The 461373-nt window shown below is 32.1% G+C and carries 466 protein-coding genes, 3 tRNA genes, 1 other RNA gene, 5 pseudogenes and 2 riboswitches (1 of these 477 cut by a window edge); of the genes and pseudogenes, 344 read left to right on the top strand and 131 right to left on the bottom strand.

What is annotated here, in order from left to right:
* The 8 genes from KA926_RS02450 to KA926_RS02415 all read left to right on the top strand — a co-directional run.
* Window positions 1-96: the final stretch of a FecCD family ABC transporter permease gene (locus KA926_RS02450; protein ID WP_107384951.1), read on the top strand. Its footprint begins 906 nt before the window's first position; 96 of the gene's 1002 nt are visible here — the last part of the coding sequence; its start codon lies beyond the left edge, outside the window; the stop codon is at window positions 94-96.
* Complete coding sequence (locus tag KA926_RS02445) at window positions 93-1109, top strand: FecCD family ABC transporter permease (protein WP_107384952.1); 1017 nt, start codon at window positions 93-95, stop codon at window positions 1107-1109. Before KA926_RS02450 ends, KA926_RS02445 begins: the two co-directional genes overlap by 4 nt.
* 245 nt (window positions 1110-1354) lie before the next feature.
* Window positions 1355-2323, top strand: a complete 969-nt coding sequence (gene dhaK / locus KA926_RS02440; protein WP_192959405.1) for a dihydroxyacetone kinase subunit DhaK — start codon at window positions 1355-1357, stop codon at window positions 2321-2323.
* Window positions 2324-2356: 33 nt separating this feature from the next.
* Window positions 2357-2932 carry a dihydroxyacetone kinase subunit DhaL gene (gene dhaL / locus KA926_RS02435; RefSeq protein WP_192959406.1) on the top strand — a complete coding sequence of 192 codons (576 nt, stop codon included), beginning with the start codon at window positions 2357-2359 and terminating at the stop codon, window positions 2930-2932.
* A gap of 1 nt (window position 2933) precedes the next feature.
* Window positions 2934-3299, top strand: a complete 366-nt coding sequence (gene dhaM, locus KA926_RS02430) for a dihydroxyacetone kinase phosphoryl donor subunit DhaM (RefSeq protein ID WP_019468162.1) — start codon at window positions 2934-2936, stop codon at window positions 3297-3299.
* 185 nt (window positions 3300-3484) lie between these two features.
* Window positions 3485-3985 (top strand): hypothetical protein, encoded by a 501-nt coding sequence (locus tag KA926_RS02425; protein ID WP_019468163.1) that lies wholly within the window; start codon window positions 3485-3487, stop codon window positions 3983-3985.
* A gap of 592 nt (window positions 3986-4577) precedes the next feature.
* Complete coding sequence (locus tag KA926_RS02420; protein WP_192959407.1) at window positions 4578-5645, top strand: YkvI family membrane protein; 1068 nt, start codon at window positions 4578-4580, stop codon at window positions 5643-5645.
* A 144-nt stretch (window positions 5646-5789) separates the two neighbouring features.
* Window positions 5790-6821: an alpha/beta hydrolase gene (locus KA926_RS02415; RefSeq protein WP_107385968.1), complete on the top strand. Its 1032-nt coding sequence runs from the start codon at window positions 5790-5792 to the stop codon at window positions 6819-6821.
* Between the two features lie 361 nt (window positions 6822-7182).
* Here KA926_RS02415 and KA926_RS02410 read toward each other — a convergent pair whose 3' ends face one another.
* Window positions 7183-7689 (bottom strand): GNAT family N-acetyltransferase, encoded by a 507-nt coding sequence (locus tag KA926_RS02410; RefSeq protein WP_107385315.1) that lies wholly within the window; start codon window positions 7687-7689, stop codon window positions 7183-7185.
* 121 nt (window positions 7690-7810) lie between these two features.
* Here KA926_RS02410 and KA926_RS02405 point away from each other — a divergent pair, with 121 nt between their 5' ends.
* From KA926_RS02405 to KA926_RS02385, 5 genes are all read left to right on the top strand, one after another.
* Window positions 7811-8728 (top strand): NAD-dependent epimerase/dehydratase family protein, encoded by a 918-nt coding sequence (locus KA926_RS02405; protein ID WP_107385316.1) that lies wholly within the window; start codon window positions 7811-7813, stop codon window positions 8726-8728.
* Window positions 8729-8741: 13 nt separating this feature from the next.
* Entirely contained in the window at window positions 8742-9416 is a 675-nt protein-coding gene (locus KA926_RS02400) for a response regulator transcription factor (protein WP_192959408.1), read from the top strand.
* Window positions 9409-10434, top strand: a complete 1026-nt coding sequence (locus tag KA926_RS02395) for a sensor histidine kinase (protein WP_107385318.1) — start codon at window positions 9409-9411, stop codon at window positions 10432-10434. Before KA926_RS02400 ends, KA926_RS02395 begins: the two co-directional genes overlap by 8 nt.
* A gap of 735 nt (window positions 10435-11169) precedes the next feature.
* Window positions 11170-11787, top strand: a complete 618-nt coding sequence (locus tag KA926_RS02390; protein WP_210143561.1) for a DUF47 domain-containing protein — start codon at window positions 11170-11172, stop codon at window positions 11785-11787.
* A gap of 13 nt (window positions 11788-11800) precedes the next feature.
* Entirely contained in the window at window positions 11801-12808 is a 1008-nt protein-coding gene (locus KA926_RS02385; RefSeq protein ID WP_107385966.1) for an inorganic phosphate transporter, read from the top strand.
* Window positions 12809-13404: 596 nt separating this feature from the next.
* Here the strand turns inward: KA926_RS02385 and KA926_RS02380 are convergent.
* The gene (locus KA926_RS02380; RefSeq protein WP_107385293.1) at window positions 13405-14214 is read right to left on the bottom strand and encodes a LysM peptidoglycan-binding domain-containing protein; all 810 of its coding nucleotides are present in this window, start codon (window positions 14212-14214) and stop codon (window positions 13405-13407) included.
* 452 nt (window positions 14215-14666) lie between these two features.
* On the opposite strand from KA926_RS02380, the gene KA926_RS02375 reads away from it, so the two are divergent.
* The 5 genes from KA926_RS02375 to KA926_RS02355 all read left to right on the top strand — a co-directional run bounded on the left by KA926_RS02375 (window position 14667) and on the right by KA926_RS02355 (window position 20089).
* A complete protein-coding gene (locus KA926_RS02375; protein WP_192959409.1) occupies window positions 14667-15329 on the top strand; it encodes a Bax inhibitor-1/YccA family protein in 663 nt (220 codons plus the stop codon).
* Between the two features lie 460 nt (window positions 15330-15789).
* Window positions 15790-17940, top strand: a complete 2151-nt coding sequence (locus tag KA926_RS02370; RefSeq protein WP_192959410.1) for a helix-turn-helix transcriptional regulator — start codon at window positions 15790-15792, stop codon at window positions 17938-17940.
* Window positions 17941-18106: 166 nt separating this feature from the next.
* Window positions 18107-18463 (top strand): transcriptional regulator, SarA/Rot family, encoded by a 357-nt coding sequence (locus tag KA926_RS02365; RefSeq protein WP_107386436.1) that lies wholly within the window; start codon window positions 18107-18109, stop codon window positions 18461-18463.
* A 404-nt stretch (window positions 18464-18867) separates the two neighbouring features.
* On the top strand, window positions 18868-19584 hold the full coding sequence (locus KA926_RS02360) for a YebC/PmpR family DNA-binding transcriptional regulator (RefSeq protein WP_107384426.1): 717 nt from the start codon (window positions 18868-18870) through the stop codon (window positions 19582-19584).
* Window position 19585: 1 nt separating this feature from the next.
* Complete coding sequence (locus KA926_RS02355; RefSeq protein ID WP_181187683.1) at window positions 19586-20089, top strand: cupin domain-containing protein; 504 nt, start codon at window positions 19586-19588, stop codon at window positions 20087-20089.
* 71 nt (window positions 20090-20160) lie between these two features.
* Here KA926_RS02355 and KA926_RS02350 read toward each other — a convergent pair whose 3' ends face one another.
* On the bottom strand, window positions 20161-21273 hold the full coding sequence (locus KA926_RS02350; RefSeq protein WP_192959411.1) for a 5-methyltetrahydropteroyltriglutamate--homocysteine S-methyltransferase: 1113 nt from the start codon (window positions 21271-21273) through the stop codon (window positions 20161-20163).
* A 211-nt stretch (window positions 21274-21484) separates the two neighbouring features.
* Here KA926_RS02350 and KA926_RS02345 point away from each other — a divergent pair, with 211 nt between their 5' ends.
* The 5 genes from KA926_RS02345 to KA926_RS02325 all read left to right on the top strand — a co-directional run bounded on the left by KA926_RS02345 (window position 21485) and on the right by KA926_RS02325 (window position 26347).
* Window positions 21485-22213: a ribonuclease FAU-1 family protein gene (locus KA926_RS02345; protein WP_107384429.1), complete on the top strand. Its 729-nt coding sequence runs from the start codon at window positions 21485-21487 to the stop codon at window positions 22211-22213.
* Between the two features lie 166 nt (window positions 22214-22379).
* Window positions 22380-23234 carry a LysR family transcriptional regulator gene (locus tag KA926_RS02340; RefSeq protein ID WP_107505174.1) on the top strand — a complete coding sequence of 285 codons (855 nt, stop codon included), beginning with the start codon at window positions 22380-22382 and terminating at the stop codon, window positions 23232-23234.
* Window positions 23235-23323: 89 nt separating this feature from the next.
* On the top strand, window positions 23324-24532 hold the full coding sequence (locus KA926_RS02335) for a sugar efflux transporter (protein ID WP_107384431.1): 1209 nt from the start codon (window positions 23324-23326) through the stop codon (window positions 24530-24532).
* Between the two features lie 6 nt (window positions 24533-24538).
* Entirely contained in the window at window positions 24539-25027 is a 489-nt protein-coding gene (locus tag KA926_RS02330; protein WP_192959412.1) for a DUF456 domain-containing protein, read from the top strand.
* 159 nt (window positions 25028-25186) lie between these two features.
* Window positions 25187-26347 (top strand): MFS transporter, encoded by a 1161-nt coding sequence (locus KA926_RS02325; protein ID WP_107384433.1) that lies wholly within the window; start codon window positions 25187-25189, stop codon window positions 26345-26347.
* 76 nt (window positions 26348-26423) lie between these two features.
* On the opposite strand, the gene KA926_RS02320 is transcribed toward KA926_RS02325, so the two are convergent.
* Window positions 26424-27107: a DUF1129 family protein gene (locus KA926_RS02320; RefSeq protein WP_107386439.1), complete on the bottom strand. Its 684-nt coding sequence runs from the start codon at window positions 27105-27107 to the stop codon at window positions 26424-26426.
* Window positions 27108-27205: 98 nt separating this feature from the next.
* On the opposite strand from KA926_RS02320, the gene KA926_RS02315 reads away from it, so the two are divergent.
* From KA926_RS02315 to KA926_RS02300, 4 genes are all read left to right on the top strand, one after another.
* Window positions 27206-27667, top strand: coding sequence for a GNAT family N-acetyltransferase (locus KA926_RS02315; protein ID WP_192959413.1), 462 nt, complete (start codon window positions 27206-27208; stop codon window positions 27665-27667).
* Between the two features lie 53 nt (window positions 27668-27720).
* Window positions 27721-27933, top strand: coding sequence for an SA0632 family lipoprotein (locus KA926_RS02310; protein WP_107505178.1), 213 nt, complete (start codon window positions 27721-27723; stop codon window positions 27931-27933).
* A 251-nt stretch (window positions 27934-28184) separates the two neighbouring features.
* Window positions 28185-28481 carry a hypothetical protein gene (locus KA926_RS02305; protein ID WP_046207354.1) on the top strand — a complete coding sequence of 99 codons (297 nt, stop codon included), beginning with the start codon at window positions 28185-28187 and terminating at the stop codon, window positions 28479-28481.
* Window positions 28482-28575: 94 nt separating this feature from the next.
* Complete coding sequence (locus KA926_RS02300; RefSeq protein ID WP_192959414.1) at window positions 28576-29130, top strand: GNAT family N-acetyltransferase; 555 nt, start codon at window positions 28576-28578, stop codon at window positions 29128-29130.
* Window positions 29131-29885: 755 nt separating this feature from the next.
* Here KA926_RS02300 and KA926_RS02295 read toward each other — a convergent pair.
* Window positions 29886-31313: an aminotransferase-like domain-containing protein gene (locus KA926_RS02295; protein WP_107386408.1), complete on the bottom strand. Its 1428-nt coding sequence runs from the start codon at window positions 31311-31313 to the stop codon at window positions 29886-29888.
* 312 nt (window positions 31314-31625) lie between these two features.
* Here KA926_RS02295 and KA926_RS02290 point away from each other — a divergent pair, with 312 nt between their 5' ends.
* The gene (locus KA926_RS02290) at window positions 31626-32243 is read left to right on the top strand and encodes a LysE/ArgO family amino acid transporter (protein WP_192959365.1); all 618 of its coding nucleotides are present in this window, start codon (window positions 31626-31628) and stop codon (window positions 32241-32243) included.
* Between the two features lie 57 nt (window positions 32244-32300).
* On the opposite strand, the gene KA926_RS02285 is transcribed toward KA926_RS02290, so the two are convergent.
* The 4 genes from KA926_RS02285 to KA926_RS02270 all read right to left on the bottom strand — a co-directional run bounded on the left by KA926_RS02285 (window position 32301) and on the right by KA926_RS02270 (window position 35077).
* Window positions 32301-32867: an LOG family protein gene (locus KA926_RS02285; RefSeq protein WP_107384438.1), complete on the bottom strand. Its 567-nt coding sequence runs from the start codon at window positions 32865-32867 to the stop codon at window positions 32301-32303.
* Window positions 32868-32870: 3 nt separating this feature from the next.
* Entirely contained in the window at window positions 32871-33335 is a 465-nt protein-coding gene (locus KA926_RS02280; RefSeq protein WP_107384439.1) for a YaiI/YqxD family protein, read from the bottom strand.
* 5 nt (window positions 33336-33340) lie between these two features.
* Window positions 33341-34042, bottom strand: coding sequence for a hypothetical protein (locus KA926_RS02275; protein ID WP_107386406.1), 702 nt, complete (start codon window positions 34040-34042; stop codon window positions 33341-33343).
* A 159-nt stretch (window positions 34043-34201) separates the two neighbouring features.
* Entirely contained in the window at window positions 34202-35077 is an 876-nt protein-coding gene (locus tag KA926_RS02270; RefSeq protein WP_107360223.1) for an undecaprenyl-diphosphate phosphatase, read from the bottom strand.
* 387 nt (window positions 35078-35464) lie between these two features.
* On the opposite strand from KA926_RS02270, the gene KA926_RS02265 reads away from it, so the two are divergent.
* Window positions 35465-37090, top strand: a complete 1626-nt coding sequence (locus tag KA926_RS02265; protein WP_107384441.1) for an ABC transporter ATP-binding protein/permease — start codon at window positions 35465-35467, stop codon at window positions 37088-37090.
* Complete coding sequence (gene cydC, locus KA926_RS02260; protein WP_107384442.1) at window positions 37087-38763, top strand: thiol reductant ABC exporter subunit CydC; 1677 nt, start codon at window positions 37087-37089, stop codon at window positions 38761-38763. The genes KA926_RS02265 and cydC overlap by 4 nt, the downstream gene beginning before the upstream one ends.
* 411 nt (window positions 38764-39174) lie before the next feature.
* On the opposite strand, the gene mgrA is transcribed toward cydC, so the two are convergent.
* Complete coding sequence (mgrA, locus tag KA926_RS02255; RefSeq protein ID WP_046207364.1) at window positions 39175-39618, bottom strand: global transcriptional regulator MgrA; 444 nt, start codon at window positions 39616-39618, stop codon at window positions 39175-39177.
* A gap of 225 nt (window positions 39619-39843) precedes the next feature.
* On the opposite strand from mgrA, the gene KA926_RS02250 reads away from it, so the two are divergent.
* From KA926_RS02250 to mdh, 5 genes are all read left to right on the top strand, one after another.
* Entirely contained in the window at window positions 39844-40770 is a 927-nt protein-coding gene (locus KA926_RS02250) for a CobW family GTP-binding protein (protein ID WP_192959366.1), read from the top strand.
* A gap of 38 nt (window positions 40771-40808) precedes the next feature.
* The gene (locus KA926_RS02245) at window positions 40809-41717 is read left to right on the top strand and encodes an aldo/keto reductase (protein ID WP_107384444.1); all 909 of its coding nucleotides are present in this window, start codon (window positions 40809-40811) and stop codon (window positions 41715-41717) included.
* A 26-nt stretch (window positions 41718-41743) separates the two neighbouring features.
* Window positions 41744-42043, top strand: a complete 300-nt coding sequence (locus KA926_RS02240) for a hypothetical protein (RefSeq protein ID WP_107384445.1) — start codon at window positions 41744-41746, stop codon at window positions 42041-42043.
* 40 nt (window positions 42044-42083) lie between these two features.
* Window positions 42084-42695, top strand: coding sequence for a DedA family protein (locus KA926_RS02235; RefSeq protein ID WP_210143560.1), 612 nt, complete (start codon window positions 42084-42086; stop codon window positions 42693-42695).
* A gap of 291 nt (window positions 42696-42986) precedes the next feature.
* Window positions 42987-43925, top strand: coding sequence for a malate dehydrogenase (mdh, locus tag KA926_RS02230; RefSeq protein ID WP_107384447.1), 939 nt, complete (start codon window positions 42987-42989; stop codon window positions 43923-43925).
* A gap of 623 nt (window positions 43926-44548) precedes the next feature.
* On the opposite strand, the gene KA926_RS13865 is transcribed toward mdh, so the two are convergent.
* The 3 genes from KA926_RS13865 to KA926_RS02220 all read right to left on the bottom strand — a co-directional run bounded on the left by KA926_RS13865 (window position 44549) and on the right by KA926_RS02220 (window position 46633).
* Window positions 44549-44824: a hypothetical protein gene (locus KA926_RS13865; RefSeq protein ID WP_107385382.1), complete on the bottom strand. Its 276-nt coding sequence runs from the start codon at window positions 44822-44824 to the stop codon at window positions 44549-44551.
* Window positions 44821-45396 carry a DUF1361 domain-containing protein gene (locus tag KA926_RS02225; RefSeq protein WP_192959368.1) on the bottom strand — a complete coding sequence of 192 codons (576 nt, stop codon included), beginning with the start codon at window positions 45394-45396 and terminating at the stop codon, window positions 44821-44823. The genes KA926_RS13865 and KA926_RS02225 overlap by 4 nt, the downstream gene beginning before the upstream one ends.
* An 817-nt stretch (window positions 45397-46213) precedes the next feature.
* Window positions 46214-46633 carry a PPC domain-containing DNA-binding protein gene (locus KA926_RS02220; RefSeq protein ID WP_107384470.1) on the bottom strand — a complete coding sequence of 140 codons (420 nt, stop codon included), beginning with the start codon at window positions 46631-46633 and terminating at the stop codon, window positions 46214-46216.
* 207 nt (window positions 46634-46840) lie between these two features.
* On the opposite strand from KA926_RS02220, the gene norA reads away from it, so the two are divergent.
* The 11 genes from norA (at window position 46841) to KA926_RS02165 (ending at window position 60901) form a co-directional block, all read left to right on the top strand.
* Window positions 46841-48001 carry a multidrug efflux MFS transporter NorA gene (gene norA, locus KA926_RS02215; RefSeq protein WP_107384469.1) on the top strand — a complete coding sequence of 387 codons (1161 nt, stop codon included), beginning with the start codon at window positions 46841-46843 and terminating at the stop codon, window positions 47999-48001.
* Window positions 48002-48455: 454 nt separating this feature from the next.
* Complete coding sequence (locus tag KA926_RS02210; protein ID WP_107386259.1) at window positions 48456-49202, top strand: hypothetical protein; 747 nt, start codon at window positions 48456-48458, stop codon at window positions 49200-49202.
* Between the two features lie 163 nt (window positions 49203-49365).
* Window positions 49366-50235: a UTP--glucose-1-phosphate uridylyltransferase GalU gene (gene galU / locus KA926_RS02205; RefSeq protein ID WP_107384467.1), complete on the top strand. Its 870-nt coding sequence runs from the start codon at window positions 49366-49368 to the stop codon at window positions 50233-50235.
* Between the two features lie 61 nt (window positions 50236-50296).
* Window positions 50297-50776, top strand: coding sequence for a Cys-tRNA(Pro) deacylase (gene ybaK / locus KA926_RS02200; protein ID WP_119517605.1), 480 nt, complete (start codon window positions 50297-50299; stop codon window positions 50774-50776).
* Window positions 50777-51577: 801 nt separating this feature from the next.
* Complete coding sequence (locus tag KA926_RS02195) at window positions 51578-52336, top strand: DeoR/GlpR family DNA-binding transcription regulator (protein WP_107384464.1); 759 nt, start codon at window positions 51578-51580, stop codon at window positions 52334-52336.
* Window positions 52333-53256, top strand: a complete 924-nt coding sequence (gene pfkB, locus KA926_RS02190) for a 1-phosphofructokinase (RefSeq protein ID WP_192959369.1) — start codon at window positions 52333-52335, stop codon at window positions 53254-53256. Before KA926_RS02195 ends, pfkB begins: the two co-directional genes overlap by 4 nt.
* A gap of 1 nt (window position 53257) precedes the next feature.
* On the top strand, window positions 53258-55195 hold the full coding sequence (locus KA926_RS02185; protein WP_107384462.1) for a PTS fructose transporter subunit IIABC: 1938 nt from the start codon (window positions 53258-53260) through the stop codon (window positions 55193-55195).
* Between the two features lie 168 nt (window positions 55196-55363).
* The gene (nagA, locus tag KA926_RS02180) at window positions 55364-56524 is read left to right on the top strand and encodes an N-acetylglucosamine-6-phosphate deacetylase (RefSeq protein ID WP_192959370.1); all 1161 of its coding nucleotides are present in this window, start codon (window positions 55364-55366) and stop codon (window positions 56522-56524) included.
* Window positions 56525-56818: 294 nt separating this feature from the next.
* Window positions 56819-58171, top strand: coding sequence for a hemolysin family protein (locus KA926_RS02175; RefSeq protein ID WP_119517609.1), 1353 nt, complete (start codon window positions 56819-56821; stop codon window positions 58169-58171).
* A 257-nt stretch (window positions 58172-58428) separates the two neighbouring features.
* Window positions 58429-59268 carry an aldo/keto reductase gene (locus KA926_RS02170; protein WP_107505433.1) on the top strand — a complete coding sequence of 280 codons (840 nt, stop codon included), beginning with the start codon at window positions 58429-58431 and terminating at the stop codon, window positions 59266-59268.
* Window positions 59269-59800: 532 nt separating this feature from the next.
* The gene (locus tag KA926_RS02165; RefSeq protein WP_192959371.1) at window positions 59801-60901 is read left to right on the top strand and encodes a glycosyltransferase family 2 protein; all 1101 of its coding nucleotides are present in this window, start codon (window positions 59801-59803) and stop codon (window positions 60899-60901) included.
* Between the two features lie 553 nt (window positions 60902-61454).
* Here the strand turns inward: KA926_RS02165 and KA926_RS02160 are convergent.
* The 5 genes from KA926_RS02160 to queC form a co-directional block, all read right to left on the bottom strand.
* The gene (locus tag KA926_RS02160) at window positions 61455-61709 is read right to left on the bottom strand and encodes a GlsB/YeaQ/YmgE family stress response membrane protein (protein ID WP_107384458.1); all 255 of its coding nucleotides are present in this window, start codon (window positions 61707-61709) and stop codon (window positions 61455-61457) included.
* Between the two features lie 63 nt (window positions 61710-61772).
* Entirely contained in the window at window positions 61773-62366 is a 594-nt protein-coding gene (locus tag KA926_RS02155) for a hypothetical protein (RefSeq protein WP_107384457.1), read from the bottom strand.
* A 242-nt stretch (window positions 62367-62608) separates the two neighbouring features.
* Window positions 62609-63325, bottom strand: coding sequence for a 7-carboxy-7-deazaguanine synthase QueE (gene queE, locus KA926_RS02150; protein WP_107386256.1), 717 nt, complete (start codon window positions 63323-63325; stop codon window positions 62609-62611).
* Window positions 63318-63743 (bottom strand): 6-carboxytetrahydropterin synthase QueD, encoded by a 426-nt coding sequence (gene queD, locus KA926_RS02145; RefSeq protein WP_107384455.1) that lies wholly within the window; start codon window positions 63741-63743, stop codon window positions 63318-63320. Before queD ends, queE begins: the two co-directional genes overlap by 8 nt.
* Window position 63744: 1 nt before the next feature.
* Entirely contained in the window at window positions 63745-64410 is a 666-nt protein-coding gene (gene queC / locus KA926_RS02140; RefSeq protein WP_192959372.1) for a 7-cyano-7-deazaguanine synthase QueC, read from the bottom strand.
* A gap of 250 nt (window positions 64411-64660) precedes the next feature.
* Here queC and KA926_RS02135 point away from each other — a divergent pair, with 250 nt between their 5' ends.
* From KA926_RS02135 to ltaS, 7 genes are all read left to right on the top strand, one after another.
* Window positions 64661-65254: an anthranilate synthase component II gene (locus KA926_RS02135; RefSeq protein ID WP_192959373.1), complete on the top strand. Its 594-nt coding sequence runs from the start codon at window positions 64661-64663 to the stop codon at window positions 65252-65254.
* A complete protein-coding gene (locus KA926_RS02130; RefSeq protein ID WP_192959374.1) occupies window positions 65238-66377 on the top strand; it encodes a chorismate-binding protein in 1140 nt (379 codons plus the stop codon). Before KA926_RS02135 ends, KA926_RS02130 begins: the two co-directional genes overlap by 17 nt.
* On the top strand, window positions 66377-66985 hold the full coding sequence (locus KA926_RS02125) for an aminotransferase class IV (RefSeq protein ID WP_183077179.1): 609 nt from the start codon (window positions 66377-66379) through the stop codon (window positions 66983-66985). The genes KA926_RS02130 and KA926_RS02125 overlap by 1 nt, the downstream gene beginning before the upstream one ends.
* A 198-nt stretch (window positions 66986-67183) precedes the next feature.
* Entirely contained in the window at window positions 67184-67387 is a 204-nt protein-coding gene (locus KA926_RS02120) for a hypothetical protein (protein WP_213014055.1), read from the top strand.
* Window positions 67388-67419: 32 nt separating this feature from the next.
* On the top strand, window positions 67420-68127 hold the full coding sequence (locus KA926_RS02115) for a 5-oxoprolinase subunit B family protein (RefSeq protein WP_107504980.1): 708 nt from the start codon (window positions 67420-67422) through the stop codon (window positions 68125-68127).
* Window positions 68115-69119, top strand: coding sequence for a 5-oxoprolinase subunit C family protein (locus tag KA926_RS02110; RefSeq protein ID WP_107384448.1), 1005 nt, complete (start codon window positions 68115-68117; stop codon window positions 69117-69119). The genes KA926_RS02115 and KA926_RS02110 overlap by 13 nt, the downstream gene beginning before the upstream one ends.
* A 974-nt stretch (window positions 69120-70093) precedes the next feature.
* A complete protein-coding gene (gene ltaS / locus KA926_RS02105; RefSeq protein WP_210143559.1) occupies window positions 70094-72034 on the top strand; it encodes a polyglycerol-phosphate lipoteichoic acid synthase LtaS in 1941 nt (646 codons plus the stop codon).
* A gap of 527 nt (window positions 72035-72561) precedes the next feature.
* On the opposite strand, the gene KA926_RS02095 is transcribed toward ltaS, so the two are convergent.
* On the bottom strand, window positions 72562-73380 hold the full coding sequence (locus KA926_RS02095; RefSeq protein WP_107384929.1) for a ZIP family metal transporter: 819 nt from the start codon (window positions 73378-73380) through the stop codon (window positions 72562-72564).
* A 112-nt stretch (window positions 73381-73492) separates the two neighbouring features.
* On the opposite strand from KA926_RS02095, the gene KA926_RS02090 reads away from it, so the two are divergent.
* From KA926_RS02090 to KA926_RS02065, 6 genes are all read left to right on the top strand, one after another.
* On the top strand, window positions 73493-75373 hold the full coding sequence (locus KA926_RS02090; protein ID WP_210143558.1) for an ABC-F family ATP-binding cassette domain-containing protein: 1881 nt from the start codon (window positions 73493-73495) through the stop codon (window positions 75371-75373).
* 13 nt (window positions 75374-75386) lie between these two features.
* Window positions 75387-77165 carry a DNA helicase RecQ gene (gene recQ, locus KA926_RS02085; protein WP_210143557.1) on the top strand — a complete coding sequence of 593 codons (1779 nt, stop codon included), beginning with the start codon at window positions 75387-75389 and terminating at the stop codon, window positions 77163-77165.
* 288 nt (window positions 77166-77453) lie between these two features.
* A complete protein-coding gene (locus KA926_RS02080) occupies window positions 77454-78416 on the top strand; it encodes an ABC transporter ATP-binding protein (RefSeq protein ID WP_210143556.1) in 963 nt (320 codons plus the stop codon).
* Complete coding sequence (locus KA926_RS02075) at window positions 78413-79927, top strand: ABC transporter permease/substrate-binding protein (RefSeq protein ID WP_210143555.1); 1515 nt, start codon at window positions 78413-78415, stop codon at window positions 79925-79927. The genes KA926_RS02080 and KA926_RS02075 overlap by 4 nt, the downstream gene beginning before the upstream one ends.
* A 189-nt stretch (window positions 79928-80116) precedes the next feature.
* A complete protein-coding gene (gene hisC / locus KA926_RS02070; protein ID WP_210143554.1) occupies window positions 80117-81172 on the top strand; it encodes a histidinol-phosphate transaminase in 1056 nt (351 codons plus the stop codon).
* Window positions 81173-81402: 230 nt separating this feature from the next.
* Complete coding sequence (locus KA926_RS02065; RefSeq protein ID WP_210143553.1) at window positions 81403-81951, top strand: 5' nucleotidase, NT5C type; 549 nt, start codon at window positions 81403-81405, stop codon at window positions 81949-81951.
* Window positions 81952-82158: 207 nt separating this feature from the next.
* Here KA926_RS02065 and KA926_RS02060 read toward each other — a convergent pair whose 3' ends face one another.
* The 5 genes from KA926_RS02060 to KA926_RS02040 form a co-directional block, all read right to left on the bottom strand.
* Window positions 82159-83100 (bottom strand): diacylglycerol/lipid kinase family protein, encoded by a 942-nt coding sequence (locus KA926_RS02060; protein ID WP_210143552.1) that lies wholly within the window; start codon window positions 83098-83100, stop codon window positions 82159-82161.
* 217 nt (window positions 83101-83317) lie between these two features.
* On the bottom strand, window positions 83318-84826 hold the full coding sequence (locus KA926_RS02055) for a peptide MFS transporter (protein WP_210143551.1): 1509 nt from the start codon (window positions 84824-84826) through the stop codon (window positions 83318-83320).
* Between the two features lie 261 nt (window positions 84827-85087).
* Window positions 85088-86602: a peptide MFS transporter gene (locus KA926_RS02050; RefSeq protein ID WP_210143550.1), complete on the bottom strand. Its 1515-nt coding sequence runs from the start codon at window positions 86600-86602 to the stop codon at window positions 85088-85090.
* 179 nt (window positions 86603-86781) lie between these two features.
* Window positions 86782-87282 carry a preQ(1) synthase gene (gene queF, locus KA926_RS02045; RefSeq protein ID WP_019469521.1) on the bottom strand — a complete coding sequence of 167 codons (501 nt, stop codon included), beginning with the start codon at window positions 87280-87282 and terminating at the stop codon, window positions 86782-86784.
* Window positions 87283-87295: 13 nt separating this feature from the next.
* A complete protein-coding gene (locus KA926_RS02040; protein ID WP_107385217.1) occupies window positions 87296-88183 on the bottom strand; it encodes a DMT family transporter in 888 nt (295 codons plus the stop codon).
* 711 nt (window positions 88184-88894) lie between these two features.
* On the opposite strand from KA926_RS02040, the gene nrdI reads away from it, so the two are divergent.
* From nrdI to KA926_RS02000, 8 genes are all read left to right on the top strand, one after another.
* Window positions 88895-89293, top strand: coding sequence for a class Ib ribonucleoside-diphosphate reductase assembly flavoprotein NrdI (gene nrdI, locus KA926_RS02035; protein ID WP_107385216.1), 399 nt, complete (start codon window positions 88895-88897; stop codon window positions 89291-89293).
* Window positions 89256-91361 (top strand): class 1b ribonucleoside-diphosphate reductase subunit alpha, encoded by a 2106-nt coding sequence (gene nrdE, locus KA926_RS02030; protein WP_210143549.1) that lies wholly within the window; start codon window positions 89256-89258, stop codon window positions 91359-91361. Before nrdI ends, nrdE begins: the two co-directional genes overlap by 38 nt.
* 233 nt (window positions 91362-91594) lie before the next feature.
* Window positions 91595-92563 (top strand): class 1b ribonucleoside-diphosphate reductase subunit beta, encoded by a 969-nt coding sequence (gene nrdF, locus KA926_RS02025; protein ID WP_019469517.1) that lies wholly within the window; start codon window positions 91595-91597, stop codon window positions 92561-92563.
* Between the two features lie 458 nt (window positions 92564-93021).
* Entirely contained in the window at window positions 93022-93990 is a 969-nt protein-coding gene (locus KA926_RS02020; protein WP_210143548.1) for an ABC transporter permease, read from the top strand.
* Complete coding sequence (locus KA926_RS02015) at window positions 93980-94939, top strand: iron chelate uptake ABC transporter family permease subunit (protein ID WP_019469515.1); 960 nt, start codon at window positions 93980-93982, stop codon at window positions 94937-94939. Before KA926_RS02020 ends, KA926_RS02015 begins: the two co-directional genes overlap by 11 nt.
* Window positions 94936-95736: an iron ABC transporter ATP-binding protein gene (locus KA926_RS02010; protein WP_040030228.1), complete on the top strand. Its 801-nt coding sequence runs from the start codon at window positions 94936-94938 to the stop codon at window positions 95734-95736. Before KA926_RS02015 ends, KA926_RS02010 begins: the two co-directional genes overlap by 4 nt.
* A 106-nt stretch (window positions 95737-95842) precedes the next feature.
* Window positions 95843-96892 (top strand): ferrated catecholamine ABC transporter substrate-binding lipoprotein SstD, encoded by a 1050-nt coding sequence (locus KA926_RS02005; protein ID WP_210143547.1) that lies wholly within the window; start codon window positions 95843-95845, stop codon window positions 96890-96892.
* Window positions 96893-97141: 249 nt separating this feature from the next.
* Window positions 97142-97468, top strand: a complete 327-nt coding sequence (locus KA926_RS02000) for a PH domain-containing protein (protein ID WP_019469512.1) — start codon at window positions 97142-97144, stop codon at window positions 97466-97468.
* Between the two features lie 137 nt (window positions 97469-97605).
* On the opposite strand, the gene KA926_RS01995 is transcribed toward KA926_RS02000, so the two are convergent.
* From KA926_RS01995 to KA926_RS01985, 3 genes are all read right to left on the bottom strand, one after another.
* Window positions 97606-97920 (bottom strand): CHY zinc finger protein, encoded by a 315-nt coding sequence (locus KA926_RS01995; RefSeq protein WP_210143546.1) that lies wholly within the window; start codon window positions 97918-97920, stop codon window positions 97606-97608.
* Window positions 97921-97932: 12 nt separating this feature from the next.
* A complete protein-coding gene (murB, locus tag KA926_RS01990) occupies window positions 97933-98856 on the bottom strand; it encodes a UDP-N-acetylmuramate dehydrogenase (RefSeq protein ID WP_107385209.1) in 924 nt (307 codons plus the stop codon).
* 124 nt (window positions 98857-98980) lie between these two features.
* Window positions 98981-99523 carry a GrpB family protein gene (locus tag KA926_RS01985; protein WP_210143545.1) on the bottom strand — a complete coding sequence of 181 codons (543 nt, stop codon included), beginning with the start codon at window positions 99521-99523 and terminating at the stop codon, window positions 98981-98983.
* A gap of 127 nt (window positions 99524-99650) precedes the next feature.
* Between KA926_RS01985 and KA926_RS01980 the strand changes: the two genes are divergently transcribed.
* The 3 genes from KA926_RS01980 to KA926_RS01970 all read left to right on the top strand — a co-directional run bounded on the left by KA926_RS01980 (window position 99651) and on the right by KA926_RS01970 (window position 102558).
* A complete protein-coding gene (locus KA926_RS01980) occupies window positions 99651-100538 on the top strand; it encodes an EMYY motif lipoprotein (RefSeq protein ID WP_210143544.1) in 888 nt (295 codons plus the stop codon).
* A 153-nt stretch (window positions 100539-100691) separates the two neighbouring features.
* Entirely contained in the window at window positions 100692-101012 is a 321-nt protein-coding gene (ytxJ, locus tag KA926_RS01975) for a bacillithiol system redox-active protein YtxJ (protein ID WP_019469507.1), read from the top strand.
* A 421-nt stretch (window positions 101013-101433) separates the two neighbouring features.
* A complete protein-coding gene (locus tag KA926_RS01970) occupies window positions 101434-102558 on the top strand; it encodes a glycerate kinase (protein WP_210143543.1) in 1125 nt (374 codons plus the stop codon).
* Between the two features lie 386 nt (window positions 102559-102944).
* On the opposite strand, the gene pepT is transcribed toward KA926_RS01970, so the two are convergent.
* The 3 genes from pepT to KA926_RS01955 are packed head-to-tail and all read right to left on the bottom strand — an operon-like array spanning window position 102945 to window position 105471.
* Window positions 102945-104183, bottom strand: coding sequence for a peptidase T (pepT, locus tag KA926_RS01965; RefSeq protein WP_210143542.1), 1239 nt, complete (start codon window positions 104181-104183; stop codon window positions 102945-102947).
* An 11-nt stretch (window positions 104184-104194) separates the two neighbouring features.
* On the bottom strand, window positions 104195-104695 hold the full coding sequence (locus tag KA926_RS01960) for a threonine/serine exporter family protein (protein ID WP_245335815.1): 501 nt from the start codon (window positions 104693-104695) through the stop codon (window positions 104195-104197).
* 14 nt (window positions 104696-104709) lie between these two features.
* Window positions 104710-105471, bottom strand: a complete 762-nt coding sequence (locus KA926_RS01955) for a threonine/serine exporter family protein (RefSeq protein ID WP_019469503.1) — start codon at window positions 105469-105471, stop codon at window positions 104710-104712.
* 785 nt (window positions 105472-106256) lie between these two features.
* Between KA926_RS01955 and KA926_RS13860 the strand changes: the two are divergent.
* Window positions 106257-106512, top strand: a pseudogene (locus KA926_RS13860) (hypothetical protein); the annotation flags it as partial.
* On the opposite strand, the gene gdpS reads toward KA926_RS13860, so the two are convergent.
* A complete protein-coding gene (gdpS, locus tag KA926_RS01950; protein ID WP_210143541.1) occupies window positions 106479-107549 on the bottom strand; it encodes a GGDEF domain-containing protein GdpS in 1071 nt (356 codons plus the stop codon). The pseudogene KA926_RS13860 and the gene gdpS overlap by 34 nt on opposite strands.
* Window positions 107550-107955: 406 nt before the next feature.
* On the opposite strand from gdpS, the gene KA926_RS01945 reads away from it, so the two are divergent.
* Window positions 107956-109014 carry a glycosyltransferase family 4 protein gene (locus tag KA926_RS01945; protein WP_019469500.1) on the top strand — a complete coding sequence of 353 codons (1059 nt, stop codon included), beginning with the start codon at window positions 107956-107958 and terminating at the stop codon, window positions 109012-109014.
* 226 nt (window positions 109015-109240) lie between these two features.
* Here the strand turns inward: KA926_RS01945 and KA926_RS01940 are convergent, their stop codons facing one another.
* Window positions 109241-109882 (bottom strand): YigZ family protein, encoded by a 642-nt coding sequence (locus KA926_RS01940; RefSeq protein WP_210143540.1) that lies wholly within the window; start codon window positions 109880-109882, stop codon window positions 109241-109243.
* A 138-nt stretch (window positions 109883-110020) separates the two neighbouring features.
* Here KA926_RS01940 and fakB1 point away from each other — a divergent pair, with 138 nt between their 5' ends.
* From fakB1 to KA926_RS01840, 20 genes are all read left to right on the top strand, one after another.
* Window positions 110021-110884 (top strand): fatty acid kinase binding subunit FakB1, encoded by an 864-nt coding sequence (gene fakB1 / locus KA926_RS01935; protein ID WP_210143539.1) that lies wholly within the window; start codon window positions 110021-110023, stop codon window positions 110882-110884.
* 256 nt (window positions 110885-111140) lie between these two features.
* A complete protein-coding gene (locus tag KA926_RS01930; RefSeq protein WP_210143538.1) occupies window positions 111141-112409 on the top strand; it encodes a DEAD/DEAH box helicase family protein in 1269 nt (422 codons plus the stop codon).
* 110 nt (window positions 112410-112519) lie between these two features.
* Window positions 112520-113080: a ComF family protein gene (locus tag KA926_RS01925; RefSeq protein ID WP_245335814.1), complete on the top strand. Its 561-nt coding sequence runs from the start codon at window positions 112520-112522 to the stop codon at window positions 113078-113080.
* Between the two features lie 66 nt (window positions 113081-113146).
* The gene (hpf, locus tag KA926_RS01920; RefSeq protein WP_210143537.1) at window positions 113147-113713 is read left to right on the top strand and encodes a ribosome hibernation-promoting factor, HPF/YfiA family; all 567 of its coding nucleotides are present in this window, start codon (window positions 113147-113149) and stop codon (window positions 113711-113713) included.
* A 292-nt stretch (window positions 113714-114005) separates the two neighbouring features.
* Complete coding sequence (secA, locus tag KA926_RS01915) at window positions 114006-116537, top strand: preprotein translocase subunit SecA (RefSeq protein WP_210143536.1); 2532 nt, start codon at window positions 114006-114008, stop codon at window positions 116535-116537.
* Window positions 116538-116771: 234 nt separating this feature from the next.
* A protein-coding gene (gene prfB / locus KA926_RS01910; protein ID WP_210143535.1) for a peptide chain release factor 2 occupies window positions 116772-117897 on the top strand; the annotation gives its coding sequence in 2 pieces (ribosomal slippage) (window positions 116772-116843 and window positions 116845-117897; 1125 coding nt in all).
* A gap of 409 nt (window positions 117898-118306) precedes the next feature.
* Window positions 118307-119287, top strand: coding sequence for a CHAP domain-containing protein (locus KA926_RS01905; protein WP_210143534.1), 981 nt, complete (start codon window positions 118307-118309; stop codon window positions 119285-119287).
* Between the two features lie 357 nt (window positions 119288-119644).
* A complete protein-coding gene (locus tag KA926_RS01900; protein WP_019469491.1) occupies window positions 119645-120286 on the top strand; it encodes a YfbR-like 5'-deoxynucleotidase in 642 nt (213 codons plus the stop codon).
* Between the two features lie 5 nt (window positions 120287-120291).
* A complete protein-coding gene (locus KA926_RS01895) occupies window positions 120292-120522 on the top strand; it encodes a CsbA family protein (protein ID WP_019469490.1) in 231 nt (76 codons plus the stop codon).
* Window positions 120523-120829: 307 nt separating this feature from the next.
* Entirely contained in the window at window positions 120830-122815 is a 1986-nt protein-coding gene (gene uvrB / locus KA926_RS01890) for an excinuclease ABC subunit UvrB (RefSeq protein ID WP_181187461.1), read from the top strand.
* Between the two features lie 5 nt (window positions 122816-122820).
* Window positions 122821-125658, top strand: a complete 2838-nt coding sequence (uvrA, locus tag KA926_RS01885; protein ID WP_210143533.1) for an excinuclease ABC subunit UvrA — start codon at window positions 122821-122823, stop codon at window positions 125656-125658.
* Window positions 125659-125999: 341 nt separating this feature from the next.
* Window positions 126000-126938 carry an HPr(Ser) kinase/phosphatase gene (hprK, locus tag KA926_RS01880; RefSeq protein WP_107383675.1) on the top strand — a complete coding sequence of 313 codons (939 nt, stop codon included), beginning with the start codon at window positions 126000-126002 and terminating at the stop codon, window positions 126936-126938.
* On the top strand, window positions 126935-127771 hold the full coding sequence (gene lgt, locus KA926_RS01875) for a prolipoprotein diacylglyceryl transferase (protein ID WP_210143532.1): 837 nt from the start codon (window positions 126935-126937) through the stop codon (window positions 127769-127771). Before hprK ends, lgt begins: the two co-directional genes overlap by 4 nt.
* A 9-nt stretch (window positions 127772-127780) precedes the next feature.
* Complete coding sequence (locus tag KA926_RS01870) at window positions 127781-128260, top strand: acyltransferase (protein WP_210143531.1); 480 nt, start codon at window positions 127781-127783, stop codon at window positions 128258-128260.
* A 19-nt stretch (window positions 128261-128279) separates the two neighbouring features.
* On the top strand, window positions 128280-129728 hold the full coding sequence (locus tag KA926_RS01865) for a tetratricopeptide repeat protein (RefSeq protein WP_210143530.1): 1449 nt from the start codon (window positions 128280-128282) through the stop codon (window positions 129726-129728).
* 74 nt (window positions 129729-129802) lie between these two features.
* Window positions 129803-130747: a thioredoxin-disulfide reductase gene (gene trxB / locus KA926_RS01860; protein ID WP_210143529.1), complete on the top strand. Its 945-nt coding sequence runs from the start codon at window positions 129803-129805 to the stop codon at window positions 130745-130747.
* Between the two features lie 496 nt (window positions 130748-131243).
* Complete coding sequence (gene rapZ, locus KA926_RS01855) at window positions 131244-132170, top strand: RNase adapter RapZ (RefSeq protein WP_107383680.1); 927 nt, start codon at window positions 131244-131246, stop codon at window positions 132168-132170.
* Window positions 132157-133143, top strand: a complete 987-nt coding sequence (locus KA926_RS01850) for a gluconeogenesis factor YvcK family protein (RefSeq protein WP_210143528.1) — start codon at window positions 132157-132159, stop codon at window positions 133141-133143. The genes rapZ and KA926_RS01850 overlap by 14 nt, the downstream gene beginning before the upstream one ends.
* Before the next feature lie 52 nt (window positions 133144-133195).
* Window positions 133196-134140: a DNA-binding protein WhiA gene (whiA, locus tag KA926_RS01845; RefSeq protein ID WP_107383682.1), complete on the top strand. Its 945-nt coding sequence runs from the start codon at window positions 133196-133198 to the stop codon at window positions 134138-134140.
* 341 nt (window positions 134141-134481) lie between these two features.
* Entirely contained in the window at window positions 134482-135327 is an 846-nt protein-coding gene (locus KA926_RS01840; protein ID WP_107383683.1) for a YitT family protein, read from the top strand.
* A gap of 391 nt (window positions 135328-135718) precedes the next feature.
* On the opposite strand, the gene KA926_RS14090 is transcribed toward KA926_RS01840, so the two are convergent.
* Both KA926_RS14090 and KA926_RS01830 read right to left on the bottom strand, forming a co-directional pair.
* Window positions 135719-136768, bottom strand: a complete 1050-nt coding sequence (locus KA926_RS14090; RefSeq protein ID WP_210143527.1) for a tyrosine-type recombinase/integrase — start codon at window positions 136766-136768, stop codon at window positions 135719-135721.
* Entirely contained in the window at window positions 136769-137647 is an 879-nt protein-coding gene (locus tag KA926_RS01830) for a helix-turn-helix domain-containing protein (protein WP_210143526.1), read from the bottom strand.
* 161 nt (window positions 137648-137808) lie between these two features.
* On the opposite strand from KA926_RS01830, the gene KA926_RS01825 reads away from it, so the two are divergent.
* The 23 genes from KA926_RS01825 to KA926_RS01715 all read left to right on the top strand — a co-directional run bounded on the left by KA926_RS01825 (window position 137809) and on the right by KA926_RS01715 (window position 153032).
* Window positions 137809-138024 carry a helix-turn-helix transcriptional regulator gene (locus tag KA926_RS01825; RefSeq protein ID WP_064263798.1) on the top strand — a complete coding sequence of 72 codons (216 nt, stop codon included), beginning with the start codon at window positions 137809-137811 and terminating at the stop codon, window positions 138022-138024.
* 12 nt (window positions 138025-138036) lie between these two features.
* Window positions 138037-138660, top strand: a complete 624-nt coding sequence (locus tag KA926_RS01820) for a BRO-N domain-containing protein (protein ID WP_210143525.1) — start codon at window positions 138037-138039, stop codon at window positions 138658-138660.
* Window positions 138661-138673: 13 nt separating this feature from the next.
* A complete protein-coding gene (locus KA926_RS01815) occupies window positions 138674-138937 on the top strand; it encodes a DUF771 domain-containing protein (protein WP_245335813.1) in 264 nt (87 codons plus the stop codon).
* Window positions 138938-138948: 11 nt separating this feature from the next.
* A complete protein-coding gene (locus KA926_RS01810) occupies window positions 138949-139095 on the top strand; it encodes a hypothetical protein (protein ID WP_154409531.1) in 147 nt (48 codons plus the stop codon).
* Window positions 139092-139451, top strand: coding sequence for a pathogenicity island protein (locus tag KA926_RS01805; RefSeq protein ID WP_210122671.1), 360 nt, complete (start codon window positions 139092-139094; stop codon window positions 139449-139451). Before KA926_RS01810 ends, KA926_RS01805 begins: the two co-directional genes overlap by 4 nt.
* A 1-nt stretch (window position 139452) precedes the next feature.
* Window positions 139453-139884 carry a hypothetical protein gene (locus tag KA926_RS01800; protein ID WP_210143524.1) on the top strand — a complete coding sequence of 144 codons (432 nt, stop codon included), beginning with the start codon at window positions 139453-139455 and terminating at the stop codon, window positions 139882-139884.
* A 12-nt stretch (window positions 139885-139896) separates the two neighbouring features.
* Entirely contained in the window at window positions 139897-140202 is a 306-nt protein-coding gene (gene tscT, locus KA926_RS01795) for a type II toxin-antitoxin system toxin TscT (RefSeq protein WP_210122670.1), read from the top strand.
* Between the two features lie 80 nt (window positions 140203-140282).
* On the top strand, window positions 140283-141179 hold the full coding sequence (locus tag KA926_RS01790; RefSeq protein ID WP_210143523.1) for a primase alpha helix C-terminal domain-containing protein: 897 nt from the start codon (window positions 140283-140285) through the stop codon (window positions 141177-141179).
* 13 nt (window positions 141180-141192) lie between these two features.
* Window positions 141193-142677, top strand: coding sequence for a virulence-associated E family protein (locus tag KA926_RS01785; protein WP_431011159.1), 1485 nt, complete (start codon window positions 141193-141195; stop codon window positions 142675-142677).
* A gap of 305 nt (window positions 142678-142982) precedes the next feature.
* The gene (locus tag KA926_RS01780) at window positions 142983-143324 is read left to right on the top strand and encodes a pathogenicity island protein (RefSeq protein WP_210122668.1); all 342 of its coding nucleotides are present in this window, start codon (window positions 142983-142985) and stop codon (window positions 143322-143324) included.
* Between the two features lie 312 nt (window positions 143325-143636).
* Window positions 143637-144275, top strand: coding sequence for an HAD family hydrolase (locus tag KA926_RS01775; RefSeq protein WP_210143522.1), 639 nt, complete (start codon window positions 143637-143639; stop codon window positions 144273-144275).
* A gap of 12 nt (window positions 144276-144287) precedes the next feature.
* Window positions 144288-144743 carry a hypothetical protein gene (locus tag KA926_RS01770; RefSeq protein WP_210143521.1) on the top strand — a complete coding sequence of 152 codons (456 nt, stop codon included), beginning with the start codon at window positions 144288-144290 and terminating at the stop codon, window positions 144741-144743.
* Window positions 144744-146160: 1417 nt separating this feature from the next.
* Window positions 146161-146520, top strand: a complete 360-nt coding sequence (locus tag KA926_RS01765) for a pathogenicity island protein (RefSeq protein ID WP_438873451.1) — start codon at window positions 146161-146163, stop codon at window positions 146518-146520.
* Between the two features lie 35 nt (window positions 146521-146555).
* A complete protein-coding gene (locus KA926_RS01760) occupies window positions 146556-147065 on the top strand; it encodes a phage terminase small subunit P27 family (protein ID WP_210143520.1) in 510 nt (169 codons plus the stop codon).
* Window positions 147066-147091: 26 nt separating this feature from the next.
* Window positions 147092-147628, top strand: coding sequence for a pathogenicity island protein (locus tag KA926_RS01755; RefSeq protein ID WP_192959301.1), 537 nt, complete (start codon window positions 147092-147094; stop codon window positions 147626-147628).
* A complete protein-coding gene (locus tag KA926_RS01750) occupies window positions 147625-147939 on the top strand; it encodes a hypothetical protein (RefSeq protein WP_192959302.1) in 315 nt (104 codons plus the stop codon). The genes KA926_RS01755 and KA926_RS01750 overlap by 4 nt, the downstream gene beginning before the upstream one ends.
* Window positions 147936-148271: a sigma-70 family RNA polymerase sigma factor gene (locus KA926_RS01745; RefSeq protein ID WP_192959303.1), complete on the top strand. Its 336-nt coding sequence runs from the start codon at window positions 147936-147938 to the stop codon at window positions 148269-148271. The genes KA926_RS01750 and KA926_RS01745 overlap by 4 nt, the downstream gene beginning before the upstream one ends.
* A 151-nt stretch (window positions 148272-148422) precedes the next feature.
* A complete protein-coding gene (locus KA926_RS01740; RefSeq protein WP_226956021.1) occupies window positions 148423-149013 on the top strand; it encodes a hypothetical protein in 591 nt (196 codons plus the stop codon).
* The gene (locus KA926_RS01735; RefSeq protein WP_192959304.1) at window positions 149010-149453 is read left to right on the top strand and encodes a hypothetical protein; all 444 of its coding nucleotides are present in this window, start codon (window positions 149010-149012) and stop codon (window positions 149451-149453) included. Before KA926_RS01740 ends, KA926_RS01735 begins: the two co-directional genes overlap by 4 nt.
* Entirely contained in the window at window positions 149453-149875 is a 423-nt protein-coding gene (locus tag KA926_RS01730) for a protein-export chaperone SecB (protein ID WP_103301906.1), read from the top strand. The genes KA926_RS01735 and KA926_RS01730 overlap by 1 nt, the downstream gene beginning before the upstream one ends.
* A 155-nt stretch (window positions 149876-150030) precedes the next feature.
* Entirely contained in the window at window positions 150031-150606 is a 576-nt protein-coding gene (locus KA926_RS01725) for an ArsR/SmtB family transcription factor (protein ID WP_192959305.1), read from the top strand.
* Window positions 150606-151841, top strand: coding sequence for an MFS transporter (locus KA926_RS01720; RefSeq protein WP_210143519.1), 1236 nt, complete (start codon window positions 150606-150608; stop codon window positions 151839-151841). The genes KA926_RS01725 and KA926_RS01720 overlap by 1 nt, the downstream gene beginning before the upstream one ends.
* Window positions 151842-152273: 432 nt before the next feature.
* Window positions 152274-153032: a hypothetical protein gene (locus KA926_RS01715; protein ID WP_073343096.1), complete on the top strand. Its 759-nt coding sequence runs from the start codon at window positions 152274-152276 to the stop codon at window positions 153030-153032.
* A gap of 168 nt (window positions 153033-153200) precedes the next feature.
* On the opposite strand, the gene KA926_RS01710 is transcribed toward KA926_RS01715, so the two are convergent.
* A tRNA-Arg gene (locus tag KA926_RS01710) sits at window positions 153201-153272 on the bottom strand.
* A gap of 150 nt (window positions 153273-153422) precedes the next feature.
* Here KA926_RS01710 and clpP point away from each other — a divergent pair.
* Complete coding sequence (clpP, locus tag KA926_RS01705; RefSeq protein ID WP_210143518.1) at window positions 153423-154007, top strand: ATP-dependent Clp endopeptidase proteolytic subunit ClpP; 585 nt, start codon at window positions 153423-153425, stop codon at window positions 154005-154007.
* 142 nt (window positions 154008-154149) lie between these two features.
* Here the strand turns inward: clpP and KA926_RS01700 are convergent, their stop codons facing one another.
* The 3 genes from KA926_RS01700 to KA926_RS01690 form a co-directional block, all read right to left on the bottom strand.
* On the bottom strand, window positions 154150-154338 hold the full coding sequence (locus KA926_RS01700; RefSeq protein WP_210143517.1) for a hypothetical protein: 189 nt from the start codon (window positions 154336-154338) through the stop codon (window positions 154150-154152).
* Window positions 154339-154355: 17 nt separating this feature from the next.
* Window positions 154356-155252, bottom strand: coding sequence for a TIGR01777 family oxidoreductase (locus KA926_RS01695; RefSeq protein WP_210143516.1), 897 nt, complete (start codon window positions 155250-155252; stop codon window positions 154356-154358).
* A gap of 365 nt (window positions 155253-155617) precedes the next feature.
* Complete coding sequence (locus KA926_RS01690) at window positions 155618-155806, bottom strand: hypothetical protein (protein WP_107386154.1); 189 nt, start codon at window positions 155804-155806, stop codon at window positions 155618-155620.
* Between the two features lie 282 nt (window positions 155807-156088).
* On the opposite strand from KA926_RS01690, the gene KA926_RS01685 reads away from it, so the two are divergent.
* Window positions 156089-156736 carry a DUF4887 domain-containing protein gene (locus tag KA926_RS01685; protein WP_210143515.1) on the top strand — a complete coding sequence of 216 codons (648 nt, stop codon included), beginning with the start codon at window positions 156089-156091 and terminating at the stop codon, window positions 156734-156736.
* 146 nt (window positions 156737-156882) lie between these two features.
* Here the strand turns inward: KA926_RS01685 and KA926_RS01680 are convergent, their stop codons facing one another.
* Window positions 156883-157110 (bottom strand): hypothetical protein, encoded by a 228-nt coding sequence (locus KA926_RS01680; protein ID WP_210143514.1) that lies wholly within the window; start codon window positions 157108-157110, stop codon window positions 156883-156885.
* 352 nt (window positions 157111-157462) lie between these two features.
* Here KA926_RS01680 and KA926_RS01675 point away from each other — a divergent pair, with 352 nt between their 5' ends.
* From KA926_RS01675 to KA926_RS01615, 13 genes are all read left to right on the top strand, one after another.
* On the top strand, window positions 157463-158491 hold the full coding sequence (locus tag KA926_RS01675; protein WP_210143513.1) for a sugar-binding transcriptional regulator: 1029 nt from the start codon (window positions 157463-157465) through the stop codon (window positions 158489-158491).
* A gap of 39 nt (window positions 158492-158530) precedes the next feature.
* Window positions 158531-159538 (top strand): type I glyceraldehyde-3-phosphate dehydrogenase, encoded by a 1008-nt coding sequence (gap, locus tag KA926_RS01670; protein WP_019469448.1) that lies wholly within the window; start codon window positions 158531-158533, stop codon window positions 159536-159538.
* A 129-nt stretch (window positions 159539-159667) separates the two neighbouring features.
* On the top strand, window positions 159668-160858 hold the full coding sequence (locus KA926_RS01665) for a phosphoglycerate kinase (RefSeq protein ID WP_210143512.1): 1191 nt from the start codon (window positions 159668-159670) through the stop codon (window positions 160856-160858).
* A gap of 64 nt (window positions 160859-160922) precedes the next feature.
* Window positions 160923-161684: a triose-phosphate isomerase gene (gene tpiA, locus KA926_RS01660; RefSeq protein ID WP_210143511.1), complete on the top strand. Its 762-nt coding sequence runs from the start codon at window positions 160923-160925 to the stop codon at window positions 161682-161684.
* A gap of 1 nt (window position 161685) precedes the next feature.
* On the top strand, window positions 161686-163203 hold the full coding sequence (gpmI, locus tag KA926_RS01655) for a 2,3-bisphosphoglycerate-independent phosphoglycerate mutase (protein WP_210143510.1): 1518 nt from the start codon (window positions 161686-161688) through the stop codon (window positions 163201-163203).
* A 192-nt stretch (window positions 163204-163395) separates the two neighbouring features.
* Window positions 163396-164700: a surface-displayed alpha-enolase gene (eno, locus tag KA926_RS01650; RefSeq protein ID WP_019469444.1), complete on the top strand. Its 1305-nt coding sequence runs from the start codon at window positions 163396-163398 to the stop codon at window positions 164698-164700.
* A 219-nt stretch (window positions 164701-164919) separates the two neighbouring features.
* Window positions 164920-165381 (top strand): hypothetical protein, encoded by a 462-nt coding sequence (locus KA926_RS01645; protein WP_210143509.1) that lies wholly within the window; start codon window positions 164920-164922, stop codon window positions 165379-165381.
* 68 nt (window positions 165382-165449) lie between these two features.
* On the top strand, window positions 165450-165683 hold the full coding sequence (gene secG, locus KA926_RS01640; protein ID WP_019469442.1) for a preprotein translocase subunit SecG: 234 nt from the start codon (window positions 165450-165452) through the stop codon (window positions 165681-165683).
* Between the two features lie 140 nt (window positions 165684-165823).
* Complete coding sequence (locus KA926_RS01635; protein WP_210143508.1) at window positions 165824-166564, top strand: alpha/beta hydrolase; 741 nt, start codon at window positions 165824-165826, stop codon at window positions 166562-166564.
* A gap of 35 nt (window positions 166565-166599) precedes the next feature.
* Window positions 166600-168972, top strand: coding sequence for a ribonuclease R (gene rnr, locus KA926_RS01630; RefSeq protein WP_210143507.1), 2373 nt, complete (start codon window positions 166600-166602; stop codon window positions 168970-168972).
* Between the two features lie 22 nt (window positions 168973-168994).
* Window positions 168995-169459 carry an SsrA-binding protein SmpB gene (gene smpB / locus KA926_RS01625; protein WP_154409369.1) on the top strand — a complete coding sequence of 155 codons (465 nt, stop codon included), beginning with the start codon at window positions 168995-168997 and terminating at the stop codon, window positions 169457-169459.
* Window positions 169460-169558: 99 nt separating this feature from the next.
* Window positions 169559-169918: a transfer-messenger RNA gene (gene ssrA / locus KA926_RS01620) on the top strand.
* Between the two features lie 489 nt (window positions 169919-170407).
* Window positions 170408-170701 carry an antibiotic biosynthesis monooxygenase family protein gene (locus KA926_RS01615; protein ID WP_210143506.1) on the top strand — a complete coding sequence of 98 codons (294 nt, stop codon included), beginning with the start codon at window positions 170408-170410 and terminating at the stop codon, window positions 170699-170701.
* Window positions 170702-171378: 677 nt separating this feature from the next.
* Here the strand turns inward: KA926_RS01615 and KA926_RS01610 are convergent.
* Window positions 171379-171963 (bottom strand): hypothetical protein, encoded by a 585-nt coding sequence (locus KA926_RS01610; protein ID WP_210143505.1) that lies wholly within the window; start codon window positions 171961-171963, stop codon window positions 171379-171381.
* Window positions 171964-172435: 472 nt separating this feature from the next.
* Here KA926_RS01610 and KA926_RS01605 point away from each other — a divergent pair, with 472 nt between their 5' ends.
* The 3 genes from KA926_RS01605 to KA926_RS01595 all read left to right on the top strand — a co-directional run bounded on the left by KA926_RS01605 (window position 172436) and on the right by KA926_RS01595 (window position 174396).
* The gene (locus tag KA926_RS01605) at window positions 172436-172645 is read left to right on the top strand and encodes a hypothetical protein (RefSeq protein WP_210143504.1); all 210 of its coding nucleotides are present in this window, start codon (window positions 172436-172438) and stop codon (window positions 172643-172645) included.
* Between the two features lie 297 nt (window positions 172646-172942).
* Window positions 172943-173611 (top strand): SGNH/GDSL hydrolase family protein, encoded by a 669-nt coding sequence (locus tag KA926_RS01600; protein ID WP_348634171.1) that lies wholly within the window; start codon window positions 172943-172945, stop codon window positions 173609-173611.
* A gap of 401 nt (window positions 173612-174012) precedes the next feature.
* Window positions 174013-174396: a YxeA family protein gene (locus KA926_RS01595; protein ID WP_210143502.1), complete on the top strand. Its 384-nt coding sequence runs from the start codon at window positions 174013-174015 to the stop codon at window positions 174394-174396.
* A 391-nt stretch (window positions 174397-174787) separates the two neighbouring features.
* On the opposite strand, the gene qac is transcribed toward KA926_RS01595, so the two are convergent.
* The gene (gene qac, locus KA926_RS01590; protein WP_210143501.1) at window positions 174788-175111 is read right to left on the bottom strand and encodes a QacCGHJ group quaternary ammonium compound efflux SMR transporter; all 324 of its coding nucleotides are present in this window, start codon (window positions 175109-175111) and stop codon (window positions 174788-174790) included.
* Between the two features lie 216 nt (window positions 175112-175327).
* Between qac and isaB the strand changes: the two genes are divergently transcribed.
* The 4 genes from isaB to KA926_RS01570 all read left to right on the top strand — a co-directional run bounded on the left by isaB (window position 175328) and on the right by KA926_RS01570 (window position 180023).
* Complete coding sequence (isaB, locus tag KA926_RS01585; RefSeq protein ID WP_210143500.1) at window positions 175328-175807, top strand: immunodominant staphylococcal antigen IsaB family protein; 480 nt, start codon at window positions 175328-175330, stop codon at window positions 175805-175807.
* 957 nt (window positions 175808-176764) lie between these two features.
* Complete coding sequence (locus KA926_RS01580; protein WP_107386583.1) at window positions 176765-177136, top strand: VOC family protein; 372 nt, start codon at window positions 176765-176767, stop codon at window positions 177134-177136.
* 181 nt (window positions 177137-177317) lie between these two features.
* Window positions 177318-179384 (top strand): heavy metal translocating P-type ATPase, encoded by a 2067-nt coding sequence (locus KA926_RS01575; protein WP_210143499.1) that lies wholly within the window; start codon window positions 177318-177320, stop codon window positions 179382-179384.
* A 156-nt stretch (window positions 179385-179540) separates the two neighbouring features.
* Entirely contained in the window at window positions 179541-180023 is a 483-nt protein-coding gene (locus KA926_RS01570; protein ID WP_210143498.1) for a GNAT family N-acetyltransferase, read from the top strand.
* A gap of 341 nt (window positions 180024-180364) precedes the next feature.
* Here KA926_RS01570 and KA926_RS01565 read toward each other — a convergent pair whose 3' ends face one another.
* The 3 genes from KA926_RS01565 to KA926_RS01555 all read right to left on the bottom strand — a co-directional run bounded on the left by KA926_RS01565 (window position 180365) and on the right by KA926_RS01555 (window position 182713).
* Window positions 180365-181795, bottom strand: coding sequence for a YfcC family protein (locus KA926_RS01565; protein ID WP_210143497.1), 1431 nt, complete (start codon window positions 181793-181795; stop codon window positions 180365-180367).
* 286 nt (window positions 181796-182081) lie between these two features.
* Entirely contained in the window at window positions 182082-182243 is a 162-nt protein-coding gene (locus KA926_RS01560; protein WP_171027039.1) for a hypothetical protein, read from the bottom strand.
* A gap of 197 nt (window positions 182244-182440) precedes the next feature.
* Window positions 182441-182713, bottom strand: a complete 273-nt coding sequence (locus KA926_RS01555) for a hypothetical protein (protein ID WP_210143496.1) — start codon at window positions 182711-182713, stop codon at window positions 182441-182443.
* A 182-nt stretch (window positions 182714-182895) separates the two neighbouring features.
* On the opposite strand from KA926_RS01555, the gene KA926_RS01550 reads away from it, so the two are divergent.
* Both KA926_RS01550 and KA926_RS01545 read left to right on the top strand, forming a co-directional pair.
* Window positions 182896-183711 carry an alpha/beta hydrolase gene (locus tag KA926_RS01550; protein WP_210143495.1) on the top strand — a complete coding sequence of 272 codons (816 nt, stop codon included), beginning with the start codon at window positions 182896-182898 and terminating at the stop codon, window positions 183709-183711.
* Window positions 183712-183839: 128 nt separating this feature from the next.
* Window positions 183840-184022, top strand: coding sequence for a hypothetical protein (locus tag KA926_RS01545; RefSeq protein WP_019467906.1), 183 nt, complete (start codon window positions 183840-183842; stop codon window positions 184020-184022).
* Window positions 184023-184168: 146 nt separating this feature from the next.
* Here KA926_RS01545 and KA926_RS01540 read toward each other — a convergent pair whose 3' ends face one another.
* On the bottom strand, window positions 184169-184369 hold the full coding sequence (locus tag KA926_RS01540) for a helix-turn-helix domain-containing protein (RefSeq protein ID WP_210143494.1): 201 nt from the start codon (window positions 184367-184369) through the stop codon (window positions 184169-184171).
* 231 nt (window positions 184370-184600) lie between these two features.
* On the opposite strand from KA926_RS01540, the gene KA926_RS01535 reads away from it, so the two are divergent.
* Entirely contained in the window at window positions 184601-184987 is a 387-nt protein-coding gene (locus KA926_RS01535) for a VOC family protein (protein ID WP_210143493.1), read from the top strand.
* 366 nt (window positions 184988-185353) lie between these two features.
* Here KA926_RS01535 and vraX read toward each other — a convergent pair whose 3' ends face one another.
* Window positions 185354-185518 carry a C1q-binding complement inhibitor VraX gene (vraX, locus tag KA926_RS01530; RefSeq protein ID WP_210143492.1) on the bottom strand — a complete coding sequence of 55 codons (165 nt, stop codon included), beginning with the start codon at window positions 185516-185518 and terminating at the stop codon, window positions 185354-185356.
* A gap of 420 nt (window positions 185519-185938) precedes the next feature.
* Here vraX and KA926_RS01525 point away from each other — a divergent pair, with 420 nt between their 5' ends.
* The gene (locus KA926_RS01525) at window positions 185939-186169 is read left to right on the top strand and encodes a hypothetical protein (protein WP_026034740.1); all 231 of its coding nucleotides are present in this window, start codon (window positions 185939-185941) and stop codon (window positions 186167-186169) included.
* A 90-nt stretch (window positions 186170-186259) separates the two neighbouring features.
* Here KA926_RS01525 and KA926_RS01520 read toward each other — a convergent pair whose 3' ends face one another.
* The 5 genes from KA926_RS01520 to tsaT all read right to left on the bottom strand — a co-directional run bounded on the left by KA926_RS01520 (window position 186260) and on the right by tsaT (window position 188996).
* The gene (locus KA926_RS01520; protein WP_019467911.1) at window positions 186260-186448 is read right to left on the bottom strand and encodes a hypothetical protein; all 189 of its coding nucleotides are present in this window, start codon (window positions 186446-186448) and stop codon (window positions 186260-186262) included.
* Window positions 186449-186673: 225 nt separating this feature from the next.
* Complete coding sequence (locus KA926_RS01515; RefSeq protein ID WP_245335811.1) at window positions 186674-187573, bottom strand: arsenic resistance protein; 900 nt, start codon at window positions 187571-187573, stop codon at window positions 186674-186676.
* A gap of 148 nt (window positions 187574-187721) precedes the next feature.
* Window positions 187722-187856, bottom strand: a complete 135-nt coding sequence (locus KA926_RS14040) for a hypothetical protein (protein ID WP_258230502.1) — start codon at window positions 187854-187856, stop codon at window positions 187722-187724.
* Between the two features lie 126 nt (window positions 187857-187982).
* A complete protein-coding gene (locus KA926_RS01510) occupies window positions 187983-188231 on the bottom strand; it encodes a hypothetical protein (RefSeq protein ID WP_210143491.1) in 249 nt (82 codons plus the stop codon).
* 582 nt (window positions 188232-188813) lie between these two features.
* Window positions 188814-188996, bottom strand: coding sequence for a type II toxin-antitoxin system toxin TsaT (gene tsaT, locus KA926_RS01505; protein ID WP_210143490.1), 183 nt, complete (start codon window positions 188994-188996; stop codon window positions 188814-188816).
* A gap of 227 nt (window positions 188997-189223) precedes the next feature.
* On the opposite strand from tsaT, the gene KA926_RS01500 reads away from it, so the two are divergent.
* The 4 genes and pseudogenes from KA926_RS01500 (at window position 189224) to KA926_RS01485 (ending at window position 191328) form a co-directional block, all read left to right on the top strand.
* A complete protein-coding gene (locus KA926_RS01500) occupies window positions 189224-189712 on the top strand; it encodes a hypothetical protein (RefSeq protein ID WP_210143489.1) in 489 nt (162 codons plus the stop codon).
* A 95-nt stretch (window positions 189713-189807) separates the two neighbouring features.
* A complete protein-coding gene (locus tag KA926_RS01495; RefSeq protein WP_019467917.1) occupies window positions 189808-190014 on the top strand; it encodes a TM2 domain-containing protein in 207 nt (68 codons plus the stop codon).
* A gap of 485 nt (window positions 190015-190499) precedes the next feature.
* Window positions 190500-190862: pseudogene (locus KA926_RS01490) on the top strand (transposase); the annotation flags it as partial.
* A 250-nt stretch (window positions 190863-191112) separates the two neighbouring features.
* Window positions 191113-191328 (top strand): sterile alpha motif-like domain-containing protein, encoded by a 216-nt coding sequence (locus tag KA926_RS01485; RefSeq protein ID WP_107384306.1) that lies wholly within the window; start codon window positions 191113-191115, stop codon window positions 191326-191328.
* A gap of 9 nt (window positions 191329-191337) precedes the next feature.
* Here KA926_RS01485 and KA926_RS01480 read toward each other — a convergent pair whose 3' ends face one another.
* The 5 genes from KA926_RS01480 to KA926_RS01460 form a co-directional block, all read right to left on the bottom strand.
* On the bottom strand, window positions 191338-191574 hold the full coding sequence (locus tag KA926_RS01480) for a hypothetical protein (protein WP_210143488.1): 237 nt from the start codon (window positions 191572-191574) through the stop codon (window positions 191338-191340).
* Window positions 191575-191885: 311 nt separating this feature from the next.
* Window positions 191886-193181 carry a CitMHS family transporter gene (locus KA926_RS01475; RefSeq protein WP_210143487.1) on the bottom strand — a complete coding sequence of 432 codons (1296 nt, stop codon included), beginning with the start codon at window positions 193179-193181 and terminating at the stop codon, window positions 191886-191888.
* Between the two features lie 177 nt (window positions 193182-193358).
* A complete protein-coding gene (locus KA926_RS01470; protein ID WP_210143486.1) occupies window positions 193359-193625 on the bottom strand; it encodes a hypothetical protein in 267 nt (88 codons plus the stop codon).
* 203 nt (window positions 193626-193828) lie between these two features.
* Complete coding sequence (locus KA926_RS01465) at window positions 193829-194365, bottom strand: GNAT family N-acetyltransferase (protein ID WP_107386610.1); 537 nt, start codon at window positions 194363-194365, stop codon at window positions 193829-193831.
* A gap of 487 nt (window positions 194366-194852) precedes the next feature.
* Window positions 194853-195278: an organic hydroperoxide resistance protein gene (locus KA926_RS01460; RefSeq protein WP_040030180.1), complete on the bottom strand. Its 426-nt coding sequence runs from the start codon at window positions 195276-195278 to the stop codon at window positions 194853-194855.
* A 176-nt stretch (window positions 195279-195454) separates the two neighbouring features.
* On the opposite strand from KA926_RS01460, the gene aroD reads away from it, so the two are divergent.
* Both aroD and KA926_RS01450 read left to right on the top strand, forming a co-directional pair.
* Complete coding sequence (aroD, locus tag KA926_RS01455) at window positions 195455-196174, top strand: type I 3-dehydroquinate dehydratase (protein ID WP_210143485.1); 720 nt, start codon at window positions 195455-195457, stop codon at window positions 196172-196174.
* A 65-nt stretch (window positions 196175-196239) separates the two neighbouring features.
* A complete protein-coding gene (locus KA926_RS01450; protein WP_107384300.1) occupies window positions 196240-196785 on the top strand; it encodes a nitroreductase family protein in 546 nt (181 codons plus the stop codon).
* Here the strand turns inward: KA926_RS01450 and KA926_RS13840 are convergent.
* Both KA926_RS13840 and KA926_RS01440 read right to left on the bottom strand, forming a co-directional pair.
* A pseudogene (locus KA926_RS13840) lies at window positions 196782-197207 on the bottom strand (transposase); the annotation flags it as partial. The gene KA926_RS01450 and the pseudogene KA926_RS13840 overlap by 4 nt on opposite strands.
* 347 nt (window positions 197208-197554) lie before the next feature.
* Complete coding sequence (locus KA926_RS01440; protein WP_210143484.1) at window positions 197555-197875, bottom strand: thioredoxin family protein; 321 nt, start codon at window positions 197873-197875, stop codon at window positions 197555-197557.
* A 142-nt stretch (window positions 197876-198017) separates the two neighbouring features.
* Between KA926_RS01440 and KA926_RS01435 the strand changes: the two genes are divergently transcribed.
* From KA926_RS01435 to KA926_RS01405, 7 genes are all read left to right on the top strand, one after another.
* Window positions 198018-198371, top strand: coding sequence for an arsenate reductase family protein (locus KA926_RS01435; protein WP_107384298.1), 354 nt, complete (start codon window positions 198018-198020; stop codon window positions 198369-198371).
* A 179-nt stretch (window positions 198372-198550) separates the two neighbouring features.
* Entirely contained in the window at window positions 198551-198931 is a 381-nt protein-coding gene (gene gcvH / locus KA926_RS01430; RefSeq protein ID WP_019469771.1) for a glycine cleavage system protein GcvH, read from the top strand.
* 264 nt (window positions 198932-199195) lie between these two features.
* Window positions 199196-199588 carry a toprim domain-containing protein gene (locus KA926_RS01425; protein ID WP_019469770.1) on the top strand — a complete coding sequence of 131 codons (393 nt, stop codon included), beginning with the start codon at window positions 199196-199198 and terminating at the stop codon, window positions 199586-199588.
* Window positions 199585-199884 (top strand): thioredoxin family protein, encoded by a 300-nt coding sequence (locus tag KA926_RS01420; RefSeq protein WP_154409356.1) that lies wholly within the window; start codon window positions 199585-199587, stop codon window positions 199882-199884. The genes KA926_RS01425 and KA926_RS01420 overlap by 4 nt, the downstream gene beginning before the upstream one ends.
* A gap of 53 nt (window positions 199885-199937) precedes the next feature.
* Window positions 199938-200043, top strand: a riboswitch (SAM riboswitch).
* Between the two features lie 81 nt (window positions 200044-200124).
* Window positions 200125-201150, top strand: coding sequence for a methionine ABC transporter ATP-binding protein (locus KA926_RS01415; protein WP_107384296.1), 1026 nt, complete (start codon window positions 200125-200127; stop codon window positions 201148-201150).
* Window positions 201143-201838, top strand: coding sequence for a methionine ABC transporter permease (locus KA926_RS01410; RefSeq protein WP_107384295.1), 696 nt, complete (start codon window positions 201143-201145; stop codon window positions 201836-201838). Before KA926_RS01415 ends, KA926_RS01410 begins: the two co-directional genes overlap by 8 nt.
* A gap of 18 nt (window positions 201839-201856) precedes the next feature.
* Window positions 201857-202672: a MetQ/NlpA family ABC transporter substrate-binding protein gene (locus tag KA926_RS01405; protein ID WP_210143483.1), complete on the top strand. Its 816-nt coding sequence runs from the start codon at window positions 201857-201859 to the stop codon at window positions 202670-202672.
* 734 nt (window positions 202673-203406) lie between these two features.
* Here KA926_RS01405 and popT read toward each other — a convergent pair.
* Complete coding sequence (gene popT, locus KA926_RS01400) at window positions 203407-204258, bottom strand: polyprenyl-phosphate transporter PopT (protein WP_210143482.1); 852 nt, start codon at window positions 204256-204258, stop codon at window positions 203407-203409.
* Window positions 204259-204624: 366 nt separating this feature from the next.
* Here popT and sufC point away from each other — a divergent pair, with 366 nt between their 5' ends.
* The 12 genes from sufC (at window position 204625) to KA926_RS01340 (ending at window position 217351) form a co-directional block, all read left to right on the top strand.
* The gene (gene sufC, locus KA926_RS01395; RefSeq protein WP_046207499.1) at window positions 204625-205386 is read left to right on the top strand and encodes a Fe-S cluster assembly ATPase SufC; all 762 of its coding nucleotides are present in this window, start codon (window positions 204625-204627) and stop codon (window positions 205384-205386) included.
* A gap of 100 nt (window positions 205387-205486) precedes the next feature.
* Entirely contained in the window at window positions 205487-206794 is a 1308-nt protein-coding gene (sufD, locus tag KA926_RS01390; protein ID WP_210143481.1) for a Fe-S cluster assembly protein SufD, read from the top strand.
* A gap of 178 nt (window positions 206795-206972) precedes the next feature.
* A complete protein-coding gene (locus KA926_RS01385) occupies window positions 206973-208211 on the top strand; it encodes a cysteine desulfurase (protein ID WP_154409402.1) in 1239 nt (412 codons plus the stop codon).
* Window positions 208201-208650 carry a Fe-S cluster assembly sulfur transfer protein SufU gene (gene sufU / locus KA926_RS01380; protein ID WP_107384290.1) on the top strand — a complete coding sequence of 150 codons (450 nt, stop codon included), beginning with the start codon at window positions 208201-208203 and terminating at the stop codon, window positions 208648-208650. Before KA926_RS01385 ends, sufU begins: the two co-directional genes overlap by 11 nt.
* Before the next feature lie 138 nt (window positions 208651-208788).
* Window positions 208789-210186 carry a Fe-S cluster assembly protein SufB gene (gene sufB, locus KA926_RS01375; RefSeq protein WP_019469760.1) on the top strand — a complete coding sequence of 466 codons (1398 nt, stop codon included), beginning with the start codon at window positions 208789-208791 and terminating at the stop codon, window positions 210184-210186.
* 241 nt (window positions 210187-210427) lie between these two features.
* The gene (locus KA926_RS01370; RefSeq protein WP_107386418.1) at window positions 210428-211447 is read left to right on the top strand and encodes a hemolysin family protein; all 1020 of its coding nucleotides are present in this window, start codon (window positions 210428-210430) and stop codon (window positions 211445-211447) included.
* 53 nt (window positions 211448-211500) lie between these two features.
* Complete coding sequence (locus tag KA926_RS01365) at window positions 211501-212568, top strand: NAD(P)H-dependent flavin oxidoreductase (protein WP_210143480.1); 1068 nt, start codon at window positions 211501-211503, stop codon at window positions 212566-212568.
* A 188-nt stretch (window positions 212569-212756) separates the two neighbouring features.
* Entirely contained in the window at window positions 212757-213605 is an 849-nt protein-coding gene (locus tag KA926_RS01360; RefSeq protein WP_210143479.1) for a DUF72 domain-containing protein, read from the top strand.
* A gap of 12 nt (window positions 213606-213617) precedes the next feature.
* Window positions 213618-214442: a sulfite exporter TauE/SafE family protein gene (locus KA926_RS01355; RefSeq protein ID WP_210143478.1), complete on the top strand. Its 825-nt coding sequence runs from the start codon at window positions 213618-213620 to the stop codon at window positions 214440-214442.
* A 20-nt stretch (window positions 214443-214462) separates the two neighbouring features.
* Window positions 214463-215782: a bifunctional metallophosphatase/5'-nucleotidase gene (locus tag KA926_RS01350; protein ID WP_210143477.1), complete on the top strand. Its 1320-nt coding sequence runs from the start codon at window positions 214463-214465 to the stop codon at window positions 215780-215782.
* A gap of 81 nt (window positions 215783-215863) precedes the next feature.
* Window positions 215864-216793, top strand: coding sequence for a lipoyl synthase (gene lipA / locus KA926_RS01345; RefSeq protein WP_107384284.1), 930 nt, complete (start codon window positions 215864-215866; stop codon window positions 216791-216793).
* Between the two features lie 171 nt (window positions 216794-216964).
* A complete protein-coding gene (locus KA926_RS01340; RefSeq protein ID WP_107384283.1) occupies window positions 216965-217351 on the top strand; it encodes a YutD family protein in 387 nt (128 codons plus the stop codon).
* A gap of 277 nt (window positions 217352-217628) precedes the next feature.
* Here KA926_RS01340 and KA926_RS01335 read toward each other — a convergent pair whose 3' ends face one another.
* Window positions 217629-217895 carry a DUF3055 domain-containing protein gene (locus tag KA926_RS01335; RefSeq protein ID WP_107384282.1) on the bottom strand — a complete coding sequence of 89 codons (267 nt, stop codon included), beginning with the start codon at window positions 217893-217895 and terminating at the stop codon, window positions 217629-217631.
* A gap of 144 nt (window positions 217896-218039) precedes the next feature.
* Between KA926_RS01335 and KA926_RS01330 the strand changes: the two genes are divergently transcribed.
* The 8 genes from KA926_RS01330 (at window position 218040) to dltD (ending at window position 224907) form a co-directional block, all read left to right on the top strand.
* Complete coding sequence (locus KA926_RS01330) at window positions 218040-218474, top strand: DUF86 domain-containing protein (RefSeq protein WP_210143476.1); 435 nt, start codon at window positions 218040-218042, stop codon at window positions 218472-218474.
* Between the two features lie 6 nt (window positions 218475-218480).
* Window positions 218481-219260, top strand: a complete 780-nt coding sequence (locus KA926_RS01325; protein ID WP_210143611.1) for a TIGR01457 family HAD-type hydrolase — start codon at window positions 218481-218483, stop codon at window positions 219258-219260.
* A gap of 10 nt (window positions 219261-219270) precedes the next feature.
* The gene (locus tag KA926_RS01320) at window positions 219271-220230 is read left to right on the top strand and encodes a 2-hydroxyacid dehydrogenase (RefSeq protein ID WP_210143475.1); all 960 of its coding nucleotides are present in this window, start codon (window positions 219271-219273) and stop codon (window positions 220228-220230) included.
* A gap of 445 nt (window positions 220231-220675) precedes the next feature.
* Window positions 220676-220822: a teichoic acid D-Ala incorporation-associated protein DltX gene (locus KA926_RS01315; RefSeq protein WP_019469681.1), complete on the top strand. Its 147-nt coding sequence runs from the start codon at window positions 220676-220678 to the stop codon at window positions 220820-220822.
* A 14-nt stretch (window positions 220823-220836) separates the two neighbouring features.
* Window positions 220837-222300: a D-alanine--poly(phosphoribitol) ligase subunit DltA gene (dltA, locus tag KA926_RS01310; protein ID WP_210143474.1), complete on the top strand. Its 1464-nt coding sequence runs from the start codon at window positions 220837-220839 to the stop codon at window positions 222298-222300.
* On the top strand, window positions 222297-223511 hold the full coding sequence (gene dltB / locus KA926_RS01305; RefSeq protein WP_210140162.1) for a D-alanyl-lipoteichoic acid biosynthesis protein DltB: 1215 nt from the start codon (window positions 222297-222299) through the stop codon (window positions 223509-223511). The genes dltA and dltB overlap by 4 nt, the downstream gene beginning before the upstream one ends.
* A 17-nt stretch (window positions 223512-223528) precedes the next feature.
* Complete coding sequence (gene dltC, locus KA926_RS01300) at window positions 223529-223765, top strand: D-alanine--poly(phosphoribitol) ligase subunit 2 (RefSeq protein ID WP_210143473.1); 237 nt, start codon at window positions 223529-223531, stop codon at window positions 223763-223765.
* Window positions 223762-224907, top strand: coding sequence for a D-alanyl-lipoteichoic acid biosynthesis protein DltD (dltD, locus tag KA926_RS01295; RefSeq protein WP_210143472.1), 1146 nt, complete (start codon window positions 223762-223764; stop codon window positions 224905-224907). The genes dltC and dltD overlap by 4 nt, the downstream gene beginning before the upstream one ends.
* A gap of 364 nt (window positions 224908-225271) precedes the next feature.
* On the opposite strand, the gene KA926_RS01290 is transcribed toward dltD, so the two are convergent.
* Window positions 225272-225514, bottom strand: a complete 243-nt coding sequence (locus KA926_RS01290) for a NifU family protein (RefSeq protein WP_019469675.1) — start codon at window positions 225512-225514, stop codon at window positions 225272-225274.
* A 106-nt stretch (window positions 225515-225620) separates the two neighbouring features.
* Between KA926_RS01290 and KA926_RS01285 the strand changes: the two genes are divergently transcribed.
* Window positions 225621-225932, top strand: a complete 312-nt coding sequence (locus tag KA926_RS01285) for a YuzD family protein (protein ID WP_107384598.1) — start codon at window positions 225621-225623, stop codon at window positions 225930-225932.
* A gap of 91 nt (window positions 225933-226023) precedes the next feature.
* Here KA926_RS01285 and KA926_RS01280 read toward each other — a convergent pair whose 3' ends face one another.
* Window positions 226024-227088 carry an NAD(P)/FAD-dependent oxidoreductase gene (locus KA926_RS01280; RefSeq protein WP_107384599.1) on the bottom strand — a complete coding sequence of 355 codons (1065 nt, stop codon included), beginning with the start codon at window positions 227086-227088 and terminating at the stop codon, window positions 226024-226026.
* Between the two features lie 439 nt (window positions 227089-227527).
* On the opposite strand from KA926_RS01280, the gene KA926_RS01275 reads away from it, so the two are divergent.
* The 6 genes from KA926_RS01275 (at window position 227528) to KA926_RS01250 (ending at window position 233203) form a co-directional block, all read left to right on the top strand.
* Window positions 227528-227764, top strand: a complete 237-nt coding sequence (locus KA926_RS01275; protein ID WP_210143471.1) for a YuzB family protein — start codon at window positions 227528-227530, stop codon at window positions 227762-227764.
* A 13-nt stretch (window positions 227765-227777) separates the two neighbouring features.
* A complete protein-coding gene (locus KA926_RS01270; RefSeq protein ID WP_210143470.1) occupies window positions 227778-228137 on the top strand; it encodes a HesB/IscA family protein in 360 nt (119 codons plus the stop codon).
* 236 nt (window positions 228138-228373) lie between these two features.
* Complete coding sequence (locus tag KA926_RS01265; protein ID WP_210143469.1) at window positions 228374-229582, top strand: NAD(P)/FAD-dependent oxidoreductase; 1209 nt, start codon at window positions 228374-228376, stop codon at window positions 229580-229582.
* Window positions 229583-229765: 183 nt separating this feature from the next.
* Window positions 229766-231241 carry a M17 family metallopeptidase gene (locus KA926_RS01260; RefSeq protein ID WP_210143468.1) on the top strand — a complete coding sequence of 492 codons (1476 nt, stop codon included), beginning with the start codon at window positions 229766-229768 and terminating at the stop codon, window positions 231239-231241.
* Window positions 231242-231475: 234 nt separating this feature from the next.
* Window positions 231476-232792 (top strand): Na+/H+ antiporter family protein, encoded by a 1317-nt coding sequence (locus tag KA926_RS01255; RefSeq protein ID WP_210143467.1) that lies wholly within the window; start codon window positions 231476-231478, stop codon window positions 232790-232792.
* A 30-nt stretch (window positions 232793-232822) separates the two neighbouring features.
* Window positions 232823-233203, top strand: a complete 381-nt coding sequence (locus tag KA926_RS01250) for a PaaI family thioesterase (RefSeq protein WP_210143466.1) — start codon at window positions 232823-232825, stop codon at window positions 233201-233203.
* Window positions 233204-233394: 191 nt separating this feature from the next.
* On the opposite strand, the gene KA926_RS01245 is transcribed toward KA926_RS01250, so the two are convergent.
* From KA926_RS01245 to kapB, 9 genes are all read right to left on the bottom strand, one after another.
* Window positions 233395-233541, bottom strand: a complete 147-nt coding sequence (locus KA926_RS01245; protein WP_210143465.1) for a hypothetical protein — start codon at window positions 233539-233541, stop codon at window positions 233395-233397.
* 233 nt (window positions 233542-233774) lie between these two features.
* A complete protein-coding gene (locus tag KA926_RS01240) occupies window positions 233775-234131 on the bottom strand; it encodes a Na+/H+ antiporter subunit G1 (protein ID WP_210143464.1) in 357 nt (118 codons plus the stop codon).
* The gene (locus KA926_RS01235) at window positions 234109-234402 is read right to left on the bottom strand and encodes a Na(+)/H(+) antiporter subunit F1 (RefSeq protein ID WP_046208018.1); all 294 of its coding nucleotides are present in this window, start codon (window positions 234400-234402) and stop codon (window positions 234109-234111) included. The genes KA926_RS01240 and KA926_RS01235 overlap by 23 nt, the downstream gene beginning before the upstream one ends.
* Complete coding sequence (locus KA926_RS01230) at window positions 234402-234881, bottom strand: Na+/H+ antiporter subunit E (protein WP_107384606.1); 480 nt, start codon at window positions 234879-234881, stop codon at window positions 234402-234404. Before KA926_RS01230 ends, KA926_RS01235 begins: the two co-directional genes overlap by 1 nt.
* Window position 234882: 1 nt before the next feature.
* On the bottom strand, window positions 234883-236379 hold the full coding sequence (locus KA926_RS01225) for a Na+/H+ antiporter subunit D (RefSeq protein WP_210143463.1): 1497 nt from the start codon (window positions 236377-236379) through the stop codon (window positions 234883-234885).
* Window positions 236366-236713 carry a Na+/H+ antiporter Mnh1 subunit C gene (gene mnhC1 / locus KA926_RS01220; RefSeq protein WP_040030166.1) on the bottom strand — a complete coding sequence of 116 codons (348 nt, stop codon included), beginning with the start codon at window positions 236711-236713 and terminating at the stop codon, window positions 236366-236368. Before mnhC1 ends, KA926_RS01225 begins: the two co-directional genes overlap by 14 nt.
* A complete protein-coding gene (locus KA926_RS01215; protein ID WP_210143462.1) occupies window positions 236713-237141 on the bottom strand; it encodes a Na(+)/H(+) antiporter subunit B in 429 nt (142 codons plus the stop codon). The genes mnhC1 and KA926_RS01215 overlap by 1 nt, the downstream gene beginning before the upstream one ends.
* Complete coding sequence (locus KA926_RS01210; protein WP_210143461.1) at window positions 237122-239539, bottom strand: Na+/H+ antiporter subunit A; 2418 nt, start codon at window positions 239537-239539, stop codon at window positions 237122-237124. Before KA926_RS01210 ends, KA926_RS01215 begins: the two co-directional genes overlap by 20 nt.
* Window positions 239540-239667: 128 nt before the next feature.
* Window positions 239668-240048: a sporulation phosphorelay system protein KapB gene (gene kapB / locus KA926_RS01205; protein ID WP_210143460.1), complete on the bottom strand. Its 381-nt coding sequence runs from the start codon at window positions 240046-240048 to the stop codon at window positions 239668-239670.
* Window positions 240049-240115: 67 nt separating this feature from the next.
* Here kapB and KA926_RS01200 point away from each other — a divergent pair, with 67 nt between their 5' ends.
* The 5 genes from KA926_RS01200 to KA926_RS01180 all read left to right on the top strand — a co-directional run bounded on the left by KA926_RS01200 (window position 240116) and on the right by KA926_RS01180 (window position 245895).
* Window positions 240116-240712 carry a peptidylprolyl isomerase gene (locus KA926_RS01200; protein ID WP_210143459.1) on the top strand — a complete coding sequence of 199 codons (597 nt, stop codon included), beginning with the start codon at window positions 240116-240118 and terminating at the stop codon, window positions 240710-240712.
* A 354-nt stretch (window positions 240713-241066) separates the two neighbouring features.
* A complete protein-coding gene (ygs, locus tag KA926_RS01195; RefSeq protein WP_046208025.1) occupies window positions 241067-241468 on the top strand; it encodes a S1 domain-containing post-transcriptional regulator Ygs in 402 nt (133 codons plus the stop codon).
* A 187-nt stretch (window positions 241469-241655) separates the two neighbouring features.
* Window positions 241656-242789 carry an NADH-dependent flavin oxidoreductase gene (locus tag KA926_RS01190; protein ID WP_210143458.1) on the top strand — a complete coding sequence of 378 codons (1134 nt, stop codon included), beginning with the start codon at window positions 241656-241658 and terminating at the stop codon, window positions 242787-242789.
* A 563-nt stretch (window positions 242790-243352) separates the two neighbouring features.
* Window positions 243353-244543 (top strand): ornithine--oxo-acid transaminase, encoded by a 1191-nt coding sequence (locus KA926_RS01185; RefSeq protein WP_210143457.1) that lies wholly within the window; start codon window positions 243353-243355, stop codon window positions 244541-244543.
* A gap of 107 nt (window positions 244544-244650) precedes the next feature.
* Window positions 244651-245895 (top strand): Glu/Leu/Phe/Val family dehydrogenase, encoded by a 1245-nt coding sequence (locus KA926_RS01180; protein WP_107384486.1) that lies wholly within the window; start codon window positions 244651-244653, stop codon window positions 245893-245895.
* Window positions 245896-245961: 66 nt separating this feature from the next.
* Here KA926_RS01180 and KA926_RS01175 read toward each other — a convergent pair whose 3' ends face one another.
* The 6 genes from KA926_RS01175 to KA926_RS01150 all read right to left on the bottom strand — a co-directional run bounded on the left by KA926_RS01175 (window position 245962) and on the right by KA926_RS01150 (window position 252245).
* Window positions 245962-246945 (bottom strand): glycerophosphodiester phosphodiesterase, encoded by a 984-nt coding sequence (locus KA926_RS01175; protein WP_192946888.1) that lies wholly within the window; start codon window positions 246943-246945, stop codon window positions 245962-245964.
* A 263-nt stretch (window positions 246946-247208) separates the two neighbouring features.
* Window positions 247209-247625, bottom strand: a complete 417-nt coding sequence (gene arsC, locus KA926_RS01170) for an arsenate reductase (thioredoxin) (RefSeq protein ID WP_210143456.1) — start codon at window positions 247623-247625, stop codon at window positions 247209-247211.
* Between the two features lie 17 nt (window positions 247626-247642).
* Window positions 247643-248932, bottom strand: coding sequence for an arsenite efflux transporter membrane subunit ArsB (gene arsB, locus KA926_RS01165; RefSeq protein ID WP_192946886.1), 1290 nt, complete (start codon window positions 248930-248932; stop codon window positions 247643-247645).
* A gap of 2 nt (window positions 248933-248934) precedes the next feature.
* The gene (locus KA926_RS01160; RefSeq protein ID WP_210143455.1) at window positions 248935-249249 is read right to left on the bottom strand and encodes an ArsR/SmtB family transcription factor; all 315 of its coding nucleotides are present in this window, start codon (window positions 249247-249249) and stop codon (window positions 248935-248937) included.
* 424 nt (window positions 249250-249673) lie between these two features.
* Window positions 249674-251050, bottom strand: a complete 1377-nt coding sequence (gene argH / locus KA926_RS01155) for an argininosuccinate lyase (RefSeq protein WP_210143454.1) — start codon at window positions 251048-251050, stop codon at window positions 249674-249676.
* Window positions 251043-252245, bottom strand: a complete 1203-nt coding sequence (locus KA926_RS01150) for an argininosuccinate synthase (RefSeq protein WP_107384479.1) — start codon at window positions 252243-252245, stop codon at window positions 251043-251045. The genes argH and KA926_RS01150 overlap by 8 nt, the downstream gene beginning before the upstream one ends.
* Window positions 252246-252599: 354 nt before the next feature.
* On the opposite strand from KA926_RS01150, the gene KA926_RS01145 reads away from it, so the two are divergent.
* From KA926_RS01145 to KA926_RS01105, 9 genes are all read left to right on the top strand, one after another.
* A complete protein-coding gene (locus tag KA926_RS01145) occupies window positions 252600-253931 on the top strand; it encodes a glucose-6-phosphate isomerase (RefSeq protein ID WP_192946883.1) in 1332 nt (443 codons plus the stop codon).
* 236 nt (window positions 253932-254167) lie between these two features.
* Complete coding sequence (locus KA926_RS01140) at window positions 254168-254743, top strand: TVP38/TMEM64 family protein (protein ID WP_103211269.1); 576 nt, start codon at window positions 254168-254170, stop codon at window positions 254741-254743.
* A gap of 4 nt (window positions 254744-254747) precedes the next feature.
* Window positions 254748-255266, top strand: a complete 519-nt coding sequence (gene lepB, locus KA926_RS01135) for a signal peptidase I (RefSeq protein ID WP_210143453.1) — start codon at window positions 254748-254750, stop codon at window positions 255264-255266.
* A gap of 18 nt (window positions 255267-255284) precedes the next feature.
* Window positions 255285-255857: a signal peptidase I gene (gene lepB / locus KA926_RS01130; RefSeq protein WP_107384475.1), complete on the top strand. Its 573-nt coding sequence runs from the start codon at window positions 255285-255287 to the stop codon at window positions 255855-255857.
* 230 nt (window positions 255858-256087) lie between these two features.
* The gene (addB, locus tag KA926_RS01125; RefSeq protein ID WP_192946880.1) at window positions 256088-259552 is read left to right on the top strand and encodes a helicase-exonuclease AddAB subunit AddB; all 3465 of its coding nucleotides are present in this window, start codon (window positions 256088-256090) and stop codon (window positions 259550-259552) included.
* Window positions 259549-263220: a helicase-exonuclease AddAB subunit AddA gene (gene addA, locus KA926_RS01120; protein WP_192946879.1), complete on the top strand. Its 3672-nt coding sequence runs from the start codon at window positions 259549-259551 to the stop codon at window positions 263218-263220. The genes addB and addA overlap by 4 nt, the downstream gene beginning before the upstream one ends.
* A gap of 25 nt (window positions 263221-263245) precedes the next feature.
* Window positions 263246-264385 (top strand): DUF418 domain-containing protein, encoded by a 1140-nt coding sequence (locus tag KA926_RS01115; RefSeq protein WP_192946878.1) that lies wholly within the window; start codon window positions 263246-263248, stop codon window positions 264383-264385.
* Between the two features lie 120 nt (window positions 264386-264505).
* Complete coding sequence (locus KA926_RS01110; RefSeq protein ID WP_192946877.1) at window positions 264506-265411, top strand: fumarylacetoacetate hydrolase family protein; 906 nt, start codon at window positions 264506-264508, stop codon at window positions 265409-265411.
* A 228-nt stretch (window positions 265412-265639) separates the two neighbouring features.
* Window positions 265640-266029 (top strand): YisL family protein, encoded by a 390-nt coding sequence (locus KA926_RS01105; protein ID WP_019469044.1) that lies wholly within the window; start codon window positions 265640-265642, stop codon window positions 266027-266029.
* A 278-nt stretch (window positions 266030-266307) separates the two neighbouring features.
* Here KA926_RS01105 and KA926_RS01100 read toward each other — a convergent pair whose 3' ends face one another.
* On the bottom strand, window positions 266308-267630 hold the full coding sequence (locus KA926_RS01100; protein ID WP_210143452.1) for a CoA-disulfide reductase: 1323 nt from the start codon (window positions 267628-267630) through the stop codon (window positions 266308-266310).
* 28 nt (window positions 267631-267658) lie between these two features.
* Window positions 267659-268501, bottom strand: a complete 843-nt coding sequence (locus KA926_RS01095) for a Cof-type HAD-IIB family hydrolase (protein ID WP_210143451.1) — start codon at window positions 268499-268501, stop codon at window positions 267659-267661.
* 113 nt (window positions 268502-268614) lie between these two features.
* Between KA926_RS01095 and KA926_RS01090 the strand changes: the two genes are divergently transcribed.
* Entirely contained in the window at window positions 268615-268923 is a 309-nt protein-coding gene (locus KA926_RS01090; RefSeq protein ID WP_019469047.1) for a metal-sulfur cluster assembly factor, read from the top strand.
* A gap of 230 nt (window positions 268924-269153) precedes the next feature.
* Window positions 269154-270977 (top strand): acyltransferase family protein, encoded by a 1824-nt coding sequence (locus KA926_RS01085; protein ID WP_192946875.1) that lies wholly within the window; start codon window positions 269154-269156, stop codon window positions 270975-270977.
* 275 nt (window positions 270978-271252) lie between these two features.
* Here KA926_RS01085 and KA926_RS01080 read toward each other — a convergent pair whose 3' ends face one another.
* Window positions 271253-271672: a nuclear transport factor 2 family protein gene (locus KA926_RS01080; RefSeq protein ID WP_107504545.1), complete on the bottom strand. Its 420-nt coding sequence runs from the start codon at window positions 271670-271672 to the stop codon at window positions 271253-271255.
* A 307-nt stretch (window positions 271673-271979) separates the two neighbouring features.
* Between KA926_RS01080 and clpB the strand changes: the two genes are divergently transcribed.
* Window positions 271980-274589, top strand: coding sequence for an ATP-dependent chaperone ClpB (gene clpB, locus KA926_RS01075; RefSeq protein ID WP_192946874.1), 2610 nt, complete (start codon window positions 271980-271982; stop codon window positions 274587-274589).
* Between the two features lie 277 nt (window positions 274590-274866).
* On the opposite strand, the gene KA926_RS01070 is transcribed toward clpB, so the two are convergent.
* Window positions 274867-275061 (bottom strand): YjzD family protein, encoded by a 195-nt coding sequence (locus KA926_RS01070; RefSeq protein ID WP_046208047.1) that lies wholly within the window; start codon window positions 275059-275061, stop codon window positions 274867-274869.
* A 229-nt stretch (window positions 275062-275290) separates the two neighbouring features.
* Here KA926_RS01070 and KA926_RS01065 point away from each other — a divergent pair, with 229 nt between their 5' ends.
* From KA926_RS01065 to KA926_RS01055, 4 genes are all read left to right on the top strand, one after another.
* Entirely contained in the window at window positions 275291-276232 is a 942-nt protein-coding gene (locus KA926_RS01065; RefSeq protein WP_210143450.1) for a beta-ketoacyl-ACP synthase III, read from the top strand.
* Between the two features lie 11 nt (window positions 276233-276243).
* The gene (gene fabF, locus KA926_RS01060) at window positions 276244-277488 is read left to right on the top strand and encodes a beta-ketoacyl-ACP synthase II (RefSeq protein WP_192946872.1); all 1245 of its coding nucleotides are present in this window, start codon (window positions 276244-276246) and stop codon (window positions 277486-277488) included.
* 241 nt (window positions 277489-277729) lie between these two features.
* Window positions 277730-278152, top strand: coding sequence for an MFS transporter (locus tag KA926_RS13835; protein ID WP_245335810.1), 423 nt, complete (start codon window positions 277730-277732; stop codon window positions 278150-278152).
* On the top strand, window positions 278068-278979 hold the full coding sequence (locus KA926_RS01055; RefSeq protein ID WP_348634169.1) for an MFS transporter: 912 nt from the start codon (window positions 278068-278070) through the stop codon (window positions 278977-278979). Before KA926_RS13835 ends, KA926_RS01055 begins: the two co-directional genes overlap by 85 nt.
* A gap of 36 nt (window positions 278980-279015) precedes the next feature.
* Here the strand turns inward: KA926_RS01055 and KA926_RS01050 are convergent, their stop codons facing one another.
* The gene (locus KA926_RS01050) at window positions 279016-279390 is read right to left on the bottom strand and encodes a DUF3899 domain-containing protein (RefSeq protein WP_192946870.1); all 375 of its coding nucleotides are present in this window, start codon (window positions 279388-279390) and stop codon (window positions 279016-279018) included.
* Between the two features lie 244 nt (window positions 279391-279634).
* Between KA926_RS01050 and opp3b the strand changes: the two genes are divergently transcribed.
* The 5 genes from opp3b to KA926_RS01025 are packed head-to-tail and all read left to right on the top strand — an operon-like array spanning window position 279635 to window position 285330.
* Window positions 279635-280561: an oligopeptide ABC transporter permease gene (opp3b, locus tag KA926_RS01045; protein ID WP_192946869.1), complete on the top strand. Its 927-nt coding sequence runs from the start codon at window positions 279635-279637 to the stop codon at window positions 280559-280561.
* Window positions 280561-281628, top strand: a complete 1068-nt coding sequence (opp3C, locus tag KA926_RS01040; protein ID WP_192946868.1) for an oligopeptide ABC transporter permease — start codon at window positions 280561-280563, stop codon at window positions 281626-281628. The genes opp3b and opp3C overlap by 1 nt, the downstream gene beginning before the upstream one ends.
* A gap of 18 nt (window positions 281629-281646) precedes the next feature.
* Window positions 281647-282732 carry an ABC transporter ATP-binding protein gene (locus KA926_RS01035; protein WP_192946867.1) on the top strand — a complete coding sequence of 362 codons (1086 nt, stop codon included), beginning with the start codon at window positions 281647-281649 and terminating at the stop codon, window positions 282730-282732.
* Window positions 282722-283663, top strand: a complete 942-nt coding sequence (locus tag KA926_RS01030) for an ABC transporter ATP-binding protein (RefSeq protein ID WP_192946898.1) — start codon at window positions 282722-282724, stop codon at window positions 283661-283663. The genes KA926_RS01035 and KA926_RS01030 overlap by 11 nt, the downstream gene beginning before the upstream one ends.
* A 17-nt stretch (window positions 283664-283680) precedes the next feature.
* Complete coding sequence (locus KA926_RS01025; protein WP_210143449.1) at window positions 283681-285330, top strand: peptide ABC transporter substrate-binding protein; 1650 nt, start codon at window positions 283681-283683, stop codon at window positions 285328-285330.
* 397 nt (window positions 285331-285727) lie between these two features.
* Here KA926_RS01025 and trpS read toward each other — a convergent pair whose 3' ends face one another.
* Window positions 285728-286717 (bottom strand): tryptophan--tRNA ligase, encoded by a 990-nt coding sequence (gene trpS, locus KA926_RS01020; RefSeq protein WP_192946865.1) that lies wholly within the window; start codon window positions 286715-286717, stop codon window positions 285728-285730.
* Between the two features lie 303 nt (window positions 286718-287020).
* Between trpS and spxA the strand changes: the two genes are divergently transcribed.
* The 4 genes from spxA to pepF all read left to right on the top strand — a co-directional run bounded on the left by spxA (window position 287021) and on the right by pepF (window position 291491).
* Window positions 287021-287416, top strand: a complete 396-nt coding sequence (gene spxA / locus KA926_RS01015) for a transcriptional regulator SpxA (protein WP_040030144.1) — start codon at window positions 287021-287023, stop codon at window positions 287414-287416.
* 312 nt (window positions 287417-287728) lie between these two features.
* Window positions 287729-288445, top strand: a complete 717-nt coding sequence (mecA, locus tag KA926_RS01010; protein WP_192946864.1) for an adaptor protein MecA — start codon at window positions 287729-287731, stop codon at window positions 288443-288445.
* A 181-nt stretch (window positions 288446-288626) separates the two neighbouring features.
* Window positions 288627-289628: a competence protein CoiA gene (locus tag KA926_RS01005; protein WP_192946863.1), complete on the top strand. Its 1002-nt coding sequence runs from the start codon at window positions 288627-288629 to the stop codon at window positions 289626-289628.
* Window positions 289629-289682: 54 nt separating this feature from the next.
* Entirely contained in the window at window positions 289683-291491 is a 1809-nt protein-coding gene (gene pepF, locus KA926_RS01000; protein WP_210143448.1) for an oligoendopeptidase F, read from the top strand.
* Window positions 291492-292554: 1063 nt separating this feature from the next.
* Here pepF and yjbH read toward each other — a convergent pair.
* The 3 genes from yjbH to KA926_RS00985 form a co-directional block, all read right to left on the bottom strand.
* Window positions 292555-293343 carry a protease adaptor protein YjbH gene (yjbH, locus tag KA926_RS00995; protein ID WP_210143447.1) on the bottom strand — a complete coding sequence of 263 codons (789 nt, stop codon included), beginning with the start codon at window positions 293341-293343 and terminating at the stop codon, window positions 292555-292557.
* Between the two features lie 16 nt (window positions 293344-293359).
* A complete protein-coding gene (locus KA926_RS00990; RefSeq protein WP_107384678.1) occupies window positions 293360-293731 on the bottom strand; it encodes a truncated hemoglobin YjbI in 372 nt (123 codons plus the stop codon).
* 87 nt (window positions 293732-293818) lie between these two features.
* Window positions 293819-294403, bottom strand: coding sequence for a CYTH domain-containing protein (locus tag KA926_RS00985; protein WP_192946861.1), 585 nt, complete (start codon window positions 294401-294403; stop codon window positions 293819-293821).
* 189 nt (window positions 294404-294592) lie between these two features.
* On the opposite strand from KA926_RS00985, the gene KA926_RS00980 reads away from it, so the two are divergent.
* From KA926_RS00980 to fabI, 7 genes are all read left to right on the top strand, one after another.
* Window positions 294593-294940: a UPF0738 family protein gene (locus KA926_RS00980; RefSeq protein ID WP_107384680.1), complete on the top strand. Its 348-nt coding sequence runs from the start codon at window positions 294593-294595 to the stop codon at window positions 294938-294940.
* A gap of 16 nt (window positions 294941-294956) precedes the next feature.
* On the top strand, window positions 294957-295592 hold the full coding sequence (gene yjbM, locus KA926_RS00975; RefSeq protein WP_192946860.1) for a GTP diphosphokinase: 636 nt from the start codon (window positions 294957-294959) through the stop codon (window positions 295590-295592).
* 11 nt (window positions 295593-295603) lie between these two features.
* Window positions 295604-296413 carry an NAD kinase gene (locus KA926_RS00970; RefSeq protein WP_192946859.1) on the top strand — a complete coding sequence of 270 codons (810 nt, stop codon included), beginning with the start codon at window positions 295604-295606 and terminating at the stop codon, window positions 296411-296413.
* Entirely contained in the window at window positions 296413-297267 is an 855-nt protein-coding gene (locus KA926_RS00965) for an RluA family pseudouridine synthase (protein WP_192946858.1), read from the top strand. The genes KA926_RS00970 and KA926_RS00965 overlap by 1 nt, the downstream gene beginning before the upstream one ends.
* An 83-nt stretch (window positions 297268-297350) precedes the next feature.
* Window positions 297351-298679: a magnesium transporter gene (gene mgtE, locus KA926_RS00960; RefSeq protein ID WP_394859557.1), complete on the top strand. Its 1329-nt coding sequence runs from the start codon at window positions 297351-297353 to the stop codon at window positions 298677-298679.
* An 8-nt stretch (window positions 298680-298687) separates the two neighbouring features.
* Window positions 298688-300526, top strand: coding sequence for a monovalent cation:proton antiporter family protein (locus KA926_RS00955; RefSeq protein WP_107384685.1), 1839 nt, complete (start codon window positions 298688-298690; stop codon window positions 300524-300526).
* Window positions 300527-300828: 302 nt separating this feature from the next.
* A complete protein-coding gene (gene fabI / locus KA926_RS00950; protein ID WP_192946857.1) occupies window positions 300829-301599 on the top strand; it encodes an enoyl-ACP reductase FabI in 771 nt (256 codons plus the stop codon).
* A 96-nt stretch (window positions 301600-301695) separates the two neighbouring features.
* Here the strand turns inward: fabI and cozEa are convergent, their stop codons facing one another.
* A complete protein-coding gene (cozEa, locus tag KA926_RS00945; RefSeq protein WP_192946856.1) occupies window positions 301696-302781 on the bottom strand; it encodes a lipoteichoic acid biosynthesis protein CozEa in 1086 nt (361 codons plus the stop codon).
* A 338-nt stretch (window positions 302782-303119) separates the two neighbouring features.
* Here cozEa and KA926_RS00940 point away from each other — a divergent pair, with 338 nt between their 5' ends.
* The 3 genes from KA926_RS00940 (at window position 303120) to KA926_RS00930 (ending at window position 306131) form a co-directional block, all read left to right on the top strand.
* Entirely contained in the window at window positions 303120-304691 is a 1572-nt protein-coding gene (locus KA926_RS00940) for an alanine/glycine:cation symporter family protein (protein ID WP_192946855.1), read from the top strand.
* A gap of 98 nt (window positions 304692-304789) precedes the next feature.
* Window positions 304790-305536, top strand: coding sequence for an esterase family protein (locus tag KA926_RS00935; protein WP_107504550.1), 747 nt, complete (start codon window positions 304790-304792; stop codon window positions 305534-305536).
* Between the two features lie 85 nt (window positions 305537-305621).
* Window positions 305622-306131 (top strand): YjcG family protein, encoded by a 510-nt coding sequence (locus KA926_RS00930; RefSeq protein WP_019469079.1) that lies wholly within the window; start codon window positions 305622-305624, stop codon window positions 306129-306131.
* 128 nt (window positions 306132-306259) lie between these two features.
* On the opposite strand, the gene ltaA is transcribed toward KA926_RS00930, so the two are convergent.
* Together ltaA and KA926_RS00920 are read right to left on the bottom strand one after the other, a co-directional pair.
* Window positions 306260-307462, bottom strand: a complete 1203-nt coding sequence (ltaA, locus tag KA926_RS00925) for a lipoteichoic acid biosynthesis MFS flippase LtaA (RefSeq protein WP_192946854.1) — start codon at window positions 307460-307462, stop codon at window positions 306260-306262.
* Window positions 307440-308615 carry a diglucosyl diacylglycerol synthase gene (locus KA926_RS00920; RefSeq protein ID WP_019469081.1) on the bottom strand — a complete coding sequence of 392 codons (1176 nt, stop codon included), beginning with the start codon at window positions 308613-308615 and terminating at the stop codon, window positions 307440-307442. Before KA926_RS00920 ends, ltaA begins: the two co-directional genes overlap by 23 nt.
* A 430-nt stretch (window positions 308616-309045) precedes the next feature.
* Here KA926_RS00920 and KA926_RS00915 point away from each other — a divergent pair, with 430 nt between their 5' ends.
* The 7 genes from KA926_RS00915 (at window position 309046) to KA926_RS00885 (ending at window position 318497) form a co-directional block, all read left to right on the top strand.
* Window positions 309046-310530, top strand: a complete 1485-nt coding sequence (locus KA926_RS00915; RefSeq protein ID WP_192946897.1) for a UDP-N-acetylmuramoyl-L-alanyl-D-glutamate--L-lysine ligase — start codon at window positions 309046-309048, stop codon at window positions 310528-310530.
* Window positions 310520-310759 carry a YueH family protein gene (locus KA926_RS00910; RefSeq protein WP_192946853.1) on the top strand — a complete coding sequence of 80 codons (240 nt, stop codon included), beginning with the start codon at window positions 310520-310522 and terminating at the stop codon, window positions 310757-310759. Before KA926_RS00915 ends, KA926_RS00910 begins: the two co-directional genes overlap by 11 nt.
* Window positions 310760-310771: 12 nt before the next feature.
* Window positions 310772-312334: a peptide chain release factor 3 gene (locus tag KA926_RS00905; protein ID WP_210143446.1), complete on the top strand. Its 1563-nt coding sequence runs from the start codon at window positions 310772-310774 to the stop codon at window positions 312332-312334.
* Window positions 312335-312697: 363 nt separating this feature from the next.
* Window positions 312698-313495, top strand: a complete 798-nt coding sequence (locus KA926_RS00900) for a TerC family protein (protein ID WP_107384871.1) — start codon at window positions 312698-312700, stop codon at window positions 313493-313495.
* Between the two features lie 189 nt (window positions 313496-313684).
* Complete coding sequence (locus KA926_RS00895; RefSeq protein ID WP_192946851.1) at window positions 313685-315427, top strand: S1C family serine protease; 1743 nt, start codon at window positions 313685-313687, stop codon at window positions 315425-315427.
* Between the two features lie 18 nt (window positions 315428-315445).
* Window positions 315446-316804, top strand: coding sequence for a TrkH family potassium uptake protein (locus KA926_RS00890; RefSeq protein ID WP_192946850.1), 1359 nt, complete (start codon window positions 315446-315448; stop codon window positions 316802-316804).
* A 184-nt stretch (window positions 316805-316988) separates the two neighbouring features.
* Window positions 316989-318497 carry a bifunctional metallophosphatase/5'-nucleotidase gene (locus KA926_RS00885; protein ID WP_210143445.1) on the top strand — a complete coding sequence of 503 codons (1509 nt, stop codon included), beginning with the start codon at window positions 316989-316991 and terminating at the stop codon, window positions 318495-318497.
* A 209-nt stretch (window positions 318498-318706) separates the two neighbouring features.
* Here KA926_RS00885 and KA926_RS00880 read toward each other — a convergent pair whose 3' ends face one another.
* Window positions 318707-319309, bottom strand: a complete 603-nt coding sequence (locus KA926_RS00880) for a CPBP family glutamic-type intramembrane protease (RefSeq protein ID WP_107384867.1) — start codon at window positions 319307-319309, stop codon at window positions 318707-318709.
* A 5-nt stretch (window positions 319310-319314) separates the two neighbouring features.
* Window positions 319315-319500 (bottom strand): YkvS family protein, encoded by a 186-nt coding sequence (locus KA926_RS00875; RefSeq protein ID WP_002508073.1) that lies wholly within the window; start codon window positions 319498-319500, stop codon window positions 319315-319317.
* 197 nt (window positions 319501-319697) lie between these two features.
* Between KA926_RS00875 and lplA the strand changes: the two genes are divergently transcribed.
* Window positions 319698-320687, top strand: coding sequence for a lipoate--protein ligase (gene lplA / locus KA926_RS00870; RefSeq protein WP_192946848.1), 990 nt, complete (start codon window positions 319698-319700; stop codon window positions 320685-320687).
* 78 nt (window positions 320688-320765) lie between these two features.
* Here the strand turns inward: lplA and KA926_RS00865 are convergent, their stop codons facing one another.
* Window positions 320766-320984, bottom strand: coding sequence for an IDEAL domain-containing protein (locus KA926_RS00865; protein ID WP_192946847.1), 219 nt, complete (start codon window positions 320982-320984; stop codon window positions 320766-320768).
* A 251-nt stretch (window positions 320985-321235) separates the two neighbouring features.
* Here KA926_RS00865 and KA926_RS00860 point away from each other — a divergent pair, with 251 nt between their 5' ends.
* From KA926_RS00860 to KA926_RS00850, 3 genes are all read left to right on the top strand, one after another.
* Window positions 321236-321799, top strand: a complete 564-nt coding sequence (locus KA926_RS00860; protein WP_107384866.1) for a competence protein ComK — start codon at window positions 321236-321238, stop codon at window positions 321797-321799.
* 153 nt (window positions 321800-321952) lie between these two features.
* Window positions 321953-322027, top strand: a tRNA-Asn gene (locus tag KA926_RS00855).
* Window positions 322028-322029: 2 nt separating this feature from the next.
* Window positions 322030-322118 (top strand) — tRNA-Ser (locus KA926_RS00850).
* 52 nt (window positions 322119-322170) lie between these two features.
* Here the strand turns inward: KA926_RS00850 and KA926_RS00845 are convergent.
* From KA926_RS00845 to KA926_RS00825, 5 genes are all read right to left on the bottom strand, one after another.
* Window positions 322171-323220 (bottom strand): tyrosine-type recombinase/integrase, encoded by a 1050-nt coding sequence (locus tag KA926_RS00845; protein ID WP_210143444.1) that lies wholly within the window; start codon window positions 323218-323220, stop codon window positions 322171-322173.
* Window positions 323221-323285: 65 nt separating this feature from the next.
* Entirely contained in the window at window positions 323286-323873 is a 588-nt protein-coding gene (locus KA926_RS00840) for a hypothetical protein (RefSeq protein WP_210143307.1), read from the bottom strand.
* A 128-nt stretch (window positions 323874-324001) separates the two neighbouring features.
* The gene (locus tag KA926_RS00835; RefSeq protein WP_210129025.1) at window positions 324002-324493 is read right to left on the bottom strand and encodes a PH domain-containing protein; all 492 of its coding nucleotides are present in this window, start codon (window positions 324491-324493) and stop codon (window positions 324002-324004) included.
* 15 nt (window positions 324494-324508) lie between these two features.
* Complete coding sequence (locus KA926_RS00830) at window positions 324509-324973, bottom strand: ImmA/IrrE family metallo-endopeptidase (RefSeq protein ID WP_210143443.1); 465 nt, start codon at window positions 324971-324973, stop codon at window positions 324509-324511.
* 11 nt (window positions 324974-324984) lie between these two features.
* Window positions 324985-325320: a helix-turn-helix domain-containing protein gene (locus tag KA926_RS00825; protein ID WP_210129026.1), complete on the bottom strand. Its 336-nt coding sequence runs from the start codon at window positions 325318-325320 to the stop codon at window positions 324985-324987.
* Window positions 325321-325483: 163 nt separating this feature from the next.
* On the opposite strand from KA926_RS00825, the gene KA926_RS00820 reads away from it, so the two are divergent.
* The 57 genes from KA926_RS00820 (at window position 325484) to KA926_RS00545 (ending at window position 363790) form a co-directional block, all read left to right on the top strand.
* Window positions 325484-325714, top strand: coding sequence for a helix-turn-helix domain-containing protein (locus KA926_RS00820; protein WP_210143442.1), 231 nt, complete (start codon window positions 325484-325486; stop codon window positions 325712-325714).
* A 27-nt stretch (window positions 325715-325741) separates the two neighbouring features.
* On the top strand, window positions 325742-325951 hold the full coding sequence (locus tag KA926_RS00815) for a hypothetical protein (protein WP_210129028.1): 210 nt from the start codon (window positions 325742-325744) through the stop codon (window positions 325949-325951).
* A gap of 12 nt (window positions 325952-325963) precedes the next feature.
* On the top strand, window positions 325964-326128 hold the full coding sequence (locus KA926_RS00810; protein WP_210129029.1) for a hypothetical protein: 165 nt from the start codon (window positions 325964-325966) through the stop codon (window positions 326126-326128).
* A 123-nt stretch (window positions 326129-326251) separates the two neighbouring features.
* Window positions 326252-326863 (top strand): MBL fold metallo-hydrolase, encoded by a 612-nt coding sequence (locus KA926_RS00805; protein WP_210143441.1) that lies wholly within the window; start codon window positions 326252-326254, stop codon window positions 326861-326863.
* 165 nt (window positions 326864-327028) lie between these two features.
* Window positions 327029-327799, top strand: coding sequence for a DUF1351 domain-containing protein (locus KA926_RS00800; protein WP_210133342.1), 771 nt, complete (start codon window positions 327029-327031; stop codon window positions 327797-327799).
* Window positions 327800-327819: 20 nt separating this feature from the next.
* Window positions 327820-328443: a hypothetical protein gene (locus tag KA926_RS00795; RefSeq protein WP_245335808.1), complete on the top strand. Its 624-nt coding sequence runs from the start codon at window positions 327820-327822 to the stop codon at window positions 328441-328443.
* Between the two features lie 78 nt (window positions 328444-328521).
* Window positions 328522-329355 (top strand): hypothetical protein, encoded by an 834-nt coding sequence (locus KA926_RS00790; protein ID WP_210143440.1) that lies wholly within the window; start codon window positions 328522-328524, stop codon window positions 329353-329355.
* A gap of 122 nt (window positions 329356-329477) precedes the next feature.
* Window positions 329478-330149, top strand: coding sequence for a GIY-YIG nuclease family protein (locus KA926_RS00785; protein WP_210143439.1), 672 nt, complete (start codon window positions 329478-329480; stop codon window positions 330147-330149).
* A gap of 57 nt (window positions 330150-330206) precedes the next feature.
* Window positions 330207-331115: a hypothetical protein gene (locus KA926_RS00780; protein ID WP_210143438.1), complete on the top strand. Its 909-nt coding sequence runs from the start codon at window positions 330207-330209 to the stop codon at window positions 331113-331115.
* Window positions 331116-331142: 27 nt separating this feature from the next.
* Window positions 331143-332960: a DUF5906 domain-containing protein gene (locus KA926_RS00775; RefSeq protein ID WP_210143437.1), complete on the top strand. Its 1818-nt coding sequence runs from the start codon at window positions 331143-331145 to the stop codon at window positions 332958-332960.
* A gap of 3 nt (window positions 332961-332963) precedes the next feature.
* Complete coding sequence (locus tag KA926_RS00770) at window positions 332964-333149, top strand: hypothetical protein (protein WP_210143436.1); 186 nt, start codon at window positions 332964-332966, stop codon at window positions 333147-333149.
* A gap of 5 nt (window positions 333150-333154) precedes the next feature.
* Window positions 333155-333433 (top strand): helix-turn-helix domain-containing protein, encoded by a 279-nt coding sequence (locus KA926_RS00765; RefSeq protein ID WP_210143289.1) that lies wholly within the window; start codon window positions 333155-333157, stop codon window positions 333431-333433.
* A gap of 395 nt (window positions 333434-333828) precedes the next feature.
* A complete protein-coding gene (locus tag KA926_RS00760) occupies window positions 333829-334017 on the top strand; it encodes a hypothetical protein (protein ID WP_210143287.1) in 189 nt (62 codons plus the stop codon).
* A gap of 1 nt (window position 334018) precedes the next feature.
* Window positions 334019-334372 carry an SA1788 family PVL leukocidin-associated protein gene (locus KA926_RS00755; protein WP_210143435.1) on the top strand — a complete coding sequence of 118 codons (354 nt, stop codon included), beginning with the start codon at window positions 334019-334021 and terminating at the stop codon, window positions 334370-334372.
* Window positions 334373-334939 carry a DUF3310 domain-containing protein gene (locus KA926_RS00750; RefSeq protein WP_210143434.1) on the top strand — a complete coding sequence of 189 codons (567 nt, stop codon included), beginning with the start codon at window positions 334373-334375 and terminating at the stop codon, window positions 334937-334939.
* On the top strand, window positions 334940-335245 hold the full coding sequence (locus tag KA926_RS00745) for a DUF1140 family protein (RefSeq protein WP_210143433.1): 306 nt from the start codon (window positions 334940-334942) through the stop codon (window positions 335243-335245).
* Window positions 335242-335442, top strand: a complete 201-nt coding sequence (locus KA926_RS00740; protein WP_210143432.1) for a hypothetical protein — start codon at window positions 335242-335244, stop codon at window positions 335440-335442. The genes KA926_RS00745 and KA926_RS00740 overlap by 4 nt, the downstream gene beginning before the upstream one ends.
* The gene (locus tag KA926_RS00735) at window positions 335436-335807 is read left to right on the top strand and encodes a hypothetical protein (protein WP_210143431.1); all 372 of its coding nucleotides are present in this window, start codon (window positions 335436-335438) and stop codon (window positions 335805-335807) included. Before KA926_RS00740 ends, KA926_RS00735 begins: the two co-directional genes overlap by 7 nt.
* Window positions 335808-336185 carry a YopX family protein gene (locus KA926_RS00730; RefSeq protein ID WP_210139497.1) on the top strand — a complete coding sequence of 126 codons (378 nt, stop codon included), beginning with the start codon at window positions 335808-335810 and terminating at the stop codon, window positions 336183-336185. It begins immediately after the preceding gene.
* Between the two features lie 6 nt (window positions 336186-336191).
* Complete coding sequence (locus KA926_RS00725; protein ID WP_348634168.1) at window positions 336192-336380, top strand: Lar family restriction alleviation protein; 189 nt, start codon at window positions 336192-336194, stop codon at window positions 336378-336380.
* Window positions 336381-336382: 2 nt separating this feature from the next.
* Window positions 336383-336658 carry a hypothetical protein gene (locus KA926_RS00720; RefSeq protein WP_210139495.1) on the top strand — a complete coding sequence of 92 codons (276 nt, stop codon included), beginning with the start codon at window positions 336383-336385 and terminating at the stop codon, window positions 336656-336658.
* A 1-nt stretch (window position 336659) separates the two neighbouring features.
* Window positions 336660-336998 carry a hypothetical protein gene (locus KA926_RS00715; RefSeq protein ID WP_210143430.1) on the top strand — a complete coding sequence of 113 codons (339 nt, stop codon included), beginning with the start codon at window positions 336660-336662 and terminating at the stop codon, window positions 336996-336998.
* Complete coding sequence (locus KA926_RS00710) at window positions 336952-337473, top strand: dUTP diphosphatase (protein WP_210143429.1); 522 nt, start codon at window positions 336952-336954, stop codon at window positions 337471-337473. Before KA926_RS00715 ends, KA926_RS00710 begins: the two co-directional genes overlap by 47 nt.
* 36 nt (window positions 337474-337509) lie before the next feature.
* Window positions 337510-337701 carry a DUF1381 domain-containing protein gene (locus tag KA926_RS00705; protein WP_210143428.1) on the top strand — a complete coding sequence of 64 codons (192 nt, stop codon included), beginning with the start codon at window positions 337510-337512 and terminating at the stop codon, window positions 337699-337701.
* On the top strand, window positions 337698-337826 hold the full coding sequence (gene rinB / locus KA926_RS00700; RefSeq protein WP_210133361.1) for a transcriptional activator RinB: 129 nt from the start codon (window positions 337698-337700) through the stop codon (window positions 337824-337826). Before KA926_RS00705 ends, rinB begins: the two co-directional genes overlap by 4 nt.
* A complete protein-coding gene (locus KA926_RS00695) occupies window positions 337823-338032 on the top strand; it encodes a hypothetical protein (protein ID WP_210133363.1) in 210 nt (69 codons plus the stop codon). The genes rinB and KA926_RS00695 overlap by 4 nt, the downstream gene beginning before the upstream one ends.
* A gap of 10 nt (window positions 338033-338042) precedes the next feature.
* Window positions 338043-338411, top strand: coding sequence for a hypothetical protein (locus KA926_RS00690; RefSeq protein ID WP_210143427.1), 369 nt, complete (start codon window positions 338043-338045; stop codon window positions 338409-338411).
* A 14-nt stretch (window positions 338412-338425) separates the two neighbouring features.
* Window positions 338426-338839, top strand: a complete 414-nt coding sequence (locus KA926_RS00685) for a hypothetical protein (protein ID WP_210139481.1) — start codon at window positions 338426-338428, stop codon at window positions 338837-338839.
* A 654-nt stretch (window positions 338840-339493) separates the two neighbouring features.
* Complete coding sequence (locus KA926_RS00680; protein WP_210143426.1) at window positions 339494-339844, top strand: HNH endonuclease; 351 nt, start codon at window positions 339494-339496, stop codon at window positions 339842-339844.
* Window positions 339845-339996: 152 nt separating this feature from the next.
* Window positions 339997-340908, top strand: a complete 912-nt coding sequence (locus KA926_RS00675; protein ID WP_210143425.1) for an HNH endonuclease — start codon at window positions 339997-339999, stop codon at window positions 340906-340908.
* A 5-nt stretch (window positions 340909-340913) separates the two neighbouring features.
* A complete protein-coding gene (locus KA926_RS00670) occupies window positions 340914-341378 on the top strand; it encodes a phage terminase small subunit P27 family (RefSeq protein ID WP_210143424.1) in 465 nt (154 codons plus the stop codon).
* Window positions 341368-343059, top strand: coding sequence for a terminase large subunit (locus tag KA926_RS00665; RefSeq protein ID WP_210143423.1), 1692 nt, complete (start codon window positions 341368-341370; stop codon window positions 343057-343059). The genes KA926_RS00670 and KA926_RS00665 overlap by 11 nt, the downstream gene beginning before the upstream one ends.
* An 11-nt stretch (window positions 343060-343070) precedes the next feature.
* Complete coding sequence (locus KA926_RS00660; RefSeq protein WP_019469716.1) at window positions 343071-343265, top strand: hypothetical protein; 195 nt, start codon at window positions 343071-343073, stop codon at window positions 343263-343265.
* A gap of 2 nt (window positions 343266-343267) precedes the next feature.
* Entirely contained in the window at window positions 343268-344503 is a 1236-nt protein-coding gene (locus tag KA926_RS00655) for a phage portal protein (protein WP_204190645.1), read from the top strand.
* On the top strand, window positions 344490-345047 hold the full coding sequence (locus KA926_RS00650; protein ID WP_019469714.1) for an HK97 family phage prohead protease: 558 nt from the start codon (window positions 344490-344492) through the stop codon (window positions 345045-345047). The genes KA926_RS00655 and KA926_RS00650 overlap by 14 nt, the downstream gene beginning before the upstream one ends.
* Window positions 345048-345088: 41 nt before the next feature.
* Window positions 345089-346450 (top strand): phage major capsid protein, encoded by a 1362-nt coding sequence (locus KA926_RS00645; RefSeq protein ID WP_210143422.1) that lies wholly within the window; start codon window positions 345089-345091, stop codon window positions 346448-346450.
* 18 nt (window positions 346451-346468) lie between these two features.
* Window positions 346469-346807, top strand: coding sequence for a head-tail connector protein (locus tag KA926_RS00640; protein ID WP_210143421.1), 339 nt, complete (start codon window positions 346469-346471; stop codon window positions 346805-346807).
* Entirely contained in the window at window positions 346797-347126 is a 330-nt protein-coding gene (locus KA926_RS00635) for a hypothetical protein (protein WP_210123974.1), read from the top strand. The genes KA926_RS00640 and KA926_RS00635 overlap by 11 nt, the downstream gene beginning before the upstream one ends.
* Window positions 347123-347527, top strand: coding sequence for an HK97-gp10 family putative phage morphogenesis protein (locus KA926_RS00630; protein WP_107520618.1), 405 nt, complete (start codon window positions 347123-347125; stop codon window positions 347525-347527). The genes KA926_RS00635 and KA926_RS00630 overlap by 4 nt, the downstream gene beginning before the upstream one ends.
* Window positions 347528-347531: 4 nt before the next feature.
* A complete protein-coding gene (locus KA926_RS00625; RefSeq protein WP_069794759.1) occupies window positions 347532-347936 on the top strand; it encodes a hypothetical protein in 405 nt (134 codons plus the stop codon).
* A gap of 12 nt (window positions 347937-347948) precedes the next feature.
* A complete protein-coding gene (locus KA926_RS00620) occupies window positions 347949-348572 on the top strand; it encodes a major tail protein (RefSeq protein WP_210143420.1) in 624 nt (207 codons plus the stop codon).
* 18 nt (window positions 348573-348590) lie between these two features.
* Complete coding sequence (locus KA926_RS00615) at window positions 348591-348776, top strand: hypothetical protein (protein WP_210143419.1); 186 nt, start codon at window positions 348591-348593, stop codon at window positions 348774-348776.
* Window positions 348777-348837: 61 nt separating this feature from the next.
* Window positions 348838-349110, top strand: coding sequence for a hypothetical protein (locus tag KA926_RS00610; protein WP_210143418.1), 273 nt, complete (start codon window positions 348838-348840; stop codon window positions 349108-349110).
* Window positions 349111-349215: 105 nt separating this feature from the next.
* Window positions 349216-349578 carry a phage tail assembly chaperone G gene (gene gpG, locus KA926_RS00605; RefSeq protein WP_210143417.1) on the top strand — a complete coding sequence of 121 codons (363 nt, stop codon included), beginning with the start codon at window positions 349216-349218 and terminating at the stop codon, window positions 349576-349578.
* A 32-nt stretch (window positions 349579-349610) separates the two neighbouring features.
* Window positions 349611-349763: a phage tail assembly chaperone GT gene (gene gpGT / locus KA926_RS14145; protein WP_186297058.1), complete on the top strand. Its 153-nt coding sequence runs from the start codon at window positions 349611-349613 to the stop codon at window positions 349761-349763.
* A gap of 28 nt (window positions 349764-349791) precedes the next feature.
* On the top strand, window positions 349792-354387 hold the full coding sequence (locus tag KA926_RS00600; protein WP_210143416.1) for a peptidoglycan DD-metalloendopeptidase family protein: 4596 nt from the start codon (window positions 349792-349794) through the stop codon (window positions 354385-354387).
* The gene (locus KA926_RS00595; RefSeq protein WP_210143415.1) at window positions 354388-355215 is read left to right on the top strand and encodes a phage tail domain-containing protein; all 828 of its coding nucleotides are present in this window, start codon (window positions 354388-354390) and stop codon (window positions 355213-355215) included.
* A gap of 9 nt (window positions 355216-355224) precedes the next feature.
* A complete protein-coding gene (locus KA926_RS00590; protein WP_210143414.1) occupies window positions 355225-356784 on the top strand; it encodes a prophage endopeptidase tail family protein in 1560 nt (519 codons plus the stop codon).
* Complete coding sequence (locus KA926_RS00585; protein ID WP_210139114.1) at window positions 356777-356995, top strand: hypothetical protein; 219 nt, start codon at window positions 356777-356779, stop codon at window positions 356993-356995. Before KA926_RS00590 ends, KA926_RS00585 begins: the two co-directional genes overlap by 8 nt.
* A gap of 1 nt (window position 356996) precedes the next feature.
* Window positions 356997-358952, top strand: a complete 1956-nt coding sequence (locus tag KA926_RS00580) for a right-handed parallel beta-helix repeat-containing protein (protein ID WP_210143413.1) — start codon at window positions 356997-356999, stop codon at window positions 358950-358952.
* 2 nt (window positions 358953-358954) lie between these two features.
* Window positions 358955-360379 (top strand): BppU family phage baseplate upper protein, encoded by a 1425-nt coding sequence (locus KA926_RS00575; protein ID WP_210143412.1) that lies wholly within the window; start codon window positions 358955-358957, stop codon window positions 360377-360379.
* 4 nt (window positions 360380-360383) lie between these two features.
* Window positions 360384-360740: a hypothetical protein gene (locus tag KA926_RS00570; protein WP_210143411.1), complete on the top strand. Its 357-nt coding sequence runs from the start codon at window positions 360384-360386 to the stop codon at window positions 360738-360740.
* Window positions 360740-360913 (top strand): XkdX family protein, encoded by a 174-nt coding sequence (locus KA926_RS00565; protein ID WP_210139118.1) that lies wholly within the window; start codon window positions 360740-360742, stop codon window positions 360911-360913. Before KA926_RS00570 ends, KA926_RS00565 begins: the two co-directional genes overlap by 1 nt.
* Before the next feature lie 38 nt (window positions 360914-360951).
* Window positions 360952-361374, top strand: a complete 423-nt coding sequence (locus KA926_RS00560) for a hypothetical protein (protein ID WP_210143410.1) — start codon at window positions 360952-360954, stop codon at window positions 361372-361374.
* Window positions 361361-361759: a hypothetical protein gene (locus tag KA926_RS00555; protein ID WP_210143409.1), complete on the top strand. Its 399-nt coding sequence runs from the start codon at window positions 361361-361363 to the stop codon at window positions 361757-361759. The genes KA926_RS00560 and KA926_RS00555 overlap by 14 nt, the downstream gene beginning before the upstream one ends.
* 104 nt (window positions 361760-361863) lie before the next feature.
* Window positions 361864-362358, top strand: a complete 495-nt coding sequence (locus tag KA926_RS00550; protein ID WP_210143408.1) for a phage holin — start codon at window positions 361864-361866, stop codon at window positions 362356-362358.
* Window positions 362336-363790, top strand: coding sequence for an SH3 domain-containing protein (locus tag KA926_RS00545; protein WP_210143407.1), 1455 nt, complete (start codon window positions 362336-362338; stop codon window positions 363788-363790). The genes KA926_RS00550 and KA926_RS00545 overlap by 23 nt, the downstream gene beginning before the upstream one ends.
* 1454 nt (window positions 363791-365244) lie before the next feature.
* Here the strand turns inward: KA926_RS00545 and KA926_RS00540 are convergent.
* Window positions 365245-365586 (bottom strand): magnetosome magnetite crystal formation protein family, encoded by a 342-nt coding sequence (locus tag KA926_RS00540; RefSeq protein ID WP_192946846.1) that lies wholly within the window; start codon window positions 365584-365586, stop codon window positions 365245-365247.
* Between the two features lie 96 nt (window positions 365587-365682).
* Here KA926_RS00540 and KA926_RS14140 point away from each other — a divergent pair.
* A pseudogene (locus KA926_RS14140) lies at window positions 365683-365870 on the top strand (nucleoside triphosphate pyrophosphohydrolase family protein); the annotation flags it as partial.
* Between the two features lie 281 nt (window positions 365871-366151).
* Here KA926_RS14140 and KA926_RS14135 read toward each other — a convergent pair.
* On the bottom strand, window positions 366152-366241 hold the full coding sequence (locus KA926_RS14135) for an SAR1012 family small protein (protein ID WP_019469096.1): 90 nt from the start codon (window positions 366239-366241) through the stop codon (window positions 366152-366154).
* Between the two features lie 109 nt (window positions 366242-366350).
* The gene (locus KA926_RS00535) at window positions 366351-366563 is read right to left on the bottom strand and encodes a TM2 domain-containing protein (RefSeq protein ID WP_192946845.1); all 213 of its coding nucleotides are present in this window, start codon (window positions 366561-366563) and stop codon (window positions 366351-366353) included.
* 176 nt (window positions 366564-366739) lie between these two features.
* Between KA926_RS00535 and KA926_RS00530 the strand changes: the two genes are divergently transcribed.
* Window positions 366740-367291, top strand: a complete 552-nt coding sequence (locus KA926_RS00530) for a GNAT family N-acetyltransferase (protein WP_192946844.1) — start codon at window positions 366740-366742, stop codon at window positions 367289-367291.
* Window positions 367292-367380: 89 nt separating this feature from the next.
* Here the strand turns inward: KA926_RS00530 and KA926_RS00525 are convergent, their stop codons facing one another.
* On the bottom strand, window positions 367381-368319 hold the full coding sequence (locus tag KA926_RS00525) for a 1,4-dihydroxy-2-naphthoate polyprenyltransferase (RefSeq protein ID WP_192946843.1): 939 nt from the start codon (window positions 368317-368319) through the stop codon (window positions 367381-367383).
* Between the two features lie 190 nt (window positions 368320-368509).
* On the opposite strand from KA926_RS00525, the gene KA926_RS00520 reads away from it, so the two are divergent.
* The 5 genes from KA926_RS00520 to KA926_RS00500 all read left to right on the top strand — a co-directional run bounded on the left by KA926_RS00520 (window position 368510) and on the right by KA926_RS00500 (window position 373903).
* On the top strand, window positions 368510-369862 hold the full coding sequence (locus KA926_RS00520) for an isochorismate synthase (protein WP_192946842.1): 1353 nt from the start codon (window positions 368510-368512) through the stop codon (window positions 369860-369862).
* A complete protein-coding gene (gene menD / locus KA926_RS00515) occupies window positions 369855-371537 on the top strand; it encodes a 2-succinyl-5-enolpyruvyl-6-hydroxy-3-cyclohexene-1-carboxylic-acid synthase (protein WP_192946841.1) in 1683 nt (560 codons plus the stop codon). The genes KA926_RS00520 and menD overlap by 8 nt, the downstream gene beginning before the upstream one ends.
* Entirely contained in the window at window positions 371524-372333 is an 810-nt protein-coding gene (menH, locus tag KA926_RS00510; protein ID WP_192946840.1) for a 2-succinyl-6-hydroxy-2,4-cyclohexadiene-1-carboxylate synthase, read from the top strand. The genes menD and menH overlap by 14 nt, the downstream gene beginning before the upstream one ends.
* The gene (gene menB, locus KA926_RS00505) at window positions 372326-373144 is read left to right on the top strand and encodes a 1,4-dihydroxy-2-naphthoyl-CoA synthase (protein WP_107384696.1); all 819 of its coding nucleotides are present in this window, start codon (window positions 372326-372328) and stop codon (window positions 373142-373144) included. Before menH ends, menB begins: the two co-directional genes overlap by 8 nt.
* Before the next feature lie 441 nt (window positions 373145-373585).
* Window positions 373586-373903, top strand: coding sequence for a MarR family winged helix-turn-helix transcriptional regulator (locus KA926_RS00500; RefSeq protein ID WP_319016533.1), 318 nt, complete (start codon window positions 373586-373588; stop codon window positions 373901-373903).
* A 514-nt stretch (window positions 373904-374417) separates the two neighbouring features.
* Here the strand turns inward: KA926_RS00500 and KA926_RS00495 are convergent.
* A complete protein-coding gene (locus tag KA926_RS00495) occupies window positions 374418-375578 on the bottom strand; it encodes an aminotransferase class I/II-fold pyridoxal phosphate-dependent enzyme (protein ID WP_192946839.1) in 1161 nt (386 codons plus the stop codon).
* 120 nt (window positions 375579-375698) lie between these two features.
* Window positions 375699-376703: an acyltransferase family protein gene (locus tag KA926_RS00490; RefSeq protein WP_107384693.1), complete on the bottom strand. Its 1005-nt coding sequence runs from the start codon at window positions 376701-376703 to the stop codon at window positions 375699-375701.
* 204 nt (window positions 376704-376907) lie between these two features.
* On the opposite strand from KA926_RS00490, the gene KA926_RS00485 reads away from it, so the two are divergent.
* On the top strand, window positions 376908-377330 hold the full coding sequence (locus KA926_RS00485) for a MarR family transcriptional regulator (protein ID WP_107384692.1): 423 nt from the start codon (window positions 376908-376910) through the stop codon (window positions 377328-377330).
* 429 nt (window positions 377331-377759) lie between these two features.
* Here the strand turns inward: KA926_RS00485 and KA926_RS00480 are convergent, their stop codons facing one another.
* The 4 genes from KA926_RS00480 to KA926_RS00465 all read right to left on the bottom strand — a co-directional run bounded on the left by KA926_RS00480 (window position 377760) and on the right by KA926_RS00465 (window position 384747).
* Window positions 377760-382217: a GW dipeptide domain-containing protein gene (locus KA926_RS00480; protein ID WP_210143406.1), complete on the bottom strand. Its 4458-nt coding sequence runs from the start codon at window positions 382215-382217 to the stop codon at window positions 377760-377762.
* A 235-nt stretch (window positions 382218-382452) separates the two neighbouring features.
* Complete coding sequence (locus tag KA926_RS00475) at window positions 382453-382875, bottom strand: GNAT family N-acetyltransferase (RefSeq protein WP_107505321.1); 423 nt, start codon at window positions 382873-382875, stop codon at window positions 382453-382455.
* A 77-nt stretch (window positions 382876-382952) separates the two neighbouring features.
* Window positions 382953-383423: a DUF2538 family protein gene (locus KA926_RS00470; protein WP_019468155.1), complete on the bottom strand. Its 471-nt coding sequence runs from the start codon at window positions 383421-383423 to the stop codon at window positions 382953-382955.
* A 22-nt stretch (window positions 383424-383445) separates the two neighbouring features.
* A complete protein-coding gene (locus tag KA926_RS00465) occupies window positions 383446-384747 on the bottom strand; it encodes an LCP family protein (protein ID WP_192946837.1) in 1302 nt (433 codons plus the stop codon).
* Between the two features lie 463 nt (window positions 384748-385210).
* Here KA926_RS00465 and KA926_RS00460 point away from each other — a divergent pair, with 463 nt between their 5' ends.
* Both KA926_RS00460 and KA926_RS00455 read left to right on the top strand, forming a co-directional pair.
* Complete coding sequence (locus KA926_RS00460; RefSeq protein ID WP_192946836.1) at window positions 385211-386869, top strand: phospho-sugar mutase; 1659 nt, start codon at window positions 385211-385213, stop codon at window positions 386867-386869.
* 18 nt (window positions 386870-386887) lie between these two features.
* On the top strand, window positions 386888-388066 hold the full coding sequence (locus KA926_RS00455; RefSeq protein ID WP_192946835.1) for a serine hydrolase domain-containing protein: 1179 nt from the start codon (window positions 386888-386890) through the stop codon (window positions 388064-388066).
* A 611-nt stretch (window positions 388067-388677) separates the two neighbouring features.
* Here the strand turns inward: KA926_RS00455 and rihC are convergent.
* The 7 genes and pseudogenes from rihC to folD all read right to left on the bottom strand — a co-directional run bounded on the left by rihC (window position 388678) and on the right by folD (window position 395709).
* A pseudogene (gene rihC, locus KA926_RS00450) lies at window positions 388678-389586 on the bottom strand (ribonucleoside hydrolase RihC).
* Window positions 389587-389750: 164 nt separating this feature from the next.
* Complete coding sequence (gene qoxD, locus KA926_RS00445) at window positions 389751-390041, bottom strand: cytochrome aa3 quinol oxidase subunit IV (RefSeq protein WP_107385237.1); 291 nt, start codon at window positions 390039-390041, stop codon at window positions 389751-389753.
* Window positions 390038-390643 (bottom strand): cytochrome aa3 quinol oxidase subunit III, encoded by a 606-nt coding sequence (qoxC, locus tag KA926_RS00440; protein ID WP_107385238.1) that lies wholly within the window; start codon window positions 390641-390643, stop codon window positions 390038-390040. The genes qoxD and qoxC overlap by 4 nt, the downstream gene beginning before the upstream one ends.
* Complete coding sequence (gene qoxB / locus KA926_RS00435; RefSeq protein WP_019468148.1) at window positions 390633-392621, bottom strand: cytochrome aa3 quinol oxidase subunit I; 1989 nt, start codon at window positions 392619-392621, stop codon at window positions 390633-390635. The genes qoxC and qoxB overlap by 11 nt, the downstream gene beginning before the upstream one ends.
* A complete protein-coding gene (gene qoxA, locus KA926_RS00430; protein ID WP_192946833.1) occupies window positions 392621-393742 on the bottom strand; it encodes a cytochrome aa3 quinol oxidase subunit II in 1122 nt (373 codons plus the stop codon). The genes qoxB and qoxA overlap by 1 nt, the downstream gene beginning before the upstream one ends.
* 261 nt (window positions 393743-394003) lie before the next feature.
* A complete protein-coding gene (locus tag KA926_RS00425) occupies window positions 394004-394321 on the bottom strand; it encodes an immunoglobulin-like domain-containing protein (protein WP_107385241.1) in 318 nt (105 codons plus the stop codon).
* A gap of 530 nt (window positions 394322-394851) precedes the next feature.
* Entirely contained in the window at window positions 394852-395709 is an 858-nt protein-coding gene (folD, locus tag KA926_RS00420; RefSeq protein ID WP_192946832.1) for a bifunctional methylenetetrahydrofolate dehydrogenase/methenyltetrahydrofolate cyclohydrolase FolD, read from the bottom strand.
* Window positions 395710-395913: 204 nt separating this feature from the next.
* Between folD and purE the strand changes: the two genes are divergently transcribed.
* Genes purE through purD form a run of 11 tightly spaced genes read left to right on the top strand, consistent with a single transcriptional unit; the run spans window position 395914 to window position 407149 of the window.
* Entirely contained in the window at window positions 395914-396396 is a 483-nt protein-coding gene (gene purE, locus KA926_RS00415; RefSeq protein WP_210143405.1) for a 5-(carboxyamino)imidazole ribonucleotide mutase, read from the top strand.
* Entirely contained in the window at window positions 396383-397516 is a 1134-nt protein-coding gene (gene purK, locus KA926_RS00410; protein ID WP_210143404.1) for a 5-(carboxyamino)imidazole ribonucleotide synthase, read from the top strand. The genes purE and purK overlap by 14 nt, the downstream gene beginning before the upstream one ends.
* Entirely contained in the window at window positions 397516-398217 is a 702-nt protein-coding gene (purC, locus tag KA926_RS00405; protein WP_192946829.1) for a phosphoribosylaminoimidazolesuccinocarboxamide synthase, read from the top strand. The genes purK and purC overlap by 1 nt, the downstream gene beginning before the upstream one ends.
* Before the next feature lies 1 nt (window position 398218).
* The gene (gene purS, locus KA926_RS00400) at window positions 398219-398479 is read left to right on the top strand and encodes a phosphoribosylformylglycinamidine synthase subunit PurS (RefSeq protein WP_192946828.1); all 261 of its coding nucleotides are present in this window, start codon (window positions 398219-398221) and stop codon (window positions 398477-398479) included.
* Entirely contained in the window at window positions 398479-399150 is a 672-nt protein-coding gene (gene purQ / locus KA926_RS00395) for a phosphoribosylformylglycinamidine synthase I (protein ID WP_192946827.1), read from the top strand. The genes purS and purQ overlap by 1 nt, the downstream gene beginning before the upstream one ends.
* Window positions 399143-401332 (top strand): phosphoribosylformylglycinamidine synthase subunit PurL, encoded by a 2190-nt coding sequence (purL, locus tag KA926_RS00390; RefSeq protein ID WP_192946826.1) that lies wholly within the window; start codon window positions 399143-399145, stop codon window positions 401330-401332. Before purQ ends, purL begins: the two co-directional genes overlap by 8 nt.
* On the top strand, window positions 401311-402798 hold the full coding sequence (purF, locus tag KA926_RS00385) for an amidophosphoribosyltransferase (protein WP_183076775.1): 1488 nt from the start codon (window positions 401311-401313) through the stop codon (window positions 402796-402798). The genes purL and purF overlap by 22 nt, the downstream gene beginning before the upstream one ends.
* Window positions 402791-403819 carry a phosphoribosylformylglycinamidine cyclo-ligase gene (gene purM, locus KA926_RS00380; RefSeq protein ID WP_210143403.1) on the top strand — a complete coding sequence of 343 codons (1029 nt, stop codon included), beginning with the start codon at window positions 402791-402793 and terminating at the stop codon, window positions 403817-403819. Before purF ends, purM begins: the two co-directional genes overlap by 8 nt.
* 2 nt (window positions 403820-403821) lie before the next feature.
* Window positions 403822-404388, top strand: a complete 567-nt coding sequence (gene purN / locus KA926_RS00375) for a phosphoribosylglycinamide formyltransferase (RefSeq protein WP_019468136.1) — start codon at window positions 403822-403824, stop codon at window positions 404386-404388.
* Between the two features lie 15 nt (window positions 404389-404403).
* On the top strand, window positions 404404-405882 hold the full coding sequence (gene purH, locus KA926_RS00370) for a bifunctional phosphoribosylaminoimidazolecarboxamide formyltransferase/IMP cyclohydrolase (RefSeq protein ID WP_192946824.1): 1479 nt from the start codon (window positions 404404-404406) through the stop codon (window positions 405880-405882).
* A gap of 22 nt (window positions 405883-405904) precedes the next feature.
* Window positions 405905-407149, top strand: a complete 1245-nt coding sequence (gene purD, locus KA926_RS00365; protein WP_210143402.1) for a phosphoribosylamine--glycine ligase — start codon at window positions 405905-405907, stop codon at window positions 407147-407149.
* A 208-nt stretch (window positions 407150-407357) separates the two neighbouring features.
* Here purD and KA926_RS00360 read toward each other — a convergent pair whose 3' ends face one another.
* The 4 genes from KA926_RS00360 to graF form a co-directional block, all read right to left on the bottom strand.
* The gene (locus tag KA926_RS00360) at window positions 407358-408164 is read right to left on the bottom strand and encodes an energy-coupling factor transporter transmembrane component T family protein (protein WP_192946822.1); all 807 of its coding nucleotides are present in this window, start codon (window positions 408162-408164) and stop codon (window positions 407358-407360) included.
* Window positions 408157-409578: an ABC transporter ATP-binding protein gene (locus KA926_RS00355; RefSeq protein ID WP_210143401.1), complete on the bottom strand. Its 1422-nt coding sequence runs from the start codon at window positions 409576-409578 to the stop codon at window positions 408157-408159. Before KA926_RS00355 ends, KA926_RS00360 begins: the two co-directional genes overlap by 8 nt.
* A gap of 12 nt (window positions 409579-409590) precedes the next feature.
* Window positions 409591-410166 (bottom strand): ECF transporter S component, encoded by a 576-nt coding sequence (locus tag KA926_RS00350; protein ID WP_019468131.1) that lies wholly within the window; start codon window positions 410164-410166, stop codon window positions 409591-409593.
* A gap of 74 nt (window positions 410167-410240) precedes the next feature.
* A riboswitch (TPP riboswitch) is annotated at window positions 410241-410342 on the bottom strand.
* Between the two features lie 495 nt (window positions 410343-410837).
* The gene (gene graF, locus KA926_RS00345) at window positions 410838-410972 is read right to left on the bottom strand and encodes a glycopeptide resistance-associated protein GraF (protein WP_019467642.1); all 135 of its coding nucleotides are present in this window, start codon (window positions 410970-410972) and stop codon (window positions 410838-410840) included.
* Between the two features lie 239 nt (window positions 410973-411211).
* On the opposite strand from graF, the gene auxA reads away from it, so the two are divergent.
* The 5 genes from auxA to ptsP all read left to right on the top strand — a co-directional run bounded on the left by auxA (window position 411212) and on the right by ptsP (window position 416656).
* Window positions 411212-412513 carry a lipoteichoic acid stability factor AuxA gene (auxA, locus tag KA926_RS00340; protein ID WP_192946820.1) on the top strand — a complete coding sequence of 434 codons (1302 nt, stop codon included), beginning with the start codon at window positions 411212-411214 and terminating at the stop codon, window positions 412511-412513.
* A 223-nt stretch (window positions 412514-412736) separates the two neighbouring features.
* Window positions 412737-413906 carry a class I SAM-dependent rRNA methyltransferase gene (locus KA926_RS00335; protein ID WP_192946819.1) on the top strand — a complete coding sequence of 390 codons (1170 nt, stop codon included), beginning with the start codon at window positions 412737-412739 and terminating at the stop codon, window positions 413904-413906.
* A 58-nt stretch (window positions 413907-413964) separates the two neighbouring features.
* Complete coding sequence (locus tag KA926_RS00330; protein ID WP_107505182.1) at window positions 413965-414510, top strand: DUF697 domain-containing protein; 546 nt, start codon at window positions 413965-413967, stop codon at window positions 414508-414510.
* A 162-nt stretch (window positions 414511-414672) separates the two neighbouring features.
* Window positions 414673-414939 (top strand): phosphocarrier protein HPr, encoded by a 267-nt coding sequence (locus tag KA926_RS00325; RefSeq protein ID WP_019467646.1) that lies wholly within the window; start codon window positions 414673-414675, stop codon window positions 414937-414939.
* A 1-nt stretch (window position 414940) separates the two neighbouring features.
* On the top strand, window positions 414941-416656 hold the full coding sequence (gene ptsP, locus KA926_RS00320; protein ID WP_210143400.1) for a phosphoenolpyruvate--protein phosphotransferase: 1716 nt from the start codon (window positions 414941-414943) through the stop codon (window positions 416654-416656).
* 647 nt (window positions 416657-417303) lie between these two features.
* Here ptsP and KA926_RS00315 read toward each other — a convergent pair.
* On the bottom strand, window positions 417304-417543 hold the full coding sequence (locus tag KA926_RS00315; RefSeq protein ID WP_107384420.1) for a glutaredoxin family protein: 240 nt from the start codon (window positions 417541-417543) through the stop codon (window positions 417304-417306).
* Between the two features lie 200 nt (window positions 417544-417743).
* Between KA926_RS00315 and KA926_RS00310 the strand changes: the two genes are divergently transcribed.
* The 3 genes from KA926_RS00310 (at window position 417744) to KA926_RS00300 (ending at window position 420861) form a co-directional block, all read left to right on the top strand.
* Complete coding sequence (locus KA926_RS00310) at window positions 417744-419096, top strand: cytochrome ubiquinol oxidase subunit I (protein WP_019467856.1); 1353 nt, start codon at window positions 417744-417746, stop codon at window positions 419094-419096.
* On the top strand, window positions 419096-420112 hold the full coding sequence (locus KA926_RS00305; protein ID WP_107384425.1) for a cytochrome d ubiquinol oxidase subunit II: 1017 nt from the start codon (window positions 419096-419098) through the stop codon (window positions 420110-420112). Before KA926_RS00310 ends, KA926_RS00305 begins: the two co-directional genes overlap by 1 nt.
* Before the next feature lie 89 nt (window positions 420113-420201).
* A complete protein-coding gene (locus KA926_RS00300; RefSeq protein ID WP_019467854.1) occupies window positions 420202-420861 on the top strand; it encodes a potassium channel family protein in 660 nt (219 codons plus the stop codon).
* 261 nt (window positions 420862-421122) lie between these two features.
* Here the strand turns inward: KA926_RS00300 and rnjA are convergent, their stop codons facing one another.
* Both rnjA and KA926_RS00290 read right to left on the bottom strand, forming a co-directional pair.
* Window positions 421123-422988 carry a ribonuclease J1 gene (rnjA, locus tag KA926_RS00295; RefSeq protein ID WP_210143399.1) on the bottom strand — a complete coding sequence of 622 codons (1866 nt, stop codon included), beginning with the start codon at window positions 422986-422988 and terminating at the stop codon, window positions 421123-421125.
* A complete protein-coding gene (locus KA926_RS00290) occupies window positions 422988-423203 on the bottom strand; it encodes a DNA-dependent RNA polymerase subunit epsilon (protein ID WP_019467852.1) in 216 nt (71 codons plus the stop codon). The genes rnjA and KA926_RS00290 overlap by 1 nt, the downstream gene beginning before the upstream one ends.
* A gap of 483 nt (window positions 423204-423686) precedes the next feature.
* On the opposite strand from KA926_RS00290, the gene KA926_RS00285 reads away from it, so the two are divergent.
* Entirely contained in the window at window positions 423687-423959 is a 273-nt protein-coding gene (locus KA926_RS00285) for a hypothetical protein (RefSeq protein ID WP_107505180.1), read from the top strand.
* A gap of 53 nt (window positions 423960-424012) precedes the next feature.
* Here KA926_RS00285 and def read toward each other — a convergent pair whose 3' ends face one another.
* Window positions 424013-424564, bottom strand: a complete 552-nt coding sequence (gene def, locus KA926_RS00280) for a peptide deformylase (protein WP_107384417.1) — start codon at window positions 424562-424564, stop codon at window positions 424013-424015.
* Between the two features lie 122 nt (window positions 424565-424686).
* Between def and KA926_RS00275 the strand changes: the two genes are divergently transcribed.
* The 12 genes from KA926_RS00275 to auxB all read left to right on the top strand — a co-directional run bounded on the left by KA926_RS00275 (window position 424687) and on the right by auxB (window position 436799).
* Complete coding sequence (locus KA926_RS00275; protein ID WP_192946815.1) at window positions 424687-425313, top strand: YkyA family protein; 627 nt, start codon at window positions 424687-424689, stop codon at window positions 425311-425313.
* Window positions 425314-425577: 264 nt separating this feature from the next.
* Entirely contained in the window at window positions 425578-426690 is a 1113-nt protein-coding gene (pdhA, locus tag KA926_RS00270; RefSeq protein WP_192946814.1) for a pyruvate dehydrogenase (acetyl-transferring) E1 component subunit alpha, read from the top strand.
* A gap of 3 nt (window positions 426691-426693) precedes the next feature.
* Window positions 426694-427671 carry an alpha-ketoacid dehydrogenase subunit beta gene (locus tag KA926_RS00265; protein ID WP_107384415.1) on the top strand — a complete coding sequence of 326 codons (978 nt, stop codon included), beginning with the start codon at window positions 426694-426696 and terminating at the stop codon, window positions 427669-427671.
* Between the two features lie 145 nt (window positions 427672-427816).
* Window positions 427817-429118: a dihydrolipoamide acetyltransferase family protein gene (locus KA926_RS00260; RefSeq protein WP_210143398.1), complete on the top strand. Its 1302-nt coding sequence runs from the start codon at window positions 427817-427819 to the stop codon at window positions 429116-429118.
* 3 nt (window positions 429119-429121) lie between these two features.
* The gene (gene lpdA / locus KA926_RS00255) at window positions 429122-430528 is read left to right on the top strand and encodes a dihydrolipoyl dehydrogenase (protein WP_019467845.1); all 1407 of its coding nucleotides are present in this window, start codon (window positions 429122-429124) and stop codon (window positions 430526-430528) included.
* Window positions 430529-430768: 240 nt separating this feature from the next.
* On the top strand, window positions 430769-431047 hold the full coding sequence (locus KA926_RS00250; RefSeq protein WP_192946811.1) for a UPF0223 family protein: 279 nt from the start codon (window positions 430769-430771) through the stop codon (window positions 431045-431047).
* Between the two features lie 166 nt (window positions 431048-431213).
* Window positions 431214-431753 (top strand): helix-turn-helix domain-containing protein, encoded by a 540-nt coding sequence (locus tag KA926_RS00245; protein ID WP_192946810.1) that lies wholly within the window; start codon window positions 431214-431216, stop codon window positions 431751-431753.
* A gap of 11 nt (window positions 431754-431764) precedes the next feature.
* Window positions 431765-432859 carry an ABC transporter ATP-binding protein gene (locus KA926_RS00240; protein ID WP_192946809.1) on the top strand — a complete coding sequence of 365 codons (1095 nt, stop codon included), beginning with the start codon at window positions 431765-431767 and terminating at the stop codon, window positions 432857-432859.
* The gene (locus tag KA926_RS00235; protein WP_192946808.1) at window positions 432852-433655 is read left to right on the top strand and encodes an ABC transporter permease; all 804 of its coding nucleotides are present in this window, start codon (window positions 432852-432854) and stop codon (window positions 433653-433655) included. The genes KA926_RS00240 and KA926_RS00235 overlap by 8 nt, the downstream gene beginning before the upstream one ends.
* A gap of 5 nt (window positions 433656-433660) precedes the next feature.
* A complete protein-coding gene (locus KA926_RS00230) occupies window positions 433661-434470 on the top strand; it encodes an ABC transporter permease (protein ID WP_192946807.1) in 810 nt (269 codons plus the stop codon).
* Complete coding sequence (locus KA926_RS00225) at window positions 434470-435543, top strand: ABC transporter substrate-binding protein (RefSeq protein WP_192946806.1); 1074 nt, start codon at window positions 434470-434472, stop codon at window positions 435541-435543. Before KA926_RS00230 ends, KA926_RS00225 begins: the two co-directional genes overlap by 1 nt.
* 74 nt (window positions 435544-435617) lie before the next feature.
* Window positions 435618-436799 (top strand): lipoteichoic acid stability factor AuxB, encoded by a 1182-nt coding sequence (auxB, locus tag KA926_RS00220; RefSeq protein ID WP_192946805.1) that lies wholly within the window; start codon window positions 435618-435620, stop codon window positions 436797-436799.
* A 480-nt stretch (window positions 436800-437279) separates the two neighbouring features.
* Here the strand turns inward: auxB and KA926_RS00215 are convergent, their stop codons facing one another.
* Window positions 437280-438605, bottom strand: coding sequence for an Nramp family divalent metal transporter (locus KA926_RS00215; protein WP_107521390.1), 1326 nt, complete (start codon window positions 438603-438605; stop codon window positions 437280-437282).
* A gap of 237 nt (window positions 438606-438842) precedes the next feature.
* Between KA926_RS00215 and KA926_RS00210 the strand changes: the two genes are divergently transcribed.
* The gene (locus KA926_RS00210; protein WP_192946804.1) at window positions 438843-439355 is read left to right on the top strand and encodes a DUF4064 domain-containing protein; all 513 of its coding nucleotides are present in this window, start codon (window positions 438843-438845) and stop codon (window positions 439353-439355) included.
* A gap of 803 nt (window positions 439356-440158) precedes the next feature.
* On the opposite strand, the gene KA926_RS00205 is transcribed toward KA926_RS00210, so the two are convergent.
* Window positions 440159-440770 (bottom strand): YktB family protein, encoded by a 612-nt coding sequence (locus KA926_RS00205; protein WP_192946803.1) that lies wholly within the window; start codon window positions 440768-440770, stop codon window positions 440159-440161.
* A gap of 245 nt (window positions 440771-441015) precedes the next feature.
* On the opposite strand from KA926_RS00205, the gene KA926_RS00200 reads away from it, so the two are divergent.
* A complete protein-coding gene (locus tag KA926_RS00200; RefSeq protein WP_192946802.1) occupies window positions 441016-441831 on the top strand; it encodes an inositol monophosphatase family protein in 816 nt (271 codons plus the stop codon).
* Window positions 441832-442027: 196 nt separating this feature from the next.
* Here the strand turns inward: KA926_RS00200 and KA926_RS00195 are convergent, their stop codons facing one another.
* The gene (locus KA926_RS00195) at window positions 442028-442219 is read right to left on the bottom strand and encodes a DUF5325 family protein (RefSeq protein WP_019469262.1); all 192 of its coding nucleotides are present in this window, start codon (window positions 442217-442219) and stop codon (window positions 442028-442030) included.
* Window positions 442220-442319: 100 nt separating this feature from the next.
* Here KA926_RS00195 and typA point away from each other — a divergent pair, with 100 nt between their 5' ends.
* Window positions 442320-444167 (top strand): translational GTPase TypA, encoded by a 1848-nt coding sequence (typA, locus tag KA926_RS00190; protein WP_107385291.1) that lies wholly within the window; start codon window positions 442320-442322, stop codon window positions 444165-444167.
* 616 nt (window positions 444168-444783) lie between these two features.
* Here the strand turns inward: typA and KA926_RS00185 are convergent.
* Together KA926_RS00185 and KA926_RS00180 are read right to left on the bottom strand one after the other, a co-directional pair.
* Window positions 444784-444957, bottom strand: coding sequence for a DUF2197 domain-containing protein (locus KA926_RS00185; protein ID WP_107384369.1), 174 nt, complete (start codon window positions 444955-444957; stop codon window positions 444784-444786).
* A complete protein-coding gene (locus KA926_RS00180) occupies window positions 444958-445440 on the bottom strand; it encodes a hypothetical protein (RefSeq protein WP_107384370.1) in 483 nt (160 codons plus the stop codon).
* 344 nt (window positions 445441-445784) lie between these two features.
* Here KA926_RS00180 and KA926_RS00175 point away from each other — a divergent pair, with 344 nt between their 5' ends.
* The 3 genes from KA926_RS00175 to KA926_RS00165 all read left to right on the top strand — a co-directional run bounded on the left by KA926_RS00175 (window position 445785) and on the right by KA926_RS00165 (window position 451477).
* On the top strand, window positions 445785-446060 hold the full coding sequence (locus KA926_RS00175; RefSeq protein WP_019469266.1) for an Fpa/YlaN family protein: 276 nt from the start codon (window positions 445785-445787) through the stop codon (window positions 446058-446060).
* 358 nt (window positions 446061-446418) lie between these two features.
* The gene (gene ftsW / locus KA926_RS00170) at window positions 446419-447654 is read left to right on the top strand and encodes a cell division peptidoglycan polymerase FtsW (protein ID WP_192946801.1); all 1236 of its coding nucleotides are present in this window, start codon (window positions 446419-446421) and stop codon (window positions 447652-447654) included.
* Between the two features lie 367 nt (window positions 447655-448021).
* On the top strand, window positions 448022-451477 hold the full coding sequence (locus KA926_RS00165; protein WP_210143397.1) for a pyruvate carboxylase: 3456 nt from the start codon (window positions 448022-448024) through the stop codon (window positions 451475-451477).
* Window positions 451478-451539: 62 nt separating this feature from the next.
* Here KA926_RS00165 and KA926_RS00160 read toward each other — a convergent pair whose 3' ends face one another.
* Window positions 451540-452448, bottom strand: coding sequence for a COX15/CtaA family protein (locus KA926_RS00160; protein ID WP_192946799.1), 909 nt, complete (start codon window positions 452446-452448; stop codon window positions 451540-451542).
* Between the two features lie 279 nt (window positions 452449-452727).
* Here KA926_RS00160 and cyoE point away from each other — a divergent pair, with 279 nt between their 5' ends.
* Together cyoE and KA926_RS00150 are read left to right on the top strand one after the other, a co-directional pair.
* Window positions 452728-453639, top strand: a complete 912-nt coding sequence (gene cyoE, locus KA926_RS00155; RefSeq protein ID WP_107505424.1) for a heme o synthase — start codon at window positions 452728-452730, stop codon at window positions 453637-453639.
* Window positions 453640-453663: 24 nt separating this feature from the next.
* Window positions 453664-454140: a DUF420 domain-containing protein gene (locus tag KA926_RS00150; protein ID WP_107384374.1), complete on the top strand. Its 477-nt coding sequence runs from the start codon at window positions 453664-453666 to the stop codon at window positions 454138-454140.
* Window positions 454141-454342: 202 nt separating this feature from the next.
* On the opposite strand, the gene KA926_RS00145 is transcribed toward KA926_RS00150, so the two are convergent.
* The gene (locus tag KA926_RS00145; protein ID WP_210143396.1) at window positions 454343-456598 is read right to left on the bottom strand and encodes an ATP-binding cassette domain-containing protein; all 2256 of its coding nucleotides are present in this window, start codon (window positions 456596-456598) and stop codon (window positions 454343-454345) included.
* Window positions 456599-456778: 180 nt separating this feature from the next.
* On the opposite strand from KA926_RS00145, the gene KA926_RS00140 reads away from it, so the two are divergent.
* Window positions 456779-457828 (top strand): CAP-associated domain-containing protein, encoded by a 1050-nt coding sequence (locus tag KA926_RS00140; protein WP_192946797.1) that lies wholly within the window; start codon window positions 456779-456781, stop codon window positions 457826-457828.
* A gap of 11 nt (window positions 457829-457839) precedes the next feature.
* Window positions 457840-458274: a YlbF/YmcA family competence regulator gene (locus tag KA926_RS00135; RefSeq protein WP_192946796.1), complete on the top strand. Its 435-nt coding sequence runs from the start codon at window positions 457840-457842 to the stop codon at window positions 458272-458274.
* Between the two features lie 69 nt (window positions 458275-458343).
* On the opposite strand, the gene KA926_RS00130 is transcribed toward KA926_RS00135, so the two are convergent.
* Window positions 458344-459270, bottom strand: coding sequence for a glycerophosphodiester phosphodiesterase family protein (locus KA926_RS00130; protein WP_192946795.1), 927 nt, complete (start codon window positions 459268-459270; stop codon window positions 458344-458346).
* Window positions 459271-459401: 131 nt separating this feature from the next.
* Here KA926_RS00130 and KA926_RS00125 point away from each other — a divergent pair, with 131 nt between their 5' ends.
* A complete protein-coding gene (locus KA926_RS00125) occupies window positions 459402-459653 on the top strand; it encodes a YlbG family protein (protein ID WP_210143395.1) in 252 nt (83 codons plus the stop codon).
* A 94-nt stretch (window positions 459654-459747) separates the two neighbouring features.
* Here the strand turns inward: KA926_RS00125 and KA926_RS00120 are convergent, their stop codons facing one another.
* Window positions 459748-460137: a DUF7147 family protein gene (locus KA926_RS00120; RefSeq protein WP_192946794.1), complete on the bottom strand. Its 390-nt coding sequence runs from the start codon at window positions 460135-460137 to the stop codon at window positions 459748-459750.
* Between the two features lie 65 nt (window positions 460138-460202).
* Here KA926_RS00120 and rsmD point away from each other — a divergent pair, with 65 nt between their 5' ends.
* Together rsmD and coaD are read left to right on the top strand one after the other, a co-directional pair.
* Window positions 460203-460745, top strand: coding sequence for a 16S rRNA (guanine(966)-N(2))-methyltransferase RsmD (gene rsmD / locus KA926_RS00115; RefSeq protein WP_107384381.1), 543 nt, complete (start codon window positions 460203-460205; stop codon window positions 460743-460745).
* 1 nt (window position 460746) lies between these two features.
* Window positions 460747-461232 (top strand): pantetheine-phosphate adenylyltransferase, encoded by a 486-nt coding sequence (coaD, locus tag KA926_RS00110; protein ID WP_019469279.1) that lies wholly within the window; start codon window positions 460747-460749, stop codon window positions 461230-461232.
* Window positions 461233-461373 lie beyond the last annotated feature (141 nt).

Below are 461373 nucleotides of genomic sequence, written 5' to 3'. Positions count from 1 at the left end.
CGCATGTTAGGTGAAGCTCCAGTAGGTGCAATTATTTCATTTATTGGCGTACCTTACTTCTTGTATTTGGTTAAACGAGGAGGACGCTTTTCATGATAGACCCAAAATTAAGATATAAACAGTTCATTACCATGATTATTCTTATAATATTGATAATATTCGCATGTGCTTGGAGCATGACTTCAGGTGAATATAAGATGTCGATAGGTACTTTTTTTAAAACACTTATAGGTCAAGGTGAATATACTGATACACTGATACTTATGGAATTTCGATTTCCAAGGATGGTTATAACTATTTTAGCCGGAGCTGCATTAGCGATGAGTGGGGCTATTATACAAAGTGTGACTAAAAACCCATTAGCTGAACCTGGCATTTTAGGTATAAATGCGGGAAGTGGGTTTGCCATTGCATTATTTATAGTAGTCGGCCAAGTTAATGCGGATAATTTTGTGTATGTATTACCATTTATAAGTATGATTGGTGGTATACTAACTGCGCTAATTATTTTTTCGTTTAGTTATAATAAAGGTGAAGGTATCACTCCAGCAAGTATGGTGTTAGTAGGTGTAGGTATGGCTACAGCTTTAAGTGGTGGTTCGCTAACACTAATGTCAACATTTGACGAAGATCAATCAGAGTTTATTGCTTCATGGCTTGCAGGTAACATTTGGGGTGATGAATGGGCGTTTGTAATTGCCTTTCTACCTTGGGTCATTGTACTTATACCATTTTTATTGTTAAAAGCGAATGTATTAAATTTATTAAATACACATCAACATATTGCTCAAGGTGTTGGGGTGAAAATTGGTAGAGAACGCATTGTATTATTATTAATAGCAGTAATTCTGTCATCGGCTGCAGTATCTGTTGCGGGAGCTATTGGATTTATAGGATTGTTAGGTCCACATATTGCTAAATCAATTGTTGGCCCGAGACATCAACTATTTTTACCAATTTCTATATTAATAGGTGCATTTTTACTTGTATTAGCAGACACAGTCGGACAAGTGATATTACAACCTTCTGGCATGCCAGCTGGAATTGTTGTATCTATTATTGGTGCGCCTTACTTCTTATATTTAATGTATAAAACAAAATCAGTTTAAGTGCATCAATAAGGTTATCAAATTTTTGTACGTGTTAAATAAGTATGAAAAGAGATGAGCATATCGTTAAAGATGGTTGCAAGTAAAGAATAAATTTCATATATGAGCGGGTTTTAAAATCAATTTTGAAAATGATTGATTGTAGACCCGCTTTTTTTATAAAGAAAAAACCTTTGAGTTGTTAGCGTTTACATTTATGTGTAGGGTATACTATAAGTGAATAGTGAAAATAGGAGGTCCTCATTATGAAAAAGCTCATTAAAGATAAAACACAATTTTTACCAGATATGTTAGATGGTCTTTCGATTTCAAATAAAAATGTCGAAGTAATTGCTGACACAGTAGTAGTGCGTAAACAGAAAAAAGAAAAAGGCGTAGCAATTGTTTCTGGCGGTGGGAGTGGTCATGAACCTGCACATGCAGGGTATGTAGCACAAGGCATGCTAGATGCTGCAGTATGTGGTGAGGTATTTACATCTCCAACACCTGATAAAATTTTAAGTGCAATTAAAGCCGTGGACAACGGAGAAGGTGTACTGCTTGTTGTAAAAAACTATGCAGGTGATGTTATGAATTTCGAAATGGCTCAAGAAATGGCGGAAATGGAAGATATTCAAGTAGAGACAGTAGTGGTCAAGGATGATGTTGCTGTTAGTGATGAAGCGCAACGTAGAGGTGTCGCTGGTACAGTGTTTGTGCATAAAATAGCTGGATATTTAGCTGAAAAGGGAACATCTCTGTCACTAATTAAAGAAAAATTAAATGAATTATTACCAACTATCAAATCAATAGGTATGGCTTTAACACCACCGTTAGTTCCGACGACAGGACAGTATGGTTTCGATATAGATGATGAATCAATGGAAATCGGTATTGGTATACATGGCGAAAAGGGTCTAGCACGTAAAAAAGTTGAAAGTGTAGATATAGTTGTAGAACGATTGATCGCCGAATTATTGAAAGAGGTAGAAGGTGAACAACTTATCGTGATGATAAACGGTATGGGAGCTACACCTTTATCTGAACTAAATATTGCAACAAAATACGTGGCACAACAATTAGAAGATAAACAAAAAGATGTGAAATTATGGTTTGTTGGAGACTATATGACTTCATTAGACATGGAAGGTTTATCAATAACCTTTTTACCATTTACAGAAACAGTTTATGAGGCATTGACTGCACCGACAAGTAGTCCATATTTTAATGCGTAAATAACGAATATATAAGACAGGAAGTGAAGAAGAATGAATGTGTCAGAGTTAAAAGAAAAATTGCTTGATTTAGTTGATGTCTTTGAAGAAAAAGAATCATTATTAACAGAATTAGATAGAGCAATTGGTGACGGTGATCATGGCGTGAATATGTTAAGAGGATTTAAAGCCTTACCCGAAAAGCTAGATGATAGCTCTATGTCTGCATTATTAAAATCTACTGGTATGACATTAATGTCGAATATTGGTGGTGCTTCTGGTCCACTTTATGGATTTAGTTTTGTGAAAATGTCTCAAGTTGTAGGCGATGAAATTGACAAAGAAAATTTAAAAACAATGCTTAATACATTTTCCGAGGCAGTTGCACAACGTGGTAAAGTTGAACTAAATGAAAAAACAATGTATGACGTTATTGAACGCACCAATGAAGCGATTAATAACGGAGAAACTTTATCATTTGAAGATTTACAATCATTTGCAGAATCCACTAAGGATATAGTAGCTACTAAAGGTAGAGCTGCCTATTTTAAAGAAGCTTCAAAAGGACATGTTGACCCGGGAGCACAGAGTAGTGTATATATTTTAAACGCATTGATAGGAGCTGATTAGTATGACGCAAATTATCATTGTAAGCCATAGTAAAGAGATCGCTGACGGGACTAAAGCGCTGGTAAGTCAAATGGTAGGAGAGGATATCACAATCACAGCACAAGGTGGTGTGAACGGTAAAATCGGAACATCATATGACGATATTCAAGAAATGGTGAATCAAATAGATGATGACACATTATGTTTTTATGACATTGGTTCTGCTGAAATGAATTTAGATTTAGCGATTGAGATGTATGATGGCAAGCATCGTGTAGAAAAAATAGATGCACCGATTGTTGAAGGTACTTTTACTGCAGCTGTAAATATTTCTGTAGGAAATACCGTAGACGAAGTGATAAATGAACTAAATACGAAATTTGGCTAAATGAAAAAATATGGAGTAATGACGCTATTCAAGAAGTTATAATTATATATATGAGTAGCGTATGTAATTATAACTTTTTCAAGTAACTTGACAAAAATATTCTTTTTTATATGAATATATAATTAAGATATGGTAAAATGAGACTTAACTATTAAAGAAATCTGGATATCTAGGAGGACATTGCAATGAAAGAATTGATACAAAAGCATGTCTTAAACGGCGAATTTGAATCAGTATACCGTCTTATGTCCCAGACAGATTTTATGGAATTTGAAGAAGCTTATATCTCAAGCGCTCATGAAGTGGAAAGTATCATGTTTTATACATGTATTTTAGATATGATGAAAACTGAAGAAACTGCAGAAATGCATGACTTAGCTTTTCTACTACTCGTTTATCCATTAAGTGAACTACAAGGTGCTTTAGATTCTGCGTATTATCATGCAGATTCATCCATAAAACTTACTGACGGCAAAGAAGTAAAAAGCTTATTACAGATGTTGTTATTACATGCAGTTCCCGAACCAGTCATTTCTGATAAAAAAGCATTAGAGATTTCTCGCCAAATACTTAAACTAGATCCAACGAATAGCGTTGCGCGTAACGTACTTAAAGAAACAGCGAAACGTTTGGATAATGTTGTCGTTGATTTCAATGAACTAAATCGTTTTAAAAATGCACATTAACTTGAGTGATAATTAAATTTTAGTATAGTGTTTAATTCTGATGTAAAAACAAATGTATATGAAAATGACTTTTGAGGCTGAGACAAATGGATTGTCTCAGCCTTTTATGCATGAGCAAAAGGTCAAGTGAAACTAAGCGTTATTTTCTTAAAACATTGGGATGGCTCGTTAGGGTGGTACCATGAAAGTATTTTAAATCAATGAGATTTCTGTTCCACTCATTTTTATTTTGTTATTATCATATGAGTGAAAATAACACTGTAATTTACTTTTTATATTTATTAATTACAGTAAGAGATGAAGAAATGAAAATTTTTTCAAAAAAATTTTCATTTTATTTTTAGAATTATCATAAAACTAGAAAATGTATAAAGTTGCAAAATCTTATTATGAATTGTTCATTTTTATAGTGTATCTAGGAATGGATGATTTATTTTTAAAAGATAAAATGAATGATTAAAAAGAAATATATTGTTTGACTATTATGTTTAATTTTAATGAATTGTGCAAATCTTAATTTTCTCATGTTGCAAATTACAGTCAGTACGTTATAATTACAAAATGTGTTAACTATGAGGAGGTTATTTATCACATGGGGTTGAATAAAGAAGCTATAAAAATTGGTTTCGCTTATGTCGGTATCGTCGTAGGTGCTGGCTTTTCAACAGGACAGGAAGTTATGCAATTCTTCTCACCATATGGCTTATGGTCATATATTGGTGTTTTACTTTCTGGGCTAATTTTAGGATTTATTGGAAGACAAGTTGCAAAAATTGGGACTGCGTTTGACGCACAAAACCATGAATCAACTTTAGACTATTTATTTGGAAATGCATTCAGTAAAATTGTAGACTACTTACTTATCTTTTTCCTATTTGGTATTTCAGTTACTATGATTGCTGGAGCAGGATCAACATTTCAAGAAAGCTTCGGTGTACCGACGTGGTTAGGTGCATTGATAATGGTAATCGCAATATATATCACACTATTGATGGACTTTAATAAAATTGTACGTGCTTTAGGTATTGTTACGCCATTCTTAATTATATTAGTAGTTATTATTGCTGCGTACTATCTTTTCAATGGTAGTATTTCATTTGGAAAAATTAACGAAACTGTACCACATGACAGCTTATGGCTAGGTATACTTAAAGGTATTAACTACGGTGGTCTTGCATTTGCTGTAGGATTCAGTACTATTGTCGCTATAGGTGGCGATGCTTCAAGACGTCGCGTTTCAGGCGCTGGTGCGCTATTTGGAGGTATTATTTATACCATATTATTAGCGTTAATTAACTTTGCATTACAGTCTGAATTCCCAAAAATCAAAGATGCAGATATTCCGATGTTAACGTTAGCAAATGCAATTAATCCTTGGATAGCACTTGTGCTATCGGTAATTATGTTAGCAGTAATGTATAATACAATTTTAGGTTTAATGTATTCATTTGCAGCGAGATTTACAGAACCATACAGTAAAAAATATCATATCTTTATCATAGTTATGGTAATTGTGGCTTATGGTTTAAGCTTTGTAGGTTTCGCAGGATTAATTAACTACTTATATCCAATAATGGGATATGTTGGTTTAATTGTTGTTATTGGAGTACTTATTAAGTATTACAGTAGAAAACGACAAAACAAGAAATTTATTGCTTAATCTTTAAAAGTGAAAACATAATTTATATATGATATAGCTCAGCTTGCCAACTTATGCAAGCTGAGTTTTCTAATTCATTATCCCTGTAATACTATTGTGAACTTATTTATTATGGTACAATGCTTCCGAAAGGAAAGGTAATCTATGAAGAAAAAACATAAATGGACCCTTATCACAGCTTTTATCATTGTCACTGTTGTAGTAGTTATGGCAGTACTTTTAAAACTACAGTATGATAGACAAAACACGGGTAAAGTACACGAAAAAGTTCAAATTAATAATAAAAATGTGAATGCTTTTACAAATATCACTTATGGTAAAGGATTGCCAAATAGTCGACTTGATATATTAACTCCGAATGAATTAGATCAAGATAATAAACTTCCAGTAATTTTTTGGATGCATGGTGGAGGATTTATTGCAGGAGATAAACAATATAAAAACCCATTATTATCTAAGATTGCTGAACAGGGTTATATTGTGGTAAATATTAATTATGCACTTGCACCAGATTTTAAATATCCTATGCAATTACAACAGATTGATCAAGCGGTGAGTTTTATTAAGAGAAATAAACATGAATTGCCTATTGATTTCAATCAAGTTATCTTTGGTGGAGATTCCGCAGGTGCACAATTATCAAGTCAATTCACAGCGATACAAACGAATGAATCTTTAAGAGAAGACATGAACTTTAAGCAACAATTCGAACCAGATCAACTTAAAGCGGCCATCTTTTTTGGTGGATTTTATGACATGAAAACAGTTAAAGCAACAGAATTCCCAAGAATTCAACTCTTTATGGAAAGCTATACTGGGAAGCGAGATTGGGAACAACAATTTAAGTATATAAGTGAGATGTCTACTATCAATCAAGTTACAGAGGATTATCCTCCAACATTTTTGTCAGTGGGTGATGCTGACCCATTTTATAGTCAGAATATTGAATTCTATAAAAAATTAAAGTCAACAGACGTACCAGTTGATACATTATTTTATGACGGTTCACATAAATTGAGACATCAGTATCAATTTCATATGGAATTACCAGAATCGCAGCAAAATATGAAAGACGTCTTAAGGTTTTTAAGTAGAAATACTACTTCCTCAGGTGTTGAAACGGAATATCAATCTGAAGATGCAAATCCAAATGGTGTTGAATTAAACCCGTACTAGCTTATCAATGGCTAAACATGTTTGAATCAAATAACCTCAACTTTATAAAGATTTTGAAATAAAAAACACTTTCGTTGAATGCAAATGAGATGTATTCATACGGAAGTGTTTTTATTAATATTGAATAGATTCATATTTATTTGTTAGTTTGTTTTAACTATACGTTTGAGAATGAAATAGAAGTATTGGGAGTGACAATCAAAAGATGTTGCGCGCTAAGTTTGTCTTGGTATCATATATAATTCTATAATGATTTTATTGCTAAAATTTTCAAACAGAATGTGTTGTTATTTGGATAATTATCAAAAAACGATTAAACTGCAATTAAGGAAATGTTTACTAATTTATTACATTTAATCTATTAAATTAGTAATTTAGCCATGATATATTTATTATAATATCGATGATCAATAAACAATTTATCTTTAAGTTCACCTTCGACTTGATAGTTTGCACTTTTAAATAAATCAACAGCGGTCGTATTTTCGGGAACGACTTCAACTTCAATACGGTGAATGTCATGGTTTAAACACCATGCTTCTATGGAATTAATTAATGATTGTCCTAATCCTTTTTCGCGATAATGCCTTATAACTCCCATAGAAAAATGTGCTTCATGCCGTGTACGTTCGAAATTTTCGGTAGTGACAATTGCAAATCCTACAAGTTCACCGTTGTTTTCTGCAATATAAATTGCATTAGAAGGAGAAGTTATATAATGTTCTAAGGTTGCGATAGCATCCGTATTAGAGGGCGCGTACTCGCCAGGATTGTATATCAAATAATCAGATTCATCATAGATTGTACTTAATAGTTTTATAAAAGGTTCTATATCGTTGATACCAATTTCTCGAATTTGATGAACCATATATGTCCACTCCTCATTTCCAATTTTTAAAACTCAGTTATAGTATAACTTAACATCATTAACATGAATTTACTAGGGAATAATTAAAATAAGAAAAATATATGATAAAGGGTGTCGTATAATGAAACCGAATATATTGCTTGCGGGCGTCACAGGATATATAGGAAAGAATCTAATTGAATCCATTAAAGATGAAGGGGTCTTATACACATTGTCTAAGTATCCTAAAGAAAAAGAATATAAAGAAATTATTTGGCTTGAAAAGGACATTTATAATTATAATGATGTTTTAACTGCTATGGAAGGTATAGACATTGCAATATATTATTTAGACCCAACCAAACATTCTGCTAAATTAACGCATGCAACTGCTAGGGATATCAATTTGATAGCCGCAGATAATTTTGGTAGAGCTACAGCAAAACAAGGTGTGAGTAAGATTATATATATTAGCGGTAGTCGTTTCGATGTTGAAACGAAAAGACGTTTATCGGCATATGGCACTGAAGTAGAAGAGACGACAGCACAAGTGGCACGCCCACACGTAGCAGTTGAGTTACAAACATCGAAATACGATGATGTAAGAAGTGCGCTAAGTATACAATTACCGATGAATTGGACATTAAATCAAATGGTAACATATTATTTTAAATGGTTAGATGAAACGAAAGGAACATTATTACATACAGCAGAACAAGGAGATAATTTTATCGTTTATATGAAAAATAAACGTAATCCTATACTAGTACTACGTAAGGTGAAGACTGAAAAAGATATCATAACGTTGTATCTTGTAAGTGGTAGTATTGTAAAACCTAATTTAAAAAAGCAGGGGAAATTAGAGTTTCGCAAATTAAAAGGTAGTCAACAAGTCATCGTACACCTGTTTGATTATATCCCGAAATTAACTTGGCCCGTATATTATTTATTACAATCACCTTTCCAAGATTTAATGATGAGAGGATTTGAAATTGATTGCCGCATTAAGCATTACCAAGGTCGAATTAATTCTGGAGAAAATATAAAATATACAAAATAGTTGAGGTGAGTTTATGGAAATTTTAGTAGTGGAAGATGATATGACTTTATTTAAAGAACTTAGTGAAGAGCTGGAACAGTGGGATTTTAATGTTAATGGTATCGATGATTTTAATCTTGTAATAGAAAAGTTTCAAGAGGTGGATCCAGCAATTGTCATTATGGATGTTAAACTACCAAAATACGATGGATTTTACTGGACGAGAAAGATTCGAGAAATATCAAATACACCAATTTTATTTTTATCCTCAAGAGATAACCCAATGGATCAGGTAATGAGCATGGAATTAGGCGCAGACGACTATGTTCAAAAACCATTTAATACGAATATTTTAATTGCTAAGCTACAAGCGATATATAGACGCGTTTATCAATTTAGTATAGATGAGAAAAGGGTCATAACTTGGCAAGAAGCGACACTCGATCTTACAAAAGATAGTATTAATAGAGATGATCAAGTCATATACTTATCTAAAACAGAAATGATTATTTTAGAGATGTTAGTAAAAAAACAGGATACAATTGTAACCAGAGACACATTGATAACTGCACTTTGGGACGATGAGGCGTTTGTCAGTGATAATACCTTAACTGTAAATGTGAATCGTTTAAGGAAGAAACTTGCAGATATAAATATGAAAGATGCAATTGAAACTAAAATCGGTAAGGGTTACATGGCTCATGGATAGTATTAAATGGGTTTGGTTATTTCTCCGTTCACGGAAAAATTGGATATTTTGGTTACTCATTTTACAATTCATCTTTTTAGGTATTGCTTTTTTAGATTATGATTTAAATGTAAACAGTGTTTTATATATTATTATTTTAAATATAGGATTAAGTTGTATTTTTTTATTATTTACATACTTAAAAGAAGTTAAGTTTTATAAACACTTAGATGATAATATAGAACCCGAAGCGTTAAAGCATAAATCACTGGCAGATACGCCATTTCAACAAGAGATGTTAGAGTATTTATATGATCAAATTACGACACAAAAAAAATTAGTGACTGAACAAAAACAACAAATTAAATCTACTGAAGCTGCGTTAACAGATTTCGTGCATGATATTAAGACACCAGTCACTGCATTGAAATTATTGATTGAAAAAGAAAATGATGATAATAGAAGACGTGCACTACTATTTGAATGGACACGTATCAACGATATGTTAGATAAACATTTGTTTTTGACTCGATTAGAGTCACAAAATAAAGATATGTATTATGAATACGTGTATTTAAAACGCTTAGTCATAGATGAAATACAGATTACTAGATATATTAGCCAAGCGAAAGGCATTGGTTTTGATCTTGAATTTGACGACGATTATAAAGTATATACAGATACTAAATGGTGTCGAATGATGATAAGACAAATTCTTTCTAATGCAATTAAATATAGTGAAAATAGCACAATTTATATAAGTGGAAGGCTGATTGAAAACCATGTGACGTTGGAAATTAAGGATGAAGGTAGGGGAATAAGTAAAAAAGACTTACCAAGAATTTTTGATAAAGGTTTCACCTCAACGAAAAATCGTAATGAAACGACGTCTTCTGGTATAGGGCTATATCTGGTGAAAAATGTAAAAGAAAAATTAGCTATAACTGTTCATATCAATTCTGAAATCAATAAAGGAACGAAAGTACAATTTGTTTTTCCAAACCAAAACGAAATTGTTGAAAGGTTATCTGATTATTAAATCTGTTCATATGCAATATATGAAAATGCGATGACAAATAAGATGTCTAAATATTGTATTTATCGACTATGGCGAATCAAAATTTACACAAAGTGTAAAAATGCGGAGCTTGAGACATGAATTACGTGGTTAGCGCCAAAGTGGCAATCCCTAATTTTGCTAAAGGGATTGCCATTTTTGTTATTACTCATATTTAGTGTAATTAAAATAAAAAATATATTCGCGTTTGACGTTATTGCGTATTAAGTAAAACTTTGACCAAAATATTTGTTTTCATAAATTTAAAGATAAGCACTACCTTGAAATGATTTTGTGTATGTTAATTTTGAGAAATATAGAAAAATAATTGTTGATTATAAATTGTAATTATGCAATTATTGCTATTGTGCGTTTTGATGTATGAATTTATAAATTTCTAAATCATTTTTGAAAAAATATAAATACGACAGAACGATATACACACAATTATTAATTTAACGAAAATGTAATGTTAAGAATTTGTAAATTTAATTGTAGGATTGTTAAATTTGTGCTATTTTCAAATAAGGACAAATCAACATTTGTGAGATTTTTTAAACCTAGTAAGCAAATACTCATTTACATAATATTAATAAAACAAAAAAGTAATGGGTGTATTGTAAATCTTGCCAATTTTAATTTGTCTAGAAAAGAATGTAATTTTTTAAATTTATTGAAGGTGATTGTATTGGTCACTGTAAATGGAGGATTTTTTGAATGTTTAACAAGAAAAAAGATAAGTTCATGGTGAAACTTGAAGAAATGATTTTCAACTTAGACCGTGCAGCAATTGAATTTGGTAAAATGGATTTTAATACACACTTAGACCTTAAAGCATATTCAGATAATATTAAAACATACGAATCACATGGTGATGAGCTTATGCATCAAGTGATTTCGGATTTGAACCAAACATTCATTACACCTATTGAACGTGAGGACATCCTCTCTTTATGTAACGCTATTGATGATGTTTTAGATGCAATTGAAGAAACATCAGCAATGTTTGAAATGTACTCTATAGAATATACAGATGAATATATGGCTGAATTTGTTGATAATATCCAAAAAGCTATTGCTGAAATGAAATTAGCAGTAGGCTTACTTGTCGATAAAAAATTATCTCACATGCGCATTCATTCTATTAATATTAAAGAATTTGAAACTAACTGTGATGGTATATTACGTCAGTCAATTAAACATATTTTTAACAGTGAAACAGATCCTATCACACTTATTAAAATCAAAGAGATTTATGAAAGTCTAGAAGAAATTGCCGATAAATGTCAAGCTGTAGCGAATAACTTTGAAACAATAATAATGAAAAATAGCTAAGGAGTCCTAACTTATGGAATATATTTTGATTATCACAGTAGCTATCGTTATTTTTTCTTTGATATTTGACTTTATCAATGGTTTCCATGATACAGCCAATGCCGTCGCTACTGCTGTTTCAACACGTGCATTAACTCCTAGAACTGCGATTATTTTGGCGTCAGTTATGAACTTTATTGGTGCATTAACATTTACTGGAGTTGCAAGTACGATAACAAAAGATATTGTAGATCCATTTAAATTAGAAAATGGTCTAGTTGTGGTTTTAGCTGCTATTTTGGCAGCAATTATTTGGAATTTAGTAACTTGGTTTTTTGGAATACCTAGTTCATCTTCACATGCATTAATTGGCTCAATCGCTGGTGCAGCAATTGCTTCACAAGGTACATTTGCTGTATTACACTATCAAGGCTTTACAAAAATAATAATTGTATTACTTTTATCACCAGTTATTGCGTTTTGTGTTGGTTTTATTATGTATTCAATTGTTAAAGTAGTTTTCAAAAATGCAAATCTTACGAAAGCAAATCGTAATTTTAGATTTTTCCAAATTTTCACTGCTTCATTACAATCATTTTCACATGGTACAAATGATGCACAAAAATCAATGGGTATTATTACTTTAGCGCTTATAGTTGCGAATATCCAAACAGGTACAAGCACCGAGCCTCAACTATGGGTTAAGGTTGCCTGTGCTACTGCGATGGGGTTAGGTACAGCTGTTGGTGGTTGGAAAATCATCAAAACAGTTGGTGGAAACATAATGAAAATACGTCCAGCTAATGGTGCAGCAGCTGATTTATCTTCTGCTTTAACTATTTTTGTTGCGTCATCATTGCATTTTCCACTTTCAACGACGCATGTCGTGTCTTCATCTATATTAGGTGTAGGTTCTTCTAACCGTATTAAAGGTGTGAAATGGAATACTGCACAACGTATGATTATTACTTGGGTAATCACATTACCTATTTCTGCGTTATTAGCCGCTTTAATATATTTTGTAATCAATCTTGTTTTATAAGTATTAACAATGGTTAATAATAAATAACTAAATAAATTTAAGAATGAGTTTAAGACCTACATCTTATTCTTAAGATAAAGGGCTAATCTAAATACAATAGGGTTGATCCTTTCAGTCTGCCGACAAAGTCTCTGATTTTGTCGGCAGTTTTTTTGTGCGTGCTTTTCCTTGGGTATTGTCTTACAGCAGTATTCAGCATGTGCACTTCCACAGAAGTCGACTCAAATCACTGGCGAAATTATAATATAAAATAAGCAGTGGTGTTATTTGTTATGTTGAATCAATCAATTGATAAAGGCGATTAATGAAATAATTAAACAAAGGGGTAGAGGAGAGAAAAGGAAAGAAGATAAAAATATGTATCAATTTAAATGAAATAGTAGTACAGATTTAACTCATAAATATATTGATCTAATATGATCACAATTTAGATGAAGGCAGTGAATACTTATCTAATCAAAAAAATGAGTCAAGAGATGAAAATTGAGAAAAAGAAAACGTCAATTTCTATATGTTTTCCATAGAAATTGACGTAATATTTGTTTGATAAAGAGGTTTAAGTCCTTCCTCTTTTTTAATCATTCATTTTGGTTATCTTAATGAATATAATTATAGCTAGAAGCAGTAGATGCTGGAATTGTACGATAATCTACTGTACCTGGAGGTGTATTATAATTCATTTCTGATATTAAAATACTGCCATCAGGATTTACTTGCTCAACATATGCAACGTGACCAATTGGACCTTCATAATTTTGCATGATAGAACCAGCAGTTGGCGTGTTGTTTACTGTATAGCCATCTGCTGCAGCATTGTTAGCCCAGTGATCAGCGTTCCACCAATATGTACTAATTGGTTGTCCAGTTTCTGCTCTACGATTAAATACATGCCATGTACATTGACCCCAATCATATAAATTAGCGTCACTAGCAGAAGTATTACCTGTAGAAGGTGTTTGTGTAGCAGTGTTACCAGAACCACCTGAACCGCCAACACTTGATCCATTTGGAATCGTAAGTGATTGACCTGGATGGATTAAATAACCATTTAGATTATTTTCTGACATTAGTGCATCTACTGAAACACCATAATTGTTAGCAATGATGTTTAATGATTCACCAGATTTAACTGTATGTGAAGAACCACCTGATGTTTGTGAAGAAGTGTTTGAACTTGAGCTTTGACCACTTCCACCAACTTCGATAACTTGTCCCGGAAATACCATATTGTTATCGAGGTTATTGTTTTGTTTAATCTCATCTACTGAAACACCATATTGTTCTGAGATTGTCCATAGTGACTCACCTGATTGTACTGTATGTTGTGTTGATGCTTCAGCTTCATGGTTAGCAATAAACGCTGCTGCACCTGAAGCAGCAGTTACTGCAAATGCGAACTTTTTCAAAAGAACTCCTCCTCACACCTATATAAATAACTCATTTCAAATTATATATATCTGTATTGATTTTCTTTAATTGAATTCATGTTACATACTAACAAAAAATAGGCGACTTGTGTTTAATGTTATAGAGATGTAACATTATTAACATTTTAGTGCGTTGCTATGTAAACATAATAAATACTTTTGTTATGGACTTTAAACGGGGTTTGAGTTTTAGAATTCATTTTAAAATTTATTACTTTGTAACATTTGAAAATGTGTAAATTTCAATTAACTTAAATATCTTTTTAGAATTGATAATAAAATGTTTGATTTAACTTGGAATAGTGAAAATGAAAGTAATACATTTAATCAAAAACAAAACTATAACGACGTTTAAGCACCTTGATTATACAAATCAGCAAATAAATTTCAATTAATGTGTAAAACGTTATAACATCTAAGGAGTGAATTGGTTGGCTGAATCAACACAACAAATTAATCAAAAGCAATCTAAATCTAAAAAGGACAAATCCAAATCCCATGCGTATGGTAAAGTGTGGTTATTCTTTGTTTATTATTGGATTATTTTTGGTATTGGCTGTTATTTTGGACAGTTTTTACCTATGGAATGGAGAAAGCCACTATCTATCGTCTTACTCGTATTAGTATTATTTACAGTTTTAACTAATCGTGCACGTAAGTATGGATTGGTTATTTCACATATATATGCCATAGTTGTCGGATTATTGTCCTATGCTACATTTACAGCTTATTTGCAAAATTTAGGGACAGAAGTGTTTTATAAAAATGTGCTATTAGCAATAGGTGCTTTTATCGCATTTGGTATAATTGGCTATTTCATTGTCGATAACGCTGCAGGTATGGGTAAATACTTATTTGTTACGTTAGTCGCACTGATTGTTGCTGGAATCATCGGTATGTTTGTGCATAATCCAATATTCCATACAATCATTACAGTAGTAGGTTTATTGTTATTCTTATTATATACTTTATATGATTTTAATCGTATGAAACGTGGTCAGTTTTCTCCACGAGAAATGGGATTCAATTTATTCATCAATTTATTACACATTATCAAATATGTATTAAGACTAGCGAACAAATTTAAAAAGTAATATATAAGATAAAAATTTACAAACCGAAAGTTATAAATTCTAATAAAAGAAAACCGTAACTGAATTTCTATAAAATTCAGTTACGGTTTTTTTAGTTTATTGCCTTTATCTTAACTTTTATTATCATTATTACTTCAGCAAGACCATTGAATAATATTCAGTTTAGATAAGATCGTCGTGTCACGAGAGGTTTAATTTATGATCATATAATAATGTGATATAACAACTTATTTTATCATTAATAAAATATAAAAAGTTTAGAATTAAGGACGATGAATGAAAAATTATGTTGACAAATTAAATTATTATATTCAAAATTATGTAATGATAAAACATGTACTTTGAAACTAAAAAAGTGAATGTTCTATTTTCAAAAGATGAAAATATTAAAGAAATATTCATTTTTATAAAAATGATTTTATGTGTATGGTGTGTAACTGAATATGAGAGAGGTTGGAATATGGAAGTACAGTGCTTAAATATTATTTCTAAAAAATTTTATCCTACTAAACGTGTAACAGATGGCCTACTACTATTACTGCCAATAAAGGGAGTATTAGAGATTCAACAATTTACCGCTAATGTAAAAATTGATACAGAAGTATTAATCGTAAACCATACAGAAATCTTTAGCATTAAACGAAATGAAACAACCATTTTATTATATATTGCGAGTGATTGGTTTTTAGAACGAGGTTATTCATTTTTTGATTATCAATATAACTCCAAGTTGATTCAATCTACAGCACAATTAACAAAATCTTTAATAGAGTTAACGAAACACTACTTAAACCATACATTAAGTTGTGATATTTATGAAAATTACATGGTCAAAATTGTTGAAATTATTGCTAATGAAGCTAAAGTAGATTCGAACTATTTACCCCAGCAAACAGACAACTCATATTTTGGTATTACTGGAGAAATACTAGATTATGTGAGTCGTAATTTGAAACAACCATTAACGTTAAAATCAATTGCCAATCATATTTTTATTTCACAATCAAATATATCTAGTCAATTTTATAGTAAGTTGGATATGAATTTTAAAACTTATGTGGATACATTAAAATTGGCAACATCTATGAAAGAGTTATTGAATGGTCAATATACCATTGGAGAAATATCTGACTTATATGGTTTTAGTAGCGCAGCACTTTACAGTAAAAAATTCAAACAATATTACGGTTATACACCCAATCAATATCGTAAGCTTACGAAATACAATAAAAATTTATATTATCCTTATGAAACACTGGATGACACATTTAAAGATCAAGTAAAATCTCAACTTACTACAAAATTAGCAAATAGTGATGTGCAAAACAATGAAATTACTATTTGCTCTGATTATTTTTCGGATAATCGCAATTCGTCTATAATCATTCAAATTTATACAATAACAGAGTTATACCAATTGTATACTGATCCTAAAATGAGTTATTTGATTGAAAATGACAATCAGGTTTATATTTATTGCAATATAAACGTAAAAGTTTTTCAAAAATACATTTCTGAACAACAAACATATAAAGCGATTGACTTTATCATAAAAAACAATGCACATTTGGTGCTTCAAGTTTATGAAAGTCAAGACATTGAAATATATTTAAATCAGATTTGTAGACCTTATGCGACTTATTTACAAACTAGCACAAACTTCAATCAGGATTTGCTTAATAAGATAACTTATTGTTTTGACTTGAGTACAATGACGATAAAAGAAATTTATCGTAATATTATCAAAATCAGACAGTTTAGAGAAAATGTGAAATTTGGTATTGATATTACCCAATTATTTAATGAACCTGATACTTTTAAAATGTTGGAAGTACAGTTAAAGAGAATTGGTTTTGATTACTATTGTGTAGATAATCAAAAGCTTTCAACACCAAATTTAAATGATACTCATGAAATGTTGTTGACGAAAGAAATCTTTAAATTTAATTATATAAGAAAAATAATGTCAGAAATGTGTTTAGAGGAAAGGCATTATTTTTTATTAAATGTAAGAAATAATTTTTTAGTGCATGATGAGTCAATGAATATTATTGAAAGTCCACCATTGTTAGTCGGTGTTTTTAAAAGAATATTAAAACATTTTTCAGGTATCGGTGTAGATCTGATACAGCAAATGAATGGCAATGAATCTTTATACTTATATGATAAAAGTGGTTTCCGCACATTGGTCGGAAGTATGTTTCATCGTTTGATAGAAAAAACGCGCTATAAAGTATATGAACATGATTTTTATACTATTATTGACCAAGTAGATAAAATTAGCGTTTATATAAGCGATTGGCAAATTATGGAAAATGAAGTATCGAATCGTCATGCGACAAAAATGTCAGTTAATATAAATTTTAAAGATTTAAAGTTAAGAAAAAAGCATTTAATTTTTAAAGAGACTTATAACAATGTGCATGGAAATATCAATTGTGTAATACCAGGCAATTTACGTGAGAAATACCAGTGGTCTGATTTATTTATAGAAAAAATAGAAGCGTATAATAAGCCGCTAATTAATGTATTTGAACATCCATTTAATGACAAATCTTTAAGTGTAGCTATCGATTATAACACTGTACACATTATTGATATTTATAAATAAGCATTTGAGCCCGAAATATATAATCAAATTAACATGTTTTACAAAATTTAATTTACTGGTGTTCGTAATAATGACAAAGCTATAAAAATAAATGATAAAGACAGAGTTACTTTTTTTAGAGATAATGAAATTGTATTGCTTACTAGCGTTTGGAGGTGTAGCAACAATGACTGATGAAAAGAAGGCGCAGTTATTAAAAATTTATAAAAAATATAATAGAGTAATGTCATATATAGAAAATAAATATAAATTAACAATGAATGATATTGCTATTTTGGAAATAATACAACAAAATTGTAGACAGCAAAACATGCTGATGCAACCATTTTTAAAAATTGCGACGACTGAACTCGATTTGAGCCGGACAAAAGTGTTAGCATCAATTCGACGATTAATTAACCAAGATCGTGTAAGCAAATTACGTTCAACAAAAGATGAGAGAAAAGTGTTTTTATCGATGACGGAAGAGAATAATACGAAGTATCAAACTTTGTTAGATGAAATCGAAGCACAGGTAGACTAAAATATTTAAAAAGCATAATTACATAAAGATAACGCTTATTCAGTTACAAATATTAAAGATTATAACGGTATTGCGTGAACGAATATGAGATATTAATCTCATACTCGATATAAAGGACTTATCCAAATTTTGTGGATTAGTCCTTTTTACAATTAAAATGATATAATTTTGATCGCGCTTATTTGTCCGGTTATAGTTTGAGGTTGTAATTCATCGACGTTAAGTTTACATTGGCGCAAGCACATTTCAAACTCGCTTTAAATAAATGACAAAATAGTTAAGCTTACTTGAGAGAATCAATAAAAATATAAGCAAAGTAGCATGTTAATCTATGTGATATAATGAAAATATTGTATAATATGATGTATTGATTTACGCATTTAATTAGAAAGTGAGATGAAATTATGGGACGTAAGTGGAATAATATTAAAGAGAAAAAGGCCCAAAAAGATAAGAATACGAGTAGAATTTATGCTAAATTTGGTAAAGAAATCTATGTAGCAGCTAAATCTGGGGAACCCGATCCAGTTTCAAACCAAGCTTTAAGATTAACATTAGAAAGAGCAAAAACATACTCTGTGCCTAACCACATTATAGATAGAGCTATTGAAAAAGCTAAAGGTGGCGGCGAAGAAAATTACGATGAGTTGCGATATGAAGGGTTCGGTCCGAATGGCTCAATGATAATTGTAGACGCGCTTACTGATAATGTTAATAGAACTGCATCTGATGTTCGTGCTGCATTTGGTAAAAATGGTGGCAATATGGGTGTTTCTGGTTCTGTTGCTTATATGTTTGAACATACTGCCGTATTTGGTGTTGAAGATAAGTCAGCGGATGATGTCTTAGAAAGTTTAATGGAACAAGAGATAGATGTTAGAGATGTCATTGACGAAGATGGTTTAACCATTGTATATGCTGAGCCTGATCAATTTGCGCAAGTACAAGATGCATTACGTGCATCAGGTGTTGAAACATTTAAAGTAGCGGAGTTTGAAATGTTACCACAGTCAGATATTGAATTATCAGCAGAAGATCAAGAAACATTCGAACAATTAATTGATGCATTAGAAGATTTAGAAGATGTACAAAATGTATTCCATAATGTGGATTTGAAATAACATGGATAAAAATCAAGAAGTACAAAAATGGATTGAACAATTACAATTACATCCGCATCCAGAAGGTGGGTATTATAAAGAGACTATAAAAGCGATACCTGATAACTCAAATCAAAGGTCGGCCTATTCGAGTATATATTTTCTTTTAACGCATGATAATATATCACATTTTCATCGAATAGATGCCGATGAAATCTGGTATTACCATTCAGGAGATTCCTTAACTGTTCACATGATACACCCAGACGGCAACTATCAAAAAGTAACAGTAGGTCCTCATATCGAAAATGGTGATGTATTGCAACATGTAGTACCAAAAGGTACGATTTTTGCATCGTCTATTGAAGATTGTGCTGGCTATGCACTTGTGGGTTGCATGTGCCATCCAGCATTTGAATTTAAACATTTTGAGTTATTGAGTAAAGAATGGTTAAACGAAACTTACCCTGAGTTAAAACAAATTAACGATCGTTATGCTTTATCATCATTGGACATTAATAGTTAAATATAAAAGCAAACTCGTGTTACTTTCTCATTAAAACAGTTGTGAAAGTAACACGAGTTTTTTAATTAATATTATTTTGAAGTACCAAAAACTTCGTTAGCGATTTCAACAATATAAGCTAACTTTTTCCATTGTTCTTCTTCTGTCAATTTATTGCCTTCTTCTGTAGAAGCAAAACCACATTGCGGACTTAGACAAATTTGTTCTAAATCTATATAATTTTGTGCTTCTTTTACACGTTTTAAAATAGTATCTTTATCTTCTAATTCACCGTTTTTTGAAGTGAATAATCCCAATACTGCAAATGAACAGTCTTTTGGGAAAAATCTTAAGGGTTCGAAATCACCTGAACGTTTATCGTCATATTCTAAGAAGAAACCATCTAATTGTTCTTTGAATAGATACGGTGCGATTGGTTCGTAACCACCAGAAATGGCCCAAGTAGATTGGTAATTTCCGCGACAAATATGTGTTGTGATTAATAAATCTTTTGGTAAATCACTGATTGCTTCATTAATCACTTTATAAGCAAGTTGACGCGCAACTTCTTTTTCTGATTCACTTCTATCACGCCCACGTGTGTTTTGTGTTCCAGAAGTCAAGTTTGCCCAATACACATCATCTAGTTGAATATAACGTGCACCAAGCTCATAGAATTTAAGTAAACTATCATGATAAGCCTTTGCTACATCATGTGCAAAATCATTGATGTCAGGATATATCTCTTCGTTTAAAATGTTAGGATGGAATAATTGATTAGGACTTGGAATAGAAACTTTTGCTGTTGCACGACCGTTCACCTTATCATATAAAAATTTAAAGTGTTCAAAATGGGGATGATTTGGATTGAATGCAACTTTATCAACCACTTTGACGTTGTGATTTCTAGTTTCCACACCTTCAAATGTTAAACCTCGCTCAGATGTGTAACCTTCAACACCATCCAAGTTTTCTAAGAAATCAAAATGCCACCAACTTCTGCGGAATTCACCATCAGTAATACTATGTAAACCAATTTCTAGTTGTTTATCTATGATGCGTTCAATTTCTTCATCTTCTATATTTTTTAAAGTTTGTGCATCTATTTCATTGTTTTGATAATCTTTACGTGCATCTTTTAAGCGTTTTGGACGTAGTAAACTCCCTACGTGATCCGCTCTAAATGGTCTTTGTGTCGTTGACATATGGCTATCTCCCTTTTTTAAAGAATTTTCTGAAAAATATATTAAAAATTTAACAAAATTCTCAACAATTGTCAATTTCGCTTTTGCGCTATGAAATATAGTACAATAAAAATAATTATCTACTCGCTATTAACTAAAAAGTTAAATGTAACAAACATAAGATGACATGTAAGGTTCAGTTTTATATAATAATGACAAGGAGTTGGTGGCAGTGAAAGTAAAATATATTGATAAACGTCACTGGCGTCGCATCATTGACAGAGAGTATACGGAAGTCAAAGTGAATAATAACAAATTTAAAGGTATTATTGGGTTAGTAACGATGAAAAAAGTACGTGAACCACTAGAAGTATCGGTGGTAGGACAAAATATTGTTGTTGCTGATGATAATTATCAGTGGTTACAAATATTACCTGAAAAAAAGCGTTATAGTATCACAGTGATGTTAGACGACAAGGGCAATCCGTTAGAATATTACTTTGACATAAATATAAAAAATGTTACGCAAAAAGGAAATGCGCGTACGATTGATTTATGCTTGGACGTATTAGCATTACCTAGTGGAGCATACGAGCTTGTAGATGAAGACGACTTGTTACGCGCTTTAAATCAAGGACAAATAACGAAGAAACAATATCACGAAGCATACATTATCGCACATCAGTTAATGATTAAAATTGATACAGATTTTACAACGATGCAAGACAAAATTATGTATTGTTTTCATAAAATAAAACAAAAAGCGAATTCTCAAAAGCAATCTTCTTTTAATAAACAAAAATTTAAAGGAAAAAAGCATAAAGACAAAGACTCTGTATACAATGAGACTAAACATAAGCCGATAAAAAAATACAATAAGCATCATAATCATTCTAATCAAAACAAAAATAAATCACATCATAGTAAGATTAAAGATTCAAATGCATCTCAAAAATCTTAAAATTGTGGTAAACAAAATTCCCTATATTAGTCATGCATTAACCATGTTATAGTTAAAACTGCGAGAATTGAAGATTACTGAATATAAGTAATTAACGCAAAGTAGATAAAAGTAAGGCCACCATAAATAAAGATATTTAAGTATTTGTAAAAATAGGGGGATAATTATGAAGATTGACGATTATCGCTTGTTAACTACATTAGATGAGACAAAAACGCTCAGGAAAGCAGCAGAAATTTTATATATCTCTCAACCAGCAGTAACTCAACGATTAAAAGCGATAGAAAATGCATTTGGTGTCGATATATTCATACGTACAAAAAAGCAATTAATAACTACGACTGAGGGTATGATGATTATTGAACACGCGCGCGATATGTTAAATAGAGAGCGTCTATTTTTAGATAAGATGCAAGCACATATCGGCGAAGTAAATGGTACCATTTCCATCGGTTGTTCGTCTTTAATAGGTCAAACGTTGTTGCCAGTTGTATTAAATTTATATACACGACAATTTCCAAATGTAGAAATTCAAGTTCAAGTAGGATCAAGTGAACAAATTAAAGCTAATCATAGAGATTATCATGTGATGATTATTCGTGGTAATAAAATGATGAATTTAAGCAACACACATTTATTTAATGACGAACATTATTTTATCCATCCAAAAAATCGTAATGATGAAGTAGAAAAGATGCCGTTTATCGAATTTCAGGCTGATCCTATATATATTAATCAAATTAAAGAATGGTATGGTAGTCAAATCGGTCAAGATTATCACGCGATGATTACGGTTGATCAAGTGGCGACATGTAAAGAAATGTTATTAAATGGTGTTGGCGTGACCATATTGCCAGAAATAATGATGAAACACCTAGATAAGGAACAATTTGCGTTTCAACGCGTAGATATAGAAGATAAACCGCTGATTCGTTCTACTTATTTAAGCTATGATCCAAGCATGTTACAGTTGCCACAAGTTGATTCATTTATTAATTTAATAATGGAATACGTGGAATAATAATTATTCACAATTGAATATTTTGATTCAGTTATAAAAGTAACTTTGCGAAGAGTTATATTGAATTTAATAGGAATAGAGGACGCTAAATGTTTAGTGAATTGTTACATATAAAAAATTATAAATTATTTGTTGTTAATATGATGATGTTAGGTATGGGAATTGCGATCACTGTACCGTATTTGGTATTATTTGCCACAAATGATTTAGGTATGACTTCTACCCAATATGGGTTGTTATTAGCATTAGCTGCTATTAGCCAATTTACTATGAATACAATTGTAGCGCGTTTTTCTGATACACATAGTATCAATAGAAAAACGATTATTATTACTGCACTTTTTATGGGCGCAGTCAGTTTTTCAATTTATTTTTATGTTCATGAGATATGGGTTTTTATAGTAATGTATGCCATTTTTCAAGGTTGTTTTGCCCCGGCTATGCCTCAAATGTATGCGTCAGCGAGAGAATCGATCAATACTTCTACATCAAAGGATAGAGCGAAATTCGCTAACGCTGTATTACGTTCGATGTTTTCATTTGGTTTCTTGTTCGGTCCACTTATAGGTGCGTTGTTACTTAGTTTTAAAGGATATGCAGGTTTATTTGGCGGAACGATAACAATCATATTATTCACACTTTTATTACAAGTTTTTTTCTTTAAAGATATTCAAACAAAGCGTCCGGTAGCAGATAGTACACATGTCGAAGCGGCTGCACCTAATATGCTGCGAGATAAAGTTTTATTTGTACCATTTATGGCTTTTATTTTATTACATATAGGACAATGGATGTATACGTTGAATATGCCATTGTATGTGACGAACTTTTTAAATGAGCCAGAAAGTCGAGTGGGCGTGCTAGCTAGTATTTGTGCAGGACTAGAAGTACCATTTATGGTCATATTAGGTATTTTGTCGGCCAAGTTGACTACACGTACGTTACTGATACTTGGAGGTTTGTTTGGAGGATTATTCTATTTTAGTATTGGCGTATTTAACAGTCTTATCATGATGATTGTAGGCCAAGTTTTTCTAGCAATCTTCCTAGCGATTCTACTTGGATTAGGTATAAGTTATTTCCAAGATATTTTACCTGATTTTCCTGGTTATGCATCTACATTATTTGCTAATGCGATGGTGATAGGACAATTATGTGGTAATCTGCTCGGTGGTATAATGAGTCACTGGGTAGGCTTAGGTAACGTGTTCTTTGTTTCAGCAGGATCAATATTTTTAGGTATGATTTTAATATATTTTACGAAAGAACAAAAATTTACAGAAGAAAGTATGGAGTAGATTGTAATGACATTGATTTTATGGTTATTTATTATAGCAGCATTTGCTTTAGCGTTTATCGGTTTAATTAAACCAATTATACCATCAGTACTTATATTGTGGATTGGTTTCTTAATTTATCAATTCGGCTTTGATAATCATCATTTGTCTTGGATATTTTATGTATCGATGGCATTGTTCACAATATTTATTATTATTGCAGATTTCATTATGAATAAATATTTTGTCAGTAAATTCGGTGGATCAAAATTAAGCGAGTATGCAGCATTGATTGGTGTTATTGTTGGTTGTTTTGTCTTTCCACCATTTGGAATAATCATTATCCCATTTATAGCGGTGCTAGTAGTTGAATTTATACAGGAGCCACACTTTTCTAAAGCTTTAAAGGCAAGTTTTGGTTCAGTTGTAGCATTTTTAGCAAGTTCTATCGCTCAAGCGATAATAATGATTATTATGGTTATTTGGTTTTTCATTGATGCATTATTAATCAATTAATTTACGTAATGAAAGATGTTACAAGAGGCATACAATCTTGGCGAGCGTTACTATAGCATAAATGAATTGGAATATAAGCAATCTTCTTGTTTTCGTTATGACTACTTTAGTATAATCACTCACATGTGTTAAAAAACGGGAATAGGAAGGGAGTCTTAAATGAAATATCCAATTGCTATATGGATGCTCGCAATCGGTGCGTTTGCAATCGGAATGACAGAGTTTGTAATTATGGGTTTATTGCCCAACATCGCTAGAGATTTTGATGTTAGTGTGAGTCAAGCTGGTCAACTGATTACAGGTTACGCCTTAGGTGTTGCGATCGGTGGTCCTATCATTGTAATGTTGACAATTAAATGGAATAGAAAATATTTATTGTTGGCATTAATGGCGATATTTATTATAGGAAACTTTGCAGCATCATTTAGTCCAAATTATGGATTCATGATGACGAGTCGAATTATTACTTCATTAGCGCACGGTTCATTTTTTGGTATAGGTTCAATATTAGCAGCAAGTATGGTTAAACCAGAAAAGCGTGCTAGTGCAATGGCATTAATGTTTATGGGGTTAAGCATGAGTAATATATTAGGCGTGCCATTTGGAACGTTAATTGGCCAAAGCTTTGGTTGGCCAATGACATTTATTATTATATCAATCATCGGAGCATTAGCATTAATAGGTATTATTATATTTGTACCAATGAAAAAAGAAACAGTTAAATCATCTGTATTAAATGAACTAAAAATTTTAAAAGAAAAACGTTTATGGTTAACATTAGCTGTTACATTATTTGGGTTTAGCAGTGTGTTTGCTTACTTTACTTATATATCAACAGTACTTATTGATGTGTCACATGTACAAGAAAATTTAATTTCATATTTATTAATTATATTTGGTATTGGTGTCACATTAGGTAATGTTGTAGGCGGAAAACTTGCAGATTGGAATTTAAATAAAGCATTAAAAATGATATTTAGTGCATTTATTTTATATTTCATCTTATTATATTTTGTGCAAATGAATGGACTCTTAATGGTAGCAGGTATTTTCTTTTTCGGTCTGATCGGATTCAGTATGAGTCCATCACTACAATATAAAAGTACATTAATTTCACAAGATGCACCAACACTTGCGAGTACACTTAACCAATCAGCATTTAATTTAGGAAATGCTTTAGGTGCGTTTATCGGAGGTGTCGTGGTAACAAATCTACCAGTTGCATCCTTAAGTTTAATTGCGCCAATATTAACATTAATTGGCCTTATATTCTTATTTATCAATATTGCAGTAGAAAAGAAAGAAAGTATAACAACATAAGTGAAACATAAACTAAAAACACGTCAGCCACTTCTTAAATTTTAGAAGTATGTGCTAACGTGTTTTTAAATTATCTTTATAAAGAAGCATTTGTATTTTTATTAGTAAAGTGATGATCAATATATAATGCTGTTGGAATGAAGATAAAAGAAATAATAATAAAAGTCCAGTTGCTAATTAATATATATGGTCCTACAGTTAAAAATGTCTGTGGAATGAAAAAAACATAAAATATTCCACATACGGATAAAAGTAAAACGAGATATGTTAAAAGCCAGGATAAATGTGATGTACTAAAACAGCGTATTTGTACTGTTTTAAATAACATCCAAATAAAGAAAAAAATGATAGCAATACCTACGATTAATGTGAGCGGAAAAGTATATAGATATAGTCGTTTTGCACCAATAAAAAATCCTGCAAATCCTTTGAGAAAACAAAAAATACCCACAAACAGCAAAATATGACGCATAATATACTTGAAAATATTTCTTATTGTTTCATTTGGTAAACGTCTAAGTTCTCTTTTTGCATGAGCTTTTGGATCATGATCAAAGAATTCCATTGCTAATGCACCATCTTTTTCTGCTTCCAACAACTGATTTAAAACACGATTTAACATTTTTTCAGAATCATGCGGATTAACACTCAAATCTGCTCTAACGTAAGTCATATAATTTTCGAAAGTATCTCGATCTGTATTATTTAAACGTAATGCTTTTACATTGTTTTCACGCATTAATTTATCGGTAGATTTCATCGGCATTTGGCATTCCTTCTTACATATAAAATATATTGATAATGCTAATTATGACTAATATAGTATTATAAATCAATAACACTTTCAAAGGAGTAATAATGGAATATTTAAAACAAACGCAACAACAGTATTTAAATGAAATTGCAGAAATTCATGAACAACAACTTAATGAACAATATGAGCAATATCAAAACACTACTATCTCTGTTGCATTGCGCAAAGAAATGATTGAAAATGGATTAATGGCGAACACAGATGTTGTGATTATCGAAATACAACAACAACAAATGATTGCTTTTATCTGGGCAAGATATTTAAAACAATACCAAAAAGTCATTATTGAAATGATGTATGTTTCAGAAGATTATCGAAATCAAGGTAATGCGAAAGTATTAAAAAAAGAAGTGGAAATATGGGCGCATGCCAAAGGTGCTTTAGAAATCGAAAGCACAGTAGTCAACCACAATAACGCAATGAAAGATTTGAATTTTAAACTTGGATATCATATAAGTACAGTAACTATGAATAAAAGATTAATAATAAATAATGAAGATATTTAAAAATAATGATAAAATTATATTATTATTATGAAATTAACAAAAGGAGTTCTTACATGAAAAAATGTTTAGCACTCATACTTGCGTCCACTGTGTTACTTACAGCCTGTGGAAAAAATGATGAAAAAGCAACGTTAGAGAAAGATATTGATAAATTAGAAAAGCAAAATAAAGATTTGAAAAAACAAAAAGAAGATTTAGAAAAACAAAAAGATAAACTCCAAGATAAGTCAAAAAATTTAGAAAAAGATGTTAACGCTGAAACTTAGGCTTCTAAATTTATTTCTTTACAAAATGATTTTATGCAATATTTCCCAGGAAATTATTGTACTATCGTTTTACAAATTGTTATAATGGGTATCATTAACGTAATGAACATAAAAAGTTTCAAAAAATAGATTTGAAATTATAAGTCAGTTGTCTAGCAATACTTTTATATCAAGCGTGACTTTATAATGAATCATTTATTATACACAGTTTTTAAATAATCATTTTTCATTAGGAGAAAGAGGGAATAACGATGCATGAAAAAGATTTTGTATTACTAGAAGGGCGTTCAATTACGCTTCCAGAGTTAGGTAGAGAAATTGAAAGTATAACTGGTAGAGAAATCAAAGATTCAACGGGTGAAATTAAACGTGTTATTGCACATTTACCAAACTTTGAATCCGATACTGATACATTTGTAGCTACTTACAAATTAAATCATAAAAATGATTTTATAGATGCAACATTTACCGCACCAAAAAGTGAACGTGGTCGATTAAAAGAAGTGGCTGTAAATGTTGAATTGATTAGTTATATTTCAAGAGCATAAGCAAAGCTTAATCCATGTGATAGCGCGGTATGAGAATAATCATAACGCGTTATTTTCTATAGAAATTTAATTTCCAGTTTAGAGGTGTAACAGTATGACAGTTTATATAGAAACTGAGCGTTTAAGGTTACGGGACTGGCAAGCAGAAGATTTACTTCCATTTCAACAGATGAATGCGAATCATCAAGTCCGTAGATATTTCCCGAGTTTACTAAGCTATCGACGTTCAGAACATGATATGAAAAAGATGAATGACATTATTATAAATCATGGTATAGGACTTTTTGCTGTTGAATTAAAAGAAACAAATGGATGGCTTGGTTTTATTGGATTGAACTATGTACCTAAAGACAGCAAATATACGTTTGATGAGCTACCATTCTATGAAATTGGCTGGCGTTTAATCCCTGAAGTATGGGGGAATGGTTTCGCAACTGAAGGTGCAGAAGCGGTACTCCAATATGCAAAACAGCATGGTATTAATGATGTATATGCATTTACTTCAGAAAATAATGCACCTTCACGTAAGGTTATGGAAAAAATAGGTATGGAATTATATGATTTCTTTGAATATCCAGAATTAAGCAAATACCATCCGCTTAAAAGACATGTTAGGTATTATAAAGATCTGACAAAACAAGTAAAATAAAATATTAAATAATGTAGTGAGACATAAATCTCATTCTTATAAAAAAGACTAATCCATATGAAAATGGATTAGTCTTTTGTTTATTACGATTTTGACCGTGCATGCTTGCCTGGGATATGATTCGAGCCAGTAGTCTCTCATTCATATCATTTCCCTAGGCGTCCGCACGGTACAAAATGATGTGTTGATACGATTTAGTATAAAAGAAAAGTACTTAGCATAAGCTTATTAATATTAATAAATAAGCTAAATAGGGTAATTAACTTATAGATTTTATAACATAATTCTATTGATATAACTAATGGAAAATCTTATTTTTAAATTTATTAAGTGATATAACTCGATTAGTCTTTTGTTAATTACGATTTTGACCGTGCATGCTTGCCTGGGGATATGATTCGAGCCAGTAGTCTCTCACTCATATCATTCCCTTAGGCGTCCGCACGGTACAAAATGATGTGTTGATACGATTTAGTATAAAAGAAAAGTACTTAGCATAAGCTTATTAATACTAATAAATAAGCTAAATAGGGTAATTAACTTATAGATTTTATAACATAATTCTATTGATGTAACTAATGGAAAATCCTATTTTTAAATTTATTAAGTGATATAACTCGATTAGTCTTTTGTTTATTACGATTTTGACCGTGCATGCTTGCCTGGGGATATGATTCGAGCCAGTAGTCTCTCACTCATATCATTTCCCTAGGCGTCCGCACGGTACAAAATCACAATGAATAACCATGTTTTAATTATATTTTCTTTTGTGTTTGATTTTTAATGAGGTGACTCAATTTTTGTAATGCAACATCAATATCTTCAATATTTATATAAGAATATGAAAACCTTATGTGATATTGAGCGTTTTTATCATAAATTTCACCGGGGTGAATTAAAATTTGATTTTGAATCGCTAAATCGAATAGTGTCTTCATGTTTACTGGCACATTCAATTTGAACCAAATATAATAAGAACCTTTAGGTATAGACCACGTACCTAATTCTTGAAAATGTTGATTTAAGGATTTTATAAATTTATTTCGTCTCTCTAAAAGCGCTTGTTTTAAATATTTTAAATGTTGTTCATGGTATATGGGATTATTTAACCACTCAGTTGCGATAAATTGTGATAGTGAACTGGCACCATAATCATTTTGCATTTTTAAATCAGCTAAATGCATAACAACGGAAGGTTTACCTATAATCCATCCTACTCTTAAACCGGGGCTCACTGTTTTGGATAAACTACTCATATATAAAATATTATCGTTCTCTTCCAATGATTTTAAAGGTCGAGGGCGAAGACCTTCGAACCACAAGTCGCCGTATACATCATCTTCAACAATAGGGATACCTGCTTGTTGGCATTGTTGAATTAATTTATATTTTTCTGCTTGGGTATATGAATGTTGTGTGGGGTTATGTAAAGTCGGTATACAATAAAAGATACTATTTTTATATAACGTTTTTGCATTAAAAATAGTATTTATTTGTTGTTTTATTTTAGAAATCGGTAAAAAGTTAAGGTCTGCTCGAATATTATGCCATGTATGTACAGAATTTATATATGAAGGTGTTTCTATAATAATCTTTGAATTTGGTATGAGTAAACCGTCAGCGATTAGTTTTAATCCCTGCAATGCACCTGAAGTGATACAAATGTTTTCTTCATTACACGTAATCCCCAATTTTTTAACATGATTTACAATCGCTTTTCTTAAATTCAAATTACCTAAAGGGTGTTCATAATTGGTTTTTAGAGCAGTTGTCGTTTGTTTTGAAAATATATCTCGAAATTGCTTGTTTGGGATTAAATGTGGACTAAGTTCACCAGTACTTAACCGTATTATGTGCGCATCGAATTCTAATTCGTTAATTCGTTGTATAAAGTATTGGTTATTCTTTGAAGCGCTATTTTTAATATAGTCATGCCAATTCATATTATGGTTGATATATGTATTCCAATTGCTTTTTGAAACGTATAACCCTTTACGTGCTTTGCTTTCTAATACTCCATAACTTTGTAGTATTTCTAAAGACTGAATAATAGTTGAACGATTGACACGATATTGAGTAGCCAAATTCCTCTGAGAAGGTAATTTCATACCTGCTTCTAAATCACCAGTTTTAATCTTTGAAAGTATATCATCAATAATTTCTTTGTATTTTGGCGTGAACATGTTAAATCTCCTTTAAATGATTGGTTGGCTTTTTTAATTTATAACTGGTTGGTAAAAATCAATTGAATATATTGTATCATGATTATATACAGAATCACGCTCCGTATTTATATTTGAATATTTAATGCGTATTATTTTGTAGAAGATTAATTCATTCAGTCGAAAACATCAGTATAATGTGTGAATTAAAGCGAAATGATGGTTAGTAGTAATTGATTGTGAATGGCTATATATACCTGCTATTTTAGTTCGAGAGAAGGGTAAACTGGTATGGTTTAATGATGATTTTGTTATTCAGAAAGAGGAGATAATATGTTTCAACCAATGATTCATGGTTTGTTTTTAGCTTTAGGTTTAATTTTACCTTTAGGTGCACAAAATGTATTTGTATTTAATCAAGGAGCAAACCAAAAACAATTCATTAAGACAATTCCAGTGATCATAGCAGCAGGGCTATGCGATACATTATTAATTGTATTAGCTGTATTAGGTGTGTCAGTTATATTACTGTCACTACCAATATTACAAATTGTAATTTATTGTATTGGTTTTATTTTTCTTATTTATATGGCTTGGTCATTATGGAAAGAGAAACCTCAAGCGCTTGATCGTTATCAATCAATGTCTGCGCGAAAGCAAATTGGTTTTGCTTTGTCTGTTTCATTACTGAACCCTCATGCAATTATGGATACCATTGGTGTTATAGGTACGAACGCAGCAATATATGAAGGTACAGATAAAATGTTTTTTACCATAACTACAATCATTGTTTCTTGGTTTTGGTTTATATTTTTGGCTATTGCTGGCAAAGTCGTAGGTAATATTGATAAAACTGGAAAATATATCTTAATATTAAATAAATTTTCAGCAATGATTATTGTGATAGTTGCATGTATCATATTAAAACAATTATTAGTAATACTATTTTAAACATAAGAAAAGCAGAGATAATTGCATCGTAATGCATACATATCTCTGCTTTTAAAGTTAATCGTAACTTCTAACACCTAAAGGCTTATAGTTATGAATCGTTTCGAACAGCTCTTCAGGATTGTTACATAGTGGTGCAAGTGATTGATATTTTTTATCGATAAATCCCTCATGAATCATATGATCAATCAATGTTTGTAAAGGCTCGAAAAAACTGTTGATATTATAGATAGCGATTGGCTTTTCATGAATACCAATTTGTGACCAACTATACATTTCAAAAAATTCTTCTAAAGAGCCAGCGCCTCCTGGGGCCATGACAAATGCATCTGCTAATTCTGCCATTTTGTTTTTTCTTTCATGCATAGAATCAACTAATATGAGTTCACTTAGTCTAGTACTAGTAATTTCTCGTTCGTTTAACATATTGGGCATAACACCAATGGCACTACCGCCATGATCTAATACACCATCTTGAATTGCTCCCATAATACCAACAGAACCAGCACCAAATACCAGTTCATAATTATGTTTAGCCATATAAGTGCCTAACTGATAAGCTTCTTTCATGTAGGATGCGTCTTTACCTTTACTTGCACCACAATAAACAGCAATTTTTTTCATACTCTATTCCTCCGTAAATAATGACAAATCATTAATTATAGACAAAAAATTTTGTTCAAATATCGCAATGTCATCTGCTGTAAAAGCAGAAGGACCTTTAGTACGCCCGCCACTTTTTCGGAATTGTGCACTAGCATGTCGTTGTTCTAACAAGGTGTTGATATTATTTTGATTGAACACAAACCCTTTATGGTGCATAACAACTTTAGCTTTATTTAATAATAAACTCGCAAGTCCATAATCTTGTGTTATTACAATATCTTCTGATTGAGTGATTTTAACTATTTTATAATCGACTGCATCTGGGCCGTCATCAACATAAATGATATTGACGTGATCAGGTTGTACTTTTGAAGAAAAATGACTAAAGCTTCGAACGACGGTAACAAAGATGCTTGTCCCTTTCGTCAATTCAACAACAGAATTGGTAACAGGACAAGCATCTCCATCAATGATAACTTGAGTCATAATAATTATTTACCTTTTTCTTCATTGTTTTGTTTAACAATGCTTTTAGCAACATAATTTTTGTACTTTTTGAATTCCGCTAAACGATCTTTTTTATTTTTATCGCGAGCTTTGTCTTCTTCTTTATGACGTTTATCAATATTTTTTTGTAATTTCTTATTGAATTTATTTATTTCTTTGCGATTTTCTTTTTCAAGTTTTTCGCCTTTTTGTTCTGTTTCTTTGTCTAGTTTTCCTGGAGTCATGCCAACTTTTTCCATGTGTTTGTTAGATTTTTTCATAGATTGAATACGTTGTTTTTCATTTTCTTGACGTTTCTTATCTTCTTCATTGTGGCGTTTGTCTATATTTTTCTGTAATTTCTTATTCATTTTCTCTGCTTCTTTACGATTTTCTTTTTCAAGTTTTTCGCCTTTTTTCTCAATATAAGCAGGATCGTGCTCTTTAGCAATACGTTTTAGTTCGCGTTTTTGATCTATATTATGTTTTTTATCAATAACATAATCTTTTGCGTTTGAAGATTTATCTACTACTGTATCTTTAATTTGAACAGATTTGTTTGCTACGGTTTTTGAAGCTTTAGCAGTTGCATCACTGGCTTTTTTAACATCTGGATGATCTTTAATACGTTTACGTTCAACGATTAACGGTACTAAAAACACAGGCGCTACTGTGATGATTGTTTTAATTAATTGCTTTTTGTCCATACTCGTTGCCTCCAATAATTTTATACTATCTACTTATTACCCCATAATACATCATAATAAACGGTAAATACACGTTCTTTCATGGATTTATTGCTGTAATTTTAGAAATGAAATTTAAGAAGAGGCTGGACAAATTATTTGTCTCAGCCTCTAACCATTTTACTGTCCACTGATTCCCTGGCCTATACCAAAGCCGAAGTAAAGGATTGCGATTATAATAACTAACACAATTCTATAAATGGCAAATGGAATCAATTTTATTTTACTAATTAAGAATAAGAATGTTTTAATGGCAATTAAACCAACGATAAATGCTGTGATAAACCCTAGGAAGTAAAAACCAATGTGGTTTAAATGAATATATTCAAAGTTTTTTACTAGTGATAAACCACTTGCTGCTAACATCACAGGAACTGCCATAATAAATGTGAAATCAGAAGCAGATTTATGGTTCATTTTCATAAGTACACCTGTTGAAATTGTAGAACCAGATCTACTGAAACCAGGCCACATAGCGATAGCTTGAGATAAACCAATTACAAAAGCTTGGAAATAATTAATTTGATCTACTGTTTGTGGATTCGTAACTTTTTTACTGTATATATCTGCAATAATCATATATATTGCCCCGATAAATAATCCAATCATGACTGTTGGGACACTAAATAAATATTTTTCAATAACATCGTCAAACATTAAACCAAGGATACCGGCTGGAATCATACCCACAATGATGTGGAGTAAGTTTAAGCGTTTTGGTTTTTGACCGATACCATCGATGGGCTCGGATCTATATTTACCTATATGTAACATTTCAAAATAACGTTCACGGAATACCCAGGCTCCTGCGAACACAGAACCGAGCTGAATCACAATTTTAAAGGTGAATGCAGATTCAGAGCCTAAAAATTGAGTTGATTTTAACCACATATCATCTACAAGAATCATATGACCAGTAGAAGATACAGGTGCAAACTCAGTTAATCCTTCGACAATTCCTAGAATGATTCCTTTTATCAATTCAAGCAATATCATAATTAACCTACTTTCATAATATGGATTATAGTTTATTCATTTTCATTTTATAATAATAGCACATTAAAATTATAAAGTGCCATAGATAAATAAGATTTTGGACTAAAGACTGAGGAAAAAGGTACTTACTTCAGTTAATGGAGGCGAAAAGTACATCATTATAAATTTCCATTAGAACGGCAAAATATTTTTTGGGAAACTTTATTTATAATTTAATAAGTTTATAATGATGAAAAGTTTACTGTTTATGTTTAAAATTTAATAATTCAATCGTTTAATTATAATTATGGCAAAAATATGAATTAAGTAAATAAAAATGTATTAATTTTTGAGCCAATTCATTTCATTTTAATACAATCCATATATAATATGAACCAGGTGATATTTGTGAAAAGATTAACAAGTTTAGCGATGAAGTATAAAATTTATCCAATATTAATGTTTGTAATCAGTACAGTATTAGCGATTACTGTAGTCATTCAGAACGTTGCTATAGCAGAAATTTTAAATGCAATGTTACGCAATACACATCAAGATTTGTTAATTTTACTACTAGTGACATTAATTATTTTATTAGCAAGAGCGACATTTAATACAATAAATCAAATGATAGGTAATCGTATGTCTGCTCGCGTTAAATATGACTTACGACGTCAATTGATTTTGAATAAATCGTCAGAACCCATTGGTGTTCAAATAAATACACTAACTGAAAATATAGATGGCATAGTACCATTTTTTAATAGTTACTTTCCTCAGGTTTTTAAGTCAATGATGATACCGCTATTTATCATAATTGCAATGTGCTTCATACATTTGAACACTGCTTTAATTATGATTGTAACTGCACCATTTATACCAATGTTTTATATCATTTTTGGGTTGAAAACACGTGATGAGTCAAAAGATAAAATGACCTATTTAAATCAATTTAGTCAGCAGTTTTTAAACAAAATAAAAGGGCTGATTACGCTCAAATTATTTAATAAAACTGAGGCTACAGAACAGTCTTTATATGAAGAAAGTACAACATTTCGAAATTTAACGATGCGTATTTTAAGAAGCGCCTTTTTATCGGGATTGATGTTGGAGTTTATCAGTATGCTAGGTATTGGCCTTGTTGCTTTAGAAGCGGGTCTAGGATTGATATTGTTTGATAGTATAGATTTTAAAACGGCAGCTATAGCAATCATATTAGCCCCTGAATTTTATAATGCTATTAAAGATTTAGGTCAATCTTTTCATACTGGAAAGCAAAGTGAAGGATCAAGTGATGTTGTCTTCGATTTATTAGATCGACAAGAGCGATATGTAAAATCACAAGTGCAAACGAATAGTTATCAAAAGCCATTAATACAACTTGAGCATGTGTATTATAAATATGACGACACACAACATCATGCTTTGGAAGATATCAATCTTAGTATTTATGATGGAGAACATATTGCATTAATTGGAAAAAGTGGGGCTGGAAAGTCTACTTTAGCCCAAGTTATAGCACAACATTTTAAACCGCAATATGGCTCTGTGATCTATAAACAACAATTAAAAATTGGTTTTTTAAGTCAGCATCCATATATTTTTAACGCATCTATTAGAGATAATATGACCATGTTCCAAAAAATTGATGAAGATAAAATTTTAGAAGCGCTTGACGATGTTAACTTAAAACAGGTTGTCAATGCGTTAGAAAACGGTATTGATACTTGGATTGGTGAAGGTGGAGAGATGCTCTCTGGAGGACAGATGCGAAGAATTGAACTGTCACGTTTGTTATTATTACAACCTGATGTATTGATATTTGATGAACCTGCAACGGGATTGGATGTACAAACAGAACATGTCATTCAATCTGTGATAAACAAAAAGTTTAAAAATACGACTATCATCACTATCGCACATAGAGAAAATACCATAAAAAATGCAGATAGACGTATAAAGATTAATGAGGGTTCTGTTGAGTCTATAAAAGTAATCAAGCAAAATGCGTATAAAGGTGGTGACTTGTGTTGAGACCACATATTCAATTTAAGTTAGATAAAGATTTAATTTTATCTATCATTGTAGGTATATTAGGCAGTTTAACTGCATTAAGCATGTTTTTCTTAAGTGGTTATATGGTAACGCAAAGTGCTTTAGGTGCACCATTATTTGCTTTAATGGTTTTAATTGTTTCTGTTAAAATGTTTGGATTTATACGTGCTGTTGCAAGATATATCGAACGATTATTATCTCACAAAGCAACATTTACTATGTTGAGAAATGTGAGGGTGCAATTTTTCAAAAATATTATACCTGTCGTACCAGACGTGTATAGAAAATTTAAATCCAGTGATTTACTTGGCCGTATGGTTGGTAGTGTGGAAGCACTACAAAATATTTATTTAAGAGTTTATTATCCACCAGTAGTCATTGGCTTAACGGCGTTGATTGCAATGGTTGTGACTTTTTATTTCTCATTTGTTCATGCAATTATCATCTTTATTAGTATGTTGATAACATTGGTTTTAATTCCTTGGTTAAGCGCGAAAAAGGCACAATTATTAAAAAGGGATGTTAATCGTATACAAGATCAATTTTTAAATCAATTTTACGATTATAAAGAAGGGTATCAAGAACTTGCACGATTTGACCAAACAGAATATTATCAGCATCAGGTTTTAGAACAATTGAATGCGTATGAACAAGCACAAGCAAAAGAACAACGCTTTTTATCGTTGTATGAATATAGCTTAAATCTGGTTTCAATGATTGCTTTATTTGCAACTTTATATTTGGGTGTCACACAAGTGCAAAATCAACAGCTAGATGTTGTTTACTTAACAAGTATTGTTTTGATGATGTTAACATTATTTGAACAAGCAATTCCTATGAGTAATGTGGCTTATTATAAAGCGGATACGGATGAAGCTTTAAACAATATCAATGAAGTTATTGCACACCCAATTCAACAAGGCAATCAACCACTATCATTGGATAATGCTGTACATCAACCATTAGTAGAAGTTCAAAATGTTGATTTTAAATATTGGAATCAATCGAATTACACTTTAAAAAAAGTACAGCTGAGTGTGCAAGAAGGTGAACATGTTGCAATTATTGGTCCTTCTGGTTCAGGTAAGAGTACCTTATTACAATTAATGTTAGGTCTCTATCAAAGTGAAGATGGTATGGTTTTAATAAATAATCAAGATATTACAAGTATTTTAGATTTAGATAAATACAGTTCGATTAATGCTCTATTACAGTCACAACAATTATTTGATGGTACAGTACGTGATAATTTATTCACTGATCAAGAAGATGCAGTAATCGAAGATGTTTTTGATACACTAGGTTTATCACACATTGATTTAGATAGACACATCACACTTTCAGGTAATACACTATCTGGTGGTGAAATTCAAAGAATTGGTATTGCTAGATTATTATTAAAAGAGGCTCCGATTTGGGTGCTTGATGAACCTACTACAGCGCTAGATATTTATCATACAAATCTTGTGATGGATGAAATTCACAAACAATCTCAAACATTAATCGTTGCAACACATGATTTACGATTACTACCCAAATTTGATAAAATCATGGTTATGGTTGACGGGGAAATCATAGAATATGGAGATTACCAATCGTTACTATCAAACAAAGGCTATTTATATCAAATGGTCATGTTAAATCAAGCGTGACTTTTTAATAAAAAGTAGCAAATAAGTACTTGATTTGTAAGTGGAAAATGTTAAAAATTTAATATGAATCTCTTACAAATGAACGAATCACTGAAGTATTTGTGCAGAAATGTATAATTACTTCAGTGATTTATTAATAGTATTTAAAAAAGGGGCGGGATAGAAATCTAATTTTATTAAAAGATTCCTCCTTCCACCCTCGTAAGAATGACTAGCATTGAAAAAAGTATAAAATGATTACCTGAGCAGTCGCTCATGCATAAGCCCCACTAACCCAACAAGTTGGGAAGTGGGGCTTTACAATAAGAAAGAGTCTAGGACAATTCAATGCTGTCCCAGACTCTAGCTTTAAATTAATATATTTAATTAATCAATTTCATATAGTTTTACTTTAACATTAGAAATTTAGCATTATTTTGCTTTTTCTTCAGTAAAGGCATTAATTACTTTTGAAAGTAATCGATTTAGTTCTTTGTTTTCTTCTGCGCTAAGTGAAGATGCAACTGCCACATCTTGGCATGCTGTATCCAATTCAGGTCGAATTGCTTCACTTTTATCTGTTAAGTGGATAAACACTTCACGTTGATCTACTTCAGAACGTTCACGTTTAATTAAATCAACTTGCTCCATTCTTTTTAGTAATGGAGATACAGTACCTGTATCAAGTGCTAATTCAGTTACGACTTTTTTCACGTTAACAGGTGAATCAGCCCATAAGATTGTTAAAACTAAAAACTGTGGATATGTTAATTTGTATTTTTTAAAGACATTGTTAGAGTAGTAGCGATTTACTTGTCTTTGAGCATTATACAAACTGAAACATAATTGATCCTTTAAATTAAGTGGTTCAGACATAAAGTTCTCCTCCAGACATTCTATCCGTTTTGTTCTTTCTGTTTCGGATTTGAATCCGTCTATTGTTGTGTTACACTTCCTCAAGCATACTTTCACACTGTGCCATGCTAAAATAAAGTATGTATAAAGTTTAGAAGAAAGTCAACATTTTATCAAGTGAAAGGTTAATTATAAGAATAATTAAGGTTTTACGCAAACATTTTTATTTATGAAATGAGTGAGTATATGAAAAATATTAACAATCAGAAAACCAAAATTACGATTATTACAGGATTTCTAGGAAGTGGTAAAACAACTTTCCTCAGTAAATATATAAAATATTTACAAAAAAGCAATGAAAATCCGGGCGTAATCGTAAATGAATACGGTAATTTAGATATAGATAGCTATGCTATTAGCAATGATATTGAGGTTGTGTCAATATTAAATGGTTGCGTATGTTGTGATATGCAACTAGATTTAATAAAACAATTAAAACATTTTCTAAGCAAAAGTGCAATGCGCCATATAATAATTGAGGCGACAGGTTTAGCACATCCAATTGAAATTATTGCGGCATGTCAGGATCCTGAAATCATTGAACAAGTCGACCAACCTACAGTTATAGGATTGGTGGATGGGCCTCGCTTCTTAAATCGTTTTCAATATACCAACCATACAATTCAATTGATGGAAGAACAATTATCTGTGTGTCATGACATAGTGATGAACAAAACGGACCTCATTGATAATCATGCACATGATATTGATGAAGCAATTCACAAAATTAATCCAACAGCATCTAAATATTTTACTACATATGCAGATATGGATATGAATCAAATTAGTTCGGTTGCAAATGGAAATCAAATGAAAATAAATTCCCATGTACATCATCATGGTATAAATCGTATACATTATCATTTTTCTGGACCGATTAATAGACAATTATTTTATCAATTTATTTTACGGTTACCAGATAATGTTCTAAGATTAAAGGGATATGTGAAATTTAAAGATGTACCCGAAGATATTTATGAATTTCAATATGCTTTTGGGTTGCCAGATTATCAAACGATTGATAAAGAAGTGTCCTTGACGATAGTTATTATTGGTGAGCAATTAGATGTAAATAAACTACGAAATCAATTAGATATGCTACAATTTACCTAATTTAAATTAATGTAATGAAGAAGGGGGTTTGATTCACTATGGAAAGAGTGAAGATTAACCAACATGTATCCTTTTCAAATGTAATACAAGGATTTTGGAGAGCAAAAGATTGGAATTGGACACCACAACAGTTAAATCGCTATATTAATGAACTAGTTGAACGTGGTATTACTACGATGGATCACGCAGATATATACGGTGATTATAGTTGTGAAGGAATTTTTGGAGAAGCGCTTAAATTATCACCTAATCTACGTGAACATCTTGAAATTGTTTCTAAATGTGGCATCGTATTGCCATCAGACCATTTAGCGGCAGCAGATGGACATCGATACGATCATAGTAAAAAACATATCACAGAAACTGTGGAACGTTCTCTCAAACAATTACAAGTAGAACAACTAGATTCATTACTGATTCATAGGCCATCACCATTGATGGATCCACATGAAATCACAGAAGCTGTTAAATCTTTAGTTAAAGAAGGAAAAATCAAATCGTTTGGAGTATCAAATTTCAACAAATCGCAGTATGATTTATTAAGTAAATGTTTAGTTTGTGATAAATTACATATTACTTTAAATCAATTAGAAGTTTCTCCTTATACGTTAGATGCAATTGAAGATGGAACCATTAACTATATGTACAAAGATGATGTTAAAATAATGTCATGGAGTCCATTGGCTGGAGGAAAACTGTTTGATCTTGAAGATGAAAAAACAGCAAGAATTACTGCGATTATATCTCCATTGGCACAAAAGTATAATGTTACGACAACTGCAATTATTATGTCTTGGTTAAAGAAACATCCAGCTTCAATCATGCCAGTGTTAGGCACGCAAAAGATTAATCGTATTGATGAAGCATTACAAGGTATGGCAATAACGTTAACTGACCAAGAGTGGTTTGATATTTATACAGCTTCCTTAGGTCATGATATTCCTTAGATTTTAATTTAGAAGGAGCGTAGAACATGAGTAATCAAAGTGAACAACACCTTAGAAATCAGTTTAGATTTCAACGCAATTTTATTAATTTTCCTTTTTTGGGTTTTGCAATAGTAATTGCTTTATTAAACATAATATATCCTGATATTAATTTAATGATGACATTATTTGGCCTGTTCTTTTTTTACAATGGTGCGATATTGTTTGTTGCGTTTATTAAACATTATAAACGCGTTATGGTATTAGCAATCATCTTAACCTTATTATCATTAGCACTATTTGGAATGACGATGTATTTATATGCTAAATCAAATAATTTACTATAATGTTCAATATTATTTGATTTAAATAATTAGGAGGGCATACATGGAGCAATGGATCACTCACTTTATGGAACAATATGGTTATTGGGGAATTGCTTTTCTAATATTTTTCGAGAATATCTTTCCACCTATACCATCTGAAATCATCTTAACCTTTGGTGGTTTTATGACTACACACTCTAACATGAATTTTATTGGTGTAACACTAACATCAACTGTGGGATCTGTTGTTGGAGCGATTGTCCTTTATGGCATTGGTGCTTGGATAGGAGAGCGAAATTTATATAAAGTTGTAGATCGTTATGGAAAAATCATACGAGTAAAAAGAAGTGATTTAGATAAAACACTGCAATGGTTTGAACAATACGGTTATTGGACGATATTTTTCTGTCGATTTGTACCGCTTTTAAGAAGTTTAATTTCAATTCCAGCCGGTTTAACACGTATGAACATGCCTTTGTTTTTATTATTTACAACAATTGGTACATTGATTTGGAATATCGTTTTAATTTATTTAGGACAAACAGTTGGTAGCAATTGGCATGTTATCGTGCACTATATGGATATTTACTCTAAAATTATTTATATCGTACTTATTATTCTAGCTGTTTTTATTATTTGGAAGTGGTTGAAACGCCAACGAAAACATAAGTGAAAGTGATGATAGTTAAACGAACTAACTCAATAAATTGAGAAGTGATTTAAGGATTACCTGAGCTAGCGCTCATGCATAAGTCCCACTAACTCAATAAATTGAGAAGTGGTTTAGGGATTACCTGAGCTAGCGCTCATGCATAAGTCCCACTAACTCAATAAATTGAGAAGTGATTTAAGGATTACCTGAGCTAGCGCTCATGCATAAGTCCCACTAACTCAATAAATTGAGAAGTGGGACTAAAAAATACTGAGACAATTCATTTGTCTAGCATTATAAGGGGCTGACATTATGACAAAACAAAAGATTTCTATTATAGGTGCTGGTAATACAGGATCTACCTTAGCTTTTATTATCGCTAAACATGAATTAGCGGATGTTGTATTGATTGATCAACCTAAAAATGAAGGACAGGTTAAAGGTAAAGCACTGGATATATTACAAAGTAGTCCAATTTATGGATTCGATGTAAATGTTTCAGGATCAGTAGATTATTCTGATACAAAAAATTCAGATATTGTTGTAATTACTGCAGGGGTACCACGTAAGCCTGGAATGAGCAGAGACGATTTGGTTAAAATAAATGAACAAGTAATGGAAGAAGTTACAAAAGAAATTGTTAAATACTCCCCAGAATGTAAAATAGTAGTGCTTACCAATCCAGTTGATGCAATGACTTATACAGTCTTGAAAGCATCAGGTTTTTCTAAAAAACGTGTTATTGGACAGTCAGGTATATTAGATACTGCAAGATATCAAACATTTATAGCAGAAGCTTTAGGTATCTCTATTAAAGATGTTAAAGGGTTAGTTCTAGGTGGTCATGGAGATACGATGCTTCCATTAGTAAATGCTACAAATGTTAATGGTGTTCCATTGACTAAATTATTAGATGAAACTACTATTAGCCAAATTATTGAACGCACTCGAAAGGGTGGTGCTGAAATAGTGGAATTACTAGGTACAGGTTCTGCTTATTATGCGCCAGCTTCGGCGGTATATAGTATGTTGGAAGCAATTTTGAAAGATCAACAACGTTTATTACCTGCCATCGCATATTTAGAAGATGAATACGGTTTTTCTGATATTTGCTTAGGTGTGCCTACAATATTAGGCGGAAATGGTATAGAACGCATTTTAGAGCTTACACTTTCGGATGAAGAATTAAAGCAATTACAAATTTCAGCAAATGCTGTTCAACAAGTGAAACAATCACTTAAAAATAAATAATTTAATATTTTAAAAAATAAAACCCACAGTAGTGTACTGTGGGTTCAGAACGTAGACAAATCCTTTGTATTAATTTGCGAAGGGTTTGTCTATTTTCTATTTATATAGTTTTTTCAAAATAGTAGTGGTCTTTCAAACCATTACTGGCCCTTTTACTAACCATATTGTTGTTTTTAAAAGATCCATGGCAACACAAATTAGCATGGTATCCATAGAAAATTTGTCATGTCGTCTATATCTCGTTCATCGCATACATGCTGTTCTTTTATATCGCCAAATCTTCTCTTAATTGTTTGACTTCGCAAATTATATTGTTTCTTTACAATATCAACAATGCTTTTCAATTTGGGAGTGAAAAGTATCTTTTTTCACAACTTCTTTGATTGTTTGTTTTATTGATTTGAGACAAAATAGTTTTTGAATAAGTAATATTTTTAGTGTGATATTGGCAGTTATTTGGGGCGACTCCTGCGGGAAGCGCACTAGCCGAAGACTACAGGCTAAGGCAGTGCCCGCGGAAAGCGTGCACAAAAAAACTGCCAACAAAGTCGGAGACTTTGTCGACAGTCTGAACCCACAGTAGTGTGTACTGTGGGTTTTTTATTATTTATTTTAGTTTGTGATTACATTCTGAAAATACAGATATATACCGCAACGTATTCAAAAAAAGTTAAAATATACATATATTTTAATCTTATCTTTGTTTTAATAGAAACATGCCAATTAGGATATTTTCGTTCATAATAAAATAATTGTAAATAAAATAAACCGATACCTAGTGGTAAACACATAAGCAAGATGCTTTTTGTGTATGAAAATCCTACGTCATGAAGTAAATGTCCAATAATTAATTGAAATACGATGAGTACAATAAGTAAAATTAAGATATTAAAAGTCATTTTGTACGTTGTACTCCTTTCGCAAATGTATAAATTAAAATTTGAAGTAATACCAATAATATGACAAATAGGAAAGCATCAAAATCTAAATGATTGATAACTTCTCTATAAATTCGAAGTGGTTCATTGATAATATAAACAGAATGCAAACGTAAGAACCGTCCAATATAAATACCTAAGCCATTTAAAGACATCATAATGAGTATAATGGTTCTATTTAACCAACGGTGAGTTGTAAAGTTTTCCATTTCTACAAACATCAAAATTAATAAATATAAAGCTAATAAGACGCCAGCAACTAAAAATGTAAAATACACCCATTCAACGATGATTAAACCTTGATAAAAATTAAAAGTAAATTGATTTAAATGTATTAAATCCGTAACCATATATAGCGTATTGGGCACCATGCATAAAAATATAAGCACAAAAACGATAAATAATGGCCATTCATATTTATATTTCGGTTTAAATAAATTTAATAGTAAGCATAATTCGAATGGAACATATGCTAGAAAGAGATTAAGCGTCATAAATTGATAAAATTGATTAAAGAAAATTGATATGATCATTAAAATTAAAAATATTGTTCTAGCAATGTAACGAGGGGCGATACTTACACCTACTTTCTTTTTGGATTTATATTTGTGTTAAGCACACAAGCTCATATAATTATTTTTATAGAGTATAACTATAGCTGAAGTTTAAAAAACAACTTTACCTGAAATGGAATTTTTATATAATCTTGTCTATGAAGTATTAGATATTGTTTTGTACATGATAATAAGAATTAATTTTAAACAACAAATAAAAATCCCCTTAAAAAGCTTATTGCCAAGGGAACATAAACGTAAAATTACGAACGTGATTTTTTATAATACAATTTATAGACAGAAATTTCAATTATAAACACTAGTCAAAATGAATGAAAACGTTTTATAGACAAAAACAAGTTAAACATAAATATTTATTTTCAAATAAGGGATAATCCATAAAATTTGGATTATCGTGTAAGACTTTTGCCAGTTGTCAATTAGTATAGTTCGATTCAATAGTTATTTACATAATCAATCCTTGAGCATCAACACGTTTCAAAATTGTAAAAAAGATACATGTTAATACAAAAAACAAATGGAGCATGGTAGTCGGCGATATTACAAAAATTTCATAAACGTATAAAAACGTTAATTTCTATATAATTTCAATAGAAATTAACGTTTATCCTTTAGGCAGAGATATTAATATACATGATGGTTGATTAGTATAGATTACTTTTTTTAATCCTTACTTATAAAAAATCATATTTAAATTGATATATTTTTATAAGTTAAATACAGTTAAAGTATTATTCGAATAATGTTAAAACCTTGTTGGGTGGGCGCCAATGAATTACAAATCTAATAGATTTAGGCCAATATCGGCATTGTGTTTACGATTTATATCTAAGTTTGTCATTGTAATGACGATTTCTGCAGTAGCTGAAACAACGGCTTTTGTTAAATGACCACTTAATGTTTCATATTGATTAGTACCAAAAGTTGCATGTAAATGTGCAAATGGCTTTTCATCAATATGAGAAATATTACCTAAAAGGCTAATTAATTCTAAAGGTTCTTTAATTTCTTTTTTTTCATAGGTTTTAGTATCTAAATTATAGAAATTTAATTCTACGTCATCACAAGCGCCGATACCACTGACTGTTCCAAATTTACCATTTTGCTCACGAGCAAGATCCGTTACAGCTTCAACAATGTCTTCACCTTGTTCTAAAACTAATACGATTGTATTGCCATCTACTTGATATACCATTTGAAAACCTCCATTCAAATTAATGCATTTAATATCATTATACAATTAATTATTTATGAGATGTATAATAGTGTTTGAAAATGTAAGTTTTTCTATTGTTTTTCTGTAGGAAAATGTTATAGAATGTTCTAATATTGTGCATTCCTCTAAATTAAAGATACAAAACAAGATGATGAAAAAAGTGTATAAAAGAATGGAGTGAGAAACGTGAATAAACAATTTTATATTTTATATTTTAATATCTTTTTAGTCTTTTTAGGTATAGGTCTAGTTGTACCAGTACTACCAGTATATTTAAAAGATTTAGGTTTAAAAGGTAGTGATTTAGGAATTCTTGTTGCGGTCTTTGCACTCGCACAAATGATTATTTCACCATTTGGTGGTACGCTTGCAGATAAATTAGGTAAAAAATTAATTATTTGTATTGGACTTGCACTTTTTGCAATTTCAGAATTCTTGTTTGCCGCAAGTCACACGTTTTCTCTACTAATCATTTCTAGAATATTAGGTGGTTTTAGTGCTGGAATGGTCATGCCTGGTGTTACTGGGATGATTGCGGATATTTCTATAGGAAAAGATAAAGCAAAGAATTTTGGTTATATGTCGGCGATCATTAATTCAGGCTTTATTTTAGGACCTGGTTTAGGAGGTTTGCTGGCGGAAGTATCGCATAGATTGCCGTTCTATGTGGCTGGTACAAGTGGTGTCGTGGCACTTATATTATCTATTACATTAATTAAAAATCCGAAAAATGAAACGCAAGATGGTTTTACACAATATCAACCTGAATTATTGGCTAAAATAAATTGGAAAGTGTTCCTCACTCCAGTCATTTTAACGCTAGTGCTTGCATTTGGTTTGTCTGCGTTCGAAACATTATTCCCTTTATATACAGCCGATAAAGCACATTATTCACCTATAGATATCTCCTTTGCAATTACCGGTGGCGGTATTTTTGGTGCGATATTCCAAGTGTTTTTCTTTGATAAGTTTATGAAATACTTTGAAGAGCTTACTTTTATTACGTATGCATTACTTTATTCAGCGATTATTTTACTTGCATTGACGTTTATGCATAGTTACTGGTCAATTATGATTATTAGTTTTATAGTATTTATTGGTTTTGATATGATTCGTCCAGCAATTACCAATTATTTTTCTAATATAGCTGGAAATCGTCAAGGATTTGCTGGTGGGTTAAATTCGACTTTTACCAGCATGGGGAATTTCATAGGCCCATTAGTAGCGGGTACATTATACGATATTAATTTTGAATTTCCACTGTATATGGCGATATTAGTGATGTTTATTGGTATGATCGTAATATTTTTTGAAAAAACAATTAGAAATCGTCTAAAAAAATCATAAATTTAATAAAAGACGCAGCCATTTTGCTATGGTTATTACTAAATGTTTATGAATGGCATGTAAAAATGAAAATGAATAATTATTTTATAAAAGACAAATTAGCTAATGTTATAGGAGTAAGAGATGAAATTAGAACTACCATTTTAATTTCGTCTCTTACTTTTTTATTAAGCAAATTAAACATGGCAATTTTTAAACATACGTTCATTAGCAAGATTGCTAAATATGTATGAAGTAACAGGATGTAATGGTTAATGAATTAAGTGATATAAGAATTGTCAGAATTTGTACATTAGAATTTCAAATATGACACGAATGTTAAATAAAGTTGCACACATAATATTCATGTTACAGAAATTACAATTGTTTTAAATTGTGGTCTATATAAGTTTTTTGTTAAATATTTGTGATAATATGTTGTTATTATTAAAGAGAGATGATTAAGGGGATAAAGTTGAAGAATTTACTATTATCAATATTGGCTTTCCTATTAACATGTTGTTTCATATTTTTATTAGTGTTAGTTACGAACCAACAAGTGCTTGCAAAAGTACATGAAACAATATCGAGTTATTCCGATACAAATAATGTTGCCCAATCCAAAGCAGGGGAAGAAAAAGCAGATTTTGATTCAAATGTGCCGGATGACACAAGACATGACGTGCCAAAAGAAAAGCCATATAATGCAAAAAACCACGAACCTATAGCAAAATTAGCAACACATGATTTGAATGATAAAGAGGCTGGCGAAATCAATTTGCCTCAATTTTCAGAAGCGCTAAATAAAGCGCAAAAAATGGTTGATAGTGATAACCATTCTGAAAATGAATATAATGACTATGGTATTGATAGTACATGTGAGGGGACATATTACTATATTTTCACTTTCAAGAATAAGCAACATCCCGAAACATATTATAGAGTAACTGTAGATCAAAATAATAAAGCAAGGATATTTGATGATGCTTATAAAGTGCAAAATCACCAAGACCAAGACAAACCGAGAATATCACCACATGAGTCAGAAGTAATAGCTCAAAAATATGCAAAAGATGCACTAGGAAACAATGCAACCTTGAAGCAAGTACATGCTTCAAAGCAAGGTATGTTTTATACATTTTATGATGCGACCGCTAAAAAAGAATATAAAGTTATTGTGAATAAACTGGGTGATGTCATACGTCAACCTGCACTAAAATAGGAAAATGAAAACATTCAACTTTTAGATTCTATTGAAGTTGGATGTTTTTTATTGTCATAAAAAGTATAAAGTTAAATGTATCGATGTTATTATTATATTAAGTTTAAACTGATTTATACTTTGATGAATATTTAATTAATAAAAATTGAAAAGGATGAATGTTTTGAAAAAAATAAAAAAAGCAATTATACCTGCAGCAGGATTAGGTACAAGATTTCTTCCGGCAACAAAAGCTATGCCAAAAGAAATGTTGCCGATTTTAGATAAGCCAACGATTCAATACATTGTAGAGGAAGCAGCTCGTGCTGGTATTGAGGATATTATTATTGTAACTGGTAAACACAAGCGAGCAATTGAAGATCATTTTGATAATCAAAAAGAATTAGAAATGATTTTAGAAGAAAAAGGAAAAACGGATCTATTAGAAAAAGTGAATTATTCTACAGAACTTGCTAATATTTTTTATGTAAGACAAAAAGAACAAAAAGGGTTAGGACATGCGATTTATTCAGCACGTCAATTTATTGGCAATGAACCTTTTGCGGTACTATTGGGTGATGATATTGTGGAGTCAACACAACCAGCCATTAAACAATTGATAGATACATATGAAGAAACTGGTAAATCTGTAATCGGTGTCCAAGAAGTGAATGAAAATGATACACATCGTTACGGCATCATTGATCCGTTAGGTAAAAGTGGGCGTCAATATGAAGTGAATCAATTTGTGGAAAAACCGAAACAAGGAACGGCACCTTCAAATTTAGCGATTATGGGGCGTTATGTGTTAACACCTGATATCTTTGAATATTTAGCAAACCAAGGTAAAGGCGCCGGTGGAGAGATTCAACTGACAGATGCTATTGAAAGAATGAATAAAGAAAGTCAAGTCTATGCCTACGACTTTGAAGGTGAGCGTTATGATGTCGGTGAAAAATTAGGTTTTGTAAAAACTACAATAGAATTCGCTTTAAAAGATCAAGAAATGAATGAAGCATTAACGAAATTCATTAAACAACTCAAGCTAGATTGATGATTTGGGATAAAATTATTTTGATATGCATAAAACATTTTTAATCATATGAGGTATCGAAATGAAACAAAAGAAAACAAATGCTATGCGCATGTTAGATCGTCAAAAGATAAAATACAATGTCAATACGTATGAAATCTCGGATGAACATATGGACGGCACTGAAGTAGCACACAAAGTTGGCATAGAAGATAAATACGTATATAAAACACTTGTTTTGGAAAATAGTCATCACCAACATTTTGTGTTTATCATTCCAGTAAGTGAAACTTTAGATATGAAGGCGGCAGCTAACGCCGTAAATGAAAAGAAATTACAATTAATGCCTTTAGATGAACTTAAAAACGTAACAGGTTATATTAGGGGCGGTTGTTCACCGATTGGAATGAAAAAACAATTTCAAACTATTGTCGATCAGCAAGCAACTTGTATAAATTCTCTTTATATTAGTGGCGGAGAACGTGGGGTACAGATTGAAATGACAGTTGATGATTTGATTAAAATAACTAATGCAAAAGTGTTGAACGTCACTCATCAATAACAATATAATAAGATAATTAAAATCACGAAGTGGTCATGATACCATTTCGTGATTATTTAATGGGCAGTAAGCAAACATATACCTTTTATAATATTATAAAATCACGAGCGTTAATGATTTGAAACTTTATTCGAATTTTGCGCTCTTTTTTTTATGCGTTTTTTAAATTGATGTTCTACGATCGTTAAAAACATAACGCTCAATGTAAAAAATGTGAGAACCATAGTTAAAACAAGCATAGAATCTATTGGAGATATAAGTAAAATTAACAACACGATAAAGTTACTAATATAAGCATATGTATAGAGTAAAATCATGGTTATTCGTATATATTTGTTCGTCGTTTGACTAAGAAATTGTAACAGGTTAAACCCCATTTGAAAAAACAACAGAATATACATAATCAACGTTTGAAAAAATACAAAGTCAGTTTTGAATTTTTCGCTTATATATATGTTGAGTATCATTAAAATAGCAAAGATCATTGCGATACTGATTCTGATTCTTTTTTCCCATTTTACTATAGATGATGGTTGCATAACTTCAAGACACACTCCTTGTAAGAAATAAGTGTAATAAAAAAAGGTTGTATAATACATAATTATTGTAACGTAATGAGATGTATTATCAAAATGTTCAAATGTGGTTATTAATACATAAATAAAAATCATAAATAATTGAGAAAAAGGAGGAATAACAAATTTTATTGGCTTAATATGATTGTTTTTGATTGTTTTTGATAAAAAATGATTGAAATAAGAAAGCGTAACCATTATAATGAAAATGAAATGAGGTGGAGGGATGATTACTGAAAAACGGCAGGAACTCATATTGACTGAATTGTCAAAAAAAGATTTTTTGACGTTACAGGAATTGATAGATCGAACAGGATGTAGTGCATCTACAATTCGCCGAGATTTATCCAAATTACAAAAAGTTGGGAAATTGAAAAGAGTGCATGGCGGCGCAATGTTAAACGACTCATCTATCTTAGAACCTAATTTAGCAGATAAACGCGGTACAAATTTAAAAGAAAAGCAAGAAATCGCACGGTTAGCAGCGCTGGAAATAGAAGATAATGAATGTGTTTTTATAGATGCTGGCTCGACTACACTTGAGATGATCCCTTACATCAGTGCACAAAATATTGTTGTTGTAACGAGTGGTTTGACGCATGTCGAAGAGCTAATTAAACAGGGTATTCGAACATTTATTTTAGGTGGAGAAATCAAATCGACAACATATGCGACAGTAGGTGCTAGCGCGCTTGAAACGTTGAAAAGCTATCGTTTTGATAAGGTATTCCTTGGTATGAATGGTATAGACATAAAATATGGTTTAACTACACCTGATGAGCAAGAAGCGATTATTAAAAAATACGCTATACATTTAGGCACAAACGCTTATATTTTAGCTGATCATGATAAATACGACAAGGTATATTTTGCACATGTGCCTGTAGAAACACAAGTTAGCATTGTTACTTCTAAAAAAGTAAAAGAGAGTGACATATTTAAGAAATATACTGAACATTATACATTTATTGGAGGTACACGATGATTTATACGGTAACTTTTAATCCCTCTATTGATTACATCATGTTTGCTGATGATTTTGAATTAAATGGATTAAACAGAGCGACAGAAACTTATAAATTTGCTGGAGGTAAGGGGATTAATGTTTCAAGAGTGTTGCAAACATTGAACGTACCTTCAACAGCCTTAGGATTTGCGGGTGGATTTCCGGGTCAATTTATAGATGACACTTTAAAAAAAGCAGGTATTCAAACTAATTTTATAGAGATAGATGAAGATACACGGATTAATGTAAAACTGAAAACTGGTGATGAAACAGAAATAAATGCACCAGGTCCAAATATTTCTCAAACACAATTTGAAAATCTACTCAGACAACTTAAACAAACTTCAAAAAAAGATATAGTAGTCGTGGCAGGAAGTATACCGAAAAGCGTCCCTAAAGATGCGTATGAGCAAATTGCAAAAATCATAAACCAAACAGGAGCTCGATTAGTCGTAGATGCTGAAAAAGATTTAGTGGAATCCGTATTAAAATACAATCCACTATTTATTAAACCGAACAAACATGAATTAGAAGTTATGTTTGATACAGCAATCAATTCGGATGAAGATGTTATCCATTACGCACAAGAAATTATGAAACAAGGAGCATCATCTGTGATTGTGTCACTTGGTGGCGAGGGTGCAGTTTATGTTGATCATAAACATAGTTTGAAGGCGTCAGTACCTCTTGGTCAAGTTGTCAATACAGTTGGTTCAGGTGATAGCACTGTTGCAGGCATGATAGCTGGACTTGAAACAGGTTTGACGATTGAAAACGCGTTTAAACAAGCAGTTTCTGCGGGAACAGCAACTGCTTTTAACGATGATTTAGCTTCATACAAAGCAATTGAAGATATTAAAGAACAAGTGACAATTACGACTCTAAAGGGGAGTGAATGAGATGAGAATTACAGAGTTATTAACTCAAGAGACAATAGCTATGGATCTTTCATCAACTGATAAGAATGGTGTCATAGACGAATTAGTGAATCAACTGGATAAAGCAAAGAAATTAAACGATGTATCAGTTTTTAAAGAAGCTATTTATAACCGTGAAGCGCAAAGTACGACTGGTATTGGAGAAGGTATTGCGATACCACATGCTAAAGTAGCAGCGGTAGATACGCCTGCTATCGCTTTTGGTAAATCTAAAGCGGGCGTAGATTATCAAAGTTTAGATATGCAACCGGCACATTTGTTCTTTATGATTGCGGCTCCAGAAGGTGGCGCACAAACACATTTAGATGCATTAGCAAAACTATCAGGTATTTTAATGGATGATAAAGTACGAGAAGATTTACTAAATGCAACGTCTCCTCAATCTGTGTTACAAATCATTGATAAAGCTGATGATGAAGCTACAGAAGAAGTAGAAGAAGATACTGAAAGCTCTGTTGCACCAGCTGACACAAATGAACCCTATATATTAGCAGTTACAGCTTGTCCAACGGGTATAGCACATACTTATATGGCTCGAGATGCTTTGAAAAAACAAGCTGAAAAAATGGGCGTTAAAATAAAAGTAGAAACAAATGGATCTGGCGGTATAAAAAATCATCTCACGAATGAAGATATCGAACGTGCTACTGGTGTTATTGTAGCGGCAGATGTACATGTTGAAACAGCGCGTTTTAATGGCAAGAATGTTGTTGAAGTACCGGTAGCTGATGGTATTAAACGCCCAGAAGAATTAATTAATATTGCTCAAGATACTTCACGTAAACCGTTTGTAGCGAGTGCTGATTCAAGTAAAGTACAATCAGAAAGTAATGAAAAACAAGGTGTGGGCAAGACAATTTATAAACATTTGATGAACGGTGTTTCTAATATGCTACCACTTGTTATAGCTGGTGGTATTTTAATGGCTATCGTGTTCTTATTTGGTGCAAACTCGTTTGATCCAAAAAGTTCAGATTACAACGCATTCGCAGAACAATTATGGAATATAGGTAACAAGAGTGCCTTTATGTTAATTATTCCTATACTTGCTGGTTATATAGCACGTAGTATAGCGGATAAACCAGGTTTCGCAGCTGGTTTAGTTGGTGGTTTGTTAGCTAGTACAGGTGATTCAGGCTTTATCGGCGGCATACTTGCAGGTTTCTTAGCAGGTTATTTAACATTAGGCATCAAGAAATTAACAAATGGTATGCCACAATCTCTAGAAGGTTTAAAACCAACTTTAATTTTCCCAGTATTCTCTGTATCTATAACAGGTTTACTGATGATTTATGTTTTAAATCCTCCAGCATCTTGGTTAAATAATTTATTGCTGAATGGATTACAAAGTTTATCAGGTACTAACATTATGCTATTGGGTCTTGTTATTGGTGCGATGATGGCTATTGATATGGGAGGTCCATTTAATAAAGCAGCTTATGTATTCGCTGTAGCTGCATTGACAGAAGGTAATGCAGCACCAATTACAGCAGCGATGATTGGCGGTATGGTGCCACCGATTGCTATTGCAACAGCAATGTTACTGTTCCGTAAAAAATTCACTAAAGAACAAAAAGGTTCTATTGTTCCAAACTATGTGATGGGGCTATCCTTTATTACTGAAGGAGCAATTCCATTTGCCGCAGCTGACCCTATTCGTGTAATCCCGTCTATGATGGTGGGTTCAGGTGTAGCAGGTGCAATTGCATTAGGTTTAGGATCATCCATTCAAGCACCACATGGTGGTATTATTGTTATATTAGGAACAGACTTTAGTCACGTATTGCAATCATTGATAGCAATCATTATTGGAGCTATCATAGCAGCAGTTATTTATGGTATGTTAAAACCAAAATTAACTAAAGAAGAGATACAAAATTCAGAAGCGATGAATGATTAAAATTACAGAGATTCATAAAGAAAAGCCAGAAGAAACTCATGATTGAGTGAAACTTCTGGTTTTTTTTATTTGCTTTTGAATATAATATAAGCGTTGAATTTGGTAAAATAAATTACAAGTGATGCAAGAAAATTTTAACCTAAAATAATTGAAAAGAAGGTAATATAAATGGTTGAATATGTAATTGAAAATGGACGAATATATACTGAAACTGAAACCATTGATTGCGGTTATATCATCATTAAATCTGGTAAAATTGCTGGTTTAGGTGTAGGAAAGTATGAAGGTGATTTACAAACGATAGATGCACAAGGGCATCATATTCTACCTGGTTTTATTGATATTCATATGCATGGTGGTTACGGGGAAGATGCAATGGATGCATCGATGACGGGCTTAAAACATTTGTCAGCGTCATTGTTATCTGAAGGTACAACGAGTTATTTAGCAACTACAATGACACAATCAGATGAGAATATTACAAATGCGCTCAAAAATATAGCTGCATATCAAACACAACAAGATACGTTAAATACAGCTGAAATTGTGGGTATCCATTTAGAAGGTCCGTTTATTTCTGAACATAAAGTAGGCGCGCAAAATCCTGGTTATGTCCAACGGCCTTCAGTGGAAAAATTAAAATACTTCCAAAATATAGCGAACAATCACATCAAAGTTATCACATTTGCACCTGAAGTCGATGGCGCTAAAGAAACATTGGCAGCTTTTAAAGATCAAATTATATTTTCAATTGGACATACAGTTGCGACATTTGATGAGAGCAATGAAGCGGTGGAAAACGGCGCCAAACACGTAACGCATTTATATAATGCTGGTACACCTTTTGAACATAGAGAACCAGGACTATTCGGTGCGGCATGGGTTAATGATAAATTGAACACTGAAGTTATTGTCGATGGGATTCACTCACATCCTGCTGCTGTAAATATCGCATATAAACAAAAAGGAAATGAACATTTCTATTTAATTACAGATGCTATGCGAGCAAAAGGCATGCCAGATGGAGAATATGATTTAGGTGGCCAAAATGTCATCGTAAAAGACTCAGAAGCACGTTTAGTTTCAGGAGCATTAGCAGGAAGTATTTTAAAAATGAATACTGGTTTGCATAATCTTCTTAAATTTACAGGTGATTCATTGGATAATCTATGGCGTGTCACTAGTTTGAATCAGGCAATTGCTTTAAACATTGACGATAAAAAAGGTAGCTTGAAAGCGGGTAAAGATGCAGATATTGTCATCGTGAACGATGATATTGAAGTTCAAACAACTATCAAAAATGGTGAAATACATCAATTTCTTAAGTAATCATTATTTTAGAATAAATATTATTTAGGACAAATGATGTAAAATTTAGAAAGTTGACGCGAAGGTAATTTTGCGTTTAAATGGTACATTAGGTGAATATAAATTTTAATATGTATAAATTACTTTCGAAACAACTATTATGATAAAATAAAAGAAATGCGTATTTTTAGGGAGGTGTTACAATGGGAAGGATTTAGCATATAATACAAACTTTAACAATTATATAATATTTTATAAGCAGTCACCTATTGTGACACAAAATTTGGAGGTGAATCCCTAGAAATAGGGAACTAATTGGAAACAGTGACCATAATAAATTTAGTAATATTCTTTTTTTTAATAGCATTAACTACAGTCTTCGTAGGATCAGAATTCGCATTAGTTAAAGTGCGTACTACTAGGATTGAACAACTTGCAACAGAAGGCAACGGTAGTGCACGTGTTGTTAAAAAGATGATTAAAAACTTAGACTATTACTTATCAGCATGTCAATTGGGTATTACCGTGACATCTTTAGGATTAGGTTGGTTAGGTGAACCAACATTTAACAAGTTGCTACACCCATTATTTGAATTAATCCATTTACCTGAAGCACTAACGACAACTTTTTCATTTATAGTAGCGTTTATCATTGTGACATATTTGCATGTTGTCTTGGGTGAATTAGCACCGAAAACGCTTGCTATCCAATATACCGAAAAATTGGCACTATTTTATGCTAGACCGCTATATTATTTCGGATTTATAATGAAGCCATTAATTTGGTTAATGAATGGTTCAGCAAGAATGATTATTCGTATGTTTGGTGTGGATCCTGATGCAAATAATGATGCTATGTCAGAAGAAGAAATAAAAATTATAATAAATAATAGTTATAATGGCGGAGAAATCAATCAAACAGAATTAGCATATATGCAAAATATCTTTTCTTTTGATGAAAGACATGCTAAGGATATCATGGTACCGCGTACACAAATGGTTACACTAAATGAGCCATTTAATGTAGATGAATTATTAGAAACAATTAAAGAACATCAATTCACGCGTTATCCAATTACAGAAGATGGCGATAAAGACCATGTAAAAGGGTTTATTAACGTAAAAGAATTTTTAACAGAGTATGCTTCTGGTAAACCGATGAAAGCAAGTAACTATATCCACGATTTGCCAATGATTTCCGAAACTACTAGAATCAGTGATGCGCTTATCAGAATGCAGCGCGAACATGTTCACATTAGTTTAATTATTGATGAATATGGTGGTACTGCAGGTATTTTAACCATGGAAGATATATTAGAAGAAATTGTCGGTGAAATTCGTGATGAGTTTGACGATGATGAAGTCAATGATGTTCTCAGACTAAGTGATAATAAATACCAAATTAACGGTAGAGTGTTATTAGATGATCTAAACGATCAATTTGGTATTGAATTTGAGGATTCTGAAGATATAGATACAATTGGTGGTTGGTTACAAGCACATAATACCAACTTACAACCAAATGATTATGTAGATACACAATATGATCGTTGGGTAATATCGGAAGTGGATAATCATCAAATTATCAATGTTATCTTAGAGTTTGAATATCATGAAACACGTCCAACTCGAGAAGAAGATGAAGACGAAGAAAATAGTGATAATTAAGCTGCGAATGATGATAATTCAGTGATGTTTGAGTTTTTAACATAGCAATTATCATTTGCTAGCAAAATATCAACATATATTTTGCACCATACGCATACAACTTGTATTATAAAAATGAGTAAGTATTGCAAAAACTGGGACATCAATCAATGTCCCAGTTTTTTTATAATCATCTTAATAGCAAATTATGTGAATAGGGTTTTTTTATTTAAAGGATGAAAATATATATTTATACTAATAAAGAGGAGGATAAATTTATGATAGAAGATACATATTATTTAAATAATGGTTATCCTATGCCGAAAATCGGTTTGGGTGTTTACAAAATCACTGATGAGGAAATGGAAAAAGCGATATCTAGCGCTTTAGATATCGGTTACCGTGCTTTTGATACAGCTTACTTTTATAAAAATGAAATTGCATTAGGCAACGCTTTGAAAAAATCCGATGTACCTCGTTCTGAATTGTTTATTACTTCAAAGATATGGAATGATTATCAAGGATATAATAAAACAATTGAATTTTTCACAAAATCTATAGAGAATTTAGGCACTGATTATTTAGATTTATTTTTAATACATTGGCCATGTGAAGAAGATGGACTTTTTATTGAAACATATAGAGCGATGGAAAAATTATACAAAGAAGGTCGAATACGCGCAATTGGTGTATGTAACTTTAAGCAACATCATTTAGAAAAATTGATGGCTGAGACAGAAATTACGCCTGCAGTAAATCAGGTGGAGGTACATCCTTATTTCAATCAGCATGAATTACAAGATTTTTGTGATAAGCATGATATCGCCGTGACAGCTTGGATGCCGCTCATGCGAAACCAAGGTTTACTTGAACATCCTATCATTGTTGATATTGCTGAACGTTATAGTAAAACACCTGCGCAAATCGTGTTGCGTTGGCATTTAGCACATAACCGTTTGATTATACCTAAATCTAAAACGCCAAAACGTATTAAAGAAAATTATGAAATTTTTGATTTTAATTTAGAATTAACAGACATTGCTGAAATCGATAATCTAAATCGAGATGCACGTCAAGGTAAAGATCCTGATCAAGTGCGTATAGGTGATTTGAAATAATTTATTTAAAGTAGCAAGTTTAAATCGTTTTATCAGCATGTGTTGCTGAATAATAATTACAAAATTAATAAGTGGCAATTATAATCAATGGTCTATTTTCTGTAACATATTCCTAAAAGGTTGTAAGCCGATTATTTTATATCGTGTAAGATAGAGAATCGTTTTAATGACACTTAATTCTCTATCTTATTTTTTTAATTTTACTAATATTAGGTTTTGTTTCCATTTCTGACAAATAGTTGATAAACTAGATGGACAAAGTTACAACTTTTTACAAAAAAGATATAGAGCAATATTTATGTATATATATAATCTGTTTTATTAGAAAAATTTGAAAATTGTATTTTAGATTTTCTTTATTATACAAATCATTGATGTTCTCTGTTTTAGCAATTTTTTTAAAAGCGTGTAAGTTTTATAATTAAATATTAAGGAAATATAAAAATTATGTAAATCTAAATGAAAAGAATGGCGAAATAACTGTAAATATTGGTAAAGTGAAATTGAAGTAATTGAAATGAAGGTGTTTATTATGCAGATAAGAGTTATAGTGCCATGTTATAACGAAGGTGAAGTAATATTAAAAACATACCATAGGTTAACTGAAATACTAGAAAAAGATAGTCTTAACCGTCACTATAACTATGATTTACTATTTGTAGATGATGGTAGCCATGATAAAACGATTAATTATATTCAAGAAATGGCAGCTCATGATGAACATGTGAAATATATTTCGTTCAGTAGGAATTTCGGTAAAGAATCAGCGATGATAGCCGGTTTCCAACACAGTTTGGAATGTGATGCTGTTGTGATGATTGATGCTGATTTACAGCACCCGCCAGAGCTTATACCACAGATGATTGATAGTTATTTGGATGGCTATGATCAAGTCGTCGCAAAACGTGATAGAACAGGTGAAAAACGTTCGAGAAAATTTTTAACTAAATGTTATTATAAAATGATTAATCACTTTGTTGAGGATATTAAATTAGAAGATGGCGTTGGAGATTTTAGGTTGCTTAGTCAACGCGCACTACACTCACTAACATCGTTAAATGAATATAATCGTTTTTCAAAAGGATTGTATGAATGGATAGGTTATAATACTAAGGTTTTCACTTATGAAAACGTTGAAAGAGAAGAAGGTACATCTAAATGGTCATTTGGTAAATTATTAAACTATGGAATAGATGGCTTGATTTCATTTAATAATAAGCCGTTACGGGCTATGATTTATTTAGGACTTATCGTATTTTTTGTGAGTCTACTTTATATTGTATTTAGTTTTGGTAATATTATGATTAATGGTGTGAAAACACCAGGGTACTTTTCAACAATTGCAGCTATTTTATTACTTGGAGGTATCCAACTTATTTCAATAGGTATTGTAGGCGAATATATCGGTAGGATATATTATGAAGTAAAACAGCGCCCAAAATATATTGTTCAAGTATCTAATTTGAAACCAATACACAAAACAACAGGACTGGGCTCTGAAATAGAAATGTCTGAATATCCAGAAGAAACAGAAGAAAATAATGAAAACAGAATAAATAGAGAAGAGCATTTTTATGTACCGTCACATAAGGTGGAAACTGAAAAAAATAAGACGCTCGTTAAACACAGGTAATTCTAGCTCTCAGTCTATGCTAAAAGCGTAGGTTGAGGGCTTTGTGTATAAACAGAATGATTATCACGATTTTGACCTTACATGCTTGGAGATATGATTTGAGGCTGTAGTCTTTCACGCATATCAATCTCAAGCATTAGCACATTACAAAATTGTATAAGAACCAAATTAGTTAAATACTCTTAAAAGCAAAAATAAAAATGTTATAGTCAAAGAAATTTTGATACAGAAGTAATGTTTAGTTTTATAAAGGTTGTTTTAGATTTTAGGTTATTGTTGAGCCCGTACACACAAAGTTAAAATAACAACTAAAGGTTATACGAATGACATTTTACGAAAGATAAAAGATAGATTATAAACCCTCAAGATAATAACACTTTAAAAAACAAAAAACGCCAATTTCTATAGTATGTTAATAGAAATTGACGCTTATTTTTGTTTTAGATTTTAGTATTCCTGAGTGCTTTCACTATATAGTCATCTTCTGTCGATATAGAAACTATGACATTAAGTTTCAGGAATTTCTTTTAAAACTAAAAATTTAACAAACCAATTATTTTTTACGTAATTTACCCAAAATAAATGATAAAAGGGCAACAAGAATAATTGTTCCAAGTAGTGCAGGGAAGATAGCGATACCGCCTAAGTGCCAACCCCAATCACCTAATATCCATGAACCTAGTGCAGAACCTACGATACCAGCAATAATATTACCTAAAATACCTCCTGGGATATCTTTACCGACGATACCACCAGCAATCCAGCCAATCAAACCGCCGACAATTAACATAATAATAAATCCAAACATAAGTATACCTCCTTTTTAAATATCATCATCAATTACTACATACCACAAAATATAATTTGCTAATCATTTTTTTGAAAAAAATATATTCTGCCATAATAAAAAAAGTAAGAATAATAAATGTACAATAATAAAGGCATACCAATAAGGTGTTAATAAAGGCATGATTGTAAAAGATAATACAATAATAATTTGCCCAATTACTACTGGTTTTCGAATACGATTCAAGATTTTAATTTGTTCTTTTTCATGTGTTTGGAATGTACTATAGAACAATAAAGTTGCACCTATGAGAAAAATAGCTGGAGCTAAATACGGAATGGACATATAGTAAGAATCTTTACTTGTATCGAATGAAAGGATTAAAGACGTACTCATGATAATCGTTAAAATAAAACCAATAAATTTTTGATCAGTTATCACATATGTTTTTGTTTTTTTATTGAGATACAATTGCAATAATGTCCAAATAATCAATTGGGTGCAAGTGTAGAATGTTATGTAATCGTATTTACCAACAAAGACTAAATTGATGATACTGTTAATAGTTATTGATAAAAGTATAGAGCTAAACTTAAGTTGTTTGAAATTCTGACGATATAAATCAATACCGAGTATGATTACTACCGTAGCTATATTTATGATTATATTTATTAGCATGTTGCTCTCCTAACCTAGATACTTCACTGCAACATTATATCAATTAAGTTAGATTTAATCATTTAATAACAGTTGATGTTTTAAAAAATTATAAGTCATTATCCGACATATTGTAAAAATGTTATTATTTTTAATAATTATATTTACAGTGACAATCATTGCTATATTTAATGTACAAAAGAAAAACCGGTTTATTGTATAGACAAAGAGCATTATACAACGAACCGGTTGATTTACTCAATTTAAACACCTTTTTTATTACTCCAAAGTAAAGTGTGTAATTGAGGTAATACATATACATTATTCATGTCACTACTATCCATAACACGATTAACAAGGGCTTCATATAGTGAAAGTAACTTTTCTGTATGAGATTCGACATATTCTCCATCTAGATATGGATTCCCAACTTGTAAATAAAATGGCACATTAGGATATCTATGATGAATCATTTTTGCGAATTCAAAGTCATCGTCATCAAAAATAACTACTTTGAGATTGAGTGTTTCTGGCTTACATTTAGCAATGACATCATCTAAAATAGGTAAATTTGGTTTCATCATTGAACTAGGTGGTTTTGGACTAATTGTTAAATCATCAATTTGTGTCATCCATGGCTGGAATTTGCTTCCTTGGGTTTCTAAAGCGCTTTGTATACCTTTTTCTTCGAATAAATCGACTAAGGCTTGAATACCTTTTATTAAAGCTGGATTACCTCCTGAAATTGTTACGTGGTTAAATGATTCACCTGCAATGTCATATAATTTCTCATAAATCTCTGTTGCATCCATCATGCGTATTTCTTCTTTAGCACTGCCATCCCATGTAAAACTGGAGTCACACCAACTACAACGGTAATCACATCCGGCTGTACGTACAAACATGGTTTTACGACCGATTACACGGCCTTCACCTTGTATCGTTGGACCAAAAATTTCAAGCACAGGTATTTTACTCATCATTTAGCTCCTTTGGTCGATATATGACATAACTTGTTGGCGTTTCTCTAACATAAACTTGTAAGCATTGTGGTTTGTTTGGTCTTTGATCTAATGAGGATTGGACCATCTCATATATCGTTTGTGCAACAATTTCAGTCGATGGACTTTTACCTTCAAATTGAGGTAACTCATTCAATAATTGGTGGTCGAATTGTCCGTGAACGAGTTGCTTCAATTCACTAAAATTCACTAAAAATCCATTATGGTCTACGGTATCTCCACCGATTGTTAAGTTGACAAAATAAGTATGTCCATGCGTACGCATGCATTTTCCAGCGTCTTCACTTGGGATATAATGCGCAGCTGAAAAATTAAAATCCTTATTAAGTTCAAATTGGTAATTGTGGTTCACACTCGGATAATTTTGTTGGAACATATTAATTCGCTCCTTTTTCTTTTAAATAAGCATTAAGACTACGTGCGCGTAATTTACAGGCAGGGCATTCGCCGCAACCTTCACCAATAATACCGTTATAACAAGTTAACGTTCGATTTCTAACATAGTCTAATACACCGAGCTCATCACTCAATGCCCATGTTTGTTTCTTATCAAGCCACATTAACGGTGTATGAATAACGAAATCTTTATCCATAGAGAGCGAAAGTGTAACGTTCATTGACTTTATAAAGTTATCCCGACAATCAGGGTAACCAGAAAAGTCTGTTTCACATACGCCTGTGATAATATGTTTTGTATTTGTTTGATAAGCTAGGGCGCCAGCAAATGATAAGAACAACAAGTTACGTGCAGGTACAAAAGTGTTTGGCATGCCGTCTTCATCTATATCGATGTCATGTTGTGTGAGTGCATTAGGAGTGAGTTGAGATAATAGTGACATATCAAGTACATGGTGTTCGACTGCTTGCTCCTTGGCGATTTGTTTTGCAACTTGAATTTCTGTATCGTGCCTTTGTCCATATTCAAAAGTTACTAAGACTACTTCATCAAAATGTTTTTTTGCCCAAAATAAACAGGTTGTACTGTCTTGGCCCCCGCTAAAAACGACGATGGCTTTATTATTGTTTAATGGCTGTTGTGTCATTATAGTTTACACTCCTTAAAATATCGTGCTAGCTTTGCCATATAAAACTTATGACGCCATAAAAAAACGCCTATCTCTATAAAAAGATAGACGTCGTTCAAGTGTCTAGTTTTTTATAGAGGGTGTCAGCTAGAAACCTCTGTTATATTTATACCGTGACTAGAATAATACATTTAAGCTGTAAAATCAAGTTGAGATTTGGGATAATGACTATATTAGAACAATATATAATTATAATTGAGGTGATTCAATGCTACTTGTAATCGATAATAAAGACTCATTTACCTATAATATCGTGGACTATCTCAAACAATGTTATTCAGAGGCAATCATAGTGATTGATGTGGACGAAATTAATATAGAAAAGCTGATCAATATGAAACCGTCAGCAATTGTAATATCGCCAGGACCGGGAACGCCGTCAGATTATCCGATTTTAAATGAAGTCATAACACAATTTATGAACCATGTACCGATTTTGGGTGTATGTTTAGGATTTCAACAAATTATTACTTATTTTGGTGGGCACATCGTAAAGAACTATAAGCCTGTCCATGGCCATACAACTTTAATTACGCATACAGGCAAAGGTATTTTTAAAAATTTACCAAAATCATTTAATGTAATGCGTTATCATTCATTAATGGCTGATATACATACATTTCCTGGAGAGCTAACCGTGACAGCAACCAATGATAAAGGGATTATTATGGCTTGTGAACATCGAGCATTTGCTGTTTATGGTGTCCAATACCATCCCGAATCATTTTTGAGTGAATACGGTATCGACCAAATTAAATTATTTATTGAAAGTGTGGAGGCACATCATGCAAGTAAAATTTAATTATCAATATTACATAAATGAAACACAAACCGAAACTTATCAATACCTATTTAAACAATGTATATGTAAAAAAATAGCATATCAAAAGCAGGACATTGGAGCAGTCATTCAATTTGCTGAATTACATCAAGGCAAAGGGGAGTATGTAGCTTTATATTTACCATATGAAGCGGCAAGTTTTTTTAACGATCAGTTAGCAACAGTAACTCCCGATGGGGTATTCGTTTATGCTGCTGCATATGTATTTGAAGCAGTACACGATGGCATAAATGAACAAAATGTTACATATCAACGTAAATATAACTTTGAATTTCAATATGAACATGCGCAAATGATTGAACATATAAAACAAGTACAAAAAGCGATTGTTGAAGGCAATACATATCAAGTTAATTATACAACGAGATTGAGTGATGATATACAAGGTCCGATTTCTGAACTTTACCATGTACTACAGGGTGGGAATCATGGCCATTATTCAGCACTGATTGATACAGAAGAAGTTCAAATTGCATCATTATCACCAGAGTTATTTTTTCAATATGGGCCCTTTAAAAATCAATCAAATATTGTATTAAGCAAACCCATGAAAGGGACAATAGCTAGGGGAGAAACAGAATTAGAAGATAAGGAACATTTTGAAAAATTAAGAAACTCTACCAAGGATAGAGCGGAAAATGTAATGATTGTTGATTTGTTGCGTAATGATATAAGTAGAGTAGCCAATACTGGAACAGTTAAAGTATATAAACCGTTTCATATTGAAAGATATCAAACAGTTTATCAAATGACATCCATGGTAACTGGACAATTACCAAATCATATGCGTTTATTGCGTGTTCTAGAAGCCATTTTCCCCTGTGGTTCAATTACCGGTGCACCGAAACTGAATACAATGAAATATATTAAACAATTAGAGCAAACACCAAGAAATGGTTATTGTGGAACTATAGGCTTATTGCTACCTGATGGGAAATCTATTTTCAATGTACCTATTCGAACAATTCAATATATTAATGGGAAAGCTGTTTACGGCGTTGGAGCAGGTATTACCATTGATTCTAATCCAGAATCTGAAGTGCAAGAATTTATAGATAAGACAAAAATATTGGAGAGATTATAATGCAGTTATTTGAAACATTACGATTAGATTCTGGCAATTTTTCAAGGCTGACATATCATTATGACAGAATAAAACATTCGGCAAATCAATTCCAAATGACTTTCGAAGATGAGCAATGGAACAAAACGATTTCGGAAATTAAAGGCTTATATTTTACAGGAACTTATAGAGTGAAAATTATATTACATCCTAATGGTGTTTTTAAATATGAAGTTGCTGAATTACCTCAAAAAGATAGCTTTACGGCAAAAATTGTACCATTAACCACAATTCAAGATAAACGAGTACTTACGAATAAAACAACAAATAGGGATCATTTAGCGCATAATCATGAAACTGATCTCATCTTACTCTATGACAAATCAGGAAAAATATTAGAATTTGATATTGGAAATATTATGATCAAAGAAGGAAACTATTATTATACACCAGTATATAATGAAGACTTTTTAAAAGGATGTAAGAGACAAGAGTTAATAGAAGAAGGTAAATTAATTGAAAAAGATTATAGTTTGACAGATTTTAAGCACAAGTTAAGGCAAAATCAAATTCAAGTTTTTCTGATAAATAGTTTGAGAGAGGTTGCCGATGTTGCAATAAATCTATAGAATATAGAAAGTATAAGAAAAATATTAATTTTAATTCTAATAATTGTGATAAAACGTTGTTGCGAGTGTGTTTGATATCAATAGTTGGAAATATCAAATATGCCACACATAGATATGGTTTAACTGTATGAGGTGAATTAAGATAAACAAAGTTATACGAGTCTTAAAAAATCTAATGTCAGCAAGCGAGGCAAAATAATGATATTGATTTGGATCTTATTAATTATTACGCTAATCGGCCTTACAAAATGGTATGTAACCTATTTAATGAATCAACATAAATATTCTGCTACTAAGTTAATCATCACTATTTCATGTGCTATTCAGTTGATATTTATCTATGGTTTAGTTAAAGAATTAATACGCTACTTAACACAAATATTAAATGTATTTTATCGATAGTCACAAATAGACACAATAGATGAGGTGAATTTATGAAGATATACAGTCAAGGTGACCAAGCAATTGTGGTTTCTATAGAAAAAGAAGTCTCCAAAGATTTAACTGACGATCTACTCGCGTTAAAAACATATCTTGTTAACAAAAATTATCCTTTTATTACAGAAATTGTGCCAACAGAGTCAGATATGATGATTTGTTATGACGCTAGAGATATGATTAAACATCACAACATAAAATCACCATTTTTATATATGAAAGCATTGTTGCAATCTGTGCAATTAGAAATAAAACATGTAGAAGAGACGTCTGAACCGATTCAAATACCTGTAGTATATGGTGGTGAATTTGGTCCAGATTTAACGTCTTTGCTAAAATATTATAAAATGGATTTCGACAAATTTGTAAAATTACATACAAATTCGAACTTTTTCGTATCAATGATGGGCTATTCTCCAGGATTTCCATATTTAACAGGGATGGATAAGCGTTTATTTGTAAATCACACAGGTGGTAAAAAAGCATTTATTCCTGCGGGATCAGTAATCATTGAAGGTAAGAAAACAGGTATTACTACGATTGATACTTATGGCGATTGGCTAGTGATAGGTTATACGCCAGTTGAATTATTTAATCCACATCAAACAGATTTTACGACTTTAAAATTAGGTGATAATGTGCAATTTCAAGCTATGACAGCAGAAGCATTGGATTTAGGAGGATTTAAACCATGTCAATCATAATAGAAAATGAAGGATTGTTCTCAAGTTTTCAAGATTTTGGTCGTATCGGTTTTGAACACAATGGTGTAATCCCAAGTGGTGCTTTAGATCCATTATCACATGAAATTGCTAATCGGCTAGTAGCCAACGATAAACATGAAGCAACATTAGAAATGACCAATAGAATGGCCAGTATTCGTTTTACTGAACCAACTTTAATCGCATTAAGTGGCGGCAGTTTTAAAGCTAAAACCTCTAATTTAAAAGTCTTACCTAATAAACTTTATTTAATGGAAAAAGGTGATGTACTTGAGTTTACAGAGACTTCACGGACCTCAAGAGTTTACTTAGCTGTTGGTGGAGGGTTCGAGTTAGACGAATGGCTGGGTTCTACTTCTACTGATTTTATGTCTAAACTAGGTGGTTTTCATGGTCGCAAACTAGAAATAGGCGATGAAATCAATATGAAACGTGATTATACAGAACGTCACCATAAACTTTTTGAGAATCTTGAACATACACATCAAACAGATTGGGGTATAGATGGCTATGCACTTTCTTTTAATTATATGTCAGATGTATTTCATGTCATTAAAAACAAAGGAACAGAAGATTTTAATCAAGATGCTTTAAATCGTTTTACTTATGGGGAGTATAAAGTGACAAGTAAAGCGAATAGGGTGGGCATGTATGTTGAAGGTCAACCTGTCAAAGCATTTTATGAAGATATGCCTGCACATCAATCTGTACAAATAGGAACGATTCAAGTTAAGAGGGATGGTACGCCTATTATATTGTTAAATGATCATTACACATTAGGAAGTTATCCGCAAATAGGGACAATCGCCAGTTATCACTTAACGAAGTTAGGCCAAAAACATCCTGGTACTAAGTTGAAGTTTCAATTCATAGATGTTGAAACTGCAGAAAAGAATTTAATAAAATATACCAATTGGTTGAATCAACTGTTTCATGGTATTGAGTATAGAATGCAATTAGAAATGTTAAAATAGTATATACAATCAAAAAATGAAACGTATTAGTGTATAGCAATACGTTTCGAAAGTATTTATTTAAAATTAAAAATCTTTAGCCATAAAATAATTATTATATCAATATGTCTTTTGGTTAATGAATTTTAGAATGTATCCAAACCTTAGGTGATAAATTACCTGAGGTTTTTTACATTAGATGATTTTCTCGATATGCATAAATCTTAGACAAATGTTTGACTAAAATATAGTTCTGAAATTTTATTTGTGATTCATATTCAGTGATTATTCGATAAACATTCAGATATAGTGATTAATTCTTAAATATTTGAGCTCATTTATCTAGTATAATAAACGGTAATCGTGTTGAATATGATAAGATTAAGTAATTACATAAGTCATTCAGTATAAATTAACCATTATCTAAATAGGTCCAAGGCCTGATTAATTTATTAAATAGAGCAAGTATAATTATAAAGGAAATTTAAATTTTAATCTTCTTTTAATCATGTATTCACAATAGGTTAATGATACCTTCATAAAACGGTTAAATCAGCGTTTTTAATTAAAAAAAGTGTGTTTTTACTTGATATTAGACAAGAATTGCTTTATATTTATTAATTGAACTATAATCGTTTTATTACAAGGATGTTACAGAGTGAATGTAGTGTAAAAACGATGTAAAACATAATAAAACGCATTAACATAATTTACATTATAACAAATATAATTTTTCAAAAAGAATCAATAAATTTCATTAAAAATAAAAATTGCTACTTTATAGAAATAAATTAGTGACAAAAGACAAAAAGATGTGTTTTAGAAGAAAGATACAGGATGTCACCCTATTTTTCTTACTTAAATTTTAACTTTCGCAAATAACGATAAAGACATTGTTAGATAATCTAAGTTACGCATTAACAATGATTACAAAGCATTTTAATTGGGCTAGGTATTAGCACCAACTTTTATTAATTTATATCGGGGGAACAGACATGAGTCTACACAAAAAGAAACTAACTCTTTTTGCGTTTTTTATTTTAACTGTATTAACAGTTACTGCTAAAACGTATTTTTCATACTATGTTGACTTTTCTTTAGGTGTTAAAGGGTTAGTTCAAAATTTAATCTTATTAATGAATCCATATAGTTTAATTGCATTAGTATTGAGTATTTTCTTATTCTTCAAAGGTAAGAAAGCATTTTGGTTTATCTTTATAGGCGGTTTTATTTTAACCTTCTTATTATACGCAAATGTTGTATATTTCAGATTCTTCTCAGACTTCTTGACTTTTAGTACGTTAAATCAAGTAGGTAATGTTGAATCAATGGGTGGTGCTGTATCAGCTTCATTTAAATGGTATGACTTTGTTTACTTTATCGATACAATCATTTATTTATTTGTATTAATATTTAGACAAAAATGGTTAGACAAGCGTGTGTTTAGCAAAAAATTTGTTCCAGTGATTATGGCAGCATCTGTTGCATTATTTTTCTTAAACCTAGCTTTTGCTGAATCTGATCGCCCGGAATTATTAACACGTACATTTGACCATAAATATTTAGTTAAATACTTAGGTCCATATAACTTCACAGTTTATGATGGTGTAAAAACGATACAAAATAATCAACAAAAAGCATTAGCAAATGAAGATGATTTAACTAAAGTCTTAAATTATACGAAACAAAAGCAAACACAACCGAATCCAGAATACTTTGGAGCGGCTAAGAAAAAAAATGTGATTAAAATCCACTTAGAAAGTTTCCAAACTTTCTTGATCAACAAAAAAGTAAATGGCGAGGAAGTTACACCATTCTTAAATAAACTTTCTTCTGGTAATGAAGATTTCAGATATTATCCAAACTTCTTCCACCAGACTGGACAAGGTAAAACTTCAGACTCAGAGTTTACAATGGATAACAGTTTATACGGTTTACCACAAGGTTCGGCATTCTCGCTTAAAGGTGATAATACATTCCAATCATTACCAGCGATTTTGCATCAACAACAAGGTTACACATCTAGCGTGATGCACGGTGATTATAAAACCTTCTGGAACCGTGATCAAGTTTATAAACACTTTGGCGTAGATAAATTCTATGATGCAACGTACTATGATATGTCAGAGGAAAATCAAGAGAATTTAGGTCTGAAAGATAAAGAATTCTTTGATGAATCAGCAGATTATTTGGCGAAAGAAAAAGAACCTTTCTATAATCACTTAATAACGCTAACAAACCATTATCCGTTTACATTATCTCCTGAAGATGCATCAATTGATAAACCAAATACTGGTGATTCAACAGTTGATGGTTATGTTCAGACAGCGAGATATTTAGACGAATCGTTAGAACAGTTTGTAAGTGAATTGAAGAAAAAAGGTATCTATGATGATTCCGTTATTATGATTTATGGTGACCATTATGGTATTTCTGAAAACCATAACAAAGCGATGGAAAAATTATTAGGTGAAGACATTACACCAGCTAAGTTTACAGATTTAAACCGAACAGGTTTCTGGTTGAAAATCCCTGGTAAAGAAGGTACTGTTGATAAAACTTATGCTGGACAAGCAGATGTAATGCCAACATTACTACATTTAATGGGTATTGATACTAAGAATTATCTCATGATGGGTACAGACTTATTATCAAAAGATCATAATGATACTGTGCCGTTTAGAAATGGTGACTTTGTAACGAAAGATTACAAATATGTAAATGGCAGAATATATGATAATAAAAATAATGAGCCAGTAACAGAAAAACCTAATGATTTTGATAAACGTAAACAACAAGCTGAAAAAGACTTGCAAATGAGTGATGATGTCCTAAATGGTGACTTAATGAGATTTTATGATAATCCTGACTTTGATAAAGTGAAACCATCAGACTATAAATATGAAACAGGTCCACAAGGACAAGAGAAAAAATAATAACTACTTTAGCCCTAACCCATTATTTAAAATGGATTAGGGCTTTTTATATATGTAAGCGTATTGAATAGTGTTTATGATGTGCATGATATTGTATTAAATTATTTTATATGTGTGAACTTTAAGATGGGGAGGATAGCGGATTAGTAAATATCAAGAGCAAACATGCACGTTGAAAAAGTAAAAAAGAGAATGCTAAAAAGGATTAGAACATAAATCCTCATTCTCAAAATTAGATTGTCTGAGACATATAGTTTTTGGACAAATGGGAAGTATTTTGACGAGATGTTTGAGGGAATAAGACAAAGTGAAGGCTACTGGCTGAAGCTGTCCCCTATGATAGCGAACCAACAATATGAAGTATTGAATAAAAAGAAACACTCAGATGAATTGAATTAAATCATCTGAGTGCTATTTTTCTGGGATTTATGTACCAAACTCTTTGTTTTGAGGTTGAGATGATTGTCCCAGACTCATCATTTTTTATTTGAAGAATGGATCCAAGTTATTTCTTTTTCTTTTACCTTTTATCCAAGTGCAACGTCTAAAATCATCATAATAGTAAAACCTAGCATTAAACTTAATGTTGCTAAATCAGTGTTATTACTAGCTTGAGAATCTGGTATAAGCTCTTCTACAACTACAAATATCATTGCTCCAGCAGCAAAAGCGAGTGCATAAGGCAACATAGGCGTAATGAAAAGCACTGCAGCAGCGCCTATTGTAGCAAAAATGGGCTCAACAATTGCAGATGCTTGTCCATAGTTAAATGCTTTCCATCGTGATGCACCAGCAGCTCTGATAGGCATTGAAAGTGCAGCACCTTCGGGGATGTTTTGAATCCCGATACCAATTGCTAAACCGAGTGCACCTAAAAAAGTTGCTTGGCCATTACCAGCTACTACGCCACCAAATGCTACACCAATAGAAAGACCTTCTGGTATGTTATGCAATGTAATAGCTAATACAAGTAATGTATTTTTATTGAGTTTTTTCGTTCCTACACCTTCTTGGTATTGGTTAGAGTCTTGGGTGTTTGGGTGAATGTGTGGAATAATTAAATCTAACGCGCGTATAAAAAAACCGCCCAATAAAAAACCTATTGCTGCTGGTAACCATGCAAAAGATGATCCAGAACCGTAATCGATTGATGGTTGTAATAGAGACCAGAAACTTGCAGCAATCATAATGCCTGCAGCAAATCCTTGCATTGAATTCAGTATTTTATCATTTACTCTTTTAAATATAAAGACTGCTGCAGCACCTAATGCAGTCAATAACCATGTGATGATACCTGCGATTAGTGCTTGGATAAAAGGAGGTAAGTCTTGGAAAAAATCTGACATAAGCTACGCTCCCTTGTATCATTTGAGTTCAAAAAGGTGTATAATATATAGAACTGAAATTAAGTTTAACAGAATTAATTATAATTTTCGATATTAAAAAGGATGTTGGACGATGGAAGCCTACAAAATTGAACATTTACATAAATCTTACGCTGATAAAATCATTTTCGATGATTTACATCTGTCTATTTCTGAAGGAGAAAAAATAGGTCTTGTAGGTATTAATGGTACAGGCAAAAGTACTTTGTTAAAAGTAATTGCTGGTTTGGATGAAGACTTCGAGGCAGAGGTCTCACATCCCAATGCATATCGCATACGTTATTCCGCTCAAAAACAAGAGTTTGAAGGAGATTTAACTGTTTTTGAAGCGGTATTAACGTCAGAGACAAAGACACTTCAGGTGATTCGCTCATATGAAGCTGCTGTAACAAAATATAGTGAGACGCAGAATGAGACAGATTTTCAACAAATGATGCAAGCACAAGAAGCAATGGATACATATCAAGCTTGGGATTATAGTGCTGAAATTAAGACTATTTTATCAAAGCTAGGCATCAATGATACGACTAAAAAAGTGAGAGAACTTTCAGGTGGGCAACAAAAACGTGTTGGTCTTGCTAAAACACTTATAGAGCAACCAGATTTATTACTTCTGGATGAACCTACGAACCATCTAGATTTTGAGTCAATCAACTGGTTAATTAATTATGTTAAACAGTATCCGCATACAGTGCTGTTTGTAACACATGATCGTTACTTTTTAAATGAAGTATCATCTCGCATTATTGAATTAGATCGTGGTAAATTAACTACTTATCCAGGTAATTATGAAGATTACATCGCACAACGTGCTGAAAATGAAGTTGTTGAGCAAAAACAACAAGCGAAACAGCGCGCACTATATAAACAAGAATTAGCTTGGATGCGTGCGGGAGTAAAAGCGCGTTCTACAAAGCAACAAGCGCGAAAAAATAGATTTAAAGATTTAGAACACGATGTGAAAAATCAACAACAACAAGATAAAGCATCTTTAAATCTTGCGTATTCACGTTTAGGTAAACAAGTTTTTGAACTTGATAACGTGTCAAAACGTATCGGCGATAAAATATTGTTTGAACATGTCACTGAAATTATTCAAAATGGACAACAAATTGGTATCGTCGGACCAAATGGTGCTGGTAAAACAACATTGTTGAATATTTTGAATGGTGATGACCAAGCGTTCGAAGGGGAATTGAAAGTTGGTCAAACTGTTAAAGTTGCTTATTTCAGACAGACTGAAGCACGTTTAGACCGGGACATCAGAATGATTGATTATTTGCGTGAAGAAAGTGAAGTAGCGAAAGAAAAAGATGGAACTGCTGTGTCAGTTACGCAATTATTAGAACGCTTTTTATTCCCAAGTGCAACACATGGTAAAAAAGTTTACAAATTATCAGGTGGAGAACAAAAAAGATTGTACTTATTAAAATTATTAGTGCATCAACCTAATGTTTTATTATTAGATGAACCGACAAATGATTTAGATACAGAAACGTTAACTATTTTAGAAGATTATATCGATACGTTTGGCGGCACAGTTATCACGGTGAGTCATGATCGCTACTTTTTAAATAAAGTTGCTCAAGAATTTTGGTATATTCATGATGGAAAAATAGAACGTATCATAGGAAATTTTGATGACTATGAAGCATATAAAAAAGAGATAGATAAATTACAAACGCAAGAAAAACAACAAGCTAAAGTGAAACCAACGTATGAAAAGAAAAAGAAAAAAGGTTTATCGTATAAAGAAAAACAAGAATATGAAACAATTATTGCGCGTATTGAAACAACCGAGCACAGATTAGAAGAAATCGAGCAAGAAATGGTTGAAGCAAGTTCTGATTATGCTAAGGTAAAAGAATTAAATGAAGAACAACAAAATCTTAATATGTTGTATGAAGAAGATATAACAAGATGGAGCGAACTTGAAGAATTAAAAGAACAATGAGGGATTATATAACATGGAAGCAACATTATCACATTATTTTGGCTATGACACATTCCGTCCAGGTCAAAAAGAAATAATAACTAAAGTAATGGATCACCGTAATGTGCTTGGCGTTTTACCAACTGGTGGGGGAAAATCAATTTGTTACCAAGTGCCAGGATTAATGTTGGGTGGTACGACAATCGTAATCAGCCCATTAATCTCACTTATGAAAGATCAAGTTGATCAATTAAAGGCCATGGGGATTCGCGCAGCATATTTAAATAGTAGTTTGACTCAAAAGCAACAAAAAGAGATTCAAGCACAACTAAAAAGTGGAGAAATCCAATTTTTATATGTTGCACCGGAACGTTTTGATAATGCTAATTTTATGCGCTTATTACAGCAGTTAGATATACACTTAGTTGCCTTTGATGAAGCCCATTGTATTTCAAAATGGGGACATGATTTTAGACCAAGTTATCAGGAAGTCATCCATAAGGTTTTTGCCTTGCCACAAGATTTTTCAATTGTAGCATTAACAGCAACGGCAACAATTGAAGTACAAAAAGATATTATGGATCGCTTAAATATCGACAAGTATGACGAAATTAAAACAAGTACGAAACGACGTAATTTAATATTTCAAGTTAATCCAACGTACCAACGTCAAAAGTTCGTATTAGAATATGTTAAAGATCATCAAAAAGAAGCAGGCATTATTTATTGCTCGACACGTAAACAAGTAGAAGAACTACATGAAGCACTTGAAAATAATAAAATTAGTAGCACAATATACCACGCTGGTTTATCCAATAAAGAGCGTGAAGCAGCACAAAATGATTTTGTATATGATCGCGTGCGTGTCGTTGTAGCAACGAACGCATTTGGTATGGGTATTGATAAATCAAATGTGCGATTTGTGATTCACTATAATATGCCTGGTGATTTAGAGTCTTATTATCAAGAAGCGGGACGTGCTGGTCGTGATGGATTGAAGAGTGATTGTATTCTTTTATTCAGCGATAGAGACATCGGGTTACACCAATATTTCATTTCATCTTCAAAAGCAGACGATGATTACAAAGAAAAAATGGGTGAAAAATTGAATAAAATGTTGCTATATACGAAGACTAAAAAGTGTCTAGAAGCAACACTTGTACATTATTTTGAACCTAATGAAAAACTAGAAGAATGTGAACAATGTAGTAATTGTGTTAGAGAAAATAAAACATATGACATGACGAACGAAGCGAAGATGATAGTGAGTTGTATTGCACGTATGAAACAGCAAGAAAGTTATAGTGTCATTATTCAAGTTTTAAGGGGCGAAGACTCTGATTATATTCGTTATTGTGATTATAATCAATTGACAACGCATGGTATTATGAAAAACTATACGACTTCTGAACTCAGTCATCTTATTGATGAATTGCGATTTAAAGGATTTTTGAATGAACACGATGAAATATTAACCTGTGATGTTTCTGTAAAGGAACTGCTTAATAACCAAATTTCGATATATACAACACCATTTAAACGCAAATCGAAAGAAAAGGTTAATATCAACACTGTAGAAGGTGTGGACCGTGCTTTATTCGATGAATTAGTTGCTGTACGTAAACAATTAAGTGAAAAATTAACTATTCCACCAGTAAGCATTTTCTCAGATTTCACTTTGGAAGAATTTGCAAAGAGAAAACCAGAATCAAAACAAGATATGATATTAATTGATGGTGTTGGAAGTTATAAATTAAAACACTACTGTCCAATATTTTTAGAAACAATACAATCTTATAAAGCTCAAATTTAGTTGAGCAAATAATTGTTTTTAGAATATATAATCCCATATACTTAATTTTAACGGTATTGGTATTTTACATTGAAATGATTGCAAAAAAATACGAAGTTAATTTGACAACGATTAATATACTATACAGGCACAAATGTAATAGTAATATTGATGAGTTTGAATTAACTTCGTATTTGTTTTATTTAACTGTGATTAAAAAGGTTAAATTGTTAGTAAATCGGTTATGTGTTAACTATGTGAATTTTTTTAAGTGATAGTAAAGTCAATGAGAAGAGTGAGGGTGACAAATTGATAGAATTTAAAAATGTTATGAAACGTTATGGGGATAAGAAAGCTGTAGATGATCTTAGCTTTAATATAAAAGAAGGTGAATTTTTTGTTTTAATCGGACCTTCAGGTTGTGGTAAAACAACGACATTAAAAATGATTAATCGTTTAATTTCATTAACAGAGGGATTTATTTATTTTAAAGGGAAACCAATTAGTGACTATCCAGTATATGAAATGCGCTGGGATATTGGTTATGTTTTACAACAAATTGCATTATTTCCGCATTTAACGATAAAAGAGAATATTGCACAAGTGCCACAAATGAAAAAATGGAAAGAAGCAGATATTGATAAACGTATAGATGAGTTATTAAATATGGTTGGCTTAGAGCCAGAACTATTTAAAGATAGAAAACCAGATGAATTATCAGGTGGACAACAACAACGTGTTGGTGTGGTACGTGCATTAGCTGCAGATCCACCAGTTATTCTGATGGACGAACCTTTCAGTGCATTAGATCCAATTAGCAGAGAAAAGCTGCAGGATGATTTAATAGCGTTACAGCAAAAAATAAAAAAAACAATCGTTTTTGTAACACATGATATACAAGAAGCGATGAAGCTAGCTGATAGAATTTGTCTATTAAACAAAGGACATGTAGAGCAAATAGATACACCTGACAATATGGTTAATCATCCTGAAAGTGATTTTGTAAGACAATTTGTTGGGGATAAATCACTGAAAATAGAAAAAGACATAAAACTATCAGAACTAATTGGTGAATTAACGATTAATGAACAGGAAGCTACCAAAGGTTATCCTATTGTTAATAGTAATGCGTCTATTAAAAGCATTTATAGTGATTTAGCTAACCACGATGCAATCATTATTAATGATGATTCGACTGCTACACAGCATGTGCTTAAACGCGAAGATATGTTTAAATATCTATCGGAGCATACAGGGGGTAGTCAAAGATGAATGAATTAATAAATACACTTTCAGATCGGAAAGGACAATTGTTAACTAACATATTTGAACATATCCAAATATCGTTTATTGCATTGCTCATTGCTGCAGTAATTGGGGTACCGCTGGGCATTTTACTCACGAAAACACGCAAGGTTTCTGAGATTGTGATGAATATCGCTGCCGTGTTACAGACAATACCATCATTAGCTTTGCTTGGTTTGATGATACCGTTGTTTGGTATTGGTAAGGTACCGGCAGTGATCGCATTAGTAGTTTATGCATTGTTGCCGATATTAAGAAATACATACACAGGTATCAATGAGGTAGATAGCTCGTTAATTGAAGCAGCTAAAGGTATCGGTATGAAGCCAGGTCGAAGATTAACAAAAGTGGAATTGCCAATAGCCATGCCAGTAATTATGGCAGGTATTAGAACAGCGATGGTATTGATTATAGGTACTGCTACATTAGCAGCTTTAATTGGTGCAGGTGGTCTTGGTGATTTGATTCTTTTAGGTATAGATCGAAATGACACATCATTGATTATTATTGGTGCGATTCCTGCAGCTTTATTAGCAATTCTATTTGATTTAGTTTTACGTTATATGCAAAAACTATCCTATAAAAAATTGCTTATTTCCCTTGGTGCAATTATTATAATACTGTTATTAGTGATTATTGGACCAATGTTTGCTCAAAAAGGAGATAAAATTACATTAGCAGGTAAACTTGGTTCAGAACCTTCTGTAATTACCAATATGTATAAAATTTTAATTGAAGAAGAAACAGATGATACAGTAGAAGTGAAAGATGGCATGGGGAAAACTTCATTCCTATTTAATGCCTTGAAATCTGACGATATAGATGGCTACCTTGAGTTTACAGGTACTGTACTTGGAGAGTTAACAAAAGAAGATTTGAAGTCTAAACAAGAAAATAAAGTATATCAACAAGCAAAATCAAGTTTAGAAGATAAATACGATATGACTATGTTAAAACCAATGCAATATAATAATACTTATTCATTGGCGGTGAAAAAAGATTTTGCGAAAAAGCATAATCTTAAAACGATAGGTGACTTAAACAAAGTGAGCGATCAAATTAAACCAGGTTTCACATTAGAGTTTAATGATCGTGAGGATGGTTATCCAGCTGTTAAAAAAGCATATGATTTAGATTTCGGTGACGTGAAGACGATGGAGCCGAAATTAAGATATCAAGCAGTTGAAAGCGGAGATATTAATTTAATCGACGCATATTCAACAGATGCTGAATTAAAACAATATGATATGGTTGTATTAGAAGATGATAAAAAAGTATTCCCTCCATATCAAGGCGCTCCTATGTTTAAAACATCGTATTTAAAAGATCATCCTGAAATTAAAGCACCGCTTAATAAATTAGCAGGTAAGATTTCTGATGAAGATATGCAAGAAATGAATTATGAAGTTACAGTAAAAAAAGAAGATCCATATGAGGTAGCTAAAAACTATCTAGAGAAACATCATTTAATTGATTAATTCATAAGACAATACGAGTTTAACAATGCATTTTACTACGGACAAAAATGCATTAAGTTGAACTCGTATTTATATTTGATTAAATTCTAGCTTTTAAAATTAAGTTACATTGATTTTCAATGGAAATAAGGTATATAATGGTTACTAAGTTTTGAAATTTCTGTAAATTTAAGGAGGCCCGAATCAACAATGAAAAAACAAATCGAACAATTATCAGCATATCAACCAGGTTTATCACCAAGAGCATTAAAAGAACAATACGGGATTGAGGATGAGCTTTATAAATTAGCTTCTAATGAAAATTTATATGGACCATCACCTAAAGTGAAAGACGCAATCAAACATCATTTAGACGAATTGCAATTTTATCCTGAAACGGGTTCTCCGTTAATTAAAGAAGCGATAAGTGAACATTTGAATGTTGACCCAGCACGTATTTTATTTGGTGCAGGATTAGATGAAGTGATATTAATGATTTCACGTGCTGTTTTAACCCAAGGAGATAAAATTGTTACAAGTGAAATGACTTTTGGTCAGTATTATCATAATGCCATAGTTGAAGCGGCAGATGTTGTACAAGTCCCACTAAAAGATGGTGGATTTGATTTAGAAGGCATACTTTCTGAAGTTGATGACTACACTAAACTTGTATGGTTGTGTAACCCTAATAATCCTACCGGCACATACTTTACACATGAAGAGTTGCAACGATTCTTATCACGTGTGCCTCAAGATATACCCGTAATTATAGATGAAGCTTATGTTGAATTCGCGACAGCTGAAGACTTTCCGAATTCATTAGCTTTACAAGAACAATTTCCAAATGCTTTCTTACTGAGAACATTTTCTAAAGCATATGGATTAGCCGGCATGCGTATTGGATATGTGATTGCTGCTCAAGAAGCGATTGAAAAATGGAATATTATACGACCACCATTTAATGTAGGTCGATTATCAGAACACGCTGCACTTGCTGCGTTAGAAGATCAAGATTATTTAGATTCTATTCGTGAAAAAAATGCACAAGAAAGAGCAAAATTCTTTGATTCAGTCAGTAGTCATAAATTAAATCCAAGCCAAACGAACTTTATTTTTGTGAATACGTCGCGACCTCACGAATTATATGAAGCATTGTTAAAACAAGGGTGCATTACAAGAGAATTTCCGAATGGTGTCAGAATTACGATTGGTTTCCCTGAGCAAAATGATAAAATGATCGAAGTATTAAATAACTTTGATTTATAAAAAGTAGTATTTATAACGTTCAATAAATTAAAATGTATAAAGCTTAAACTATATAATGAAAATAATTAATTTATATAGTATATTATGATATGCTCATATACAATTTTGGTTTCATTGAACGTTTTTTGCTATACTAATAGTGATAAACAAGATCATGTGCTAAGATGACCAATGTAATAATGCGTTATCAATGTTAATGAACGAGAACTTAAAAGGGAGTAGAGTACGAGATGACTAGAAAATCAATTGCTATTGATATGGATGAAGTACTTGCTGATACAGTAGGTGCATTGATTGAAGATGTGAATAAACGTACAGATTTAGGAATAACATATGATATGTTAGATGGTAAAAAATTACGTCATGCTATGCCTGAACATGATGGGTTATTGCATGAAATTTTACGCGAACCAGGTTTTTTCAAAAAATTAAAAGTGATGGCACATTCACAAGAAGTTGTGAAAAAACTAACTGAGTATTATGATGTCTATATTGCTACTGCTGCAATGGACGTTCCTACATCATTTCATGATAAATATGCATGGTTAAGAGAGTATTTTCCGTTTTTAAATCCACAGCATTTTGTTTTTTGTGGTCGTAAAGATATCGTAAACGCGGACTATCTCATAGATGACAACCCTCGTCAGTTAGCTATATTTACTGGTAAACCAATTATGTATACAGCATCACATAATGTTAACGATGATCGTTTTACACGCGTGAATGATTGGTATGATGTTGAAAAATATTTCTTAGGTGATCGTGATTACGATATATAATACAAATGACATGAATATGTTTTCGGTGTTTAAATATGAAATTTAATGATGTTTTACTTAAAATATGTGGACATCTGAATATGTCATGAGTGAAAGATTATGGGATATATAATTCAAGTAAGTAAACACGTTCTAACACTATATCAAAAGGACTAATCCATATGTACGTGGATTAGTCCTTTTTATTAATCATTATATATAGTGTATTTATTCATATTCAGTATCAGGTGTGTTTTCAGGTAACGTTAAAATTTGAATTGCTTTTGGTATAACTTCGATATGGATGGGTGTTTTTAATGCAATTTCGCCATCGATATCTACTTTCATTTCAGGTTTAGTCTCTATTTTGATATCTTTGGCTAATAAATGCTGAATACCGTTTGTCATGTGGTTCCAGTTCATACTATCTCTTTGTTTAAATATATCACTCAGTACACTTGAACTGTGTTCTTTGAAGATAAATAAATTCAGATAACCATCACTTGGTGAAAGGTCTGTTAAAGGTATACGACTGCCTCCTATAAATGACCCATTAGCAACAACAAGCATGGCAGTATTACCATCAATGACTTTACCATCAACGGTTAATTGATAATCAAAGTGCTCCGGATTAAGCAAAGTTTTAACGGTAGACCCTACGTAGCTCAATTTCCCGAAAATGTCTTTATTGCCATTTTGAACATTTTCTGCATTTTGAACAATAAGACCCAATCCAGCAAAGTTTAGTGCATACTGATCATTGATTTTCATCACATCATAACCTTGTAACTCTGATTGAATAAGTTGTTGACTGGCTATTTTATGACGTGGACTTAGGTTTAATGTTTTAACGAAATCATTAAACGTACCACCTGGAATAATACCAATAGGGATATTCAATTCATGTTGCATCATACCATTGATTAATTCGTTGACAGTACCATCTCCACCGAGGAGAAAAATGATATCTACATCGTCACTGTAACTTTGATCTTTAATCTTCTGGCAAAATCTTATGATATCACCTTCATCTTCACTTAGTTGGATTGACAGATGTTTGCAAAACGTAGTTAAAGAAGCTGCTACATCTCCCAGTCCTCGATATATATCTTTAATACCACTATATTCATGATAAAATAAGACACCGTGTTTGAATTTAGTATTTTCCAATTTTTTTCACCATATTCTTTTAAATTTTGTTGCTTATTCACTTTACCCATATTTCTATAGTTATAAATATATTTTGGCAGGCGAAAAATCTATTTCATTTCAAATGATTTCTTCATACTATTATACAAGGATAATTAGGGGGGATGTTTACCTGAGCTTTAGCGCATGGAAAAAGCCCACTAACTCAATAAATTGAGAAGAGGACCTTTTGCATGCGCTATTTAATGCCACGCATACCTTTGATGATTTTTGGTACAAATGCTAAAACAATTAAACTAACTACAATTGCAATAGCACCTAAAAATAGGAAGTAATTTTTGTATCCAAGAGGTTCGATTAGTTTCACTAATGTACCATTTATAGCCTGCGCACAGGCATTAGTTAACAGCCATAAACTCATCATTTGTGTATTGAAAGCTTTTGGAGCAAGTTTAACTGCTGCACTGTTACCTGTAGGTGATAAACAAAGTTCGCCGATTACACAAATGATATAAGATAAAATAATCCAGTTGACACTAATATCGGTACCACCAGCTGAATGACCGATAGAACCAATCATTATGTAAGAAGCACCTGCTAATATTGCGCCTAGAACAAATTTTGTGGCTATACTTGGTTGGCGTCGAGCCATTTTTGCCCAAATCAATGAAACCACTGGTGCTAGTAATACAATAAATAATGGATTGATTGACTGGAAGAGCGTAGGACCGAAATCTGCTTTCCATCCAAATAGATTTAATTTCATATCACTGCTTTCAAACGCAAAGAGGTTAAGTACGTTGGCACCCTGTTCTTGAATAGACCAGAATATTACACCGAGTATAAATAGTGGTATAAATGCTATTACTCTTGAGCGTTCATCGTCTGTGATTTCTTTACTTCGAATCATAATTGTGAAATATATGATAGGTAATGCCACACCTAGTATGAGTACCGTTGTACTAACTAAGTTAAATGATAATGTACCTGTTAAGCCGGTAATTACTAATACCGCTGCAATGATTATGATGATTGCAGCAAATAAAATGCCATATTTCTTTTTCTCGCTTTTATTTAATGGGTTGGTTGGTTTTGAACCAATTTGCCCTAAATTTTTTTTATTAAAAAATATATACCACACGAGTCCAAGTGCCATACCAATCGCAGCGATTAAGAAACCACCGTGGAAGTTACCTGTATGTACAAAGCGATCTAAAATAATTGGTGAAATTAATCCACCTAAGTTAACAGACATATAGAATATAACAAAACCAGCATCTATACGTGTATCTCTATCAGGGTATAATCTACCGACAATATTTGAAATGCTTGGCTTCATTAAACCAGAACCTACAATAATAAAGAACATAGAAATAAATAGTCCTATAATATCTAAAGGTAAACTTAAGAAGATATGTCCAATAATGATTAACACGCCACCGTAAAATGTTGCTGCGCGCGTCCCTGTAATTCTATCGGAAATCCATCCACCCAGTACAGAAGTCATGTATATTAGTGCACCGTATACTGCCATAATAGACTGTGCAGTACCTTTATCCATGCCGAGTCCGCCATCTTTAATAGCGAAATACATGTAGAAAATCAGCAGGGCACGCATACCGTAGTAGCTGAACCTCTCCCAAAATTCAACAAAGAATAATACGCCTAGCCCCTTAGGATGTCCAAAAAATCCTTTTTGTGGAATAGATTGAACCGCTTGTTCATGGGCTTTATCTTGATTTTGCATAAAAACATTCCCCGTCCTTTCATACTCCCTATAAGAATGTATAAAAATGATTTTACGCTTAATTAAATTAAATTTCAATAATATTCTCAAAACAACAATATTCAAAATATTCTGATTTATTACCACTGTATATAAACATAAATTTTTATTTAGTTATATTTAAATTGTCGACAGTGTATTTTTACAAAAAAATAAACAATATAGAAATCTTTGAAATTAGATTTCTATATTGCTTATTAAAAAATATTATCGTTTAATTGCTTAATATATACCTTTCATTGCACGTTTTACTTTTGGTGAAATAATCAATAATATAACTCCGATAACAACTGCAACTAATCCTGAATACATAAAGTAATCACTTTGATCCATTTTTGTGTATACAACAACAAGTTGAGCGTTAAGTCCCTGTGCTGTTGCGTTACTTAACATCCACAAGCTCATCATACGCGCCGTGAATGTGACTGGTGCTAGTTTTGTAGTAGTTGATAAACCGACTGGAGAAATACAAAGTTCACCGATAGTAATTAATAAGAAACTGAGTACAAGCCATAATGGGTTTATTAAGTCATTGCCTGTAGCCAATGGAATAATCATGACTAGATAGGAGAACCCAGCGATAATAGCACCATAAGCAAATTTATGCACCGTAGGCGGATTCTTTTTACCTAATTTAACCCATAACGTTGCAAAGACTGGCGCTAAGAGAATGATAAACAATGGATTTAAAGATTGTGCCCATGAGGCAGGAATTGAAAAATCAATTAACCCATTCGTTAATACAGACATTTCGAGTTGTGTCTTTTTATCTGCAAATGTTGCGAGAATCGTTGACCCTTGTTCTTGTATCATCCAAAAAGCAACAGATGTAATATACAAGGGTATGTAACTATATACACGTGAACGTTCATCTTTCGTAACGTCTTTATGTAAAATCATATTAATAAACAAGTAGATTGGTAATACGATACCTAAAATGGTAATTAAAAAGCTGAAGTTTTCTAAGCTTAAGGCATTATTTAAATGTAGAATTAATAAATATGCTAAAAATAATACAATAATACCTGAACTGAATAACACGAACTTTTTAATTTCTGGTTTAGTTAAAGGATTCGGCACGTTACGACCAGCCAAACCTAAATTCACCTTACGTTTTAGTGCATATACTATTAAACCACAGAACATGCCGATAGCAGCTACTAAGAAACCTGCATGGAAACTTACTCTAGTTTGTAAATAACCTGTAAGTAATGGTGCAAATAAACTACCGAAATTAATACCCATATAGAATAAAGTAAATGCAGCGTCTCGTCTTACATCATTACGATCATACAGTTCGCCAACAGTTGATGAAATATTTGGTTTTAATAGACCAGTACCTGCAATGATGACTGCGAGCGCAACCATTACTAATGTTAAATTATTAGGTAAGGACAATAAAATATGCCCAATCATGATCAGGAATCCACCGTAGAAGACAGCGCTTTGTGTCCCGGTTATCCGATCTGCAATCCATGCCCCAATAACACCTGACATATAAATTAAAGTTCCGTAAATTGCGACAATTTGCATTGCCACGGCTTGGCTTAAACCAAAACCACCCTCAGCCACACTATAATAAAGATAATATATTAGTATCGCTTTCATACCATAATAACTGAATCTCTCCCAAAATTCAGTGAAAAACAGTGTTCCTAGTCCTTTTGGATGTCCGAAGAACCCCTTTCTCGGAGTACTTTTCATGATTTCCTCGTGCGTGTAACTTATCTGTTTCATAATTTCCCTCCCCTAAATGGTTGGATTTATTTTATAATGTTTTCACATAAATAACAAGTGTATATATCAATAGTACAAAATTATATAAGTAAGCGTTTTAATATCTAAGTGAAATAAATAAAAAAATAATCCACACGAATTATTTTTAGTTCGTGTGGATTATTCATAGTAGGAATGAATTAACGATTATCTATTTTTTCTGGATAGAGGTCATGATTCATTAAACGATGTTCTGCCATTTTTTCATATTTACTGTCAGGGCGACCATAATTTGTATAAGGGTCTATAGATATACCACCACGAGGTGTGAATTTGCCCCAAACTTCTATATAATGTGGATCCATTAAGTCGATGAGATCATTCATAATAATATTCATACAATCCTCATGAAAGTCACCATGATTTCTAAAGCTAAATAAATATAGTTTTAATGATTTAGATTCGACCATTTTAATATTTGGGATATAAGAAATATAAATTGTAGCAAAATCAGGTTGACCTGTAATAGGGCATAAAGATGTGAACTCAGGGCAATTAAATTTAACAAAATAATCACGGCCTGGGTGTTTATTATCAAATGATTCTAATACATCTGGTCGGTAATCAAAATCATATTTATTGTTTTGATTTCCTAGTAAAGTAATGTCATTTAAATCTTCTTGTTTACGTCCTTCAGACATTGTAATTGCTCCTTTAATATTTGGATTTTTGTTCTTTTTTCTGAATTGTTAGCGGTTGGCGTCTGGCTTTTTCAAACATATAGTAACTTGCACCAATGATAATGATGTAACCTAGAATGGCATAGAAATCTGGTGATTCGCCAAATAAAATAAAACCAAATAACGCAGTGAAAATAATAGATGCGTACGTAAATATTGAAATATCTTTTGCTGGTGCAAAACTATATGCTAAAGTAATACCTATTTGACCTGCAGCTGCAGCTAAGCCAGCACCGATTAAATAAACAACTTGCATGACAGACATTGGTTCGAATGTAAAAATCGTAAATGGAATGAGAACTATTATAGAAAAGAAAGAAAAATAAAAAACAATCGTATAAGGTGCTTCTCTACTACTTAATGCTCTAACACAAGTGTAGGCACTTGCTGCGAAAATACCTGATAACAATCCACCAATCGCTGGTATCATTGATGAGGAAAACTCAGGTTTTACAACGAACAGCATACCAAAAATGGCTACAATCATAGCAAAAACTTGGTAGTTGCGTACTTTTTCATTTAGGAAAATTAAACTAAGTAGTATCGTCCAAAATGGATTTAATTTCATTAATGTGTCTGCATCACTGAGTATCATATGATCGATGGCATATATATTTAATAATACGCCAATCAAGCCAAGCGCAGAACGAGATATTAATAAAGGCTGACTACTTAATTTACCAAAAAGTGGTTGCTTATATTTAAATATAAAATACAAAGGTATAAACATCGCCACTAGGTTTCTTGCCAATGATTTTTGAAAGACAGGAAGATCTCCAGCTAATCTAAAAAAAACAGACATAAAGCTAAAGCCAACTGCAGAAATTAGAATAGCAATAATACCTTTTATTTTTGGATTCACATACATCGCCTCAATTTTAAAATTTTAACGTATCTATATTAGCATAGTTAATTAGAAAATGTATATATGCTTGAAATTAAAGTAGAAATATATTAAGATGATATACGAACAAACGTTCTGTTCAAGAGCATATAATTGAGAAAACTTAAAAGTAATTTAGCATAGTAATTAGTTCAAAAATATAATAGATGAAGCGCAATATATATGAAGGTAGATGAAGTAATGCAGGTATATCAAGGCTTAAGAATAAATTAAAAAAAGCAAGCATTGAGACTCTAAAAAAGACAAAAATATTTTTTAAATTTTTAAAATTGATTTTAAAGTTGAATTGGTGCCATTTTCATACTGTTTTCATCGTTTTGTCATAAATTAAAGACTTTTAATAAGGCGATGAGTTATGTATAATGAAACACATAATATAGTATTTCTGGCCAGGACAAAACACAATATATTGTGTTTTGATACGTGGTCAATTTATTTATAATAAATCAAATTTTAAGTAAAATCACACAATTTTAGGCTTTAAATAATGACAAATAAGGCATTAATACTTAAATGTTGAGTTTTTACATATCTACTTATAGATTTACAAGTTACTATATATAGTGGTTACTTCAATCATTTAAAACACATTCAAATAATAACACCTCGAAAGCCTTACATTTTTTGATTTTCCAACTTACGTATATCTATTAGAAAGAAGGTGATCCAATGAAAGTGGTATATTTTTCGTTTTCCGGCAATGTGCGCAGATTTATAAAAAAAACCGAACTGACAAATGTTATGGAAATCACGCAAAATAATTGTTCAGAGAGAATAGAGGAGCCATTCGTTTTGGTCACTGGAACAATAGGATTTGGTGAGGTACCCCAACCAGTTCAAGCGTTTTTAGATGTGAATGATGATTTGTTAAAAGCTGTTGCAGCGAGCGGAAATCGTAACTGGGGACAAAATTTCGCAAAAGCTGGACGATCAATTTCGGAACGATATCAAGTTCCACTATTATTGAAGTTTGAAGTACAGGGCACTGCAGACGATATAAATGAATTTAAAGATAAGGTGGGAAATTTCAATGAAGATTATGGACGAGAAGAAATACAATCATATTGAATTAAATAATGAGGTTACAAAACGAAAAGATAATGGTTTCTTTAATTTGGAAAAGGACCAAGAAGCGCTAGCAGTTTATTTAGAAGAGATTCAAGATAAGACAATCTATTTTGATACTGAAATTGAACGTTTACGCTATCTTGTAGATAACGATTTTTATTTTGATGTTTTTGAAAAATATTCAGAAGCGGATTTACAAGAAATTACAGATTATGCTAAAAGTATAGACTTTCGTTTTGCCAGTTATATGTCAGCTAGTAAATTCTTTAAAGATTATGCGCTAAAGACAAATGATAAAACACAATTCTTAGAAGATTATAAGCAACATGTTGTGATTGTTGCACTTTATTTAGCAAATGGTCATAAACCGACAGCTAGACAACTTATTTCAGCTATGATTGAACAACGTTACCAACCAGCAACGCCAACATTTTTAAATGCAGGACGTGCACGTCGTGGTGAGCTCGTGTCATGTTTCTTATTAGAAGTAGACGACAGTTTAAATTCAATCAATTTTATAGATTCTACTGCAAAACAGTTAAGTAAAATTGGTGGCGGTGTTGCTATTAACCTATCTAAATTGCGTGCAAGAGGAGAAGCGATTAAAGGCATTAAAGGTGTAGCAAAAGGCGTATTACCTGTTGCTAAGTCTCTTGAAGGTGGCTTTAGCTATGCAGACCAATTAGGACAACGTCCTGGTGCTGGTGCGGTGTACTTAAATATTTTCCACTATGATGTAGAAGAATTTTTAGATACAAAGAAAGTTAACGCAGATGAAGATTTACGTTTATCTACCATTTCTACTGGATTAATTGTACCTTCAAAATTCTTTGAATTGGCGAAAGAGGGTAAAGACTTTTATATGTTTGCACCGCATACAGTTTATAATGAATATGGTGTAACGTTAGATGATATTAATTTAGATGAATACTATGAAAGTTTAGTAGCCAATCCAAATGTTGATAAAAAGAAAAAAGACGCTCGTGAAATGTTAAATATGATTGCTCAAACACAACTACAATCTGGTTATCCTTATCTAATGTTTAAAGATAATGCGAATAAAGTACATCCTAACTCTAATATTGGTCAAATTAAAATGAGTAACTTATGTACAGAAATCTTCCAATTACAAGAAACGTCTATTATTAATGACTACGGTACAGAAGACGAAATCAAGCGCGATATATCTTGTAACTTAGGGTCTTTAAATATTGTTAATGTTATGGAATCAGGAAAATTCAAAGATTCAGTGCATACAGGTATGGATGCATTGACAGTGGTTAGTGATGAAGCAAATATTCAAAATGCCCCAGGTGTTAGAAAAGCTAATAGTGAGTTACATTCAGTTGGATTAGGCGTTATGAATTTACATGGTTATCTTGCTAAAAATAAAATTGGCTATGAATCTGAAGAAGCAAAAGATTTTGCTAACATATTCTTCATGATGATGAACTACTATTCAATTGAAAGATCCATGGAAATTGCAAAAGATAGACAAGAAACATTTAAAGACTTTGATAAGTCAGATTATGCCAATGGTAAATATTTTGAGTTTTACACTTCGCAAACATTTGCATCAAAATATGAAAAAGTACGTAAATTATTTGAAGGCTTAGAAATTCCTACACCTGAAGATTGGAAAGCATTGCAAAAAGAAGTTGAAACTCACGGTTTATTCCATGCATATCGTTTAGCAATCGCACCAACACAAAGTATCTCTTATGTACAAAATGCGACAAGTTCAGTTATGCCGATAGTTGATCAAATTGAACGTCGTACTTACGGTAATGCAGAAACATTTTACCCAATGCCTTTCTTATCACCTGAAACAATGTGGTACTATAAATCTGCATTTAATACTGATCAAATGAAATTAATTGATTTAATAGCTACGATCCAAACACATGTGGACCAAGGTATTTCTACAATTCTTTATGTAAATTCAGAGATATCAACACGTGAATTATCTAGATTATATGTTTATGCACATCATAAAGGATTGAAATCTTTATATTACACTAGAAATAAATTATTAAGTGTTGAAGAATGTACAAGCTGTGCAATATAAAACGAAACTTTTTAATTAAAAAAAGATATATGAATCTTGAAATAACGCATATGTTTTAAATGCAAAAAGGTGAGGCATTAAGTGAATGTCATTTAAATCAAAGTGTATCGACATTATAGAAATATAGTCACTTATGCAAGGGATAGAAAATCTAAAAATATATTTAGATTTCTGTCCCACTTTCTGTGTTTTATAAATTAAACAAATATTTACTAGATAGGGGAATTATCTAAATGAAAGCAGTCAATTGGAATACTCAAGAAGATATGACAAATATGTTTTGGCGACAAAATATTTCGCAAATGTGGGTAGAAACTGAATTTAAAGTTTCAAAAGATATTGCAAGTTGGAAAACATTATCTGATGAAGAAAAAAATGCATTTAAAAAGGCATTGGCAGGTTTAACTGGTTTGGATACACACCAAGCAGATGATGGTATGCCATTAATTATGTTACATACTACAGATTTACGTAAAAAAGCGGTATATTCCTTTATGGCGATGATGGAACAAATTCATGCTAAAAGTTATTCTCACATCTTTACAACACTATTACCATCTAGCGAAACAAACTATTTATTAGATAAATGGGTCTTAGAAGAACCACATTTGAAATTCAAATCGGATAAAATTGTAAATAATTATCATAAATTATGGGGTAAAGAAGCATCTATTTATGATCAATATATTGCACGTGTATCAAGTGTTTTTCTAGAAACATTTTTATTCTATTCTGGTTTCTATTATCCTTTATATTTAGCTGGACAAGGTAAAATGACGACTTCAGGAGAAATTATTCGTAAAATTTTATTAGATGAATCCATTCATGGTGTATTTACTGGTATGGACGCACAAAGTTTACGCAATGAATTGTCTGAAAGTGAAAAACAGCAAGCAGACCAAGAAATGTATAAATTATTAGATGAACTATATAAAAACGAAGTTTCTTATACACAATCTTTATATGATGATATCGGTTTAACTGAAGATGTGCTTAACTATGTAAGATATAATGGTAACAAAGCGCTATCAAACCTTGGATTTGATCCGTACTTTGAAGAAAGAGAATTTAATCCAATCATCGAAAATGCATTAGACACATCTACAAAAAACCATGATTTCTTCTCTGTTAAAGGCGATGGTTATACTTTAGCGCTAAATGTTGAAGCATTACAAGATGAAGATTTTATTTTTGAAGACTAAATTACAACTGTTTAACTATCATAATGTAAAAGTTATTGATAGCAAATGTATGAAATATAATTAAATTTTAAGCACCAACAAACGTCAATTTCTATTGGAATTATATAGAGATTGACGTTTTTTATTTATTAATATTTTGTTCGTTGCACTAATATTTTACACATTTTGTGCCAATACAATTAATTCAAGCACGTGTTTAACTTTATTTAGTATTTGAATTAGTTAGCCAACTGAAACGTCAAAAATTTTTATAAATATGTAAATTCAAAAGAATACATTTAACTAAAAGGTTTTGTTTTTATTTTGAAAATTTTGACATAAATAGAGAATTGTTTTGATAATCTCTGTTATAGCTATTGAATTTACATGCAAAGATGATAAAATTTAACTTATAGGTATTGATAATGATTATCACATTCAAGAAAACATGACGTTTATGAAAGGATTAATTACTCACTATGAAATTTTTACTCAATGGTGTTGTCTTAGCTATTATTTTATTCTTTTTAACTATCCTTTCTTTATTTATAGGCGTTAGTAAAGTATCAATTACTGATATTTTTCATTTAACGCAAGAACAATTAAATATCATCGTGTCTAGTAGGATACCCAGAACAATAAGTATATTAATATCTGGAAGTACTTTAGCACTTTCTGGACTTATTATGCAGCAGATGATGCAAAATAAATTTGTGAGCCCAACGACAGCAGGGACTATGGAATGGGCAAAGTTAGGAATTTTGATATCAATGATATTTTTTCCGCAAGAAAACATTATTATTAAATTAATATTTGCGGTGATATTAAGTATTGGTGGCACATTTTTATTTGTTAAATTAGTTCAATACATACGATTCACTGATGTTATTTTTATTCCGCTTTTAGGTATTATGCTTGGTGGTATTGTGTCTAGCTTAGCAACTTTTCTTGCTCTAAGAACCAATACTGTACAAAGTGTAGGCAACTGGCTCAATGGAAACTTTGCCATCATTACGAGCGGTAGATATGAAATATTATACTTAAGCATTCCTTTATTGATACTTACATATATATTTGCCAATCATTTCACGATTGCAGGGATGGGGAAAGATTTTAGTAATAACTTAGGCGTCAACTATGAAAAAATAATAAATATTGGTTTATTTATAACTGCAACTATAACAGCACTTGTAGTTGTTACAGTAGGAACACTGCCATTTTTAGGTCTAATTGTTCCGAATATTGTGTCAATATTCAGAGGTGACCACTTAAAGCAAGCATTACCTCACACAGCAATGTTAGGGGCGGTATTTGTTATGTTTTCTGACATAATTGGTAGGATTATTGTCTATCCATATGAAATAAATATTGGTTTAACAATTGGTGTCTTTGGCACGATTATTTTCTTGATCTTATTGATGAAAGGAAGACACAATTATGCAAATTAGTGCTAAATCAAAGTTAATGATATTAATTGCTGTCACTTTAAGTGCCGCTTTAATATATCTTTTCATCGGTATTGATTTTGAAATTTTTAGATACCAGTTTATTAGTCGTTTTCGAAAGCTTGTGCTCATGATATTGGTAGGTGGAGCAATTGCAGCTTCAGTAGTTATCTTTCAAGCAATTACAACGAATCGTTTATTGACTCCATCAATTATGGGACTCGATGCTGTATATATGTTTGTGAAAGTATTGCTAGTATTTGTGTTTGGCGTACAGTCTGCATTTGTAACTAATATATATTTAAGTTTTGCTACTTCGCTGTTGGTTATGATTGTATTTTCATTATTATTATTTCAAGGTATCTTTAGAATTGGCGATGTGTCGATATATTTAATTTTACTCATAGGTGTTATACTAGGTACTTTCTTTAGAAGTATAACTGGATTTTTAGAACTGATTATTAATCCTGAAGATTTTTTAGCAGTTCAGAGTTCAATGTTTGCCAATTTCGATGCTTCCAATAGTAAATTGGTAATGTTGTGCGGCGTTATATTAATTATTTTAATCATTATAACAGTGATTGCGATTCCATATTTAGATGTGCTTTTATTAGGAAAAGACCAAGCAATTAATTTAGGTTTGTCCTATAAAATGATTACAAGATTATTGCTCATACTTGTTGCAATATTAGTATCTGTCTCTACTTCATTGGTAGGTCCGATTACATTTTTAGGATTGTTAACAGTTAATCTAGCGCATGAATTGATGAAAACCTATGAACATAAATATATATTACCGGCAACAATCTGTTTAAGTTGGTTGAGTTTATTTATTGCACAAGGTGTAGTAGAAAATTTATTTGAAGCGACGACGCAAGTAAGTATCATTATTGACTTAGTAGGTGGAACGTACTTTATCTATCTATTAATTAAAAGGAGACATGCGAATTGATACGTGTTCAAGGATTAAATAAAACCATTCAAGATAAAACGATTTTAAATGACATTAATGTAGATATAAGTAAAGGGCGTTTAACTTCAATGATAGGACCAAATGGTGCAGGTAAGAGTACTTTACTTTCAGCTATTACACGACTGATCGATTTTGATAAAGGGACTATTGAGATTGAAGGGAAAGCTATTTCTGAATTTAAGAGTAATGAATTGTCTAAAAAATTATCAATTTTGAAACAGGCTAATCATACTGAGTTAAATATTACTGTTGAGCAACTCGTAAATTTTGGAAGATTCCCGTATTCAAAAGGCCGTTTAAATGAAGCAGATCGGGCGCAAGTTGAGTATGCACTTGAGTTATTGAATCTTAAAGAAATAAGACATCGTTACCTAAAAACATTATCAGGTGGCCAACGACAACGTGCATATGTAGCTATGACGATAGCGCAGGACACAGAGTATATTTTGCTGGATGAGCCATTAAATAATTTAGATATGAAACATTCAGTTCAAATCATGAAAACGTTACGTCAACTCGCAAAATCACTCAATAAAACAATTGTTGTTGTGATTCATGATATTAATTTTGCTTCGTGTTATTCGGATGACATTATTGCATTGAAAGATGGAGAAATGGTCAAAGCCAGTACTAAAGATGAAGTTATACAAGAAAACACGCTCAAAACATTGTATGATATGGACGTTAAAATTGAAGAAATTCGCGGACAACGCATTTGTGTATATTTTGATGAAGAAACAGCAGATTATGAATTATCTATTTTACAATCCGTTTAAAATGGAATGATTTTTATTGAAGGGAGTGATGTAGCTGCAACGTTGCTCATTTTAAACGGCATATTGAAATGGTGATTAACTTTAGTATTCCAGGAGGATTAAACATATGAAGAAATTTGCTTTGTTTATGGTAATAGGTTTAATGTTTTTATTAGTAGCATGTAATAATGGTGGCTCAGACGATAAAAAGTCATCGGATACAAAATCAGATAGCAATGAATCAAATAAAACAGTTAAGATAGAAAATGATTATAAAGCTAATGGAGAAAAACGTGATGGAAGTGATGCTAAATCTGTAAAAGAAACAGTTGAGGTTCCAGTAAATCCTAAAAACGCAGTTGTGTTTGATTATGGTGCATTAGATACATTAAAAGAATTAGGACTTGAAGATAAAGTTAAAGCAGTTCCTAAAGGTGAAGATGCTAAATCATTACCAGATTTTTTAAGTGAATTTAAAAATGATAAGTATTTAAATACTGGTAGTTTAAAAGAAGTTAATTTTGATAAGGTTGCAGAAGCAAAACCAGAAGTGATATTCATATCTGGACGTACAGCAAACCAAAAAAACCTAGATGAATTTAAAAAAGCTGCACCAGATGCTAAAGTAGTTTACATAGGTGTAGATAATAAAGATGAAGTTAAGTCGCTTAAAGCAAATGCTGAAAAAATAGGTAAAATTTATCAAAAAGAAGACAAAGTTAAGTCGCTTAATAAAAAATTAGAAGATAAAATAGCAAGCATGAAAGAAAAAACAAAAGATTTAAAAGACCAAAAAGCATTATATTTGTTAGTAAATGAAGGTGAATTATCAACATTTGGTCCTGGAGAACGTTTCGGTTCTATGATTTTTAATACAATGGGCTTTACACCAGCAGATAAAGAAATTAAAGAAAGTAATCATGGCCAAAATGTTACAAATGAATATGTTGCAGAAAAAAATCCTAGCATTATTTTTGCGATGGACCGAGGTCAAGCTGTAGCTGGTAAATCTACTGCTAAAAAAGCATTGAGTAATGATGTCATCAAAGATGTTGATGCCATTAAAAATGATAAAGTATATGAATTAGATCCAAAACTTTGGTACTTCTCAAGTGGTTCGACAACAACTGCGATTAAACAAATTGAAGAAGTCGAAAAAGCAATAGATAAAGAATAATAATAGACATGAGTGGGGATTGTCTTAATAACGCATACTCAAAGCAGTGAAAATCACTTTAATCGTGAATTCACTGCTTTATTGATATGGTTGATTCGTCCTGCTTAAACGGTGATATAAAATCTAACTAGGCTAATCTCAATTGTTTTTTGGTTGGCTCAATACTAGAATGGAATTGAGCACTTAAGTAATAAATTGATTTAAAAACTTGTATAATGAATAAAAATAGTAAAAGAAGGTGACATAAAAATGATTTTAGATAATGTAAACCCAAATGATTTATTTCCAACAGAAAAGAAAGGTCCTAGTGTACTAGGTACGATAGAGTATTCTGTACAAGGTTCTACAGAATTTGAAGGTGCATTTATTGCTACAAATGAACGTATTATTTTAAATGTAGATATGAATGGAGAATTCTATTATAGAAGTATTGGTTATGATGAAGTAGAGAAAATTACATACGAAGACGGTCGCATTCATTTCACGTTTAATATTGGGCCTATGCCGATGAAAAATATACAAAAAGGTGATGCAGAAGCGTTTGTACAATTTGTAAAGGACAAAATAAACGCATGATAAGAAGATAGTGTTTGAATCAACTTGTGTATGTCATGTTTATGTTTATTTTTACAATGGTTTAAATAGATAAAAGAGCGACGTAGAAACTTGATTAGAAAATAAAGTTCTGCGTCGCTCTTTTTGTTTAGCATTAATTATATAGAAAAGTAAGTGCTGTAATGATATTTACAACGATTATTAAAATGTGCATCACAGTTTGGACACGCTTCAATCAGCATATATTCATTGATTGTCATTTCGTGTCTGCATACACCACATAATATAGCTTTTGTATTAAACTCATCAGCATCCCATCTTTGTATTGAATGAGAGGTGTCCTCATTATGACATTTATAACATGGATAGTATCTATTACAGCATTTGAATTTAATTGCTATTACATCTAATGGTGTATGGTAGTGTGTACAACGTGTTTCATTATCTACAGTTGCACCGTATACTTTCGGCATCTTATAACACTCCTAACGTTCAATAGGATGTTCACCAATTATTCTAACTTCTGGATGAAGTTCAACATCAAATTTTGCTTTAACCGTTTTTTGCACGTGATGGATTAAATCTTCGTAGTCAGTTGCAGTACCTTTATCAACGTTTACCATAAAACCTGCATGTTTCTTAGATACTTCTACGCCACCTATACGATAGCCTTGTAGGTTTGAATCTTGTATTAATTTACCAGCAAAATGTCCTGGTGGTCTTTGGAAGACGCTACCACAAGATGGGTATTCTAAAGGTTGTTTCGTTTCTCTTCTATCAGTCAAATCATCCATTTTCTCTTGGATATCTTGTAAATTGCCAGGCGCTAATGTAAATGCAGCTTCTAATACAACTAAGTGTTCTTTTTGGACGATACTATTACGATAATCTAACTCCAGTTCTTTGTTTGTCAGTGTGATTAGATCTCCCTTTTCATTAACACATAGCGCATAATCAATACAATCTTTGACTTCACCACCATAAGCACCTGCATTCATAAATACAGCGCCACCAATTGAACCTGGGATACCACAGGCAAATTCTAATCCAGTAAGCGCATTATCACGTGCAGTACGTGACACATCAATAATTGCAGCACCGCTTCCTGAGATGATCGCATCATCAGAAACATCAATATAATTTAACTGAAGTAGACTGATAACGATTCCTCTGATGCCACCTTCACGGATGATGATGTTTGAACCATTACCTAAATATGTGACGGGTATATCATTTGTGTAGGCAAAATGAACGATAGCTTGGACATGCTCATTTTGGGTTGGAGATAAATAATAATCAGCTTGACCTCCCGTCTCAGTGTATGTATAGCGCTTTAACGGTTCGTCAACTTTTATAATATCTTTTGGAACTATTGCTTCTAATTCTTTTAAGATGTCATCTTTATGCAATTATAGAACATCCTTTCCTGTTGAATTCATTTATATATTATACCAATGATTTAAAATGTTTGCTAAATAGTATATCGTTTTATTGAAAACGATTAAGTTAAATTATTATTTTAGTGATTACAGATTAGTTGTGTGTGTTCGATAAATCTTTATTGATTTTTCGGAGTAGTTGTTTGAAAAGTAATTGTTTTTGATTTTCATATTCACGAATTAGTACTGCGTCTGTTGCTAAATTATACTTTTGCTTTCCAAAGTTGGTTGCTGAAGATGAATTTATTGTTAAGTAATGATTTGTCTTCAGATAATCATTATAAAGTTGTGAATCTATTTGAACAATATGTAATCGAGCAATTTGTCTTAAATCAATGAGATTATTAAATTGAGCCATTACTACTTTTTTGTGATATGGATGGTGAAGTCTATAAAACCCTTCATAATTTAATCTTTTTTCATCTAAAGCAGTTATATCATGTAAATCATTGACGCCAACTAAAACATCTAAAATAGGTTCAGTAGGGTAGTTGAAGTGACTTGTACCCCCGATATGATGTGTTGTTTTTACAGGTGTATCTAAGAGTGTCAATAATTTATGACGTAGCATCTGATATTGTTTAATAAAAGTTTGTTGTATATCTTCATTGATAAAAGGTTGAACATCCGAATGCATTGAATTAAATCACTCCTTTAAATGATCAAAATAAATTGTTAAACTGTAAATTCTGGAATAATATATCATATATTATTTTCAAGTTAAATAAGTTTCTGTATAATACGTAATGATAAGGAGTGCAGAAATGAAAAAATTAATGTGCTTTTTTTTATTAGTTTGTTTTGCTGTAGTACTAGTCGCTTGCGGACATGAAGGTGCCAACGAATTTAAAGATTTCGATAGCACATTAACTGACGTAAAGCAAAAAGAAAAGGAATTTAATAAAGTTATGGATTCTATTGATTTAGAAAACATTAATGATTTAAGTAAAACAGATATGACTGATAAAAACAAAAAAGAATTCAATCAATTGCAAAATAACTTGAATAGCAAGTTAACACCTAAACTTGAAGCATATGAGAAATCTACCAAACATCTGCCAGCAAATTCTGAGGAAACCAAGGAATTAAAATCAAAATATTTAGCATCTGTCAAAAAGAAAAAAGCTGCCATCGATGAAGTTAAAACATTTGTTGATTTATACAACCAAGCAGTTAAAGCGAATGAAGATATTTTAGATTACACAAAACTTTTTGAAAAGAATAGATCAGAAGTAGAAGAAAACATGAAAAAAGCTAATAATGCTGGTGAAAGTGTTAAAGGCTTTAAAGAGAAATTGGAACAAAATAACAAAGATTTAAAAAATACAGCGGAAAAAGAATCCAATTCTACAAATGCTAAATCAGAGAAACAAATTATTGAGACTCAAATTATGCCATTAATTAAAAAACAAATTAAAGACTTGAACAAGGCAGAAATAACAGATGGCTATGTGAATGATGCGCGTAAAAACACGATTGAGATGTACTATAGCTTACAAAATTATTACGAAACAAGAGAAGAAACAATTGAAATTGGTGAAGCAATCGCTAAAATAGACATCAATAAATTACCTAAGGAAAGTGAAGATTTAAAACATTATGATAAGGATTTTAATAAACGCTATGCCGAATTAAAAGAAAAATATCAATAATAAATTAATCGGTTAAGTTATGAGATTTGTAATAAACTGTTAACAATAAAAAGGGAATTGTGTATAATTGGAAACAATGATATGTGAATATCATTGGAATTTCACACTTTTAGAGACAATGTGGTGTGTTAAATATTTTTAGAGGTGAATAGAATGGCTATAAAGCTGAGTTCGATTGACCAGTTTGAGCAAGTTTTAGAAGAAAATAAATATGTATTTGTGCTGAAGCATAGTGAAACATGTCCAATTTCAGCAAATGCTATTGATCAATTCAACAAATTTTTATATGAAAGAGATATGGATGGTTATTATTTAATCGTACAACAAGAGAGAGCTTTATCAGATTATATAGAAGAAAAAACAAATGTTAAACATGAATCGCCACAAGCATTTTATTTTGTGAAGGGACAAGCGATTTGGAATGCAAGTCACGATCATATTAATGTAAAATCTTTGGCAGGCGCTGAAGAATAAAAAATAAATATTTAATAAAGAAACGCTTGTTAAGCTTTAAGTTATATTAAAAGGTTTAACAAGCGTTTCTTATAATGTGAAAAAATGTGTTTTGACATGTATAATATAAAGTTGAATTAGTAATGCATCTATGTGCATAGATGTATATTATTTATGTAACTATTGTATTTATCATCAATACGATGTTTGAACGTGATTACCAACCTTAAGTGTGATGATATTTTTACCAGCGGTTTAGTAGCATATGATTTGTGCTAATTTTAACACAAAGTGAAATGATACTTAGTTTGATTTCTGCACAGTTGAATTAAATATATCAATTAATCACAGCTATTTAAAATTTATAAGGTGTGGAAATCACGTTAACTTAAAAATAAAGCTATGAAAATTACAATGTAATATTAATATTAGAGGTGACAAAATGAAAGTATTAGTAGCAATGGATGAATTTAATGGTATTATATCTAGCTATCAAGCCAATCGGTATGTAGAAGAAGCGGTTGCTAGTCAAATAGAGAAGGCTGATATTGTTCAAGTACCGTTGTTTAATGGTCGGCATGAACTGATGGATTCTGTCTTTTTATGGCAGTCAGGTACCAAATACAGAGTGGTTGCACATGATGCAGATATGAATGAAGTAGAAGCTGTTTATGGTATTACTGATAATGGTATGACAATTATTGAAGGTAATCTATTTTTAAAAGGTCAACGTCCAATTATAGAAAGAACAAGTTATGGTTTAGGTGAAATTATACTTGATGCAATAGAAAATGGTGCTGAACATTTAATTATTTCGCTAGGTGCTATTGGTAGTTTTGATGGTGGTGCTGGCATGCTTCAAGCACTCGGTGCTAAATTTTATGATGACGAGGCTCAAGAAATCGATGTTACACAAGGCAGTCGTGTTTTAAAATACATTCGTCGTATAGATGTATCTCAAGTTGATCCTAAGTTGAAAGATATTAGAATCCAACTTATGTCAGATTTTGATAGTAAATTATATGGTAAAAATAGTGAAATCATGCAAACATATGAAACGCATCAAATTTCGCATCAAGAAGCAAGTGAGATAGATAATTTAATATGGTATTTAAGTGAGATGTTTAAAGCTGAATTGAAAATCGCACTAGGGCCTATTCAAAGAGGCGGCGCTGGTGGGGGTATTGCTGCAATGTTAAATGGTTTATATAGTGCTGAGATTATGACGAGTCATGAACTGGTAGACCAAATTACGCATTTAGAGTCATTAATTCAACAAGCAGATTTAATAATTTTTGGTGAAGGTGTGAACGAACAAGATCAAATTTTAGAAACGACTACCGTTCGCTTAGCCGAGCTAGCTACAAAATATGACAAACCGTCAATTGCAATTTGCGCAACAGATGATAAGTTTGATTTGTTTGAATCGATGGGCGTAACAGCAATGTTTAATACATTTATAGAAATGCCTCAATCTTTTACAGATTTTAAAATGGGAATTCAAATTAGACATTATACAGTTCAAGCGATTAAGCTATTAAAAACACAGTTTGATGTTAATAAATAAAATATAAATGCAAAACCGTCAATTTCTATTGTAATTATATAGAAATTGACGGTTTTTTAAATTCTACAAAAATCAGCAGTTGTTCGAAGTTACAATCATAAGACATAAATTTTATAAAATTATTTTTAATACACATATGTATGATAAGAAACAATATTACCATAATGTTGAGACCTAGCGGTATCGTCTGATTAACAAATACAAGTTTGAGGTTGATACGAAATATGTGTTGGACTAGCATGCATCATCAAAATTGTAAGGTATAAAAATAAAAAAGGGAGTGGGACAGAAATCTAATTTTTTGAAAAGATTTCGTTGTCCTACTCCGACAAGGATGAAAAGCATTAAAAAGTATAAAATGAGCGCTATATCCGAGTCATTTCTATTTAATCATTCTTTTGATAAGTTTGTACGACTTCTTGGGCAATACCTACTATGACATCTACAGCTTTTTCCATGACATCGATAGAAGCATATTCGAAAGGTCCATGGAAGTTATCACAGCCTGTAAAAATGTTAGGTGTTGGTAATCCCATAAATGATAGTTGTGAACCATCTGTGCCACCACGTATCGGTTCAGTATTAGCTGGAATATCTAACTTGTCAAAGACACGTTTTGGAATGTCTATAACATGTGGTTTTGGCTTAATTTTTTCTCCCATATTGTAATATTGATCGTTTATTTCAACTTCAATCGGCTCATCTTCAAAATGACTATTGATATCATTTTTAATTTCTACTAAACGTTTTTTACGTAAATCAAATTCATGCTTATCATGATCACGAATAATATAGTAAAGTTTCGCTTGCTCAACATCACCATCAAATTTCATTAAGTGATAAAAGCCTTCATAACCCTCTGTACGTTCAGGCACTTCATTTTGAGGTAAAAGAGCGTTGAATTGTTGACCTAATAGCACAGCATTAACCATCGCATCTTTAGCAGAGCCTGGATGAACATTAACACCGTGACAAGTTACAATCGCTTCTGCAGCATTAAAACTTTCATATTGTAATTCACCAAATTGGCTGCCATCCATTGTATATGCAAAGTCAGCATTAAAACGTTCAACGTCAAATGCATGTGGGCCTTTACCAATTTCTTCATCAGGTGTAAAAGCTACTCTGATGCGACCGTGTTTGATTTCTGGATGCGATGTTAAATATTTTAAAGCTTCCATAATTTCAACGACACCAGCTTTATCATCTGCACCTAATAATGATGTGCCATCTGTAATCATTAAAGTATGTCCCTCTACTTGTTTCATAGCAGGAAAGACATCTTGACTTAAAACTCGATTTGTATCGCCGAGCTGAATTGGTTTCCCATCATAATGCTCAATAATTTGTGGATTGACATTTGTAGCATTAAAATCGGGTGAAGTATCAACATGTGCAAGAAAACCAACAGTTGGAATAGCTTTGTTAACATTACTTTCTAATGTTGCAAACAAGTATCCATTTTCATCAACATCCGTTTCTAGTCCTAAATCTGTTAATTCATCATTCAATAAATTCAATAAATCCCACTGTTTATTAGTGGAAGGTGTTGAATTTGAATGTGGATCAGATTGTGTATCAATTTTGACATATCTTGTAAGTCGCTCAATAATATCATTTTTCATAAAAACACCCCTTATGCTCTGTTATTCATATTATATGATTTCTTATATATTTTACCATTCATTTTGCCAATGTGTTGTTTTATGCGTGTATAAAGATAATAAATAATCTCTGCACATAAAATACCAAAGGCAATTGCACCTGAAATAAGTGTTACTTCGAGAAATGTATTGACGGCATGTGTATATTGGTTGCTTACTAAATAGCGTGTTGCCTCATAGGCAAGTCCACCAGGAACGAGTGGAATGATGCCAGGCACAATAAAGATGATGACTGGTCTTTTATAACGTCTACTCATGGTATGACTCATAATTGCCAATATAAAACTTCCTAGGAACGAAGCCATTACCTTTCCTAGTTCTAGATCAAGTGTCACTTTATATATAATCCATCCCATAGCACCAACGAAACCGCAAGCTAAAAGGAGACGTCGAGGTGCATTAAAAATAACAGAAAATAGCATTGTCGCTAAATAACTAATAATAAATTGTAAAACATAGTAGCCAATGACCATTTGAGCACTCCTTTTTAAAATATTAATAAAACGATTGCGACACCAGCACCTATAGCAAATGATGTTAAGGCCGCTTCGACTCCACGAGACATGCCAGCGATGAGTTCGCCTGCCATGAGGTCTCGGATAGCATTGGTAATTAAAATACCAGGGACTAGTGGCATGACGCCTGCAATGGTAATAATATCTTGGTTTGCTGCCATGCCTAATTTTGAAAATGTAGCTGCTATTGTAATAACAACCGCAGCGCTAATAAATTCCGAAAAGAATTTGATTTGTATATAACGTTGAACAAAATCAAAAGTTAAAAATGCACCAGCTCCTGCAAGAATTGCAAAAAAGAAGTCATTCATAACACCGCCAAACATAAATAAGAAAAAACCACATGCAATGGCAGCAGCAAAAAATTTAGTGATAGATGAAAACTGTAATGATGCATGGTGTAAATGAATAAGTTCAGATTTTGCTTCATCTATACTTAATTGATTATTAGAAATCTTTCTAGATAAACTATTGGTTAATGCAATTTTTTCTAGATCAGTCGTCCGCTCACGTATACGGATAAGTCTTGTGTTTGTTCGATTATTGAGTGAAAAAATAATCGCTGTAGATGTAACAAAACTATATGTATCATCTAAGCCGAAACTTGCTGAAATTCTATTCATCGTATCTTCAACACGATAAGTTTCAGCACCGCTTTCAAGCAATATTCTGCCTGCAATGAGCACAACGTCAATCACTTTATCTTCATCAATGATAGTAATCGAATCAGACATAGCTGGGCACCTCCTAAATTTTTCATAAATCAATTGAAAGTTTACCGTGTACTATGGTAACTTTCAATCATATTTATTTCAGTATAGATTGTTTTTATAATTACCTCCTATATTGTAACAAACTTAAATTTGTAAATGATATGTTTTATTTTAAAAATATTGAAGGAATGCTTACGCATTGTTAAATATTACGATTATTTTTATGTTTACAATAATGTTTTTAGAGTTTTACTTTCAAAAGAACTATGCGATGAAATACACTAATGTAGATGTTTAAATAGCCGCTTTCATAATATAAATTAAAAAAGCTTGAGATATAAATAACCATTCTCAAATCAAAATGGATTAATCCACTTTATATGGATTGGTCCTCTTTATATTTAAAATATTACGATTTTGATCGTGCATGCTTGCCTGGGGTATGTTCGAGCCTGTAGTCTCTCACTCATACTATTCCCCCGGGCGTCAGCACGATGCAAAATCTCTATACGTGACGTGTTTTAATACAATAGAAAAAAGCTTCGTATTATTTAACTTATACAACGAATAGAAAGTCATATTTTTAATTAACCAAAAGATATAAATTAATATGAATACATATGATGGATGAGTCCATTTTATATATATAAAACATACGATTTTGACCGTGCATGTTTGCCTGGGGTATGGCTCGAGCCTGTAGTCTCTCGCTCATATCATTTCTCCTGGCGTCAGCACGTTACAAAATCGATACAATATATATTAATATTCAAAAAACAAGGCACTTTCATATAATTTAATAAACGTTCACTCGAATATCAGTTCGAGTAATAAATAAACTTAAACAAGAACTTGGTTTTGTATTAATGGCATTGAATATAAGAAAGATGGTAGCTCAACGAGCTAAAAAATTCCATAAAACTAAAGAAAACGTCAATTTCTATATCTTCTCAATAGAAATTGACGCTTATTTTTTAGTCAGAGATATTTATGTCCCAGACTCTTGAAAATGGCTTCATTTTATTTAGTTATAATTTAACAATAGGGTTAAACATGACTTGATTACGTCCTTCATTTTTAGCCATATGCAACATATCATCTGCGACTTTAAAGACGGTACGTTGAGATTTATAATCATCTTTAGTTAAGTATCCAACACCAATAGAAACTGATAATTTAATAGTTTCTTTATTTGGTAAATGGAAAGTAGATTGTTCCACGCCTTTTCGGATACTTTCACTTAATTTAACGCATTGATCTAATGTATAGTCATATAATACTACAGAAAACTCTTCGCCACCGTTACGGTAAATACTAAATTGTTCTGGGACGTAGTTTTTCAGTAATTGTGCGATTTGTCGTAATACAGCATCACCTGAATCATGTGAATACATATCATTAACATCTTTAAACCCATCAATATCGATGAGTAGTAAACCTAAACTTTCATCATTTTCTTCTGCAATACGTGTTGTTTCATTCAAATGTCTATCGAATTCTTTAACATTGCCTAAACCCGTCAAATAATCAAATCTATCTTCATTCTCATAGCGGTTTACTAAAGAGAAGAAATGCCAAATATCTACGAATGTAATCGAAGAAGTGATTGTTAAAATGAACGATAACGGTATCATATATAACACTTCTTTAAATTCATAATATGGACTGATAAATGACAAGAGGACAAAAATGACTAGCGTAATTAAGTTGAGTATTTGTAATGAGATGATGTCATTTTGTTTTAAAAATGGTCCTATTGCTCCGACAATGATGGCTATTACAATTAAAATCATTGCAGTTATAATCGTATAATCGCCAATTAATACATTAACTAAAGACACGATAAACGCTGCTAAAACTGTATAAACCATATTTGTATATCTACCTAAAAATAAAATTGGCACAAAAGATAAATAGAGTACATATTCATTAAAGATAGGGACAGGCTTTACAGATAATAATAATGCTACAATGGTCATTAAAACCGTGACGTATTCTTTTGAAAACACCATATTTTTATTTTCAGAGTACTGTAATCGGTGGAATAAATAAATTCCTGCGACAGTAACCGCAATATTGTAAATAATCGCTTCAAACATTTTTCTTACGCTCCTTTAAATACACACTTAGTCATTGTAAGTGAAAAGTTACATTTTGTCATCATTGATATTTAGAAATTAATAACATTTGTTTAAAATTCATGTTAGAATACTTATTTGAGTGATTGTAAAATAAATAAATTGTTTATTCTATAAAAAAGAAAGTGAATTTCTGCGTTGAATCTTACTAATGAGTACATTACTATTTGTATTACTAAAAGTACATCGTGTATTATAGACTTAATTGAATCGTTTATAGAATGACTCGAAATATATAAATTTAATTATGTTTTAAAAACATACATGTGTATATCCATTCCAAATATGATTTCATATTTGGAATATTTATAGAGATTTTAAATTCAAATTCAAAATTATAAAGACTTAAAATAATGAAGGTGAACTGATGTATACGTTATTATTAATCATTTTTTCAATGATTGTCAGTTTAATACTTACTCCCATTGTCATAAAGGTTTCTCATAAATTGGGTGTAGTCGATCAACCTAATTTTAGGAAAGTACATAAAAAACCTACTTCTGTCTTAGGTGGTACCGTGATACTACTTTCCTTTTTATTAGGGATTTGGTTAGGACATCCAATTGAAACAGAGGTGAAGCCACTCGTCATTGGGGCAGTATTAATCTACTTAGTAGGATTGATAGATGATATCTATGATTTAACGCCAATCGTAAAATTATTAGGCCAGGTGGTTGCAGCACTGGTTGTCGTTTATTATGGTGTAACCATTGATTTCATCTCTTTACCTATTGGACCAACAATACATTTTGGTATATTAGGTATCCCTATTACAGTGATTTGGATTGTTGCGATTACCAATGCAATCAACTTAATTGATGGTTTGGATGGTTTGGCCTCTGGTGTAGCAACAATCGCATTGATGACTATTGGCTTTATCGCAATATTACAAGCAAATATATTTATAATTATGATCTGTAGTGTGCTTATCGGTGCGTTATTAGGTTTCTTATGTTTTAATTTTCATCCTGCTAAAATATTTTTAGGGGATAGCGGCGCATTACTTGTTGGCTTTATTGTTGGTTTTCTTTCACTCTTAGGTTTTAAAAATATTACATTTGTGTCTTTATTCTTTCCGATTGTTATTTTAGCAGTACCGTTTATAGACACTTTATTTGCTATGATACGACGTGTGAAAAAGGGCCAACGTATTATGCAAGCGGATAAGTCACATCTACATCATAAATTACTAGAGTTAGGTTATTCACATCGTCAAACAGTTATTCTGATATATTCAATCGCATTGTTATTTAGTCTTTCAAGTATTATTTTATATTTATCGCAACCATGGGGCGTACTCATGATGCTTGTACTCATACTCATTACAATTGAACTCATTGTTGAATTTACAGGATTAATAGATGACGATTATAGACCACTCTTAAAATTAATTGAAAATAAAGAACGACATAAAAAAGATGAATAGTTAGACTACTAATTAGAACCTGAGATATGAATATCTCAGGTTCTAATTTTGTTTTATGAACAGCGATAAATTAAAGCAACGACTGATATACTTACTTTTTTAAATTTCACTTTAATTACAAATATCAATGAATATCAGTAAGGTTTTTTCATTCTTTTAACTTTGTAGCAGTATAGATATTATTTATGATGGATGGTGCATATAAATAACTTGAAATAGCTATACTTCAGGTTGTTGGTATGTCAAATGGTAACTTAATGATATCTTGCTCAACTAAATCATAGTTACCAGAAGTAATTTTATTTAGAAAAGCAATAAAATCATCATATTCCGCTTCTACCACATCTATTTGATAACTCACTTTGTCTGTGTAGTTTGTGTTTCTTAAGAAGAAAGATGTTTGCGCTAATTCATATTCAAATTTACCAGTAAGATCATAATCAATAGTGATTGTAGTTGGTATTGCTGAGCGTAAAGCAACACGACCCACTTCATAAATGACATCTCTCACGGCGCCACTGTAAGCTCTTATTAAACCGCCGCCACCCAATTTTATACCACCGAAATAGCGCGTAACTACGACACAAACATTGTGAACTTCTAGTTTTTTTAATATGTCTAACATTGGTACACCTGCAGTTCCACTTGGTTCTCCATCATCATTTGCTTTTTGAATATTCATTTGCGCTCCAACCGTATATGCTGAACAATTATGTGTTGCTTCTCGATGTTCTGATTTTACCAAGTTTATAAAGTCTTTAGCTTCTGTTTCAGAGTCAACAGGTTTGATATGGGCAATAAAGCGTGATTTGCTAATTACATTTTCTACCATATGTTCTTGCTTTATTGTTATGATTGATTCATCCATATTTAAACACTCCAGTCATAGTTTCAATCAATACATATTATTATACACGGTTCTGAATTCAAGTTTAATGTAAAAATAAATTTTCTTTTAATATAAAATAATGTATCATAGGTGTGAGTATAATTGAGGAGGATTATGATGAAAATTGCTGTATTAACAGATTCAACGAGTTATCTATCTCAAACATTAATTGATAAATATAATATAAATATTGCGCCACTAAGTGTAACTTTTGATAACGGTGAAAATTTTGTAGAAAACGCATCTATTTCATCAGATGAATTTTACGAAAGAATGAAAACATCTAAAACAATTCCTACGACAAGCCAACCGGCAATTGGTGAATTTATAACAAAATACGAGCAATTACGCGATGAAGGATATACAGATGTCATAGGCGTTTTCCTTTCTTCAGGTATCAGTGGTACTTATCAAACAGCTACACAAGCGGGAGAAATGGTTGAAGGGATTAATGTGCATACATTTGATTCAAAAATTTCAGCGATGGCAATGGGGATTTACGTATTACATGCAATTGAATTAATTGAACAAAACGATGAACCTCAGGCAATTATTAAAGAACTTGAAGCAATGCGAGAAGTCACAGGTGCGAGATTGATGGTAGACGATTTGAAAAACTTGCAAAAAAGTGGTCGTATTACTGGTGCTCAAGCGTGGGTTGGTACGATGTTGAAAATGAAACCAGTCTTAAAATTCGAAAATGGTTTAATTTTACCTGATGAAAAAATACGTACTAAAAAACGTGCACTTAAAGAAATTATCAATAAAGTGATTGAAATCGTTAAAGATTATGAAGAGGTTACTTTATTAGTGATAGGTGGAGATGTTCGAGAAGATGCAGACTGGATGTACAATGAATTACAAAACAACTATCCACAATATAAATTATATCGTTCTTATTTAGGTCCTGTAGTCGCAGCTCATTTAGGCTCAGGGGGTATGGGATTAGGTTTCACAGGTAGATCCGTACGTACAGACTAAATGACAGATTTGAAAATACTTTTATCATGTGTTAAGTAAAGTAGCGTTTTGCGAGAGATACTTGTTATAAATATAACTGTTCATTCAGTCATTAATACCAACAATAAGATGACAAATGAGTTGTTTAGCGTTTAAATTTCTGTACGATAAATCAATGAATCAATTATTTTATAGCGGGTCTTGAAATTAAAGTAAAGTTTAATTTTTGACTCGCTTTTTAGTTTGGAGGAAATAAACGATTAAATACTATGGAAGAATGATTAATGATAAGTCCTTATTAACTGATGAACGTATAAGTCAAACGACGAAAGGTGTTATATTAGATAATGGCTATTGGACGTGTTCGCAATGTCATTCACACCGACCAACGCATTTTTATAAATACCAATCTATGGTATTAAATAAGCCAATCGTCTACTGTAGAAATTGTATCAATATGGGGAGAATGGATAATATTACCGAAGTTTATATCATAGAAAGTCACAATGTAGTGACGCCTTGCCATTATCAATTACCATTCAAATTATCAGAGCAACAGCAATTTGCATCCGACAAAATTGTATCAGCGATTGCAAGCTTCCATTCTCTGTTACTTCATGCTGTCACAGGTGCAGGTAAGACTGAGATGATATTTGAAGGAATTAAATATGCGAGGAACCAAGGTTATAATGTCGCAATCGTATCTCCACGGGTTGATGTCGTTTTAGAAGTGAGCATGAGGATTAAAGCAGCATTCCGCGAAGAAGAAATAGATGTATTACATCAATCATCACAGCAACAGTTTAATGGTCATTTTATTATTGCCACAGTTCATCAACTTTATCGTTTCAAACAACATTTTGATGTAATTATTGTAGATGAAGTAGATGCCTTTCCATTACCCACAGAACCAACGTTGATAAAAGCATTACAGCGTGCCTCGAAATTAAAACACTGTCATATATTAATGACTGCTACACCCACAAAATCATTAATTAGACAAATCAGCAATTTAGAAATCATTCAATTACCCGCGCGCTTTCATAGACATCCTTTACCAGTGCCTCAATTTAAATTTCTGAGAATTAATCCCAATAAAAAGCAATATCAATTATTACGATTTTTACAACATCAAGTCAGTCAACAACGATATACACTCGTCTTTTTTAACGACATTATTTTAATGAAACAATTGTATCAATTATATAAAGATGCGTTACCATCTTTAATATATGTTTACAGTAATGATGTGTTTCGATTTGATAAAGTAAAGCGTTTGAGAGATGGCGAACACGCCATTGTTTTCACCACTACTATACTAGAAAGAGGCTTTACTATGGCAAAACTCGATGTTGTGATCATAAATAGCCACCAGTTTGAGACGAGCGCCATCATTCAAATATCAGGAAGAGTTGGAAGAAAAGCAGAAGCACCAACAGGAAGCGTATTTTGTATGCATGAAGGCATCACACTGTCTATGCTTCAAGCTCAATATCAGATAAAGAAAATGAATAAACTTGCAAAAAAAAGAGGGTGGATAGACTGACAGCGATATGTTTATATTGTCACACTTATTATTCAGAACCGTTAAATGCATTTACCTTTTATAAAAAAGCTTCAAAATTGTGCCATATTTGTAATCATCAATGGGATATAATGAAATTAAATGCGACGAATCGCTGCCCAACATGTATGAAGTTACTTAATGAAACAGAAAAATTATGCTCAGATTGTACTGAATTATCTTCGAAATTTAAATTAATGAATAAATTATATTGTTTTTACCGATACGACGGTATTGTAAAAGAAATGCTTCAACAATATAAATTTAAAAGAGATGTTGCAATAGCAGAAATAATAGCAGAAAAAGTTAAATTGCCTCATTGCAAATATGATTATGTTATCCCTATACCGTCTCCTCTATATAGAGATAGGGAAAGAACGTTTAATCCTATACAATTAGTATTAGACTTAAAAAAGGTTGAATATCATTGTTTGCTTGCTACACACTCATGTGTGAAACAATCAGAATTAAGTAAACAAAAACGCATGCAACGACCGAATCCTTTTGAAATAACACGATATGTAGATTTAAAAGAAAAAAATATTTTATTGATAGATGACATATATACTACAGGCTTAACGGTTCATAATGCAGGACAGTTGTTATTTGATAGAAAAATCAGAAAATTCGATGTGTTTACGTTTGCACGGTAAGCTATTCGTGGTATTATAGATATAAGCACTATTACCAATATAGAGGTTTTAAAGGAGTCGATTACTATGATCAGATTTGAAATTCACGGAGAGAACCTCACTATTACTGATGCGATTCGCAACTATATTGAGGAGAAAATTGGTAAATTAGAACGTTACTTTAACAATGTGCCAAATGCAACTGCACACGTTAAAGTTAAAACGTACCAAAACTCAGCAACTAAAATAGAAGTAACTATTCCATTGAAAAATGTTACGCTTAGAGCGGAAGAACGTCATGATGATTTATACGCTGGTATTGATTTAATTAATAGCAAATTAGAAAGACAAGTTAGAAAATATAAAACGCGTGTAAATCGTAAAAATAGAAAGAATGACGAACCAGAAGCATTCGCATCATTACCTGAAGAACAAGAGGCAGAAAATCTTCAAAATGATGACAATGATAGTGAAATTGAGATTATTCGTTCAAAAAATTTCAGTTTAAAACCTATGGATTCTGAAGAAGCAGTATTGCAAATGGATTTATTGGGCCATGATTTCTTCATTTTTACAGATCGTGAAACAGATGGTACAAGTATTGTCTATAAAAGGAAAGATGGCAAATATGGACTAATTGAAACAACTGAATAATTCAATTGCATTAGTATCATATTTATAAAAGTAGTAGCGTCCATGATTGAGTGAAATCATGGACGCTCATTTTTTGCTATGTTATTATGTAATAATTTGAAAGTGAACATGTATGTTGTGTATATTTTTATTGAGACAGTATTTCAATATGTATTCCAAAACATGTAAGAAAAATATAGTGTAGGTAGTATGATAAACGTAATAAGTGTAAATTTAAGCTTATAAATGATATTATAAATTGTTGTAAACAAAGAGTTATAATGAGAGTTATAAAGCTAAAGGAGCGAACAGAATGGGTTTTTTATCAAAAATTGCAGATGGCAATAAAAGAGAAATAAAACGCCTTGGTAAATTAGCCGACAAAGTCCTCGCATTAGAAGAGGATATGTCGATATTAACTGATGAAGAAATTAAAGAAAAAACGAAAAATTTTCAAGCGCAAGTTCAAGAAGAAGAAGATATTAAAAAGCAAAATAAAATTTTAGACGATATTTTACCAGAAGCATTTGCTTTAGTTAGAGAAGGATCAAAACGTGTGTTTAACATGATTCCTTATAAAGTACAAGTTATGGGTGGTATAGCGATTCACGGCGGCGATATTTCTGAAATGAGAACCGGTGAAGGTAAAACATTAACGGCGACAATGCCAGTTTATTTAAATGCTTTATCAGGACGCGGTGTACATGTTATTACAGTCAATGAATATTTATCTAGCATACAGAGTGAAGAAATGGCTGAATTATATGAATTTCTTGGATTAAGTGTTGGTTTGAACTTAAATAGTAAAACGACTGCAGAGAAAAGAGAAGCTTACGCAAGTGATATCACTTATAGTACCAACAACGAATTAGGATTTGATTACTTACGTGATAACATGGTGAATTATGCGGAAGAACGCGTGATGCGATCACTTAATTTTGCGATTATTGATGAGGTAGACTCAATTTTAATTGATGAAGCACGTACGCCATTGATTATTTCAGGTGAAGCAGAGAAATCCACTTCACTTTATACTCAAGCAAATGTTTTTGCTAAAATGCTTAAAAGCGAAGATGATTATAATTATGACGAAAAAACAAAAGCAGTCCAATTAACTGAGCAGGGTATTGATAAAGCAGAACGTATGTTTAAAATTGATAACCTTTACGATGTGAAAAATGTTGATATTATCAGTCATATCAATACTGCGTTACGTGCACATGTTACTCTACAAAGAGATGTAGATTATATGGTGAATAACGGTGAAGTATTGATTGTTGACCAATTTACAGGGCGTACAATGCCTGGACGTCGTTTTTCAGAAGGATTACACCAAGCAATTGAAGCTAAAGAAGGTGTGAAAATTCAAAACGAATCAAAAACGATGGCTTCAATTACATTCCAAAACTATTTTAGAATGTATAATAAATTATCCGGTATGACAGGTACTGCAAAAACAGAAGAAGAAGAGTTTAGAAATATTTACAATATGACAGTTACGCAAATTCCTACCAACAGACCGGTACAACGTATTGATAAACCTGATTTAATTTATATCAGTCAAAAAGGTAAATTTGATGCAGTTGTAGAAGATGTCATTCAAAAGCATAAACAAGGCCAACCAGTCTTGTTAGGGACTGTTGCTGTTGAAACAAGTGAATATATTTCTAATTTATTGAAAAAACATGGTGTACGTCATGATGTTTTAAATGCGAAAAATCACGAACGTGAGGCGGACATTATCGCAAGTGCTGGCCAACGTGGTGCAGTGACAATTGCTACTAACATGGCAGGTCGTGGTACGGACATCAAATTAGGCGATGGTGTTGAAGAAATTGGAGGCTTAGCAGTAATTGGTACAGAACGTCATGAATCACGTCGTATAGATGATCAATTACGTGGTCGTTCAGGTCGTCAAGGAGATAAAGGTGATAGCCGTTTCTATTTATCGCTACAAGATGAGTTAATGGTGCGCTTTGGTTCAGAACGTTTACAAAATATGATGAATCGATTGGGCATGGATGATTCAACGCCAATCGAATCTAAAATGGTTTCACGTGCTGTGGAATCAGCTCAAAAACGTGTTGAAGGCAATAACTTTGACGCTCGTAAACGTGTCCTTGAGTATGACGATGTACTGCGTAAGCAACGTGAAATTATCTATAGTGAACGTAATTATATTATTGACAGCGACGAAAGTGGCGAATTAATCAATGCAATGCTACGCTCTACGTTAGAAAGAAGTATTCATTATTATGTAAATGAAGAAGATGACGAACCTGACTATGAGCCATTCATCAATTATGTGGAAGATGTTTTCTTGAATGAAGGCGAATTAAAAGTAGAAGATATTAATGGAAAAGATAATGACGATATATTTGAAGTTGTATGGTCAAAAATAGAAATAGCTTTAAAAGATCAAAAAGAGAAAATAGGTACTCAGTTTGATGAATTTGAGCGTATGATTTTACTCCGTTCCATTGACACGCATTGGACAGACCATATTGATACTATGGATCAACTACGTCAGGGTATTCATCTACGTTCATATGGTCAACAAAATCCATTACGTGACTATCAAAATGAAGGTCACCAATTATTTGATACTATGATGCAAAACATTGAAGAAGATGTGAGTAAATATATTCTCAAATCAGTAATTTCAGTAGAAGATGATGTAGAACGTGATAAAACAACTGATTTTGGTAAAGCTGAGCATGTATCAGCAGAAGATGGAAAGGAAAAAGCGAAAGCAGAGCCTTATGTCAAAGATGAGCATATAGGCAGAAATGACCCATGTCCTTGTGGCAGCGGTAAGAAATATAAAAACTGTCATGGCGCTTAAACTTATCTAAAATGATAAGCGTGTGAGACAGGATTTATTATTTTTAGTATATCAAGCATCTTTTGCAGTTAAATTGTGGCGTTTAACTGTGAAAGATGTTTTTTTTAATAATTTAAGGATAGAGGCTAGTGCTTAAGTTGAAATTGGCAGTTTATATTTTGTATCATATGTATGATAGTGTAGTAATTGATATATCAAATATATTTCATTCGTAAAAATTAGGAGAGATGCACAATGGAATTATCTGAAATTAAGCGTAATTTAGATGCTTATAAAGAAAAGTTAGAACAACTTAGGGGGTCTCTTTGACTTAGAAGAAAAAGAGACGAATATACAAGAATACGAAGAAATGATGACAGATCCTTCATTTTGGGATGATCAAGATAAAGCTCAAGAAATTATAGATAAGAACAATGCTTTAAAATCGGTTGTTAATGCCTACAGAGATCTAGAAGCAAACATTGAAGATATGGAAACAACACGAGAATTATTGTTAGAAGAAGACGATACATCGATGAAAGATGAATTAGAAGCAAGTGTGCTTCATTTTCAAAACGAGCTAAACCAATTTGAGTTACAATTATTGTTAGATGGACCTTATGACGCGAATGATGCAATTATTGAATTGCACCCTGGTGCAGGTGGTACAGAATCTCAAGATTGGACAAATATGCTGTTGAGAATGTATCAACGTTACTGTGAACAAAAAGGATTTAAAGTTGAAATCGCAGACTATTTGCCTGGGGATGAAGCGGGCGTTAAAAGCGTGACAATGATTGTGAAAGGTCATAATGCATATGGTTATTTAAAAGCTGAGAAAGGTGTACATCGACTTGTACGTATTTCACCATTTGATTCATCTGGTCGTCGACATACATCTTTTGCTTCTTGTGATGTCATACCACAGTTTAATAACACTGAAATAGAAGTGGAGATAAATTCTGATGATATTACCGTTGATACATTTAGAGCTTCAGGTGCAGGTGGTCAACATATCAATAAAACAGAATCAGCTATTAGAATTACCCACCATCCAACAGGTATTGTGGTAAATAACCAAAATGAACGTTCACAAATCAAAAACAGAGAAGCTGCAATGAAAACTTTGAAGTCTAAACTCTATCAATTAAAAATAGAAGAACAAGAACAAGAAATGGCAGAAATCCGCGGTGAACAAAAAGAAATTGGATGGGGAAGCCAAATAAGATCTTATGTATTCCATCCATATGCGATGGTTAAAGATCACAGAACAAACGAAGAGACAGGTAAGGTAGATGCAGTTATGGATGGTGATTTAGGACCATTTATTGAAGCGTATCTACGTAATCAAATGAATCTAAATCATTCAACAAAAGATTAATACTTAAATAGATGTTAATATTATACTAACTTTATGAGTGAGCTGGGAACCAATTGATAACTAATTGTTTTCTAGCTCACTCATATTTTTATAGGGTAATATAGTAAGTAGGACGAGCTATTCACTTCAAACGATTGCTTAAATTTTATTAGTAATTTTTAATAAATAGTTTCTTATATGTAAAATGCAAATTGAAATATTACAGTTGCATTTAACCGATGTGCTACTATGATTAAAATTATTGTGATAAAGGTAAGAAAGGCTTGATTAAAGGGCAATGAGGCGTTCAGTTAATAATTATCTTTTGCATTACAAAATGATAACAATGCTAAAAGTATTAAGCGGATATGCTATATTATGATTGATTAAATATCGAATAAATTTAGACAGCAAAGGATTGAAACACATAATGAAGAAAGGCTTAACTTTTTCTCTAACTTCTGCAGCACTGTTTTTTGGCGTGAATGGTCTAGCATCAGCTAATCAAGTACATACAGTGAAAGAAGATACTGATTTATCAAATATAGCGCAAGCATTCGCAACAACGACTAATACAATACAATCATTAAATCATATAGAGCTTGTACAGTCGGTTAAATCTGGACAAACGCTAGTACTTCCTGACGAAGATATTGTGGAAGTGAAAGAAGGCGATACACTACAAGGTATTGCGAATAAACATCAAATAAGTTTAAATGAACTTTATCAATTGAATCCGTATATTACAGAGACAATTCATCCTGGGCAGCTCATTGCTGTTTCTGAAAAAGGTTCATCACATTTAAATAACCAATTTCAAAGCACATACGCACAAAGTAATTCTGAAAGTTACACACAAAATGACTTAGAAAATAATTCGAATAGTGATCAATTCACAATAGGAGTAACAACTGAAAACAATCATACGTTCACAAAATTAGCTAACCATTCTTTACCAGTAAAGCAGCAATCTTGGTCAAATGATAGTATTGATGAACGCGATACTACATCAAACGTTAACAGTATTCATAACAATGGTTATCAACCGAAATACTACACAGCTCAAGAGCAGAAACACTACGCATCCGGTGGGCAGAATTATTATGATTGGGGTCAGTGCACATACTACGCTTTTGATAGACGTCAACAATTAGGTAAATCTGTAGGAACGCTTTGGGGCAATGCGAATAACTGGGCTTCAGCTGCACGTCAAAATGGTTATGTGGTTAATGCTACACCTGAAGTAGGCGCTATCTTACAAAGTAATGCTGGAAATTATGGTCATGTAGGCATTGTAGAACGTCAAAATAGTGACGGATCCATTTTGGTTTCGGAAATGAACTGGCAAGGTGTTGGACAAAAATCTTATAGAACCATTCATAATTCGGGACAATATAACTATATTCATTAAAAAGATAAAAACGTATACTTAGCAATTTCACTAGTAATTGTACAAATATATTTAAACTAATAGCCCGAGACATAAATAATGTCTCGGGCTTATTATCATAATGGGCATTGATGTTGGCATTATATGTCAGAGGTGTCATTTTTTACATTCAGTACTTTTTCAATAAAATTTGTTATGGACGTATCATTTTTTGAAATGATGTAAAATGAATAAAACTTGAAAGACAAATAAATAGGTTATATTTTTAAAATAGAACGATTTGATGATATTTAACGGCATTAAAAAGACATTTTACATGTGGAATGATATTATAAAATCAAGTATAATCATTCATTAAATAAATGAGGAGGCGCTATCATGGGAGTACATCAATATTTTAAACGTTTATCAGATTTAGAAAAATTAATACGATTGCCTGGGAAATTTAAATATTTTGAGCATAATGTTGCTGCACATTCCTTTAAAGTGACTAAAATTGCTCAATATTTAGGTACAGTAGAAGAATATCACGGCAATAAAGTAGATTGGAAAAGCTTATACGAAAAAGCCTTAAACCATGATTTCGCCGAAATTTTTACAGGAGATATTAAAACGCCAGTCAAATATGCGAGTGGAGAATTAAAAAAATTATTCTCACAAGTAGAAGAAGAAATGGTAGATCATTTTATAAATGAAGAAATACCAGAACAATATCAATCCATATATCGAGAACGACTGCAAGAAGGAAAAGATGATTCACTAGAAGGTCAAATTTTATCTGTTGCTGATAAAATTGATTTGTTATATGAAACATTTGGTGAAATTCAAAAACGTAATCCTGAGCCACTATTTTTTGAAATATATGAAATGTCATTAGAAACAATTATGCAATTTGACCATTTGAATTCAGTGCAAGATTTTATAGAAAATATTATTCCTGAAATGCTTACAGAGAGATTTATACCAAAATCGGAATTACGAGAAACAACGATGTCTATTTTAAATAATAGGAACGGGTGACATGAATGATCTGGTATATACTAGCATCTTTTTTTCCCTGCATACTTGTCGTATTGTTTAGCGTACTGACAAGAAGTAAATGGGTAGGTACTATTTTAACTTTGATTTTAATAGGAACTTCAATTGAAAAAGGTTTTTTTCATGATGAATGGATTATTTTTATAGATGTTGCTTCATTATTAGCAGGTTACTTAATTATCGATCAATTAGAACTCCATAAAAAAGAAGATGATTAGCTAATAAGTGTTAAGCAACTTAATTGATACAACATGACAAAGAGTATATAATTATTTAACTTCATTTTATCAGAATAAAAATTTATTAACGCAAACAAACATGGTCATGTACTGTGTTTGTTTTTATTTAATGAAACACTAATTTACGAACAAATGTTTGTATTGAAGGTTATAAATCTGTTAAAATATAAACTGTTAATAACATACGTATGTAAAATATAGTTATATCAACTAAAATAAGTCGCGTGTTAAATGAGATATTTAAATTACGTTCGAACAGATAGAAATATAATAGGAGGCATGTGTCATTATGGAACACTACCCATTTAAATTACAATCGGATTTTGATCCTAAAGGGGACCAACCAGAAGCGATTCGACAAATTGTAGATGGTGTGAATGCAGGGAAGAGACATCAGACATTACTAGGAGCTACGGGTACTGGGAAGACATTTACAATGAGTAATGTGATTCAACAAGTTGGTAAGCCAACTTTAATTATCGCCCATAATAAAACGTTAGCGGGTCAATTATATAGTGAATTTAAAGAATTCTTTCCTGAGAATAGAGTCGAGTACTTCGTCAGTTACTACGATTATTATCAACCAGAGGCCTATGTACCATCAACTGACACATTTATTGAAAAAGATGCATCAATTAATGACGAAATTGACCAATTACGTCACTCTGCGACAAGCGCATTATTTGAACGAGATGACGTCATTATCATTGCTAGTGTGAGCTGTATCTATGGTTTAGGTAATCCAGAAGAATATCGTGACTTAGTTGTCAGTGTCCGCGTAGGTATGGAAATGGACAGAAGCGAGTTACTTAAAAAATTGGTAGATGTGCAATACACAAGAAATGATATTGATTTTAGACGTGGTACATTTCGTGTTAGAGGTGATGTTGTAGAAATCTTCCCAGCTTCTCGTGAAGAAATGTGCATTCGTGTTGAATTTTTCGGGGATGAAATTGATAGAATACGTGAAGTTAATTATTTAACTGGAGAAGTGTTGAGAGAACGCGATCACTTTGCAATTTTCCCAGCTTCCCACTTCGTTACCCGAGAAGAAAAAATGAAATCTGCCATCCAACGTATTGAAAATGAACTTGAAGAACGTTTGTCAGAGTTGCGTTCCGAGAATAAATTGCTTGAAGCTCAACGCCTAGAACAAAGAACAAATTATGATTTGGAAATGATGAGAGAGATGGGATTTTGTTCAGGTATCGAAAACTATTCTGTACATTTGACACTAAGACCTATGGGTTCTACACCTTATACATTGCTCGATTATTTTGGAGATGATTGGCTTGTGATGATTGATGAGTCACATGTGACATTACCACAAGTCAGAGGTATGTATAACGGTGACCGTGCGCGTAAACAAGTACTTGTTGATCATGGTTTTAGGTTACCAAGTGCTTTAGACAATAGACCGTTAAAATTTGAAGAATTTGAAGAAAAAACGAAACAACTTGTATATGTATCTGCAACACCAGGACCTTATGAATTAGAACATACAGATGAAATGGTGGAACAAATTATTCGCCCAACAGGATTATTAGATCCTAAGATAGAAGTTAGACCGACAGAAAATCAAATTGATGACTTGCTTAGTGAAATACAAGAACGTATTAATCGAAATGAACGTGTATTAGTAACAACATTGACTAAAAAGATGAGCGAAGACTTGACCACGTATTTGAAAGAAGCAGGCATTAATGTGAATTATTTACATTCAGAAATTAAAACTTTAGAACGTATTGAAATTATTCGAGATTTACGTGTGGGTACCTATGATGTGATTGTGGGTATTAACTTGTTAAGAGAGGGTATTGATATACCAGAAGTATCTCTTGTTGTCATATTAGATGCAGATAAAGAAGGCTTCTTACGCTCGCAAAGATCACTTGTCCAAACAGTAGGTCGTGCAGCGCGTAATAGTGGCGGTGAAGTTATTATGTATGGAGATAAAATTACAGATTCAATGCGTTATGCACTAGATGAAACAGAGCGTCGTAGATCGATTCAACAAGCATATAATGAAAAATATAATATTACGCCTACCACAATTAATAAAAAAATTCACGATGTTATCAGTGCTACTGTTGAAACAGATGAAACAAACGAAGCGCAACGTACGGAAGTACCTAAAAAAATGACGAAAAAAGAGCGTGAAAAAACCATTAGTAATATAGAAAAAGAAATGAAACAAGCAGCTAAGGATTTAGACTTTGAAAAAGCAACTGAACTCAGAGATATGTTGTTTGAATTAAAAGCAGAAGGGTGACGAAAATGAAGCAACCATCCATTGTAGTTAAAGGGGCACGTGCCCACAATTTAAAAGATGTTGATATTGAAATACCTAAAAATGAACTTATAGTAATGACGGGGTTATCTGGCTCTGGCAAATCTTCATTAGCTTTTGATACGATTTATGCAGAAGGGCAACGTAGATATGTAGAATCATTAAGTGCTTATGCAAGACAGTTTTTAGGACAAATGGATAAGCCAGATGTTGATACTATTGAAGGTTTGTCTCCTGCGATTTCAATAGACCAAAAAACAACAAGTAAAAATCCAAGATCTACGGTTGCCACTGTTACTGAAATATATGATTATATTCGTCTATTATATGCACGTATTGGAAAGCCATATTGTCCAAATCATGGTATAGAAATTGAATCTCAAACTGTACAACAAATGGTCGATCAGGTTTTACAACTTGAAGAGCGCAGTAAGATTCAATTACTGGCACCTGTAGTAAGTCATAGAAAAGGTGCGCATGAAAAGTTAATTGATGACATTAGTAAAAAAGGATACGTACGTGTGCGTGTTGATGGCGAAATTACGGATGTAAATGAAGTGCCAAATTTAGATAAAAATAAAAACCATACGATAGAAGTTGTTGTAGACCGACTTGTAATCAAAGAAGGTATTGAAACACGTCTAGCTGATTCTATAGAAACAGCATTACAACTTGCAGAAGGTAATATAATCATAGATATCATTGATGGCGATGAACTAAAATTTTCCGAAAATCATGCTTGCCCTATATGTGGATTTTCAATCGGAGAATTAGAACCACGCATGTTTAGCTTTAACAGCCCATTTGGAGCATGTCCAACTTGTGATGGTTTAGGACAAAAACTGATGGTAGATTTAGATTTAGTTGTTCCTGATAAGGAGAAATCATTGAATGAAGGTGCAATTGTTGCTTGGGAATCTTCAAGTTCAGACTTTTATCCAACATTATTAAATCGTGTCTGTGAAGTATATAAAATAAATATGGATAAACCATTCAAAAAATTAACAGAACGCCAAAAAGATATTATTCTTTATGGTTCCAAAGATAAAGAAATTGAATTTACATTCAAACAGCGCAACGGTCAAACAAGAAAACGTACGATGGCGTTTGAAGGTGTTATAAATAATATCAATAGACGTTATCATGATTCACCATCAGAACTCGTAAGAGAAATGATGAGTAAATACATGACAGAACTTACTTGTGAAACATGCCATGGCAAACGTTTAAGTCGCGAAGCTTTGTCTGTGTATGTGGACGGGAAAAATATCGGTGAAGTGGTAGAACACTCTATTAAAGATGCACTGTATAACTATGAACATATCACATTATCAGAGCAAGATAGAAAAATTGCTAATCAAATTTTAAAAGAGATTAATTCTAGATTAGAATTTTTATATAATGTAGGATTAGAGTATTTAACACTCAATCGTGCTTCTGGTTCATTGTCAGGTGGTGAGGCGCAACGTATACGTTTAGCAACTCAGATTGGTTCAAGACTATCTGGTGTGTTATATGTTTTAGATGAGCCTTCTATAGGATTACATCAGCGTGATAATGATCGGCTAATTAGCACTTTAAAAGAAATGCGAGATCTAGGTAACACTTTAATCGTTGTTGAACATGACGATGATACGATGCGTGCTGCAGATTATTTAGTAGATGTAGGACCAGGTGCTGGAGACCACGGCGGTGAAATTGTTGCGAGTGGTACGCCAAAACAAGTTATGGCAAATACAAAATCTTTAACTGGTCAATATTTGAGTGGTAAGAAGAAAATTCAGGTGCCAGAATCACGTCGTGAAGTTACGGATAGAAAAATTAGTGTCAAAGGCGCACGCAGTAATAATTTGAAAGATGTTAATGTAGACTTTCCGCTTTCAACGATGAATGTTGTTACGGGTGTGTCTGGTTCCGGTAAGAGTACATTGGTCAATGAAGTACTTTATAAATCATTAGCTAAAGAGATAAATAAATCTAAAGTTAAACCAGGTGATTATGATGAAATTAATGGTATAGATCAACTTGATCGTATTATCGATATTGATCAATCGCCAATTGGTAGAACACCGCGTTCTAATCCAGCAACGTATACAGGTGTTTTTGATAACATACGAGATATCTTTGCTCAAACAAACGAAGCAAAAGTCAGAGGTTATTCTAAAGGTCGCTTTAGTTTTAATGTTAAAGGTGGTCGCTGTGAAGCATGTAAAGGTGACGGTATCATTAAAATAGAAATGCACTTTTTACCGGATGTCTATGTACCTTGTGAAGTTTGTGGCGGTTCAAGATACAACCGTGAAACACTAGAAGTAACATACAAAGGTAAAAACATTGCGGACGTCTTGGCTATGACTGCCGAAGAAGCAACAAACTTTTTTGAAAATGTCCCTAAAATACATCGGAAATTGAAAACTTTAGTAGATGTTGGTTTAGGCTATGTTACTTTAGGACAACCGGCTACGACATTATCTGGTGGTGAAGCACAACGTGTTAAACTTGCTTCAGAATTGCATAAACGCTCTACTGGTCGTTCAATATATATATTAGATGAGCCAACAACTGGTTTACATGTTGATGATATTAGCCGATTATTAAAAGTGTTAAATAAATTGGTTGATAACGGTGACACAGTTGTCATCATTGAACACAATTTAGACGTTATTAAAATGGCTGATTATATTATTGATTTAGGTCCAGAAGGCGGTGACGGTGGTGGTACTATCGTTGCGACAGGTACACCAGAGGATATTGCAAAAGTGAAAGGAAGCTACACTGGACAATATTTAAAACCAGTATTAGAAAGAGATACAGTTCAAGCATAATAGTTTATTAATCAATCTCTGTAAAAATATATAAAATAATAGCTACTCCATACAAGAAGACATTTTCATGTGTCTGGAATGTATGGAGTAGTTTTTTCGATATCTAACATTTTATTCCATTCAAGGTTAGCCAACCTTGCTGGATTGTAACGACGTAATCATTTAAAATAAATGAGATTACTGAACCATTTTTAGTAATTTTATTCAAAAATAATATAGGGTATGATAAAAACGATAGGATTTATTTTAGACTTCTGTACTTTTTTATATAGATTATCAGTCCTTTTTGATATGATAATGACATATGAAATTTCAGGAGAAATATTAATAGAGGTGAACCTATGTTAACAACAAAGAGTTTAATTGAACGCTTTAACCTTGAGCTTATAGCTGGGGAGTCAGGCTTAAATAAACAAATAAAAAATACTGATATATCAAGACCGGGATTAGAAATGGCTGGATATTTTTCACACTATGCCTCTGACCGCATTCAATTGTTAGGAACAACAGAATTATCATTTTATAATCTACTACCGGATGAAGAACGCAAAGGACGCATGAAAAAATTATGTCGACCAGAAACACCAGCAATTATTGTGACAAGAGATTTAGAGCCACCAGAAGAGCTTGTAGCATCGGCGAAAGAATTTGATACACCACTTATCACGTCAACAATTGCAACAACACAATTAATGAGTCGTTTAACGACTTTCTTAGAACATGAACTTGCACGAACAACTTCGTTGCATGGTGTACTAGTAGATGTGTATGGTGTTGGTGTACTTATAACAGGAGACTCAGGTATCGGTAAGAGTGAAACAGCACTTGAACTAATTAAACGTGGTCACAGACTTGTCGCGGATGACAATGTAGAGATTAGAGAAATTAGTAAAGATGAACTGATTGGTAGACCGCCTAAATTAATAGAACATTTATTAGAAATTAGAGGTTTAGGTATTATAAATGTAATGACACTCTTTGGTGCAGGTTCCATTTTGACCGAAAAGCGTTTACGTTTAAATATTCATTTAGAAAATTGGCATAAAGATAAATTGTATGATCGCGTTGGTTTGAATGAAGAAACATTGCGCATTTTAGACACTGAGATTACTAAAAAGACCATACCAGTTAGACCAGGTCGTAACGTAGCAGTTATCATTGAAGTTGCAGCGATGAACTATAGACTTAATATTATGGGGATTAACACTGCAGAAGAATTCAATGATCGCTTAAATGCTGAAATTATGCGTAATGGTAGCAACAATAAGGAGAATAAATGATGATATTGAATTACATTGATCCAATTGCATTTGAGCTTGGTCCAATATCTGTTCATTGGTATGGCGTTATCATCGCCGTGGGTATACTATTAGGTTATTTTATTGCTCAGGAAAGTGTTAAACGCATAGGTTTTGATAAAGATATATTGATTGATATCATCTTTTGGAGTGCAATTTTTGGTTTTATCGTAGCTAGAATTTATTTTGTTATTTTCCAGTGGCCTTATTATGCACAACATCCAATAGAAATACCTATGATTTGGTATGGAGGAATTGCAATCCATGGTGGTCTGATTGGCGGTTTTATCACAGGTATCATTGTATGTAGACAAAAAAATATCAATCCATTTCAAATTGGTGATGTGATTGCACCGAGTTTGATTTTAGGACAAGGTATTGGCAGATGGGGGAACTTTATGAATCATGAAGCCCATGGTGGTCCTGTGACTAAATCATTTTTAGAAAATATGCATATTCCGGACTTTATTATTAACAATATGTATATTGATGGTCAATACTATCACCCAACGTTTTTATACGAATCTATATGGGATATTCTAGGATTTGTAATATTAATTTCATTGAGAAAACACTTACGTATAGGTGATACTTTTGCACTATATCTTATCTGGTATTCTATCGGTAGATTCTTTGTAGAAGGTTTACGTACAGATAGTTTGATGCTCACGAGTGATATACGTGTTGCGCAACTTATGTCTGTCGTACTTATTGTTGCAGGCATTGTCCTTATGATAATTAGAAGAGTGAGATATAATGCACCAAGATATAAAGATGTTGGCCCTTTAACATGGTCAAAGCAAAAGGTGAAGTGATAGAATATAATGCGTGACTTAAAAAAGCTAAAAGTTAATGGTAAAAATCCATTATGGCATATGTATCGCTACATAAGCCGTGTCAAAATGTTTAAACAAACAGTGATTATAGAAGTTTGTCGCTACTTACCTAATGTGAAATTAAAACATTGGATGTATCGTAATGTATTAAATATGAATATAGGTGCACATACTGCGTTTGCTTTTAAAGTTGTACCTGATTTACTGCATCCTGAGTATATAACGGTTGGTAAAAACTGTATCATAGGTTATAACACAACTATTTTAACGCATGAGTTTTTAGTAGATGAATTTCGAACAGGGCATGTATTTATTGGAAATCATACGTTAATCGGAGCTAATGTAACAATTTTGCCTGGTGTAAAAATAGGAGATTATGTGAAGGTTGGCGCAGGTACTGTTGTATCTAGAGACATCCCGAATCACACGTTAGCATATGGAAATCCAATGCAACTGAAAAATGACTAAATACAGGAGGTGAACATGGATGGCGCAAAACAGCAATAAAATTATTTCAATGAAACTTGATAGTCCTTTTTATACAAAATTAGCTGATCAAAAATATCAACAGCAAGATTATAAAAAGGCAGCAGAATACTATGAAAAAGTGCTTGAAATGTCACCCCAAGAAATTGATGTTTTTGAAATTAAAGTAAAATTATCAGAATGTCTCGCACATCTTGGTTATAACAATAGAGCAGAACATATTTTTTATGAAATGATTGCTAAACAAGAATCGGTAGTGGATAGTTACTATCAACTCAGCCAATTAAATATTACGCTCAATGAAGCAAATAAAGCTTTTTTATTCGGCATGAATTATGTCATTTTAGCAGATGATGACGACTACCAAGAAGAATTAGAAGAAATGTTTGAGGTTACTTATAACTCTGAAGAAAAGATTGAGGTTGAATGCCAATTATTTGCGGTTCAACTCATTTTTCAATATTTATTTTCACAAGGCAGACTGCCCGAAGCAAGAAACTTTGTTTTAAATCAAAATGAAGCGATTCAAGATCATCGAGTAGTTAGAAATTTATTAGCCATGTGTTATCTATACCTCAATGAATATGATACTGCTAAAGATATGTTTGAACGCTTGCTTAATGAGGACAATACTGATGTACATGCACTTTGTCATTACACTTTATTGTTATATAACACCAATGAAAAAGAAAAGTATCAACGTTATTTAAATATTTTAAGTAAAGTTGTACCTATGAATGATGATGAATCCTTCAAGTTAGGTATCGTACTTTGTTATTTAAAGCGATATGAAGCTTCTCAAAAATTGCTGCAACCACTTTATAGAAAAGGGAAATTTCTCTCTATACAAATGTATAATGCTTTGAGCCAGAACAATTATCATCTCAATCATCTCGAAGACAGCAAATATTTTTGGTCTAAGTTACAAGAAATATCAAAGGTTGATGTAGGTTATGCGCCTTGGGTAATTGAGCAAAGTAAGGCGTATTTCAACCAACAAGTATTGCCACTATTATTGAGTGAGGATAGTCATCGTAGGTTATACGGGATTTTCTTATTAAATCAATTAAAAGGTCGTGAAGTCTTACTGACACAAGACATATGGGCTGTTTTAGAAGATATGAATGATTATGAAAAATTATATTTAACTTATCTCATTCAAGGTTTACAGTTAAATAAGTTAGATTTTATTCATAGAGGCATGTTAATGTTGTATAATATTGAATACTTGAAAAATAACTCAGAGTTATTTATTGTATGGATTGATAAAGCAGAGGCGATTATAGCAGAACAAGCAGATTTAACTAATGTAGATGATTATGTTGCTGCTTTTGTTTATATGTATTATCGGAGTATGGACACTAAGATTACCAAACAACAAGTATTAGAATGGTTTGATATAACGGCTTATCGTTTAAATAAAACAATAGACTATTTGGTAAGCATATAATTTTATGAAATGCAAGAAATCATATATAATGCGTATAATGCGTATAATGAATTAATAAACAGGAGGCAATTTAAATGGCTGAACAAGTGGATTTTGATGTTGCGATTGTAGGTGCAGGGCCAGCTGGTATGACTGCTGCTGTGTATGCATCACGTGCAAACTTAAGTACTGTAATGATTGAACGTGGTATGCCAGGTGGACAAATGGCAAATACAGAAGAGGTTGAAAACTTCCCAGGTTTTGAAATGATTACTGGGCCAGATTTATCAACTAAAATGTTTGAACATGCTAAAAAATTTGGCGCAAAATATCAATATGGTGATATCAAATCAATTGAAGACAAAGGTCAATATAAAGTCATAAATCTTGGTAACAGTGAGATTACTGCGCGAGCTGTAATTATATCTACTGGTGCTGAATATAAAAAAATTGGTGTGCCCGGTGAACAAGAATTAGGTGGCCGCGGTGTGAGTTATTGTGCAGTATGTGATGGTGCATTCTTCAAAAACAAAAAATTATTTGTTATCGGTGGTGGAGATTCTGCAGTTGAAGAAGGTACATTCCTTACAAAATTCGCTGACAGTGTAACAATCGTTCATCGTAGAGATGAACTACGTGCACAAAAAATCTTACAAGATCGTGCATTTAAAAATGATAAAATCGACTTTATTTGGAGTCATACACTTAAAACAATCAACGAAAAAGACGGTAAAGTTGGTTCAGTTACTTTAGAATCAACAAAAGATGGCGCTGAACAAACTTTCGATGCTGACGGTGTTTTCGTATACATTGGTATGAAACCATTAACAGCACCATTTGAAAATCTAGGCATTACAAATGAAGTAGGCTATATTGTCACTAATGAAGATATGAGTACGAAAATCCCAGGTGTTTATGCTGCTGGTGACGTACGTGCAAAAGGCCTACGCCAAATCGTAACTGCAACAGGTGACGGCAGTATCGCAGCACAAAGTGCAATTGCTTATATTGAAGAATTAAAAGATGTTATAGAAGCATAAGATTAAAATATATTATTTATAGAGTTTATTTGAATAATAACAAGATCCAGACAGGCTAGAATGTATCAACCTCACATTAATCATGTAGGTTTAGCATTCTAGCTTTTTTACATAATTGTACTTTAAGTGTAAGTATGCAATGTAAGTCAATGAAACGCTTGTGTAAGGTATAAACCTAATATATATGTGTATTTCAAGAGCTATATAATAAATAAATCGCACAGACACTAACCTATTATAAATTATGCTAATTGAAAAAATGAAAAGACTCAATTACATTTGTGGACGCAAATTTATTTCATTTAAGTGAGTCTACGATAGTACTTAGGGTCAATTAAGTGATAAAACTACTACCAAAGTCGTTTTTCATGTAAAATATAATGTGATAGCATAGTGGTCATAAACTGACTAAGTTAAAATGATTGCTTGTATTGATAAAAAAATTCCAGAACAATAAATGGAATGTCTAAAAATAATCTTTGGATGGTGTAAAGTAATGCAACGAGAAGAAAAAGAAGTGACTAAAAGTGAATTATTAGTTGTGACGGGTTTGTCTGGCGCTGGTAAGTCGGTTGTAATACAAAGTTTAGAAGATATTGGTTATTTTTGTGTAGATAATTTACCTCCAATATTGTTGCCGAAATTTGTAGAATTAATGGGTCAAGGAAATCCTTCGTTGCAAAAGGTAGCCATTGCTATTGATTTAAGAGGAAAAGAACTTTTCAAATCATTGATTAAAGAAATCGATCAAATCAAAAGTAACTCAGATATTATCGTTGATATGATGTTCTTAGAAGCATCCAACGAAAAGTTAATCTCGCGTTATAAAGAGACGCGACGTGCACATCCATTAAATGAACAAGGACAACGCTCGTTAATTGAAGCGATTGAAGAAGAACGCAGTTTACTCGCTGAGATTCAAAGTTTAGCAAACTACACGATTGATACATCATTTATGAAACCCAAAGAGCTTCGTAAGCGAATCGGAGATTACTTTAATCAAAGTAATTATCAAACATTCAATATTAATGTAACCAGTTTTGGTTTTAAACACGGGATTCAGATGGATGCGGATTTAGTGTTTGATGTAAGATTTTTACCGAACCCGCATTATGTGGATGAACTAAGACCCCTAACTGGAGAAGATGAAGCAGTATATAATTACGTTATGAAATGGAAAACAACAAATATTTTTTATGAGAAATTGATGGATTTATTAAAATTTATGATTCCAGGATATAAAAAAGAAGGTAAATCACAACTTGTGATTGCTATTGGTTGTACCGGAGGCCAACATCGTTCTGTAGCTCTAGCTAAACGCATTGGTGCAGAGCTCAACGAAAATTTTGACTATAATGTATATGTGCATCATAGAGATGCGCAAATTGAAAGTGGCGTGAAGCAAAAAAATGAAAAGAATTAAACTTGTACTTATTGGTGGTGGTACAGGTTTATCTGTTTTAGCACGTGGTTTAAAAGACTTTCCAATAGATATTACGACCATTGTCACAGTTGCTGATGATGGTGGTAGTACGGGGAAAATCAGAAATGAAATGGATATTCCTGCACCTGGTGACATACGAAATGTAATTTCAGCACTCAGCGATTCAGAATCAACAATTGAAAGATTGTTTCAATATCGTTTTAAAGAAAATCAAGTTGAAGGCCATTCTTTAGGCAACTTGTTAATAGCTGCATTAACGAATATGAATGATGACTTTGGACATGCGGTAAAAGAATTAAGTAAAATTTTAAATATAAGAGGTCGAGTGATACCATCTACAAATTCCAGTGTACGCTTAAATGCAGTGATGGAAGACGGTGAAATTGTTTATGGAGAATCAAAAATTCCTAAAAAAAATAAAAAGATAGAACGTGTATTTTTAGAACCAGAAAATGTAGAACCCATGGAAGAAGCTGTTGAAGCGATAGAAGATGCTGACTTAATCGTTTTAGGACCAGGTTCGCTATATACAAGTGTAATTTCTAATCTATGCGTTAAAGGTATTGCGGATTCATTATTAAAATGCAATGCACCAAAGTTATATGTATCAAATGTTATGACACAACCTGGTGAGACTAATCATTACACTGCCTTAGATCATGTTGATGCAATACATAATCATATGGGACGTCATTGTATAAACTATGCTATATGTAGTACTCAGACGTTTAACGCTGATGTTTTACGTCGTTATAAAGAAGATGGCGCAGATCCAGTTAAATGCAACATGAAAGATATGGAAGCAGAAAAGATAAAAGTTTTTACACACGAAAATCTGGTAGAAGTCTCACAAGAAAATTATGTTAGACATAATACAGAGGTCTTGTCTAAAATGATTTACGAGATTGCTATGAGAGAAACAGAAACAATTGAATTTAACCGAGATAAATAAAATTATAAAACAAACTAAGTATTAAACATAGATAAGAAGGGACTGAAGAAGTATGAGCTTTGCATCAGAAATGAAAAATGAACTTACTAGAATAGAAGTAGATGAAACAAATGCAAAAGCAGAGCTCAGTGCACTCATACGAATGAATGGTGCACTCAGTCTTTCCAACCAACAATTTGTGATAAATGTTCAAACTGAAAATGCTACGACAGCAAGACGTATATATTCCTTGATAAAAAAAGTATTTAATGTTGAAGTAGAGCTACTTGTAAGAAAAAAAATGAAATTAAAAAAGAACAATATTTATATTTGTAGAATTAAAGCGCGTGCTAAAGAAATTTTAGATGAATTAGGTATTTTGAAAAATGGTGTTTTTACGCATGAAATAGATGAAACGATGATTCATGAAGATGAAATGAAAAGAAGTTATTTACGTGGTGCTTTTCTAGCAGGTGGATCAGTGAATAATCCTGAAACATCTTCATATCATTTAGAAATATTTTCATTGTATGAAGATCATTCAGAAGGCATTACGAATTTAATGAATGAATATGAACTTAATGCGAAGCATCTAGAACGTAAAAAAGGAAGCATCGCTTATTTAAAAGAAGCTGAAAAAATTTCTGATTTCTTAAGTTTAATCGGTGGTTATCAAGCGTTGCTTAAATTTGAAGATGTGCGTATTGTCAGAGACATGAGAAATTCTGTAAATAGATTAGTTAATTGTGAAACAGCTAATTTAAACAAAACCGTTAGTGCAGCGATGAAGCAGGTTGAAAGTATTCAATTAATAGACCAAGAAATTGGGTTAGATAACTTACCTGATCGCTTACGTGAAATAGCGAAATTACGAATAGAACATCAAGATATTTCTTTGAAAGAATTAGGCGAAATGATGTCTTCAGGTACAATTTCAAAATCTGGTGTCAATCATCGTTTAAGAAAATTAAACCAAATGGCTGACAAAATCCGAAGCGGTGAAACAATCGAACTTTAATGAGTTTTTCTTAAAAGAATATGGCATTTATTACAAATGATAAGACTAAATTTAAAAATATATTAAAATATTATTGAAAAAAACTACGTTTTGATATTATAATATTCTAATTAGATTTATAGATGACGCCTCATAAGAGGTGTCTTTTTTAATAGGAGTGTATTTTCTGAGGATCTTACGATGTCTTATTAATTCTAAATTAAGTTTTGTCACTTAAATGTGTTGTTATTGAAATTTAAGTTCAGGAATAGCTAAGTCAATTATTTAGGCATGGATTGAATACATATAACATATGAAGTGATGATAATTTAGATTAAATCGAACAGAATGGGAGTGAATAAATGTCAGCATTAATAAAAAATCATTATAAAAGTATCATCTTGTGTTTAATTGGAACGTTTATCAACGCTATAGGTGTAAATTGCTTTTTACTAGGATCGAATTTAGGTGATGGTGGTACAGTCGGTATCGCACTAGCCTTGAAGTATACTTTAGGATTTTCTCCAGCTTGGTCTTCTTTAATTATTAATACAATCGTTGTTTTTATCGGTTGGAAGTATTTAAGTAAAACAATCGCTGTTTATACTGTCATCTCAAACACGGCACTCTCATTCTTTTTAAGAGTAACTGAAAATATTAATTTAGGTATAGATGATTTTGTTATTAACTCTGTATTTGGTGGTGCAATTATAGGAATCGGTGCTGGACTAGTAATCTCTACAGGGAGTACACTCGGAGGCACATCTGTAATTGCTAAAATCATAAGTAAGTATTCAGAAATGAAAACATCACAAGGTATTTTTATTTTAGATGGTATTGTCGTCTTATCTTTCTTAATGGTGTTACCATTAAAAAATGTGTTATTTACGATTATCATGTTATTCATTACAGAAAGAGCGACTTCATTTATCATTGAAGGCTTTAATCCTAAAAAAGGTGTTACGGTCATTTCTACTAAGAATGAAATTATTAGTGACAAAATTAATTCCTTTACCGGTCGGGGCTCGACATTATTAAACGGAAAAGGTGGGTATGCTAAAACTGAAACGACAATGTTATATGTTGTTGTACCTCAGTCTCAGGTGACAAGGGTTAAAAAATTAGTCAATGAAGTAGATGAAAATGCCTTTTTAGTTATTCACGATGTGAGAGATGTCTTAGGCAGCACGTTTATCAATGTGAAATAATGGTGATATATAAGTGGTTAAATGTTTAAAAATAACTATAAAATCATTTTCACGAAACTTAAACGCTTAAATCGCAATAGTTAAGCCATTTAAACGTTATAAATGACAGAGCTTTGTTTTTAAATCCTCTGGATAGTTGTTTTTATATTTTGCTAGGTATAGAAAATAAAAAGGACTTTCAACGACTGAAAATAAAAGTCAATGAAAGCCCGATAAATCACTATTTAATGTAATGTCTTATAACGAAGAACATTCAAATTATCCCCTCGAAGGGCATATTATAAAGTGATTAAACGCTGTTATATAAGCTTTTTATTTACTTTGTGGGGACTATTCGGGGACTGGAAAATAAATTATAGTAAAAACCACCTAATATTTATAATTAAGTGGCTTAAATAGTTTCTAATAATTTCATCGCTTTTTCATCTTCACGTTCGTAAGTTTCTTGAAGTAGGTGGGAGTAAATGGATTGTGTTGTGGCTGGGTTGGAATGTCCTAAATGTTTTGATATATATAGTATTGAAAAGCCATGATGTATGAGTATAGAACAGAAACTGTGTCTTAGCGAGTGAATAGTTATCTCTTTTATATTTAGATTATCACATGCTTTTCTCAGTACTTTGTTTACAGCAGCATTTGTTATTGTTTTACCATCAACAGTAAAGATGTAACCACTGATATTAGTAGGTCGTGAATCAATAAATGATTGAATACGTTTCATAGTTACTGCATCAATACTTATTATTCTGTCTGATGTTTCGGTCTTGGTACCTCTTAAATGAATTTTATTATTTTTAATATCCAAATCTTCACGTTTCAATTTAGCAATTTCTGAAAATCTACCACCTGTTGCAAGTGCTACTAATAGCACAAGTGATGAGGTGGTATTTTTTTGTTCAAAATAATGTTTAAGTTTTTTGAATTCAGATTCATTAATAAACTTCATTTCTTCCGTCTTAGCTGGAACAGATGCGTGTAATTCTGCTTTGTATGTAGGGTTTTTAATAACATAACCTTCATGTATAGCATCATCGAATGCATTGCGTATATAACTATTCAACTTTCTAATCGTTTCATAACTGTGCGTTAAACCGTACTCATTGAGAAACTTTTGGTATTCAGTACGTTTAATATCTTTTAATAACTTGTGTCTAAAATGGTTCTTTATATGCTTGTATGCAGATTCATAATGTCTTTTAGTTGATTCTGATACGTGTGGTAGTTTATTAACTTCATACCATTGATAAAAATAATCTGCAAATGTTATATCATTACTTACAGCATATCCATTTCTCATTTTATACTCTAAATCTTCTGCAATTCGTTTAGCTTCTTGTTTAGTACGATAACCACCTTTTTGAACTTTTTTTCGGTTACCTTCATCGTCTACATATGAGATTGAATATCTCCATGTTTTACCTCGCTTTTCAATGTATGCCACTTAATCACCTCGATTTTGTTCTGACAAGTATTGTTTCAATTCATTTATTGTAGTCATTCTTACTAGACGTTGTAATTTTAAAGCATCTTGTTGTTCTACTGCTTTCTCTATTTCTTCGTGAAATTCCTTAGCATTAAATATTTCTCTGCTTCCTTCTATTAAGGCTAACCTTTCCATGAGCACATTGCTATCATTTATATTATTTTTTAATAAATCGAATATTAGTTGGTATTCGTCATTTTGTTTTTTGATTTTTCTAATTTCATGATTCTTTTCTAATTCGTATAATTCATATTCTCTTTCTTTTTCAAAATGTATCTTTAATGAATCTAACTCATTTAGCATTCTATGTTTTTCATCGTCATTTATTATAAAAACATTTCCAAGAAATTCTGAACCAACTGTATTTTTGATTGGATCTTCACCATAATATATAGAATATTTATTTTGAGTTAATAACCATCTTATATCTAAATATGGCTCATCCAACTCTATTATTTCTTTTGCTTTTTGTCCTTTTTGCCCCTTAACTACTCTCATGTAATTATTGAAAGTTTTCATTCCATTAATTACTTCATTTGTTATTTCTTTATAATCACTGATTTTATCAAGTTGTTTTTGAGTGTACTCATTTAATTCATTTTCTGCATTTGAACAATCTAAACTTGCTGACTTCAACATTTTTAAATAGGTATCATCTTTATTTGTTGGATCTAAAGTAAAAGCAATTGCTAATAATTTTTCTTTATCAGGATGCTTTACCTTTCCATCCTCTAATCTATATATATATGAATGTGAAACATTACTCGCTTCAGAAAGTTCTCTTAGAGAATAGTTTTTACTTTTTCTTAAATTTTTTAACATTTCGTTTAATGCCATATTATCACCTCTCATGCATTTTACCATTTTTGAAACATTAAAACAATTTGAAACAAAATTAAGCAAACCCCTTGTGCTTTATCAAGAATGTTGGTAAGATATAAATATATTAAAACAGTAAAACAATGTGAAACGTTTTACAATTTGGAAGAGGTGATTTTTTGGAATATTCAATTCGTAAAAAAGATTTATTGATTCTTCTTGTAAAGAATAATATGAATCAATCTGATTTATGTAGAAAAGTACCGATTGAAAGAAGTTATTTTTCAAGAATTATTAATGGTAAAACACTACCTTCTGAAATAATGGCAATTAAAATTGCAAATACATTGAATGTTGATGTATCTGAAATATTTGAAATGAAAGAAAAAGTGTGAGGAGGAAGTTCGATGGTTAAACAATTTTTTGACGGTAAAGAAATTCGTTTTATTGAAAAAGACGGGGAGTATTGGGCCATAGCAGGTGATGTTGCAAAAGCATTAGGGTATTCACACACACCACATATGACTAGATTATTAGATGTGTCAGAAAAGGCCGTCCATAATGTGGACACCCTTAAAGGTAAGCAAAAAGCTGTAATTATTTCAGAAGTAGGTATTTACGAAGCTATTTGGAATAGTAGACGTGATGAAGCTGATGAGTTTAAGAAATGGGTTAAGCAAGTTATTAAAGAGTTAAGACAATCAATCGGATTAAAGCAACATGAAGTATTTCATTTAATGGATAAGCAGCATCAACGAAAAGCTATGGACGTTTTGCAAAAAGGTTTATCTAATCCCAATAAGATTAGTTATATTAAATGTCAAACTGTAGTTAATAAATGTGTTTCAACATTGTTTGGTTATGATAAAGCTTTGAAAAAAGAACAAATGAGTGAGGATATGTTAATTATTCGTCAACAAATTTTAGATGACACAGTCGATTTAATGACTTCTATTAACAAATTTGGTTTAGATATTTCAGTCAGTAAAACTATCTACAATAAATATTTGAATACACAAGCAACAGCTTAATAAGGAGGTGAAAATGATGCAAGAACAACTACAAGAAAATGAAGGTATTGTAATTATCAACGAACCTAAACTTGTGTGGTCATTTAAAGATTTACAGTCACACATGCAATTATCAAGGAATTCAGTTATGAAAAAGCTTTTGCTTAATCCGAGATTTAAAAAGGACATTGAAAAGTATGTACATGAACCTAAATCACAGGCAGATCATTACAAGTTTTTAGCAGAACCAATGAAAGAGTATATTAAGAAAAATTTTAACGAAATATATAATTCTTAGGGGGACATTAAATGAAAAGATACATGTTATACATGCTTATATTATCAATAGGCACAGTTTTTATAGGTGTACTAAGTGATATATACGTAGCCTTTGCACTATTTATTGTCGCAACAGCATACGGACTTAAATTAGAAAATTTGGAGGAATCAAAATGAATAAATTAACTGAACAAGATTATAAAAATATTGAAAAGGCAGTAAGTAAAGACCGTATTTTTAAAGATGAAAAACATACTAAAAAAATGAGGGAATTGTTGGAAAAACGTCACGACAGAGATGCATCAGTTATAAGCAAGGAATATCCTAACTTGAATGATAATGAGATTTCAGAAATCCTTAATGATTATAAAAATTATAGCGAGCTTTTGCAGGCAACAGAAATTTTTACAGACTTTCCTATAAATTGTGAGGATTCTAACGTACGTCATTTTATTACTAAAGATAATATTGAAGAATTAAAAACAGCTATTGAAGAAATGGAAAATTTTGTTAGTAATTTGGAGGTTAATTAAGATGACAAACTATGAAAATATTCCACAAATAGAAATAGTTAGAGAGTTTAAAAGTAAATATGGTAGAGAAATTGCACTCATGCTTATAAGTGAGCGTATTAATAATAGAGATTTGAGTAAAGATGATAGACAAGTACATGAAATGGAACTTATTCAAGCATATATGAAATCTCAAGACATCAACGCTGAATACATTGGCGAATTAGATATTTTAGATATGATTCAAGACTTTGAAACAATGGCTCAAATGTCAGTATATGTAACAAACATCTTAAAGAAAATGCAAGTTAAAAATTATGATATGTCAAATGAAATTAGTTACTTCTCACGAGAAGATGATTTGAATAATTTGTATCTTGCTAAGCTAGAAATTGAAAAGTTAATCAAAGCGATTGAGAAAAACAGACCAAATTATATCAATTTTTATAAATAAAGGAGTTTTACGATGAATTGGAATCAGAAAGATTTAATATGCGAATTTGAATTATTGAAAGAAAAAATTGATGACGTGATTACTGCACATGTGTGGCATGGAGATGAAATGTTCACAAAAAGAGATTTAACAACTAAAGATGAAAAAATAAGCTATGCAATTGGTTATAACGAATCTCGTATACAACATGAACATACAACTGAGTTAATGCTAGTGTATCTAAAGCAATTTGATAAGTTAATCAAAGATTTTAAAGCATTAGATATAGAAAAAGCGTCATCAGATGAATGTTTGGCGACAGAATCTGACAACGCATAGAAATTTTAAAATTATACATGAGGTGATCATGCATAGACAATTTAACATGGTTGCCTCTTGTATTGAAAGGAGTACAAGAGATGAAAAATTTCAACAAAATAAAATTGGATAATGATTTCGATGTTTCTATTATACAATACGATAATCTTTATGCCAACTCTTTTAGACAATTTGATGAATGGAAATGGTCTGATTGGCTGAATAAATTACAAATACCAATGAATAATTCAGACAAATATAAACGTGGTTTAGTGCTTTATGGTGATGTTGAAGATGAAGTGAAAGACGATGAAACAATTCCTAAGTACCGTAAAGACGACAATATTATTAATCGATCAGTGATTACACTTGATTATGATGAAATACGTGTGCAGGACTTCAGATCGTTACACAAAGCGATTTCTAAGCAATTAGAAGGCCACTCATGGGCATTTCACACCACACACTCACATACCACCGAAAAACCTAGAATACGCTTGATGGTGCCTTTAAATGAGCCTGTGAGTGCAGATGACTATCGCAAATATAGTAGAGCATTAGCAAATCATATCGGTCATAAAGTAGACGAAGCAAGTTTCGTACCATCGCAAGCTATGGCACTACCAGTAAAAAACGATAAAGATGCAGTATACATTTTTAGATACAATGATGCGCCTGCAATAACGATTGAGGAATTAAATCAGTTTTCCACAAATCTGGAAAACACCCAACAAGACAAACCGATTACCGTTAATTACTCAAACCAATATAAAAAACGTGATTCGTCTTATTGGCGTGATCTTGCGTTTGGTGTAGGAGAAGGCGAACGTAATCAAGCGCTAGCATCAATTAGTGGATACCTACTGCGAAGATATGTAGATGCCAACCTAGTATATGGCCTTGTGATAGCGTGGGGCAAATCATGTAATCCACCTATGGACGATGGAGAGATAAACAAAACATTTAATTCAATACTCAAAAAACATATGAGCAACTAGAGGGGGACGGGATATGACAGTAGAGGAAATGGAAGTAACACAAGATGAAATTTTTGAAAATATGAAAAAATTTCAAGAAACGAACCAACAACAAAATTGGCAAAGTAGACTAATAGCTAATAATAGTGGTACAGGTTATGCTAAATACTTTTACAATGGTGAGTTGATTCTTGAAAATGATGAAAGTATTAAGGATTTAATCCAATATGATTTGATGGAATATAGAATAAAATTAAAGCGATTTCCTTATTGGCGTAAAAAAAGTGATAAGCGCTATTACTGGTTAGATTATGATTCTAATGAAATACAACGCCATTTTGAGACAAATTACGGTATTGATTTTTCAGATGATAAAATTCTAAAAATGGTTATGCACGAAGCATATGCTAACAGTTATCACCCTATCCATTCCATGATTGAATCTAAAGAATGGGACGGCGTAAAAAGAGTTGATGATTTACTAATAAAATATCTTGGTGCAGATGATACGAAATATGTGCGTTCGGTAACTCGTAAAACATTAGTTGGAGCCGTAGCACGTGTTTATAAGCCTGGATGCAAATTTGACACTGTATTAACAATAATGGGTGGTCAAGGGTTAGGAAAGTCAGAGTTATGTAAGAGATTAGGAGGAGATTATTACAACCCTTCTATAGGAAAGTTGAAAGACGATGAAGATAAGAAAAAGTTACAGGGTAGTTGGATTTGTGAGCTTGAAGAATTAGAAGCATTAAAAAAATCCACCACAGGTGAAGCTAAGGCTTTTATTAGTACACCTATAGACTATTACCGTTCTTCGTATGGTCGATTAGTTGAACCCCACCCTAGGCAATGTATTTTTATAGGAACAACCAACGATGCTGAATTTTTAAAAGATAGTACAGGAAATAGAAGATTTTTGCCAGTAGTCGTGGGCCAAAATAATAAGACTGGCGATTTATTTGAGGATATGACTTCTGAATTTGTTCAGCAAGTTTGGGCTGAAGCTAAATACTATTATGATGAAGGCGAAAGTTTAATACTTGACGACAAAGATTCTGAAACAGCATTAATGTTACAAGAAGCTCATACAGAAGCAGACCCTTACCAAGGTATTGTTGAGGAAATGATTAAGAAACCTATACCATCAGATTATTGGTATAGATCATTAGATGAAAAGCGTTGGGTTATGAGTGAATATGTAGATACAGATTATATAAAAACTTATGACGATGGTAAAACAATAGAATTGCCAAATAGTAGACCTGGAGCTTATGAGTGGCGAGATAAAGTATCTGCACATGAAATTTGGCATATAGCTTTAAAAAACGACAGAATACCTAAACGCAGTGAATTGAGACAAATAAATGAAACTTTAAGAAATAGTATATATACCACACAAGAACATGACAAATTAAGGTTCGGTGACGGTATAGGTAGAGTTAAAGGATTTACGGTTGATTTAAAACCATATCACGAAGAATTACACGAGAATTGTTGTGGATCGTCTGGTCCATAACAATGGAAAGTGACTGTCACTCTGTCACTGTAGTAAAAAGTCTAGGGTGACACCTTGAGTGACAGGATAAATGTTGATATACCAACGTTTATAGGGTCGCTGTCACTCTGTCACTCTAATAATTAAGGTAAAAGTTGAAAATATAAAAGCATATATTTTAAAAGTGTGGGTTTTTTTTAGGGTGACACAGTGACACTTTGGCCTGAATGCATGCGGCTCTAAGGCTCAACCTGTCACTCTACGCTATTTTAATAAGGGACCGTCACTTTAATAGAGTGACAGCATATGATATTAGGAGGACAACAATGGATAAAAATAATATTAAACAAAAAGTATTTGAATATGTAGATGGCCATGAAGAAACATCATTTGTAGAAATTGAAAGGGTTTTTGAAGAACATGGTTTCAATTATGAAGGTGATCTAACTTTAACTGGTACAAATAATGAAACGCTTATATTATGGCTCAATTGGAATAAAGAAGCTATTGAGGTTGTTACGGAATTAATGGCTGAAGAAAAAATATATATGGATGCATGTCAGCCTTTATATTATCTAATTGATGGTAAAAGCATAAATTTACCAATTCCTAAAAGAGCAGGCACTAAAAAACCACATTGGCTACCAGTAGCTTTTTCCACTTTATAAAATATGTAAAAAATGCTATAAAAAACATCGTAAAAATCGCTTTTAAGCCAGTCGTACCATGTGTTTAAGGCGTTTTTTATGGTATAATATAAGTATATTCAAAATACACAAAATGAGTATAAATTCATATAAGAGGTGATGAGCTGAATCACCAAAATATTGCTTATAAAATTATGATGACACTTCCTGCGAATGTGAATAAGGTATCGGATAGATATATTAATTCATTGGTAAGAAAACATACTAGGAAAAAGAAAGATTTTATCGAAGTAAAACGCATAATAAATCAAAAACGAAAGAAGGCATTTAATTATGGTAAAAACAGTAGAAGACAATACAATCAATATCTTTGATAATCAAATTTATGATAAGGGTGTTAAGGCAAAAGAGGTTAAGCAGAAGTACCATCAGCTAACAAATCGTATTAAACAGATTAATAGTAAAATTACACATCATCAAAATAATGATGAATTTGCAGAAGCAACAAAATTAAAAAGTCTACAATCAGATTTAGAACAAGAATTAATCGAAGTCGACGAACAACTTAACTCATCAGATTATAAAGTAACTGAAGAAGAATTTGACCAGTTCTATAAGGCATACAACAATGAAATGACAGGATTTAAGGATGAACATCAAAAACTAGCGAAAGAGATGCAGGATAAACTGCAAGATGTTGTAAAAGTGTATCGTAAAATGATTGAGAATAAAAATGAGGCTGGTCGTCGTATATCTCGTGAACGTTATGTTAAGCAAGAGAAAAATAATCCTGGTAACATTCACAATCAGTATAAAGGCCAAATGTTAGCCCACGAAATTAATTTAGGTGATGGCAACAAGTACGACGAACAAACGACTCCTAGAGGCTATGCATGGCAACTGGAGAAAGCATTAGATACCGTTTCTCGTGATGAGTTCCAAAAATATCATTATGGCAAGAAACAATGGTAAGGATGTGAGTATATGCTAACAACAATCAAACAATCAGATAATAACGTTAAATATAATAAGCAAAAGAATCGAATTACAGTACAAGCACTTACGACAGATAAACCTGTAGAAATGGGAACGACCCAAACAGTAGATCCTAACTATCAGACATTTAAACCATATGAGTTAGATAATAATGTATTTCAAGCATTAAAAGAAAATGACAAGCTATGTGTGATGTTAGACAACAATAAGGATAGTAATATCCTAGCATCGATACATCGTGGCAATTTAACAGTGGTAGTCAATAAAGGACTGTATGGACTGTCTATAGAAGTGGATGACAAACCAATTATGCAAGAATTTATAAATTTAGTGCAGCAGAACAAAGTTAAGAGTGTACAAATCTATACAGATGAAGTGACATCGATGAATAAGCTCATTGAAAAGATTGGTAAAATAAAAGCAATTTCTATAAATACTAAGTAATGTGAAGTGGCATTATAACGGCGTTCATGATATAATATAGATATTAAAGATATATTAAATCTTTAATGTTGAGCGCTCAGTATTAAAGTCTAAATTAGCCATTGGGCATTTAACTCCTTGTTATTTTCATTAGTTCCTAGTTCTTCTGCAAGTTGGTTTAGGCCATCACTATTAATTGGTGGTGGTCTTTTCTTATAAGTAGTGGGTGTGATGAAAGTATAGATATATTGAATGTGGCTGATATATAAGGAGATGCCAATATATTAAAGGTATAGTTATCAAGGGACTACGCAATAAAGGACACAGTGAATAAGCTACCTATGTTAAAGGTCAGGCTATGAAGCACACAGTTTATAAGGTCGCTACTTTAAGTGTAGGATTAGATCCAACTGATGAGATAGTTCATGCAGAAGATTCATTATGATTGTTCATTGATAATCAGAGAGAAGAAACAAAATGTAATTTAAATTGATTCAATCAATTAACTTAAATCATTTGTTCTTATTTAACTAACATTAATTGTTTGTTAATGATCTTCTGTTTAGTTTCATTGTTGATTGTGTTCAGAAGATAAATGATTTCTATTGTTGATTCAATTGTGAAGTTCATTCATCAAATCAAAAAGTAAATGTTAAAGATAAAAGTAAATTGAGATTTGAATTACAAAAAGTTTGTGAGAATAAATTTAAAAAGTAAATCGAAAACTAAATTAAGTTTCTGATTTCAAATAATAAAAATAAATATTAATTATTGTTATTAGATTAGATGATAAGTAACAACAATATGAGAAGCACAAACGAGTTACTAATCGTTATGACTAAGCGTGAATGGTTTGCTTATATACAATGGTGTTTGTAGCCATTTAGAGAGTGATACAGCTCATGTATAGATGATTATATATTAAGTGTTACAAGCTGTTATATGAGGCCTGAAAGCTGTTTAAATAGATAGATTAAAAGTGAATAAATAGGCTGATTAAAAGCGAAGTTTTTAGCGATAAATATAATTGAATAAAGTAAGTGTGAATTAAATACTATGAATAAATTTAATGGGATAGATAATTTAATCGGGCAGTGAAAATAATACTGGAGATTATAAAAAAGAAAATGAAATTTGAAAAAAATAATTTCTAATTTTAAAGGGGGGCGTTGAATTTGCGCCCAGCCTTTTTGAAAACGAATTAAACGAGCCCGCCTTATCCGTAACCGAATCTTGAAATGAAAAGCTAAAATTGTGTAAAAATTCACAATATCAATAGATAAAATAGCCTAATTTAAGCCGTTTATGCCCTACTATTCGACTATTAAGTCTTTCAATGCACTGTAAGACGTTTGTCAGAGCTTAATAGGAGTGTGTAAAAAGTTATCAAAACATTGCAGGTCAATCGATATTTGAAATTGGTCGAAGATTAAAACATGTGAAAGAGAATGACCTTGCCCACGGAGAGTTTGGAAAGTGGCTTGAGCAAATTGACATGAACAGAAGGCAAGCACATCAATTTATAAAAGTGTCTGAAGAATTTTCGAATGACTCGCCGGCGCGTCAATTAGGATTAAGTGTTTTGTATGAAATTGCAACTTTACCTGATGAACAGAGAAACAAAGAGCATGTTACATCGAGTGGAGAAAGTAAGACACCAGACGAAATGACACGAAAAGAATTGCGCGAATTAAAAAAGCAAATTAAGCAAGAACAGGAAGAAAAATCTCAACTCGAATCACAACTTGAACAAGCACAACGCTCTGAATCAATTGCACGTAAGCAACTAGAGAAATAAATTTCAATACATAATATTTATAGGAGATGATATAAATGTCACAGAGAAAACTATTATCACAACAAAAAGCTTATCGTACAAAAGATGTACAAGAACAAAGAAATGCGACTGAGAAAGCTATGAATGAGCTTACACCTTTATCAAAAGAACCACCCGATTTTTTAGACGATGATGCTATTCAAGAATGGTATAGAGTGCTTCCACTCATTAATGAATTACCTATAAAAGATTTAGACAAAGGTCTGCTTGCTACTTATTGCCAAACATATAGTAACTACAAAAATGCCACACTCAAAATTCAAGAAGAAGGTATGGTGGTTCTGACTGAACGTGGAAGTAAACTCTCACCTAATTACACCATACAAAGGGACAGTGTGAACACTATGAATGCTATTTGTCCTAAATTAGGTCTTACAGTCGAATCTCGGCTTAAAATTATGGAACCTAAGCCTAAGCAACAATATGACCCATTTAGTGCATTTTTTGAAGATGGTAAAAAACCACAATCTGTATATGAAGAATTTGGAATGGATAATAACGATTAAATAATAAAGTTCTAGGGAGGTCTACAATGATTTTAAAAAGAAGTAAAAATATTCTTTGGTATTATGAAGAACCTAAGATTACCGAATACGAGCTTTTAACACAATATTCACCCATGATGATTAATAGCAAAATACGAGTGATACAAGAGCAAATAGATGCAATGTACCACTTGAACACATCACACATGTGTTGTGACGAAGTTGAAGGCGTGATAACTGTTTCCTATCCATTAGAAAAGTTAGTATTTTGGATAATACAACAAAAAGAAGAATTAGATCGTTTTAAAAATAACAGCACTAAGAAACTAAATTTAATGAAAAAAATCATTCGTAGATATACACCTAGAGAACAAAATGAAGTTATGAGATACTTCAAATCTAATGGCAGTAACAAGCCGATTAAGACGATTGATAAGTTACAGGTAGATTTATACAAGGTACATCGCAATAAGCGTATAGAACGCAATGAACAGCGTGAAAAAGAGAATGAAGTTATATATCAAAACTTTGTAGTGGAAGTGAAAGAATCGTTAAATAATGAACGTGAGGAGTTAGTTGTATGACAGATGTAGATTATCCAATTTTAGAAAGATACATGCGCAATTATCATAGTATGGTTGATAGTTATAAGCATAAGCCTAATGATATGGACGAATTAAAGTATATGAATCTAGAATCAATTGTGAAGGGTATTACAGAGGTATTTAACAATAGTGAAGTTAAAGTGCAACAGATTATTAAACTCACTTGGTGGGATGATAAGAAGTATACAGATGAAGTCATAGCTGATGTGATAGGCCTAAGTGAATTAACATTAAGACATGCTAGAGAGGTAATTTTAAAGCGTGTTGCAAAGGCAGTGGACTATGTATGAGTTATGATAAAGCAACTGTAAAAGAGTTCATATTGAATTATCACAATACAATAGATAATAATGTTACATGTGATGAAGATATTGGTATTGATGACTTCTTTAATGTGAATGATCAAGCAGAAACCCACGAATTAAATAGTAGTAACGTTAAAGATGTGATATTTTTTAATGAGTTGGAAGCTGTTGTAGAAAGAGTAGCGACTGAAAAAGAACATAATTTATTCTTATTACTTAGTAATGGTGTTAGTTTTGAGAAGGCTGGGAGTATATTTGGTGTTGAGGAACCGAGGGCTAAACAGATGTTTAATCGTTTGTTGGATAAGTTGGGGTGAAAAAGATGCAATGTAATGAACTTTATATTATAATGTATTGAGTTTTGAAAAGTTTTAATAATAGTATTAAAAAAAATCATTTTGTTATGTCAAATTCACGAACTTAATGTATAATTAGTTTACATACAGGAATTTATAATAGGTGATATAATTGAATGAAGTATCAATACTAGGTTTTCATGGCACAATAAACTATTTTGCTAATTTAATATTACAAGATGCAAAATACAAAGTTGATGATAGAGATAACCACTGGTTGGGAAATGGCGTTTATTTTTTTGAAAATGATAAAGATGAAGCAATGTGGTGGGCAAATAATACTAAAGTTAAATATTGTAACCATTATGAAAATGAAGAATTAAAAAAAACAGTTTTAATAAATGAAATAAAAGTTGATAGAGATAAGTTATATGATGATTCCACTACAACTGATCAAAATTTTTTAGAAAAATTCATAGATGAAAATGAAGATATAGTGAATGGATTAAGTATAAAATTTAAAGATAAAAGTTTAGATAAGCAAAAAATCAGTAAAATAATTAGAGGTAATATTATATTTGCATTTTGTAAAATGAATAGTTATCAAGTAGCCAAGTGTGCATTTCCTAAGCCTAAAAATGTAAGTAAAAGAAATTATTCCAATCGTACTAATTTAGGTTTTACAAATGTTAGCACTCAGATATGTGTTTATGATAATAGAACTATTGATTTTTCTACTGTAACAAAGGAGGTTTTAGAATGAACATAACAAAAAAACAAGCAGAGTTTTTAGAAATAATGAAAAGTCTAGGATATGAGTTTGACGAAAATAGTGAAAAAGAAGGTGTAGAAATTCAATTAGAAAATGATAGTTATTGTATTTCTGCGAATGAAATAAAAAATAATTTTTCTCCTATTTCAATTGAATTTAATAGACTAAATAATTATTTGTTTGATTCTAATATATCTTTTAAGTACACGAATGATTCTAATGATAAATCTTTCACTAAAACATATAGAGATAATAAATTCAAACAATTCATGACAAAATCAAAAAGTATGAACAATTTTTATAATAAAAACTTTTATGTTGAGGAAGAAGATAGCTTTAATGATAAAAGTTATAAAAACAACAAACAAGAGGATGATTTTTCGACTGGAAATCAAAAATCACAACGTTTGCTTATTTCGGAGGCAGCATAATGGCAGGAATAAATTTTTTGAACTACATTGTTGATTCTATGTATTATAAAACTAATCCTAATTTCGATTTGAAAAGTAAAGAGATAATTATAAATGAGGAAATTTACGCTGACATTAATATTATTGAAGAAGATGAAACGGCAATGATTACGCTACAAGCTAAACTTGAAGAAAGTGAAGAAGTACCATTTTCATTTGATGTAAGTATTGTGGGTTATTTTGAATTTGATGTCGAAGAGTCAGATGGAATTCAGTTTAAAGATTTCTTGAAAACTAATGCAATTGCTATATTATTCCCATATTTAAGAACTATCGTTAGTGATTTAACAGGGAAGTCTAATAGATTTCCTAATTACAATATGCCAGTTAGAAATATCGCAAATGAAATTGCTGAAAACAATAACATAAATATTACTGAATAAAATAACTATCATGTAAATAGTTGCTTTTAGATTGTTATTAAAATTCTTTTTAAACCACTCTTCGGAGTGGTTATTTTTTATGCAAAATTAGATACATTGATTTAATTTAATTTATCGGTTAAAATAAATTAACCCTAATTAATGGAGGTTTCTATATGGAATATAAAAGATATGAGATTAATACATTTGAAGAGTTGAAATGTATTTCAGATAAATTACGTATGAAAATTTCAATGTTACTTATTGAAAGAGAGATGACAGCCACTGAAATTGGAAAAAAGTTAGATATACCGAAAGCAAAAATTTTCTACCATCTCAAAGAATTAGAAAAATATAATATGGTAAAAATTAGTAGAAGTGAAGTGAAAGGAAGTAATGTATTTAAATATTATGTAGCTACACATAAAGGTTTTAAGGTTAATCCTACTTTATTAAATAGTTATCAGGATGAAGTATCTAGTTCTACTAAAAGGATGATTACTTCACAAATACAAAGAACAATAGATGTTATGAATGACTATGGATTGATATTTAATGACAATCAAATTATTTCTAAAACTGTTCAAGTGAATTGGAGCAATAAGCAATTTGAAGAATTTAATAAAAAAATTGAAAATCTGATTGGAGAAATTGATGCACAAGGGGAGGATACAGAAAAACAACTTCATTATATAAACATTATAGGCTTTGAGATTAGCGATAAAATATTCAATCGTAAGGATGATGTATAATGAAAGAAATCTTAAAGCAAAGATATTTTATGTCCTTAATATTCGGACGTCTTTTGACTAATACAGCAGACAGTATTTATTTTATTACGACGATGTGGTTAGTTTATGACTTAACTAAAAGTTCATTTTTAACTGGAATATTAAGTAGTTTAATATTGATTCCAAAATGTATGCAAATGTTTTATGGCCCCATTATTGATCACTTTAATGTTAAAAAAATACTTGTTTATTCACAGGTGATACAGGCGGTATTAGTTGGAATCATCGCATTATCTTTGTTACTTAAATATGAAAATGCCATATTAATAATTGTATTGGTAGTTTTAGCTGCTTTAATTGGCGAAATTTCTTACCCAATAAGTAATAAGTTAGTACCAATATTATTACCAAAAGAAAAGATAGTAACAGGCAATTCTGTTATGGCCTTTTCTAATCAAAGTATGGACTTAGTTCTTAATACTGTTATAACTGTGCTTATATCATTGCTCAGTGTTTACTCGTTATATATGATGAATACTATTCTTTTTATAATTGCAGGACTTATATACTCAACGATAAAGTTAACTTCAAATAATAAAATATCAAGTCAATTAAACTTAAAAGAATATAAACGCTCATTAACAGAGGGTATTAAAATTGTCACGCATTCGCTATTGTGGGTGTTCCTGATTGGTGCATTCACTGTTAACTTAGGTATAGGAATGGTATATACTGCTTTACCTGTATTATCACATTATTTTAATCAACCAATATACTATGGTCTGTTTTTATCAGCTATATCATTAGGTATGATATTATCAACCTTATTTGTTAATTACGTTAAAAAGTTTCCGTTTGGTAAAATAATGGTGTTAACTTTTATTGTGTCAGGATCTTTACTTTTATTTGGATTTATAACTAATGTGAATATATTTATTGTTTTATTCGGAATTAGTTGGTTGTCCGTTGGACTTGCAAATATACTTTTTTTATCTGTTAGCCAGACAATTATTCCAGAATATTTATTGGGAAGAATAACTTCTATAACAAGTAGTGTTAGTGTTATCGGTCTTCCATTAGGTAGTTTTATAGGTGGAGTATTATTGGAGTTTATAGATCCTATTTCTTTGATTAGTTTAACCGGTGTATTTTTCATTTTTTTAGGACTAATTTGGTTATGCTATTCAAATTTGTTTAAACTAAAACCTATAGATCAATTAACTCTAAAAGATTTTAATTTGGATATAGAAGATTAGATAACTATGAACATCAAACGAACAACTATACGTTTATTCATTTCTCGATGCAGCACAGAGTGAATGTCAGAGTAGATAATTAAATGGATTTGGTAATTTTGATGTAATCTTTTAAGATAGAGGTGTGATGTTACTTAAAAATCAGTAACATTGGTCGGACAAAAATGTCTTATTAAAAGTACACACACAAAAAAGTTTATGTGCTATTACTCAAAAATGAGTATGAGGTTTGGTTTCTCAAAAAGAGCAACCAATGTACATGGTCAAAAATGACCACTTACTGTTATCCAAAAAAGACTAGTAGCAATCGGACAAAAAAGTCTAATTGTACATAAATGAAAATTATCCAGTGGTATTAATTTTAAATTCGTCTTGTTTAAGATTATTATTTAGAAGAAGATTATCAAAACAATAATAAAGAGGAGGTTACTTATGGCAACTACTGCGCAAGTTATTAAAGGTAAAGATACAAAGAATGAGATTATCTATGAAGAAGTGAATGCTTATGATTTGAATGACAATGATAGAAACAAAACGTATTATTGTATAGGATGTGGTATAAAGTTAACTTTAGTAATTTCTAGTAAAGGTAGAGAATACAATACATTTAGTGCTAGATTTAAAGATAATCAACACAAAGATGGATGCGAATATGATAAAAGCGGTGGCTATAATGATAAAGATAGAGAAAATTTTAATTTTGATTCTTTCATTGAAAATATACTAAAAATTAATAATCCAATTAAACGTAATATTAGTAATAGTACAAATAACGATGATTATGATAGAACTAATAAAATTACTAACTTACGATCATTTACTGAAATTTGTAGACAATATTCACCGAACAGTTGTTTAGATGATATGCTAATTAGAGATTGTTTTCTTGATGGTAGAGTTTTCAATGATTATTTAGATGGTTTTCAGGGTCAAAAGGTGGTTATACCTTTTTTTAATGGCTATTCCTCAAGAGAAAAATTAATGTTTTTTAAGTATGGCAATAGGGAATTAAAAGTATATTTCAAGGATAAAGATTATTTCTTTAAGATGAAAAATGAAATATTTGAAATAGGAAAAAACAAAGCTAAAATTGTTATTGCTGGTGAATGGAAAGATAAAGATGGTTTTATTGAAACTACAGTAAACAAAAGAAGACAAATAGCTAATGTGACTTCAATAATAAATGCATAGTTATTATAATTGAGAAATATTGGACTTAAAATAATAATGGGGACTAAATGGGGGCGCGAAATTCAAAACGTATCAAAATGAATGACACTATAAAATATTAAAATACCGACACCACAAGTGTTTTGACAACTAGTGATATCGGGTGAAAATGAGAAAATAACTTATTAATCCCCTCGAAGGGAATCGAACCCCTATCCTAAGAACCGGAATCTTATGTGTTATCCATTACACTACGAGGGGTAAATAACAATAATATTAGTGTACAAATCTTATAAGTGTTGGTCAACAATAATTTATACAGTTTAAGGAAATTCTAAGCGTTATTTTTTGACCATATTTGACTTTTAGGTTAAAATAAATTTATCAGTTAGAAATAAGGAGGCAATATTAATGAATTTAATACCTACAGTAATTGAAACTACAAACCGTGGGGAACGTGCTTATGATATTTACTCACGTTTATTAAAAGACCGTATTATTATGTTAGGTTCACAAATTGATGATAACGTAGCAAACTCTATCGTATCACAATTATTATTCTTACAAGCACAAGATGCTGAAAAAGATATCTATCTTTACATTAACTCACCAGGTGGTAGTGTAACTGCTGGATTTGCTATTTACGATACAATCCAACATATTAAACCAGATGTACAAACAATTTGTATCGGTATGGCAGCATCAATGGGATCATTCTTACTTGCAGCAGGTGCAAAAGGTAAACGTTTTGCATTACCTAATGCTGAAGTAATGATACACCAACCATTAGGCGGTGCACAAGGTCAAGCAACTGAAATTGAAATTGCCGCTAACCATATTCTAAAAACACGTGCTAAATTAAACAAAATTTTAGCTGAACGTACTGGTCAATCAATTGAACAAATTGAAAAAGATACTGACCGTGATAACTTCTTATCAGCAGAAGAAGCTAAAGAATACGGATTAATCGACGAAGTTATGGTGCCAGAATCATAATATTTCGCATAAGTAAATTATGGTAAAGAGATTATAAAACAAGTCACGACAATGTATGACTTTTTCCAAATGTATGATGCATAAGGAATTGGTTGGCATGCGTGACTTGTTTTTTTGAATATATTGAAACTATAAGTTGTGTTTATTTAATAGATTTTGTTTTTTTATAAAATAATAAGGTGGAAATGATTAAAGTTAACAAACCAATGATTAACAAAGTTATAGAAATAAAGATCATTATTGCAGGTTTTTCAAATGCTAAAATACCATTGGTAATGAGGAGCAAGCCTGCAATGAATAATAAGATATGGCTAAAACTATCTTGTTTCATTTTTAATGTTACCTTTCTTATTGAACTAAATTTTCTAGTGCAAGTTTTAGGTTAGGATATTTAAATTCAAAATCTAGTGCTTGTAATTTATTTGGTAAAACTTTTTGAGTATCAAGTACAACTGTAGACATTTCTCCTAAGATAAGTCTGAGCGCAAATGATGGCACCCACGTATAATGTGGCCGATGTACTTCTCTTGCAATGGTATAACCAAACATATTTTGATGTTCTGCGATAGGTGATGTGAAATTAAATACACCTCGCGCTTTATCATTATTGATGGTATAGAGTATCGCTCTTGTTAGATCCTCAATATGAATCCAAGAATACCATTGTCTACCACTACCTATTTTACCGCCGACATTTAACTCATAAGGTAATTTCATTAATGGTAATGCACCGCCTTTATTTGATAATACCATTCCAAATCTACCTATAATTACACGTGTTCCAAAGGATTCAAATTGACGTGCTAGACGTTCCCACTGATAAACTACTTCAGATAAAAAATCAAATGGTAATGTTTGATACAACTCAGTATATGTACGTGTTAAATCGGGTTTATAATAACCGACTGCGCTGGCGTTAAAGAATACAGAAGGTTTTTGCTTTCTGTTTTTGAAAAGGTCGTATAATGCCTGTGTAGATTGTAATCGACTTAGCATTATATTTTGTTTGTGTGCGGAAGTCCAGCGGTTATTTAAGCTAGCACCGGCTAAATTGATGACGATATCAATATCTGGAATTTGGCTTTCCCAATTTGGTTCTGTCCAATTAACATATGTGATTTTAGGATGTGATGTAGCGTGTCTTTGTCTTGTTAATATCGTGATTTTCGAATCACTTTGTTGTATTGCCTCGATTAGCTGAGTACCTACTAGACCAGTACCGCCCGTAATTAGATATTGTTTCATAGTATCACCTCATAGAATTGTAGTATTGAAGCGTGCAGGCTTTTAAAGTAAAAAATCTCATGATTTAGTATGACAAAATTTATTCGAATTTTGTTCAAAAATATGTCATTTACTACATCTAAGATGTATTTAAAATAAAATCATATGTCGTTATAATAAAGGTACCTTCGATATTAATTAATCATCTCTTAATTATTTCGAGTATACCCCATAATATACTAGCGAAGGTAAAATTTTGACTCCCTTTAGTAGAGGCCTATACGATTTTCGTGTAGGTCTAATTTTTATACTTTATAATATATATTATTGAATAATAAGAAATAATTTTGATGTCGTTTTAAAAAGGTAATTTGAAGTACTACATATTATAAAATAAATAAGGCAATAATGCCAAAAGCGAGTAAAAGTAAAAAAAGAACGAGTATAAAAAGTTTATAGCGTGTTTTGATTGGAACTTTTAATTCATCATTGTCATTTTCTGTCATCATATGTCGTAAACCTTTAGGTTTTTGTTGTGATTGATCTGTTTCGTTAAATAAGTCGTAGTTTTTCAAAATCTAGTCACATCCTGTTATGATATTACTGACAATAGTAGAATAATTTAAGTAAAAGTGTTGAAACAACAATTGAAATTAGATTACTATTAAGTTGAAGTTAAAAATAAAAGTGTTGTATATGATTATTTTACTATAGTTTGGACCACAAAGTAACAACTACATTAAAATGTGGTTAATATGGTTGTTTAATCAATGAAATAGTGTAAAATATAGTTCTAACATGAAGTTAAATGCCATTTGAAAACAATGATTTGATATAAATTGAAGTGAGGGGAGCATATGCCTAAGCATAATCAAAATAATAATTTTGATGATAAAGATAATAAAAAAATGAGTGGTTTCGCAAAACTTATCAGTGGATTGATTGTCCTACTACTTATAGGTGGATTAGTTTTTGCAATTTTTGCATTCGTAGATCATTCAAATAAGGCCAATGAGCGTTTGGCAGACCAAAAACAAGAAGAAAAAGACAAAAAGAAAGAAAAAACTAAGGAACAAAAAGACAAGAAAAAAGAAAAGTCAACTGAAGAAACCCAACAAACGCAACAGACTCAGCAAACGCAACAAGTTCCTCAAACACAACAAACCCAACAAACGCAACAGACCCAACAAACACAGCAGCCTAGAACACAAGAACGAAGAACTACGGAAGAAAAAGATTCACCGGAAAAAACAAAAGAAGAACGTACTACTGAAGAACGCTCGACAGAAGAAAAAACAAATGAACCATCCACAGAAGAAGAAACAACTGAAGAAAAGACGAGCGAACCATCAACTGAAGAGCGCACATCTGAGCCTTCGACAGAAGAGAAGACCGAAGAACCTTCTACACAACAACGAAGTACGCAACAAAATACTCAACAACGTTCAACACAAAACAATAATTCAAATTCAGAAGAAAGTTCGCAATCCTCTGATGAAGATTAAATAGAATTAGAAAAATACATTCTTAGAACACGTGCTGTCATATGACAGTGCGTGTTTTTTGTAATAATTAATGTAATTTAAGCACTGAAATGAAATATCGTATATTATTTATAATACGAATCATATAAGACAAAGAAAAAGAAAGCTTAAAATAGCAGACTTACTAAATATGAAATGAATGACAATAGCAGTATGATAGAAAAGCAGCCACCTAAACATCCAAAGGGTCCTAAATGACAGCCAATGTGTTTGTTGTAATTAAAGGATTGATATGGGTTATTGTGAGAACTTTCTTTTGTTTGTTTAAAATATTCGTCATCTTTATATCTCTGATCTTCTGGGTCTATAACTTCTAGGTGCTTATTGTTAGACATGTATAATCCTCCTGATAAATACTATTTAAATTTATATTTATTTTAAGCATAAATAGTGATTGATTCAATGAAACGCATGTTGATGAAATGTTTTTAAAACATATCATCAAAAAAATTAATGGTAAATGATTAGTGAAATATGGAATCGGGTATAGTTATTTTATAGACGAAAGAATTATAGAAGTTTAGAATTTACTTTATTTAAGACAAAAGTATTTCTCTTGCTTTTTTAAATGTATAGTAGTATTATTGCAAATATAAGAGGTTATATTTTTTTGTCCCAGCAGGGACGAAAAAAGTCAATCTATGGTTAGAACTTGACCCTTGTATATAGAAACGGAGGAGGATAGTAGTGAAAGACTTGATAAAAATTCAACAAAAGTTAGTTCCAGAAATTGTTGAAAAGATGTATCGTCGTTTTTCAATACTCACTACTATCGCTCAGTATCAACCCGTCGGTAGACGTAGTTTAAGTGAATATATGGATTTAACTGAAAGAGTATTGCGTTCTGAAACAGATGTTTTAAAGAAACAAGCGCTTATCAAAGTTAAACCTACAGGCATGGAAATCACTGAAGCTGGTGAAACGACAGTACGCCAATTAAACAGTTATTTTAACGTTTATTCGGATGATCATCACCTTGCTCAAATTATCAAAGAAAAATATGGCATTAAAGATGTTTATGTCATTCCTGGTGATTCAGACACTGATAAAACGGTTAAAATTGAGTTATCTAAACAAGCGGGACAGCTAGTTGAAGATGTTTTATATGATCACGCAACTGTAGCAGTTACAGGTGGTTCAACGATGGCATACGTAAGCGAATCTATGCATCGCCAACCTTACGACGTATTTTTTGTACCCGCTCGAGGTGGACTTGGTGAAAATGTTGTATATCAAGCCAATACAATTGCTGCCAGTATGGCACAGCAAACAGATGGAGATTATACAACGCTTTATGTGCCAGATAATGTCAGTGAAACAACCTATAACACACTTATGTTAGAACCGTCAGTGATACACACCTTAGAGAAAATTAGAGAAGCGAATATTACAATCCACGGCATTGGTGATGCGCTGAAGATGGCGCGAAGACGTCAATCACCTAGTGAAGTTATTGAAAAACTTCAACATCACAATGCCTCGGGAGAAGCATTTGGATATTATTTCGATGAACAAGGACAAATCGTTCAAAAAGTAAAAACGATTGGACTTCAATTAGAAGATCTTGTATCGAAAAAGTTTATCTTTGCCGTTGCTGGGGGTAAATCAAAAGGAGAGGCAATTAAAGCTTATCTTTCGATAGCACCTAAAAACACTGTGTTAATCACAGATGAAGGCGCGGCAAGTATTATCGCAAATAATAGTAATAAAAAGTGATTCCACTTTTTAAATATCATTTTAAAGGAGGCCATTATAATGGCAGTTAAAGTAGCAATTAATGGTTTTGGTAGAATTGGTCGTTTAGCATTTAGAAGAATTCAAGATGTAGAAGGAATCGATGTAGTAGCAGTAAACGACTTAACAGATGACGAAATGTTAGCTCATTTATTAAAATATGACACTACACAAGGTCGCTTCACAGGAGAAGTTGAAGTTGAAGAGAATGGTTTCCGCGTTAACGGATTAGAAGTTAAATCATTTTCTGAGCCAGATCCAAGTAAATTACCTTGGGGAGACTTAGATATCGATGTAGTATTAGAATGTACTGGTTTATTCACAGATAAAGAAAAAGCAGAAGCACACATCAATGCAGGCGCTAAAAAAGTATTAATTTCAGCACCAGCTAAAGGTGATTTGAAAACAATCGTATACAACACTAACCACGATACTTTAGATGGTTCAGAAGATGTTGTTTCAGGTGCTTCATGTACTACTAACTCATTAGCACCAGTTGCTAAAGTTTTAAATGATGAATTCGGTTTAATCGAAGGTTTCATGACTACAATCCATGCATACACTGGTGACCAAAGCACACAAGATGCGCCTCACAGAAAAGGTGACAAACGTCGTGCTCGTGCAGCTGCTGAAAACATTATCCCTAACTCAACAGGTGCTGCTAAAGCTATCGGCCTAGTAATTCCTGAAATTGATGGTAAATTAGACGGTGGAGCACAACGTGTACCAGTTGCAACTGGTTCATTAACTGAATTAACAGTAGTATTAGATAAAAATGTAAGTATCGAAGACGTAAATAACGCAATGAAAAATGCATCTAACGAATCATTCGGTTATACTGAAGATGAAATCGTTTCTTCTGACGTAATCGGAATGACTTACGGTTCATTATTTGATGCAACTCAAACGCGTGTTATGACTGTTGGAGATCGTCAATTAGTTAAAGTAGCAGCTTGGTATGATAACGAAATGTCATACACTTCACAATTAGTACGTACATTAGAATATTTAGCAAGTCACGCTAAATAATTTGATGTTCACTTTAGTTTAACAAGTATAGCGTTGTGAAATTGAATCAATAAGCTTAGGAGTAAGCGGGGAGCTCAACGCTTCTCCGCTTATTTTACTTTATTCATCCATCTAAAGGAGGAAGATTACATGGCAAAAAAAATTGTATCTGATATAGAATTAAAAGGTAAAACTGTACTTGTACGTGCGGATTTTAACGTACCTATGAAAGACGGCGAAATTACGGATGACAACCGTATCGTTCAAGCTTTACCAACTATAGAGTATATTATAGAGCAAGGTGGTAAAGTCGTTTTATTCTCTCACTTAGGAAAAGTTAAAGAAGAAAGTGATAAAGCAGAATTAACTTTAAAACCTGTAGCTAATGCATTAGCTGAAAAATTAAATAAAGACGTGGCATTTGTTCCTGAAACACGTGGAACACAATTAGAACAATCTATCCAAGCGTTAAATGAAGGTGATGTGCTTTTAGTTGAAAATACACGTTTTGAAGATTTAGAAGGTAAAAAAGAGTCTAAAAATGACCCTGAATTAGGTAAATACTGGGCATCATTAGGTGATGTCTTTGTAAATGATGCATTTGGAACGGCACACCGTAAACATGCATCAAACGTAGGTATTGCAGCACACTTAGAAACTGTAGCAGGTTATCTAATGGAAAAAGAAATTAGATATATCGGTGGCGTTGTAGAAAACCCAGATAAACCTGTTGTTGCAATTCTTGGTGGTGCTAAAGTTTCAGATAAAATTGGTGTAATCACTAACTTATTGAAAATTGCAGATAAAGTGCTTATTGGTGGCGGTATGTCATACACATTCTTCAAAGCTCAAGGTAAAGAGATTGGCCTATCTTTATTAGAAGAAGATAAAGTAGACTTTGCAAAAGAATTGTTAGAAAAAGCAGGAGATCAAATCGTATTACCTGTAGATTGTAAAGTTGCAAAAGAGTTTTCTAATGATGCGAAGATTACAGAAGTTTCTGTAGATGATATACCTGCAGATCAAGAAGCGATGGATGTTGGTCCAAAAACTGTGGAATTATTCAAAGAAAAATTACAAGGTGCACATACGGTAGTGTGGAATGGACCTATGGGTGTATTTGAATTCAGTAATTTTGCAAAAGGTACAATTGGTGTTTGTGAAGCAATTGCTGAGATGAAAGATGCAAATACAATCATCGGTGGTGGCGATTCAGCTGCAGCTGCGATTTCATTAGGATATGCAGATGACTTTAGTCACATTTCAACTGGTGGCGGTGCATCATTAGAATATCTTGAAGGTAAAGAACTACCAGGTGTAGTTGCGATTGCTAATAAATAATCGCTAATTTACGAGCAAAACTTGATTAAACAATAATCATAATTTACTAATAGGAGTGTATATAATGAGAAAACCAATTATTGCGGGTAACTGGAAAATGAACAAAACGGTTCAAGAGGCTAAAGATTTTATTAATGAATTACCAGCATTACCAGATACTAAAGAGGTAGAATCTGTCATTTGTGCTCCAACAATTCAATTAGATGCTTTAGTAACAGCAGTTAATGAAGGTAAAGCACAAGGCTTACAAATTGGTGCACAAAATGCCTTTTATGAAGATAACGGTGCATTTACAGGTGAAACATCACCAGTAGCATTAGCTGATTTAGGTGTGAAATATGTTGTTATTGGACATTCAGAACGCCGTGAAATCTTCCATGAAACAGATGAAGATATCAACAAAAAAGCACATGCTGTATTCAATCACGGTATGACACCAATTATTTGTGTTGGTGAAACAGACGAAGAACGTGAAAGTGGCAAAGCTAATGAAGTTGTTGGCAACCAAGTTAAAAAAGCTGTAGAAGGTTTATCAGAAGCACAATTGAAACAAGTTGTTATCGCATATGAACCAATTTGGGCAATCGGTACTGGTAAATCATCAACTGCAAAAGATGCCAATGAAATGTGTGCATTTGTAAGAGAAACAATCGCAGATTTATCTGGACAAGCAGTTGCTGATGCAACACGTATTCAATATGGCGGTAGTGTTAAACCTAACAACATAAAAGAATACATGGCAGAATCAGACATTGATGGCGCATTAGTAGGTGGCGCATCACTTAAAGTGGATGATTTTGTACAATTGTTAGAAGGTGCAAAATAATATGGCTAAACAACCAACTGCATTAATTATTTTAGATGGTTTTGCAAATAGAGAAAGTGAGCATGGTAATGCTGTAAAACTAGCTAATAAGCCTAATTTTGATCGTTATTATAATCAGTATCCAACAACCCAAATTGAAGCAAGTGGCTTGGATGTTGGACTTCCTGAAGGTCAAATGGGTAATTCAGAAGTTGGACATATGAACATTGGTGCTGGACGCATTGTTTATCAAAGTTTAACGCGTATCAATAAATCTATTGAAGACGGCGATTTCTTTGAAAATGATGTATTGAATCAAGCCATTCAACACGTAAAAGGTAATGACTCAGCACTTCATATTTTTGGTTTATTGTCAGATGGTGGTGTGCACAGTCATTACAAACATCTATTTGCTTTATTAGAATTAGCCAAAAAGCAAGGCGTTGACAAAGTTTATGTACACGCGTTTTTAGATGGACGTGATGTAGATCAAAAATCTGCACTTAAATATATCGAAGATACAGAAGCTAAGTTTAAAGAATTAGGCATTGGCCAATTCGCATCTGTTTCAGGTCGTTATTACGCAATGGACCGTGATAAACGCTGGGATAGAGAAGAAAAAGCTTATAACGCAATTCGTAACTTTGGTGGAGAAACATTTGAATCAGCTAAAGCTGGTGTTGAAGCAAACTATGCTAAAGACTTAACTGATGAATTTGTTGAACCATTTATCATCAAAGATCAAAATAATGGTGTAAATGATGGAGATGCAGTCATTTTCTATAACTTCCGTCCTGATAGAGCTGGTCAACTGTCTGAAATCTTTACAGATAAAGCATTTGAAGGCTTTAAAGTGGATCAAGTAAATGACTTATTCTACGCTACATTTACAAAATATAATGATAATGTTGATGCAAAAATTGTTTTTGAAAAAGTTGACTTAACTAATACAATTGGTGAAGTTGCACAAGATAATGGCTTGAAACAGTTACGTATAGCGGAAACTGAAAAATTCCCACACGTCACTTATTTTATGAGTGGTGGCCGCAATGATGAATTTGAAGGCGAACGTCGTAGATTAATTGACTCACCTAAAGTTGCAACTTATGATCTTAAACCAGAAATGAGCGCTTATGAAGTTAAAGACGCACTCATTGAAGAGTTAAATAAAGGTGATTTAGACTTAATCTTATTAAACTTTGCTAACCCTGATATGGTAGGTCACAGCGGTATGCTTGAACCTACGATTAAAGCAATTGAAGCGGTTGATGAATGTTTAGGTGAAGTCGTAGATAAAATTGTTGATATGGGTGGTCATGCCATTATAACAGCTGACCATGGTAACTCAGATATGGTGTTGACTGATGATGAGCAACCGATGACGACACATACGACTAATCCTGTACCAGTGATTGTTACTAAAGAGGGTGTAACTTTACGTGAAACAGGTCGACTAGGTGATTTAGCACCTACATTGTTAGATTTGTTACAAGTAAAACAACCTGAAGACATGACTGGCGAATCACTCATCAAGCATTAATTTGATATAAACAAAATATGGACTAAAATTAACAAAATAAAAGCGTGTCACAGTTTAAAATTTGCTTAAAAGACTGATGACACGCATAATCAAATTGAAGTAATTAAATTATTTGTATTTATAGCATTTATAGCTATAATGAAGATGAAATTTAATATTTCTAAACTACTTATTATAAAGGAGATTACAAACATGCCAATTATTACAGATGTTTACGCTCGCGAAGTCCTTGACTCACGTGGTAACCCAACAGTGGAAGTAGAAGTATTAACTGAAAGTGGTGCATTTGGACGCACACTTGTACCATCAGGTGCTTCTACTGGTGAACACGAAGCAGTAGAATTACGTGACGGAGACAAAACACGTTATTTAGGTAAAGGTGTAACGAAAGCTGTTGAAAATGTAAATGAAATTATTGCACCTGAATTAATTGAAGGTGAATTTTCAGTATTAGAACAAGTCTCAATTGATAAAATGATGATTCAATTAGATGGAACTGAAAATAAAGGTAAATTAGGTGCAAATGCTATTCTTGGTGTTTCTATTGCAGTAGCACGTGCAGCAGCTGATTTATTAGGTCAACCACTTTATAAATATTTAGGTGGCTTCAACGGTAAACAATTACCAGTTCCAATGATGAATATTGTAAATGGTGGTTCTCACTCTGATGCGCCAATCGCATTCCAAGAGTTCATGATCTTACCAGTTGGTGCAGAAACATTTAAAGAATCATTACGTTGGGGAGCAGAAATTTTCCACAACTTAAAATCAATCCTTAAAAACCGTGGTTTAGAAACAGCAGTAGGTGACGAAGGTGGTTTCGCTCCTAAATTTGAAGGTACAGAAGATGCTGTTGAAACAATATTAGAAGCAATTAAAGCAGTTGGTTTAGAACCTGGTAAAGATGTGTTCTTAGGCTTTGACTGTGCTTCATCTGAATTCTTCGAAGATGGTGTTTATAACTATGCTAAATTTGAAGGTGAAAATGGGTCAAAACTTACAGCAGAACAACAAGTTGACTATTTAGAAGAATTAGTTAATAAATATCCAATCATTTCTATTGAAGATGGTATGGATGAAAATGACTGGGACGGTTGGAAAGTATTAACTGACCGCATCGGTGACCGTGTTCAATTAGTTGGTGACGATTTATTCGTTACAAACACTGTTAAATTATCAGAAGGTATCGAAAAAGGTATCGGTAACTCAATCTTAATTAAAGTTAACCAAATTGGTACATTAACTGAAACATTTGATGCTATTGAAATGGCTCAAAAAGCTGGATATACAGCAGTAGTATCACACCGTTCTGGTGAAACAGAAGATACAACTATTGCGGATATCGCAGTTGCTACAAATGCAGGTCAAATTAAAACTGGTTCATTATCTAGAACTGACCGTATTGCTAAATACAATCAATTATTACGTATCGAAGATGAATTGTTTGAAACAGGCAAATTCGATGGTATTAAATCTTTCTACAACTTAGATAAATAATATTTATCTTGAAAAAGAGTTCACGCGCTAACACGTAAGCCCAATGGGTTTACGTGTTTTTTATTGCAAGACGCGTTAATATCATTTATGATTCAAAATTGTGTCAGACAAAGATTAATTTCAATGAAATACATCGTCAACGTTATTTAATTTGTTCATCTTTGTCATTGAAACTGATATAATTAAAAGTGTAAATTATAGAAGGAGTATTGACTGATTATGAAGGCACAACCTAAAACAAAAGAAATTAGAACAGGTCATTTTCTTGCTTACACTTCAATTATCATAGCAATATTATATACCATCCATTTATTTGTTATTTTAGATGATAGTGTAATAAAACAAATGTTAATAAATAGTAGACAAAACCCTTCTGAAAACGCAATTGGTGTGATAAAAAACAGTTTCCAATTTACAGGTATCATGTATGTGATTGCTAATTTAACAGGGATTATTGCGATTTGGAATAGGCACACGTATTTGTGGTGGTTTATGTTTGCAGTATTCACTTCACAAATTTTATATAATTTAGTTAATATCAGCTCGGTTTATGAGGCGATATTAGATACAAAATCAATGATAAATATCTTACCGTTAACAATTGTATTAATCATGTCACTTATTTTGGCGATTTATATGTTGGTTGTTTCAATCAAACGTAAAAGCACTTTTAATAGATAGAAGTTTGCTAAATAAGTTAAACGTGTGATATAATGCGGTTCGTATATAATGAATGGAGGACAATTTTTATGCATACATTTTTCATGATCATTTTAATTTTAGATTGTATTGCATTAGTGACTGTTGTATTACTCCAAGAAGGTAAAAGTAATGGACTATCAGGTGCGATAAGCGGTGGCGCTGAACAGTTATTTGGTAAACAAAAACAACGTGGCGTTGATTTATTCTTGCATAGATTAACAATTGTATTGTCTGTCATTTTCTTCTTGTTAATGTTAGGCATAAGTTATTTTGGTTTATAAGGTCCGACAATGTAAAAGTCGGGCTTTTTTATTTATAATAGAAGTATTCGGCTTTTAAATGCTTCAAAGTAGGGAATATATTTTGAGTACAACTGATATCATATTTAATTTAATAGCTTGGACGAAAGGATTGAATCACGATGCAAATTAGATTACCAGAACCATTCTTTTTTGAAGAAGGTAATCGCGCTGTATTACTTTTACACGGTTTTACAGGAAATTCTTCAGATGTAAGACAATTAGGGAGATTCTTACAAAAAAAGGGTTACACTTCTTATGCGCCACAATATGATGGTCATGCAGCACCACCGGAAGAGATACTTCAATCTAGCCCATTTGCATGGTATAAAGATGCGATAGATGGATATGAATTCCTTGTGGATAAAGGATATGATGAAATTGTGGTGGCTGGTTTATCACTTGGCGGTTGTTATGCATTGAAAATAAGCTTAGATAGAGATGTAAAGGGTATTATAACAATGTGTTCACCTATGCATATTAAGACTGAAGGTGCAATGTTTGATGGTGTCTTAACGTATGCACGTAATTTTAAAAAATACGAAGGCAAAGATGAAACAACCATAGAAAAAGAAATGGATGCGTTTCATCCAACAGATACTTTAAAAGATTTACAAGGTCAAATTCAAAGTATACGTAATCAAGTAGATGAGGTTATGGATCCACTACTAGTTATCCAAGGTGAGCAAGATCAAATGATTAATACAGATTCTGCTAACATTATATACAATGAAAGCGACTCAGATGATAAAGAGCTTAAATGGTATGCGAATTCAGGACATGTCATTACAATTGATAAAGAAAAAGAACAAGTTTTTGAAGATATATACCAATTCTTAGAATCATTAGATTGGTCCAAATAAATTTACAGTATTTAATAAAAGAAAGGAGGGGCATAATGAATTTAAAGCAATCCATTGAAGAAATTATTAAACAACCAGATTATGAACCCATGTCTGTATCAGATTTTCAAGATGCATTAGGTTTAAATAGTGCCGACTCATTTAGAGACTTAATCAAGGTACTTGTTGAATTAGAACAAACAGGATTAATTCAACGTACAAAGACAGACAGATACCAACGTCAGGAATCTAAAAAATCAAAGCAATCGAAATTAATACAAGGTACACTTAGCCAAAATAAAAAAGGTTTTGCATTCTTACGTCCTGAAGACAATGATATGGATGATGTCTTTATCCCACCTACGAAAATTAATCGTGCAATGGATGGAGATACCGTACTTGTCGAATTACAAAACTCTAAAGGTGAACATAAAGGTAAGCTAGAAGGTGAAGTAAAATCAATCGAAAAACACTCTGTTACCCAAGTAGTGGGTACGTATAGTGAAGCTCGACACTTTGGTTTCGTGTTACCTGATGATAAACGTATTATGCAAGATGTATTTATTCCGAAAGGCCATAATTTAGGTGCGATAGATGGACATAAAGTCCTAGTACAAATTACAAAATATGCGGACGGCACCGATAACCCAGAGGGTCAAGTTTCTGCAATTTTAGGCCATAAAAATGATCCAGGTGTCGATATCTTGTCGATTATCTATCAACATGGTATTGAAATTGAATTTCCAGATAAAGTGTTAGAGGAAGCTGAAGCTGTTCCAGATGAAATTAAACCATCTGAAATCGAAGGGCGTCGTGATTTAAGAAATGAGCTAACCATTACAATTGATGGTGCAGACGCTAAGGACTTAGATGACGCGATTAGTGTGAAAAAGTTAGATAATGGACACACGCAATTAACGGTAAGTATCGCCGATGTCAGTTATTATGTAACAGAGGAGTCAGCGTTAAATGAAGAAGCATACGACCGTGCAACGAGTGTTTATTTAGTTGACCGTGTAATTCCAATGATACCTCATCGACTTAGTAACGGTATTTGTTCATTGAATCCACAAGTAGATAGGCTAACTTTAAGTTGCCAGATGGAATTAGATGAACGTGGTCATGTGGTTAATCATGAAATCTTTGATAGTGTGATTCATTCAAATTATCGTATGACATATGATGAAGTGAATGAAATTATTACAGATCAAAATGAAGACACGCGTAAACAATATAACGAAGTTACACCAATGCTAGATTTAGCTAAAGACTTATCAGAACGTTTAATCAATATGCGCAGACGCCGCGGTGAAATTGACTTCGATATCAGTGAAGCCAAAGTACTTGTCAATGATGAAGGTATCCCAACAGACGTAGAATTAAGAAAACGCGGTGAAGGTGAACGTCTCATCGAATCGTTTATGTTAGCAGCTAATGAAACGATAGCAGAACACTTTGATCGTTTAAATGTGCCATTTATATATCGTGTTCATGAGCAACCAAAATCAGAACGTTTACGTCAATTCTTTGATTTTATTACTAACTTTGGTTTAATGATTAAAGGTACTGGTGAAGAAGTGCATCCATCAACTTTACAAAAAATTCAACAAGAAGTAGAAGGCCAACCAGAGCAAATGGTCATTTCTACAATGATGTTACGTTCAATGCAACAAGCACGTTATGATGATGTGAATCTAGGTCATTTCGGTCTGTCAGCAGAGCACTATACACACTTCACGTCACCGATTCGTAGATATCCAGATTTAATCGTGCATAGACTCATTCGTAAATATCTTATTGATAAAACAATGGATGATAAAACACTTAATAAATGGGAAGAAGCATTACCAGAAATTGCTGATCACACATCACAAAGAGAACGTAGAGCGATCGAAGCAGAACGTGACACTGATGAATTGAAAAAAGCAGAATACATGGTTCAACATATTGGAGAAGAATATGAGGGTATCATTAGTTCCGTGGCTAATTTTGGTATGTTTATCGAATTGCCAAATACAATTGAAGGTATGGTACATGTATCAGAGATGACAGACGATTACTATCACTTCGATGAACGTCAAATGGCAATGATTGGAGAACGCCAAGCTAAAGTCTTTCGCATCGGTGATCCAGTTACAATCAAAGTTGTTAACGTAGATGTTGATGAGCGTATGATTGATTTCCAAATTGTTGGTATGCCATTACCGAAAAAAGAACGCAGCCCAAGACCTTCACGTGGTAAGACCATTCAAGCGAAACCACGCGGTAAGTCATTAGATAATTCAAATAATGATAAAAAGGGCAAAAAAAACCAACGTAAAGGTAAAAACCAACGCAATAAAAATAAGTCAGCAAGTGGTAATACCAAACACAAACCATTTTACAAAGATAAAAAAGTAAAAAATAAAGCTCGTAAGAAGAAAAAATAATTCAACAAAGAGGTGAAACTCAATGCCAAAGAAAAAATCACCAGGAACATTAGCTGAAAATCGTAAGGCCAGACATGATTTTAATATAGAAGATACGATTGAAGCGGGCATTGTGTTGAAAGGGACAGAAATTAAGTCCATTCGTCGTGGCAGTGCAAACCTTAAAGATAGCTATGCGCAAGTAAATCGTGGCGAAATGTTTTTAAATAATATGCACATTGCCCCATATGAAGAAGGAAATCGATTTAACCATGACCCACGTCGTTCACGTAAATTACTATTACACAAACGTGAAATAGCAAAATTAGGGGAACGCACAAGAGAAATTGGTTATTCCATCATTCCTCTAAAACTCTATTTAAAACACGGTCAATGCAAAGTTTTACTTGGTGTTGCAAGAGGTAAGAAAAGACATGATAAACGTCAAGCATTGAAAGAAAAAGCAATGAAACGCGACGTAGATAGAGCACTTAAAGCGCGTTATTAAGCGAAAATATTGCCAAAGACATCGATCTTTGGTAATATAATATGTGCTTTCTGAAAAAGATAGACGATTAAATCTGCAGAAAGTACATTATATTATTACGGGGGCGTTTTTGGATTCGACAGGGGTCCCCGAGCTAGTTAAGCGTGTCGGAGGGTTGTCTCCGCACCAACACACACAGTTAAAAATTAACTGACAAATCAAACAATAATTTCGCAGTAGCTGCCTAATAGCACTCTGCATCGCCTAACTGCATTTCCTATGTGCAGTTAACGCGATTCAACCTTAATAGGATACGCTAGGCACTGCCGTTTGAAGTCTGCCTAGAAGAGATTAATCGAACTAGCATAATGTCGGCTGTCTATCACCTAACATTATGCGAAATACCTTGATAGACTACACACGTAGAAAGATTAGTATCAGGACCTCTGGACGCGGGTTCGAATCCCGCCGTCTCCATATTAGAGCACTCAACCTTTGTGGTTGAGTGCTTTTTACTTGTATAAAGATGTTGAAAATTTTTGAGTGTTATTTTAGAAAGATAACTGCGTATTTATCATGGCATGGTAGACACTTATAAGAATAAATCACATGATATGGATGAACTTCATTATATAAATCTAGAATAGTTTGTAAATGGTATTACAGCAGTATATAAAGATTGTGATATTAAAGTACAACAGATTATTAAATTGTCATGGTGGGACGTTTATTTGAAGTATCAGATAAGAAAATGAAACAAGTATTTGATAGGGTGTTGGATAAAATAGTGGAAGGGTAAACACTTATGTGTTTGCCCTATTTTTTATGTTAACATTTAAATAAATTATTCCGAGGCTCAACATCAATAAAGCAATTGGAATAAAGCAAACTAAATTAGTGATATAAAAGTGATTAATATAAAAAATTGAATTACTTTTTTACATAATATATCTTTAGGGGGATTTTGCATTGGTGCTTGAAGGAGCGATGTTACAAGTTAAAAAGAATATGGAAAATGAATTTGAGGAATCTTTTAGAGAAGCCTCTAGTATTATTAGTTCGATGAAAGGTTATATAAATCATTCGTTAAATAAGTGTTTTGAAGAAGAAGGTAAGTATTTGTTATTGGTTGAGTGGGAAACATTAGAAGATCATACAATAGGTTTTCGTGAGTCTGAAGAATATACAAAGTGGAAGACTTTATTGCATTGTTATTATGAACCTTTTCCAGTAGTTGAACATTTTTACAAAATAGAAACTTAAAAGATTTAATTAGTTTATTTGTACAACAATTGTGATATATAAAGTACAACAGATTATTAAATTATAATAGTGGGACGTATATTTGAAGTATCAGATGAGAAAGTAAAACAAGTTTTTGATAGGGTGTTGGGTTGATTATCAAGGGTATACACTTATGTGATGGCCTTATTTTTTGTGTTAAAATGAAATTGTTTCATGGCTCAACGTCAATAAAGCAATTATATTGAAATTTAAAGAATGGGTGATTTTTTGAAGATTAATCCAGAATTAGACACAAATTTTTTTATATCTATTTGGTTAAATATTTTATTTTTGTTTGGCCTTATTTTTATTACACAATTAGAAAATTTGGTTGTATTAATACCTTATGTTCTTGTAATGGGTGTGAATTCAATATACTTAGTTATTAAAGCAATGAAAATTAGAAATAATCGCAGTTTATAAAAGTTTGGTATAGTGAAGTGAATATTTTTGTTTTTTAATAAGTCAAACACACATGTTTATGGACGATTAATTTTTCATTTATATAATCGACAGGCGTTTTATTTTATTTATATGATTGAAATGGATTAAGCAGAATTAGTTTAAAAGGTGTTGTAGAGATAATATAACCCCACCTTAATAGGTGGGGTGCTTTAAAAAAATATATAAGGCAGAGATGACTGCTACAAATCAGATTAATTAATTGGTTCTACTTCATCTAAAATATCATCTTGTCTTTTTTCCATTGCCTCATAATCACTTTCACTAACACCATCTTCGTACATCTTGTCAGAAAGGTCGAAATATTCTTTTTGTAGTTTTTCTTCTTTTTGCTCTTGTTGTTTAGCCCACTCATTTTGATCATTAACCCATTTTTCATGAGATGATTGTTCTTCGGGAGTTCGATAAACCCCATTATTTTCATAATCATATCTTTTCTCTTGCTGAGAATTCTGTTCTGCTAGTTGAGTTTGTTCAGTATTAGTACTAGTTTGCTCTTCAGTGTTAACCTGTTGTGAATTATTATTATTTTGACCTTGATTATCTGAGTTAGTTTGTTGGTGATCGTTATTTTGAGATTGCTTGTCATTGTTAGCAATTTGTTTTTCATTTTTTGATTTGTATTTGTTATTATCTTTTTTATCTTTCTTTTTATCATTTGAATTCTTATTACTTGATGATTTTGTTTCTTTCTTTTCTGCTGATTTACTTTCTTCTTTATTTCCACATGCAGCTAATATTAAAAAACTTGCTAATAACAAAAATAAGATTTTCTTCATTTAATGCTCTCCCTTAAAATAATATATTAATTTAATTGTACTATACCTAAAAAATAAAAGTGATAACAAAAAGTTATGATGATTATTATTTTTTGTAAAAATACTTATATTTATATGCAAATCAAATGCGATTATTGTACATCAAACGAATAACTTATATGTTTATACATTTTTGATGCAACATAGACGAATGATAGGAACATAATTACTCAATGGCAAAGGTTTATGCTTACTCTAAGCGTTATATCATTTGGAATTATTGTATGAATTTAACGGGAAAATTTAGAAGTTAAAAACATACGCATACTAAATTACGACAGAAAAAGTGATTTTTTAAATACCACATAAGCGCATTAATGGTCGAAAAATTTAGATTTTTATTCATGGAGAACATTATATAAAGTATCTAATTTGCAATGATAAGTATTAAGTTGGATAATTAATTTATAATACTTATACAGGGTGATTATAGATGGACGAAATTTTTGTTTTTAAAATAAAAACGAACGATGGAAATATGTTTCGCGAGTATGTAGAAAATATTTGGCAAATTAGTGAAGCAGTGGCTTTGACAAGATTTGAAAAAGCGATTAAAAAGCATGAATACTTTTACTTAAAAGATAGTGGAAGATATATTAATGTGAGTAATATCATTTCAATAGACGTAGAACTATTGAAATAAAACAATTAAATTATATATAGCAGAGTATTTAAATTATCGGTATGAAATATAAGTATATTGATATCATGAATTGTTTTTTTAGACTTATGCGTGCAGTTAAACTATAGTCTCAATATAAGATTAAGACGTAGTATTATGAAAATTGGTTACTTAGTGTGCTTAACTAACAAGAAATATTTTATAATCCAATATGGGTATTACTCAAAGGGAGCTAAAAAATTGAAAAAAATAATAATGTTAATTAGCTTGTATATTGTTGAGAAATTAGCTTCATCTGCGACAAAATTTTAAAATAATATAAGATGTGGAAATAAAAAAAGTTTTACACCGAATCCACAGTTTTTAAAAAAAGAAGATGACTTAAGTGATAAAAATATTCTTTTTTTAGGTTCGTCAATAACATACGGAGCAGCCTCTCATGGGGTATCATTTGTTGAATTTTTAAATATAGAATCAAATGTGCATACAACAAAGGAAGCAATTTCAGGTACGAGTTTGGCAGGTACAGAAAAGAATACGTATGTCCAAAGGATTAAAAAAGAGGAGTTAAGTAAAGCCAATTATGATTTGTTGGTTTGTCAGTTATCGACAAATGACGGTAGGTTAAATAAATCTATAGGTGAAATAAAAAAAGAGTATGACATTGACGCCTTTGATGTAAAAACAACAATTGGCGCTATGGAATATATTATTAGTTACGCTAAATTAACTTGGGATGCTCCCATATTATTTTATACTTGTATTAGAAAAACAGATTCTTATTATGAATTCTTGGTATATAATTTATATAAACTAAAAGAAAAATGGAATATTGAAATTTTAGATGTTTGGGGCAATCAATGGGCAAAAGAACAAATAAAATATGATAACACACTTTTTGCTGATGATGCACACCCGACTTTAAAAGGCTACCGCTATATTTATACACCACTTTTTAAAGAAAAGATAAAAAATATATTGAGTTAAAAATATAACACAACCATTTTTTAAACGCATCAGAAAAAATTCATTTTAGGTATAATGCAAAAGGATAGGCAAATTAATGCCTATCCTTTTTAATTATCCAGTATTTATTTTTTAGGAAAAATGAACAAAGTAAAAATAATAAAGACAATAGAAATTATAGCTAGATAAACAGATCCATTATTAATTTAAATATTAAAAATAAAGTGCTTTTATAACAGTTAGTCCTAAAGACAATAAAACTGTATTTGCAAATATATTTCACTGTATAAAAAATAAGGGTTTTATTTATAATATTGTGCAATCGACTGGATTTTAAGTGAAAAAAGATAACAATATTGTAAGTACACTTAATTCATTTTGATTGATAAAATAATTTTAAATAACGAAAGGAATGATTTTAAATGAAGAAGATATTGGTTTTAATGCCAGTTGTAATACTAGGTTTCGCAATAATATTAATAGGATTGTACTTAGTATCAAATGGAAAAAAACAAGAAGGAGAAATAGCTGGTTTAATTGATCAAATTAACCCTTTAGTTAAAGAAGAAAATAGTTATGTAAAAACAAAAAAGCCAGATAAATTTTTGGAATATGATAGAGCCAGTTACACACAAAAAGCATATGATAAGCAAGGCAAAAGTAGAAATCTTACTTTCACAGCTGCTCAAAGTTTAAAGCTAGATAAATATTTGAAAATAACCCATAAGGGAGCACATGTAGCTACATATGAAGAAGTTAACAAACAGGATATACCTAAAAAGGCAATTAAAGAAATTGAAAAGTAAAAAATGATAAGTTGATAACTCACTTTAAAGGGACTTTCAAACAGTTCTTTTATTTTCTATTTATATCGTTTTTTCAAATAGGATTTTTTCCTCTAACTATTCTTTACTTGCTAAATTTATTGTTTAATTCTTCTTGAAAATGAAGAGTGTCGTTTTTAGCTAATTAAGTTGTTACTTATTCTTATTTGCATTTGATTTAATAAGTGTTGAATCAATAAATAAAGATGAGTAATTTATGACGTCTCCTGCGGGAATAGTACTAGCTGAAGACGACAGGCTAAGGCAGCGCCCGCGGAAAGCGTGCATAAAAAAACTGCCAACAAAGTCGAAGATTTTGTCGACAGTCTGTAGCCACCTATATAAGTTGGTTAATAATTAAAAAATTAAGTGACTAATGTGTTGATCCAAAAGTATTAAGTAATACAACACCCACAATAATGATAATAATTGAAAAGATACTCATTAAATTAATTTGTTCTTTGAATATCGCAACTGACACAACTGTTGTAAGAACCAAACCAAGTCCAGCCCAACTTGCATATGTAATATTTAATGGTAAATGTTGTAATGTTTTGCTTAAAAAATAAAAACTTGCAAGAAATGAAATAATTGTTGCCAAAGTTGGATAAAGTTTTGAAAATCCTTCTGATGATTTAAGAAATGCGCTGCCTACTACTTCTCCAACTATAGCTAAAATTAATAATAAATAAGGCATGATATTATCTCCTTTGTAATTGATAATTTCATTTTACTAGTTTAATAAATGAATCGTAGTCTTGTAATTTTCTAACGATTTGCGAGGTACTGATTTTAGTGAATTCAAAAGTTTTAAGAATTATTATAATAGGTAAATAATTGACTTTTTGTAATAATGTTGTAATATTACAATTGGATCAACTAAGATTCAAAAATTTTACAGGGAGTGTTTAATATGAATAAAGTGTCAAAGATAATGTTATCTTGCGGCCTCGTATTTAGTACAGCAGTAGGTGCAGCAGCAATCGATTCACATCAATCACAAACCCAAGCAGCAGAAACGCCATATTATAACTATACAGGTTATACATCAGCAAATAGTGAATTTATTTTGGATCAAGATTTTATTAATGCAATTAAATACAAAAATTTAACAATTAATGGTTATAAAATTACAAATAGTGACGCAGAAACAGCTGAGATGGTAGATATATATGATCAATCATTTCGTAAAACTGGAGAAAATAAAGCAGATGCTGTTACTTTTGATTTAGATGGTAAATCTGTTTCAAAAAATGATTTATTAACAGTATATGGTCCTTCAGATGTAACCGACACACCAGCAGGACATATGTATGAACGTAATTATAACGATACGTCAATCAAATTTTATGTAAACGATGGCTATGTAACCAAGGTACAAATTAATACTTAAAGTGAAATATAAAGAAATACTAAACAATCAATCAAAATTAATAAATAATGTAGTTAATGAAAGTGTATTTTTATCACATGTATGTCATTCTTGAATTTTTTAGCAGTGTGTAATTTACAAATGTACAAGTCAAAAAGTGATTAATAGAAAATAGCCAATGCTAGTGGTTATTTTTATAAAACTAAATTTCTAATAAACAAACGCTCACCAATTGGTGGGCGTTTTTGTAATAAAAAATATTTTTAGTATGACTTTAATAGGTTAAGGCTAAAATCATGCATATAATTTTATACATAATTTTGGAAGTAAAGATTTAATCATGTTCTTTGAGAGAGTGTAAATTTTTAATTTCAACAATTTTTATGCGTTGTAATAGAAGGTAAGTACGTTTGTTTTAAAAATTATATGTCATACTAATCTTTCTGAGGTCTTAAAATATAAAAATAAAAAACCAAAAATATGATGATAGATGGTGGTAAACTTATAGATATTGTTTTTATAAATTCGTTACTAATTAAAATCAATGTTTCCAAATTAGAAGCATTCATAATTTCATTCATTTTTGTTTCTGATGGTCTGATTAAAATTGTGATAAATGTTATTATCAAGAAAAAAATAGTAGAATATTTTAGACTTTTTTTAAATCTCATGAAGCACCTCTCTTTGATATAGCGTATCGTAATTTTGATACACGTATGACATATGTATTATTGCTATAATTATATAATAAAAGCTGTATATATGTCATAGTGTTATTGAATTTTATTATAAAAGCGTTTTAATATCTAATTCTATATAATATTACATAGAAGTATTTTAGAGTTCTACCTATTTTGATGCCACCTTTAAAGGTGGCTATTCACAATGAAAAGAAAATTATTTTAGCATAAATCGTTTATATGTATATTGTTTTGGTTATATTTAAGAAAGACTGAAATTGGAAAGGTGTATTGTAAAATGGAGAAATTAAATCAGGTCATGTTATATGTAGATGATCAGTCAAAAGCTGTTGATTTTTGGAAAAATATAATGGAATTTGTCGTTTTATCAGAAGAAGCATTAGCAGAGGGATATAAAGCAGTAGAAATAGCACCAAATAATGAAGTCGAAACATCGATTTCTATTATGGAAAAAGCATTTATTAAAAAATATAGTCCAGAAGTTAATTTGGGTACACCATCACTTATGTTTAAAGCATCAAATTTCGATGAACTTTATGAAAAGTTGAAAGCTAAAGGCTTAACTGGACATGATATTATTGAAATGTCAGGAACTCGGGTATTTAATTTTCAAGATGGACAAGGTAACTATTTCGCCGTAAGTGAATAGCATTTATTATATTCTTGAAATAAATAACTGCAGTCAATAGGACTGAAATCAATTCGATGAAATTCGTTTGGTTTTGGTCCTTTTTAATAATCGTAAGCATATTTATTATACCTTATGGGGGTATATGTTATAATCATTAATATTAAGAGTATAACGTTACACTCTGTAAGGAGGATATAACATGACAAATTCAAATCATCATGAATCACGCGATTATCATGATCATGGGATGCGTGAGGAACATCATACACAGCATCATGAAGGACATGATATGCATGATCACCATGGACATCATCATGGCAATTTTAAGCGTAAATTTTTTATATCATTGTTATTTGCAATACCGATCGTCATTTTATCACCAATGATGGGAATAAAATTACCGTTTCAATTCTCATTTAATGGTTCCGATTGGATCGTATTAGTGCTTGCCACAGTATTGTTCTTCTATGGGGGTAAACCTTTTTTAACTGGCGCAAAAGATGAACTTTTATCTAAAAAGCCTGGTATGATGACGCTTGTTGCATTAGGTATTTCTGTAGCATATATTTATAGTTTATATGCATTTTATATGAATCATTTTAGCCATGCATCTGGGCATGTTATGGATTTCTTCTGGGAATTAGCTACATTAATATTGATTATGTTGTTAGGACATTGGATTGAAATGAATGCAGTTGGTAATGCAGGTAATGCTTTGAAAAAAATGGCTGAACTTTTACCTAATAAAGCGATAAGAGTGATAGATTCGGAAGAAAAAGAAGAGGTTTCTATATCTGAAATTGCAGCGAATGATATTGTGGAAGTAAAAGCTGGAGAAAGCATACCGGCAGACGGAGTGATAACTCAAGGAAGTACCTCGGTAGATGAATCATTAGTAACAGGAGAATCTAAGCAAGTAGTTAAAGATGAACAAGATGAAGTTATCGGTGGTTCAATTAATGGTTCAGGAACGGTACATGTCAAAGTAACTGCTACAGGAGAGAATGGCTATTTATCACAAGTGATGGGGTTAGTAAATCAAGCACAAAATGATAAGTCTGATGCGGAATTATTATCAGATAAAGTAGCGGGTTATCTATTTTATTTTGCAGTAAGTGTTGGTTTAATAGCATTTATCGTGTGGATGCTTATCCATAATAATATAGATTTTGCTTTGGAAAGATTAGTGACGGTATTGGTTATAGCTTGTCCTCATGCACTGGGATTAGCTATACCTCTAGTTACGGCGCGTTCAACTTCTATTGGCGCACATAATGGATTAATCATAAAAAATAGATCTTCTGTTGAATTGGCCCAACATATTGACTATATTATGATGGATAAAACAGGCACTTTAACAGAAGGTGATTTTTCAGTGAATCATTATGAAAGTTATACAGATCAAAGTGATAATGAAACAATCTTATCTTTATTTGCTTCATTAGAAAGTAATTCCAATCATCCACTCGCTTTAGGCATCGTGACATTTGCTAAAAGTAAAGGTATCAAAATTAAAAATCCTCAAGAAGTTACCAATATACCAGGTGTTGGATTAGAAGGTATAATAGAAAATCAAAAATATAAAATTACAAATGCAAGCTATTTAGAAAACAACAACTTGAAATATAATATCGAAGAATTTGAAAATCTTGCGAAACAAGGTAATTCAGTAAGTTTCTTAATAAATAATGATGAGGTAATAGGAGTTATTGCACAGGGAGACAAAATTAAAGAAAGTTCAAGAAAAATGGTTTCAGATTTATTATCAAGAAATATTACGCCAGTGATGTTAACAGGAGATAATAATGAAGTTGCAACTACAGTAGCTAAAGAATTAGGTATTAATGATGTCCATGCACAATTATTACCTGAGGATAAAGAAAAGATTATTCAGGATTATCAAAGTAATGGACATAAAGTAATGATGGTTGGTGACGGTATCAATGATGCACCTAGTTTAATTAGAGCGGATATAGGCATGGCTATTGGTGCTGGTACGGACGTTGCTGTTGAATCAGGAGACGTGATTCTTGTTAAAAGTACACCATCAGATATTATTCATTTCCTTTCACTTTCTAAAAATACTATGAGAAAAATGGTTCAAAATTTATGGTGGGGAGCTGGATATAACATTGTTGCTGTACCACTCGCATCTGGTGTTTTAGCATTTTTAGGGTTAATATTATCTCCTGCTGTCGGAGCAATTTTGATGTCTTTAAGTACGGTTATTGTGGCAATTAATGCAATGACATTAAAATTGAAGTAGAATTATAAAATTTTGAATGAATGCGTACGAATAGAACGATTTGAATAAAGTGGAACGACACAATCTTTTTAAAGGAAAGTGTTTGTTCCACTTTTTTAATTAGTAAACTAGAAATGAATTATGCTAAACTAGTGCTAATTAAAAAGGGGGTATGACATGTCGTTAAAACTGGAGCCTATGACGCAAAAAACTTTTGATGAAATTTATGAAAATAGCATTCATGAATATGCGCATGAACATATAAAAAGTGGTGATTGGGAAGCAGAAGGTGCCATTGAGAGGGCACGTTCAGATTTTGAAAAACTATTGCCTTATGGCTTAGCTACTGAAAATCAGGATTTATTTTCTGTTATTTACTTGAATGAAATGATTGGATATTGTTGGTTACATTTTGAGGGAATTAAAAAGAAAACTAAATGTTTTATTTATGATGTACATATTTTTGACAGTTATAGAGGTCAGGGTTTAGGTGAAAAAACGATGCTTTGTATCGAAGATTATTGCCAAAAAAGAAATATACATCGTATTGGTTTACATGTGTTTGGTCACAACGAGAGGGCAGTATCCTTATACAATAAATTAGGGTTTCAAACTACTAATTACAGAATGGAAAAAGTGATAGGGAATGATAGGCATTAAAATAAAACGCTAATTTAAAAAAGCTATCAAAAGTTTTAAGTAAGGGATTTTAAAAATCGGTAATCTATGCAAATTGATAGCGAAACATTTTTAGAATTTAGCATCTATTTTTGGATTTTTTAATGAATGTTGGCTGGCTAGATAAATGAGGTTCAACATGAACTTAGATTGATCCTAATGGTTTTATTAACATAAAGGAAATAAGAGACCACTGACTTATAACTTTTTATAAAAATAGAGAAGACGTCCTTTCTATTGGACAGATATAGAAAGAGACGTTTTTTATATGACTAAAGCTTTATGAAAGCCACTGAATTGTCTGTTTGCCAGCATTTGTATATTTATGACCAGCCAATTAATTGTGCAATTACTAATGAAATAATTGAAATAAGTCCCCACATAATAAATAAAGGGAAGAAAAACTTGATCCACTTAGTATAAGAAACGCCACCAATGGCTAATGCTGCCATGAAATAACCACTTGTAGGATAGAATACATGTGTGAAGCCATCGCCTAATTGGAAAGCTAAAACAGCTGTTTGACGAGTAATTCCTAGCATATCGGCTAATGGTGCCATGATAGGCATAGTGACAAGTGCTTGACCACTTCCTGATGAGATGATGAAGTTAATTAATACCTGAACGAGATACATACCGATGACTGCGACAGTCGGTGTAGCACTGTCAATAACAGAACCTAAGCCATGCACGATGCTGTCCATAATTTTACCGTCTTCAAGAACTACCGCGATAGAACGCGCGAGACCTACAATGATAGCGCCCATCAATACGTCTTTAAATCCGTCATTAAATGACTCGCAAATCTCACGTGTATTCAATCCAGTAATTAATCCAACAACAATTCCCATAATGATAAATAATCCAGACATTTCAACCATAAACCAACCCTGTGTAGTAACACCATAAACAAGTACAATAAAAAAGGCTAATACAACTGCAATGCCAATTTTTTGACGTTGTGTTGCTACTAGCGGTTCGTGGTTCGTAATATCTTTATAGGTTTGTCTTTTTTCAGTGTCTTCTTGGTAAACTAAGCTAATACGTGGGGTTTGTTTTACTTTTCGTGCGTATCTCATTATAAATAATATTGTTATAAAGAGCACAAAGATAAAAATTATGAGTCGTAAGCCGATACCAGAAAAGACAGGGATACCAGATAATTTTTGTGCTAAACCAGTATTGATTGGGTTTAATACACCGACTGTAAAGCCTACAACAGTACCACATAGCGCAATCGCAGTAGCGGTTATAGAGTCATAACCTAAAGCAATAATTAATGGAATGATAACGGGTATGTATACAAGTGAAAGTTCAGCAGTACCTATGAGCGTAGCAATAATTGCAAATACTGATGTCAGTACTGGAATGATAAAGATACTATGATTTAAAAACCTACGCGCGAGTTTATCAACGCCAATTTCAATAATGCCTGTACGTCGTAATACCATAAACATACCACCAATAATCAGGGTGAAGAATACAATTTCACCTGCTTCAATGAGACCTCTCGGAATAATGGATATAAAGTCTATGATATGCACTGGCGAAGCTTTTATATAATGAAATGAGTCTGCATCAACCATTTCTCTACCTTCTGGTCCTTTAATTCGATCAAATTCTCCAGAAGGAATGAGGTAAGTTGAAATGGTGGCTAAGACACCAAATATAAATAAAATAACATAAATATGTGGCATTTCTAACTTTTTCCTGTCTTTATTTGTTGCTTTCCCTTTATTTTTTGAAAATTTCATTGCTACACCCCTTTTAGCTAACATAAATAATGAAAATATATCATGGTTATACAAAAACTAAAATCTTAATTTTCTGAAAATTTTAATTTAAACTTAATTATAACAAAATTTTTATAAAATCATTAAATAAATATGATTTTAGTTAAATAATTTAGCATGAATTAATATAAAATAAAAAATCTAGTAATTGAACTGTGCAGCTCACTTACTAGACTTTACTAGAAACATTATATCTATTTGATAATTAAAGACAGTAACAAGCCACTATCTTAATTATAGATGTTTATTACATTGTTCGATCAACATTACTACACAATATATTCAAATAGCGATGAACATTATGAGAAGTCGTATCTTTAGGCAGTGCATGAGAAAACGTATTACCTTTTGTCGTTTTAACAGTGTAGATTATGTCATAGTTACTAATTTTGAAATCAATTATTTTCATAAATATCCCCTTAACAATGGTCATTGTTTTAAAATAATGAAATTGCAAATGAAACTGTGAAATAGGTTGAAGTACAAAGTTGACCATTTATATAATTGTACTATACATAAATCTTTTAAGTAATAAAAAGTATAACATATTTATGAAACTAACTTAAATAATACAAATAAAAAACACATTCAAATTTAAGAATATGTTTAATCATTAAGTAAATTTATTATTTCATCGTACTTTTGTTCACTCAAGGTACCTAAAGGACTTTGATTTATTTCAAATATTAAAAAATCATCATTTGAATTGAATACACTTTTTATAGTTTCACAAATCGTTTTTTTAGCTAAGTCACTTTTTAACAACCACAAACCTTTGTAGATGTATAAAGGTTTACCAACAAGATTTAACTTTGAAGGTAATTTTTCATACCCATAAGAAATAGAATTTAAATTATAGGATAATATATATTTCGCCATTTATATCGCCCTCCGATATAAGCATATCATTAACTAAGATTTAAAGGTTGAAAGAAGGTTGAGTTTAAACACCATTGACTAATTTATTGAATATTATAGACTGATTAAGTTTGTTTTTATTTTAGAAGGGGATTTTAATAGTATAAGTAACTTTATTTTTAATACTATGAGGTGAAATAAAAATGAATTATATAAATTATATAACATCAAAAGATAACACGAAGCTTTATGCAAAAATAAATGAAATTGAAAAGGCTAAAGCTAATATTATTATAGTCCATGGATTAGCTGAACATCTTGATCGTTATGATGAATTAGCTAATTACTTAAATAAAAATGAATTCAATGTAATTAGGTATGATCAGCGGGGACATGGTCGATCAGAAGGTAAGCAGACATTTTATAGTAATAAAGATGAGATTGTTGAAGATTTGACTGCTGTGGTTGATAAAGTTAAGGCTGATTATAAAGGGAAGATATATTTAATTGGTCATAGTATGGGTGGATATACAGTAACATTATTCGGTACACAATATCCTAATGAAGTAGACGGCATAATAACATCTGGCGCTTTAACGAGATATAATAAGAAAACGTTTGGTGAAGTAGACAATCATGTAGATAAGTATAGTTATTTTGATAACGAGCTTAATGAAGGACTATGTTCAGATCAAAATGTTGTTGAAAAATATGCATTAGATGATTTGAATGCAAAGCAAATTTCAATGGGATTAATAGTTAGCCTAATGGATGGTATAGCATATTTAAAAGAAAATGCATCCAAATTTATTGAACATACACTTATATTACATGGTAAGGAAGATGGGTTGGTGAGTTACCAAGATTCATTACAATTATTTGATGAAATAGGTTCTGAACATAAATCAATTCATATTTATGATGGTTTACAACACGAAATATTTAATGAATCTTCTTTTAACAAGAATATTTTTAAAGAAATTGTTGATTGGTTAGATAATGAAATATATTCTACATAAATTTTTAAAGTAGATTTACAAATTAATTGTTGATTAAGTCCTCAAATATTTTAAAATGTTTGTTTCAGCAATTTGAAGGATTTATAAATAAAAAAATAATTAAGACAAAATAATTGAAGGAGACAAATATGTTTATTAAAACCTTGCACATGGAATACGAAGAGAGTTTCGAAGAATTTGATACACGCGTAAACCAATTTTTACATGAAGTTGACGATAAACAGCATTGGGAACTTGTTTCAGTGACACCTTCAGTTACAAACACTGTGGAAGGCGTAGATTATTTTATTACAATTGTTTATAAAAAGTAATGAATAGTACGATAAAAAAGAGCCTGAAAAAGTTTTCAGGCTTAAACACAATATAGACAGTAACTTGGTTAGGAAATGTCTAATCATCATGATATCAATCTAATCACTAATTATATAAATTCAATATGTGTACTAAATTCATATAATTAGTGACTAAATGTTTTTTGAGGGTCGTTGAAATAATCGGCTAAAATTTTAGTGTCATTTTCTGATGGTTCTCTATATCCATGTTCCCAATCCCATATTTGACATATTCTATAACTTTTCTCGTAGTTTTTGTTTAAATTAATTGCTAATTTAGACAAACTTAAATGCTTTTTTTCACGTAGCTCAGTTAAAATTTCCAAAATTTAAAACCTCCATCATTTAAATGTATAAGACTTATATTAATTATTTTAGTACAGATAAACTGTATGTTCAAATAACTAAATATTTATTTAGAATTAATTGGAATGTTATTTCCAACGATTTTAATATTTTGAATAAAATATAAATCGTTTGTTGATTGTATGAGGTGTCAGGATATAAGGATAGGGTATTAAAATATTAAAAATATTTATAATAAGGAGGAAAATAAATTGAAAATAATTGCTATGAGTATTTTTGTAGATAATCAAGAAAAAGCAAAACAATTTTATACAGAAAAGCTCGGTTTTGAACTTGTACATGACATGGAGATTGGTGGCGGATTTAAATGGTTAACTGTAAAAGAAAACAATTCGAACAATCCGGTAGAAATCGTTCTTGAACCTAATGAGAACCCTATTGCAAAGAGATATCAAGATGATTTGTTTAATGCAGGTATTCCCGTAACGATGTTTGGCGTTTCTAATTTAGAACAAACACACCAATCACTGTCAGATTTAGATGTAAAATTTCATACAACACCAAAAGAGGTTGAAGGAATTAAATTAGCAATCATCGAAGACACTTGTGGTAATTTAATTCAATTAATTGAGCAATAAGTGTATATTTTTTTCTAAGCACTAGATTTAATTTATCGTCATTTTTTATGATATAAGTTAAGTTTGGTGCTTGTTACTTATTATATTAAAGCACTTTATAAAATATAATTTCTGTATTCATCAACGATGAAAATAAATAATCATTTTTTGTAGCGCTCTGAATTAAACACTAGTTAACAAATTTTGGCTATGTTTATGAAGTATATTTTATTGGAGGGAACTTTATTGAAAGTTATGAGTTTGCAAATGCATTACTTTACGAATTACAATCCAATAACGATGGTAAACTAAATGATAAAGTAACGATGATCAATACGATATAACCCCTTTATCCACCGTATTCATCATCGTTCAAAAACTGGGTATTTATTTATTCATTTTATCAATATCTTCCGCAACAATTGTTAATAATTCTTCAGTTTCTGCGTCGGTTAACTCATCAGAACCTTTAATTCTAATGACAGAACCCTTATCTGTTTTAACATGGTAAATCGGTTCTTCGTCTTTATAAACTTTTCGTAATACTTTCATCTCATCACCCTTTTTTTCTATAAAACAATTCACGATAATATAAAATAATGTCTAAATAGAAACATTACTTTCATAAGACGAATAAGTTCTTATTTTATAACTGAAATGATTAATACTTTAACTATAGGATAACTTTTTATTAAATTCATTTCCACTGGTATGATTTAATTAATTTAATTATTTTGTTGAATCTTATTTAAAATAATACATTTTCAACTGTTAATTATAATTTATGATATTTTTTTGAGGAAATTAGTTTTTTGTGTTTTTATATTATAAAGAAGGGTATAACTAACCAAGCACAAAAAGTCCTCCAAACTTTAGTGTGGAATATATTTTCGAGATTGACGTCGCTTTTCGAAGCGGCGTTTTTGTTTTATACTGCATATAGTATGACTATTTAAAAAAGGGATGTATATTGTGAGATTATTGAGTATATTGTCATTTTTATGTAGCCTGGCGATAACAGTTGTTATTATATATGGCGTTATCATGATGGCTGGTGACTTAATGGGGTTAACAACATTTAATAATCAATTATTAATTGTAGGTCTAGCATTTGTATTATTGAGTGGTTTGTTTGGAAAAAGTAAACCAAGATTGTCAATGTTAGTGCTATTTATTGGATTTATAATTGTGATTGTTAATTAATAAATAATAAAAGGAGTGAAAAGGAATCAATGTTTACCATTGATTTCTTATTTTCACTCCTTTTTATATGAGTCATTTTATCAAAAATAACTAAGCTTTAAATGATTCAATATTGCCTTGAAGTTTTTGATCCATGTCATTAGCTATTTTTAATAATAATTGTTTTATATCTTTTGAAGTTAATTCATTATCAGCAGTAACTTTGATAATTAAGCCTAAATCCGTTTTAATATGGAAAGTCGTACGGTTATTTTCAGATACGCTTCTTAATATTTGCATCTTAATCACCCCGTTTTCAAATTACAGAATTATCGTTTGACGTATAACTAAACAGTATTAATGAGATAATTCAATTAACATAGTGTAAAATGTTAATTTGATATAAGTTTAATATATTTGAGATGAAATGAATAATAATTAGCTTCTGATATAGTGAGGTGATTATTTAATGTATTTAGGTATCATTTTGATATAGATAAGTTCGCCTAATAATTCACATAATGTTTATGTAATAATGACTGTAGTTGTAATGGTTACCCAATGGTTTGGTAAACCTAATGCTAAAGGTAGGACAACTAGTGCATTTCTTGTACTAGAACTAAATGCAATGGTCCTTTTGGTTTCTTGTGTTACTTTAAATAATTTACCGCATAAGGTACCTATTAAAGGAGCAATGATTAAAAAACAAATATAAATAGGTATAACTGTAATGACAATATTTAAATTATGGATAATTTTATTTATTTGTGATCCCACAATTGAAAATAAAACGAGAGCCATAAAAATTTCAGGAAGCCAAGAAGTAAACTTTAATATTTGATTTATGTTTTTGGACTTTTTACTAGAATATTGCAATAAAAGTGCTAATAATAAAGGGAAAATTATAAACATCAAAAACGACTTAAAGAATGGTAAAATATCTATTTGTGAAAAAATATCAGTGTTTAGAAATAGCGTAAAATACAAAGGTAATAATAAAATTTGGCATATAAACAGTAGCGGTGTAGCAAATAACATGAGTTGTTCGTTTCCTTTTCCTAATGCATTAAAAACAAGAACGTAGTCAATACAAGGCGTTAATAGAACAAGATACAACCCGATTATGATAGGTGCATCTGAAATATCAAACAATTGGATCAAACCATAAACAAATAAAGGAATAACAATAAAATTTGATATTAATAATGCCAAAATAGACTTTATATTAAACAAACTGTGTGTGATGTTAAAAAATGGAATTTGTGAAAACATACTAAACATAAGTAGACACAAACTAGCAGAAATTATAGATTCTAATATGTTGGCAAAAGTATTTGATATTAAGCCAACAAGGACACCGCTTAAAAGTGCTATAAAATAAATGTAAATTTGGTACTTTTCAATCATGGATTTTATATATTGCATAATGACCTCTCGTATATCAATTTTGTTCATGGATTTATTTCATACACAGTCAGTAATACAGAATAACTTGAAATAAAAAAAGTGGTGAGAAATCATGTATGCCATTTTGATTTCAAGTCCCACTTCTTTATATGAACTAGTTTCGATTTTATTTTTTGTCTTTATCTTGAACGCTTACTTTATTTTCAATTTTATCATCATTTGTGCTATCAATACTTAGAAGTAATGCACGAATTACTAAAACACCAGATATAAGTAATAACAGATTTTTTAATAGTTTCATATTTTCACCCACTTGTATGAATTTAAATGTTTGTTACAAAATAATTATATTTATATATATCATACACTAAAATCTACCGACTAAATAAAAATACTATTGTGTTTGTTTCCTTTATATAAAGGTTATTTAAAGGTCGACGACGTAAAGTGTTGAATTTTCTTCATCGACTGTTACTTTTAATTCATCACTATTATTTTCAATGGTGGTATTAACAACATTTCCTTGCTCAATCGTAAAGAAAATTTGGCTTAAAATACCCATCGCATATTCATTAATTGGACTTACAAGAGAAATAGAAGTTGTATCTTCTTGTATCATAAATTGCTTTTGACTTTGATTTATTAATTGCCACTTAGGTAAATAGGTTAATTTCATAATTGTCACTCCTTAATATTGCTACATTTTCAATATTTTTCTAAAGAAGAATATTGAATTTTGAATTAATTAATTGTGAAAGGGAATAAGTTCACCAAGTACATAAGAATAAGAGGTGATAGCATGATTGTTTTATTATCTATTATATTAGCATTAATTTTTGCTTTTCTAGCAACAATGCCATTTTTATTTATAAATACGAGGTTACATGAAAATGTTAATCACTCTAAGGAAGAGATACGCCATGAAAAAATAAGAGCGATTAAACGTTTTGTGTATTTTTTTATATTAATTATTATTTTGTTAATGGTTTTTCATTTCATTACAAATTGAATTGATACGTATAAAATACAAACATAAGTGCGAGCATATTTGATTCGTTCTTGAAATTAAATGACTTATGTTATAGAAGTAGGAGGAAATGATGATTTTTAAGTGATTCATGGGTGAAAGCTTGTAATAAAGCGCCACTTATTGAATTGATTTTAAGTGGCACCTCGAAAGCTTATGGTATCGTTTAGTTTAAACTAAGATTGTTTGATCGTATACGCATTGAATTGATATTGAACGCCTAAATATGATCTAACTGAAAATAATAGTAAAGAGTATACCCACAACACCAAAAATAATTAACATAACGGTCAGTCCGAGTAAAGATTCTTTGGTTTGTTGTTTGTCTTTCAATTTATAAAATATTAAAGAAATAATCCCACAAATTAAAAATATGAGTGAAAGCCAAAATACAATCATGAAATGTAAACTCAAATTCTTGTCCCTCCTTTGTAATGTCATCTAGCTGTAATACTTGATGATTTTATTCAATAACTTAAAAATTAATTGTTTTTAGTTTTGTAAGCTCGTTTGTATTATATTTTATCATTTATTCATAAGATGCCATAGTGTAAGATATTTTCACGAATTTGGTTATAAAAAGTAAATTCTGGAAATAGATTATCAGCATGATTATGTTTAACGTAGAAAAGAGGAATTGCATGAGCAATTTTAATGTGAAATTGGATAGGGCAAGACAAGCAGTAAATGAAATACAAGATAGTAACAGTAAAGATTTTCAAGAAGCAGAACAGTTAATTGTAGAATTGAAGCAAGCAATTAGAAATGACTTAATGCCACAAACTGAGCAAGAAGACAAAAGATTAAAAGACATTGCAAGCAAATTAAATACACATATAAAAACGAGTTTTGAAAAATTTCATACACCTCAGGATATAAGTCATTATTTAGAGTCAGCCTTTCAACGAGGTAAAAAAGATAAAACGTACGGGAGAGCATTAATATTAATTGAAGAAAATGAAATGATAGAACAAGTGAAAATACATTTTAATGATAGAGCACAAAACGCCAAGTTAATTAATAACATTTTAGAAAAATTGATTGAACTGAGTATAGAAATAATGCCAACCGAATATACAGAAATATTGAAAATTGAAAAATCATATTTCGAAAAAGCATTTGCCAATTAAAAAAGAATTAGCGTATAAATATTAAAATTTTAGATTTTATTAATTATAACGGTGTATAATAGTAGTGAATCGAATAAGTAAGGAGATAAATAATTATGAATGAAGTAAATAAAGTAATTTATATTGTTTTAGCGGTGTTTTTAGGAAGTTTTGGAATTCATAAGTTTTATGCTAGAAAAACTGGTATGGGTCTTTTGTTCCTTGTATTTTGTTGGACAGGTATTCCACAAATTTTAGCTATTATAGGTGCGATTATTACAGTATTTAAACCTGCTGATCAAAATGGCAATGTTTTAGTTTAAAACTATGATATAAAATAAAACGAGGCTGGGACATAAACCCCCATTTTCAAAATAAGAGGACAAATCCTTAACAATGGATTTGTCCTCTTTATATTTAAAATTTTCCGATTTTGATCGTGCATGCTTGCCTGGGGGATATGTCTCGAGCCTGTAGTCTCTCGCTCATATCATTTCCCCGGGCGTCAGCACAATGAAAAATCGTTGGAATATTTATCAAGATACAAAAGCAAAGGCTCATTAGAAACAATTCATTACCTCTAATATATTGATGAAGTTCTTATTTTATAAAATTAATAACATGAGTTAGCCAGAAATCATAAGTAATAAAGAATTGGACCTTTTGATATGAGAATAATATGCGATTTTGATCGTGCATGCTTGCCTGGGGTATGGTTCGAGCCTGTAGTCTCTCGCTCATATCATTTCCCTGGGCGTCAGCACGTTACAAAATCAGTACAATAAAATTTATGTATGAAAAACAATTCAAAACTAATAAGAAAATAATGAAGCATTTTAATTTGGGAGTTATTTTAAATCTCAAATTAATCAACAGCTTTCATAACCAGAGACTAAAAAATCTGTAGTCAAAGAAAAATTGATGTAGAAGCAGTTTTTGAGTTCATGAAGGCTATTTTAGGTCTCAATCGAATGTCAGTTCGGGGGATAGACAAAGTCAAAAGATAATTAGGATTTGTCCTAATAGCATTGAATGTAAGGAAAATGGTAGCTCAACGAGGTACACTATTTGATAAAAATAAAGAAAACGACAATTTCTACATATCTCAATAGAAATTATCGTTTTCTGTTTAGTCAGAGACAATTATGTCCTGAACTCGTTTTTATATTGAAAAATATAATGACATCAATCAAATTAAAATAAAAAAGTATTTAATTTTTATTGCTTTAGCAATAGAATTCATAAACTTTACAATATTTACAATTTTGATTAAATACTATGAAAACAACAATTAAACTGTTCATTTTTAAATTTAAAAATGAACAGTGATAGACAAATAAATATTATTTGTTATGATTATGAAAAGGCTTTAAATAGTAAGACATGTAACGATTAAAATTTAAATAATCGAGGTAATGCTTATGACATTCTATGATTTTATAAATGACTTTGTTAATGACGACACGCCACTTGGTCAACTTGCCTATTTTATAAATAAAGATAAGAATTTCCCTAAACATGCAACAGGATATCATGAATTATATGCATATTTTAAAACGAATTATAATTATAATGAAATAATGACGTCTGCAAAAAGGGCATTAAGTTTATATCTGAATAACTTAAGCGTTAATTAGCATAAAGATTCATTGTTCATAATACCAATTTCTTATTTTTAGAGCATATTTAATGTCTTCCGTTCTAAAGTTAATTTCGTTATTTCTAATTGAAAAAGGTTCAATGATATCTTGAGCCATCCATGTATTAATAAGTTCTGTAGGTAGGCCATCTAATTCCATGTCACTTTTACTTAGAACAAAACATTCCCAATCTAGAGAAATTTTTGTAGGATTAATATATACACACTCATTAATCTGATTCATAAAAACACTCCTTAACATTGTAAATCCGACGTTAAGTTTTACCCAAGTACAAATAAAATAAAACGACAATTTTATTTTATTTGTCTACTAATAAATAATAATATGTAATTGTTGATAATCATTAATATATAAATATAAGCACAGTACGAAAAAGCATGTCATCAACTAATTCATTGGCGATATAAATTATAAACTCGTATACAAATAAAGCACTCATCCAATTTGAAGTGGATGAGTGCTTTTTGTATTCAAAAGCTAACATTCTTGTTTACTGTGCATATTTTTCTTGAAGTAAGTTGAGATATGTACTTTTACCACGGTATAATTCCTAAAATACAAGCTACTAAAATCATAAATAGACTAGATCCAACAGCCCATTTTATTACTATGCGTTGGTTTTGGCCGTATTCTATATCTAGCATACCTACAAGTAAATAACCAGCAGCATATAATGGACTTAACACATGTAAAGGCTGACCTAGAACTGAAGCTCTGGCCATATCAACTTTGGAAATACCAAATTGTTGCGCAGATTCAGCTAAAATAGGTAATACACCATAGTAGAAAGGATCATTAGCCATAAAGTATGTAAATGGTCCACTCAAAATTGCCGTGATTAACGCAAAATGATTGCCCATTGCATCTGGTATGATTTGTACCAAAGTATTAGCCATTTCGTTAACCATTTTTGTTCCATTCATTACACCTGTAAATATACCTGAAGCAAAAACAAGACTGATTACAGAAAGTACATCTCCAGCATGTTTTTTTACAACAGAATTTTGAATACTTAAATTAGGATAGTTTAGTAATATTGCAAAGCCAAACCATAACATAAACAAGACTGGTATTGGCATTAAGCCGATAACCAGACAGACGATTAATGAAATTGTTAGTATTGCGTTTGGAATAAGCATTTTTGGTCTTTTTAATAAAGATTCTTCTTTTGTATCGTTAGGTTTTATATCATTTAAATCAATATTTGTATTTGATGTAATATACTTTTTTGAACGCTTTCCAAGTATGTAAGCAACTCCAAATGCAAATAATATACCAGCAATCATTGCAGGTATGATAGGCACAAAGACTTCTTCAGTAGTTACTTGCAAAGATGAAATCGCACGTGCAGTGGGGCCACCCCAAGGCAACATGTTCATTACACCGATAGATAGAAGCGCCAATGTTGATAAAGTATATAGACTCATGCCAATCTTTTTATAAAGTGGCATCATTGCAGTTACGGTGATGATGAAAGTAGTGGTACCATCACCATCTAATGCTACCATAGATGCTAAAATTACAGTGCCTATTGCTATTTTTACTGGATCCCCTTTAACGACTTTTATAATTTGATTAATGACTGGTTCAAATAAGCCAACATCTATCATAACGCCAAAATAAAGTATGGCAAAAGTCAGCATAATTCCAGTTGGTGCAACAGTTTCTATGCCATCTAACATAAACTTACCTAAACCTGCATAGAAGCCACCAATTAAAGCAAAAATGGTAGGTATGACAATTAACGCAGTTAAAGCTGACATTTTACGTGTCATAATTAATACCATAAAGATGATAATCATAATAAAACCGAGAATTGCTAAGTTCATATATTCAATTTTCCCCCTTTGTTTTTATCATTATATACTTTTCAGAAATTTTTTAAAAATAAAATATTACTCTTTTTCAAAAAGTATATAGTAAAAAAACACTTCATAACCAAAATAAATAGTTATGAAATGTTTTGCGGATATTAAATATTATAAAATAAATATGTATTCATAAAATTAAATGAAAAAATTTATTACATATGATTTCCAAAAAGGGTAACTTAGTAGTGCTAAAGAAAATACTGATACCAACATAGCAAAAATATTAGCAATACGATCTCCGCGTAAACATGCATATAAATTAATAAGCAGTACACCCAATATGAATAACAGGCCAGCTAATATTTGCATGTCTCCTTCTAAAATTTTATTAACTGCTAATAATGGGGTTGTTAATGTAATTAATGACAAGAACAGTGATAATAATGTCGTTGCATATTTCAAATTGTTCAGTCCTCTCTAAGAAATACTTTATTAATCTAATGTATAAATGATAGCTTAATAAAATAATATTTGCTTAACAATTTAATTGCAAGTCATTTTTATATATGACATAACATTTATCAAAAAGATGATTAACGAAAAGTGTCAAATTATAGTAGTTAGGAAGTTGTCCGTATTGTGAATGGATAGTATAAAAGACTTGTTTATTCGAATAAAGTCATATCTTCACCATTGAAATAGTAAATCAACCAATGTTCATCAACATAATCTACGTCATATTTTCTGGCAAATTTTTCTATTGCAAGTAATTCAAAATTTAAATTACTAAAAAAGACTTTGCCACTAATATTATTTGATATAAGTGAAGTCATTAGAATTTCAATTTGTTTATCATGGCAGATTTGGAATACATATTTCATTAATTGTTTGGCAATTTGTTCTTTAAGTTCATGGTTATTACCCATAACACACATATTTTCGATTACTGCTTTGTGTGACAGGCTGTAATTTTGATTAAATATAAGTGTTACAGCACCTATCAAAACACTATCTCGAAAGGCTCCAATGACAATTGATTGATTTGAATTAGTAGAAAGTAAATCGTTTAAATTGAGTTCGGCTAAGCATCGATCATTTTGCAATTTCCAAGCAAATACGTCAAGATCTTCATGAATGCCACGTTTTAATAATGTTCTATAGTTGGGTAAATCATCGATTGATAAATAACGTATATTTGTCATTGTATGCCTCCTAAACTTTATAAACCATTTATATAATAGATTAATAAATTTTACTGCCGTATTAAATTTGATTTTAAGGGAAAAAGGAAAATTGAGCAACACTATATTTAATTTTATTCAAAAACATGGAATCATTTTTAATTTAAAAAACAAAAAACTATTAATTTTTTAAGTGTTTAATTGCATTTAATTTAATTTTTAAGTAACGCGAATAGATATGATAATTATGGTATAATATAGTGGATGATATATTATGAGCGGAGGCACGATAAGTGGGATCTTTAATGACTATTATAGTTTCGCTAATTTTGCTTATCTTGATTTCTTTTGCCATATTAATGATTTACATCTGGATTAATTATAAAGATGAAGACAATTAGTAAAAAAGAGAAAACGATCAAAAGACATCATGACATAAGCATAAGCAGTATTAAAACAACAAAAAACCCCCAAATTCCTAATGGAATTTGGGGGTTTAGCATTATCGTTATTCTACGACTTGTACATTTAAATCTACGTCAATATTACCGCGTGTTGCTTTTGAATATGGACAAAATTCATGTGCATCTTGTAGATATTTTTCTGCATCTTCTTGTGATAAAACGTTTTTAACTTTTGCATCTATTGAAACGCTTAATTTAGGGCTTTCAGCCTCTGGGTCATCTTCTAAACGTACAGTTAAAGTGACTTCAGGTTCAGCGCCTCTTACTTTATTTTGTTTAAGAATTAAATCAAATGCACCATTAAAACATGACGCATAACCTGCTGCGAATAATTGTTCAGGATTAGTACCTTTTTCAGCATCAGCTTGTGCTGGAGGAATGACTGCTACATCAATTGCTTTATCATCTGTTTGAACGTGACCGTTACGACCACCTGTATTCGTTGCTTTTGTTTCATAATTTACTGCCATTATATTACCTCCTAAATTACTTATATAACGACTATACCCTGTAAATTAAATTTAAATCATATAAAAAGGTGAATAGATTTTTATTATTTACTTAAACGATGCTCTTTTAAGATTGTGTTCGTTCTCAATATTGTTATACAATAATTTTAATGTTGAGTGAAAAGGAAGTTTTTAAAATGTCTGAGGTAAAAATTGCAGTAACGATAGAACCAGAAAGTGAAATTTCACAAACTTTTTTAAACGATTTAATAAAATATCAAACATCTATCGATATAATAGAATTAAGAGTTGATCAGTGGGCAACACCAAGAGTTGATGACATAGCTAATGTCATTGATAAATTATATAAGCTAAACTTAAATAAGAAAATTTTAGTTACTTATCGCACACAATCACAAGGCGGTAAAGGTGATTTGCCGATTGATGCGTACATTAAATTACTTGAAAGTATAATTGAAATAGACCATGTGGATATGATTGATGTTGAATTTGAAATTAACCGTCAATCTCAATATATAGCGAACTTGATTGATAAAGCCCATAAAAATGATATTGAAGTTATATTGTCTTATCATGATTTTCAAAAAACACCACCACTTGCTCAGTTAAAACATTTGTATTTTAAAATGCATCAAATCAATCCAGATTACTTAAAAGTTGCAGTCATGCCTTATAGTAAAGAAGATGTCTTAAATTTATTATCAGCATTATCAGCAACAGTAGATACAGTGCCACAACAAGTGATTGGCATTGCTATGTCAAAATTAGGCATCATTTCAAGAACTGCACAAGGTATTTTTGGTGGTGCAGTATCCTATGGTTGTTTGGATAATCCTAAAGCACCTGGACAGATACAAGTTGAAACTTTGCGCGCGCAGTTAAGGTTATATCAGTAGTTTGAAAATCTAATCGTACTATCTTATAATTGAAAATAGTTATCAATAGGAAAGGGCGATATTAGATGGAACTACAAGATGCAATAGCTCAACGAAGAAGTATAAAGGTCTTTAGAAGAGATATGAACATAGATGACGATGCTTTATATGAAGCGATACAGCGTGCTACAGATGCACCCAATCACGGCTTGAGAGCACCTTGGAGAGTGGTTCATATCGCAAAAGATAGATTGGGAGATATGAGTAAACAATTAACTGAAATTGCTTTTCCTAATCTGAGAAAAAAGCAGGAAGATCACTATAAAGTTGCTACCAATTTAGGTGGTATGCTTGCATTAATCGTTAAAGAAGATCCAAGACAAAAAGAAAGTTTAGAGAATAATATGGCATTTGGTGCATTTGCACAAAATCTTATGCTATTACTTTTTGAATCAGGTATAGGTACCTGTTGGAAGTCACCGGCTTATATTTTCAATCCTGAAATACGCAAAATATTTGGTGTGAAAGATGATGAGCGTTTAGTTGGATTACTATATTTGACTGATTTGGAAGATTTAGAAAAAATGCCACATCGAGAACGTCAACAAAATCAAGTCATTGATAAGTTTTAAATAAAACAATTCGGGACATAAATGTCTCTGACTAAACAGAAAACGATAATTTCTATTGAAATAATGTAGAAATTATCGTTTTCTTTATTTTTATCAAGTAGTGTACCTTGTTGAGCTACTATTTTCCTTACATTCAATGCTATTAGGACAAATCCTAATTATCTTTTGACTTTGTCTATCCCTCGAACTGACATTCGATTGAAACCTAAAATAGCCTTCATGAACTCAAAAACTGCTTCTACATCAATTTTTCTTTGACTGCAGATCTTTTAGTCTCTGGTTATGAAAGCTGTTGATTAATTTGAGATTTAAAAAAATTCCCAAATTAAAATGCTTCATTATCTTCTTATTAGTTTTGAATTGATTTTCATACATAAATTTTTAAGTAGACATTTTAAACAATCATCACATTCGTATAATTTGTGTCATGTTAAAATCTTTATACATAAAGCACCTCGTTAATTTGGTTTAGTAGTGTTTATTAAATTATACGAAAGGGCCTTATTTTTTGAATGAAAAATGCAAATTGTACTGGTTTTGCATCGTGTTGAAGCCCGGGGAAATAGTATGAGTGAGAGACTACAGGCTCGAGCCATATCCCCAGGCAAGCATGCACAATCAAAATCGGAAGATTTTAAATATAAAGAGGACAAATCCATTGTTAAGGATTTGCCCTCTTATTTTGAGAATGGGGATTTTTGTCCACTCCCATTTTAATGCTTATTTCAAAATTTTGATTGTTTAAAAGTTAATAGAATTAAACCAGTAATTACTCAAACGTTTCGGCTAGGAATGATTCAACTTGTTCAGGAGATTTAGCATTTGCTGAATGTAAATGTGCTAATTTCTCTCCATTTTTAAAAACTAGTAAACTTGGAATACCCATAACATCATTTTCAACTGCAGCGTCTTCCAATTCATCGCGGTTTACAGTGTACCAGTTATAATCGTTGTACTTTTCTACAATTGGGTCAATCCACATGTCCATTGCCTTACAATCTGGACACCATCCTGCTTCAAACTTAACGATGACTGGCTCGTCACTTTGCACTGTATTTTTAAATTGATCATTAGTATTAATTGGTTCCATAATTAGACTCCTTTATAAAGATATTATTGTAAACATTATAACCGACAATTTGCAGTTATTAAAAAAATCAGCTTAATAATTAGAGCGTTTTTGTTATAAGTTTGTTATATTAGTGTTAACTAAGCATAGGAGGTCCTGAAAAATGATAAAATTTTACCAATATCCTAATTGTACAACTTGTAAAAAAGCTGCAAAATTTTTACAAGCATACGGGGTAAGTTTTGAACCTATCGATATTGTGCAACATACACCAACTAAAAATGAGTTTAAAGAAATCATTAATACTACAGGTATTGATATCAATAAACTATTTAACACGCATGGTGCAAAATATCGTGAATTAGGCCTTAAAGATAAATTAAAAGACCTTTCCGATGAAGAAAAACTAGATTTATTATCCTCGGATGGCATGTTAGTGAAACGACCACTCGCTGTATTAGGTGATAAAGTAACAGTAGGTTTTAAAGAGGAACAATACAAGGAAACTTGGTTGTAAACACATTTTCTTTTACAATTCATTTTTAACAACTTTTGAGAATAATAGCTATATGCTTAAAAAAATTTTGTGCGATGAATTGTGAAACATGAGAAGTGTTGTAAAATCAATTAAATAGTTGATTGTAAGCCTTTCATATGGCATCATAAATATGTAAAAACATTTAGGAGGGGATTCTCGTGGCAGTACCAAGTGAATTAAAATATTCTAAAGAACATGAATGGGTAAAAATTGATGGAAATACAGTGACGATTGGTATCACTGAGTATGCGCAAAGTGAATTAGGTGATATCGTATTCGTTGAATTACCTGAAACTGATGACGATATTGACGAAGGTGAATCTTTTGGTAGTGTTGAATCAGTAAAAACAGTTTCAGAACTTTATGCGCCTGTTTCAGGTAAAGTTGTAGAAACAAATGATGAACTAGAAGATAGTCCAGAATTCGTTAATGAATCACCATATGAAAAAGCATGGATGGTTAAAGTTGAGTTAAGTGATGAAAGTCAATTAGACGAGTTAATGTCAGCTGACCAATATTCTGAAATGATTGGTGAATAATATGAAATCAAACTCCACGATACGATATATCATGGAGTTTTTATTTTATCCTATAATGAAAGGCTGAATTTTAATTCAATATTCAAGTTGTTTTTGAAGTATAAATTACTTTTAAAAGTATCTTTAATAATATCATTGCTGATAAATTGAATATTCAATTATTAAGATTATAATAAGAATCTATAATAAATGTTTATGTTGCTAATGTCTGGTGTAGAACTAAATATAAAACTGAATTTACTATCATATTTAGAGGTGAATGTCATGGCGATATTAAACCAAGTTATCATTGTCGAAGGGAAAACAGACAAGAAACGGGTGAAGCAGGTGATTGACCAACCTATTGAAATCATTTGTACTAACGGTACTATGGGGATTGATAAGTTAGATGAAATGATTGAATCATTATACGACAAGCAAGTTTATGTACTTGCAGATGCAGATGATGAAGGTGAAAAGATACGTAAATGGTTTAAAAAATATTTAAGTGAAAGTAAACACATTCACATAGATAAACAATATGGTGAAGTAGCGAGATGCCCTAAAGCCTATTTGTCAAAAGTATTAGCAAAACATGGATTTTTAGTGAAAGATGAAGAAAAAGTAGCAAAAGCAAAGTTAGATTATATTGCTGAAAGGGTCAGTTTATTAACATGAATGTACAGAGTGAAACACGTGTTAATGTTTTAGAACACGTAGATAAAGAAAAATATCTAATTTTTGGTTATACACCAACCTGTGGTACATGTAAAGTATCGGAACGAATGTTAGATATTGCGAATGAAATTTTAAAATTACCAATTACTAAAATAGATTTAAATTTCCATCCTGATTTTAGCCAACAACATGAGATACAATCAGTACCGATACTTATGCTTATGTCCAAAGGCGAAGAACAAAAAAGAATTTATGCATTTCAATCAGTGCCTTATTTGTTAGAAAATTTAAAATAATTATTGACGAATCTTTAGTACAATGGTAGGATTATGGATAATTAAATAATGAACTCTTATCACGAGAGGTGGAGGGATGTGCCCTATGAAGCCCGGCAACCGTCTTTAATAGAAATGGTGCCAATTCACATAAAGTAGATAAACTTTAGAAGATGAGAGAAGCAGGTATGCTTTCTCTATTCTTCGGTGAAAAGAGAGAGCATTTTTTAATTGAATGAGCAATACAAGGAGGAAACGGCAATGATTGAATTAAATCAAATCGTTAAGAGATATAAAACGAAAAAACACGATGTGTTAGCAGTAGATCATGTTGATTTAAGCATTCAATCAGGCTCGATTTTTGGTGTGGTTGGTTTTTCAGGCGCAGGTAAAAGTACTTTGATAAGACTTTTAAATCATCTTGAACAACCAACTTCAGGAGACGTCATCATTGATGGAGATACCATAGGGAAATTATCGAAATCAGAATTGAGAAAAAAACGTCAAAAAGTGAGCATGATTTTTCAACATTTTAATCTATTGTGGTCACGTAATGTTTTGAATAATATTACTTTTCCATTAGAAATTGCTGGTGTATCACGCAGTGAAGCAAAAAAACGAGCGATGGAATTAGTGGAATTGGTAGGACTAAAAGGTAGAGAAAATGCCTATCCATCAGAATTATCAGGTGGACAAAAACAGCGTGTGGGTATTGCACGTGCGTTAGCAAATGAGCCTAATGTCTTGCTTTGTGATGAAGCGACAAGTGCATTAGACCCTCAAACAACAGATGAAATTTTAGAATTATTATTAAAAATTAAAGAAGAAAGAAATTTAACGATCGTTATTATCACACATGAAATGCAAGTCATCAGACGCATTTGTGATGAAGTGGCAGTAATGGAAAATGGTCGTGTTATTGAACAAGGAAATGTGTCAACTGTTTTTGAAAATCCTCAACACGAAGTAACAAAACGCTTTGTCAAAGAAGATTTAAATGATGAATTTGACGAATCCATTTCTGAATTGATCGATTTAGATGAAAGTGCGTATGTCGTACGTTTGAATTTTACAGGAAACAATACAACTGAACCGTTAGTGTCATACATAACAAAGACACATAATATTGATGTCAATATTCTTGAAGCAAATATTAAACATACTAAAGATGGTGCACTGGGCTTTTTAGTATTGCATTTATTAGATGTAAATTCTGAAAAATTCGAAAAGTTCAAAAATGATTTAGGTGCACAACATGTTTCTGTGGAGGTGTTAAAGCATGGGTAGTTCATTCAGCGAGATTCTACAGGAAATGCTAACGATGCCTAATGTAAGTTGGGACGAGGTTTGGTTAGCTACATATGAAACAATTTATATGACAGTGATATCTACAATATTTGCTTTTGTTTTTGGTTTGATACTTGGTGTGCTTTTATTTTTATCTGCTAAAAGTCAATCGCCTGTGGCTAGAGTGTTTTACAGCGTTGTATCATTTGTAGTGAATTTATTCAGAGCAATACCATTTATTATTTTAATTTTACTACTCATACCATTTACGAGTTTAGTACTTGGAACGATTAGTGGTCCAACAGGTGCTTTGCCAGCACTTATCATCAGTGCAGCACCATTCTACGCAAGATTAGTGGAAATCGCTTTTAAAGAAATTGACAAGGGTGTTATTGAAGCTGCTTGGTCAATGGGAGCTACAACATGGACAGTAGTTAAAAAAGTGTTGTTACCTGAAGCAATGCCAGCGTTAATATCTGGAATAACTGTAACAGCAATTGCTTTAGTAGGATCTACTGCAGTAGCTGGTGTAATTGGAGCCGGCGGTTTAGGTAACTTAGCATACTTAACTGGCTTCACACGAAACCAAAACGATGTCATATTCGTTTCTACAATTTTAATCTTAATTATTGTTTTTATCATCCAGTTCATTGGAGACCAAGTTACAAATAAAATAGATAAACGTTAAGTTAAAGGGGACAATTATATGAAAAAAATATTTAGTTTAGCTTCAATAATAGCTTTAGCATTAATATTAGCTGCTTGTGGTAATAGCGGTGGAGGTAAAGATAAGACAATTACAGTTGGTGCTTCTCCAGCCCCACATGCTGAAATCTTAGAAAAAGCAAAACCAATTTTAAAAGATAAAGGCTATGACTTAAAAATTAAAACGATTAACGATTATACGACACCAAATAAATTATTAGATAAAGGTGAGTTAGATGCCAACTTCTTCCAACATACACCATATCTAAATACTGAAAAGAAAGACAAAAATTATAAAATTGAATCAGCAGGGAACGTACATTTAGAGCCTATGGCTGTTTATTCAAAGAAATATAAAAGTTTAAAAGAATTACCAAAAGGAGCTACAGTTTATGTTTCAAATAACCCTGCAGAAGAAGGTCGTTTCTTAAAATTCTTCTCTGATGCAGGATTAATCAAAATTAAAAAAGGTGTTAAAACTGAAGACGCTAAATTTGATGATATCGTAGAAAATAAAAAAGATATCAAATTTAACAATAAACAATCAGCAGAATATCTACCTAAGATTTATCAAAAAGAAGATGCTGACGCAGTAATCATTAATTCTAACTTTGCAATTGATCAAGAATTAAGTCCTAAAAACGATTCAATTGTTTTAGAAAAAGCAAAAGACAATCCATACGCTAACTTGATTGGTGTCAAAGAAGGTCATAAAGACGATGAAAAAATCAAAGCATTAATGGATGCATTACAGTCTAAAGAAATTAAAGATTACATCAATAAAAAATATGACGGTGCAGTAGTACCAGCTAAATAATCGCGAAAACATGAACAAACCCTTTAACTTCAATAGTTGAAGGGTTGTTTTTGTTTGATTAATTTTAGTAAAAGGACAAAAAGTAGCGGTGTGTGGAATATGACATCTAAAAATACGAATGCTTTAGGATATATTAGCCTGGTTGCACATGCACAAATTTGTTCATAATATTCTCATCAACAAGTGTATTATGCAATTGTGTAGTGAGGTGTTGCTCGATGAGCTTAATAATTTAAAGGATTGATCATTGCTTTTTGAGATGCAGTTATATTTATTTACTTTTCTTACAAGATGATTTTAAATAGAAAAATTGCATATTTGAATTTCATAGTTTTATGGCGTAAAATTAAATTATGTTTGAGTGAATTGCTTTAAAGCACGAAAATGTTGATGGTGTTTTTTAATGCCACAATATCATTCAAACTGTGATAGGGAGAACTTAAAATTGGGCGCACCTTATATCAGAATATAGGCTGCGTCATTATATATAGGCATTCATCATATATCATTTCGCTATTGATGTATTAGTATGAATGTAAAATAGCCCGGATGAGGTATGGATTTGTAACTAAACTACTTAGTTAGTTATAGCAACGAATCATTACCATTCCGGGCTTTATGTTTTTGATAAGGGCAGAAATCAAATATTATATAATGATTGCGTTGTCAAAATGCTTATGTAAGCTTCCGATAAATACACAATCCTTTTTTAATATGGTTTATGCATAGAAAAATTAAAAATCATCGCTTGTAATATGTCCTAGTTTGTAGCTAATAAAGTAGCCTAAAATTACTGTAATAATAGAAATAATCCAAGTAAAAACATCAGTTGGCAAACCAGGAAATACTGCATACAGCGATCCTACAACAAAACCAATGATAAGTGCATAGGTTAAGTAAGTGTAATAGTTTAAAAGGTATTGAATCAATTTACTAGAAAATAAGAATCCACAAATAATCCCAATACCTACGACCATTAAGATTGGTACAGCTTTAAAATTTAAAGACATAAATTCTGAAATTGAAAACATTATAGTACCATATACACCAAATACTAATAACATAAAGGATCCTGAAATGCCTGGTAGTAACATTGCACTAGAAGCACAAACACCTGCAATAAAATATTTAATAATAAGACCAGTTGATAATTCAAGTGTTTCTCCTGCATGTTTATCTCCATTATTTAACAAGGTGATTACTACAATAATTATAATACCAAGTAAAACGAGTAAATAATGAGAAGTTTGAAATGTTTGTTTAACTCTTGCTGTATCCAATAAATAGGGTATGATGCCTGCTATAAGTCCAACAAATAAAAACATGGTTGGTACGGTGTGTTCACTTAAAAGATAATTAATTACTTTGCTCAATAAGCCAATAGCAATTACCATCCCTAATCCAATAGGAATCAGGAATTTTAAGCTTTCCCAAAACTTCTTTGAAAATATTCCACTAATAGACCGTATAAAATCATCATAAATACCCAGAAGCAAAGCGATAGTACCTCCGCTTACACCAGGTACTAAATCGGAAGTGCCCATTGCAAATCCTTTCCATAGATTTGACCACTTAATTTTTGACATACCAAAATCCTTTCTATCTAAAATATATTGAAAATGATAGCACAATTTTTCTTAGAACTATATTAAAAACAAAAGTTAAAATGAGTGAATGATTATAGAATATACTTTGCTTATAATAGATAGATATAGGAATAATTGAGTTGAGAACATCATATCTTATATTATCAGTTAAAGAAATGATTAACGTACTATCAAAAATCATTGTATTTTGATAACAATTTTAATTTAGCACTTGAAAAGGTTTATATTCCAACACAACTGCGTTATAATTAGAAGGTGTAACAAGGGCTCAGTCTTTTGACTGTAGATTAAAATTATTATAAACTAGATAAGAAAAATATATCATATAATACGGAGGGAATATGTATGCCATCAACATTAGAAATTAAAGACCTACATGTGTCTATTGAAGATAAAGAGATTCTTAAAGGTGTTAATTTAACAATTAATACAGGAGAAGTACATGCAGTAATGGGGCCTAATGGTACAGGTAAATCAACATTATCATCTGCAATCATGGGACACCCAAGCTATGAAGTAACACAAGGTGAAGTACTATTAGACGGCGTTAACATTTTAGAACTAGATGTTGATGATCGTGCCAAAGCTGGATTATTCTTAGCTATGCAATATCCATCAGAAATCACTGGTGTAACGAATGCAGACTTTATGCGTTCTGCGATAAACGCGAAACGTGAAGAAGGCGAAGAAATTAATTTAATGCAATTCATTAAAAAGTTAGACAAAGAAATGGACTTTTTAGATATTGATCAAGATATGGCACAACGTTATTTAAATGAAGGATTTTCAGGTGGGGAGAAAAAACGTAACGAAATTCTTCAATTAATGATGTTAGAACCTAAATTTGCTATTTTAGATGAAATTGACTCAGGACTTGATATTGACGCATTAAAAGTAGTTTCAAAAGGTATCAATCAAATGCGTGGAGAAACGTTTGGTTCATTAATCATTACGCACTATCAACGACTTTTGAATTATATTACACCTGATCATGTACACGTTATGTATGGTGGTAAAATTGTTACTTCAGGAGGACCTGAATTAGCGAAACGTCTTGAAGAAGAAGGTTATGAATGGGTTAAAGAAGAGTTTAATGCTGCAGAATAAGTCTTAATTCATATGAAAAATAATATTATAGATGAAGATTTAGGTTTTGATTTATACCGATGAGTTAAATCATACAATCATCAAATGGGAGGAAAAAAGTATGACGACTGAAACTTTGAACATTTCTGAAGCACAACTTGTTGAATATTCACAAGCCCATAATGAACCTTCTTGGTTAACTGAATTACGTAAAGAAGCGTTGCAATTAACTGAAACTTTAGAAATGCCAAAACCAGATAAAACAAAAATCACGAGATGGGATTTTGATTCATTTAAACAACATGAAACAAAGGGTAACGTATATGAATCATTAGAAGAATTACCAAGTGAAGTTAGAGAGATTATTGATGTTGAAAACACTGAGAATTTGGTTATCCAACATAATAATACATTAGCGTTCACAAAAGTTTCTGATTCAGCTCAAAATGATGGCGTTGTCGTTGAAGGCTTAGCAGAAGCATTGATTAACCATCCTGATTTAGTGAAAAAATATTTCATGAATGAAACTGTTACAGTTGATGAACATAGATTGACAGCACTACATACTGCATTGCTAAATGGTGGCGTGTTTGTATATGTTCCCAAAAATGTAGTGGTTGAGCATCCAATCCAATATGTAGTATTACACGATGATGAAAATGCAAGTTTCTTCAACCATGTTATTATTGCAACTGAAGAAAGTGCTGAAGTGACTTATGTTGAAAACTATTTATCAATCGCAAGTGGAGAAGGTAACCAGCTTAACATTGTTTCTGAAGTAAGTGCTGGTGCTAATTCAAAAATCACATACGGTTCAGTAGATTATTTAGATAAAGGTTTCACTGGCCATATTATTCGCCGTGGCGTTACTGAATCAGACGCTACTATAAATTGGGCGTTAGGTTTAATGAACGAAGGTAGTCAAATCATTGATAATACAACTAATTTAATTGGTGACCGTTCTGAAAGTGAACTCAAATCAGTGGTTGTAGGTACTGGTAGTCAGAAAATAAATTTAACTTCTAAAATTGTGCAATATGGTAAAGAAACAAATGGCTACATCTTAAAACACGGTGTAATGCTAGAAGGCGCGCAAACAGTATTTAATGGTATTGGCTATATTAAACATGGTGGTACGAAATCTATTGCGAACCAAGAATCTCGTGTTCTTATGTTATCTGAAAAAGCCCGCGGTGACGCGAACCCTATCTTACTAATCGATGAAGATGATGTAGAGGCTGGACATGCTGCATCCGTTGGCCGTGTTGACCCTGAACAATTATATTATTTAATGAGCCGTGGTATTTCTCGTCATGAAGCTGAACGTCTCGTTATTCATGGTTTCTTAGATCCAGTTGTACGTGAATTGCCAATTGAAGATGTTCAACGTAAATTACGTGAAGTCATCGAATTAAAAGTTAATAAATAATAAATAATAAATACTAAATACAATTGAATCCGCAGCAAAATAATATTAAGAGAATGTGATTGAACATTATTATAAAATGCTCAGATTAAATGAATTAATAAACGTTAGTTTGTTGTATTTCTTAAATTGCTACGGTTTCTTTATTGATTTTTTAAATTAAGAAAGGTCTGTGGATAATTTGACCCAATCACTAAATGTTAACGAAATATTAAAAGACTTTCCAATTCTTAACCAAAAAGTTAACAATAATCGCCTTGCTTATTTAGATACAACTGCTACTAGTCAAACACCAACACAAGTCATTGATGTTATAGCTGATTATTATAAACGTTATAACTCTAATGTACATCGTGGTGTACACACACTTGGATCATTAGCAACTGATGGTTATGAAAGCGCACGTGAAACAGTCAGACGTTTCATTAATGCAAAATATTTTGAAGAAATTATCTTCACGCGTGGAACGACAGCTTCCATTAATGTTGTAGCACATAGTTATGGAGATGCGAATATTTCTGAAGGTGATGAGATTGTAGTCACTGAAATGGAACATCATGCTAATATAGTGCCTTGGCAACAATTAGCGAAACGCAAGAATGCATCTTTAAAGTTCATTCCAATGACAGATGAAGGTGAACTTACAATTGAAAATATAAAAGCGACAATTAATGATAATACAAAAATTGTAGCTATCACGCACGTTTCAAATGTACTAGGTACAATTAATGACATTAAGGCTATTACAGACATTGCGCATGAACATGGTGCTATCGTGAGTGTGGACGGTGCACAAGCAGCGCCACACATGGATTTAGACATGCAATCATTAGATGTTGATTTTTATAGTTTTAGTGGTCATAAAATGTTAGGGCCTACTGGCATCGGTGTACTTTATGGTAAACGCGCCTTACTGGACGAAATGGAACCGGTCGAATTTGGTGGAGACATGATTGATTTCGTTGAAAAATATGATGCTTCTTGGGCAGATTTACCTACGAAATTTGAAGCTGGTACGCCATTAATTGCGCAAGCGATTGGTTTAGCTGAAGCAATTCGCTATATTGAAAATCTAGGTTTTGATGCGATACAAGCACATGAACATGAATTGACGACGTATGCTTACGATAAGATGTCTGAAATTGAAGGTATTGAAATATATGGTCCACCAAAAGACAGACGTGCTGGTGTTATAACTTTCAATATGACTGATGTTCATGCACATGATGTAGCGACTGCAGTTGATACAGAAGGCGTTGCTGTTAGAGCAGGGCATCACTGTGCACAACCGTTGATGAAATGGTTGAATCAATCGTCAACTGCACGTGCAAGTTTCTATATTTATAATACTAAAGAAGATATTGATCAGTTAGTAGAATCCTTGAATCAAACGAAGGAGTTTTTCTCATATGAATTTTAATAATTTAAACCAGTTGTATCGTTCAGTCATTATGGATCATTATAAAAACCCTAGAAATAAAGGGAGTCTAGATACTGGTGCAATGACAGTAGATATGAATAATCCAACTTGTGGGGATCGCATCCATCTTACGTTTGATATTGAAGATGGTTTTATCAAAGATGCTAAATTTGATGGAGAAGGTTGTTCAATTTCAATGTCAAGTGCTTCTATGATGACAGAGGCAGTAAAAGGTCACTCTTTAGCTGAAGCAATGCAAATGAGTCAAGAATTCACAAAAATGATGCTTGGTGAAGATTATGAAATCAGTGAAGCAATGGGAGATATAGAAGCGCTACAAGGCGTTTCTCAATTCCCAGCTAGAATTAAATGTGCTACTTTGGCTTGGAAAGCTTTAGAAAAAGGCACAGTTGAAAAAGAAGGAAATACAGAAGACTAATCCATGTTGATACGTTGACATTGTGTAAATTTCCATTCACACTAGACATAACATCAAGATTAGGATGTAATTACGATGTAACTACAAATGAAGTTGTCTTGACGCGAGTCGTTTTAATATATAAAAGGAGTGATTTAAATGGCTAAAAAAGCACCTGATGTGGGCAATTACCAATATGGTTTCCATGATGAAGATGTTTCCATTTTTAGATCAGAACGCGGTTTAACAGAAAATATCGTCCGTGAAATTTCAAATATGAAAGAAGAACCAGAATGGATGCTTAATTATAGATTGAAAGCATTAAAACAATTCTACAAAATGCCAATGCCTCAATGGGGTGGCGATTTATCAGAATTGAATTTTGATGATATCACTTATTATGTTAAGCCATCTGAACAAACTGAACGTTCATGGGATGAAGTGCCAGAAGAAATCAAACGTACATTTGATAAATTAGGTATTCCTGAAGCAGAACAAAAATACCTTGCTGGTGTTTCAGCACAATATGAATCAGAAGTTGTTTATCACAATATGGAAAAAGAACTTGAAGATAAAGGTATTGTCTTTAAAGATACAGACACTGCATTAAAAGAAAACGAAGAATTATTTAAACAATATTTCTCAACAGTTGTACCAGCTGGAGATAACAAATTCTCAGCACTTAATTCAGCTGTTTGGTCTGGTGGATCGTTCATTTATATACCAAAAAATATTAAACTAGATACGCCTTTACAAGCGTATTTCCGTATTAATTCTGAAAACATGGGACAATTTGAACGTACCTTAATCATTGCAGATGAAGGTGCTTCAGTTAACTATGTAGAAGGTTGTACTGCACCGGTTTATACAACAAGTTCACTACACTCAGCTGTAGTTGAAATTATCGTTCACAAAGATGCCCATGTGCGTTATACTACAATCCAAAACTGGGCTAATAACGTTTATAACTTAGTTACAAAACGTACATTAGTGCATGAGAATGGTAATATGGAATGGGTTGACGGTAACTTAGGTTCTAAATTAACGATGAAATATCCAAACTGTGTGCTTATGGGTGAAGGCGCTAAAGGTAGTACGCTATCAATTGCATTCGCTGGTAAAGGACAAGTTCAAGATGCTGGTGCAAAAATGATTCATAAAGCACCTAACACTTCATCTACGATAGTATCTAAATCTATTTCTAAAGATGGCGGTAAAGTTATTTATCGTGGTATTGTACACTTTGGCCGCAAAGCTAAAGGTGCACGTTCTAACATTGAATGTGATACGTTAATTTTAGATAACGAATCTACTTCAGATACAATTCCATATAATGAAGTATTTAATGATAATATTTCATTAGAACATGAAGCAAAAGTATCAAAAGTTTCTGAAGAGCAATTATTCTATTTAATGAGTCGTGGTATTTCAGAAGAAGAAGCTACAGAAATGATTGTTATGGGCTTCATTGAACCATTTACTAAAGAGCTTCCAATGGAATATGCTGTTGAAATGAATCGTCTTATCAAATTTGAAATGGAAGGTTCAATCGGCTAAAGTATTTATGATAAATAGTTTAGTTTTACAGTAAGTGATTAAATTTTAAAAACACGAGTGATGCGATTTTGATTCCCTTATATATATGGGCATTCAAATATGTATCACTTCGTGTTTTTTTATTATAGTTGTTTTGAAAACGCTGTATTAATAGTTGGAAATGCGTTTATGTATTGTAAAACAAGGGAATTGATACATATCGTTTAAAATTTTATAGAATATAAAAAGGAGTTATGCTGATATGATTATAGCTATAATCATACTTTTATTTGCTTCATTCTTCTTTTCTGGTAGTGAGACGGCTTTAACTGCTGCAAATAGGATGAAAATACAAACTGAAGCTGAAAATGGAGATAAAAAGTCTGCTAAATTATCAAAACTACTTACAAAACCCAGTGAATTTATTACTACAATTTTAATTGGAAATAATATTGCGAATATTATTTTGCCTACATTAGTGACAGTATTAGCAGTGGATATTGGAATGAACGTTGGTGTAGCTACTGCAATTACAACAGTTGCTATTATCATCATTTCTGAAGTGATTCCAAAATCTGTTGCTGCAACTTATCCAGATCGTATGTCTAGATTGGTTTATACACCGATTTCATTTTTTGTCACAATATTTAAACCAATTACGAAATTGTTAAACTGGTTAACAGATATGATCAATAATTTACTTTCTAAAGGGCAAGAAGATCAACAACGATTATCAAAAGAAGAGATTAGACAGATGGTTACGATTGCAGGTAGTGAGGGTGCATTTAATGAAATGGAACGAAATCGAATTCAAGGTGTTATGGATTTTGAACAATTAAAAATAACCAATATCGATACAACACCAAGGATTAATGTAACTGCATTTCCGGCTGATATATCTTATGAAGATGCGTACGATACGGTAGTGACGAATCCGTATACCCGTTATCCAGTTTATGATGGTGATATCGACCATATTATAGGCATCTTCCATTCAAAATATTTGCTAGCATGGAGTAAAGAAAAGTCAAACAATATTTTACAATATACTTCAGAACCTTTATTTGTGAATGAGCATAATAGAGCAGAATGGGCACTGAGAAAAATGACTGTGTCACGTAAACATTTAGCGATTGTATTAGATGAATTTGGTGGGACAGATGCCATTGTTTCTCATGAGGATTTGATTGAAGAAATGCTAGGTATGGAAATTGAAGATGAGATGGACGAACAAGAGCAAGAGAAATTAGACGCGCAAATGCAAGCTTATAATAAAAAATAAAAACTATAGACACAATATTTAATTTATTGTTTTTAATTAAAGGAGTGTTTTGCATGCACTTTTCATCAAAAGTGACCAAAATGTTGAATATCAAACTTCCTATTATTCAGGCAGGTATGGCAGGTAGTACAACGCCTGAATTAGTAGCATCTGTGAGTAATAGTGGAGGGCTTGGTACAATTGGGGCAGGATATTTTAATTCAGAGAAGTTAGATTCAGAAATAACATATGTTCAAGAATTAACTGATTTACCTTTTGCAGTTAACTTATTTGTTCCAAGTGAACAATTATATATTCCAGAAAGTGTAGAACACATGAATGCATGGTTAAAACCCTATAGAAAAGCTTTGAGTCTAGAGGAACCTGTTATTGATGTTAGTGAAGAACAGCAATTTAATGAATCCATAGATATGGTAATCGAAAAAGGGGTTCCTGTAGTTTCATTTACTTTTGGAATACCAAGCCAAAATATTATCAAAAAATTGAAAGCACGTCAGATTACTTTGATAGGAACAGCAACCTCAGTTGAAGAAGCGAAAGCTAATGAAAGTGCTGGTATGGATGCTATCATCGCTCAAGGTAGTGAAGCAGGTGGACATAGAGGTTCTTTCACTGTAACTTCAGGTGATCACACACCATTGATTGGTACCATGTCACTGGTACCACAAGTCGTAGATAATGTATCTATTCCAGTGATAGCAGCAGGTGGCATTATGGATGGACGTGGTGTTGTTGCAAGTATGGTGTTAGGTGCCGAAGCTGTACAAATGGGAACAGCATTTTTAACTTCAGAAGAAAGCGGTGCTTCAGCTTTATATAAAAATGCAATACAACAAAGTAAAGAAACAGATACTGTCATCACAAAAGCTTTTACAGGTAAACCAGCTAGAGGTATCGATAATGAATTTATACACAAGATGGAAGGATATGATGATGACATTCCAGATTATCCTATACAAAACCAATTGACAAAAAGTATTCGTAAAACTGCAGCTGACTTAGGTAATGAGCAATGGACACATCTATGGAGTGGACAAAGTCCTAGGTTATCACAACCTAGTTCAGCATCTAAATTGATAGCTGATATCATACAAGAAACCAAACACATACTTAACGAGTAATGAACTTAAGTTGTTTCAAGAAAAGTTGCTATTTTTAAAATAATAGCAACTTTTTTGTTTTATGTTTCGTGTATCTACTACAGTCATCGTTGTTTTATCCTAACCTTAACCGTTGAAACAATTGAAGAATATAATTTAATCTAGTGAATCTCATAAATCATCTATGGTATCATATAACTGGTGATACTATGATAAATATTGGATTAACAGGTTGGGGAGACCATGATACTTTGTACGAAGATTTACAGCGTAAATCAGATAAGCTAATTACATATGCAAGTCACTTTCCCATTGTAGAATTAGATGCATCTTATTATGCGATACAACCTGAAAGAAATATTAGAAAATGGATAAGAGAGACGCCTGAGAGATTCCAATTTATAGTTAAAATTCATCAGGCATTAACACTTCATGCAGATTATCATGATTTTGCAGAATCAAGACAAATACTTTTTGATCAGTTTAAAGCGATGTTAACGCCATTAAAATCTGAACAAAAGTTAGCGATGGTATTAGTACAATTTCCGCCTTGGTTTGATTGCACAGTACAGAACATCAGGTATATTCGATATGTACGAGAACAGTTGAAAGCATTTCCTGTTTGTATAGAATTTAGACATCAATCCTGGTTTAATGATCAATTTAAAGAAGAAACATTAGCTTTTTTAACTGAATATGAAATGATACACGCAGTATGTGATGAACCACAAGTTGGACAAGGTTCTATACCCTTAGTCAATCGTATTACAAACGAGACAGCATTTGTGCGTTATCATGGCAGAAATGAACATGGATGGACGAAAAAAGATATGACGGATGAAGCATGGAGAGATGTAAGGTACTTGTACGATTATAATAAACAAGAACTTCAAGATTTAGCACAAAAAGTAAAGCTATTAGAACAAAAAGCTAAAAATATTTATGTAGTTTTTAATAATAACTCGGGTGGTCATGCTGCACAAAATGCTAAGACATATCAAACATTACTAGGCATTGATTATGAAGGCTTAGCACCACAACAATTAAAATTATTTTAGGAGCGATCGTATATGTTAACAATAATTATTTTGATTTTAATTGGTGGTTTATCAGCCGTTTTAGGTTCTCTTGTAGGTATTGGTGGCGGCATTATTATCGTTCCGACTTTAGTTTATTTAGGTGTAGAAAACGATTTACTAAATGGAATTACACCTCAAATTGCCATAGGGACATCTTCACTGATATTAATCGTGACAGGATTATCATCAACATTAGGTTATTTGAAAACAAAACAAGTTGATGTGAAAAACGGTTCTATCTTTTTATTTGGATTGTTACCAGGTTCTTTGGTTGGGTCTATTTTAAGTCGTTTTTTAACTTTAGACTCTTTTAATTTATATTTTGGTATCTTTTTGATATTTGTAGCAATTTTGCTCATGATAAGAAATAATATTAAACCGATGAAAATGTTTAATAAGCCAAAGTATGCACGTACATATGTAGATGGTTATGGAAGGACACATCATTATAGTGTTCCGCCAGTTGTAGCATTTGTATCAACGTTATTTATAGGTGTTTTGACAGGATTATTTGGTATTGGTGGCGGCGCATTAATGACACCTTTAATGTTAATTGTTTTCAGATTTCCCCCACATGTTGCTGTCGGTACAAGCATGATGATGATATTCTTTTCTAGCGTGATGAGTTCTGTTGGCCATATTGCCCAAGGACATGTGGCTTGGGTTTATTCTATTGTATTAATTATCTCTAGCTATTTGGGTGCTAAAATAGGCGTGAAAGTAAATCAATCCATACAATCAAATACTGTCGTTATGTTATTAAGAACAGTTATGCTTATAATGGGACTATATTTAATCATTAAGTCCTTTTTATAAACTAAGAGGAGGGAACCAAGGTGAAATTAACTATTTACCATACAAATGATATCCATAGTCATTTGCATGAGTATGCCCGCATTTCCGAATATTTAGCTCAAGAGAGACCAAAATTAAATCATCCCTCGCTCTATTTAGATATTGGAGACCATGTAGATTTATCTGCACCTGTTACAGAAGCTACTATGGGAATAAAAAATGTTGAACTATTAAATAAAGCACGTTGTGATATAGCAACAATTGGTAATAATGAAGGTATGACCATTTCACATGATGCATTAAATACACTTTATGACAATGCAAAATTTGATGTAACCTGTGCAAATGTTTTTGACGAACAGGGTGACTTACCGCGAAATATCACATCATCAATCATTAAGGAAATTGAAGGTGTGAGAATCTTATTTGTTGCAGCAACTGCGCCATTCACACCATTTTATAGAGCGTTGGATTGGGTTGTTACCGACCCATTAGAAGCTATTAAAGATGAAATCAGTGCGAACGAAGGCGATTATGATTTATTGATTATTATGAGCCATGTAGGCGTGTTCTTTGATGAGAAATTATGCCAAGAAATTCCTGAAATAGATTTAATACTGGGGAGTCATACACATCATTATTTTGAAAATGGAGAAATGAATAATGGTGTATTAATGGCAGCTGCAGGTAAATATGGTCACTTTTTAGGTGAAGTGACATTGGAAATAGACCGTAATAGAGTGGTAGATAAGCAAGCGGTGATTTATCCATTAGACACTTTACCTGAGGTTGAAACACATTTCGAAAGTGAAGGTAAAGCACTGTTAAGCGATCCAATTATTAATCGACCAGTTGAATTACCAAGAAGAACAGATGTTATAACAAAGACTTCTTATATGTTAGCTGAAAGTGTATTTGAATTTACAAATGCTGACTGTACAATCATTAACGCAGGATTGATTGTAAAAGGTATCTCAGCGAATCAAATGACAGAGTTTGATATTCATCAAATGTTACCTCATCCTATCAATGCCGTTCGTATCCGCTTAAATGGTCTGGAATTAAAAAATATAATTATTAAAAGCCAAAAACAAGAATATTTACATGAACATGCACAAGGTTTAGGTTTTAGAGGAGATATTTTTGGTGGCTATATACTATATAATTTAGGATTGATTGAATCAGAGTCAAGATATTTCATCAATGGAGAAGAGATTGAAGACGATAAAATTTATGTGTTAGGTACTGTTGATATGTATACATTTGGTCGTTATTTTCCAACGCTAAAAGAACAATCTATAGATTACTTAATGCCAGAATTTTTAAGAGATATTTACAAAGAAAAAATGCTCGAATATTAAAATATTACATTTTACGTTTTAATTTAATCCGATTTTCGTTATAATGATTACAGATTTGAAATCAGGAGGAATTGTGCGGTTATGGCTACTAAAAATGAAGAAATTTTACGTAAACCAGATTGGTTGAAAATAAAACTGAATACTAACGAAAACTACACTGGTCTTAAGAAAATGATGCGAGAAAAGAACTTACATACAGTGTGTGAAGAAGCAAAATGTCCAAACATACATGAGTGTTGGGGCGAACGTCGTACTGCTACGTTTATGATTTTAGGCGCAGTTTGTACGCGTGCATGTCGTTTCTGTGCGGTTAAAACCGGATTGCCTAATGAGTTAGATTTAGATGAGCCAGAGCGCGTGGCAGAATCTGTTGAATTAATGAATTTAAAACATGTTGTTATAACAGCGGTTGCACGTGATGATTTAAGAGATGCTGGTTCAAATGTTTATGCTGAAACAGTCCGTAAAGTACGTGAGCGTAACCCTTACACTTCAATAGAAATATTACCATCTGATATGGGTGGTGACTTTGAAGCTTTAGAAACGTTAATGGCTTCAAAACCAGATATTTTAAACCACAATATTGAAACAGTTCGTCGTTTAACACCAAGAGTTCGTGCTAGAGCGACTTATGACCGTACTTTAGAATTTTTAAGACGTTCTAAAGAATTACAACCTGATATACCAACAAAATCTAGTTTAATGGTAGGACTAGGTGAAACTCATGAAGAAATTTATGAAACAATGGATGATTTACGTGCGAATGACGTAGATATCTTGACTATTGGTCAATATTTGCAACCTTCACGTAAACACTTAAAAGTTGAAAAATACTATACACCTTTAGAATTTGGTAAATTAAGAAAAGTTGCAATGGATAAAGGTTTCAAACATTGCCAAGCTGGACCGCTTGTGAGAAGTTCTTATCATGCAGATGAGCAAGTAAATGAAGCTGCAAAAGAAAGACATCGTCTAGGTGAAGAAAAACTTAGTACAGATTCTAATAGTTAAAACATAGATATTGCATTTAAAGACTTAGTTCAATTAGGGATATTAACGACGCGCGTTAACTCACTTTGGGCTAAGTCTTTTATTAGAAATAATAAAAATTGATTACTAACCTATTAAAGACAGACACTGTATGGTTAAATTGAGTAATGAAAATTAGATTAGGTGAGTATAATGATAAAAGTTAATAGTTTTTATTTTGAAATTATAGAAGATTATAGAGAATGTTTTGATGAAACATTATTTGCGAATCGTTACGCAGATATTTTAGATAAGTATGATTATATTGTGGGAGATTTTGGATATGATCAATTAAGATTAAAAGGATTCTATAAAGATTCGAATAAAAAAGCTGAATTAAGTAAGCGTTTTTCCACAATTCAAGATTATTTATTAGAATACTGCAACTTTGGGTGTCCGTATTTTATTCTCAGAAAAGTTCCAGAAAATGAAATTAAATCCCAAATTGAAGCAGAAGATGAAAATGCAGAGATATCATTTGAAGAAAATAAATTACAAGATGTTAAAATTCAACCAACGATTCAAGATACAGAACAGTAAGTTGATGTAGATTTAGCCCCAATTTAATATTAAAAACAAGTTAGGCTGCTATTCAACCGAGAATATACGGGTAATGAATAGTAGCTTTTTTATGTAGATTTATCATGATATTAAATAAAATAAAAGGCTGATTATCGTAAATGACTCAGCCTTTTTAAATGATATTGTGTCTTATTATGTGCACCGATTTAATTAATAATATGACATAGAAATAATATTTAACGAACTGTATTTTGGCCATTAATATTATTTTGAACTTGTGCGTTTGCCACAGCAATTATTGTATGACTTGATTGAGATATTCAGTGATTTCATTACCTTCATTTTCAGTTACACCTAAAATATAAGCAATGTATCCTTCTTCTTCTAAATCATCTGTACCAATAATGCCAAATTTATTTGTTTGCATGTTTAAAACAATTGTTTTTCCAAAATGACGATTGGTTTGTATAAGCATTAAATCATAACGACTAAATTCTCCGACGAAACCTACAAATTGTACCTGTGATGATTCATCATCGTCATAAAGATACATATCTATCATAAAAACACCCTTTCATCATTGAGATATTAAAGTTTTTATTATGCGAATCATTCAATGAACTTAAAAAGTCTTAATTTACAGTATAACCATAAATGAATTCGACTGCAAAGGTATGGTATGATGAGAATCATAGGGGTGACATAGATGTATTTTGTTAATAAAGAAAAGTTAGATAAAAAATTAAACTATTTACAACAATTAGTTAATGATTATCCAGATTATAGAGATAATCACTATGCATTTGAAAGAATTTCACAAATGTTGATTGAATCATCGGTAGATATTGGTAATATGATCATTGATGGCTTTATTTTGAGAGATCCAGGAAATTATAAAGATGTCATTGATATTTTAGAATTAGAAAATGTAATTTCTAAAGATACTCAAAATAATATTAACCAAACTGTTGATGTCAGAAAGCAATTCGTTCATTTTTATGATGAACTTGATACGATTCAATTGAAACCACTTTTTGATAAAACACTTGATTATTATCAACAATTTATCGATGAAGTAATACAATTTTTGAATAATGAAAATGTACCTATAACAGCATTTGGTCAAAAAGGAGAGAAGTAATTTTTGATGAAACAGTACAAAGCATATCTCATTGATTTGGATGGTACGATGTACAAAGGGAATGAAAAAATTGATGGTGCAGCACAGTTTATTGAATACTTAAACAAGCATCAAATACCTCATTTATTTGTCACGAATAACTCTACTAAAGAACCATCAGAAGTAGCAGAAAAATTAAAAGTGATGGGAATTGATGCTACAGCTGATGAAGTAGTTACATCAGCACTGGCAACTGCAGAATATATTGCTGATGAACAACCAGGTGCCTCAATCTTTATGTTAGGTGGCACTGGTCTAGAAAAAGCGTTAACGCAACATCATTTAAAAATAAAAGATGATGAGTTTGTAGATTATGTAGTTATTGGTTTGGATGAAGCTGTAACTTACGAAAAATTAGCAACTGCTACGCTAGGTGTTCGAAATGGAGCAAAATTCATTTCAACAAATAAAGATGTATCCATTCCAAAAGAACGTGGATTCTTACCTGGTAATGGTGCAATTACAAGTGTTGTGTCAGTATCTACAGGTGTTGAACCAACATTTATTGGTAAGCCGGAACCTATTATTATGAATAAAGCCTTAGAAATTTTGGAATTAGATTGTTCTGAAGTTGCAATGATAGGTGATTTATATGATACAGATATCCTTTCTGGAATCAATGTTAATGTTGATACAATACATGTTCAAACAGGTGTATCAACTTTAGATGATGTAAACCAAAAAGCAATACCGCCAACATATAGTTTTAAAGATTTAAACGAGGTAATCAAAGAACTCGAAGTTTAGGAGTGATTGAATGCAAAAAATCGTAGTAAGTAGAAAAATTCCACAGAAATTTATCAAACAATTAGAGGACATCGGTGAAGTAGAAGTTTGGGATGCATCGTTGACCCCTATGCCAAGAGAGAAGTTTTTAACTGCTTTAAAAGACGCAACAGCTTGTTTTGTGACATTAAGTGAAACAATGGATGAAGAAGTCATTGAAGCTGCACCAAATCTGAAAGTCATAGCAAACATGGCAGTAGGTTATGACAATATAGATGTTGATTTGATGCAAAGTAAGGGTATTGTTGTGACGAATACACCAAGCGTTTTAACTGAAACAACGGCAGAATTAGGCTTTACTTTGATGCTTGCAGTGGCAAGGCGTGTAGTCGAAGCGGAAACTTATGTTCAAAATGGTGAATGGCAGAGTTGGGGACCGTATTTATTTGCTGGTAAAGACTTATATCATGCTAACGTCGGCATTTATGGTATGGGCGATATTGGAAAAGCATTCGCGAGACGTCTAAAAGGTTTTAATACGAATATTATGTATCATAACAGAACAAGACATAAAGATGATGAAGAAGCGCTTGGCGCATTATACGTTTCATTTGAAACATTATTAAAAGAGAGCGACTTTGTGATTTGTACGGTACCATTAACTCCAGAAACACGTGATAAGTTTGACGATAAGGCATTTAAAATGATGAAAAATGATGCGATTTTTATCAATATCGGTAGGGGCGCTGTCGTTGATGAGGAAGCATTAGTGAAGGCTTTACAAAACGGTGAAATTAAAGCATGTGGATTGGATGTTTTAAGAGAAGAACCTATTGATATGAATCATCCGTTACTTTCAATGGACAATGCAACGATACTGCCACATATTGGAAGTGCATCGGTGATAACAAGAGACCGAATGATACAACTTTGTATAGATAATATAAAGTTAGTATTAAGTGAAAATGAACCTAAGACACCCGTGGTATAAATTACTTATAACATGTCAAGCTACTCATTACTTGGTTAACCCAAGTGAAGAGTAGCTTAATTTTTAGAAATATTTACAATGATTAGCAGTCATTTAAATTTGCATTATTACTAAAAGATGATTGCCACATATGATAACTGTGATTGTTGCATTATTAGATCATTATATCTTGGTTTGAAATGTTTTATTGAATACACATTAAATTTTTGTAAAAGAATTTAATGTGTATTTTTTTGATTTTTAAAATAACGCTCTATTTATTTATATTCTACCTAACAATTTTGTTATATAGATGTACAAATATTTAATTGTAATGATGTAGGAAAAATTGTATAATTAATTGGTGAAAAAGTTGAATAATTTATATACAATAAAGCGTAAAATATAAAAAAGAATTTAATGAAGATAATTAATGTTGAATTTATATAAATGCTAGAGGTGAAATATGCAAAAAAACGATAAAGAACGTACTGCTTTACAAAAATTCAAACCATGGTTATTGATAGTAATGTACTTAGCTATATTAATTGCATTATATTTAATTTATGGTACAGGAGATACACACAATAACTTTATTTACAATGAATTTTAATTAAGGAGACTATCATGAAAGACATCATTCGAACTTTAAAAGAGCATGGAGAAAACTGCCCAAATCAAGTTGCAGTTAAACATAATGACGAAATTCTGACATATGAAGCGCTCAATAGCTTTGCTAATCAACTTGCAATCATATTGAAAAATGCTAAAACACCACTAATTTTATATGGGCACATGTCCCCGTTTATGATTGTGGGAATGATAGGTAGTATGAAAGCAGGTTGTGGCTATGTTCCCCTAGATACTTCTATCCCTCAAGATCGTATTCTATCTATTATAAAGAAAATAGAACCTCAATTTATATTTAATACTACTGATGAACAACTAGAAATTGAGGATATTTCCTTTATTTCAAAAGATTTATTAACAGGCGTAAAACAAAATGAGGACACAGTAAGTAACATTAAAGATTCAGATATTGCTTATACTATTTTCACATCAGGTTCTACTGGAGAGCCCAAAGGTGTACAAATCAGTTATGAGAGCCTCAATCTTTTTACAAATTGGATGTTAGAACTTAATCAAGTTGGTTCAAATCAACAATGGTTGAATCAAGCCCCTTTTTCATTTGATTTATCTGTCATGTCTATATATCCATGTTTAATGACTGCTGGAACTTTGAACTTAGTTGATAAGACAATGATTAATAAACCAAAATTATTAAATGAAATGTTAGAAGAATCAAAAATAAATGTATGGGTATCTACACCCTCATTTATGGAAATGTGTCTCATGTTACCTCGCTTAACAGAAGCATATTACAGTAATTTAAAGGAATTTTTCTTTTGCGGCGAGATATTGGCAAATAAAACTGCAGAACTATTGCTACAACGTTTCCCATCTGCTTATATTTACAACACTTATGGGCCTACAGAAGCTACGGTAGCAGTTACAAGTATATTAGTTACAGAAGAAGTGATAAATCAGTACAATCCTTTACCAGTAGGATTACCGCAACCGGGAACGAAGTTATCTTTGACCCATGAAGGCGAACTTATTATTTCAGGGAAATGCGTAAGTGAAGGATATGTCAAAGACGAACTACGTTCTAAAAAAGTATTTAACAAGTTAGACGGTCAGAAATCTTATTACACTGGTGACAAAGCACAATTTATTGATAATCAATGGTTTATTAATGGGAGAATAGATTATCAAATTAAATTAAACGGTTATCGTATGGAATTAGAAGAAATTGAATTTCAATTGCGAAAATTAGAAAAGATTAGAGATGCGATTGTCGTACCAACTTATAAAAATAACAAAGTCACTCATTTAAATGCCGCAGTAATATTGAATCATTGTGATGAGGTAAAAGAAGTTCAAACTTTGACACATGATATCAAAACTGAGTTGAAACCTGTACTGCCTGAATATATGATTCCCAAAAAGATAATATATATGAAGAAATTACCGCTTACGATGAATGGGAAATTGGATCGTAAGAAGATTGCTGAGGCTATATTGAAATGATTCCATATGGCGATTTTACATTCTTTTTTATAGCATTAGTAATATTATTACCAGTTATCATATTAGGATTTATGGGCAAACAGAGCAAAATCTATAATGGTCTTAGTACAGCCGTTATGATTATATTAATATTCTCATCGACTAAGCATAACTTATTTGGACAAACGTATTTAAGCTTAGAATTGATAAATTTTATACTTTATCTGATTTGGCAAGTGATGATTATTATATATTATTGGCATTCTCGAGCTAAAAATAATACTACAACAAAATTTATATCAGTTATTTTTCTTTCTATTTTGCCACTGATTATTGTGAAAGTTATGCAAAGTTCGTGGTTTGGTACTGCACAGTTAAAACTACATGAGAGTAAATTCATTGAATTTATAGGGTTTTTAGGCATTTCATATGTAACTTTTAAAAGTGTTCAACTATTAATGGAAATTAGAGATGGCTCAATCAAAGAGGTAAGACTTTGGAAAGTAGTACAGTTTATATCATTTTTTCCAACCATTTCTTCAGGACCGATTGACCGTTACAAACGTTTTGTAAAAGATGACAATAAAATTCTGAGTGGAAGTGACTATAGTCATTTATTAGTCAAAGCAATACATTACATCATGCTCGGATTTTTATATAAATACATTATTGCTTATTTAATACAAACATTTGCAATTAATCCATTAATGCTGGATTTTTCTGGTGTTATCACAAAATGGCTATATATGTATGCTTACAGTTTATATTTATTTTTTGATTTTGCCGGTTATTCACTTTTTGCTATAGCATTTAGTTATATTTATGGTATTCAAACCCCGCAAAACTTTAACCAACCATTTAAAGCTAAAAATATTAAAGATTTTTGGAATAGATGGCATATGTCACTATCATTCTGGTTTAGAGATTGTATTTATATGCGTTCATTATTCTTTATGTCAAAGAAAAAATTACTGAAAAGTCAATTTGCAATGTCGAATATAGCATTTTTCTTAAACTTTTTAATAATGGGCATCTGGCATGGTATTGAAATTTATTATATTTTGTATGGTTTGTACCATGCAGCATTATTTATTGGATATGGTTATTATGAAAAATGGAGAAAAAACCATCGTCCACGTTGGCAGAACCAGTTTACTACTGCTTTAAGTATTGTTGTTACGTTTCACTTTGTAACATTCGGTTTTCTGATTTTTTCTGGAAAACTTTTTTAAAATGAGGAGGAATTATAATGGAATTTAAAGAACAAGTGTTAGATCTATTAGCTGAAGTAACTGAAAATAATATCGTGAAAGAAAACCCTGACGTTGAATTATTTGAAGAAGGTATTATAGATTCATTTCAAACGGTTGGTTTATTATTAGAAATTCAAAATAAATTAGAAATAGAAGTTTCAATTATGGATTTTGACAGAGATGAATGGGCAACGCCTAATAAGATTGTAACGGCATTAGAAGAATTAAAATGAAATTAAAACACTTTATTCCAATTATTATCAGTCTATGTTTATTTGGGATTTTCTTAATATTACCTTCTAGCTGGTTTAGTGGATTAATTACTCCGAAAACTATAGAAAATCAACGCACTTCACTGTCAGATCAAGTGTTAAAAGGTACGTTAATACAAGATAAGATGTTTAAATCGAATCATTTTTATCCTATTTATGGTTCTAGTGAACTTGGAAAGGACGATCCGTTTAATCCATCCATGTTATTGCGCAACAAAAATACGTATGCTAAACAACCATTTCTAATTGGCACAGGTGGTTCTACAGATTTGATTAATGCTGTGGAATTAGCTTCACAATATGATCATTTAAAAGGAAAGAAAATTGCACTTATCATATCACCACAATGGTTTACGGACCATGGATTAACTAATAAAAATTTTGATGCACGTATATCTAAAGCACAATTGAATCGTTTATTTAATCAAAATTATTTAAGTCCAGAGCTTAAACAACGCTATGCAAAGCGTTTATTGAGATTTAAAAATGTAGAAAACCGAAAATATTTAGAAAAAGTAGCTAAAGGTAGAACCAACAATAAAGACCAATATTTATCACCGTTTAAAATGAATCAATTTGAAAAAATTGAAGCGATAAAGTCGAATTTCCCACTTTCAAATACTGAGCTAGAAGATATTAAACCAGTAACAGCTCAAGATGAAAGTTGGAAAATGCTTCTCAATAAATCTGAACAATATGGCGCTAAACATTCAAAATCAAATATGTTTAAAATTAGAGATGAGTATTGGCAATTAATAAAAAAACATAAGCGTAAAGTGAACAGAGATTATGAATTTAATAGTAATTCTCCAGAATTTAAAGATTTGGAGTTATTGGTAGATACTATGCGAGAAGCTGGTGCTGATATTGAATATATCAGTCTTCCATCAAATGGAAAGTGGTATGATCATATAGGTGTAAATAAAGAAAAACGTCAGAAAGTATATAACAAAATAAGGGAAACTGTTGTTAAGCATGGCGGGAAAATTTATGATATGACAGATAAAGATTATGAACCTTATGTTATCAGTGATGCCGTCCATATAGGATGGAAAGGCTGGGTTTATATTAGTGAGCACATTGCGCAGCACATGCGTAAATAGTTATTTTAAAATTGAACGTGAATGATTTGAAAAATATATGAAATGTAGCATATGATAGGAAATCGTAACAATAGATTTCCTATCATTTTTTTATGGACGTGATTCATGAATCCAATCTTTACATAAGTCCAGACAGTATATTGTTCAGGAAAAAGATGACTTAAATAAAATTAACTAACAAAGTCAAATGTATTTCACATCGTGCATACATCGATTTTATTACTGATTTGAATATAAAAATGCACCTTCATTGAACATGAAAGTGCATTTTGTTATGAATCGGTTATTATATAACAAATTCATAAACAAAGAATTCTATAAAATTTGACGCTTTTGTTGTTTAATTTATATTTAAGTTGATCAACTAGAATACTTGTTCTACTTCTACTACTCCAGGTACTTCTTCATGTAAAGCGCGTTCGATGCCTGCTTTTAATGTGATTGTTGAACTTGGGCATGTACCACATGCACCGTGCAATTGAAGCTTAACAATTCCATCTTCTACATCTACTAGCGAGCAATCGCCGCCATCACGTAGTAAGAATGGACGTAGTTTTTCAATTACTTCTGCTACTTGATCAAACATTGTTACGTTTTCAGTTGGCATGGAAATGCCTCCTTTCAAGTATATTATTTCATTTTCTGTCTATCTTTTTATTATAATAGATATATAAAGAAAAATCTATCAATCAAGACAAAAGGGGATAGTTAAAATGAATAAAGTAAGTGTAGTCGTTTATGGTGCAGATGTTGTTTGTGCAAGCTGTGTTAATGCACCAACTGCTCGAAATACTTTTGATTGGCTGCAACCATTGCTCAAAAGAAAGTATCCAGATACACAATTTGAATTTACGTATATCGATATCGAGAAGGATACTGAAAATTTAACTGATCATGACCAACAATATATTGAGCGTATTCAGGAAGATGAATTGTTCTATCCACTTGTAACAATGAATGATGAATATGTTTCTGATGGATATGTACAATTGAGAGATATTACTAAATTTATGGATGCGCATTAATTTAATCATTTAGAAAAAGACACGTTCATATACTTTTAACAGAAGTTAGTAAAGTATATGAAGACGTGTCTTTGTTATTTTTGTTTAAGATTTATCCATTGTGATATTTGTATAACCATAGCACACCAGATTTTAAGATTGAAGCTAAACGACCAGTAACTGTTCTGTCCATGATGTAGGCAAAACCTTTTTTATCGCCAAGAGAACCTAAGAAACCTTGAACTTTAAGTTCTGGCATTTTTTCTGGTAGAGGCTTGCCTTGCCATTGTAGTTTCATAACATCTGCAATTTGGTCTCCTTGAACTTCAGCAAGTTGTGCACTAGGTGCATGAGGCAAATCTGCACAGTCTCCTACTACGTACACATTTTTATAGGTTGGAACTTGATGGTATTGGTTAAGGATGACACGGCCATCTCTACTAATATCAATTGGTAAATTTCTAACAATTTCCACAGGTTGGATTCCAGCTGTCCAAACGATTAAATCTAATGGTTCAGGTACATCATTATTGAAAATCTTACCAGGTTCCACACGATTAATATCAGAGTTTGGTACTACTGTTACATCGTTCTTTCTAAACCAATTTTCTATATAACGACTTAATTTTTCAGGGAAACGTCGCAAAATGCGTTCTCCACGATCATATAAGTATATTTGTAAGTCTTTACGACTTTCACGAAGTTCACTCGCTAATTCGATGCCACTTAAACCTGCACCTACAATACCAACTTTTGCTCCGTTGGGTAGTTCACTAATATGATGGAATGTTTCCCGTGAACTTGATAATGTTTGGATGCTATGAGTATATTCTGCTGCCCCTGGAACATTATGATATTTGTCCTCACAACCAAGTCCAATAACTAATTCATCATAATCTACTTTTGTGTTGCCAACTGAAATAATTTGATCTTCCAAATTAATATCATTAATTTCTCCATACACAATATTGATACGTTCTGAATCAGGGAAATTCATACGAATATCTTTGTCTGATTTAGTACCAGCAGCTAATTCATAGAATTCTGGTTTTAAACCATGATAAGGCATACGATCAATTAATGTAATAGAATAATTTTCAGGAAGTGCAGATGGTAAAATATGAGACATAATGCGCATATTTCCGTATCCGCCACCCAATAGAACTAAATTTTTCATTTATGATACCCCTTTAGTAAAAATGTATTGAGCAATTTGATAAAAATACAACTTATTTTCGTTAATAAATAATATTTTTATCTCTTGTCGTCAATGTAAGTCAATAAATATAATGTGGTTAAATCATATTCGTCTTCATTGAACGAAATACCATTTCATAATAAGCTTACTTAGATATATTATATGCTTTTTTATATACTTCTACAAATAAACATGATGAATTGTAATTTGTAAATATATATATTTTAAATGCAATATGATTATAACAATATAAAAATATTGTGTGAATGACATTTCATACGAAAATAGGTTTTGTTTTAATTGATTTGTAACAAAAAATGGCAAAATAAATGAATAAATAATATAAGCTAGTCATTGGTCAAAAGCGGTGTGGTTTTGTTATAATTGATAAACTGATAATTAATTGAGAGGGTGTAATATGAATCCAATAGTTGAGTTCTGCATTTCGAATTTAGCGAAAGGTGGAGATTATGTATATAATCAACTTGAAAATGATCCAGGCGTAGACGTTTTAGAATATGGTTGTCTACAAAATTGTGGTATTTGCTCAAACGGCTTGTATGCATTAGTAAACGGTGATATTGTTGAAGGAGAATCACCAGACGACTTATTACAAAATATTTATTCACATATAGAAGAAACATGGATTTTTTAGGGAGGTAATTTTAATGGCAGTAGTTGAACTGACAGAAGCGGCAGCATACGAAGTTAAAGATATGATGGAACAAAATGATATGCCGAATGGCTTTTTGAAAATTAAAGTCAATGGTGGCGGCTGTACTGGATTAACGTATGGTATGTCTGCAGAAGCTGAACCTAGTGAAAATGATGAAATATTTGAATTTCACGGTGTAAAAGTGCTGGTAGATAAATATGACATGCCAGTATTAGAAGGTACAAAAATTGATTTTAAACAATCGTTAATGGGCGGAGGCTTCCAAATAGACAATCCAAATGCAATTGCATCTTGTGGTTGTGGCAGTTCATTCAGAACTGCAAAAGTTTCTGGTTCACCAGAAGATTGTTAATAATTGTAAATAAGGTGTTTATAGACTATAGTTCGACTAAGTGAGGTGAGAACTATAGTCTTTTATCTGTTTATGTGAAAAAACAAACAATATATGCGTTTCGGCTTGAAAATAAACTATAAAAACTATAAAATTAGTGTTGGATGAAAAATGTCTTTTTTGTGAATTTCTATGAAAATCAATAAATTAAAAAAGACGATCGCAACAAAAAAATTATGAAAGCTTAGGTGAATGAAATGGCTCAAGAACGTAAAAAAGTTTTAGTTTTAGGCGCTGGTTACGCTGGGTTACAAGCTATTACCAAATTACAAAAGCAACTTTCGGCTGATGAGGCTGAAATTACATTAATTAATAAGAATGATTATCACTACGAAGCGACTTGGTTACATGAAGCTTCAGCTGGAACAGTTAGTTATGAAGATGTTTTATACCCAGTTGAAAGCGTGATCAATAAGAATAAAGTAAACTTTATCAAAGCAGAAGTTACAAAAATTGATCGCAATGCTAAAAAAGTAGAAACTGATGCGGGCATTTTTGATTTTGATATTTTAGTTGTTGCTTTAGGTTTCGAAAGTGAAACATTTGGTATTAAAGGTATGAAAGATCATGCTTTCCAAATCGAAAATGTTTTAACTGCTCGTAAATTAGCGCGTCACATTGAAGATAAATTTGCTAACTATGCTGCATCAAAAAATAAAGACGATAAAGATTTAGCTATTATCGTTGGTGGTGCAGGATTTACAGGTGTTGAATTCTTAGGTGAATTAACTGATCGTATCCCTGAGTTATGTAACAAATATGGTGTAGATCAAACAAAAGTTAAAATTACTTGTGTAGAAGCTGCTCCAAAAATGTTACCTCAATTCTCTGATGAATTAGTAAACCATGCAGTTAGTTATTTAGAAAGCAAAGGTGTTGAATTTAAAATTGCTACACCAATCGTTGCTGCAAATGAAAAAGGTTTCGTAGTTAAGGTTAACGATGAAGAACAACAATTAGAAGCGAATACAGTTGTATGGGCAGCTGGCGTTCGTGGTAGCAAATTAATGGAAGAATCATTCGAAGGCGTTAAACGTGGCCGTATCGTTACTAACCAAGATTTAACAATCGATGGATATAATGATATTTTTGTAATAGGTGATTGTTCTGCATTTATTCCAGCTGGAGAAGAACGTCCATTACCTACAACAGCACAAATTGCTATGCAAGAAGGCGAGCACACTGCTAAGAACATTAAAAATATCCTAGAAGGTCAACCAACTCAAGAGTTTGAATATGTTGATCGTGGTACAGTATGTTCTTTAGGTGCTAATGATGGCGTTGGTGTTGTTTATGGTAAAGATATCCAAGGTAAAAAAGCTGCATTTATGAAAAAAGTTATCGATACACGTGCGGTATTCAAGCTTGGTGGCGTAGGCTTAGCATTTAAAAAAGGTAAATTTTAATAACTGATAAATACTAGATGTATATCTAGTAGTATAAATATTGAGGCTGAGACTATTTTATGTCTCAGCCTCAATTATTATATGTATGTTTTTATAAGTATAGACTGTAAATCATTTTTAATAATGGATTGGGATTAATAAATGATACAATGTGACTGAATAAACTGAAATGAGGGATGATTGATGAAAGCAATTATAAATAACACTACTAAGGTTGAACAAGATACAATCATTGTTGGTGTACCTGAACACTTAAATCAATTAGAGGCAATAAAAATAGGTGGAGAAGATTTAAAAGACTTATTATCACCTTTAAAGGAACATCAAGTCTTTAGTACCAATGTTGGAACGATATCGACTACATTTTTTAAAGTAGGGGAGAAAGCACATAAGCTGATTACTGTAGGATTAGGAAATACTAAGGAATTAGGATACAATGATTATTTAAAAATATTCGGTAATTTATTTCAAGCTTTAAATAGCAGTAGAATCACTGAAGCTTCACTGTTATTTGATTCATTTAAATCTCAAAAAGTCGAAAAGAAAATAATCGCTGAAATTCTTGGTCAGCAAAGTGAACAATCAATTTATCATTTTGATGGTTATAAATCCAATAAATCAGCGCCTTATCAATTAACATTAGAGGTACATACAGAAGAAGATGATATTGCAAAATCTATTGAAAATGGTGAAGCAATTGCAACTGCTGTTAATTTAGCGCGTGATTATAGTAATATACCACCTAATATATTAACACCTGCTTATTATGCAGAACTGATAGAAAACCAATTTAATGACACTGATGTATTTGTTGATATCAAAGATAATAAGACTTTACAAAAAGAAGGTTTTGGGTTAATTCATGCAGTTGGTAAAGGTTCTAAAAATGGACCACGTGTAATTACATTGACTTATAATGGTGGCAAACCAGGAGAAAATCCTATTGCACTTGTAGGTAAAGGTATTACTTATGATTCAGGTGGTTATTCAATTAAATCTAAAACAGGTATGCAGACCATGAAATTTGATATGTGTGGCTCAGCAAATGTAATAGGAATGATCGAAGCGGCTCGTCAATTAGCGCTACCATTAAATATTGTTGGTATTATTGCTGCTGCTGAAAATATGGTGAATGAAGAAGCGATGAAACCAGATGATGTTTACACAGCGCTAAGTGGGGAGTCTGTAGAGGTATTAAATACAGATGCAGAAGGACGTCTGGTTTTAGGTGACGCTGTATTTTATGCTAATCAATTTCAGCCAAATAAAATATTAGATTTTGCAACTTTAACTGGTGCTGCTGTAGCTGCGTTAGGTGAAGATAAAGCTGCCGTTTTTAATCAAAATGCTGAAGCCACTTTAAAATCTATTCTAGGTCAAGCAGAAATTATGGATGAAAAAGTCTTTGAATTACCAATTACTGCTACAGAACAAGCACTGATAAGAAAAAGTGAGGTAGCTGATTTAGTCAACCATACCAATGGTCAAGGTAAAGCATTGTTTGCGGCAACATTTATCAATCATTTTGCAGGTAATACACCTCATCTACATTTTGATATCGCAGGGCCTGCTACTACGAATAAACCAAGTTATAAGGGACCTGTTGGGCCTACAGGTTATCTAATATCAACAATCGTACAATGGTTACGTAACCTATAAATCAAACAACATTGAAATTAAGAAAACATATGCTTCAAGTTAATTTTTAGTAGATTAACTTGAAGCTTTTTTAACTTATATAAAAAGGTTGGCAAGTTTATGAAACATGTCTCATTTTAGTATAAAGTTTTGAATAAATATATCTAAAGATAGGATTGACAATTTGATAAGCAATTGTTATTATAAATCTCGTGATACTTTAGTTCGATAACGTAATAAAGGAGTTGTGCTTTTGTGATAAATGCAGTTGTTATAGCAGTGGTACTGATGATTGTACTCTGTTTATGTAGATTAAATGTTGTTATAAGCTTATTTATCAGTGCACTAGTTGGTGGCTTAATCGCAGGTATGAGCGTCACAGACATTGTATCTGTATTTGGTAAAAATATTGTTGATGGCGCTGAAGTAGCATTAAGTTATGCATTATTAGGTGGATTTGCTGCGTTGATTTCTTATAGTGGTATTACAGACTATTTAGTAAATAAGATTATCAATGCGATTCATGCAGAAAACAGTAAAATGTCACGTATTAAAGTTAAAGTTATTATTATCGGTGCACTATTAATTATGAGTGTAATGAGTCAAAACTTAATACCTGTACATATTGCATTTATCCCAATTGTAATACCTCCATTAATAAGTTTGTTTAATGAACTTAATATAGATAGAAGACAAATTGCAATAATTATTGGCTTTGGTTTATGTTGGCCATATGTTTTATTACCATATGGTTTCGGTCAGATTTTCCACCAAATCATTCAAAGTGGATTCTCTAAAGCAGATCATCCAATTGAAATGGGTATGATATGGAAAGCAATGCTGATTCCATCATTAGGCTATATTGTTGGCTTAATCGCAGGTATTTATTATTATAGAAAACCTAGAAAATACACTGAACATAAAGACATTAAAGATATGAGTGAAATTGAAATTAGACCTTATGTTCTCGTAGTAACGATTATTTCTATTATTGCTACTTTTTTAGTACAGATGTTCACTGATTCTATGATATTTGGTGCTTTAGCCGGCGTACTTGTTTTCTTCATTTCACGTGCTTATAAGTGGACTGAGTTAGATCAAAAATTTGTAGATGGTATTAAAATCATGTCATTTATAGGTGTTGTGATTTTATCAGCAAATGGTTTTGCAGGTGTAATGAATGAAACAGGAGATATAGGTAATTTAGTAAGTGGACTTAGTGGTGTTATTGGAGAAAATAAATTAGTTAGTATTATTGTAATGTACATTATTGGATTGGTCGTGACTTTAGGAATTGGCTCATCATTTGCTACAATACCTATTATTGCAACGTTGTTTGTGCCATTAGGTGAATCTTTGGGACTAAGTACCATGGCATTAATTGCTTTGATAGGAACGGCGAGTGCATTAGGAGATTCGGGGTCACCTGCGAGCGATTCTACATTAGGTCCTACAGCAGGTTTAGATGTTGATGGTCAACATGATCACATTCGTGATACATGTATTCCAAACTTTGTTTTTTATAATATTCCTCTAATCATTTTTGGCACTATTGCGGCTATGATATTATAGATCTAAGAATAAGAAAAAGAGGTGTCTTCAATGGCAAATATGCTTGATGCTTTAAAGATAAAGGTAGAGCGACAAGAACATGGACTTATGGTTATGTCTATGCCAGTCACAGATGAAGTGAAACAACCATTTGGCTTTTTGCATGGTGGTGCGAGCTTAGCGCTTGGAGAAACAGCATGCTCAATGGGAGCTGCTGACATTATTGACACAGATCATTTTATCCCTTTAGGTCTCGAAATGAATGCAAATCATATAGGTTCAACGACTGAAGGAACGATATTTGCGACTGCTACAATCATTCATGAAGGTAGTACAACGCAAGTTTGGAACATAGATATCAAAGATCAAAATGATAGATTGATATGCGTTATGAGAGGTACAATTGCCATTAAACCGCGTAAACGACAGTAAGGCATTGAAGTATTAGATTAATGGTATTTACTTTAATGAAAATAGATTTTTAAATGCAAAATTAAGTATTGAAAAATGACTCATATATTAAGGACTCATCCATTTATTGCGGATGAGTCTTTTCAGAACGTAGACAAACCCTTCGCATTAAATTGCGAAGGGTTTGTTTATTTTCTATTTATATCATTTTTTCAAATAGGATTTTTTTCTTTAACTAGTCTTTGCTCGTTAATTTCATTATTTAATTCTTCTTGATAATGGAGTGTGTCCTTTTCTGCTAATTCAGAGATAGAAATCATTTCATATTGATCTCTTTTATCCATTGATTTATTCATCATAATAAACATCGCCACTGCTTAATTTACATATATTATAATATTGGCAGTGATTTATGCCGACTCCTGCGGGAATAGCACTAGCCAAAGACTATAGGCTAAGGCAGTGCCCGTGGAAAGCGTGCACAAAAAAACTGCCAACAAAGTCAGAGACTTTGTCGACAGTTTGAAAGGACTCATCAGCAGTATGCGGATGAGTCCTTTTTGAATATTACTATTTATTGCTAACACAGCATTTACAATTTTGTATCTTTTAAGTCTTCTTGTATGTCATCACGTTTTGTTCTTTTTGAAGCGGGTGTTCTCAAATTATATGCTGATTTAATAATAAGGTGACTTGCTAACGGCCCCGTAATCAAAATGAATAATATTCCGATAAGTAATTGCATATTTACGTAACCTTCACGACCTATGAAATATAAGAAAACACCACTTATAAGTAACATTGCTCCTAATGTAGCAGCTTTACCAGCAGCATGCGCACGTGCATATACATCATCTAAACGTAAGAGGCCAATCGCAGCTAGTGCACTTATGAGTGAGCCAAGGATAACCAAAATAAGAGCTATACTAATGATGATCGTTGTTATCATGCTCAATCACCTTACCTTTATCCATATATTTTGCAAACACTGCAGTTCCTAAAAACGCTAAAATACCAATTAATAAAATGGCAACCATCATATATTTAGTACCCAAGAAAATACTAAATAGTGCTACAATCGCCATCAGTTGGATACCCATTGCATCAAGTGCCACAACCCTATCAGCAAGAGAAGGGCCGATAATGACACGAACAAGCATACCAAACATTGACAATGTTACAATAACTAATGCCACGATTAATATCACGTTGTAGTTCATTAATACTCGCCTACCTCTCTTACCACTTTTTCAAGTGATGATTTAATACTTTCTATTTCTTCTTCTTTGGTACTGAAATCAATGCTGTGAATATATATTTGTTTGCGATCATCACTGATACCTAGAACAATCGTACCAGGTGTGAGTGTAATCAAGTTTGATAACAACACAATTTGCCAATCTTTTTTCAAATCTGTTGGATACGTAAAAAAGGCGGGTTCATTGTTAATTTTAGGTTTAGTAACGATTCTAATAACATCAATATTTGCTTTAACCAATTCTACTAAAAAGACGATAAATAATTTTATAATTTTATAAATAGTAATAATATAAAATCTACCGGGTAAGACACCACGCATCAGGAATACTAACAATAGACCAAATATATAACCTAATAGGAAATTATTAAATGTATAGCTACCTGTTACAAATAGCCAAAACACTGATAAAATTAAATTTACTAATATTTGAATTGCCATATTATTTGCCCCCCAATACGCTGTCTATATAAACACTAGGATTATAGAATGTTTCGGCAGCATCTTTTATGATTGGTTGTAAAAAGTCAGCGGATAGGCCAAATATTACTGATATAGCAACTGCAATAACAGCTACTGTTAAAATACCTTTGTATTGCAGTTTAGGGTTGACTTCATAACCTTCAGATTCTCCGAAGAAACCTTTTAAGAAAATACGAATAACTGAGTAAAGTACAACTAAACTAGATAATAATACGATAATCCCACTTAAATAAAATCCTTTTTCGAAAGTAGCTTGAACAATGTAATATTTACCATAAAAGCCACTTAACGGTGGTATACCGGCTAAGCTCAAAGCAGCGATAAAGAAAGACCAGCCTAATACAGGGTAATGTTTGATTAAACCACCATACTTACGTAAATCGTGTGTCTTAGTGATTTTATACATGACACCAATTAAGAAAAATAGTGCTGCTTTAATCAACATGTCATGTAATGTATAATAAATCGCTCCCATCATACCAGCCTGATTCATCATTGCTACGCCTACTAAAATGACACCAACAGCAATCATAATATTATAAATTATGATTTTTTTTGTATCAAAGTAGCTAACTGCACCAACACAACCAAAAATAATTGTAAGTAAGGCTAAGAATAAAATGGTATACAGTGAAAAGTTAGAAGAATCACCAAAGAATAAGCTTGCTGTTCTAGCTATTGCGTAAACGCCAACTTTTGTTAACAATGCACCAAAGAAGGCAATAATAGATATAGGTGGCGCATAATAAGCACCTGGTAGCCAGATATACATTGGGAACACGCCAGCTTTTGTAGCAAAGACAAAGATAAACATAATAAATATAATACTGATAATTCCTTTATCTTGTGTTGACAATTGACTTAATTTTTCACTAATATCTGCTAAATTCAATGTGCCTACAACAGAATAAAGCATTGCGACGGCTATAACAAAGAAAGCAGAAGATGTCACATTCACAAGTACATATTTTATCGTTTCACTCAATTGAACTTGTGTGCCACCAATAACTAATAAAATATATGATGCCATTAAAAACACTTCAAAGAATACGAAAAGGTTGAAAATATCACCAGTTATAAATGATCCTATAACACCAGTGAGCATAAACATGATGGCAAAATAATAGTAATATGTTTCACGCTCGATACCTACAGATTGATATGAATATAAAATAATCAACATCGTTACAATTAAACTTGTAATCACAAGTAAAATACTAAAAATATCGGTAACAAAAACAATACTATATGGTGCATCCCATGAACCAAGTTCGAGTTTTATAGGTCCATCTCTGAGAATATTTTTTAAATTTATAAAAGCAAAAATTAATGTAATTGCAGTACCTGTTAATGCAACGTAGCGTTTAATTTTAGGGCGTTTACCAATAAAAATTAATGCAATAATTGTTAACATTGGTATGACGAGTAATGAAATAATAAGATTACTCTCTATCATTATCTAGCACCCCTTTCATACTTTCTACGTTGTCTGTACCTAGTTCTTTATAGCTTCTAAAAGCTAATACTAAGAAAAAGGCTGTTACAGAAAATGAAATTACTATAGCTGTTAATATGAGTGCTTGTGGAATTGGATCCACATATGAAGTGAACCCTTTTTCATAAATAGGGACTTCACCTTTCTTAAGACCACCCATAGTTATTAAGAATAAATTAGCTGTATGTGTTTGTAATGTAGTCCCAATAATGATGCGTATCAAACTTTTAGAAAGAATGAGATAGACGCTCATTGCAGTGAGAATACCACAAACAAAAATCATCACTATTTCCATTACTCATTCTCTCCAATCGCTAATATTATAGTCATTATTGTGCCAACAACCGCACATAAAACACCTAAATCGAAAAATGTGGCAGTATGCATTTCTATAGGTTTTAAAATACCTAATGGAATCTCAAATGGCGTATGCGTAAAGAAGTTTTTATTGTATAGCCAACTCGCCATAGGTGTAACTAAACAAAAGAATAACCCGATACCAATGAGTTTCTTGAAGTCCCAAGGGTATATTTTACGCATAGTCTTAATATCGTAAGCCACAGCTACAATCACAAGTGAACTTGATAAGAGTAGGCCACCGACGAAACCACCACCAGGTGTATAATGTCCTGTTAAAAATAGGTGTAAGCCAAACATAACGATTAAGAAGAAAATCACGATAGCTGAGTATTGGAAAATTAAATTATTTTTCTGTCTTTTCAATGTGAGTTCCTCCTTCATCATTTGGTTTATTTTTATAACGAAGTTTAATCATTGTGTAAACACCTAAACCTGCAATACCTAGTACAGAGGATTCGAATAAAGTATCGGTACCACGGAAATCGACTAGAATAACATTGACCATGTTTGTACCATGTGCTAAATCATATACATGTGCTTTATAAAATTCTCCAATTGAGCCAAAGTGTCTATTACCGTAAGTGATTAAACCTAATACTGTTACAACGGTACCAGCACCGATGGCAATAATAATGTTCAGCCATTTATATGAAGTTGTTTCGTTATGTCGATTTAAATTTGGCAAATGATAGAAACATAATAAGAACAATGCAGTAGAAATAGATTCTACAACAAATTGCGTCAATGCTAAGTCTGGTGCACCAAAGAAAATGAAGAAGATCGCTACTGCATAACCTACTGCACTTGCCATGATGATACTGAAAAGGCGAGAGCGTGCAAATATAATCATAGACGCTGCTGTAATGATAATGACTACGATGATCAATTCAAATGGTCTGATTTCACTAACATCTTTGAAGTTAACACTGAATGGTGTTACTAATAATGTCACAAGTGTGATTACAATTAAAGACGCGAAGATGATTAACAAGTTATTACGAGTAAACCCAGTAACGTAAGTGTTAGTAAATTGACTTGAATAGCCTGGGAATACCGTTCCAAATTTATCATACCAATAATTGATTGTTAGTTTTGTAGGTTGTGCTTTTAATAAGCTAATCCAATAACCAAAGCTAAGTATTAACAAAATTCCAACGATGTAAATGCCTAATGTTGAGAAAAAGGCTGGTGTAAATCCATGGAACATATGAAACTCAGCTGTTGCGTTAGTATTATGACTGATTGCGTTTACTGCTGGTTCAATGATTGTCCCAGTCAATATTGAAGGGAAGAACCCAAAAACAATGACGAGTATTGCTAATATACCTGGAGAAATTAGCATTAATTTTGATACTTCATGAGCTGATTTTGGTAAATGATTTGGTTTATAGCTGCCTAAGAATATTTGACCAATAAACCTAACAGCATAGACAAAAGTGAATACGCTACCTAAAATTGCCACGATTGGTATGAGTATACCAATACTATTTAAACTGAAGATATTAGCGTGCGTAACTTCAATCATACTTTCAAGAAATTTCTCTTTTGATAAGAAACCATTAAATGGAGGAATACCTGCCATACTCAATGATGTAATTAACGTAATGGTAAAAGAAATTGGCATGATGGTTACTAAGCCACCCAATTTATTGACATCACGTGTTCCCGTACTGTGATCAATCGCACCAGTTACCATAAATAATGCACCTTTAAAAGTAGCATGATTTATAAGGTGAAACACAGCTGCCGTAAAAGCAGCAACGTAAATTTGACTGTCTGAGCCTTCGAAATGGTAACTTACTGCTCCGATACCTAACATTGACATAATCATGCCAAGTTGTGAGACAGTTGAAAAAGCTAAGATACCTTTTAAATCTTGTTGCTTTGTTGCATTTAACGATGCCCAAAACAGAGTGATTAACCCCACTGCAGTAATCGTCCAAATCCAACCTTGTGAAAGCGCGAATATTGGGGTCATACGAGCAACTAAATAAAGACCAGCTTTAACCATTGTTGCTGAATGCAAGTAAGCACTAACTGGCGTTGGCGCTTCCATTGCATCTGGTAACCAAACATAGAATGGAAACTGAGCTGATTTAGTCATCGCTCCTATGATTACAAAGATCATAGACAATATAAAGTAAGGGCTTGTTTGGATTTCAGACGCATGATTAATGAGCGTTTGAATACTAGTTGAATTACCTGCAAGTGATAGTAAAATAAGACCACCTAGCAGAGAAAGACCGCCCAACACAGTTATGAGCATTGATTTTTGCGCACCATAAATAGATGCTTGTTTCGTTCTCCAAAATGAAATGAGTAGAAAACTTGAAAATGACGTTAACTCCCAAAACAGATATAAGATAATGATATTATCTGATAATACGACACCTAACATGGCACCCATAAAAAGCAAAAGGTAACAATAAAAATGACCTAATTGCTCTTGTCGACTTAAATAACTAATGGAATATAATACAACCAAGCTTCCGATACCAGTTATTAGTAAACTGAATAATAAGCCTAAGCCATCAACGTATAAATCGAAATTCATGCCAAAATGAGGCATCCAATTTGCTTTATGTACTACGCTTTTACCTGACATTGTTGTCGAAATGATTGATAGAAAATATATAAATAAGACGACGGGGATAGGTAACACAAACCATCCTAAATGTATACGCTTATGTATGCGGTATACAATTGGAATAATGAGTGCAAATATTAACGGTAATAATACCGCTATATGTATCAAACTCATTATTTTATCCTCCTTTTTAAAATAGTATAAGGTCATTATACATGAATAAGACTATTCTGAAAAACCACGCTAACCCTTGTGGAGCTTTAATTTAAAGTTTGTTTTAAATAAGAAGAAACACGGTATTTTTATTCAAAATTTTGTTTATATTGGATTGAATAATCTTTTTTTAATTGTGCTAAATTAGCAAGTGAGCAATTAGCATATTCAGTATTTTCTTCTTTTAATTTATTTTCTAAATTTGTAATTGCGATTTGTAAAGATTGTATATAATCCAGTTCTTTTACATTAAATGGTCTAAGTTTGGATTTAGATGTATAACGCTTTTCAAATTGACTTAAAGCTTTACGCTCGTGAAAAAATACATTTTTCGTTTCATTTGGATGGTGCAAGTCACCTTGCTTTGGATGTTTAATGACCTGTTCAATTTGAACAAGTACTTGATTGTCATCCTCCTCTATAACTGATACACCATAACTTCCAGTTTTATGTGCAAAACGATATAACATAATTCAATACACCCCTCATTTTATGTTAGAATACATATATCATCTTAACATGAAATGGAGAATAAAAATGTCGAACTATCCTCAGCTAAATTCAGAAGTAAATGAAAATGAAATAAAAATGGTTATGCATACGAATAAGGGTGATATGGCTTTCAAATTATTACCTGCTATCGCACCTAAAACAGTAGAGAACTTTGTTACACATGCGAAAAATGGTTACTATGATGGTATTTCTTTCCATCGTGTCATCAATGACTTCATGGTACAAGGAGGCGACCCAACTGCAACTGGTATGGGTGGTGAAAGTATTTATGGAGGTCCGTTTGAAGATGAATTTTCACTTGAAGCATTCAATCTATACGGTGCTTTATCAATGGCAAATTCTGGTCCGAATACTAACGGTTCACAATTCTTTATTGTTCAAATGAAGGAAGTACCAGAATCTATGCTTAGCCAACTTGCAGATGGTGGTTGGCCGGAACCAATTGTCAAAGCTTATGGTGAAAAGGGTGGTACACCTTGGTTAGATCAAAAACATACTGTTTTTGGTCAATTATTAGAAGGTGAATCTACGTTAGAAGATATTGCTGCAACAAAGGTTGGACCGCAAGATAAACCTTTACATGATATCACGATTGATTCGATAGACATTATTGAAAAATAATGTAAAACGTAGTTTGAACGGTAGTAGTTAAAACAATCTTTTATCGTTTGAAATTTTAATGAAATATTAATCGATTATTTTAAAAATATAGAGAAGTCTAAGAGGCTGGACAAATTAATTGTTCCAGCCTCTTACTATTATTTTGATATTTTTTATTTTGAAAGTATTGAATCAAGTAACATTCTTAGTAATTGTTCAAATGCCTTTGTATAAAGAGATGCAATCCCAATTCAAGCAATTATTTTATAACTGAATTTTGAAAAATCGTGAAATTTTTCTAGGTAATATTAGTACCATTGAATGATTTATGCTATTATGAACATGTTAAGTAAAACGAAATAAGGGGTTATCACGTTGAATAATCACTATAAAGTAGGTCAACATATCAAAGTTCGTGTGACTGGTATTCAACCGTATGGCGCTTTTGTAGAAACCCCTGACAATACTGAAGGATTAATCCATATTTCTGAAATTATGGATGATTACGTCCATAATTTAAAAAAGTTTTTATCGGAAGGACAAATTGTAAAAGCGAAAGTCATTTCAATTGATAAAGAAGGAAAGCTAAATCTTTCTTTAAAAGATAACGACTATTTTAAAAATTATGAACGTAAAAAAGAAAAGCAATCAGTATTAGATGAAATTAAAGAAACCGAAAAATATGGGTTTCAAACAATTAAAGAACGCTTACCGGTTTGGATTAAACAGTCCAAAAACGCGATAAAAGATGAACAGTCATCTTTTAAAAAACACTAACATTTTATTTTAAGATGTTAGTGTTTTTTATATGTAAGCTAAATTTTGTAAGTTATGATAGGGCTATAAAATTATATGCGTGAGCATATAATTTTATATTTAAAATCAGGCAAGTTAGAATTAAAATCGCTTAAAGTGATTATTCAATGACACTTAAGTATATTGTATATTAGGAGGATTTAATTTAATGGACAAAAAATTTCAACCGTTATTTGAAAAATTAAAATTACCAAATCAAGTTGTTTTAGATAATCGATTTGTACTAGCCCCATTAACACATGTTTCATCTAATGATGATGGTACAATTTCTAATGAAGAGGTTGTGTACATGGAACAACGTTCTAAAGATGTTGGTCTAGCAATTTCAGCAGCAAGCAATGTTACAGATTTAGGTAAAGCTTTTCCTGGACAACCTTCAGTAGCGCATGATTCTAATTTAGAAGGCTTAAAACGTTTGGCAAAAGCTATGAAGAAAAATGGTGCGAAAGCGGTTGTTCAAATACATCACGGTGGTGCACAATCTTTACCTAATTTAACCCCTGATGGTGATGTTGCGGCACCAAGCCCTATATCATTAAAAAGTTTTGGTGAGCAAGAAGCCCATCAAGCACGTGAAATTACTAATGAAGAAATAGAATCAACAATAAAAGCATTTGGTGAAGCAACTCGCAGAGTCATTGAAGCTGGTTTTGATGGTGTTGAAATTCACGGTGCAAACCATTATTTAATCCATCAATTTGTATCTCCATATTATAATCGTCGTAATGATGAGTGGGGAGAAGACCGTTATAAATTTGCTACAAGTGTAGTAGACGAAGTAACTGAAACTGTTAAAAAATATGGTAGTAAAGATTTTATCGTTGGATATAGATTTTCTCCTGAAGAAGCTGAATCTCCAGGTATAAGCATGGAAATTACAAAAGAACTAATTGAGCTATTAATGGAAAAACCTTTAGATTACTTACATGTTTCATTAATGGATATTCACTCTCAAACACGTGAAGGCCAGTACAAAGGGCAAGAACGTATTAAACTCATTTTAGAGTGGATTAATGGACGCATGCCACTAATAGGTATAGGATCTATCTTTACGGCTGAACAGGCTATTGAAGCAATTGAATCAACAGGTGTAGAACTCGTCGCATTAGGACGAGAAATCTTGTTGGATCATAATTTTGTAAGTAAAATTAAAGATGGAAAAGAAGATGAAATTCTATCTCACTTTGATCCACAAAGAGCAGATAAACACCATCTGCCACCAAAATTATGGGAACAATTTAATAAAGGCTTTTACCCATTACCAAGAACAGACAATAAATAAAATCATTGAATATGAAGATGTTTATAGTATTTAACACCACTATAATTTCATAATGAAGGTAAGTATAAACATTGTACTAATGAAGCAACGTCAATTTCTATTGAATATATAGAAATTGACGTTTTTTTGTTTGTATAAAATTTTGTTGAACGTTAAAGTAACCTTTTACATTTAATAACAGTCATGGTTGTTGCTGCTGGTGTTTTTTAGGCAGGTACAGCATATATGTCGTAGATATTTAACGATTTTTATATAAAATATAATAAATTACAGACACTAAAATTAGCATAAATCTTGTGATAGTGATTTTAATCAAGAAGAATTAATAAATTTATTAAAATTGGCTTGTGTAAACAGTCGGAAATGTGTCATTATATTAATGTAAAGGCTTACATTTTGATAGCTATATTCTAAATTTAATATTTAAAAGTTGCTATGTGAGTTCTGTATCTACGATTTTATAGTATTTTCGGAAAATAGTTTTCGTAAGTGAATAAATACGTTATGCTATGAATGAGTATTGCCAATAAATTATTATATAATTCATACAAAGGGGAGATATTATGTCAAGATCTGAAGAAATCATTGAATTAACAAATCATTACGGTGCGCACAATTATGTGCCGCTTCCAATCGTAATTTCAGAAGCTGAAGGTGTATGGGTTAAAGATCCTGAAGGAAATAAATATATGGATATGCTATCTGCTTATTCTGCAGTAAACCAGGGTCACAGACATCCTAAAATTATTCAGGCTTTAAAAGATCAAGCTGACAAAGTGACTTTAGTATCACGTGCATTTCATAGTGATAACTTAGGAGAATGGTATGAAAAAATATGTAAGTTAGCTGGTAAAGACAAAGCCTTACCTATGAATACAGGTGCAGAAGCAGTTGAAACAGCATTGAAAGCTGCGCGACGTTGGGCTTATGATGTGAAAGATATTGCACCTGATCAAGCTGAAATTATTGCATTCAATGGTAACTTCCATGGTCGAACAATGGCGCCGGTATCATTGTCATCTGAACCAGAATATCAACGAGGCTACGGTCCATTATTAGATGGGTTCCGAAAAGTCGATTTTGGTAACATAGATGCTGTTAAAGAAGCAATCAATGAAAATACAGCTGCTATTTTAATCGAACCTATTCAAGGAGAAGCAGGAATCAATGTCCCACCAGAAGGTTATTTAAAAGAAATTAGAGAATTATGTGATGAACATAATGTATTATTTATTGCTGATGAAATTCAAGCAGGACTTGGACGTTCAGGAAAATTATTTGCTACTGATTGGGATGATGTAAAACCAGATGTATATATTTTAGGTAAAGCTCTAGGCGGTGGTGTATTCCCAATATCAGTTGTATTAGCTGATGAAGAAGTATTGGGCGTATTTACGCCTGGTTCTCACGGATCAACGTTTGGTGGTAATCCACTAGCGTGTGCTGTATCAATTGCAGCTTTAGATGTATTAGTTGATGAAGATTTAGCAGGACGTTCTTTAGAATTAGGTGAGTACTTTAAATCAGAACTTGAAAAAATCAATCACCCAGCAATTAAAGAAGTACGTGGTCGTGGATTATTTATTGGTATAGAACTAAATGAAAATGCTAGACCTTATTGTGAAAAGTTAAAAGAAGAAGGTTTATTATGTAAAGAAACACATGATACAGTAATTAGATTTGCACCACCTCTTATTATTTCCAAAGAAGAATTAGACTTTGCATTGGATAAAGTAAGAAATGTTTTTAAATAAAAATGTTCTGTAACTTAAGTTTTGAAAACCCTTTAAAAAGCAAAATCTTATGTTACAATTATCGTGAAAGCGAAATCATTAGTAACGAAAAAGAGGCGAAATGAATCATGACTGAGAATAACAATTTAGTTACTTCTACGCAACAAATTATTAAAGAAGCATTGCATAAATTGGGATTTGATGATGGGATGTATGATTTAGTAAAGGAACCATTAAGATTCCTTGAAGTACGCATTCCTGTACGTATGGATGATGGTACTGTTCAAACATTTAAAGGTTATCGTGCTCAACATAATGATGCTGTTGGACCAACTAAAGGTGGGGTACGTTTCCATCCAGACGTTGACGTTGAGGAAGTTAAAGCATTATCTATGTGGATGACATTAAAATGTGGTATCGTCGACTTGCCATATGGTGGCGGTAAAGGTGGCATCATCTGTGATCCTAGACAAATGAGTATACATGAAGTTGAACGTTTATCTCGTGGTTATGTGCGTGCGATATCTCAATTTGTTGGACCTACAAAAGATATCCCAGCACCAGACGTATTTACTAACTCACAAATCATGGCTTGGATGATGGATGAGTATAGTTCATTAGATAAATTTAATTCACCAGGATTTATTACTGGTAAACCGATTGTATTAGGTGGATCACAAGGCAGAGATCGCTCTACAGCACTAGGTGTAGTAATTGCAATAGAACAAGCTGCTAAAAGAAGAGGTCTAGAATTGAAAGGTGCACGTATCGTTATTCAAGGATTTGGTAACGCGGGTAGTTTCTTATCTAAATTCCTATATGATATGGGAGCAAAAATTGTTGGTATTTCAGATGCTTACGGTGCATTACATGACCCAGATGGTCTTGATATCGACTATCTTTTAGATAGAAGAGATAGCTTTGGTACTGTAACAAATCTATTCGAGGAAACAATTTCTAATAAAGAATTGTTTGAACTTGATTGTGATATTCTTGTACCTGCAGCGATTGCTAATCAAATCACTGAAGACAATGCAAATGAAATTAAGGCGGATATAGTTGTTGAAGCGGCTAATGGCCCAACAACACCAGCTGGCACACGTATTTTAACTGAACGTGGTAAATTGCTTGTACCTGATGTGTTAGCAAGTGCAGGCGGCGTAACAGTTTCTTACTTCGAATGGGTACAAAATAATCAAGGTTATTATTGGACAGAAGAAGAAGTGAATACAAAATTGCGTGAAAAACTTATCACAGCCTTCGATACAATTTATGAGTTATCACAAAATAGAAAAATTGATATGCGCTTAGCAGCCTATATTGTGGGTATTAAACGTACTGCTGAAGCTGCACGTTATCGTGGTTGGGCTTAATTAAATATTTTAATTTGTAGAAAAAGAAGAAGTTCTTGTATTCAAGAACTTCTTCTTCTTTTTATTTTATTTATTTTTTTGCTCATCATCTTGAATCACTTGTTTATATAAATCAGGGTAATTTGTGAAAACACCATCTACCCCATATTGATTTAAGCGGTGCATATCAGCTTCGTTATTAACGGTGAAAGGATGTACGAGTAGACCAGCCCTTTTAAGATTTTTAACATTTTGTTTTGTTAAATCTGTATATTCAGGGCCGACACCAATTGCGTATTGACGAATTTGATTAAAATCCTGTTGGGATAAAGAGCGTAATTCACCTTTATCTAATAATCTAATTAACGGGACATTGCTATTTAACTGATGCAATTTACTTAAGCTTTCAGGTGAAAATGATTGTAATAAGACATGTCCTTGATTCAGTGATTGTTCATTAAGCATATTGTGGTTGTTTAGTGTTTTTAATACTGCTTCTTCCATCCCTGGGTAAACATCTGGTGATTTAGTTTCAATATAATAATTTGCATTTGTACCATAGCGTTCTAATATTTCATCTAATGTAGGGATTTTAGCACCTACATAATTTGAATTAGCATACTGAGGATTTGCGGCATTAAATTTACTTCCAGCATCTAATTGTTTCAGTTCCTTTAGTGTATATGAATCAACTCTACCAGTCCCGTTTGTTGTTCTATCTACAGTTTCATCATGCATGGCAACTAGATGACCATCTTTAGTCATCTGAAGATCGATTTCGATATAAGAAGCACCCATAGCATTATGGCTTTTATCATATGAATAAAAAGTATGTTCTGGCGCATAGCCACTTGCACCTCTATGCGCGACCGTTGTATATTTCTCGCCCGTTAGATTTTGTGCTCTATTTGGATTATGTGAGTTATTATCCTTTTGGTTTGATGGTGTGGCATGTTGTTGTGTTTGAACATTGTGGTTATTTTCGTTTGCTGATGTTATAGATGTCGTTCCAATTAAAGTTAAAGATAACATTGCTATACTCGTGGATAGTACTTTTTTAAAATTTTGCAAGAATGGGTCACTCCTCGATATGTATTTACATATCAACCCTACAAAATAAAAGTGTGTTTGAGAATAACATTTACAGGATTAAAATTTAAGTTTTATAAAGTTAATATTTTTATAACAATATATTAAAACAATTAAAACCTTTCTAGTATAAATATAATAGGAAATATTATTTTCTGTATCACGCTATCTTCATATAAGACATCAAATCAACAAAACAAACGTCAATTTCTATAGAAATTGACGTTTACTTGTAGTTAAAGCTACTATGTTGATGATTTAATTGTTTTATCTTTTTTAAAATTTTCAATAGCTAATTTAATCTCATCTCTAACACGTTGGAATTCTGACCACGATTTACCAGCTGGATCATCAAAACCCCAATGTTCTTTTTTGACATTTGGCGGTAATATTGGACAATTCTTTTCTGCATCACTACATAATGTTACGACCAAATCTGCTTGCTCTAAGATCTCATTATCTATCAAATCTGATGTATGATTTGAAATATCAATATTTACTTCTTTCATAGCTTCTACAGCTTTAAGGTTGACACCATGTGTTTCAATACCCGCAGAATAGACATGCCACGTTTCTCCTAATATATGCTTTCCCCAACCCTCAGCCATTTGGCTACGACATGAATTTCCTGTACATATAAAATAAATTGTTTGTTTGTCCATTATAAATACCTCTTTTCTTAAAATATGATGAGTGTAAGGTATAAACCTAACAATGTTACAAATAATACTGGAATGGTAATGATAATACCTGTTCTAAAATATGTTCCCCATGAAATTTTTACACCTTTTTGTGTTAAAACATGTAGCCATAATAACGTTGCTAAAGAACCGATAGGGGTAATTTTAGGGCCTAAGTCAGACCCTATAACATTCGCATAAACCATGCCTTCTTTCATCGTTCCAATTACATTGGATTGACCAATAGCAATAGCATCTATTAATACAGTAGGCATATTGTTCATAATTGATGATAAAAAGGCTGATATAAAGCCCATACCCATGATACTGCTAAATAATCCATAACTTGAAACGTTGAATAATATATCTGCTAAAATTGTGGTGATACCAACGTTTTTTAATCCAAACACTACTAAATACATACCAATAGAAAATAGCACAATGTTCCAAGGTGCGCCTTTAATCACTTGCTTGGTATGAACTGCTTTAGATTTACGAGCTAAGAGCACAAAGATAAAAGCAATGATACCAGCAATAATTGATACAGGGATATGAATAAATTCACTTACAAGATAGCCAACGAGCAATATGGCTAATACTATCCATGAAATCTTGAATAATTTGGGATCTTTAATTGCATCTCTAGGCGTTGTAAGATTTTCAGTATCAAATGTTTTTGGTATAGATTTTCTAAAATAAAGCCATAACACGAGAATGCTAGCTATTAAAGAAAATATGTTAGGGATTATCATACGACTAAAATATTCAATAAAGCCAATATCAAAGTAATCAGCAGAAACAATATTTACTAAATTACTTACAATTAAGGGCAATGATGTTGTATCAGCAATAAAACCACTGGCGATAATAAAAGGGAAAATCACTTTTTTATTAAATCCTAAATTTCTTACCATCGCTAATACGATAGGTGTTAAAATTAAAGCTGCGCCATCGTTGGCGAAAAAAGCTGCTACTATGGACCCTAACAACATAATAAAAACAAACATTTTTAAGCCATTACCTTTTGAAGCTTTAACCATATGTATTGCAGACCATTCAAAAAATCCAATTTCATCTAATATTAATGAAATAAGAATAACAGCAACAAATGTTAACGTGGCATTCCAAACAATGCCAGTTACTTCTACTACATCGGAAAAGCTAACTACACCAGTAATAATCGCTATGATAGCCCCAGCTAAAGCCGTAATACCAATATCTAATCCCTTAGGTTGCCATATGACAAAAGTTAATGTTAAAAGAAAAATTACAATTGCTAGAATAGTCATGTTTAACACTCACCTGATTTCATATTTTTACATACGAAATGTTGGTTAGATGTGTTAATCATATTGAGACTTTGATTGATTTCATCTAAAATAGCACGATTAAGCTGGTACATACGTTTATTGCCATTTTTACGTGTATTTACTAACTCGTGATCTACTAATGACTTCATATGGTGACTTAGTGTAGGTTGTGAGAATTGAAAATGTTCCAACAAATCACATGCACATAATTCACCACAAGAAAGTAAATCTAATATTTCTAATCTGCTTGAATCGGATAAAACTTTAAGCAATGCTGAGAGTCTTTTATAAGACATATGTATACCTCCTAAACACTAAATAGATTAACATCTATATAGAAATCCGTCTATATAGTTTTGAGCTAAATAGTAAAAGGGGGGTTATTGATTTTATTCAAAAATATGTGATGTTGAATAATTTATTAAAATTATACAAAGGTATATCGAGTTAAGTAAGTGAAATGTAATAAAGCGAAGCGGTTTATATAATGTAAAAAAGCGTCTGCGACAAAAAGTTATGGACAATTGTGATGTATTTTGGCGAGACGCTTGTGGGAATAGGGCAAGCCGAACACTAAATGCTGAAGCTATCCCCTAAGAAGGCGAGCCAACAATAAGAAGTATTGAAAAAAAAGAAGCACTCAGAGGAATTGAATTAAATCATCTGAGTGCTATTTATCTAGGATTTATGTCCGAGACTCTTTTATAAAGTTTGTTAATTTTAATTCTGTTGCTGCTTAATGACTGATAATTGGTGTTCCAAAGCTGCTTGTCCAGTTGAGCCATAACTAATTCTACGGCTAACACAATTTTCTGGTTTTAAGAAATCATAAATGTCTGCATCGATACTTGTATGCGCATTTTGATATTCTTTCAATGGCACATCTAATAAATAGACATTATGTTGAATTGACCATAGTACGATTTTCCCTACAATTTCATGTGCTGTTCTAAACGGAACTCCTTTATTGACTAGGTAATCTGCCAGTTCAGTAGCATTTGAAAAATCATTATAAACCGTTTGATGTAGTCGATCGACATTCACAGTCATTGTATCTATCATACCTGCAAAAATACGCAAGGAACCTTTTATCGTGTGAACAGCATCAAACAAGCCTTCTTTATCTTCTTGCATATCTTTATTGTATGCTAAGGGTAAACCTTTGAGCGTCATTAATATGCTCATTAGGTTTCCTGTCGTACGTCCTACTTTACCTCTTATTAACTCTGCCATGTCAGGGTTTTTCTTTTGAGGCATGATTGACGAGCCTGTTGAGAACGCATCTGATAAAGTTACAAAATTGGCTTCTGCTGATGACCAAAAGATAATTTCTTCAGCAAAACGCGATAAATGTATCATTGTTAATGATATGTTATGCAATGTTTCTGCAATATAATCTCTATCACTTACAGCATCTATACTGTTTTCATAAACAGAGCTGAAATTCAATAAAGATTGCGTTTCATGACGATCGATTGGATAAGTCGTTCCACTTAGTGCAGCAGCGCCAAGTGGGGAAATATCGATACGCTTCAAACTATCCTGAAAACGCGATTTATCTCTATCTAACATCCAGTAATAAGTTAGTATATGGTGTGCAAATGAAATGGGCTGCGCTCTTTGTAAATGCGTATAACCTGGCATAATTGTATTGACATGTTGTTCTGCGATATTGACGATGGTTTGTTGCAATTCATTGACGAGCTCAATAATCTGAGTGACTTCATCTTTTGTATATAAGTGCATATCAGTAGCGACTTGGTCATTTCTGCTACGTCCTGTATGCAATCTACCGCCTGCATCACCGATACGTTTAATTAATTCATGTTCGATGTTGAGATGAATATCTTCTAAAGAAACATCGAACGTTAAATTACCTTGTTCATAATCATTTAAAATCGCTGTTAAACCATTAACTATTTGCTTACAGTCTTCATCAGTTATGATATCTTGTTTGGCTAGCATTTTAGCGTGAGCAATACTTCCTTGCACATCATATTGAATGAGTGTTTTATCAAAGTGAATGGAGGCATTAAATTCATCGACCCAATCTTCGGGCTGCTCACTAAATCTTCCTCCCCAAGCTTTATTACTCATCTAAGTAACCACCATGTAACATAGAATTAACTTTTGTAGGTAAACCAAAGATATCAATAAAACCGACTGCAGATTCTTGATTAAATGCATCTTCCTTAGTATAAGTAGCTAATTTTTCGTTATATAGTGTATGTGGTGATTTTCTGCCGTTTACAACAGCACTGCCTTTAAATAATTTAATACGTACATCACCAGAAACGAATTTTTGTGTACTATCCACAAAAGCTTTCAAGCTGTCTGTTAGTGGAGAGAACCAAAGACCATTGTATGTTTGTTCCGAAAATTGTTTTTCAATAACAGGTTTGAAATGAGCTACATCTTTAGTTAAAGTAATCGTTTCAAGTGCTTTATGTGCTTTCATTATGACTTCTGCTGCAGGCGTTTCGTAAACTTCTCTTGATTTAATACCAACGAGTCTATTTTCCACATGATCAATTCTCCCAATACCATGTTTACCAGCTAATTTGTTTAAATCTAAAATTAATTGACTTAATTTATAAGATTTACCATTTAAAGCGATAGGTAAGCCTTGTTCGAACGTAAGTACAATTTCATCGGCTTCGTCAGGTGTATCTTCAATTTCATTTGTTAAGTCAAATGCATCTTTTGGTGGTGCGGCATATGGATCTTCTAAAATACCACATTCATTACTTCTTCCCCATAGATTTTGATCAATAGAATACGGAGAATCATGTTGGATCGGTACTGGAATATTATGTTTGATTGCATAATCAATTTCTTCTTCACGGCTCCAAGCCCATTCTCTAACTGGAGCGAATACTTTTAACTCTGGGTCTAACGCTTTTATCGCAACTTCAAAACGAACTTGGTCATTACCTTTTCCGGTACAACCATGTGCAATACCTACTGCATTTGTTTTACTAGCAATTTCAACTAATTTTTTTGAAATTAAAGGTCTTGATAATGCGGATACTAGGGGATATGTGCCTTCATACATCAAATTACCTTTGATTGCATATGAAACAAAATCTTCACTGAATTCTTCAGTAGCATCAATAATATGACATTCAATTGCGCCCATATCTAAAGCTTTTTGATGAACTAGGTCTAAGTCCTTACCTTCACCAACATCCAAGCAGCAAGCTACGATATCATAGCCTTTATCTATCAACCATTTTACTGCCACACTTGTATCTAAACCGCCAGAATATGCTAAAACTATTTTTTCCTTCATATATTACACCTCAATTGAATTTTTTAATATGTTGTTTATAAATTTGATATTAGTAAGTATAGCAGAAGAATTATGAAAATAAAACCATTTTTATACATAATTATGCAAAATGTAGAAATTTCTTACAATTTAAATTTTATTTATAGTACTCATTTATGGGATTTTTTGAGGTTTTATCGTATTTATAGAAATGTATAAATTTATGAATATATAATTAGATATTCTGTTTGTTATATAATAAATGAATAAGCTAAAACATTTATAAAAAATCCTGTATTATAGGCTAGTTGTTTGAATAGTCAAAATAAACTTAGTAAAATATGTATGAAATCAAAAACACTGGAGGCAATTTAGATGACTCATATTCAATTAGATTATGGTAAAACTTTAGAATTTTTCGGCGAACATGAATTACAGCAACAAAAAGATATTGTTAAATCAATTCACAATACAATTCATGAAGGAACAGGTGCTGGTAGTGACTTCTTAGGTTGGATTGATTTACCTATTAATTATGATAGAGAAGAGTTTTCACGTATTTTAGAAGCTTCTAAACGTGTCAAAAAAAATTCAGATGTATTTGTAGTGATTGGTATTGGTGGTTCATATTTAGGTGCACGTGCTGCAATTGAAATGTTAACACCAGCTTTTAGAAATAGTAATGAATATCCTGAAATTGTTTTTGTAGGTAATCATTTATCTTCAACATATACACAAGAGCTAATTCATTATTTAGACGGTAAAGATTTTTCAGTTAATGTTATTTCTAAATCTGGTACAACAACAGAGCCAGCAGTTTCATTTAGACTATTTAAGCAAATCTTAGAAAACAAATACGGTAAAGAAGAAGCCAAACAGCGTATTTTTGCAACTACTGATAAAGAAAAAGGTGCTTTAAAACAATTAGCAACAAATGAAGGCTATGAAACGTTTGTAGTTCCTGATGATATTGGTGGTCGTTACTCCGTTTTAACAGCAGTAGGTTTATTACCAATAGCTGTTGCAGGTATTGATATTGAAGCTATGATGGGTGGTGCTGCTAAAGCTAGAGAAGAGCTTTCTTCTGAAAACCTAGAAGATAATATTGCTTATCAATACGCTAGTATTCGTAATATTTTATATGCAAAAGGCTATGACACTGAAATGTTAATAAACTATGAACCTTCAATGCAATATTTCAACGAGTGGTGGAAACAATTATTTGGTGAATCAGAAGGTAAAGATTACAAGGGCATCTATCCATCCAGTGCAAACTATACAACTGATTTACACTCACTTGGACAATATGTGCAAGAGGGCCGTCGTTTCTTATTCGAAACGGTTGTCAAAGTAAATACACCGAAACATAACATTACTATTGAAGAAGATAGTGAAAACTTAGATGGATTAAATTATTTAGCGGGCAAAACAATTGATGAAGTGAACACTAAAGCTTTTGAAGGTACTTTATTAGCACATACTGATGGAGGCGTACCGAATGTAGTGATTAATGTTCCTCAACTAGATGAAGAAACATTTGGTTATCTTGTTTATTTCTTTGAAATGGCTTGTGCGATGAGTGGCTACCAACTTGGAGTCAACCCGTTTAACCAACCAGGCGTAGAAGCATATAAACAAAATATGTTCGCGTTATTAGGTAAGCCAGGTTTTGAAGATAAAAAAGAAGCATTAGAAAAACGTTTATAATTTTATCTATTTATTAATTTAAAAATGACTGACAAAATGATTTCCGCACTAATCAGGCGGAAATCATTTTTTTGTATGTGACTTATTTTATCAATGCACATCATCATTTCTATGAGATGTCATTAACCGTTTTGGTACTTGAGACTGATATTTGCACAAAAGCATACATAATTGTTTCAAAATCGCTATAATACACTTATAATTATCGTTGACTAACAATGGTAGGGAATGATGAAATGACTCAAGAACAAGTGCAGTATTGGTTTGATTTATTTGGCAGTTTAGGTTATATCGTAGGGTTTTTATTGCCTTTTATTGAAGCTTTTATCCCAATACTACCTATTATTGTATTTGTGATTGTTAATGTGAATGCATTTGGATTGTGGATGGGAACATTATTAGCATGGTTGGGTACTGTTTTAGGGAGCTATCTTGTATTTTTAGGCTTTCGCAGATTGAACCATACACGTTATATGAAAAAGTTACAGCAACGTACCTCAGTTCAGAGGTTAATTCATTTTATAGATAGAAAAGGGGTTATCCCTATTTTTATTCTATTATGTTTTCCATTTACACCAAGTGCATTAGTGAACTTAGTAGTAAGCCTGTCGCATATCAGAGCACACGTTTATCTTGTAGTATTGTTCAGTTCGAAATTGATAATGATCGGTTTGATTGGATGGTTAGGTAATGATATTACGACGCTATTTACAGAGCCGTTAAGGTTGATTATCATTATTATTGTTATTATTGTCGTTTGGTTTATAGGTAGAAAACTTGAACGATATTTCATGCATTCTCCAGAGGAGTGACAATTTGGGTAAGATTGTAAAACATTTGATTTCTATAATATTTGCGATTATTATTGTAATATTGATTCAGACTTTTATTGTTACAGGAGCAGTCATACAAGATAAAAGGATGACGCCGACGTTGAAACAGAACGATCGTGTGATTGTTAATAAAATCAAAACAACTTTTAATATGTTAAAGCTAAACGATATCATCATGTATCACAAAGGTGACGATGTACATATTGGTAGAATTATCGGGAAGCCCGGCCAATCTATAACCTTTAAAAATAATCAATTGTATAGAGATGACAGACAAGTAGATGAAAGGTATACTGAGTCAAGTATTGATGATTTCTCCCTCAGAAATATTAAAGGTTCTGAAGGAGATGTTATTCCACCAGACAAATACTTTGTACTGAATGATAATCGTGAAATAAAAAATGATTCTAGAACAGAAGGTTTTGTTCGACAAGAAGACATTATTGGTGATGTAAGTTTAAGGTATTACCCTTTAAGCAACTTCACAGTAAACTTTAAATAAATAGACGAGGTGTAAAAAGTGAAAAAAGAAATACTAGAATGGATTGTGTCAATTGTTGTCGCAGTAGCGTTAGTATTATTGATTACAAATTTTGTTGCAAAATCATACACAGTCAAAGGGGATTCTATGGATCCAACCTTAAAAGATGGTGAACGTGTAGTTGTAAATATGATTGGTCAAAAACTAGGACATTTAGAAAAGGGAAATGTCATTGTATTCCACGCTAATAAAGAACAAGATTATGTAAAACGTATCATTGGTACTTCTGGAGATAACATTGAATATAAAAAAGACCAATTATATGTTAATGGTAAAAAAGTTGATGAGCCTTATTTAGATTATAATGAAAAACATAAACTAGGTGAATATATTACAGGTACTTATAAAACAAAAGAAATCAACCAAGTTGATGGTAAAAACAAAATTCCAGAAGGGAAATTGTTAGTATTAGGTGATAATCGTGAAGTGAGTAAAGATAGTCGTTCATTTGGTTTGATTGATGAAGATAAGGTAGTAGGTAAAGTTTCGTTTAGATATTGGCCACTAAATAAAATGACATTTGGATTTAATCCAGATGTCAGTTATGAATAGATAATATATGCTTATATATCCTGAGACATACAAATGTCTCAGGTTTTTTCTATATAGAACGGTTGTACAATTTGTGGTTTGTTAACCGTTTGAGAAATATTTTGTAAACATGAAAACAATACAATAATTCATTAATATATAAACTTAAATGTAGGTAAATCACATAGACTAATAAACAAAGTACAATGCTTAATATGTTAAAATATAAATCAAAGGAGTTGTTGTATGCAATGGAATTCAATGCTTATATTGGGAGAGCTGGCACTGGTAAATCATACAGTGTAATAGAAGAAATAAAAACGAAAATGAAACAAAATCCATTAGGGGATCCTATTATATTAATCGCACCTACCCAAAACACTTTTCAGTTAGAACAAGCCTTCGTAAACGATCCATTATTATATGGCAGTTTGAGAACTGAAGTGCTCCATTTTGAACGATTAAGTCATCGTGTTTTTCAAGAAGTTGGAGGATTAACAGAACAACAGTTATCCAAAGTTGGTACTGAAATGATGATTTATGACATTATTCAACAACAACAGTCACAGTTAAAATTGTATCAATCACAAGTGAAATACTATGGTTTCAGTGAAAAATTATATGAACAAATACAAGATTTTAAGAAATATGCGGTTTCACCACAACATATTGAAGACTATATAGCAACCAATCATTTACAAACGAGAACTAAGCATAAATTAGAAGACATTGCGTTAATATATAAACAATTGGAAGATAGAATTCGTGGAGAATATGTATCTACTGAGGATAGTTTGCAACGATTTATTGAGGTGATGAATCAGTCTGAATGGTTGCAACGTGCTGAGATTTACATTGATGGATTTCATAACTTTTCTACAATCGAATATCAAATCATTCGGTCATTAGTTCAAAATACTAAAAAAGTTACAGTTGCTTTAACTACTGATGGAGATAAAGATGTTTTTAGTTTATTTAGAAAGCCGTCAGAATCTTTAACACATATGCAAGATATCGCAAGTGAATTAAATATTGATTTAAATATTAAGCAATTTTATCAACAACAAAGATTCATTCATGATGATTTAACACATTTGGAACAAAACTTTAATGCATTGCAATTTGAACCCATTGCGTCAAAAGGACACATCTCTATCATAGAATCATCAGTGATGCGAGAAGAAATAAATGAAGTTGCAAGACGCATTCTAAAAGAAAATCGTGAATTGGGTAGACGGTTTCAAGATATTGCTATTTTATATAGAGATGAGACATACGCATATTTAATGGAATCTATTTTACCCCAATATGACATCCCTTATAACATTGACGTCAAGTCATCAATGACACATCATCCTATAATGGAAATGTTCCGTTCATTAATTGAAGTACTTCAGACAAATTGGAACTTTGAACCGCTCATGCGTTTATTTAAAACAAATATTTTAACTAAAAAATTTAAAGACAGCCAATATTTAATTGATATTTTAGAAAATTTTGTATTAGAACGTGGTATTTATGGAAAACGTTGGATAGATGATAAATATTTCCAAATTGAACAATTTAGAAAAATGGGTTTAAAACGACAACCTTTAACAGAAGAAGAACGTGAAACATTTGAGAGGGTCATCCAATTAAAAGTAGATGTGATAGATAAAATTATGCGCTTTGAAAATCAAATGGCTAATGCAACAACAGCTGTTGATTTTGCAACGGCATTTTACGAAGCAATCGAATCATTTGATTTACCCAGCCAGTTAATGACAGAACGTGATACGTTAGATGCTGAAGGCGAACACCGTAAAGCAGAAGAAATTGATCAAATATGGCATGGTTTTATTCAAACATTAGATGATTTAGTGACAGTATTTGGTACTCAAGATTTAACAAAAAGTAGATTTTTAGAGTTATTAGATATTGGTTTGGATCAATTGGAATTTGTAATGATTCCTCAAACACTTGATCAAGTTAGCATTGGTACCATGGACCTAGCAAAAGTTGATAATAAACAGCATGTGTATTTAGTTGGTGTAAATGACGGTATTTTACCTCAGACTGTTAGTGCTTCAGGCTTAATTACAGATGAAGAGAAAAAATACTTCGAAGAACAATCTGCGATTGAATTAAGTCCAACATCAGACATATTACAAATGGATGAAGCGTTTGTTTGCTATATTGCTATGACGAGAGGACGTTCAGAAGTGACATTCTCGTATTCATTAATGGGCGCAAGTGGAGATGAAAAAGAAGCAAGTCCATTTTTAAGTCAAATTCAGCAACTGTTTACAAATCTTGAAGTACAAAACATACATCGTCAACATCAAGCAAACCCACTAACATTAATGGAACATCCACATCAAACAAAAATTGCATTATTTGAATCACTCAAAGCGTGGCTTGATGAAGAAATTGTCGCAGATACATGGTTAGATACATATCAAGTTATGAGAGATGATGAGAAATTAAATGCGGGACTTAGTTATTTATTATCAGCACTCACTTACGATAATAAAACAGTACAATTAAGTGAAGCATTATCAAAAGATTTATATGGTACGACTATTAATGCTAGCGTATCACGTTTTGAAGGGTATCAATCATGTCCATTCAAACACTTTGCTTCACATGGTTTACGACTTAATGAACGTACAAAATATAAACTAGAAAACTTTGATTTAGGTGATATATTCCATCAAGTATTAAAATTTATCTCTGAAAAAATTAATGGTGACTTCAAAAATTTAAACGTCAAGCAAATTCAAAAATTAACGAGTGACGCATTATCTGAAATTCTCCCAGAGATACAATTTAATTTATTAAATTCAACAGCTTATTATCGCTATTTGTCACAGCGCATAGGTTCAATAGTAGAAACAACTTTAACTGCGTTAAAATATCAAGGTAATTACAGTAAATTTACGCCACAACGCTTTGAAGCTAGCTTCAGAAAAAGACCAAGGGACGATCAAGAGCTATATGCTCAGCCTTTACAAACAACACAAGGGGTTCCTATCAATATTCGAGGACAAATTGACCGGATAGATACGTATAACCATGGAGATGAAAGTTTTGTAAATATTATTGATTATAAATCATCAAAATATAGTGGAACCTTAGATTTAACAAAAGTCTATTATGGTATGCAAATGCAAATGATGACCTATATGGATATTGTATTACAAAATAAATCTAGACTCGGGCTAACTAATATGACTAAACCAGGTGGGTTATTGTATTTTCATGTTCATGAACCACGTATAAAACTTGCTTGGAATGAATTAAATGAAACGAAAAGAGATTTAGAATTTATTCAATCTTTTAAATTAAGTGGCTTATTAAATAGTGATGAAGCAGTATTAGACGCTTTCGATACTCGAATAGAACCAAGCTATAATTCAGATATTGTACCTTTAGGTTTGAAAAAAGATGGTGGGATTAAGTCTAATAGTAAAGTTGCGGACGAAAAGACTATTTACAAATTAATCCAGCATAATAAACAAAATTTTATAGAAACAGCATCTAATATTATGGACGGTCATACAGAAGTAGCACCCATGAAATATAATCAAACACTGCCATGTGATTTCTGTAGCTATAAACCAGTCTGTCATGTTGATGGCATGATTGATAGTAAACGCTATAGAACTGTAGATGAAACAATTAACCCAATTGAAGCGATACAAAATATGGAGTTAGAAAGTGAGGAAGAAGAATGATAAGTGAGATTCCTGTAAAACCAGCTGATACAAGGTGGACTGATAATCAGTGGAAAAGTATCTTTGCAAAAGACCAAGATATACTTGTAGCAGCAGCTGCAGGCTCAGGTAAAACAGCGGTCTTAGTTGAACGTATCATTCAACGCATTCTTAGAGATAAAATCGACGTAGATCGTTTATTAGTCGTAACATTTACTAATGCTAGTGCAAGAGAAATGAAGCAACGCGTAGACCAACGTATTCAAGAAGCATTTATTGAATCACCTGGTAATACACATCTAAAGAATCAACGCATTAAAATTCATCAAGCTCAAATTTCTACACTTCATAGTTTTTGTTTAAAGTTAATTCAGCAACATTACGATGTATTAGATATTGATCCAAACTTTAAAACAAGTGGTGAAGCGGAAAATATTTTGCTGCTTGAACAAACCATTGATGAAGTTTTAGAACAACATTACGATATATTAGATCCTCATTTTGTTGATTTGACTGAACAACTGTCTTCAGATAGAAATGATGAGCAACTTAGAGATATCGTAAAAAAAATGTATTTCTTTAGTGTTGCTAATCCCAATCCTTTGCATTGGTTAAGTCATCTTTCAACACCATATAAAGATGAAGCACAGCAGGAAACATTATTAAAATTGCTTAATGAGTTGGCAATGATATTTATGGAGTCAGCGTTAGAGTCATTAAATAAAAGTTATGATTTATTTATGATGCTTGAGCAAGTAGATAAGCAAATTGCAGTTATCGAAAAAGAACAACAATTTTTAGCTAAAGCTATGGAAAATGGCCATATCAATCATGAAGCAATCGTACAACACGAATTTGAAAAAACATTTCCTCGAAAAGATAAAAAGATTAAAGAAGCGAATGAAATGATGATAGATGCTTATGACGATGGCAAAGCATATTATGATAATTATAAAAAATTAGTGTCAAAAGTTAAAAATGATTATTTTTCAAGATCTTCAGAAAATCTAAAAGCAGATATGCAACGTTTAGCGCCTAGAGTAGCTTATCTTAGTCTTATTACCAAAGATGTCATAACACTTTTTAATCAAAAAAAACGCAGTCGAAATATTTTAGATTTCTCAGATTATGAACATTTTGCTTTGAAAATTTTAACAAATGATGATGGTTCATCTTCAATCATTGCACAAGCTTATCGTGAACAGTTCGAAGAAATATTAGTAGATGAATATCAAGACACAAACAGAGTACAAGAAAAGATTTTGTCTTGTATTAAACGTGGTGCAGAACATGATGGCAACTTATTTATGGTAGGGGATGTAAAACAGTCGATCTATAAATTTAGACAAGCAGATCCTAGTTTGTTTATCGAAAAATACAATCGCTTTACTGTAGATGGTTCATCATATGGTTTACGTATAGATTTATCTCAAAATTTCCGCTCAAGATTAGAAGTGTTAACAACAACTAATTACTTATTTAAACATATGATGGATGAATCTGTAGGAGAGATTAACTATGATGATGCAGCACAGTTATATTATGGAGCTCCCTTTGACAACAAGCTACATGATGTGAATTTAAATATGTTAGTAGAAGATGCATCTTCTGATTTAAATGGTTCTGAACAAGAAGCAGAGTACATTGTGCAACAAGTTGAAAAAATAATGAATAATCATGAAATCTATGATATTAAAACACAACAATATCGAAAACCTAATTACAAGGATATCGTTATTTTAGAAAGGTCATATGGGCAAGCACGAAAAATACAACAAGCATTTAAAGATCATAATATTCCATTTCATGTGAATAGTAAGGAAGGGTATTTTGAACAAACAGAAGTACAATTGATATTGTCCTTTTTAAGAACAATTGACAACCCGTTACAAGATATTTATTTAGTGGGTTTAATGCGTTCTGTTATTTATCAATTTACAGAAGATGAATTATCAAACATTAGAGTGTTTAGTCCTCATGATGATTATTTTTACCAATCTATACAACATTATATGGATAATGATGTTGCCAATAAAAAACTAGTCAAAAAATTAAAATCATTTTTAAATGATATAGCTATGTATCAAGACTACAGTCAAAATCATCCTGTATATCAACTTATTGATAAATTTTACAATGATCATTATGTTATTCAATATTTTAGTGGACTTATTGGTGGCAAAGGTCGACGTGCGAACTTATATGGATTGTTTAATAAAGCAGTAGAATTTGAAAATTCTAGTTTTCGCGGCTTATATCAATTTATTCGGTTTATTGATGAACTTATGGATCGCGGAAAAGATTTCGGCGAAGAAAATATTATAGGTCCTAATGATGATGTTGTGCGAATGATGACAATTCATAGTAGTAAAGGGTTAGAGTTTCCATTTGTTATTTACTCTGGTTTATCACGTAAATTTAGAAGAGACGATTTACACAAACCTGTAATCCTAAACCAAAATTATGGACTTGGTATGACGTATTACGATGTTGAGTCAAATTTAGCGTATCCTTCATTATCTTCAGTTACTTTGAAAGCAATCGCAGAAAAAGAAATGGTTTCAGAAGAGATGAGATTGATTTATGTGGCATTGACGCGTGCTAAGGAACAATTATTTTTGATCGGTCGTGTTAAAGATGAGAAAGAATTAACACAACTTGAGCAGGTTTCTGTCTCGGAAACACATTTACCAGTAAGTTATAGAATTACAGCTCAAAGACCGATTGATATGATATATCCAATATTAGCAAAATATCAATCATTGTCATTACCAAGTGAAATGCGATTCGAGCAATCGATAGATGATATTGATGCTACGATGAAACCTTATGTGAAATTGACTACAGAATTTTATGAAGATGTTGCTTCAGAACAAGTTATTTCAGATAGTGAACAGCGAACTGTTAGTGACATTGAGAATATGAATAGTGGCAATGACACCTTAAAAACACAAATACATCAACAATTAAGTTACGTCTATCCATATCAGGAAGCCATGGTAAAACCTTCAAAACAGTCTGTTTCTGAATTAAAAAGACAATTAGAAACGGAACAAGCGGATACAAATTATGATAGAGTTCGACAGTATCGTATTGGTACTACTGCATACGAAAGACCTGCATTTTTAAGTCATCAAACTAAAAGAAAAGCAAATGAAGTTGGGACATTAATGCATACAGTAATGCAGCATTTGCCTTTTAAACAAGAAAGGTTAACTTTAGAAGAAATTGAAGCATTTGTTGAGCAGTTAATTGTTAAATCTATCATTCCTAAAGATGCAAAAGCTGATATTCAATTTGAAGATATTCATAAATTTGTTGAAAGCGATTTGTATCTTACGATAGCGCAAAGTGATTATATTTATCGAGAATTACCTTTCGTTGTTAATCAAGCAAAGGTAGACCAGTTGCAAGATGTAGAAACAGATGCATCAATTATTCAAGGGATGATTGATTTGATTTTTATTACAGATGATCAATATTACTTCGTTGATTATAAAACAGATGCTTTTAATAGACGTTTGCATATGTCAGATGAAGAAGTCGGAAATCAATTACGCACCCGTTATAAAATACAAATGGAATATTATAGAAACACCTTACAGACCATCCTTGGTGAATCTGTTAAAGGCTATCTATACTTCTTTAAGTTTGGTCAACTTTCAATAGATGATAAGTCGATAAAATAATGCTTTGATAAAGGAGTGCTAAACAGTGTCGACACAGCAGAGAATATTTGAATTGGATGCTTTACGTGGGTTCAGTTTGTTAGGCATTATATTGATGAATATTTTGACTTTTAGTATGCCATATGAAGAATCATTTCTTCCTGATTTAGTGCAGGGTATAGATGAAAGTTTATTAAGAGGTGTTACGCTTTTTGTAATTAGTTCTTTTTATCCCATTTTCACTTTTTTATTTGGTTATGGTTTAGCCATAATGTATAAGCATAGTCTAAAAAGATCAATGAAATACTATCCTTTTATTTATAGGAGATTAATATTTTTATTAATATTAGGTGCTTTACACGGTTTTTTACTTTTTTCAGGTGATATTTTATTCAGCTATGCATTTACTGGGATGATTGCAGTGTTATTTATTAAAAAAAATGCAAAGCAACTTTTAAAGATAGGAATTGTTTTGTATGTAATAAAAGTATTTATCTTGATCTTACCTACTTTTTTAGTGACATTCTTCGATGATCCATACAGTACTATTAACATAAGCGGATATACTGTTTCTGAAATCGTCAACTTAAAGCAAAGTGGTGAATATTTTAACTATTTAAAAATAAATGTTGCTGAAAATATCTATAATATTATAGATACAGTAACTTTTTCTGCATATTTTGAATTTTTACCGTATGTGTTCTTAGGAATGGCAGCACAAAAATATAACTTGATTGAAAAAGTACAATCCAATCAAAATCGTCATCGTCATATTTTATATGTATTTGTTATGTTACTTGTAGGATATGCTTTTAAAATGCCATATGTAATTGATTATGGAAACCAAGCTTTTGCTATCATTAGTGCTATGATTGGCGGTCCGCTTGTAGCATTTAGTTACATATTATTGTTTATTTATTGTTGTCAATTTAACCAGTTTACTAAAATAGTGCGTATTTTTAAGTATCCAGGAAAATTAAGTTTAACAGTATACTTAATGCAAAGTTTTATTTTTACATTTATTTTTGTAGGCTTAGGTTTTTATAATAAGCTACCACTTTATGAATCGTATATTATCGTATTTATTGTATATAGTTTGCAACTTATTTTCTGTTATATGTATCTGAAATTTTATAGATATGGACCTATTGAGTGGTTGTGGCGTAAAATGACTTATTTAAAATAATGATGCGATATCCAAGACGGTGTTTATTGAATTTTTTGAAAATAATGGGTATTTATTTGTGATTTGTTACTAAATATAGTTATAATATGTAATAAGATATAGATGAGGAGCTGATATTGAATGAAATTTTTATCATTCAGACATAATGAACAGACATCTTATGGTGTGAAAGTTAAAAGAGAAGAAGCTGCTTGGGACTTGAAAAAAGTCTTTGCAGATTTTGTGGAAGGAGACTTTCATCCTAAGACATTATTGAATGGTCTTCAACAAAACCAAATATTAGATTTCCAAGAACAAGTACGTAAAGCAGTCGTAGCGGCAGAAGATAGCGGCAGAGCTGAAGCATATAAAGTTGCATTTACAGATATTGAGTTTTTACCTCCAGTAACGCCAACAAATAATGTGATTGCTTTTGGACGTAACTATCAAGACCACGCAAGTGAATTGAATCATGAGGTACAACGTTTATACGTCTTCACAAAGGCAGCTTCATCGTTAACGGGTGATAATAGTGTAATACCAAACCATAAAGATATTACAGATCAGTTAGATTATGAAGGTGAGCTAGGTATTGTAATAGGTAAATCAGGTGAAAAAATTCCTAAAGCTTTAGCACTTGACTATGTATATGGCTATACAATTATTAATGACATTACTGACCGTAAAGCGCAAAACGAACAGGACCAAGCATTCTTATCTAAAAGTTTAACTGGCGGTTGCCCAGTTGGTCCATATATTGTAACAAAAGATGAATTACCAACTCCTGAAGATGTAAATATTGTAACCAAAGTAAATAATGAAATTCGCCAAGATGGTAATACAGGAGAAATGATTCTTAAAATCGATGAATTGATTGAAGAGATTTCAAAATATGTAGCATTACATCCTGGTGATATTATTGCTACTGGTACACCAGCTGGTGTGGGTGCAGGTATGGCACCTCCTAAGTTCTTACAGCCAGGTGATGAAGTAAAAGTAACGATAGATAATATTGGTACTTTAACAAATTTCATATCAGAAAAATAAAAATAAACGAATTAGGCTAATGATAATAAAGTTAGCCTAATTTTTTTGAAATAAAGTAGTGATATTGCTTTAAATTGAAATTAAAGATAAAATGTGAAGTGCAGAACTTTTTGAAAAACATATACTTTTTCAGTATGATTAGAGAAGTACGCTTTTAGTTTTGTAATTAAAAGCAATTATGTATTTATATTTTTTATAAAAAGTAAAAATAGTGTGGGGGTATCATATATGTTACATATGCATATTGCAAGTTGGGTATTATTAATTATCTTGTTTTTCGCAGCTTACTTTAATTTCTCAGAAAAACAAGGTGCAACACCTTATTTTAAACCAATTCATATGCTATTAAGATTATTCATGGTTTTAGTCTTAATTTCAGGATTTTGGATTTGGATTCAAGCATTTGGTGATGGAAATTCAGGCGGACACATGTTATTAACATTGAAAATGATATGTGGTGTTGCTGTAGTTGCGTTAATGGAAGTTACAGTTACAAAACGAAAAAAAGGACAATCAAGCAATGGTATGATGTGGGGCACGATTGCATTAATTATCATTACTATGATTATTGGTGTTATTTTACCGCAAGGCCCAATCACTCAAATGTTTGGTATGTAAAAAAACGGAGACATTAAATTGTCTCCGCTCAGACTGTCGACCAAGTCTCTGACTTTGTTGGCAGTTTTTTTGTACACGCTTTCCACGGGCAGTGTCTTAGCCTGTAGTCTTCGGCTAGTGCGTTTCTAGCATGAGACGGCCCAAATCACTACCACCATTAATCTGAAAATAGTATAATATTTATATTATACAGTGGTGGTGTTTATTATATTGAATAAATCAATTAACAAAATAGATCAATATGAAGTGATTTCTATCTCTGAATTAGTTCCTAAAAATCATTTATTGCGCGCCTTATAGCCTATCATGTTGATAATATCTTTTGGTCGACTATAAGGTGGAGCATAAGCAACTTCGAACTCAGTAAGTTCATCAATGGTTAATTTATGCAACATGCCCATAGATAAAACATCTATACGTTTATCAGCGCCATTTTTTCCTACAGCAGCAGCACGAATGATACGTCTGCTAGATTTATCGAAATAGACACGTAAATGTAACTTAGTATTTCCTGGGTAATAACCTGCATGTTCTCCTTGGTTAGCCTCTACTATTTCATAATCAAAGTTATCTAATTCTTGTGGCGTTACGCCAACACTGGCAAAGGTATAATCAAAGAATTTTACAATATTTGCGCCTAAATAACCCTTAAAGTGTACAGAAGTATTTCCTGCTAGTTGTTCTGCTATAATACTTGCTGCTCTATGAGCACCCCATGCTAAAGGTACATGTGCATTTAAGTCTATATGACGATAATGAGAAGTAATAATATCACCTAGAGCATAAATGTTTTCAATGTTCGTTTGGAACTGATCGTTTACTGGAATGTAACCTTTACTGTCTAAAGTTACATTTGATGATTGAATGAATTCTGAATTAGGTTTAACGCCAATTCCTTCAATAATCAAATCATAGTGTTCAACTTTACCAGATTTAAAATGAACTTCATGACCATTCACTTTTACGATTTCTTCATTTAAACGATAGTTGATATCTCTTGCTTTCATTTCATCAAAAATGGGTTGATTCATATCACTATCCATTAATTTGTTCACATGAGTTGAACGATGTATTAATGTGCTATCAATCCCTCTATGATATAAATTATCTAATATTTCTAATCCAATATACCCCGCACCAACGACAAGTGCTGTTTTAACGTTTTGTCGCTCGATAAAGTTTTCAATGGCATCAGTATCTTCCATATTTCTTAATGTAAAACTGATATCACTGTTTAAGTTTAAAGAATTCGCGCTACAGCCAGGGCTTAAAATTAAAGTGTCATAGTCTTCTTCAAACGTCGTCTTGTCTTGTTTGTTAAAAACGGTAATTGTTTGCGTTTTGTCGTTAATTGCAGTTACTTCGTGATAGGGCTTAACAACAATCTTTTTAGAATCATAGAAAGACTCTGGCGTTGCTTCTAATACTTTGTCTCTAGAATCTACGACATTTCCTAAATAATAAGGCAGTGCACAGTTAGCAAAACTCATATCTCTATCTTTTTCAAAAACGGTGATTTCACTCTCTTGGTCTAATCTTCTGATTTGGCTAGCAACGGTTGCACCTCCAGCAACAGCCCCAACCACTACAATTTTATTCATAGTATATAGCCCCCTATAAATTTAATGATTAAATATGTGATTCTACTACTGTTTCATAAGATAAATTTAAATGGAAAAAATCATTTAAATAGCGACCAATACCATCGTCATTATTTGAATAAGTTACATGATTTGCGACATGTTTTAGTTCATCTAAACCATTTTCCATAGCGATGCCATGTTTGGCATATTTTATCATTTCTAAGTCATTATCTTCATCCCCAAATGCAATAATATGATTTCTATCCACATCTAAATAGGATTTTACATAATCTATACCTCTTGCTTTACTAATACCTTGTTTTACGATTTCAATAACTGGGAAAGGTGAGCCCCATCTTCGGTGTTCAATGTTTTCAGCATAGAAACGTGTAAGCATTTGCTTGATTCTAGGAATCATAAACTCTTCAGCTTCAACTAAAATAGAAGTGGGTGATTCACTTAAAGAATTAAGTAAATCGCCGGTTTCTATTTTAGGGTTTCCCATTGAAAAACCATCAAATAATTTTTGGTCAAAATTATTTAAAAAGACATAATCTTTTACTTCAGCAATAATATTGGAAACACCAAAGTTGTTTAGTGTCTGAATAATCTCATGTGATAAGTCTAAATCTAGTACTTCATGTTTATTTTTAAAATGATCATCTTTTGGATGATGCACGAAAGCACCATTAAAATTAACTACAGGTGTATTCATATTTAGTTCATGATAATAAATTTGACTGGCTCTGTATGGTCTGCCAGTTGCTATCATTAGTTTGTGTCCTTGCTTTTGTAATGTAGTTAAAACCTTTTTAGTATAAGGTGTAATTTTCTTGTCATCGTTTAACAGTGTTCCGTCTAAGTCTAAACAAATTAAATAAGAACTCATGTAAATCTCCTTTAAATTTAATAAATGATGTATGAATATCATAGCATTTTATTGGCGTTTTGTAAGATATTTGATATATTGTTAGTATGATTAAATACGAAGAGGTGAGATGTATGGATGAAGGATTAAAAGATAGCATACTAAATGCTTTAGAGATGGTAATTGACCCTGAGTTAGGAATCGATATCGTAAACTTAGGTTTAGTATATAATGTAGATGTTGATGATGAAGGCTTATGTACAGTGGAAATGACATTAACTTCTATGGGTTGTCCGCTTGGACCACAGATTATGAACCAAGTAAAAATGGTCTTAGCAGAAATTCCTGAGATTTCAGATACAGAAGTAAATATTGTTTGGAGTCCGCCATGGAGTAAAGAAATGATGTCACGTTATGCTAAAATTGCGCTTGGCATAGGTTAATAAAAGATAGATAACTAGTTTAAGTAACAATACGTTTGAATATGTATTGCTAACTTAAGCTAGTTTTTTTATTTTAGAAAACATGTGGACGCTTTATGTCAGGCTATTTTAAAATTTTTTATTTCTATCGTTCAATTCATTAAAATAATTGCAGTTGTATTACATTAATATTACAATAGCTAGGTGAATAAATTAGATGTTTACGTAATTTTAGGAAAGTTTGTGGGGAAATGAACAATAATCTTGAAAATAATCGTGTGAAACGTAACACGCGCTATATGCCTGGTTTAGATGGTTTAAGAGCAATTGCAGTAATTGGTATTATTATTTACCATCTAAATAAGCAATGGTTAACTGGTGGATTTTTAGGTGTTGATACATTTTTTGTTATTTCTGGATATTTAATTACTAGCTTACTTTTAAAAGAATATGAAGAAACAGGGATAATTAATTTAAAAAACTTTTGGGTACGACGTTTCAAAAGATTGATACCTGCAGTACTAACTTTAGTATTTGTTGTAGTAGTAGCAACATTGGTATTAAAACCAGAAGAAATTGTTAATATAAAAAAGGATGCAATAGCAGCAATTTTTTATTTTTCTAATTGGTGGTACATCGCTTCAGATGTAAATTATTTTGAACAATTTGCTTTTATGCCATTAAAACATTTATGGTCCTTAGCAATTGAAGAACAATTTTACATTGTATTCCCAATCCTTTTTATATTCCTTTTATTAGCATTAAAAAAATACCGCAATGTTGTTTTGATATTTTGGATAATTTCATTAATTTCTTTACTTGTGATGATTATCATTTCACAACCGCATATGTCTCATTCTCGAGTTTATTTTGGTACAGATACGAGACTTCAAACAATGTTATTGGGTGTTATACTAGCGTTTTTATGGCCGCCATTTAAGTTGAAGAAAAATCCTCAAAAGACACTAACGCATATCATAGATGGTATTGGTGTTTTTGGAATTTTTATCTTACTTTTACTTTTTTATAAAGTTAATGATAATAGTGATTGGATTTATAACGGTGGTTTTTATTTAATATCTGCAATGACGTTATTTGTCATAATGAGTGCTGTTCATCCATCAGGTTATTTTGCTAAAGTTATCGGTAATCCTATTTTTGTTATTATTGGTAAGAGATCTTATAGTTTGTATTTATGGCATTTTCCAGTTATTAGTTTTGTACATTCATATTATGTTGCTGGGCAATTACCGAATTATGTGTACTTTTTAGATATCATATTGACAATCATTTTAGCTGAACTCTCGTATCGCTATATTGAAACACCTTTTAGAAAAGAAGGTTTTAAAGCATTTTCTATAAAATTAAATAAAAAATTACCATTAGTAAGAACAGCTATTTTATTAATATTTATGATTCCAAGCCTATTTGTTTTAGCTGGTAGCTTTGATAAATTAGGGAAAGATATGATTACGGATAAAAAAACAACGTTTAAAACAGATGAATTTGATAAACAATTGGTGCGACCTATACCAATTGATGAAGTAAACTTTTTTGATAAATCAAATTCTAAAAAAATAACAAAATCAGAAGTATATACAAATATTAAACCATTACTCATTGGAGACTCAGTGATGGTTGATATAGGTGAAAATTTTAAAAAAAGGGTGCCCAACGCAAAAATTGATGGTGAGGTTGGACGTAATTTATATGATGTTGCACCACTTGTAGAAAAACACTATCAATCATATAATAAGAGTTCCGATAAAATTGTGCTAGAACTAGGTACAAATGGTGACTTTAGTAAAGAACAATTAGATACGTTAATCAATAAATTCGGAAATGCACAAATTTATTTAGTGAATACACGCGTTCCGAGAAGTTATGAAGGTCACGTGAATAAATTGATGGCAGATGCCGCTAAAGCACATAAAAATGTAACGCTTATTGATTGGTACAAACGCTCTGAAGATCATACAGAATATTTTGCGCCAGATGGTATTCATTTAGAAACAAAAGGTGTAGAGGCATTAACAGATGAGATTTTAAAACATATAGCAAACGATTCAAAATAAATCAGAAGGTCAGAGAAACACGATATTATTGTAGTTTAATCATACACAAACGCCAATTTCAATTGAAATTGGCGTTTGCTTTGTTATTGATACAATTTTTCGAAAAACATTCGTTTGAATTTATTTGTGTTTTAAATGAAAATTCACAATCGTCTTTATGCGTTTTGAAACGATATTACTAACCTTGTACTATGGCTGTACTCATATTAAGTTGAGAATATATTAAATGATAAGTATTTATTATTTATGAGTTGCAATTGTTAGGTAAAGTGAACTCAATATTTTCTATCACGTTCATTGATTGGGTAATCATTTGCACTCATATCTCTTCTCGTCATGAGGCCATTATTATTAAATTCCCAATGTTCATTGCCGTGTGTACGCATCCATTGATTTGTAGAGGCATCATACCATTCATACTCAAATCTAACTGAAATACGGTTGTCGGTGTAACACCATAATTCTTTCATCAACTTGTAGTGAAGTTCTTTGCGCCATTTTCTATATAAAAAGGATTTGATTGCTTCTCGACCTTCAAAAAACTCACTACGGTTTCTCCATTGTGAATCTTGTGTATAAGCAAGACATACTTTTTCAGGATCTCTGGTATTCCATGCATCTTGCGCTAATTTCACTTTTTCTAAAGCTGTCTGTTTATTAAACGGCGGGGTTGGTCTTTTGATTACATTATTCATATATTTAACCTCCATTGTTAATAATGCTAACATAACTTTAACGTAATGAGATATGTGCTATCGTTGAAAGTATAAAAATCGCTGTTAATTTAACAGTTTTTATGTAATCTATATGGATGTTTTAACAAATGTGTGTTGGGCAAAAGTTATGATATGGTAAGCGTTCAAAACTTTAAAAAATAATTGAAAAACGAACCCTTTATTGTTGATTCTTGTCAAGAAGCGTAATATAATATAGATAAGGTCAAAGAAAGTCAAAGTCAAACTTACTTTATTGATCAATCATTAAATGGTGAGGTGAATCAATTTGGATATAAATCAAATGACCTATGCAGTTCAAAGTGCATTACAGAATGCAATTGAATTAGCTAAAACAAATGAAAATCAAAATATTGAAATTGAAGCTGTATTATCAGCAGCATTAACAGAAAATGAAAGTTTATTTAAAAGTATTTTCGATAGAGCGCATATTGATACAGAAAAATTAGATCAATCATATAAAGAAAAACTTAAAAAATATCCATCGGTCCAAGGGGATAATATTCAATATGGTCAATATATAAGTCAAAATGCTAACAATTTATTAAATAAAGCTGAAACTTATATGAAAAAATATGAAGATGAATATATATCCATGGAACATATCGTATTAGCTGCTATGGATATAGATGATACGACCAAACAATTTGTAGCAAATAAAAAAGAAGTAATAGAAGAAATTATAAAAAAAGTTAGAGGAGGCAATCGCGTGACATCACAAAATCCAGAAGCAAATTATGAAGCATTAGAAAAATACGGGCGTGATTTAGTTGAAGAAGTTCGTCAAGGTAATATGGACCCTGTCATTGGACGTGACGAAGAAATTCGTAATTCAATCCGTATATTAAGTAGAAAAACCAAAAATAACCCGGTCTTGATAGGTGAGCCTGGTGTCGGTAAAACAGCAATTGTCGAAGGATTGGCGCAGCGTATCGTACGTAAAGACGTGCCAGAATCACTGTTAGATAAAACAATTTTTGAACTTGACTTAAGCGCACTTGTAGCAGGTGCAAAATACCGTGGAGAATTCGAAGAAAGATTGAAAGCAGTACTTAAAGAAGTCAAAGAATCAGACGGAAGAATTATTTTGTTTATTGATGAAATTCATATGCTTGTAGGTGCTGGTAAAACTGAAGGTGCTATGGATGCAGGTAATATGCTTAAACCAATGTTGGCTCGTGGGGAACTACATTGTATTGGTGCGACAACTTTAAATGAATATAGAGAATATATTGAAAAAGATTCAGCTTTAGAACGTCGTTTTCAAAAAGTAAATGTATCTGAACCTAATGTAGAAGATACTATTTCTATTTTACGTGGTTTAAAAGAACGTTACGAAGTATATCACGGTGTTCGTATACAGGATAAAGCATTAGTAGCAGCAGCAGAATTATCAGACCGTTATATTACAGATCGTTTTTTACCAGATAAAGCCATAGATTTAGTAGACCAAGCATGTGCGACGATACGTACTGAAATGGGCTCAAATCCAACAGAATTGGATCAAGTGAATCGTCGTGTTATGCAGTTAGAAATTGAAGAGTCAGCATTGAAAAATGAATCTGATAATGCCAGTAAACAACGTTTGCAAGAGTTACAAGAAGAACTAGCAAACGAAAAGGAAAAACAAAGTTCTATTCAATCACGTGTTGAAGAAGAAAAAGAAAAAATAGCTAAACTGCAAGAGAAACGTTCAGAATTAGATGAAAATCGAAAAGCTTTAGAAGATGCTGAAAATAACTACAATTTAGAAAAAGCTGCTGAATTACAGCACGGTAAAATTCCACAACTAGAAAAAGAATTACGTGAATTAGAAGACGCTTTCCAAAATGAACAAAGTGAAGACAATGATCGCATCATTCGTGAAATTGTTACAGATGAAGAAATTGGCGATATTGTTAGTTCTTGGACAGGCATTCCAGTATCAAAATTAGTTGAAACCGAAAGAGAGAAACTCCTGAACTTAGCTGATATACTTCATGAACGTGTTGTAGGTCAAGATAAAGCTGTAGATTTAGTTGCTGATGCAGTTGTCAGAGCGCGAGCTGGAATTAAAGATCCTAATAGACCAATTGGTAGTTTCTTATTCTTAGGTCCAACAGGTGTAGGTAAAACAGAATTAGCGAAATCATTAGCATCAACTTTATTTGATTCAGAAAAACATATGATTCGTATTGATATGAGTGAATATATGGAAAAACACTCTGTCTCTCGCTTAATAGGTGCCCCTCCCGGTTATGTTGGACATGAAGAGGGTGGACAACTGACAGAATCAGTTCGTCGCAATCCTTATTCAGTTATTTTGTTAGACGAAATAGAAAAAGCACATTCAGATGTATTTAATGTGTTGTTACAAATATTAGAAGAAGGTCGTTTAACTGATTCACAAGGACGAGAAGTAGACTTCAAAAATACTATTATTATCATGACAAGTAATATTGGTTCACAAATATTATTAGAAAATGTAAAAGATACAGGCGTGATTACTGAATCAACAGAAAAAGCAGTAATGAATAGTTTAAATCAATACTTCAAACCAGAAATCATAAATCGTATGGATGATATCGTATTATTTAAACCATTATCCGTAAATGATATGAGTTTAATTGTTGATAAAATTTTAACACAATTAAACATTAGATTGATGGAACAACGTATTTCAATTGACGTTTCTGATAAAGCTAAAGCATGGTTAGGTGAAGAAGCATATGAACCTCAATTTGGTGCAAGACCACTAAAAAGATTTGTTCAAAGACAAATTGAAACACCACTTGCACGCAAAATGATTAGAGAAAATTTACCAGAAGGTACGTTAATAAAAATAGATTTATCAGATGATGGTTTAACATTTGAAGAAATCAGACCAGAAATAATATAAACTGAAAATAAATAGTACTTGAGATATCAACGCTCATAAAATAAGCCCGTAAGTGAACTGAAGCAGTTCTTTTACGGGCTGTTATTATATTAATTCAGAATTTTGAATGTTCATAGTGCTAATTAACAAATGATATCAATGCTAAACTTTCATGGCATATAGATCGTTTGAGATAGGATGTAGTAACAAAAAATGACAATTTCTNNAGAAATTGTCATTTTTTGTTAGTTCGAGGTATTTTACGTTCTGAACTTTTTTATTTGTATGTGATAAAAATTTAATGTTGTTCTTTCGTCTCATGCTTTGAAGGTTTAATAATCAAGTCAAATAATACGACAATGATTGTAAATACAATAGCACCAATAATAGGGGTAATTAAATTAAGTGCGCCCCCACCTGAAAGACTGTTAAGTACGAAATTTACCATTTGTAATAAGACAATAGACCAAAATAACACTGCGAGGTATTTCATTATGTAATGCCTCCAATTTAATATATATACATTCATTATAAATAAGAAAGCAGTATTTGTATAGTAGTAACTTAATAAAGTATAGATTTTAATTGTGCTAACATTTACGATAAACTATAATAAATAATGTGATTTTAATGAGTATACTAGGTGAAGTTCTTGTATTGGAAATATGTATTATGTTAAATTAATACCTGGTATTAAAAAATTATTAAGAAGGTGTACAACCATGAACGTGGGTATTAAAGGTTTCGGTGCATATGCGCCTGAAAAAGTAGTAGAGAATGCCTATTTTGAATCATTTTTAGAAACTTCAGATGAGTGGATTTCAAAAATGACAGGTATTAAAGAAAGAAGATGGGCTGATGAAGATGAAGAGACGTCTGATTTAGCTTATCAAGCAAGTGTTAAAGCTATCAATGATGCTGGTATAGAACCAACTGATATAGACATGATTATTGTTGCAACATCTACAGGAGATTTCCCGTTTCCGACTGTAGCTAATATATTACAAGATAGACTTGGAATCGGAAAAGTTGCTTCTATGGATCAATTAGCTGCATGTAGTGGTTTCATGTATGCAATGATCAATGCTAAACAATTCGTACAATCAGGCGATTATAAAAATATTTTAGTTGTAGGAGCAGATAAATTATCTAAGATCACGGATTACACTGATCGTTCAACAGCTATATTATTTGGTGATGGTGCTGGTGCAGTAGTTATCGGTGAAGTGTCTGAAGGCCGAGGCATTTTAAGTTATGAACTTGGGTCAGACGGTTCTGGAGGAGAATATTTATATTTAAATCCAGAAAATGGTAAGATATTTATGAATGGACGAGAAGTGTTTAAATTTGCTGTTAGAATCATGGGTGAAGCTTCAAATAATGCAGTTTCAAAAGCAAATTTAGAACCAAAAGATATCGATATGTTTGTACCACATCAAGCTAATATTAGAATTATGGAATCTGCAAGAGAAAGATTAGGTATACCAAAAGAAAAAATGAGCGTCTCAGTTGATAAATTTGGTAATACTTCTGCAGCTTCAATTCCTTTAAGTATCGCACAAGAATTAGAAAATGGTAAAATTAAAGATGATGATGTTTTAGTACTTGTAGGATTCGGTGGTGGTCTTACTTGGGGTGCTGTAACTATAAGATGGGGAAAATAGGAGGATAATTTATGAGCAAGGAACATCGCGTTGTAATTACTGGTATGGGTGTTTTATCTCCAATCGGTAATGATGCAAAAACTTCATGGAAAAATGCACTAAATGGTGTTAGTGGTATAGACGAAATAACACGTTTAGATACATCAGCATATAAAGTTCATTTAGCTGGTGAATTAAAAGACTTTGATATTGAAGATCATATAGATAAAAAAGAAGCGCGTCGTATGGATCGATTCACACAGTATGCAGTAGTTGCTGCAAGAGAAGCGGTCAATGATGCAAAACTAGAAATTAATGAAAATACTGCTGATAGAATTGGTGTTTGGATTGGCTCTGGTATCGGAGGCATGGAAACATTTGAATTATCACATAGTCAATTGCTAGAGCGTGGTCCTAGACGTGTGAGTCCTTTCTTTGTACCGATGTTAATTCCAGATATGGCTACAGGCCAAGTATCTATTGATTTAGGTGCAAAAGGTCCTAATGGTGCTACTGTTACAGCATGTGCAACAGGTACAAACTCTATTGGAGAAGCTTTCAAGATTATTCAACGTGGTGACGCTGATGCTATGGTTACTGGAGGTACAGAAGCACCAATCACACATATGGCTATAGCTGGCTTTAGTGCAAGCCGTGCCTTAACAACGAATGAAGATAAGGAAACAGCTTGTCGACCTTTCCAAGAAGGTCGTGATGGCTTTGTGATGGGTGAAGGTGCAGGTATTGTTGTACTTGAATCATTAGAATCAGCAAAAGCGCGTGGTGCAGAAATTTATGCCGAAGTAGTTGGATATGGTTCAACAGGTGACGCTTATCATATTACTGCGCCAGCACCAGAAGGTGAAGGCGGCTCACGTGCAATGCAAGCTGCGATGGATGATGCTGGCATTGAGGCCAAAGATATACAATATTTAAATGCACATGGCACAAGTACGCCAGTAGGTGATTTAACTGAAATTCAAGCGATTAAAAATACATTTGGTGAAGCAGCTAAAAACTTAAAAATTAGCTCTACAAAATCAATGACTGGTCACTTATTAGGTGCAACTGGTGGCTTAGAAGCAATCTTTTCTGCCTTATCTATTAGAGATGGACGTATCGCACCAACCATCCATGCTGAATCTCCAGACCCAGAATGTGATTTAGACATCGTTCCTAATAAAGCTGAAGATTTAGATATTACTTATGCAATGAGTAATAGTCTAGGATTTGGTGGCCATAACGCCGTGCTTGTTTTGAAAAAATTTAACGACTAAAATAATATGTAATGTTAAAGGCTGAGACAATTTATTTGTCCAGCCTTATTTATTTTTGGCTAAATTTATTTAACAGATACGGAAATTTTATAAATAAGCTTTGGATTGTATAAATTATGAAAAATTAATAATGCAGATAATTAATAGTAAAATACATGATTAATTTTGATATTTTGTATATTTATGACGTACACCTAATGTATAATGTGCTTTATATTTAGGTTAAAAGGAGGCAGTCAAGATGAAACGCTTCTCATCTTTATCAACAACTTTGAAAACACGAATGATTGCAGATTTTATCTTGATTATTGCAAGTCAGGCGATCATGCCTTTTATAGCACTTTATTTAACGAGTAAAGTGAACGCAGTTTTTGCAGGGATATTTTTAATTGTTAATATTGTGGTGAGTTTTATTGTGTCTTTCCTAGGTGGATATTTAGGCGATAATTATAATAGGAAGAAAATAGTGAATTATATCCATTTTTTATACGCAATTTGCTTAATTATTCTAAGTATTACGGTTACTATGAATGGCATCGGCTTACTCATTTTTGCATTGCTGTATTTATCTTTCAATTATTGTTTGCTGCAAGTGAACCAATATTTGAAGCGGCAATTATGGATGCTATATATGAAGATGTTAGAGAATATGTATACCAATTAAATTATTGGATGTTCAATATTGGTACAGCTATCGGTATGGCACTAGGTGCGTTGTTATACTTGGGACATAAACATTTATTATTTATCCTCTTCTTTATCGCAATGTTAGTGAGTTGGTATTTATTTGAAAAGTATTATAATGTTGAACAAATCATTAACAAAAAGGGAGATTTAACGACTAAGTTTAAACATTTTTTTGATAGTTATCGAGATGTAGTTAAAGACAAGTATTATATGATGCTAAATTTAGGTTATATGATGGTCATTATGGCTGAATTAAGTTTAAATTCTTATGTCGTGGTAAGATTGAAAGATGCTTTTGAACCATTATCTATTTTAGGTTTTTATATAGATGGTGTCAGAATGTTCACGGTCATTATGATTATTAACACAGTAGTAGTTGCAACTTTAACTTTTACTGTCAACAGAATTGTTGCAGCGACTTCAACTAGAATTGCATTTATGATTGGGATTGTCTTGTATACATTAGGATACAGTATTTTGACATCTGCAACATCGTTTTGGATTCTATGTCTGTTTTCAATTGTAGCGACGATAGGAGAATTAATATATTCACCTATCCAAAATGCACAAAGATTCTTAATGATTCCTGAAGATAAACGTAGTACGTATAGCACATTTGCGATGGTATCATTTTACGGTGGAAATATTTTAGCACGTTTTGGGCTTATTATTGGCGCATTTATATTGCCATGGATGATGTCAATCTATGTGGCAGTCATTGTTTTATTAGGATTTGTCTTACTTTATTATGCACTTTTCTGCAATCCCAACATTGATAATCGTAAACAAAAAAGGCTGGATTAGTTATTGTTATTAAATACAATTTCTAATCCAGTCTTTTTATATAGCAAATGATATGAAAATAGAAATAATGACATAAATAAGATTACAAAGAAAAGCAATTTTTACCCAAGAAGAGACAATATAAAAATCTTTTTTAGGTTGAGTAGGTTTGAAAAATTCATCATTTTCAAACGCACTTCTATGTTTCTTTTTTGTCAATTGGTATTTTAGCCTTCTAAAACCAAAACTCGTGGGATCTAAAATGCCTTCTTGTACAATCAAAATGATAAAAAAGACAATTGCTAAGAGCATAGACACATAAAATAAAGTATTAATAAAGTTTATCCAAGTATGGTTTGAAAATAGCCATAAAATAAATGAAATGATGGGTGTAAAAAGTAAAAAAATTACTAGGTGCTTTAAATATTTCATGTTGGCGCCCCCTAAAAAGAATTAAATTAATTGTAACTTAAGTTAACTAAAAAATGAATAAAAATTACTATAAATTCGTTAACAACAGTATTTAATTAGAAGTTTAAAATTAAATAATTTTTAATTTCTTTAATAAAGTAAAGCAATAGAATATTGATTAAAATCTTAACTAAACGTATAATGTTATTAAATATTCTGAATATTGTGAAGGGAATGTTTAATTCGATTCAAAGGGGGATACGATATGCTTAAATATGTTTTAAAGCGACTGGGTTATATGATTTTGTCATTATTCATTATCATTACCATTACATTTTTCTTGATGAAACTTATGCCAGGTTCACCGTTTAACGATGAAAAATTAAACGAAGAACAAAAGCAAATTTTGAATGAAAAATATGGTTTGAACGACCCAGTACCAGTTCAGTATGCAAGTTATTTGAAGAATGTTGTTACGGGGGACTTTGGTAACTCATTCCAATATGATAATCAGCCAGTTTGGGATTTAATCAAACCGAGACTATTACCATCTTTAGAAATGGGTTTAACAGCGATGGTGATTGGTGTCATACTCGGTCTAATTTTAGGGGTCATTGCGGCAGTCCGGCAAAACACCTGGGCTGACTATACAGCTACAGTAATTTCAGTTATAGCAGTATCAGTACCATCATTCGTATTAGCTGTTTTATTACAATATGTATTTTCAGTAAGATTGCAATGGTTTCCAGTAGCAGGTTGGGAAGGTATTTTAACAGCAGTGTTACCATCTTTAGCACTATCAGCAGCAGTTTTAGCGACGGTAGCAAGATACATAAGAGCAGAAATGATAGAAGTGTTGAGTTCGGATTATATTTTACTTGCACGTGCCAAAGGTAATTCAACAATGAGAGTATTATTTGGACACGCATTAAGAAATGCACTGATTCCAGTAATTACAATTATTGTGCCAATGTTGGCGAGTATATTAACAGGTACTTTGACAATTGAAAATATTTTTGGTGTGCCAGGGTTAGGGGATCAATTCGTAAGATCGATTACCACGAATGATTTCCCAGTAATTATGGCGACAACTATTTTATTCAGTACACTATTTATAGTTTCTATTTTCCTTGTAGATATATTATATGGTGTTATTGATCCACGTATACGTGTACAAGGAGGTAAAAAATAATGGCTGATAATAAAAATGAAAATTTAAATCAAGATTATTCAAATGCAGTTATGTCACATACCTCAGAAGCAATACCAGCATCAGATTTTATTAGAAGTAACAATGATATTGAAAAAGAGCCAGAAATACAGCGAGAAAGTAAAAACTTTTGGCAGGATGCCTGGTCACAATTAAAGCGTAATAAATTAGCGGTAGTTGGTATGATAGGATTAATTATTATCATTATTTTAGCGTTAATTGGACCTTTATTTAGTGCACATGACTATGCTGAACAAGATGTTGAAAGACGTAACTTACCAGCAAAAATACCTGTTCTAGATCAAATTTCATTTTTACCATTTGATGGTGAAGGTGCTCAAGGTAAAGATGCGTATAAAGAAGCTGGAGTGAAAGAGAATTTTTGGTTTGGTACAGATCAATTAGGTAGAGATTTGTGGTCTCGTACTTGGCAAGGTGCACAAGTATCACTATTCATCGGTGTTGTTGCAGCACTGCTTGATATTTTTATAGGTGTTATTTATGGCGCGATTTCAGGATTTTTTGGAGGCCGTATTGATAATGTGATGCAGCGTATTATTGAAATTGTTGCGTCTATCCCAACGTTGATTGTTGTTATTTTATTCGTTTTAATTTTTGAACCATCTATATGGACGATTATATTAGCGATGGCTATCACAGGTTGGATTGGCATGAGCCGTGTAGTCAGAGGGGAATTCTTGAAATTAAAAGGCCAAGAATTTGTATTAGCATCCAAAACACTAGGTGCCTCTAAACTTAAATTAATATTTAAACATATATTACCTAATACTTTAGGGGTTATTGTAGTTACATCCATGTTTACAGTACCGAATGCAATCTTCTTCGAAGCATTCTTAAGCTTTATTGGTATCGGGGTACCAGCGCCAAGAACTTCTCTTGGGTCACTTGTAAATGACGGTCGCGCAATGTTATTGATTCATCCGCATGAATTATTTATTCCGGCTATTATTTTAAGTTTATTAATACTATTCTTCTATCTATTTAGTGATGGATTACGCGATGCATTTGATCCGAAAATGCGTAAATAAAAAAGGGGGCAACATTTTATGTCAGAAAGAATATTAGAAGTGAACGATTTGCATGTTTCCTTTGATATTGACGCAGGGGAAGTGCAGGCAGTACGTGGCGTGGATTTCTTTCTAGATAAAGGAGAAACGCTGGCGATTGTTGGTGAATCAGGTTCAGGGAAATCAGTGACAACAAAAGCTATTACAAAATTATTCCAAGGCGATACTGGAAGAATTAAAAAAGGTGTTATTAATTTCTTAGGTGAAGACTTAGCTAAAAAATCAGAAGAAGAATTGATTAAATTACGAGGTAAAGATATTTCTATGATATTTCAAGATCCAATGACTTCGCTTAATCCAACAATGAAAATAGGCAAGCAAGTCATGGAGCCATTAATGAAACATAGAAATTACAATAAGGCAAATGCGAAGAAAAGGGCGTTAGAAATATTAAATCTTGTAGGCTTACCAAACGCTGAAAAACGTTTTAATGCCTATCCACATCAATTTTCAGGTGGACAAAGACAAAGGATAGTCATTGCGACAGCACTTGCATGTGAACCGAAAGTATTAATTGCAGATGAGCCAACGACTGCACTTGATGTAACGATGCAAGCACAAATATTAGAATTGATGCGAGAATTACAAAGCAAAATAAGTACTTCAATCATTTTTATCACACACGATTTAGGTGTTGTTGCTAATATAGCTGACAGAGTAGCTGTTATGTACGGAGGACAAATGGTTGAAACAGGAGATGTAGATGAAATATTTTATGACCCTAAACATCCTTATACTTGGGGGTTATTATCATCGATGCCTGATCTGACAACTGGTACAGATACAGCATTATTAGCTATTCCAGGTACACCACCAGATTTATTACACCCACCTAAAGGAGATGCGTTTGCTGAACGTAGCCAATATGCATTAGATGTAGACTTTAAAACTCCACCACCATGGTTCAAAATTTCTGATACACATTTTGTAAAGTCTTGGTTACTTGATGAACGCGCACCGCATGTTGAACCACCAAAAATGGTACAAAAACGTTTACGTAAGATGCCTAATAATTACGATAAGCCGCAACAGGTAGAAAGGGTGGCGTTTGATGATGCAAAATAAAGACATACTTTTACAAGTGAAAAATGTTAAACAATATTTTAATGAAGGCAAACGTAACGAAGTACGAGCAGTTGAAAATATTTCATTTGATATTTATAAAGGGGAAACATTTGGACTAGTTGGTGAATCAGGTTGTGGAAAATCTACTACTGGTAAAGCCATTATTAAACTCAATGATGTAACTAGTGGAGAAATTCTTTATGACGGTGTAGACATTCAAAAAATAAAAAACCGTAAAGATTCTTTGAAGTTTAATAAAAAGATGCAAATGATTTTCCAAGACCCATATGCTTCATTAAATCCAAGGTTAAAAGTCATGGATATAGTGGCAGAAGGGATAGACATCCATAAGCTTGCTAGTGGAACAAAAGATCGTAAAAGAAGAGTTTATGATTTATTAGAAACGGTGGGACTTAGTAAGGAACATGCCAATCGTTATCCACATGAATTTTCAGGTGGTCAAAGACAGCGTATCGGTATTGCACGTGCATTAGCAGTAGAACCAGAATTTATTATTGCAGATGAACCGATATCAGCGTTAGATGTTTCAATTCAAGCACAAGTTGTCAATTTGTTATTAAAGTTGCAAAGAGAACACAATATTACATTTCTATTTATTGCTCATGACCTTTCGATGGTGAAATATATTTCAGACAGAATTGCAGTTATGCATTTTGGTAAGATTGTCGAATTAGGTGCTGCAGATGAAATATATAATCATCCGTTACATCCATATACGAAATCATTACTTTCAGCAGTACCACAACCAGATCCTGAAAGTGAACGTTCGCGAAAAAGAACAGTGTATAAAGAAGACACGTCCAAAAACGATCAACGGTCTTTAAACGAAATACAACCAGGGCATTTTGTATTTACTACGGATGAGGAAGCAGAAACATTAAAATCTCAAATACAAGCACCATCAGTATAAGGGAAAGGAGGATTAATATGAAAAGGATTAAACTATTTGTAGTTTTATTAGCTTTAACGGTGATTACAGCGGGATGTAGCAGTGCTGAAGGTATCTACTCGGATAAAGGACAAGTATTTAGAAAAGTGATACCACAAGATATTTCTTCATTAGACTCTGCACTAGTGACCGACACCGTATCTTTTGATTTATTCAATCAAGTCTATGAAGGTCTTTACACTTTGGATAAGAATGATAAAGCACAACCAGGTGTCGCTAAAGAAATGCCAAAGAAAAGTAATGGCGGTAAGACCTTGACAATTAAATTGCGTAAGGATGCCAAATGGTCTAATGGGGATCCAGTTACTGCACAAGATTTTGTTTTTGCATGGAAACGTGTTGTCAATCCAGATACAGCTTCAGAATATGCTTACATAATGTATGACTTAAAAAATGCTGAAGACATTAATATGGGTAAAAAAGATGTTGATAAATTAGGTGTAAAAGCGTTAGATGACCACACATTAAAAATTGAACTAAATAAGCCAATACCATACATTAATGAAATGCTTGCATTTGGCACATACTTGCCTCAAAAAGAAAAAGTTGTGAAAAAGCATGGTGAACAATATGCTACAACTGCAGATAAAACAGTGTTTAATGGTCCGTTCAAAGTTCAAGATTGGAAAGTTGAAGATAAAATTCAATTAGTTAAAAATGAAGATTATTGGGACAAGAAAAAAGTTCATTTAGACCGTGTAAATTATAAAGTGTTAAAAGACCAGCAAGCAGGAGCATCACTTTATGACACTGGTTCTGTAGATGATACTACTATCACCGCCGACCAAGTGGATAAATATCAAGGAAATCCTGGTTTGAAGAAACGTTTGTTGGCTAGTACGTTCTATATGAAGTTAAATCAAGATAATGTACCTGAATTTAAAAATAAAGATTTGCGATTAGCTATTTCGCAAGCGATTGATAAAGAGGGGTATGTGAATTCTGTAAAAAATAATGGATCAAAAGCGACAGATGGGTTCACAGCTAAATTAACGGCAGAAACACCTGACGGCAAAGACTTTGCCGAATCTATAGATTCACCACTTGCATATAATCCGACAGCAGCTAAGAAACACTTAGAAAAAGCGAAAAAAGATTTAGGTGTGAAAGAATTGACGTTTACCATGAATACTGAAGATACACCAGATGCAAAGATTTCAGCAGAATATATTAAAGCACAAGTAGAGAAGAATTTACCAGGTGTCAGTTTGAAGATTAAACAATTACCGTTTAAACAGAGAGTAAATCAAGAACATTCTGAAACATTTGAAGCATCGTTATCAGGTTGGGGGCCAGATTATCCAGATCCTCTAACATTCTTGGAAATTATGACAACAGGTAATCCTTCAAATAATACCGCTTGGGGTAATAAAAAATACGACCAACTCGTTAAAGATGCGAATGGTAAATTATTGAAAAAACCTGAAGAACGTAATGCAGCGATGAAAGAAGCGGAAGAATTATTACTCAATGATGCACCTGTAGCACCTATATATCAAAAAGGGGAAGCACATTTAACCAATCCACAAGTCAAAGGTTTATTCTATCACCAAATTGGTGGTGATACTTCGCTAAAAGAAGTAAGCATTGATAAATCAATTGACCGTGAAACTGGTAAAAAGAAATAAAATAAGTAAAAATGAAATTTGAGTACAACTTATTGAAATAATGAAAATACGTCACTTTCTATGTCATTATATAGAGAGTGGCGTATTCTTTGATATCATATATTTTTAATCCTTGTTAAATAATTACTTTCCAACAGAAGAACTGACAATAAATGATTATTGATATTGTAAGACCAAATTGATATATTTCAAAAATTACGGTGTTAATGTAGCATACATCAACTAAACAAAATTGTAATTTGCTAAAATCACGTGGATAGTTGTAGAAGGAATGATGAAATCGGGGGGAACAACCAGGTTAATATATGTATCGAAAGTTGAAAAAAACAGACTAATCCTTTAATTTGGATTGGTCTGTTTTAGAATGAGATGTATGCCAATTTTTTTGATTTTTAGATTATCTTTTTCGACCTAAGCCCATTGCTTTTTCCATTTTTTTTAATGTTTTAAATGAAGCTTTTTGAGCTTTCTCTCTACCATTATCTAAAATCGTATCTAATTCATCTGAGTTGAAATAATACTCATATTTTTCTTGGAACTGAACTAAAAAGTCTTTTACAATTTCAGCTAAATCTGATTTAAATTCACCATAGTTAGAATCTTTATACTGTGTTTGGAGTTCATCAATTGTTTTATCAGTTAAACTTGAATAGATAGATAATAAATTTGAAATGCCAGGCTTATTGTCACGATCAAATTTAATAATACCATCTGAATCTGTTACTGCGCTTTTTATTTTTTTAGCGCCCACATTGGGTTCATCTAACAATGAGATATAATTTTTTTGGTTATCATCACTTTTACTCATTTTTTTCGTTGGGTCTTGTAAACTCATAACACGACCACCAACTTTTGGCATGCGTATTTCTGGTTTTACAAGAACATCGTTGTAACGTGAATTGAATCGGTCTACTAAATTTCTAGTTAATTCAATATGTTGTTTTTGATCGTCTCCAACAGGAACGATATTTGTGTTATAAATGACGATATCTGCTGCCATTAATGGCGGATATGTAAGTAACCCAGCAGGTATACCTTCAGTTTGTTTTACTGCTTTATCTTTAAATTGTGTCATGCGTTCTAATTCACCAATCGATGAAATAGTTGTTAACATCCAGCTCGCTTGCACGTGCGCCGGCACCTCAGATTGTATAAATAATGTTGATTTTTCTGGGTCAATGCCTGATGCCAAATAAATTGCTGCTAGTTGTCTTGTTTGTTTACGTAGTTTTAATCGGTCTTGTGGAATTGTAATCGCGTGTTGATCCACGATGCAGAAGAAACAATCATAATCATCTTGGACTTCACCAAATTGCTTCAACGCACCAATATAGTTACCAAGCGTTGGAATACCGCTAGGTTGGATACCAGAAAATAAAGTTTCCATTTTTTGATGCCTACCTTTATAATAATTTAATTTATATACTTTAGTAATAGTATAACAGTATTTCAATCATTTGTAAGTTATGTTAAACTGTATACATATCAATATTTCTAACTAAATTGATTGGGAATTAAGCTTATTTGAAATTTTTTAAAAAAATTAGAGGATTCTCATTTAATTTTAATGTTGATAGGGTATACTTTAATTGTAAGGTTAAGAGAGATAAAAATTACTTTAAAATTTCTTAATCATATAAAATTGAAATCTAATGAATTTATATTCATGAAAAATAGGAGAGTGAGATGTATGGTAACATTATTTACTTCACCAAGTTGCACATCTTGCCGTAAAGCGAAAGCATGGTTACAAGAACATGACATTCCGTATACGGAGCGTAACATTTTTTCAGAACACTTAACAATTGATGAAATCAAACAAATTTTAAAAATGACTGAAGATGGAACAGACGAAATCATATCTACTCGTTCTAAAACTTATCAAAAATTAAATGTAGATATTGATGCTTTACCACTTCAAGACTTATATTCAATTATCCAAGATAACCCAGGTTTATTAAGACGTCCAATTATCTTAGATGATAAACGTTTACAAGTTGGTTATAATGAAGACGAAATTAGACGTTTTTTACCTAGAAAAGTACGTACGTTCCAATTGCAAGAAGCGCAACGTATGGTTGATTAATGTATAGATAGAGCGATTGAGCCATAAAGTAACGTTATTGTGATGTTGCTTTGTGGTTTTGTTGTATTTACCGTAACAGATAAATATATACTTACGTCAAACAAATCGGTTATTCAATTGTGAATGATTATTGACTGAATTCAAACAGCACTCTAGAGAAAGTGCTGTTTTTTGGCCTTTTATAAGGGTATATGTTATTATAAGAGACCAAATAGAAAATAGTAAAAATTAATCAAACAAATTAATTGTAATTCTTACTACGTTCTAATACAATAATGATTACTATTCATCGACTGTAAGGAGTGAGATGATATGAGAATAGAGCGAGTTGACGACACTACCGTTAAACTATTTATAACATATAGTGATATAGAAGCAAGAGGCTTTAAACGTGAAGATTTATGGACTAATCGCAAACGTGGAGAAGAATTCTTTTGGAACATGATGGAAGAAATCAATGAAGAAGAAGATTTTGTTGTTGAAGGTCCTTTATGGATTCAAGTACATGCTTTTGAAAAAGGTGTTGAAGTAACGATTTCTAAATCTAAAAACGAAGATCTTATCAATATGTCTGATGAAGACAATGATCAATTAGATCATCAAGTTAATGATTTATTATCACAAACATTTGAGCAAGATGATAGTTTAGAGGATTTATTTGAACAACGTCAACAACAAAAAGAAACGCAACAAGATCAAGAACGCAACAAACGTAAACCACAGAATACGCGTACTGTTATAGTTAGATTTAATGATTTAGAAGAAGTAATTGATTATGCTTACCATAATAATCAAAGTGTAGATGAGTTTGAAGATTTATTATATAGTCTTAATAATGTATATTACTACGCTGTTCACTTTGATGAAACAGTTGGACAAGAAACAATTAACGATAGTTACAGTCAATTACTTGAGTTCGCATATCCTACTGATAAATCGGAAGTATATTTAAACGATTACGCAAAAATTATTATGAGTCATAATGTCGCTTCACAAGTACGTCGTTATTTTCCTGATACAACTGAATAATGATAATTAAAAACTAATATAAATTATTATCAATACTGATTATGATTTGATTAGTAATATTATTTAGATACTGAGCCATAAGTTAATTGTTAACTTATGGCTTTTTGTATTAATAATTTTTTCTTAAATAAAGTTATAGTAATTTGATGACTTTCTGCGTGTAATTATATGAGGTGACGAAATGTTATACGCAAACAATGATCAAAACCAGGCCGTGTGGGCAAAAAATGCAATAAAAAGTGAAAACTATCGTTGCCCATTTTGTAAAGGAAAAGTGTTATTAAAAAAGGGGGCATACTATACACCTCATTTTGCACATGTTCGTAATGATCGTATATATTGCCATAAAAATGAATCGCAAGCACATTCTGATTTAAAATACCGCATTGCTCAACAGCTAAAAGATTTAAATCATAAAGTTAGCATTGAACCATATGTACCACAAAGTTACCAATATCCTGATTTAATTATAGATGATGAAATTGTATTCGAAATACAATTTTCAAAAGTAACGTTAGCGTGTATTTCAAGACGCAGTAAAGCTTTACAAAATGCCGGTTATAAAGTTTATTGGATAATAAAAGATGTAAAATATAATAAAAATAATAGCGTTGTATACTTATCAAAATACGAAAGAAATTTCATTAATATTTATAATAGATTGTTATTATCATGGGATACAACACATGAAATGCTTTTTGGTTATAAAGTGATTAATTTTATTGGTGGACAACAATTTATTGCGAAAAGGTATGATATACCATTAAAGCATTTAGTTAATCAAATTCAGTTAAAGGATGTTTATCATGCTGCAACACAAACGTTAAAACTATCAAATCGTGCTATAAGACGTTATTTAAGTCTATGTCGTAAGACGCATTCAGTTTTAGAGCCAAGTTTAAGTGTGATGTATAATTTAAAGTTAACTGATGAATGGGTAGGTAAATATCTAGGGATCATTTATCCAGAACAAATGTATATTAAGTCACATCCTGTGTATTGGCAATTACAACTTATATATATGTGGCAAATGAACACTTTTAATATGACACATTTTAAACAACTGCTAGAATTAAACCAATTTTATAATAATGAAATAGATAAAACACAAATAAGTTATAGCATTGTTCAAAAATTCAAACAATTCTATTATAATCATGGGTGTTATAGCGTGCAAAAATGACTATGACGTGAGAAAATTATACTAATAGACTTTATAGGAGGTTTACTAGATATTATGACACAACAATTAACAAGAGAAGAGCAAGAACGTCAATATCCAGAATATACTTGGGATTTATCTACCATCTTTGAATCTGATAATGCTTTTGAGGATGCATTTAAAGATGTTGAAAATAATATAGGTGAAGAACAACAATATGTCGGCCATTTAGCTGATAGCTCATCGACTCTATTTAATGCATTAGCATTAGAAGATGAATTAGGTTCCAAGTTGGAAAAAGTATATGTGTATGCCTATTTAAAACAAGATCAAGATACGGCGAATGATAAATACACAGGTTATGAATCTAGAGCGCATCAATTAATTATAAAATTCAGCTCAGCATGGAGTTTTTTAGTACCTGAAATTCTACAAATAGATGAAGCAACGATTCAAAGTTTTATTGATGAAAATGATGATTTGAAACGTTATAAATTTGATTTAAAATTAATTAATGAAAAGAGACCGCATGTATTAAGTGCTGATAAAGAAAGATTATTGACAGAGGCGCAAGATGCATTGTCTACACCTGACAACGTGTATGGCATGTTTAGCAATGCAGACTTAGAATTTGAAGATGCAATTGATAGTGAAGGTCAACGACATGCTTTAACGCAAGGGACATTCATTAAGTGTCTGGAATCAGATGATCGCGTATTACGACAATCTGCATATGAAAACTTATACAAGGCATATGGTGCTTATAACAATACACTAAGTGCGACACTAGCTGGAGAAGTTAAGAAAAACGTCTTTAATGCTAGAACACATAATTATAAAACGGCAAGAGAAGCCGCTTTGAGTAATAATCACATTCCAGAAGCGGTTTATGATAATTTAGTGAAAACAGTTCATAAATACTTACCTTTACTGCATCGTTATACTAAATTACGCAAAGAACTATTAGGCTTAGATGATATGAAAATGTATGATGTATATACACCACTTGTCAAAGACATTAAGTTTGAAATGCCTTATGAAGAGGCTAAAGATTGGATGTTGAAAGCATTACAACCAATGGGTGAAGAATATATGAAAGTTGTGGAAGAAGGTTTAAATCATCGATGGGTAGATGTCTTTGAAAATAAAGGTAAACGTTCTGGAGGATACTCATCAGGTGCTCACTTAACGAATCCATTTATATTACTGAATTGGTCAAATACAGTTTCTGATTTATATACCTTAGTACATGAATTTGGTCATTCAGCACATAGCTACTTTAGTCGTCAAAATCAACCATCAAATTTAAGTGATTACACTATATTCGTTGCAGAAGTCGCATCAACTTGTAATGAAGCATTATTAAGTGACTATATGGATAAACATTTAGATGACAAACGCAGATTACTACTATTAAACCAAGAACTTGAACGTTTCCGTGCAACGTTATTTAGACAAACAATGTTCGCAGAGTTTGAACATAAAATCCATCAAATAGAAGAAGCTGGAGAACCATTAACTGCTAACCGTATGAATGAAGAATATGCAGATCTCAATAGAAAATATTTTGGAGATGCTGTTGAAACAGATGAAAATATTAGTAAAGAATGGTCTAGAATTCCACACTTTTATATGAATTATTATGTGTATCAATATGCAACCGGATACAGTGCAGCTCAAAGTTTAAGTCATCAAATTTTAACAGAAGGTAAACCGGCTGTTGAGCGATATATTAATGAATTCTTGAAAAAAGGTAGTTCAAATTATCCTATTGAAATCTTGAAAAATGCTGGTGTAGATATGACAACACCTGAACCAATTGAACAAGCTTGCCAAGTATTCGAACAAAAATTAGACGCTTTTGAAAAGTTAATGAAAGCTTAGTATGAATGTATTCGTTTACAATATGACAAGTTTGTGACAAAGGGTATTTATTTAATTTTAATGGTTGAAAGGTATATAACAGCGTGTTATATTATATACATGAAATTAATCACATAACAAATATACCCCTTTGTTTGAAGTGAAAAATTTCTCCCATCCCCTTTGTTTAGCGCCGTGTAATCAGACACGGCGTTTTTTTATATCCATTTTTAAATAACTAAGAGATGTATAAGAAATTGAATAACTATTCAGATATTTCAACATATAAATTGCATTGAATTTTATATAAAATACTAATGTATATTGAAAATAATGTTTAGCAATTAGTAAATAAGCAAAAGGTATAGATATTCATTTTACAAAAAGCAATTGAGATATAATAACTAAAGGCAATAAAAACGCCAACTTCTTTAGTAATAATATAGAAGTTGGCGTTTTCTTTGTTTTTATGAAATTTTGTATTAAATGACGATTTGAAAATACTTAAGGTATTAAATTTATATAAGTGCAACTTTGTTTCATCTTCCCGTAATTAGTTAAGTGCGGAATAGGTGTTTTTTGAGCTAAAACACATCATTTACCGCAAATTTGTAACGTGACGATCGATGAGAATTTAAGCTAAGGGTGAGGTTTTAGACTTAAATCATTTTCTGTGTAAGGCAGTATAATCCCAATCGATAACTTTTTTAAAAAACTAATCCATTTTGTTATGCATTAATCCTTTGTCCAATGCTTCTTGGAAGTGAAAAGTAACTTTTTTTCACAGCTTCTTTGATTGTTTGTTTCATTGATTTGAGACAAAATAGTCTCTGAATTAGTAATATTTTCAGTGCGATATAGGCAGTGATTTGGGCGGACTCCTAAGGGAAGCGCACTAGCCGAAGACTACAGTCTAATGCAGTACCCGCGGAAAGCGTGCCCAAAAAAAACTGCCAACAAAGTCAGAGACTTTGTCGACAGTCCTTTTTAACAATAAAATACATGCCACAGTATCTGTTTCAAATAAAGTGAAACTTATAATTTTGAAAATAAAGCATATATTATTGTGAATACTAGCAAAATTTCAAACTTTTGACTTCCAAAATTTACCTTCTGGTGAGCTAAGTTTTTCTACTTTTTGCTGTAATGCTAATTTTTTCAGTTCTTTATTCAATAATTTTTCAGGCCATTCATAAATAGTCAGCAACTCTTCTTTGGTTACTAATTGTTGTTGGTAAATGTAAGTTTCTAAACTTGGTGGAAGTTCTTTTTCAATTGGTGAACCAATAAGTTCATTTATGATATACGTATATATATGATAAGGGTATAAGCCTTCAACTTTTAAACCTTCTTCATGTATATCTTCGTTAAAGAATACAAGGGAAGGTGCCTCTTCAATTTCCATTTCTCGAGCTATATGCAGGTCAACTTGTAAACTTTCTTTTAATGAACTCTTATGTAAGTCTTCTTTAAAGACTTCATAATCAAGTCCAGCATTACTAATACAATTATTGACCATCTCTTCAGTTATAATATCTCGTTTTGGTATTATCTCATTTTGTACAAGATGTATAAAGCGCTCAGCCCGTAATCGACCTTGGAGTTCAGCAGCTTTATAGGCAAGTGCGATATTATCTAAATTAGATGTACTTTGAGCTTGGCATTTTGTTAATACTCGTAAGGAAGGATTTAAAATATGTCTAATACTGATATATTGTTTATACTCAAGTCGTAATTTTGAAAGTATAGCAGACAATTTAAAGCACTCTTTACTGAATGGATCGAAAAAGGAATAAATTTCAATCTTACTCAAAGGTGAAAGATTTGCATCTTCACGACTATTAGCATTTATTAATTTTAATTCTTCAGCCATGTTTTTTCACCTACAATTAATTTTCGGAATTAACCATGTGATTCGCTGTTAAACGTAATCGTTCATATAAATAATCCCCGACGCCTGCAGGAAAATCTGCTTGTTGAATAGCTTTATACATATTTTCAAGCCATGCGTCACGTTCGTGCGTTGTAATTACAAATTCTAAATGTCTTTTTTTTAACATAGGATGACCATGTTCTTCTGTATACAGTTGAGGACCGCCTAAAAATTGTGTTAAAAACTGTTTTTGTTTTCTGCTTGTTTCTTCAAAATCTCCAGGAAACAAATGATTGATTCTATCATCACGTTGTACCATATAATAAAAATGGTCAATCATTTTAAATAAGGCGTCTTGTCCGATAACCTCGTAAGGTGTTTGTGTCATAGTATCACCATATCCTATTAATATAATACTAATATAACATGAATTTTTACATTTGGAAGTAATTCGACTTCTTAATATTGCGCACAATTAACTATTGCTTAATTTATGTTTGCGATTGAAAAATCTTTGGACTTTATTGTTTGGAATTTCATGATTGATATTGAATTGATGAAGGATTGATTTAAATTGAATTAACCCTTCATCATAATCATTTACTTCATATTCAAGTTCGAAGTCTTCAAAATCCAGATATTGATTCTTATCCAAGACAAGTAAATTACCATGAATTTCTTTTTCTAAACGTTCGGTAGTTAAAGCTCCTAATACGGTTAATGCATCAATATCTACATCCATTTTTAAGAGTTGGTTTAAAATATCTTGGGGCAGGTCCTGACTTTTGATGTGTTTGTTTAGTTTGGGTTCAACCTTTGTGTCGAAATTATACTCCATCAAGCCAATTTCAGCCGGTACTTTTAATGTCATTTCGTAAGTATCATCTTTAATACGAATTCTCAAAGCTGAGTGATGTGATTTTAAATCGAAATTTCGTGTATCGATGTAATAATTGGTCTGACTAAATGGTTTTGTATCTAAAAAATAAGTGTTGTATATTGCTAGGTAATTGTCTTTAGACAATAACTGTTTAAATTCAATTTCATTATTAGTTGCCACGCGTTACACTCCTTAAATACTTATGATAATTCATTTTAAAGTACTTGTGAGTTAATTTAAATTAGATTGCATTATACGCTAAAAATTATTATATTTACGTTAAGCCAATTGATGACATGATAATAGTCATGTAACGTGTTATGTACGTCATAATTATGTTAAAATGATGAAGAATAAGGAGGAACAAGCATGCGTATTTATGTGAATGAAATTAAAGTAACAGAAGATAGTTTAAAGTGTTATACAGAACAATCTACAGAAGGCTTACAAGAAGCAGGACAAATGCTTGTTGATAGTGATAATTATAGTTTTGCATATATCTTAGATGATGGCCAGTCATATTCATATTTGATTTTTGTTCAAGAAACCTGGTCTATGTTACATGAGAATAAAAATAAGAAGATTATCATTAATGATCAATTAGAACTAAAACAATTCGACAGAGAGTTTAATTATATATTAGAAAATATTCAAGGTAATTCAAACTATGGTAAGGAGTTTGTTTCTGTTGTGGAAGATACTTTCGAATTAGAGTGAAGCGGAGTGAAGCACAATGAATCAATGGGATCAGTTTTTATCTCCATATAGACAAGCAGTTGATGAATTAAAAGTTAAATTAAAAGGGCTTAGAAAACAGTATGACGTAGAAGATAATGCTTCACCAATTGAATTTGTGACAGGTCGTGTTAAACCTATGACTAGCATTATTGATAAAGCGAATAAAAGACAAATCTCATTTGATCGATTACACGAAGAAATGTACGATATCGCGGGTTTGAGATTAATGTGTCAATTCGTAGATGATATCGATATTGTGGTGAATCTCTTGAGACAACGTCAAGATTTTAAAGTAGTAGAAGAACGTGATTATATTAACAATACAAAACAAAGTGGATATCGTTCATATCATGTTATTATTGAATATCCAATTGAAACACTTGTAGGTGAAAAATCAATTTTAGCTGAAATCCAGATCAGGACATTAGCGATGAATTTTTGGGCAACAATCGAACATACATTACGTTATAAATACGACGGAGATTATCCACCAGAAATCCAGCACCGACTAGAACGTGCGGCTGAAGCAGCGTTTTTACTTGACGAAGAAATGTCGGAAATTAAAGAAGAAATACAAGAAGCTCAAAAATACTATTCCAAAAAACGTGCTAAAAAGCATGATAATGACTAGGAGGAGTAATCATGCGCTATACAATTTTATCTAAAGGTGATTCAAAGTCTAACGCTTTAAAGCATAAGATGATTAATCACATGAAAGATTTTGAAATGGTTGAAGATACGGAAAATCCTGAAATAGTCATATCAGTTGGTGGAGATGGTACATTATTACAGGCTTTTCATCAGTATAGCCATATGTTATCACGGTGTGCATTTGTAGGGATACATACAGGACATTTAGGGTTCTATGCAGATTGGTTGCCACATGAAGTGGAGAAATTAATTATTGAAATTAATAATTCAGAATTCCAAGTTATAGAATATCCTCTATTAGAAATCATTGTTCGTTATAACGATAATGGATATGAGACGAGATACTTGGCGTTAAATGAAGCGACAATGAAAACTGAAAATGGCTCTACACTTGTTGTAGATGTGAATATAAGAGGAAACCAATTTGAACGTTTTAGAGGAGATGGGCTGTGTGTATCAACACCATCAGGTTCCACTGCATATAATAAGGCGTTAGGTGGTGCATTGATACATCCTTCTTTGGAAGCAATGCAAATTGCAGAAATCGCTTCTATTAATAATAGAGTGTTCAGAACTGTTGGTTCACCACTAGTATTGCCCAAACATCACACATGTCTGATTACACCAGTGAATCATGATAAGATTTTAACGACCATAGACCATGTCAGTATAAAACATAAGAATGTTAATGCGATCCAATTTAGAGTGGCAAATGAAAAAATTAGATTTGCTAGATTTAGACCGTTTCCATTTTGGAAAAGGGTACATGATTCCTTTATTTCAAGCGGAGATGAGGAATAATGCAATTTACGTATACAATTAGAGTCCCTCAAATGTTAAGAACTTTTTTACAGGAACAAGGGTATTCTAAGAATACAATTAGCGCCATTAAGCATAATGGCGCTTTAATTGTTAATGGACAAACAGAAACTGTGCGTAAACAATTACAGAAAGACGATAAAGTGGAGGTACATTTAGCTCAAGAAACAGCAAGCCACAACTTGGTCCCGTTTGAGAAAAATTTAAATATATTATATGAAGATGAATACTTATTAATTGTTTCCAAAGAAGCTTATCAAAATTGTGCACCATCAAGGGAACACAAACATTTTAGTTTAGCTGAACAAATTCTTGGTTATTTTAAACAATCACGACAAAACATAGTCCCACATATTGTCACTAGGATTGATCGAAATACTTCAGGTATTGTTGTGGTTGCAAAACATGGTTTTCTACATCATCTTATGTCAAACATACACATTGATAAAACGTATTTATGCGTATGCTTTGGTGAAATGAAAGCACAAGGAATTATAGATGCACCTATTGCTAGGGATCCTTCTAGTATTATTACAAGACAAGTCAATTCACATGGCAAACAAGCAATAACTAAATATAGGCGTTTAGACCATGTCAGTAATTACAGTTTATGTGAAATTGCTTTATTAACAGGTCGGACACATCAGATTCGCGTTCATTTTCAACATATAGGACATCCTATTGTGGGTGATGATTTATATGGAGGTGGACACTCGAGCTATAAACATCAGTTATTACGATGTTTTAAAATATCTTTTATGCATCCAATCTATGATAAAAAAATTGAAATACAGGATAGATATGATGCAATAGAAAATATATTTAATATGATATAATTTGAGTAACTATGGAGGTGGGACTTTTGGCAAATGAAAAAGATCAAATCGTTTTAGAAGATGAGCAAGTATATGATCAAGAAATGTTAGATAAACTACTTCATGAAAATCATATAGGTGAATTTAGAGAAGAATTCTTAGCGATGCACACATATGAACAAAGTGAATACTTTGAAGACAGTGATGAAGATATTAGGCAAAAAATGTTTGAAGTATTGTCCCCTGAAGAAGTAGCGGATTTCTTCGAACAATTAGAAATTGATGAAGAAGAGTATGAAGCGCTATTCGATACCATGGATGCTACATATGCTAGCAAAGTGTTAGAAAATATGTCATACGATAATGCAGTTGACATTATGAATCAATTATCTAAACAGAAAATTGTTAGCTTGCTGACACTAATGAATCGTGAAGATGCAAAAGAAATTAAAGCATTACTACATTACGAAGAAGATACCGCCGGTGGTATCATGACGACGGAATATATTTCTTTAAAGTCAACAATGCCTGTAAAAGAAGCATTAATGCAAGTTAAAGAACAAGCGCCAGATGCTGAGACAATTTATGTCATATTTGCTGTGAATGAGCATAAACAATTAGCTGGGGTTTTATCACTAAGAGATTTAATCGTAGCAGAAAATGATGCTTATATAGAAGACATAATGAGCGAACGTGTGATCAGTGCTAACGCTGCTGATGACCAAGAAGACGTAGCGCAAAAAATGCGTGATTATGATTTTATCGCTATGCCAGTTGTCGATTATCAAGATCATTTATTAGGTATTATAACAATCGATGATATCTTAGATGTTATGGATGAAGAAGCGAGCGAGGACTACTCTCGTTTAGCCGGGGTATCTGATGTTGATGCAACAAATGATTCGGTCATTAAAACTGCTAAGAAGCGTTTGCCATGGCTAATCATTTTAACGTTTTTAGGAATGATTACAGCGACGATACTTGGATCATTTGAGGATACATTAGCACAAGTATCGTTGCTGGCAGCATTTATTCCAATTATCAGTGGTATGTCTGGTAATTCTGGCACACAATCACTTGCCGTATCAGTACGTAATATTTCAACTGGTGAAATTGATGAACAAAGTAATTTCAAAGTCGCATTAAGAGAAGCGGGCAGTGGCTTTTTAAGTGGTTTGATTTGTGCTATATTGTTATTTATTATTATACTGGTGCTTTATGGACAACCAATTTTAGCTACGATCGTAGCGAGCAGTTTAACGATTGCTATGACAGTAGGTACGTTAGTGGGATCAATGATTCCATTAGTTATGAATAAATTAAATATTGACCCTGCAGTTGCAAGTGGTCCATTTATAACTACGATCAATGATATTGTGAGTATGTTGATTTACTTTGGATTAGCAACTTCATTCATGTCTTACTTATTATAGGGGGTTACATGGAATTTTTATCACTTGTTGTCGTTGTAATGGCAGCATTCCTTACACCGATACTAATCAATAGATTACGAATTACATTCTTACCTGTTGTTGTAGCAGAAATACTAATGGGTATTCTTATAGGACACTCTTTTTTAAACATAGTAGAGCGTGATGCTATGTTAAATATTTTGTCTACATTAGGTTTTATCTTCTTAATGTTTTTAAGTGGTTTAGAAATTGATTTTAAAGCATTTAAAAAAGATAAAGGATCATCTGGAGATAAGGATAAAAGTAAAGAACCAGGTCACCTGCAATTAGCACTTACTGTATTTTTATTTATTATGATAATTTCAATTGTATTTGCTTATGCATTTAAGTGGTTTGGCTTAATTGATGATGTCTTATTAATGATTATTATCATTTCTACGATTTCATTAGGTGTTGTTGTACCGACACTAAAAGAAATGAATATTATGCGTACTACAATCGGACAATTCATATTATTAGTAGCAGTATTAGCTGACTTAGTGACAATGATATTGTTAACTGCATATGGGACACTACATGCTTCAGGTGGTGCATCTCTATGGTTAATAGGCAGTTTAGTAGTATTTGCGCTTGTTTTTTATTTCTTAGGTGGCATATTTAAAAAAGCACAATTTTTACAGAAATTGATGGATGGTACCACACAGATAGGTATACGTGCTGTATTTGCATTAATCATTATGCTGGTTGCCTTAGCAGAAGGCGTTGGTGCTGAAAATATTCTAGGCGCTTTCCTAGCAGGTGTGATTGTTTCTTTATTAGGGCCAGATGAGGATATGGTGGAGAAATTAGATTCTTTTGGTTATGGTTTCTTTATACCGATATTCTTTATCATGGTTGGTGTGGATTTAAATATACCAATGTTAATAAAAGAACCTTCGTTACTACTTATTATTCCATTTTTAATACTCGCATTTGTAGTATCTAAATTAATACCAGTGTTTTACGTACGTCGATGGTTTGATATGAAAACGACAATATCTTCAGCATTTCTGTTAACCTCTACTTTATCATTGGTCATTGCTTCTGCAAAAATTGCTGAAAAACTTGGTACAATATCATCGGAAATATCAGGTATTTTAATTTTAAGTGCAGTCATTACATGTGTCTTTGTACCTATCATATTTAAAAAAATGTTCCCAATGCCAGATGAGGCTACAAGACAAATTGAAGTGAGTTTAATAGGAAAAAATCAATTAACCATTCCTATTGCTCAGAATTTAACATCACAACTTTACCAAGTTTCACTTTATTATAGAAATGATTTAAGTGATAAACGTAAATTATCAGATGCGATTTCGATGATTGAAATTGCAGATTACGAAGAACCGTTATTAGATCGTCTAGGTTTATTTGAAAGAGATATCGTTGTTTGTTCTACAAATGATGATGATATTAATAGAAAAGTGGCGCTAATGGCTAAAAGACATGGTGTTAATCGAGTTATTTGTAGATTAGAGGCGAGTACGGGTGATGAAGGTCTACAAAGTGAAGGCATTGAAGTATTTAGTGGTTTTATGAGTAATAAAATACTCTTGAAAGGTTTAATAGAAACGCCAAATATGCTAAATCTTTTGAGTAATGTGGAAACATCGTTGTATGAAATTGCGATGTTAAATCATAAATATGATCAAATTCAATTACGTAATTTCCCGTTTGACGGTGATATCATATTTGTGAGAATCATTCGAAATAATGAATCAATCGTACCTCATGGTGATACACAATTACGCTATAAAGACCGTGTTATTGTAACGGGTTCTAAAGAATATGTTGATGAATTAAAACGTGAATTAGAGTTTTATTATTAACATCCGATGTCTGGGATATGATTTATGTCTCAGACTGATGTAGGATTAGCAGTAAATGAATTTCTGAAAGCTATTTTGAGTTGTTAATATTTATTTATTGAGTGAAGTATTGGTAAGCATTTTAAGTTTGTAACATATAAATAATGATAAATTCGTATATAGAATGTAATATGAATTGTTTAAACAATGAAACCAATGTTAAAATAAAGTTTGTTAGAATTGGCATCGAGCAAAGTGATAGGAATACGATTATAACTTCTCGAACCAGTTTAAAATGAAAATTTAAAAAAGGAGTTATTTTCATGTTAAATTTAGAAAATAAAACATTCGTCATTATGGGTATTGCTAATAAACGTAGTATCGGTTTTGGTGTGGCTAAAGTATTAGACAAATTAGGTGCAAATTTAGTTTTTACATATCGTAAAGATCGTAGTAAAAAAGAAATGGAAAAACTTGTAGAACAATTAGATCAACAAACAATTAAAATGTATCAAATAGATGTACAAAAAGACGAAGATGTTATCAATGGTTTCGCAAAAATTGGAGAAGAAGTAGGTAACATTGACGGTGTTTATCATTCGATTGCTTTTGCTAATATGGAAGATTTAAGAGGCCGTTTTTCAGATACATCTCGTGATGGTTTCTTATTGGCACAAGATATTAGTTCATATTCATTGACAATTGTTGCCAGAGAAGCAAAAAAAATTATGCCTGAAGGTGGTAGTATCGTTGCTACAACATATTTAGGTGGCGAATATGCTGTACAAAACTACAATGTAATGGGCGTAGCTAAAGCTAGTTTAGAAGCAAATGTACGTTATTTAGCATTAGATTTAGGTGAAGATAATATCCGTGTCAATGCGATTTCAGCTGGTCCAATTCGTACACTAAGCGCTAAAGGCGTTGGCGGTTTTAACACAATCATGAAAGAAATTGAAGAACGTGCACCATTAAAACGTAATGTAGACCAAGAAGAAGTAGGTAAAACTGCAGCGTACTTATTAAGTGATTTATCAAGTGGTGTTACAGGCGAAAATATCCATGTAGATAGTGGTTATCATATCGTTAAATAATTTATGACTTAAAACATAATTGAAGATTTATATATTAAAAAAGACTATTCGTTTCAACAACAGAAACGAATAGTCTTTTTGTTTTATAACGTTATTTTATTCCTTGACATCACTATTTGCTTTAGCAATGATAGCTTGTCTATATCGAAAGACATTTCTGACAACTGTTTTAATTACAGCATATAACGGAACGGCTATTAAGATTAAACCGAAACCTCCAAGATTACCTGCAGCTAATATCACTACAATAATTGTTAGTGGATGAATACTAAGTGATTTACCCATTACGTTCGGTGTAATCACATTACCTTCTAATTGTTGAGCAATCAACGTAATAATACATACCCATATAAATGTTGAAGGGCTTTGAATAATTGCAATGACTGCAGCGGGTGCAAATGCCATCCAAGGGCCTAAGAACGGTATCATATTTGCTACACATGCAAACATAACAAGTAATAATGTGTAGTTAAGTCCTACAATTGAATAACCAATGTATAAGATAATACCAAGAATGATACTTACTGTAACTTGGCCTTGAATATAAGATTTAACAGTTTCATTTAAATCTTTCAATAATTCCACAGTGAAAACTTTTCTATCTCCTTTAAACAATCTTGCAATGAAAGGGATGAAACGCTCATGATCTTTTAACATATAGATTAAAAAGAACGGAACCATTATCAATAAGAAAAGCGTTGAAATAAATGATGTTAAGTATCCTAAAGAGTTAGATAAAATATCAGCAGTACTGTCGCTAATAGATTGTACCATTTTATTAATTCTATCAGTTACATCATTCGGCAATCTTTCCATTTGATCTAGTGCAAAATTGATGATGTTCTGCACTTCATGTTGTAATGCAGGTATTTGATGTACTAAGTTTTCAATTTGTTCTGCAATTAACGGAGCTAACACACCAATAACAATACTAATTATAATAATTAAACCTATAAAGATTATAGTAATGCTGCCCCAACGTGGCACATGATTTTTTTCAAGTATTTTTTGAAAAGGCAAACAAATATAAAATAAAAAGCCACTTAATAATAATGGTAACAATACTGATTGAAGGATAATAATAAATGGTGTGAAAATACTATGTACTTCCATAATCAGTTTGATTAGTAAAAACAGGATTAATAAAGCGATACCTGTTCTAAACCATACTTTGTTAAGCATAGAACGGTTCCTCCTATAAAACTTTATTTTAATTTATAATTCAGTATATCTTAAAAAAAGATAGAACAAAAGATAAATTTGTGAAACTTTGTACTTAATGTGCATGTGAAGATTGATTACAATTTCAGAGTGATAACAAAGGGGAAACAGTAATGCGTAGTGCGTTATAAGATAATATAAATATTAAATATATTAATGTTATTTATGCAAAAAATTCATAAAAAAATATATAATTTGTGAAAATAATAACTTATATAATGCGTTGCGCGGAACATAACATATGTGTATAATATTAAAAAATATCATTTTCTTTAATGGTATAACAAGGGGGATACGTTATGATAGAAGGTTTTTTTACTTGGCTCTATGACATAGTATGGAGCAAACCATTAGTTTATGGTTTGTTAATCACTGGTATATTATTTTCACTATTTATGAAATTTTTCCAAGTCAGACACTTTAAAGAAATGATTCGACTTATGTTTCAAGGGGAAAAGTCACCAACAGGTATTTCAAGTTTTCAAGCAATCGCATTATCGTTAGCAGGTCGTGTAGGTACTGGTAATATTGTAGGGGTATCAACAGCGATATTTATTGGTGGACCGGGAGCCGTATTTTGGATGTGGGCAACAGCATTTTTAGGAGCGAGTAGTGCATTTATAGAGTCGACATTAGGTCAGATATATAAACGTGAAGAAAAGGGACAATATAGAGGTGGACCAGCATTTTATATTGAATATGGTATAAAGGGGAAACTGGGTAAAATATATGGTTTGATCTTTGCGATCGTCACTGTGATTTCAGTCGGATTGTTATTACCAGGTGTTCAATCAAATGCTATATCTAGTTCTATGAAAAATGCATTTCAATTAAATCCATGGATTGTAGCCATATTTTTAGCAATTATTATCGGCTTAATCATTTTTGGGGGAATAAAATGGATTGCTAATGCAGCGACTGCAGTTGTACCATTTATGGCAGTATTATATATTTTAATGGCGGTCATTATTATCATACTCAATATTGAAGCGGTTCCTTCTTTATTTGCATTAATTTTCAAATCCGCATTTGGTATGGAAGCTGCTTTTGGTGGGATATTAGGTGCAATGATTGAAATAGGTGTCAAAAGAGGTCTTTATTCAAATGAGGCTGGACAAGGTACAGGACCACATGCAGCTGCGGCAGCAGAGGTATCACACCCAGCAAAACAAGGTTTAGTGCAAGCGTTTTCAGTTTACGTTGATACTTTGTTTGTTTGTACTGCAACAGCATTAATCATCTTGCTTTCTGGTACATATAATGTAACGGATGGCGGTAACACACCAAGTGATAAAGCAAGTTTAATTAAAGATAATGGGATCTTTGTTGAAATGTCAAATGGAGATAAAGATTATTCTGGAACCGCAATGTACGTACAAGCAGGTATAGACAAAGCATTACAAGGTGGAAGTTATCATTTTGACCCATCGTTCTCTGGATTTGGATCTTATTTTATAGCAATTGCTTTGTTTTTCTTTGCCTTTACTACTATATTGGCTTATTACTATATTGCAGAAACCAATATTGCATACTTAACAAGAAACGCAAATTATAGGACTTCCTTTATATTTATCAATATAACGCGAATTGTATTAATTCTTGCAACCGTTTATGGCGCAGTGAAAACGGCAGATATTGCATGGCTAATGGGAGATTTAGGTGTAGGTATGATGGCCTGGCTTAATATCATTGCAATTTGGCTATTACACAAACCAGCTATAAGCGCATTGAAAGATTATGAATTGCAGAAAAAACGTTTAGGATCGGGTAAAAAAGCTATTTATAAACCAGACCCTGAAAAAGTACCTAATGCTGTATTTTGGCTGAAAGATTATCCTGAACGTCTAAAAAAAGAGGATATTAACGACTAAAAATAATATGTCACTTAGATAAATAAAAAGCGAGTTATTTTAAAATATTGCGTCTCTTGATACAATGTCATTAAGACTACGAGGGGGCGCATTATTTTATGGACAATTTTCAAGCAGGGCGAATTAATAAGATTAATTTTTCTAGTGACATATTAGATAGAGACATTACACTATCTATTTATTTACCTAAAGATTTTACAGAACTATTTAAATACAAAGTCGTCTTTTGTTTTGATGGTTTAGACTTTTTTAGCTTTGGCAGAATACACAGAACATATGAAAAATTATGGGAAGCAAATGAAGTAGAAAGAGCAATATTTGTAGGTTTTCATTATGAAGATGTTGAAAAAAGAAGAGCAGAATTTCATCCCCAAGGAGCAAAAACAGCTTTAACGGTAAAATGTATGGCGAATGAAATTTTACCGTTTATAGATGCTCAATTCCCAACGTATAAAGTAGGAAATGGCAGGGTTATTTTAGGTGACAGTTTAGCTGGAAGTGCGGCTTTGATTACTGCATTATCTTATCCGAGAATTTTTAGCCAAGTGGGACTATTGAGTCCTCAACATGATGAAGTGATACAAACATTAATCGAACGATGTCAATTTCAAGAACAATTGACAATATGGCATACTGTTGGATTAGAAGAAAAAAACTTTGCTTTACCAACGACAGGTAAGCAAGCGGATTTTTTAACACCTAATCGTCAGCTTAAATCGATTATCGAACATAGTGATATAACTTATCATTATGCAGAGTTTGATGGTGGTCATAGATGGAAATCTTGGAAGCATTTATTAGAAGATTTATTAAAATATTTTTTATCAGATAATATTTCTTTTTAATTATCTGTAGGAAATTTAGTTAAAAGTAACGAATTTTTGTGAAATTTGATATAATGTAGTTATGTTAAACAAAGGAGGAATTTAAATGATTTTAGGATTAGCATTAATTCCGTCAAAAGCGTTTCAAGATGAAGTAAATGCATACCGTAAACGTTATGATGCTCACTATGCAACGATAATGCCACACATTACGATTAAAGAGCATTTTAAAATAAACGAAGGTGATCTTGACGCTGTCAAAGAGACAATCAAATCAAGAATCGAGGGGATACCACCTATTGAAGTACACGCGACAAAGGCTTCAAACTTTGCGCCAATTACAAATGTAATTTATTTTAAAGTTGCCAAAACTGACAATTTAGAAAAATTATTTAATCAATTCAATAGTGGTGATTTCTATGGCCGTCCCGAACATCCATTTGTACCACATTTTACAATTGCACAAGGTTTGACTAGTCAAGAGTTCGAAGACATTTTTGGTCAATTGAACTTAGCGGGTATTGACTATAAAGAGGCAATTGAGCAACTTTCTTTAGTTTATTACGATGAAAGTGCGGAAAAATGGAAAGTCTTAGAGAATTTTAATTTTGCATAATTTTTTTATATAAAGTTATCATTTCAATCAATGATAATATTGAAACTTTAAAAGAGTCGCTATCATTTTAGAATTTATCTAAAAACTTGATAGCGACTCTTTTGTATATTGAACATTACTAAATATAGTTAAGTGTGTGTGTGTTGTTGTTTACTTTTAACAAAATAAATACCATAAAATATTGCTAAAAATAAAAATACTAATGCTGAAAAATAAAAAGTATTATTAACAGATTTAGAGAATTCTGTGATTAAACCACCTACGAGTGGACCAATCATAGAGCCGAAACCTTGTACACTATTGAACACGCCCCAAGTCTCTTCTTGTTCATCCATGTGTATATGACTTGCCATAAAAGTATTCCATGCAGGTAACAAGATGCCGTACATTAGGCCGATAAATAATGCCAAGCCCCAAACTAATTTAATATCCGTAATAATAGATAACGCAAATATCATTAAAGTATATAAAACAAATCCACTAAAAATGATACCATACATAAATAATGTACCATTGTTGTCTATAATTTTAGATAAAAACAACATAGAAATAGCACAACCTATGCCACCAATGATAATTGCAATCGTATATTCAACTGTTGAAACGCCCACGACTTTCGTTGCATATGTAGGTAATATCGGTACTAAGGCAGTGATGGAAGCACCTTGTAATAAAATACCTGGAAACAGAATTAAATGGCGTTTAGTCACATTTACAATTTGACCTAACTGTTGTTTTACAGGTCTTGTATTATAATTAGTCAGTCTTATTTTAACGAAATAGTATAGAATCCATGCAATCAGTACGACTAATGACATCATAAAAGCGAAACGTGTTGGATGGAATTTAAAGATTAAGTTCATTCCAACCATTCCAACTAATAAACCTAGTAACCATGAGAAATAAACATAACCCATTTGTTTACCACGATTATTTTCATCAACACTTGCAAGCATAATGACCCAAATAGGACTCACGGCGATACCTAGCAATATTGCACTTGTGATTAGCACGATAGGTGATGTAGGAAACCAAATGACTAAAAACAAACTACCAAACGCTAATAAAAATCCAATTGTCAAAACAAGCTTTGTACCTAAGCGTTTAAGTAAAAAACCTATGACAAAGTTGGTTGTTGCATCAGCAATAAAGTGAATAGAAATAGCGATAGATGTAACACCTACCGCAATAGAAGTTGCCGTTGGAAGTAATGCTAAATAACTCAACACATACATACCTCTAGCAAACTCCATTAAAAATAAAATAATCAACATAATAATAAAATTTGTACTTGAATTGTAGTTAGTATTATTTAACGAAGAGCTTTGCATATAAAGGAACCTTTCCATAAACTTCTTCATAACGTGTTGAATGGTCTAGAAGATCTAATAAATCTTTGCATAATTTATATGTTGAATATGGAATGCGTGATTCACTCATTGCTTTAGACATTTCTACTAGTGAAGTTGGATGATTTGTTAATGATGCTACTTGTTGAATAGCTTCATCAGGTGAATAAGCGATAGTGCCGTAACCTTTTTCTTCAAAATAAAGCGCGTTTTCTAACTCTTGACCAGGTGCAGGATCTAAGAAAATCATTGGAATTTGTCGGGTTAGTGCTTCAGAAATCGTGATGCCACCTGGCTTTGTAATCATCAACTGACTTGATGCCATCCATTCATTCATCTGTTTTGTATAACCTAAGATAAGTACGTTATCATAATTTTTAAATTGGCTAGATAATGTGCGTTTCAACTCTTTATTTTTACCACAAACCATGACTACTTGTGATTGTGGACTTTTAGTCAAAATATCACTAATCATTTGACCGAATCCTTTTGAAACGCCAAAAGCACCTGCGGACATAAGTATTGTAGGTTTATCTGGATTCAAATTATTTTGACGTAACCATGAAGATTGGTCAATATCTTGTTCGAATTTATCAGAAATTGGAATGCCAGTAACCTTTAATTGATGTCTTGGGATCCCTATTTCAGCAAATTCATCTTTTAATTCCTCAGTTGCCAAGTAATACCTTTGAGAATGTGGTGTAACCCAATTCTTTTGTAATCTATAATCTGTCATAACTGTGGCAATTGGGATATTCATATCAAATTGCTCAGTTAATACAGACATTACTGGCGTAGGGAAGGTCAACAATATTAAATCTGGTTTTTCTTTTAGTAATAAATTAATTAATTTATTTAATCCATAATATTTATAGAAACATTTGTCTATTTGGTCAGGTTTACTATAGTAAAAAGATTTGTACATATTTCTGAAATACTTAAAACTATTGATATACCACTTTTTACATATAGAAGTCAGAATTGGGTGAGCTTCTAAAAATAAATCATGTTCAATGACAGTTAAATTGTCTAGATTCATTTCATTGAATTGGTTTACTACGCTTTGAGTAACCTGTAAATGTCCATTACCAAAAGAACCAGTAATAATCAATATTTTTTTGTTACGAGTAACCATTTTGAGTCACCCTCCAATAGTATAAATTTAGCTCATGCTAAGTTTAACGCATTTTATTGTCATGCGAAAGAAAAAACATAATTATTAGAGATTATATCATTTTACAAACGCATAGAAAATGATTCATACTTATTTTTTAAAATTATATCACGCTAAATTTAGATTGTTCTATATGTATACCATACCACGCTTTCTATTAAAATAAGCGACCTTAAAAGAAACTAAACAAATAAAAAAGGAAATCTACACAATTAATTACATATGATTAACAAACTGAATCTCGTTTAGGCTCATGATAGTTATAAAATTTTTTAAATGAAAACGAAAAATATATAATAGTAGAGAAAGAAATAATTAGCAATATTAGTTTCTATAAAATCAACTAAAAATGTGTATAATAGAATTATTGGAAATAAAGGAGCGGTTAATGTTGAATGCAAATGAGTTGTTTAAAAAAATAAGAGTTAAACAAGTGATAGGAACATTAGATATGAACGTTAATGATATAACAACAGACTCGCGTACTGCTAAAGAAGGAAGTATATTTGTTGCTTCTAAAGGTTATACAGTCGATAGTCATAAATTTTGTCAAGATGTTGTAAATCAAGGCTGTAAAGTCATTGTAGTAAATCATGAACAATTGTTGAAAGGTGATGTAACACAAGTTATCGTTCCTGACACGTTGCGCGTTGCCAGTTTACTCGTAAATGTATTATTTAATTATCCAAGTAAACAACTAACTACATATGGTGTTACTGGAACCAATGGTAAAACATCTATAGCGACAATGATACACCATATATATAGAAAATTAGATAAAGGTAGTGCTTATTTAGGTACTAATGGTTTCCAAATTAATGAGGAAAAATCTAAAGGTACAAACACAACACCTGAAACAGTTGCGCTAACTAAAAAAATTCATGAAGCTGTAGAAAAGCAAGCACAGGCCATGACTTTAGAAGTATCAAGTCATGGTTTATCATTAGGACGTTTAAGTGGCGTTAATTTTGATGTGGCGGTATTTTCAAATTTAACGCAAGATCATTTAGACTTTCATGGCACAATGGAAGCTTATGGTCATGCTAAATCATTATTATTCAGCCAGTTAGGTGAAGATTTATCAAAAGAAAAATATGTTGTTTTAAATCAAGATGATAGATTTTCAGAATATTTAGCTTCAGTTACACCTTATGAAGTCTTTACCTATGGCATTAATGAACGTGCACAATTTATGGCTGAAAACATTAATGAGTCATTACAAGGCGTAACGTTTGATTTTAATACACCTGAAGGTACATTTCCTGTAAAGTCACCTTATGTAGGCATCTTCAACGTTTCTAATATTATGGCTGCAATGATAGCTGTTTGGGCAAAAGGTGCAACGTTAGAAGAAATTATTCAAGCCGTAGAAAACTTAGAACCTGTTGAAGGTCGACTTGAAGTTTTAGACCCCAAATTGCCAATTAATCTAATTATTGATTATGCACATACAGCAGATGGTATGGATAAACTTATAGATGCTGTGAAACCTTTTGCAAAACAAAAATTAATTTTCTTGTGCGGTATGGCAGGAGAAAGAGATATGGGCAAAACACCTGAAATGGGGCGCGTTGCTTGTAGAGCGGATTACGTTATTTTTACACCAGACAATCCAGCAAATGACGATCCTAAAAAATTAACAAGCGAACTCGCTAAGGGCGCAACACATAATAATTATATAGAATTTGAAGACCGTGCAGAGGGGATTCGTCATGCTATTGAAATTGCTAATCCTGGCGATACAGTTGTCTTAGCTTCTAAGGGACGTGAACCTTATCAAATTATGCCTGGTCATGTAAAAGTACCACACAGAGACGATTTAATCGGCTTAGAAGCAGCTTATAAAAAGTTTGGCGGTGGCCCAGTTGGAAATTAGGCTTATCAGTCTAAATGATGTAACAGTCCGTAGTTATATTTATAAAAATGATAACGATGAAGTCTTGCTTTTGGCAATACCAGACTTAAATTGGTCATTAGAAATTGATACTTCGTTAAATGATGATGATATCAAGGAGGAACTTGTGATACACTTGTTTACGTTACTTGATGAGTCAACAGCAGTACAAATTGCTGATGATATTGGTCAATCGATATTTGCGAATTAAAGGAGAGAACAAATGAGTATAAAGGAAGAAGTAGAATCCAGAAAAACTTTTGCGATTATTTCCCATCCTGATGCTGGTAAAACAACATTAACTGAAAAGTTACTATTATTTGGTGGTGCAATTAGAGAAGCAGGGACTGTAAAAGGTAAAAAAAGCGGTAAATTTGCGACGAGTGACTGGATGAAAGTTGAACAAGAACGTGGTATCTCAGTTACAAGTTCAGTGATGCAATTTGATTATGATCATTACAAAATTAACATTTTAGATACACCTGGACATGAAGATTTTTCTGAAGACACATATAGAACATTAATGGCCGTAGACAGTGCTGTAATGGTTATAGATTGTGCAAAAGGTATTGAACCTCAAACTTTAAAACTATTTAAAGTTTGTAAAATGAGAGGCATTCCTATTTTCACATTTATCAATAAATTAGATAGAGTAGGTAAAGAACCGTTTGAATTATTGGATGAAATCGAGTCTACATTGGAAATCGAAACATATCCTATGAATTGGCCAGTGGGTATGGGACAAAATTTCTTTGGTATCATTGATCGAGATACACATACGATTGAGCCTTTTAGAGACGAACAAAATGTGCTTCATTTAAATGATGATTATGAATTGGAAGAAGATCATAAAATTAAAAATGATAGCGCCTTTACTCAAGCAATCGAAGAATTAATGTTGGTAGAAGAAGCGGGAGAAACATTTGATAATGAAGCTTTGAGAAAAGGTGATTTAACACCAGTGTTCTTTGGATCAGCGCTAGCAAACTTTGGTGTACAAAATTTCTTGAATGCCTATGTTGACCATGCACCTATGCCAAGTGCTCGACAAACGAAAGAAGATATTGAAGTTACACCATATGATACAGATTTCTCAGGCTTTATTTTCAAAATTCAAGCGAATATGGATCCCAAACACAGAGACAGAATTGCATTTATGAGGGTTGTTAGTGGCGCTTTCGAACGGGGTATGGATGTTACGTTACAAAGAACTAAAAAGAAACAAAAAATAACACGGTCAACTTCATTTATGGCTGATGATAAAGAAACTGTTAATCATGCAGTCGCTGGAGATATTATAGGCTTGTATGACACGGGTAATTACCAAATTGGAGATACATTAGTAGGTGGTAACCAAAAATTCAGTTTCCAAGAATTACCACAGTTTACACCAGAATTATTTATGAAAGTTTCTGCGAAAAACGTCATGAAACAGAAACATTTCCACAAAGGAATTGAACAGTTAGTTCAAGAAGGTGCCATTCAATACTATAAAGCATTGCATACTAATCAAATTCTTATTGGTGCAGTTGGTCAACTACAATTTGAAGTTTTTGAACATCGACTTAAAAATGAATATAATGTTGATGTCATCATGGAACCAGTTGGTCCAAAAATTGCAAGATGGATTGAAAATGAAGAAGATATTAAAGATAAAATGAGTTCTTCTCGTTCTATATTAGTTAAAGATGTTTATAATAATTACGTCTTCTTATTTGAAAATGAATTTGCAACGAGATGGTTTGAAGAAAAATTTCCAGAAATTAAATTATACAGTTTGTTATAACATGATTAATTGTGTATAATACTATATTATTAATAGAATACCTATGACTTTGTAGTCGGAGGGGAGTAACTCAACTGTTTTTAAAGGGATATATGAGATAGTAATATCATTATAAAATATCTGTTTTATATATCTTTTTAACATAGTCATTTTGTCGTCATTACGAAACGTTAAACGTTTCCGGTAAAATGGGCAGGAAAAACACTGTCGAGTGAGACCTTTGCTTATAAATGTTACAAACATACAAATTATATAAGACCGAAAGTTTAATTTACTTTAGTGCGTGTATATGATTAAAATGTGTGTAGCATTTACGAGCTTAGGTCTCTATTTTTATGTAAAAAACTAAAGGAGTTGTCCTAAATGGATCCGAGTTTGATTTTACCTTATTTATGGGTTCTAGTTGTACTGGTATTTTTAGAAGGTTTATTAGCAGCAGATAATGCTGTTGTAATGGCAGTTATGGTTAAACATTTGCCTCCTGAACAACGTAAAAAAGCATTGTTCTATGGACTGTTAGGTGCATTTATTTTCCGTTTTATTTCTTTATTTTTAATAAGCATTATTGCACATTTTTGGTGGATTCAAGCGCTAGGCGCAATTTACCTATTATACATGTCTATTAAAAATCTCATATCATTCTTTAAAGAAAAAGATCATCAAAAAGAGGATGGTACTGATGATCATCATTATGATGAATCGGGTGAGGAAATACATGCGAGTCCAAAGGCATTTTGGGGCACGGTATTAAAAGTAGAATTTGCTGATATAGCATTTGCGATTGATTCCATGTTAGCTGCTCTTGCTATTGCAGTAACTTTACCTACTGTTGGTATACACTTTGGTGGTATGGACCTTGGACAATTTGCAGTCATGTTCCTAGGCGGTATGCTAGGTGTGATCATCATGCGTTTTGCAGCCACTTGGTTTGTAAATCTATTGAACAAATATCCTGGTTTAGAAGGCGCTGCATTTGCGATTGTAGGTTGGGTAGGTATTAAATTAGTAATCATGGTGCTAGCACACCCTGATATTAAAATATTACCAGAACATTTCCCACATAGTGTATTATGGCAATCAATTTTCTGGACGGTTATGATTGCACTTGTAATTATCGGTTGGTTAACATCTGTTAAAAATAATAAAAAAGAACATAAATAATATATGTAAGCCTGAGTCATAAAATCTATGACTCAGGCTTTTTTGTTCTATATGTGATAAAGTTAGAATTTTTTACTAAAAGAGACTATAATCTGTAGTATGCTAACTTTATATGACAAAATAAAGCAGAAAAATTATATATGTTATGTCATAATAGAATTGTAATCAAAAGGAATAGGGGGGCTTACTGTGACGCAAAATAAAAAACATGTCATCCCAAAAGTAAAGTATGGACGTAAACGACGTGAATACTTTCATAACGAGGAGCGAGAACAACGTGTGCAACAAGAACGTAAAGCTAGAAAACAGCGCGAAGAAAAGGCTGAAATACTTGCTAAAAATAATGAAGAACGTGTGAAAGAAAATTTAAGAAAAGCACGTATTGAAAAGCTAACACAAGAAGAAATTCAGCAACAACAAGCAATTGCTGCAGCACGGAATTCCAAACATACGCAAGAAAACACACAGCACAATGAAACAACTTCAGCAAATAATATCAATCAATCGTATAATGAAAACGATGATATGGTGGAGGAAGAAAATAAAATAGATTCAAAATCAGTACACACTGAGAGCGAGACTCAAAATAGCAGTACATCGTCAAATGAAGAACATGTCCCACCTAAAAAAGAACAAGAACAGAATTTTTATTCAGAAAATGCACAACAATCAAGAGTTGATTATTATTTGAATAATGATGAGCAAACTTCACAACAAAAAAGTTCTAGGGAATATTCGAATTCTAATACTGAAACTAAGTACCAAAATACGACTAACACACTTGATAAAGTTAAGGCTTTCTTTATTGAACATTGGGCCAAAATTCTAATTGTTGTGGCAGTTATTGTTTTACTGACACTCATACAAGCTATATTCAAAAATGTTGATGAAAATGGCACTTCAAATGATCATGTTTTTCATGATAATCAAAATAAAGATAAGACTTATACAACAACAATGAAAAGTGCGAACAGTGCAATTCATTCCGTAGTAACTGTTGAAAATGATACGAGTGATGATAGAACTTCTGCTGAAAAAGAGACACAAGAAGCAGGTAAAGAAAATGAATTAGGTTCAGGTGTCGTCTACAAAAAAGTGGGCGACTCTATTTTTATTATGACCAACGCACATGTGGTTGGAGATAAAAAAGAGCAAAAGATTACATATGGTAATGATGACTATTCCATTGGAAAAGTTATTGGAATGGATAAATATTCAGATATCGCTGTTGTTAAAGCTAAAGTAAAATCAGATAGTAAAGTGAAACCGATTAGAATAGGTGATTCCAGTACTTTAGTACTAGGTGAACCAATCATAGTAGTAGGAAATCCTTTAGGTGTAGACTTTAAAGGAAGTATATCTGATGGTATTATTTCAGGTTTGAATAGACACATACCAGTAGATATCAATAAAGATGATCAATATGATGTATTAATGAGTGCTTTTCAAATAGATGCACCTGTAAATCCAGGTAACTCAGGTGGTGCAGTTATCGATAGAAATAGTAAGTTAGTAGGCATAGCATCACTAAAAATAGATATGGATAATGTAGAGGGTATCGCCTTTGCTATACCAGTCAATGACGCTGAAGATATTGCCAAGCAGTTAGAAGCTAAAGGTGAAGTCAAATATCCTAACACTGGCGTGAAGATTGCTAATATTGGAGATATTGATGAGGCTACAAAGCAATCTATTAATTTACCAGAAGACGTTAAAAAAGGCGTATTTATAGGTGAAGTTAAAAAAGATTCATTAGGTGAAAAATCTGGGTTGCAAAAAAATGATGTCATAGTAGAATTAGATGGTAAAGAATTAGAAGATAATCTTAGATACAGACAAATTATCTTTAATCATAAAGATGATTTAAAAACATTACCAGCTAAAATCTATAGGGATGGTAAAGAAAAGGATATTAAGATTAAACTGAAGTAACGTTGAGGTGAAGAAACGTTGTCCATTTTCAACCAATTGTTAAAAAAATCAAGTCCTCAACAAGGGATTGTGATTTATTATATCGTGGCTATTATTGTGGCATTTTTAATGCTGAACTTGCCCTTTGTTCATAAATCCAATGTGTCTGTAGATCCAATTGATTCATTGTTTGTTGCAGTGTCTGGTGTCAGTGTAACAGGATTAACGCCAGTTAATATTATTGATACCTACACCACCTTTGGTCAAGTTATAATCATGCTGATACTTAATTTGGGCGGGATTGGTGTTATGGCCATCGGAACCATGTTATGGGTTGTCTTAGGTAAGCATATCGGTATGCGCGAACGTCAATTGATCATGCTAGATAATAATAAACATACGATGAGTGGCACTGTGAAATTGATTCTAGATATTGTTCGAACAATCATCATTATAGAACTTGTTGGTGCATCACTATTAGCATTTTATTTTTATAGAGATAACCCGGATATACAATATGCAATCATGCAAGGATTATTTGTTTCAGTATCGGCGACGACAAATGGTGGACTTGATATAACAGGACAGTCACTTATACCTTATGCAAATGACTATTTTGTACAAACAATCGTTATGTTTTTAATTATGTTAGGTTCAATTGGTTTTCCTGTATTAATAGAAGTAAAAGCATATATAAAAAATCGAATTCCTAATTTTAGATTTTCATTATTTGCAAAAATTACAACGGTAACATATTTTGGTTTGTTTATTTTTGGTGTGATAATTATTCTATTATTTGAACATAACCAAGCTTTTCAAAATATGAGTTGGCATAAATCGTTATTTTATGCATTGTTTCAATCAGCAACCACTAGAAGTGCGGGACTTCAAACTATTGATGTAAGCGGATTTGGTGAAGGTACGAATATCGTTATGGGTATACTAATGTTTATAGGTTCATCTCCAAGTTCAGTTGGTGGTGGTATTAGAACAACGACATTTGCTATTTTAATATTATTCCTTTTAAACTTTAGTAACCAACCTGAGAAAACATCTATCAAAGCATTTAATCGTGAGATTCACATTACTGATGTTCAACGTTCATTTGCTGTATTTATCATGGCCAGTATATTAACTTTTACGAGCATGATTTTTATACTAGTTGTTGAAAATGGAAAGGTATCATTTTTACAAGCGTTTTTCGAAGTCATGTCAGCATTTGGAACATGTGGATTATCGTTGGGTATTACAGGTGATGTGAATGATATGAGTAAAGGCGTCTTGATGTTATTGATGCTCATTGGCCGTGTTGGCTTAATCAGTTTTATCATTATGATTGGTGGACGTAGAGAACCAGATAAATTCCATTATCCTAAAGAACGCGTTCAAATTGGTTGATTGTCAAAAGTAAATCTGAACTTAATAATATGTGAGACCATGGCGCCAGTATATCTAACAAATGATGTGCTGGTGCTTTTAATTTTGAAGTAAAGGGAACATATATAGCAAATCATATATGTTCATAATTATTTCAAGCTAATTTAGAAACGTGTTAGACTATGATTAATGAGGGGAGAGGCGTATGAAAAAAAGTGAAAAAATCGCAATAGACATTATTACTACTTCTGATATGCATAGTTATTTTCAAAGTGGCGAAAATAATTCAAATATTTATAGAGCAGGAGCTTATGTTAAAAGTATTAGAGAAACAAATGATCACGTTATTCTATTAGATAGTGGTGGTAGTTTAGCAGGTTCGTTAGCAGCATTTTATTATGCAGTGGTAGCACCGTATAAGCGTCATCCAATGATAAAATTAATGAATGCCATGCAATACGATGCAAGTGGTATTAGTCCTAATGAATTTAAATTTGGACTGTCATTCTTTTCGAGGGCTGTATCTTTGTCGAGATTTCCTTGGTTATCTGCAAATATCGAATATAAACGTACGAAAGAACCATATTTTTCTACACCATATACAATTAAAGAAATTGAAGGTGTGAAAATCGCAATTGTGGGCTTAACTTCGGATGGTTTAATGGAGCGTGAACATTTTGAAATGGAAAATGATGTACGGATTGAAAAGACATTACGCTCTTCTAAACGCTGGATTCGATTTATTCACGAAAGTGAAATGCCTGACTTTTTAATTGTTATATACCATGGTGGACTTAATCAACTAAATAAAACATCAAATGAACGTGAACAAAATGTTAATGAAGCGGAAAAAATAATGCAAACTTTAGGCGTTATTGATTTATTAATCACTGGTCATCAACATCAAACGTTCATTGGTAGAGATGATCAAACGCTTTATGTGCAAGCTGGACAAAATGCTGAACAACTTATTCATGTGAAAATTAACTTTAAAAAGCGTACAAATTCATATGAATTAGAAAATGTCAATTCTAAAATCGTAGATCTAAATCATTATCCAGAAGACCAAGCATTATTAGATTTGACTTTTTATGATAGAAAAACAGTTTGTAATTGGAGTGAAGAAAGCATTAACGAAAATGCTTTATCAGCTGAGGTAGATGGTTTGAGTGATGTTATTACAAAACCACATCCATTTACACAGTTATTGCATGATAGTATTCGGTTAGCCTATGATTATGATATATCATGTGTGCACTTACCAACGAGTGGTGAAGAAGGACTCAGAGGCATCATTACAAATGAAGATTTATTCAATGCTTATCCTCATCCAGATGTTCCTGTTGATTTAACAATGAAAGGTCAACAAATTCACGATATTTTAGAATATTGCTATTCACATATAGAATTTAGTGACGGCGCATTGAGCTTAACAATTGTAGATGAAACCTTATGTACGTTTTGGCAAGGTGTTCATTACACCATAGATATGAATGCTGAACCTTATCACCGTGTAACATTAGAAAATATTAAATTGGATCACATGTATCGTGTAAGCATGACTGATTACTGCTATAGAAACTACAAGCAATATTTAGAAAATGCTGTCATACATGAAACTGGAGAAATTACAATGGTAGAATTAATTTCTAGAAATTTAAAAGATAATGATTACCATATCGAACAAAAACAAACATTTAACGTTATCATATGATATGACACATAAATTTTGAATGTCATCATTAACTATAAAAAATGTCATGAAACCAAAGAAAACGCCAATTTCTATATTATTTCAATAGAAGTTGGCGTTTATTTTCGTGCAGAGATCATTAATGGCTAATCTCTTTTAAAATTTGGATAAAAGGGCAAATATCTCAATCCCTTTTCACATCATTCATAAGCCTGAGTTTCCGTTTCAATTTAACCGTGGAAAATTAATAGAATAACAACTGCAACAATTTGTGCTATTACAGTCGTAGCAATTCTGCGCGTATAATAATAGCTTAATGAAAGCACAATTTGAACGATAAACACAAAGAAAACAATCCACATTTTATCTAGATAGAAAAATAAAGAAGCAGAACAAATTGCTGTTATTAATACACTTAACCACATGGGAATGTTTAATTTGAGTAGTTCTTTTTGCAATACAGTTCTCATATAGAGTTCATGACATGGTATTACAAATAATAATGTAACTAACATTTGCCATTTAAAATATACGCCTGTTCGCGTTAACTCTTTAATCAGTGCTGTATACTGAATATCTGATGAGATAACCGCTAAAATAAGCTGTACAATAATGAGCACGATACCAGTAATAATACCTATCCCTAGAGATGTTAATAGTCTTTTTGATTCAATATCTCTTTGGTAAAAGATATAACTGATACCTGCGATGAGCATGATACCAGTATAAAGGTACCAGTATTCTTGCTTTTCACCCCACATTATATATAAAATAATGTGAAATACGATAAAACTTACAATAAACCAGATTAAAGCGTTTGAAATTCTATTCATATAAACTATCCTTCTTGTTCGACGATTGTATATCGTTTGTGATTGATGACAGTTTTTTCAGGCAGGTCTAGATCATTGAAGTTTTCCATAATTGTTAAATCTACAATTACAGAGTTATCATTAATTTTTTCTACGCGGCCTTTTAAACCGTCATAAAATTCCACTATATTTCCGACTTCTGCAACAGTCATATTGAATCCTCCCTAGAAATGCTAACTAGATAGTATTATACAAAAAAACTACAGACAAATAAACAAATAACCTTTAAATATACAGTTATCATTCTTTTTTTAGAAAAATTAGTATAAATCAGTTAAATGATTGGCTTTTTTAACAAAAATATTGCATAAATAAGGTAAGGGCAATAAAAGGAAAAGGAGTGCAGTAAATGAAATTTATTAGTAATAATGATATTACCGATCCAACTTTAAATTTGGCAATGGAAGAATATGTTTTAAAACACATGCCGAATGACGATAGTTATTTTCTATTTTATGTCAATCGTCCTTCAATTATTATTGGTAAAAACCAGAATACGATTGAAGAAGTTAATCAACCTTATATTGATGAACATGGTATAGATGTAGTCAGACGTATTTCTGGCGGCGGTGCCGTATATCATGATACAGGGAACCTTAATTTTAGTTTTATAACAGATGATGATGGCAATAGTTTTCATAATTTTAAAAAGTTCACTGAACCTATTGTAGAAGCATTGAAATCACTTGGCTTAGATGCTGAAATGAGTGGTCGTAATGATATTCAAGTCGGTAAAGCCAAAATATCAGGCAATGCGATGGTCAAAGTAAAAGACAGAATGTTTAGTCATGGAACTTTAATGCTAAATAGTGAATTAAATGAAGTTCAAAATGCTTTGCGTGTGAACCCTGCAAAAATCAAATCAAAAGGCATTAAATCTGTGAGAAGTAGGGTGGCAAACATCTCAGAATTTTTAACTGAACCATTAGATATTGATACTTTTAAAGAAATTATTTTAAAAACAATATTTGGTGAGGCGACACAAGTTGAAGAATATAAACTTTCAGACGAGGATTGGTCCAACATAGAGCAATTGAGTAATGAAAAATATCGAACTTGGGAATGGAATTACGGTAGAAATCCTAAATATAATTTTGAACGAGAAGAAAAATTTGAAAAAGGTTTTGTTCAAATTAAATTGGATGTTAAAAAGGGAAGAATTGAACATGCTAAAATTTTCGGTGACTTCTTTGGCGTAGGAGACGTTACTGAATTAGAACATGCATTGGAAGGTACATTGCATGACTTTGATAGTATAGAAGAAGCTTTAGCAGATTATGATATTTATCATTACTTTGGAGATATTGATAGATATGAGTTAATCAGATTAATGTCTTAAATAAACAATATAAAAGGTCTATTCGCTAACTATAATTAATTAGTGAATAGACCTTATTTTAAATGAATTATGACTAAATTAACCAACGAGATATGCCTCCAAATTTTTGTATTCTTCTGTATAACGTTTGAAATCATTCTCGTTTTTATTTTTAAGCGCACGATCGATGAGATTTTCTAGTTGTTGTTTACGTACATTCCTTAATGATTCATCAATAATTAATTCAATACCTAAGTCATTAATTGTAGATACAAAAGACTCTAAAGTATTGTATTTTACATGTGTATTATGTTTCATTGTCAACACAACCCCTCTATCTATATTTAAAATATATTATACAAGGTTTTGATTTTTAAATCAACGAATATTCTGACTTTTCCGAAAAAATAAGTGTAAAACGAAACTTTCAATAATTAAAAAATAGAAAAAGATTCGTAACTAAAATTTAATTGTAGAATATATAGAAATTATTTTATAATATAAGTTGATTTTAAAATGATGATAGTATATTATTTGAGTATCACCAAAACTGCAAGGAGGTTACAACTATGATACAACCGTATATTATTAAAAAAGGTGATATGACATTACAACCGTGCCATTTGCCTGTTGGCCAATATGAAGGTACACGAGTACTAAGATATAAAGAAGACGAAAGTACGATAAAAGAACGCACCCACAAAATCATTGATCGATCTTGTAGATTTTATGGTAGTAGCTATGTTTTTAAAAAAGAGGACACAATTCGTATTACAGGCATTAGTAGCAAGCCCCCAATTTTATTTACTCCATTATTTCCCACTTATTTTTTCCCGACACATTCAGATAGAAAAACACAGAATACATGGATCAATATCCATTATGTTCAAAGTATTAGATCACTAAAAGATAAAAAATGTAGAGTGAACTTTGTTGATAATCAATCTATCGTTGTGAATATCTCAGCTCATAGCATGCAACATCAATATTTAAATGGCATTTATTACTATTATATGATGGATAGAGCAGCAAGAGTTGCCACTTTTGATCCAGAGTCTCCCATAGATTATACAAAACCTCAATTAAATATATATGAAGCACTCGCTAAATATTCTTTATTTGAAAGCAAATAGTAAAGTTTATTAAAAATATTAATGTAAAAGTAGAATATGCGGAATATTATATTAATTTAGTGTAAATGTTCTGCATATTTTTTTGTGATATGACTTGAAAATTTGTTATTAATTGATATAATAATACTTGTGCTTGATTAGAGATACTATTTATCCACAGTAGCTCAGTGGTAGAGCTATCGGCTGTTAACCGATCGGTCGTAGGTTCGAGTCCTACCTGTGGAGCCATTGGAAACGTACTCAAGTTGGCTGAAGAGGCGCCCCTGCTAAGGGTGTAGGTCGCGAGAGCGGCGCGAGGGTTCGAATCCCTCCGTTTCCGTATACAAACCTTGATATAACAGGGTTTCACGAGAGTAAGTGTCAAATATGTGTCAAGAGAATAATTCTCTGACACGTTGACCTTGCTCTTTTTTATGTTCTTCTAGTAAGTGGGAATATGTGTCTAGCGTTTGTGAAATCGTAGCGTGTCCTAAACGTTTGCTAATATATTCAATTGGTATACCCTTAGAAAGCAAATAAGATGTGTGAGTATGTCTTAAAGAATAAGGCGTGACATTATCATCATCTAGTCCCACTTCGTCTTTTGCATGTTTAAATGCTTTACTCACTGCTGTATGACTTAAAGAGAATAGTTTACCATCAAATCTTATAGGTAATTTAGATAATTTAGATTTAATTATCATAATGTCTTTGTTGCTAACTTCCACATCTCTTTTTGAATTCTTCGTTTTTGTACCTGGTAAATGTATAACACCACTTGCTTTATTTAAATCTTCGATTGTCATATTGATAGCGTCACTATATCTAGCGCCAGTTATAGATAATAAATATAAGAAAATATAACTTTGCTCATCTCTTGATTTGAAATATTTCATTAATGCTAAATAATGCTTAATACTAATATATTTAAAATGTTCTTCTTTAGCTTTTACAGTTCCTTTAATCATAATATTAAATGTAGGGTCTTTTTTAATATATCCATCATATACTGCTTCTCTCAAACATGGACCAATACAACTATTCACTTTCCTTACTGTTTCGTCTGAATGGCCCTTGCCATAATTATTTAAAAACTTTTGATATTCACTTCTATTAATGTTTTTCAGTAACATTTGTTCACCAAAATAATTTTCAAACAGAGTGAGGGAACGTTCGTACCAATAAAATTGACCTTGTGATAGATCTTTTTTGTTTTTTATTTCCAACCAATCGTTATAGTAGTCCACAAACTTTTTATTATCTTCAATTTTATTACCATCTTCTAAATCTCTGATAAGTTGTTGAGCTGCTAATGTAGCTTCTGCTTTCGTTTTAAAGCCCGATTTACGTTTCTTACCTGACTTAAAACTTGGGTCTTTCACATCGTATTGCCATGTAGTAGATGTTTTATTTTTACGTTTTGTTACTGTAAAAGTTGTCATATTTTTCATTCCTCCTAAAAAAAAAGATAAAAAATATATAGGGCATAGTTAAATGCCCAAAAATATTAATTAATAGGTTCTACTTCGTCTAATATTTCATTTTGCCTTCTTTCCATAGCTTCCATTTCTTCATCACTGTAGTCCTTTTCACCATACATCTTATCTGAAAGGTCAAAATATTCTTCTTGTAATTCTGCTTCTTTAGCTTCCTGTTCAGCTTGTTCGGCAGCTTCTTGTTCCTTCACTTCTTTATAGGCAGCATCTGAATCTAATAATCCTGCATCACCATTAGGAATACCAGTATAACCATGTTCTTTCGCTACTTTAGCATTAGCTTCCATTTTTTCTTGGTCTGTCGGTTCATATGGTTTTGATTGTTCTTGTGACTGTACAGTTTCTTGTGTAGTAGATTGTTCTTCTGTATTTACATTTTCATTATCTGCTACTTGTTCAGAACTTTTATCATCTGTTTTAGATTTTTCTTCATCTGATTTCTTATTGTCTTTTTTACTATTATCAGATTTTTTCTCATCTTTCTTACTTTCTTTGCTAGAAGATTTTGTTTCTTTCTTATCTTCCGATTTACTTTCTTCTTGTCCACATGCTGCTAATACCAAGAAACTTGCTAATATTAAAAATAAAACCTTTTTCATTCTACATTCTCCTTAATTATATTTTTGTATATAAAAGCGCCACTAAGGACGCTAATATTAATATATTTTTTGACTTGCTACAACACGACCAATTATTTTTCTTCACCTAACATATCGTATATGCAAATTTACAAATTTAACAATTGTTTTTTCTTTAAATCAAATTCTTCTTGCGTTATTGCTTCCATATCTAAAAGTTCTTTTAATTGTTTGATTTGTTCTAAGTTATCATTTTTATTTTCAGTTTGAGAAGGTTTTTCTTTTGTATCTTGCATTTTATTATTTACATAAGCTATAAAATCATCCAATTCAGAATCATTTATCCATTTCATATTAACTTTATTACCACTGGAATAAAAAGACAAAGTATTCCCAGTAAATTTTTTACTTAATTCAAATGTACTTATTTTATTATAATCAAAATTTTCTAAATCATAACCGCTAAATCTTTTAGCGTAAAAAATAATGCGTTTATTCGTTGCTACTAAAACGCCATTTTTAATTGTTTCTTGTCCTAACGTTTTAGTTTCATAAGTTCCAAATATACTATATTGTATTTCTTCATTTTCATTTAGTACTGTTTCTTTAACTAATGATAAGTTTTTCGTTTTTTTAGCCATAATATATTACTCCTTTTAATCTAAATTTTTAAATTCAAATATTTGTAACGGTTCGAACTTGATTACATATCCATTGTGGTAGACATCTAATCCATATTTCATTTTGTAATGGTTGAGTGCATTTAAAATATATTTTTCTGACACATCAAAATATTGTGACATTTCATATAAGTTTTGCACTCCATGATGAAAAGCATCTATTAAACCATCAAGCGAAATGACCAACTCTGAACCTAAACGTCTAGCTTTTAGTTCAAATTTGCGATTCAACATTTTCGTTTGATCTCTAATATCACCATATGTAATTAAATGATGTGCTATTTCTTCACATAAAGTTTCGAGTTTGTTTACAGAATTTAAGCGTTTTTCAATAAGTATGACTTCACCTAAATACAGACCCGAAAGGCCTTTTTTTAAATTAGTTTCTTCTATAATGATTTCATCATCATATTGTGCTAATAATTTTTCATAACTCCCCATACTAACACTCCTTATTTTTTACGCTTGCTTTTCACAAATTCTGCATAATCCAATATTTCTTGCCATTCTTCTTCTGTTAAATCACCGTCTAAGTGAGCAGCGATTGTTTTGAAAGAATTTTTATTTTTATTGTTTTCTTTTTGTTCAAATAAAATACTTTCAGGAGTCACACCCAATACGTTTGCAAAATCTGCAATATCTTCCATTGGTATTTTACGAGTTCCATTTTCATATCTTGATAAAGTAGATTTATTTATATCCACTTTCTTCGCCAAATCAGTTACACTCATTTGTCTTTGTTGTCGTATTTGCTTTATGTATTTACCAATTTGTTCTGAATTTCTCATAATATGTTACCTCCGTTATTTGATAATTTAATATTACCATATTTCCATATAGGAAACAAATGGTATTTTTAATATTTTTTAAAACTTTTTGAAGTATATTGTTGACAAAAAGGAAACATGAGTTTAATATTGGTTACAGTACGAAAGCGAGGTGAAAAACAACATGTACGAATTCAACGTAAGACGAATGAAAGCAGAGCGTATTGCAAAAGGAATTTCACTTAAAGAGATGTCAGATAAATTAGGCATGACTCAAGGCACTTATTCAAAAAAAGAGAATGGGAAGATAAGAGTTAATGTTGACGACCTGGCAAAAACATTTGAGATCTTAGAATTAAGCGAAGAAGATTGTGGTATTTTTTTTACACATAGAGTTTCCAAATTGACAACTTAATACAATGTAAAGAAAGGAGTTGATCAAATGGAATTTATCGGATTCGCAGATGCAAAGGAATTTATTTCGATTAGTGGCATTTCAAGGGATGACTTAGAAAGCAAAGTTTATCCGAATAAAGAGTTCCAAGAAGCGTGTATGTACCGATTTGGTAAAGGTAACAAACGCTACATCAAAATCAGACCAGCAATAGATTTTATCGAACAAAACATACTCATTAAAGAAACTAATTTATAAGGAGGTGATTACATGAGAACACTATTAACATTTCTATCAATGCCATTCTCAACAATAGCAATAGGCTTAGCAACAAACGATTTCTACATTGGTATGTTGCTATCAGTATTAACAGGTTTCGGATTGTATTGGTTCTGGGATAAGTTTTTTGAGGCAATAAAAAAGACCGCTAGCTAATGTAGGGTTAGCGAACGGTCAAAGAGATTAATAAATGTATTTTTAAATTATATGAACGTTTAATAGTTCACTACTTCTTATTATACCCAATTTTCAACTAATAAACAATAAGGAGTGGCGTAATTGAATTATGAAATTATATCTTCGGGTTCAAAAGGTAATTCAGTCTTAATCAATGATGTACTCGTAGACTGTGGAGTCTCATTTAAAAAGCTTAAACCATATTTATACGATGTTAGGTTTTTACTTTTAACCCATATACACAGTGACCATATCAAACCATCGACATTAGTAAATATTAAAAAGCGATTTCCACATATTAGAGTGATTGGCAACTACGAAGTCGCCCAATTATTTGAAATAGATCACATTATCAACGCAGGTTTTCCAATAGACATTGATAATTATACGTTTGAAGCATTTGAATGCGAACATGACGTAATAACATATGGTTATACATGGGAGTATAAAAACGAAAATATTATTTATGCGACTGATATAAGTACTTTAAAAAATGCACCTACAAAGAAATATGATTATTTATTTCTTGAATCTAACTATGATGAGACAAAGTTAGAACTTGCAAGAGGTAAACGAAGTAATTATGGATATGATCCGTATCTTTCAGGGCTTAGACATCTGAGTACAAAGGACTGTAAAACATTTTACTATTTGAACCGTAGAGACAAAAATTCAGAACTAATTGAACTTCATAAATCAGAAAGGTTTTACTGATATGAATCAGTAATCGGTTTTATTAAATAAATTACAGAGGTTCAGACATGACAATAGAACAACAATTATTAATTGCTTTCGAAGAATCAAGCGACCCTGAAGAAATTGAAGAACGTATCAAACTGATGATAAGGCTTGCAAATCTATTTTAAGGAGGATTGTAAAATGAACGAATTAATTAAAGAACATGATTATAAAGTCACTACCAAACAAGGTCAAGTTGACTTCGAAGAATATGACAATCTTTTATCAGAGGCTCAAAATTTAGCAGATCATGTTAAGACTGTCGAAGTGACAGAGGACAACGTTAAAGAAGCTAAAAAGCTAATGGCTTCTATGAATAACAAAGTTAAAGATTTAGAGAATGTCAGAAAAGATGTAAAAAAATCAATGCTTGAACCATATAATCAATTTGAATCACAGGTAAAAACAATTAAACAAGTTATTGATGAAGCAGTTGCACATGTTAAAAAACAAGAACGTGAACTTACTGAACAAGAGCGTGAAGAAAAACGTGAAGCAATAGCGCAATTATTCGATAAACGTATACAACATTATGATTTTGAAAAGATTCTTGGATTTGCTGACTTTATTAAACCACAACATTTAAATAAATCTACATCAATGAACAAGGTTGAAGATGAATTAGTAGAATGGTTAGAAAAAACTAAACGAGATTTAGAAACTATCAACAGATTAGAAAATAAAGAAGACATTATCATCGAATATCAAAATACACAGGATCTATCAATGGCCTTTGAAATTGTAGATAAGCGCAATGAACGCAAACGTAAAATTGAAGAACAGCAAAAACACACTAAACAACCGACTAAAACAACGTATCACGTTTTTACAATCGGTGATGATAAGGAAGCGCAAATAACAAAATTATTACTAGAACAAAACAATATAAATTTCGAATATAAAAACTATTAATTAAAAGGAGAATGTAAATTATGGAATTATTAAAAGGATTGGAACTTGTAGAGGTATCAGTAGAAGATGGAAAAGCAGAATTAACATTTCTGGATGAAGGAAATATGGAAATTCGTAAGGTCAATATCAACAAGAAAAAATACGACCGCGACAAAAATAAATGGTTTGAAGATACTGAACAAGCTGAGAAAGCTGAAAAAATAGCTGAAGACGAATTCGGTAAAAGTTTTGATGATTTAGAAGATGCTGTAGGACAACATAAAGATATTTACGCATACGATAAATTTAATTCTTTATTTGAAGTTCAGATGATTGAGAAATTTGATAAAGACCAGGAAGGACTTATTTTCCAAACAACAATATCTGAGATTACTGAGGATAATGTAGGAATTCATATTCGATTTGAATACGAAGGAAACAAATATGAATCTAAAATGACGTACTCAGATTATTTAGAAGCAAATAAACAATTCATTGTAGATCCAATCAAGAAACAGAAACAGTACGAAAAATTTGAAAATAAATTTAAATTACCAATCACTGAAAAAGAACAGCTTATCGGTGAACAAATTACAGTCGAAGTCAAAGTTGCATTTGGTAAATTCCCTTACGCTGAAATTAAACCAATACCTAAGAAGAAATAACATCTAAGTAAAGTAACTAATTGAATAAAGCGGGGTTTATCCCGCTTTTCCTTTAAACAAATCTTAGGAGGAAAAACTATGGAAAATTTACTTTTCTTCGATATTGAGGTTTATAAGCATAATTCATTCGTTGTTTTTAAAAACATTGATAAAGAAACAGTAGGTATTTTCACTAACAATGAAAAATTTGAAGGACTTCGTAAGTTCATCAAAGACAAAACTTTAATAGGATATAACAACCATTACTATGACAACAAAATATTAAGGGCAATGGTAGATGGTAAAGAACAAGCCAAAATCAAACAAATTAATGACAACATTATTTCTGGCGAATACGTAAACTACGCCAGCATACCTAATACTACTTTTGATTGTTTTCAACAAATAGATGTATCAAATCCTTCACTTAAGAAAATAGAAGGTAATACTGGTCGAATGATATTAGAAACTGATATAGGTTTTGACATCGATAGAGAACTTACCGATGAAGAACTAGAACAAGAAATGAAGTACTGTGCTTACGACGTTGAAAACACAATAGACGTATTTAAGGAACGTAAAACTAACTATTTTGATATTAAAGAAAACTTAGTAGAGATGTTAGGTGATAAAAAAGCTTTAAAATGGAACACTACAACAATATCTTCAAACATTTTATTAGGTGATATGAAACCTACAACTATGTGGGGAAATATCGAATATTACTTGCCTGAAGGTATCTTTAACAACGTACCCGAAAACGTAAAAGACATGTGGACATCAAAGAAATCGAATAAGAAATCAATTAAAATAGAAGATTTTGATTGTGAAGTAGAATTCGGTTTCGGAGGCCTTCATGGTGTGCATAAGCACATTTACAAAGCCCACGATGTAAAACTCCTAGACGTTGCGTTAACAAACTGGCGCAATTAAAAGTCATTGAACCTTATCAAGGGTGTAGCTAATAAGCTGCTAACGAAGAAACCCTTCAAAGTTATTGGGTAATTTCGTGCTAAGCGTTTGTATATTCGAAAACTACGGAGAGGAGGCGAATTATGAAATACGGTGTTAAAGAGAATGTTATCGGAGTATATATGATTCGAAACAAAAAGAATAATAAAAAATATATAGGTTCAAGCATCAACATATTAGGACGTTTCTCGAATCATATGAATAGAGATTCTTATCGTTACGATTCTGAATTTTATAGAGATATAAGATCATCAGAATATACTGACTTTGATTTCATAGTCTTAGAAGAATGTGACAAAGATGAACTAATAACAAAAGAACAATATTATTTTGATTTGTTAAAACCAGAGTATAACCAATTCAGACCAGAACAATGTATGTTCGTTCATGAAGAAATAAGGAAAAAAGCTATTGAAAAATCAAACACTAAAGAAAAGATCAAACAACGAAAAGCGAAATATAATACTGAAAAATATCAAAAAATGTTTAGAAGTATGCATTCTGAAAGAATGAAGCCAGTAACAATAAAAGAATTAAACTTGAAATTCGAAAGCATAAGAGCATGCGCTAGATGGTTAGATAAGAACACAAATTTCAAATCAAGAAACAAAGCTACAAAAGTAAAAGCTGTTTGCGATGGTGAACGCAATATGGCATATGGATTTACTTACGAATATACAAACGAAAGTGTAGAGACTATCTCGAAAGAGAGTACGGTTGTTATTGATACACAATCGGAAGCGATGACAAAGTAATTAAACTTTATGACATAGTCCATGCCGATAGGATGACAAACTATCGGAACACATGCAATGTATCCACACATAATATTAAACATTAAAGCGTTACCTGATAAAGCACTTAAAAAATACGAAGAAATACTAAACGAACGTATCAAAATCAAACATGTAGATAAGAAAAAATCAGACGCTTTGAAACTCATTTTAAACAGTGTCTACGGTAATCTTAAAAACAAATACAGTCCTTTAAGAAACGACAACGCTGCATTGGCTGTCTGTGTCTATGGTCAAATTGCTTTATACACACTATGCAAAAGACTTTCAGAAACATGCACTATATTGAACATCAATACAGATGGCGTGGCTTTCACTACTGATTCTGAAGAATATAAAAAAGTTTGGAAAGATTGGGAACAAGAATTTAATCTTACACTCGAAGAAGATAAATTCAAAACACTTATCCAAAAAGATGTTAATAACTATATCGCTGTTGAACCCAACGGTGCGATCAAAGTCAAAGGTGGAGACGTTAATAGGTATCACAGTGATGCAAAATTTAAAAATAATAATGCTCGAATTTTAGATATCGCACTTGTAGATTACTTAGTTTACGATAAATCTCTTATTCAAACCTTACAAGAATATAGAAATCAACCTCACTTATATCAATATATTTTACAAGCCGGACGAACATACAAAGGAACATATGATAGCAATGAGGAAAAACTACAAAAGGTTAATCGTGTATTTGCTGCTATGCAATTTGGTGAAGCATACAGACTATACAAAGTGAAAGAAATCGATGATCAAGAATCTTGGGCAAGGTTCCCTGATGCACCCGAAAATATGAAAGTTTGGAATCATGAAATATATGACAATGAAGGTAATTCACTTATACCTGACTTTGAGAAATTTATAGATATTAATCATTACTACCAAATACTCGTGAAAAAACTAGAACGATGGAAAGAACCTGTATAACAATTTTATTTGAAAGGAGAGTTCACATTGTATGTAGAATACAAAGACGACAACTCAAAACACGCAACAAATGATGCTGATGTGAGTGAATTCTCAGATAGTTTCAGAAATGCCGGTTGGTTATTAACTGATAACGATCTTGTTGTGGATATCGATAACCTACCTAAAGAAACTATTAAAAAAATGCTTAAAACATTCAACATTAACACCCAAACAGTTTGGACTGATAGAGGTGTACATCTTTACTTCAAAAAACCTGCCACGTTTAGAGGTGCAGGTGCGGTCACGCCACTCGGTTTTGAAGTAGAGTACAAACATTTGAAAAATACTAAATCGGTCACAATTAAACGTAAAGGTGAAATGAGAAACATTGAGAACCAAGGTGTTAGAGAAGCCTTACCATTCGTGTTATCGAATTCAGTTAGCAAATTAGATTCACTGTTAGGACTTGAAGAAAATGATGGACGCAATCAAAAACTTTACAAGCATAAAATGAAGCTTAACCGACATAAACATACAGATGCGATACTAGCATTTATTAATGATTATATATTTGCAGAACCAATGGAACAATCAGAATTTGAAACTGTATCTCGTTCAAGTGATTCAGGTTCGACAGATCAAGACGAACATTACGCTAAAGCAACAGAGATCATGAATATATTTCAAACAGTTATTTATGGAGACACCTTGTACTTCAAAGATAACGACGGTGAGTTTACAGATGATACAGCTATTCTTAGGCAACATATTTTCAGATTGTCAGGACCTAAGAAAACTAACTTTATAGATGAAGTCATGAAACAAGTTGAATATCGTAGTCATCGCATTCCATCTGATACTGTGTTTCCTATTAGATTTAAAAACGGAATACTTCAAGATGGTGAGTTTATTCCAATCAATTACCAAGAGTTTACGCCATATATTATCGACATCGAATACGACCCAGAGGCTAAACCTGTTAAAGAAGTTGATGAATATATAGACCTGCTTACAAATCAAGATGAAGGATATAAAAAACTCTTACATGAAATCATGGGACATACTTTAATAGTTAATCCAGAGTTCAAACGACTTATGGGTAAGTTCTTCATATTCGTTGGAGACGGTGGAAATGGTAAAGGGACTTTACTTACAATAATACGTTCCATATTAGATAGAAAGAACGTTACAGGTCTTTCAATACGCAATATGGCTGATGAAAGATACTTTACAACAATGAAAGGTAAACTTGCCAATCTTGGTGATGATATTCAAGACGAACCTATTAACAATGATCAAATGAAATTACTAAAGAATATTTCAACTTGTGACTATGTATCGATGCGTCAGCTTTATAAACAATCAGAGGACGTTGAATTAACTTGCACATTGATTTTTACATCGAATCATATCTTGAAATCTTTTGAAAAAGGTGCTTCATATAAACGTCGAGTACTTTGGCTGCCGATGTACTCAAAACCAACTAAGAAAGACCCTAAATTTATTACAAAACTAACAACACCAGCAGCAATGAAGTACTGGATTAGATTAATCGTAGATGGATACATGCGACTTTACAATAACGTTGAGTTTTCACAAAGCCCAAGCGTCAATAAATTTAATCAAGATTATCATAATGAAAACGATACTTCAGGTTTATTTTTACAGGACTTTAAAAAAGAAGACATAGAAGGGTTAAGACCGCCTGAAATTTACGATCAGTATGAAGTGTTTTGTGAAGAAAACGGTATAAACGTAATGAGCCGTAAACAATTCCAAGCAAACATAAAAGAAGATTTTAATTTAATGCCGAAACCTATTAAAAAGAACGGCAAAACAATGAGAGCTTATCAGGAGGTATAAACAATGAAAGTATCAATCAAAGAAATAGAAGATCTATATAACATTATCAAACATTGCAAAATTGTATTTGATAACACTATTACAATGGAAGATTTTGAAACTGAAGATGAATTTATCAAAGCTTATCAAGAAGGTGCAAGAATTGAACTTAATGAATACTCAGATCATGAATATATTGATTTGGGGTGATTGAAGTGCCTAAAGTTCCTTTCAATGAAGTGATGAAAAAAGTTCGAAAGCGACATGGTTTAACACAATATGATGTGAGCGTGAAGTCAGGTTTAAGCTTGAAAAGAATTCGAAGTATAGAAAAAGGTGAATACTATTTTACCGGTGTTCATCAAATTGCAAATTTATGTGAAGCATTGCAAATGGGTAAGTTAGCTAAGAAAAGATGGGTTTATGAACTTAGTGAATATGTAAAAATACCCGAATACATTTATTCTCCACATCAAAGAGATAAAAATTCTTAGGGTCGTTACATTTTTGAAAACATGTCGACCTTACTCTCCCAAGGGTTAGAGAGATTTTATTGTCGACCGTTACATCCCGGTTACATGGTTTTTTGAGAAATGTAACCGTCAAAACCCTTGGGAGAGTAAGAGTTTAGAGGATTTGGTTTAAAAGTTACAACAAATAACGCTCAAGATTTTTTCTCAGAGAATATAGACATAAAAGTTACGTCTCTCTTTATAGAAATACTTTTAACTTTATAAAAGATGTAACTATATAACTAAAATAATATATCCCTTGGGAGAGTAAGAGAGCAAGAGTTACAAAAAGGTTACATTGCGTTACATTTTTAAAATTTATGTAACCTCTTGTCTGAATTGTTTAATAATTATCCTTGGAAAAGAAGGTGATCTAAATGAATGAAGAAACAGCGACTATTCGCTATAAGGTCTACGTTGAAAAGCGAGTGTATGTTAATCACGGCGATGATGATAACACCGCGATAGATAAAATAGATAAACAAATGTGGCCATTAAGAGATGAGTACATGGACGCAAAACCATTAGAATTTGAAGACGTAAAAATTATAGATAGGGGTTATTGAGATGGTCAAAACAATTAGAGTACACGACGTAATATATGAAATCAAAGGCGAGAACTACGAGTTAGCAGAGAAGTTGGATATATCAGATGGTTTATTAAGAGGTAGACTGTTGAAAGGTTGGTCGTTAGCAGAAGCTTGCCAAGTACCTAAAGGCATTGACCCTAAAGATTTAGTTTATATCAACTATGCCAAACAGTACGAGGCAGATAACACACAGGCGAAGATTAATTACAGAGAAGAAAAGCACAAGGAAGAACGTCCTTGGTTATACGATGGTACGCCACAAAACCATGACAGAGGTAAGTGGTGCCAGTATTTAATGAATACGAGTATCTTTCCTAAGGCGGTGCATTAGATGAAAATCAGCGATTTAAAAATAGGTAACTACGTTGTTGTGAATGACTTAGGTGCAGGTAAGTATAGCAGTGGCATGCGTGTGATAGGTAGAGTGGTTGAGATTGACGGTAAAGGAAACTATGCGATTATCGAATCGCTACCTAAACACAGATATGAAATCACAGACTTCAACGACTTTGAGTTGTGGACGAAAGAGATAGCAGATAAGACAGAGAGTATGTGTAATCAGAAGGGGTTAAGTAGATTTACTGTTGATAAAAAGCTTTTAGAGGAAGCAAAGGAAAAAGGAATTGATGAGCTAAGAAGAAATATGCTTCAATCCAACGACTTACAACAACGAAAGCGTAAGGAACAGAATGTAAAACCAGATTATTATCAATTTGATGATTTTGAAATGTACGAAATCGTAGAAGCTATTTGCAAACACTATAATCCAGTTGTTGCTGCATGGATAGGACAAGCTATTCAGTACATTGGGAGAGCGCCTAGAAAGAACGGTAAAGAAGATATTGGTAAAGCTAGATGGTATATCCAACGTGCGTTTGAGAATTGGGATGTGAAGTAAATGACACCTAACGACATACTATTAAAAAATTCTGACTTAATTGTTAAATCATTATTTCAAAGAGCTGATAGAACCTATAAACAATTTTTAAAATATAGCCATACAAGTTATGAAGCTGAAGTTGGTACAAGTAGATACTGGAAAGCAGTGGCTGCCGCTGAACAGACGCAGAGAGAAATAAAAGGATTAATTGAACAACTTAAAGCAATGGATGAATATACACAGTGGAGTGAGAAGTTACATCAAGACAGATATAAATTTATTGAGAAGTACGACATTGTAATGGAGAAATATAAATTATCATGATCCTATCCGACACTATCAAAGTTAAGTACAAAATAGATACGAAAGGCAGAAATACTGTCCAAATGGCAAAGCTGCTAAGAGATTGGGGAGTTCGAGGGTTTTTATACTCTGTAAATCCACGTAGTATTGTCATGGCAGTGTTGCCAGAGGATAAGGAACATAACAAGAAAGTAATGGAGGGGTTGAGAAGATGGTAAAGATTAAGCAAAAGAAAACTATGAATTTACCACAGTTGATTGAGCATATTTGGGCTAATAATTTAAGGCACAAGTGGAAAGATTCTGATAATACAAGTGCTTATGTTCAGGTTTATGATGATGGTCAATTAGTAGTTGATAAATGTACTAAAGATTCTGTTTTCACAGTCGAAGTCGAGGAAGAAATTACGGAAGATACAAAAATATCTAAACTAGCACACTATTCAGTTTACGGTTTTAAAGGAACTAAAAATTGTACATCTATAAATGATGTGAAAGATGGTGATTCTATAGCTTTTTACATTATGAATGATGATAGAACAATGACACTTATCTGGACGATTGAGAAAGGGCTGGTGGAGTAGATGATACCGAAGTTTAGATGTTTCATCGATGGTATAGGAATAGTTGGAGTCAAAGCGATTTATTTTGACAGCGAGCAAATTATATTAGAACCGTTTAACGGTGTTGAAAATCAATACATTGCACTTGAAGAAGTCGAACTCCTCCAATCCACAGGGCTTAAAGATGTTAATGGAACGGAAATATTTGAGGGGGATGTAGTTAAACATAACCCTGTACCTAATCCGTTTTTTGAGAATACTAATTTTGAAATTGTTCAAGCTAGAACAGGAGAATGGCGTATAGACAGTATAAGAGGTGGTGCGGTATTAGCGTTCCATAACCACCAAATTAAAGTTATAGGAAGTAAATTTCAGCACCCACATTTACTAGAGGAGTGATGACAAGTGGATTTAATTAAACCCTGTCCCTTTTGTGGTGGTCGAGCGGATATGAGATACAACTTTGACAAAGCGTTTATTGAGTGTACAAACACCAAGTGTAAAATACAACCTTCTACATGGTTACACGTTAAAACAGATAGTGTAGATAAATTAGTTAAGATATGGAATACACGAAATTATAAGGAGTGTTAAATATGAATTCAGAAACGAAATTTCATGTCAGTGTTATGGACGCAAGATTGAAGAAAGTGAAAAAGCAATGTGACCAATACAAACAAGCGTATCAACACTGCGTAGATGACTTAATCGTCTTGCGTGCGAATAATAAACGGTTGGAACGACAAAACGCAGAACAACTCGCATTACTGAAACAGTTTAGAAAGCTTATAGATTATAAATTAACACTGCATCAAGGCAGTTCAATGTATAGAGAATATCGAAGTAAGTTAGATCAGTTGGGGGTTAAGTAGTATGGCGTATGAAAATAAAATAGCAATAGAAAGTTGTATTAAAAGAGTGCATGAACAACAGGGAACTACAGAAAAAGTTCAACAAATTATTAATGAATTAGAAATGGTATATCGCAAAGCGAAGGCGTTTGATGAAATTAAAAAAAGATTTGAAAAAGAATATAAAGCAGAAGTTCTCGAACAAAGTCTGTATTACCCTGAAAATTTTGATAATAGCGAATTTTTAGTAGATGTAGAACATATTTTATATTTTGAAGATGTTAGATATGTAAAAATCAAGGAGGACAAACAAAATGACCAATACACTACAAATCAAACTACTAAGCAACAACGCAACTAAACCTAAGCGAGCGTATGACAGTGCAGGTTATGACATATACGCAGCAGAAACAGTGATACTTGAACCACAACAGAAAGCATTAATTGCAACTGATTTAGCAGTAAATATTCCTAAAGGATATGTAGGATTACTGACAAGCAGAAGTGGTGTGAGTAGTAAGACACATCTAGTAGTTGAAACAGGCAAGATTGACGCAGGGTTTCAAGGTCATATGAGGATTAATATTAAGAATGACCGTTTGCCAATTAAGAAGAAAAGAAGAAGTCTAGCCTACTTAGATATTTCAGGTAAAGGCGTTTGGGAAACAAACAATAATAAAAAATATAAAATTGGAACATACAAAATCAACAAAGGCGACCGACTAGCACAGTTAGTTATCGTACCAATATGGACACCAGAGTTAGAAACAGTGGAGGAATTTGAAAGTGAAACAGCAAGAGGAGAAAAAGGGTTCGGGTCAAGTGGAACAAGATAAAGATATTTTGACTAAGGTAAAGGAAGTGCTACGTAAATGACACAATTCCTAGTACGCAAAACACACCACACAACAGGTGAAGTATTCTTTGATGTAACCAGAGCTAAGGAGAATGAAGAGTTCGTTGTAGTGGATGCAGAGAATAAGGAAGATGCGTTGGAGTGGTATAAGGAACACAACGAAAGAACGGATTGGAAAAATATTAATAGAAAGGACAATGACCAATGAAACAAATACTAAAACTATTATTAACACTTGCACTCTATGAACTAAGTAAAGAGGTCACTTACGAAATCATTTGCCGCATACAAGCGAATGATATGGTCCCGAAGGATTATGAGGTGAATGAATGATGTGGATAATAACAACAATCGTGTTAGGGTGTGTTGCGATACTCACGCTTATATACAATGCCATCAAAGACGCAAAGATAAATGCGTTAGAGTATGAAGTCGGTTATCTGTTATACACAATATTTGAAAAGGATTTGCCTAAGAGAGAGTTGGACGATGAAGATATACGCAAGATTAAAGAAGAGTTAGATAAACGTATGAAGTAGGTGTGAAAGTATGAGTGAAACTAAATCAGTAAAAAATAATGATTTTTCTGAAGTTGCAGGGGTTCTTTTAAAACTTCGTAGATACGAAGCGTTACAGTGGGTTTGTCCCAATTGTGATAAAACACTATCTAGTCTTGACTTAGATTTACCTAAAGTTAAATATCCTGTTGAACACAAAGACAATAAACTTGTAATTGAAGGGTACTATCTTAAATGTCATAACTGCCATTACAGGATAGATTATGAAAAACCTATTGCAATAGGTACAGATGGATACAATGAATTGCCAACAATTATTAAGGGGTTTCGAACAGAAAGAGAACTGACTGACGAAGAAAAGGTGAAAGCATATAATAACGTAATCAATTCAATAATTTAACTGGGAGGTATCGCATGTATACACGTGAAGATATAAGAGAAATGATAGACAATTATAAGTGGATGAACAATATTGTAACGTCGCAAGTTTATGATGCAGATAGTACTTCGGTTGCACAATACGGTATTGAATCTACTATGCCTAAAGCTAAAGGACAAACAGGTGACAAAGTATTACTTAAGGTCATGAACAGAAACAAAGCGTGGAGAAGAAACATTAAACTGATAGAGAAGATAGAATTCATTGATAAGTATGAGGAACATATAACTAATGAAATGAACTACCACATTCTACAAATGATTAAATTAGGCACACAACATAAAACTGTCATGGACCTTATGGAGATTAAAAGCAAGTCAACATTTTATGGATGTCTAAATGAGATAGTAAATGTATACATGGACGCACAACAAGGTCATTTCGATTAGTGTACGAAACGAACACATCGAACCAATCGAACACATCGAACGATGATAGGCGTTTGATATTAATACGTTATATAATATATGCATAGGAAGTCTGGATGGTAGCTTTAGAGGTGAAGTTATTATTCAGTAGGTATGTAAATTTAATACTATATTATATGAGGCACGTTACTTTTGTAGCGTGTCTTTTTGTATGCACCTAATCTTAATGACCCACACAATAAGGACGCACATATTAAAGGACACTACTTATTAAGGTGGGGATTAAAGGTCATACTAATTAAGGTCACATACTTTAAGGTCATCACTTACACATTGAGTGTATGACAGATAGAACGATGAACATTCATTTATATATTAAAAAGGTTTCATTAGTTTAAGAGATTAATTGAAACATTAAATCATAATTAGAATATAAAGTTTGTTTGTTGTTTCTTTACAATTGAATATTAAAAGAATTGTTTTATTGATCATAAACTTTATTAGATTAATTTGCATTTGATTGATGAAACAATTTCTAAAGTTAAAGACAAAATGATTTGAGATTATAATTTCTTATTTCGTTTTGTCTTTTATTATTTCTAAAACTAAATTACAAATTGAAATTAATAAAACAAAATTAAATAAATAAAATTCAAATGAAAGAAGTTGATTCATTTGTTTGTTCAACCAAAGGTTCGACTTGGTAACAAGAACTATACTCAAACCGAGTTGCAAAGGTATAGGAAAGCCAATACCAAAAGGTATAACCAAGAGGTTAGGCAGAATGGACGTAATAAGGAGTATACAGCGTTCTACAATAGCACACAGTGGCGTAAGCTACGTCAACAGGTGTTAATACGTGATAACTATCTTTGCCAACATTGCTTGGCTGAAGGCATTGTGAACGACAAAGATTTAATTGTCCATCACAAGATTGAATTGAAACGGGATTGGTCGAAAAGACTGGATATGGAAAATTTAGAGGCGGTATGCATTTCATGCCACAACAAAATTCATGGGAAATAATTTGTTGAGATTTTATTTTTTGAGAATAATTTTTGGTAGGCTTTGAAAAACCCGGTGCCGGTCTGACGGCGTTCGAAAACGAGCACAACTTTCGCTTTGAAAAATGTTGAAAATAAAACGTAAAATTTCGTAAAGTAAATATGCTTTACACAATGGAGGTGGATGAAATAGCTAAATTAAGTCAATCTGATATAGAAATCATTTTAGATTTGTATAAAAATGGTGAAACATTCACCAACATAGCTAAAAAGTTTAATGTATCAAGAAGCAGCGTAACAAGACGAATAAAACAAGCTGGTGTTTATAGACTAGATTCATCTAAAACTTGCGTTAATTGTGGAAGTGTATTTTATCCTTCCAACTACGCGTCTCAAATACAAAGATTTTGTTCAGATAATTGTAGACAACACAATTTTTGGAAAGATAAAGAACGTCCTAAAAAGCCTAAAACAATAGCTAATTGTAGGTATTGTGGCAATCTATATGAAAAAAATGGCCGTTCTAGTTATTGTTCAGTTAGCTGTAAAGAAAAACAATATGAAAAAGATAAAAATAGAGGACGAAAAATTAGATTTTATAAAGTGGATTGTGAATATTGTAAAACAAAAGAACTGAGCAAAGTCAAAAAAAGATATTGTTCAGACCGATGTGCAGATAAACATTACGAGATAAAAAGAAGAAACAGAAAAAGAAAGTTGAAAAAGTGTAAGATATGCAATTCTTGGCATTCTAAAAGAGGCGTATATTGTAGCATAAAGTGTGGGAAAAAAGCGCACAAACATAGAAGTAGTGAGCGAATGATCTTAGCTAGAAAAAATGGCCAATTCGACGCTGATATAGATATATACAAGTTAATAGAACGAGATGGAGGATGTTGTTACTTATGCGGTGACGATGTCCTTTTTTCATACAATTTTAATCATCCGAAATATCCAACTATAGAGCATGTAGTGCCTATATCTAAAGGTGGAACGCATTCTTGGGATAATGTAATGGTGGCGTGCCGTGATTGTAACACTAGAAAGAAAACTAAATCATTAGATGATTTTCTGAAAGGGAGGTGAGTGAGTTGGCTGAACGTAAATTGTTATCACAACAAAAAAGCAGACGTACAAAAGAGGTGCAAGAAGAAAAACAAGCTACGGAAGAAGCTATGAACGAACTTACTCCTTTAACAGATGAAGCGCCAGAGTGGTTAGACAATGATGCTAAAAAAGAATGGAAACGAATATTACCTCTGATTAAAGAATTACCCGTGAAAGACTTAGATAAAGGTTTATTAGCAACTTATTGCCAAACGTATAGCAATTACAAGAACGCGACTCTCAAATTAGAAGAAGAAGGGATGGTCATTGAAACAGAAAGAGGGACAAAGTTATCTAGTTATTACACAGTACAAAGAGATAGCGTAAACACAATGAACTCCATTTGTCCTAAATTAGGATTAACCGTTGAATCACGTTTGAAAATACTAGCACCTAGCAACGATAAAGAAAAGTCAGACCCATTTGAGGATTTAATGGATGACAAATAAAGATTTTGTTACCGAATATGCTCAAAAAGTAGTTAATGGCGAAATATTAGCTAGTAATAAAAACGTGAAAGTGTGTCAAAGACATTTAGATGATTTGAATAATAAAGATTTGCCTTACGATTTTTACGTAGATAAAGCAAATCATGTTATTAAATTCCTTGAAATGTTACCTGACCCAAAAACAAGTAAAAAAATGGAACTTGCAGGTTTTCAAAAGTTTATTGTAGGTAGTTTATACGGTTGGCAAGACAGCGAAGGCTACAAAAGGTTTACTAAAGCATATATATCACTCTCCCGCAAGAACGGAAAAACACTTTTAGTAAGTGGTTTAGGATTATATGAAATGTTAATGGGCGATGATCCAGTCAATGAGCGTTTAATTGGTTTAAGTGCTAACAGTCGTGACCAAGCAGGTATTGCTTATGACATGACATACGCGCAACTTAGTGCAATAAGACGCGTTTCACCTAAGATGAAGCAATTAACTAAGATTACGCCTAGTGCTAAAGAAATATTGAATACGAATGACCGGAGTAAGATTAAAGCTGTTTCTAACGAAGCTGCCAACCTCGAAGGTCACCAATTCAGTTATGCAATTATCGATGAATACCACGAAGCAAAAGACAAAAAGATATACGAAACATTAAGACGTGGGCAAGTGTTATTACACAATCCTAGCTTAATTATTATTTCCACTGCTGGCACTAATATGAATGGTCCTATGTACGAAGAATATTTGTATATAGATAAAATATTAGACGGTATCTCACCTAATGATAATTATTTCATATTTTGTGCTGAACAAGATAATGAAGATGAAGTACATGATCCTGAAACATGGATTAAATCTAATCCATTGATGGAGTTGCCAGAACTCAAAAAATTGCTGACCAAAAACATTCAACCAGAAGTTAGAACGGCTTTAGATAGTGGAAGTGGATTAAACGGCATACTGATTAAGAATTTCAATATGTGGCGTGCAGCAAGCACAGAGTCCTATTTAGACTTTAACGATTGGAAAAAGAACGAAACTGATTTTGACATTAACTATTCTAAAGTGTATATCGGTTTAGACTTATCACGCGCTGATGATTTAACGGCAATTTCATTCATACACCTAGATGAAACGAATAAACAATACTATATAACGTCACACTCATTTGTAGGCACAAAGGGCGGCCTACAAGGCAAGATAGAACGTGACCTTATTGACTATCGTCAATTGTCAGAAGATGGTTTCTGCACCATCACAGACTTGTCTAGCGGGATTATTAATACTAACCAAGTGCTAGATTACATTGAAACGTATGTAAACAGACACAACCTAGATGTTCAAGCTATATGCTATGACCCGTATTCAATACACGGTGTGTTAGCAGAGATTGAGCGTAGAGAATGGTATTACGACTTGTATGAAATAAGACAAGGGCCACAAACACTTTCTAATCCTAATTTAGACTTCAGATTAAACGTAATCAACGGAGATATTAAGCATCATAAAAACCCATTGTTAGATACAGCGGTAAAAAATGCTGTTGCTAAGAATGTGAACGATTCAATCATGATTGAAAAGAAAATGAACAGACATAAAATTGATCCATTAATGGCCACTATATTCGCTTATGTGATAGCAAGTGAGCATGAATGGGACGCAGAAACGTTTATGCCAATGTTCTTATAGGAGGTGTGACGATGAAGAAAACCTTATACGCACTTGTGGTGATATTACTATTCGTTGTGGGCTTAATAGGGCTGTTCTACGGCTTGTTTATACTTTGGGAGCCATTAGCCTATATTATTGGTGGTTTGCTGCTCATAGGCCTCTCAGGCGTTTTAAACCAAGCGTATGACAATACCTCGATAAGTCAGAAAGGGGGTGACAGTTAAAGATGCCATTACTTGATTTAGGATTTACAAGTAAGCAAGAAAAGATGAATAGAGATTTAGAACGATTATTGTATTGGCAAGAACACGGTACACATGCAAGCTATGTTGGTATAAACGCTTTGCGTAATAGTGATGTGTTCACTGCGACACGTATTATATCTGCAGACATAGCAAGTACTAAGTTAAAGGTTAAAGGTCACGAAACAAATACGGTTATGAATCAAATATTAGATCTATTCAATAATAATCCGCATTCTGATTTACCAGGTTGGCATTTCAAATTCATAATCATTGCGAATATGTTGCTTAACGGACAATCTTTCGTTGAAATTATACGTGATAAAAACGATTTCCCGGTTGGTTTCCACTTCTTACATAACGATTTAGTAGGAATAGAGGAAAAAGACGGCGAAATTGTTTATAACGTTAGTGAAGATGTGGAGGGTAATGCAGCTAAGATAACCAGTGAAGATATATTGCACTTTAGATATATCACATTAGATGGATATGTTGGCTATAGTCCTTTATATGCGTTAGCACATGAGATTGGTATATCACAAGGCTCAAAGAGTTTCTTACGCAACTTCTTTGATAATGGTGGTACATCAACGTCTGTGTTGCAATACAAAAAAGGTCAAATTAACGCAGAACAATTAAGGGATTTGAAACAAAACTTTGCAGAAAGTCAGTTGAAAAACAATGGTGGATTAGTTGCTATTGACGACACGATGGACTTTAAACGATTGCAAATACCCGTTGAAGTTTTGAATTTCTTAAACAGTTATAAGTTCAGTACTTCACAAGTTGCTAAAGCGTTTGGTTTGCCGGTATCTAAGTTAGGTATTGAAACAGTTAATACATCTATCACACAAGCAAATCTTGAGTATTTGCAAAGTACATTAGATCCAATATTTAAGATGATGATTTCAGAATTAGAAACCAAGATATTTAAGTTTATTGATTCGGGTTATGAATTAGAGTTTGATTCATCACGTCTGATAGACATAGACCCAGAACTACAATTACAACGTATTACAGAATTGCATGGTAAAGGGATTATATCTACAGACGAGGCAAGAAGTGTATTTGGTTATCAACCTATTGAACATGGTGAACAACCACTTGTGGACCTTAACAGAGCGCCACTTTCTACTTTACAGAACTATCAAGAATCTAAGATAGACAAAGAAGTCGAAAAGAACTCCATTAAAGGGGGTGATGAGTATGACGAACAGTAACGTTGACACTGGACAACAAGACATGGTTGTTGAAGGTTACGCAATTATCTTTAATTCAACGAGCGATGACTTGGGTGGATTCAGAGAAATAGTAGCACCAAATGCCTTAGACGGTGTAGATGTAAGCGATGTGAAATGTTTAATTAACCACGATTTCAGTTATGTTATAGGTCGAACACAAGCAGGAACGCTTGAGTTACAAGTGGATGAAAAAGGATTGTACTTTAAGTGCCACTTACCTAACACATCTTACGCTAGAGATATTTATGAAAATATTAAAGCAGGCAATGTAAACCAGTGTAGTTTCTTCTACACATTACCACCTAATGACTCAACAGCTCGCACATGGCAAAACATTGATAATGAGTACGTTCAAACCATAAATAAAATCGATGAACTTATTGAAGTCAGTATTGTTACAATACCTGCATACAAAGACACATCGGTTGAAGTCGGTCAACGTGCAAAAGATTTAAAGAAATTCAAACAGTTGGAACAAATGAAAATCGCGCTAGACATAGAAAGCCTTCGTTTTGAAACGTAAGGCTATTTTTTATGCACAAATTTAATAAGGAGTGATATTGCATGGCCAATTTAGATGAGCGCAAAAAAGAAATCGCTAGTTTGATTTCTAAAGCGCAAGAAGCAGTCGAAAAGGGCGACCTTGAAACTGCGCGTAATTTAAAAGCTGATATTGATGCACAGAAAAAAGAATTTGAAGAACTCGAACAGCTTTCACAAGAAATTGAAGCATCGGCACCTAAGTTAGAAGAAACGCCACCTCAAAGTGAAGGTGCAGAAGTCGAAGATAACAAAGGTGATGACACTGGAGAAGGGTCAGAAAGTAAACCATCTGACGACAAAGAGGAGAAACCGTCAGACGAAGAAAAACCTGATGATAAACCAAAACCAGATGTTAAACCTGAACCTGAAGAAAAACCAGAAGCACCTGCTATCGAGAAAGTAGAAGAACCTACTGAAGAAGAATTAGAAGAAGAAAAAGACAAAAAGAAAAAAGAAGGAGCGAAACGTTCTATGGCGAAATTAAATCAAAACCCAGAGGAAAGCTTAGAAGTACAAGGCTTTGAACAATACATGAAATCAAAAGGGGCTAAACGTGACAACGTTAAATCAGACGATGTTGGCGTAACTATCCCAGAGGATATTAAATATATTCCTGAAAAAGAAGTAAACACAGTACAAGACTTATCAGAATTGGTACAAAAAACATCAGTATCAACTGCAAGTGGTAAGTACCCAATCTTAAAACGCGCTAACGCTAAATTCAACACTGTTGCTGAATTAGAGAAAAACCCAGAGTTAGCTCGTCCAGAATTCGAAACAGTAAATTGGGAAGTTGAAACATATCGTGGATCTATTCCAATCTCACAAGAAGCATTAGACGATTCAGTTGCTAACTTAACTGCTATTGTGTCTGAAAACATCAACGAACAAAAAATCAACACTTTAAACGAAAAAATCGGAGATGTATTAAAAGCGTTCAATCCGACATCTATTTCTGATGTGGACGACTTAAAAGCAATCATCAACGTTAAATTAGATCCTGGTTATGACCGTCAAATCATCTGTACTCAAAGCTTCTACCAAAAACTTGATACATTGAAAGACGGTAACGGACGTTACTTATTACAAGACAGCATCATCAACACTGCTGGTAATACTGTATTAGGTATGAATGTAACTGTAGTACGTGATGACTTATTAGGTGAGAACGGAGACGCATTAGCGTTCATCGGTGATGTAAAACGTGGTGTGTTATTTGCAGACCGTACAGACGTGTCAGTGCAATGGATTGAAAACGAAATCTACGGTAAATACTTGATGGGTGCTTTCCGTTTCGATGTTAAACAAGCAGACAAAAACGCTGGTTTCTTCGTAACATTTGAAGATGCAGCAACAGAACCTAGTGGAGATTTAGGAGCATAAGTAAAGTAGGTGACTTCAATGTTTAGATTAGACAACGTTGAATCAATTAAGAAGTCTATTAGAGTGGACTATGACATAGATGACGATGAAATTATGCACGTCTTTCTACCAAACGCTATAGACAGCGTAAAAACAGCCGTTTCTTTAAATGAAAGTGATGAACCTTTTTTCAAAGACAATCCCACTTTCAATAGATTGGTGTTAATTACTATTGCTCATATGCAGGATAATCGTTCTCGAACTTCAAATGAGCAAATCTTTGATAACCCATCATACCTATCTGGAATACAAACATTAAGAGCTAAATTAGCTAAATGGCGCAGAGATAACATCGAGGTGATAGCCGATGAATCTTAACCAATTAGATTACAGAGTTACGTTTTACGAGAATACTAATGACGGTCCAGAAGCTGGTATGAATGAACGAAACGAGTTATATAGTTGTTTTGCTGGATTGTATGAGCCTACACAAAAAGACGTTCAGTTAGGAAACTTAGAACTTAGCAAAAGGTCAGTCACATTAAATATTAGAGATGCACAACCTCAATTTATACCTAACGTAAACCAAACGTTTGAGATACAGAACGGTATGTATGCAGGGTTGTTTTTTAATGTCAAAAATGTGGCACCTGCTAAGTCACCTAACTACGTCAAAGTCGTAGGTGAAGAACAATGACGGTAACAGTAAAAGGTGATAAAGAAATAATCGCTTATTTAGAAAAGAAATACGGCAGATCTGCTACTAAGCGCATAACAGACTTTGCACTAACTAAAGGTGGACAGAAAGTTGTTCAAATAATCAAAAACAACATGAAGTCATTTAAAGATACTGGTGAATCTGTCGAAGAAACGACAGTATCTAAACCTATGACGATAAATGGTGTACGCACAGTGAAAATTCATTGGCGTGGACCCAAACAGCGTTATAGGATTATCCACTTAAATGAATATGGCCACTTTGACCGTGCTGGAAAGTGGGTTAATACAGCTGGTAAAGGTGTTATTGAAAACGCTATGCGTGAAGGCAGAGAAACGTATTTCAGAACAGTTAAAGAAGAAATGAGGAAGAGGGTGTAACTTATTGGATGACATCACAATGAAGATATACCAAGCGATTATAGATAACAAAGAAATTATGGAGCATGTTCCTAAGAACAATATAAAGTTCTTCGATTATCCCAACGCACAAGAAATCAAAGATGTAGTGATTGTTATAGATCCATTGGATACACCTAAACCTTCTGATTTCGGCGATGACGATAATTTAACTTACGAATACTTTTATCAAATAGATGTATTTGTAAAGCAAAAGCAAGGTGTAAACGGACGAGTCCTATCAGATAGGCTCGTTTTTTTATTGCAAAGAATGATGTGGGAAGTATTGGGATTTGGCGAAGCATCTTCCATGAAACCCGAATATATCAAGGAGTTCAATATCTACCGACAAGCTAAACGATTTGAAGGTAAACAATATTTTAATTTATAGGAGTGTTTTAATATGGCAGAGAAAAACTACCGTTCATTTACAGGTTTAACAGAGTTTTATTACAAAGTTCATGGTGAAGATGTACAACAAGTTACAGATCCAGAACGTATTAAATATTTACAAGAAATTTCAGTATCAAAAGACCAAGACATTGAAAAAGCATACGGTGATAACCAAGTAGCAGAAATGGCTGTTGCTAACGGTACTATCGAAGTAGAAGCTGGTTTCCACAAACTACCTTTAGAGGACAGAGTGGCGTTGTTTGGCTTAGAAAAATCAGAAGATGGTATTGTATCAGTTGGTAACGATACGCCTCCATATGTAGCTGTTATGTTCGCTAAAACTATGGAAGATGGTTCTCGTGAATATGTAGGATTACCTAAAGGGTTATTCACGTTCCCAGAGTTAGAAGGCAACACAAAAGAGGATGGCGTTGAATTCAGTTCAGATTCTACTACTGCCGAATTCATGCAAGCACCAGTTAAAGGCTTTGAAGAAGAAAAAGCAATGTTATTAGGTCACGATGCTAAAGGTACAACTGTTATGAAAGATGCTATTTGGGAAGCTATCTTCGGTGAATCTGCAGAAAGCAGTAATCCAAGTGATGGCACAGCAGAATCAGAATTAGGCGCATAACTTACAGGAGGTTTGATTATGGCTAAGAAAAAATATGAAGTCTTACACAAATTCATCGATTTAGAGGATAAGAACAAAGTATATAACGCTGGTGATACTTATCCTAAACCAGCAAACAAAAAAGTGTCTCACGATCGCATATTAGACCTTTCTACAAGCGATAACAAACGTGGTAAGGCATTAATCAAAGAAACAGAAGAATAGCTAACACGAGGGCTTAAATGCCCTCTTTTTATTTGCAAATAAAAATTAAAGGAGACTAACTATGAAAAAGCTAATTAACTTTTTTAGAAAAAAGAAAAGTAAACAAAATTTGTTAGTCATCACTCAGAAGGATATTAATTCTGTACCAACCGTGATTTATCAAGGTAAAAAAATCCTATTAAAACAGCGAATTAACTTTGAGTGGGATACGAAAGATTTAGATAAACCTTATGGCACAGCATTTAGCGTTCAATATACAGACGATGCTGAAGAAGGATACCCACAAATCACAGAATGTTATACGCATCCAAGCAAAACAGAACTTCTTAAATGAGTAGTATACACAACTGATTTACATGCTATAGCTGAGAACGAGAAAACAGAATCCATTATATCTATTAATAATAAATAAAAACCAAAATTAAAGGAGAAATTAAATATGGCTAAACGTAATTTCATTAAATTAACTCAAATTGACAAAAAAGGTAACGCAGTAACAGATTCAGAAGGCAATGCTAAATACGACACATTCATTACTCCTACACATATTCCATTTAGAAAAATATATGATGCTGCGGATTTGATGGATGGCGCATCAGATGAAAATACTTCCGCACAAGAAAACATCGACCAAATGTTAGATATGGTCGTAGACATCTACAATAACCAATTTACAAAAGACAGTTTGCTTGACCGTCTTAACGCTCCAGATGCTGTAGAAGAATTACAACAACAAATTGAATTTATCGCGCAGGGACAAATGGACGAAGAAAGAAAAAAGGAACTAGCGAGAATAATTTAAAATCTCTCTCTTATAAAGAACATAAAGAAAACATGAAGAAACTCATGCTGCAAATGATGAAGGAAGGCGGCAAGGATATTAACGATATTCTAGATATGCCTTTCGCTTTCTTCATGGAGTTAGTTGACGAAAGTAATAAGAAAAACGTCAAGAAAACGGACAGCATGATTCAAGCATTCATGTAATACATCTCACAAGTAAGGAGGTGGAGTAATGGCAGAAAGAATAAAGGGGTTACAGATCGACCTATCCATGCGCGACATGGGAGTTAGTAAAACACTAGCTGGTATTAAGCGTGAGTTTAGGTCTTTGAACTCTAGTTTGAAATTATCTAGTAACAACTTTAAATATGGTGAAAAGAGTGCATCATCTTATAAAGCGAGAATGAACGATCTCGACAAATCTATTAAAGTTGGCACATCAAATTTAGGCGAACTAGAAAAGCAATATAATCAAGTAGCACAATCACAAGGTGCAAACAGCGCTAAAGCGGTAAGATTGCAAACAGAGTATAACAAGCAAGCTAATGCTATAAATGCTATGAAAGACGAATACGGTCGTTTAAATCAGTACTATAGAGAAAACTTTTCTATGGCTGGTCGATTAAGTAATTCATTTAAAAGTATAGGCTCTAGCATGCAAAGTGTAGGTGGCCAAGCTCAAAGTATGGGTCGTTCACTAACGAGCAGTATTACTAAACCTGCGTTAGTTGCTGGTACTGCTATGGCTGGTATCACTGCTAAATTAGGTTTCGATAGATTAGTTGGTTTAGACAGTGCTAAAGCTAAACTTGAAGGACTAGGCTATTCAACGAAAGAAGTTGGCTCAATCACTGACCAAGTATCGAAAGCTATTGAAGGTGGTATGACCACAATGGCAGAAGGTACTGACGTAGCAGCAGGTGCATTAGCGGCAGGTGTGAAAGAAGGTAAAGACTTACAACATTACATCAAATTAGTCGGTGATGCTGCAGTAGGTGCTAACAGACCAGTTGGGGATATGGCAATGATTTTCAACCGTGTTCAAGGCATGGGGAAACTTATGACTGAAGAATTGAACATGATTGAAGAAGGTATGCCAGGCTTTGCAATGGCTATGTCTAAACATCTAGGTGTATCACAAGAAGAATTTAGAAAAATGGTTACAGAAGGTAAAGTATCTTCAGAAGATTTCATGACTGTTATGGATGACTTCGCAGGTGGTATGGCAAACTCTTATGCTAAGTCATGGCAAGGTATGGTTCAGAACACAAAAGCCTATATTGGTATATTAGGAGAAAACCTATTGAGTGGTGTGTTCGAACAATCTAAAGACGGCTTGAGAGAATTTGAAAAATTACTTCAATCACCCGCAGCGCAACAATGGGCTAAAGATACTGGCGAACAACTAGGTAGCGCCTTTTCTAAAATAGCAAATGGTATTAAAGGTATTATAAACTGGTGGCAAAGTTTAGACGGTTCCACTCAAAAGACATTAGGCGGAATAGTCAAATGGTTAGGTATTACATTAGTAACGATGGGTCCAGTTTTAACTATATTCGGTAAGATGGCAAGCACTATTGGTGGTATGTTTAGTGGAATGTCTAGTTTAATACAATTCTTCATTAGACATAATGGTGCGGCTAAAGTATCTGCTGCATCACAGGCTATATGGAATGGTGTTACTGCTACAGCTAGAGGGATCGCCAACGGATATAGAGCTGCAATGACTGCATTAACCACTTCTCAAACAATACAAGCAATTAAATCGAAAATTGCAGCAACCGCAATGACAATATGGACTGGTGTTACTAAAGCAGCAGCATTAGCAACAAAAGGACTAGGTCTAGCAATTAGATTTATGACTGGGCCAATTGGAATTGTTATCACTGTGATTACTGCTCTAGTAGGCGCTATCATTTACCTTTGGAAAACGAATAGCACATTCAGAAACGCTGTAATAACTGCATGGAATGCAATTAAAAACGCAGCAATATCTATCTTTGGATTTATCAAACCTTATATCATTAATATTTGGAACGCCATTAAAAATTCCACAATTGCCATTTGGAACGGCATCAAAACAAGTGCTGTAACAATATGGAATGGCATTAAATTTGCTGTTCAACATCCTATACAAGCGTTGAAAAACGTTTTATCTGCTTTATGGAATGGAATGAAAACAGCAGCTATTAAAATATGGACATTACTTAAAAATGGTGTTTTAGCAATAATTAGAGCTTATGTAGCACAAGTTAGATCTAACTTCAACTTAGTAAAAAGAATTGTATTGACTATATTCAACGCTATTAAGGCGTTTTCTATAAGAGTTTGGAATGCAATTAAAAATGGCATACTAAATATTGTTAGAATTTTAAGAAACAGTATCGCTAATATATTCAAAGGAATTAAAAATACTGTAACAACTATATTTAACGCTGTTAAGAACTTCTCTATTAAAGTTTGGAACGCTATTAAAAACAGTGTTATAAACCGAGCTAAAGGACTTTGGAATGGTGTTCGCAACACATTCAATGCGCTAAAAAAAGGTACGACTGCAATATTCAACGCAGTCAAAAACTTTGCGTTAAAAGTGTGGTCTAGCATTAAAAACGCTGTCGTTTCAAGAGCAAAAGCTTTATGGTCTGGTGTAAGAAATGCCTGGAACAACCTTAAAAAAGGTACCACTAACATATTCAAGTCAGTTGGTAGTTTCATGAGTTCCAAATGGAATAGTATTAAAACTGGAACAGTCAATAAAGCTAAGTCACTTTGGTCTGGCGTTAAAGGTGCTTGGGGTTCTTTATCCAAAGGAACACGTAACACAATGAATTCCGTCGGTGGTTTCATGTCTAAAAAATGGAAGGACATCAAGAGTGGAACGGTTGATATAGTTACTGGAATGAAAGATAAAATCACTGGTGTTATGAACAAAATGGGTGACGTTATCAAGTCGGTAACTGGTGATATTAAAGGTTTCTTCTCTGGAATGATAGACAAAGTTAAAGGTGGATTAAACAAACTTATCGATGGTGTGAACTGGGTTGGTGGAAAACTTGGTATGGATAAATTACCTAAACTCAAGTTACACACTGGTACTGAACACACTAACACAACGACAAATGTTGTTAAGAATGGCAAGATTGCTCGTGATACTTTTGCCACTGTTGGTGATAAAGGACGTGGAAATGGTCCTAATGGTTTCAGACATGAAGCTATTAAATATCCTAATGGTAAAATGGCGCTTACACCTAACAGAGATACAACAGCGTTCCTACCTAAAGGTTCATCTGTTATGAATGGTATGCAGACACATTCTATGTTAAGCGGATTGCCTAAATTTGCTAAAGGTACTTTATCTAACAAAAAGCCTAAGAAGAAAAAGAAAGGGGATAACTTCTTTGGCGACGTAGCTACTGGTATAAAGGCAGGCACAAAAGTTGCTACTGGTAAAGTTGTAGACAGTGGTAAAGCAGTGGTTAATAAAACACTGGAAACTGCAGCTAAAGGCAAGAAATGGCTTGGAGAAAAAATTGGCGATGTTATGGATTGGATAGACAAGCCTAAAAAGTTATTGGATAAAGTTCTTGAAGGGTTTGGTGTAAATCTAGACGGATTTGGTATTTCTAAAGCTGCAGAGTTACCTTACGATATGATGAAAGGAATGTTTGGTAAACTCAAAAAGGCGGCTGTCGATACATTCACATCTTGGTTTGAAGAACAAGGTGGTGGCGATGGCGGATATATCGACCTTTCTAAAGGTATTAACTTCCCATTCAGTCCGCATGGTAGAGCGCCAGGCTATCCATTCCCTTATCCACACATGGGAATTGATCTTGGATATGTATATGACAAATTGTATTCAGTTGCATCGGGTACAGCAACCGCTAAAACTACAGCAGGCGGTTTTGGTAAACATATGTGGATTAAAAGTGGTAATATGGACTACATTTATGGGCATATGAGTAAACACGCTTTTAGTGGTAGCAAGAAAGTAAAACCAGGTGATTATTTAGGTGTTTCTGGTAATACCGGAATGTCATCTGGACCACATTTACATTTTGAAGTAAGAAAAAATGGCAAGGCTATTGACCCATTAAAATGGTTGAAAGCTAATGATGGCGGTGGCAAAGCCGGCGGTAAATATGGCAGTACAATTAAAAAAGCTTTAGGTATGGCTGGATTGCCACAAACTAGCAAATACATTAAAGCATGGCAAAGTCAAGCTAAGACAGAGTCTACATTTAATCCAAAAGCTAAAAACCCTAGTGGTGCGTCTGGATTGGTGCAAGTTAAGCCAGGGACGTTCAATCAATATAAATTACCTGGTCATGGCAATATTTGGAATCCATTAGACAATTTGATTGCAGGTATGAGATATGCTAAAGCAACTTACGGACCTAAGAAAATGCTTAATAGAATCGGTCATGGTCTACCATATGCTACAGGAGGCTTAATTAATTCATCCGGATTATATAACTTGGCAGAAGAAGGTCATCCGGAGTTTGTAATACCTACAGACCCAAGTAGACAATCAGACGCAATGAAGTTACTCGCTATTGCCACTCAAAAAATAGAAGGCAATAAGAAAAACAAACGCCCTAATCAAATGCGTACGCCTTCCACTAGCAACAATAACGACAACGAAATGATAAATGTTATGGCTAGACAGTTAGAAGCTACACAAAGACAAGTAGAATTGCTAACACAACTTGTAGCTAGTAACCAACGTTTAGAACAGAAACCTACAGGTGTGAGCGAGAAACAACTTAGTCAACAACAAGCTAAAAGGTTAGGTTTAGAATCTTATAGTTTAGGAGGGAGTTTTTAATTGAAAAAAAGAGTGCAAATATTTGATGACGATAAAAGTTTTTATTTAGACGAAGTTATCCCACACATTAGGTTTTTAGAGGCTAGAGAAGAGGATGTGGAAATAATTGTAAACTCCCAAGAAATCAGAGGGACAGATGGTGTAATGATTGGGCCGAGTAACTTCGGTCCTTTTAAATTGATTTTGCGATTTTCTTATTTAGCAGAAGATATAACAGATTATAAGTTGATGAAGTCGAAATTAAGAAACATATTATATCAACGAAAACCCTATTACGTCCTTCATTCAGATATGCCTGGAAAAAAATACGCAGTGTATTGTGAATCTAATGCTATAGAAGATTTAACGAGCAAATTCGGAACGTTTGAAATAACTTTTCAAGTTTATAAAGGATATTCTGAATCGTTGTATAAAACTGATCAATTCTCTTTGTTGTCTGATAAATGGCAGTTTGAAAGTGGAATAATGCCAGATAGAGATATAAGTTATAAGCACACCAGACAAAAATTTTCTATTTACAATGGAAGTAGTGACACAATCAACCCACGTATGCGACATGATTTGCAAATATGGATTAGGTTAAACACTACCACTGGTTTTAGGTTAGTCAACAAAACAACTGGTGATATTTTTGAATACAAGGGTAAGTTGCAAACCAATCAAAGTTTTTTAATTGATGGTGCATACCCCTACATTGAAAATAAAAGGTGTGGGAGATTAACCAACAAGGCAATCATCACATTAGCTCCTGGTTATAACGATTTTGAAATTTGGGGAAGTGTAAGTCGTGTTAATTTACAATTCATTTTCCCTTTTATTTATAGGTAGGTGATGAAGTTGAGTTCAGATATTATAGTTACCGATATTAAAAAGAGTATGTCCGAATTATTGTTAGATTTTGCATATGACACTTTCAAATATGAATATGAACGTAATAACACTCGTCAAATTTCATTCATCGCTTATAAAACAAGTAAAAATGAAGACGTGTATAATTTACTTCAAAACGAATCATTCATTGACTATCAAGGGCAAAGGTATGTAATTAAAAATGCTTCACCATCATTCGACGGTGTTATCCACACTAAAGAAGTTACTGCCACTCACATTATGTTTGAATTCCAAAATCATTATGTGAGTAAAGATGTAGATAGCGAAACGATAAACGAAGATTCAAACGAAGAAAAAAAGGTTTCAATGACACTCAAACAATATTTAGATTATGGTTTCAAAGGTAATAAACAAGGCTATTCTTATGAAATTAAAGGTACGTTCAATTCTAAAGTATCGTTAGAAGAATTGGGGTCTAAGAACGGACTTGAATATCTTGTTGAAGGCGCTGAATTGTTTGGCTATATTTATTATGCTGATAACAAAAAAATATATATTTATGATGACAAAGCGTTTTATATTCAAACAGAAAAAATAATTAGATACAAATATAACAATAGTGAAGTTAAAGCGAGCATTGATACTAAAGATTTAAAAACTGTTATTCGTGGTTATGGTAAGAAACTAACCACATCCGATACAAAGAACTATTCACCAGCTAAACCTGGTGATCTAACATATAGTGGAAAATTTATAAAAGAAGGAACGTGGCGCACCGAAGAAGTCGGAGCGTCTTTTTCGTATACTTTAAATTGCAAATACGGTAATGAAACTGTGGTATTCAATCTTAAACGTATGAGCAAAGGTGGATTATTAGACCTTTATTATGATAACAAAAAAATCGGTGAATATAGTTGCTATAGTAAATCGGCTAATACACAAAAAATCACATTAGACAAAGAAGCGAGCAAAGGCAAGCATATAATCAAAGCAATATTCAAAGGAAAGAAATCAGGTGTCGATTACAAAAAATCTAATTCATGTATGTATGTAGGAACATCTAAAGCGGTTGTGATTAACACTACAGCAAAATTAAAAGGAAAAGATTTGTACAGTTCATATGTTGAGTATAAATCACCAAATTATTCAATTTTCGGTCATAGAGAAGCACCTGATTATTTTGACGAACAAGAAACAGAGTATAACAAAATTAAAGAAAAAATAAAATCCGAATTAAAAGACGAACCAGACATTGAGCTGGATATTAATTACATTGGCAACGAAGATATAGGAGAACGTGATGCAATTTGGTTCATACATGAAATTATGGGCTATAACACAGATTTAAAGGTTGTATCACTTAATAAAACACATCCATTAAATCCAGAACCAGACGAAATAGGTTTTAGTAACAACAAAAAAGACATCGTCCAAATTAGTAATGTGTTAAATAACAAAATAAAAAATGTAAATGCTGCACTAAGTAAATCGAAACTTAACAACATTTATTCTGGTTCGAGTGGTGTCAACGGTTCGATAGTAGGGAGTGTGTTAATAGATGAATAAAGAAATACCAATTGTACGTTTTGAATTTGGCGGAGAAGATGCATTTCCACAAACGCATACAGAAGGTGTTATAGGTTTAGAAGATTTAATCGAATCTATTGTCGCACAATATTTAAGAGGCGACACAACAATCATCGCGCCAACTGGGCAAAGATTCAAACTAACTGTCGATGACAAAGGCGTGTTAGGTACAGAAAGGGTGGATGGATAAAATGTTAAGACTACAAACGAATATGAGTGGTCAGTTAGACCAACGTTGGCGTAATGAAACAATAAGTAATTTCAAAAAGATACAAAAGTTTTCTAACGATTATGAAAGTCATATGATTTTCCATCAATACGATCAGTTGAAAGCACATGACAGCAAACAAATTACTCATGCAAACACTACATTAGATAAGATGATAATTTATTTATTAAATGAAGTTAAAAATTTAGTTGTAGGTGTCGACGGTGATGGCATTAAAGAAGTAACAGATGCACGTGTGGGTCAAGATGGAACGCAACATAATATATTATCTCAAAGACTTTTTACAGATTTCGCAGATGTTTATACAGACATCAATCGTGTAGAAGGAAAACTCAGTTCTATAAACATTGATGAGTATCACCCAGATAAAACTGGTAAGACAGATGTATCTGATTATATTCAAGATGCTTTGAACAGAATTCATAATAATGGTTCAGGTACGCTTTATATCCCTGCTGGTAAATATTTAATAGGTAAAAGACTTATTATTTATGAGAATACAACAGTGAAAATGGATAACAATGCAATTCTTCTTCGTGGTTGGGGTGGCGGTTTCTTCATGAATGGACCAAGCGAAGATGCATTCTACGGTTATGAAGGTCGAGGAAACATCCATTTTGAAGGTGGTACGTTAGATTCTAACTATGAACAAATTGATAAATTCAAAACTACTGCCATTGACATGGTGATATTAAAACATGCAGAGAACATCACCTTTAATAACGTGAAATTCAGAAACTTAATTAGTTATCACTGTGTAGATGCAAACGGTATTAGAAATTTAACGTTTGATAACTGTACATTTGAAGGATTTATAAATCTAACAGGTAGCAATTTTAAAGAAGCTATACAAATAGGTGAATATACTGCTGAAGGTATCGGTGGTGCAGGTCATTTTGATGGGACACCATGTAAAGAAGTTTCAGTAAAAAATTGTACATTTAGAAAGTCAGATATATTAGGTAGTTTTGATGTTGCAATTGGTAATCACTATAGTGTGCATAATATCTATCAAGAAGACATTAAAATTGTAGGGAATACATTCGAGGACATCAAACAAGCAGCAGTTCGACCTTATAAGTGGGTGAATACGAAAATAACAGAGAATTCATTCAGACGTTGCTATGAAGGTGTACGCATTTCATCTGTTGGTGGTGAAGATAAGAGTGCTAGCGATGTAAATGGAATTCCTTCTGGAACGCCACAAGCAGGGCGATTATTTGCTATCAATAACAATTCATTTGAAGAATACAAGAAAACAGGTGTTTCAGTATTTGGACAACAATACAATGGTATAAACGCACCCGTGCAGAACATCAAAGTTACCAATAATTTCTTTGTATCTGATAACAACGATGTAGGTGAAGCAATTGTTATGACCATGTGTGATGATATGCACATTAAAGACAATACAATATCATATGCTTATCGTGGTATTAGATATAAAGGTTGTGTCAATGTGTTTATTGAGAAGAACTATATTAATAATATCAAAACAGAAGGTATGTATAATGAAGTATCACCATACACAGGATATTACGCACAAAATAAATACATTAACATTTTGAACAACCTAGTTAATACTACAGGTAAAAATGGCATATATGTTCAACATGCGTCGTATTCCTTTGTTAGATCTAATACTGTTTCAAATCCAAATACTGATAACATCGACGGTAACGAACGTGGTGGTATTTACTTAAATAACTTTGACACTGGTGAAGTAGCACATAATCACGCCTACGGTTCAGATAAATCATTTGCTATACGTGGTGTTAATATGAAAAACACTACTATATTCAATAACGGTGGCTCTGGCGGCATATTTATAGATGGTGACGCTAATACGAAAATTGGTTATTGGAATGTATCGGACTATAACAACATTATAAAAACGAATACGAAAGGTGTGTATTGATAATGACTATGAATAAACAGACAAATATACCTTTAGAAACTACTGCAAAGTACCAACCATTATCTAATTTAGACGTTAATTTTTACACAAGAGATATTCAAACATCGATATTAAATTTTATTGTAACTAGAAATCACAAACCATTGTTATTGGGTGAAAGTAATGTGGTTACAAATATAAGTTTAGAATTTGAGGATGGATCTATAGTGAGAGATGATTTAACGATAAAGGATGGTATAAATGGTGTTTTATCGTATACATTATCAGATGAAATGTTACGCCACACAGGTAAAGTAACAGGACAAGTTGATATAGCAATTAAAGGGAAAGAGGACACTGTTGTTGAACGGTTGTTCTCTTTTAATATAGCTAAAACTTTAATTGATAGTATAGATGCTGAAACAAAATTAATACACATCAAACGCTTTGCAGATTTAGAGAAGAACATCACTGAAAGATACGAACGAATGGAAGAAACTTTTGCTAACGGCGAGAGTTTAGCACAAGCTGTATTGGATGCATCAGAAAAAGGATTAGATGACCTTAATACAGCAAAGACACAAAGTTTAGAAGAACTTAATGCGTCTAAAGCTAATACATTAAAAGAAATCACAGATACAGGAAGTAATTATACCAACCAATTAAACACAGTCTATAACACGATGGATGAAAAGATTAATAAGTTTAACAGCGATGTTCAGGCTGGAGGTTATGTTAAATCATCAGCTACAGACAACTGGCAAAAATACAAATTAACTAACGATGATGGCACATCAAAAGACTTAACAAAGGCAGACTTATTGAATAATGAGTATCTGAATACTTTAACACCTGGTAGCTACTATGTATCTGGTCCAGTAAGCTCCCCGTCAGGCTCAAGTGGTTTCTTAAATGTCTTACAAAGAGGAACAGTTAAAGTCATTGTTTTCCAGCCTTATAATAAAAACAACTATTATATTAACAGATTTTATAATAACTGGAACGGTTGGACAGATGTACTTGCAGATATGGAAACAACTAAAGGCGCTCAAGATAAAGCAAATAAATCTCTAGCAGATGCAAAAACCTATATAGATAATAGCCTTCAAGATACAGGGTGGCAGGACTTACCATTAATGAGTGGTGTAGAAGCTGATACGACATTAGGACCGTCAGTGTATAGAGTAAAAAATGGGGTTTGTAATATCATATTCAATCTTAAAATGACAGTTTCTAAACCGGAGACTGATTTTCTAACATTACCATCTAATGTCCTTCCAAAATACCCATTTAGTTTTTTTGCTAGAACAAATGGTTACTCAGGTAAAAACCCTGTTAAATGTAGTTATGAAGCAACAGATAAAGTATTTAGAATATGGCAAAACAATGAGAATACGATTAATACAGGTGATTTTGTCTACGGACAATTAACTTATATTGTGGGGTGATTGAATGTATAAACAAGTTTTCGACTATAACGGCAATCCTTATTTAGTATTAACTAATGAAAATGGAAGTTTATCAGAAAAAGATTTAAAAGAACAAGGTGTGTATCAGTATACAGAAATCATGCCACCTAGCAATCTTTATCCACCACGTAAGTTTGATGGTGAAAAATGGTATGGGGCAACAGCAAATGATACAAAAAAAAATGACAACGGAAGCACACAAAAACCCGACCCTTTAGAACTCATAGTTTCACAATTACAAATGCAAATTGCTAAAGGAAATGTACAATTAAGAGAAACTCAAGAAAAACTAGCAAACGCTATGCTTGAGATTTCTAAACTTAAAGGAAGTGTTGAATAATGTGGCCAACATTTGAAAGTATTAAATATTTTTACGACATTAATTGTTATACAAATGAAGATATACAAACCTATGTTGAATTAGGATGTTTAACTAAAGAGGATTACACAAGAATCACTAATGAAGAATATCAAGATAATGAAGAAGATGGAATACCAGAAGGTCACTATTAATTTAGCGGCTTTTTATTTTGTAGAAAGTGGGTGAATGCATGAACGAAATTTTTACAATACGTGATAAACTAGCCACATTATCTTTATTTGGATTAGGCGTGTTTGTAGATGTACGAGGCCTCTACTGGTTCGTAAGTCCCGAAAATGTAACTAAAGAGAGTGCTTTTTATCAAGCGTTAAATGACGTTATGTCCATTTGGATTTGGGGTTTGTTACTGCTTATATTCGGTACTTGTCTGATTCTATCAAGTTTATTTTTCGGCAAACGATCTGTGAAAAATACTTCGGATTACTTTATGTTAATAGGTGGGTTAGGAAGTGCCATCATACACTTCTTAATGTCGTCGGCAGCTGTGTATAATGCACTTAATTGGCTAACGCCAGCACAGTTAATCGTTATAACAGCATGGCTTGGATTTGTCGGTTTCTTAGGTGGTTTGGGTATTTATGAGCGAAGATAAATATGTATTAAGACACGAATGGGAAAAATCAAGGGGCAAGATACACGAACGCATAAACGAAGTGGATAACAAACACACAGACAATTTTAATAGTTTGCTAAATAAAGTAGATAGACAGACATTGGTGCAAGAAAAGTCATTTGAATCACAAGCTAGGTCTGAGAAACATTTAGAAAAAATGAGTGAATCATTATCGACGGTAGGAACTAGAGTTACTGATTTAGAATACGAAACAAAAAGTCATGAGAAAGAAATTAAAAGTTTGCAAGGGACTGTAGAAGCAGAAGCAAAAGGAAATAGAGAAGTAATTGGCTACTGGTTGGGATTTGCGGGTGTTGTATTAGTCCCGCTTATTTCTTTGGTAGCAAACATCTTCTTTAAATAAGTCGGCACTCATGTGTCGGCTTTTATTATTCACAACGATAGGTAAATACATTTCTCGATGCAACACAGGGCGTTTCTCAGCGTCTTATATTTGGAGGTTATTAAATGAAGAGTATTAACTGGAAAATACGTTTCAAAAAGAAATCATTTTGGGTGGCTATCGTTTCGGCGATAGTCCTTTTTGTTAACAATATAACGCAAGCATTAGGATTAAACTATACAGAACAACTGGAACAATTTAGTGATGGTATTAATGGATTATTAGCTGTATTAGTCACATTCGGAGTAATAAACGACCCTACTACTAAAGGGATGAAAGACAGTGGTATTGCACAAACCTATTCAAAACCACGTGATGAAAATGAAAATCCAGTTGAGTATCAGAAAGTGGTTAGTGATGAAAAAATTACACCAGAACGAAAAGAATTAACGCCTGCAGAATTTGACACATCTGAACCATTCACTGATGATACTGACGAAGTAGAATTTGATGTTGCAGATTATGAATATGATGAAGAATTAAAACGTGGCGCTAGTCGTTACCACGATGACGACGTATTGAAAGTGAGTGATGAAGATGACAGCAAAACTAACGCATAAGGAATTTATTAAATTTTTAAAATCAACGGAAGGTAAACAATACGATGAAGATGGATACGCAGCTTTCCAATGTGTTGATTATGCAAACACAGGTTGGTTAAAATTATATGGTCATAAACTGAAAGGTGAAGGCGCTGCAGATATACCAAATGAAAACAATTTCAAAAGAGAAGCAACTGTATATAACAATACTCCAGAATTCTTAGCTAAGCCTGGAGATTTAGTGGTATTTAATAGGAATTATGGTGGCGGTTATGGTCACGTAGCTTGGGTAATTGAAGCTACTTTAAATTACATCATTGTGCTAGAACAAAATTGGTTAGGTGGTGGTTGGACATCTGGAGGTATTTGGAATGGTACAGGTTGGGAAACTGTGACTAAACGCAAACACGATTACGATTTCCCTATGTGGTTTATCCGTCCTAAATTCAAATCAGAAACAAATGAAACTACACCGAAGAAATCAGCACAATCTGCTACTAAATCGACTACAAAGAAAACTTCTGCTAAAAAGAAAATGAAAAAATTAAGTTATATTCGTGATGAAGTAAAAGGTTATCGTTTGCCTAATCGTGGATATAAACCAACGTCAATAACTTTACACAACGACGCAGGAAGTGTTGGTGCTACTGCAGAAGCATATCATCGTGGATTAGTGAATGCCCCTCTATCACGTTTGGAGGCTGGTGTAGCCCATTCATATATAAGTGGGAATACAGTATACCAAGCGTTACCAGAAAGCCGTATAGCGTGGCATACAGCCAATCAGAACGGCAACAAAAACTCATATGGTATAGAAATATGTCAATCGATTGGCGCAAGTGATAAAGTATTCCTAGCTAATGAGCAAGCAGCGTTTCAAGAAGCAGCAAGATTATTAAATAAGTGGGGGTTGAAAGCTAATCGTAATTCAGTGAGAATTCATATGGAATTTTCACAAACTAGCTGTCCACACAGATCAATGAAACTGCATGCTGGTTTCGACCCAGTAACGCAAGGCGTACCTTCACAAGCGATACAACTTAAACTTAAAGACTATTTTATTAAGCAAATTAGGGCTTACCAAGCAGGAAAAGTACCTACTGCAACTGTTGCCAAAGGTACTAGCGCATCAAGTAATACTAAATCAACTGTAGCTGGTGCATGGAAACGTAACAGTTATGGTACATGGTATATGAGCGAGAAGGCACGTTTCACTAACGGTAGTCAACCAATTATGGTTAGAACAACTGGACCATTTAGAAGTTGTCCATACGCTTATGATTTCCAACCAGGTGGATGGTGTGATTATACAAGCGTTTTACTCCAAGATAACCACGTATGGATTGAATACGAATGGAAAAATAAAAGATACTACCTTCCAATCAGAAATTGGGATGGCACGCCTCCTCCACGTCATTCTGTGGGAAGTTTGTGGGGGGTTATTTCATAAAGTGTGTATAATGTAGATACCACGTAATCATACTAGGGTAGGCACATAGCGGTGCTTGCCCTATTTTTTTGTGGTATAATATATATAAAGTAGTTGTAAGTAAATACTTATTTAAACCTACGCCACCCACACATGTCACTGGGTGGTTTTTTTATGAATAAAAGTTATATTTAGATGAAGGAACTGGATTAAGTAGAATTAGTTTAATGGATATTGTAGAGATAAAATAAACCCACCTTAATTGGTGGGTCACGTGTCAAATACGTGTCAAAATGTTTCTGTTTCGTTCTATTTCTTTCTAAAGTATATACTCAAAAATCCTTTAGTTATGCGGTTTTCGATTATATCCGAAAGTATACAAATGCCCTCCGTTTCCGTAAAAACAGAAAAATCATTCCAAGTGAATACTTTGGATAACAAAAGAACGTTGTTAAATCAGCGTTCTTTTTATTTTGTGAAAAATACATAAAAGTGAATCCTATAAATTTTGGTCAACTTGTGGACAATTTGACCAGTTTTAAAATTATTTTGTCCGTTTAGTTGTCCAATTAAAAATTAAGGGCTTCATCTAGCTGATTATCTTCATATGATTTTAATTTTTCATGTATATGACTATATACGCTCCAAGTAATTTCAAAGTTTGCATGACCTATTATTCTCTTTCAATATATACATTTCCATTTATTAGTTTACGGTGGTTATGTGTGCGATTGTACAATATAATTTTTATAAAAAATATTGTGTGATTCATAAAAGAGGAAAATTCACATACTTAAAATTGTTTTGGTATCTTATCCTTTTTAATGTAGGTGGATAGTACGTTTTTAACAAAAGAACGTATGCAAGAGTTGAAAAAAGCATTTATTAGAGTATATGTATTGCAAAACAACTCCCTATAAAGTTTAAACATCAAACCTATAGAAATATATTACGGAAAATGTATGAAATAGACGGCACAAAAGAATTTAGAAATCTACTAAGCGATATGGGAGACGAATAAACATAAAATATCGCCAATTATGGCTATAAAAAGTTAATTACTTAATACTTTAATTATTAATACGATGAATGCTATTGGAATTGCTGTAGCTAATATAATCGCAAGGATAGTAAGTATTACAAGTATAGTTGTAAACATATAGAAAACTCCTTCATAAAGTTGATAAGTTAATTACAACATATTGAAGAGAGCATTTAAACAAGCCTTACAAGAATGTCATTTCTTCTTGCGTGTGAAATATTCAATTATTCCTATTACAATGAATACAGGTAAAAAGATTAATAATGTATAAATGATAAGGCTCATATTAGTACTCCTAATGAATTGGATACTATTATATTTAAACATTTTAGGTAGTGTGAGTTAAATAAAATGACAAAATTGTCACATAAGTTGGACAGCGAGTAAATATAGAAGTTAGATAAAAAAACCACCCAGTTAAGGATGGGGAATGTTACTTATTCGTAAGTAATTTGATACCACGAATGATGTTAAAAAGGAAGAAAATACCTGCAATTAGTAATAAAAATATTCCTATTCCGAATGAAACATTAGATATTACTTCTTGATTGTCAAAAGGTTTATCGAAGACTTCTCGAGAAAAGATGAAACCTACATTTGCTAAGAAAAAGAAAATATATACCCAAATGTGATTAAATAATGCTTTTCTACCATGTGTAGAAGTTGGCTTTTCAGCTAATATCCAAACTAATATTGGAAATATAATTGGTGCGAAAAGCATACTGAAATAACTTAGTGCAGATAAAATATTTTGACTTTTATTATGATGTTCCAATTTAATCGCCTCCAACACAATTAAAACATTTTAAAAAATAAATTTGAAGCAATATATAAAACCTAACGATATTGTTAGATATGGGATAACGTTTAAATTACTAACACATTAGATCAATTAGTAATACAAGTAGAACAATGGAATGTAGATAAAAACTTACATAATGGTAATCCAGAGAGGCGAACATTAAAATTCTATGAAGAAGCTGGTAAAGTCGGTGCAACATTATCACATAACAAATGGAAGATTTAAAAGACGGTAAAGATAATAAAGTATTCTCATTAAGTTGACGTAAGTAATACGTTGATTTAAAGGTTTTTGTTATGTCCGGATAATTTTCGATAAATACGTAAAACAAATTATGCGACAATATTAGAAATGACAATTGCCTTTCAGTAAAACATAAAAGTAAGTTTGAATGAATACTTTAGTTGTGAATGGGGACAGAATAGAGGATGTTTTATTAATATATAGTTTTATTTTCCGTTATTGCAATGTGGCTAGAGAATCATTGCTCATACTTAAGCCCCACTAACTCAATATATTGAGTTAGTGGGGCTTGAATTTATTTTGTTTTTTTACTTATTAAGTTTCTAATTCCTCTTACAATATAACCGACAATCAGTGTTCTAAAAACACGTTTTATAATATTCATAAATTTTTACCTCCTAAACGAAACTCATACATGCTACTTACATACTTTTACCCATTTTTTATAAGTGTAATGAAAATATAGGGGTATTTTTTAAAACGTTAGTTTAAAACTATTTTTCGAAAGAAATAAGCCCGTTCTCATCTGCTTTGTTAAAGAAAATTGTTAAGATACCACTAATGATAGCAATAATATAGGGAATACCAGTCCAGAAAAATATTAAGTGAATAATACCTTGTAGCAATTGGTTTGAGTAAAATTTATGGATGCCACACCATCCTAAAAGAAATGCAAGCACGACGTAAATGACTTTGTTTACTTTCATGTGTATAATATCCTTTCGTTATCTAGATTGTTATTTTAATTATCTCTTAAATAGTAGAATTGAACAAACAAAACAATGTGACAAAATTTGAGTTATAAAGTTGTTATTACATCGAAATTTTAATTTGATTCATATATAATAGAATTAATCATTGCTATAAATAAAGGAGAAATCAAATGATTAGAAAAGCTAAACCTAGTGACAAAAAAGATATTGCAGAATTATGTTATATCATTTGGAGTCAATTAGATATAGATATGGTAAAAGAAGTCGAAAAGTTTCGTTTGCTTAATATAATGGAACAAAGCATGGTAGATGTAAAATATAGAGGGCATATTAGTAATGTATGGGTGTATGAAATTGATGGCAATGTAGCAGGATGTTTAATTGCATATCCAGGCAATAAGGAATTAGAACTGGAACAAGCGTGGCTAGACATGGATTTAGAAGCAGATATAAAATCCTATGGTACACCTATGCCTATGAAAGAGGCTAATGATGATGAATGGTATATTGAAACTGTAGCAACATTTCCTCATTACCGTGGGAATGGTGTAGCAACGAAATTGATCAAACATGTCATTGCGAACTACCCAGATGAAAAATGGAGTTTAAATTGTGATATAGATAATCTTACAGCATTACGCGTCTATGAAAAATTAGGTTTTGAAATTACGAGCGAATTTGATTTATATGGTCATATGCATTATCACTTAGTACATATTTAGCGTTTATTTGTTAAAAATAAAAAATCGTTCATCAAATGAATGAAGAACGATTTTGTATATATAAGCATAAAGCTTTAAATTAGTTGTTATTAAATACCACCTAATAGAGCACTTATATAGATACCTAATGCATAAAGGAAACCAAAGAAAGTATTAGTTTTTCCTGTAGCAGCCATTGCAGGCATCATTGTTTCGGGTGTGTCGTTCTTTTTAAATCTTCTAACTGCTTTGATTGGCATTGGGAATGACAATAAGGCTAGCAAGAAGAAAATTGAACCACCAGGTTTAAAGAAAGTGATGTAGATAACGAGTAAATAAGCAACGATATACATCAATGCTAAAAAGCGTACAGCATTATTTTTCCCTAATAAAATGGGTAATGTTTTTCGGCCGCTTGCCTTATCTTTTGCCCAATCTCTGATATTATTGCCCATATTGATAAGTCCAATTGTGATTACGATTGGAATACTAATCCATACTGCTAGACTTTGTAAATTACCAGTTTGGATAAAGAAGGCAATTAAAATAATGATCATGCCCATAAAAATGCCGGAGAATAGTTCGCCAAAAGGCGTCCAAGAAATAGGGAATGGTCCACCCGTATATAAGTAACCTACGGCCATGCATACTAACCCAATCGGTAGTAACCAGAATGAACTTTGGGAAGCGATAAATATGCCTAATATTGCTGCGATAATATAGAACGTTATGGCTAAGTTCATGACTAATTTTGGACTCATGCCATTACGCACAATTGCGCCACCGATACCTACTGAAGTATGGTCATCTAAGCCTTTTTTAAAATCATAGTATTCGTTAAACATGTTAGTGGCTGCTTGGATAAGTAAACAAGCGACTAACATAGCTATGAATAAGCTAAGTTTTAGATGATCTTCACTACCTAGGAGGAATATTTTTGCAGTTGCAGTACCTACTAAAACTGGAACCACTGCAGCAGTCAAAGTGTGTGGCCGCATTAGATGCCAGTATTTTCTGACTGTTGAATATTGTTGGTATTGAGATGCCATAATAATTTACCTCGAATTCTTTTAATATAATTAATTTTTATCAAATTAATTTTAATAGAAGAAGTTGTAAAGGTCAACTTACGTAAAAAATGTCTTCATGAAATAAGCTGAAAAACGTACACAGATTGTGAAAAGTGGTACAATATTATAATGAGTGTAAACAGATAATGAAATGAAAGAAGTGAAATAGATGACTTTAGATGTCAAGGAAAGTGAAATTGTCGAAGCGGTATACGAAAGTAACCAAACTTGGGTTTCTGTAGAAGCAAAATTAGATTATGAATTAGAACCTACATTATTATTTCATTTAACCGAAGATTGTGCAGGAGACCGTTTTTATTTCAAGAAAAATGACAACGAAACTTCATTCTTTGGCTATCATGCTATTACGAGATTTAAAAACGATTTTGAAAATAAACAATCTATTTTTCGTGAGTGGGAAAAGTATAAAAATGATATTGAGTTAATACATCCAAATTCTGAAAAACATCATTTGAAAATCTGTGGTGGTTTCCAATTTTCAACACACAAATCAGGTGATGAATGGCGTGAGTTTGGCATTAATCATTTTGTCTTGCCTGAAGTACTCGTCACTATGGAAGAGGGACAATCTTTTATAACGTATACTGTCGAAGCTGATAAGTTTGAGATGGATGCTTTCTTAGCAATTATTGACAAACTTACGCAAAAGGACGTTCAACCTAGTGATGAGATAGGGGAAATAAAAAGAATTGACGATATCTATAAAGACGAATGGCGTGACCTAGTTAAAGATACAATTGATATTTTAGATGAAAATAAAAAAATTGTACTTGCAAGAAAAAGACTTATTATGTTTGATAAAAACATTAATATTCCATATATATTAAATAGGGCAATGCAAGGTGAACATAATAGCTATTTATTTGTGCTTGAATCAAAGGACAGTGTGTTTTTCTCTCAAACCCCTGAGCAATTAATGGAAGTAAAAGATGATGTGCTATCAACTAAAGCAGTTGCTGGTACGATTAAAAGAACACATCGAGATGATATAGATAAGGCAAACATTGATGCATTTTTAAATGATCAAAAAAATTTAAATGAGCATCATTTTGTTGTGAAAAGTATATTAAATGATATCAAGCCTTATGTAGAGCAAATAACATTTAATAAAAAACCACAAATTTTAACGAACGATCATTTATACCATTTATATACAAAAATTGAAGGGCATTTAATCCAGAATTCATATATTGGATTATTGGATAATCTTCATCCTACACCAGCATTAGGTGGTTATCCTAAAGAAGAAGCTATTTCTTATATTGAAAACAATGAGTTTGGTACTCGAGGTCTATATGGCGCTCCAGTAGGTTATATTGATATGTATGATAACTGTGAGTTTGTCGTAGCGATTCGATCTATGTTAATTAAAAAGAATCAAGCTACATTGTTTGCTGGGTGCGGTATTGTACAAAATTCTGATGCTGATAGTGAAGTAGAAGAAACAGCTGTTAAATTCAATCCGATGATGAAAGCTTTAGGAGTAGAGAAATATGAATAATTACACAGATGCTTTAACAAAACAAGTTTTTACATTAGTCTCAGAACTATATGCATATGGCATAAGAGAAGTGGTAATAAGCCCTGGTTCACGTTCAACACCTTTAGCTATTGCTATAGAGGCACATCCTAAATTAAAATCTTGGATTCATCCAGATGAACGTAGTGCTGCTTTTTTTGCAATGGGATTAATGAAAGGCAGTGAAAGACCAGTTGCAATTTTATGTACATCAGGTACTGCGGCTGCCAATTATACACCTGCGATTGCAGAAAGTAATTTAAGTCATTTACCATTAGTCGTTTTGACGAGTGATAGACCACATGAATTAAGGGGAATAGGTGCACCTCAAGCGATAAATCAAACAAATATGTTTGAGAACTATGTTCAATATCAATTTGATTTTCCAATAGCGGATGCTGATGAAGCACAAGATTATTTGTTAGACACTATAAAGTTTCAAATGCAAAAAGCAAGTCAATATTTTTATGGGCCACATCGTGGGCCAATACATTTGAATTTACCATTTAGGGAACCATTAACTCCTAACTTAGAAAAAGTAGAATGGTTAAGTTCAGATAGCAAGATATTGCCACATTATCAAAAGACAGCAAGTTTGAATGAAATCAAAGCGGTTATGCAAAAACGCAAAGGACTTATTGTTGTAGGTGATATGCAACATCAAGATGTCGATCAAATACTTACTTTTGCGACGATTCATGACATGCCTATATTTGCAGACCCTTTGAGCCAATTACGTAAAGAACATCATCCTAATGTAGTGACTACTTATGATTTATTGTATAGGTCGGGGTTATCTATAAATGCTGATTTTATTATTCGCGTAGGTAAACCAGTGATTTCTAAAAAAGTAAATCAATGGTTAAAAGCCACAGAAGCTTTTCAAATATTAGTGCAAAATAATGATCAACCAGATGCATTTCCAAAGGTACCACATGTATCTTACGAAATGTCTACCAATGATTTCTTTAGACAACTATCTGAAATTCCTACTGTAGAACGCAAAAATTGGTTAGAAAAATGGCAGTCATTAGAAAAACAAGCACATATTCAAATCAAAGACTATTTGAGAACTGCTACAGATGAATCAGCCTTTGTAGCGAATGTATTGGATAAATTAACAAAAGAAGATGCGCTGTTTGTTAGCAATAGTATGCCAATCCGTGATGTCGATAATTTATTTGTAGATTGTGAAGCAGAGGTTTATGCTAATAGAGGAGCTAATGGCATAGATGGTGTTGTTTCTACTGCGATAGGAATGGCGGCACATAAACGCGTAACACTATTAATAGGTGATTTAGCATTCTATCATGATATGAATGGTCTGCTCATGTCAAAATTAAATAATATCAACTTAAATATCATACTCTTAAATAATAATGGCGGCGGAATTTTCTCCTTTCTACCACAAAAGTCGTCAGCTGATATTTATTTTGAAAGACTTTTTGGTACACCGACAGGATTAAACTTTGAACATGCTGCATTACTTTATGATTTCTCTTACAGATGTTTTGAAACAATTGAAACTTTTAAATATGCTGAGCTATCAAAACTTGGTGCGCATATATATGAAATTATTACAAACCGTGATGAGAATTTAAATCAACACCAAAATCTCTATACGAAATTGAGTGATATTATCGATGTTACATTATAAATTTCATCAAGCAACAAATAACTCAAAAGATTTACTCGTATTATTGCATGGATTTATAAGTGATCAATCGACATTCGATGAACATATCAAAACGTTCACAGATGAAATAAATGTATTAACTATTGACTTGCCAGGTCATGGGCTTGATCAATCAAGTGAAAATCATACTTGGAATTTTGAATTTATTTGCGAATCATTAGATGATACACTAACTTCATTTAAGTCATCATATCGTATTTTTTTACATGGTTATTCTATGGGTGGTAGAATTGCTTTATATTACGCACTTCATGGAACACATCACATAGATGGTTTAATATTGGAAAGTAGTTCTCCAGGTATTGCAGATGAAGATGATCGCATAGAAAGAATACAAATTGATCAAGCGCGTGCAAAAGTTTTAGAAATAGCAGGATTAGAAGTTTTTGTAAATGATTGGGAAAAATTGCCTTTATTTCAAAGTCAGTATGGTTTAAGTACAGAAATAAAACAAAAAATTCGTCGAATGCGATTGCAACAAAACCCTATACAATTAGCAAAAGCTTTAAGAGACTATGGCACAGGCCATATGCCCAATTTATGGCCCGAAATAGCAAACATTACAGTTCCAACGTGTATAATTGTAGGAAGTTTAGATGAAAAATTTATAAAAACTGCTTATAATATGTGCGATTTAATACCAGAAACAAGCTTATATGAAGTTGATGGTAGTGGTCATACTGTACATGTGGAAGAAATGACAGAATTTGATAAAATAGTGTTAGGTTTTATTTTTAAGGAGGAGCAAAATGACTAGACAATGGGAAACAATTAAAGAATATAAAGAGATTAAGTACGAATTTTATAATGGTATAGCAAAAGTAACTATCAATAGACCTGAAGTTCGTAATGCATTTACACCAAATACGGTACAAGAAATGATAGATGCTTTTACAAGAGCTAGAGATGACCAACGTATTTCAGTTATTGTCTTAACAGGTGAAGGTGAAAAGGCATTTTGTTCAGGTGGAGACCAAAAAGTACGTGGCCATGGTGGTTATGTTGGTGATGACCAAATTCCGCGTCTTAATGTGTTGGATTTACAAAGACTTATACGTATTATTCCAAAACCAGTAATTGCGATGGTTAGAGGATATGCTATCGGTGGAGGAAATGTCTTGAATGTTGTTTGTGACTTAACAATCGCCGCAGATAATGCAATATTTGGTCAAACAGGACCAAAAGTAGGATCATTTGATGCTGGTTATGGTTCAGGATATTTAGCCCGCATTGTAGGACATAAAAAAGCACGTGAAATTTGGTATTTATGCCGTCAATATAATGCACAAGAAGCTTTAGATATGGGCTTAGTAAATACCGTTGTACCTTTAGCTGATATAGAGGATGAAACAGTAAAATGGTGTGAAGAAATCATGCAACATTCTCCTACAGCATTAAGATTCTTAAAAGCGGCAATGAACGCTGATACTGACGGATTAGCAGGATTACAACAAATGGCGGGCGATGCTACGCTATTGTATTATACAACTGATGAAGCTAAAGAAGGTAGAGATGCGTTTAAGGAAAAACGTAACCCTGATTTTGATCAATTCCCTAAATTTCCGTAAGCAAAATTGCTTAAATGCAATACATTAATAAATTAATGTGTTGTGACTATAAGTTATGAGGCTAAGCTAACAAAAATCGTTAATTTCTATTAGATAATATAGAAATTAACGATTTTTTTATACAATTTTATAGCCATTTATTCACTATTTTATACTTAGTCGTAAGTATTAGGATCAAAAAAAGTGTTCAAATTCATAAATCCAATATTTATAAAATATACATTTCATTAAAGAAAAAGTTGAAATATAATATGAAAGTATAATTTTTACATTTATTATTAAAAAGCAATTGTAAAACATGTAAATTGAGTGAAATTCGTTTTCAGAATATTCTATTGACTAATACTAGTAATGTTAAAATTTTTAAACATTTTGTTATTATATTTGACCAAAAATAAAATTTCTATTAATATAATAAAAAAGGGCAGAGGAGAGTAATGAATGGCACAATATAAAAATAAAGACCTTATGCAGGATATGTGTTTTCTGTTTTATGTTTCTAGTAAAGAGATAGTAAATAAATTTAATAAACATCTAAAGCAGTATGATATTAGCTTTCCCAATTATGTGGTGATGTTATATATTGAAAATTCGAAACCTGTATTTATAAAAACCTTATGCGATCAATTATATTTAGATTCCGGTACAATAAGCCCAATTATTAAAAGACTCGAAAAAAAAGGATTAATTGAACGTATGAGAACAGAAGAGGATGAGCGTAGAGTTAAAGTCCAATTGACAAAAAGGGAAGTGGGTTAAAAGAGAAATTTGAACAAATTTCAGATGAAGTTTTAACACAGTTTAATATGAGTTCGGAAGATATAGATATATATTATAAATTAATGAAAAAATTTGCTGAAAAAAACATCTATCAATAAAGCTTATATATCTGAAAAATAAATCATAATATAAAAGAAGCCCGTAAATGAATTTTCTTTGAAATTCATTTACGAGCCTCTTTTATATCGTATTTCCTAAAACGTAGATGTTTTTGCAGAAATTCACCTCTGTCTAAATATGTAGACATATATCAGTAAAGTTCCCCTCATACGCCTCATTTCAACGAATCAATTTAAATACAAGTATTTTAATCACTATAATGACTGACTGTATGTTACAGTTCATCAATTTTTATGCTGAAGTCTGATGTTGGATGTTAATACGCATAAAACAACATGTATGTATTCAATTAGGTTTTAGTCTCAAATATTGAATACATATATAGGTATAGTTAACATTAATAAAAATATTTAAACTACAACTTAACATATTGTTATTTATAGTGTTCTTTTATATAAAGCTCTAATCTTCTCATAGCTTCTTTTAAAGCATCAAGTTCATAGGCGTAAGAAATACGCACATGGCCTTTACCGATATCTGTAAAAGCAGAACCTGGTACCATTGCAACATGTGCTTTTTCAAGTACATCTACGCAAAAATCAAAATCATTTTCAGTGAAATTTTCAATACTTGAGAAGATATAAAAAGCACCTTCTGGTTTAGCGTCGAGTTTAAAACCTAAAGCCTGAAGTTTTGTGATTAAAAAATCTCGTCTTTCAATATATGCTTTGTTCATATAATGAGGTGCGTCTAATCCTTCGTTTAAAGCTGCTATACAAGCAATTTGAGCAGGTACATTTGCGCATATACAATTATAAGCATGCATATATGTTAACTTTTCAATTAAATATTCAGGACCTATTAAAAAACCAATACGAATACCAGTAGCAGAATGAGATTTACTTAATCCACTTACAAGCAATAATTGATCACGGATTGATTCAAATTCAGCAAAAGAAGAGTGTTTATTACTAAACGTATTCTCTGCATAAATTTCATCACTAATGATAAAAATCTCTTCATTTTTTAACATTTCTGTAAGTGCATGAATTTCATCATAAGTTAAAATAACACCAGTGGGATTTGTTGGATAATTTAAAAGAACTGCTTTTGTTTTTGACGATATATTTTGCTTGATTGCTTCAGGTGTTATTTTGAAATTTGTTTTTGTAGTGTCGATATATACAGGAACGCCACCTAGTGTTTTAATTAATGGGATATAACCGGCATAAATAGGGCTTGGGATTAATATTTCATCACCTGGGTTAATAATGCTTCTCAAAGCTGTGTCTAGTGCTTCACTAGCACCATTTGTAATAATGATTTCATCAGAACTATAATGAAAACCATAGCGCTGTTTAAAATAACGACTGACTGCATTACGTGTTTCAAGTAACCCTTTGTTATGGGAATATTTTGTTTGGTTTTCTTTTATTGCATTAATATATGCGTTTTTTACAACATCAGGCATAGGAAAATCTGGTTGTCCAATTGTTAAATTGATACAATCATCAATATCTTTAATTTTATTTGAAAATTGCCTAATACTTGGTGCCGTTAAATATTTAGAATTGTCGTTTAAAGATAGCTTCATTGTTTTTCACCTCAAAATAAAAATACCGATCTGTAGATAAATAAGTATGATTAGCTTTTAATATCAAATTAATACTATCATAACATATTTGAATCAACTACAAATCGGTTGAATATTGTATTAATCTTTAAAATTAGCAGGGGATTGTAAGTTTATGACTGGGTTGGTCCACTTAGATATAAATCTTGTTGATAATACATATACAATAATACTTGTGAGTAAGATTAGATATATATATGTCATTATAGAAATCTGATCTTTAAATGGATAAATATCAAACCCACGAATAATACCAATTACAATGCCGTGTAGTAAATATACATACATTGTGCGACGACCAATGTATGTGAAAAACCTTTCTTTTTCAGGAACTAAATTAAGGAAAGAAAACATTGTAATTAAAATAATAAAGTATAATAGTAATCGTTTAATTGGACTATATAAATCTTGTTTACCTTCCAGTGACATATACGGTGAATCACCTAAAAGCCAATCAGCATTTATAGGATGTAAAGTATAGATGATATAAAAAAGGAGTAGGATGCTGACAGCGATCGGCATGAATTTTTTACTTCTTAATAAACGTGTATGTTCACTAGTAAATAAATAACCTAAATAAAAAATAGGGAAGAACATGATTGTTCTTGAAAAACTTAAATAATTGTCAATATCATCTGAATAACCTGCAAATAAAGAAATAATGATGGATATTGGTAATACAAAATATGGTTTATAATCTTTGACTATAACTAATATGACATGGAAGAAGAATAATGTAAGTAAAAACCATAATGCAAATACAGGGTCAAATGGATCAAATTTAACACTGTCTTCCTTTCCAGTGAAATAGTAGTAAAAGGTAAAAAAGCCAAAGAAAATAAAATAAGGTACCAATAATTTTTTTGAAACTTTTTCTAGATAACCAGCCTTGCCTGCTTTTTTAGCAAAATAACCTGAGATGAATAAAAAGCATGGCATATGGAAACTATATATAGTTAAATAAAGTGACGAAAGATATTTACTTTCTTCAGTATATGGTTGTAATAAATGACCAAATACAACAAGAAATATTAATATCATTCTCGCATTGTCAAAGAAATAATCTCTTTCTTTTATCTGTGTCATGTAGTTGCTCCTTTTTTAATGCTGGTAAAAATTTATAATCACTGTTACTAATTTATTATAAAACATATGACAAATGCAACAAAACCGACTGTTTTGTAGATTATTATTGTATATTATGAGGAATAACATTATAATATTAGAAAATAAAATAATAAATTTAAATGCTATTGAACATTTTAATTAAAGTAGTGGAGATGAAACAACATGTATAAACAACTAGAACAATTAATTACACTTACAAGTAATGATTTAAATTTAGTCAGTAGAAGGTTCGGTCAACGTACAGATTTAACTTCCGAACAGTTAGAAATGTTAAGGATTTTGTATCATTATAATGTGTTATCGCAGTACGATTTAACAATGAAAATTAATAAAGAACAGTCTATAGTGTCTAGGTGGATCAAAAAGTTATGCCAAATGGGCTATATTACCAGCAAACAGTCAAATAAAGATTTAAGGTGTAAAGATTTAATGATTACAGAAAAAACGAAAGCCCTTGTCCAGCAAATTAACGAAGTTAGGGTAGCTTTGATTGAAGCAAGATGTCAAAATTTAACATCAAATGATATTGAAAACTTAAATTACTTATTAAATAAATTAAACAACCATCATAATTATATAAAATAGACGATAAACAATCGTTAAAATTTCTAGCAGCATCTGATAATAAAAATTAAAAATGACTGCAACAAAATTTTTATGATTAAAATATAGAACTAATCCCTATGAATAAGGATTAGTTCTTTTTAATGTTATAAAGCTCAAATTAATCAAAACGTTTAGAAACAGAAAGTTAAAATTCATATTTAATAATTGAAAAAGAGTTTGAATTACCCAAAAAAAGTTATTGTCATAGTTTTAAAGGTTTCTAAAATAATTTGGAAAATCCGTGTTGCTATAAAATAAACAAAGCAATGTGACTAATAAACAGAACTATAGGCTCTAGTTAGTAATAGAATCCCTAAATTGTATCACATTATATAAAAACTAAACCTTAGGTAAAATTTCACCTAAGGTTTATCTATGTTTTTAAATATACATAATTATGGTTTCTTGTTATTTATATGTGTTTATATCAAAATATTTACCTAATTTATTCATAGAATCATAGAACCCTTTAATACGTGTAGCATTATGAGATGCCCATGCTACATCAGTTGCATATTGATGTACGCCTGGATTATCAGGGTTCCAACGCATTTTATATAAAGTGTTTTGCCCTTGATTGATGTATGAATTAGCGATGAATTTAGCACCACCGACAATTGCTTTTTTAACAGTATCCCAACCATTATTTTTAGCGGTAGCAAAACCTTGTTTTACAGGATCTTTATCAACTGCTCCAATACCGAACATATTGTAATATTTATTAGCACCATTAGTAACAACTTTATTATTTACTACGTCGCCACCATTAGCAAGTTTAGAAGTACCGTTTCCAGTTTCAAGTAGAGCATGAGAAACTAAGTAAACTTCATTAATATTATAAGTTTTTGCAGCTTCACTAAATGCTTCACCTTGACCTTCTAATATACCTTTACCAACTAGTAATTTATCTAAATCAGTACCAGAAATATTTTGAGATTTATCTAGGCGTAAGAATTGGTATTTTTGGGTTGGATCTTTAGCAAGTTTACTACTATTCATAGCATTTTTAATCTCACTCGCTGTTGCATCTTCCCATTTTCCAGGTGTACGTTGAATTTGAGGTTTGAATTTCATACCATGTTGTAACGCGACAGCCTGATCTAAAGTAAGATTAGATTTATAATATTTTACTAGTTCTTTACGCAAATCACTTTCTTTAATCCAAACAATTTTACCGTTTGATAACTTACCATGATACCAAGTTACACCATTAATGATTTGTTTTTCAAAAACAGTAAAGATGCTTTCATGGAAACCTTTCAATGATCCAGCTGATTTTGTAGCGTTAGGATTCAAGTAATAATTACCGCTTGCATTGTAAATAACATAGTCGAATTTTTGTGGTGTGACAGCTGATTGTGTTTGAGCTTTATTTAAATCTTTAGCTGAAATCCATCCAGTTTTATTATTTACATTTCCATATAGATACTCATCTTTATCAACAAACACAGATTTTGATGCGTTAAATTTACTATTCTTAATATTATTTTGAGTATCTAATTGCTGAGCTTTTGTACCCCATGGAATTGCATATAAACCATTGTTCGTTGCTTTTACAGTATATTGTCCAGTTTTAGCTTTTGTTTTGCTTAAGTCACGAGTATTTATATCTTTAGTATTAACCCAACCAATAGGTGTATTTTGTTTAGTATTTTGAATTAACACGTAAGTGTTATTACCTTGCGTACGTTGTTTAGTTACCGTATACGTACGGCCAGCAAATTTCGAAGCATTTTTACCTTTTTTATCATAAACAGTTGCTTTAATACCAGAATTATTTGTATTTAATTGTCCGATTTTACTAACTGATGTCGTTGGTGTAGCAGTAGCTTTTGTAACTGCTTCCTTAACAGTGATATCACCTGTTTGCATCCAACCCAAGTTAGTATTTGTTTTATTATCTGTAATTAAATAAAATGAATTATTTCCTAATGTAGCTTTTTTACTTAATTTATAAGTTTTACCATTTACATAAGATTTTTGAATACCTTTTTTATCATATACAGATGTATAAACACCATGATTTGTCTTAGCCACTGTACCTTGTTGATTTGTAAGTGTATTGACAGTTAAATGATTATTTGTAGTAGGGGAAGTAGCTGTTTTGCTTGTCGAAGTTAATTTACTTAAGCTTACCCAACCAGATAAATTATTTACTGTGCCATAAACATAATTTGTTTTGCCAATTTGCTGTTGTTTTGATGCTTTGAATGTTTGACTAGAACTACCTGAAACTGTGCCTGCTTTTTGAGAACTAGTGCCCCAAGGTACAGTATAAACAACTTCACCAGGTTTGATTTTATAGGATTGGTTGTTTTTAACAACAGACTTAGCAGAGTTATAACTTACATCATTTTGATGTACCCATCCTATTAAATCACCTTTATTATAATCAGAAACTAAATAAAAGTTTTTGTTTCCTAAAGTGGCTGATTTTGTAACTTTTAAAGTTTGATTTGTTTTACTTGTTTTCTTACCATTTTGATCATAAACAGTGGTATATAAACCATCATTACTTGTATTTATACGAGCAACACCGTTGTTAGTTGATACTGTTAATTTACCAGTATTAGTAGATGGTTTTGTAGTAGACCCATTTGATTCGTTCTTGCTTCCACTTGTACTTCCAGATGAAGTAGTACCCCAAGCAGCAGCTTTACCTGTTTTAATTAAATATTTTTCATAAATTAAATCATAAAGTTCATCGTAACTATAATTATGGTTAGCTAAATAACCATGAGGGTCGATATGATCTGATCCACCTAAATAATTACTTACAGCTTTATGCGTCCAAACAGTTCCAACACCATCGTACTCAGCGCTATCAGGAGCAAGTCCATAATATTGTAGGTTTGTAGCTGCATAGTCTGCGTAGTTATTGATTGAACGCGCAAATGAATCATAGTCATGTGTATGGACTAATTCTACATGAATAAAGCGATCGTTTGCAGCTGGGCCAGCTCCCCATGCTAAATAATCTGTATTTGCTGTTTCAATTATACGATTACCATCTACATATGCATGTACAAATGCGCTATTATAATTATTTTTCATGTAATTAATTTCACCAGTAATTGTTGAATTATCGTTTGCAGTATCATGCATAACGATACCTTCAGGTTTACCATAACGATATTGGTATTTTGGTAAATAACTTGCGATATCTTGTTCATAGTTAGGTGCTTTGAAGTTGTTTTTACGAATATAATTATTTATTGATGAATTTACTTTTGGCGTATATTTAGGTAATGAACTTTTAGTTGTAGATTCTTTAGTGACAGCTGATCTTGTAGCTATAGTAGGAGTACTAACTAATCTAGCCATTCTTAATTTTGGTGTTGCATCACTTTTATAAATTTGACCCGTTTTAGCTGAAGTATTTATATCTGAATCTAAAGTATTAACCTTTTCAGTTTGTGCTTCTTTGTTAGAATCATTTGTAGTAGTTGAATCGTCAGAGCTTACCTCTGTATTAGAAACCTCTGAATCATTATCATTTTGAGTAACATTAGTGCTGTCATCTTTATCATCTGCAACGTTAGTGTTGTCGTCTTTGTCTTCAGTCTCGTTAGAAGCATTATGAGTTTCATTTTCAGTATCAGAAGTTGAATCGTCAGAGCTTACCTCTGTATTAGAAACTTCTGAATCATTATCGTTTTGAGTAACACTAGTACTGTCATCTTTATCATCTGCAACGTTAGTGTTATCGTCTTTGTCTTCAGTCTCGTTAGAAGCATTATGAGTTTCATTTTCAGCATCAGAAGTTGAATCGTCAGAGCTTACCTCTGTATTAGAAACTTCTGAATCATTATCATTTTGAGTAACATTAGTGCTGTCATCTTTATCATCTGCAACATTAGTGTTGTCGTCTTTGTCTTCAGTCTCGTTAGAAGCATTATGAGTTTCGTTTTCAGCATCAGAAGTTGAATCGTCAGAACTTACCTCTGTATTAGAAGCCACTGAATCATTGTCGTTTTGAGCAACATTAGTGTTGTCATCTTTATCATCTGCAACGTTAGTGTTATCGTCTTTGTCTTCAGTCTCGTTAGAAGCATTATGAGTTTCATTTTCAGTATCAGAAGTTGAATCGTCAGAGCTTACCTCTGTATTAGAAACTTCTGAATCATTATCGTTTTGAGTAACATTAGTGCTGTCATCTTTATCATCTGCAACGTTAGAAGCATCATTATTTATATTTTGCGAATCAGAAGTTGGTTGTTCAGAATTTATCTCTGTATTAGAAACTTCTGAATCATTATCGTTTTGAGCAACGTTAGTGTTGTCGTCTGTATCTTCAGAACTGTTAGACGCAACATGATTTTCATTTTCGGAATTAGATGAAGGTGCCTCTGTATTAGAAACATCTGAAGTATCGTCATTTTGAACAACATTAGCATTATCATCTGTATTACCTGTAACGTTAGAAGCATCATTACTTTCATCTTGAGCACTTTCATTTTGAGCGTCAGTTGCTAATTGTTCAGTATGAGTCTCTGTGTAATTATTGACGTCAGAATTATTTTGGTCTTCTTGATTCTGAGTAAGATATGTATTTTGACTTGATGTGTCTTTATTAAGTTCATCTAACTGTGCATCATAATTTTCAGGTTCATCAGATTTAAGCTCTTGCACTTGACTTGGATCATTGTATGTTTGTGTTCCTGAAATATTTGTCGTTGGTTTACTTACTTCAGATTTTATTTCTTCGCTTTGTTTTAAGGTATTTTCATCATTTAACACATTTTTATTTGATTTCTGATCTTGTGTACTATCAGCTGCATGTGCATAATGGGTTGTCAAAGCTGTACCTGCTAATGTCAATGCAACTATTGAAGGTACCTTATAATTCAACTTTTTATTAGTCATTTAACTGCCTCTTTTATTATTAATATTTAATACCATTATAATACGAAGATAGTTTAATTGAATTGATTTCATAGATTTGTAATATAAAATTAATCTTATTAAGACACTATAAAAGAAGATATAATTTAAAAAAGGCGGAAATACGCCTAATTTTAAATATATTAAAATATTACACTCTTTAGAATATTACATTGTAAAGATGTACATTAAATACAACTTTATTAAATCCTTTAGCTTAAATTGTTTTATTCATTAAAATATGTTCAATATTTTCCTCTAAAAAAATATCACCTGAAGCTTTATAACCTAAGGATTCATAAAAGCGTTGCGCATGACATTGGGCGTTAAGCGATAACGTTTGATATCCACGATTTTTAGCTGCTTCTTCAATAAAAAGCATTAATGCTTTGCCATAACCTGACTTTCTGTGTGTCGGTAAAATTGCTACACGCTCAATTTTCGCTCCATTTTGATAGGGTCTAAATCTTCCAGTAGCAAAAGGGGAGTGCTGTTCATCATAACCAATAACATGAGTGGCGGATGATTCAAATTGGTCTATTTCATTTTCAACTGGCACACCTTGTTCACGAACAAAAACTGCTTTTCTAATTTCATATGCGTCATCTAACATTTCGGATGTAGTAACTACTTCGAACATGATAAAACCTCACTTTTTTAAATATAATAAAACTACCCTATCACAATTATAATGTAATAGGGTAGTTATTTAATGAATTATTGAGCTTCTTGACGTACTAATGCAGTATATTGCCAAAAAATTCTCATTTGTGCAATATTCCAATTGTTCATGCCCATGGTAAAACCTGATGGTCTAAATAAATTAACATCTGTTACTTCAAGCGCTGCTGCAATTAAATATTGTAGCGGTACACTGAGTTCTTTCATTGTTTCAGTTATACCATTTTGATCATAAACCCAAGAAAAAGGTAGTTCTGATTCAAAAACATCAACTTTATCAAAAATTTCAGGTAGTGCTACGATATAACATGCGCCATCTACAACAGGATTGGTTTCACTATCCTTGTAGTAGATTCGTAAAGCTTCATAGTTTTCACGATGTGCGTGATTAACATAGAAAAATTCATTTCTAAAAAGTGCCATATCTTTACTATGGATTAATTGTTGTTCTAAAACGTTAAACATACCGTTTATATTTGCTAATTTTTCATATGTTTTTCGTGACATGTCGCGATCTCCTCTCTACAGCCTAATATAAATTTGTTTGTAATTCTTGCGTGTTTTGTTGTTGGTTTGGATCCTGTTGCTGTTGATTAGGATCTATTTGTTGGTTTGAATCAGGTTGTTGATATGAATCGTTTGGTTGCTGCGTCGTTTGATTATTATCTTGTTGATTCATATTATCTTGTTGGTTTTCATCTGTTGAATTTGTGCCTTGTGAATTTGAATTATTTTGTTCTGATTGTGAATTTGAATTGTCTTCATCTTGTTCAGAGCTATCTTTTTGATTTTTACGTAATAAGCTACTGTCAATTTCAGTTTGTGGTACGAGTGTACCATAAAAGTCGATAACACGTTTATTCAAGAAATCGTCTGTATCCTTAATTTTAGGTAAATTTAAATCGCTGCGCAAAAGATTTGCAGTATCTTTTATATTTTTAATATTAGGATTATAGTAATAAACACCATTCAAATAATCATCTTGACCTTCTAGTTGTTTACTTTTAATTTCAACATCATCTTTTAAGTAAGAAGTGGCTAATGCTTTTACTTCTTTATAACTTAAATTATGTTTAGCATTTTTTCCTACTATTTCAATTACATCATCTAATTTACTGAAAGAATCTGCCTTTTGAGCTTTAATAAATAGCTTTTTGATTAAATCCATCTGTCTTTGACCACGTTTTAAATCTGAATCTTGATGACGTGTTCTAGCAACTGCTAAAGCTTCATCTCCATTTAGCTTTTGATGTCCTTTTTTTACTTTAATTTTCCCAGTATCGTTTGTATTTGGTTCAGAAATATTATATGGCACATCATATTCAATGCCACCGAGTTCATCAACGGCATCTACGAATGCTTCCATGTTAATTCTTACATAATAATCAACAGGAACATTCAATGTAGCTTCTACAGAATCCATAGAAGCTGTAGGACCATTGTATGCATGCGCGTGTGTAATTTTATCATAATAGCCGACTTCTGGAATGTAACTGATTGTATCGCGTGGGATACTTAACATTCGAATTTGTTCTTTATCTGCGTTAAAAGTAGATAATATCATTGCATCAGTTCTTGATTGTTCAGCACTTTGCCCATTCTTTTCACGACCACTATTATCATCGATACCTAAAAATAAAATAGATATTGGATCTTTAGACGGATTTACTTTAGATTCACGAACACTTGATTCTCTTGATGTATCGCTCGTATTCAATGAATGTTCAAATGCACCTTGTGACGATTTAAGTAATAAAACGGCAAATATAACTGGAACAACTACAAGAATTAAAGATAGAAATATTAAAAAGTATTTTAAAAATTTATTCATGTATGAAGCTCCCCATCGTATGTGATTTTTTTGTATATTACAATATTGATCTAATGTTAAGTTTTTAATTTTTTCATTAAAATATTGTAAAGAGAAATTTGTACTATAACTTATAATTTTATAACTAACATAAAAAAATATCAACTAAGAATTTATCCTACTAAAGTTTGAATTATAAATTGGCGTACAATTGACCATTAAAATATTCTTAATGAAAATAAAAGAAATAATTATAAGAAAATCGACATGGCTAAAAATGATTTATTTATAAACTTACGATATAATTAGCATATGTTAAATGTTATAGATTATTGATAACATTAATATTTTTATTAAAGTAAAATTTTTAAACAGAGATTTTAAATTCAAAACGATTTTTGGTATTTATTAAATCAATCAGACGATGAGATAATACCTTGTGAAAAATTGTTTAATATATTGGAGTTTCAAGGAGGATATAACCATGAAGTCAGAATGGTTGGATAAATTAGATGAAAGTTTAGTAAAAACATTTTATGAATCACAAACCGACAAAGAAATAGAAGAAGGGTTTAGTGGGAATTTAACGTTTGGCACTGCTGGTATACGTAGTACCTTTGGTTTAGGGCCGGGTCGATTGAATGCATTTACAGTTCGTAAAGTAGCATTAGGCTTATCACAATATTTGAAAGAAAAATATGATAATCCATCCGTCGTAATCCATTTTGATACAAGATTATTATCTAAAGCATTTTCAGAAGAAATGGCGTCTGTTTTAGCTCAAAATAATATTATTACGATTTTATCAGAAAATTATAAATCTACACCAGAATTATCATTTGCGGTTAGGTATTTAAAATCAAGTGCAGGTGTGATGATCACTGCCAGTCATAATCCTAAAAACTATAACGGTATTAAAATATACGATCAAAATGGTGGCCAATTATTGCCAGATGAATCAGAAGATTTAAGTCAATATATAAACGCTATTGAACGTCCATTGCAAATTGATGGAGGCAATTTTAATTCATTACTAAATGATAAAAAAATCACATATATGTCACATGAAGTTACTGAAGCTTATAAAAGTGAAGTGAAAGATTTAGTGGGGGACATTCCTGAAAAAGATGCAAAAGTCGTACTTACGAGTTTACATGGTACAAGTTTACCTTTAACTTCTACAATATTATCAGAATTAGATTATGATAATTTTGTTATTGAAAAAGAGCAATCCACACCAGACGGTAATTTTCCAACTGTTGCGATAGCTAATCCTGAAGATGAAGCTGTGTTCGAACGTGGTATTAAGCTGGCAAATGATACTGATGCACAATTAATTATAGCAACTGATCCTGATGCTGATAGATTAGGTTTAATTGAACGTTATGATGACGAAACATATAGGTATTTTAATGGAAATGAAATTGGTATATTACTTACTAAATTAAGATTTCAAGATTTAGTAGAAGAGGGTAAGCAACTTTACATGATTAAATCTATAGTCACAAGTGAACTTGCGGAAAGACTAGCTTTAGCATTAGATGTTGAAGTAAATAATGTATTAACAGGATTTAAATATATTTCAAATTTATTGGAAAAAGAAAGCACACAACAAGATAAACAATTACTAATTGCTTTTGAAGAAAGTCATGGCTATTTAGCAAAACCATTTTCGAGAGATAAAGATGCAATCCAAATGGTACCTTTATTAATCAAATATAAAAATTTATTAGCGAATAATGGAATGACATTTAAAGATACGATAGATGATATATATGCTCATATCGGTGCATATAAAGATAAAACTTTATCACCGACTTTTGAAGGTGCAGAAGGTATTGAAAAGATCACTAAAATAATGGACCAATTTAGAAATGAAGATGTTTCAACAATTTGTGGTCTTGAAGTAAAACAAATTGAAGATTATCAACTAGGTACCATTAAAAATGTAACAGAGGGTAGTACCGAAACTTTATCTTTACCTGAGACAAATTTAATTCGCTTTATTTTTGATGAAGGTTTCATTGCATTGAGACCTTCTGGTACTGAACCTAAAATTAAATTGTACTTCTCGTTAAATATAGAGGATATTGATGCCTTAACAAACCAATTTAAAGATGAATATATCAATCATATAAAATAACAACAAAGAGGCAACAACATGAAAGTCAACAAATTTAAAATATTTATTGTTTTGATCATTTTCATATTTTTGATTTTAGGATTTACTGGATACAGACACTATAAACAAATGAAAGATTATATCAGTCCTTCAAAGATTTTGACCAAGGAAAATGAAAAGCAATTATCGAAAAAACAAAAAAAGTTAAAAACGGTTGTTGATCACAAACATCCACAAATTAATAAAATTGATGAGTATTTAGAACAAACTCATTTTAATGGAACCATTGCGCTTTTTGAAAGAGGTAAACTCAAACTGAATAAAGGCTATGGTTATCAAGATTTTGAAAAGAATGAAGAAAATAATGCCAATACGATGTTTTTAATAGGTTCAGCACAAAAATTTATGACAGGCATCATGTTAAAACAGTTAGAAATTGAAGACGAGATTCATATGATGACGCCTGTGAAGCATTATTTAGAATGGTTTGACTCAAATTATCCACTATCTATTAAACAACTGATGTTACATCAAAGTGGATTATATAAATATAAAGCTAATCCAAAATTTAAAGATTTAAATGATGCAACACACGCAATACAACAGAGAGGTATCAATCCCTTAGAATATAATAAATATCAATATAACGATGCTAATTATTTAATATTGTCAAAAGTTATAGAAGAAGTAACACATAAATCTTATACGCAAAATTTAAATGATAGATTAATAAAGCCATATAATTTAGAATATACAGCGCGATATAATAATGTGAATTTCAAAAAATATATGGCTGTTGGTTATAAAAATGATAAATTAACTGGAAAACGTATCCGTCAAAAACCTAATATTTTAAATCAATATGATGGGGCAGGTAACATTTATATGTCTCCTTATGATATGGGGAAAGTAGTATTAAATTTGCAAGATAATAGAATTTTTGATGCAACAACTACCATGCCCTTTATTCATGAAAGTTTAACTACACAATATCCTAAACCATATCGATATGGATTTTATTCATTTGCTGATAAAAATAGAATTAATGGTATCTTTTTTGGTAATATATTCACAGTATATTTTAATGATAATTATGTAATTGTATTAGCAACAAATTATGACAACAGTAAAATTAATAACGAATATAAAATGAAACATATTTACTTTAAGTTATTACATCAAGGTGGTCACTATAACAGAGTGAAACAGCTATATTGAAAAATTAAGTGATAGGTGTATAAATATCTCTTATAAAAACATAACCGCCAATTTCTATCGTTTTTTTATAGAAATTGACGGTTTTTTACTTTTTATAAAAATGCTTCAAGTTCAATAAAATTAATGCTTCTAAGAGTGAATCTGAGATTAATGTTAAATTCATATATTTAAGATTTCTCATTAAATTAGTTTATCTATGAATTTAATGAGATGAAAGTATCTTTGTTTATCTACAAAATAGTTATTTTTATGATTTGTAGGGTGCTGACTGGATAATCGTATATGAGAAAAAGTCCAGATTCGAAATTATACCCATGATTAAAACGGTCAAGATTCAAAAAGATTCTAGGGAACCATTGATTCATCTCAGACACAGTTATATTGTTAGCGGATGACTGAACTGAAAATAGAAACTCCCACTTCTCAATTATTGAGTTAGTGGGAGTTATGCATGAGCTTTAGCTCAGGTAATCATTTTATATTTTTACCAATTCTAGTCATCTTTGTTGGGGTGGTAATGAGAAATCTTTTTAATAAAATTAAATTTCTGTCTTACTTCTTTTTTATTGAAAACGTATATTTTTGTTATAACCGTTTTGTGTATTTAAAATTTACTTACAATACTTTAAAGCATCAATAAACATCTGCTTAAAGATATTTGCTTGTACTGACATTACTACGGTTGTATTAGGGAATTGAGATTTGAAATCAACTACTGAAGCGCCCTTGGTTAATTTACCATCTGTTTCAATTTGCACATCAGCTTCTTATACATCAAAATGTTCTGGATGTAGTAGGTAAAGCAATGTGTAGGCATCATATACATTAATGCCTTTTTCAAAATCGTCTCCTCTATAATGTTTGAATAACTGATGTAACATCTTTCCTGTATCGTTGATTGAGCTTAGCTCATTGATTGTGTCATGCGTTAAACTAGAACTTCTAGCAACGTCTAATCCTATCATTGTTAAGGGTAGACCAGAATTAAACACGATTTGAGCAGCTTCGGGATCACAATAAATGTTAAATTCAGCTAATGGTGTTACATTACCTCGAGATGCTGAGCCACCCATTAACACAATTTCTTTAATAAATGTCTTTACTTCAGGATAAGTCATTAATAATAATGCAATATTTGTCAACGGGCCAATGGGAATAAGTGTGATGGGTGTTTCGCTTTTGACTAAAACATCTCTCATGGCCTCAACAGCATGAGTAGAATCGAGATCACTTTCATTGATTTCTGGGAAAGTATATCCTTCCATTCCTGATTCACCGTGTACATCACTTGCATCTACAATATCTGATAATAGTGGTTGTGAAGCACCTCTATGTACAGGTATATCACTATTAAAGAAACGTTTGAGTTTTAAAGCATTAGCAGTCGTTTTTTCGATACCAACGTTACCATTGACTGTAGAAATCATTTTCAAATCAAATTCTGGATGGTTTATTGCAAAGCTAATCGCTGCTGCATCATCAATGCCTGGGTCTGTATCAATAATAATTGGTTGTTTCATAATTTATCTAATCCTCCTATTGCAAAAAATAACATTATCAATTATATTCTACATCTTTTGTGAAAAGAAATGTTACAAAGTAAATTATAGATTGAAAGCATAGGGGAGGTTAATAAATAAAACTATAAAAAAAAGACTTCTCGAAAGAGAAGTCTTTTTTGGGTTTATAAGTGGCTTGAGTGTCCACCTTGCATTACCCAATACGTACCAATAACTGTAATTAGAGTAATGATAACCGCAAATATAACTTTAAATCCTTGTAAGTTTCCATCTTTACCTTCAGTTAAGTGCATGAACATTAATAATTGTACTGCAGCTTGGATAAAGGCAAAGCCAAAGATGATTGTAATCTTAGCATTAAGTGCCATTGATGTGTATAAGGTTACGAATACTGCTAAAATAGTCAATACGATTGAGCCAATAAAACCGACTGTGTGTTTTACAATTGTATTCATCCGCTAAACACCATCCCTATCATATATACGGCAGTAAAGATGAAGATCCAAACAACATCTAAGAAGTGCCAGTATAAGCTTACTATAAATAACTTAGGAGCATTATCTTTATTTAATCCACGCATTGCAACTTGAATTAATAAACATGTAATCCAAACAATACCTAATGATACGTGGGCACCGTGAGTTCCTAATAGAATAAAGAAACTAGACCAATAAGAACCAATAGTTAAGTTAACACCTTCTGAAACATAGTGAGCAAACTCATAAATTTCAAAGCCTACGAACACAAGTCCGAATAGTAAAGTGATAACCATCCATATTGTCATTAATTTTGCTTTTTCTTGTCTCATATAGTAAATAGAAATACCACAAGTATACGAACTAATTAATAACGCAAATGTCATTATTAAAACTAGGGGTAATTCGAACATCTCAGTTGTCATTTTACCGCCATAGTCGCCACCGTGTTGAAGCGTTAATAGGGTTGCGAATAGCGTACCGAATAATGAGACTTCTGCTGTAAGGAATATCCAAAAGCCAAGTCTATTTAAATTACCTTCATGCGAACGTTGATCAATAGTGTTTGCATCATGACTCATGACTTACAGCCTCCCTTTCTTTTATACGTGCTTCACGTAAACGTTTTTCGGTTTCTGCTACTTCAGAAGCTGGGATATGATAACCGTGGTCTACTTGGAAACTGCGGTAAATCATAGTACCAAAGATACCTATTAAGCAAATAACTGCAGGGAGTATTGTTTCAAAGACAAGGAAGAATCCTCCGATTGTGAAGAAAATTCCCATCCAGAAACCAACTGGCGTATTATTTGGCATATGGATATCAGAATAATTGTGATTATCTAAGTAGTGTCTACCGTGTTCTTTCATATTCACAAATGTATCGTAGTCATTCCAATCTGGCGTAACAGCAAAGTTGTATTTAGGTGGCATTGCTGAAGCAGTTGACCACTCTAATGTACGTCCTAAGCCATACCAGTTATCACCAGTAGCTTCACGTGGTGCTTTGAAGAAGCTGTATACGATACTAGCAACTAAGAACATAAAGCCTAATGCCATCATTAATGCTCCGACAGTAGAGATTGCGTTTAACATCCACCATCCATCTTCTGGCATATAAGTGTATAAACGACGAGGCATACCATCTAAACCAAGAATGAATTGTGGTATGAAACAAACGTTAAATCCGATTATGAATAACCAGAAACACCATTTGTTTAATGTCTCGTTCAATTTAAATCCAGTCATCTTAGGCCACCAGAAAATTAAAGCACCTAGACAAGCAAATACAACACCAGCCACTAATGTGTAGTGGAAGTGAGCAACTAAGAAGTACGTATTATGATACTGATAGTCGGCTGCTGCCATAGAAAGCATGACACCTGTTACACCACCAATTAAGAAGTTAGGTATGAAACCTAATGCGAATAACATAGGTGATTCAAAGGTGATACGGCCTTGATAAAGCGTAAACAACCAGTTAAAGATTTTAACACCTGTTGGTATACCAATCAGCATAGTTGTAATCGAGAAGAATGAGTTAATTAATGCACCATTACCCATAGTGAAGAAATGGTGAACCCAAACTAAGAAACTTAAGAATGCGATTCCTGCTGTTGCCCACACCATACTTTGGTGACCAAACAGACGTTTACGTGCAAATGTTGGAATGATTTCTGAATAAATACCGAATGCCGGTAGGATAACGATATAAACTTCGGGGTGCCCCCATACCCAGAAGAAGTTAGCCCATAACATTGGCATACCGCCATTTGCGACTGTAAAGAATGCAGTATCGAAGATTCTATCTGTTGTAAACAGTGCTAAAGCTACTGTCAATACTGGGAAAGCCAAAATAACGATTAATGCTGTAATGAAAGTAGTAACCGTGAACATTGGCATTTCCATAAATTTCATCGTAGGTGATTTACATCTAAGTATTGTTACAAAGAAGTTAATACCAGTCATTAGGGTACCTATACCAGAAATCTGTATCGCGATAAGGTAGTAGTTAACCCCAGGTCCTGGGCTGAATTCTCCTGCAAGTGGTGCATAGTTAGTCCAACCAGCTGCAGGTGAGCCTCCGATTATAAATGATAGGTTGAATAACAACATACCAGAGAAGAATAACCAGAAACTTACGTTATTTAATACAGGGAATGCAACGTCTCTTGCACCAATTTGAAGAGGTACAATAACATTCCATAAACCAAAAATGAAAGGCATCGCCATAAAGATAATCATTATTACGCCGTGCGTACTAAAGACTTCATTATAGTGGTTTCCTTCTAAGAATGTATTATCTGGAATTGCTAATTGTGTACGCATCATTAGGGCATCAATACCACCACGTACGAACATTAATACAGCACAGATTAAATACATAGCACCAATTTTTTTATGGTCAATAGATGTGAACCATTCTCTGTATAGATATTTCCACAATTTAAAATAAGTAATTACTGCGATCACTGCGATGATAGCAAACGGTGCACCAATTTGTGCCATTGTTATCATCCAGTTACCTTGAACGAGTAATTGATCCCATGGGAAACTCATTAATGTCCACCTCCATGTTCATGGTCTTTTTTCTCAGCTTTAGATGCTTCTTCATCTTTAGCACCTTCTGAGATTTTTTCCATTTCATCCATATTATGTGATTCTTCATCTTTGAATTCACTATTATATGGTTCATTATTGCCTAGAATCATAGCTTTCATACCATGACGTTCATAGTTAGCGTTTGTGATTTGTGGTTTACGTGCAGGTTTATTAGGTTTATCTAATACGTCCTCTTTAATTTCTTTAGGTGTGTTAAAGTTAGGATCTTTCTGTACGTAATTGAAACGATCATAAGCATGGAAAATATACTCAGGATCAGCTGCTGGATCAACAAACGCCATGTGCGTACCACTGAAAGTTAAGTTTTTATTTTCAGTAGTTGGTAAAAGTTGTTTATCAAAAGTATCTTGATCTAATTCCTTTTGACTTTGAGCATCTTTTACCCAATCCTTGAATTTACTTTGGCTTACTGAATTAACATCAAATGTTTGGCGAGCGAATCCTTCACCGTTGAAGTTTGAGTTACGTCCTCGGAACGTACCTTCTTCACTAGCCGTTAATGTCCAATCCATTGTCATACCAGTCATCGCATATTTTTGACCACCTAATTGTGGTATCCAGAAACTTGTCATCATATCCATTGATTGGAGTTTGAAGACAACAGGGCGATCTTTAGGTATTGTTAAATGATTAACAGTTTCAATTTTTTCATCAGGATAACTGAAGAACCACTTATAACCAGCGCTTGTCGCATAAACAACAAGTGGATCGTCTTGTTTATCTGGTTTAGCTTCGTACATGTAAAGTGATTTTACTGTAGGGATAGCTAAAGCGATAACGATGATCACCGGAATGATAAACCAAATTGTTTCCATTAAAGCACTGTGATGCATCTTACCTGCTTCTTCTGTTTTGTGTAATCTATATTTATATAGAAACAGAGTAAACATGATAAGTACGGCGGCAATAATAACAAGCATGAAGATGATTGAATACATAATCAAGAACTTCGAGTCACTTGCTACCGGCCCTTTTGGGTTTAAAACTTCTACATTTGAACAACCACTAAGTATAATTAGTGAGCCAAAGAGTAGAAGCAAAGACTTAAATTTTGACACTTTTTTGACCTCCTAATACTACAATTGTAGGGCTTACCATCAATTTTAAGATATTACGCAATATTTACAAGTGTTTGTGTAAAAAAAATTATTGTAAAATTAAAAGAAACCCAACAAACTCAACGTCTGACGGGCTTTCAAAGATTTGTTAAAATTATGTGTACATTTTGTGAAAAGTGTCATATTTTAGACGATAGGATAAATTCACACCAAATATTAATGATTTGATGTGAATTTCATAGTGACATATGTATTCATAAATTATTTTACTTCGATATATCTTACTGATTTATTCATTGCACCTTCTGAATCTTCTACAGTATATTCAACTTTATATTTTCCTTCTTTTTCTGTATTAATATTTCCATTTACTGAAATTTTGTGCGTCAAGTCACCATCTTCTTTGTCATAGGCACGTACACCATTTAATAAATTATAGTTATTTCCTTTATCAATGATTACATCGTTTGTTCCTTTTAATTCAGGTATAGAATTTTCTGTAGCTTCTGCACTTAAATTAGGTGAAACAAGTGTTGCAGATACACCGAGTGCTGATAATGACTGCATTAATTTATTCATAACGTAAACCTCCGTATGAGCGTCATTTATTTTTTATCTTAAATACACTATATGTTATTTTGAATGAAATTACATCGTACTATAGTCTTAATATAACGCAATAGTGTAAATTGAGTGATAATTTTTTGAAAAAATTCAGTTAATTGTAATATTTTTGATTAACATAATAGCAATTAAACAAAATTGAGTGATATTCGAAGAAAACGTCATTAATGTATGTTTTAAAATGGATGGATTATTTTAGAACATTACTTAAAAGTAGATATGTGGTGGGGCAGAAATCTCATTAAAATAATAGGCATCTTCTACAATTAAACTAAGTGATTTGAAAGGAATAAGTAAGATTAAAACTATCTTTGAATGAAACAAGACATATTGATCAATGAGTAAAAGCGTTGTAGCATTACATAAAAAATAAACGTCAACTTCTATTGTAACAATCTAGAAATTGACGTTTATTTATTGGTAATTAAAGATAAGGTGTCTCAAATTTGTTCATTTTTTGAAATATGTTTCTTAAAACAATAGTGTTATTCGATGCCTCTACGCATTTTTTCTGCCATAAGTGTATTGTTTAATACCATTGTAATCGTCATTGGGCCTACACCACCAGGCACAGGTGTAATAGCTCCGGCAATTTCTTTAACTTCATCATAGGCAATATCACCTTTTAATTTACCGTTTTCGTCAGGTGTATTACCTACATCAATTACAACTGCGCCTTCTTTAACATCATCTTTAGTAACAAGACCAGGACGTCCGACAGCACTAACGATAATGTCAGCATTTTTTAAATGTTGATGCATATCTTTAGTTCTAGAATGCAAAATCGTAACTGAAGCGTTTTTTTGTAATAATAGTTTTGAAACTGGTTGACCTACAATATGACTTCTACCTATAACAACAGCATCTTTACCTTCTAAATCAATGTCAGCATGATTTAGTAACTCCATAATACCAAGTGGTGTACAAGGTACAAATGTTTGTTGGTCAATATATAATTTACCTATATTTTCAGGATGAAATCCATCTACATCTTTAGCAGGATTAATCGATTCTAATACTTTTTGTTCACTTACTTGATCTGGTAGTGGAACTTGAACTAATATACCACTCACACTATCATCTTCATTTAAGCGTTGAAGTTCGCTTAATACTTTATCTTCACTAGTACTTTCATCTAAATGTACGATTTCAGAAATCATACCGATTTTTTCTGCAGCTTTCTTTTTTGAATTCACATAACTTTTACTTGCACCATCGTTACCTACTAATATTACTGATAATTTTGGTGTGTAACCCTTAGTTTGTAAAGCTTCGACTTGATCTTTTAGACCTTGTCTATAATCCTTTGCGATTTGTTTACCGTCTAAAATTTTTGCGACCATGAAAAAATCCTCCTCCAATGTATGAACTTTACTTAACTTTAACATAATTACCATCATGTTTTTCAACCAAAAGACGAAAATTTAACGATTTTTTTGTGTTAAAGTTCGATTTTTGATTGAAAAAGCGATTTTTAGTTGTTATGCTATATCTGTAATATACATCTAATAGTCATAACATTTCAAATTTCTGAAAGGGTGTTCATTTTGAAAGTGGTAGTCATAATGGGTAGTTCTTCCGATTGGGAGACTATGAAAGAAAGTTGTCAAATGTTAGAGCAACTAGAGATACCGTATGAAAAGAAAGTTGTTTCTGCACATCGTACGCCTCAATTAATGTATGAATTTGCTAAAGGAGCCAGAGATGATGGCTATGATGTCATTATTGCTGGCGCTGGTGGTGCAGCACACTTACCAGGTATGGTTGCCTCGATGACGACGTTACCAGTAATTGGTGTACCTATAGAATCTAAAAGCTTAAAAGGATTAGACTCTCTCCTATCTATTGTCCAAATGCCAGGTGGTATTCCTGTGGCTACAACAGCTATAGGGAAATCTGGAGCAAAAAATGCGGGGATACTTGCTGCCAGAATGCTCAGCATTGGTAATAAAGTAGTCCAAAAGAATTTGGAAAATTATGAAAAATCATTGGTTGAGAAAGTGAGTGAGATGCAACATGAACTTCAATAAACTATCATTTGGATCAACGATTGGAATTATTGGTGGCGGGCAATTAGGTAAAATGATGGCACAATCTGCTCAGAAAATGGGTTTTAAAGTCATTGTGTTAGATCCCGATGAAAATTGTCCATGCCAACATGTAGCACATCAGTTTATAAATGCAAACTATGATGACGAACAATCGCTTGTTCAACTAGGTGAATTATCCGACGTTATCACATATGAATTTGAAAATATTTCTGCGAATCAATTGCAAACATTAGTTTCCCAATATAATATTCCTCAAGGTTACCAAGCTATACAACTATTACAAGATAGATTGATTGAAAAACAAACATTGCAAAATGCCGGAACTCAAGTAGCACCATTTGTGAAGTTATCCGATGCAGACAGTTTATCTCAAGCTGTAGAAAATATTGGTTTTCCGTTTATGGTAAAAACAAGATTTGGTGGATACGACGGAAAAGGGCAAGCGCTTATTACAAATGAAGCAGATTTGGATAATGCTAAAACATTAATTAATAAACAAGAATGTGTTGCTGAAAAATTTTTAGAACTACAAAAAGAAGTTTCATTAACAGTAACCATCGGTAACGATAATCAAATCATCTATTTTCCATTACAAGAGAATGAACATCAAAACCAAATATTATTTAAGACAGTTGTACCTGCTCGTGTACAACCACAAATTGAACAAATGGCACGAAAAGAAGTTGAGAAAATTATCAAACATATTCATTTTGTGGGCACGTTCACGGTGGAGTTTTTCATTGATACAAGCAATCAATTGTTTGTGAACGAAATTGCACCTAGACCTCATAATTCTGGACATTATTCAATAGAAGCATGCGATTATTCGCAATTTGATACACATATATTAGCAGTTACTGGTCACCGGTTACCAGAAACAATTGAATTGTTAAAACCTAGTGTAATGATGAATTTATTAGGCAGAGATTTAGATTTGCTGGAACATAAATTCGATGCTCATCCTGAATGGCATGTACATATTTATGGCAAAATAAGTCGCAAGCCTGACCGAAAAATGGGTCACCTTACTATGCTGACAAATCATGTAGAACAAACAGAACAAACTTTACTAAATCATTTTGAAGGGAGACATAGCTAATGTCTTTGTTATATGAAGGAAAAGCAAAAAGAATTTTTTCTACGGCGCAATCGGATGTGCTTCGAATTGAATATAAGGATGAAGTCACAGCCGGCAATGGAGCGAAAAAAGATTTTATTGAAGGTAAAGGTCGTTTAAATAATCAAATTACTTCTAGAATTTTTAGTTTTATTCAAGAACGTGATATTGATAGTCACTTTATCGAGCAACTATCAGAAACTGAACAACTCGTGAAATCTGTGGAAATTATCCCATTAGAAGTCGTAGTGAGAAACATCGCTGCGGGTTCTATAACAAAGAGATTAGGCTTTGATAAAGGACATACGTTTGAAAGTCCTTTAGTTGACTTCTTCTATAAAAACGATGATTTAAATGACCCTTTAATTACAGAAGATCACATACAGTTATTACATTTAGCTAGTAAAGAAGAAATTGAAAAGTTAAAAGAGGCAGCAAAAACAATTAATGCAGTGTTGATTGAATTAATGGATGGTATGGATTTACGACTTGTAGATTTCAAAATAGAATTTGGGCGCAGCAAGGATGGTCAAATTCTATTAGCAGATGAAATTTCACCAGATACATGTCGTATTTGGGATAAATATAGTGATACAAATTTTGATAAAGATGTTTATCGTGAAGAAACGGGTTCAATCATAGAAACTTATCAAACTTTTCTTAATAAATTGGAGGAACTATAAAATGAAAACAATTGAATTGCATATCACATTACAACCGCAAGTATTAGATACACAAGGACAAGCTTTAAATCGCGCAGTACATGATCTAGGATACACACAAGTTAATGATATACGCGTTGGTAAATTATTGTACATGAAAGTTGATGAAGCTACTGATGCTGCAGTTCACAATGTCATTACTACTTTAAGCGAAAAACTTTTTGCAAATACAGTTATTGAAGAATATAGCTATAAAGTATTGGAAGAAGGGGAGAAAGCATAATGAAATTTGCAGTGCTAAAATTCCCAGGATCTAATTGTGATAGGGATATGTATAATGCAGCATTGAAATCCGGTGTAGAAGCAGAATATGTGGACTATAGAAATACATCTTTAGAAGGTTTTGATGGTGTGTTAATACCCGGTGGTTTCTCTTTTGGTGACTACTTACGTTCAGGTGCGATGGCAAGTGTTGCACCTATCACTGAAGAAGTTAAACGTTTCGCGAATGAAGGGAAACCAGTATTAGGTGTTTGTAATGGATTTCAAATTCTTACTGAGATAGGTTTGCTTCCAGGCGCTTTATTGCATAATGATTCACATTTATTTGTAAGCCGAAATGAGCTATTAAAAGTTGTAAATAACCAAACGCCATATACCAAATTATATGAAGAAAATGAAACAGTAATATATCCTGTAGCGCATGGTGAAGGTCATTACTATTGTACATCAGAAATGTATGACAGATTAGCAGAAAACAATCAAATCATTTTAAAGTATAAGGATAATCCCAATGGTTCGTACAATGATATTGCAGGTATTGTCAATGAAAATGGAAATGTTTGTGGCATGATGCCGCACCCCGAACGCGCAATGGACGCTTTATTAGGAACTGATAGTGGCGTTAAATTATTTGAAGCAATGGTAAATAGTTGGAGGGAACAAAATGTCTAAGTTTATTGAACCAAGTGTGGAAGAAATCAAATTAGAAAAACGATATAAAGATATGGGATTATCAGAGTCAGAATACGATAAAGTATGTGAAATTCTAGGTCGTGAACCCAATTTTACTGAAATTGGCATTTTCTCTGTAATGTGGAGTGAACATTGTTCTTATAAGCATTCAAAACCATTTTTAACTCAGTTTCCAACTTCAGGCGAACATGTATTGATGGGGCCTGGTGAAGGTGCGGGTGTGGTAGATATTGGTGACAATCAAGCAGTGGTATTTAAAGTTGAATCACATAATCATCCTTCAGCTGTTGAACCTTATCAAGGTGCGGCAACAGGTGTCGGAGGCATTATACGAGATATTGTTTCCATCGGTGCTAGACCAATAAATTTATTGAATAGTTTACGCTTTGGTGAATTGACAGAAAAACAAAATCGTCGTTTATTACGTGGTGTAGTAGCCGGTATTGGTGGCTATGGTAATTGTATTGGAATTCCAACTACAGCGGGTGAGATAGAGTTTGATGATAGATATGATGGCAATCCACTGGTGAATGCAATGTGTGTGGGTATTATTGATCACGATAAAATTCAAAAAGGTACTGCTAAAGGTTCGGGTAATTCGGTTATATATGTAGGGTTGAAAACAGGTCGTGATGGTATTCATGGCGCTACTTTTGCTTCAGAAGAACTAAGCGAAGATAGTGAAAGTAAACGTCCATCAGTACAAATTGGTGACCCATTTGTAGGTAAAAAACTTATGGAAGCGACATTAGAAGCAATTACGTTTGATGAACTTGTTGGCATCCAAGATATGGGAGCTGCTGGTCTAACATCATCCTCGTCAGAAATGGCTGCTAAAGGTGGCAGTGGCTTACATCTACAATTAGAAAAAGTACCAACAAGAGAAAAAGGTATTTCTCCTTATGAAATGATGCTCTCTGAAACCCAAGAACGTATGCTATTAGTAGTAGAAAAAGGATCTGAAGCTAAATTTTTGAATTTATTTGATAAACACGAATTGGATAGTGCAGTTATCGGTGAAGTTACAGATACAGATCGTTTTGTCCTTACATATGAAGATGAAATTTACGCTGATATACCAGTACAGCCATTATCTGATGAAGCGCCTGTATATGTACTTGAAGGTGAAACACCGCTATATAATGAACCACAAAATGACTATAGTGATATTGATGTTGAAGATATATTTAATCGTTTACTTGTTCATCCAACAATTGCTTCCAAACGCTATTTATATGAACAGTATGATCAACAAGTTGGTGCGAATACGATTGTCAAACCAGGATTACAATCTTCCGTTGTTCGTGTCGAAGGTTCAAATAAAGCAATTGCTTCTACGATAGATGGTGAAGCACGATTTGTCTTTAATAATCCATATGAAGGTGGAAAGATGGTAGTAGCAGAAGCATACCGTAATTTGATCTCTGTTGGTGCTACGCCTTTAGCGATGACTGATTGTTTGAACTATGGATCACCAGAGAAAAAAGAAATTTATCAACAATTAGCAGATTCTACGAAAGGTATGGCAGAAGCTTGTGAAATATTAAAGACGCCAGTAGTTTCGGGTAATGTTTCTCTGTATAACGAAACAAAAGAGACTTCAATATTCCCTACACCCGTTGTAGGCATGGTTGGTTTGATTGAAGAAATTGATTATTTCAATGATTTCACGCCCAAAGCAGGTGATACGCTTTATATTGTAGGCGATACACATAGCGATTTTGGTGGGAGCCAAATTGAAAAATTACTTTACGGTAAAGTGAATCACGAGGTTGAAACCATTGATTTATCAAATGAAGTCAAAAGAGGAGAGTCAATTAAAAAAGCAATCCGCAGTGGTATTGCTTCTCACGTCCAAACAGTTGGTAAAGGTGGACTGTTAATGACATTAGCTCGTATTAGTGCACATTATCAAATGGGCTTAGATGTAACTTTAAATCTTAAGCATGAGCAATTATTCAGCGAAACACAAGGGCGTTATATTGTGGCTGTAAAAGGAGATCAACCTTTAGAAATAGCAGATGCCATTCAAGTTGGTATATTAACAGAAAATGAAAAATTTGTAGTTTCAAATGGCGACACTATAATTTCACGTGATGTGAAACAATTGAATGAACAGTGGGAAGGAGCAATTCCTAAATGTATGACTACAACGGATTAAATGAAGAGTGTGGCGTTTTTGGTATTTGGAATCATCATGAGGCAGCACAATTGACGTATATGGGGTTACACAGCTTACAACATAGAGGTCAAGAAGGCGCAGGTATGGTGTGTTCTGACGGCCAAAAACTTACTGGAGAAAGAGGACTTGGTCTTTTGACTGAAGCTATTACGGATACCCAGTTGGAAGCATTTAAATCTTATCAACATGCGATTGGTCATGTACGATATGCTACGTCAGGCAATAAAGGTATAGAAAATATACAACCATTTTTGTACCATTTTTATGATATGAGCGTTGCAGTTTGTCATAACGGAAATCTTATTAATGCACAAAGTTTAAGAAAGTCTTTAGAACATCAAGGGTCTATTTTTCATTCTTCTTCAGATACAGAAGTAATTATGCATTTAATTCGTAAAAGTAAAGCGCCAACCTTTGAGGAAGCATTACAGGAGAGTTTACGTAAAATAAAAGGTGGTTTTACATTTGCACTATTAACAAAGGATGCGTTATATGGTGCTGTTGATCCAAATGCAATTAGACCATTAGTTGTAGGAAAAATGAAAACAGGTGCCTATATCATTGCAAGTGAAACTTGTGCCATAGATGTTTTAGGTGCAGAGTTCGTTAGAGACATTCATGCAGGTGAATATGTGGTTATCAATGATGAAGGAATTCGAATAGAATCTTATACGAGACATACGAATACAGCAATATCAGCTATGGAGTACATTTATTTTGCTAGACCAGATTCTACTATTGCAGGAAAAAATGTTCATGCTATTCGTAAACAATCTGGTAAACAATTAGCATTAGAAAGTCCTGTTGATAATGCGGATATGGTTATTGGCGTACCTAATTCATCACTTTCAGCAGCATCTGGTTATGCTGAACAAAGTGGTTTGCCATATGAAATGGGCTTGGTCAAAAACCAATATGTAGCACGTACATTTATTCAACCGACACAAGAATTACGAGAGCAAGGTGTAAGGGTCAAATTATCGGCAGTAAAAGATATCGTACAAGGCAAAAATATCGTCTTAGTGGATGATTCTATTGTTAGAGGAACGACAAGCAAACGCATTGTTCAAATGCTAAAAGATGCTGGAGCTAATGAAGTGCATGTACGTATTGCCTCTCCAGAATTTATGTTTCCAAGCTTTTATGGCATAGATGTTTCTACAACTGCTGAACTCATATCAGCGAATAAATCACCTTCAGAAATCAGCGAACATATTGGCTCTGATTCTTTGGCCTATCTAACTGTAGCTGGTTTGATAGATTCAATTGGCCTTGAAGTAGATGCACCATATAAAGGGTTATGTGTAGAAAGTTTTACAGGTGATTATCCTGCTGGTCTTTATGATTATGAAAAAGATTATTTTGAACATTTAAGCGAACGTCAAAAAGAATATTTAGCAAATCATAAACAATACTTTGATAGGGAGGGTAATTTAAATGTCTAAAGCATACCAACAAGCAGGCGTTGATATTAGTGCAGGTTACGAAGCGGTTGAACGTATGTCAAGCCATGTTCAACGAACATTGCGTAAAGAAGTCTTAGGTGGATTAGGAGGATTTGGTGCAACATTTGATTTATCACAGTTAAATATGAAAGCACCATTACTCGTATCTGGTACAGATGGCGTTGGCACTAAATTAAAGTTAGCGATTGATAACAACAAACACGATACGATAGGTATTGATGCAGTAGCGATGTGTGTCAATGATATTTTAACAACTGGTGCAGAGCCATTGTATTTCTTAGATTATATTGCTACTAACAAAGTAGTTCCAGAAGTTATTGAACAGATTGTCAAAGGGGTTAGTGACGGTTGTGAAGCTACGAATACAGCACTTATAGGTGGCGAAACAGCTGAAATGGGTGAGATGTATCATGAAAGTGAATATGATTTGGCTGGATTCGCTGTAGGAGCAGTTGAAAAAGAAGCATATATAGATGGCTCTGACGTAAAATCAGGTGATGTAATTATAGGACTTGAATCAAGTGGTATACATTCCAACGGTTATAGCTTAGTGAGAAATTTAATACAAAAATCAGGTATTGATCTACAAGATAAATTTGATCAAAATCACACATTTTTGGATATCTTTTTAGAACCTACTCGATTATATGTCAAGCCTGTATTAGCTGTAAAAGAACACGTACATATACATGCGATGACACATATCACTGGTGGCGGATTTATTGAAAATATTCCAAGAGTGTTGCCTGAAGGCGTGGGTGCAACAATTGATGTAACACAATTTCCAACACCAAAAATATTTGAGTGGTTACAAAAGCAAGGCAGCATTTCAACCAAAGAAATGTACAATGTATTCAATATGGGCATTGGTTTTACCATAGTTGTTGATGCTAATGATGAAGCTAAAGTATTAAACACACTAAAAGAAGCACAAGTAAATGCATATAGAATTGGTGAAATTTTTAAAAGTGAAGAACCAATTCAATTGACGGGGGTATAAAAGTGACGAAAATTGCTATCTTTGCTTCAGGATCAGGAAGTAACTTTGAAAGTATCATGTCACAAATAGAAGCAGGTAATTTACCTCAAATTGAAGTGACTGCATTATATACGGACCAAGTAAATGCTTATTGTATTGAGCGCGCAAGAAAGTATCAATTAGATGTACATATTAATGAGCTTAAAAATTTTGATTCTAAAGCAGACTATGAGCGAAAGATCATTGAATGGTTAACTACAGAAAAAGTTGAATGGATTATTTTAGCAGGTTATATGAAATTAATCGGTGAAAATATATTAAATGCATATCAAAAACGCATCATTAATATTCATCCTTCGTTATTGCCAAAATATCGAGGTAAAGATGCGATTGGTCAAGCATTAAATAGTGGTGACAACATTACAGGTACAACAGTACATTTCGTAGATAGTGGGATGGATACAGGAGAAATTATTGAACAACGCACATGTGAAATAAAACCGGACGATACGAAAGAGCGATTAGAAGAAAGAATAAAAGCGATTGAACATGAATTATATCCAGAAGTTATTTCAAAAATTATTCAATAAGAGGTGCCAATAAACATGAAAAAGGCAATTATAAGTGTATCTAATAAAACAGGTATTGTACCTTTTGCACAATCACTCCAACAATTAGGATACGAGTTGTATTCGACTGGTGGTACGATGCGAACGTTAGTTGAAGCAAATATTACAGTTAAATCTATATCAGAACTCACACATTTTGATGAAATTATGGATGGGAGAGTCAAGACATTACACCCAGCTGTTCATGGCGGTATTTTAGCTGATCGCAATAAACCAGAACATTTAGCACAATTAAAAGAACAGCAAATTGATTTAATAGACATGGTAGTCGTAAATTTATATCCATTCAAAGAGACTGTTGCAAATCCAGATGTTTCAGAAAATGACGCGATTGAAAATATAGATATTGGTGGACCTACAATGTTACGTGCAGCAGCTAAAAACTTCAAACACGTTACTACAATCGTACATCCATCAGACTATAATGAAGTTATTGAAAAACTAAAATCAAATCAATTAGATGAATCTTATAGAAAATCATTGATGATTAAAGTATTTGAACATACGAATCAATATGATCATGCAATTGTTGATTTCTTTAAAGAAAACAAAGAAAGTTTAAGATATGGTGAAAATCCACAACAACAAGCTTCATTTGTAAGAACATCAGATGCTAATCATACGTTAGGTGGCGCGAAACAATTGCATGGTAAGCAATTGAGTTATAACAATATTAAAGATGCAGACGCGGCACTGTCATTAGTTAAACAATTTGAAACGCCTGCTGCAGTTGCTGTTAAGCACATGAATCCTTGTGGTGTAGGTATTGGTACAAACATTTCTGAAGCATATCAGCGTGCATTTGAAGGAGACAGTCAATCTATTTTCGGAGGCATAGTAGCATTAAATAGAACTGTTGACGCCACTTTGGCAGAAACGCTGCACAGTATATTCTTGGAAGTGATTATTGCACCAAAATTTTCTGAGGAAGCGTTAGCTATTTTAAGTAAGAAGAAAAATATAAGATTATTAGAAATTGATATGACAATCGATAATAATGAGCAAGAAATAGTATCTGTTTCAGGTGGATATTTAATACAAGATAAAGATAATGTGTTAATAAAAAGTGATGACTTAACAGTTGTTACAGAAAATGTACCTACAGAAGCTCAATGGAATGCAATGTTACTTGGATGGAAAGTGGTCGCTTCTGTTAAAAGTAATGCAATTATCTTATGTAACGATAAACAAACAGTTGGTATTGGTGCCGGACAAATGAATAGGGTAGGATCAGCAAAAATTGCAATAGAACGTGCGGTTGAAATTAATGATAATGTCGTAATGGTATCGGATGGTTTCTTCCCGATGGATGACACAGTAGAACTTGCCGCGCAACATGGTATTAAAGCCATCATTCAACCTGGTGGTTCAATTAAAGATCAAGATTCAATAGATATGGCAAATAAATATGGCATTGCAATGGTAACTACTGGCATTAGACACTTTAAACATTAAAATATTGGAGGCAAAATTATTTATGAAAGTACTAGTCATTGGCACAGGCGGAAGAGAACATATTTTAGCACATAAGTTAAAACAATCTTCACTCGTAAATGAAATTTTTGCAATTCCAGGAAATGATGCAATGTCAGACATTGCAAATGTACATTGTGAAATAGCAGAAACCGACCATAATCAAATTGTTGAATTTGCTGTTGCGCATAATATTTCGTGGGTCATTATTGGACCAGAACAGCCACTTACTGAAGGTTTAGCAGACAAACTAATCGCAAAAAAGATCAAAGTATTTGGTCCTAATCAAGCAGCTGCTCAGATTGAAGGATCGAAATTATTCGCAAAGCAATTAATGCAAAAATACCATATTCCTACTGCAGAATACAAAGAAATATCAAATAAAACAGATGCGTTACGTTATATTAAAACATGCCAATATCCTATTGTGTTAAAGAAAGATGGTTTGGCAGCTGGTAAAGGTGTTATTATAGCCGAGAATTATGATGAAGCTGAAGAAGCAGTTCACTCATTGTATCCACAAGAGCTTGGTACGGTTGTCTTTGAAAAATTCTTAGAAGGTGAAGAATTCTCATTGATGACATTTGTAAATGGTGATTACGCTGTGCCGTTTGATTGTATTGCACAAGATCACAAACGTGCATATGACGATGACAAAGGGCCTAATACTGGAGGGATGGGAGCGTATTGCCCCGTACCTCACATAAATAAAGAAGTACTTAAACTTACTAATGAAGTAATTGTACAACCTATAGCCAAAGCAATGTATAAAGAAGGTTATGAATTTTTTGGTGTTCTTTATATTGGCGTGATTTTAACAGCAGATGGCCCGAAAGTAATAGAATTTAATGCAAGATTTGGTGACCCTGAAGCACAAGTATTACTGACAAGATTGGAAAGCGATTTAATGCAACATGTCATAGACTTAGAAGCTAAAAATAAAATAACCTTTAAGTGGAAAGATGCTTCGATCGTTGGTGTAATGCTTGCTTCTAAAGGGTACCCTGGTAATTACGAAAAAGGCAAAGCAGTTTCAGGGTTTGATTTAAATGGTAATTATTTTGTCAGTGGTTTGAAACGAGATAAAGATAAATTTGTAACCAATGGTGGACGTGTCATTTTAGCATTGGGAGAGGGCAATGATATTGCAAGCGCTAAAGCAAATGCTTATAAAGCTGTAGAAAAGATTCAAAGTGACGCGTTATTTTATCGAAAAGATATTAGCAATAAAGCAATAAAACATCTATAAATATTCATAAAAAATCGTAATTTCTATTTAGTAGTGTATAGAAATTACGATTTTTAAGTTTTTAGCATAGCATTTTTATTGAAGGATATACAATCACATACAAATTTATGTAAATAATCATATCAAAAAGATAAGACAAAGTGGTTTAGTTTTTGTCTTATCTCTATAAATTGGATAGTAATGAATTTTGGATAAAATAAGGTAATCGTTAATATATATTTTTTATACGAACATCGTTTATACCCGTAATCGGTAAGTGAAGTGCTAGGAAATAAGCAACAATCAAAATGATGCTAAAAACGATGATTAATAGAATGTCTTTATACGAGAAAGGCGCATGATAATAATAGGTGCGCGGACCATCTTTAAAACCTTTTGTCTCCATTGCAACAGCAAGTTGATGTGCTTTTCTAATGTTTTGGCTTAAAAGTGGAATAATAAGATGTTTGATTTTGTTTAATATATTGTAATTTTGTTGAGAGATAATTTGATATCTCATTTTTAAAGACTTCCTAAGTTGAAATAAAGAGCTAATCATTAATGGAACCATTCGTATAGCAGCCATAAACGCATAAGCAACTTTGGGGTTAACTTTTAAATGTTGCATAAGACTATAAAAGACCATCACAATTTCAGATGTGAAAGCAATTAAGATACCGAAAAATGAGACGGTTGTTGTACGTAATGCTAAATGTAGCCCTCTAACCAAACTTTCAGTGCTAATTTGAATAAATCCAAATTTAAACAAAATATGTGTACCTTCACCATAAAAAATCATGAATAAGGCTGAAATTAAGCTGAAAGTAATAGTAAAGAAAATAAAAGCAAATGTAATTTTTAATTTTATACCATTGAATAGTAATAAAAATAGGAACATCAATAAGCAAATATAAATCATGTAATCAAATTGATGTACAAATATAACAAAGAAAAACAAAATAACGGCTAATGTTAATTTCGTTATGATATTCACGTCATCCATGAAGGAGTAATGCTTTTTCCACATTTCAAACATGATTATCACCTGCTATCTCTAGTATTTGTTTTTTTCTTACATACAATTTACGTGTAGGATAGCGTGCGATAATCTCAGGGTCATGTGTAACCATAATGATAGTTTGACCATCTTTAACGCGTTGCTGGAATAATTTAATTAAATTAAAAGTATTATGGCTATCTAATCCGAATGTAGGCTCATCTAATAAAATATAGTCTGATGAAGAGCTTAGAGCTATGGCAACACTCAGTCTACGTTTTTGACCGATTGACAATTCGTACGGATGTTGTGATTGTACATCTTCTAAATTTAACATTTTAAGCATTTGTACAGTTTTATCATCAGCTTCTGATATGGAATGGTAATTGGCCTTATTTTGGATGAAGATTTCTTTGTAAACCGAATTTGCAATAAATTGTAGTTCAGGATTTTGGTATACAAGATACATATTTTTAGCAGCTTCTTTAATTTTAGTGATTTTTTTGCCATCAAAAAACATTGTGCCATCATATTTAATGAGCTGCATGATCGATTCTAATAAGGAAGTCTTACCTGAACCGTTTGCACCAGTAATTGTAATCCATTCCCCGCTAGTAACATTGAATTTTGGTATATCAATAAGTGTTTTTTTTCTTCTTTTTACAGCACCTTGTTCAAAAAGCAATAGATGATCATCGGCATTTTGTACATTAGATGGTTGTAAATCAATAGGTGAAGGTGCGTGATCCCAAGCTTTTGGATGCCAAACACCATATTCGGATAAAAGGTGTTCATAGTTTTTTAATATGTCAGCGGGTGAGGCATCGCCAATAATGACACCATCATAGTTTAATAATATAACACGATCAATATGTTGCCATATATGTTCTACTTTATGTTCAACTATGATAACAGTTTGGTCTTGCCATAGGGCTTTAATCTTATTCCATAAGTCTTCCGTTGATGGTACATCTAACATAGCTGTTGGTTCATCTAAAAATAAAGTGTCGGCTTGTTGTAATAATGTTTCTGCAATAGCTAATTTTTGTTTCATACCACCACTTAAATTATTGATATATTGGTCTTTATTTACGTTTAAATCTACAGAGTCGAGTGCTGTTTCGATCATGGCATCCATTTTGTGTCGGGGTGTTTGTAAGTTTTCCAGGACAAAGGCGAGTTCTTCATATACTTTTGGCATACAGAACTGACAATCAGGCTCTTGAAAAATAACACCACAATCATGATCAATCTCTAATTTATCGTATTTCATAGGTAAATCAATAAGATTTGGTACGATACCACTTAAAACATTAAGTAGCGTGCTTTTACCTGAACCAGAAGGGCCGAGTATAAGCACTTTTTCTTTATCTTTAATATGAAGTGATAAATTTTCGAATATTTTCTTTTGTCCATTTGGATATTTAAGACGTAGATTTTCAGTGACTATCAACTTTTATGCTCCTTATAAATTGTCATAATCTTTTTGTGTTGCAGGTCTGAATAATTTAGTGACGCCAGTTTGATCTAATATTTTCACAATATAATAGGACAACAATCCAGCCACAACAATACCACTAATCAATCTAAATACGATATAAAGTGTTAAGTTCCAACCCGCAATTTCTCCTAAATAACCATAAGCAAAATCAAGGGGGAGTGTCGCAACAGATGCTAAAAATCCTGCTAACATAGCTACCATTGCCGAACGTGATTTGTATCTAAAAATAGCGAAAATAATTTCACATGCTAATCCTTGAAGTAACGCATAGACCATTGTGGGAATATCAAATCTGCCCATAACAATCGTTTCACCTGCACCTGCTGCAAATTCAGCTAAAATGGCAATACCAGCTTTTGGTATGATCAGGTATGCAACAATTGCGGCCATAAACCACGCACCGTATGTTAATTCTTCTAGATGAAGACCAGAAACCTGAACTGCTTTATATACTAAAGTCCAAATATTATAAACGATTGCAAAAACAACAGCTATAAGTACGGTTACTAAAATTTCTGATAGTTTTAAACCTTTTGACATAAATTCTCCTCCAATAAAAAAACGCACAACCCTCTAGAAGTTGCGCGTTAAATATAGGCATACGGATACCAAAAACATATCACGATACACTTTCCTACGCTAGTTTAATCTAGATCAGGTTCAAAGGGTTTGAGGGTATACCTCATCTCAGTCACAAAACACCCCTAGTGCGAATATTAATTTTTAATTTTAACTATAATGTATGACTTTTAATTCGTTATGTCAAGGTGTATTCACGTTGAAATTAATATTTATAACCTAAATCGTACAACATAACGTAAGGTTAAATAGAGCGCATTAGTTTAAAAATTTGGTGATATGGCTGTGTGTGTTTGGTAGTTAAAAATTGTTTCGTTCAACGTTTGTAATAATAAAAGTAAATATTTAAGGTCAATTACATATCACGATAAATGATATGTGGTGTTTAACTTATGCTGAAGTTTTTCTGTTGTTCAAATACATCTTTGCTAAGATGTTGTATCGTTTGACGCATAGGTAAGATGTTATGAGTGACTAGTAACTGGGATTATGTGGATCATAGATCATATCTTCAGTCAAACACGCACGGTAAAAAACGACATGATATCAAAAAAAGGACTAATCCATTTTTACACAGATTAGTCCATTTATGTTAAAAAGCAATACTCATTTAGAAATCAAAAGCGTGTATTTTAATCTAGAGTATCTTGAATATTTTTTTTCGTTTCTTCAGTACTCTCTTCAGCAGATTCTTTTTTATCTTTTAATTTATCTTCAGCTTCTTTTGCTTTTTCAGCTGCTTTTTTATTTAATTCTTCTTTACTCATAGTTAAACACTCCTTCAATATTCAAATTACTTACATTTTCAATATACCACTTCATTTGAAAACTAAACCATAAAGATTTAACGGTATGTATTTCTTTGAATTTGAAATATTTGTTTAATTGATTATGTTTGGTGGAAACTTGACTGTACAACTATTTTCTATCATACTATAGACTTATTTATTGATTTATTAAAGACAAGAACTAAATGTTAATATATAATAACTTTGAGGTGAATGGTATGTCTTTTTTAAAGAAACACGCTGAGATATTATATAGTTATATAATAGGCATCGTTTCGCTCTTCACAGGTCTCATCATTTTAATAAATTTATCTATGATCCATGATTTAAAGGACAAAGGTAAAATTGAATTACATATTCATAATGTTTGGGATTTTATAAATGCATTTTTTGCAGAAATCATAAGAGTTATGAGTAATTATATAGGGAATTTCCCAGTAATAAGTGCAGTGTTAATTATTTTATTTGGTATTGCAGTTATCCTACTTGGATTCACTCTATTAAGAACAACAAGATACGATTATGATGTTTCAATCTTCTTCTTAGTTATAGGAATACTGTTCTTCATTATAACACTTATTTTAATGACACAAGTTTATAGTTTTTTTGCCATCATTTTTATCATCCCATTTGTGATTCATATTGGGTATATTGTATATAAAGATGAATTAAATCCAAATCATAGAAAATATCATTATTTATTAATTATTTTCAGTTATGGCATAAGCTATTTAATTACGCAAATCGTGTTATATGGAAGAATAGATAGTGACGAAATCATTCCAATTGATATTTTGAGTGTAAATTCATTCTTTATATTGATGTGGCTATTAGGTCAAATGTCAATTTGGAATTTCTTGTTTTTAAGAAGGGCACTACCTTTAACAAAACAAGAGTTAGGTGAAGAAGAACCTGAATTATCGAGAACAAGCAAAGGTACAGTTACAAACCAAACGAAAGAACATTTGAAAAGTTTACAAGATAAGACAACTGAGTTTACTCGAAAAACACGTAGAAGTGTTGATATTCAAAAATTAAGAGATAAAAAAGACAAATTTATCGAAAAATGGAAGAATATTATTGATATACAAGAGGATGATATACCAAATTGGATGAAAATACCAAAGTGGGTTAAATCAGCTTATGTAGAAATATTTTGTGGTGTTGTATTATTATTCTTTACAATCATAGAATTTAATAATAGAAACGCATTATTTGTTTCAGGTAATTGGGAAATTTCTCAAACACAATATGTGATTGAATGGATTACTTTATTATTATTGATGCTGATTATCATTGCTTATATATTAACGACATTAACAAACTACTTGAGAGATAAATTCTATTATCTGCAGTTATTTATGGTAAGTATATTATTTTTCAAATTGTTCACAGAATTTGTGAATATCATGGTTCATGGTCTTTTATTGTCTATTTTCATTACGCCTATATTGTTTGTGATGTTAATAGCAGTGATCGTATCATTCATTATTAAATTACGTGAACCTTCAAAAGATTAACAAGTAAATATATTTTTAAAAGAACTGGCCTTAGCGATATGCCAGTTCTTTTTTTGTTCATGATTGTAATGGCGTAAAGCGCCTGATGATTTTAATGAAAAACGAGACAATGTGTGAATTGAGAAAGCATTCAATTACATATAAATGATGTTACTATGATTATTGAGATGATAGAATAAGAAAGCATAAATTATAAAATTAGTAGAAAGGCTGACATATAATTATGAAAACTGCCACATTAAATAAAGGTAAAGAAACGAAATATCTAAATGGATACCCATTAATCGACGAAGATGATGTATTTGCGCATGACCATTTGAAAGAGGGCGATTTATTCTCATTGATCAATGATGAACAAAGTTATATTGCAACAGCATATGTCGGAAGACAACATAAAGGTCTTGGCTGGGTATTAAGTTATGACGAAAACGAAGTGATTAATACTCAATTCTTTGAGAGACTTTTTGAAATTGCTAAACAAGAAAGAGCATATTTTTATAACATTGAGGGTACCAATGCTTTTAGAATTTTTAATGGTGAAGGTGACGGTGTAGGTGGCCTGACAATTGATAACTATAACGGGCACTTTTTAATACAATGGTATTCTAAAGGTATTTATAAATATCGTTATCAAATTTTAAGTGCTTTAAAAAATATCTTTGAATATAATTCTTTATTTGAAAAAATGCGATTTAAAGATGCTCAGATAGCTGGCGGATTTGTTGATGGTGAGGCACCGGAATTTCCTATTGTAATCGAAGAAAATTTCACGTTTTATAATGTGGATTTAAATGATGGTCCTATGACAGGTATTTTCTTGGACCAAAAAGAAGTGCGTAAGAAATTACGAGACCACTTTGCCGAAGATAGATATTTGTTAAATGTGTTTAGTTATACTGGCGCTTTTTCAGTTATCTCAGCAGAAAAAGCCAAAGTGACGACTAGTGTTGATTTAGCTAATAGATCACGTACCTTAACAGAAGAAAATTTTGGTTTAAATGCAATTGATCCAAAAACACAATATATATTTGTAATGGATACCTTTGATTATTTTAATTACGCACGCCGTCATGATTTACTATATGACACAATTGTGATTGATCCACCTAGTTTTGCTAGAAATAAGAAAAAAACATTTTCAGTATTGAAAGATTACGATAAATTAATTTTAGGTGCTTTGGACGTACTTTCTCCAGGTGGAACTTTATTATTGTGTACAAACAATAGTACATTTTCATTAAAAGCATTTAAGAAGATGATTAAAGACACTCTAAATAGTGCAGAAGTTGATTTTGAATTATCAGAAGTTATGGGATTACCAAAAGATTTTAAAACACATCCACATTACAAACCTTCAAAATATTTGAAAGCTATTTTTGTAAATATACAGTAATTTCTTTGAAATAGGGTAATCATTTTACAGTACTAGATTTTATAAAGGAGTGAATATCATGAGTTTTAAGAATAAAATAACTAATAACGTAACACAGAAAGTCGGAAATAAAGTTTTAAATATTGAAGATATAAAAAATAAAAGTAGCATACCAACGACGAACATTGAATTGGATGAACGTCGTCAACGTGCCCAAGCTATAGTGAGAAAAAAATCAGTGTTATCTTCGAGTGTGAGTATTGTACCAATACCAGGTCTTGACTTTGGTGTAGATATCAAGCTAATGAGAGATATCATTGAAGATGTTAATAAAATTTATGGCTTAGATCACAAACAAGTTAATTCGATGAGAGAAGATGTAAAAGAACGTATTTTTACAGCAGCTGCAATACAAGGCAGTCAATTTGTCGGTAGAAAAGTATCTAATGCCATATTAAAAGTGGTTATCAGAGACGTTGCAAAACGTATGGCTGCAAAACAGACGAAATGGTTCCCACTTGTAGGTCAAGCCATCTCAGCTTCTATCAGCTATTACTTTATGAAAAAAATCGGCGATGATCATATTGAAAAATGTGAAAAGGTTGCTAAATCTTTAATGGAATAGTGGAGCGTTTTCATAAAAAGAAACAATATTCAATGAATATTGTCATATCATGGGTGCAACGAATTGAATTTATATGTATAATTTGGTAATGTTATTATATAAAACTATGCTAGGTTTTATAATAAACTAACGATTCTAACTATACGAAGGAGACATCATATTATGGAACAAAAATCATATGTAATTATTGACGAAACAGGTATTCATGCACGTCCAGCTACAATGCTTGTTCAAACTGCATCAAAGTTTGATTCAGATATTCAATTAGAATATAACGGTAAAAAAGTTAACTTGAAATCAATCATGGGTGTTATGAGTTTAGGTGTAGGTAAAGATGCTGAAATTACAATCTATGCTGACGGTAGTGATGAAACAGATGCAATGGAAGCGATTACTGATATCTTATCAAAAGAAGGATTAACTAAATAATATGACTAATTATATTAATGGCATTGCTGCTTCAGATGGCGTAGCAATTGCTAAAGCATATTTATTAGTTGAACCTGATCTTTCATACGATAGTGAAAAGATTCAAGATGTCGACGCAGAAATTGCTAAGTTTCACAATGCTATTGAAACATCTAAAGTTGAATTAACAAAAATCAGAAATAATGCCGAAAAAAATCTCGGCGCTGATAAAGCTGCTATTTTTGATGCACATTTATTAGTCTTGGATGATCCAGAGTTAATTCAACCGATTGAAGACAAAATTAAAAATGAACAAGTTAACGCACCAACTGCGCTTTCTGATGTGACTGGACAATTCATTACTATTTTTGAAGCAATGGATAATGAATACATGAAAGAGCGTGCTTCAGATATTCGCGATGTGTCGAAACGAGTTTTAGCACATATATTAGGTGTGGAGTTACCTAATCCTAGTATGATTGATGAAAGCGTTGTTATTATAGGTAATGATTTAACGCCTTCAGATACTGCTCAATTAAACAAAGAATTTGTACAAGGTTTTGTTACAAATATTGGAGGCAGAACTTCTCACTCAGCAATTATGAGTCGCTCACTTGAAATTGCTGCAGTAGTAGGTACGAAATCAATAACAGAAGAAGTTAAACAAGGAGACATGATTATTGTTGATGGTTTGACTGGTGAAGTGATAATTGATCCTACAGAAGACGAAGTCATTGCATACCAAAACAAACGCGAACGTTTCTTTGAAGATAAGAAAGAGCTTCAAAAATTACGCGATGAAGAAACAACAACTGTTGACGGTGTTCATGCTGAACTTGCTGCTAATATCGGTACACCAAATGATTTAAAAGGTGTAATTGAAAATGGTGCTGAAGGTGTCGGATTATATCGTACTGAATTTTTATATATGGGTAGAGACGAAATGCCAACTGAAGACGAACAGTTTGAAGCTTATAAAAAAGTGCTTGAAACAATGGAAGATAAACGTGTTGTTGTTCGTACTTTAGATATAGGTGGAGATAAGGAACTACCATATTTAAATTTACCAGAAGAAATGAACCCGTTCTTAGGCTATCGTGCAATTCGTTTATGTCTAGATCAACCTGAGATTTTCAGACCACAATTGCGTGCCTTATTACGTGCGTCAGTTTATGGGAAATTAAATATTATGTTCCCAATGGTAGCGACAATCAAAGAATTCCGTGATGCTAAAGCATTATTATTAGAAGAAAAAGAAAATTTAACAAATGAAGGTATTGAAGTATCTGATGATATAGAAGTTGGTATCATGGTAGAAATTCCTTCAACAGCTGCATTAGCAGATGTTTTTGCTAAAGAAGTAGATTTCTTCAGTATTGGAACGAATGATTTAATTCAATATACAATGGCTGCAGATCGTATGTCAGAGCGAGTGTCATACTTGTATCAACCATACAATCCAGCAATTTTACGTTTAGTGCAACAAGTGATTAATGCTTCTCATAATGAAGGTAAATGGACTGGAATGTGTGGAGAAATGGCCGGAGATGAAACTGCTATTCCATTACTATTAGGTTTAGGATTAGATGAATTCTCTATGAGTGCTACATCAATTCTTAAAGCACGCCGTCAAATTAAAGGGTTAAGTAAAAATGAAATGGAAGAATTGGCACAAAAAGCAATTAACTGTGCTACTTCTGAAGAAGTACAAGACTTAGTAAGTAATTATACGAAATAAAAAAGATTGGGACACAAATCCCAGAAAAATAGCACTCAGATGATTTAAATCAATTCATCTGAGTGCTTCTTTTTTATTCAATGCTTCGTTTTGTTGGCTCGCTTTCTTAGGGGACAGCTTCAGCCTATAGTCTTCAGCTTGTCCTATTCCCACAAGAGTCTCGCCGAAATACGTCACATCCATATGTGATTTTACATTCAAATACTTAAAAAATTAGGTCATCATGTATAATCTAATAAACACTATTGAACTATATTAACGAGGTGCCTCATGTATAAAGATTATAATGTGACTCAACTTACACTACCAATGGAACTTCAATTCTTATCCCCACAAATGATATGTCACGACATGTTAATGAAATTGTTGAAATGATTTTTAATGAAAAAGGCAATTTCTATATTATCCAATAGATATTGTCTTTTTCACTTGTTCAAGAACTTTATGTCCTAGACGCTTTTTATAGTTATATTGAAATTTATTTGAATGGTATGGAAATGTATGTGAAGTTGAGTAGTTTTGGAGAATTCACAACTCACTAAATTGTTTATTACAGTTGAAATTAGGTTATGGTTAGTTAACCCGTTTGAAATGGTGCATTAGCCTTATTTCAGTTGATTTAGTTAATGTGTTTGTATTTGAGAGGTTTAATGTGTTGTTTCAATATTTAAGGTTTGGTTAATTTTTTCCATATCAACTTGGTACATCGGTTCACCATTCAATAATATAAAAGGTGTTGCAAAAGCATCATAATCAATCATTTCATTTCGATATTGCTGATTAGCGATGTTTTTTTCTATATATTTAAAGCCTTTATCAGTTAAATAGTTTTTAATAAAGGTACAAGGAGGGCAGTCATTCTGTGTGTAAATGATGATATCAGTCATTCAACATCAATCCTTTCTACAAAGTCGTTTTCTATAATAGTAAGTGACTTTTAATTAAAATTCAAGTTATAAAATTGCATGTAATTGGTCATTAATTTGTCACTTAATTCTGAGTTTAACTAATTTTAAAACATAGCCATTGGGTTTATAATGAATGGACGTTGTGATTTTTGTCACAAATAAATTAAAAAGGTGATATTATGGATTCAGTTGAATTAGCTCGTTTTCTAACTGCAATGACACTTGCAGTGCATATCATATTTGCAACAATTGGTGTAGGTGTCCCATTGATGTTTGCAGTTGCTGAGTTTTTAGGGATTAAAAAGAATGATCCTCATTATATAACATTAGCCAAAAGATGGTCTAAAGGTTATACAATTACTGTGGCAGTTGGGGTTGTAACAGGTACGATTATAGGATTACAACTGTCATTATTATGGCCAACGTTTATGCAAATGGGTGGTCATGTGATTGCATTACCGTTATTTATGGAAACATTTGCGTTTTTCTTTGAAGCAATTTTCTTAAGTATATATTTATACACTTGGGATAGATTTAAGAGTAAATGGACACATTTTTTAATTAGTATACCAGTGATTATTGGAGGTTCTTTCTCTGCCTTCTTTATTACCGCTGTTAATTCATTTATGAATACACCAGCTGGTTTTGATATTAAGAATGGTAAAATGATAAATGTTGAACCTTGGGTAGCAATGTTTAACGATTCATTTTTAATAAGATCTTTTCACGTTGTAACGACTGCTTTTATGACGATGGCTTTTGTACTAGCTGCCATTGCTGCTTTCAAGTTAGTGAAAAATAAGTTTAAAAAAGATGCAGAATATCATAAAAAAGCATTGAAATTAACAATGATTCTTGGCATTATCTTTACTTTAGGTTCAATGTTAGCAGGAGATTTATCTGCAAAATTTTTACATCAAGAACAACCAGAAAAATTAGCTGCGTATGAGTGGCATTTTGATACGGAATCCAATGCCGATTTAGTACTTTTTGGTTCTTTAAATGAAGAGACACAAGAAGTAACTGGAGCAATTAAAATTCCGAGTCTACTTAGTTTCTTGGCTGACAACAATGTCAATACTAAAGTGAAAGGGTTGGATGAATTTCCAAAAGAATTGCATCCTCCAATGATTGTCCATTATTACTTTGACTTAATGGTGTCAATGGGTGTCTTCTGTTTAATTGTTTCAGCTGCATTTGTACTAACATTATGCTTTAAAAAATTACGGAAATTCACTTATTCAAAACCAATGCTATACGGTGCTTTATTAACTGGACCTGCAGCGATGTTAGCGATAGAGTTTGGTTGGTTCTTAACGGAACAAGGGCGTCAACCTTGGATTGTACGTGGATACCTAAAAGTGGCTGAAGCGGCTACTCAAGCAGGTGGCTTAACACTCGTAACAATATTATTTGGTATATTATATTTAATATTAATTGTTACTTCTTCTTATGTATTAATAAGAATGTTTAAGGATAAACCAGCGTATGAAGAATTTGAAGTAACTTCATCGGAAAGAGGTGATGCATGATGGTATTCGCATATATAGGTATCACGGTACTATGGATATTCTTATTTTGTTATATTATTGTTGCATCAATTGATTTTGGTGCTGGTTTCTTTACGCTACACGCTAAAATAACAAAACAAGATAAAAAAATTAATCACTTGATTGCACGTTACCTTAATCCAGTTTGGGAAGTAACGAATGTTTTCTTCGTATTCTTTTTCGTAGGAATGGTTGGTTTTTTCCCAGATACAGCTAAGTATTTCGGTACAGTATTGCTTTTACCAGCATCTATTGCGTTGATATTGTTGTCCATTAGAGGTGGCTTTTATGCCTTTGAAAACTATGGACCAGATACAAAACTACCGTGGCTTGTACTATATGGTTTAGCAGGTTTATTCATACCTGCAGCCTTAGCCACTACTTTAACGATTTCTGAAGGTGGTTATATTACTGGCTCAAGTAACCATTTAGATTTAAATTGGTTTGAATTATTGTTAAGTCCATATTCATGGTCAGTTGTATTTCTTGCAATAATATCCGTACTTTATATTTCGTCTGGATTTTTAACTTATTATGCTTCTAAAGCAAATGATAAACCTGCTTATGGTTTATTAAGATACTGGTTCTTATTTTGGGGACCGCCAATGATTGCTATTTCATTATTTGTATTTCTATCATTAAGATTGCAAAATGAGACGCATTTCTATACAGCAGTATTTGATTATTGGTGGATGTTTGTACTCAGCTTACTATGTTTTGCTGGTGCAATGTTACTCACATTGATGAAAAAGTGGCACGGTTTTGCATTTATCTTAGTAATTTTACAAATGGCTTTTGCGTTCTTCGGCTACGGTGCAAGTAAATTACCATATATTTTATATCCATATATTCGCATAGATGAACATGTTGTTAATAGTGGTATGGCTATTGCTTTAATCATCGCGTTTATTTTAGGTTTACTTTTATTAATTCCATCGCTAATATTATTATTGAGATTATTTGTTTTTGATAAAAAATATGTTGAAGGTAAAAAGTAGACAAATATACTTAAATACAGTAGTAATGTTTATTGTTTAAACTACTAATATTTGATATATTTCAATTATCTTATTTTTGGAGGACGCATATGGATAAAGAATATGTGGTTATAGGTTTAGGTCGTTTTGGTGGTAGTATTGTTAGAGAATTAAATGCCTTAGATATGGATGTCATGGCGATTGATATGGATGAAGCACGTGTGAATGAATATAGTGATATTGCCACACATGCTGTAATTGCTGACACAACTGATGAAGCAGTGATGAAAAGTTTAGGCATTAGAAATTTTGATCACGTTATTGTTGCAATAGGCGAAAATATTCAATCTAGTACGTTAACGACTTTAATTTTAAAAGAGTTGGGCGTTAAGAAAGTAACGGCTAAGGCTCAAAATGATTATCATGCTAAAATTTTAAATAAAATTGGTGCAGATACTGTTGTTCATCCTGAAAGAGATATGGGCAGAAGAATTGCACATAATGTAGCTAGTGCTAGTGTTTTAGATTATTTAGAACTAGCAGATGAACATTCAATAGTAGAAATTAAAGTTAGTGAAAAGATGGCAGGCCAAACAATAATAGAATTAGATATTAGAGCTCAATATGGTATAAGTATTATCGCTATTAAAAGAGGCAGAGATATTATCGTATCTCCAGATCCAAACATAAATATTGAAATTGGAGATATTTTAATTATGATTGGTCATGACAATGACTTAAACCGATTTGAAAAAAAGGTAGTTAGATAAATAATAATATATAAATTAAAGAAGGGATTGGGACAAATCAATGGTGCCCAAACCCTTCTTTTTTAATTCTTAACTGATTTTGTTAACTGGTGATGCGCGATGTGAATTATGTAAGTGAGATACTGTTGAGGCTTACTATATCATCATTTACAGGCCAAACAATGCGTTCAAAATAGCAAGTATTTTAATATAAAAAGCACTCATCCATAGCAAATGGATGAGTGCTTTATTTTGAAAAGCTGATTATATTTTTTGTTATGATTACGATTCTGATGATTGATCTGATTGATTATCATCTTTTTTTGGTTTTGGTTTCTGAGTTGTGTTTTTATTATCTTTATTGTTAGAAACTTTTGTGTTTTTGTTTTGAGATTTAGTATTGTATTTTTTAGAACTGTCTTTTTTTTGATTTGATTTATTTTGTGGTTTTTTATTTTGAGAAGGTGAATCACCTTCATTTACTTTCATTATCACTGGTAAAATCATTGGCTTACGTGCTGTTTTCTCAAATAAATATGGTTGTAGCGTTTCAATGATTGATGATTTAATTTGATGCCATTGTATTTCTGGATTTTGGTTCAGTTTAGAAATAACATCTGTTTTGATTTTTCTTTGCGCATCATAAATTAATTGACCAGATTCACGCATGTAAACAAAACCACGAGAAATAATGTCAGGGCCTGAGAGTAGTTTGTTTGTTTTAAAGTCTATACTAACGACGACGATGACTAAACCTTCTTCAGACAATAATTTTCTGTCTCGAATAACTACGTTTCCGATATCTCCAATACCACTACCATCGACTAACACGTTGCCGGATGGTATTCTTCCAGCTTTTCTAGCCGAATTATGTGTTAAAGCTAAGACGTCACCGATATCAAAGATAAACACATTGTCTGGTTCTACGCCACATTCAATTCCTGATTGACCGTGTGCTTTTAACATACGATATTCACCATGAATAGGAAGGAAGAATTTTGGACGTAGTAAGCGTAACATCAATTGTTGATCGCCTTTAGACCCGTGTCCAGATGTGTGAATGTTTGAAACCTTATTGTGTATTACTTCAGCACCAGCGCGATATAATGAATTTATTGTGCGGTTGATACTTTTAGTATTACCTGGGATAGGCGAAGAACTAAATACTACAGTATCTTCTGGAATAATTTTTATTTGTTTATGTGTACCGTTAGCAATTCTTGATAAAGCTGCCATTGGTTCACCTTGTGAACCTGTACATAAAATGAGTAACTCATGTTTAGGAACACTATTAATTTTGTTTGGTTCTATAAAAGTTTCAGGTGGTGCTTTTATATAACCGAGTTCCATACCAATTTTAATATTGTTTTCCATTGAGCGACCAAAAGTTACAATTTTACGGTTGTGTTTAATTGCAGCTTCGACTGCTTGTTGAACACGGTAGATATTAGAAGCAAAAGTTGCAAAGATAATTCTACCACTACAGTTACGGAATATCTTTTCAACATTTTGGCCCACTTCACGTTCACTCAATGTAAAATCAGGAACTAATGAGTTAGTAGAGTCTGAAAGTAAACAAAGTACACCTTCTTCTCCGAGTTTTGCCATTTTCGCTATATTTGCTGGTTCACCAACTGGCGTAAAATCAAATTTGAAATCTCCAGTGTGAACAATATTACCTTCTGGCGTATTAACAATAACACCATATGATTCTGGAATACTATGTGTTGTTAAATAGAAAGAAACTTCGAAATGTTTAGATTTGATAACGGAACTTTCTTCAATTTCAATAAGTTCTGTTGTTCTTAACAAGTGATGTTCTTCCAACTTATTTCTGATTAAACCTAAAGCTAATGGTCCACCATATATAGGCACGTTTATTTGTTTTAATAGGTAGGGCACACCACCTATATGGTCTTCGTGGCCGTGTGTTATAAACAGACCAACTATTTTGTCTTGGTTCTGTTCTAAATAAGTAATGTCAGGAATCACGTAATCAATACCTAATAAATTATCATCAGGGAATTTGATACCTGCATCTATAATTACGATTTCATCCTGATATTCTACGGCGTAAGTGTTTTTTCCGATTTCACCTAAGCCACCAAGGGCATAAACCGCAACTTCATTTTTATGAATTTGTTTCATTACTCAGCTTGCTCCACATTAAAGTGATCAGATTGTTTTTCATATTCTAAATGTGCGCCCTCAAGTTTAGTAATAAACTCGATATTGTAATTACGGTCTTTCAAATATCTTCTTACTTGTTCTTCTGATTGAGCTTCAACATAAATAGTTTGTGTGTGTTCTCTTACAACTACTTCTTCTTTGTTATGTTGAAAAAATACTTTAAATACTGCCATTATATCTATTTCCTCCTAAATTTTGGTTAAATTATTTATATAAACCCTGAAATGTATATTATTTTGTGAGCTTCTTAATTTTAAATAAAATGATATTTACTAAAAGTGTATTGAAACTACGTTTTTATATAAAGAGAACATACGAGCATTTGCCCAGTATGTTTCTAGGGTCATTTTAAATTCGTTCGTATAGAAAAATACAAATAGAAAGCATTTGTATGTTTTCAGTTATTTCTCATTTTACATGATGTAGTAGAATAAATAAAGCAGTTTTATTTTCTGCTTATACTTAATATGTAGAAAAAAGTGATTCACTATATATAAGGTATTTAACTTAGTAAATTTAAACAAATCATTTTGTAATATTAAATGAATTATCAAATAGCTTGAGTCGATAATAAAAATTAATTATGATTAAAAGGAAATATAATAATTAATAATATAATGTGAAAAAGTAATAGAGATGAAATGAAGGTGGTTGCTATGGATAAAGTGAAGCGTATTGTTGAAGATATTAAAAATGAAAAACAACGAACTGATAAGGTCTTTCAAGATATCACATTTGAAATACGTGCGGAACAAGTTATCATGTTTTTCAATTACAATGAAATCATTGATACTGTGAATGAAGATCAAAATTATGTAAAGCACAATCATGATCCGGTATTTATTGATATCCAAGAATTAAATGCTTTGAAGAAAGAATTACAAGAATTGAACATCATGTACCATGAAAGAAGAGACGATTTTATGTAAAAAGAACTGTTAGTATACGTGTGCAATTGCCACATCTACTAACAGTTCTTTTTTTATACTTCTACTGCATCTTCATGAGGTTGCAGTGGATGTTCTGAATCTATGTGATCATAAAACATGATGCCATTAATATGGTCTATTTCATGTTGAACTACAACAGCTGGATAACCTTTTAAACGTAATTTAACATCATTACCATCTATATCTTTCGCTTTAACAGTAACTCTATATTTACGGTGTACTAGTCCTGGTACATTTTCGTCTACACTTAAACAACCCTCGCCAGTAGGTAGATAGGCTTCTTGAATGCTATGACTCATAATTTTAGGATTTACTAACATCAAGTCATAACTTTTACCTTCTCCATCATCTGGTAAATAGACGGCAATCATTTTTTTAGAAATATTGATTTGTGGCGCTGCAAGTCCGACGCCAGAACGAAGACCATATTTATTAGCAGTTTCTTCATCTTGACTATTTATTAAAAATGCTCTCATAGATTTTAATGTTTCTCTATCTTCATCTGATAATGGGACTTCGACATCTTTAGCTTTTTCACGTAGTGTTGGATGTCCATCTCTAATTATATCTTTCATTGTTAACATTTGTTCATACACCTTCCTTAATATAAAATATACCAAAGATTACCAAATAAAATACAGTAATAAATTTGATTTATTAAAATTTATTATATAATATAGCACACGAAAAAGGAGGATTTCTCAAAATGAAATTTAAATATGGTATTGGTGCCATACTAGCTTCCACAGTACTTATAGCTGGATGTACAACTGATAAAGGTGAAATAAAAGATTATAATGAAAAAATACAACAAGCATTCGATGAAGAAAAGCCTGTTTCATCAGTAGGCAAAAAACTTAATGAACTAGAGCAAAAAAAGCAAAAGCTTGTTAAAAAAATCAATGGGAAAGACCAACAAGAAGCCAAACAAACTTCTGAAAAAATTGTAGATAATGTTGAAGAAAGACAAAAAGAATTTAAAAAAGAAGAAAATGCGTTAGATAATTCAGAAAAAGAATTTAAAAAAGCACAAAAACATTTAGATAATATTAGTGATGAAGATAAGAAAAAAGAAGTGAAAGAATTAAATGATGCTTTAAAAGATAAATATAAAGCACATGATAACTATGCAAATGCATACAAAAATATTATGAACAAAGAAAAAGATTTATTTGAATATGGAACTCGTGATCAAGCTAACCAAGAAGAAATGAATAAAAAGACAGAGGCTGTATCCAAATCATATAGAACTATGGACAAATCTTTTAATAAATACAAAGATGCAATGGAAAAAGTAAATAAAGAAAAACAAGATGTAGATAATTTAAATTAACTTAAAATGCTATTAATTTGAAATTTAAGGCAAATAACTATAGCATATTAAATGAGGACGCTTACATTCTTTTGGGAGTGGACACTTTGAAACTTGTAAAAAAGATAGTACAGCATGTTTGAAAATAGTGATACAGTTTTAAAACTGTACCTATTTACTGTATTACAGAACTTTTCATATTTGTTTAACAGTGAAACAGTTTTGTGATACAATGTTAAAGGATAAAATGAATTTCTATTATACGGGAAAGGTATGGTGAATTGAATGGCTCCGAAATTGAAAGCCCAATTCGATGCAGAGAAAGTATTGAAAGATACTGAATCTCAATTTGAAATGATCCAAATTTTGGATGAAGACGGTAATATCGTTAATAAAGATCTAGTACCTGATTTATCAGACGAGCAATTAGTAGAATTAATGGAAAGAATGGTTTGGACACGTATTCTTGATCAACGTTCTATTTCACTAAATAGACAAGGGAGATTAGGATTCTATGCACCTACTGCAGGACAAGAAGCTTCACAATTAGCTTCTCAATATGCATTAGAACAAGAAGACTTTATTCTTCCTGGTTATCGTGATGTTCCACAATTAATTTGGCAAGGTCTGCCATTAACTGAAGCATTTTTATTCTCTAGAGGTCACTTCAAAGGAAATAGAATGCCTGAAGGTGTTAATGCACTAAGCCCACAAATTATTATCGGCGCACAATACGTACAAACAGCTGGTGTTGCACTTGGACTTAAAAAACGTGGGAAACAAGCTGTAGCAATCACATATACCGGTGATGGTGGTTCTTCACAAGGTGATTTCTATGAAGGTATTAACTTCGCTTCAGCTTACAAAGCGCCAGCAATTTTTGTAATTCAAAATAATAACTATGCGATTTCTACGCCACGTAGTAAACAAACAGCTGCTGAAACTTTAGCTCAAAAAGCTATCGCAGTAGGTATTCCTGGCATACAAGTAGATGGAATGGATGCACTTGCAGTATATCAAGCGACTAAAGAAGCGCGTGATCGTGCTGTAAACGGTGAAGGTCCAACACTTATTGAAACAATCACTTATCGTTACGGTCCACATACAATGGCTGGAGACGATCCAACGAAATACAGAACTTCAGACGAAGATTCTGAATGGGAGAAAAAAGATCCATTAGTTCGTTTCAGAAAGCATCTTGAAAATAAAGGTCTATGGACTGAAGAGAAAGAAAACGAAGTAATCGATCGTGCGAAAGCTGAAATTAAAACTGCTATTAAAGAAGCGGACAATACAGAAAAACAAAAAGTTACAGACTTAATGGAAAATATGTATGAAGAAATGCCTCAACATTTAGCAGAACAATATGAAATCTATAAAGAGAAGGAGTCGAAGTAACCGATGGCACAAATGACAATGGTTCAAGCGATTAATAATGCGCTTAAAACCGAATTACAAAATGATGAAAATGTCTTACTTTTCGGTGAAGACGTCGGTGTTAACGGTGGTGTATTCCGTGTAACTGAAGGATTACAAAAAGAATTCGGTGAAGACCGAGTGTTTGATACACCTTTAGCAGAATCTGGAATTGGTGGCTTAGCTCTAGGCTTAACTACACAAGGTTACCGTCCAGTTATGGAAATCCAATTCTTAGGATTCGTATTTGAAGTGTTTGACTCTGTTGCAGGTCAAATAGCGCGTACACGTTTCCGTTCTGGTAACTCAAAACAAGCACCAGTAACTATCCGCGCCCCATTTGGTGGTGGTGTACACACACCTGAATTACACGCAGATAATTTAGAAGGTATCTTAGCTCAATCACCAGGATTGAATGTAGTTATCCCATCTAGTCCTTATGATGCAAAAGGATTATTAATTTCTGCAATTAGAAGCAACGACCCAGTTGTATATTTAGAGCACATGAAATTGTATCGTTCTTTCCGTGAAGAAGTGCCTGATGAAGAGTATACAATTGAAATCGGCAAAGCGAGTGTCAAACAAGAAGGTAATGATATTACATTAATCGCTTATGGTGCTATGGTACAAGAATCATTAAAAGCCGCTGAAGAATTAGAAAAAGATGGTCATTCAGTGGAAGTTATTGATTTACGTACGGTACAACCAATCGACTTAGAAACGTTAGTTGCTTCAGTAGAAAAAACTGGACGTGCAGTCGTAGTTCAAGAAGCACAACGTCAAGCTGGTGTTGGAGCTACAGTTGCTTCAGAATTAGCAGAACGTGCAATTCTGTCATTAGAAGCACCAATTGCTCGTGTAGCTGCTGCTGATACCGTTTATCCGTTTACTCAAGCTGAAAATGTTTGGTTACCAAACAAAAACGATATCGTTGAAAAAGCAAAAGCAACATTAGAATTCTAATAAATATTAATAAGTTTGGGATAGCTTTTAAAATGTTATCCCAACTTCATTGATTAATAATAAAACAGCATGAGATTGCGAATCATAAGTTCCGTTCTCATTTTCTAATTTTTGACTAAATATGAATTTTTAGGAGGATAATAACGTGGCATTTGAATTTAAATTACCCGATATTGGTGAAGGTATCCACGAAGGTGAAATTGTAAAATGGTTTGTTAAAGCTGGAGATACTATCGAAGAAGATGATGTTTTAGCTGAAGTTCAAAATGACAAATCTGTAGTAGAAATTCCATCACCTGTATCAGGTACAGTGGAAGAAGTACTTGTAGATGAAGGTACAGTGGCTGTTGTCGGAGATACAATTGTTAAAATTGATGCGCCTGATGCGGAAGATATGGAATTTAAAGGTAGCGATAGCAATGTGTCTACAGATGAAGCTGAAGCAGAACCTGCTAAAGAAGAAAGTTCTGAAGCAGCGGCAACTACACAATCATCAGCTGATGAAGATGTAGATGAAAATAAACGTGTTAAAGCTATGCCTTCAGTGCGTAAATATGCACGTGAAAATGGTGTAAACATTAAAGCAGTTGTAGCTTCAGGTAAAAATGGACGTACAACTAAAGAAGACATTGATGCATACTTAAATGGAGATGCAAGTGTAGCTTCAACTGAAAGTGCAAGTGAAACTGCAGAAGAAACTTCTGCGAGCACAGCACAATCAGCACCAGTTTCTAGTGAAGGTGAATTCCCAGAAACAACTGAAAAAATCCCTGCTATGCGTAAAGCAATCGCTAAAGCAATGGTTAATTCTAAACACACTGCACCTCACGTAACTTTAATGGATGAAATTGATGTTCAAGAATTATGGGATCACCGTAAAAAATTCAAAGAAGTTGCAGCTGAGCAAGGTACTAAATTAACATTCCTACCTTATGTAGTGAAAGCTCTTGTTTCTGCACTTAAGAAATATCCAGCACTAAACACAGAATTTAATGAAGAAGCTGGAGAAATTGTACACAAACATTATTGGAATATTGGTATTGCAGCTGATACAGACAGAGGTTTATTAGTGCCTGTTGTCAAACATGCTGATCGTAAGTCTATGTTCCAAATTTCAGATGAAATTAATGAATTAGCTGTAAAAGCACGCGATGGCAAATTAACTTCAGATGAAATGAAAGGTGCTACTTGTACTATTAGTAATATTGGATCAGCAGGTGGACAATGGTTCACACCAGTTATAAATCACCCAGAAGTAGCTATCTTAGGTATTGGTCGTATTGCTCAAAAACCTATCGTTAAAGACGGAGAAATTGTAGCTGCGCCAGTATTATCATTATCATTAAGCTTTGACCATAGACAAATCGATGGTGCTACTGGACAAAATGCAATGAACCATATTAAGCGTTTATTAAATAATCCAGAATTATTATTAATGGAGGGGTAAAACATGGTAGTTGGAGATTTCCCAATTGAAACAGATACTATTGTAATCGGAGCAGGTCCTGGAGGATATGTTGCAGCAATTCGTGCAGCACAATTAGGTCAAAAAGTAACAATCGTTGAAAAAGGCGAATTAGGCGGTGTATGTCTTAACGTTGGATGTATTCCATCAAAAGCATTATTACACGCATCTCACCGTTATGATGAAACTAAAAACTCTGAAAATTTAGGTGTTATTGCTGAAAGTGTTTCACTTAAATTTGACAAAGTTCAAGAATTCAAACAATCAGTTGTTAAGAAATTAACAGGTGGCGTTGAAGGATTATTAAAAGGAAATAAAGTAGAAATCGTTAAAGGTGAAGCTTATTTCGTAGATAACAATAGTTTACGTGTTATGGATGAGAAGAGTGCTCAAACTTATAACTTCAAACATGCAATCATTGCAACTGGTTCAAGACCAATTGAAATTCCTAATTTCGAATTCGGTAACCGTGTTATTGATTCAACTGGTGCTTTAAATTTACAAGAAGTTCCTGGTAAATTAGTAGTAGTTGGTGGCGGTTATATCGGTTCAGAACTAGGTACTGCATTTGCAAACTTTGGTTCAGAAGTTACTATTTTAGAAGGCGCTAAAGATATCTTAGGCGGCTTCGAAAAACAAATGACACAACCTGTTAAAAAAGGCATGAAAGAAAAAGGCGTTGAAATTGTTACTGAAGCAATGGCTAAATCTGCTGAAGAAACAGATAATGGTGTTAAAGTAACTTATGAAGTTAAAGGTGAAGAACAAACGATTGATGCTGATTATGTATTAGTTACTGTTGGTCGTCGTCCAAACACTGATGAATTGGGCTTAGAAGAATTAGGTCTTAAATTCGCAGATCGTGGATTATTAGAAGTAGACAAACAAAGCCGTACTTCTATCGACAACATTTTTGCAATTGGTGATATCGTTCCTGGGCTACCATTAGCTCATAAAGCGAGCTATGAAGCAAAAGTAGCTGCTGAGGTTATTTCTGGAGAAGCATCAGAAGTAGATTACATTGGTATGCCTGCTGTATGTTTCACTGAACCAGAACTAGCACAAGTAGGTTACACTGAAGCGCAAGCGAAAGAAGAAGGATTAGAAGTTACAGCTTCTAAATTCCCTTACGCAGCAAACGGTCGTGCATTATCATTAGATGACACAACTGGTTTCGTTAAATTGTTAACACTTAAAGAAGATAATACACTAGTTGGTGCACAAGTAGTTGGTACTGGTGCTTCTGACATTATCTCTGAATTAGGCTTAGCAATAGAAGCTGGTATGAATGCTGAAGATTTAGCATTAACTGTACATGCTCACCCAACATTAGGTGAAATGTCTATGGAAGCTGCTGAAAAAGCTTTAGGATTACCAATTCATACAATGTAATAAATTAGTAAGTATAAATAGTTATACTTTAGATGTTTTATCTTAAATGGTTATGGAAGTAATGAACGATATTACTGTTCTAGTGCTTTCAAATCAATATATAAATGTTTAAAGCTTATAACAAATATATAGGGGCGGGAATAAGGAATCAATTTATTATATTTTGATTTCTGTCCCGCTCTTTTTTTACATCTTTTAAAATTTTGATAATTATCTGTTAATTAAAGGGAGGATAAGTATATGGAATATTCATATCCGATTGATCTTGAATGGACGAATGAAGAAATGATGCAAGTGGTCGCTTTTTTTAATGCTATTGAAAAATACTATGAATCAAAAGTTGAAGGTAAAGTACTGTTAGAACGTTACAATCAATTTAAAAAAATAGTTCCAGGTAAAGCCGAAGAAAAGCAAATATTTAAAGAATTTGAAAAACAAAGCGGCTACAATAGTTACAAAGTAGTAAAATTAGTCAAAGATGCCTCAAATCAAAAATATTTTAGTTCAAAACAAATTTAACTATTGTCATCTTAGCTATATTTTGATATTTTTATTAAGCACTAAACAAAATGTTTGATAAAAGTAAACAAAATATAGCTTTTTTTTGTATAAATAATGCTCACTTTTTGGTTAACTTATGTTCCTTAAATGTGCAAAATAAGAAATTATAAAATAAGGTGACAGAATGAAGATTGGAAAAAAATTAAAGAATCTCAGAAATATAAAGCAACTCACTCAAGGTGAGCTGGCAGAGCGTACAAATCTATCTAAAGGATATGTTTCTCAAATAGAAAGTGAACATGCCTCACCAAGCATGGAAACTTTTTTTAATATTTTAGAAGTGTTAGGGACTACCCCTCGTGAATTTTTTTACGATTCAGCAAATACTAAGGTGTTATATAAGAAAAATGAACAAATTCATTATGATGAATCTGATAAAGGATATTTACTAAATTGGCCAATCACACAATCGAATAATTTTGAAATGGAACCATTAATACTTACTTTGAGATCTAATGCATCATATAAAAGTTTTGATCCATCAGATTCCGATACATTTATATATTGTCTACAAGGCGAAGTTTCGCTTTTATTAGGAAGTGATTATTATCACGCTGAAGAAGGGGATGCGTTGTATTTTAAAGCAAACCAAATACATAGATTAAAGAACCTTACGTCACAAGATGTGAAAGTTCTGGTTGTTGCTACAGCATCATATTTATAGGAGGAGAATACATGAACCCTTTATTGACATTCCAATCAGTAAGTAAAGCTTATGATGGAACTCAAATATTAGATAATATAGATTTGAATATTGAGTCTGGGCATTTTTACACATTATTAGGCCCTTCTGGTTGTGGGAAAACTACAATTCTGAAATTGATTGCAGGCTTTGAACAAGTTGATCATGGACAAATCGTTTATCAAGGAAAATCGATTAATCAAGTTCCTGCTAATAAGAGAAAAGTGAATACTGTTTTTCAAGATTATGCCTTATTTCCGCATTTGACTGTATTTGATAATATCGCATTTGGATTAAAAATAAAAAAATTAAATAAGGAAGTAATTAAAGCTAAAGTAGAAGAAGCTTTAAAATTAGTGAAATTAACTGGCTTTGAAAATAGAATGATAGATGGCATGAGTGGTGGACAAAAGCAACGAATCGCAATTGCCCGTGCTATCGTAAATGAACCTGAGATTTTACTTTTAGATGAATCATTATCGGCATTAGATTTAAAATTAAGAACTGAAATGCAATATGAATTAAGAGAGATTCAATCTAGATTAGGTATTACTTTTATTTTTGTGACTCATGATCAAGAAGAAGCATTGGCACTGAGTGATTATATATTTGTTATGAAAGATGGGAAAATACAACAATTTGGTACACCCACTGATATTTATGATGAACCAGTAAATCGTTTTGTTGCTGATTTTATTGGAGAATCTAATATTTTGAAAGGTACAATGGTCAAAGATTATGTTGTTAATATTTACGACCAAGCATTTAAGTGTGTCGATATGGGAATTCCTAGTCAACAACAAGTTGAAGTCGTAATCAGACCAGAAGACATTGCGTTAGTAACCCCTAATGAAGGATTATTTGAAGTGACTGTTGATTCCATGTTATTTAGAGGTGTACACTATGAAATCAATTGTGTAGATAGAAAAGGTTATGAGTGGATGGTGCATTCTACAAAGAAAACTGAAGTAGGTAGCAAAGTAGGTTTGTTTTTTGAACCAGAAGCGATTCATATTATGGTGCCGGGCGAAACCGAAGCAGAGTTTGATGAACGTATTAATAGCTATGAGGTTAATGATAATGCGTAAAATAAACAGATTTTTATTTATACCATATATCTTATGGATGGTTTTATTTATCGTTGTGCCAGTCATTTTGCTAATTTATTTCTCAATGATTGATATACATGGTCATTTTAGTTTAGATAATTATAAACAAATGCTGACACCAAAGTATTTTTTGATGATATGGGACTCTATATTGTACGCTGTGCTAATTACGATGACTACGTTGCTTATTAGTTATCCAGCAGCATACTTTATTCGTACAGCAAAACATCAGAATTTATGGTTATTGGTATTAATTATACCCACTTGGATTAATTTACTTCTAAAGACCTATGCATTTATTGGCTTGTTCAGTCATGATGGTATTATCAACCGAATATTATATAGTTTGCATTTACCTAAAGCGGAACTTTTATTTACAGGTCCTGCATTTATAATTGTAGCCAGTTATATTTATATACCATTTATGATTTTACCAATTTTTAATAATATGAAGGACATACCGAATAATTTATTACAAGCCTCAAGTGATTTAGGCGCAAGTCGACTAATGACATTTAAAAAAGTAATTTTGCCTTTGACAAAACGTGGCGTACTAACAGGGGTGCAAGTTACATTTATTCCTGCGCTTTCTTTGTTTATGATCACAAGGTTAATTGCTGGTAATAAAGTCATTAATATTGGAACGGCGATTGAGGAACAATTTCTTGTAATTCAAAACTATGGGATGGGTTCAACTATTGCGTTGTTTCTCATTCTCTTCATGGCTTTTGTCCTAATCATTACAAATAAAAAATCTACAAATGGAAAAGGGTGAATCATATGAAATGGTATGGCAAACTATATATCGGTATATTAATTGCAGTGTTGTATATCCCTATACTGTTTTTAATGTTTTATTCATTTAATTCAGCAGGTAATATGATTCACTTTGAGCATTTTACATTAGCGCACTATCTATCCTTATTTAACAATGACAGATTATTAGCAGTTATTTTTAATACGATTGCTGTGGCATTATTAGCTGCTGCAATTGCAACGGTAATTGGAACAATGGGGGCCATTGCTTTATATCATTTAAGAAACAAAAAATTAAAAATTTCGTTACTCACTTTAAATAATGTGCTAATGGTTTCTTCCGATGTTGTTATTGGGGCATCATTTTTGATTATGTTTACCGCAATAGGTCATTTTACAGGTTTAGGGCTTGGTTTTATCACTGTATTAATTTCACACATTGCTTTTTGCATTCCAATTGTAGTGATTATTGTGTTACCTAAGTTATATGAAATGAATGTGCATACTTTAGATGCTGCTAGAGATTTAGGTGCAAGTGAATTACAAGTTTTAAATAAAGTGATGTTACCACATTTGTTTCCTGCAATACTTGGCGGTTTTTTTATGGCACTAACCTATTCTTTGGATGATTTTACAGTTAGTTTTTTCGTTACAGGAAATGGATTTAGCGTATTATCAGTAGAAGTTTATGCTATGGCTCGAAAAGGTATAAGTATGGAAATTAACGCGATATCGACAATACTTTTTATAACGATCATAATAGGTATTCTTGGTTATTATTTGATACAAAAACTTATCAAACGAAATAAAGCATTGAAGCAGGTGACACAATAATGAAACGATTTTTACAATTAATCGTGCTTTCAATTTTCGTTGGACTACTTTGTTTATTGGTAAGCCAAAAACTCACTGAAAAAGAGCATTCTGCTTCAGGTGAAAAAATTTATGTGTATAACTGGGGAGAATATATTGATCCGAGTTTAGTAAAAAAATTTCAAAAAGAAACTGGTATTGAAGTTGTGTACGAAACATTCGATTCAAACGAAGCTATGGAGGCAAAAATACGTAATGGTGGTACAAATTATGATGTTGCTTTTCCAAGTGAATATACGATAGAAAAAATGAAAAAGGAAGGTTTGTTATTACCTTTAAATCATGAGAAAATACCAAATATGAAAAATTTAGATAAAGATTATATGAACATGTCATTTGATAGGAAAAATCATTATTCAGTGCCATACTTTTTTGGTACAGTCGGTATTTTATATAATAAAAATGTATATTCACAAGATAACTTTGATTCGTGGGAAAGTTTATATAATCAAAAATATCAAAATGATATTTTATTAGTAGACGGAGCAAGAGAAGTTATGGGTTTAGGTTTAAACAAATTAGGCTACAGTTTAAATGATAAGCAATCAAATCATTTAGCAGAGGTTGAACAAGATTTAAAACAATTAAGCCCTAATATTAAAGGTGTTGTCGGTGATGAAATAACAATGATGCTTGAACAACACGAAGCTAATATTGCGGTTGTGTGGAGCGGTATAGCAGCGCCAATTGTGCAAAATAATAGTGATTTTGATTACGTTGTTCCAAAAGAAGGATCCAACTTATGGTTTGATAACATGGTAATTCCAAAGACAGCTCAAAATAAAGCAGGTGCACATAAGTTTATCAATTTTATGTTAGATGCACAGAATAGTAAACAAAATACGGAGTGGGTAGCTTATGCAACACCTAATAAGGCTGCAAGAGCACAATTACCAAAAGACATCAAAGATGATGAACGTTTTTATCCTTCAAAGCGTACACAAGCACGTTTAGAAGTTTATAAAGATTTAGGTAAAGATACACTTAGTGAATATAATGAACGTTTTTTAAATTTTAAAATGTCGCTAAATTAAAGCGTAGTATAGTAGTTATTTTATCATTTATTCGATATAATAGTTTGATAAGTAGTATAAGGAGTTGTATAGAAATGTCAGGAGAACAATATACTCAAGTTAGGCGTCCAGTGAGTCGACTAGCAGAAAAGGTATTGGGTTGGTTGAGCTGGATATTCTTACTATTACTAACAATCATCACAATGTTTATTGCATTAGTTTCTTTTAGTAGTGAAAGTTCTATTCAAAATTTAGAAACGTCGTTAAATGGTAATGATTTTATTCAGCAAATATTGGCGAATAATGGATTAAATACGATTCAATTTGTTATTTGGTTACAAAATGGTATATGGGCAGTTATTGTATATTTCATTGTTTGTTTATTAATATCATTTTTAGCGTTAATTTCAATGAATATTAGAATATTATCTGGATTTTTATTTTTATTAGCTACCATCGTCACTTTACCTTTAGTTCTATTATTTGTACCACTCATTATACCGATCCTATTTTTAATAGTTGCAATTATGATGTTTGCACGCAAAGATAAAGTAGAAATGATACCAGCTTATTATTCTGGTGGTTATCAAGGTGGTTATAATGACTATGGTCAAGAAAGAGAAGCAGAACCAAAACCTGAACCGAGACCTGAGCCAAAGTCTGAACCAAACCCTCAATATAATGTACAACAAGATACCTCTGACTTAGAACAACCATCAAACCAAGAGCAACAATTAAGAAGAGGTGGGTACAGTTCCGAAATTGCAGACAAAGTAAATTCGGATATTAATTCAAAAGAGGAAGAACCTCAAGTTTTATCTCGACAGGCTAAATACAATTATAAATCAAGAAAGCAGCCAAATGATTTTGATGAAAATCTTCAAAATGAACAAGAGGACTCAAATATCAATAATGAAGAATCTGAAATAGAAGCTAGACAAAGACAAGAAGCTTTTGAAAAAGAACAACAACTTCAACAAGAAGCTTATGAAGAACAACAGCGAATCAAGCAAGAAAAGGCTGAGGAAGCTGCTAGATTGAAACAAGAAAAAGCCGAAGAAAAAGCTAGAATTAAGCAAGAAAAGAAAGCACGTAAACAGCGTGAAAAAGAAAAACGTAAACAACAACCAAGCGCAGTTAGTCAGCGAAGAATGAACTTTGAAGAACGAAAGAAAATCACAAGTCAATCTGCTGAATCATCAGAGATTGATGAAGAAAAAAGTCAATCAAGTAAAACTAAACAAAATGAAGCAGTAGATTCAGATAAAGAAAAATAAAGATTTTTTCTCTATGCTATACGCAAAATAAGAGGACCAATCCTAATATGGATTGATCCTCTTTATATTTAAAATGTTACGATTTTGATCGTGCATGCTTGCCTGGGGATATGGCTTGAGCCTGTAGTCTCTCGCTCATATCAATTCCCCGGGCGTCAGCACGATGCAAAATCTTTATAAGTGATGTGTTTTAATACAATAGAAAAAAGCTTCGAATTATTTAACTTATACAACTAATAGAAAGTCATATTTTTAATTAACCAAAAGATATAACTCAATATGAATACACATGATGGATGAGTCCATTTTATATAAAAAACTTACGATTTTGATCGTACATGCTTGCCCGGGGATATGGTTCGAGCCAGTAGTCTCTTACTCATATCTTTTCCCTGGGCGTCAGCACATCACCAAATCGCAATTTCGTAAAGAAATCGTCAATTTTGTTTCTCTGTAAATATTTGAGTTTCAGTAATATGTTTACATGAGCTCTTTAAATGTTTCTAATATTAAGTATACATTTAATATGCTTAAAATAATGATTAATAGCCATGAAATAGTATTAACCCAGGTTCTGTTTTTAAATTGTCCCATTAAATAACGATTATTTGTAGCCAGTTGTAAAGGTATTAATGAGAACGGTAAAGCTAAACTTAAAAACACTTGTGAGAACACTAGCAATTGTTCAATTTTTGCTTCATCACTTTTGAAAATAATGATACAGAATATGATAGGTAAAATTGCAAGTAGACGCGTAACAAGTCTACGTAACCAGTTTGGAATTTTAAGGTGCAAAAAACCTTCCATTACAATTTGACCAGCCATCGTACCAGTAATTGTAGAATTTTGGCCTGATGCTAATAAAGCAACTGCGAATAAGGTACTCATAATTGCACCCATAGAAGCTCCTAATACAGGTTGATTTTGTAAAGCGTGATATAAATCGTAGAAACCACCCAATTGATCAGTATTAACACCATAAAATAAAGCTGCACCTAAAACGAGTAATAAGCAATTAATGATAAATGCAATCGAAAGTTGAATATTAGAATCCATCGTAGCATATTTAATTGCATGTGCTTTTGATTTTAAACTATTTCTATCATACATTCTTGATTGAACAATTGAAGAGTGTAGATATAGATTGTGTGGCATAATCGTAGCCCCAATAATCCCTAGAGCAATAAACAATGCGCTGTTATTCGTTATTATTTCTTTGCTTGGTACAAAACCAGTTAAAACCTCATTGACATGAGGTGAGGCAATAAACACCTCAAATATAAAGATCACAAGTACTGTAAAAATTAACGTACCTACAATCGCCTCAATTTTTCGGAATCCAAATCGCATGATAAAGAGTAATAAAAATACGTCCAATACCGTGATAAGTGCACCGACAAGTAGTGGAATGCCGAACAATAAATCTAATGCTATCGCACTTCCGATAACTTCTGCGATATCAGTTGCAATAATTGCTAATTCAGCAATAATCCAAAAAACAAAAGCTAATGGTTTGTTTAAGTAATATTTTGTAGCTTGTGCTAAATCCATACCTGTCGCTATTCCTAATCTTACCGTCATACTTTGTAGTAACATTGCAGATAAACTAGAGAGTAAAATTACGAATAGCAAAATGTATCCAAATTGTGCACCACCTTGCATTGAAGTAATCCAATTTCCTGGATCCATGTAACCGACTGCTACTAATAACCCTGGACCTAAATAAGATAATAACTTTTGACTAAATTTACCATTACTATTAATAGAAACCGTATTGTTGATTTCTTCTAAACTTTTATTATGCATTTTTATATTATTAGCCAATAATGATACCTCCTATACTTCTAACTAACTTTTTATAGGTTACTCCAAATAAAATATTAGGTCAACCTAATAACAAGTAATTACTTAGATAAAGTTTTACTGTTTTTATTTTTTTATTAGTAAATTAATATTTTGAAATATAGAAAATAACACTTTGTAATTTTGTAATTTTGTTAAATTTGCTATGATAGTGATAATGAATGAATAGGAGGAAAAATGATGAATCGGAAAGCAGAAAAAATCCTTGCTTGGATTGCAAACGGTCTTAGTTTATTATTTTTAATACTCATGATTTTGGGATTAATTTTATTGAACTTTCCCGAATCCAAGGAAGCATTAAATCAAATATATGAACAACAAGGTATGTCAATATCGGCAGATGCGCTTAAAGCTTCAATATTAATGCAAGGTGGATTTTTATTATTCGCGACGATTCTAGGATTCAGTGGCGTATTTACAATTAAAGGAAACAGAATTTTAGCTGGTTGCCTTTTAATTGCAGCGGCTTTAATTAGTATTTTTACTGGTAATTTTATCGCGTTAATACTTTGGATTATTGCCGGAATTATGCTATTGGTGAAAAAAGACAAAGGCCAACCACAATATCATAATCAAATACAACAAAATGACATTACTGAAGATGCCAAAGATATTGGTCAACGACAAAAGAGTGATATGAATCCAGAACAAGAATTAAAAAAGAAAAAAGATGAGGATCCTTATATTTATTAAGTTATGTGAAAAGACTTACCAATAAATGATTTATAAAAACTGAAAATATACGCTAACTGCTAACAAAGTATTAACTATGTTAGCAGTTTAGTTATTAGTATAATTTTTGATTTTATATAGAACACAGATTCAGGGTTTAAAATACCATCCTTTTTTCTTGAGCATATTAATAATAAGAAAGATATCACATCATGCTAATGTATTTTTTATAAACGTAAAACAACGACAAAGTCTCCGGCTTTGTTGGCAATCTTTATGCACGCTTTCCGCGGGCACTACCTTAGCTTGTAGTCTTCGGCTAGTGCTATTCCCGCAGGAGTCGGCATAAATCACTGCCAATATTATAATATATGTAAATTAAGCATTGGTGGTGTTTATTATGTTGAATAAATCAATTGATAAAAGAGATCATATGAAATGATTTCTATCTTTGAATGAGTCCTTAATAATCATTGGTTACATAAAGTCGATGCGATATTAGATTTAAATTTTGTATATAAATTTGTCGAAGACAAATATTTGAGAAATAGCTGTCAAAAATAATTTAATAGATCACTCATCTTTATTTATTGATTTTACGCATATTAAAGCAAATGCAAATAAAAATAAGTATACAACCGAATTAGCTGAGAAGGACACACTCCATTTTCAAGAAGATTTAATAATGAAATTAACGAATAAAGTCTAGTTAAAGGAAAAAAATCCTATTTGAAAAAACGATATAAATAGAAAATAAATAAACCCTTCGCATTAATTTGCGAAGGGTTTGTCTACGTTCAGGTCTAAGATATTTATATCTTAGTTTATTTGTAAAATTTTAGTAACTGTTCGAAAGTTTCTTCTAAAAAGTTTAAAAAGCTTTTATCTGTTTTTAATTCGTCCGCATTTGGAGCAAGTGTACGTGCAACAAACAATTCACCTTTTTTTACTTTTTTAACACGATCAATTGCACTTTGTATTTCATCATCTGACATGTCTTTAATATATGTTTTTTCTTGAGACATGTGGTCCAAGCTTAAGCTATAATCGGATGGTAAATTTTTAAGTGTATGAAATTGTTCTTCAAAAACTTTCACACGCTGTGCTTTATCTTTTGCTTCATGCATAACACCGTACATGACAAATAATTGGTTTTCAAAAAGACCTATTTGAAAATGTGGTAACATTTTATAACCACGATTGTTGGTTGCAAAAGCGACCCATGTATCTTTAGGTGGATTTACACTTCGTCTTGCATGTTTAGCAACGTGTGGATAAAAAACTTCTCCAGTTGTTGCCTCTAAATATTGAGAAAAATATTCTCCTAATTCATGCAATTGTGGTCGAACATGTTTATTCAAAGCTTCCATTCTGTTATCTAAACCATCAACAGTAAATGCTTTGAAGTCGTTTATTTTAAATGTATATTTAGCCATTTTAACCTCCTAGTGTGCATCTATTCGTTTATATTTTAGCATAATATAACACTATAAACAGTGACTTTGTTTTTTATTTGAACAATCGTACATTGTACAGAAACGTGTATAAACCTATGAATTAGGGTAAAAACATAGTATTATTAACTAATATGATATTACATACAATTGACTATTTTAAATATATAGTTCTATATCTTATTAAATATTAATGAAAAGTGAGTCGTGAAAAGGAGAGGGATACAATGACTGTTTATGAGTTTGCAAAAGGCCTTATTTTAGAAGCGGGCATCAATGTAAAAAAAATCATGAAACAAGATATAGAAATAGAAACTAAGTCAAATCCCAATGATTTAGTGACAAATGTTGATAAAGCGACAGAAAAATATATTTTTGACAATATCAAGCAGACTTATCCAGAACATTTAGTGATTGGTGAAGAAGGACATGGACATGACCTTAAAGACGAATCAGGCATTGTATGGGTGATTGATCCAATTGATGGAACGTTGAATTTTGTACACCAAAAAGAAAACTTTGCAATTTCTATTGGTATATTTAATGATGGCAAACCATATGCAGGATTTGTATACGATGTAATAAATGATAAACTTTATCATGCAAAAGCTGGTGAAGGTGCATTTGAAAATGGCAACTTGCTACCTGCAATCCAATCGAGCCCTTTAAGTACAAGCATAATTGGTATCAATCCTAATTGGCTTACAAAACCAAGATTGGGTGAAGTGTTCAAACCAATTGTGGACGAAGCTAGAAGCGCGAGAGCTTATGGTTCAGCTGCGCTAGAAATCATTCATGTAGCTACTGGAAAATTAGGAGGCTACATTACACCAAGATTACAACCTTGGGATTTTGCTGGCGGTTTAATCATCCTGCAAGAAGTAGGTGGCATTGGTACAGATTTAATGGGCAACACCTTGTCTATATATGAACCAAGTTCTATAGTAATGGCTAATCCACAATTACATGTGGAATTATTAGAATTTCATTTTCAAAAAAATAATGAAATCATCGAAGCATTACAAAAACGTTTAAAACATTAAGATAATTACTCTAATTCATATTATTAGGCAAAATTTTATATATTTAAGTAAAAGATATATGATAAAAGCAATGAATAAGATAACGAGTAGAGAATGAAATATAAACTTTAAATCATTTTTAAAATTTAAGTCAACATATAAAAAGGACAGAAAATACATTTTCAAAATGATTTTCTGTCCCTATTTATTTTAGCAATTATAGCCAGTTATTTTCACGATATTTCTTTTTTAAAGTGAAACCGTACCCAAATGTTGCAATGAATAGTATAAATGTTAAAATCATCATTGGAACATTTGTAGCAGCGATACTAAAGCTAAATAAAAGCAATAATATAACAGCTATGATAGCGAGTACCCAGAATATTGATTTAGATTTTTTTTGTTGCATCCCAACCACACCTTTATAGTTTTCTTTAACCAATTATATGATATAATAAAAAAGTTGCAAAGAAAAGTGGGAATTTACTCGAGAAAGGAAATTGTATAAAATGACTAAAATAAGAGAAGATGTTCGTAATATCGCAATCATCGCTCACGTTGACCATGGTAAAACAACATTAGTAGATGAATTATTAAAACAATCAGGAATATTTCGTGAAAATGAGCATGTAGATGAAAGAGCAATGGATTCTAACGACATAGAAAGAGAACGAGGCATAACAATTCTTGCTAAAAATACAGCAATTAATTATAAAGATAACAGAATTAATATTTTAGATACGCCAGGACACGCCGATTTCGGTGGTGAAGTTGAACGTATTATGAAAATGGTTGATGGTGTAATCTTAGTTGTAGATGCTTATGAAGGTACAATGCCACAAACACGTTTCGTCTTGAAAAAAGCACTTGAACAAAATTTAAAACCTGTAGTAGTTGTAAATAAAATTGATAAACCTGAAGCTAGACCAGAAGGTGTAGTAGACGAAGTATTAGATTTATTTATTGAATTAGAAGCTAACGATGAGCAATTGGATTTCCCTGTTGTTTATGCATCAGCTGTTAATGGTACTGCAAGTTTAGATTCTGAAAAACAAGATGAAAACATGCAATCACTTTACGAGACAATTATTGATTATGTGCCAGCTCCAATCGATAATAGAGAAGAACCGTTACAATTCCAAATAGCATTATTGGATTATAACGATTACGTTGGTCGTATTGGTGTAGGACGTGTATTTAGAGGAACGATGCGTGTTGGTGATAATGTATCTTTATTAAAATTAGATGGCTCAGTTAAGAATTTCAGAGTGACTAAAATCTTCGGTTATTTCGGATTAAAACGTGAAGAAATTGAAGAAGCTTATGCTGGTGATTTAATTGCCGTTTCAGGTATGGAAGATATTAACGTAGGTGAAACTGTAACACCTAGTGATCATCAAGATCCTTTACCAGTTCTAAGAATTGATGAGCCTACATTGGAAATGACATTTAGAGTGAATAATTCACCGTTTGCTGGACGTGAAGGTGATTTCGTAACGTCTCGTCAAATTCAAGAACGTTTAGATGAACAATTAGAAACAGATGTATCATTAAAAGTAACTCAAACAGAATCGCCAGATAAATGGATAGTTGCAGGACGTGGGGAACTACATTTATCTATTTTAATTGAAAATATGAGACGTGAAGGTTATGAATTACAAGTTTCTAAACCTCAAGTTATCTTAAGAGAAATTGATGGCGTTAAATGTGAACCATTTGAACGTGTGCAATGTGAAGTACCTCAAGAATATACAGGTGCTGTCATTGAGTCATTAGGTCAGCGTAAAGGTGAAATGTTAGACATGGTGACAACGGATAATGGTTTAACTCGTCTTATATTCATGGTTCCAGCGCGTGGTTTAATCGGTTATACTACTGAGTTTATGTCACAGACACGTGGCTATGGTATTATTAACCATACTTTTGAAGAATTCAAACCTCGTGTTAAGGGCCGTATAGGTGGTAGAAGAAATGGTGCGCTTGTTTCTATGGATAAAGGTCAAGCAAGTTCATATGCGATTATGGGACTAGAAGATCGTGGTACAAACTTTATGGAACCAGGAACTGAAGTTTATGAAGGTATGATTGTTGGTGAGCACAATCGTGAAAATGACTTAACAGTAAATATTACGAAAGAAAAACACCAAACTAACGTACGTTCAGCTACAAAAGACCAAACAGTTACAATGAAACGACCAAGAAAATTAACTTTAGAAGAAGCATTACAATTTATCAATGATGATGAATTAGTAGAGGTAACACCTGAAACGATTCGTATTAGAAAAACAATATTAGAAAAAGCAGCGCGTGAAAAAGAATCGAAACGAATCAAACAATTAATGCAAGAAGAAGAATAATTAGTAAATCATCAGTATAATCGAGAGATAAATATCGTTGATTCACATGACAATGTCAATTTCTATTGGAATAATATAGAGATTGACGTTGTCTTTTTTTATGACATTATATAGTTGAGTATACATACAATGATTTGTATTTAGTAATAAAGTCAGTTCAAATTTCAATATCTTAATTGAAGGGTTTAATATGAGATGTGTTGCATTTAAATTTAACTATAACTATTATATGTATTACACTAAGAAAAATTGATTTAATTGCATTTATTAAAGTGTAAGTAAATACTTTAATTGTGTGGTGAATGCCTAGAAAATGATCAATGAAATTTAAAATAATTTTCATTGATAAACGTTAGCATGTATATTTGCGTTTACATGCTAAGTTTTGTTTCGCATCAAGAAAGTTAACTAAAAGGAAACGTTGATATAAAAACCATGAAAGTTTCAAATTAATAGAAACTTTCATGGAATAAATTTTTAGAATTAAACGCTCAGTTTAATTTGTAATATTAACAATCATTGACAAACATCATATACTTCTTTCAACGATTACTAATATTATGATGACATGCCTTAATTTTTCGGTTAAAACAACATTAAGTTTATAAGAAATATGTTATCGATGGTCGAAAGTGCTTTCTTGTTTTCGTTGTTTTGGTGTATCTAGACGACTTTTACATTCGTCGCACATAAAAGTGTGCATTGGATCATTTCTTAATCTTTTAGCTTCTAATGTATTTTGATCAATGAATACTTCAGTATCACAGATAATACATTGCACTTTTATCATTTAAATCACCTCGATATGAGTAACATACTTGAACTCATATGAATAACCTTGTTCTGGTATATAGACAAAACTATCAACGAAGTTATCGTCATAAAGTCTTTTGCCATCACGAGCAAATTGGAAGAAAAGATATGGTAGTAGGTCTATTGGTACTTCTATAGAATCTTTATCATTAAACAGTCGTATTGCTTTTGCATGATCATGTGGTTCAGCATTTTTGAAAAATGGTGACATATTAATTACAAATGAATCTTTCAAAACTGCTCTTTTTCGATATTTAATTTCTGAATTTAGTGTTGGAGGATTTGTTTGTCCTTCTAAGATTGCACGATTCCATTCGCGGTTGTCATTGAAATTGATTGGTTTAGTGCCATCAAATACACCATTCTCTAAATCTTCTAATTTAACTTTTCTATCATCAAATATCCAAGTAGTACTATCTAAAGTAATTGGAAATTTAACTTCGCCCTTAATTTGAATCATAATCCCACTCCTAATATATTTTAAAAATTTTAAATAAAACGATTCGACAACAAGTTCAGTCGTTACGATAATTGACATTTTTGTGAATTTGAACATAATTAAATAGTTTGTATCATTGAAGATGTATCATAAAATTAAAAATAACTAATTGTTTGAACGCTCATATCACAATGATTTGTGTAGTTCGTTTTATTAATTGTATATGTAACTAAAATAAATATATCACTAATTCCAATATTATCATAAATAACTAGCCTTAGTATATTACTGAATTCACTTGCTTTTTCTGTATCAGTAAGATAAACTTTTACATATAAAGTTACAATTGATAGGGGGAGTATGTCATGGTAAAGGGCCAAAAATTAAACAGTGCGGCATATGACCAATTAAATAAAGATGCAGACAGGATTCTTCAATTGATTAAAGTTCAAATGGATAATCTTACATTACCTCAATGCCCATTGTATGAAGAAGTTCTTGATACACAAATGTTTGGTTTACAAAAAGAAGTTGATTTTGCTGTTGAACTAGGCTTAGTGGATAGAGAAGCGGGCAAAGATTTAATGCTTCGTTTAGAAAAAGAATTGTCTAAATTACACGAAGCATTTACAAACGTTTAATTGGATTCGCTAATTTTGAATAGTATGAATTTATTTTTACTAAATAAAATGATATAAAACGAATTAAAGTAGTTAAAAAACTACATAAGATATTTAAAGTGGCTAAGATGTCAATATTATATTGATTGTATCGTAGCCACTTTTTTGTTGGATAATAAATGATGTTACGGTTTGATAATGATTGAACAACAAATTATATTTGTTCGAAAAATGAATACATTTTTTGATATACTATTAAAGGTACAATGAAATTTTAAAAACAATTTCAGTATTTGGAATAACGAAAATGATTGAAACTTTTATTAAAAAATGATTAATATGTAAAGAATATATAAAATAGAATTGGATGATATGTCGAATGAATAACATAAAGAAATTTTTTCAGTATATTAGCAAGAATGCTAAATATATTGACTATCCGTTAGTAATTACATATTTGTTGTTGTGTCTCATTGGCTTAGTCATGGTATATAGTGCAAGTATGGTTGCAGCCACTAAAGGTTCTTTAACAGGTGGTGTACCAGTAACAGGAACATATTTTTATACTAGGCAATTAATGTACGTAATTATGAGTATCATTCTTGTTTTTTTTATGGCATTCGTGATGAATGTGAAGTTACTAGAAACGATTAAGTTTCAAAAATGGATGATGCTTGGCATTATCTTATTGTTAATAGCAACCCTCTTAGTAGGAAGTAATATTAACGGTTCGAAAAGTTGGATTAATTTAGGTTTTATGAATTTACAAGCATCAGAATTATTGAAAATTGCCTTGATATTATATATTCCATATATGATTGAAAAGAAAAGGCCAAAAGTATTTAAAAATCCTAAGCTCATGACTTCTCCAATTATTTTATCTGCTATTTGTATCGGCCTTGTATTTTTACAACGCGATGTTGGTCAAACATTATTGATTTTAATAATTTTTTTCTCAATCTTATTTTATGCAGGCATTGGAGTTCAAAAATCGCTAAAATATGGGTTAATGATACTCACAGGTATTGTAATCATTGGTGGCTTGTTTTTACTGATAGGACTGGTGCCAGATTATTTAACTGCCAGATTTAGTACGCTGACAGATCCATTCAGCAATGAAGGTGGCACAGGTTACCATATTTCTAATTCATTAATTGCAATTGGTAATGGCGGTTTGTTAGGCCGTGGTTTGGGAAACAGTATTATGAAGTTAGGCTACTTGCCTGAACCACATACCGACTTTATATTCTCTATTATTTGTGAGGAACTTGGACTTGTTGGAGGACTAATTGTCATTTGCTTATTATTCTTTATTGTATATAGAGCATTTGAACTTGCGAGTAAGACGAGTTCATACTTTTATAAACTAGTTTGTGTAGGTGTTGCTAGCTATATAGGTAGTCAAACATTTGTCAATTTAGGTGGTATTTCAGGTACGATTCCTTTAACTGGTGTTCCATTACCATTTATTAGCTTTGGTGGGTCGTCAATGATCAGTCTAAGTATTGCAATGGGGTTATTATTAATTACCGCTAAACAAATTAAAGTCGATGAATCGAAAAAAAGACAACAGCGTAAACATACGCACCATTTTAGTGTTCCTAAAAATAGTTAATATGCGCAAAATAAGCAAACGATTCAACATGTTGATGTTGAAAACGTTTGCTTATTTTTTTAACGATATCATTTACTTTTGAAAAACTTAGCAAATACAGTGCTTTTAATAAGTTAAAGTTATCAATAATGATAACTTTGTATTATGTTATTTTTATGATATAATCTCTTTTAAATACGATAGGTATCAAATTTTAAGTACTCATTGTAATAAAAAAGATAGTATTATGGTAAAAATATAAGCACTAGTTATATTGTAATTTTAAATAATGTGAAAACTATTTTACTGTATACATAGTTCGTATTTTGCTATAATCAATTTTATATCCAACTTTTTAGAAAATTCAAAATTTAAGGGGGACCATGATTTGAAACAAATTAATAAACTTATGGTAGCCAATCGTGGAGAAATAGCAATAAGGATTTTTAGGGCTGCAACAGAATTAAATGTTAAAACGGTTGCGATTTATTCAAATGAAGATAAAGGATCATTACATAGATATAAAGCTGATGAGTCATATTTAGTTGGGAAAGATTTAGGACCAGCAGAATCATATTTGGATATAGAGCGCATCTTGGATGTTGCGAAACGTGCAGGAGTGGACGCAATTCATCCTGGTTATGGATTTTTAAGCGAAAATGAAACTTTTGCCAAACGTTGCCAAGAAGAGGGGATTAAGTTTATCGGACCACGTGTCGAACATTTAGACATGTTTGGTGATAAAGTTAAGGCAAGAACTACAGCAATTAATACTGATTTAAGAGTTATTCCTGGTACAGATGGACCAATTGATAATCAATCCGATGCAATTGCTTTTGCAAATGAAGCAGGCTATCCTTTGATGATTAAAGCTACAAGTGGTGGCGGTGGAAAGGGCATGCGTATTGTGCGTTCCGAAGATGAATTAGAGGAAGCATTCCACAGAGCAAAATCTGAAGCGCAAAAATCTTTTGGTAATAGTGAGGTTTATATTGAAAAATATATAGATAATCCAAAGCACATTGAAGTACAAGTCATTGGTGATGAACATGGTAACATTGTTCATTTATATGAACGTGATTGTTCTGTTCAAAGACGTCATCAAAAAGTTGTTGAAGTTGCGCCATCTGTTGCACTTACTGATGATTTGAGAGAACGTATATGTGACGCTGCGATTCAATTAATGGAGAAAATTGAGTATGTAAATGCTGGCACAGTTGAATTTTTAGTATCTGGAGACGATTTTTATTTCATAGAAGTCAACCCACGTGTACAAGTTGAGCATACGATCTCTGAGATGGTGACTGGCGTAGATATCGTTAAAACTCAAATTCTTGTAGCTGATGGTGAAAAGCTATTTGATCATGAAATTGGCATGCCACAACAAAAAGATATTCAAACATTAGGTTATGCAATTCAATGTCGTATTACAACTGAAGATCCAACAAATGACTTTATGCCAGATACTGGTAGAATTATAGCTTATCGTTCAAGCGGTGGCTTCGGAGTCAGACTTGACGCTGGTGATGGTTTCCAAGGTGCTGAAATTTCACCGTATTATGATTCATTACTTGTAAAATTATCTACACATGGTATGACATTTAAACAAGCAAATGAAAAAATGGACCGTTCATTACAAGAAATGCGTATTCGTGGTGTGAAAACAAATGTGCCATTTTTAATTAATGTTATGAGAAATACACAATTTAAGACTGGCGACTACACAACTAAGTTTATCGAAAGTACGCCAGAATTATTTGATATTGAGCCTACATTAGATAGAGGTACGAAAACGTTAGAGTATATTGGTAATGTATCTATCAATGGTTTTCCTAACGTAGAAAAAAGACCGAAACCAATTTATGAAACGTCACCAATTCCTCAGGTTCCAAAAAAGGTTGTTGAAAAATTTGAAGGTACGAAGCAGTTATTAGATCATAAAGGACCACAAGCAGTTGCAGAATGGTTGAAACAGCAAGAGGATGTATTAATTACAGATACTACTTTCAGAGATGCACATCAATCATTGTTGGCTACACGCGTACGAACTAAAGATATGATGAATATTGCTTCTAAAACAGCTGATGTAATGAAAGATAGTTTTTCATTAGAAATGTGGGGCGGTGCAACATTTGATGTTGCTTACAACTTCTTAAAGGAAAATCCATGGGAAAGACTTGAAAGATTGAGAAAAGCCATTCCAAATGTTTTATTCCAAATGCTATTACGTGCGTCTAACGCTGTTGGTTATAAAAATTATCCAGATAATGTCATTAAAAAATTTGTGAAAGAAAGTGCTGATGCAGGTATAGATGTCTTCCGTATTTTTGATTCATTAAACTGGATAGATCAAATGAAAGTAGCAAATGAAGCAGTTCAAGAAGCAGGTAAGATTTCAGAGGGCGCTATTTGCTATACAGGAGATTTTTTAAACGCAAATCGTTCTGATATTTACACGTTAGATTATTATGTAAATATGGCAAAAACACTTGAATCAGAAGGATTCCATATATTAGCTATTAAAGATATGGCTGGTTTATTAAAACCGAAAGCAGCTTACGAATTAATCGGTGAGTTAAAAGCAGCAGTTGACTTACCAATTCATTTACACACACATGACACGAGTGGAAATGGACTATTAACTTATAAAGAAGCTATTGATGCAGGCGTAGATGTTATTGATACTGCAGTTGCATCAATGAGTGGTTTAACAAGTCAACCAAGTGCTAATTCATTGTATTATGCACTGAATGGTTATGGTAGAAGCATGCGTACAGACATTGATGGAATGGAAGAATTATCACATTATTGGGGTACTGTCCGTCAATACTATAGCGATTTCGAAAGCGATATTAAGTCACCTAACACAGAAATTTATCAGCATGAAATGCCAGGTGGACAATATTCTAATTTACGTCAACAAGCGAAAAGTTTAGGCTTAGGCAACAGATTTAATGAAGTCAAAGATATGTATAAGCGTGTTAATTTCTTATTCGGTGATATTGTTAAAGTGACACCTTCATCAAAAGTTGTTGGCGATATGGCCTTATACATGGTTCAAAATGATTTAGATGAGCAATCCGTAATAAATGATGGACATAAATTAGATTTCCCTGAATCAGTAGTATCATTCTTTAAAGGAGAAATTGGTCAGCCAGTTAATGGCTTCAATAAAGACCTACAAAAGGTAATATTGAAAGGTCAAACACCATTAACTGAACGGCCAGGGGAGTATTTAAAGCCAGTTGATTTCGAAACAGTAAGACAAGAATTAGAGGAAAAACAACAAAAAGAAGTCACTGAACAAGATGTCATCAGTTATGTGCTATATCCAAAAGTGTATGAACAATTTATTGCAACTCAAGAACAATTTGGCAATGTATCACTTTTAGATACACCAACATTTTTCTTTGGCATGAGAGCAAATGAGACTGTAGAAATAGAAATTGATACAGGAAAACGATTGATTATTACACTTAAAACGATTACAGAACCTGATGAAAAAGGTGTACGTACAATATTTTATGATATGAATGGTCAAGCAAGACGTATCTTCATACAAGATGAAAATGTTAAAGCCAATGCAAGTGTTAAACCAAAAGCGGATAAACTAAATCCAAATCACATTGGTGCACAAATGCCTGGATCAGTTACAGAAGTTAAAATTGCTGAGGGTGAATCCGTGACGAGTGGACAAGCATTATTGATCACTGAAGCTATGAAGATGGAAACAACGATTCAAGCACCGTTTGATGGTGTCGTCAGAAAAGTAACAGTACAAAATGGCGATGCGATTGAAACAGGTGACCTATTAATAGAAATTGAAAAAGAACAAGAAGATTAAACTAAAAATGGCTGTGATACGGTTAATGTATCACAGCCATTTTATATGTTAATTAAAGTGGATTATCCACCACTTCGTATAGTTCTTAGCATCAATACAATAAAGTATGCAATCAATCCAAACAATATTGTTATGAATAATGCGTGTAATAGAGCGATTAATAAATTCACTTCAGTAATAATAGATAAAGCACCTGTTATCATTTGTAAAATTATTAAAATAAATGCAGCGGTATAGCCGAAACGAATTGTTCGATTTTCTTTGTAATTATTAATTGCATGAACAAACGTGATTAAAATCCAAATAAATGCGATTAAAGCCATACCTCTGTGAGTGAAGTTTACCCAATCTTGAACGTTATGAGGTATTAAATCATTAAACGGAAGCGGCCATTGACCATAAGCTAAACTTGCTTCTTTATGTCTGACTAATGCACCAGTATATATCGTTAAGTATACAATGATTGCCATAATCCATGTATAAATTCTAAGCGGCTTACGAATAAATAATTCATCAGCTTCGTATTTACGATCTACTTCAAAGATAATTAAAGTTAAAACAAATACTGAAGAAAATGAAATTAATGAAATACCAAAATGTAACGCCAAAACATAATCGTTTTGTTGCCACATTACTGCTGCTGCACCAACAAGTGCTTGCAATAATAGGAAACCAATACTAATCATGCATAACGGTTTAACTTCTTTGATATAACCAATGTGTTTCCAAGCAACAATCACTAGCCATAAAACAAGAATTAAAGATAGACCTGATACTGCACGATGACTTAATTCAATTATTGTTTGTATAGGCAAATTTTGAGGTAAAAAAGCACCATGACACAATGGCCAGTCAGAGCCGCAACCATCAGCTGAACCAGTTTTAGTAACCAACGCGCCTCCTAGCTGTACAAATGCCATTATTATCGCTGCCAATACAGATAACCATTTCAGGTTTTTTTTGTTAAACAAGAATTAACCCCCCACAAATAAATAAAACAGATATGAGTAATGATTCAGCTACAATGATACCAATCATTTATAGTTTAAACCATAGACTCTTTACATTTACTTTTTTATTTTTAAATAAAACTTAACTATTATTATAACAAGAAATACGCTTCTAATTGTGTCACAAAAATGACTATTTGTGAATGTCGATAAAGTGTCACAAATAACTTTGTATAAATGTAGTCAATCACCGTAAATTGATATATCATTGTATTATATGGAAAAATTAGGAGGGAAATTATGAACAAAGAACAAACTTTGTCGCATAATTCTAGTCGTGTAACGTTTAAAGAGTTACAACAAATTATTAAAATGGGACTAGTTCAGGGCAATTTAATTCCGGCATTTGCTGGTTCATGGCTTGCAATTGTGTTGGCAAATCATTCCTTCCTCTCGTCAATACCACAGATTTTAATGATGTTGGTAGGTTCGACATTAATTATGGGGGGCGCATGCGCTTTAAATAATTACTATGATCAAGATATTGACAGTATCATGCCAAGTAAACAGCAAAGACCTTCAGTTAATGGAAAAATTTCAAATAGAAATTTATTATTACTTAGTTTTGGAATGATGCTCGTAGGGGAAGCATTATTATTTGCTTTAAATATACCATCTGGTGTAATAGGATTGTTAGGTATTGTTGGATATGTGTCATTTTATTCAATTTGGTCTAAACGTCATACAGTTTGGAATACAGTGATTGGGAGTTTTCCTGGTGCTGTGCCACCGTTAATAGGTTGGACAGCTATTGAAGGCAATATTAGTATGGTTGCTGTAGCGCTTTTCTTAGTAATATTTTGTTGGCAACCAGTACATTTTTATGCATTGGCAATAAAGCGTAAAGATGAATATAGTTTGGCAAATATTCCAATGTTACCTTCTGTTAAAGGTTTCAAACGCACGAGAGTGAGTATGTTTATCTGGCTAGTATTGTTATTACCACTACCATTATTATTGAGTGATCTTGGTACAACATTTATCATATTAGCTACATTATTAAATTTAGGCTGGTTATATTTAGGTTTAACGAGTTTTAAAAAAGATTCAGATCAAACAAAATGGGCAACAAAAATGTTTATTTACTCTTTAAACTATTTAGTAGTTTTCTTCGTACTCGTTGTTGTTGTTTCATTGATTAAAATGTTCTAATAAATATTAATAAGGATGGAATATATGAATTTACCAATCTTACCTACAATTAGTACAACATGTATAGTGATAAGCGCAATCCTTATTGCAATAGGATGGCGTAAAATATGGAAAAGAGAAATCGAAAGTCATAAAAAATTTATGTTACTTGCTGCTATATTTGCGCTAACTTTCTTTATTATTTATGCTTCGAGAACGATATTTATTGGTAATACTGCTTTTGGTGGCCCAGATTCAATTAAGATTTATTATACAATCTTCTTAATTTTTCATATCAATTTAGCTACCATCGGTGGTCTGCTAGGACTTTTCCAAATCATCACTGCGTTCAAAGACAAATTTAAACTTCATAGATTTGTAGGACCAATTGCATCAATTGTTTGGTTTTGTACTGCTATCACAGGAGTGATGGTTTATGTATTGCTCTATGTATTATATCCAGGCGGAGAAACAACATCATTGTTGAAAGCAACTTTCGGTTTTATAAATATACTTAGTTAAAGTATTGATGGACTAAGCCGAAATAATCATTATATCTAAAAATAACCTGAGACACTGCAGTGTCTCAGGTTATTTTTATTTTAAAGTTGCAGTTGTAGATGTTATCTGTTTAAGTGGTAGATTCTTTTTATAATTTTTGTAACTCAAGATTTGCGTGTGGTTTCATTCAAATGATTTAAATGAAAATTTTTAAAAAAGCGACTTAAGATAAATACCTTTTTAAGTGTTTAGCCGTAACAGAAGCAGTGGTTGCTAATAGACCATCTGGATTTCCTTGGTAAAGTAATTTACCACCTTTGTTTCCAGCATATGGCCCTATATCAATAATCCAGTCTGCATTTGTCATCATCGTTAAATTATGTTCAATGATAATTACTGTGTTACCTTGGTCAATTAAATTATCAAAACAAGTTAAAATGATAGGTATATCATCTTCATGTAAGCCAGTAGTAGGCTCATCAAATACAAAAATGTGATTACTCACAACGTGTGTCAAATATTTACTGAGTTTAACACGTTGTATTTCTCCACCAGATAATGTATCAAGTGTTTGTCCTAAATTCATATAATTTAAACCTGTTGCTTTTAGTGATTGCAAAGGCTGTGCAATAGATTGATTTGCATTAAAAAAGTCTAAAGCTTCATCCACTGTTAAGTTCAATATATCTGCTATAGAATAGCCTGAGATAGTTGCATTTAAAACTTCAGGTTTATATCTTTTACCACCACAAACATTACAAATTTGGGTGAAGTCTGGCATAAATGCAAGCTCCGTTTTTAGCACGCCTTTTCCATGACACTCAGGACAGGCGCCTTCAGAGTTGTAACTGAATAATGACTTCTTCAATCCTGTATTTTTACTGAAATAAGTACGAACATCATCAAATATATCTAGGTATGTTAACAAATGAGAACGACTTGAAGCGTGTACGGGCTTTTGATCGATAATAATAGCGTCTCCATCGTTTTGTAAGCCACCATGTATAAGTGTGCTCTTGCCAGAACCAGCAACACCAGTTACAACGGTCATTGCATGTTTAGGAATACGAACTGAAATATCTTTTAAATTATTTTGCGTCATATGATTTAAGTCAATAAACGCATCTGTTTGTCTTATGGATGATTTCAATTTATGTTTTTTCTTTAATGCTTTTCCAGTACTGGAATTTGATGATAATAAATCAGAATAGTTACCAGTGAAAACAATTTCACCACCATTTTTCCCAGCATAGGGCCCTAAATCTATGATGTGATCTGCAATTTTGATAACGTCAGGGTCATGTTCTACTACTAGAACTGTGTTACCTTTATTTTTTAAAGATTGAATGATTTCATTTATTTTTTGAATATCCTCAGGATGTAGCCCGATACTCGGTTCATCTATGATATATACTAAATCACTTAAAGGGCTATTTAGATGCCTGATAAGTTTAATACGTTGAGATTCTCCACCAGACAGCGTTTTTGTTTCACGATCTAAAGTGAGATAATTAAGTCCAATATAACTAAGAGATTCTAATTGCCTTAACAAAGGGCTAATTATAAATTGTGCTTTGGTAGATTCTAATTTTTGAATGAAAGTCATTGCTTCATCAATAGATAAGTGCGTGAACTCAGCGATATCTAAGCCATTAATTTTGGATTGTAATACATTTTGATTTAATCTTTTACCACCACATGTTGGGCATTTTTTTGATGTCACAACTCTTTCAATATCATGTTTGAATTTATTTTTTTCAAAATTGTCATTTAATAAAAAAGAACGTCTAAATCGATGAATAAGTCCTTCGAATTTTGCAGTTTTTGGCCAGTTTTCTGGAGGGTTTTTCAATTTGGTAGGTTTTGTGTATAACAGTGTATCCAATTCTTTTTTATCATAATATTTCAATTTCTTGTCATTATCAAATAAACCAGAATATAAATAACGTTTACCACGCCAACTATCCGGTCTAAAAGAGGGAAAACGGATTGCATCTTCATTTAAAGATTTTTCAAAATCTAGCAGTTCTTCCAAGTTAATATCTTCTACGTATCCAAGGCCAGAACATGTTTCGCACATACCATTTGGATTATTAAAAGAAAAAATGTCAGAATATCCTACAAATGGTGTTCCGATACGGGACCATAATAAACGCACTGAAGCATAAATATCGGAAATTGTACCTACTGTAGACCGTGAATTACCACCTAACCTTTTTTGATTGATAATCATAGCTACTGGTAAATGTTCTATTAAATCTACATTTGCTTTACTAAATTGTTTTAATTGATTTTGTATATATGTAGAATATGTTTCGTTAAGTAAACGTTCAGATTCGGCAGCAATTGTATTAAAGACTAATGATGACTTACCTGAACCAGAACGACCAGTGAATACAGAAATTTTATGTTTTGGTATATCTAAAGAAATATCTTTTAAATTATTTTGTTTCGCACCATGTATACGAATGATTGACATATTTGTCACCCCTTCATTTATTTTATACCCAAAATTCTCTTGTATATTACGTCATGTACATATAATATATGATGAAAATGTAAAGGGTTTATTACAAATTAACAAATTTGAGGACATGCCTTGCTTGTATCTGTCATAAACATGTACAATGAACCAAAGAATAATGTAGGTGGATGAGCGATGAAGAAACTAATAATTAAAGTTATTGGTGTATTATTATTGATTTGTTTTATAATTTATCTATTTTACTCACCGCGTTTGAAATTTGATGTTTTAGAAAATCCTAATAAAGAAACTTCAAATACAACACAAAACAAAGATTTTCAAAACAAAAAAACAAATGTTGAAAATCCTAAACTTAAAAAAGGTGTGGGTACTTGGATTGGACAAGATTTACATAATTTAACTGATAATTATGGACAAGCAGATAGGGTCTATTCATATAAAGGCGGTTTTAAAAACTACGTATTTAAACAAAAAGATCAGTATTATCTTGTCACAACGAAAAAAAATAAAATTAAATCAGTTTATGCCACTGGTAAAAATGCTAACGTTAATCCAGTAGAAATTGGTGATAATGCAGCGCATGTTTTTGAAAAGTACAGTATCAATCCAGAGCCAACGATTAAAGCTAATGGAAAAGCTTATGAAATAGAACTTTCAGATTCAGATATGAAAACACAGACACTTATAAAATTCAATAATGTATACGCACAAGTATATATTGATCAACAAGCTAATGAAATCGTAGGTGTAAGATATTTAGATAGTGAAGCATTAATAGCATTCAAACCCTATCAAATGATTACTGCGCAAGAAGATAAAAAAGTGAAAAATAATTATAAAAAAATACCATATGAACAAAATGCAAATCAATTGATGACACTTTATGAAATAACTAATGAGATGCGCAAATTAAAAGATGCTAAGCCTTTAAAAATCAATAATGACGTAGCTCATATTGCATCATATAATTTGTACGAAGCAATTGATACTGATAGTGTGGAATTTACAGAAGATGCCTTGAAACAAAAGCTTAATGAACAAAATATTTCTTTTGTTTCTACTAGTCAAAATGTAGGATATGATTTTAACGAGGTACCAACTTTAATCCATAGTTGGTTAAACTCTGATATTCATAGATCAAGGATGTTAAACTCTAAATACAATGAAGTCGGCGGCGAAGTGTCAAACGGTTATTATACAATTATTTTCATTGAAGATAAGTAGGAGAGGATATAATGATAACAGAAGAAACTTTGAACATTCTTGATGATATTGAAGGTTTAAGTGATAAAATACTTGATTCACGACTATATCATTCATTTAAAATAGCAGAACAAAATTTACAAGAAAATGATGAAGCGCATTTACTATATCAAGCTTTTTTAAAATCAAAAGAGCAATATGATGAAATAATGAGATTTGGAAAATATCATCCAGATTATCAAAAAGTGATGTTAGAAACACGTAAACGAAAACGTGCATATGAAATGCTACCAGTAGTTATGGATTACAAACAAAAAGAAGTCGCATTACAAGATTTAATAGACGAGGTTATAGTGAAAATAGCTTATGCTGTATCTGAAAATGTAAAGATAGAAACAGGTAATCCGTTTTTCCAAAAAGATGCAAGTGGTTGTGCAACAGGTGGTTCTTGTAGCTGTTCCTTATAGCAAATCAGGGCTGTGTAATGTTAATTAATATAAAAGCTGGGCACTTGTAGTGACCCAGCTTTTATATAACTATTTATTTTGATAGGTGTTTTTAAATCGTTCTGCTAAATCAGGCCGATCAGTGACTATAGTATGCACCTCGTTTTTGGCTAAATCATTCATTAAATCTAGATTATTAATACCATAAAAACCAGGGACAATGTTACGTTCATTTAACCACTGTATAAATTTAGGTGAAGTCAATTTAATACCTTTAAACGTCACTGGCATTTGAAATGTATGTGCTTGTGGTTTAAATGTGTTACCTAAACCTGATTTGAATTTTAAGAAACCTTCTGCCACTTCGCTCTGACTCGCTCCAATAGCTATTGTGTAATTGCTTACTTTTTTGAACCTTTCAATTTGATCATTTTGAAAACTAGTAACTAAAACACGATTTTGCGCGTGGTTTTTAACAATGATATCATAAATGATTTTAGGTGCTAATTTACCTTGATCACTTTGTGAATCATCTTTAAGGTCAACATTTATAAGTGTGTTAGGATATAATTTTAATAATTCATCAAAAGTTAGTATTTTAGCGTCAGTGTGATTACGATAAGGTGTTAACCCGTTTAAATCCGCAAAATGATAACCTGCGTCTAATTGCTTTAATTCTGTTAAAGTATGTGTTGCTACTTTTCCTGAGCCGTTTGTCGTACGATCAACATCTGCATCATGAAAAACCACTAATTGTTGATCTTTAGTCAATCTCACATCAATTTCGAATCCGTCAATATGATGTGATAAAGCATTGTCAAATGCGAGTTTTGTCAGTTCAGGTTTCACTGCCATACCACCACGGTGTGCGAAGATATACGGTGCAGGCTTAGAGAAAAAAGGCGGGATCTCTAGATTCATAGGTTTGGCTTTATATTTTGAAAAGAAAATAACACTACCTACTAAACCAACCGTACCTAGAAATGCACCTTTTATTAATTTGTTAATTGTTGTCATGCGCAAATCCTCCTTGATTTGAGTATATACAGTAATATAGCAAATGTTAGCTATTGTTCAAAATAATTGTTATTTATTAATCGAATTAGACATGATATTATAAAGTGGCTAATAAATGGAGTGATAATTGTATGAATATTGTATCTAGAACAAGTTTAGTTATATATTTAAAACATATGAAACATGAACGCCAAATTAGAAAATTTGGGCATATTGTCAGTACGAATAAGCTACAACGCTATGTTATTATGTATATAAATGAAGAAGAAGCGGACACAATTGTAGATAAACTTATGAACTTAAAATATGTAAAACATATTGCAGGTTCTCCTTATAAATATCTTAAAAAGGAATATCTCAAAGAACAACATGAATTTTCTTGATTACTTGATTATATGATACTTAAATAAATTTTTAATTAACAAGCAAAGTCACTTTAGATTTAAATATAGCTACGTGACTTTGTTTTATTTACGATTATTGTAATGGTGGTATCCATCTTTGAAGTCGCAATACACTGATTAGATAATTGAAATAAATACGATTGGAATGAAAATGCTCAGGTGGTTGCACATCAATTTCTTTTACATCAATGTTGAAACGTGTTGCTTGTTCATTAATTAAATCGAATTTTTTGTTTGAATGAGGATATGGATATTTAACCGCATTTACCATAATATACATCGCTTGGAAATGTTTACCATGTGTTGGTTTCATAATAATCGCCACTGAAGATAATTGTTTATCAAAAGTAGGGGTGTGGAAATAAACGATATGCTCAATTCTTGCATGATTGTATTCAATAAGTGTTGTGAATTCAAATAAGTCTGTAAGGCCTTCGCCCAATTGTATAAATGCTTGTTTCATTTTGCCCCTCCTTTCATGCAGTATGTATTATATAAAAATAACTTAAAGAATGGAAGTGTTTCTCAATGAGAGTGATTTCTGGAATCCATAAAAGTAAACCATTAGAAAGTATGGAAGGCCGTAACACTCGGCCTACGATGGACAAAGTTAAGGAAGGTATTTTTAACAGCCTACATGAAGTATCAGGTATCGGGTTAGATTTATTTGCTGGAAGTGGTGCTTTGGGTATTGAAGCATTGTCTCGGGGAATGGAAAAAGTAATTTTTGTAGATCAAAATTTTAAAGCAATAAAAATCATCAAAGCAAACCTTCAACATTTAAACATCTCCGACCAAGCAGAAGTATATAAAAATAATGCAGATAGAGCCCTTAAAGCACTTTCAAAAAGAGCGATGCAATTTGATGTTATATTTTTAGACCCACCTTATGATAAAGGATTAATTGATGAAGCACTGGACGGAATTATAAAGTTTAATTTATTAAAAGAAAATGGTATTATCGTTTGTGAGTTCAATCATAAAGAAGAGATTGATACAAAATCATTTCATGTGATTAAAAGATATCATTATGGATTAACAGACACTTTGTTATTAGAAAAAGGAGATTAAAATGTCTACAACTAAAGCAGTGATTCCAGGAAGTTTTGATCCAATTACATATGGTCATATTGACATCATTGATAGGAGTGCCGATCGTTTCGATGAATTGCATATTTGTGTTTTAAAAAATAACAACAAGTCGGGGACCTTTTCAGTTGATGAGCGCATTGAATTAATAGAAGCATCTGTAAAACACCTTGATAATGTTACAGTACATCATTTTAATGGATTACTTGTAGATTTTTGTGATGAAATTGGTGCGCAAACAATTATTAGAGGATTAAGAGCTGTAAGTGATTTTGAATACGAATTGAGATTGACTTCAATGAACAAAAAGTTAAATAGTAATGTAGAAACTATGTACATGATGACAAGTACAAATTATTCCTTTATTAGTTCGAGTGTAGTGAAAGAAGTGGCTGCATATAAAGCTAATGTATCAGATTTTGTACCAGAACATGTTGAAAAAGCGTTGAATGAAAAATTCAAGAAATGATAAAGAACCACTTCCCAACTTGTTGGGTTAGTGGTTCTTATGCATGAGCTAAAGTACAGGTAATCCTTAATATCACTTCCCACCTTGTTGGGTTAGTGGTTCTAATGCATGAGCTAAAGCTCAGGTAATCCTTAATATCAC

Origin of the sequence: Staphylococcus sp. GDY8P94P (assembly GCF_017892255.1) — a bacterium.
GTDB lineage: Bacteria > Bacillota > Bacilli > Staphylococcales > Staphylococcaceae > Staphylococcus > Staphylococcus cohnii.
This window is presented reverse-complemented; position numbering and strand designations above follow the sequence as displayed.

Coding starts and splice junctions, on each gene's coding strand:
- KA926_RS02445 (WP_107384952.1), top strand. CDS start 93: ATGATAGACCCAAAATTAAGATATAAACAGTTCATTACCATGATTATT.
- dhaK (WP_192959405.1), top strand. CDS start 1,355: ATGAAAAAGCTCATTAAAGATAAAACACAATTTTTACCAGATATGTTA.
- dhaL (WP_192959406.1), top strand. CDS start 2,357: ATGAATGTGTCAGAGTTAAAAGAAAAATTGCTTGATTTAGTTGATGTC.
- dhaM (WP_019468162.1), top strand. CDS start 2,934: ATGACGCAAATTATCATTGTAAGCCATAGTAAAGAGATCGCTGACGGG.
- KA926_RS02425 (WP_019468163.1), top strand. CDS start 3,485: ATGAAAGAATTGATACAAAAGCATGTCTTAAACGGCGAATTTGAATCA.
- KA926_RS02420 (WP_192959407.1), top strand. CDS start 4,578: ATGGGGTTGAATAAAGAAGCTATAAAAATTGGTTTCGCTTATGTCGGT.
- KA926_RS02415 (WP_107385968.1), top strand. CDS start 5,790: ATGAAGAAAAAACATAAATGGACCCTTATCACAGCTTTTATCATTGTC.
- KA926_RS02410 (WP_107385315.1), bottom strand. CDS start 7,689: ATGGTTCATCAAATTCGAGAAATTGGTATCAACGATATAGAACCTTTT.
- KA926_RS02405 (WP_107385316.1), top strand. CDS start 7,811: ATGAAACCGAATATATTGCTTGCGGGCGTCACAGGATATATAGGAAAG.
- KA926_RS02400 (WP_192959408.1), top strand. CDS start 8,742: ATGGAAATTTTAGTAGTGGAAGATGATATGACTTTATTTAAAGAACTT.
- KA926_RS02395 (WP_107385318.1), top strand. CDS start 9,409: ATGGATAGTATTAAATGGGTTTGGTTATTTCTCCGTTCACGGAAAAAT.
- KA926_RS02390 (WP_210143561.1), top strand. CDS start 11,170: ATGTTTAACAAGAAAAAAGATAAGTTCATGGTGAAACTTGAAGAAATG.
- KA926_RS02385 (WP_107385966.1), top strand. CDS start 11,801: ATGGAATATATTTTGATTATCACAGTAGCTATCGTTATTTTTTCTTTG.
- KA926_RS02370 (WP_192959410.1), top strand. CDS start 15,790: ATGGAAGTACAGTGCTTAAATATTATTTCTAAAAAATTTTATCCTACT.
- KA926_RS02365 (WP_107386436.1), top strand. CDS start 18,107: ATGACTGATGAAAAGAAGGCGCAGTTATTAAAAATTTATAAAAAATAT.
- KA926_RS02360 (WP_107384426.1), top strand. CDS start 18,868: ATGGGACGTAAGTGGAATAATATTAAAGAGAAAAAGGCCCAAAAAGAT.
- KA926_RS02355 (WP_181187683.1), top strand. CDS start 19,586: ATGGATAAAAATCAAGAAGTACAAAAATGGATTGAACAATTACAATTA.
- KA926_RS02350 (WP_192959411.1), bottom strand. CDS start 21,273: ATGTCAACGACACAAAGACCATTTAGAGCGGATCACGTAGGGAGTTTA.
- KA926_RS02340 (WP_107505174.1), top strand. CDS start 22,380: ATGAAGATTGACGATTATCGCTTGTTAACTACATTAGATGAGACAAAA.
- KA926_RS02335 (WP_107384431.1), top strand. CDS start 23,324: ATGTTTAGTGAATTGTTACATATAAAAAATTATAAATTATTTGTTGTT.
- KA926_RS02330 (WP_192959412.1), top strand. CDS start 24,539: ATGACATTGATTTTATGGTTATTTATTATAGCAGCATTTGCTTTAGCG.
- KA926_RS02325 (WP_107384433.1), top strand. CDS start 25,187: ATGAAATATCCAATTGCTATATGGATGCTCGCAATCGGTGCGTTTGCA.
- KA926_RS02320 (WP_107386439.1), bottom strand. CDS start 27,107: ATGAAATCTACCGATAAATTAATGCGTGAAAACAATGTAAAAGCATTA.
- KA926_RS02315 (WP_192959413.1), top strand. CDS start 27,206: ATGGAATATTTAAAACAAACGCAACAACAGTATTTAAATGAAATTGCA.
- KA926_RS02310 (WP_107505178.1), top strand. CDS start 27,721: ATGAAAAAATGTTTAGCACTCATACTTGCGTCCACTGTGTTACTTACA.
- KA926_RS02305 (WP_046207354.1), top strand. CDS start 28,185: ATGCATGAAAAAGATTTTGTATTACTAGAAGGGCGTTCAATTACGCTT.
- KA926_RS02300 (WP_192959414.1), top strand. CDS start 28,576: ATGACAGTTTATATAGAAACTGAGCGTTTAAGGTTACGGGACTGGCAA.
- KA926_RS02295 (WP_107386408.1), bottom strand. CDS start 31,313: ATGTTCACGCCAAAATACAAAGAAATTATTGATGATATACTTTCAAAG.
- KA926_RS02290 (WP_192959365.1), top strand. CDS start 31,626: ATGTTTCAACCAATGATTCATGGTTTGTTTTTAGCTTTAGGTTTAATT.
- KA926_RS02285 (WP_107384438.1), bottom strand. CDS start 32,867: ATGAAAAAAATTGCTGTTTATTGTGGTGCAAGTAAAGGTAAAGACGCA.
- KA926_RS02280 (WP_107384439.1), bottom strand. CDS start 33,335: ATGACTCAAGTTATCATTGATGGAGATGCTTGTCCTGTTACCAATTCT.
- KA926_RS02275 (WP_107386406.1), bottom strand. CDS start 34,042: ATGGACAAAAAGCAATTAATTAAAACAATCATCACAGTAGCGCCTGTG.
- KA926_RS02270 (WP_107360223.1), bottom strand. CDS start 35,077: ATGATATTGCTTGAATTGATAAAAGGAATCATTCTAGGAATTGTCGAA.
- mgrA (WP_046207364.1), bottom strand. CDS start 39,618: ATGTCTGAACCACTTAATTTAAAGGATCAATTATGTTTCAGTTTGTAT.
- KA926_RS02250 (WP_192959366.1), top strand. CDS start 39,844: ATGAAAAATATTAACAATCAGAAAACCAAAATTACGATTATTACAGGA.
- KA926_RS02245 (WP_107384444.1), top strand. CDS start 40,809: ATGGAAAGAGTGAAGATTAACCAACATGTATCCTTTTCAAATGTAATA.
- KA926_RS02240 (WP_107384445.1), top strand. CDS start 41,744: ATGAGTAATCAAAGTGAACAACACCTTAGAAATCAGTTTAGATTTCAA.
- KA926_RS02235 (WP_210143560.1), top strand. CDS start 42,084: ATGGAGCAATGGATCACTCACTTTATGGAACAATATGGTTATTGGGGA.
- mdh (WP_107384447.1), top strand. CDS start 42,987: ATGACAAAACAAAAGATTTCTATTATAGGTGCTGGTAATACAGGATCT.
- KA926_RS13865 (WP_107385382.1), bottom strand. CDS start 44,824: ATGACTTTTAATATCTTAATTTTACTTATTGTACTCATCGTATTTCAA.
- KA926_RS02225 (WP_192959368.1), bottom strand. CDS start 45,396: ATGATCATATCAATTTTCTTTAATCAATTTTATCAATTTATGACGCTT.
- KA926_RS02220 (WP_107384470.1), bottom strand. CDS start 46,633: ATGGTATATCAAGTAGATGGCAATACAATCGTATTAGTTTTAGAACAA.
- ybaK (WP_119517605.1), top strand. CDS start 50,297: ATGAAACAAAAGAAAACAAATGCTATGCGCATGTTAGATCGTCAAAAG.
- KA926_RS02195 (WP_107384464.1), top strand. CDS start 51,578: ATGATTACTGAAAAACGGCAGGAACTCATATTGACTGAATTGTCAAAA.
- pfkB (WP_192959369.1), top strand. CDS start 52,333: ATGATTTATACGGTAACTTTTAATCCCTCTATTGATTACATCATGTTT.
- KA926_RS02185 (WP_107384462.1), top strand. CDS start 53,258: ATGAGAATTACAGAGTTATTAACTCAAGAGACAATAGCTATGGATCTT.
- nagA (WP_192959370.1), top strand. CDS start 55,364: ATGGTTGAATATGTAATTGAAAATGGACGAATATATACTGAAACTGAA.
- KA926_RS02170 (WP_107505433.1), top strand. CDS start 58,429: ATGATAGAAGATACATATTATTTAAATAATGGTTATCCTATGCCGAAA.
- KA926_RS02165 (WP_192959371.1), top strand. CDS start 59,801: ATGCAGATAAGAGTTATAGTGCCATGTTATAACGAAGGTGAAGTAATA.
- KA926_RS02160 (WP_107384458.1), bottom strand. CDS start 61,709: ATGTTTGGATTTATTATTATGTTAATTGTCGGCGGTTTGATTGGCTGG.
- KA926_RS02155 (WP_107384457.1), bottom strand. CDS start 62,366: ATGCTAATAAATATAATCATAAATATAGCTACGGTAGTAATCATACTC.
- queE (WP_107386256.1), bottom strand. CDS start 63,325: ATGAGTAAAATACCTGTGCTTGAAATTTTTGGTCCAACGATACAAGGT.
- queD (WP_107384455.1), bottom strand. CDS start 63,743: ATGTTCCAACAAAATTATCCGAGTGTGAACCACAATTACCAATTTGAA.
- queC (WP_192959372.1), bottom strand. CDS start 64,410: ATGACACAACAGCCATTAAACAATAATAAAGCCATCGTCGTTTTTAGC.
- KA926_RS02135 (WP_192959373.1), top strand. CDS start 64,661: ATGCTACTTGTAATCGATAATAAAGACTCATTTACCTATAATATCGTG.
- KA926_RS02130 (WP_192959374.1), top strand. CDS start 65,238: ATGCAAGTAAAATTTAATTATCAATATTACATAAATGAAACACAAACC.
- KA926_RS02125 (WP_183077179.1), top strand. CDS start 66,377: ATGCAGTTATTTGAAACATTACGATTAGATTCTGGCAATTTTTCAAGG.
- KA926_RS02120 (WP_213014055.1), top strand. CDS start 67,184: ATGATATTGATTTGGATCTTATTAATTATTACGCTAATCGGCCTTACA.
- KA926_RS02115 (WP_107504980.1), top strand. CDS start 67,420: ATGAAGATATACAGTCAAGGTGACCAAGCAATTGTGGTTTCTATAGAA.
- KA926_RS02110 (WP_107384448.1), top strand. CDS start 68,115: ATGTCAATCATAATAGAAAATGAAGGATTGTTCTCAAGTTTTCAAGAT.
- ltaS (WP_210143559.1), top strand. CDS start 70,094: ATGAGTCTACACAAAAAGAAACTAACTCTTTTTGCGTTTTTTATTTTA.
- KA926_RS02095 (WP_107384929.1), bottom strand. CDS start 73,380: ATGTCAGATTTTTTCCAAGACTTACCTCCTTTTATCCAAGCACTAATC.
- KA926_RS02090 (WP_210143558.1), top strand. CDS start 73,493: ATGGAAGCCTACAAAATTGAACATTTACATAAATCTTACGCTGATAAA.
- recQ (WP_210143557.1), top strand. CDS start 75,387: ATGGAAGCAACATTATCACATTATTTTGGCTATGACACATTCCGTCCA.
- KA926_RS02075 (WP_210143555.1), top strand. CDS start 78,413: ATGAATGAATTAATAAATACACTTTCAGATCGGAAAGGACAATTGTTA.
- hisC (WP_210143554.1), top strand. CDS start 80,117: ATGAAAAAACAAATCGAACAATTATCAGCATATCAACCAGGTTTATCA.
- KA926_RS02065 (WP_210143553.1), top strand. CDS start 81,403: ATGACTAGAAAATCAATTGCTATTGATATGGATGAAGTACTTGCTGAT.
- KA926_RS02055 (WP_210143551.1), bottom strand. CDS start 84,826: ATGCAAAATCAAGATAAAGCCCATGAACAAGCGGTTCAATCTATTCCA.
- KA926_RS02050 (WP_210143550.1), bottom strand. CDS start 86,602: ATGAAACAGATAAGTTACACGCACGAGGAAATCATGAAAAGTACTCCG.
- queF (WP_019469521.1), bottom strand. CDS start 87,282: ATGTCTGAAGGACGTAAACAAGAAGATTTAAATGACATTACTTTACTA.
- nrdI (WP_107385216.1), top strand. CDS start 88,895: ATGAAAGTGGTATATTTTTCGTTTTCCGGCAATGTGCGCAGATTTATA.
- nrdE (WP_210143549.1), top strand. CDS start 89,256: ATGAAGATTATGGACGAGAAGAAATACAATCATATTGAATTAAATAAT.
- nrdF (WP_019469517.1), top strand. CDS start 91,595: ATGAAAGCAGTCAATTGGAATACTCAAGAAGATATGACAAATATGTTT.
- KA926_RS02020 (WP_210143548.1), top strand. CDS start 93,022: ATGAAATTTTTACTCAATGGTGTTGTCTTAGCTATTATTTTATTCTTT.
- KA926_RS02015 (WP_019469515.1), top strand. CDS start 93,980: ATGCAAATTAGTGCTAAATCAAAGTTAATGATATTAATTGCTGTCACT.
- KA926_RS02005 (WP_210143547.1), top strand. CDS start 95,843: ATGAAGAAATTTGCTTTGTTTATGGTAATAGGTTTAATGTTTTTATTA.
- KA926_RS02000 (WP_019469512.1), top strand. CDS start 97,142: ATGATTTTAGATAATGTAAACCCAAATGATTTATTTCCAACAGAAAAG.
- KA926_RS01995 (WP_210143546.1), bottom strand. CDS start 97,920: ATGCCGAAAGTATACGGTGCAACTGTAGATAATGAAACACGTTGTACA.
- KA926_RS01985 (WP_210143545.1), bottom strand. CDS start 99,523: ATGCATTCGGATGTTCAACCTTTTATCAATGAAGATATACAACAAACT.
- KA926_RS01980 (WP_210143544.1), top strand. CDS start 99,651: ATGAAAAAATTAATGTGCTTTTTTTTATTAGTTTGTTTTGCTGTAGTA.
- ytxJ (WP_019469507.1), top strand. CDS start 100,692: ATGGCTATAAAGCTGAGTTCGATTGACCAGTTTGAGCAAGTTTTAGAA.
- KA926_RS01970 (WP_210143543.1), top strand. CDS start 101,434: ATGAAAGTATTAGTAGCAATGGATGAATTTAATGGTATTATATCTAGC.
- pepT (WP_210143542.1), bottom strand. CDS start 104,183: ATGAAAAATGATATTATTGAGCGACTTACAAGATATGTCAAAATTGAT.
- KA926_RS01960 (WP_245335815.1), bottom strand. CDS start 104,695: ATGGTCATTGGCTACTATGTTTTACAATTTATTATTAGTTATTTAGCG.
- KA926_RS01955 (WP_019469503.1), bottom strand. CDS start 105,471: ATGTCTGATTCGATTACTATCATTGATGAAGATAAAGTGATTGACGTT.
- gdpS (WP_210143541.1), bottom strand. CDS start 107,549: ATGTTTGAAGCGATTATTTACAATATTGCGGTTACTGTCGCAGGAATT.
- KA926_RS01945 (WP_019469500.1), top strand. CDS start 107,956: ATGTATACGTTATTATTAATCATTTTTTCAATGATTGTCAGTTTAATA.
- KA926_RS01940 (WP_210143540.1), bottom strand. CDS start 109,882: ATGGATGAATCAATCATAACAATAAAGCAAGAACATATGGTAGAAAAT.
- fakB1 (WP_210143539.1), top strand. CDS start 110,021: ATGAAAATTGCTGTATTAACAGATTCAACGAGTTATCTATCTCAAACA.
- KA926_RS01930 (WP_210143538.1), top strand. CDS start 111,141: ATGATTAATGATAAGTCCTTATTAACTGATGAACGTATAAGTCAAACG.
- KA926_RS01925 (WP_245335814.1), top strand. CDS start 112,520: ATGAAATTAAATGCGACGAATCGCTGCCCAACATGTATGAAGTTACTT.
- hpf (WP_210143537.1), top strand. CDS start 113,147: ATGATCAGATTTGAAATTCACGGAGAGAACCTCACTATTACTGATGCG.
- secA (WP_210143536.1), top strand. CDS start 114,006: ATGGGTTTTTTATCAAAAATTGCAGATGGCAATAAAAGAGAAATAAAA.
- KA926_RS01905 (WP_210143534.1), top strand. CDS start 118,307: ATGAAGAAAGGCTTAACTTTTTCTCTAACTTCTGCAGCACTGTTTTTT.
- KA926_RS01900 (WP_019469491.1), top strand. CDS start 119,645: ATGGGAGTACATCAATATTTTAAACGTTTATCAGATTTAGAAAAATTA.
- KA926_RS01895 (WP_019469490.1), top strand. CDS start 120,292: ATGATCTGGTATATACTAGCATCTTTTTTTCCCTGCATACTTGTCGTA.
- uvrA (WP_210143533.1), top strand. CDS start 122,821: ATGAAGCAACCATCCATTGTAGTTAAAGGGGCACGTGCCCACAATTTA.
- hprK (WP_107383675.1), top strand. CDS start 126,000: ATGTTAACAACAAAGAGTTTAATTGAACGCTTTAACCTTGAGCTTATA.
- lgt (WP_210143532.1), top strand. CDS start 126,935: ATGATGATATTGAATTACATTGATCCAATTGCATTTGAGCTTGGTCCA.
- KA926_RS01870 (WP_210143531.1), top strand. CDS start 127,781: ATGCGTGACTTAAAAAAGCTAAAAGTTAATGGTAAAAATCCATTATGG.
- KA926_RS01865 (WP_210143530.1), top strand. CDS start 128,280: ATGGCGCAAAACAGCAATAAAATTATTTCAATGAAACTTGATAGTCCT.
- trxB (WP_210143529.1), top strand. CDS start 129,803: ATGGCTGAACAAGTGGATTTTGATGTTGCGATTGTAGGTGCAGGGCCA.
- rapZ (WP_107383680.1), top strand. CDS start 131,244: ATGCAACGAGAAGAAAAAGAAGTGACTAAAAGTGAATTATTAGTTGTG.
- KA926_RS01850 (WP_210143528.1), top strand. CDS start 132,157: ATGAAAAGAATTAAACTTGTACTTATTGGTGGTGGTACAGGTTTATCT.
- whiA (WP_107383682.1), top strand. CDS start 133,196: ATGAGCTTTGCATCAGAAATGAAAAATGAACTTACTAGAATAGAAGTA.
- KA926_RS01840 (WP_107383683.1), top strand. CDS start 134,482: ATGTCAGCATTAATAAAAAATCATTATAAAAGTATCATCTTGTGTTTA.
- KA926_RS01830 (WP_210143526.1), bottom strand. CDS start 137,647: ATGGCATTAAACGAAATGTTAAAAAATTTAAGAAAAAGTAAAAACTAT.
- KA926_RS01820 (WP_210143525.1), top strand. CDS start 138,037: ATGGTTAAACAATTTTTTGACGGTAAAGAAATTCGTTTTATTGAAAAA.
- KA926_RS01815 (WP_245335813.1), top strand. CDS start 138,674: ATGATGCAAGAACAACTACAAGAAAATGAAGGTATTGTAATTATCAAC.
- KA926_RS01810 (WP_154409531.1), top strand. CDS start 138,949: ATGAAAAGATACATGTTATACATGCTTATATTATCAATAGGCACAGTT.
- KA926_RS01805 (WP_210122671.1), top strand. CDS start 139,092: ATGAATAAATTAACTGAACAAGATTATAAAAATATTGAAAAGGCAGTA.
- KA926_RS01800 (WP_210143524.1), top strand. CDS start 139,453: ATGACAAACTATGAAAATATTCCACAAATAGAAATAGTTAGAGAGTTT.
- tscT (WP_210122670.1), top strand. CDS start 139,897: ATGAATTGGAATCAGAAAGATTTAATATGCGAATTTGAATTATTGAAA.
- KA926_RS01790 (WP_210143523.1), top strand. CDS start 140,283: ATGAAAAATTTCAACAAAATAAAATTGGATAATGATTTCGATGTTTCT.
- KA926_RS01785 (WP_431011159.1), top strand. CDS start 141,193: ATGACAGTAGAGGAAATGGAAGTAACACAAGATGAAATTTTTGAAAAT.
- KA926_RS01780 (WP_210122668.1), top strand. CDS start 142,983: ATGGATAAAAATAATATTAAACAAAAAGTATTTGAATATGTAGATGGC.
- KA926_RS01775 (WP_210143522.1), top strand. CDS start 143,637: ATGGTAAAAACAGTAGAAGACAATACAATCAATATCTTTGATAATCAA.
- KA926_RS01770 (WP_210143521.1), top strand. CDS start 144,288: ATGCTAACAACAATCAAACAATCAGATAATAACGTTAAATATAATAAG.
- KA926_RS01760 (WP_210143520.1), top strand. CDS start 146,556: ATGTCACAGAGAAAACTATTATCACAACAAAAAGCTTATCGTACAAAA.
- KA926_RS01755 (WP_192959301.1), top strand. CDS start 147,092: ATGATTTTAAAAAGAAGTAAAAATATTCTTTGGTATTATGAAGAACCT.
- KA926_RS01750 (WP_192959302.1), top strand. CDS start 147,625: ATGACAGATGTAGATTATCCAATTTTAGAAAGATACATGCGCAATTAT.
- KA926_RS01745 (WP_192959303.1), top strand. CDS start 147,936: ATGAGTTATGATAAAGCAACTGTAAAAGAGTTCATATTGAATTATCAC.
- KA926_RS01735 (WP_192959304.1), top strand. CDS start 149,010: ATGAACATAACAAAAAAACAAGCAGAGTTTTTAGAAATAATGAAAAGT.
- KA926_RS01730 (WP_103301906.1), top strand. CDS start 149,453: ATGGCAGGAATAAATTTTTTGAACTACATTGTTGATTCTATGTATTAT.
- KA926_RS01725 (WP_192959305.1), top strand. CDS start 150,031: ATGGAATATAAAAGATATGAGATTAATACATTTGAAGAGTTGAAATGT.
- KA926_RS01720 (WP_210143519.1), top strand. CDS start 150,606: ATGAAAGAAATCTTAAAGCAAAGATATTTTATGTCCTTAATATTCGGA.
- KA926_RS01715 (WP_073343096.1), top strand. CDS start 152,274: ATGGCAACTACTGCGCAAGTTATTAAAGGTAAAGATACAAAGAATGAG.
- clpP (WP_210143518.1), top strand. CDS start 153,423: ATGAATTTAATACCTACAGTAATTGAAACTACAAACCGTGGGGAACGT.
- KA926_RS01700 (WP_210143517.1), bottom strand. CDS start 154,338: ATGAAACAAGATAGTTTTAGCCATATCTTATTATTCATTGCAGGCTTG.
- KA926_RS01695 (WP_210143516.1), bottom strand. CDS start 155,252: ATGAAACAATATCTAATTACGGGCGGTACTGGTCTAGTAGGTACTCAG.
- KA926_RS01685 (WP_210143515.1), top strand. CDS start 156,089: ATGCCTAAGCATAATCAAAATAATAATTTTGATGATAAAGATAATAAA.
- KA926_RS01680 (WP_210143514.1), bottom strand. CDS start 157,110: ATGTCTAACAATAAGCACCTAGAAGTTATAGACCCAGAAGATCAGAGA.
- gap (WP_019469448.1), top strand. CDS start 158,531: ATGGCAGTTAAAGTAGCAATTAATGGTTTTGGTAGAATTGGTCGTTTA.
- KA926_RS01665 (WP_210143512.1), top strand. CDS start 159,668: ATGGCAAAAAAAATTGTATCTGATATAGAATTAAAAGGTAAAACTGTA.
- tpiA (WP_210143511.1), top strand. CDS start 160,923: ATGAGAAAACCAATTATTGCGGGTAACTGGAAAATGAACAAAACGGTT.
- gpmI (WP_210143510.1), top strand. CDS start 161,686: ATGGCTAAACAACCAACTGCATTAATTATTTTAGATGGTTTTGCAAAT.
- eno (WP_019469444.1), top strand. CDS start 163,396: ATGCCAATTATTACAGATGTTTACGCTCGCGAAGTCCTTGACTCACGT.
- KA926_RS01645 (WP_210143509.1), top strand. CDS start 164,920: ATGAAGGCACAACCTAAAACAAAAGAAATTAGAACAGGTCATTTTCTT.
- secG (WP_019469442.1), top strand. CDS start 165,450: ATGCATACATTTTTCATGATCATTTTAATTTTAGATTGTATTGCATTA.
- KA926_RS01635 (WP_210143508.1), top strand. CDS start 165,824: ATGCAAATTAGATTACCAGAACCATTCTTTTTTGAAGAAGGTAATCGC.
- rnr (WP_210143507.1), top strand. CDS start 166,600: ATGAATTTAAAGCAATCCATTGAAGAAATTATTAAACAACCAGATTAT.
- smpB (WP_154409369.1), top strand. CDS start 168,995: ATGCCAAAGAAAAAATCACCAGGAACATTAGCTGAAAATCGTAAGGCC.
- KA926_RS01610 (WP_210143505.1), bottom strand. CDS start 171,963: ATGAAGAAAATCTTATTTTTGTTATTAGCAAGTTTTTTAATATTAGCT.
- KA926_RS01605 (WP_210143504.1), top strand. CDS start 172,436: ATGGACGAAATTTTTGTTTTTAAAATAAAAACGAACGATGGAAATATG.
- KA926_RS01595 (WP_210143502.1), top strand. CDS start 174,013: ATGAAGAAGATATTGGTTTTAATGCCAGTTGTAATACTAGGTTTCGCA.
- qac (WP_210143501.1), bottom strand. CDS start 175,111: ATGCCTTATTTATTATTAATTTTAGCTATAGTTGGAGAAGTAGTAGGC.
- isaB (WP_210143500.1), top strand. CDS start 175,328: ATGAATAAAGTGTCAAAGATAATGTTATCTTGCGGCCTCGTATTTAGT.
- KA926_RS01580 (WP_107386583.1), top strand. CDS start 176,765: ATGGAGAAATTAAATCAGGTCATGTTATATGTAGATGATCAGTCAAAA.
- KA926_RS01575 (WP_210143499.1), top strand. CDS start 177,318: ATGACAAATTCAAATCATCATGAATCACGCGATTATCATGATCATGGG.
- KA926_RS01570 (WP_210143498.1), top strand. CDS start 179,541: ATGTCGTTAAAACTGGAGCCTATGACGCAAAAAACTTTTGATGAAATT.
- KA926_RS01565 (WP_210143497.1), bottom strand. CDS start 181,795: ATGAAATTTTCAAAAAATAAAGGGAAAGCAACAAATAAAGACAGGAAA.
- KA926_RS01560 (WP_171027039.1), bottom strand. CDS start 182,243: ATGAAAATAATTGATTTCAAAATTAGTAACTATGACATAATCTACACT.
- KA926_RS01555 (WP_210143496.1), bottom strand. CDS start 182,713: ATGGCGAAATATATATTATCCTATAATTTAAATTCTATTTCTTATGGG.
- KA926_RS01550 (WP_210143495.1), top strand. CDS start 182,896: ATGAATTATATAAATTATATAACATCAAAAGATAACACGAAGCTTTAT.
- KA926_RS01545 (WP_019467906.1), top strand. CDS start 183,840: ATGTTTATTAAAACCTTGCACATGGAATACGAAGAGAGTTTCGAAGAA.
- vraX (WP_210143492.1), bottom strand. CDS start 185,518: ATGAAAGTATTACGAAAAGTTTATAAAGACGAAGAACCGATTTACCAT.
- KA926_RS01520 (WP_019467911.1), bottom strand. CDS start 186,448: ATGCAAATATTAAGAAGCGTATCTGAAAATAACCGTACGACTTTCCAT.
- KA926_RS01515 (WP_245335811.1), bottom strand. CDS start 187,573: ATGCAATATATAAAATCCATGATTGAAAAGTACCAAATTTACATTTAT.
- KA926_RS14040 (WP_258230502.1), bottom strand. CDS start 187,856: ATGAAACTATTAAAAAATCTGTTATTACTTATATCTGGTGTTTTAGTA.
- KA926_RS01510 (WP_210143491.1), bottom strand. CDS start 188,231: ATGAAATTAACCTATTTACCTAAGTGGCAATTAATAAATCAAAGTCAA.
- KA926_RS01500 (WP_210143489.1), top strand. CDS start 189,224: ATGAGCAATTTTAATGTGAAATTGGATAGGGCAAGACAAGCAGTAAAT.
- KA926_RS01495 (WP_019467917.1), top strand. CDS start 189,808: ATGAATGAAGTAAATAAAGTAATTTATATTGTTTTAGCGGTGTTTTTA.
- KA926_RS01485 (WP_107384306.1), top strand. CDS start 191,113: ATGACATTCTATGATTTTATAAATGACTTTGTTAATGACGACACGCCA.
- KA926_RS01480 (WP_210143488.1), bottom strand. CDS start 191,574: ATGAATCAGATTAATGAGTGTGTATATATTAATCCTACAAAAATTTCT.
- KA926_RS01475 (WP_210143487.1), bottom strand. CDS start 193,181: ATGAACTTAGCAATTCTCGGTTTTATTATGATTATCATCTTTATGGTA.
- KA926_RS01465 (WP_107386610.1), bottom strand. CDS start 194,365: ATGACAAATATACGTTATTTATCAATCGATGATTTACCCAACTATAGA.
- KA926_RS01460 (WP_040030180.1), bottom strand. CDS start 195,278: ATGGCAGTAAATTATGAAACAAAAGCAACGAATACAGGTGGTCGTAAC.
- aroD (WP_210143485.1), top strand. CDS start 195,455: ATGTCTGAGGTAAAAATTGCAGTAACGATAGAACCAGAAAGTGAAATT.
- KA926_RS01450 (WP_107384300.1), top strand. CDS start 196,240: ATGGAACTACAAGATGCAATAGCTCAACGAAGAAGTATAAAGGTCTTT.
- KA926_RS01440 (WP_210143484.1), bottom strand. CDS start 197,875: ATGGAACCAATTAATACTAATGATCAATTTAAAAATACAGTGCAAAGT.
- KA926_RS01435 (WP_107384298.1), top strand. CDS start 198,018: ATGATAAAATTTTACCAATATCCTAATTGTACAACTTGTAAAAAAGCT.
- KA926_RS01425 (WP_019469770.1), top strand. CDS start 199,196: ATGGCGATATTAAACCAAGTTATCATTGTCGAAGGGAAAACAGACAAG.
- KA926_RS01420 (WP_154409356.1), top strand. CDS start 199,585: ATGAATGTACAGAGTGAAACACGTGTTAATGTTTTAGAACACGTAGAT.
- KA926_RS01415 (WP_107384296.1), top strand. CDS start 200,125: ATGATTGAATTAAATCAAATCGTTAAGAGATATAAAACGAAAAAACAC.
- KA926_RS01410 (WP_107384295.1), top strand. CDS start 201,143: ATGGGTAGTTCATTCAGCGAGATTCTACAGGAAATGCTAACGATGCCT.
- KA926_RS01405 (WP_210143483.1), top strand. CDS start 201,857: ATGAAAAAAATATTTAGTTTAGCTTCAATAATAGCTTTAGCATTAATA.
- popT (WP_210143482.1), bottom strand. CDS start 204,258: ATGTCAAAAATTAAGTGGTCAAATCTATGGAAAGGATTTGCAATGGGC.
- sufC (WP_046207499.1), top strand. CDS start 204,625: ATGCCATCAACATTAGAAATTAAAGACCTACATGTGTCTATTGAAGAT.
- sufD (WP_210143481.1), top strand. CDS start 205,487: ATGACGACTGAAACTTTGAACATTTCTGAAGCACAACTTGTTGAATAT.
- sufU (WP_107384290.1), top strand. CDS start 208,201: ATGAATTTTAATAATTTAAACCAGTTGTATCGTTCAGTCATTATGGAT.
- sufB (WP_019469760.1), top strand. CDS start 208,789: ATGGCTAAAAAAGCACCTGATGTGGGCAATTACCAATATGGTTTCCAT.
- KA926_RS01370 (WP_107386418.1), top strand. CDS start 210,428: ATGATTATAGCTATAATCATACTTTTATTTGCTTCATTCTTCTTTTCT.
- KA926_RS01365 (WP_210143480.1), top strand. CDS start 211,501: ATGCACTTTTCATCAAAAGTGACCAAAATGTTGAATATCAAACTTCCT.
- KA926_RS01360 (WP_210143479.1), top strand. CDS start 212,757: ATGATAAATATTGGATTAACAGGTTGGGGAGACCATGATACTTTGTAC.
- KA926_RS01355 (WP_210143478.1), top strand. CDS start 213,618: ATGTTAACAATAATTATTTTGATTTTAATTGGTGGTTTATCAGCCGTT.
- lipA (WP_107384284.1), top strand. CDS start 215,864: ATGGCTACTAAAAATGAAGAAATTTTACGTAAACCAGATTGGTTGAAA.
- KA926_RS01340 (WP_107384283.1), top strand. CDS start 216,965: ATGATAAAAGTTAATAGTTTTTATTTTGAAATTATAGAAGATTATAGA.
- KA926_RS01335 (WP_107384282.1), bottom strand. CDS start 217,895: ATGATAGATATGTATCTTTATGACGATGATGAATCATCACAGGTACAA.
- KA926_RS01330 (WP_210143476.1), top strand. CDS start 218,040: ATGTATTTTGTTAATAAAGAAAAGTTAGATAAAAAATTAAACTATTTA.
- KA926_RS01325 (WP_210143611.1), top strand. CDS start 218,481: ATGAAACAGTACAAAGCATATCTCATTGATTTGGATGGTACGATGTAC.
- KA926_RS01320 (WP_210143475.1), top strand. CDS start 219,271: ATGCAAAAAATCGTAGTAAGTAGAAAAATTCCACAGAAATTTATCAAA.
- KA926_RS01315 (WP_019469681.1), top strand. CDS start 220,676: ATGCAAAAAAACGATAAAGAACGTACTGCTTTACAAAAATTCAAACCA.
- dltA (WP_210143474.1), top strand. CDS start 220,837: ATGAAAGACATCATTCGAACTTTAAAAGAGCATGGAGAAAACTGCCCA.
- dltB (WP_210140162.1), top strand. CDS start 222,297: ATGATTCCATATGGCGATTTTACATTCTTTTTTATAGCATTAGTAATA.
- dltC (WP_210143473.1), top strand. CDS start 223,529: ATGGAATTTAAAGAACAAGTGTTAGATCTATTAGCTGAAGTAACTGAA.
- dltD (WP_210143472.1), top strand. CDS start 223,762: ATGAAATTAAAACACTTTATTCCAATTATTATCAGTCTATGTTTATTT.
- KA926_RS01290 (WP_019469675.1), bottom strand. CDS start 225,514: ATGCCAACTGAAAACGTAACAATGTTTGATCAAGTAGCAGAAGTAATT.
- KA926_RS01285 (WP_107384598.1), top strand. CDS start 225,621: ATGAATAAAGTAAGTGTAGTCGTTTATGGTGCAGATGTTGTTTGTGCA.
- KA926_RS01280 (WP_107384599.1), bottom strand. CDS start 227,088: ATGAAAAATTTAGTTCTATTGGGTGGCGGATACGGAAATATGCGCATT.
- KA926_RS01275 (WP_210143471.1), top strand. CDS start 227,528: ATGAATCCAATAGTTGAGTTCTGCATTTCGAATTTAGCGAAAGGTGGA.
- KA926_RS01270 (WP_210143470.1), top strand. CDS start 227,778: ATGGCAGTAGTTGAACTGACAGAAGCGGCAGCATACGAAGTTAAAGAT.
- KA926_RS01265 (WP_210143469.1), top strand. CDS start 228,374: ATGGCTCAAGAACGTAAAAAAGTTTTAGTTTTAGGCGCTGGTTACGCT.
- KA926_RS01260 (WP_210143468.1), top strand. CDS start 229,766: ATGAAAGCAATTATAAATAACACTACTAAGGTTGAACAAGATACAATC.
- KA926_RS01250 (WP_210143466.1), top strand. CDS start 232,823: ATGGCAAATATGCTTGATGCTTTAAAGATAAAGGTAGAGCGACAAGAA.
- KA926_RS01245 (WP_210143465.1), bottom strand. CDS start 233,541: ATGATGAATAAATCAATGGATAAAAGAGATCAATATGAAATGATTTCT.
- KA926_RS01240 (WP_210143464.1), bottom strand. CDS start 234,131: ATGATAACAACGATCATCATTAGTATAGCTCTTATTTTGGTTATCCTT.
- KA926_RS01235 (WP_046208018.1), bottom strand. CDS start 234,402: ATGAACTACAACGTGATATTAATCGTGGCATTAGTTATTGTAACATTG.
- KA926_RS01230 (WP_107384606.1), bottom strand. CDS start 234,881: ATGGCAATTCAAATATTAGTAAATTTAATTTTATCAGTGTTTTGGCTA.
- KA926_RS01225 (WP_210143463.1), bottom strand. CDS start 236,379: ATGATAGAGAGTAATCTTATTATTTCATTACTCGTCATACCAATGTTA.
- mnhC1 (WP_040030166.1), bottom strand. CDS start 236,713: ATGGAAATAGTGATGATTTTTGTTTGTGGTATTCTCACTGCAATGAGC.
- KA926_RS01210 (WP_210143461.1), bottom strand. CDS start 239,539: ATGAGTTTGATACATATAGCGGTATTATTACCGTTAATATTTGCACTC.
- kapB (WP_210143460.1), bottom strand. CDS start 240,048: ATGTTATATCGTTTTGCACATAAAACTGGAAGTTATGGTGTATCAGTT.
- KA926_RS01200 (WP_210143459.1), top strand. CDS start 240,116: ATGTCGAACTATCCTCAGCTAAATTCAGAAGTAAATGAAAATGAAATA.
- KA926_RS01190 (WP_210143458.1), top strand. CDS start 241,656: ATGGACAAAAAATTTCAACCGTTATTTGAAAAATTAAAATTACCAAAT.
- KA926_RS01185 (WP_210143457.1), top strand. CDS start 243,353: ATGTCAAGATCTGAAGAAATCATTGAATTAACAAATCATTACGGTGCG.
- KA926_RS01180 (WP_107384486.1), top strand. CDS start 244,651: ATGACTGAGAATAACAATTTAGTTACTTCTACGCAACAAATTATTAAA.
- arsC (WP_210143456.1), bottom strand. CDS start 247,625: ATGGACAAACAAACAATTTATTTTATATGTACAGGAAATTCATGTCGT.
- arsB (WP_192946886.1), bottom strand. CDS start 248,932: ATGACTATTCTAGCAATTGTAATTTTTCTTTTAACATTAACTTTTGTC.
- KA926_RS01160 (WP_210143455.1), bottom strand. CDS start 249,249: ATGTCTTATAAAAGACTCTCAGCATTGCTTAAAGTTTTATCCGATTCA.
- argH (WP_210143454.1), bottom strand. CDS start 251,050: ATGAGTAATAAAGCTTGGGGAGGAAGATTTAGTGAGCAGCCCGAAGAT.
- KA926_RS01150 (WP_107384479.1), bottom strand. CDS start 252,245: ATGAAGGAAAAAATAGTTTTAGCATATTCTGGCGGTTTAGATACAAGT.
- KA926_RS01145 (WP_192946883.1), top strand. CDS start 252,600: ATGACTCATATTCAATTAGATTATGGTAAAACTTTAGAATTTTTCGGC.
- KA926_RS01140 (WP_103211269.1), top strand. CDS start 254,168: ATGACTCAAGAACAAGTGCAGTATTGGTTTGATTTATTTGGCAGTTTA.
- addB (WP_192946880.1), top strand. CDS start 256,088: ATGGAATTCAATGCTTATATTGGGAGAGCTGGCACTGGTAAATCATAC.
- addA (WP_192946879.1), top strand. CDS start 259,549: ATGATAAGTGAGATTCCTGTAAAACCAGCTGATACAAGGTGGACTGAT.
- KA926_RS01110 (WP_192946877.1), top strand. CDS start 264,506: ATGAAATTTTTATCATTCAGACATAATGAACAGACATCTTATGGTGTG.
- KA926_RS01105 (WP_019469044.1), top strand. CDS start 265,640: ATGTTACATATGCATATTGCAAGTTGGGTATTATTAATTATCTTGTTT.
- KA926_RS01100 (WP_210143452.1), bottom strand. CDS start 267,630: ATGAATAAAATTGTAGTGGTTGGGGCTGTTGCTGGAGGTGCAACCGTT.
- KA926_RS01095 (WP_210143451.1), bottom strand. CDS start 268,501: ATGAGTTCTTATTTAATTTGTTTAGACTTAGACGGAACACTGTTAAAC.
- KA926_RS01090 (WP_019469047.1), top strand. CDS start 268,615: ATGGATGAAGGATTAAAAGATAGCATACTAAATGCTTTAGAGATGGTA.
- KA926_RS01085 (WP_192946875.1), top strand. CDS start 269,154: ATGAACAATAATCTTGAAAATAATCGTGTGAAACGTAACACGCGCTAT.
- KA926_RS01080 (WP_107504545.1), bottom strand. CDS start 271,672: ATGAATAATGTAATCAAAAGACCAACCCCGCCGTTTAATAAACAGACA.
- KA926_RS01070 (WP_046208047.1), bottom strand. CDS start 275,061: ATGAAATACCTCGCAGTGTTATTTTGGTCTATTGTCTTATTACAAATG.
- KA926_RS01065 (WP_210143450.1), top strand. CDS start 275,291: ATGAACGTGGGTATTAAAGGTTTCGGTGCATATGCGCCTGAAAAAGTA.
- fabF (WP_192946872.1), top strand. CDS start 276,244: ATGAGCAAGGAACATCGCGTTGTAATTACTGGTATGGGTGTTTTATCT.
- KA926_RS13835 (WP_245335810.1), top strand. CDS start 277,730: ATGAAACGCTTCTCATCTTTATCAACAACTTTGAAAACACGAATGATT.
- KA926_RS01050 (WP_192946870.1), bottom strand. CDS start 279,390: ATGAAATATTTAAAGCACCTAGTAATTTTTTTACTTTTTACACCCATC.
- opp3b (WP_192946869.1), top strand. CDS start 279,635: ATGCTTAAATATGTTTTAAAGCGACTGGGTTATATGATTTTGTCATTA.
- opp3C (WP_192946868.1), top strand. CDS start 280,561: ATGGCTGATAATAAAAATGAAAATTTAAATCAAGATTATTCAAATGCA.
- KA926_RS01035 (WP_192946867.1), top strand. CDS start 281,647: ATGTCAGAAAGAATATTAGAAGTGAACGATTTGCATGTTTCCTTTGAT.
- KA926_RS01030 (WP_192946898.1), top strand. CDS start 282,722: ATGCAAAATAAAGACATACTTTTACAAGTGAAAAATGTTAAACAATAT.
- KA926_RS01025 (WP_210143449.1), top strand. CDS start 283,681: ATGAAAAGGATTAAACTATTTGTAGTTTTATTAGCTTTAACGGTGATT.
- trpS (WP_192946865.1), bottom strand. CDS start 286,717: ATGGAAACTTTATTTTCTGGTATCCAACCTAGCGGTATTCCAACGCTT.
- spxA (WP_040030144.1), top strand. CDS start 287,021: ATGGTAACATTATTTACTTCACCAAGTTGCACATCTTGCCGTAAAGCG.
- mecA (WP_192946864.1), top strand. CDS start 287,729: ATGAGAATAGAGCGAGTTGACGACACTACCGTTAAACTATTTATAACA.
- KA926_RS01005 (WP_192946863.1), top strand. CDS start 288,627: ATGTTATACGCAAACAATGATCAAAACCAGGCCGTGTGGGCAAAAAAT.
- pepF (WP_210143448.1), top strand. CDS start 289,683: ATGACACAACAATTAACAAGAGAAGAGCAAGAACGTCAATATCCAGAA.
- yjbH (WP_210143447.1), bottom strand. CDS start 293,343: ATGGCTGAAGAATTAAAATTAATAAATGCTAATAGTCGTGAAGATGCA.
- KA926_RS00990 (WP_107384678.1), bottom strand. CDS start 293,731: ATGACACAAACACCTTACGAGGTTATCGGACAAGACGCCTTATTTAAA.
- KA926_RS00980 (WP_107384680.1), top strand. CDS start 294,593: ATGCGTATTTATGTGAATGAAATTAAAGTAACAGAAGATAGTTTAAAG.
- yjbM (WP_192946860.1), top strand. CDS start 294,957: ATGAATCAATGGGATCAGTTTTTATCTCCATATAGACAAGCAGTTGAT.
- KA926_RS00970 (WP_192946859.1), top strand. CDS start 295,604: ATGCGCTATACAATTTTATCTAAAGGTGATTCAAAGTCTAACGCTTTA.
- KA926_RS00965 (WP_192946858.1), top strand. CDS start 296,413: ATGCAATTTACGTATACAATTAGAGTCCCTCAAATGTTAAGAACTTTT.
- mgtE (WP_394859557.1), top strand. CDS start 297,351: ATGTTAGATAAACTACTTCATGAAAATCATATAGGTGAATTTAGAGAA.
- KA926_RS00955 (WP_107384685.1), top strand. CDS start 298,688: ATGGAATTTTTATCACTTGTTGTCGTTGTAATGGCAGCATTCCTTACA.
- fabI (WP_192946857.1), top strand. CDS start 300,829: ATGTTAAATTTAGAAAATAAAACATTCGTCATTATGGGTATTGCTAAT.
- cozEa (WP_192946856.1), bottom strand. CDS start 302,781: ATGCTTAACAAAGTATGGTTTAGAACAGGTATCGCTTTATTAATCCTG.
- KA926_RS00940 (WP_192946855.1), top strand. CDS start 303,120: ATGATAGAAGGTTTTTTTACTTGGCTCTATGACATAGTATGGAGCAAA.
- KA926_RS00935 (WP_107504550.1), top strand. CDS start 304,790: ATGGACAATTTTCAAGCAGGGCGAATTAATAAGATTAATTTTTCTAGT.
- KA926_RS00930 (WP_019469079.1), top strand. CDS start 305,622: ATGATTTTAGGATTAGCATTAATTCCGTCAAAAGCGTTTCAAGATGAA.
- ltaA (WP_192946854.1), bottom strand. CDS start 307,462: ATGCAAAGCTCTTCGTTAAATAATACTAACTACAATTCAAGTACAAAT.
- KA926_RS00920 (WP_019469081.1), bottom strand. CDS start 308,615: ATGGTTACTCGTAACAAAAAAATATTGATTATTACTGGTTCTTTTGGT.
- KA926_RS00905 (WP_210143446.1), top strand. CDS start 310,772: ATGAGTATAAAGGAAGAAGTAGAATCCAGAAAAACTTTTGCGATTATT.
- KA926_RS00900 (WP_107384871.1), top strand. CDS start 312,698: ATGGATCCGAGTTTGATTTTACCTTATTTATGGGTTCTAGTTGTACTG.
- KA926_RS00885 (WP_210143445.1), top strand. CDS start 316,989: ATGAAAAAAAGTGAAAAAATCGCAATAGACATTATTACTACTTCTGAT.
- KA926_RS00880 (WP_107384867.1), bottom strand. CDS start 319,309: ATGAATAGAATTTCAAACGCTTTAATCTGGTTTATTGTAAGTTTTATC.
- KA926_RS00875 (WP_002508073.1), bottom strand. CDS start 319,500: ATGACTGTTGCAGAAGTCGGAAATATAGTGGAATTTTATGACGGTTTA.
- lplA (WP_192946848.1), top strand. CDS start 319,698: ATGAAATTTATTAGTAATAATGATATTACCGATCCAACTTTAAATTTG.
- KA926_RS00865 (WP_192946847.1), bottom strand. CDS start 320,984: ATGAAACATAATACACATGTAAAATACAATACTTTAGAGTCTTTTGTA.
- KA926_RS00860 (WP_107384866.1), top strand. CDS start 321,236: ATGATACAACCGTATATTATTAAAAAAGGTGATATGACATTACAACCG.
- KA926_RS00845 (WP_210143444.1), bottom strand. CDS start 323,220: ATGACAACTTTTACAGTAACAAAACGTAAAAATAAAACATCTACTACA.
- KA926_RS00840 (WP_210143307.1), bottom strand. CDS start 323,873: ATGAAAAAGGTTTTATTTTTAATATTAGCAAGTTTCTTGGTATTAGCA.
- KA926_RS00835 (WP_210129025.1), bottom strand. CDS start 324,493: ATGGCTAAAAAAACGAAAAACTTATCATTAGTTAAAGAAACAGTACTA.
- KA926_RS00830 (WP_210143443.1), bottom strand. CDS start 324,973: ATGGGGAGTTATGAAAAATTATTAGCACAATATGATGATGAAATCATT.
- KA926_RS00825 (WP_210129026.1), bottom strand. CDS start 325,320: ATGAGAAATTCAGAACAAATTGGTAAATACATAAAGCAAATACGACAA.
- KA926_RS00820 (WP_210143442.1), top strand. CDS start 325,484: ATGTACGAATTCAACGTAAGACGAATGAAAGCAGAGCGTATTGCAAAA.
- KA926_RS00815 (WP_210129028.1), top strand. CDS start 325,742: ATGGAATTTATCGGATTCGCAGATGCAAAGGAATTTATTTCGATTAGT.
- KA926_RS00810 (WP_210129029.1), top strand. CDS start 325,964: ATGAGAACACTATTAACATTTCTATCAATGCCATTCTCAACAATAGCA.
- KA926_RS00800 (WP_210133342.1), top strand. CDS start 327,029: ATGAACGAATTAATTAAAGAACATGATTATAAAGTCACTACCAAACAA.
- KA926_RS00795 (WP_245335808.1), top strand. CDS start 327,820: ATGGAATTATTAAAAGGATTGGAACTTGTAGAGGTATCAGTAGAAGAT.
- KA926_RS00790 (WP_210143440.1), top strand. CDS start 328,522: ATGGAAAATTTACTTTTCTTCGATATTGAGGTTTATAAGCATAATTCA.
- KA926_RS00785 (WP_210143439.1), top strand. CDS start 329,478: ATGAAATACGGTGTTAAAGAGAATGTTATCGGAGTATATATGATTCGA.
- KA926_RS00780 (WP_210143438.1), top strand. CDS start 330,207: ATGTATCCACACATAATATTAAACATTAAAGCGTTACCTGATAAAGCA.
- KA926_RS00770 (WP_210143436.1), top strand. CDS start 332,964: ATGAAAGTATCAATCAAAGAAATAGAAGATCTATATAACATTATCAAA.
- KA926_RS00760 (WP_210143287.1), top strand. CDS start 333,829: ATGAATGAAGAAACAGCGACTATTCGCTATAAGGTCTACGTTGAAAAG.
- KA926_RS00755 (WP_210143435.1), top strand. CDS start 334,019: ATGGTCAAAACAATTAGAGTACACGACGTAATATATGAAATCAAAGGC.
- KA926_RS00750 (WP_210143434.1), top strand. CDS start 334,373: ATGAAAATCAGCGATTTAAAAATAGGTAACTACGTTGTTGTGAATGAC.
- KA926_RS00745 (WP_210143433.1), top strand. CDS start 334,940: ATGACACCTAACGACATACTATTAAAAAATTCTGACTTAATTGTTAAA.
- KA926_RS00740 (WP_210143432.1), top strand. CDS start 335,242: ATGATCCTATCCGACACTATCAAAGTTAAGTACAAAATAGATACGAAA.
- KA926_RS00735 (WP_210143431.1), top strand. CDS start 335,436: ATGGTAAAGATTAAGCAAAAGAAAACTATGAATTTACCACAGTTGATT.
- KA926_RS00730 (WP_210139497.1), top strand. CDS start 335,808: ATGATACCGAAGTTTAGATGTTTCATCGATGGTATAGGAATAGTTGGA.
- KA926_RS00720 (WP_210139495.1), top strand. CDS start 336,383: ATGAATTCAGAAACGAAATTTCATGTCAGTGTTATGGACGCAAGATTG.
- KA926_RS00715 (WP_210143430.1), top strand. CDS start 336,660: ATGGCGTATGAAAATAAAATAGCAATAGAAAGTTGTATTAAAAGAGTG.
- KA926_RS00710 (WP_210143429.1), top strand. CDS start 336,952: ATGACCAATACACTACAAATCAAACTACTAAGCAACAACGCAACTAAA.
- KA926_RS00705 (WP_210143428.1), top strand. CDS start 337,510: ATGACACAATTCCTAGTACGCAAAACACACCACACAACAGGTGAAGTA.
- rinB (WP_210133361.1), top strand. CDS start 337,698: ATGAAACAAATACTAAAACTATTATTAACACTTGCACTCTATGAACTA.
- KA926_RS00695 (WP_210133363.1), top strand. CDS start 337,823: ATGATGTGGATAATAACAACAATCGTGTTAGGGTGTGTTGCGATACTC.
- KA926_RS00690 (WP_210143427.1), top strand. CDS start 338,043: ATGAGTGAAACTAAATCAGTAAAAAATAATGATTTTTCTGAAGTTGCA.
- KA926_RS00685 (WP_210139481.1), top strand. CDS start 338,426: ATGTATACACGTGAAGATATAAGAGAAATGATAGACAATTATAAGTGG.
- KA926_RS00675 (WP_210143425.1), top strand. CDS start 339,997: ATGGAGGTGGATGAAATAGCTAAATTAAGTCAATCTGATATAGAAATC.
- KA926_RS00665 (WP_210143423.1), top strand. CDS start 341,368: ATGACAAATAAAGATTTTGTTACCGAATATGCTCAAAAAGTAGTTAAT.
- KA926_RS00660 (WP_019469716.1), top strand. CDS start 343,071: ATGAAGAAAACCTTATACGCACTTGTGGTGATATTACTATTCGTTGTG.
- KA926_RS00655 (WP_204190645.1), top strand. CDS start 343,268: ATGCCATTACTTGATTTAGGATTTACAAGTAAGCAAGAAAAGATGAAT.
- KA926_RS00650 (WP_019469714.1), top strand. CDS start 344,490: ATGACGAACAGTAACGTTGACACTGGACAACAAGACATGGTTGTTGAA.
- KA926_RS00645 (WP_210143422.1), top strand. CDS start 345,089: ATGGCCAATTTAGATGAGCGCAAAAAAGAAATCGCTAGTTTGATTTCT.
- KA926_RS00640 (WP_210143421.1), top strand. CDS start 346,469: ATGTTTAGATTAGACAACGTTGAATCAATTAAGAAGTCTATTAGAGTG.
- KA926_RS00635 (WP_210123974.1), top strand. CDS start 346,797: ATGAATCTTAACCAATTAGATTACAGAGTTACGTTTTACGAGAATACT.
- KA926_RS00630 (WP_107520618.1), top strand. CDS start 347,123: ATGACGGTAACAGTAAAAGGTGATAAAGAAATAATCGCTTATTTAGAA.
- KA926_RS00620 (WP_210143420.1), top strand. CDS start 347,949: ATGGCAGAGAAAAACTACCGTTCATTTACAGGTTTAACAGAGTTTTAT.
- KA926_RS00615 (WP_210143419.1), top strand. CDS start 348,591: ATGGCTAAGAAAAAATATGAAGTCTTACACAAATTCATCGATTTAGAG.
- KA926_RS00610 (WP_210143418.1), top strand. CDS start 348,838: ATGAAAAAGCTAATTAACTTTTTTAGAAAAAAGAAAAGTAAACAAAAT.
- gpG (WP_210143417.1), top strand. CDS start 349,216: ATGGCTAAACGTAATTTCATTAAATTAACTCAAATTGACAAAAAAGGT.
- gpGT (WP_186297058.1), top strand. CDS start 349,611: ATGAAGAAACTCATGCTGCAAATGATGAAGGAAGGCGGCAAGGATATT.
- KA926_RS00600 (WP_210143416.1), top strand. CDS start 349,792: ATGGCAGAAAGAATAAAGGGGTTACAGATCGACCTATCCATGCGCGAC.
- KA926_RS00585 (WP_210139114.1), top strand. CDS start 356,777: ATGAATAAAGAAATACCAATTGTACGTTTTGAATTTGGCGGAGAAGAT.
- KA926_RS00580 (WP_210143413.1), top strand. CDS start 356,997: ATGTTAAGACTACAAACGAATATGAGTGGTCAGTTAGACCAACGTTGG.
- KA926_RS00575 (WP_210143412.1), top strand. CDS start 358,955: ATGACTATGAATAAACAGACAAATATACCTTTAGAAACTACTGCAAAG.
- KA926_RS00570 (WP_210143411.1), top strand. CDS start 360,384: ATGTATAAACAAGTTTTCGACTATAACGGCAATCCTTATTTAGTATTA.
- KA926_RS00565 (WP_210139118.1), top strand. CDS start 360,740: ATGTGGCCAACATTTGAAAGTATTAAATATTTTTACGACATTAATTGT.
- KA926_RS00560 (WP_210143410.1), top strand. CDS start 360,952: ATGAACGAAATTTTTACAATACGTGATAAACTAGCCACATTATCTTTA.
- KA926_RS00555 (WP_210143409.1), top strand. CDS start 361,361: ATGAGCGAAGATAAATATGTATTAAGACACGAATGGGAAAAATCAAGG.
- KA926_RS00550 (WP_210143408.1), top strand. CDS start 361,864: ATGAAGAGTATTAACTGGAAAATACGTTTCAAAAAGAAATCATTTTGG.
- KA926_RS00545 (WP_210143407.1), top strand. CDS start 362,336: ATGACAGCAAAACTAACGCATAAGGAATTTATTAAATTTTTAAAATCA.
- KA926_RS14135 (WP_019469096.1), bottom strand. CDS start 366,241: ATGAATATTATAAAACGTGTTTTTAGAACACTGATTGTCGGTTATATT.
- KA926_RS00535 (WP_192946845.1), bottom strand. CDS start 366,563: ATGAAAGTAAACAAAGTCATTTACGTCGTGCTTGCATTTCTTTTAGGA.
- KA926_RS00530 (WP_192946844.1), top strand. CDS start 366,740: ATGATTAGAAAAGCTAAACCTAGTGACAAAAAAGATATTGCAGAATTA.
- KA926_RS00525 (WP_192946843.1), bottom strand. CDS start 368,319: ATGGCATCTCAATACCAACAATATTCAACAGTCAGAAAATACTGGCAT.
- KA926_RS00520 (WP_192946842.1), top strand. CDS start 368,510: ATGACTTTAGATGTCAAGGAAAGTGAAATTGTCGAAGCGGTATACGAA.
- menD (WP_192946841.1), top strand. CDS start 369,855: ATGAATAATTACACAGATGCTTTAACAAAACAAGTTTTTACATTAGTC.
- menH (WP_192946840.1), top strand. CDS start 371,524: ATGTTACATTATAAATTTCATCAAGCAACAAATAACTCAAAAGATTTA.
- menB (WP_107384696.1), top strand. CDS start 372,326: ATGACTAGACAATGGGAAACAATTAAAGAATATAAAGAGATTAAGTAC.
- KA926_RS00500 (WP_319016533.1), top strand. CDS start 373,586: ATGGCACAATATAAAAATAAAGACCTTATGCAGGATATGTGTTTTCTG.
- KA926_RS00495 (WP_192946839.1), bottom strand. CDS start 375,578: ATGAAGCTATCTTTAAACGACAATTCTAAATATTTAACGGCACCAAGT.
- KA926_RS00490 (WP_107384693.1), bottom strand. CDS start 376,703: ATGACACAGATAAAAGAAAGAGATTATTTCTTTGACAATGCGAGAATG.
- KA926_RS00485 (WP_107384692.1), top strand. CDS start 376,908: ATGTATAAACAACTAGAACAATTAATTACACTTACAAGTAATGATTTA.
- KA926_RS00480 (WP_210143406.1), bottom strand. CDS start 382,217: ATGACTAATAAAAAGTTGAATTATAAGGTACCTTCAATAGTTGCATTG.
- KA926_RS00475 (WP_107505321.1), bottom strand. CDS start 382,875: ATGTTCGAAGTAGTTACTACATCCGAAATGTTAGATGACGCATATGAA.
- KA926_RS00470 (WP_019468155.1), bottom strand. CDS start 383,423: ATGTCACGAAAAACATATGAAAAATTAGCAAATATAAACGGTATGTTT.
- KA926_RS00465 (WP_192946837.1), bottom strand. CDS start 384,747: ATGAATAAATTTTTAAAATACTTTTTAATATTTCTATCTTTAATTCTT.
- KA926_RS00460 (WP_192946836.1), top strand. CDS start 385,211: ATGAAGTCAGAATGGTTGGATAAATTAGATGAAAGTTTAGTAAAAACA.
- KA926_RS00455 (WP_192946835.1), top strand. CDS start 386,888: ATGAAAGTCAACAAATTTAAAATATTTATTGTTTTGATCATTTTCATA.
- qoxD (WP_107385237.1), bottom strand. CDS start 390,041: ATGAATACAATTGTAAAACACACAGTCGGTTTTATTGGCTCAATCGTA.
- qoxC (WP_107385238.1), bottom strand. CDS start 390,643: ATGAGTCATGATGCAAACACTATTGATCAACGTTCGCATGAAGGTAAT.
- qoxB (WP_019468148.1), bottom strand. CDS start 392,621: ATGAGTTTCCCATGGGATCAATTACTCGTTCAAGGTAACTGGATGATA.
- KA926_RS00425 (WP_107385241.1), bottom strand. CDS start 394,321: ATGAATAAATTAATGCAGTCATTATCAGCACTCGGTGTATCTGCAACA.
- folD (WP_192946832.1), bottom strand. CDS start 395,709: ATGGTCGCAAAAATTTTAGACGGTAAACAAATCGCAAAGGATTATAGA.
- purK (WP_210143404.1), top strand. CDS start 396,383: ATGAACTTCAATAAACTATCATTTGGATCAACGATTGGAATTATTGGT.
- purC (WP_192946829.1), top strand. CDS start 397,516: ATGTCTTTGTTATATGAAGGAAAAGCAAAAAGAATTTTTTCTACGGCG.
- purS (WP_192946828.1), top strand. CDS start 398,219: ATGAAAACAATTGAATTGCATATCACATTACAACCGCAAGTATTAGAT.
- purQ (WP_192946827.1), top strand. CDS start 398,479: ATGAAATTTGCAGTGCTAAAATTCCCAGGATCTAATTGTGATAGGGAT.
- purL (WP_192946826.1), top strand. CDS start 399,143: ATGTCTAAGTTTATTGAACCAAGTGTGGAAGAAATCAAATTAGAAAAA.
- purF (WP_183076775.1), top strand. CDS start 401,311: ATGTATGACTACAACGGATTAAATGAAGAGTGTGGCGTTTTTGGTATT.
- purM (WP_210143403.1), top strand. CDS start 402,791: ATGTCTAAAGCATACCAACAAGCAGGCGTTGATATTAGTGCAGGTTAC.
- purH (WP_192946824.1), top strand. CDS start 404,404: ATGAAAAAGGCAATTATAAGTGTATCTAATAAAACAGGTATTGTACCT.
- purD (WP_210143402.1), top strand. CDS start 405,905: ATGAAAGTACTAGTCATTGGCACAGGCGGAAGAGAACATATTTTAGCA.
- KA926_RS00360 (WP_192946822.1), bottom strand. CDS start 408,164: ATGTTTGAAATGTGGAAAAAGCATTACTCCTTCATGGATGACGTGAAT.
- KA926_RS00350 (WP_019468131.1), bottom strand. CDS start 410,166: ATGTCAAAAGGTTTAAAACTATCAGAAATTTTAGTAACCGTACTTATA.
- graF (WP_019467642.1), bottom strand. CDS start 410,972: ATGAGTAAAGAAGAATTAAATAAAAAAGCAGCTGAAAAAGCAAAAGAA.
- auxA (WP_192946820.1), top strand. CDS start 411,212: ATGTCTTTTTTAAAGAAACACGCTGAGATATTATATAGTTATATAATA.
- KA926_RS00335 (WP_192946819.1), top strand. CDS start 412,737: ATGAAAACTGCCACATTAAATAAAGGTAAAGAAACGAAATATCTAAAT.
- KA926_RS00330 (WP_107505182.1), top strand. CDS start 413,965: ATGAGTTTTAAGAATAAAATAACTAATAACGTAACACAGAAAGTCGGA.
- KA926_RS00325 (WP_019467646.1), top strand. CDS start 414,673: ATGGAACAAAAATCATATGTAATTATTGACGAAACAGGTATTCATGCA.
- ptsP (WP_210143400.1), top strand. CDS start 414,941: ATGACTAATTATATTAATGGCATTGCTGCTTCAGATGGCGTAGCAATT.
- KA926_RS00315 (WP_107384420.1), bottom strand. CDS start 417,543: ATGACTGATATCATCATTTACACACAGAATGACTGCCCTCCTTGTACC.
- KA926_RS00310 (WP_019467856.1), top strand. CDS start 417,744: ATGGATTCAGTTGAATTAGCTCGTTTTCTAACTGCAATGACACTTGCA.
- KA926_RS00305 (WP_107384425.1), top strand. CDS start 419,096: ATGGTATTCGCATATATAGGTATCACGGTACTATGGATATTCTTATTT.
- KA926_RS00300 (WP_019467854.1), top strand. CDS start 420,202: ATGGATAAAGAATATGTGGTTATAGGTTTAGGTCGTTTTGGTGGTAGT.
- rnjA (WP_210143399.1), bottom strand. CDS start 422,988: ATGAAACAAATTCATAAAAATGAAGTTGCGGTTTATGCCCTTGGTGGC.
- KA926_RS00290 (WP_019467852.1), bottom strand. CDS start 423,203: ATGGCAGTATTTAAAGTATTTTTTCAACATAACAAAGAAGAAGTAGTT.
- KA926_RS00285 (WP_107505180.1), top strand. CDS start 423,687: ATGGATAAAGTGAAGCGTATTGTTGAAGATATTAAAAATGAAAAACAA.
- def (WP_107384417.1), bottom strand. CDS start 424,564: ATGTTAACAATGAAAGATATAATTAGAGATGGACATCCAACACTACGT.
- KA926_RS00275 (WP_192946815.1), top strand. CDS start 424,687: ATGAAATTTAAATATGGTATTGGTGCCATACTAGCTTCCACAGTACTT.
- pdhA (WP_192946814.1), top strand. CDS start 425,578: ATGGCTCCGAAATTGAAAGCCCAATTCGATGCAGAGAAAGTATTGAAA.
- KA926_RS00265 (WP_107384415.1), top strand. CDS start 426,694: ATGGCACAAATGACAATGGTTCAAGCGATTAATAATGCGCTTAAAACC.
- lpdA (WP_019467845.1), top strand. CDS start 429,122: ATGGTAGTTGGAGATTTCCCAATTGAAACAGATACTATTGTAATCGGA.
- KA926_RS00250 (WP_192946811.1), top strand. CDS start 430,769: ATGGAATATTCATATCCGATTGATCTTGAATGGACGAATGAAGAAATG.
- KA926_RS00245 (WP_192946810.1), top strand. CDS start 431,214: ATGAAGATTGGAAAAAAATTAAAGAATCTCAGAAATATAAAGCAACTC.
- KA926_RS00240 (WP_192946809.1), top strand. CDS start 431,765: ATGAACCCTTTATTGACATTCCAATCAGTAAGTAAAGCTTATGATGGA.
- KA926_RS00235 (WP_192946808.1), top strand. CDS start 432,852: ATGCGTAAAATAAACAGATTTTTATTTATACCATATATCTTATGGATG.
- KA926_RS00230 (WP_192946807.1), top strand. CDS start 433,661: ATGAAATGGTATGGCAAACTATATATCGGTATATTAATTGCAGTGTTG.
- KA926_RS00225 (WP_192946806.1), top strand. CDS start 434,470: ATGAAACGATTTTTACAATTAATCGTGCTTTCAATTTTCGTTGGACTA.
- auxB (WP_192946805.1), top strand. CDS start 435,618: ATGTCAGGAGAACAATATACTCAAGTTAGGCGTCCAGTGAGTCGACTA.
- KA926_RS00215 (WP_107521390.1), bottom strand. CDS start 438,605: ATGCATAATAAAAGTTTAGAAGAAATCAACAATACGGTTTCTATTAAT.
- KA926_RS00210 (WP_192946804.1), top strand. CDS start 438,843: ATGAATCGGAAAGCAGAAAAAATCCTTGCTTGGATTGCAAACGGTCTT.
- KA926_RS00205 (WP_192946803.1), bottom strand. CDS start 440,770: ATGGCTAAATATACATTTAAAATAAACGACTTCAAAGCATTTACTGTT.
- KA926_RS00200 (WP_192946802.1), top strand. CDS start 441,016: ATGACTGTTTATGAGTTTGCAAAAGGCCTTATTTTAGAAGCGGGCATC.
- KA926_RS00195 (WP_019469262.1), bottom strand. CDS start 442,219: ATGCAACAAAAAAAATCTAAATCAATATTCTGGGTACTCGCTATCATA.
- typA (WP_107385291.1), top strand. CDS start 442,320: ATGACTAAAATAAGAGAAGATGTTCGTAATATCGCAATCATCGCTCAC.
- KA926_RS00185 (WP_107384369.1), bottom strand. CDS start 444,957: ATGATAAAAGTGCAATGTATTATCTGTGATACTGAAGTATTCATTGAT.
- KA926_RS00180 (WP_107384370.1), bottom strand. CDS start 445,440: ATGATTCAAATTAAGGGCGAAGTTAAATTTCCAATTACTTTAGATAGT.
- KA926_RS00175 (WP_019469266.1), top strand. CDS start 445,785: ATGGTAAAGGGCCAAAAATTAAACAGTGCGGCATATGACCAATTAAAT.
- ftsW (WP_192946801.1), top strand. CDS start 446,419: ATGAATAACATAAAGAAATTTTTTCAGTATATTAGCAAGAATGCTAAA.
- cyoE (WP_107505424.1), top strand. CDS start 452,728: ATGAACAAAGAACAAACTTTGTCGCATAATTCTAGTCGTGTAACGTTT.
- KA926_RS00150 (WP_107384374.1), top strand. CDS start 453,664: ATGAATTTACCAATCTTACCTACAATTAGTACAACATGTATAGTGATA.
- KA926_RS00145 (WP_210143396.1), bottom strand. CDS start 456,598: ATGTCAATCATTCGTATACATGGTGCGAAACAAAATAATTTAAAAGAT.
- KA926_RS00140 (WP_192946797.1), top strand. CDS start 456,779: ATGAAGAAACTAATAATTAAAGTTATTGGTGTATTATTATTGATTTGT.
- KA926_RS00135 (WP_192946796.1), top strand. CDS start 457,840: ATGATAACAGAAGAAACTTTGAACATTCTTGATGATATTGAAGGTTTA.
- KA926_RS00130 (WP_192946795.1), bottom strand. CDS start 459,270: ATGACAACAATTAACAAATTAATAAAAGGTGCATTTCTAGGTACGGTT.
- KA926_RS00125 (WP_210143395.1), top strand. CDS start 459,402: ATGAATATTGTATCTAGAACAAGTTTAGTTATATATTTAAAACATATG.
- KA926_RS00120 (WP_192946794.1), bottom strand. CDS start 460,137: ATGAAACAAGCATTTATACAATTGGGCGAAGGCCTTACAGACTTATTT.
- rsmD (WP_107384381.1), top strand. CDS start 460,203: ATGAGAGTGATTTCTGGAATCCATAAAAGTAAACCATTAGAAAGTATG.
- coaD (WP_019469279.1), top strand. CDS start 460,747: ATGTCTACAACTAAAGCAGTGATTCCAGGAAGTTTTGATCCAATTACA.